The sequence below is a fragment of the Burkholderia sp. AU16482 genome (assembly GCF_002223285.1).
Lineage (GTDB): Bacteria > Pseudomonadota > Gammaproteobacteria > Burkholderiales > Burkholderiaceae > Burkholderia > Burkholderia semiarida.
The window spans coordinates 456,378-917,750 of record NZ_NKEY01000006.1 but is presented as its reverse complement, the minus strand read 5'-3'; the positions used below and the strand labels follow the sequence as shown (position 1 = coordinate 917,750).

Annotated in this window: 404 protein-coding genes, 2 tRNA genes and 11 pseudogenes (2 of these 417 running past the window's edge); 181 read left to right on the top strand and 236 right to left on the bottom strand. The window is 67.9% G+C overall.

All coding sequences use genetic code 11. The annotated features are described in order from the left end of the window. A protein-coding gene (locus CFB35_RS21510) for an IS630 family transposase (protein ID WP_059625722.1) crosses the window boundary here: on the bottom strand, positions 1–1,046 show its 5' portion. It extends 46 nt beyond the left edge of the window; only the first 1,046 of its 1,092 coding nucleotides appear in the window; the start codon lies at positions 1,044–1,046; its stop codon lies off the left edge, out of view. Between the two features lie 577 nt (positions 1,047–1,623). On the opposite strand from CFB35_RS21510, the gene CFB35_RS21505 reads away from it, so the two are divergent. Next, positions 1,624–3,825: a glycoside hydrolase family 3 C-terminal domain-containing protein gene (locus CFB35_RS21505; RefSeq protein WP_059583055.1), complete on the top strand. Its 2,202-nt coding sequence runs from the start codon at positions 1,624–1,626 to the stop codon at positions 3,823–3,825. An 82-nt stretch (positions 3,826–3,907) separates the two neighbouring features. Here CFB35_RS21505 and CFB35_RS35415 read toward each other — a convergent pair whose 3' ends face one another. Together CFB35_RS35415 and CFB35_RS21500 are read right to left on the bottom strand one after the other, a co-directional pair. Next, on the bottom strand, positions 3,908–4,030 hold the full coding sequence (locus tag CFB35_RS35415; protein WP_256940225.1) for a hypothetical protein: 123 nt from the start codon (positions 4,028–4,030) through the stop codon (positions 3,908–3,910). Further along, the gene (locus tag CFB35_RS21500) at positions 4,030–4,608 is read right to left on the bottom strand and encodes a DUF4865 family protein (RefSeq protein ID WP_179231772.1); all 579 of its coding nucleotides are present in this window, start codon (positions 4,606–4,608) and stop codon (positions 4,030–4,032) included. Before CFB35_RS21500 ends, CFB35_RS35415 begins: the two co-directional genes overlap by 1 nt. 130 nt (positions 4,609–4,738) lie before the next feature. On the opposite strand from CFB35_RS21500, the gene CFB35_RS21495 reads away from it, so the two are divergent. The 3 genes from CFB35_RS21495 to CFB35_RS21485 all read left to right on the top strand — a co-directional run bounded on the left by CFB35_RS21495 (position 4,739) and on the right by CFB35_RS21485 (position 6,801). Beyond that, entirely contained in the window at positions 4,739–5,596 is an 858-nt protein-coding gene (locus CFB35_RS21495; protein ID WP_059583057.1) for a LysR family transcriptional regulator, read from the top strand. A 154-nt stretch (positions 5,597–5,750) separates the two neighbouring features. Further along, positions 5,751–6,338 (top strand): YigZ family protein, encoded by a 588-nt coding sequence (locus tag CFB35_RS21490; protein WP_059582223.1) that lies wholly within the window; start codon positions 5,751–5,753, stop codon positions 6,336–6,338. A gap of 175 nt (positions 6,339–6,513) precedes the next feature. Further along, entirely contained in the window at positions 6,514–6,801 is a 288-nt protein-coding gene (locus CFB35_RS21485) for an H-NS family nucleoid-associated regulatory protein (RefSeq protein WP_059582226.1), read from the top strand. 55 nt (positions 6,802–6,856) lie between these two features. Here CFB35_RS21485 and ppk2 read toward each other — a convergent pair whose 3' ends face one another. Next, positions 6,857–7,807, bottom strand: a complete 951-nt coding sequence (gene ppk2, locus CFB35_RS21480; RefSeq protein WP_059582228.1) for a polyphosphate kinase 2 — start codon at positions 7,805–7,807, stop codon at positions 6,857–6,859. 210 nt (positions 7,808–8,017) lie between these two features. Then, a complete protein-coding gene (gene ggt, locus CFB35_RS21475; protein ID WP_059582231.1) occupies positions 8,018–9,739 on the bottom strand; it encodes a gamma-glutamyltransferase in 1,722 nt (573 codons plus the stop codon). 399 nt (positions 9,740–10,138) lie between these two features. Between ggt and CFB35_RS21470 the strand changes: the two genes are divergently transcribed. The 3 genes from CFB35_RS21470 to CFB35_RS21460 all read left to right on the top strand — a co-directional run bounded on the left by CFB35_RS21470 (position 10,139) and on the right by CFB35_RS21460 (position 16,811). After that, positions 10,139–10,663, top strand: coding sequence for a metal-dependent hydrolase (locus CFB35_RS21470; RefSeq protein WP_059582234.1), 525 nt, complete (start codon positions 10,139–10,141; stop codon positions 10,661–10,663). A gap of 268 nt (positions 10,664–10,931) precedes the next feature. Then, positions 10,932–15,395: a DEAD/DEAH box helicase gene (locus CFB35_RS21465; protein ID WP_059582237.1), complete on the top strand. Its 4,464-nt coding sequence runs from the start codon at positions 10,932–10,934 to the stop codon at positions 15,393–15,395. A gap of 141 nt (positions 15,396–15,536) precedes the next feature. Then, entirely contained in the window at positions 15,537–16,811 is a 1,275-nt protein-coding gene (locus tag CFB35_RS21460) for an APC family permease (protein ID WP_059582239.1), read from the top strand. 87 nt (positions 16,812–16,898) lie between these two features. Here CFB35_RS21460 and CFB35_RS21455 read toward each other — a convergent pair whose 3' ends face one another. From CFB35_RS21455 to CFB35_RS21440, 4 genes are all read right to left on the bottom strand, one after another. After that, complete coding sequence (locus tag CFB35_RS21455; protein WP_006479223.1) at positions 16,899–17,195, bottom strand: XRE family transcriptional regulator; 297 nt, start codon at positions 17,193–17,195, stop codon at positions 16,899–16,901. 73 nt (positions 17,196–17,268) lie between these two features. Next, complete coding sequence (locus tag CFB35_RS21450) at positions 17,269–17,628, bottom strand: type II toxin-antitoxin system RelE/ParE family toxin (protein WP_059583059.1); 360 nt, start codon at positions 17,626–17,628, stop codon at positions 17,269–17,271. A 127-nt stretch (positions 17,629–17,755) separates the two neighbouring features. Beyond that, a complete protein-coding gene (gene pcaQ, locus CFB35_RS21445) occupies positions 17,756–18,742 on the bottom strand; it encodes a pca operon transcription factor PcaQ (RefSeq protein WP_059582242.1) in 987 nt (328 codons plus the stop codon). 76 nt (positions 18,743–18,818) lie between these two features. After that, complete coding sequence (locus CFB35_RS21440; RefSeq protein ID WP_059582244.1) at positions 18,819–19,556, bottom strand: helix-turn-helix domain-containing protein; 738 nt, start codon at positions 19,554–19,556, stop codon at positions 18,819–18,821. Between the two features lie 120 nt (positions 19,557–19,676). On the opposite strand from CFB35_RS21440, the gene CFB35_RS21435 reads away from it, so the two are divergent. The 3 genes from CFB35_RS21435 (at position 19,677) to pcaG (ending at position 21,844) form a co-directional block, all read left to right on the top strand. Further along, positions 19,677–20,261, top strand: a complete 585-nt coding sequence (locus CFB35_RS21435; RefSeq protein ID WP_059582246.1) for a YiiX/YebB-like N1pC/P60 family cysteine hydrolase — start codon at positions 19,677–19,679, stop codon at positions 20,259–20,261. 278 nt (positions 20,262–20,539) lie between these two features. Then, positions 20,540–21,247, top strand: a complete 708-nt coding sequence (pcaH, locus tag CFB35_RS21430; protein ID WP_011547893.1) for a protocatechuate 3,4-dioxygenase subunit beta — start codon at positions 20,540–20,542, stop codon at positions 21,245–21,247. A 3-nt stretch (positions 21,248–21,250) separates the two neighbouring features. Further along, a complete protein-coding gene (gene pcaG, locus CFB35_RS21425; protein WP_059582250.1) occupies positions 21,251–21,844 on the top strand; it encodes a protocatechuate 3,4-dioxygenase subunit alpha in 594 nt (197 codons plus the stop codon). 434 nt (positions 21,845–22,278) lie between these two features. Here pcaG and CFB35_RS21420 read toward each other — a convergent pair whose 3' ends face one another. Further along, on the bottom strand, positions 22,279–23,058 hold the full coding sequence (locus tag CFB35_RS21420) for a helix-turn-helix domain-containing protein (protein ID WP_059582253.1): 780 nt from the start codon (positions 23,056–23,058) through the stop codon (positions 22,279–22,281). A 142-nt stretch (positions 23,059–23,200) separates the two neighbouring features. Between CFB35_RS21420 and CFB35_RS21415 the strand changes: the two genes are divergently transcribed. Further along, complete coding sequence (locus tag CFB35_RS21415; protein WP_059582256.1) at positions 23,201–23,980, top strand: alpha/beta fold hydrolase; 780 nt, start codon at positions 23,201–23,203, stop codon at positions 23,978–23,980. A gap of 35 nt (positions 23,981–24,015) precedes the next feature. Here the strand turns inward: CFB35_RS21415 and CFB35_RS21410 are convergent, their stop codons facing one another. The 8 genes from CFB35_RS21410 to CFB35_RS21375 form a co-directional block, all read right to left on the bottom strand. Next, complete coding sequence (locus tag CFB35_RS21410; RefSeq protein ID WP_059582258.1) at positions 24,016–24,843, bottom strand: M55 family metallopeptidase; 828 nt, start codon at positions 24,841–24,843, stop codon at positions 24,016–24,018. Continuing rightward, the gene (locus tag CFB35_RS21405) at positions 24,840–25,922 is read right to left on the bottom strand and encodes a P1 family peptidase (RefSeq protein ID WP_059582261.1); all 1,083 of its coding nucleotides are present in this window, start codon (positions 25,920–25,922) and stop codon (positions 24,840–24,842) included. Before CFB35_RS21405 ends, CFB35_RS21410 begins: the two co-directional genes overlap by 4 nt. Beyond that, positions 25,922–26,815, bottom strand: coding sequence for a glutathione ABC transporter permease GsiD (gene gsiD / locus CFB35_RS21400; RefSeq protein ID WP_059582264.1), 894 nt, complete (start codon positions 26,813–26,815; stop codon positions 25,922–25,924). The genes CFB35_RS21405 and gsiD overlap by 1 nt, the downstream gene beginning before the upstream one ends. 7 nt (positions 26,816–26,822) lie before the next feature. Then, positions 26,823–27,743, bottom strand: a complete 921-nt coding sequence (gsiC, locus tag CFB35_RS21395; protein ID WP_059582267.1) for a glutathione ABC transporter permease GsiC — start codon at positions 27,741–27,743, stop codon at positions 26,823–26,825. Positions 27,744–27,810: 67 nt separating this feature from the next. Then, on the bottom strand, positions 27,811–29,373 hold the full coding sequence (gsiB, locus tag CFB35_RS21390) for a glutathione ABC transporter substrate-binding protein GsiB (RefSeq protein WP_059582269.1): 1,563 nt from the start codon (positions 29,371–29,373) through the stop codon (positions 27,811–27,813). 102 nt (positions 29,374–29,475) lie between these two features. Next, the gene (locus CFB35_RS21385; protein ID WP_089465545.1) at positions 29,476–31,380 is read right to left on the bottom strand and encodes a dipeptide ABC transporter ATP-binding protein; all 1,905 of its coding nucleotides are present in this window, start codon (positions 31,378–31,380) and stop codon (positions 29,476–29,478) included. Positions 31,381–31,406: 26 nt separating this feature from the next. Next, complete coding sequence (locus CFB35_RS21380) at positions 31,407–32,399, bottom strand: isoaspartyl peptidase/L-asparaginase family protein (protein WP_059582275.1); 993 nt, start codon at positions 32,397–32,399, stop codon at positions 31,407–31,409. After that, positions 32,396–33,340, bottom strand: a complete 945-nt coding sequence (locus CFB35_RS21375; protein ID WP_089465544.1) for a MurR/RpiR family transcriptional regulator — start codon at positions 33,338–33,340, stop codon at positions 32,396–32,398. The genes CFB35_RS21380 and CFB35_RS21375 overlap by 4 nt, the downstream gene beginning before the upstream one ends. Before the next feature lie 472 nt (positions 33,341–33,812). On the opposite strand from CFB35_RS21375, the gene CFB35_RS21370 reads away from it, so the two are divergent. The 5 genes and pseudogenes from CFB35_RS21370 (at position 33,813) to CFB35_RS21350 (ending at position 41,470) form a co-directional block, all read left to right on the top strand. Then, positions 33,813–35,084, top strand: a complete 1,272-nt coding sequence (locus CFB35_RS21370) for an MFS transporter (protein WP_059582281.1) — start codon at positions 33,813–33,815, stop codon at positions 35,082–35,084. Positions 35,085–35,110: 26 nt separating this feature from the next. Continuing rightward, entirely contained in the window at positions 35,111–37,531 is a 2,421-nt protein-coding gene (locus CFB35_RS21365; protein WP_059582283.1) for a glycoside hydrolase family 31 protein, read from the top strand. 127 nt (positions 37,532–37,658) lie between these two features. Then, a complete protein-coding gene (locus tag CFB35_RS21360; RefSeq protein WP_059582285.1) occupies positions 37,659–38,846 on the top strand; it encodes a porin in 1,188 nt (395 codons plus the stop codon). Between the two features lie 310 nt (positions 38,847–39,156). Then, a pseudogene (locus CFB35_RS21355) lies at positions 39,157–41,162 on the top strand (BCCT family transporter). Beyond that, entirely contained in the window at positions 41,159–41,470 is a 312-nt protein-coding gene (locus CFB35_RS21350) for a hypothetical protein (RefSeq protein ID WP_059582288.1), read from the top strand. Before CFB35_RS21355 ends, CFB35_RS21350 begins: the two are co-directional and overlap by 4 nt. Positions 41,471–41,578: 108 nt before the next feature. On the opposite strand, the gene CFB35_RS21345 is transcribed toward CFB35_RS21350, so the two are convergent. Next, entirely contained in the window at positions 41,579–42,427 is an 849-nt protein-coding gene (locus CFB35_RS21345) for a class I SAM-dependent methyltransferase (protein ID WP_059898140.1), read from the bottom strand. Between the two features lie 170 nt (positions 42,428–42,597). Here CFB35_RS21345 and CFB35_RS21340 point away from each other — a divergent pair, with 170 nt between their 5' ends. The 3 genes from CFB35_RS21340 (at position 42,598) to CFB35_RS21330 (ending at position 45,809) form a co-directional block, all read left to right on the top strand. Then, complete coding sequence (locus tag CFB35_RS21340) at positions 42,598–44,061, top strand: metallophosphoesterase (protein WP_059582295.1); 1,464 nt, start codon at positions 42,598–42,600, stop codon at positions 44,059–44,061. Between the two features lie 59 nt (positions 44,062–44,120). Then, positions 44,121–45,434, top strand: a complete 1,314-nt coding sequence (locus tag CFB35_RS21335; RefSeq protein WP_373453021.1) for a cytochrome-c peroxidase — start codon at positions 44,121–44,123, stop codon at positions 45,432–45,434. A gap of 96 nt (positions 45,435–45,530) precedes the next feature. Beyond that, entirely contained in the window at positions 45,531–45,809 is a 279-nt protein-coding gene (locus CFB35_RS21330; protein ID WP_006495044.1) for a hypothetical protein, read from the top strand. An 84-nt stretch (positions 45,810–45,893) separates the two neighbouring features. Here the strand turns inward: CFB35_RS21330 and CFB35_RS21325 are convergent. The 8 genes and pseudogenes from CFB35_RS21325 to CFB35_RS21290 all read right to left on the bottom strand — a co-directional run. After that, a pseudogene (locus CFB35_RS21325) lies at positions 45,894–46,178 on the bottom strand (PLP-dependent aminotransferase family protein); the annotation flags it as partial. 19 nt (positions 46,179–46,197) lie between these two features. Then, positions 46,198–46,620 (bottom strand): DUF6691 family protein, encoded by a 423-nt coding sequence (locus CFB35_RS21320; RefSeq protein WP_059582301.1) that lies wholly within the window; start codon positions 46,618–46,620, stop codon positions 46,198–46,200. Position 46,621: 1 nt separating this feature from the next. Next, entirely contained in the window at positions 46,622–47,056 is a 435-nt protein-coding gene (locus CFB35_RS21315; protein WP_060009452.1) for a YeeE/YedE family protein, read from the bottom strand. Further along, a complete protein-coding gene (locus CFB35_RS21310) occupies positions 47,046–47,396 on the bottom strand; it encodes a metalloregulator ArsR/SmtB family transcription factor (RefSeq protein ID WP_059582307.1) in 351 nt (116 codons plus the stop codon). Before CFB35_RS21310 ends, CFB35_RS21315 begins: the two co-directional genes overlap by 11 nt. 393 nt (positions 47,397–47,789) lie before the next feature. Then, positions 47,790–49,058: an FAD/NAD(P)-binding oxidoreductase gene (locus tag CFB35_RS21305; protein ID WP_059582310.1), complete on the bottom strand. Its 1,269-nt coding sequence runs from the start codon at positions 49,056–49,058 to the stop codon at positions 47,790–47,792. Then, positions 49,055–49,288 carry a 2Fe-2S iron-sulfur cluster-binding protein gene (locus tag CFB35_RS21300; protein WP_059582312.1) on the bottom strand — a complete coding sequence of 78 codons (234 nt, stop codon included), beginning with the start codon at positions 49,286–49,288 and terminating at the stop codon, positions 49,055–49,057. Before CFB35_RS21300 ends, CFB35_RS21305 begins: the two co-directional genes overlap by 4 nt. A 127-nt stretch (positions 49,289–49,415) precedes the next feature. After that, the gene (locus tag CFB35_RS21295; protein ID WP_059583062.1) at positions 49,416–50,543 is read right to left on the bottom strand and encodes an FAD-binding oxidoreductase; all 1,128 of its coding nucleotides are present in this window, start codon (positions 50,541–50,543) and stop codon (positions 49,416–49,418) included. Next, complete coding sequence (locus tag CFB35_RS21290) at positions 50,540–51,472, bottom strand: 4-hydroxyproline epimerase (RefSeq protein WP_059582314.1); 933 nt, start codon at positions 51,470–51,472, stop codon at positions 50,540–50,542. The genes CFB35_RS21295 and CFB35_RS21290 overlap by 4 nt, the downstream gene beginning before the upstream one ends. A 251-nt stretch (positions 51,473–51,723) precedes the next feature. On the opposite strand from CFB35_RS21290, the gene CFB35_RS21280 reads away from it, so the two are divergent. The 5 genes from CFB35_RS21280 to ilvD all read left to right on the top strand — a co-directional run bounded on the left by CFB35_RS21280 (position 51,724) and on the right by ilvD (position 59,359). After that, positions 51,724–52,644 carry a dihydrodipicolinate synthase family protein gene (locus CFB35_RS21280; RefSeq protein ID WP_059582316.1) on the top strand — a complete coding sequence of 307 codons (921 nt, stop codon included), beginning with the start codon at positions 51,724–51,726 and terminating at the stop codon, positions 52,642–52,644. Positions 52,645–52,878: 234 nt separating this feature from the next. Further along, the gene (locus tag CFB35_RS21275) at positions 52,879–54,504 is read left to right on the top strand and encodes an APC family permease (protein WP_059582319.1); all 1,626 of its coding nucleotides are present in this window, start codon (positions 52,879–52,881) and stop codon (positions 54,502–54,504) included. A gap of 83 nt (positions 54,505–54,587) precedes the next feature. Continuing rightward, the gene (locus tag CFB35_RS21270; protein WP_059582321.1) at positions 54,588–56,180 is read left to right on the top strand and encodes an aldehyde dehydrogenase (NADP(+)); all 1,593 of its coding nucleotides are present in this window, start codon (positions 54,588–54,590) and stop codon (positions 56,178–56,180) included. After that, entirely contained in the window at positions 56,173–57,195 is a 1,023-nt protein-coding gene (locus CFB35_RS21265) for an Ldh family oxidoreductase (RefSeq protein WP_059582324.1), read from the top strand. Before CFB35_RS21270 ends, CFB35_RS21265 begins: the two co-directional genes overlap by 8 nt. Before the next feature lie 304 nt (positions 57,196–57,499). Continuing rightward, entirely contained in the window at positions 57,500–59,359 is a 1,860-nt protein-coding gene (gene ilvD, locus CFB35_RS21260) for a dihydroxy-acid dehydratase (RefSeq protein ID WP_059582328.1), read from the top strand. A gap of 121 nt (positions 59,360–59,480) precedes the next feature. Here the strand turns inward: ilvD and CFB35_RS21255 are convergent, their stop codons facing one another. Beyond that, on the bottom strand, positions 59,481–60,326 hold the full coding sequence (locus tag CFB35_RS21255; protein WP_059582331.1) for an SH3 domain-containing protein: 846 nt from the start codon (positions 60,324–60,326) through the stop codon (positions 59,481–59,483). A 33-nt stretch (positions 60,327–60,359) separates the two neighbouring features. After that, complete coding sequence (locus tag CFB35_RS21250; protein ID WP_059582334.1) at positions 60,360–60,815, bottom strand: hypothetical protein; 456 nt, start codon at positions 60,813–60,815, stop codon at positions 60,360–60,362. Between the two features lie 298 nt (positions 60,816–61,113). On the opposite strand from CFB35_RS21250, the gene CFB35_RS21245 reads away from it, so the two are divergent. Both CFB35_RS21245 and CFB35_RS21240 read left to right on the top strand, forming a co-directional pair. Continuing rightward, complete coding sequence (locus CFB35_RS21245; RefSeq protein ID WP_059582337.1) at positions 61,114–62,637, top strand: sigma-70 family RNA polymerase sigma factor; 1,524 nt, start codon at positions 61,114–61,116, stop codon at positions 62,635–62,637. A 182-nt stretch (positions 62,638–62,819) separates the two neighbouring features. Further along, a complete protein-coding gene (locus CFB35_RS21240; protein WP_059582339.1) occupies positions 62,820–63,701 on the top strand; it encodes a helix-hairpin-helix domain-containing protein in 882 nt (293 codons plus the stop codon). A gap of 148 nt (positions 63,702–63,849) precedes the next feature. Here CFB35_RS21240 and CFB35_RS21235 read toward each other — a convergent pair whose 3' ends face one another. Both CFB35_RS21235 and CFB35_RS21230 read right to left on the bottom strand, forming a co-directional pair. Continuing rightward, the gene (locus CFB35_RS21235) at positions 63,850–64,275 is read right to left on the bottom strand and encodes a helix-turn-helix domain-containing protein (protein WP_059582342.1); all 426 of its coding nucleotides are present in this window, start codon (positions 64,273–64,275) and stop codon (positions 63,850–63,852) included. Positions 64,276–64,563: 288 nt separating this feature from the next. Beyond that, positions 64,564–66,078 carry an acetyl-CoA hydrolase/transferase family protein gene (locus CFB35_RS21230; protein ID WP_059582345.1) on the bottom strand — a complete coding sequence of 505 codons (1,515 nt, stop codon included), beginning with the start codon at positions 66,076–66,078 and terminating at the stop codon, positions 64,564–64,566. A 654-nt stretch (positions 66,079–66,732) separates the two neighbouring features. On the opposite strand from CFB35_RS21230, the gene CFB35_RS21220 reads away from it, so the two are divergent. From CFB35_RS21220 to CFB35_RS21190, 7 genes are read left to right on the top strand one after another with little or no spacing between them, the layout of a single operon-like run. Next, positions 66,733–67,422, top strand: a complete 690-nt coding sequence (locus CFB35_RS21220) for a CDP-alcohol phosphatidyltransferase family protein (protein ID WP_059582348.1) — start codon at positions 66,733–66,735, stop codon at positions 67,420–67,422. Further along, positions 67,419–68,228, top strand: a complete 810-nt coding sequence (locus CFB35_RS21215) for a 2OG-Fe(II) oxygenase (protein ID WP_059582349.1) — start codon at positions 67,419–67,421, stop codon at positions 68,226–68,228. The genes CFB35_RS21220 and CFB35_RS21215 overlap by 4 nt, the downstream gene beginning before the upstream one ends. Next, on the top strand, positions 68,225–69,226 hold the full coding sequence (locus CFB35_RS21210) for a TIGR00374 family protein (RefSeq protein ID WP_059582352.1): 1,002 nt from the start codon (positions 68,225–68,227) through the stop codon (positions 69,224–69,226). The genes CFB35_RS21215 and CFB35_RS21210 overlap by 4 nt, the downstream gene beginning before the upstream one ends. Before the next feature lie 35 nt (positions 69,227–69,261). Beyond that, a complete protein-coding gene (locus tag CFB35_RS21205) occupies positions 69,262–70,029 on the top strand; it encodes an NTP transferase domain-containing protein (protein ID WP_059582354.1) in 768 nt (255 codons plus the stop codon). Continuing rightward, positions 70,026–71,711, top strand: coding sequence for a phosphoenolpyruvate mutase (aepX, locus tag CFB35_RS21200; protein WP_089465543.1), 1,686 nt, complete (start codon positions 70,026–70,028; stop codon positions 71,709–71,711). The genes CFB35_RS21205 and aepX overlap by 4 nt, the downstream gene beginning before the upstream one ends. Then, positions 71,708–72,889: a phosphonopyruvate decarboxylase gene (aepY, locus tag CFB35_RS21195; RefSeq protein WP_089465542.1), complete on the top strand. Its 1,182-nt coding sequence runs from the start codon at positions 71,708–71,710 to the stop codon at positions 72,887–72,889. Before aepX ends, aepY begins: the two co-directional genes overlap by 4 nt. Beyond that, positions 72,889–73,953 carry a 2-aminoethylphosphonate aminotransferase gene (locus CFB35_RS21190; protein ID WP_059582362.1) on the top strand — a complete coding sequence of 355 codons (1,065 nt, stop codon included), beginning with the start codon at positions 72,889–72,891 and terminating at the stop codon, positions 73,951–73,953. Before aepY ends, CFB35_RS21190 begins: the two co-directional genes overlap by 1 nt. 94 nt (positions 73,954–74,047) lie before the next feature. Here the strand turns inward: CFB35_RS21190 and CFB35_RS21185 are convergent, their stop codons facing one another. Together CFB35_RS21185 and CFB35_RS21180 are read right to left on the bottom strand one after the other, a co-directional pair. Continuing rightward, positions 74,048–74,365, bottom strand: coding sequence for a hypothetical protein (locus CFB35_RS21185; RefSeq protein WP_060311113.1), 318 nt, complete (start codon positions 74,363–74,365; stop codon positions 74,048–74,050). Positions 74,366–74,455: 90 nt separating this feature from the next. Then, complete coding sequence (locus CFB35_RS21180; protein ID WP_059582368.1) at positions 74,456–74,692, bottom strand: hypothetical protein; 237 nt, start codon at positions 74,690–74,692, stop codon at positions 74,456–74,458. Between the two features lie 347 nt (positions 74,693–75,039). On the opposite strand from CFB35_RS21180, the gene CFB35_RS21175 reads away from it, so the two are divergent. After that, on the top strand, positions 75,040–75,327 hold the full coding sequence (locus CFB35_RS21175) for a hypothetical protein (protein ID WP_081066423.1): 288 nt from the start codon (positions 75,040–75,042) through the stop codon (positions 75,325–75,327). Positions 75,328–75,648: 321 nt separating this feature from the next. Next, positions 75,649–76,467: a hypothetical protein gene (locus tag CFB35_RS21170; RefSeq protein ID WP_059582371.1), complete on the top strand. Its 819-nt coding sequence runs from the start codon at positions 75,649–75,651 to the stop codon at positions 76,465–76,467. A gap of 29 nt (positions 76,468–76,496) precedes the next feature. On the opposite strand, the gene CFB35_RS21165 is transcribed toward CFB35_RS21170, so the two are convergent. Further along, positions 76,497–77,648, bottom strand: coding sequence for an acyltransferase (locus CFB35_RS21165; protein ID WP_059583066.1), 1,152 nt, complete (start codon positions 77,646–77,648; stop codon positions 76,497–76,499). Positions 77,649–77,978: 330 nt separating this feature from the next. Between CFB35_RS21165 and pip the strand changes: the two genes are divergently transcribed. Then, positions 77,979–78,911, top strand: coding sequence for a prolyl aminopeptidase (pip, locus tag CFB35_RS21160; RefSeq protein WP_059582373.1), 933 nt, complete (start codon positions 77,979–77,981; stop codon positions 78,909–78,911). 55 nt (positions 78,912–78,966) lie between these two features. Here pip and CFB35_RS21155 read toward each other — a convergent pair whose 3' ends face one another. The 7 genes from CFB35_RS21155 to CFB35_RS21125 form a co-directional block, all read right to left on the bottom strand. Next, the gene (locus CFB35_RS21155) at positions 78,967–79,239 is read right to left on the bottom strand and encodes a hypothetical protein (protein ID WP_059582375.1); all 273 of its coding nucleotides are present in this window, start codon (positions 79,237–79,239) and stop codon (positions 78,967–78,969) included. Between the two features lie 177 nt (positions 79,240–79,416). Continuing rightward, positions 79,417–80,448 (bottom strand): transglutaminase family protein, encoded by a 1,032-nt coding sequence (locus CFB35_RS21150; protein ID WP_059582378.1) that lies wholly within the window; start codon positions 80,446–80,448, stop codon positions 79,417–79,419. Further along, entirely contained in the window at positions 80,442–83,048 is a 2,607-nt protein-coding gene (locus CFB35_RS21145) for a circularly permuted type 2 ATP-grasp protein (RefSeq protein ID WP_059582381.1), read from the bottom strand. Before CFB35_RS21145 ends, CFB35_RS21150 begins: the two co-directional genes overlap by 7 nt. A 214-nt stretch (positions 83,049–83,262) precedes the next feature. After that, positions 83,263–86,676, bottom strand: a complete 3,414-nt coding sequence (locus tag CFB35_RS21140) for a DUF2126 domain-containing protein (RefSeq protein ID WP_059582383.1) — start codon at positions 86,674–86,676, stop codon at positions 83,263–83,265. A gap of 93 nt (positions 86,677–86,769) precedes the next feature. Further along, entirely contained in the window at positions 86,770–87,795 is a 1,026-nt protein-coding gene (locus tag CFB35_RS21135; RefSeq protein WP_089465541.1) for a transglutaminase family protein, read from the bottom strand. Positions 87,796–87,803: 8 nt separating this feature from the next. Next, positions 87,804–88,745, bottom strand: coding sequence for an alpha-E domain-containing protein (locus tag CFB35_RS21130; protein WP_059582387.1), 942 nt, complete (start codon positions 88,743–88,745; stop codon positions 87,804–87,806). Between the two features lie 64 nt (positions 88,746–88,809). Next, the gene (locus CFB35_RS21125) at positions 88,810–90,225 is read right to left on the bottom strand and encodes a circularly permuted type 2 ATP-grasp protein (RefSeq protein ID WP_059582390.1); all 1,416 of its coding nucleotides are present in this window, start codon (positions 90,223–90,225) and stop codon (positions 88,810–88,812) included. A 577-nt stretch (positions 90,226–90,802) separates the two neighbouring features. On the opposite strand from CFB35_RS21125, the gene CFB35_RS21115 reads away from it, so the two are divergent. The 10 genes from CFB35_RS21115 to CFB35_RS21070 all read left to right on the top strand — a co-directional run bounded on the left by CFB35_RS21115 (position 90,803) and on the right by CFB35_RS21070 (position 104,508). After that, the gene (locus tag CFB35_RS21115; protein ID WP_059582392.1) at positions 90,803–91,798 is read left to right on the top strand and encodes a LysR substrate-binding domain-containing protein; all 996 of its coding nucleotides are present in this window, start codon (positions 90,803–90,805) and stop codon (positions 91,796–91,798) included. A 634-nt stretch (positions 91,799–92,432) separates the two neighbouring features. Continuing rightward, a complete protein-coding gene (locus CFB35_RS21110; RefSeq protein ID WP_059583067.1) occupies positions 92,433–92,858 on the top strand; it encodes a hypothetical protein in 426 nt (141 codons plus the stop codon). Between the two features lie 63 nt (positions 92,859–92,921). After that, complete coding sequence (locus tag CFB35_RS21105) at positions 92,922–93,680, top strand: hypothetical protein (RefSeq protein ID WP_059582396.1); 759 nt, start codon at positions 92,922–92,924, stop codon at positions 93,678–93,680. Positions 93,681–93,732: 52 nt separating this feature from the next. Beyond that, complete coding sequence (pgaA, locus tag CFB35_RS21100; protein WP_089465539.1) at positions 93,733–96,345, top strand: poly-beta-1,6 N-acetyl-D-glucosamine export porin PgaA; 2,613 nt, start codon at positions 93,733–93,735, stop codon at positions 96,343–96,345. 13 nt (positions 96,346–96,358) lie between these two features. Beyond that, complete coding sequence (gene pgaB / locus CFB35_RS21095; protein ID WP_059582400.1) at positions 96,359–98,452, top strand: poly-beta-1,6-N-acetyl-D-glucosamine N-deacetylase PgaB; 2,094 nt, start codon at positions 96,359–96,361, stop codon at positions 98,450–98,452. Next, a complete protein-coding gene (pgaC, locus tag CFB35_RS21090) occupies positions 98,449–99,720 on the top strand; it encodes a poly-beta-1,6-N-acetyl-D-glucosamine synthase (protein WP_059582402.1) in 1,272 nt (423 codons plus the stop codon). The genes pgaB and pgaC overlap by 4 nt, the downstream gene beginning before the upstream one ends. Then, a complete protein-coding gene (locus CFB35_RS21085; protein ID WP_059582405.1) occupies positions 99,698–100,186 on the top strand; it encodes a hypothetical protein in 489 nt (162 codons plus the stop codon). Before pgaC ends, CFB35_RS21085 begins: the two co-directional genes overlap by 23 nt. A 119-nt stretch (positions 100,187–100,305) precedes the next feature. After that, positions 100,306–102,129, top strand: a complete 1,824-nt coding sequence (gene glmS / locus CFB35_RS21080) for a glutamine--fructose-6-phosphate transaminase (isomerizing) (RefSeq protein WP_059582407.1) — start codon at positions 100,306–100,308, stop codon at positions 102,127–102,129. Next, a complete protein-coding gene (locus tag CFB35_RS21075) occupies positions 102,126–103,394 on the top strand; it encodes a hypothetical protein (protein WP_059582410.1) in 1,269 nt (422 codons plus the stop codon). Before glmS ends, CFB35_RS21075 begins: the two co-directional genes overlap by 4 nt. A gap of 277 nt (positions 103,395–103,671) precedes the next feature. Further along, the gene (locus CFB35_RS21070) at positions 103,672–104,508 is read left to right on the top strand and encodes a cytochrome c (protein ID WP_059582412.1); all 837 of its coding nucleotides are present in this window, start codon (positions 103,672–103,674) and stop codon (positions 104,506–104,508) included. A gap of 36 nt (positions 104,509–104,544) precedes the next feature. Here the strand turns inward: CFB35_RS21070 and CFB35_RS21065 are convergent, their stop codons facing one another. From CFB35_RS21065 to CFB35_RS21055, 3 genes are read right to left on the bottom strand one after another with little or no spacing between them, the layout of a single operon-like run. Next, complete coding sequence (locus CFB35_RS21065; RefSeq protein ID WP_089465779.1) at positions 104,545–105,795, bottom strand: Zn-dependent hydrolase; 1,251 nt, start codon at positions 105,793–105,795, stop codon at positions 104,545–104,547. Continuing rightward, a complete protein-coding gene (locus CFB35_RS21060; protein ID WP_089465538.1) occupies positions 105,788–106,312 on the bottom strand; it encodes an L-2-amino-thiazoline-4-carboxylic acid hydrolase in 525 nt (174 codons plus the stop codon). Before CFB35_RS21060 ends, CFB35_RS21065 begins: the two co-directional genes overlap by 8 nt. A 25-nt stretch (positions 106,313–106,337) precedes the next feature. Next, positions 106,338–107,504 carry a branched-chain amino acid ABC transporter substrate-binding protein gene (locus tag CFB35_RS21055; RefSeq protein ID WP_089465537.1) on the bottom strand — a complete coding sequence of 389 codons (1,167 nt, stop codon included), beginning with the start codon at positions 107,502–107,504 and terminating at the stop codon, positions 106,338–106,340. A 179-nt stretch (positions 107,505–107,683) separates the two neighbouring features. On the opposite strand from CFB35_RS21055, the gene CFB35_RS21050 reads away from it, so the two are divergent. The 5 genes from CFB35_RS21050 (at position 107,684) to ahpF (ending at position 111,755) form a co-directional block, all read left to right on the top strand. Further along, complete coding sequence (locus CFB35_RS21050; protein ID WP_060311128.1) at positions 107,684–108,580, top strand: LysR substrate-binding domain-containing protein; 897 nt, start codon at positions 107,684–107,686, stop codon at positions 108,578–108,580. An 89-nt stretch (positions 108,581–108,669) separates the two neighbouring features. Next, complete coding sequence (locus tag CFB35_RS21045; RefSeq protein ID WP_089465536.1) at positions 108,670–108,888, top strand: ribbon-helix-helix protein, CopG family; 219 nt, start codon at positions 108,670–108,672, stop codon at positions 108,886–108,888. Further along, a complete protein-coding gene (locus CFB35_RS21040; RefSeq protein ID WP_089465535.1) occupies positions 108,882–109,247 on the top strand; it encodes a type II toxin-antitoxin system VapC family toxin in 366 nt (121 codons plus the stop codon). The genes CFB35_RS21045 and CFB35_RS21040 overlap by 7 nt, the downstream gene beginning before the upstream one ends. A gap of 224 nt (positions 109,248–109,471) precedes the next feature. Continuing rightward, positions 109,472–110,035 (top strand): alkyl hydroperoxide reductase subunit C, encoded by a 564-nt coding sequence (gene ahpC, locus CFB35_RS21035; protein ID WP_011547973.1) that lies wholly within the window; start codon positions 109,472–109,474, stop codon positions 110,033–110,035. 118 nt (positions 110,036–110,153) lie between these two features. Continuing rightward, positions 110,154–111,755, top strand: coding sequence for an alkyl hydroperoxide reductase subunit F (gene ahpF, locus CFB35_RS21030; RefSeq protein WP_060311130.1), 1,602 nt, complete (start codon positions 110,154–110,156; stop codon positions 111,753–111,755). A 95-nt stretch (positions 111,756–111,850) separates the two neighbouring features. Here ahpF and CFB35_RS21025 read toward each other — a convergent pair whose 3' ends face one another. The 6 genes from CFB35_RS21025 to CFB35_RS21000 all read right to left on the bottom strand — a co-directional run bounded on the left by CFB35_RS21025 (position 111,851) and on the right by CFB35_RS21000 (position 119,942). Further along, positions 111,851–112,642: a hypothetical protein gene (locus CFB35_RS21025; protein WP_059582430.1), complete on the bottom strand. Its 792-nt coding sequence runs from the start codon at positions 112,640–112,642 to the stop codon at positions 111,851–111,853. Positions 112,643–112,801: 159 nt separating this feature from the next. After that, positions 112,802–113,701 carry a lipid A hydroxylase LpxO gene (gene lpxO / locus CFB35_RS21020; protein WP_060311132.1) on the bottom strand — a complete coding sequence of 300 codons (900 nt, stop codon included), beginning with the start codon at positions 113,699–113,701 and terminating at the stop codon, positions 112,802–112,804. Positions 113,702–113,908: 207 nt separating this feature from the next. After that, positions 113,909–114,463, bottom strand: coding sequence for a carboxymuconolactone decarboxylase family protein (locus tag CFB35_RS21015; protein WP_089465534.1), 555 nt, complete (start codon positions 114,461–114,463; stop codon positions 113,909–113,911). Between the two features lie 25 nt (positions 114,464–114,488). Continuing rightward, positions 114,489–115,823 (bottom strand): aspartate aminotransferase family protein, encoded by a 1,335-nt coding sequence (locus CFB35_RS21010; RefSeq protein WP_059582437.1) that lies wholly within the window; start codon positions 115,821–115,823, stop codon positions 114,489–114,491. Positions 115,824–115,838: 15 nt separating this feature from the next. Next, complete coding sequence (locus CFB35_RS21005) at positions 115,839–116,216, bottom strand: hypothetical protein (RefSeq protein ID WP_059582440.1); 378 nt, start codon at positions 116,214–116,216, stop codon at positions 115,839–115,841. Positions 116,217–116,402: 186 nt separating this feature from the next. After that, positions 116,403–119,942, bottom strand: coding sequence for an ABC transporter ATP-binding protein (locus tag CFB35_RS21000; RefSeq protein ID WP_059583073.1), 3,540 nt, complete (start codon positions 119,940–119,942; stop codon positions 116,403–116,405). 119 nt (positions 119,943–120,061) lie between these two features. Here CFB35_RS21000 and CFB35_RS20995 point away from each other — a divergent pair, with 119 nt between their 5' ends. Beyond that, positions 120,062–121,009, top strand: coding sequence for a LysR family transcriptional regulator (locus CFB35_RS20995; protein ID WP_059582443.1), 948 nt, complete (start codon positions 120,062–120,064; stop codon positions 121,007–121,009). A 46-nt stretch (positions 121,010–121,055) separates the two neighbouring features. Here the strand turns inward: CFB35_RS20995 and CFB35_RS20990 are convergent, their stop codons facing one another. Beyond that, on the bottom strand, positions 121,056–121,427 hold the full coding sequence (locus CFB35_RS20990; RefSeq protein ID WP_059582445.1) for an MAPEG family protein: 372 nt from the start codon (positions 121,425–121,427) through the stop codon (positions 121,056–121,058). Between the two features lie 301 nt (positions 121,428–121,728). Here CFB35_RS20990 and alr point away from each other — a divergent pair, with 301 nt between their 5' ends. Then, positions 121,729–122,850 carry an alanine racemase gene (alr, locus tag CFB35_RS20985; protein WP_059582448.1) on the top strand — a complete coding sequence of 374 codons (1,122 nt, stop codon included), beginning with the start codon at positions 121,729–121,731 and terminating at the stop codon, positions 122,848–122,850. Positions 122,851–123,046: 196 nt separating this feature from the next. Here the strand turns inward: alr and CFB35_RS20980 are convergent, their stop codons facing one another. Further along, the gene (locus CFB35_RS20980) at positions 123,047–123,841 is read right to left on the bottom strand and encodes an enoyl-CoA hydratase (protein ID WP_059639275.1); all 795 of its coding nucleotides are present in this window, start codon (positions 123,839–123,841) and stop codon (positions 123,047–123,049) included. Positions 123,842–124,046: 205 nt separating this feature from the next. Here CFB35_RS20980 and CFB35_RS35635 point away from each other — a divergent pair. Further along, a pseudogene (locus tag CFB35_RS35635) lies at positions 124,047–124,227 on the top strand (LysR family transcriptional regulator); the annotation flags it as partial. 21 nt (positions 124,228–124,248) lie between these two features. Here CFB35_RS35635 and CFB35_RS20970 read toward each other — a convergent pair. The 9 genes from CFB35_RS20970 to CFB35_RS20930 all read right to left on the bottom strand — a co-directional run bounded on the left by CFB35_RS20970 (position 124,249) and on the right by CFB35_RS20930 (position 131,989). Next, positions 124,249–125,202: a hypothetical protein gene (locus tag CFB35_RS20970; RefSeq protein ID WP_089465533.1), complete on the bottom strand. Its 954-nt coding sequence runs from the start codon at positions 125,200–125,202 to the stop codon at positions 124,249–124,251. 23 nt (positions 125,203–125,225) lie between these two features. Then, positions 125,226–125,696, bottom strand: a complete 471-nt coding sequence (locus CFB35_RS20965) for a DUF3592 domain-containing protein (RefSeq protein ID WP_089465532.1) — start codon at positions 125,694–125,696, stop codon at positions 125,226–125,228. A 146-nt stretch (positions 125,697–125,842) separates the two neighbouring features. Next, on the bottom strand, positions 125,843–126,208 hold the full coding sequence (locus CFB35_RS20960; RefSeq protein WP_059583076.1) for a response regulator: 366 nt from the start codon (positions 126,206–126,208) through the stop codon (positions 125,843–125,845). A gap of 36 nt (positions 126,209–126,244) precedes the next feature. After that, positions 126,245–127,204: a chemotaxis protein CheX gene (locus CFB35_RS20955; protein ID WP_059582458.1), complete on the bottom strand. Its 960-nt coding sequence runs from the start codon at positions 127,202–127,204 to the stop codon at positions 126,245–126,247. Positions 127,205–127,226: 22 nt separating this feature from the next. Continuing rightward, the gene (locus CFB35_RS20950) at positions 127,227–127,808 is read right to left on the bottom strand and encodes a hypothetical protein (RefSeq protein WP_059582463.1); all 582 of its coding nucleotides are present in this window, start codon (positions 127,806–127,808) and stop codon (positions 127,227–127,229) included. Continuing rightward, positions 127,805–128,533 (bottom strand): methyl-accepting chemotaxis protein, encoded by a 729-nt coding sequence (locus CFB35_RS20945; protein ID WP_059583079.1) that lies wholly within the window; start codon positions 128,531–128,533, stop codon positions 127,805–127,807. The genes CFB35_RS20950 and CFB35_RS20945 overlap by 4 nt, the downstream gene beginning before the upstream one ends. A 22-nt stretch (positions 128,534–128,555) precedes the next feature. Continuing rightward, positions 128,556–130,943 carry an MCP four helix bundle domain-containing protein gene (locus CFB35_RS20940; protein WP_089465531.1) on the bottom strand — a complete coding sequence of 796 codons (2,388 nt, stop codon included), beginning with the start codon at positions 130,941–130,943 and terminating at the stop codon, positions 128,556–128,558. 399 nt (positions 130,944–131,342) lie between these two features. After that, on the bottom strand, positions 131,343–131,750 hold the full coding sequence (locus CFB35_RS20935) for a type II toxin-antitoxin system VapC family toxin (RefSeq protein WP_089465530.1): 408 nt from the start codon (positions 131,748–131,750) through the stop codon (positions 131,343–131,345). Beyond that, positions 131,747–131,989, bottom strand: a complete 243-nt coding sequence (locus CFB35_RS20930) for an antitoxin (RefSeq protein ID WP_089465529.1) — start codon at positions 131,987–131,989, stop codon at positions 131,747–131,749. The genes CFB35_RS20935 and CFB35_RS20930 overlap by 4 nt, the downstream gene beginning before the upstream one ends. A 259-nt stretch (positions 131,990–132,248) precedes the next feature. Between CFB35_RS20930 and CFB35_RS20925 the strand changes: the two genes are divergently transcribed. After that, positions 132,249–132,932, top strand: a complete 684-nt coding sequence (locus CFB35_RS20925; protein WP_089465528.1) for an alpha/beta hydrolase — start codon at positions 132,249–132,251, stop codon at positions 132,930–132,932. A gap of 73 nt (positions 132,933–133,005) precedes the next feature. On the opposite strand, the gene CFB35_RS20920 is transcribed toward CFB35_RS20925, so the two are convergent. Both CFB35_RS20920 and CFB35_RS20915 read right to left on the bottom strand, forming a co-directional pair. Beyond that, a complete protein-coding gene (locus CFB35_RS20920) occupies positions 133,006–134,511 on the bottom strand; it encodes an amino acid permease (RefSeq protein ID WP_059582475.1) in 1,506 nt (501 codons plus the stop codon). A 77-nt stretch (positions 134,512–134,588) separates the two neighbouring features. Further along, a complete protein-coding gene (locus tag CFB35_RS20915) occupies positions 134,589–135,995 on the bottom strand; it encodes an aspartate ammonia-lyase (RefSeq protein ID WP_059582478.1) in 1,407 nt (468 codons plus the stop codon). 142 nt (positions 135,996–136,137) lie between these two features. On the opposite strand from CFB35_RS20915, the gene CFB35_RS20910 reads away from it, so the two are divergent. Beyond that, on the top strand, positions 136,138–137,112 hold the full coding sequence (locus CFB35_RS20910) for a LysR family transcriptional regulator (protein WP_059582480.1): 975 nt from the start codon (positions 136,138–136,140) through the stop codon (positions 137,110–137,112). 58 nt (positions 137,113–137,170) lie between these two features. Here the strand turns inward: CFB35_RS20910 and CFB35_RS20905 are convergent, their stop codons facing one another. From CFB35_RS20905 to CFB35_RS20890, 4 genes are all read right to left on the bottom strand, one after another. Continuing rightward, positions 137,171–138,235: an asparaginase gene (locus tag CFB35_RS20905; protein ID WP_089465527.1), complete on the bottom strand. Its 1,065-nt coding sequence runs from the start codon at positions 138,233–138,235 to the stop codon at positions 137,171–137,173. Positions 138,236–138,391: 156 nt separating this feature from the next. Further along, the gene (locus CFB35_RS20900) at positions 138,392–139,414 is read right to left on the bottom strand and encodes a DUF2891 domain-containing protein (RefSeq protein WP_059583082.1); all 1,023 of its coding nucleotides are present in this window, start codon (positions 139,412–139,414) and stop codon (positions 138,392–138,394) included. A gap of 19 nt (positions 139,415–139,433) precedes the next feature. After that, the gene (locus CFB35_RS20895; protein WP_059582486.1) at positions 139,434–140,384 is read right to left on the bottom strand and encodes a DUF979 domain-containing protein; all 951 of its coding nucleotides are present in this window, start codon (positions 140,382–140,384) and stop codon (positions 139,434–139,436) included. Further along, positions 140,381–141,070: a DUF969 domain-containing protein gene (locus CFB35_RS20890; protein ID WP_059582489.1), complete on the bottom strand. Its 690-nt coding sequence runs from the start codon at positions 141,068–141,070 to the stop codon at positions 140,381–140,383. Before CFB35_RS20890 ends, CFB35_RS20895 begins: the two co-directional genes overlap by 4 nt. 271 nt (positions 141,071–141,341) lie before the next feature. On the opposite strand from CFB35_RS20890, the gene CFB35_RS20885 reads away from it, so the two are divergent. After that, positions 141,342–141,566 carry a hypothetical protein gene (locus CFB35_RS20885; RefSeq protein ID WP_050013757.1) on the top strand — a complete coding sequence of 75 codons (225 nt, stop codon included), beginning with the start codon at positions 141,342–141,344 and terminating at the stop codon, positions 141,564–141,566. A gap of 43 nt (positions 141,567–141,609) precedes the next feature. On the opposite strand, the gene CFB35_RS20880 is transcribed toward CFB35_RS20885, so the two are convergent. Continuing rightward, positions 141,610–142,038: a hypothetical protein gene (locus tag CFB35_RS20880; RefSeq protein ID WP_059582492.1), complete on the bottom strand. Its 429-nt coding sequence runs from the start codon at positions 142,036–142,038 to the stop codon at positions 141,610–141,612. A gap of 311 nt (positions 142,039–142,349) precedes the next feature. On the opposite strand from CFB35_RS20880, the gene CFB35_RS20875 reads away from it, so the two are divergent. After that, positions 142,350–143,354 carry a chemotaxis response regulator protein-glutamate methylesterase gene (locus tag CFB35_RS20875; protein WP_059582497.1) on the top strand — a complete coding sequence of 335 codons (1,005 nt, stop codon included), beginning with the start codon at positions 142,350–142,352 and terminating at the stop codon, positions 143,352–143,354. 67 nt (positions 143,355–143,421) lie between these two features. Next, complete coding sequence (locus CFB35_RS20870; protein ID WP_059582500.1) at positions 143,422–144,483, top strand: diguanylate cyclase; 1,062 nt, start codon at positions 143,422–143,424, stop codon at positions 144,481–144,483. Positions 144,484–144,510: 27 nt separating this feature from the next. Here CFB35_RS20870 and CFB35_RS20865 read toward each other — a convergent pair whose 3' ends face one another. Both CFB35_RS20865 and CFB35_RS20860 read right to left on the bottom strand, forming a co-directional pair. Then, positions 144,511–146,760 carry a bifunctional diguanylate cyclase/phosphodiesterase gene (locus CFB35_RS20865; RefSeq protein WP_059582503.1) on the bottom strand — a complete coding sequence of 750 codons (2,250 nt, stop codon included), beginning with the start codon at positions 146,758–146,760 and terminating at the stop codon, positions 144,511–144,513. Between the two features lie 285 nt (positions 146,761–147,045). Beyond that, entirely contained in the window at positions 147,046–148,095 is a 1,050-nt protein-coding gene (locus tag CFB35_RS20860; RefSeq protein WP_089465778.1) for a LysR substrate-binding domain-containing protein, read from the bottom strand. A gap of 135 nt (positions 148,096–148,230) precedes the next feature. Between CFB35_RS20860 and CFB35_RS20855 the strand changes: the two genes are divergently transcribed. Further along, positions 148,231–150,108, top strand: a complete 1,878-nt coding sequence (locus tag CFB35_RS20855; RefSeq protein WP_089465777.1) for a sulfatase-like hydrolase/transferase — start codon at positions 148,231–148,233, stop codon at positions 150,106–150,108. Between the two features lie 241 nt (positions 150,109–150,349). Continuing rightward, positions 150,350–151,072 carry a haloacid dehalogenase type II gene (locus CFB35_RS20850; RefSeq protein WP_089465526.1) on the top strand — a complete coding sequence of 241 codons (723 nt, stop codon included), beginning with the start codon at positions 150,350–150,352 and terminating at the stop codon, positions 151,070–151,072. Positions 151,073–151,129: 57 nt separating this feature from the next. Here CFB35_RS20850 and CFB35_RS20845 read toward each other — a convergent pair whose 3' ends face one another. Beyond that, positions 151,130–151,921, bottom strand: a complete 792-nt coding sequence (locus CFB35_RS20845) for a uracil permease (protein WP_089465525.1) — start codon at positions 151,919–151,921, stop codon at positions 151,130–151,132. Positions 151,922–152,019: 98 nt separating this feature from the next. Next, on the bottom strand, positions 152,020–152,979 hold the full coding sequence (locus tag CFB35_RS20840) for a LysR family transcriptional regulator (protein WP_089465524.1): 960 nt from the start codon (positions 152,977–152,979) through the stop codon (positions 152,020–152,022). Between the two features lie 158 nt (positions 152,980–153,137). Between CFB35_RS20840 and CFB35_RS20835 the strand changes: the two genes are divergently transcribed. The 3 genes from CFB35_RS20835 to mmsB all read left to right on the top strand — a co-directional run bounded on the left by CFB35_RS20835 (position 153,138) and on the right by mmsB (position 157,013). Beyond that, on the top strand, positions 153,138–154,457 hold the full coding sequence (locus CFB35_RS20835) for an MFS transporter (RefSeq protein ID WP_089465523.1): 1,320 nt from the start codon (positions 153,138–153,140) through the stop codon (positions 154,455–154,457). A 121-nt stretch (positions 154,458–154,578) separates the two neighbouring features. Continuing rightward, on the top strand, positions 154,579–156,105 hold the full coding sequence (locus CFB35_RS20830; protein ID WP_059639251.1) for a CoA-acylating methylmalonate-semialdehyde dehydrogenase: 1,527 nt from the start codon (positions 154,579–154,581) through the stop codon (positions 156,103–156,105). A 17-nt stretch (positions 156,106–156,122) separates the two neighbouring features. Then, positions 156,123–157,013, top strand: a complete 891-nt coding sequence (gene mmsB / locus CFB35_RS20825; RefSeq protein WP_089465522.1) for a 3-hydroxyisobutyrate dehydrogenase — start codon at positions 156,123–156,125, stop codon at positions 157,011–157,013. Between the two features lie 116 nt (positions 157,014–157,129). Here the strand turns inward: mmsB and CFB35_RS20820 are convergent, their stop codons facing one another. Then, positions 157,130–157,462 (bottom strand): hypothetical protein, encoded by a 333-nt coding sequence (locus CFB35_RS20820; protein ID WP_060311159.1) that lies wholly within the window; start codon positions 157,460–157,462, stop codon positions 157,130–157,132. Between the two features lie 527 nt (positions 157,463–157,989). Between CFB35_RS20820 and CFB35_RS20810 the strand changes: the two genes are divergently transcribed. After that, complete coding sequence (locus CFB35_RS20810; RefSeq protein ID WP_059582525.1) at positions 157,990–158,751, top strand: DUF4397 domain-containing protein; 762 nt, start codon at positions 157,990–157,992, stop codon at positions 158,749–158,751. Positions 158,752–158,879: 128 nt separating this feature from the next. Here CFB35_RS20810 and CFB35_RS20805 read toward each other — a convergent pair whose 3' ends face one another. Further along, positions 158,880–159,431: a DUF3005 domain-containing protein gene (locus CFB35_RS20805; RefSeq protein ID WP_089465521.1), complete on the bottom strand. Its 552-nt coding sequence runs from the start codon at positions 159,429–159,431 to the stop codon at positions 158,880–158,882. Between the two features lie 87 nt (positions 159,432–159,518). On the opposite strand from CFB35_RS20805, the gene CFB35_RS20800 reads away from it, so the two are divergent. The 5 genes from CFB35_RS20800 (at position 159,519) to CFB35_RS20775 (ending at position 164,332) form a co-directional block, all read left to right on the top strand. Continuing rightward, positions 159,519–159,878: a hypothetical protein gene (locus CFB35_RS20800; protein WP_226094059.1), complete on the top strand. Its 360-nt coding sequence runs from the start codon at positions 159,519–159,521 to the stop codon at positions 159,876–159,878. 253 nt (positions 159,879–160,131) lie between these two features. Beyond that, positions 160,132–161,682, top strand: a complete 1,551-nt coding sequence (locus tag CFB35_RS20790) for an NCS1 family nucleobase:cation symporter-1 (protein ID WP_081066422.1) — start codon at positions 160,132–160,134, stop codon at positions 161,680–161,682. A 23-nt stretch (positions 161,683–161,705) separates the two neighbouring features. Next, positions 161,706–162,434, top strand: coding sequence for an aspartate/glutamate racemase family protein (locus CFB35_RS20785; protein WP_059582532.1), 729 nt, complete (start codon positions 161,706–161,708; stop codon positions 162,432–162,434). A gap of 61 nt (positions 162,435–162,495) precedes the next feature. Beyond that, positions 162,496–163,671, top strand: a complete 1,176-nt coding sequence (locus CFB35_RS20780; RefSeq protein ID WP_089465520.1) for a LysR family transcriptional regulator — start codon at positions 162,496–162,498, stop codon at positions 163,669–163,671. 229 nt (positions 163,672–163,900) lie between these two features. Beyond that, positions 163,901–164,332, top strand: a complete 432-nt coding sequence (locus CFB35_RS20775; protein WP_089465519.1) for a DUF1090 family protein — start codon at positions 163,901–163,903, stop codon at positions 164,330–164,332. A 122-nt stretch (positions 164,333–164,454) separates the two neighbouring features. Here CFB35_RS20775 and CFB35_RS20770 read toward each other — a convergent pair whose 3' ends face one another. Then, positions 164,455–166,026, bottom strand: a complete 1,572-nt coding sequence (locus tag CFB35_RS20770; RefSeq protein ID WP_089465518.1) for an MFS transporter — start codon at positions 166,024–166,026, stop codon at positions 164,455–164,457. 100 nt (positions 166,027–166,126) lie between these two features. Between CFB35_RS20770 and CFB35_RS20765 the strand changes: the two genes are divergently transcribed. Next, the gene (locus CFB35_RS20765) at positions 166,127–167,005 is read left to right on the top strand and encodes a LysR family transcriptional regulator (protein ID WP_089465517.1); all 879 of its coding nucleotides are present in this window, start codon (positions 166,127–166,129) and stop codon (positions 167,003–167,005) included. Positions 167,006–167,172: 167 nt separating this feature from the next. Beyond that, entirely contained in the window at positions 167,173–168,159 is a 987-nt protein-coding gene (locus CFB35_RS20760; protein ID WP_089465776.1) for an ABC transporter substrate-binding protein, read from the top strand. Between the two features lie 28 nt (positions 168,160–168,187). On the opposite strand, the gene CFB35_RS20755 is transcribed toward CFB35_RS20760, so the two are convergent. Beyond that, complete coding sequence (locus CFB35_RS20755; RefSeq protein WP_059639242.1) at positions 168,188–168,562, bottom strand: phage protein NinX family protein; 375 nt, start codon at positions 168,560–168,562, stop codon at positions 168,188–168,190. A 303-nt stretch (positions 168,563–168,865) separates the two neighbouring features. On the opposite strand from CFB35_RS20755, the pseudogene CFB35_RS20750 reads away from it, so the two are divergent. The 8 genes and pseudogenes from CFB35_RS20750 to CFB35_RS20715 form a co-directional block, all read left to right on the top strand. Next, positions 168,866–169,342 (top strand): annotated as a pseudogene (locus CFB35_RS20750) (glycosyltransferase family 2 protein); the annotation flags it as partial. 18 nt (positions 169,343–169,360) lie between these two features. Then, entirely contained in the window at positions 169,361–170,608 is a 1,248-nt protein-coding gene (locus tag CFB35_RS20745; RefSeq protein WP_089465516.1) for a glycosyltransferase family 87 protein, read from the top strand. A gap of 103 nt (positions 170,609–170,711) precedes the next feature. After that, the gene (locus CFB35_RS20740; protein ID WP_059582549.1) at positions 170,712–171,779 is read left to right on the top strand and encodes an ABC transporter substrate-binding protein; all 1,068 of its coding nucleotides are present in this window, start codon (positions 170,712–170,714) and stop codon (positions 171,777–171,779) included. Between the two features lie 14 nt (positions 171,780–171,793). After that, positions 171,794–172,636: an ABC transporter permease gene (locus tag CFB35_RS20735; protein ID WP_060009457.1), complete on the top strand. Its 843-nt coding sequence runs from the start codon at positions 171,794–171,796 to the stop codon at positions 172,634–172,636. A gap of 35 nt (positions 172,637–172,671) precedes the next feature. Further along, positions 172,672–173,514, top strand: a complete 843-nt coding sequence (locus CFB35_RS20730; RefSeq protein WP_089465515.1) for an ABC transporter permease — start codon at positions 172,672–172,674, stop codon at positions 173,512–173,514. Positions 173,515–173,554: 40 nt separating this feature from the next. After that, the gene (locus tag CFB35_RS20725) at positions 173,555–174,400 is read left to right on the top strand and encodes an ABC transporter ATP-binding protein (protein WP_089465514.1); all 846 of its coding nucleotides are present in this window, start codon (positions 173,555–173,557) and stop codon (positions 174,398–174,400) included. 148 nt (positions 174,401–174,548) lie between these two features. After that, positions 174,549–175,502, top strand: coding sequence for a TauD/TfdA family dioxygenase (locus tag CFB35_RS20720; protein ID WP_089465513.1), 954 nt, complete (start codon positions 174,549–174,551; stop codon positions 175,500–175,502). Between the two features lie 171 nt (positions 175,503–175,673). After that, entirely contained in the window at positions 175,674–176,621 is a 948-nt protein-coding gene (locus CFB35_RS20715) for a TauD/TfdA family dioxygenase (RefSeq protein WP_060311168.1), read from the top strand. A 44-nt stretch (positions 176,622–176,665) separates the two neighbouring features. Here CFB35_RS20715 and CFB35_RS20710 read toward each other — a convergent pair whose 3' ends face one another. Next, the gene (locus tag CFB35_RS20710; protein WP_089465512.1) at positions 176,666–178,327 is read right to left on the bottom strand and encodes an ABC transporter substrate-binding protein; all 1,662 of its coding nucleotides are present in this window, start codon (positions 178,325–178,327) and stop codon (positions 176,666–176,668) included. Between the two features lie 347 nt (positions 178,328–178,674). On the opposite strand from CFB35_RS20710, the gene CFB35_RS20705 reads away from it, so the two are divergent. Then, the gene (locus CFB35_RS20705) at positions 178,675–179,082 is read left to right on the top strand and encodes a DUF427 domain-containing protein (RefSeq protein ID WP_060967690.1); all 408 of its coding nucleotides are present in this window, start codon (positions 178,675–178,677) and stop codon (positions 179,080–179,082) included. Between the two features lie 215 nt (positions 179,083–179,297). Next, complete coding sequence (locus CFB35_RS20700) at positions 179,298–180,290, top strand: sulfonate ABC transporter substrate-binding protein (protein ID WP_089465511.1); 993 nt, start codon at positions 179,298–179,300, stop codon at positions 180,288–180,290. A gap of 4 nt (positions 180,291–180,294) precedes the next feature. Here the strand turns inward: CFB35_RS20700 and CFB35_RS20695 are convergent, their stop codons facing one another. Next, positions 180,295–180,879 carry a putative glycolipid-binding domain-containing protein gene (locus CFB35_RS20695; protein WP_089465775.1) on the bottom strand — a complete coding sequence of 195 codons (585 nt, stop codon included), beginning with the start codon at positions 180,877–180,879 and terminating at the stop codon, positions 180,295–180,297. 199 nt (positions 180,880–181,078) lie between these two features. On the opposite strand from CFB35_RS20695, the gene CFB35_RS20690 reads away from it, so the two are divergent. Then, positions 181,079–181,987, top strand: coding sequence for a LysR family transcriptional regulator (locus CFB35_RS20690; RefSeq protein WP_089465510.1), 909 nt, complete (start codon positions 181,079–181,081; stop codon positions 181,985–181,987). Between the two features lie 7 nt (positions 181,988–181,994). Here CFB35_RS20690 and potE read toward each other — a convergent pair whose 3' ends face one another. Together potE and CFB35_RS20680 are read right to left on the bottom strand one after the other, a co-directional pair. Next, entirely contained in the window at positions 181,995–183,380 is a 1,386-nt protein-coding gene (gene potE, locus CFB35_RS20685) for a putrescine-ornithine antiporter (protein ID WP_060311173.1), read from the bottom strand. Positions 183,381–183,438: 58 nt separating this feature from the next. After that, the gene (locus tag CFB35_RS20680) at positions 183,439–185,739 is read right to left on the bottom strand and encodes an Orn/Lys/Arg decarboxylase N-terminal domain-containing protein (RefSeq protein ID WP_089465509.1); all 2,301 of its coding nucleotides are present in this window, start codon (positions 185,737–185,739) and stop codon (positions 183,439–183,441) included. A gap of 506 nt (positions 185,740–186,245) precedes the next feature. Between CFB35_RS20680 and CFB35_RS20675 the strand changes: the two genes are divergently transcribed. Beyond that, on the top strand, positions 186,246–188,426 hold the full coding sequence (locus tag CFB35_RS20675; protein ID WP_179231771.1) for an ornithine decarboxylase: 2,181 nt from the start codon (positions 186,246–186,248) through the stop codon (positions 188,424–188,426). Between the two features lie 130 nt (positions 188,427–188,556). Here the strand turns inward: CFB35_RS20675 and CFB35_RS20670 are convergent, their stop codons facing one another. The 3 genes from CFB35_RS20670 to CFB35_RS20660 form a co-directional block, all read right to left on the bottom strand. After that, positions 188,557–189,714, bottom strand: a complete 1,158-nt coding sequence (locus CFB35_RS20670) for an iron-containing alcohol dehydrogenase (RefSeq protein WP_059639228.1) — start codon at positions 189,712–189,714, stop codon at positions 188,557–188,559. Further along, positions 189,711–190,046, bottom strand: coding sequence for a putative quinol monooxygenase (locus tag CFB35_RS20665; protein ID WP_089465774.1), 336 nt, complete (start codon positions 190,044–190,046; stop codon positions 189,711–189,713). Before CFB35_RS20665 ends, CFB35_RS20670 begins: the two co-directional genes overlap by 4 nt. Before the next feature lie 240 nt (positions 190,047–190,286). Beyond that, positions 190,287–191,006, bottom strand: a complete 720-nt coding sequence (locus CFB35_RS20660) for an SDR family oxidoreductase (protein ID WP_060009465.1) — start codon at positions 191,004–191,006, stop codon at positions 190,287–190,289. 132 nt (positions 191,007–191,138) lie between these two features. Between CFB35_RS20660 and CFB35_RS20655 the strand changes: the two genes are divergently transcribed. The 3 genes from CFB35_RS20655 (at position 191,139) to CFB35_RS20645 (ending at position 194,253) form a co-directional block, all read left to right on the top strand. Continuing rightward, the gene (locus CFB35_RS20655; RefSeq protein WP_060009468.1) at positions 191,139–192,116 is read left to right on the top strand and encodes a LysR family transcriptional regulator; all 978 of its coding nucleotides are present in this window, start codon (positions 191,139–191,141) and stop codon (positions 192,114–192,116) included. 155 nt (positions 192,117–192,271) lie between these two features. Continuing rightward, complete coding sequence (locus tag CFB35_RS20650) at positions 192,272–193,660, top strand: nucleobase:cation symporter-2 family protein (RefSeq protein ID WP_089465507.1); 1,389 nt, start codon at positions 192,272–192,274, stop codon at positions 193,658–193,660. Between the two features lie 167 nt (positions 193,661–193,827). Then, the gene (locus CFB35_RS20645; RefSeq protein WP_059582592.1) at positions 193,828–194,253 is read left to right on the top strand and encodes an NUDIX hydrolase; all 426 of its coding nucleotides are present in this window, start codon (positions 193,828–193,830) and stop codon (positions 194,251–194,253) included. 75 nt (positions 194,254–194,328) lie between these two features. Here the strand turns inward: CFB35_RS20645 and CFB35_RS20640 are convergent, their stop codons facing one another. Together CFB35_RS20640 and CFB35_RS20635 are read right to left on the bottom strand one after the other, a co-directional pair. After that, positions 194,329–194,541, bottom strand: a complete 213-nt coding sequence (locus CFB35_RS20640) for a hypothetical protein (RefSeq protein ID WP_059583102.1) — start codon at positions 194,539–194,541, stop codon at positions 194,329–194,331. 362 nt (positions 194,542–194,903) lie between these two features. After that, positions 194,904–195,845: a LysR substrate-binding domain-containing protein gene (locus tag CFB35_RS20635; RefSeq protein ID WP_060311180.1), complete on the bottom strand. Its 942-nt coding sequence runs from the start codon at positions 195,843–195,845 to the stop codon at positions 194,904–194,906. Between the two features lie 82 nt (positions 195,846–195,927). On the opposite strand from CFB35_RS20635, the gene CFB35_RS20630 reads away from it, so the two are divergent. Further along, on the top strand, positions 195,928–196,326 hold the full coding sequence (locus tag CFB35_RS20630; RefSeq protein WP_059639222.1) for a nuclear transport factor 2 family protein: 399 nt from the start codon (positions 195,928–195,930) through the stop codon (positions 196,324–196,326). Positions 196,327–196,397: 71 nt separating this feature from the next. On the opposite strand, the gene CFB35_RS20625 is transcribed toward CFB35_RS20630, so the two are convergent. Continuing rightward, on the bottom strand, positions 196,398–196,811 hold the full coding sequence (locus CFB35_RS20625) for a helix-turn-helix domain-containing protein (RefSeq protein WP_059583104.1): 414 nt from the start codon (positions 196,809–196,811) through the stop codon (positions 196,398–196,400). Between the two features lie 92 nt (positions 196,812–196,903). On the opposite strand from CFB35_RS20625, the gene CFB35_RS20620 reads away from it, so the two are divergent. Then, positions 196,904–197,863, top strand: a complete 960-nt coding sequence (locus CFB35_RS20620) for an aromatic alcohol reductase (RefSeq protein WP_059582599.1) — start codon at positions 196,904–196,906, stop codon at positions 197,861–197,863. 52 nt (positions 197,864–197,915) lie between these two features. On the opposite strand, the gene CFB35_RS20615 is transcribed toward CFB35_RS20620, so the two are convergent. From CFB35_RS20615 to CFB35_RS20575, 9 genes are all read right to left on the bottom strand, one after another. Continuing rightward, a complete protein-coding gene (locus CFB35_RS20615; RefSeq protein ID WP_059583107.1) occupies positions 197,916–198,305 on the bottom strand; it encodes an HrpB1 family type III secretion system apparatus protein in 390 nt (129 codons plus the stop codon). A 75-nt stretch (positions 198,306–198,380) separates the two neighbouring features. Next, positions 198,381–199,187: a type III secretion system export apparatus subunit SctT gene (gene sctT / locus CFB35_RS20610; RefSeq protein WP_059582601.1), complete on the bottom strand. Its 807-nt coding sequence runs from the start codon at positions 199,185–199,187 to the stop codon at positions 198,381–198,383. A gap of 51 nt (positions 199,188–199,238) precedes the next feature. Further along, positions 199,239–199,724 carry a type III secretion system protein gene (locus tag CFB35_RS20605; protein ID WP_089465506.1) on the bottom strand — a complete coding sequence of 162 codons (486 nt, stop codon included), beginning with the start codon at positions 199,722–199,724 and terminating at the stop codon, positions 199,239–199,241. Between the two features lie 15 nt (positions 199,725–199,739). Next, positions 199,740–201,131, bottom strand: coding sequence for a type III secretion system ATPase SctN (gene sctN / locus CFB35_RS20600; RefSeq protein ID WP_059582606.1), 1,392 nt, complete (start codon positions 201,129–201,131; stop codon positions 199,740–199,742). A gap of 51 nt (positions 201,132–201,182) precedes the next feature. Continuing rightward, positions 201,183–202,163, bottom strand: coding sequence for a type III secretion system stator protein SctL (gene sctL, locus CFB35_RS20595; RefSeq protein WP_089465505.1), 981 nt, complete (start codon positions 202,161–202,163; stop codon positions 201,183–201,185). After that, the gene (locus CFB35_RS20590) at positions 202,157–203,026 is read right to left on the bottom strand and encodes a type III secretion protein HrpB4 (protein WP_226094069.1); all 870 of its coding nucleotides are present in this window, start codon (positions 203,024–203,026) and stop codon (positions 202,157–202,159) included. Before CFB35_RS20590 ends, sctL begins: the two co-directional genes overlap by 7 nt. Then, positions 202,965–203,759: a type III secretion system inner membrane ring lipoprotein SctJ gene (sctJ, locus tag CFB35_RS20585; protein WP_059582615.1), complete on the bottom strand. Its 795-nt coding sequence runs from the start codon at positions 203,757–203,759 to the stop codon at positions 202,965–202,967. The genes CFB35_RS20590 and sctJ overlap by 62 nt, the downstream gene beginning before the upstream one ends. Before the next feature lies 1 nt (position 203,760). Next, positions 203,761–204,159 (bottom strand): serine kinase, encoded by a 399-nt coding sequence (locus CFB35_RS20580; RefSeq protein WP_060311186.1) that lies wholly within the window; start codon positions 204,157–204,159, stop codon positions 203,761–203,763. 28 nt (positions 204,160–204,187) lie between these two features. Next, positions 204,188–204,757, bottom strand: coding sequence for an HrpB1 family type III secretion system apparatus protein (locus CFB35_RS20575; RefSeq protein ID WP_059582619.1), 570 nt, complete (start codon positions 204,755–204,757; stop codon positions 204,188–204,190). A 377-nt stretch (positions 204,758–205,134) separates the two neighbouring features. Between CFB35_RS20575 and sctU the strand changes: the two genes are divergently transcribed. From sctU to sctS, 6 genes are read left to right on the top strand one after another with little or no spacing between them, the layout of a single operon-like run. Further along, positions 205,135–206,193, top strand: a complete 1,059-nt coding sequence (gene sctU, locus CFB35_RS20570) for a type III secretion system export apparatus subunit SctU (protein WP_089465504.1) — start codon at positions 205,135–205,137, stop codon at positions 206,191–206,193. 5 nt (positions 206,194–206,198) lie between these two features. Further along, positions 206,199–208,175 carry an FHIPEP family type III secretion protein gene (locus CFB35_RS20565; protein WP_059583109.1) on the top strand — a complete coding sequence of 659 codons (1,977 nt, stop codon included), beginning with the start codon at positions 206,199–206,201 and terminating at the stop codon, positions 208,173–208,175. Positions 208,176–208,191: 16 nt separating this feature from the next. After that, positions 208,192–209,127 (top strand): type III secretion system protein SctP, encoded by a 936-nt coding sequence (gene sctP, locus CFB35_RS20560; protein WP_089465503.1) that lies wholly within the window; start codon positions 208,192–208,194, stop codon positions 209,125–209,127. A 28-nt stretch (positions 209,128–209,155) separates the two neighbouring features. Next, positions 209,156–210,259 carry a type III secretion system cytoplasmic ring protein SctQ gene (sctQ, locus tag CFB35_RS20555; RefSeq protein ID WP_256940194.1) on the top strand — a complete coding sequence of 368 codons (1,104 nt, stop codon included), beginning with the start codon at positions 209,156–209,158 and terminating at the stop codon, positions 210,257–210,259. After that, on the top strand, positions 210,246–210,902 hold the full coding sequence (gene sctR, locus CFB35_RS20550; protein ID WP_059582633.1) for a type III secretion system export apparatus subunit SctR: 657 nt from the start codon (positions 210,246–210,248) through the stop codon (positions 210,900–210,902). Before sctQ ends, sctR begins: the two co-directional genes overlap by 14 nt. A 10-nt stretch (positions 210,903–210,912) precedes the next feature. Beyond that, positions 210,913–211,176 (top strand): type III secretion system export apparatus subunit SctS, encoded by a 264-nt coding sequence (sctS, locus tag CFB35_RS20545; RefSeq protein ID WP_059582636.1) that lies wholly within the window; start codon positions 210,913–210,915, stop codon positions 211,174–211,176. Here sctS and CFB35_RS35410 read toward each other — a convergent pair. Next, complete coding sequence (locus CFB35_RS35410) at positions 211,146–211,388, bottom strand: hypothetical protein (RefSeq protein ID WP_256940192.1); 243 nt, start codon at positions 211,386–211,388, stop codon at positions 211,146–211,148. The two genes, sctS and CFB35_RS35410, sit on opposite strands and share 31 nt — an antisense overlap. 30 nt (positions 211,389–211,418) lie before the next feature. Here CFB35_RS35410 and CFB35_RS20540 point away from each other — a divergent pair, with 30 nt between their 5' ends. The 5 genes from CFB35_RS20540 to CFB35_RS20520 all read left to right on the top strand — a co-directional run bounded on the left by CFB35_RS20540 (position 211,419) and on the right by CFB35_RS20520 (position 214,788). Beyond that, positions 211,419–212,387, top strand: coding sequence for a helicase (locus tag CFB35_RS20540; protein ID WP_256940190.1), 969 nt, complete (start codon positions 211,419–211,421; stop codon positions 212,385–212,387). A gap of 114 nt (positions 212,388–212,501) precedes the next feature. Further along, positions 212,502–213,542, top strand: coding sequence for an HrpD5 family protein (hrpD5, locus tag CFB35_RS20535; protein ID WP_179231770.1), 1,041 nt, complete (start codon positions 212,502–212,504; stop codon positions 213,540–213,542). A 23-nt stretch (positions 213,543–213,565) separates the two neighbouring features. After that, positions 213,566–213,826: a hypothetical protein gene (locus tag CFB35_RS20530; RefSeq protein WP_011660757.1), complete on the top strand. Its 261-nt coding sequence runs from the start codon at positions 213,566–213,568 to the stop codon at positions 213,824–213,826. A 173-nt stretch (positions 213,827–213,999) separates the two neighbouring features. After that, complete coding sequence (locus CFB35_RS20525) at positions 214,000–214,209, top strand: hypothetical protein (RefSeq protein ID WP_006765597.1); 210 nt, start codon at positions 214,000–214,002, stop codon at positions 214,207–214,209. 123 nt (positions 214,210–214,332) lie between these two features. Next, entirely contained in the window at positions 214,333–214,788 is a 456-nt protein-coding gene (locus CFB35_RS20520; protein ID WP_059582641.1) for a molecular chaperone Tir, read from the top strand. A 140-nt stretch (positions 214,789–214,928) separates the two neighbouring features. Here the strand turns inward: CFB35_RS20520 and CFB35_RS20515 are convergent, their stop codons facing one another. The 4 genes from CFB35_RS20515 to sctC form a co-directional block, all read right to left on the bottom strand. Next, positions 214,929–216,356: a secretin N-terminal domain-containing protein gene (locus CFB35_RS20515; RefSeq protein WP_089465499.1), complete on the bottom strand. Its 1,428-nt coding sequence runs from the start codon at positions 216,354–216,356 to the stop codon at positions 214,929–214,931. Next, complete coding sequence (locus tag CFB35_RS20510; protein WP_060967707.1) at positions 216,353–217,123, bottom strand: response regulator transcription factor; 771 nt, start codon at positions 217,121–217,123, stop codon at positions 216,353–216,355. Before CFB35_RS20510 ends, CFB35_RS20515 begins: the two co-directional genes overlap by 4 nt. A gap of 88 nt (positions 217,124–217,211) precedes the next feature. Next, positions 217,212–218,420, bottom strand: a complete 1,209-nt coding sequence (locus tag CFB35_RS20505; RefSeq protein WP_089465498.1) for a sensor histidine kinase KdpD — start codon at positions 218,418–218,420, stop codon at positions 217,212–217,214. Between the two features lie 40 nt (positions 218,421–218,460). After that, positions 218,461–220,230: a type III secretion system outer membrane ring subunit SctC gene (sctC, locus tag CFB35_RS20500; RefSeq protein ID WP_059583120.1), complete on the bottom strand. Its 1,770-nt coding sequence runs from the start codon at positions 220,228–220,230 to the stop codon at positions 218,461–218,463. 103 nt (positions 220,231–220,333) lie between these two features. Between sctC and CFB35_RS20495 the strand changes: the two genes are divergently transcribed. Next, the gene (locus tag CFB35_RS20495) at positions 220,334–221,440 is read left to right on the top strand and encodes a type IV pilus twitching motility protein PilT (protein WP_373453020.1); all 1,107 of its coding nucleotides are present in this window, start codon (positions 220,334–220,336) and stop codon (positions 221,438–221,440) included. A 97-nt stretch (positions 221,441–221,537) separates the two neighbouring features. On the opposite strand, the gene pilV is transcribed toward CFB35_RS20495, so the two are convergent. The 10 genes and pseudogenes from pilV to CFB35_RS20445 form a co-directional block, all read right to left on the bottom strand. Continuing rightward, complete coding sequence (gene pilV, locus CFB35_RS20490; RefSeq protein WP_089465497.1) at positions 221,538–223,235, bottom strand: shufflon system plasmid conjugative transfer pilus tip adhesin PilV; 1,698 nt, start codon at positions 223,233–223,235, stop codon at positions 221,538–221,540. Beyond that, entirely contained in the window at positions 223,228–223,707 is a 480-nt protein-coding gene (pilM, locus tag CFB35_RS20485; RefSeq protein WP_060967711.1) for a type IV pilus biogenesis protein PilM, read from the bottom strand. The genes pilV and pilM overlap by 8 nt, the downstream gene beginning before the upstream one ends. A 52-nt stretch (positions 223,708–223,759) precedes the next feature. Continuing rightward, positions 223,760–224,314: a type 4 pilus major pilin gene (locus CFB35_RS20480; protein ID WP_089465496.1), complete on the bottom strand. Its 555-nt coding sequence runs from the start codon at positions 224,312–224,314 to the stop codon at positions 223,760–223,762. 103 nt (positions 224,315–224,417) lie between these two features. Further along, complete coding sequence (locus CFB35_RS20475; protein ID WP_089465495.1) at positions 224,418–225,494, bottom strand: type II secretion system F family protein; 1,077 nt, start codon at positions 225,492–225,494, stop codon at positions 224,418–224,420. After that, positions 225,484–227,268, bottom strand: coding sequence for a GspE/PulE family protein (locus tag CFB35_RS20470; RefSeq protein WP_089465494.1), 1,785 nt, complete (start codon positions 227,266–227,268; stop codon positions 225,484–225,486). Before CFB35_RS20470 ends, CFB35_RS20475 begins: the two co-directional genes overlap by 11 nt. A gap of 4 nt (positions 227,269–227,272) precedes the next feature. After that, positions 227,273–227,860, bottom strand: a complete 588-nt coding sequence (gene pilP / locus CFB35_RS20465; RefSeq protein WP_089465493.1) for a type IV pilus biogenesis protein PilP — start codon at positions 227,858–227,860, stop codon at positions 227,273–227,275. Next, the gene (gene pilO2 / locus CFB35_RS20460; RefSeq protein WP_089465492.1) at positions 227,850–229,166 is read right to left on the bottom strand and encodes a type 4b pilus protein PilO2; all 1,317 of its coding nucleotides are present in this window, start codon (positions 229,164–229,166) and stop codon (positions 227,850–227,852) included. Before pilO2 ends, pilP begins: the two co-directional genes overlap by 11 nt. A gap of 25 nt (positions 229,167–229,191) precedes the next feature. Continuing rightward, a complete protein-coding gene (locus CFB35_RS20455; RefSeq protein ID WP_060311202.1) occupies positions 229,192–230,925 on the bottom strand; it encodes a PilN family type IVB pilus formation outer membrane protein in 1,734 nt (577 codons plus the stop codon). Further along, positions 230,925–232,085 carry a toxin co-regulated pilus biosynthesis Q family protein gene (locus tag CFB35_RS20450; protein WP_226094075.1) on the bottom strand — a complete coding sequence of 387 codons (1,161 nt, stop codon included), beginning with the start codon at positions 232,083–232,085 and terminating at the stop codon, positions 230,925–230,927. Before CFB35_RS20450 ends, CFB35_RS20455 begins: the two co-directional genes overlap by 1 nt. A gap of 477 nt (positions 232,086–232,562) precedes the next feature. Continuing rightward, positions 232,563–232,745, bottom strand: a pseudogene (locus tag CFB35_RS20445) (IS256 family transposase); the annotation flags it as partial. A gap of 333 nt (positions 232,746–233,078) precedes the next feature. Here CFB35_RS20445 and CFB35_RS20440 point away from each other — a divergent pair. Together CFB35_RS20440 and CFB35_RS20435 are read left to right on the top strand one after the other, a co-directional pair. Further along, positions 233,079–234,515 carry a helix-turn-helix transcriptional regulator gene (locus CFB35_RS20440; RefSeq protein WP_059582676.1) on the top strand — a complete coding sequence of 479 codons (1,437 nt, stop codon included), beginning with the start codon at positions 233,079–233,081 and terminating at the stop codon, positions 234,513–234,515. A 174-nt stretch (positions 234,516–234,689) separates the two neighbouring features. Continuing rightward, positions 234,690–235,157, top strand: a complete 468-nt coding sequence (locus tag CFB35_RS20435) for a lytic transglycosylase domain-containing protein (RefSeq protein WP_059582679.1) — start codon at positions 234,690–234,692, stop codon at positions 235,155–235,157. A gap of 207 nt (positions 235,158–235,364) precedes the next feature. Here CFB35_RS20435 and CFB35_RS20430 read toward each other — a convergent pair whose 3' ends face one another. Then, a complete protein-coding gene (locus tag CFB35_RS20430; protein ID WP_226094076.1) occupies positions 235,365–235,916 on the bottom strand; it encodes a hypothetical protein in 552 nt (183 codons plus the stop codon). Positions 235,917–236,455: 539 nt separating this feature from the next. On the opposite strand from CFB35_RS20430, the gene CFB35_RS20425 reads away from it, so the two are divergent. From CFB35_RS20425 to CFB35_RS20410, 3 genes and pseudogenes are all read left to right on the top strand, one after another. Then, positions 236,456–238,585 (top strand): hypothetical protein, encoded by a 2,130-nt coding sequence (locus tag CFB35_RS20425; protein ID WP_089465773.1) that lies wholly within the window; start codon positions 236,456–236,458, stop codon positions 238,583–238,585. A gap of 260 nt (positions 238,586–238,845) precedes the next feature. Beyond that, a complete protein-coding gene (locus CFB35_RS35045; protein WP_059582682.1) occupies positions 238,846–239,661 on the top strand; it encodes a phage tail tip lysozyme in 816 nt (271 codons plus the stop codon). 90 nt (positions 239,662–239,751) lie between these two features. Next, positions 239,752–240,127, top strand: a pseudogene (locus CFB35_RS20410) (IS3 family transposase); the annotation flags it as partial. On the opposite strand, the gene CFB35_RS20405 reads toward CFB35_RS20410, so the two are convergent. Both CFB35_RS20405 and CFB35_RS20400 read right to left on the bottom strand, forming a co-directional pair. Then, positions 240,053–240,412, bottom strand: a complete 360-nt coding sequence (locus CFB35_RS20405; RefSeq protein WP_059582684.1) for an HrpB1 family type III secretion system apparatus protein — start codon at positions 240,410–240,412, stop codon at positions 240,053–240,055. The pseudogene CFB35_RS20410 and the gene CFB35_RS20405 overlap by 75 nt on opposite strands. A 19-nt stretch (positions 240,413–240,431) precedes the next feature. Further along, on the bottom strand, positions 240,432–240,737 hold the full coding sequence (locus tag CFB35_RS20400; protein WP_059582687.1) for a hypothetical protein: 306 nt from the start codon (positions 240,735–240,737) through the stop codon (positions 240,432–240,434). A gap of 233 nt (positions 240,738–240,970) precedes the next feature. Here CFB35_RS20400 and CFB35_RS20395 point away from each other — a divergent pair, with 233 nt between their 5' ends. Both CFB35_RS20395 and CFB35_RS20390 read left to right on the top strand, forming a co-directional pair. Further along, the gene (locus CFB35_RS20395) at positions 240,971–242,731 is read left to right on the top strand and encodes a hypothetical protein (RefSeq protein ID WP_059582688.1); all 1,761 of its coding nucleotides are present in this window, start codon (positions 240,971–240,973) and stop codon (positions 242,729–242,731) included. Between the two features lie 204 nt (positions 242,732–242,935). Continuing rightward, positions 242,936–243,790 (top strand): methionyl-tRNA formyltransferase, encoded by an 855-nt coding sequence (locus CFB35_RS20390; RefSeq protein WP_059582691.1) that lies wholly within the window; start codon positions 242,936–242,938, stop codon positions 243,788–243,790. Positions 243,791–243,956: 166 nt separating this feature from the next. Here the strand turns inward: CFB35_RS20390 and CFB35_RS20385 are convergent, their stop codons facing one another. The 9 genes from CFB35_RS20385 to fdnG form a co-directional block, all read right to left on the bottom strand. After that, positions 243,957–245,063: a hypothetical protein gene (locus CFB35_RS20385; RefSeq protein WP_060009478.1), complete on the bottom strand. Its 1,107-nt coding sequence runs from the start codon at positions 245,061–245,063 to the stop codon at positions 243,957–243,959. 153 nt (positions 245,064–245,216) lie between these two features. Beyond that, positions 245,217–245,705, bottom strand: coding sequence for an HrpB1 family type III secretion system apparatus protein (locus tag CFB35_RS20380; protein WP_059582696.1), 489 nt, complete (start codon positions 245,703–245,705; stop codon positions 245,217–245,219). Between the two features lie 599 nt (positions 245,706–246,304). Further along, a tRNA-Sec gene (locus CFB35_RS20375) sits at positions 246,305–246,400 on the bottom strand. Positions 246,401–246,431: 31 nt separating this feature from the next. Next, positions 246,432–248,357, bottom strand: a complete 1,926-nt coding sequence (selB, locus tag CFB35_RS20370; protein WP_059583126.1) for a selenocysteine-specific translation elongation factor — start codon at positions 248,355–248,357, stop codon at positions 246,432–246,434. Further along, on the bottom strand, positions 248,354–249,793 hold the full coding sequence (gene selA, locus CFB35_RS20365) for an L-seryl-tRNA(Sec) selenium transferase (RefSeq protein ID WP_059582698.1): 1,440 nt from the start codon (positions 249,791–249,793) through the stop codon (positions 248,354–248,356). Before selA ends, selB begins: the two co-directional genes overlap by 4 nt. A 74-nt stretch (positions 249,794–249,867) precedes the next feature. Further along, positions 249,868–250,803 carry a formate dehydrogenase accessory protein FdhE gene (fdhE, locus tag CFB35_RS20360; protein WP_179231769.1) on the bottom strand — a complete coding sequence of 312 codons (936 nt, stop codon included), beginning with the start codon at positions 250,801–250,803 and terminating at the stop codon, positions 249,868–249,870. A 107-nt stretch (positions 250,804–250,910) separates the two neighbouring features. Continuing rightward, complete coding sequence (locus CFB35_RS20355; RefSeq protein WP_006488816.1) at positions 250,911–251,537, bottom strand: formate dehydrogenase subunit gamma; 627 nt, start codon at positions 251,535–251,537, stop codon at positions 250,911–250,913. Next, complete coding sequence (gene fdxH, locus CFB35_RS20350; RefSeq protein ID WP_059639188.1) at positions 251,534–252,448, bottom strand: formate dehydrogenase subunit beta; 915 nt, start codon at positions 252,446–252,448, stop codon at positions 251,534–251,536. The genes CFB35_RS20355 and fdxH overlap by 4 nt, the downstream gene beginning before the upstream one ends. Before the next feature lie 10 nt (positions 252,449–252,458). After that, positions 252,459–255,530, bottom strand: coding sequence for a formate dehydrogenase-N subunit alpha (gene fdnG / locus CFB35_RS20345; protein WP_081068207.1), 3,072 nt, complete (start codon positions 255,528–255,530; stop codon positions 252,459–252,461). Positions 255,531–255,673: 143 nt separating this feature from the next. Here fdnG and CFB35_RS20335 point away from each other — a divergent pair, with 143 nt between their 5' ends. The 3 genes from CFB35_RS20335 to CFB35_RS20325 all read left to right on the top strand — a co-directional run bounded on the left by CFB35_RS20335 (position 255,674) and on the right by CFB35_RS20325 (position 259,060). Continuing rightward, positions 255,674–256,618 (top strand): YihY/virulence factor BrkB family protein, encoded by a 945-nt coding sequence (locus CFB35_RS20335; RefSeq protein ID WP_059582710.1) that lies wholly within the window; start codon positions 255,674–255,676, stop codon positions 256,616–256,618. Positions 256,619–257,036: 418 nt separating this feature from the next. Next, a complete protein-coding gene (locus CFB35_RS20330; protein ID WP_059582711.1) occupies positions 257,037–258,194 on the top strand; it encodes a porin in 1,158 nt (385 codons plus the stop codon). 392 nt (positions 258,195–258,586) lie between these two features. Next, positions 258,587–259,060 (top strand): VOC family protein, encoded by a 474-nt coding sequence (locus tag CFB35_RS20325; RefSeq protein ID WP_059582714.1) that lies wholly within the window; start codon positions 258,587–258,589, stop codon positions 259,058–259,060. Between the two features lie 148 nt (positions 259,061–259,208). On the opposite strand, the pseudogene CFB35_RS20320 reads toward CFB35_RS20325, so the two are convergent. Continuing rightward, positions 259,209–259,998, bottom strand: a pseudogene (locus CFB35_RS20320) (AadA family aminoglycoside 3''-O-nucleotidyltransferase). A 295-nt stretch (positions 259,999–260,293) separates the two neighbouring features. Beyond that, entirely contained in the window at positions 260,294–260,743 is a 450-nt protein-coding gene (locus CFB35_RS20315) for an HU family DNA-binding protein (protein ID WP_059582715.1), read from the bottom strand. Positions 260,744–261,009: 266 nt separating this feature from the next. On the opposite strand from CFB35_RS20315, the gene CFB35_RS20305 reads away from it, so the two are divergent. Further along, positions 261,010–262,128 (top strand): acyltransferase, encoded by a 1,119-nt coding sequence (locus tag CFB35_RS20305; RefSeq protein WP_089465490.1) that lies wholly within the window; start codon positions 261,010–261,012, stop codon positions 262,126–262,128. Positions 262,129–262,498: 370 nt separating this feature from the next. Here CFB35_RS20305 and galU read toward each other — a convergent pair whose 3' ends face one another. Together galU and CFB35_RS35040 are read right to left on the bottom strand one after the other, a co-directional pair. Continuing rightward, the gene (galU, locus tag CFB35_RS20300; RefSeq protein ID WP_006482949.1) at positions 262,499–263,386 is read right to left on the bottom strand and encodes a UTP--glucose-1-phosphate uridylyltransferase GalU; all 888 of its coding nucleotides are present in this window, start codon (positions 263,384–263,386) and stop codon (positions 262,499–262,501) included. A 231-nt stretch (positions 263,387–263,617) separates the two neighbouring features. Beyond that, positions 263,618–263,761 (bottom strand): hypothetical protein, encoded by a 144-nt coding sequence (locus CFB35_RS35040; protein ID WP_006479318.1) that lies wholly within the window; start codon positions 263,759–263,761, stop codon positions 263,618–263,620. A 217-nt stretch (positions 263,762–263,978) separates the two neighbouring features. Between CFB35_RS35040 and CFB35_RS20295 the strand changes: the two genes are divergently transcribed. Next, positions 263,979–265,154: an acyltransferase gene (locus tag CFB35_RS20295; RefSeq protein WP_060311219.1), complete on the top strand. Its 1,176-nt coding sequence runs from the start codon at positions 263,979–263,981 to the stop codon at positions 265,152–265,154. Between the two features lie 377 nt (positions 265,155–265,531). On the opposite strand, the gene CFB35_RS20290 is transcribed toward CFB35_RS20295, so the two are convergent. The 3 genes from CFB35_RS20290 to CFB35_RS20280 are packed head-to-tail and all read right to left on the bottom strand — an operon-like array spanning position 265,532 to position 271,720. After that, positions 265,532–268,000, bottom strand: a complete 2,469-nt coding sequence (locus CFB35_RS20290) for a glycosyltransferase family 4 protein (RefSeq protein WP_179231768.1) — start codon at positions 267,998–268,000, stop codon at positions 265,532–265,534. Next, positions 267,997–269,463: a flippase gene (locus CFB35_RS20285; protein ID WP_059582726.1), complete on the bottom strand. Its 1,467-nt coding sequence runs from the start codon at positions 269,461–269,463 to the stop codon at positions 267,997–267,999. Before CFB35_RS20285 ends, CFB35_RS20290 begins: the two co-directional genes overlap by 4 nt. A 40-nt stretch (positions 269,464–269,503) precedes the next feature. Further along, a complete protein-coding gene (locus CFB35_RS20280) occupies positions 269,504–271,720 on the bottom strand; it encodes a hypothetical protein (RefSeq protein WP_089465488.1) in 2,217 nt (738 codons plus the stop codon). 444 nt (positions 271,721–272,164) lie between these two features. Between CFB35_RS20280 and CFB35_RS20270 the strand changes: the two genes are divergently transcribed. The 3 genes from CFB35_RS20270 to CFB35_RS20260 are packed head-to-tail and all read left to right on the top strand — an operon-like array spanning position 272,165 to position 275,263. Continuing rightward, positions 272,165–273,229 carry an acyltransferase gene (locus CFB35_RS20270; RefSeq protein WP_060009485.1) on the top strand — a complete coding sequence of 355 codons (1,065 nt, stop codon included), beginning with the start codon at positions 272,165–272,167 and terminating at the stop codon, positions 273,227–273,229. 35 nt (positions 273,230–273,264) lie between these two features. Then, positions 273,265–274,311 carry a GDP-mannose 4,6-dehydratase gene (gmd, locus tag CFB35_RS20265; RefSeq protein ID WP_059639179.1) on the top strand — a complete coding sequence of 349 codons (1,047 nt, stop codon included), beginning with the start codon at positions 273,265–273,267 and terminating at the stop codon, positions 274,309–274,311. Next, the gene (locus tag CFB35_RS20260) at positions 274,298–275,263 is read left to right on the top strand and encodes an NAD-dependent epimerase/dehydratase family protein (RefSeq protein WP_060009488.1); all 966 of its coding nucleotides are present in this window, start codon (positions 274,298–274,300) and stop codon (positions 275,261–275,263) included. Before gmd ends, CFB35_RS20260 begins: the two co-directional genes overlap by 14 nt. A 103-nt stretch (positions 275,264–275,366) precedes the next feature. Here the strand turns inward: CFB35_RS20260 and CFB35_RS20255 are convergent, their stop codons facing one another. The 13 genes from CFB35_RS20255 to CFB35_RS35035 form a co-directional block, all read right to left on the bottom strand. Continuing rightward, positions 275,367–276,557, bottom strand: a complete 1,191-nt coding sequence (locus CFB35_RS20255; protein ID WP_059583129.1) for an O-succinylhomoserine sulfhydrylase — start codon at positions 276,555–276,557, stop codon at positions 275,367–275,369. A 263-nt stretch (positions 276,558–276,820) separates the two neighbouring features. Next, positions 276,821–278,353: an amidophosphoribosyltransferase gene (purF, locus tag CFB35_RS20250; RefSeq protein ID WP_059582739.1), complete on the bottom strand. Its 1,533-nt coding sequence runs from the start codon at positions 278,351–278,353 to the stop codon at positions 276,821–276,823. 51 nt (positions 278,354–278,404) lie between these two features. Then, complete coding sequence (locus CFB35_RS20245; protein WP_059582742.1) at positions 278,405–278,899, bottom strand: CvpA family protein; 495 nt, start codon at positions 278,897–278,899, stop codon at positions 278,405–278,407. Between the two features lie 6 nt (positions 278,900–278,905). Continuing rightward, complete coding sequence (locus CFB35_RS20240; protein WP_059582744.1) at positions 278,906–279,748, bottom strand: SPOR domain-containing protein; 843 nt, start codon at positions 279,746–279,748, stop codon at positions 278,906–278,908. Between the two features lie 29 nt (positions 279,749–279,777). Further along, positions 279,778–281,088, bottom strand: a complete 1,311-nt coding sequence (gene folC / locus CFB35_RS20235) for a bifunctional tetrahydrofolate synthase/dihydrofolate synthase (RefSeq protein WP_059582747.1) — start codon at positions 281,086–281,088, stop codon at positions 279,778–279,780. Positions 281,089–281,183: 95 nt separating this feature from the next. Continuing rightward, the gene (gene accD / locus CFB35_RS20230; RefSeq protein ID WP_040139428.1) at positions 281,184–282,056 is read right to left on the bottom strand and encodes an acetyl-CoA carboxylase, carboxyltransferase subunit beta; all 873 of its coding nucleotides are present in this window, start codon (positions 282,054–282,056) and stop codon (positions 281,184–281,186) included. A gap of 65 nt (positions 282,057–282,121) precedes the next feature. Beyond that, positions 282,122–282,937, bottom strand: a complete 816-nt coding sequence (gene trpA, locus CFB35_RS20225) for a tryptophan synthase subunit alpha (RefSeq protein ID WP_059582749.1) — start codon at positions 282,935–282,937, stop codon at positions 282,122–282,124. Between the two features lie 36 nt (positions 282,938–282,973). Beyond that, positions 282,974–283,822, bottom strand: coding sequence for a site-specific DNA-methyltransferase (locus CFB35_RS20220; protein ID WP_059582750.1), 849 nt, complete (start codon positions 283,820–283,822; stop codon positions 282,974–282,976). A gap of 9 nt (positions 283,823–283,831) precedes the next feature. Beyond that, a complete protein-coding gene (gene trpB / locus CFB35_RS20215; RefSeq protein ID WP_059582753.1) occupies positions 283,832–285,025 on the bottom strand; it encodes a tryptophan synthase subunit beta in 1,194 nt (397 codons plus the stop codon). Between the two features lie 55 nt (positions 285,026–285,080). Next, entirely contained in the window at positions 285,081–285,785 is a 705-nt protein-coding gene (locus CFB35_RS20210) for a phosphoribosylanthranilate isomerase (protein ID WP_059582757.1), read from the bottom strand. After that, positions 285,782–286,594 (bottom strand): tRNA pseudouridine(38-40) synthase TruA, encoded by an 813-nt coding sequence (truA, locus tag CFB35_RS20205; protein WP_059582759.1) that lies wholly within the window; start codon positions 286,592–286,594, stop codon positions 285,782–285,784. Before truA ends, CFB35_RS20210 begins: the two co-directional genes overlap by 4 nt. Beyond that, positions 286,594–288,738: a FimV/HubP family polar landmark protein gene (locus CFB35_RS20200; RefSeq protein ID WP_059582762.1), complete on the bottom strand. Its 2,145-nt coding sequence runs from the start codon at positions 288,736–288,738 to the stop codon at positions 286,594–286,596. Before CFB35_RS20200 ends, truA begins: the two co-directional genes overlap by 1 nt. A gap of 381 nt (positions 288,739–289,119) precedes the next feature. Further along, positions 289,120–289,272, bottom strand: a complete 153-nt coding sequence (locus CFB35_RS35035) for a hypothetical protein (RefSeq protein ID WP_155634597.1) — start codon at positions 289,270–289,272, stop codon at positions 289,120–289,122. Positions 289,273–289,495: 223 nt separating this feature from the next. Between CFB35_RS35035 and flgE the strand changes: the two genes are divergently transcribed. Further along, the gene (gene flgE / locus CFB35_RS20195; RefSeq protein ID WP_059583132.1) at positions 289,496–290,740 is read left to right on the top strand and encodes a flagellar hook protein FlgE; all 1,245 of its coding nucleotides are present in this window, start codon (positions 289,496–289,498) and stop codon (positions 290,738–290,740) included. 99 nt (positions 290,741–290,839) lie between these two features. On the opposite strand, the gene asd is transcribed toward flgE, so the two are convergent. The 8 genes from asd to CFB35_RS20155 all read right to left on the bottom strand — a co-directional run bounded on the left by asd (position 290,840) and on the right by CFB35_RS20155 (position 297,682). Beyond that, complete coding sequence (gene asd, locus CFB35_RS20190; RefSeq protein WP_059582764.1) at positions 290,840–291,961, bottom strand: aspartate-semialdehyde dehydrogenase; 1,122 nt, start codon at positions 291,959–291,961, stop codon at positions 290,840–290,842. 85 nt (positions 291,962–292,046) lie between these two features. Then, on the bottom strand, positions 292,047–292,166 hold the full coding sequence (locus tag CFB35_RS20185; protein WP_006756675.1) for a hypothetical protein: 120 nt from the start codon (positions 292,164–292,166) through the stop codon (positions 292,047–292,049). Between the two features lie 119 nt (positions 292,167–292,285). Next, positions 292,286–293,353 carry a 3-isopropylmalate dehydrogenase gene (gene leuB / locus CFB35_RS20180; RefSeq protein WP_059582767.1) on the bottom strand — a complete coding sequence of 356 codons (1,068 nt, stop codon included), beginning with the start codon at positions 293,351–293,353 and terminating at the stop codon, positions 292,286–292,288. A gap of 79 nt (positions 293,354–293,432) precedes the next feature. After that, positions 293,433–294,083 (bottom strand): 3-isopropylmalate dehydratase small subunit, encoded by a 651-nt coding sequence (gene leuD / locus CFB35_RS20175; protein ID WP_059582769.1) that lies wholly within the window; start codon positions 294,081–294,083, stop codon positions 293,433–293,435. Between the two features lie 68 nt (positions 294,084–294,151). Beyond that, positions 294,152–294,298, bottom strand: coding sequence for an entericidin A/B family lipoprotein (locus CFB35_RS20170; protein WP_011548098.1), 147 nt, complete (start codon positions 294,296–294,298; stop codon positions 294,152–294,154). A gap of 3 nt (positions 294,299–294,301) precedes the next feature. After that, positions 294,302–295,711: a 3-isopropylmalate dehydratase large subunit gene (gene leuC / locus CFB35_RS20165; RefSeq protein WP_059582772.1), complete on the bottom strand. Its 1,410-nt coding sequence runs from the start codon at positions 295,709–295,711 to the stop codon at positions 294,302–294,304. A gap of 265 nt (positions 295,712–295,976) precedes the next feature. After that, positions 295,977–296,906 (bottom strand): alpha/beta fold hydrolase, encoded by a 930-nt coding sequence (locus tag CFB35_RS20160; RefSeq protein WP_059582776.1) that lies wholly within the window; start codon positions 296,904–296,906, stop codon positions 295,977–295,979. 170 nt (positions 296,907–297,076) lie between these two features. Beyond that, positions 297,077–297,682, bottom strand: coding sequence for a TetR/AcrR family transcriptional regulator (locus CFB35_RS20155; protein WP_081066418.1), 606 nt, complete (start codon positions 297,680–297,682; stop codon positions 297,077–297,079). Between the two features lie 435 nt (positions 297,683–298,117). Here CFB35_RS20155 and CFB35_RS20150 point away from each other — a divergent pair, with 435 nt between their 5' ends. Next, positions 298,118–298,843: a glutathione S-transferase gene (locus CFB35_RS20150; RefSeq protein ID WP_059582781.1), complete on the top strand. Its 726-nt coding sequence runs from the start codon at positions 298,118–298,120 to the stop codon at positions 298,841–298,843. Positions 298,844–298,856: 13 nt separating this feature from the next. On the opposite strand, the pseudogene CFB35_RS35630 reads toward CFB35_RS20150, so the two are convergent. The 5 genes and pseudogenes from CFB35_RS35630 to CFB35_RS20125 all read right to left on the bottom strand — a co-directional run. Beyond that, a pseudogene (locus tag CFB35_RS35630) lies at positions 298,857–299,130 on the bottom strand (hypothetical protein); the annotation flags it as partial. A 202-nt stretch (positions 299,131–299,332) separates the two neighbouring features. Then, positions 299,333–299,797 carry an Lrp/AsnC family transcriptional regulator gene (locus tag CFB35_RS20140; RefSeq protein WP_059582787.1) on the bottom strand — a complete coding sequence of 155 codons (465 nt, stop codon included), beginning with the start codon at positions 299,795–299,797 and terminating at the stop codon, positions 299,333–299,335. Positions 299,798–299,895: 98 nt separating this feature from the next. Beyond that, positions 299,896–300,654 carry a dimethylarginine dimethylaminohydrolase family protein gene (locus CFB35_RS20135; RefSeq protein ID WP_059583135.1) on the bottom strand — a complete coding sequence of 253 codons (759 nt, stop codon included), beginning with the start codon at positions 300,652–300,654 and terminating at the stop codon, positions 299,896–299,898. 175 nt (positions 300,655–300,829) lie between these two features. Beyond that, positions 300,830–302,080 (bottom strand): DUF1479 domain-containing protein, encoded by a 1,251-nt coding sequence (locus CFB35_RS20130; protein ID WP_060009498.1) that lies wholly within the window; start codon positions 302,078–302,080, stop codon positions 300,830–300,832. Between the two features lie 111 nt (positions 302,081–302,191). Continuing rightward, positions 302,192–302,581, bottom strand: coding sequence for a VOC family protein (locus CFB35_RS20125; protein WP_059582792.1), 390 nt, complete (start codon positions 302,579–302,581; stop codon positions 302,192–302,194). Between the two features lie 71 nt (positions 302,582–302,652). Between CFB35_RS20125 and CFB35_RS20120 the strand changes: the two genes are divergently transcribed. After that, positions 302,653–303,630, top strand: coding sequence for an AraC family transcriptional regulator (locus CFB35_RS20120; protein WP_059582794.1), 978 nt, complete (start codon positions 302,653–302,655; stop codon positions 303,628–303,630). A gap of 90 nt (positions 303,631–303,720) precedes the next feature. On the opposite strand, the gene gltA is transcribed toward CFB35_RS20120, so the two are convergent. The 7 genes from gltA to CFB35_RS20085 all read right to left on the bottom strand — a co-directional run bounded on the left by gltA (position 303,721) and on the right by CFB35_RS20085 (position 309,643). Then, positions 303,721–305,022, bottom strand: a complete 1,302-nt coding sequence (gene gltA, locus CFB35_RS20115; RefSeq protein WP_011881720.1) for a citrate synthase — start codon at positions 305,020–305,022, stop codon at positions 303,721–303,723. A 66-nt stretch (positions 305,023–305,088) separates the two neighbouring features. Further along, positions 305,089–305,361: a succinate dehydrogenase assembly factor 2 gene (locus CFB35_RS20110; protein WP_059582797.1), complete on the bottom strand. Its 273-nt coding sequence runs from the start codon at positions 305,359–305,361 to the stop codon at positions 305,089–305,091. Between the two features lie 6 nt (positions 305,362–305,367). Next, positions 305,368–306,069 carry a succinate dehydrogenase iron-sulfur subunit gene (locus tag CFB35_RS20105; protein ID WP_059582800.1) on the bottom strand — a complete coding sequence of 234 codons (702 nt, stop codon included), beginning with the start codon at positions 306,067–306,069 and terminating at the stop codon, positions 305,368–305,370. A 21-nt stretch (positions 306,070–306,090) separates the two neighbouring features. Then, the gene (sdhA, locus tag CFB35_RS20100) at positions 306,091–307,866 is read right to left on the bottom strand and encodes a succinate dehydrogenase flavoprotein subunit (RefSeq protein ID WP_059582803.1); all 1,776 of its coding nucleotides are present in this window, start codon (positions 307,864–307,866) and stop codon (positions 306,091–306,093) included. A gap of 3 nt (positions 307,867–307,869) precedes the next feature. Continuing rightward, positions 307,870–308,238 carry a succinate dehydrogenase, hydrophobic membrane anchor protein gene (gene sdhD, locus CFB35_RS20095; RefSeq protein ID WP_006487767.1) on the bottom strand — a complete coding sequence of 123 codons (369 nt, stop codon included), beginning with the start codon at positions 308,236–308,238 and terminating at the stop codon, positions 307,870–307,872. Between the two features lie 4 nt (positions 308,239–308,242). Beyond that, positions 308,243–308,659, bottom strand: coding sequence for a succinate dehydrogenase, cytochrome b556 subunit (gene sdhC, locus CFB35_RS20090; RefSeq protein WP_059582807.1), 417 nt, complete (start codon positions 308,657–308,659; stop codon positions 308,243–308,245). Between the two features lie 168 nt (positions 308,660–308,827). Continuing rightward, entirely contained in the window at positions 308,828–309,643 is an 816-nt protein-coding gene (locus CFB35_RS20085) for a GntR family transcriptional regulator (RefSeq protein WP_059583137.1), read from the bottom strand. 297 nt (positions 309,644–309,940) lie between these two features. Between CFB35_RS20085 and CFB35_RS20080 the strand changes: the two genes are divergently transcribed. From CFB35_RS20080 to acnA, 5 genes are all read left to right on the top strand, one after another. After that, entirely contained in the window at positions 309,941–310,927 is a 987-nt protein-coding gene (locus tag CFB35_RS20080) for a malate dehydrogenase (protein ID WP_006487742.1), read from the top strand. A gap of 183 nt (positions 310,928–311,110) precedes the next feature. Next, complete coding sequence (locus CFB35_RS20075; RefSeq protein ID WP_089465486.1) at positions 311,111–312,118, top strand: CoA ester lyase; 1,008 nt, start codon at positions 311,111–311,113, stop codon at positions 312,116–312,118. A gap of 229 nt (positions 312,119–312,347) precedes the next feature. After that, positions 312,348–312,863 (top strand): hypothetical protein, encoded by a 516-nt coding sequence (locus CFB35_RS20070; RefSeq protein ID WP_059582813.1) that lies wholly within the window; start codon positions 312,348–312,350, stop codon positions 312,861–312,863. Positions 312,864–312,892: 29 nt separating this feature from the next. Next, positions 312,893–314,344 (top strand): bifunctional 2-methylcitrate dehydratase/aconitate hydratase, encoded by a 1,452-nt coding sequence (locus CFB35_RS20065; protein WP_059582817.1) that lies wholly within the window; start codon positions 312,893–312,895, stop codon positions 314,342–314,344. A gap of 52 nt (positions 314,345–314,396) precedes the next feature. Beyond that, complete coding sequence (gene acnA / locus CFB35_RS20060; protein ID WP_059582818.1) at positions 314,397–317,114, top strand: aconitate hydratase AcnA; 2,718 nt, start codon at positions 314,397–314,399, stop codon at positions 317,112–317,114. A 103-nt stretch (positions 317,115–317,217) separates the two neighbouring features. Here acnA and CFB35_RS20055 read toward each other — a convergent pair whose 3' ends face one another. Genes CFB35_RS20055 through CFB35_RS20045 form a run of 3 tightly spaced genes read right to left on the bottom strand, consistent with a single transcriptional unit; the run spans position 317,218 to position 318,406 of the window. Continuing rightward, positions 317,218–317,655 carry a DUF1801 domain-containing protein gene (locus tag CFB35_RS20055; RefSeq protein ID WP_089465485.1) on the bottom strand — a complete coding sequence of 146 codons (438 nt, stop codon included), beginning with the start codon at positions 317,653–317,655 and terminating at the stop codon, positions 317,218–317,220. Then, positions 317,652–318,083, bottom strand: coding sequence for an SRPBCC domain-containing protein (locus CFB35_RS20050; RefSeq protein ID WP_059582822.1), 432 nt, complete (start codon positions 318,081–318,083; stop codon positions 317,652–317,654). The genes CFB35_RS20055 and CFB35_RS20050 overlap by 4 nt, the downstream gene beginning before the upstream one ends. Next, entirely contained in the window at positions 318,083–318,406 is a 324-nt protein-coding gene (locus CFB35_RS20045; protein ID WP_059582824.1) for a helix-turn-helix transcriptional regulator, read from the bottom strand. Before CFB35_RS20045 ends, CFB35_RS20050 begins: the two co-directional genes overlap by 1 nt. Before the next feature lie 647 nt (positions 318,407–319,053). Here CFB35_RS20045 and CFB35_RS20035 point away from each other — a divergent pair. Next, on the top strand, positions 319,054–320,787 hold the full coding sequence (locus CFB35_RS20035; RefSeq protein WP_089465484.1) for a protease pro-enzyme activation domain-containing protein: 1,734 nt from the start codon (positions 319,054–319,056) through the stop codon (positions 320,785–320,787). 64 nt (positions 320,788–320,851) lie between these two features. On the opposite strand, the gene CFB35_RS20030 is transcribed toward CFB35_RS20035, so the two are convergent. From CFB35_RS20030 to CFB35_RS20010, 5 genes are all read right to left on the bottom strand, one after another. Beyond that, positions 320,852–322,270 (bottom strand): MFS transporter, encoded by a 1,419-nt coding sequence (locus tag CFB35_RS20030; protein ID WP_089465483.1) that lies wholly within the window; start codon positions 322,268–322,270, stop codon positions 320,852–320,854. Between the two features lie 257 nt (positions 322,271–322,527). After that, on the bottom strand, positions 322,528–323,364 hold the full coding sequence (locus CFB35_RS20025) for an ABC transporter permease (RefSeq protein ID WP_089465772.1): 837 nt from the start codon (positions 323,362–323,364) through the stop codon (positions 322,528–322,530). Between the two features lie 37 nt (positions 323,365–323,401). Next, entirely contained in the window at positions 323,402–324,667 is a 1,266-nt protein-coding gene (locus tag CFB35_RS20020; protein ID WP_179231798.1) for an ABC transporter permease, read from the bottom strand. A gap of 111 nt (positions 324,668–324,778) precedes the next feature. Then, positions 324,779–325,825, bottom strand: coding sequence for an ABC transporter substrate-binding protein (locus tag CFB35_RS20015; protein ID WP_059639157.1), 1,047 nt, complete (start codon positions 325,823–325,825; stop codon positions 324,779–324,781). A gap of 76 nt (positions 325,826–325,901) precedes the next feature. Next, the gene (locus CFB35_RS20010) at positions 325,902–327,008 is read right to left on the bottom strand and encodes an ABC transporter ATP-binding protein (RefSeq protein WP_059582835.1); all 1,107 of its coding nucleotides are present in this window, start codon (positions 327,006–327,008) and stop codon (positions 325,902–325,904) included. Positions 327,009–327,115: 107 nt separating this feature from the next. On the opposite strand from CFB35_RS20010, the gene CFB35_RS20005 reads away from it, so the two are divergent. Beyond that, positions 327,116–328,636 carry a PLP-dependent aminotransferase family protein gene (locus CFB35_RS20005; protein ID WP_059639156.1) on the top strand — a complete coding sequence of 507 codons (1,521 nt, stop codon included), beginning with the start codon at positions 327,116–327,118 and terminating at the stop codon, positions 328,634–328,636. A gap of 27 nt (positions 328,637–328,663) precedes the next feature. On the opposite strand, the gene CFB35_RS20000 is transcribed toward CFB35_RS20005, so the two are convergent. The 5 genes from CFB35_RS20000 to CFB35_RS19975 all read right to left on the bottom strand — a co-directional run bounded on the left by CFB35_RS20000 (position 328,664) and on the right by CFB35_RS19975 (position 334,295). After that, a complete protein-coding gene (locus tag CFB35_RS20000; RefSeq protein WP_059582843.1) occupies positions 328,664–329,698 on the bottom strand; it encodes a lipase secretion chaperone in 1,035 nt (344 codons plus the stop codon). A 3-nt stretch (positions 329,699–329,701) separates the two neighbouring features. Further along, positions 329,702–330,796 carry an alpha/beta hydrolase gene (locus CFB35_RS19995; protein WP_059582845.1) on the bottom strand — a complete coding sequence of 365 codons (1,095 nt, stop codon included), beginning with the start codon at positions 330,794–330,796 and terminating at the stop codon, positions 329,702–329,704. 221 nt (positions 330,797–331,017) lie between these two features. Continuing rightward, a complete protein-coding gene (locus tag CFB35_RS19990; protein ID WP_059582850.1) occupies positions 331,018–333,150 on the bottom strand; it encodes a TonB-dependent copper receptor in 2,133 nt (710 codons plus the stop codon). An 83-nt stretch (positions 333,151–333,233) separates the two neighbouring features. Further along, positions 333,234–333,602: a DUF2946 domain-containing protein gene (locus CFB35_RS19980; protein ID WP_059582853.1), complete on the bottom strand. Its 369-nt coding sequence runs from the start codon at positions 333,600–333,602 to the stop codon at positions 333,234–333,236. 156 nt (positions 333,603–333,758) lie between these two features. Then, positions 333,759–334,295: a cytochrome b gene (locus CFB35_RS19975; RefSeq protein WP_059582855.1), complete on the bottom strand. Its 537-nt coding sequence runs from the start codon at positions 334,293–334,295 to the stop codon at positions 333,759–333,761. Positions 334,296–334,519: 224 nt separating this feature from the next. On the opposite strand from CFB35_RS19975, the gene CFB35_RS19970 reads away from it, so the two are divergent. Next, positions 334,520–335,158: a Pr6Pr family membrane protein gene (locus tag CFB35_RS19970; RefSeq protein WP_059583144.1), complete on the top strand. Its 639-nt coding sequence runs from the start codon at positions 334,520–334,522 to the stop codon at positions 335,156–335,158. A 66-nt stretch (positions 335,159–335,224) separates the two neighbouring features. Here the strand turns inward: CFB35_RS19970 and CFB35_RS19965 are convergent, their stop codons facing one another. Beyond that, positions 335,225–335,959, bottom strand: coding sequence for a peptidoglycan DD-metalloendopeptidase family protein (locus CFB35_RS19965; RefSeq protein ID WP_059582858.1), 735 nt, complete (start codon positions 335,957–335,959; stop codon positions 335,225–335,227). Positions 335,960–336,373: 414 nt separating this feature from the next. Between CFB35_RS19965 and CFB35_RS19960 the strand changes: the two genes are divergently transcribed. Then, positions 336,374–336,694: a hypothetical protein gene (locus CFB35_RS19960; RefSeq protein ID WP_011694691.1), complete on the top strand. Its 321-nt coding sequence runs from the start codon at positions 336,374–336,376 to the stop codon at positions 336,692–336,694. A 110-nt stretch (positions 336,695–336,804) separates the two neighbouring features. Here the strand turns inward: CFB35_RS19960 and CFB35_RS19955 are convergent, their stop codons facing one another. The 4 genes from CFB35_RS19955 to CFB35_RS19940 form a co-directional block, all read right to left on the bottom strand. Continuing rightward, a complete protein-coding gene (locus CFB35_RS19955; RefSeq protein WP_059582861.1) occupies positions 336,805–337,149 on the bottom strand; it encodes a DUF4148 domain-containing protein in 345 nt (114 codons plus the stop codon). Positions 337,150–337,346: 197 nt separating this feature from the next. Then, positions 337,347–338,759, bottom strand: coding sequence for an NADP-dependent phosphogluconate dehydrogenase (gene gndA / locus CFB35_RS19950; RefSeq protein WP_059582863.1), 1,413 nt, complete (start codon positions 338,757–338,759; stop codon positions 337,347–337,349). Positions 338,760–338,856: 97 nt separating this feature from the next. After that, positions 338,857–339,498 (bottom strand): DUF938 domain-containing protein, encoded by a 642-nt coding sequence (locus tag CFB35_RS19945; protein ID WP_059582866.1) that lies wholly within the window; start codon positions 339,496–339,498, stop codon positions 338,857–338,859. Next, positions 339,495–340,397 (bottom strand): NAD-dependent protein deacetylase, encoded by a 903-nt coding sequence (locus tag CFB35_RS19940; RefSeq protein WP_059582868.1) that lies wholly within the window; start codon positions 340,395–340,397, stop codon positions 339,495–339,497. Before CFB35_RS19940 ends, CFB35_RS19945 begins: the two co-directional genes overlap by 4 nt. A gap of 1,062 nt (positions 340,398–341,459) precedes the next feature. Between CFB35_RS19940 and CFB35_RS19930 the strand changes: the two genes are divergently transcribed. After that, positions 341,460–342,419, top strand: a complete 960-nt coding sequence (locus CFB35_RS19930; RefSeq protein WP_059582871.1) for an LLM class oxidoreductase — start codon at positions 341,460–341,462, stop codon at positions 342,417–342,419. A 348-nt stretch (positions 342,420–342,767) separates the two neighbouring features. Next, positions 342,768–345,215 carry a mechanosensitive ion channel family protein gene (locus CFB35_RS19925; RefSeq protein ID WP_059582875.1) on the top strand — a complete coding sequence of 816 codons (2,448 nt, stop codon included), beginning with the start codon at positions 342,768–342,770 and terminating at the stop codon, positions 345,213–345,215. Between the two features lie 33 nt (positions 345,216–345,248). On the opposite strand, the gene CFB35_RS19920 is transcribed toward CFB35_RS19925, so the two are convergent. Continuing rightward, the gene (locus tag CFB35_RS19920; RefSeq protein ID WP_059582878.1) at positions 345,249–346,085 is read right to left on the bottom strand and encodes a CerR family C-terminal domain-containing protein; all 837 of its coding nucleotides are present in this window, start codon (positions 346,083–346,085) and stop codon (positions 345,249–345,251) included. A gap of 91 nt (positions 346,086–346,176) precedes the next feature. Here CFB35_RS19920 and CFB35_RS19915 point away from each other — a divergent pair, with 91 nt between their 5' ends. The 13 genes and pseudogenes from CFB35_RS19915 to CFB35_RS35695 all read left to right on the top strand — a co-directional run. Further along, positions 346,177–347,301 (top strand): HlyD family secretion protein, encoded by a 1,125-nt coding sequence (locus tag CFB35_RS19915; RefSeq protein WP_059582880.1) that lies wholly within the window; start codon positions 346,177–346,179, stop codon positions 347,299–347,301. Continuing rightward, a complete protein-coding gene (locus CFB35_RS19910; protein ID WP_059582883.1) occupies positions 347,294–348,880 on the top strand; it encodes an MDR family MFS transporter in 1,587 nt (528 codons plus the stop codon). The genes CFB35_RS19915 and CFB35_RS19910 overlap by 8 nt, the downstream gene beginning before the upstream one ends. A 13-nt stretch (positions 348,881–348,893) precedes the next feature. Then, positions 348,894–350,381 carry an efflux transporter outer membrane subunit gene (locus CFB35_RS19905; RefSeq protein ID WP_059582887.1) on the top strand — a complete coding sequence of 496 codons (1,488 nt, stop codon included), beginning with the start codon at positions 348,894–348,896 and terminating at the stop codon, positions 350,379–350,381. Positions 350,382–350,615: 234 nt separating this feature from the next. Then, positions 350,616–352,151 (top strand): catalase, encoded by a 1,536-nt coding sequence (locus CFB35_RS19900; protein ID WP_059582889.1) that lies wholly within the window; start codon positions 350,616–350,618, stop codon positions 352,149–352,151. Between the two features lie 77 nt (positions 352,152–352,228). Further along, positions 352,229–352,840, top strand: a complete 612-nt coding sequence (locus CFB35_RS19895; protein ID WP_089465481.1) for an ankyrin repeat domain-containing protein — start codon at positions 352,229–352,231, stop codon at positions 352,838–352,840. Positions 352,841–353,240: 400 nt separating this feature from the next. Further along, a complete protein-coding gene (locus CFB35_RS19885) occupies positions 353,241–354,401 on the top strand; it encodes an efflux RND transporter periplasmic adaptor subunit (RefSeq protein ID WP_089465479.1) in 1,161 nt (386 codons plus the stop codon). Positions 354,402–354,421: 20 nt separating this feature from the next. Then, entirely contained in the window at positions 354,422–357,565 is a 3,144-nt protein-coding gene (locus tag CFB35_RS19880; protein WP_089465478.1) for a multidrug efflux RND transporter permease subunit, read from the top strand. A 4-nt stretch (positions 357,566–357,569) separates the two neighbouring features. Next, positions 357,570–359,000, top strand: coding sequence for an efflux transporter outer membrane subunit (locus CFB35_RS19875; RefSeq protein ID WP_089465477.1), 1,431 nt, complete (start codon positions 357,570–357,572; stop codon positions 358,998–359,000). 100 nt (positions 359,001–359,100) lie between these two features. Then, positions 359,101–359,793, top strand: coding sequence for a response regulator (locus CFB35_RS19870; RefSeq protein ID WP_059582901.1), 693 nt, complete (start codon positions 359,101–359,103; stop codon positions 359,791–359,793). After that, entirely contained in the window at positions 359,790–360,413 is a 624-nt protein-coding gene (locus CFB35_RS19865; RefSeq protein WP_089465476.1) for a histidine kinase, read from the top strand. The genes CFB35_RS19870 and CFB35_RS19865 overlap by 4 nt, the downstream gene beginning before the upstream one ends. A 99-nt stretch (positions 360,414–360,512) precedes the next feature. Further along, entirely contained in the window at positions 360,513–360,935 is a 423-nt protein-coding gene (locus CFB35_RS35030) for a hypothetical protein (protein WP_179231767.1), read from the top strand. A gap of 121 nt (positions 360,936–361,056) precedes the next feature. After that, positions 361,057–362,889, top strand: a complete 1,833-nt coding sequence (locus CFB35_RS19855) for a protease pro-enzyme activation domain-containing protein (RefSeq protein ID WP_059582906.1) — start codon at positions 361,057–361,059, stop codon at positions 362,887–362,889. A gap of 122 nt (positions 362,890–363,011) precedes the next feature. Then, positions 363,012–363,196 (top strand): annotated as a pseudogene (locus tag CFB35_RS35695) (PLP-dependent aminotransferase family protein); the annotation flags it as partial. Positions 363,197–363,203: 7 nt separating this feature from the next. Here the strand turns inward: CFB35_RS35695 and CFB35_RS19845 are convergent. The 7 genes from CFB35_RS19845 to CFB35_RS19815 form a co-directional block, all read right to left on the bottom strand. Then, a complete protein-coding gene (locus CFB35_RS19845; RefSeq protein WP_089465475.1) occupies positions 363,204–364,754 on the bottom strand; it encodes a phospholipase D family protein in 1,551 nt (516 codons plus the stop codon). A gap of 246 nt (positions 364,755–365,000) precedes the next feature. Continuing rightward, positions 365,001–365,079 (bottom strand) — tRNA-Ile (locus CFB35_RS19840). 138 nt (positions 365,080–365,217) lie between these two features. Next, positions 365,218–367,635, bottom strand: a complete 2,418-nt coding sequence (gene rpoD / locus CFB35_RS19835; RefSeq protein ID WP_081066417.1) for an RNA polymerase sigma factor RpoD — start codon at positions 367,633–367,635, stop codon at positions 365,218–365,220. An 88-nt stretch (positions 367,636–367,723) separates the two neighbouring features. Then, a complete protein-coding gene (dnaG, locus tag CFB35_RS19830; RefSeq protein WP_089465474.1) occupies positions 367,724–369,601 on the bottom strand; it encodes a DNA primase in 1,878 nt (625 codons plus the stop codon). A 70-nt stretch (positions 369,602–369,671) separates the two neighbouring features. Beyond that, positions 369,672–370,118, bottom strand: coding sequence for a GatB/YqeY domain-containing protein (locus tag CFB35_RS19825; protein ID WP_089465473.1), 447 nt, complete (start codon positions 370,116–370,118; stop codon positions 369,672–369,674). Between the two features lie 194 nt (positions 370,119–370,312). Continuing rightward, positions 370,313–370,525, bottom strand: a complete 213-nt coding sequence (gene rpsU, locus CFB35_RS19820; protein WP_006479415.1) for a 30S ribosomal protein S21 — start codon at positions 370,523–370,525, stop codon at positions 370,313–370,315. A 105-nt stretch (positions 370,526–370,630) separates the two neighbouring features. Continuing rightward, complete coding sequence (locus CFB35_RS19815; RefSeq protein WP_256940233.1) at positions 370,631–371,860, bottom strand: NAD(P)/FAD-dependent oxidoreductase; 1,230 nt, start codon at positions 371,858–371,860, stop codon at positions 370,631–370,633. A 121-nt stretch (positions 371,861–371,981) separates the two neighbouring features. Between CFB35_RS19815 and tsaD the strand changes: the two genes are divergently transcribed. Beyond that, positions 371,982–373,022, top strand: coding sequence for a tRNA (adenosine(37)-N6)-threonylcarbamoyltransferase complex transferase subunit TsaD (gene tsaD, locus CFB35_RS19810; RefSeq protein ID WP_059582919.1), 1,041 nt, complete (start codon positions 371,982–371,984; stop codon positions 373,020–373,022). Between the two features lie 87 nt (positions 373,023–373,109). Here tsaD and folE2 read toward each other — a convergent pair whose 3' ends face one another. From folE2 to CFB35_RS19790, 4 genes are all read right to left on the bottom strand, one after another. Beyond that, entirely contained in the window at positions 373,110–373,919 is an 810-nt protein-coding gene (gene folE2 / locus CFB35_RS19805) for a GTP cyclohydrolase FolE2 (protein WP_059583149.1), read from the bottom strand. A 154-nt stretch (positions 373,920–374,073) separates the two neighbouring features. Next, the gene (gene dxs / locus CFB35_RS19800; RefSeq protein ID WP_059582921.1) at positions 374,074–375,978 is read right to left on the bottom strand and encodes a 1-deoxy-D-xylulose-5-phosphate synthase; all 1,905 of its coding nucleotides are present in this window, start codon (positions 375,976–375,978) and stop codon (positions 374,074–374,076) included. A gap of 81 nt (positions 375,979–376,059) precedes the next feature. After that, positions 376,060–376,944 (bottom strand): polyprenyl synthetase family protein, encoded by an 885-nt coding sequence (locus CFB35_RS19795; protein ID WP_050011336.1) that lies wholly within the window; start codon positions 376,942–376,944, stop codon positions 376,060–376,062. Beyond that, positions 376,941–377,234 (bottom strand): exodeoxyribonuclease VII small subunit, encoded by a 294-nt coding sequence (locus CFB35_RS19790; RefSeq protein WP_006479428.1) that lies wholly within the window; start codon positions 377,232–377,234, stop codon positions 376,941–376,943. Before CFB35_RS19790 ends, CFB35_RS19795 begins: the two co-directional genes overlap by 4 nt. 270 nt (positions 377,235–377,504) lie before the next feature. Here CFB35_RS19790 and CFB35_RS19785 point away from each other — a divergent pair, with 270 nt between their 5' ends. Further along, positions 377,505–378,611, top strand: a complete 1,107-nt coding sequence (locus tag CFB35_RS19785; protein WP_059582927.1) for an aromatic ring-hydroxylating dioxygenase subunit alpha — start codon at positions 377,505–377,507, stop codon at positions 378,609–378,611. Between the two features lie 116 nt (positions 378,612–378,727). Next, positions 378,728–379,597: a sulfurtransferase gene (locus CFB35_RS19780; protein WP_059582932.1), complete on the top strand. Its 870-nt coding sequence runs from the start codon at positions 378,728–378,730 to the stop codon at positions 379,595–379,597. A gap of 84 nt (positions 379,598–379,681) precedes the next feature. On the opposite strand, the gene CFB35_RS19775 is transcribed toward CFB35_RS19780, so the two are convergent. From CFB35_RS19775 to polA, 3 genes are all read right to left on the bottom strand, one after another. Beyond that, on the bottom strand, positions 379,682–380,557 hold the full coding sequence (locus tag CFB35_RS19775) for a dienelactone hydrolase family protein (protein ID WP_089465471.1): 876 nt from the start codon (positions 380,555–380,557) through the stop codon (positions 379,682–379,684). A gap of 360 nt (positions 380,558–380,917) precedes the next feature. Beyond that, positions 380,918–382,252 carry an NAD(P)/FAD-dependent oxidoreductase gene (locus CFB35_RS19765; protein ID WP_059639129.1) on the bottom strand — a complete coding sequence of 445 codons (1,335 nt, stop codon included), beginning with the start codon at positions 382,250–382,252 and terminating at the stop codon, positions 380,918–380,920. A 278-nt stretch (positions 382,253–382,530) separates the two neighbouring features. Next, a complete protein-coding gene (polA, locus tag CFB35_RS19760; protein WP_089465469.1) occupies positions 382,531–385,284 on the bottom strand; it encodes a DNA polymerase I in 2,754 nt (917 codons plus the stop codon). Position 385,285: 1 nt separating this feature from the next. On the opposite strand from polA, the gene CFB35_RS19755 reads away from it, so the two are divergent. The 4 genes from CFB35_RS19755 (at position 385,286) to CFB35_RS19740 (ending at position 388,577) form a co-directional block, all read left to right on the top strand. Beyond that, entirely contained in the window at positions 385,286–386,047 is a 762-nt protein-coding gene (locus tag CFB35_RS19755; RefSeq protein ID WP_059582942.1) for a TIGR00730 family Rossman fold protein, read from the top strand. 379 nt (positions 386,048–386,426) lie between these two features. Further along, the gene (locus CFB35_RS19750) at positions 386,427–386,717 is read left to right on the top strand and encodes a hypothetical protein (protein WP_059582944.1); all 291 of its coding nucleotides are present in this window, start codon (positions 386,427–386,429) and stop codon (positions 386,715–386,717) included. 155 nt (positions 386,718–386,872) lie between these two features. Further along, entirely contained in the window at positions 386,873–387,865 is a 993-nt protein-coding gene (locus tag CFB35_RS19745) for a GlxA family transcriptional regulator (RefSeq protein ID WP_089465468.1), read from the top strand. Positions 387,866–388,013: 148 nt separating this feature from the next. Next, entirely contained in the window at positions 388,014–388,577 is a 564-nt protein-coding gene (locus tag CFB35_RS19740) for a Tautomerase enzyme (protein WP_089465467.1), read from the top strand. Between the two features lie 114 nt (positions 388,578–388,691). Here the strand turns inward: CFB35_RS19740 and CFB35_RS19735 are convergent, their stop codons facing one another. Continuing rightward, the gene (locus tag CFB35_RS19735) at positions 388,692–390,218 is read right to left on the bottom strand and encodes an AMP nucleosidase (RefSeq protein ID WP_011548157.1); all 1,527 of its coding nucleotides are present in this window, start codon (positions 390,216–390,218) and stop codon (positions 388,692–388,694) included. A gap of 129 nt (positions 390,219–390,347) precedes the next feature. On the opposite strand from CFB35_RS19735, the gene CFB35_RS19730 reads away from it, so the two are divergent. The 5 genes from CFB35_RS19730 to CFB35_RS19710 all read left to right on the top strand — a co-directional run bounded on the left by CFB35_RS19730 (position 390,348) and on the right by CFB35_RS19710 (position 393,869). Then, entirely contained in the window at positions 390,348–390,758 is a 411-nt protein-coding gene (locus tag CFB35_RS19730) for a hypothetical protein (RefSeq protein ID WP_059582953.1), read from the top strand. 99 nt (positions 390,759–390,857) lie between these two features. Further along, on the top strand, positions 390,858–391,856 hold the full coding sequence (locus CFB35_RS19725) for a homoserine kinase (protein ID WP_060967771.1): 999 nt from the start codon (positions 390,858–390,860) through the stop codon (positions 391,854–391,856). Next, positions 391,847–392,656 (top strand): BPSS1780 family membrane protein, encoded by an 810-nt coding sequence (locus tag CFB35_RS19720; protein ID WP_089465466.1) that lies wholly within the window; start codon positions 391,847–391,849, stop codon positions 392,654–392,656. Before CFB35_RS19725 ends, CFB35_RS19720 begins: the two co-directional genes overlap by 10 nt. A gap of 186 nt (positions 392,657–392,842) precedes the next feature. Beyond that, positions 392,843–393,295: a MarR family winged helix-turn-helix transcriptional regulator gene (locus tag CFB35_RS19715; protein ID WP_059582960.1), complete on the top strand. Its 453-nt coding sequence runs from the start codon at positions 392,843–392,845 to the stop codon at positions 393,293–393,295. A 154-nt stretch (positions 393,296–393,449) separates the two neighbouring features. Then, entirely contained in the window at positions 393,450–393,869 is a 420-nt protein-coding gene (locus CFB35_RS19710; protein ID WP_059582963.1) for an organic hydroperoxide resistance protein, read from the top strand. A 110-nt stretch (positions 393,870–393,979) separates the two neighbouring features. Here the strand turns inward: CFB35_RS19710 and CFB35_RS19705 are convergent, their stop codons facing one another. Both CFB35_RS19705 and CFB35_RS19700 read right to left on the bottom strand, forming a co-directional pair. Further along, positions 393,980–394,156 carry a DUF3563 family protein gene (locus CFB35_RS19705; RefSeq protein WP_069618521.1) on the bottom strand — a complete coding sequence of 59 codons (177 nt, stop codon included), beginning with the start codon at positions 394,154–394,156 and terminating at the stop codon, positions 393,980–393,982. An 80-nt stretch (positions 394,157–394,236) separates the two neighbouring features. Further along, complete coding sequence (locus CFB35_RS19700; protein ID WP_089465465.1) at positions 394,237–395,343, bottom strand: PHB depolymerase family esterase; 1,107 nt, start codon at positions 395,341–395,343, stop codon at positions 394,237–394,239. A 259-nt stretch (positions 395,344–395,602) separates the two neighbouring features. Here CFB35_RS19700 and CFB35_RS19695 point away from each other — a divergent pair, with 259 nt between their 5' ends. The 4 genes from CFB35_RS19695 (at position 395,603) to CFB35_RS19680 (ending at position 398,678) form a co-directional block, all read left to right on the top strand. Continuing rightward, positions 395,603–396,301: a phosphatase PAP2 family protein gene (locus tag CFB35_RS19695; RefSeq protein WP_089465464.1), complete on the top strand. Its 699-nt coding sequence runs from the start codon at positions 395,603–395,605 to the stop codon at positions 396,299–396,301. 128 nt (positions 396,302–396,429) lie between these two features. Next, positions 396,430–397,224, top strand: coding sequence for a molybdate ABC transporter substrate-binding protein (gene modA / locus CFB35_RS19690; RefSeq protein ID WP_089465463.1), 795 nt, complete (start codon positions 396,430–396,432; stop codon positions 397,222–397,224). A 10-nt stretch (positions 397,225–397,234) separates the two neighbouring features. Beyond that, on the top strand, positions 397,235–397,912 hold the full coding sequence (gene modB / locus CFB35_RS19685) for a molybdate ABC transporter permease subunit (RefSeq protein WP_089465462.1): 678 nt from the start codon (positions 397,235–397,237) through the stop codon (positions 397,910–397,912). 64 nt (positions 397,913–397,976) lie between these two features. Next, positions 397,977–398,678 (top strand): sulfate/molybdate ABC transporter ATP-binding protein, encoded by a 702-nt coding sequence (locus CFB35_RS19680; RefSeq protein WP_089465461.1) that lies wholly within the window; start codon positions 397,977–397,979, stop codon positions 398,676–398,678. Positions 398,679–398,866: 188 nt separating this feature from the next. Here the strand turns inward: CFB35_RS19680 and CFB35_RS19675 are convergent, their stop codons facing one another. The 3 genes from CFB35_RS19675 to CFB35_RS19665 form a co-directional block, all read right to left on the bottom strand. After that, on the bottom strand, positions 398,867–399,703 hold the full coding sequence (locus CFB35_RS19675) for a TOBE domain-containing protein (protein ID WP_089465771.1): 837 nt from the start codon (positions 399,701–399,703) through the stop codon (positions 398,867–398,869). 46 nt (positions 399,704–399,749) lie between these two features. After that, the gene (locus tag CFB35_RS19670; protein ID WP_089465460.1) at positions 399,750–401,342 is read right to left on the bottom strand and encodes a CHAD domain-containing protein; all 1,593 of its coding nucleotides are present in this window, start codon (positions 401,340–401,342) and stop codon (positions 399,750–399,752) included. Positions 401,343–401,481: 139 nt separating this feature from the next. Next, on the bottom strand, positions 401,482–401,865 hold the full coding sequence (locus CFB35_RS19665; protein ID WP_059639120.1) for a tautomerase family protein: 384 nt from the start codon (positions 401,863–401,865) through the stop codon (positions 401,482–401,484). A 113-nt stretch (positions 401,866–401,978) separates the two neighbouring features. Here CFB35_RS19665 and CFB35_RS19660 point away from each other — a divergent pair, with 113 nt between their 5' ends. The 5 genes from CFB35_RS19660 to CFB35_RS19640 all read left to right on the top strand — a co-directional run bounded on the left by CFB35_RS19660 (position 401,979) and on the right by CFB35_RS19640 (position 406,675). Next, positions 401,979–402,836, top strand: coding sequence for a LysR family transcriptional regulator (locus CFB35_RS19660; RefSeq protein WP_089465459.1), 858 nt, complete (start codon positions 401,979–401,981; stop codon positions 402,834–402,836). 40 nt (positions 402,837–402,876) lie between these two features. After that, on the top strand, positions 402,877–403,800 hold the full coding sequence (locus CFB35_RS19655) for a DMT family transporter (protein WP_089465770.1): 924 nt from the start codon (positions 402,877–402,879) through the stop codon (positions 403,798–403,800). A gap of 67 nt (positions 403,801–403,867) precedes the next feature. After that, on the top strand, positions 403,868–404,647 hold the full coding sequence (locus CFB35_RS19650) for a sensor histidine kinase KdpD (RefSeq protein WP_089465458.1): 780 nt from the start codon (positions 403,868–403,870) through the stop codon (positions 404,645–404,647). A 77-nt stretch (positions 404,648–404,724) separates the two neighbouring features. Further along, positions 404,725–406,068, top strand: coding sequence for a hemolysin family protein (locus CFB35_RS19645; protein ID WP_060311320.1), 1,344 nt, complete (start codon positions 404,725–404,727; stop codon positions 406,066–406,068). 22 nt (positions 406,069–406,090) lie between these two features. Next, on the top strand, positions 406,091–406,675 hold the full coding sequence (locus CFB35_RS19640; RefSeq protein ID WP_089465457.1) for a thiamine phosphate synthase: 585 nt from the start codon (positions 406,091–406,093) through the stop codon (positions 406,673–406,675). 69 nt (positions 406,676–406,744) lie between these two features. Here the strand turns inward: CFB35_RS19640 and CFB35_RS19635 are convergent, their stop codons facing one another. Then, positions 406,745–408,397: a DUF3459 domain-containing protein gene (locus tag CFB35_RS19635; protein ID WP_089465769.1), complete on the bottom strand. Its 1,653-nt coding sequence runs from the start codon at positions 408,395–408,397 to the stop codon at positions 406,745–406,747. A gap of 317 nt (positions 408,398–408,714) precedes the next feature. On the opposite strand from CFB35_RS19635, the gene CFB35_RS19630 reads away from it, so the two are divergent. Both CFB35_RS19630 and CFB35_RS19625 read left to right on the top strand, forming a co-directional pair. After that, a complete protein-coding gene (locus CFB35_RS19630) occupies positions 408,715–409,422 on the top strand; it encodes a class I SAM-dependent methyltransferase (protein WP_059582992.1) in 708 nt (235 codons plus the stop codon). Positions 409,423–409,519: 97 nt separating this feature from the next. Further along, a complete protein-coding gene (locus CFB35_RS19625; protein ID WP_059583161.1) occupies positions 409,520–410,188 on the top strand; it encodes a glutathione S-transferase in 669 nt (222 codons plus the stop codon). 6 nt (positions 410,189–410,194) lie between these two features. Here CFB35_RS19625 and CFB35_RS19620 read toward each other — a convergent pair whose 3' ends face one another. After that, positions 410,195–410,848, bottom strand: coding sequence for a DUF1345 domain-containing protein (locus CFB35_RS19620; RefSeq protein ID WP_059582995.1), 654 nt, complete (start codon positions 410,846–410,848; stop codon positions 410,195–410,197). 133 nt (positions 410,849–410,981) lie between these two features. On the opposite strand from CFB35_RS19620, the gene CFB35_RS19615 reads away from it, so the two are divergent. Next, entirely contained in the window at positions 410,982–411,713 is a 732-nt protein-coding gene (locus CFB35_RS19615; protein WP_089465456.1) for a metallophosphoesterase, read from the top strand. 55 nt (positions 411,714–411,768) lie between these two features. On the opposite strand, the gene CFB35_RS19610 is transcribed toward CFB35_RS19615, so the two are convergent. Further along, the gene (locus CFB35_RS19610) at positions 411,769–412,470 is read right to left on the bottom strand and encodes an RES family NAD+ phosphorylase (RefSeq protein ID WP_060311330.1); all 702 of its coding nucleotides are present in this window, start codon (positions 412,468–412,470) and stop codon (positions 411,769–411,771) included. Further along, complete coding sequence (locus CFB35_RS19605) at positions 412,467–412,886, bottom strand: MbcA/ParS/Xre antitoxin family protein (protein ID WP_060967784.1); 420 nt, start codon at positions 412,884–412,886, stop codon at positions 412,467–412,469. Before CFB35_RS19605 ends, CFB35_RS19610 begins: the two co-directional genes overlap by 4 nt. 89 nt (positions 412,887–412,975) lie before the next feature. Between CFB35_RS19605 and CFB35_RS19600 the strand changes: the two are divergent. After that, a pseudogene (locus CFB35_RS19600) lies at positions 412,976–413,548 on the top strand (transporter substrate-binding domain-containing protein); the annotation flags it as partial. Between the two features lie 220 nt (positions 413,549–413,768). Here the strand turns inward: CFB35_RS19600 and CFB35_RS19595 are convergent. Beyond that, on the bottom strand, positions 413,769–414,017 hold the full coding sequence (locus CFB35_RS19595; RefSeq protein ID WP_081059116.1) for a hypothetical protein: 249 nt from the start codon (positions 414,015–414,017) through the stop codon (positions 413,769–413,771). 618 nt (positions 414,018–414,635) lie between these two features. Between CFB35_RS19595 and CFB35_RS19590 the strand changes: the two genes are divergently transcribed. Beyond that, the gene (locus CFB35_RS19590) at positions 414,636–415,022 is read left to right on the top strand and encodes a GtrA family protein (protein WP_089465455.1); all 387 of its coding nucleotides are present in this window, start codon (positions 414,636–414,638) and stop codon (positions 415,020–415,022) included. A 37-nt stretch (positions 415,023–415,059) separates the two neighbouring features. Here CFB35_RS19590 and CFB35_RS19585 read toward each other — a convergent pair whose 3' ends face one another. Both CFB35_RS19585 and CFB35_RS19580 read right to left on the bottom strand, forming a co-directional pair. Then, the gene (locus CFB35_RS19585; protein WP_089465454.1) at positions 415,060–416,541 is read right to left on the bottom strand and encodes a sigma-54 dependent transcriptional regulator; all 1,482 of its coding nucleotides are present in this window, start codon (positions 416,539–416,541) and stop codon (positions 415,060–415,062) included. A 443-nt stretch (positions 416,542–416,984) separates the two neighbouring features. Further along, entirely contained in the window at positions 416,985–417,902 is a 918-nt protein-coding gene (locus CFB35_RS19580; RefSeq protein ID WP_089465768.1) for a metal-dependent hydrolase, read from the bottom strand. 580 nt (positions 417,903–418,482) lie between these two features. Here CFB35_RS19580 and CFB35_RS19575 point away from each other — a divergent pair. Both CFB35_RS19575 and CFB35_RS19570 read left to right on the top strand, forming a co-directional pair. Next, complete coding sequence (locus CFB35_RS19575; RefSeq protein ID WP_006479474.1) at positions 418,483–418,824, top strand: FKBP-type peptidyl-prolyl cis-trans isomerase; 342 nt, start codon at positions 418,483–418,485, stop codon at positions 418,822–418,824. Positions 418,825–418,859: 35 nt separating this feature from the next. Then, on the top strand, positions 418,860–419,633 hold the full coding sequence (locus CFB35_RS19570; RefSeq protein WP_089465453.1) for an AraC family transcriptional regulator: 774 nt from the start codon (positions 418,860–418,862) through the stop codon (positions 419,631–419,633). A 61-nt stretch (positions 419,634–419,694) separates the two neighbouring features. On the opposite strand, the gene CFB35_RS19565 is transcribed toward CFB35_RS19570, so the two are convergent. Both CFB35_RS19565 and CFB35_RS19560 read right to left on the bottom strand, forming a co-directional pair. Continuing rightward, positions 419,695–420,138, bottom strand: coding sequence for a GNAT family N-acetyltransferase (locus CFB35_RS19565; RefSeq protein ID WP_089465452.1), 444 nt, complete (start codon positions 420,136–420,138; stop codon positions 419,695–419,697). Positions 420,139–420,313: 175 nt separating this feature from the next. Next, positions 420,314–420,784: a helix-turn-helix domain-containing protein gene (locus tag CFB35_RS19560; protein WP_179231766.1), complete on the bottom strand. Its 471-nt coding sequence runs from the start codon at positions 420,782–420,784 to the stop codon at positions 420,314–420,316. Between the two features lie 153 nt (positions 420,785–420,937). Between CFB35_RS19560 and CFB35_RS19555 the strand changes: the two genes are divergently transcribed. Continuing rightward, a complete protein-coding gene (locus CFB35_RS19555) occupies positions 420,938–422,173 on the top strand; it encodes an MFS transporter (protein ID WP_089465450.1) in 1,236 nt (411 codons plus the stop codon). 151 nt (positions 422,174–422,324) lie between these two features. Here CFB35_RS19555 and CFB35_RS19550 read toward each other — a convergent pair whose 3' ends face one another. The 10 genes from CFB35_RS19550 to CFB35_RS19505 form a co-directional block, all read right to left on the bottom strand. After that, positions 422,325–423,491 carry a glycosyltransferase family 4 protein gene (locus CFB35_RS19550; protein ID WP_089465449.1) on the bottom strand — a complete coding sequence of 389 codons (1,167 nt, stop codon included), beginning with the start codon at positions 423,489–423,491 and terminating at the stop codon, positions 422,325–422,327. Further along, positions 423,491–424,675 (bottom strand): glycosyltransferase family 4 protein, encoded by a 1,185-nt coding sequence (locus CFB35_RS19545; RefSeq protein WP_089465448.1) that lies wholly within the window; start codon positions 424,673–424,675, stop codon positions 423,491–423,493. The genes CFB35_RS19550 and CFB35_RS19545 overlap by 1 nt, the downstream gene beginning before the upstream one ends. Further along, positions 424,672–426,138, bottom strand: a complete 1,467-nt coding sequence (locus CFB35_RS19540; RefSeq protein WP_059583023.1) for an O-antigen ligase — start codon at positions 426,136–426,138, stop codon at positions 424,672–424,674. Before CFB35_RS19540 ends, CFB35_RS19545 begins: the two co-directional genes overlap by 4 nt. Before the next feature lie 10 nt (positions 426,139–426,148). Next, positions 426,149–427,294: a glycosyltransferase family 4 protein gene (locus CFB35_RS19535; protein WP_059583025.1), complete on the bottom strand. Its 1,146-nt coding sequence runs from the start codon at positions 427,292–427,294 to the stop codon at positions 426,149–426,151. Between the two features lie 43 nt (positions 427,295–427,337). Next, positions 427,338–428,297, bottom strand: a complete 960-nt coding sequence (locus CFB35_RS19530) for a glycosyltransferase family 2 protein (RefSeq protein ID WP_059583028.1) — start codon at positions 428,295–428,297, stop codon at positions 427,338–427,340. Positions 428,298–428,359: 62 nt separating this feature from the next. Further along, entirely contained in the window at positions 428,360–430,585 is a 2,226-nt protein-coding gene (locus CFB35_RS19525; RefSeq protein WP_059583031.1) for a polysaccharide biosynthesis tyrosine autokinase, read from the bottom strand. 51 nt (positions 430,586–430,636) lie between these two features. Further along, the gene (locus CFB35_RS19520) at positions 430,637–431,815 is read right to left on the bottom strand and encodes a polysaccharide biosynthesis/export family protein (RefSeq protein ID WP_059583033.1); all 1,179 of its coding nucleotides are present in this window, start codon (positions 431,813–431,815) and stop codon (positions 430,637–430,639) included. Continuing rightward, complete coding sequence (locus CFB35_RS19515) at positions 431,809–432,252, bottom strand: low molecular weight protein-tyrosine-phosphatase (RefSeq protein WP_059583036.1); 444 nt, start codon at positions 432,250–432,252, stop codon at positions 431,809–431,811. Before CFB35_RS19515 ends, CFB35_RS19520 begins: the two co-directional genes overlap by 7 nt. Before the next feature lie 30 nt (positions 432,253–432,282). Further along, positions 432,283–433,695, bottom strand: a complete 1,413-nt coding sequence (locus CFB35_RS19510) for a UDP-glucose/GDP-mannose dehydrogenase family protein (protein WP_059583039.1) — start codon at positions 433,693–433,695, stop codon at positions 432,283–432,285. A gap of 74 nt (positions 433,696–433,769) precedes the next feature. After that, the gene (locus CFB35_RS19505) at positions 433,770–435,143 is read right to left on the bottom strand and encodes an undecaprenyl-phosphate glucose phosphotransferase (RefSeq protein WP_059583165.1); all 1,374 of its coding nucleotides are present in this window, start codon (positions 435,141–435,143) and stop codon (positions 433,770–433,772) included. 428 nt (positions 435,144–435,571) lie between these two features. Here CFB35_RS19505 and CFB35_RS19500 point away from each other — a divergent pair, with 428 nt between their 5' ends. Next, the gene (locus tag CFB35_RS19500; protein ID WP_059583041.1) at positions 435,572–437,128 is read left to right on the top strand and encodes a mannose-1-phosphate guanylyltransferase/mannose-6-phosphate isomerase; all 1,557 of its coding nucleotides are present in this window, start codon (positions 435,572–435,574) and stop codon (positions 437,126–437,128) included. 123 nt (positions 437,129–437,251) lie between these two features. Here CFB35_RS19500 and CFB35_RS19495 read toward each other — a convergent pair whose 3' ends face one another. The 8 genes from CFB35_RS19495 to CFB35_RS19460 form a co-directional block, all read right to left on the bottom strand. Beyond that, on the bottom strand, positions 437,252–438,196 hold the full coding sequence (locus CFB35_RS19495) for a transposase (RefSeq protein WP_059583044.1): 945 nt from the start codon (positions 438,194–438,196) through the stop codon (positions 437,252–437,254). Between the two features lie 733 nt (positions 438,197–438,929). Continuing rightward, entirely contained in the window at positions 438,930–439,511 is a 582-nt protein-coding gene (locus CFB35_RS19490; protein WP_059583047.1) for a DUF3501 family protein, read from the bottom strand. 26 nt (positions 439,512–439,537) lie between these two features. Further along, positions 439,538–440,875 carry a heterodisulfide reductase-related iron-sulfur binding cluster gene (locus tag CFB35_RS19485; protein WP_059583049.1) on the bottom strand — a complete coding sequence of 446 codons (1,338 nt, stop codon included), beginning with the start codon at positions 440,873–440,875 and terminating at the stop codon, positions 439,538–439,540. Positions 440,876–441,001: 126 nt separating this feature from the next. Continuing rightward, the gene (locus tag CFB35_RS19480) at positions 441,002–441,424 is read right to left on the bottom strand and encodes a rubrerythrin family protein (RefSeq protein WP_059583052.1); all 423 of its coding nucleotides are present in this window, start codon (positions 441,422–441,424) and stop codon (positions 441,002–441,004) included. A gap of 222 nt (positions 441,425–441,646) precedes the next feature. Then, positions 441,647–442,915 (bottom strand): RNA polymerase sigma factor, encoded by a 1,269-nt coding sequence (locus CFB35_RS19475; RefSeq protein WP_059573775.1) that lies wholly within the window; start codon positions 442,913–442,915, stop codon positions 441,647–441,649. Beyond that, positions 442,912–443,328, bottom strand: coding sequence for a VOC family protein (locus CFB35_RS19470; RefSeq protein WP_059573774.1), 417 nt, complete (start codon positions 443,326–443,328; stop codon positions 442,912–442,914). The genes CFB35_RS19475 and CFB35_RS19470 overlap by 4 nt, the downstream gene beginning before the upstream one ends. 26 nt (positions 443,329–443,354) lie before the next feature. Then, positions 443,355–443,774 carry a YciI family protein gene (locus CFB35_RS19465; protein WP_059573773.1) on the bottom strand — a complete coding sequence of 140 codons (420 nt, stop codon included), beginning with the start codon at positions 443,772–443,774 and terminating at the stop codon, positions 443,355–443,357. 125 nt (positions 443,775–443,899) lie between these two features. Then, positions 443,900–444,253, bottom strand: coding sequence for a YciI family protein (locus CFB35_RS19460; protein ID WP_059573772.1), 354 nt, complete (start codon positions 444,251–444,253; stop codon positions 443,900–443,902). Positions 444,254–444,460: 207 nt separating this feature from the next. On the opposite strand from CFB35_RS19460, the gene CFB35_RS19455 reads away from it, so the two are divergent. From CFB35_RS19455 to CFB35_RS19440, 4 genes are all read left to right on the top strand, one after another. Then, positions 444,461–446,332, top strand: coding sequence for an ExeM/NucH family extracellular endonuclease (locus CFB35_RS19455; RefSeq protein ID WP_059573771.1), 1,872 nt, complete (start codon positions 444,461–444,463; stop codon positions 446,330–446,332). A 287-nt stretch (positions 446,333–446,619) separates the two neighbouring features. Beyond that, positions 446,620–447,006 carry a YqjD family protein gene (locus CFB35_RS19450; protein WP_059573770.1) on the top strand — a complete coding sequence of 129 codons (387 nt, stop codon included), beginning with the start codon at positions 446,620–446,622 and terminating at the stop codon, positions 447,004–447,006. 64 nt (positions 447,007–447,070) lie between these two features. Continuing rightward, positions 447,071–447,655: a YSC84-related protein gene (locus CFB35_RS19445; protein WP_089465447.1), complete on the top strand. Its 585-nt coding sequence runs from the start codon at positions 447,071–447,073 to the stop codon at positions 447,653–447,655. A gap of 244 nt (positions 447,656–447,899) precedes the next feature. Continuing rightward, entirely contained in the window at positions 447,900–448,952 is a 1,053-nt protein-coding gene (locus CFB35_RS19440) for an AI-2E family transporter (protein WP_059573768.1), read from the top strand. A 46-nt stretch (positions 448,953–448,998) separates the two neighbouring features. On the opposite strand, the gene CFB35_RS19435 is transcribed toward CFB35_RS19440, so the two are convergent. From CFB35_RS19435 to CFB35_RS19405, 6 genes are all read right to left on the bottom strand, one after another. After that, on the bottom strand, positions 448,999–449,511 hold the full coding sequence (locus tag CFB35_RS19435) for a hypothetical protein (protein WP_059573767.1): 513 nt from the start codon (positions 449,509–449,511) through the stop codon (positions 448,999–449,001). Positions 449,512–449,707: 196 nt separating this feature from the next. After that, the gene (locus CFB35_RS19430) at positions 449,708–450,724 is read right to left on the bottom strand and encodes an NADP-dependent oxidoreductase (protein WP_059573779.1); all 1,017 of its coding nucleotides are present in this window, start codon (positions 450,722–450,724) and stop codon (positions 449,708–449,710) included. 37 nt (positions 450,725–450,761) lie between these two features. Beyond that, the gene (locus CFB35_RS19425) at positions 450,762–451,550 is read right to left on the bottom strand and encodes an SDR family oxidoreductase (RefSeq protein ID WP_059573766.1); all 789 of its coding nucleotides are present in this window, start codon (positions 451,548–451,550) and stop codon (positions 450,762–450,764) included. A 475-nt stretch (positions 451,551–452,025) separates the two neighbouring features. Next, on the bottom strand, positions 452,026–452,616 hold the full coding sequence (locus tag CFB35_RS19415) for a phosphatase PAP2 family protein (protein ID WP_059573765.1): 591 nt from the start codon (positions 452,614–452,616) through the stop codon (positions 452,026–452,028). An 80-nt stretch (positions 452,617–452,696) separates the two neighbouring features. Further along, on the bottom strand, positions 452,697–454,013 hold the full coding sequence (locus CFB35_RS19410; protein WP_059573764.1) for an Nramp family divalent metal transporter: 1,317 nt from the start codon (positions 454,011–454,013) through the stop codon (positions 452,697–452,699). Further along, a complete protein-coding gene (locus CFB35_RS19405) occupies positions 453,962–455,026 on the bottom strand; it encodes a helix-turn-helix domain-containing protein (protein ID WP_059573763.1) in 1,065 nt (354 codons plus the stop codon). The genes CFB35_RS19410 and CFB35_RS19405 overlap by 52 nt, the downstream gene beginning before the upstream one ends. A gap of 471 nt (positions 455,027–455,497) precedes the next feature. Here CFB35_RS19405 and CFB35_RS35690 point away from each other — a divergent pair. Both CFB35_RS35690 and CFB35_RS19395 read left to right on the top strand, forming a co-directional pair. After that, a pseudogene (locus CFB35_RS35690) lies at positions 455,498–455,579 on the top strand (LysR family transcriptional regulator); the annotation flags it as partial. A gap of 207 nt (positions 455,580–455,786) precedes the next feature. Beyond that, positions 455,787–456,188, top strand: a complete 402-nt coding sequence (locus tag CFB35_RS19395; protein WP_089465446.1) for an OsmC family protein — start codon at positions 455,787–455,789, stop codon at positions 456,186–456,188. A gap of 120 nt (positions 456,189–456,308) precedes the next feature. Here CFB35_RS19395 and CFB35_RS19390 read toward each other — a convergent pair whose 3' ends face one another. Then, the gene (locus CFB35_RS19390; protein WP_059573761.1) at positions 456,309–457,190 is read right to left on the bottom strand and encodes a Dyp-type peroxidase; all 882 of its coding nucleotides are present in this window, start codon (positions 457,188–457,190) and stop codon (positions 456,309–456,311) included. Positions 457,191–457,675: 485 nt separating this feature from the next. On the opposite strand from CFB35_RS19390, the gene CFB35_RS19380 reads away from it, so the two are divergent. Then, complete coding sequence (locus CFB35_RS19380) at positions 457,676–459,538, top strand: ABC transporter ATP-binding protein (RefSeq protein ID WP_059573760.1); 1,863 nt, start codon at positions 457,676–457,678, stop codon at positions 459,536–459,538. A gap of 205 nt (positions 459,539–459,743) precedes the next feature. Further along, positions 459,744–460,457 carry a riboflavin synthase gene (locus tag CFB35_RS19375; RefSeq protein ID WP_059573759.1) on the top strand — a complete coding sequence of 238 codons (714 nt, stop codon included), beginning with the start codon at positions 459,744–459,746 and terminating at the stop codon, positions 460,455–460,457. A gap of 96 nt (positions 460,458–460,553) precedes the next feature. Here the strand turns inward: CFB35_RS19375 and CFB35_RS19370 are convergent, their stop codons facing one another. Next, positions 460,554–461,373 carry the 3' portion of a voltage-gated chloride channel family protein gene (locus tag CFB35_RS19370; RefSeq protein WP_059573758.1) on the bottom strand. Its footprint extends 422 nt past the window's final position, so the window shows 820 of its 1,242 coding nt (coding positions 423–1,242); its start codon lies off the right edge, out of view; it ends in the stop codon at positions 460,554–460,556.

Genomic DNA, 461,373 nt, shown 5'->3' with positions numbered 1-461,373 from the left:
TCGAGGATGGAATCGGCTGACGCGGTCCAGACGAACGGTTTGCAGTTTTCGTTGTAGTGGGAAACGAATTGATCGATTCGCTTGACCAGTTGTTTGACCGAGCCGAACGAGCCTCTACGAATCGCCTTGTCGGTGATCAACGCAAAGAAGCGTTCGACCTGGTTGAGCCACGAACTGTAGGTGGGAATGAAATGCATATGCCAGCGGGGGCGTGCCGCCAGCCACGCCTTGACCTTCGGATGCTTGTGACTGCCGTAGTTGTCGACGATGCAGTGCACGTCGAGTTCGGCTGGCACGGCCTTGTCGATTTCGCGCAGAAACGACAGGAATTCCTGATGTCGATGGCGCGGCTTGCAGGTAGCGAGCACGGCGCCATTGAGGACATTCAGGGCGGCAAACAACGTCGTGGTGCCATGACGGACGTAGTCGTGAGTAACGCCTTCGACGTAGCCGAAACCCATCGGCAGCATGGGTTGTGTACGCTCGAGCGCCTGACATTGACTCTTCTCGTCCACGCACAGCACCAGCGCGTTCTCCGGTGGACTCAGATACAAGCCGACCACATCGCGCAGTTTCTCGATGAAGAACGGATCGGTCGAGAGCTTGAAGCTTTCACTTCGGTGCGGCTGCAGGCCCAGCAGTTTGAAGTAACGGTGCACGCTTGTCGGCGAGATGGCGGTTTCGGCGGCAATCGTGCGCACACTCCAATGAGTGGATCCATCTGCCGGCTTCGTGTGCAGGGTCTTGTGAATCAGTTGGGCCAACCGCTCGTCGTCGATGGTACGCGGCTTGCCGGGACGTACTTCATCGTAGAGTCCGTTGATTCGCTGCTCCAGAAACCGCAGACGCCACTTGCCCACCGTGGCACGCGTGAGTTGCAGGCGCTGCGCGATCGCGCTGTTGGGCTCGCCGTCCGCAGCCGCCAACACGATACGCGCCCGCGAGACCAGCGCAGCCGAAATCGAGCGAGAACGCGCGATCGACATCAGTTGCGAACGCTCGTCTTCGCTCAGCACCAGTTCCGCCTTCGGTCGTCCCATCGCCATGCTGACGTCTCCCGTTCCGTTGACGTCAACATGCTACGCGAAGATAGACCAGTTAACAACGGAACAGGACACTAGCACGCCGTCGGTGCTGCCCGGTTCCGCCCCGACGCGGCCGGCATCCGTCAGTGTTCCATTCGATGCTTGCGCAACCAACCGTATCGCGCGGGCACTCGCTTCCCGACCTCCCGCCCGTCGGAACGCTCGCGCGCAGGTACTTCTTACTCCGCCGCGCATGTCCCATCGGGAACGATGACCGCCTTTCCACCCCGCCGCGCGCCCCTACGAAATAAAGATCACACGTATCGGTAGAAACACCGATGCTGTAGTCAAACTACATTCATACCATTAGCCGCAGCAGAGAACCGCTACATCCGATTCGACAGTGCCGGGCGGTCCGCGTCGCCGTCCGTCTGGTTCGATCGGGGCCCAACCGGCCGTAACGATTCCCCGCCCGGCCTGGCATGCCGACGCGCATCCACCCTGCTTCGCCAGCCGAATGCGTCCGGTGCGAATCCACCGGACGTACGCAGCTCCAGACATCATCCGAACAACCGGCAATACGATCATGGAGAACAACATGCGGGACACCCTCTGGCCGGCCGTCGTGCTGGCAGCGACCCTCTGCACCACCGCCTACGCCGGCGACGCCGATTTCAATGCGCAGGGCGACGCGATCGACACGTTCGCATCGGCCGCCGCGCAACGGCGCGCCGACCTGCTCGTGCGCAAGATGACGCTCGACGAGAAACTCCAGTTCATTCATTCGCAATACGAAATGTCCAAGGTGCCGGGCGGCGGCGCCGGCTACATCCAGGGCGTGCCGCGGCTCGGCATTCCCGATCTCAACATGGTCGATTCGGCGACCGGCTCCGGCAGCACGTCGCAGGCCAGCACGACGTTCCCGGCCACGATCGCGGTCGCCGCGAGCTGGGATCGACGGCTGTCGTACGACTACGGCAAGCAGGTCGCGATCCAGTTGCGTGCGCAAGGATTCGGCATGGGCCTCGCCGGCGGCACCAATCTCGCGCGCGAGCCGCGCGGCGGCCGCCTGTTCGAGTATCTCGGCGAGGATCCGCTGCTCGCCGGCGACCTGCTCGCCGAACGCACGCTTGCCACGCAGCGGCAGAAAGTCATCGCCACGATCAAGCACTACGCGGGCAACGAGCAGGAGCACGGCCGGATGGGCGGCAATACGCAGATCGACGAACGCACGCTGCGCGAGCTGTACCTGCTGCCGTTCGAGATCGCCGCGAAGCGCGGCCGGCCCGGCAGCGTGATGTGCAGCTACAACCGCCTGAACGGCACCTATGCGTGCGAGAACCCGCACCTGCTGAACGACGTGCTGAAGAACGAATGGGGCTTCCAGGGCCAGGTGCAGTCCGACTGGGGCGCCACGCACAGCACCGCCGCCGCGATCAATGCCGGGCTGGACGAGGAAGAAGACGTCGGGCCGAGCGTGTACCTGACGCCGGCGGCCGTCAAGCAGGCGATCGCGAACGGCTCGGTGTCGACCGCGCGCCTCGACGACATGGTGCGCCGCAAGCTCGCCGTGATGATCCGCGTCGGCGTGATGGACGATCCGGCCCAGGGCGGCGGCACGATCGATTTCGCGGCCGGGAACCGGTTCGCGCAGGCGGCGGCCGAGCAATCGATCGTTCTGCTGAAGAACGACGGCAACCAGTTGCCGCTCGTCGCGTCGGCGCTGTCGCGTATCGCCGTGATCGGCGGCCATGCGGATGCGGCCGTGCTGTCCGGCGGCGGCTCGGGCAATACGCGCGATCCGGTATCGGGTTCGTTCGCCGGTTGCGGCGGCCTGACGTTCGGGTCGTCGACCGGGTGCAGCTGGTGGCGCAATCCGTGGCTCAAGGTCGACGTGCCGATCGTCGCGGCGATTCGCGCGCTGGCGCCGGCCGCACAGGTCACGTATGCGGGCAACAGCGACCAGCAGTCGCCGTTCCGCGCGTACACGCAGCAGGAAATCGATCAGGCCGCGGCGCTCGCGGGCCGCTCGGATGTCGCGATCGTCGTGGTCGCGCAGCCGGCCGGCGAGGATTTCGGCGAGCTGCAGAGCCTGAGCCTCGCGAACCCGTCGAACCAGGATGCGCTCGTCGAAGCCGTCGCGCGCGCGAATCCGCATACGATCGTCGTCGTCCAGAGCGGCAACCCGGTGCTGATGCCGTGGAAGGACAACGTGTCGGCCATCGTCGAGGCGTGGTATCCGGGCGAGGCCGGCGGCAAGGCGATCGCGAACGTGCTGTTCGGTGCGGTCAATCCGTCCGGCAAGCTGCCCGTGACATTCCCGGCGCGCGATCAGGATTCGCCGACGTGGGGGCAAAACGGCGCGTTCGAGACCGACCCGGTGTACGCGGAAAAGCTGAACATGGGCTACCGCTGGTATGACGCGCGCAACATCAAGCCGATGTTCGAGTTCGGCTACGGCCTGTCGTATACGCACTTCACGTATTCGGGCCTGTCGGTGTCGAAGCAATGGGACGGCTCGCTGAGCGTCGCGTTTACCGTGCGCAACGACGGGCGCGTCGCCGGCGCCGAAATACCGCAGGTCTATCTCGGCGTGCCGTACAAGGACGAGCCGCCGAAGCGGCTGGTCGGCTGGGACAAGATCCGGCTGAATCCGGGCGAGGCCCGGCGCGTGCGCGTGACCGTGTCGCCGCGGATGCAGAGCGTGTGGGATACGTCGCGCAACGGCTGGCGGGTCGTCCCGGGCGGAACCGTGTATGTCGGCGCGTCGTCGCGCGATATCCGCTTGCAGAGCCATTGAACGAGCGACGATGAAGCGACCGGGGGCGCCGTGCATCATGCGTGCGGCGCTCCCGCGCAACCCCTCGGCGCGCTGAAGCGCCTTACCTGACCAGCAGCGCCAGCACCGTCGCAAGCGCCGCAATCGCGGCGATGCCTGCCACCACACCCGCCAGATGCGCGGCAATCACCACGCCGGTCGGCAATCGCGACGCGATGCCGGCCATCACGCGCCGCCCGCTTCCAGCGTGTCGAGCAACGGCGTCGCCAGATGCAGGACCTGGTACACCGTGCCCGCGCCGCCGTCGTCCGGCTCATGTTCCGTCACGAGCGCACGCGTGAGCCGCCAGCACAGCGGATCGAGACTGACGGCCGCCGCGACCACACCCTGCCGAGCCGCCGCTTCGCGATTGCGTGCGATCTCCCGCGCCAATGCCGCATCGAGATCGGCGTCCGCCGGAATCTCGATGGTTTCGAGACGCGCGAAACGTCCCGCCGACGCACTGCCCTTGCGTGCATCGAGCGCAACCCGCGTATCGATCGGCGCGCGGCCGAAGCTGTCCGTCACGACCCGATAGCGGCCGTCCGTCACGAACCGCGCGAACGCCTGTTCGTTGCGCCACAGATAAAACGATGCGTAGCCGTTTTCCGTCGCGCCGTGGCGGCCGGCCTCGCGCAGCAGGAAGCCCTTGAACAGCAGGTCCGGCGTGTCGTCCCACAGCCTGCCGCGCTCGCGCACGCGATGGCGGATGATGTCGAGGTCGTAATCCGCCGGCAGGCGGTGCACGTAGTACGCGGTCAGCATGATCGACTCCTGGCGAAAGAAACGGACGGTATTCCGGACGACATGGAGCCAGCGTAAAAGACCTTGAATCATTTAAAAAGTAGATGGCAGAATATTTCAATGATTCGATTCTGAAATGAAGAAGGGTGCGATGAAAACGCTCGACATCGAAGCCGTGCAGGCATTTGTGCTGACCGCCGACCTCAGGAGCTTCACGCGGGCCGCGCAAGCGCTGGACACGACGCAGTCGGCGGTGAGCCTGAAGATCAAGCGGCTGGAAGACGGGCTGGGCCGCCGCCTGCTGGAACGCACGCCGCGGCAGGTTCGCCTGTCGGCCGACGGCACCGCGTTCCTGGAACCGGCGCGCGAACTGGTGGCCGCTCACCATGGTGCGATCAGCGCGTTCGGCACGAGCCAGCGACGGCTCGTGATCGGCGTCAGCCACCATGTCGTCGGCGCCGATCTCCCGATGCTGCTGCGGCGGATGAGCGAAGCGGAGCCGGCGCTCGTGCTGGAGATTCGCGTCGCCACGTCGCGTGACGTGCTCGATGCGTTCGATCGCGGCCAGCTCGATGCGGCCGTCGCATTGCAGCACGACAGCCGGCGGCTCGACGGCGAAACGATCCTGTCGGAGTCGTTCGGCTGGATGGCGGCGGCCGATTTCGAGTACCATCCGCCGCAACCGCTGCGGCTCGCCACGCAGGCCGAACCGTGCAGCGTGCGCCGCATGGCGGTCGGCGCACTGGACGAAGCCGGCGTCGCGTGGACGGAAGTCTTTGTCGGCGGCGGCGTGGCGACGATCGGCGCGGCGGTGTCCGCGGGCCTGGCCGTCGCGGCGCTCGGGCATCGCGTCGCGCCCGCCGGCACCGTCGACGTGGGGATGCGCTACGGGCTCCCGCCGTTGCCGACGCGCGACGTGGTGCTCTACTCGAGCCTGACCGATGCGCGTGCCCGGCAGGCGCTGCGCACGCTGGCCGCGGCGCTGCGCTCGTCGATCGGCGTACGTTGATGCCGCGCGTCACCGAAATGCTTCGGCGCGCGCCACGGTAAAATTCCGTCTTCGCCCTCCGCTCATGCAGACGATATCCGTCCGCAGGCCAACGCCAAACGCATCGACCAGCCATCATCGCCTTGATTTCCCTACACTTTCCGCGTCGCGACGCATGAGTTACTCGCTCGCCACCTCTTACGTCCGCGAACTCGAAATCCGCAAGAGCCGTTTCATCGCGTACGCGGTTCCCGTCGACGACCGCGATGCCGCGATGCAGGTACTGCAACGCCTGCGCGACGAGCATCCGGCGGCCACCCACGTGTGCTGGGCGCTGCTGGCCGGCGGCCAGTCGGGCATGTCGGACGACGGCGAGCCGTCCGGCACGGCGGGCCGGCCGATCCTCGAAGTGCTGCGCCATCACGATCTCGACGGCGTGCTCGGCGCGGTCGTGCGTTACTACGGCGGCGTGAAACTCGGCGCGGGCGGGCTGGTGCGTGCGTACACCGATGCGATCGCATCGGCGCTGCTCGATGCCGAACGCGTCGAGCGCATTCGCCACACGCGGCTCGCGATCGAGATCGGCTACCCGGAAGAGGCGCGCGTGCGCCGCTGGATCGAACAGGCCGGCTACGATCTGGTGGACAGCGCTTACGGGATGACGGTGAAGCTCGTGATCAAGCTGCCGGAAACGGCCGAGGCGGCAGCAAAATCCGAACTGTTCGACCTGACGCAAGGACGCTCGGGCTTCCCCGCACTGTAAGGCGGACAGATTCCCGTGAAAAATCGGATACGTCCGATAGAAAACCCGCGCGCTGAAACTTAATCTTCCGGTGTTGCCCGCCATGCGTTCTGCCAACGTCTGGTCGGGCGTGCAGACATGCGGCACATCGCACCTCTGCCAATCATCAGAATTCAGCTACGGGGATATCGGACGCATGCAACTGCAAAAACTGCAGGCCCAGCTCGCGGAACTGGATCGGCGCATCCGGGCCGCGCGCCGCCGCGAACGCCAAGCGGCACTGATGCAGGTACGCCAGATCGTGACGGATCATGCGCTGACCGCGCGGGAGGTCTTCGGGCAGGGTTACAGCGGTCGCGCGAAGCTGTTCACCATCGGCGCGAAATATCGCGATCCGGCGACGGGCGCCACCTGGAGCGGACGCGGTCGCACGCCCGCCTGGATCGCCGGCCGCGACCGCGCCGCGTTCCTGATCCGGGAGTAACGCGCGCCGCGCGGCACGGCGCGCCTCCGTGGCCGATCCAGCCGCCCCGAACCGCTCAATAGACGTCCGGCACGATCATGTGGTCCGGCACCGGCCGGCGGATGTAATCCTCGTGATGCTCGCGCTGCGGCAGATCGATCGTCGGGCGCGGCACCTCGTGATACGGCACCTGGCCGAGCAGATGGTGAATGCAATTCAGCCGCGCGCGCTTCTTGTCGACGGCCTGCACGACCCACCACGGCGCCTCCGGAATATGCGTGCGCTGCAGCATCTCTTCCTTCGCGGCCGTATAAGCCTCCCAGCGGCGGCGGCTTTCGAGATCCATCGGGCTCAGCTTCCACTGCTTCAGCGGATCCTCGATCCGGCTCTGGAAGCGCATCTCCTGTTCGCGATCGGTGATCGAGAACCAGTACTTGACGATCTGGATCCCGCTGCGCACGAGCATCTTCTCGAACTCCGGCACCGACCGGAAAAATTCCTCGTACTCGTCGTCGGTGCAGAAATTCATCACGCGCTCGACGCCCGCGCGGTTGTACCAGCTGCGGTCGAACAGCACGATCTCGCCGCCTGCCGGCAGATGCGCAACATAGCGCTGGAAGTACCATTGCGTGCGCTCGCGGTTGTTCGGCGCCGGCAGCGCGGCGACGCGGCACACGCGCGGGTTCAGGCGCTGCGTGATGCGCTTGATCGCACCGCCCTTGCCGGCCGCGTCACGCCCCTCGAAAATCACGACGAGCCGGTGCCCGGTTTCCACGACCCAGTCCTGCAGTTTCACGAGCTCGCCTTGCAAGCGGAACAGCTCGCGGAAATATTCCTTGCGCGCTTCGCGACGCTCGGGCGAGAACAACAGGTCTTCACCGTTGTCGAAGCGGCGATCGTCGAGCTCCATCTCGAGCTCTTCGTCGTACGCGTCGACGAGATCCTCTTCGAAACGGCGCTGGCGCGCTTCCATCGAGTTCGTATCGGCGCGGTTGTCCTCGGTCTCGCGGGTATCCTTGTCGCCCATGGGGCCTCCTTCCATCGTTGACGCAGCCAAACTCGGCCATTATCCCAGCGTCGCGCGTCAAATTCATGAAAATGGGGGCAACCGCGGATCGCGGGCTTCATCCGAACGACCGGCCAAAAAAATCGGCAGCCGGGTCGACACACCGGCTGCCGAACGGCGTACGCGGCCGCTTTCGCCGACGCGCACGCATCGCTTCACGTCAACGTCACCTCAACGAATGATCCGCGTCACGCCCCGCCCGCGCGGATCGGCCATCGCTTCCGGCGTCTTGCCGTCGATCTTGATGACCTGGATGTCGCCGCTGAAATCCTGCCCCTTCAGCGTATAGCCGCGCGCCTCGATCTGCTTCGCGAGTTCGCCTTCGATCGGGTGGTACGGTTCCCAGAAGATCGTGTTCGGCGGCAGCAGTTGGTGATGGAATCGCATCGCGCCGACCGCTTCCTTCAACGGCATCTTGAAGTCGTAGATGTTGTTGATCACCTGGAAGATCGACGTGAAGATGCGCGAGCCGCCCGGCGTGCCGATCACGAGCGACACCTTGCCGTCCTTCGTCATGATCGTCGGCGACATCGACGATAGCGGACGCTTCCTCGGTTCGATCGCGTTCGCGTCGCTGCCGACCACGCCGAACATGTTCGCGACGCCCGGCTTCGCGGAGAAGTCGTCCATCTCGTCGTTCAGCACGATGCCCGTGCCGTCGGCGATCACGCCCGAGCCGAAATAGCCGTTGATCGTGTACGTGTTCGACACCGCGTTGCCCCATTTGTCGACCACCGAGAAGTGCGTCGTTTCGGCCTTCTCCGGCATCGTCGTGCCGAGGCCCGGCTGCACGCTCTTGGTATCCGACGGCTCCTTCGGGTTGACTTCGGCCGCGCGCTTCGCGATGTATGCGTCGTCGGTCAACTGCGCGATCGGCACCTTGTAGAAGTCGGGATCGCCGAGATACTGCGCCCGGTCGGCGAACACGCGCTTCTCGATTTCCGCGACGAGATGGATGTACTGCGGCGAGTTGAGCTTCACGCCCTCGAAGTCCTGCTTGAGATCGGCCTTCATCTTCAGCAACTGCACGAGGCCGATGCCGCCGGAACTCGGGGGCGGCGCGGTGATCACGTCGTAGCCGTTCCACTTCGCCTGCACCGGCTGGCGCCACACCGCGCGGTACTGCGCGAGATCCTCGGTCGTGATCAGCCCGTTGCCGTCGCCGGTCTTCATCGACGCGGCGATCAGCTCGGCCGTCTTGCCCTTGTAGAAACCTTCCGCGCCGCCGTCCGCGATGCGCGTCAGCACGTCGGCGAGATCGGGCTGCTTGAAGTTCGCGCCGGCCTTCAGCCCGGAGAAGTACTTGTCGAAATTGGTCTTGCCGCCGAATTCCTTCGACGCGTCGACGCCGCGCTGCGCGAGCTGCTCATCGACGACGAAGCCGTCGCGCGCATAGTGGATCGCCGGCGCGAGCACCTGCTTCCACTTCAGCTTGCCGAAGCGCTTCTGCGCTTCCCACATGCCCGCCACCGTGCCCGGCACGCCGACCGCGCGCGGGCCGTACAGGCTCATGCCCTTGACGACGTTGCCGTCCTTGTCGAGGTACATGTCCTTCGTCGCGGCGAGCGGCGCGCGCTCGCGGTAATCGATGAAGTACGGCTTGCCGTCCTTGTAGATCGTCATGAAGCCGCCGCCGCCGATGTTGCCGGCTTCCGGGTACGTGACCGCGAGCGTGAACGCAATCGCGACGGCCGCGTCGATCGCATTGCCGCCCTCCTTGAAGATTCGCTCCGCGGCATCCGCGCTGTACTTGTCGGCCACCGCCACCGCGGAGCTCGTCAGGACCGCGGGCTGCGGCCCTTTCGCGTAGGCCGGCGCATTCGGCAGGAAGCCGATGCCGGCCACCGTCGCCAACACGGCGGCGGATGATTTGAAGCGATTCAGCGTAGTCATTGCATGTCCCCCATGTGGATCTCCTTCAGGCAGGAAAAGCACCTGATCCGTGGATGGCCGCTGGCGCGCCGACGGCCATATGCCGGCTTCGTAGTATAGGGGGACAAAAAGGGTCGAACACGTGAGGTGCGACGAAAGCGTCGCCGATTGCGTGCGCGGGGTCACGTTGCGGCGCCGCGACGCGCCCGGGCATCGTCCGAGATCGTCCGCGACGCGCGCCAGCGCGCAACGAACAAAACCGAAAGTTGCGAACCGGGCGACCGGCCCCGCAGCGGGTGCGAAAAAATCTGCGAACCGGCCGCCCGCTGCACAGTTCGATCTGCGAAGATAGCGCCCCGCTTGCGCGCCGCATCATCGTTTCGTGCACGCGCCGCTTCACGTTTCTTCGTCTCGCTCCCTATGGCATCACACAATGCGCATCACGCATCCGGCTTCGCAGCCGGCGTCGCCGCCGCCATCCTCGTCGCGCAAACCGGCGCGACCGGCCCGTGGCACTCGGGCATGCTTGCCGCGTTCGCGGCGGGCGTCGCGGGCGGCACCGCGCCCGACTGGCTCGAAGTCGCCTGGTGGACCCGCAAGCGCCGGCTGTGGATCACGCATCGCACCATCACGCACTGGGGTATCGGGTGGATTGCGCTGCTCGCGCTCGGGTGGCACGGGCTCGTCCATCATCCGCATCCGACGTGGGCCGCGCCGCTGTTCGGCTTCGCCTGCGGTGGCGTGATGCATCTGCTCGCCGACTGGCCCAATCCGCTCGGCGTACCGTGGATCTGGCGGCGCCATTCGCTGAACCTGTGGAACAGCGGACATTGCGACCTGATCGTCGTGGCCGCCGCATGGGGCGGCACGCTGTGGCTCGCGCAGTCGCTGTGGTCGCGTGCGCCGCTGGTCCAACACTGGCTCGGCTGGATGCATCGCGTCTAGGGACGGTTCGCGCTGGTAACGCACGTTCCGTGTTTCGGAAAATTCAGCCGTGGGGCTCGCCCCCAAGTTGCAATTCGACACAATTCAGCGCGCGCTCGGCGTGCCGACGGGCACGCAACTTTCCGTCCATTGAAAGCGCGGTGCAGGCCCCCATCTGCATTGGAATCGTCGGCACGCATGCCCGGCACGCCCGCGCGGCGTCTGGCACACTGACGATTCGATTCGCGTGCGATGTGTCCGCACGCTCGCACCCTATTTCAACGCTCCGATGGACGTCACAGCTCCCCACCCCGCCGCCCGTGCGCTCGACGTGTTCCACCCGGCCGTCGCCGCGTGGTTCACGCGCACGTTCGCCGCGCCGACCGGCGCGCAGGCGCTCGCGTGGCCGCACATCAAGGCCGGCCGCTCGACGCTCGTCGCCGCGCCGACCGGCTCGGGCAAGACGCTCACCGCGTTCCTGTGCGCGCTCGACGAGCTGGTGCGCGATGCGCTCGCGCACGACGGCACGCTGCCCGACGCGACGCTGGTCGTCTACGTATCGCCGCTGAAGGCGCTGTCGAACGACATCCACGTGAACCTTGACGCGCCGCTCGCCGGCATCGCCGAATCGCTCGCGCAGCTCGGCCTGCCGGTGCCGGCGATCCGCACCGCGGTACGCACCGGCGACACGACGCAGGCCGAGCGCGCCGCGCTGCGCAAGCGCGCGCCGCACATCCTCGTCACGACACCCGAATCGCTGTACGTGCTGCTGTCGTCCACGTCGGGGCGGCAGATGCTGTCGAACGTGCGCTCGGTCATCGTCGACGAAATCCATGCGCTTGCGTCGTCCAAGCGCGGCAGCCATCTCGCGCTGTCGCTCGAGCGCCTCGACGCGCTGGTCGGCCGCGCGCTGCCGCGCATCGGGCTGTCGGCCACGCAAAAGCCGATCGACGCGGTCGCGCGCTTTCTCGTCGGCGGGCCGGCCGACGCGCCGCGCGACTGCGCGATCGTCGACACCGGCCACACGCGCGAGCGCGATCTCGCGCTCGAACTGCCGAACGTGCCGCTCGAACCGGTGATGGCGACCGACGTATGGGAACAGGTGTACGACCGCATCGCCGGGCTCGCGGCCGCGCATCGCACGACGCTGGTGTTCGTCAACACGCGCCGCACGGCCGAGCGCATGGCGCGCCATCTCGCCGACCGGCTCGGCAAGGACGCGATCGCCGCGCATCACGGCAGTCTCGCGAAGGAGCACCGCTTCGACGCCGAGCAGCGCCTGAAGCGCGGCGAACTGAAGCTGCTCGTCGCGACCGCGTCGCTCGAACTCGGCATCGACATCGGCGACGTCGATCTCGTCTGCCAGGTCGGCTCGCCGCGCGGCATCGCGCCGTTCCTGCAGCGCGTCGGCCGCTCGGGGCACCATGTCGGCGGCGTGCCGAAGGGGCGGCTCTTTCCGCTGTCGCGCGACGAGCTGGTGGAATGCGCGGCGTTGCTCGACTGCGTGCGACGCGGCGAACTCGATGCGCTGCGGATTCCGGAAGCGCCGCTCGACGTGCTCGCGCAGCAGATCGTCGCCGAAGTCGCGTGCACGGAGTGGCAGGAGGACGCGCTGTATGCGAGCTTCACGCGCGCCGCGCCGTATGCGCGGCTGACGCGCGAACGCTTCGACGAAGTGATGAAGATGCTCGCCGAGGGATTCACGAGCCGTCGCGGCGTGCGCGGCGCGTACCTGCACCGCGACGTGGTCGGCGGCACGGTGCGCGGCCGCCGCAACGCGATGATGACCGCGACCACCTCCGGCGGCACGATCCCCGACATGGCCGACTACGCGGTGCTGCTCGAACCGCAGGGCATCCAGGTCGGCACCGTCAACGAGGATTTCGCGGTCGAGAGCCTGGCCGGCGACGTGTTCCAGCTCGGCAATCAGTCGTACCGGATCATTCGCGTGGAAACGGGCCGCGTGCGCGTGGAGGACGCGCACGGTCAATCGCCGGGCATTCCGTTCTGGCTCGGCGAAGGACTCGGGCGCAGTGACGAGTTGTCGGCGGCGGTCGGCCGGCTGCGCGCGCGGCTCGACGCGCTGTTCGCCGAAGGCGACCGGCAGGCCGGCGCCGCCGGGCGCAAGCGCGCGGGCGGCAACACGGTGAGCAATGCGAAAGCGGAAGCCGACGCACAAGCCTCAACCGCCACCGCGCTCGCCCCCAGCGACAGCCGCCTCGCGCCCGCATTGCGCTGGCTCGTCGACGATCTCCGGCTGTCGCCCGACGCCGCGCGCCAGATCGCCGACTACCTCGCCCGCACCCGCGCCGCGCTCGGCGCATTGCCGACGCAGGACACGCTCGTGATGGAGCGCTTCTTCGACGAATCGGGCGGCACGCAGCTCGTGATCCATTCGCCGTTCGGCAGCCGGATCAACCGTGCCTGGGGGCTCGCGCTGCGCAAGCGCTTCTGCCGCAGCTTCAACTTCGAACTGCAGGCCGCCGCGACCGACGACGCGATCATCCTGTCGCTGTCGCTCGCGCACAGCTTCGCGCTCGACGAAGTGTGGCGCTACCTGCGTTCGGCCAGCGCCGAACACGTGCTGATCCAGGCGCTGCTCGACGCGCCGATGTTCGGCGTGCGCTGGCGCTGGAACGCGACCACCGCGCTCGCGCTGCCGCGCTTCACCGGCGGCCGGCGCACCGCGCCGCAACTGCAGCGGATGAAGAGCGACGACCTGCTCGCGACGGTGTTCCCCGATCAGGTCGCGTGCCTCGAGAACATCGTCGGCGAACGCGAGATTCCGCATCACCCGCTCGTCGACCAGACGCTCGACGATTGCCTGCACGACGCGATGGACACCGACGGCTGGCTCGCGCTGCTGCGCCGGATCGAAAGCGGCGCGATCGAGCTCGTCGCGCGCGACTTGCCCGCGCCGTCGCCGCTCGCGGCCGAGATCCTGAACGCGAAGCCCTACGCGTTCCTCGACGATGCGCCGCTCGAGGAACGCCGCACGCAGGCCGTGCAGTCGCGCCGCTGGAGCGATCCCGAATCGGCCGACGATCTCGGCGCGCTCGACGCCGACGCGATCGACGCGGTGCGCGACGAAGCGTGGCCGCTCGTGCGCGACGCCGACGAAATGCACGATGCACTGCTCACCCTCGCGTGCGTGGCCGACGGCGAGGCGCACGCGCACGCGGGCTGGCCCGAGCGACTCGCGGAACTCGCGGAACGCCGCCGCGCGACGAAACTCGCGACGCCGGGCGGTGCCGCGCTGTGGGTGCCGGTCGAGCGGCTCGTCTGCCTGCGCGCGCTGCATCCCGACGCCCGCGCGACACCCACGCTCAAAGTGCCGGCCGCGTGCGCGCAGCCGTGGGAGGCCGATGCGGCGCTCGTCGACGTGATCCGCGCGCGGCTCACCGGCTTCGGGCCGCTGACGCTCGATGCGATCGCCGCGCCGCTCGGCCTGCCGCCCGCGTCGATCGCGACGGCGCTCGCGGCGCTGGAGCGCGAAGGCTACGTGATGCGCGGCCGCTTCACGCCGGGCGCGACGACCGACGAATGGTGCGAACGCCACCTGCTCGCGCGCATTCATCGCTATACGGTGAAGCGGCTGCGCCGCGAGATCGAGCCGGTCGAACGCGCCGATTTCATGCGCTTCCTGTTCCACTGGCAACATCTGGCACCCGACACGCGCGGCGCCGGCCGCGACGCGCTGGCGGCCGTGGTCGAACAGCTCGAAGGCTACGAGGCGGCGGCGAGCGCGTGGGAAGACGCGCTGCTGCCCGCGCGGCTCACCGACTACACGGCGGGCGGCCTCGACGAGCTGTGCCGCTCGGGCAAGCTGGTGTGGACGCGCATCGGCGCGCCGGCGCGCGCGGCCGGCACGCCCGTGAAGACGACGCCGATCGTGCTGCTGCCGCGCCGCCATCTCTCTGCATGGCAGGCGCTGCGCGATCCCGATGCGCAACCGACGCTGTCCGCACGCGCCACGCAAGTGCGCGATGCGCTCGCCGCGCATGGCGCGATGTTCTTCGACGCGCTGCTCGACGACTTGCACATGCTGCCCGTCGAACTCGAACAGGCGCTCGGCGAACTCGTGTCGGCCGGCCTCGTGAATGCGGACAGCTACGCGGGCCTGCGCGCGCTGCTGAAGCCGGCCGTCAAGCGCAGCGCGACTTATGCGCCGCGCACGCGGCGCGGCGGCGCACTGATCGGCGGGATGGACGACGCGGGCCGCTGGGCGCTCGTGCAGCGTCATCCGCGGCCCGACGGCGACGCGCCCGCGGCGAAACGCGGCCTCGCCACGACCGATCCCGACGCGCTCGAACATATCGTATGGACGCTGCTGCGCCGCTACGGCGTCGTGTTCTGGCGATTGCTCGAACGCGAAGCCGACTGGCTGCCGAGCTGGCGCGAACTCGTGCGCGTGCTGCAGCGCCTCGAAGCACGCGGCGAGATTCGCGGCGGACGCTTCGTCGCCGGGCTCGCGGGCGAGCAATTCGCGCTGCCCGAGGCCATCCCGATTCTGCGCGAACTGCGGCGGCAACCGGGCGACGGACAGTACATCTGCGTGACGGGCGCCGATCCGCTGAATCTCGCCGGCACGTTGTTGCCCGGCGACAAGGTACCGGCGCTGGCCGGCAATCGCGTGCTGTTCCGCGACGGCGTGCCCGTCGCATCGCTGGTATCGGGTACGTTCCACTACGCGCCCGACCTGTCGCCCGCCGCGCGCGAGGAGGCGCGCTTGCGGCTCGCGCGTTCCTGCTGACATCGGCTGACACGCACGCGGCACCCGACTACTGATCGCCGCGCCGCGCGGGCACCCTCGTTCGGGTAGCATCGAACGATCGACCGCGCGAACTTCCGCGCGTCGCCCACACAAAACAAGACCTTCCGGAGACTGCCGCTCATGCGTTCGCATGCCGATTCGCCCGCTGCCCGTCACGCGGGTTCGCTGACCATTTTCCAGGGCGCCGCGCTCTATATCGGCGCGGTGCTCGGCACCGGCGTGATCGCGCTCCCCGCGCTCGCCGCCGACGTGGCGGGGCCGGCCTCGCTGCTCGCGTGGGCCGCGCTCGTCGTGCTGTCCGGGCCGCTCGCGGCCACCTTCGCCGCACTCGGCGCGCGCTATCCCGATGCGGGCGGCGTGTCGACCTACGCGCGGCGCGCATTCGGCCCGAAGGCCGCGGCCGTCGTCGGCTGGTGCTTCTATTTTGCGGTGCCGGCCGGCGCGCCGGCCGCCGCAATGTTCGGCGGTGCCTACGTCGCCGCTGTCACGGGCGGCGGACACACGACGATCATCGTCACGGCGGCCGCGCTGATCGCCGTCGTATCGGCCGCGAACGCATTCGGCGTCACCGTGTCGGGCCGCATGCAACTCGTGTTGTCGGCGCTGCTCGTCGCGCTGCTGCTCGCCGCAGTGCTCGCATCCGCGCCGCATGCGCGCACCGCGAACCTGCATCCGTTCGCCCCGCACGGCTGGCTCGCGGTCGGCCAGGCCGCCGCGCTGCTCGTATGGAGCTTCGCCGGCTGGGAAGCGATCACGCATCTCGCGGCCGAATTCCGCCGGCCCGCGCACGACATGCCGCGTTCGGCCGGCATCGCGGTCGTGGTCGTCGGGTTCCTGTATCTGTCGGTCGCCGCCGCGAGCGTAACGGTGCTCGGGCCTTCCGCGGGCGCATCGGGCGCGCCGCTCGCCGAACTGATCGCGGGCGGCATCGGCGGCCATGCGCAGGTGCTCGCGGCGGCCGCCGCGCTGCTGCTCACACTGGGCACGATGAACGCGTATTTTGCCGGCGCGGCGAAGCTCGGCGCGGCGCTCGGACGCGACGGCGCGCTGCCTGCGTGGCTCGCACAGGGCAGCCAGGTCGGCGGCGTGCCGCGCCGCAGCCTCGGCGTGATTGCCGTGCTCGCGGCCATCGCGCTGGCCGCCACGACGCTGTCGGACGTCGGGCCGAAGCCGCTCGTGCTCGTGACGTCCGGATGTTTCGTGATGGTGTACGGGCTCGGCGCGGCGGCCGCGCTGAAGCTGCTGCCGCGCGGCGGGATCGCGTATCGCTGCGCGTGGATTTCGCTGATTGCGGTGGCCGGGCTGTTCGTGACGACCGGCTGGTATTTCCTGTGCCCGCTGCTGCTCGCGGGCGGCGCGTTGCTGTATCTGCGGATCACCCGAGCGCGTCGATGACCCGGCATGCGCACGCGGGCCGGCGCTCGACAACTCGCCGCGTGAACGATCGCGTCGATCCGGCCGCGCGCCGTTCGTTCGCGCCGCTCAGGCCGGCACGAGCTCGAAGCTGAGCCGTTTGCCGAGCGCGGCGGCCGCGCTCGCGAGCGTCGCCAGCGTGAGGCTCGTGTCGGTTTCGTCAAGCAGGCGATTGAGTGCGGCGCGGCTGGTTTTCATCCGCGCGGCCATCGCCGTTTTCGTGATGTGCTGCGCCTTCATTTCCTGCCCGATCTGCCAAGCGATCACGCGCTTGATCGCGGTGGCGGTGGCCGCTTCGAGGTTGCCGTCCGCTTCGAGGAAGGCGTCGAAATCGCTGCCGATATACGGATTGTTCGTGGTCGTCATGTCGTACTCCAGGTGCATGGCGTTGCCGGCTGCCCGACCGTCGGAGACGGTGCGTCCGGCACAACCGGGGAATTCAGATGGCGCGCGTCAGCGCTTTCAGGCGCGCGACGGTGACGTCGAGATCGTCCGACGGCGTAGCCCGCGACTGCTTGAAGAAGCCGTGCAGCAGCACCATCGTGTCGCCGACGACCGTGAACAGCACGCGTGCGCTTCGCCCCGGCACCGTCACGCGGATCTCCCATAGATCCTTCGCCATCTTCCGGACCAGCGGCATGCCGAGCGGCCAGCCGAGTTGAACGGTCTTGATCTCTTCGCCAATCGCCCTTCGCTCCAGTCGCCCGAGCGCGTTGAGCCATTCGCGCACCGGCTCGTTGCCGCGAGCCGTCCGGAAGAACCGCACGCCGAGCGTGACCTGAATCTGCTGTCTCGCCATCGTCTTGTCGTCCATCGTATCAAAAACGGTACGATATGCCAAGCACCCCGATGACGGCTACTGACCGGATGGCCGATCCCGCGGCAAGAAGGGAGATCGGGTCCGGCGCATCGTCAGGCCCGATGGATCAACGCTTGCCGCGAGCAGGCTTGCGCGCCGCGCGTGGCGCCCGAGGCGCTCGCGCATCGCCGAACCGCGACCGCGCGATGTCGCGCACCGCATCGATCAGCGTCCGCGCGACGGGCGACGGCTGCGCATCGGTGCGCAGGACGAGCCCGACCGGCTCGTCGGTGCCCGCCGACGGCAGCGGCAGGCGCGCCAGCGCGCCGGCCGACAGATCGTATTCCGCCGCATAGAGCGGCACGAACCAGACCGCGTCGTTCTCGAGCGCCAGCGCGCGCGCGACCGATACCGACAGCACCTCGATGAAGGAATCGAGCGGCGGCGCGCCGCATGCGCCGAGCAGTTGCTCGGCGGACTGGCGGATCAACGTGCCGAACGGCGGCAGCACGACCGGATAGCGTGCGAGCTCGGTGGCCGGCGCCGCGCTCGCGAGCAGCGGATGGCCGGCGCGCACGACCGCGGCGAGCGGCTCGTTGTACAACTGCTCGAACGCGAGCCCGATCATCCGTTCGGGCTCCGACAGCCGCCCAATCGCGCATTCGATCGCCCCGGATTTCAGGCGCTCCAGCAAGTCGGCGTTCGCGGCCGTCGCGATCCGCACGACGATGCGCGGCCAGCGTGCGGTCAGCGCCTTCATCAAGGCCGGCGCGAGCGAGGCCGCGACGGTCGGCAGCATGCCGATTTCCAGCGTCGCGGCGGCGGCCCCGCCCTCGCGTGCCAGCAGCCCGACGCCCTGCCGCAGCGCCAGCACGCACGCGTTCGCGTGCGGCATGAACAGTTGCGCCTCGCGGGTCGGCTGCGCGCCGTGCCGGCCGCGCTCGAACAGCTTCACGCCGAGGATCGTCTCCAGTTCGGCGATCGTCTTCGACACGGCCGGTTGCGTGATCGACAGGCTTTCGGCCGCCTTCTGCACGCCGCCCAGTTGCGCGACCGCGAGAAAACACTGCAGGTGACGGAATTTGACGCGGCCGTCGGCGATACGGTTGTTCATAACGGATGGTTATGCGAATGACGATGAATCGCCATTTTGCATAACTTCCCGGAAAGGCCCAAGCTTTCCGGCGACGTCAGGCATGACGCCGCAGCGCGTGGAATCCGGTCGGCTCCCAGATCCGTTTCGCGATCAGCAGCGCCGTGCCGTGCTTTTGCCCGAGCGGCGCGGACGACGACTCCGCGTGCAGCGCCGCCGCCTTGCTGGCGAGCCGCCGCAGTTCCTGTTCGAGCTCCGCGGCGGCAGCATCCGTCAGCATCCCTTGCAGGAACGTCATCGTCTCGCCCGGGCCGTCGAAGCGGCTGCCCAGAAAATCGTCGAGCACGTGCGCATGGAAGTAGCGGCGAATCGGCCCGCCCGGCAGCCAGTCGAAATCGCGCGCGACGCGCACGCGAATCCGGTCGCCGGGCAGCAGCGCGATCACGTTCATCCGGTCGAGCATCAGCAGGTATTTCACGCACTCGGCCTGCGTGAGGCGGTAGGCCGACACGATGTCCTGCACGGTCCAGTAGTTGATCGCGCAAACGGCGACGAGCAGCAGCTTCTCGTCCGACACCAGCAACGCCTCCTGCTGCTCGGTCAGCACGCGCAGGCGCGGCGCGGACGCCGACGCCTCCTGCACGAGCTCGGCGAGCGTATAGCCGAGCAACTGCGCGATCTCCACGACGCGCTCCAGCGTGAAGCGGCCGCTCGCGAACAGCCGCTTCACGCTCGTCTCGGAGACGTCGAGCGCACGCGCGACGTCCCGGTAAGTCATGCCCTGCGCCTTCAACTGGCGCTTCAGCGTTTCGATGAGTTGGGCGGTCTCGGTCATGGCGGTATCGAAAAATGATGCTCGAGGTCGAATATTAGGCCACTCGCACATCCACATCAGCACTTTGGGTTACTTGTCTGCATAATCCGCTCCGTCCTGTCACGCAACGACGGAGCCGAAATGACCACCCGAATCGACACAGCCGCCTGCGAACCGCACCACACCGCACTGCGCGATGCGCGCGGCACCGATCGCGCGATGCCGCTCGCCACCGTGCGCACGCTGGCCGCCGGCGCGCATGTCGGCGATCTGGTGTTCATCCGCGTGCCGGCCGGTGCGCCGGATGCCGCCGCCGGTGCGAACGGCTCGGTCGAAACATCGGGCACTTGGGCCAATCGCTTCGGCATCGTCGTCGATACGTCGGGCGACGAACCGGTGATCGCCGAGCCGGCGGCGTTCGCGTGGACGAAGCTCACGCCGCTGTCGCGCTTCGTCGCCCGTACCGACGGCGGACGCATCGCACTGGCGCGCCGTGTCGCGGCGGCGTCGGCCGACGCGCAGCGTCACGCGCATGCGCTGGCCGAACAGCGGATCGATGCGCTGCTCGGCAGTCGCTTCAAGCCGCGGGCGCGGCGTGGCTTCTGCACGCGGTACGTGACCGAGGTGCTCGGCGCCGGCCACGCGGCGACACCCGCGGCCCTGCTGCGCAGCGGCACGCTGGCGCTCGAATTCGACGGGATCGTGCTCGATCCCGGCCGTCCATGACGACGGGCACGCTCGGGGAGACCGGATAACAACGAGAACGAACGACAAAAAACAGTGACGGGCTGGCTGGAGGGCCGTGCACGGGGTCGTCGCCGACGACGCGAAGCCCGATCGCTTTTTTCCGCCGGACAGGCTTTCTGTCCGGCGGAATTTTCATTGCGGGCAAAAACATAACGAACTGTTATGCGATTCGCGAAAAAAGGTCATTTTGCATAACTTTCCGGATTGGCTAAAGTCGTGCCATCCACTTCGCGAAAAAACCTGACAGGAGACGCCCGATGGATTCCCCCACGATCCTCACGCCGCGCGACTGGCCGTCGCATCCGGCCTATGTTCACCCCGAGTACCGTTCATCCGTGAAGCGCGGCCCGACCCGCCCGCTGATTCCGCTGAAGGAGAAGCTGCGCGACCAGTACGCGCCCGTCTACGGCGCGGAAGATCTCGGCGCGCTCGACCACGACCTGACGAAGAACGCCGTGAAGAACGGCGAGCCGCTCGGCGAGCGGATGGTCGTCACCGGCCGCGTGCTCGACGAAGGCGGCAAGCCCGTGCGCAACACGCTCGTCGAGGTGTGGCAAGCCAACGCGGCCGGTCGCTACGTGCACAAGGTCGACCAGCACGACGCGCCGCTCGATCCGAACTTCCTCGGCGCCGGCCGCTGCCTGACCGACGACGAAGGCCGCTACCGCTTCCTGACGATCAAGCCCGGCGCGTATCCGTGGGGCAACCATCCGAACGCGTGGCGCCCGAATCACATCCACTTCTCGCTGTTCGGCGATTACTTCGGCTCGCGTCTCGTCACGCAGATGTACTTCCCCGGCGATCCGCTGCTCGCGTACGACCCGATCTTCCAGGGCACGCCGGAAGCCGCGCGCGAGCGCCTGATCTCGCGCTTCTCGATGGACATTACCGAAGAAGGCTATGCGCTCGGCTACGAATTCGACATCGTGCTGCGCGGCCGCGACGCCACCCCGATGGAGCGCTGAACCATGACGACGCTGAAGCAAACCCCTTCGCAGACGGTCGGCCCGTACTTCGCGTACGGCCTGTGTCCGCAGCAATACGGCTACGACCTGAAAAGCCTGTTCACGCCGACGATCGCCGCCGCGCACGCCGAAGGCGAGCATGTGCTGCTGGTCGGGCAGGTATTCGACGGCGACGGCAACGTCGTGGGCGACGCGGTGCTCGAATTCACGCAGGTGGACGCCGCGGGCCGCTACCCCGCGTCGCGCGACGACGTCGCGAAATCCGGCTTCACGGGCTTCGCGCGGGTCGGCACGGGCACCGATCCGCAGCAGCGCTTCGTCGTCGAGACGGTGAAGCCGGGCCGCGTCGCCGCGGACGAGGCGCCGCACATCAACGTGACGGTGATGATGCGCGGCATCCTCACGCATGCGTTCACCCGCGTGTACTTCGACGACGAAGCCGCCGCGAACGCGGTCGACCCCGTGCTGAACGCGGTGCCGGCGGAGCGCCGCGCGACGCTCGTCGCGAAACGCGACGCGCAGCCGGGCCGCCCGGTCGTCTACCGCTTCGACATCCACATGCAGGGGCCGGAAGAGACCGTATTCTTCGACGTTTGACGCATGCGGCAGGCTTCGCCTGCCACCGCACCGCCGTGTGGCGCGATACCGACCGGCATCGCGCCACACGGCGTTTTGGGCCGCCTTCGATGATGCGCCGCGTCGTGATGCACGGTGGCTGCGGACGTCTGGCGTCATTGGCTTCCCGTGCCGAGATCGAACGCGCGATCGAAACGCATGCTGCGACAGCACATCAATCATGTGGGCGACACGATATCGTTTGCGCGTTATGCGGCGTATGCTTCGTTATCTGCAACGAGCCGACAGAATTGAATCGTACGAAGAAACAATGACAGGGATGATGCGCGACGCCGTCGGCAGGCGGCCCGCGCATTTTTTCAGACAGAGTGCCTTTGAACGCGTCTGGCCGAAGTTGGCGGACGCGTATTTTTTTGGCGCGGCGGCCCACGCAAGCGCGTGGCCTGTGCCGAATCCTAGCGACGAATCTCCAGATAGCGGCTCGGCGTGTCGCCCAGAATGCGGCGAAACGCCGACGTGAACGCGCTCGCGCTCGCATAGCCGAGATCGAGCGCGACGCGCGTCACCGGCTGCCCGTCGGTCAGGCGGGCAATCGCCGCGAGCATGCACACCTGCTGGCGCCACGCGGCGAAACTCACACCCGTCTGCGCACGGAACTGCCGCGTGAACGTGCGCCGGCTCACGCCCGCGTCGGCCGCGACCCGGTCGAGATCGGCCGCGATCGACGGCGCCGCGAACAGGTGCCGGCACACCTTCGCCAGCCGCGCGTCGGCCGGCAGCGGCGCGTGCAGCGACAGGCGCGGCATCGTCGCGATTTCCGCAACCAGCAGATCCATCAGCTTGCCCGCGCGACCGTCGACGTCGTACATGGCCGGCAAATCGATCGCATCGTCGATCAGTTGCCGCAGCAGCGGCGACACGCCATACACGCCGCACTGGGTGGGCAGCCCGGCCGCCTGCGCGGCGTCGACGGTCACGAATGCGTTGAGCATCGTGACCGGCCCGGTCATCGTCATTTCGTGCCGCACGCCGGCCGGCACCCAGCACGCGCGCTGCGGCGGCACCAGCCATCGGCCGTGCGGCGTCGACACGCTGATCGTGCCGCGCGACGCGAACGCGAATTGTCCGCGCACGTGCGCGTGATCCGGAAACGTCGTGCCCGCCGCAAAGTCGTTGGCGGTCACGACCACGCTCCGGGGAATGTGTTCGTAAGGATCTAGCAGCGTATTTCTCACGGCCCGAATTCCATCATCAATGACCCGATATCGAAGGCGGGTCGCCTTCGAACGATCTACGATCCGCTCCACCGTTGCGCGACCTCTCGGCCGCAACACCCGCCGGCCGGATCGGCCGGAGGGCAACCTCATCGGAGCGGACATGCCGAATACGTTTCATCGCGTGGGGGACGGCCCCCACCCTGTTCTCGTGCTGCACGGCTGGTTCGGCGACGCCCGCGCATTCGAACCTCTCGAAGCGTGGCTGTCGCGCGAGCACTTCAGCTATGTATTCATGGACTACCGAGGCTACGGCCGCATGCGCGACGCCCGCGGCAACTACACGATCGACGAGATCGCCGCCGACACGCTCGCGCTCGCCGACGCGCTCGGCTTCCCGACCTTCAGTCTGGTCGGCCATTCGATGGGCGGCATGGCGATCGAGAAGATCGCCGCCCTCGCGCCCGACCGCGTGCGCGCGCTGGTGCCGATCGCGCCCGTCCCGTGCGGCGGTCTGCCGTTCGACGCCGCGCGACGCGCGCTATTCGAGCGCGCTGCCGACCACCTCGCCGATCGCCGCACCATCATCGACCGCAGCACCGGCAACCGGCTGCCCGCCGCCTGGATCGAGTGGAAAGCCGCGTATTCGGCCGCCTGTTCGTCGGCGCGGGCATTCGGCGCGTACTTCCGCGCGTGGGCCGATACGGATTTCAGCGGAGACATCACGGGCATCCATCCGGTCAAGGTACTGATCGGCGAGCACGATCCGGCGTTCGACGCGGCGCTGATGGCCCGCACCTATCTGCGACGCTATCCGCTCGCCAGCGTCGACGTGCTGTGCAACGCGGGCCACTATCCGATGAACGAAACCCCACTCGCACTGGTCGCGGCGATGGAAGCATTCCTGCTCGCCGCAACGGCCCGCCCCGTCGCGATCGGCTGACCGGCCGCGCGCCGGCGGCATCGTCGCGGCACGCATCAGCGCAGCATGAACGACATCGCCGACAGGCTGTTCAGCGTGCGCACCGCGTGCTCGACCGATGGCCCGTCGAAGCGCAGCGTCACCGCATCGACGCGCTCGAGCGACGGCAGCACGCAGAACAGGTCGGCAAGCGCGGCGGTCTGCACGCGCAACGTGCACGCGGCCGGCGCGGGCCGATGCGCGCCGGCGCGCACGCCGGCCGACAGCGCCCGCGCGACCGTTTCGCGCGCCGCGGCCGCGATGCGCGCGCACGACGCGGACGGCGTGAGCGTCTCGCCGCTCGATGCGCCGCCGGCCGTCTTGACCGTCTCGAAACGCGCGTCCGGAAACAGCGGCTGCGTTTCGTCGGCGAATACGTCGTCGCCGGTCGCGAGCGCGACGTGCGCGCCGTATTCGCGCGCCAGCGCGCCGTACAGCCCGGCTTCGCCGAGCTCGACGCCGTTCAGCCACACCTGCGTGAATGCAAAGCTGTTGATCGTGTGCCCGAGCACGCCGCGCGTCTGCGATTTCGCGTGATAGCCGATCATGAATACGAGATCGGGCTGCTGTTCGAGGCCCGTCATCATGCCGAGCGTACGCGGCTTGCCGAGCACGACACGCGCCCGCGCATCGAGCCCGTCGGGCAGCAGGTTGCGAAAGCCGCCGTGCGAGTCATTGACCCAGACGGCCTGCGCGCCGCCGGCGAACGCGCCTTCGATCGCCGCGTTCGCCTCGGCGGTCATCCAGCGGCGCGCGCGTTCGTATTCCGGATTGCCGGCACGCGTCTGCTCGGCGGCGAATACACCGGCGACACCCTCGATGTCGGTCGAGATCAGGATCTTCATGACTGGGTCGGATGCCCTGCGTTATCTTCGTTGAACAAGCGGTCGAGATCGGGCGCCGCGTCGCGCAGCGATTGCCGCACGTGGCCGTCGCGTCCGGTGACCGTCACCGCCTGCAGCAACGCGTCGGCGATCGCGTGCTCGACGCTTTCGGCCGCGGCCATGAACAGCGGATCGAGCGCCGCATCGGCGACGAGGGCCGGCAGCGCGATCGTCGACGCGTCATGCGCAATCGTGTACGCGGTCGAGAAGGCAAGCCCGATGTCGCCGCTGCCATGCCCGTAGACCGAGCCCGTACGGGCCAGTCCGGCCCCCGCGCGGCGCGCGAGCCGCGACAGTTGCCGCGCGTCGAGCGGCGCATCGGTGGCCAGCAGCAGGATGATCGAGCCCTGCTCGGGCGGCGCAGCGTGCGCGGCTTCGGCCGCGCGCCGTTGCGCGACGATGCGCCCGAGCGGCACACCGCCAAGTGTCAGCATCGACAGCCGGCCGAAATTCGCGAGCACGAGCGCGCCGACCGTATACGGCCGGCCGGCCGCGACGGCCACGCGCGACGCGGAACCGATCCCGCCTTTCAGGTCGAAGCACGACATCCCGCGCCCGGCGCCCACCGCGCCGCGTGCGACGTCCCGCGATGCCGCGCGGCAGGCGTCGTCGTAATGCGCGGCGGTGACCGCGAAGGCCTGGATGTCGTTCAGGTAACCGTCGTTGCACTCGAACACGAGCGGATTGACGGTCGGCCAGTCGCGGCCGATCCGCGGATTCACCGCGATCGCCGCGCGAATCTGCGCATGGGCGACCGCGCCGACGCCGAACGTATTGGTCAGCGCGATCGGCGTATCGAGCGTGCCGAGTTCGTCGACCTGCACGAGCCCGACGCTCTTGCCGAAACCGTTGATCACGGCCGCGCCGGCCGGCACCTTGCCGCGGTACACGTCGCCCGGATGCGGCTTCACGACGGTCACGCCCGTCTGCACGCTGCCGGCATCGAGCGTGCAATGGCCGACGGTCACGCCCGGCACGTCGGCGATCGTGCCGCGCGGCCCGGCCGGCAGCGTCGCAGCCCACATCGATGCAGCCCGCATCAACGGCGCTCCAGCTTCGGGTCGAGCGCGTCGCGCAGCCCGTCGCCGAGCAGGTTGAACGCGAGCACGGTGAGGAAAATCGCGAGGCTCGGGAACACCGCGATGTGCGGCGCCGTCACCATGTCCGCGCGCGCCTCGTTGAGCATCGCGCCCCACTCCGGCGTCGGCGGCTGCGCGCCGAGCCCGAGGAACGACAGGCTCGCGGCCGTGATGATCGACGTGCCGATGCGCATCGTGAAATAGACGACGACCGACGACACGGTGCCCGGCAGGATATGCCGCATGATGATCGTCCAGTCCGACGCGCCGATGCTGCGCGCGGCCTCGACGTAGGTCATGTGCTTGAGCATCAGCGTGTTGCCGCGCACGAGCCGCGCGAACGCCGGAATGCTGAAGATCGCGACCGCGCAGATCACGTTGATCATCCCGTTGCCGAGGATCGCGACCACGCCGATCGCGAGCAGGATGCCCGGGAACGCGAACAGCACGTCGGCCACGCGCATCGTGATGCGGTCCCACCAGCCTTCGTAATAGCCGGCAAGCAGCCCGAAGAACGTGCCGATCACCGCGCCGAGCGCGACCGAGAAGAAGCCGGCGGCCAGCGAAATCCGCGTGCCCGCGACGATCCGGCTGAAGATGTCGCGGCCGAGCGAGTCGACGCCGAACCAGTGCACGGCCGACGGCCCCGCGTTCAGCGCGTCGTAGTCGAAATAGTTTTCCGGATCGAACGGCACGATGTGCGGGCCGACGAACGCGAGCACGACGAGCGCCAGCACGAAGCCGCCCGCGACGAGCGCGATGGTCTGCTTGCGGAACTTGCGCCAGAATTCGCGCCACGGCGTGCGGATCGCGGTCGGTGCGGCCGGCGCCGCGGGCTGGACAGTCGCGTTCATGCGCGCCTCACTTGAACCGGATGGTCGGGTTGATGACCGCGTACAGCACGTCGACGGTCAGGTTGATCAGGATGAATTCCAGCGAGAACAGCAGGACGATCGCCTGGATCACCGGGTAGTCGCGCATCGTCACCGCGTCGACCAGCAGGCGCCCGAGCCCCGGCCAGTTGAACACGGCCTCGACGACGATCGAGCCGCCGAGCAGGAAGCCGAACTGCAGCCCCATCATCGTGACGACCGGGATCATCGCGTTGCGCAGGCAGTGCTTGAGCACGACCATCGGCTCGTGCACGCCCTTCGCGCGTGCGGTGCGCACGAAATCCTCGTTCAGCACCTCGACGAACGACGCGCGCGTGAAGCGCGCCATCACTGCCGCGACCGCGGCGCCGAGCGTCAGCGACGGCAGCACGTAGCTCTTCCACGTGCCGTCCGGCACGACCGGCAGCCAGCCGAGCTTCACCGAGAAGATCTCCATCAGCAGCATGCCGAGCGCGAACGCGGGAAACGAGATGCCCGACACCGCGAGCGTCATCCCGAGTCGGTCGGGCCAGCGATTGCGCCAGACCGCCGACGCAATGCCGATCGCCATGCCGAACAGCGTCGACCACACCATGCTGACGAGCGTGAGCAGCAGCGTCGGCATGAAGCGCTCGCCGATCTCGGTCGACACCGGCCGCTTGCTGCGCGTCGACACACCGAAATCGCCGTGCGCGATCTTCGCGAAGAAGCGCGCGAATTGCGCGGGCAGCGGCCGGTCGAGCCCGAGATCGGCGCGCACGAGCGCGACGGTCGCCTCGTCGGCTTCGGGGCCGGCCGCGAGCCGCGCCGGGTCGCCCGGCAGCAGATGCACGAACAGGAACACCAGCACCGCGACGATCGCGAGCGTGGGCAGCAGGCCGAACAGGCGTTTGACGAGAAAATTCAGCATGGGACACCGATCGAATCAGCGCACCGGCGGCTTACGCCGCCGGCGCTGCGTGGCGGGCAAGCCGCCGTCATTTCACCGAGATCTCGTCGAAGTTGAACGAACCGTCCGGCATCACGTATGCGCCCTGCAGCCGCTTGCTGCGCGCATACACGATCTTCTCCTGCACGAGGAAGATCCACGGCGCATCGGCCCAGATCTGCTTCTGCGCATCGGCGTACAGCTCGGCCTTCTTCGTGCGGTCGACCGTCTCGAGCGCCTTCGTCAGATCGCCGTCGACCGAGTCGTTCTTGTAGTACGCGGTGTTGACGAGCTTCGGCGGCGCCGACGCGCCGGCCAGCAGCGGCGTGATCGCCCAGTTCGCCTCGCCCGTCGACGACGACCAGCCGATGTAGTACATCCGCACCGGCGCCTTCGCCGGATCGGGCGCGCTCTCGACCTTCGCGACGCGTTCGCCGGCTTCCAGCGCCTGCACCTGCACCTTCACGCCGACCTGCGCGAGCTGCTGCTGCACGAACTGGATCGCCTTCTGCGACGTCGAGTTGTTATACGCGGACCACAGCGTCGTCTCGAAGCCGTTCGGATAGCCGGCTTCCTTCAGCAGCGCCCGCGCCTTCGCCGGGTCGTACGGCCAGGGCCCGAGCTTCGTCGCGTAATCGACGCCCTGCGGCACCACGCCGGTCGACGGCGTCGCGAAACCGGAGAACGCTACCTTCGCGAGCGCTTCCTTGTTCACCGCGTAGTTCAGCGCCTGGCGCACCTTCGGGTTGTCGAACGGCTTTTGCAGCATGTTCAGCGACACGTAGCGCTGCACGATCGACGGCCGCTCTACGACGTCGACCTTCGGGTTGCTCTTCAGGTCGGCCGCCTGCTCGAACGGAATGCGGAACGCGAAATCGGCTTCGCCCGTCTTCATCAGCGCCGCGCGCGTGTTGTTGTCGACCACCGGCTTCCAGTCGATCGCGTCGATCTTCGGGTAGCCCTTCTTCCAGTAGCCGGCGAACTTCTTCACCTTCAGGTCGTCGGTCTGCTTCCACTCGACGAACTCGAACGGGCCGGTGCCGACCGGATGCAGCGCGATGTCGCGGCCCCACTTCTTCAGCGCGGCCGGCGAAATCATCACGGCCGACGGGTGCGCGAGCGTGTTGATGAACGCCGAGAACGGCTCGCGCAGCGTGACCTTCACCGTGGTCGGATCGACGGCCTCGGTCTTCTCGATCACGCGGAACATGTTGTAGCGCTTCAGGTGGTTCGCGGGATCGGTCACGCGGTCGAAGTTCGCCTTCACGGCCGCCGCGTTGAAATCGGTGCCGTCGTGGAACTTCACGCCCGAGCGCAGCTTGATCGTGTATGTCTTCGCGTCGGGGCTGGCTTCGTAGCCGGTCGCGAGCACGTTGACGAGCTTCATGTCCTTGTCGAAGCCGAACAGCCCCTGGTAGAACGACTTGACGACGGCCTGCGACACCGTGTCGTTCGCGTCGTACGGGTCCATCGTCGTGAAGGTCGAATCCACCGCCATCACCGCGGTCTGCTGCGCGAACGCGGGCAGCGCGGCCGACAGCGCGAACGCGCCGGCGAGCGCGACGAAGCATGCGCGCGGACGAAACATCGGAAACGGATGCTGCTTGTTCATGTTGCTGGGCTCCTATCGGTGAATCGGTGACGCCTCACGGGCGTTTCGGTTTCGACTGCCTGCCGGTTCGTGCGCCGTCATCGCAACGCACGACTCCACTACTCAATACGCGCCGCCGACGCGATGCGTCGCGACATAATGATCGGGGCCGACCGCGACGAGCGGCGCGACGAGCGGCTCGTCGCCGACCGCGCGGATCGGGCTCGGAATCTCGTCGGCCGCGAGCTGGCGCGGCGCATGCCGGCGCGCGGGGTCGGCGACCGGCACGGCGCTCATCAGCTTCTTCGTGTACGGGTGCTGCGGCGCCTCGAACACCGCGCGGCGCGGGCCGATCTCGACGATCTGGCCGAGATACATCACCGCGACGCGATGGCTGATGCGCTCGACCACCGCCATGTCGTGCGAGATGAACAGGTACGCGACGCCGAGTTCGCGCTGCAGGTCGAGCATCAGGTTGACGATCTGCGCCTGCACCGACACGTCGAGCGCCGACACCGACTCGTCGGCGATCACGACCTTCGGGTTCAGCGCGAGCGCGCGCGCGATCGCGATCCGCTGGCGCTGGCCGCCCGAGAATTCGTGCGGATAGCGGCGCGCGGCTTCCGGCGGCAGGCCGACCTTGTCGAGCAGCCAGTCGACGCGCGCCTGCGCTTCACGGCCGCTCGCGACGCCGTGCACGAGCAGCGGCTCCATGATCGAGAAGCCGACGGTCAGGCGCGGGTTCAGCGACGCGAACGGGTCCTGGAAGATGAACTGGATGTTCCGCCGCAGCGCCTGCAGGTCATGCCCCTTCATTGCGCTGATGTCGCGTCCGTCGAATTCGATCGAGCCGCTCTGCGATTCGACGAGGCGCAACAGCGAGCGGCCGGTGGTCGACTTGCCGCAGCCCGATTCGCCGACGAGCGCGAGCGTCTCGCCCGCGCGCAGCTCGAAGCTCACGCGCTCCACCGCATGCACGTACTGCGACACGCGGCCGAACACGCCGCTCTTCACCGGAAAGCGCGTGACGAGATCGCGCACGCGCAGGATCGGCGGCGCGGCGTGATCGACGAGCGGCTGCGCGTCGTTCGCGGCGGACGCCGCGGTCGGGGCCGCGGCCGTCGCGCTCGTGCCGTCCACCTTCAGCAGCGGGAATTTCTCCGGCGCGTCGGTGCCCTGCATCGAGCCGAGCCGCGGCACGGCCGCGAGCAGCGCCCGCGTGTAGCGATGCGCGGGCGTCGCGAAGATGCGGTCCGACTCGCCCTCCTCGACCTTCTCGCCGCGATACATCACGAGCACGCGGTCGGCCACTTCAGCCACCACGCCCATGTCGTGCGTGATGAAGATCACGCCCATGTTCATTTCGTCCTGCAGCCCACGGATCAGTTGCAGGATCTGCGCCTGGATCGTCACGTCGAGCGCGGTCGTCGGCTCGTCGGCGATCAGCAGCGCGGGCCGGCACGACAGCGCCATCGCGATCATCACGCGCTGCCGCATCCCGCCCGACAGTTGGTGCGGATAGCGCGCGAACACGCGGCGCGCTTCCGGGATGCGCACGAGATCGAGCAGCCGCAGCGCTTCCGCGCGGGCTTCGGCCGCGCTCTTCGACTGGTGCAGCGCGATCGCCTCGCTGATCTGGTCGCCGACCGTAAACACCGGGTTCAGTGACGTCATCGGCTCCTGGAAGATCATCGCGATGTCCGCGCCGCGGATGCCGCGCATCGTCGCGGCGCTCGCCTGCGCGAGATCGACCAGCGCGCCGCCACGGCGCCGGAACGCGATCCGTCCGCTCGTGATCTCGCCGCCGCCGTGCTCGACGAGCCGCATCAGCGCGAGCGACGTGACCGACTTGCCGGAGCCCGATTCGCCGACGATCGCGAGCGTCTCGCCGCGATCGACGTAAAACGACACGTTGCGCACCGCGTCGAACGTCGCGCTTTCGCGGCGGAACGTGACCGACAGGTCATCGACGGCCACCACGCGCTGCTCGGGCAGCGCCAGGGCCGACGGGTTACGGCTCGAAGTCATCGCGTATCTCCTCGTGCGATCCGGTTTCAGGCCGCGTCGTCGCGGTAGATGCCGACGACCGGCGCTTCCCCGACGCGCGCGTAGCCGCGGTACATCCCTTCGGTGTTGAACGGCATCGCGACGTTGCCGTGCGCGTCGACCGCGATGATTCCGCCGCGGCCCGCCAGGCGCGGCAGCTTGTTCATCACGACGTCGTGCGCGGCGTCGGCGAGCGACGCGCCGCGATATGCGATCTGCGCGGCGACGTCGTGGGCCGTCGCGAGCCGGATGAACATCTCGCCGGTGCCCGTCGACGAGACCGCGCAGGTCGCGTCGTCCGCATAGCAGCCGGCGCCGATGATCGGCGAATCGCCGACGCGCCCCGGCTGCTTGTTCGTGATGCCGCCCGTCGACGTCGCCGCCGCGATATGGCCATGCACGTCGCACGCGACCGCGCCGACCGTGCCGTGCTTGCGGTCCGGATCGAGCGGTTCGGCGGGTTGCGGCTGCGACTGGCCGAACACGAACGTCGCCGCATCGTGATCGAGCATCGCGCCGGCCGCCGCGCGCGCCTTGACCCACTGCGCATGCCGCGCTTCGGTATCGAAGTAGTCGGGTTCCACGAGCTCGAGCCCCTGCGCGGCCGCGAATGCGTCGGCGCCCGCGCCGGCGAACAGCACGTGTTCGCTCGCCTCCATCACGCGCCGCGCGGCGAGTACCGGATTGCGCACGCGGGTCGCGCAGCAGATCGCGCCGGCGCCGAGCGTCGCGCCGTCCATGACCGCCGCGTCGAGTTCGTGCTTGCCTTCAGCCGTATACACGGCGCCGCGCCCGGCGTTGAACAGCGGGCAATCCTCGAGCATCCGCACCGCGACGGTGACGGCGTCGAGCGCGCTGCCGCCATCGGCCAGCACCTGTTGCGCGGCCTGCAGGATCGCGGTGAGTTCGGCGCGGTACCGACGTTCGGCGTCGGTATCCATCGCTTCGCGCAGGATCGTGCCTGCGCCGCCGTGAATCGCGACGATCGCGGGTGAAGTCATGATTTTTTCGGACGGGGGGAAGAAGGGTTGGCGGCCGGCAGCGCCGCTTGCGGCTGCACGAGCCACGGCAGCAGGAATTCGGTCATCTCGGCGGCGGATTTCGCGGACCGGTGCGTGCGCAGCGCGACCGCGTCGATCAGCGCCTCGATCATCGTCAGCACCGCGGCCTCCGACGTGGCCGCGAAGCGCCGCTCGGCCTTGACGTACAGGTTCAGCGACGCGATCGGCGCGAGCGGCGATTGCGGGCCGTCGGAGATGCCGAGCACGCGCGCGCCGCGCGCGGCCGCACGACGGGCCAGCTCGATCGTGTCCTTCACGTAGCGCGGAAACGCGAGCGCGATCACGAGATCGCGCGAATCGGCGGTGTACAGACGTCGCGCCGCATGCGATGGCCCGCCGAGCAGCGCGAGCGACTGCACGCTGTCATGGCACACGGACAGTCCGTGCTCCATCAATCCGGTCAGAAACGCGCTCGACCCGGCGCCGAGAATCAGCACGCGCCGCGCGCCGACGATCGCCTCGACCGCCGCCTCGACGTCGGCCGCATCCAGTTGCGCGCGCGTGTTCTCGATGTTGGCGACAGCCTGGTCGAACACCGCATCGATCCAGACCGCGCCGCGTACGCCGGGCTCCTGCTCCTGCGCCGAACGCAGCCGCTCGACCGGCCCGAGCGTGGCCTCGAAGCCGCGCACGAGCGCCGCGCGCATCGCCGGATAGCCGTCGAAACCGAGCGCCTTCGCGAAGCGGTTCGCGGTCGCGATCGACGCATGCACGGCCTGCGCGAGCTCGTCGATCCGCATCGTCGCCGCGCGAAACGGGTTCGCCAGCACGAATTCGCCCATGCGCCGGTGAATCGGCGTCATCAACGGCATCGCCGACGCGATCCGCTCGGCGATCGCAGGTTCGTCGTAACTGACATCGGGCGGAACGAGAGGCGTCATGCGAAGGGTTGTTGCAAGGTTCGATGAAAATGAATTTACACAATCTGATGGCCGGAAAAAAATAAATTTTCATCAGGGTTGTCACCCCCGCGCACCTTCGTCAGACGTCCGCGAAGTCGCCCGCCCGCGCCGCACGGGCCTTCGACGGACGACGCCCTTCCGTCGCGACCCCGGTGTCGGGCGCACCGTCATCGGGAAAACCCCAAGCAAGTTCGTTCGAATGCAGATTCACGTTGACCGGATTCGCATTCGAACATAGGATGTTCGAAAATGATCAGTCGTCAGATAACATTGCAGTGTGATGACGACCAAATGTTCGCTCGAACACCGTGAATTCGATATAAACCGGCACAAACCGGCGCGGAGCAAGATCGGACATCGTACGAACGAAAATGAAACAAGCCATCCCGACGGATGGCCCTCATGGACCGGGCAGGCGCCGCGCGCCCGCCCTGCCTGACAGGAGACAGCAGTGAAGACAGTCAAGGCGTTGCGCTGGTGGATCATCGTGCTCGTGTGTCTCGGCACGATTCTCAACTACCTCGCACGGAATTCCCTCGCGGTGCTCGCGCCCGAGCTCAAGCAGGTGTTCGCGATCTCGACGCAGCAGTACTCGTACATCGTCGGCGCGTTCCAGATCGGCTACACGATCATGCAGCCGGTATGCGGGTTCATCGTCGACCTGATCGGGCTGCGGCTCGGCTTCGCGCTGTTCGCGATGCTGTGGTCGGTGGTCGGCGTCGCGCACGGCTTCGCGTCCGGTTGGCTGTCGCTCGGCATCCTGCGCGGCTTTCTGGGCCTGTTCGAGGCGGCCGCGATTCCGTCGGGGATGAAGGCCGTCGCCGAATGGTTTCCCGACCGCGAGAAATCCGTCGCGGTGGGCTACTTCAACGCGGGCACGTCGCTCGGCGCCGCGATCGCGCCGCCGCTCGTCGTGTTCATCTCGATGCGGTTCGGCTGGCAGGCCGCGTTCATGGTCACCGGCGCGCTCGGCTTCATCTGGGCCGCGCTCTGGTACACGCAGTACCGGTCGCCGGCCGACCATCCGCGCATCACGGCGCGGGAACGCACGCTGATCCGCGACGGCCAGGCCACGATGCCGCCCGTGTCCAGGCGCCGCGTCCGCGACGTCGTCACCGCCCGGCGCTTCTGGGCGATCGCGCTGCCGCGCTTCTTCGCGGAACCCGCATGGCAGACTTTCAGCTTCTGGATTCCGCTGTATCTCGCGACCGAGCGCCACATGCCGCTCACGCAGATCGCGGTGTTCGCGTGGATGCCGTTTCTCGCGGCCGACCTCGGCGGCATCGCCGGCGGCTACCTGTCGCCCTACCTCGCGAACCGCTTCAAGCTGCCGCTCGTGTGGTCGCGCGTCGCCGGCGTCGCGCTCGGCGCGGTGCTGATGCTCGGGCCGGCGATGATTGGGCTCGTGTCGTCGCCGTACACCGCGATTGCGCTGTTCTGCGTCGGCGGCTTCGCGCACCAGATGATCTCCGCGCTCGTCAACACGCTGTCGGCCGACGTGTTCGATTCCGAGGAGGTCGGCACCGCCAGCGGCTTCGCCGGGATGGCCGCGTGGATCGGCGGCCTCGGCTTCTCGCTGCTGGTCGGCGCGCTCGCGGACAAGATCGGCTATGCGCCGCTGTTCGCGTGCCTCGGCCTGTTCGACATCATCGGCGTCACGCTGCTCGCGGTGCTGATCCGCGGCCAGTCGAAGCAGGAACGCCTGCTCGCGCAGCACGCCTGAGCTCCGTTTTCACCAGGAATCGCCTTATGACTTCGCTCCTTCATCCGCCCGTGTTCCGCGTCGCCAGCCACCACGCGAACCGCGTGCTGCTCGCGTCCGATACGGGCGCCACCCTCGAAATCTTCGTGCTCGAGGACGACATCGTGCGCTTGCGCGTGCTGCCCAACGCGACGGCGCGCACCCCGCGCACGTGGACCATCGCGCCCGGCCTCGACGACGTGCCGCTCGACGGGCGCGACCGGCTCGACCTGAGCGGCTTCGCGCTGCCCCACTACGACTTCGCCGAAGACGACGACGGCGTGCGGATCGAAACCGCGCAGATCCGGCTCGCGGTGCGCCGGCAAGGCGGCCAATGCACGTGGTCGATGCGCGGCGCGGACGGCGCATGGCGCATCGTGCTCGCCGACCGCGCGACGCAGGCGTACAACTTCGGCTGGTGGGACGATCGTGCTTATCACTACGTCGCCCGCGAGCGGAGCGACAAGGTATTCGGCCTCGGCGAACGCGCGGGCGAACTCGACCGCACGGGCGCGCGCTTCGAGATGCGCAACATCGACGCGATGGGCTACAGCGCGAAGCACACCGACCCGCTTTACAAGCACATCCCGTTCTACATCACGTGGTCGCCCGATGCGCGCCAGGGGTTCGGGCTGTTCTACGACACGCTGTCGGACTGCACGTTCGACATGGGCCGCGAACTCGACAACTACCACGGGCTCTATCGCTACTTCGTCGCCGAGCACGGCGATCTCGACTACTACTTCATCGCGTCGCCCGATACGCCGCTCGCGGCCGCGCGGCGTTTCACGTGGCTGACCGGGCGTCCGGCGCGCACGCCGAAATGGGGGCTCGGCTATTCGGGCTCGACGATGAGCTACACCGATGCGCCGGACGCGCAGCAGCAGATGAACCAGTTCGTCGAGCAGTGCGACGCGCACGACATCCTGTGCGATTCGTTCCACCTGTCGTCGGGCTATACGTCGATCGGCGCGAAGCGCTACGTGTTCAACTGGAACCGCGACAAGTTTCCCGACGCGAAGGGTTTCGTGCAGCACTATCGCGACCACGGCATCCGCCTGTGCGCGAACATCAAGCCGTGCCTGCTGCGCGACCATCCGGCCTTCGACGACGCCGCGAAGCGCGGCCTGCTGATCCGCTCGGCCTCCGGCGAGCCCGCGTGGGTGCAGTTCTGGGACGAGGTCGGCGCGTACGTCGACTTCACGCAGCCGGACGCCTACCGCTGGTGGCGCGAGCAAGTCACGTCGGCGCTGCTGGAATACGGGATCGAGTCGACCTGGAACGACAACAACGAATACGAGATCTGGTCGCCCGACGCGATCGCGCACGGCTTCGGCCAGCCGTTTCCGGCGCGCGAGGCGAAGGTTCTGCAGACGATGCTGATGATGCGCGCGTCGCGCGACGCGCAGCGCGCGCATGCGCCGGCGCGGCGGCCGTTCCTCGTGTCGCGCTCCGGCGGCGCAGGCATGCAGCGCTACGTGCAGACGTGGTCCGGCGACAACTACACGTCGTGGGAAACGCTGCGCTACAACCTGAAGATGGGCCTCGGGCTCGCGCTGTCGGGCGTATCGAACATCGGCCACGACATCGGCGGCTTCTCCGGCCCCGCGCCGTCGCCGGAGTTGCTGCTGCGCTGGGTGCAGTTCGGCATCTTCATGCCGCGCTTCAGCATTCATTCGTGGAACGACGACGGCACCGTCAACGAACCGTGGATGTACCCGGAGATCACCGCGCAGATCGCGTCGCTGATCAAGCAGCGCTACCGGCTGCTGCCCTACCTCTATCACCTGCTGTGGCTGTCGACGACGCGCTACGAGCCCGTACTGCGGCCGACCTTCGCCGACTTCCCGGGCGACGTGCGCTGCTACGACGCGTGCGACGACATGATGCTCGGCGACGCACTGCTGGTCGCGCCGGTCGTCGATGCCGGCCAGTCCGAGCGCACGGTGTATCTGCCGTCGGGCGCACGCTGGACGTGCTGCGCGAGCGCGCAATCGTTCGACGGCGGCGCGAGCGTGACGCTGCCCGCGCCGCTCGACACGCCGGTGATGCTGCTGCGCGAAGGCCGCGTGCTGCCGCTGAACGTCGCCGAACAGCACTTCGGTGCGCGCGCCGACACGCGCGGCTTCCTCGTCGCGCCACGGATCGAGGACGGCGTCGCGTACGGCGAATGCGTCGAGGACGACGGCGAAACGGAAGCGTGGCGCGACGGCGAATACGGACTGTGGCGCATCGAGACCGGCCGCGAGGCGTCCGGCGCGCTCGGCGTGTCGGTCCGCTGGGACGGCCGCCCGGCGCGCCCGGCCGACCGTGTCGAGATCCTGTTGCCCGCGTCGCTGCAAGGCCCGGTGGCCGTGCGCGGTGCGCGCGTCGAGCAGGATACGCGGGACGGTGCATGGCGCCGCCTCGTCGTCGCGTTCGATCACTGAACCGCTGAATCGCTGAGGCCGAAGCCAACCCGATCAGACGGGCCGTTCGCGCGGCCCGCCGCCTGCCACAGAGGAGGCATTCAACCTCCCGCCCCCTTGAAAAGATGAAGAGACCCGGAGATCGACAATGACAGCACCCGTCAACCGTTATGCAATCCTCATTTTATCGGCCGCGTCGCTCGGCACGACCGCCGCCCATGCGCAGAGCAGCGTGACGCTGTACGGCGTGGTCGACGATTCGATCGCGTACGTGAACAACCAGCAGGGACACTCGAACGTCTATATGCGCGACGGCAACCTGTATGCGTCGAAGTTCGGGCTGCGCGGCGACGAGGATCTCGGCGGCGGCACGCACGCGATCTTCGACCTGCAGGCCGGCTTCAACCTGAATACGGGCGCACAGGCCGCCGCCGGCACGATCTTCAACCGCCAGGCCTTCGTCGGCCTGCGCAACGTTCGCTACGGCACGATCACGGCCGGCCGCCAGTACACGCCGTACTTCCTGTTCGTCGGCCCGTACGCGTCGAGCAGTTGGCTGACCGGCGCCACCGGCGCGCATCCCGGCGACATCGACGGCCTCGACACGACGATCCGCGTGAACAACTCGGTCACCTATACGTCGCCGACCTTCGCCGGACTCACCGCGAGCGCGATGTACGCATTCGGCGGCATCGCCGGCGCGACCGGCAAGGGCAACACGTTCAGCGCCGCGCTGCGCTACGCGAACGGGCCGATCGGGATCGCGGCCGGCTACCTGCGGATCAACAGCTCGGGTTCGTCCGCAGGCTTCCAGAATCCGGCCACCGCGGCGTCGGGCAGCTTCGCGGTATCCGTGCTGAACCAGGGTTATCTGACCGCGAAGGCCGTCGAACAGGTCGCGGCGGCCGGCAACTACACGCTCGGCGACCTGACGATGGGGCTCAACTATTCGAACGTGAAGTACCTGCCCGGCAACGGCTCGGCCTTCACCGACACGGCCGTGTTCAACACCTACGGCGCGCTCGCCGCGTACCGCTTCACGCCGACGTTCTCGGTGGCCGGCGCATTCGCGTACACGCTCGCATCGAAGGCGAACGGCGTCGCGAGCGCGGCCCGCTATCAACAGTACTCGCTGAAGGAGTCGTACAGCCTGTCGAAACGCACGACGCTCTACGCGCTGCAGGCGTACACGCATTCGAGCGGGCAGACGCTCGGCGCACAAGGCGCCGGGCACATCGTCGACGCGGCGCCGATCGTCGGCGATTCGCAGCAGCTCACGCCGTCGACGACGCGCGGCCAGTTCGTCGGCATGGCGGGGATCGCCGTCACGTTCTGAACCCGACGGGCGGCCCCTCGGCACGCTCTCCACGCCCCGGACGATGCGCACCCTGCATGCGCCGTCCGGGCGCCCCATAGACGTTCTCCACGACGTTTCCCCGTCCCGCCACCAGCCCGGCCGGCGCAGCGCGCCGGTTTTCCCGATCGCCCCGATACCTTACAATTCGTCAGGTTCGATTCCCTCTGCATACCCGTTCTTGCAGTCCTGACACCGCGGTACACTCGACGCATGCCGTATCAGGGTCCGACGCGCGACGTGCGCGCCGGGCGGCGTTGCGCGTCGTTGCGCCCACAACTGGATACCCGCCATGCCGGATCTCCGTCCCTCGCCTCGCACGACGTTCAAGCCGCAGGTCGTCCTGCCCGCGCTCGCCGTGATCGGCGCGCTGCTCGTCGTGTGCGCGCTGCACCCGAGCGAAGCCGGCGCGCTGTTCCTCGCCGGCCAGCAATGGGTCATCGCACGTTTCGACTGGTTCTACGTGCTCGCCGTCACCGGCTTCCTCGTGTTTCTCGTGCTGATTGCCGCCAGCGACTTCGGCAAGATCCGGCTCGGCCCCGACGATGCCGAACCCGAATTCAGCTTCGTGTCGTGGACGGCGATGCTGTTCGCGGCCGGCATGGGCATCGGGCTGATGTACTTCGGCGTCGGCGAGCCGATGCAGCATTTCCTGAAGCCGCCGACGGTCGCCCTCGGCACGCCCGACGCCGCGCGCGAGGCGATGCTGATGACCTTCTTCCACTGGGGCTTCCATGCTTGGGCCATCTACGGGCTGATGGGGCTCGTGCTTGCGTACTTCGGCTTCCGCTACAACCTGCCGCTGACGCTGCGCTCGGGGCTGTATCCGGTGCTGCGCGAGCGCATCGACGGCTGGATCGGCCACACGGTCGATGCGTTCGCGCTGGTCGGCACGGTCGCCGGCATCGCGACGACGCTCGGCTACGGCGTGATGCAGCTGAGCGCGGGCCTGCATACGGTCGCCGGCTGGGATACGGGCGGCAATACGTTTCGCCTCGGGCTCGTCGCGCTCGTCGTGATCCTCGCGGGGCTGTCGGCCGCGAGCGGCCTCGACAAGGGCGTGCGCAGGCTGTCCGAGCTGAACCTGCTGCTCGCGTTCCTGCTGCTCGCGTTCGTGGCCATCGCGGGCCCGACGGCGTTCCTGCTGCGCGCGCTCGCCGACAACATCGGTCAGTACCTGTCGAGCCTCGTCGACCTGTCGTTCCGCACCTATGCATACGCGCCGCCGCGCGAGGAAGGCTGGTTCGGCGGCTGGACGATCCTCTACTGGGCGTGGTGGGTGTCGTGGTCGCCGTTCGTCGGCATGTTCATCGCGCGCATCTCGCGCGGCCGCACGATCCGCCAGTTCGTGATCGGCGTGCTGCTCGTGCCGACGGCGTTCAACCTCGTGTGGATGACGGTGTTCGGCAACAGCGCGATCTGGCTCGATACGCACGGCGCGGCCGGCGCGCTCGCACAGACGGCGACCAGCGTCGATGCGCTGCTGTTCCGCTTCTTCGATTTCCTGCCGTTGCCGCAACTGCTGTCGATCGTCGCGATCGTGCTGATCGCGGTGTTCTTCGTCACGTCCGCGGATTCGGGCGCGTTCGTGATCGACCAGATCGCGACGCGCGGCAGCGCGCATTCGCCGGTCTGGCAGCGGCTGTTCTGGGCCGCGCTGCTCGGCGTGACGGCCGCGGTGCTGCTCGTCGCGGGCGGGCGATGACGCTGATCGCCGCGCTGCCGGTTGCCCTCATCATGCTCGCGCTCTGCTACGGGCTGTGGCGCGGGCTCGCGGCCGACCGCGCGCACTATTCGCAGGACGTCGCGCCGGCAACGAGCTTCTGGACCGGCCAGCACTGGCGCCATCGCCTGACGCACATCCTGCGTCAGACGACCGAGGCCGAGGCGCGCCAGTTCGTCGCGGAAACGGTCGAGCCCGCGCTGCGCAAGGTCGCCGACGAGCTGCGCGCGAGCGGCGTCGATGCGCACGTGCAGCGCGACAGCGACGATGCGGTGCGGCTCACCGTGCCGACCGCCGACCATCGCGATTTCGTGTACGGCGTGCGCGTCACCGCGAAATCCGCGGCCGCGTTCCTGGTGCGCGAGGCGGCCGAGCCGGACGCGTCGCGTACGCACGTGTATGGCATCGTCACGTTCTTCGAGGATGGCCGGCTCGGCTATGACGTCGAATACCTGCGCGGCGACGAAGTGATTGCCGACGTGCTGCGCCAATATGAACGATACGTGTCGCTCGCGGCGGACACGCGCACGCATCTGCTGAGCCGCGCGCCAGGGCACGCGACGGAGGCCGAATGAGCGGGCTACTGCACAGCCGCGCGGCCGACGTCATCGCGCTCGGCACGCTCGCCGTGCTGTACCTCGGCGGCGGCGCCATCGCGCTGTGGCGAATCCGCGCGGCGCCGCCGCGCGGCAAGGTCTACTGGATCGTCTGCGCGGCGCTGCTCGCCGGCGGCGCAATCGCGATGGCCGGCAACCTGGCGCCGGTGCCGAACAGCGGCGAAATGCCGCCCGGTTTCGCGCTCGGTGTGGAGGCCGTCCTGCTCGGTCTCGTGCTTGCGGCCGGTGGTTGCGCGTGGTTGATGCTGCGCGCGCGCCAACGCTGACGCACGCACGTCGCGCGGCCCTGCTTCGTCACACGGGTGCGCGTCATCCCGGCGCGGACGGGCGGCCAGGGCTTCCCTGATCCACTTCCGCAGCGTTCACGCTACACGTCAGGCAGACGGCGCGCGCGCCGTCACCAGCCAGCACGCCGCATCGAACCGCACCTCGGCGCCATGCACGTACGGCTCGAACGCCGCGCGCGTCGTGTCGATCACGCGCTGCCGCGTTGCTTCGTCCGTCTTCAGCAATGCGAGGCCGACGGGGCCCAGCCGAGCGATGTAGTCGCCCAGCGCGGACGCCGGCAGCGCACACGCGCGGTCGACCGGCTCGATCGCGACGTCGGCCCAGCCGCTATCCGACAGCACCGACGCGATCCGCTGCCGCTCGCCGAACGCGAACTGCCCCGGCGCACCAGGCTGGCGCGCGGGCAGGTTCGGCAACAGCGGCGCGGCCGCCCGCTCGGCCGTCGTCATGAACGGGTTGTCGGCCGCGCCGCGCCACGCGACGAACCGCATCCGCGCGCCGGGCCGCGCCGCATGCCGCAGGTTCGCGAACGCCCGCACCGGGTCGTCGAAAAACATCACGCCGAGGCGCGACACGAACAGGTCGACGCTGGCGGGCTCGAACGCATGCGTCTGCCCGTCCGCGCACACGAAACGGGCGCGCACGCCGCTGCGTTCGGCACGCGCGCGGGCAGCGTCGATCATCGGCGCCGAAATGTCGATGCCCGTGCACTGCGCGCCCGCGCCGAGCCGCTGCGCGATCGCGAGCGTGACCGCGCCCGTGCCGCAGCCGACATCGAGCACGTGCATTGCGGACGACGCTGCCGCGGCATCCGCCAGCAGCGTTTCGAACGGCTCGAACATCCGGTCCATCAGCGCCTGCGCATCGACCCATGCGCGCCCCGACGGACCGTTCCATAGCGCGGATTGCGCTTCGTTGGGCCGGTTGGCTTCCATCGTCGATTCCCTTCCGATTCGTTGATGACGAACCGGACTGTACTGCTTCAAGCCGGCTTGAAGTCAAGGTCGATTGCCCCGTTCATGCGCGCTGTCGCGCCGCGCTTTTCACATTTCTTACATTCGCGCTGCGTATCGTTGACGGCTTTCCTACGGCGCTTCCCCTTCCCATGCGACGAATCCTCTCGCGCGCGCTGCTCGTGCGCTGCGCCCCGCTTGTTGCCCTCGCCGCGCTGTCCGCGTGCTCGAATCACATCGATACGCCGGACGATCCGGCCAGCGCGTCCGCCAACGTCCAGGCCGCATGGGTCGAGATCGGCGATGCGAACCAGGCGATCGCGCGCGTCATCACAAACTACACGCCCGCGTCGGCCGGCGATCCGATATGCCCGCAACTGACCGTCGACGGCAAGCTGTCGCGCATGGCGCTGCGCGCAGGCGCGGCGACCGTCGCCCAGCGGCCGACCGCCAGCGACCCGGCCGATTCGAAACCGTCGAGCTTCCCGGTGTCCGTCTGCGAGGCCACGCTGCCCGCCGGCGCGCAGGCGGCGAGCGTCGCGGGCCGCACGCTGCCGCTGCCGAAAGCGCAGCCGCGGCGCATCGCGATCATCGCCGACACGGGCTGCCGGATGAAGAAGGCCGACAACGCATGGCAGGCGTGCAACGACGCCGCGGTCTGGCCGCTCGGCACGATCGCGGCCAGCGTCGCGAAGCTGTCGCCCGATCTCGTGCTGCACGTCGGCGATTACCACTACCGCGAGAACGCATGCCCGCCGGACATCGCCGGCTGCAAGGACAGCCCGTGGGGCTACGGCTGGGATACGTGGCAGGCCGACCTGTTCCGCCCGGCCGCGCCGCTGCTCGCGAAGGCGCCGTGGGTGGTCGTGCGCGGCAACCACGAGGAATGCGCGCGGGCGGGCCAGGCCTGGTTCCGCTTCCTCGACCCGCGCCCGTACTCCGCCGCACGCTCGTGCGACGATCCGGCCAACGACAACGACGCGAACTATTCGGAGCCCTATGCGGTTTCACTCGGCGACGGCTCGCAGGTGATCGTGTTCGACACCGCGAAGGTCGGCCGCACGCCGCTCAAGACCACCGACGCGCAGTTCGGCATCTACCAGAAGCAGTTCCAGACGGTCGCATCGCTCGCGTCGAAGCCCGGCATGACGACGACGATCTTCACGAACCATCATCCGATTCTCGCATTCGCGCCGATCGCCGGAAGCACACCCGCGCCGGGCAACCTCGCGCTGCAGTCGGTGATGTCGAGCCTCAACGCGCAGGCGTACTACCCGCCGGGCGTGCACGTCGCGCTGCACGGCCACGTGCACGATTTCCAGGCGATCAACTTCTCGTCGGGGCACCCGGCGACGATCGTGTCCGGCAACGGCGGCGACAACCTCGACGTCGCGCTGCCCGACCCGTTCCCGGCCGGCCTGACACCCGCGCCGGGCGCCGTGATCGAGCGGCTGTCGCACAACAACAGCTTCGGCTTCCTGATCATGGAGCGCAACGCCGCCCCGGCAACGGGCTGGGTGTTCCATGCGTATTCGGCGGCCGGCAAGCTCCTGGCGTCGTGCAATCAGTCGGGCAGGACGCTCGCCTGCGACAAGACGGGGTTCATCGCGCCGTGAGTGACGAAGTTCGACGTGACGGGCCGGGCGTACGTGGTCTGCACACGCTTGCCGCTACCCTGCTCGCCGGCCTGACGCTCGCGACCCACGCCGCGCCGGCCGAAACGGTCCTGCTGCCCGGCGCGCCGCCGTCGCGCGTCGTCGACACGATCGGCAACGGCACGCCGCAGGTGACGGGCAAGATCGATGCGGCCACCGCGCGCTTCGCGCCCGACCCGACGCTCGTCGCGCTCGGCCGCCGGATCTTCTTCGACGCACGGCTGTCCGAGCCGCGCGGCATGTCCTGCGCGGGCTGCCACGATCCGGGCCGCGCGTTCGCGCCGACGCTGTCGGCCGCGTCGCTCGCCGGGCCCGGCGTGCCGGAAGGCAGCCGGCCCGGGCGCTTCAGCCAGCGCAATGCGCCGTCGCTGCTGTACGTGCGCTACGTGCCGCGCCGCCACTTCTATCAGGACGACGATGCGCCCGCGCCGTCGCCGTTCGGCGGCCTGTTCAGCGACGGCCGCGCGGATACGCTCGCCGAACAGATCCGCGGGCCGCTGTTCGATCCGAACGAGATGAACAACCGGTCGCCGGCCGCGCTGCTGCGCAAGGTGAATGCGACCGAACTCGCGACCGATCTCGCCGCGCGCTTCGGCGCGCCGGTGCGGCGCGATCCCGAGCGACTGGTGCGCGCGCTCGGTTCGGCCGTCGAAGCCTATCTGCAGAGCGACGAGATGGCGCCGTTCACGTCGCGCTTCGATGCGTTCCTGCGCACGCGCAAGCCGCTCGCGCCGGCCGAGATGCGCGGGCTCGCGCTGTTCCGGAATCCGGACAAGGGCAATTGCATGACCTGCCATACGCTGTCGGACACGTCGAGCCGCCCGGAGCGCTCGCTGTTCACCGATTTCGGCTACGACGCGATCGCGGTGCCGCGCAACCGTGCGCTGCCGGCGAACCGCGATCCGCGCCACTTCGACAACGGACTGTGCGACACCGCGCGGCGGCTGCGCTGGCCCGAACCGACGCAGTGGTGCGGCTACCTGCGCACGCCGGGGCTGCGCAACGTCGCGGTCAAGCAGACGTTCATGCACAACGGCGTGTTCACGACGCTGCGCGACGCGGTCGCGTTCTACAACACGCGCTCGACCGATCCGGGCTTCTGGTATCACGGCGCCCGAACGTTCGACGACGTGCCGGCCGCCTATCGCGGCAACATCAACGTCAACTCGACGCCGATGAACCGCCGGCCCGGTACGCCGCCCGCGCTGACCGACGCGGAAATCGACGATATCGTCGCGTTTCTCGGCACGCTGACCGATGCGCGGTATACGGGCATCGCCGGACCGGCAGCGGCCGCCGCCCGGCTCACGCGCACCGCCGCGCCGGCGCGCTGACCCTGGCCGAACGGCCAGCCGACGCGCCGCCGCTTGCGGTTCCCGCAAACACTGGTTATATTTACAGTACTGTATTTATGAACAGTGAGGTGCGCGATGGAACATCTGGTCCGTATCGTCAACGACACCGATCGCCAAGTGCTGGCGTGGCTTCGTGCCCAGGTCGGCGATGCCCGCGTCGAACGCGCGGCGCGTCAGCTCGGGCATACGCGCAAGCCCTTTCCGTCGGCCGTGTGCCGGTATCTGGGCATGAGCGCGCCGGCCACGCTGCGGCCGGCCGCCGCCCGGCCGCGCGCGGCACGCGATTTCTCGGTCGGCGATCGTTACCTGTCGCTGATTCGCCAGCACCTCGCCACGCACGCGGTCGGCCGATGAAATGGCGGAGGCTTGCCGCTTCGGTACCGCGCCCGGCCGGCGCACTCGCGTATGCGGAAGTCCGACCGGCCGGCGCCGTCGCGCTTACCCGGCCGCCATGGCTTCCCGTACGAGGCGGCCGAGTGTGTCGAACGCCGCCTCGTGCGCCGCATCGAATACGCGCGCGCAGCCGGGCCGGATATAGCCGTCGAAACGGCCCGCATTCGAGAAGATCGAACCGGGCGCGATCTTGACTCCATGCGCGAGCGCGGCGTCGAACAACACATCGGAGCGCACGCCTTCCGCCAACGCGATCCACAGCATCCCGCGGGGCGGCTGGCTCATCGCGGCGATGGACGAACGCACGACGTGACGGGCGCCCGCTTCCAGCGCAGCCGCCGCACCAGCCTCACGGCCCATTCCGCCGTCGCTCGATCCATTCGAACAACGCCATTCCGGCCAGCATTGCGACGACGAACCCGATTCCCTCGGCCACTCCGAAGCCGATCGACACGATCGCAGGGCCGGGACAAAACCCGGCAATCCCCCAGCCGATGCCGAATACTGCGCTTCCCGCGACGAGGCGCACGGTAATCGCCCGCTGCGCGGGCAACTGCATCGGCAGGCCGAGCCACGACCGTGTGCGGCGCTTCGCCCACGCGAACCCGAACACCGCAACGCCGATCGCGCCCGCCATCACGAGCGCAAGCGACGGATCCCAGCGGCCCGCCAGGTCGAGAAAACCGAGCACCTTCCGGGGATCGGCCATACCCGACACGATGAGGCCGACGCCGAACAGCAGCCCTGCCAGAAACGCGAATCCTGCCTGCATGTCAGCCCCCCGCAACGTGCAGCCGCACGAACACGGTCGCGAAGCCGGCGACCATGAAGGTCGCCGTCGCGACCGCCGAGCGCAGCGCCCCGCGCGAAATTCCGCATACACCATGGCCGCTTGTGCAGCCGCCCGCGTATCGTGTGCCGATCCCGACCAGCAGCCCGGCCGCCATCACGTCAAGCCAACTGGCGTCGACCTGCGGCATCGAGTTGCTCCCGGCGAAACGCATGACGACGGGTGCGACGATCATCCCGGCGACGAACGCCGCGCGCCAGCCGCGCTCTGCACGGCCCGCCGTCAGCAGGCCGCCGACGATCCCGCTGATACCGGCGATCCGGCCGTTGAACGCGACCAGCCACACGGCCGCGCACCCGATCATCACGCCGCCGATGAGCGACAGCCACGGCGTGAAATGAAGCGCATCAATCTGCATCGCGTACCTCCTTCACGGTCGCCCCGCAAAACTGTTCGTACAGCACGCCCATCACCGCAATCGCGGCCGGACTGTCGAGCGAATAGTGAATCGCCTTGCCTTCGCGGCGCGTACGAACCAGCGCGTTGTCCCGCAATACGCCGAGCTGCTGCGACAGCGTCGGTTGATGGATGTCCAGGCGCGCCTCGAGATCGCTCACGCAGCGCTCGCCCTGCGACAGTTCGCACAGCAGCAGCAGACGGTCGGGATTCGACATCACCTTCAGGAGCGCACAGGCCGATCCGGCGGCGGCGCGCATCTGGTCGGGGCCGGGTAGCCCGGCCGGGAAATCGTCGTTCATCGGCGGAGGGATATGATTAAAGAATCAATATTATATTATTTTGTATATTGTTATTTTTCCCGCTGCTTGCCGGATCGGCAATTCGGTTGATCACCCTCAATCAGACCTCCTTGCCTACCGTCACGCGGGCCCCGCCGCGCGGCGCCTCATGCAGTTGAACTGCGATCGCATCCTGCCGATGGAGCTCGACGGCGCGGGCACTGTGTCGATGAACTGGCACCGCGACAGAAGGAGCCGCCACCCGTGCCCATGCCCACGACGCTCGATCGCCTGCGCGCTGGTGGCGAGCCGAGGCCGGCGGCCAGGAAAAGTGAAGGTGAAATAAAGATGGAAGGAGCGGCACGGCCCGGCGCAAACCGGGGCCGCTTCATCACAGTCCGCCAGCGTCACGCATCATGCGCTGTCGCAGGCCCCCGTGCCGTCGAGCATCAACGTGCCGATCCGCGCGGGCACGAGCGGCGTGCGAGGCAGGGGCGGCGTCCAGCCGAACAGCGCCTGCGCGGCCGCGCCGCACACGCGCCCCTGGCACGCGCCCATCCCGCAACGCGACTGCAGCTTGGCGGCCGTCCAGCCCGGTTCCCGCGCGACCGCGTCGAACCGCACGTCTTCGCAACGACACAGCAGCGTGTCGGGCCGCGCGAGCCGGCGGATCGGTTCGCGGATCGCGAAGCGCTCACGCACGGCATCCGCGAAAGCCTGCCAGTGCGCGCGCCGGGCGACGAGAGCGGCCAACAGTGCCGTTTGCCCCGTCGCCGCGTAGCCCGCGATCTCACCTTCGACCATCGCCAGCTCGCTGCCGCCGACGCCCGTGCACTCGCCCGCCGCGAAATACCCGTCGCGGCTCGTGCGCTGGTGCGCGTCGACGGCCACCGCGTCGTTCTCGATCCGGCAGCCGAGATGCCGCGGCAGCACGGTATTGGGCACGAGGCCGAAGCCGCATGCGAGCCGGTCGCAGTCGACGTCGAATTCGCGATCGCCGTGCCGGATCCGCACGCGTTCGAGCCGCTCGTCGCCGAACGCCTCGACGACGTACGCAGCGGGCCGATACGCGGTCGTGACGAGCTTCGCGGCCTGCGCGAGCTTCGACGGCCAGCGCCACAGCCCCGTACCGAAGCCGGCCACGTCGCGCCAAGCGGCCTGTTCGAGCACGTGCGATACGCGCGCGCCGGCCTGCCGGGCCGTCGCCGCGCTCGCCAGCAGCAGCGGCCCGCTGCCTGCGATCACCATGCGCTGCCCGCGCACGTCGAGCCCGTACTTGATCAGTGCCTGCACGCCGCCCGCGCCGGTCACGCCCGGCAGCGTCCAACCCGGAAACGGCAGCAGCAGCTCGCGCGCGCCGCAGCAGAGAATCAGCGTCCGGAAATCGAGCAGCCGCCCGCGTTCGTCGTCTTCGAGCAGCAGCGTGCCCGGCTGCGTTTCGGCGACGATGCGCGTCGCCGCGAGATGCGTGACGTTCGGCTGGCGCAGCACGGCGAGGCGTGCGGCCGCGGCCGGCGTCGGTGCGACTGCTGCCGGCTGCCGCCAGATCTGCCCGCCCGCGCGCGGGTTGTCGTCGACGATCGCAACCGTCGCGCCGCTTCGTGCGGCGGCCCGCGCGGCCGACAGCCCGGCCGGGCCCGCGCCGACGATCGCGACGTCGACGCTCAATCGTTCCTGTTTCATCGCGTGCGCTCCACCTGCATGCCGTCGCGGCACAGCGTCTGGCACGCGAGCCGGCGCCGGCCGTCGATCGTCATCCGGCACTCCTGGCAGATACCCATCCCGCAAAACGGGGCACGCACCGCGCCCGTGCACGACACGCGCGTCGTGTCGTCGCCGCTCGCCGCGACGGCGGCCGCGACGGTCGCGCCATCGGCCACCGTCATCGCGCGGCCGTCCAGATGAATGATCATGTCAGCCTCCGCCGGGCCGCCCCAAGGCGGCTGACCGCCCTCGCGGGGGACGCCTTGCATGGGACCGACGCCAGCGCCGAAGCGCCAACTCCGGTCGACAGCGGACGAAGTGAACGTGGGGGTCGTTTCATGTCAGCGCTCCGGCTACGCGGGACGCGCTCAAGAAGCGTCCCGGCAAATACGGTTCGATATCGATGGGCGGCCGCTCGCCGGCCATCAGCGCGGCGACGATCCGCGCACTGCCCGGCGCGGTCGTCACGCCGAGCCCTTCGTGCCCGACCGCGAGCCACACGCCCGGGCGCGACGGATGCTCGCCGAGCAGCGGCAGGCCGTCAGGGCTCGCGGAGCGGAAGCCGGTCCATGCGCGGATGCCGTTCAGCTCGGCCAGATCCGGCAGGTAGCCGGCCGCGCGGCGCAGCATGCGCGCGAGCACGGGCGGCTCGACCTGCGCATCCTCGGTGTCGAACTGGCGCGACGAGCCGATCAGCAACTGACCGGTCGGCCGCGGCTGCACGTTGAACGCGACCGACGTGCCGTCGCTCGCGTGCGCGCTCGCCGCATAGCCGAGCTCGACGAGCTGGTGCGACACGTGGCCCGGATAGCGGTCGGTGATCAGCAGATGGCCCTTTTTCGGGCGCAGCGGCAGTTCGGGCAGCAGCGCGCGCGCCGCCACGCCGTTCGCGACGACCACACGCTCCGCGCGCAGCACGTCGCCGCTCGCGAGCATCACGCTCGGGCCATCGACCGCGACGGCCCTGTCGCGACGCAACGTGATGCGCGGCGCGCGCTGCAGCAGCCAGTTCGCGGTGACGGGCGCGTAGAGGATCGCGTCGCCGGAAATCTTCAGCGCGCCGCCGAGGCCCGCGCGCAGCATCGGCTCCAGTCGCGCGAGCGCTGCCGCATCGATCAGCTCGCCGGCCACACCGTGCGCGGCGAGCGTCGCCTGTTTCGCGCGCGCCAGATCCATCTCGTGCGCATCGGCCGCGAGCCACAGCGTGCCGCAATTGCGGTATGCGCAGCCGTCGGGCATCTCGCCGCTCAACGCGCGCCAGAGTTCGATCGAGTAATGGCTCAGCGCGAGTTCGGCCGCGTTGTCGTCCATCGCGACGAGGTGCCCCATGCCTGCGCCGGTCGCGCCGCCGCTCGCGTCGTCGACGACGAGCACGCGCAGCCCGCGCCGCGCGAGTTCGTGCGCGCACGCCGCGCCGACGATGCCGGCGCCGATCACGACGACGTCGGTCTTCGTTTCGCTCACGACCCGATGCCCCACCCGAACGGATCGTCTTCCTCGATCAGCAGCGTCGCTTCCGCGCTCAGATGCGCGCTGCCGCGAATCGTCGGCACGATGCCGCCGTCGGCCAGCTCGTAGCTCGCGTGGAACACGCTGCCGATCACGCTCGCCTGCCGCCACACCGCGCCCGGCGCGAGCTTGCCGTCGGCCGCGAGGCACGCGAGTTTCGCGCTGGTGCCGGTGCCGCACGGCGAACGGTCATAAGCGAGCCCCGGGCACAGCACGAAGCTGCGGCTGTCGTGCGCGGGATCGTCGGCGAACAGCTCGATGTGGTCGATCTCGCCGCCGTTGGCGCCGGTGATGCCCGCGCGTTCGAGCCCTGCGCGCACGGCCGACGCATACGCGGTAAGCGCCGCGACGTTGTCGCCGGCGATGTGCTGCCCGTGGTCGCTGACCAGGAAGAACCAGTTGCCGCCCCACGCGACGTCGCCCTTCACGGGGCCGTATCCCGGCACGTCGACTTCGACGGCCTGCGCGTGGCGATACGCGGGCACATTGCGCACGCTGACCGACAGGTCGTCGTGCAGCGTCGCCTCGACGGTGCCGACCGGCGTCTCGATCCGGTGCACGCCCGGCGCGATGCGGCCCATGTGATGCAGCGTGCGCACGACGCCGATCGTGCCGTGCCCGCACATGCCCAGGTAGCCGCTATTGTTGAAGAAGATCACGCCGGCCGCCGCGTCCGGCGAGACGGGCTCGCACAGCAGCGCGCCGACCAGCACGTCGCTGCCGCGCGGCTCCAGGATGCACGCGGTGCGGTAGCGATCGTACTCGCGCGCGAGCACGTCGCGACGCTCGGCCATCGTGCCGTTGCCGAGCGACGGAAAGCCGGACACGACGAGCCGAGTGGGTTCGCCGCCCGTGTGCGAATCGATGATCTGGATGCGCTTCATCATGAGCCGTCCGAAGTGGGGAAAGGAGCATAGCTTCCTCCGTCGCGCGTCCGTCCGCTTGTGGCTTTTCGATGAGGACGACGACGAAATCGGCATAGTGCCACGCGCCCCCGGCGCCCCTGCCGGCCGCTGTGCCGATTTCGTCATTTTGCTCCGCGATACGACTCAAGCGTGATGGGCGTTTGCGCGGCGATACTGGTTGCCACACCGACACCTGTCGGCCGACCGATACGAACACGTAGGAGATTTCAGTGAGCCGAAACGCCATTCAGTGGACCGGGGTTTTCCCGGCCGTCAGCACGCAGTTCAAGCCGGACTTTTCCCTCGACATCGACGCCACGCACCGCGTGGTCAAGAACCTGGTGAACGACGGCGTGTCGGGCCTCGTGGTCTGCGGCACGGTCGGCGAAAACACGTCGCTGTCGACGAGCGAGAAGCTCCAGGTGATCGAAGCCGCACGCGACGCGGCCGGCGGCAAGGTTCCCGTGATCGCCGGCATCGCTGAATTCACGACCGAATTCGCGCGCAACACGGTGCGCGAAGCGCAGCGCGTCGGCGTCGACGGCGTGATGGTGATGCCCGCGCTCGTCTACTCGGCGAAACCGCACGAAACCGCCGCGCACTTTCGCGCGGTCGCGACGAGCACCGACCTGCCGGTGATGGTCTACAACAACCCGCCGATCTACAAGAACGACGTGACGCCCGACGTGCTGATCGCGCTGCAGGATTGCGAGAACATCGTCTGCTTCAAGGATTCGTCGGGCGATACGCGCCGCTTCATCGACCTGCGCAACGCGGTCGGCGATCGCTTCGTGCTGTTCGCGGGCCTCGACGACGTCGTGGTCGAGAGCATCGCGGTCGGCGCCGAAGGCTGGGTGTCGGGCATGTCGAACGCATTTCCGAAGGAAGGCGAAACGCTGTTCCGCCTCGCGAAGCAGAAGCGCTTCGACGAAGCGCTCGCGCTGTATCGCTGGTTCATGCCGCTGCTGCACCTCGACGCACGCCCGGACCTCGTGCAGTGCATCAAGCTGTGCGAAGAGCTGGTCGGCCGCGGCAGCGCGATCACGCGTCCGCCGCGCCTCGCGCTGCAAGGCGACACGCTCGCGGAAGTGAAGGCGATCGTCGCGAAGGCGCTGGAAACGCGCCCGGTGCTGCCCGACGTCGGTCTCTGATCGACGCCCCCGGCGGCGGCGCGCGGGCTTGCCCCGCTACGCGCCGCCGTCTCCGGTCCGGCATGGCCCGCGGGCCGTTCACGCCCACCCCGGCGTCACGCCGCGCGTGAACGGGCCGCGGCCCGCCCCGGTCGTTCGAACCGGGCGACGCCGGCCTGCAGGCGAGCGCCACTGCTCCGTCGGAGCGCGGCGCACATCGAGCCTGTGCCGATATTCCCTCCAGGAGACAAGCCCATGCCAGGCCAAGGCAACGCACACCCGTCCGTCCCGCTTTCCCGTTCCGCGCGCCCCGACGCGGGTCACGGCAAGTTCAAGAAACAGCTGTCGCTGACCGATCTCACGTTCATCGGTCTCGGCGCCATTTTCGGTTCGGGGTGGCTGTTCGCCGCGAGTCACGTATCGACGATCGCGGGCCCGGCCGGCATCTTCTCGTGGCTGCTCGGCGGCTTCGCGGTGCTGCTGCTCGGCATCGTCTACTGCGAACTCGGCGCCGCGCTGCCGCGCGCGGGCGGCGTGGTGCGCTACCCGGTGTTCTCGCACGGCCCGCTGCTCGGCTACCTGATGGGCTTCATCACGCTGATCGCGTTCTCGAGCCTGATCGCGATCGAAGTGGTCGCCGCGCGCCAGTACGCGGCCGCGTGGTTTCCGGGCCTGACGATCGAAGGATCGAGCGACCCGACGACACTCGGCTGGCTCGTGCAGGCGGCGCTGCTCTGCTTCTTCTTTTACCTGAACTATTCGAGCGTGAAGACGTTCGCGAAGGCGAACAACATCATCAGCGTCTTCAAGTTCATCGTGCCGCTCGCGGTGATCGGCGTGCTGTTCACGTTCTTCAAGCCCGCGAACCTGACCGTGCACGGCTTCGCGCCGTTCGGCATGCCGGGCATCGAGATGGCCGTGTCGGCCGGCGGCATCATCTTCGCGTATCTCGGGCTCACGCCGATCGTCTCGGTCGCGAGCGAGGTGCGCAATCCGCAGCGCACGATCCCGATCGCGCTGATCCTGTCGATCCTGCTGTCGACGCTGATCTACGTGCTGCTGCAACTCGCGTTCATCGGCAGCATCCCGACGGCCATGCTCGCCGCCGGCTGGCACGACGTGAGCAAGGCGTTCTCACTGCCGTACCGCGACATCGCCCTTGCACTCGGCGTCGGCTGGCTCGCGGTGATGGTCGTCGCCGACGCGATGATCTCGCCGAGCGGCTGCGGCAACATCTACATGAACGCGACGCCGCGCGTGGTCTACGGCTGGGCGAAAACGGGCACGTTCTTCAAGGTGTTCACACGCGTCGACGAAGCGTCGGGCATCCCGCGCGCGGGCCTGTGGCTCACGTTCGGCCTCGCGATCTTCTGGACGCTGCCGTTTCCGTCGTGGGAAGCGCTGATCAACATCGTGTCGGCCGCGCTGGTATTGAGCTATGCGGTCGCGCCCGTGTCGGTCGCCGCGCTGCGCCGCACCGCGCCCGACCTGCCGCGGCCGTTCCGCGCCAGCGCGTTCGGCGTCACCGGCCCCGCGTCGTTCGTGATCGCCGCGCTGATCGTCTACTGGTCGGGCTGGAGCACCGTGTCCTGGCTGCTCGGGCTGCAGATCGTGATGTTCGTCATCTATCTCGCGTGCCGCCGCTGGGTGCCGACCGCGCAGCTGAGCCTCGCCGAGCAGGTGCGTTCGTCCGCGTGGCTGATCGCGTTCTATGCAGCGATGATCGTGCTGTCGTATCTCGGCGGCTTCGGCGGCACGGGCCGGCTCGCGCATCCGTACGACACGGTCGTCGTCGCGGCCGTCGCGCTCGTCATCTACTACTGGGGCGCAAACACCGGCGTGCGCGCCGACAAGCTGCAACTCGACGACGACGAGGACTGACGCGCCCGCGCCCTTTTTCAGCCCTTTTCCCCTTCCAACGGCCGGGCGCAGTACGCCCGGCCCTGCCTTTTCCGAGGAAAACCATGCAACTCACAGGTCAGCTCCTGATCGGCCCGTCGGCCGTCACCGGGCAGAACGGCACCCTCCACGCGCTCGCCGCCGCCACCGGCGAACCGCTCGAACCGGCGTTCGGCGGCGCGAGCCTGCACGACCTCGAAACGGCGTGCGCGCTCGCCGACGACGCGTTCGACACCTATCGCGAAACGTCGCCCGACGCGCGCGCCGCGTTCCTCGACGCGATCGGCCGCCACATCATGGCGCTCGGCGACGACCTGATCGAGCGCTGCGTCGTCGAAACCGGGCTGCCGCGCGCACGCATCGAAGGCGAACGCGGCCGCACGGTCGGGCAGCTCGCGCTGTTCGCGTCGCTCGTCCGGGACGGCGGCTTTCTCGACGCGCGGATCGATCCGGCGCGTCCCGAGCGCAAGCCGCTGCCGCGCGTCGACCTGCGCCTGCGCAACGTCGCGCTCGGGCCCGTCGCCGTGTTCGGTGCGTCGAACTTCCCGCTCGCGTTCTCGGTGGCCGGCGGCGACACGGCGTCGGCGCTCGCGGCCGGCTGCCCGGTGATCGTCAAGGCGCATTCCGCGCATCCGGGCACGTCGGAACTCGTCGGCCGCGCGATCCAGCAGGCCGTGCGCGAATGCGGGATGCCGACCGGCGTGTTCTCGCTGCTGTTCGACGCATCGCGCGAGATCGGTCAGGCGCTCGTCGCCGATCCGCGCATCAAGGCGGTCGGCTTCACCGGCTCGCGCCGCGGCGGCGTCGCGCTGATGCATATCGCGGCCGCGCGAGCCGAGCCGATTCCCGTCTATGCGGAAATGAGCTCGATCAATCCCGTGCTGCTGTGTCCCGCCGCGCTCGACGCCCGTCACGACACCATCGCAGCGCAGTTCGTCGCGTCGCTCACGCTCGGCGCCGGCCAGTTCTGCACGAATCCAGGCCTCGTGCTCGCGGTGGACGGCCCCGCGCTGCGCGCATTCGAAGCCGCGGCGGCCGATGCCGTGCGTGCCGTCGCCGCGCAGACGATGCTGACACCGGCTATCCACGCGAGCTACGCGCAAGGCGTCGCGGCGCTGCGCGATCACGATGCGGTCGAGCTGCTGGCCGAAGGCGCGGAAGGCGGCCGTCACCAGGCCCGCGCGGCGCTGTTCGCGACGTCCGCCGATGCGTTCATCGCCCACCCCGAGTTGCGCGACGAAGTATTCGGCCCCGCGTCGCTGATCGTCCGCTGCGCGGACGCCGACACGCTGCATCGCGTGCTGAAGTCGCTCGAAGGTCAGTTGACGATCGCCGCGCATCTCGCCGACGGCGACGCGGCACTGTTCGCCGCGCTGCGCCCGACGCTCGAACGCAAGGCCGGCCGCATTCTCGTCAACGGTTTCGGCACGGGCGTCGAGGTCGGCCACGCGATGGTGCACGGCGGCCCGTTCCCGGCGACGTCCGACACGCGCACGACGTCCGTCGGCGCACGCGCGATCGAGCGCTTCCTGCGCCCCGTGTCGTACCAGGACGTGCCGGACGCGTTGCTGCCGGACGCGATTCGCAGCGGCAATCCGCTGCACGTGCCGCAACGCATCGACGGCGTGCCCGCCCCGCGCGAGGTGAACCATGGCTGAGCGCGCAACCGAAGTCGTCCTGTCGCTCGATGAAGTGCGCGCACTCGCGCTGCGCGTGCTGACGCACAACGGGATGTCCGACGCGCATGCGCACGCCATCGCCAACGTGATCACGCAGGGCCAGCGCGACGAGTGCCATTCGCACGGCGTGTACCGGCTGCTCGTCTGCGTGCGCTCGCTGAAAAAAGGCAAGGTCGATCCGCAAGCCGTGCCGACGCTGCGCCGGCTGTCGTCATCGATCGTCGCGGTCGACGCGCATCGCGGCTTCTCGCTGCTGAGCTTCGAGACCGGGCTGCCCGTGCTGGTCGAGATGGCGAAGCAGCACGGCATCGCCGCGATGGCGATCAACCATTGCTACCACTTCTCCGCGCTGTGGCCCGAGGTCGAGGCGATCGCCGCCGAAGGGCTGGTCGGCATCGCGATGAACCCCAGCCATAGCTGGGTCGCGCCGGAAGGCGGCCGCGAACCGGTGTTCGGCACCAACCCGATCGCGTTCGCATGGCCGCGCCCGGGCGGCGAGCCGTTCGTGTTCGATTTCGCGACGAGCGCGATCGCGCGCGGCGACATCGAGCTGCACGCGAAACAGGGCAAGACGATTCCGCCGCACTGGGCGATCGACGCCGACGGCCAGCCGACCACCGACCCGAAAGCCGCGCTGCAGGGCGCGATGCGCACGTTCGGCGGGCACAAGGGCTCGGCGCTCGCGGCGATGGTCGAGCTGCTCGGCGGCGCGCTGATCGGCGACATGACGAGCCGGGAATCGATGGATTTCGACGAAGGCGTCGGCGCGACGCCTTGCCACGGCGAGCTCGTGATCGCGTTCGACCCGAAGGTGTTTCTCGGCGACGATCTCGACGCGGGGCTCGCGCGCGGCGAACGGATGTTCGAATCGATCGTCGCGCAAGGCGCGCGACTGCCGTCGCAACGGCGCTTCGACGCCCGCGCGCGCAGCATCGCAAACGGCGTGCGGATTCCGAAGGCGCTGTACGACGAGATCCTGACGCTGCTCGATTGACGCGCGATCGAGCCGCACGGCGCGGCTTCACCATCGGCAGAACGGGCGGTGAAGCCGCGCGCCCGTTGCGCCGGCAATGACCTGCGTCGGGCTGCGTGCCGGCGAGCCCGGGCGCGCCGGGCGAGCATGGCCCCTGGCCGGCGCGCCGCTCGCCCGCTCCCGCCGGCGCCACGGGCCCGGCGGCTGTGGGATAATCGCGAAGTTTGCCCAGGGCGCAGCTCAAGAGGTTGTTCGCACGGGCGCGAGAGAGGCCTTTATTCCCGAGCCTCCACCCTTTTCCCGCGATATTTCTTCAGCTTTCACCATGCCCACTTACCGTTCCAAAACCTCCACCGCCGGCCGCAACATGGCAGGTGCGCGCTCGCTGTGGCGTGCCACCGGCATGAAAGACGACGATTTCTCGAAACCGATCATCGCGGTCGTCAACTCGTTCACCCAGTTCGTGCCCGGGCACGTGCACCTGAAGGATCTCGGCCAGCTCGTCGCGCGCGAGATCGAAGCCGCGGGCGGCGTCGCGAAGGAATTCAACACGATCGCGGTCGACGACGGCATCGCGATGGGCCACGACGGCATGCTGTACTCGCTGCCGAGCCGCGACATCATCGCCGACTCGGTCGAATACATGGTGAACGCGCACTGCGCGGACGCGATGGTATGCATCTCGAACTGCGACAAGATCACGCCGGGGATGCTGATGGCCGCGATGCGCCTGAACATTCCGGTGATCTTCGTGTCGGGCGGCCCGATGGAAGCCGGCAAGACGCGCCTCGCGAACCCGGTCACCAAAGCCATCGAACTGAAGAAGCTCGACCTCGTCGACGCGATGGTGATCGCGGCCGACCAGTCGTATTCGGATGCCGACGTCGCCGAAGTCGAACGCTCGGCGTGCCCGACCTGCGGCTCGTGCTCGGGCATGTTCACCGCGAACTCGATGAACTGCCTGACCGAAGCGCTCGGCCTGTCGCTGCCCGGCAACGGCACGGTCGTCGCCACGCACGCCGATCGCGAACAGCTGTTCAAGCGCGCCGGCCGCCGCATCGTCGAACTGACGCGCCAGCACTACGAGCAGGACGACGAACGCGTGCTGCCCCGCTCGGTCGGCTTCAAGGCGTTCGAGAACGCGATGACGCTCGACATCGCGATGGGCGGCTCGACCAACACGATCCTGCACCTGCTCGCGATCGCGCAGGAAGCCGGCATCGACTTCACGATGAAGGACATCGACCGCCTGTCGCGCACCGTGCCGCAGCTGTGCAAGGTCGCGCCGAACACGAACAAGTACCACATCGAGGACGTGCACCGCGCAGGCGGCATCATGGCGATCCTCGGCGAGCTCGAGCGCGCCGGCAAGCTGCACACCGACGTGCCGACCGTCCACGCGCCGACGTTGAAGGACGCGCTCGACCAGTGGGACATCGTCCGCACGCAGGACGAAGCGGTCCGCACGTTCTACCTGGCCGGCCCGGCCGGCATTCCGACGCAGGTCGCGTTCAGCCAAAACACGCGCTGGCCGAGCCTCGACCTCGACCGCGCCGAAGGCTGCATCCGCTCGTACGAGCATGCGTTCTCGAAGGAAGGCGGCCTCGCCGTGCTGACCGGCAACATCGCGCTCGACGGCTGCGTGGTGAAGACGGCCGGCGTCGACGAGAGCATCCTCGTGTTCGAAGGCTCGGCTCACGTGACCGAATCGCAGGACGAAGCGGTCGAGAACATTCTGAACGACAAGGTCAAGGCCGGCGACGTCGTGATCGTGCGCTACGAAGGCCCGAAGGGCGGCCCGGGCATGCAGGAAATGCTCTACCCGACCAGCTACATCAAGTCGAAGGGCCTCGGCAAGGCATGCGCGCTGCTGACGGACGGCCGTTTCTCGGGCGGTACGTCGGGCCTGTCGATCGGCCACTGCTCGCCGGAAGCGGCAGCGGGCGGCGCGATCGGCCTCGTGCGCGACGGCGACCGCATCCGCATCGACATCCCGAACCGCACGATCGACGTGCTGGTGTCGGACGAGGAACTGGCGCGCCGCCGCGAGGAGCAGAACGCGAAGGGCTGGAAGCCCGCCCAGCCGCGTCCGCGCAAGGTGTCCGCGGCGCTGAAGGCATACGCGAAGCTGGTGATGTCGGCCGACAAGGGTGCGGTACGCGACCTGTCCCTGCTCGACGACTGATGCGACGCGCTACAGGCGGCGGGTAGCGGCTTGCCCGCTTCCCGTTCGCCCGATCCGAAAGCCGCTCTTCGGAGCGGCTTTTTTTCGTCCGTTGCCCGGAGAAGCCGCGGCACCGGCGCCCTCAGTGACGGAGTTCGTCGGGGCCACCGCCTGCGCCGCGATTACCGCCGCCATTTCCGCCGCCTTGCGGCCGCGCATAACCGCCGCCCCCCTGCCGCACCGGCGGCGGCATCATGTGGCCCTCGCCGCCCGGCATGGGCGATGACGGGCGCGGCACGGCCGGCGGCGGGCTGGCCGGACGTGCATTACCCACCCCACCCGGCATCGGGGTCGGCGCTGGCGGGCTGGCCGGGCGCGCATTACCCACTCCACCCGGCATCGGTGTCGGTGCAGGAGCAGCCGGTGGCGGCACGCGATTCGCGCCGTTCCAGCCGCCGCGCGTGGCCGATGGCCGCGTGTCATGCACGGGCGGCGGGCCGGCCGGCGCGACCTGCATCGGTGCGCCCGGCCGCGGCCGCCCTTGCCCCGGCGGCATGCCGCCGGGACCGAGCCGCGGCTCCGCACGGCGCGCCCAGCGATCGCGGTCGGGATACCACGGGCGGTGCCGGTAATAGCGGTCCCAGTACGCGCCGATCGCGAATCCGGTCACCGGCACACCGATGATCGCGCCGTACTCGAGCAGCGGCACATAGTTGCCCTGGTACGGATAGTCGAGCAACTGCGCATCGATCCAGCCGCGCACGCCCGGCAGCGCGACGTCGCACCACGTGTAGTCGCTCAGGCAGCCGAATACGTCCAGCGCGGTGCCGGGCGGAATCTGCGCGACCACCGGATAATCGGGCGCCGGCCCCGCAAACAGCTCGGCCGGCGAATTCGTGTAAGCGCTGCTCTGCGCATCGGCGACGCCCGGCACGGCCGCGAGGCCGGCCAGGACGACGCACAGACTTCGGACAATCGTGTTCAACATGATGCTCTCCCGCGCCGCGCCGCCGCGCGCCCGTCAGTGCCGATGGCCGCCGCCCCAGTGGCCGCCACCCCAGTGGCCCCCGCCCCCATGGCCGCCACCCCAATGCCCGCCACCCCACGGACGATGCCAGTACCCGCCGCGCCCGCCCCAGTATCCGCCGCCGCCCCAGCGGCCCCAGAAGCCGATCGTCACGGGCGGCCCGTACCAGCCTGAGTAGTACGCCGGGTAGTAATACGGATACGGCGCCGGCACGTAGGCCGGGGCGACATACACGGGCACCGCCGTGCCGGCGTCGACCTGCGCTTGCGGCACGGTCGACTGGGCCGGGCCAGGCGTGGCCGGTGCAGCCGGAATCTCGCGCTGCGTCACCGTGGCGGGCACGGGTGCGTAATAAGGTGCATAGCCGTACGGGCTCGTGTAGTAGCAGCCGCCAAGCATCAGTGCGGCCAGCGCGACGACGGCCGGCCTCGCGGCGGGAATCGGGTTCATCTCGTACTCCGGCGGAATCCGTGCGCCACCGCCAGGCGGCGCGCGTGACTCTAGCTTACGTCCCCTGCGGATTTCCGCGCGTATGATCGGTTACTTTTTGTTTCCTGCTCCGGCGCGCCGCGCGGGCACGCCGCGTGCTGGCCCGTCCGCGGCGCCGGCGTTGAAGTTAGCGCAAATGCCCTCAACTTGAACGATGTCGGGCTGACCGGCGCGGACGGGCGTCCGCGATCCACCGGCAACCGCAAACCGGCGAGCTTCGGCCCGCCCAGACAGGAACGCGGCTCGCGCCGCCATCGACATGACTACGCCACGCCCCACTCTCCGGGCGGACACACCGCTCGATCCGATCATCCAGTTGCTGGCGCTCGCCGGCGAGCAGGGTTATCTGACGCACGCCGACCTCGTCGACGCGCTGCCGCCCGAAAGCGACAGCCCCGATGCGCTCGACGTCGTACGCGCCGCGCTCGCCGACATCGGCATCGCGGTACTCGACGAGCCGGCCGCGCCCGCACCGTTCGCCGGCGCGGCGCCGGTCGAGGTCGATCGCGACGCGCTCGACGAAGGCAGGGCCATGCTCGGCGACCTCGCACGCGGCACGAGCGCGTCGACCGATCCGCTCGCGCTCTACATGCGGCGCATGCAAGCGGTGCCGCTGCTCACGCGCGAAGGCGAAATCGCGCTCGCCCGCGAAATCGAGACGGGCCGTCATCAGGTATTGCATGCGATCGCCGGCTATCCGCCCGCGGTCGACGTGCTGCTCGAGCGTCATCGCACGACAGGCGCGACCGGGTCGGCCGACGGCGACGACGATACGCCGGCGCCCGCCCGCTACGATGCGCTGCACGCGGCGGTCTCGGCGCTGCGCGGCGCGCTGCATGCGCATGGCAGCCGTTCGGACGAATATCGCGACGCGCGCAACCACGTGGCCGCCCTGCTCGGCTCGCTCGCTTGGGTCGCGCCGGCCGTCGACGACGCAAGCCGTACCGTGCGCGCACTCGCGAGCGCACCGCACGATCCGTCGGCGGTCGATGCAGCGCACTTCGATGCGGTCGCACGGCGCGCGCTCGCGGCGGCGCTGAGCGACGGCCAGCAAAAGGTGCGCGATGCAACGCGCGCGATGCTCGAGGCGAACCTGCGGCTCGTGCTGTCGATCGCGCGCAAGTACCTGAACCGCGGCGTCGACCTGTCCGACCTCGTGCAGGACGGTTGCCTCGGCCTGATGCGCGCGATCGAGAAATTCGAATACCGGCGCGGGTTCAAGTTCTCGACCTATGCGACGTGGTGGATCCGCCAGGCGATCGCACGGGCGGTCGCGGATCGCTCCCGCACGATCCGCGTGCCGGTGCACGTCGGCGACCAGTATCAGCGCGTGCAGCGGCATGTGCTGCGCTTTCGCCAGCGGACGGGCCGTCGGGCCACGCCGGCCGAACTCGCGGCCGAAACCGGCCTCGACGAAGACAAGCTGCGCGCGGTGCTCGCGCTGCCGGCCGAGCCGGTTTCGCTCGACACGCCGCTGCCCGATGCGGATACCGGCCTCGTGGAATTGATCGAGGATCGGGCATCGGCCAGCCCGTTCGAGCAACTGGCCGACACGCGCATGCGCGAATGCGTGCTGTCGCTGCTGCGGTCGGTCACGCCGACCGAGGCCGACGTGCTGCGCCGGCGGTTCGGCCTGGGTGGCGCCGAGCCCGACACCTACGACGCGATCGCGCAGGATGCGGGAATGTCGCGCGAGCGCGTGCGGCAAATCGAGAAACGGGCGCTCGCCGCGCTGCGCACGGCCGCCGAGGCCGAGAACGCGCAGTCGTTTCTCGACGCGTAACCGCATCGCGCGCCGCGCACGGTCGTGCCGAAATGCTGCATGACCGTGCACGGCGCGCCTGTGCTACGTTTGCCATTGACGCACATCAAGTTTTCTTCATCGCGCGTCACGACAATGGTTGAAAGCCGACCGGCGCATCGCTCGCCGCAGCCATTCCGTTTGTGCTTTTCGGGTCCCTCGCCATGCAGTCGACCGTCAGCCAGACGTACGAGGAAAACCAGCCTATCGCGGCCTGCCTGCGCGAGGCCGCGCAACGGCTCGTCGACCAGGGCGCGAATCCGTACCGGGTCGCCGCGTACCGCGCGGCGGCCGACACGGTCGATGCGCTCGACCGCGACGTCCGCACCGTGTTCGAAACCGGCGGCGTCGAGGCGCTCGGCGCGCTGCCCGACGTCGGCGCGGGCGTCGCGCAGGCGATCGCCGAGCTGCTGGTGACCGGCCGCTGGCGCCAGCTCGACCGCCTGCGCGGCGACGCGGAACGCGCGTCCGCATTCGAAGCCGTGCCGGGCATCGGTCACGCGCTCGCGCTGCGCATTCATGACGCGCTGCACATCGATACGCTGGAGGAACTCGAACGCGCGGCCCGCAACGGCCAGCTCGAAACGATCGCGGGCGTCGGCCCGCGGCGCGCGGTCGGCATCCGCGCCGCGCTCGACGACGTGCTGAGCCGCCGCCGACGCTGGCAAGGTCACATGCGAAACGCCGGCCCCGGCACGGAGCCGCCGGTCGAACTGCTGCTTTACATCGATCGCCAGTACCGCAACAAGGCGGCCGCCGGCGTGCTGCCGACGCTCACGCACCGGCGCCCGAACGCGGACGGTTACGTGCCGCCGCCCGTGATGCACATGACCAAGGGCGGCTGGCATTTCACGGCGCTGAGCCAGCAGGCCGCCATGCGCACGCCGGAAGCCGGGCGCCCGACCGACTGGGTGTCGCTCTACTTCTACGACGCCGCGCAGTGCGAGCACCAGCGCACCGTGTTCACCGAAACGTACGGCGCACTCGTCGGCAAGCGAATCGTGCGCGGGCGCGAAATGGAATGCCGCGTGTATTACGCGGGATGAGCAGGCGCGGCTGTTTCGCGGACGCCGAAGCCGGCACGGACGATGTCGCCTCGTCGCATTCGGCACGTCGAACCCGTGACGTCGCCACGTAGCCGTCCTTCCGTCGAACGGCTATCGCGGCGCATCCTGCCTCGCGCGGGCTCGCTGCCTACGCACCTTCCGGCTTCGCGCGGCGCGCCGGATGACGATGCGCGGCAATGCGCAGCAGCTTCTGGAACGACGGGCATTCGAGATGGTTCGCCGCCGGGCATACGGCCGCATGCCGCAGCGCATCGCGCACCGCGCCGAGACGGCGAATCGTGCGGTCGAGCTCGTCGGCCTTGTCATCGAGTTTCGCGCGGTCGATCGCGGGCCGGCCCTCGGTGCCGACCATCGCGAGGATGTCGTCGAGCGAGAAACCGGCCTCGCGGCCGAGCGCGATCAACGCCAGACGCTCCAGCACCGACTCGTCGTATTGCCGCCGCAGCCCATGCCGGCCGATCGGGACGATCAGTCCCTTTTCCTCGTAATAACGCAGCGTCGATGCAGGCAGTCCCGTGCGCCGCGCTACCTCCGCAATGTCCAGTCGGCTCATGCTTGACCTCAAGTTCGCTTGAGGTTGCAAGATAGTCGCTCGACTCCATCAAGACAAGTCCGGCCCCCCCATGAAACCGTTGGCCCCGCGTCGTACTCCGCCGCGCCGCCGCACCATCGCCGTCCGCGGCCGACGTGCGCGACGAGCACGCCCGGCGGCCCGTTCGAACTGCTGTGATCGACGCGGGCGCCACGCTCGCGATGGAGCTGTCGACGCTGTTCCTGCGGCGGGTGCCCGGCATTCCGTCGCTCGACTGCGACGGGCGCGCGTCCGCCGCGGGCCCGCTCGTCAGGCCTTCATCGTCCCGGTGCGCACGTAGCGCTCGTGCCACGACAGCGCTTCGGCCAGCAGATGCGGCGTGTGCTTGCCGAAGCTTTCGCGCGACGCGCGCTCGAAGTAATCCTCGAGCATCGGGCGGTAGTCCGGGTGCGCGCAGGTCGCGATGATCTTGCGCGCGCGCTGCTTCGGCGACAGGCCGCGCAGGTCGGCCAGCCCCTGCTCGGTGACGACCACCGCGACGTCGTGCTCGGTATGGTCGACGTGGCTCGCCATCGGCACGATCCGCGAGATCGCCCCGCCCTTCGCGGTGCTCGCGGACATGAAGCACGACAGATAGCCGTTGCGCGCGAAGTCGCCCGAGCCGCCGATGCCGTTCTGGATCTTCGTGCCCATCACGTGCGTCGAATTCACGTTGCCGTAGATGTCGGCCTCGATCATCCCGTTCATCGCGATGCAACCGAGGCGGCGCACGAGTTCCGGATGGTTGCTGATCTCCTGCGGGCGCAGCACGATCTTCTCGCGGAACGTCGCGATGTCGTCGGCGAAACGCTGCACCGCGGCCGGGCTCAGCGACAGCGCGGTAGCCGACGCGAAGCTCAGCGTGCCGTCGTCGAGCAGGTCGAGCATGCCGTCCTGGATCACCTCGGTGTAGGCCGTCAGGTTCGAGAAGCCGGCCGAACTCAGTTCCGCGAGCACCGCGTTCGTGATGTTGCCGACGCCCGACTGCAGCGGCAGCAGGTTTTCCGGCAGGCGGCCGCGCTTCACTTCGTGGCGCAGGAAGTCGATCAGGTGCAGCGCGATCTGCCTGGAGGTCGCGTCAGGCGCGGTGAACGCATTGCTGCGGTCCGGCGCGTCGGTTTCGACGATCGCGACGATCTTGTCGGCCGGGCAGCGCAGGTACGGCTCGCCGATCCGGTCGTCGCTCTTCGTCAGTGGAATCGGCTTGCGGTGCGGCGGCAGCGCGGTGCCGTAGTAGATGTCGTGCATCCCGTCGAGGCCGAGCGGCTGGCGCGCATTCACTTCGAGGATCACGTGCTTCGCGCGCTCGAGCCAGGTCTTGTTGTTGCCGATCGACGCGGACGGAATCAGCAGCCCGTCCTCGCGGATGCCCGCGACTTCGACGATCGCGACGTCGAGATCGCCGTACAGCCCGAACCATGCGTATTGCGCGACGTGGCTCAGGTGGACGTCCTGGTAATCGACTTCGCCGCCGTTGATCTTGTCGCGCAACGTCGGGTCGGACTGGTACGGCAGCCGCATCGAGATGCCGTCGGTGCGGGCGAGCGCGCCGTCGAGTTCCGGTGCGGTCGACGCGCCCGTCAGCACGTTGATCCGGAAGTCCTCGCCGCGCGCGTGCGCCGCGTCGATATGGGCGGCCAGCGCGGCCGGCACGGCCTTCGGATAGCCCGACCCGGTGAAGCCGCTCATGGCGACGGTCATGCCGGGGCGGATCAGCGCGGCGGCTTCGTCGGCGGTGCGGACGAGCGAACGCAGGGCGGGAGCGAGGATGCGTGATGAAGACATGGCTGGTTATCTGACGCTTTGGTCTGTCGTTGACGTCGCGGGGGGTGTCTCCTGAGCGACGCGAAGCCCTTGGGGCCGCGAGGGGCGGCCCGGCACCACGGGCACGGTCGGAGTATCGCAGAGGCGATCGCCGCGAAATGTCCGCTGGATGCAAAAGATCCTTGCCGGATTTGTCGGGTATCGAACGGTCGTTCCGTGACAGGCGATCGGCCCGCGCGATGCGCGCGAAAGGTACGTGAAAGCACCGGGGCGGAATCGCCGGTTCGCGATCGCCGGCCGTCGCGCATCAATCGACGGATGTCCCTCGACATTGACGGCCTTTGGTTCGGCAACGGACGACACCCGTCCGGCGTGGCCGATTGTCGCCCGCTGCGCTCTTTCCCGGCCTGACGGAGGTCAAGCTCCGGTCCATCGCGCGCCGCCGGCCGGCCGGCGCGAGAAGCGCCGCCGCGCCGGCCCGCGAAGCCCCTGCGGCCTTGACAGCCGCGCGATGCGGACCACACTGGAAAGTGGGTCCGGCCGCCCGGTCGGCGGCCTCGTTCGCCGGCGCGTTTTCGAACCGCCCGATGCCTGCAAGACGCGGTAACACTCCCGCATGTCAGGACATTGATCGAATAAAAAGCAACAAATTACAATTCCGTATATATTTCGCCGATGGACCAAAGAAAAACCGCCACACACCCCGAACCGCCCCTGCCACGCACGTGGGATGCGCGGCTCGCGCGCTCGCTTGTCCGACCGCTCGTCGATACGCCGGTCACCCCGAATCACCTCACCACCCTTCGTCTGCTGATCGGCCTCGCCGGCGCCTGGTGCCTCGCGCACGGCGGCTTCGGCTGGAGCAATGCGGGTGCGTTCCTGATCGTGCTGTCGAACTTCGTCGACCATACCGACGGCGAGCTCGCGCGCATCAGCGGCAAGTCCAGCAAGATCGGTCATTTTTACGACCTCGCGGCCGATGCGCTCGTCACGGTCGCGCTGTTCGTCAGCATGGGCGTCGGCATCGTCGCCCAGGGCGGCCAGATGGCCGCGTCGCCGGTGCTGCTCGGCGCCGTGGCCGGCGCGGCCGTCGCGCTGATCTTCTTCCTGCGCATGCGGATCGAATCGATCGCCGGCAAGGCCGGCACCAAGCAGGCGTTCGCCGGCGGCTTCGAAACCGAGGACGTGCTGTACCTGCTGCCGATCGTGACGCTCGTCGACGGCGTGCAGCCGTTCCTGCTCGCGGCGTCGATCGGCGCCCCGCTGTTCGCCGCCTGGGTCGTGATCGACTGGTGGCGCGTCGTGCGGCGCGGCAACCGCGGCGACCTTTCGCAGAATTCAACCGAAATCCAGGCTTCCAAATGACTCCTAGCACGCGCGACGATTCCGTGCTGAGCCCGGCACGCCCCGCGCCCGTGCGCGCGAAGGCGGCCGATCCCGATCGCACCGTGGCCGACTGCGTCGGCCGGCTCGACCTCGAGCGCCTGCGCGGCGACTACACGCGCCAGGGCTCGTTCCTCTATCTCGACGCATTCCTGCCGGCCGACGCGCACGCGAAGCTGGCGGATGCCGCGCGCGCGATGCAGGCCGGCCTGAACCGCAATTACCTGCCCGGCCACAAGCAGGGCGGCAGCGTGAGCCGCCATACGATCGACGAGCAGGCGCCGTACATCGCCGAGCTGTATCGCTCGAAGGCGCTGATCGGCTTCCTCGAGAAAATCACCGGCGACAAGCTGATGCTGTCGCCGGACGACGATCCGCACGCGTACGCGCTCTACTACTACACGAAACCCGGCGACCACATCGGCTGGCACTACGATACGTCGTACTACGACGGCCGCCGCTACACGCTGCTGATCGGCGTTATCGACGAATCGTCGTGCCGACTCGACTACGAGCTGCATACGCGCAACCCGGACGTGCCCGACGAACCGGGCTCCGTGCAGATCGCCGACGGCGGCATCGTGCTGTTCGACGGCGACAAGCTGCGCCACCGCATCACGCCGCTCGGCCAGAACGAGATGCGCGTGTCGCTCACGTTCGAATACGTGACGAACCCCGGCATGCGGCCGTGGAAGCGCTTCATCTCGAACATGAAGGACGCGATCGCGTATTTCGGTTTCCGCCAGGTCTTCAAGCAGTTGGCGACGCGACGCACGAGCGGGTCATGACACGCGCGGGCCTCATCCTGCTGTCCCTCGGGACCGCACTCTTCATCGCCCTGCTGGCCTGGCAAGGCGTCGGCGCGGTGGCGTCCACGTTCCTCGCGGCCGGCTGGGGCCTCGCGCTCGTCGCGGCGTTCCACGTCGTGCCGCTCGTGATCGACGCAGTAGCCATTACGGTCATGTTCCGCCGCGGGCAGCCGGGCGCCGAACTCGGCAATGCGCTGCGCGCGCGCTGGGTCGGCGAATCGGTGAACAGCCTGCTGCCCGCCGGGCAGATCGGCGGCCCCGTACTGATGGTGCGCCACCTCGCGCAGCGCGGCACGCGGATGGCCGACGCGGCCGCCGCCGTGACCGTCGGCACGACGATGCAGGCGCTCTCGCAGATGGCCTTCGCGCTGATCGGCATCGCCGCGTTCAGCCTGTATGCGACGCACGAGTCGGTCGCGCACCTGCGCACGCCCGCGCTGATCGCCACCGGCGTGCTCGGCGCGCTCGCGGTGATGTTCTATCTGGCGCAGCGGCGCGGCCTGTTCGGCCGCGGCCTGCGCCTCGCGTCGAAGCTGCTCGGCCCGCGCGACTGGTCGTCGCTCGCCACGCGCGCCGACGCGATCGACGGCGCCGTCGGCGCGCTGTACCGCGATCGCGCGAAAGTCGCGAAGACCTTCGCGTTGAGCCTCGTCGGCTGGATCGTCGGCACCGCGGAAGTGTGGCTCGCGCTGCACTTCCTCGGGCATCCGGTGAGCTGGCTCGACGCGCTGCTGCTCGAAAGCGTCGGCCAGGCGATTCGCGGCGCGGCCTTCGCGATCCCGGGCTCGCTCGGCGCGCAGGAAGGCGGCTACCTGCTGCTCGCGCCGCTGGTCGGCTTGCCGCCCGACGCGGCGCTCGCGCTGTCGCTCGCGAAGCGGGCGCGCGAACTCGCGCTCGGCCTGCCCGGCCTGCTCTATCTGCATTTCAGTGAAAGAAACTGGCAGCGGCGCCGTGCGCCGCAGCCGCTCGCCGACTGATCGTTCAGATCGCCGGCTTTTTGGTTGGAGAACCCATGCGAGCCATCATTCTTGCGGCAGGCCTCGGCTTGCGCCTGCAACAACCGCCCGAAGCGCAGTTTCCGAAGTGCCTGCTGCGCTTCGACGACGTGTCGCTGCTCGAGCGCCATCTGCGCGTGCTCGACGCCGCGGGCGTCGACGAGATCGTGCTCGGGCTCGGCTTTCAGCACGAGAAGGTCGAGCAGGAACTGAAGCGCCTCGGCCGCACCGCCGAGATCGTGATCAACGACCGCTACGACCTCGGCAGCGTGCTGACCGTGCATACCGTCGCCGAGGCGATGACGCGCGGCGGCGACGTGCTGCTGATGGACGCGGACGTGCTGTACGACGAGAACATCCTGCACGCGCTGGTGGCCGATTCCGATCGCGCGGTCGACCGCCTGCTGATCGACCGCGACTTCGAGGCCGGCGACGAACCCGTCAAGCTGTGCCTGAAGAACGGCGTGCCGGTCGAGCTGCGCAAGCAGCTCGCGGTCGACCTCGACTACGACACGATCGGCGAATCGGTCGGCTTCTTCCGCTTCACCGAAGGCACCGCGCGCCGCCTCGCGACGATCGTCGCGGGCTACGTCGACAGCGGCCGCGCGAACATGCCGCACGAGGAAGCCGTGCGCGACCTGCTGCTCGAAGGCGGCCATTCGTTCGACGTCGCCGACGTCACCGGCTCGCCGTGGATCGAGATCGATTTCCCGAACGACGTCGCACGCGCGACGCAAGACATTCTTCCCCTGATTCAACGCACTACCGCCGGAGCCGCACGATGAACGCACGCGAACCCAACTTCACCGAATCGCGCAGCGCGCGCCTGCGCCGCATGCTCGTCAGCAGCGATCTCGAATTCCTGATGGAAGCGCACAACGGCCTGTCCGCGCGGATCGTCCGCGAGGCCGGCTTCAAGGGCATCTGGGCCTCGGGCCTCGCGATCTCCGCGCAGTTCGGCGTGCGCGACAACAACGAAGCGAGCTGGACGCAGGTCGTCGACGTGCTCGAATTCATGGCCGACGCGAGCGACCTGCCGATCCTGCTCGACGGCGACACCGGCTACGGCAACTTCAACAACGTGCGCCGCCTCGTGAAGAAGCTCGAGCAGCGCGGCATCGCCGGCGTGTGCATCGAGGACAAGCAGTTTCCGAAGACCAACAGCTTCATCGGCGGCGAACGCCAGCCGCTCGCCGAGATCGACGAATTCTGCGGCAAGATCAAGGCCGGCAAGGATTCGCAGACCGACCCCGACTTCTCGATCGTCGCGCGCGTCGAAGCGCTGATCGCGGGCTGGGGGATGGACGAGGCGCTGCGCCGCGCGAACGCGTACGCGGAAGCCGGCGCCGACGCGATCCTGATCCACAGCAAGCTGTCGCGTCCCGACGAGATCCTGCAGTTCGCACGCGAATGGAGCGGCAAGGCGCCGCTCGTGATCGTGCCGACCAAGTACTACAGCACGCCGACCGACGTGTTCCGCCAGGCCGGCATCAGCACCGTGATCTGGGCGAACCACCTGATCCGCGCGTCGGCATCCGCGATGCAGGCGACCGCGCGCGAGATCTACGAGAGCCAAACGCTGATCAACGTCGAGGACCGCGTCGCATCGGTCAACGAGATCTTCCGCCTGCAGGACGCCGACGAGTACTCGGCTGCCGAGCGTATCTACCTGTCTTCGTCGTCGCGCGCGTCGAATGCGGCGATCGTGCTCGCCGCGAGCCGCGGCAAGGGCCTCGAAGCCGTCACCGAAGATAAACCCAAGGTCATGCTGCCGGTCGCCGGCAAGCCGCTGCTGCGCTGGCTCGTCGACGGCTTCAAGACGCACGGCGTAAACGACATCACCGTGGTCGGCGGCTATCGCGCCGATGCGATCGACACGTCGGGCATCAAGCTCGTCGTCAACGAGCGCCATGCGCAGACGGGCGAACTCGCATCGCTCGCCTGCGCGGCCGACCGCCTGACCGGCGACACCGTGATCTCGTACGGCGACCTGCTGTTCCGCAGCTACATCGTGCGCGACCTCGCGGAGAGCGAGGCCGAGTTCAGCGTGGTGGTCGATTCGTCGCTCACCGAGACCAACCAGAGCGTGCGCGACTTCGCCCTCTGCTCGGCGGCCGACGATCGCGGCCTGTTCGGCCAGAAGACCTACCTGCAGCGCGTGTCGAGCGACGTCGCCGCGGGCACCCCGCACGGCCGCTGGATCGGCCTGCTGAACGTGCGCGGCGCCGGCGTCGACCGCCTGAAGGCGATGCTCGCGACGCTGCAGGCGCGTCCTGATTTCGACACGCTCGACATCCCGTCGCTGCTGAACGAACTGATTGCCGCCGGCGAGAAGATCGAAGTGCAGTACGTGCACGGCCACTGGCGCGGCGTCAACGACCTCGAAGACTTCCGCCGCGCGGGCGATTTCGCACACGGCCAGACGCCGCTGTCCGAGCCGGGCACCGCCAACGGGGGCGCGCAATGATCGAAGCGGCCCAGTTCGTCGAGGCCGCGCGCGAACGCGGCTTCGACTGGTACGCGGGCGTGCCCTGCTCGTACCTGACGCCGTTCATCAATTACGTGTTGCAGGACCCGACGCTGCATTACGTGTCGGCCGCGAACGAAGGCGACGCGGTCGCACTGATCGCCGGCGCGACGCTCGGCGGCAAGCGCGGAATCGCGATGATGCAGAACTCGGGGCTCGGCAACGCGGTGAGCCCGCTCACGTCGCTCACCTGGACGTTCCGCCTGCCGCAGTTGCTGATCGTCACGTGGCGCGGCCAGCCGGGCGTGGCCGACGAGCCGCAGCACGCGCTGATGGGCCCGATCACGCCCGCGATGCTCGACACGATGGAGATCCCGTGGGAGACGTTCCCGACCGACCCGGAACAGGTCGGCCCGGCACTCGACCGCGCGATCGCGCACATGGACGCGACGGGCCGCCCGTACGCGCTCGTGATGCAGAAAGGCAGCGTCGCGCCGTATGAACTGAAGGCGAACCCGGCCGCGAAGCCGCGCGCGCACGTCGTCGCGCAATCGTCGGCGCGCGCCGCGTCGGCCGATGCATGGCCGACCCGTCACGACGCGCTGCAACGCGTGATCGCGCATACGCCGGTCGATTCGACCGTCGTGCTCGCGTCGACCGGTTTCTGCGGCCGCGAACTCTACGCGCTCGACGATCGCCCGAACCAGCTTTACATGGTCGGCTCGATGGGCTGCGTGACGCCGCTCGCGCTCGGCCTCGCGCTCGCGCGCCCCGACCTGCGCGTGGTGGCCGTCGACGGCGACGGCGCCGCGCTGATGCGCATGGGCGTGTTCGCGACGCTCGGTACCTACGGTCCGGCCAACCTCACGCACGTGCTGCTCGACAATGGCGCGCACGAATCGACGGGCGGCCGGGCGACGGTGTCGCAGCATGTGTCGTTCGCGGGTGTCGCCGCTTCGTGCGGTTATGCGTCGGCGGTCGAAGGCGATACGCTCGACGTGCTCGATGCGACGCTGGCTGCCAAGGGCGACGGTGCACAGTTCGTGCGCATTGCAATCCGCACCGGCGTGCCCGATGGCCTGCCGCGCCCGACCGTCACGCCGGTCGAGGTCAAGACCCGTCTGATGCGGCACATCGGCGCCGCGCAGACCGAAGCCCACGTCGAAGGAGCCCATTGATGCTGCTGCTGAACCCCGGCCCGGTCACGCTCTCCGAACGCGTGCGCCGCAGCCTGCTGCAACCCGACCTGTGCCATCGCGAAGGCGAATTCTTCGACTTGCAGGATGAAGCGCGTGCGCGGCTCGTTGCCGCGTATGAACTCGACCCGGCCGAATGGGCCGCCGTGCTGATGACCGGTTCGGGCACCGCCGCCGTCGAAAGCATGATCGCCGCGCTCGTGCCGCAGGACGGCAAGCTGCTCGTGATCGAGAACGGCGTGTACGGCGAGCGGATCACGCAGATCGCCACGCAGTACGGCATCGCGCACGATGTGCTGAAGCACGAGTGGATGCAGGCGCCGGATGTCGCGCAGATTGGCGCTCGCCTCGACGCGGGCCGCTACTCGCATGTCGCGGTGATCCATCATGAAACGACGACCGGCCGGCTGAACGACCTCGGCGCCATCGCCGAGGTGTGCCGTGCGCGCGGCGTGAAGATGCTCGTGGACGGCGTCAGCAGCTTCGGCGCGGAAGCGATCGATTTTGCAGGTGGCGACATCGATGCGGTTGCCGCGACCGCGAACAAGTGCCTGCATGGTGTGCCGGGTGCCGCGTTCGTGATCGTGCGCCGTAGTGCGCTCGCGAAGGCCGCGAGCCGCACGTACTACCTCGATCTCGGGCGGCTTGCGAAGCTGCAGGATCAGCGGAATACGCCGTTTACGCCGTCCGTGCATGCGTATTACGCGCTGGTCGAGGCGCTGCGCGAGTTCGATGAGGCCGGCGGCTGGCGTGCTCGGCATGCGCATTACAAGGCGCTTGCCGATCAGGCGCAGGCGGGGCTTGTTGCGCGCGGGATGCCGCTGGTGCTGCCGGAAGGCGAGTCGTCGGTGGTTTTGCGTGCGTACAGGCTGCCGCAGGGTGTGACGTACGAAACCCTGCACGACGGGCTGAAGGCGCGCGGCTTCGTGATCTACGCCGGGCAAGGCGGGCTGTCGAAGGAACTGTTCCGGATCTCGACGATGGGCGCGATTCAGGCGGCCGATGTCGAGCGGTTGCTGGATGGTTTTACCCAGTTGACGCGGTAAGCGCTGCCCTCACCTTCGTCCACGAAAGGCCCGCAAGGGCCTTTTTTCTTGTCCTTCACAATCGTGGACGTGACACATGGGTGTCGGCAATGCCCTATCCCCTGGGGTGTTTCATTTCCTCGGCCTCCACCGCGGCGAGCCGTTCTTCGCTGGCGGAAACAGATCCCATGGCTTCGTCGATCGATGCCAATGCAAACTCGCATGCCAGTCTCGTTTCTTCAACGGTGGGCTCCGGCTTCTCATCGTCGTTCGGCGGAGGCGCAAGCATGTCGCCGAGCATCATTGCCAGTTCCTGGGTATCCCATTGCTCGCCCCTTTGCTCCTTCCTCTTGATGTAATGCCGGATTTCCGCGTCTTGCTCCGGCGAGAGCGGGAGATGTCGAAACGTGTTGCTTGGGCTGGCGTCAATCATGATGTTGCTCCTGAATTTGAAATCGGCTTGCTCGAGCTGCCCCCGGTTACGCGTGCAGCCGCGGAATAACAAGGGCGACCGAACAGAGGCCTATTTGCCGCAGCGCGGAACTTGAATTCCGTCGATGCGCCCTAAAAGCTCGTCCACCTGGAGCTCGAGGATCCTGTTTCGATTGGATTGCTTGCGGAGTTTGTTGAGCCTGATCCGCCAATACGAAGGATCACTTACGGACGATTTGTTGACGAAGGCGTGTTGGGCTTGTTCAAGCAGCCCGATCGATCGCCTGATATGTACCAATTCGCGCTCCACATCGCAGTACCAGCTCATGTTCGCCGCCTTTGATTAATATTTGCATCTTGAATCGATGCCCAGCGAGAACACCAGGGTTCGCTCGAACGGCGGCACGGGAGCCGGTTCCGACGGATGCATGCCGCACGGCACCGCGGGTCGAAGAGACGGAAATACCGTGCGCAAGCCAGGGGTGCGGCCCAGGCTGGAAGGGGGAGCCATCGATACGCATGCGGCTCGGATGAAACCATCATACGCGTATCGCCGGACAGGCAACCACTTTATTTCGGCTGGCCGCGACGAGTGCGGATGCGCGCCTCGTCATCCGCGTCACCCCGCCCCAACCGTTCCGTGTATAGTGGGCTTCCCCTTATGGAGCAACCAACATGCCAACCTATCCGTTTCTTCTCTATAAGGGGTACGAACTTCATCCCCTTGTCTTCTCCTGCACGTTCCATCGCTTTGACAGGCATTCCCGTTACGCCGAAGGGTATGACATCGCCGTGCGCATATGTCGCCCGGCCTCGATGGCAAGCGCGCCTTCAAGCCGTGTTTTCCGACTGAACCAGCCCCACACATTCTCCGACTTTGGAGTGGCGAGGCGGGCGGCCCGGCAGCAAGGCAAGGACATCGTCGACGGGAAGGTGAACGGCGCGTCAGTTGTCGATCTATGAAAGCGCCGTCCGTCGGTATCGGCCGTGCACATCGACCGGGACGGAATGCCTCATTACCATGTGCTGCGTGCGTGCCGCGAGCCGACGAGTGTGCCGAATGCCGAGCGTCGTGTTCGCGCCGCGAAGCAAGCCGTCTCGTGCACCTGTCGACGGTAACAACCTCCGTGCACCCGCTTCGATCGCGAACGACGCATGCCCGCCATCCTGAACGACCGATGGTCCGTCAATGCCGAACGTCAATCCCGTTGGAATCGGCCGACGGAAGTGGGTCGGGAGGCAACGCCCACGAATACCGATGAAGACACATTTCCGATCGCGACAATGAGAATCTTGCGCTTCGCCCCAATGCTGACGCTCGTCGCCTCCCCCGTCGTTCACGCTGCCGACAGCCAGTCTTGCAGCGACGCAGTCGTCGCAGCCGTCGCCCGCTGGGCCGGTGTCGCGAGCGCGCGCATCGCCACGCGCGACGCGGACCGGCTCGTCGTCGCATCGTCATGCAAGGCGACGCCGAACGCGCCGGAAACGACGATCGCCGCCGTCGCGTTCGATTCGCTGCCGAAGAGCAAGAATCCGAACGAAAGCCAAAAACTGCAGGTGGTCGCGCTCGTCGAAGGCGGCAAGGTCGTGGCGGCCGATCGATCGGTGGTCGAAGAGGATGCGGCAACGGAAATCGGCGAGAACAGCTACCGCATCGACACGGCGCCCTACCGGCTCTCGCCCGACGTACGGGCGTTCGGCGTCGTGTTTACCAGCAGCGCACGCGGGCCAAGTTGCCCCGACGCGAATGCGAGCGAAGAGCTGACGCTGTGGATTCGTGAAGGCAACCGAATCCGCCCGGTGTTCGGCACCAACCTCTACGGATGGATCAGCGTCGAAGGCGATGCCTGCGGCCCTGGCGTCGGCGATGCGCGCAGTGAAGAGGCCCGTATGACGATCGCCGTCGAGAAAACATCTAGCCACGGCTTTGCCGACCTGTCGATCACGGCGCACATCACGACGACGCAGCGCAAGAACGGTGATTACTCGGATACGGGCAAGCGCACGGTGCGCACGGTCGTCCACTACGACGGCAAGTCCTATGGAATCGACATGTTCCGGAACTTCTGGTATTCGCCCGCCGCAATGAAGCGCTTCCAGTAAGACCGCAGTGAATCGCGGCGCTACCCCACCTACTCCACCACCTTCGCCCCGATCGCGTCGGTCGGCGCCGGCATCCGCAACGCGTCATCCCGCACACGCCGCGCCTCGCGCGCCGTATAGCGATCCTTCAGCCGCAGGAACGGTTTTTCGACGAGGAAGTAGCTGGCGGTCGCGGCAATCAGTGCCCACACGATACCAAGCGGAAACCCATGCGGCACGGGCAGATGCGGGTTCGCGAACGGCTGCTGCCACAGATAAAGACTGAACGAGATCGTACCCACGAACACGACCGGCCGCGTACGCAACCACCGCGCACACCAGAACTCGCCGCGAAAATTCAGCACGACGATCACGATCGCGATCAGCGCGGCTTCGAGCGTCACGCCGTACGTCGCATTCCAGAAGCCGCCGAGCCGGTGCTCGGCGAGCGGCATGCCGATCAGCACGACGAAGACGAGCGCCGTCACGATGTGCGCCTCGCCGCGCCACGAGCCGATCCACGCTTCGAGCCGTTCGCGGTTGAGCGACGCATAGCAGCCGATCAGGATCGGATCGACACCCGTGTGCAGCATCATCCCGAGCTGCCCGCGCAGCGCCGGCGCAACGAAATACGTGATGGTGCGCACCAGCGGCACGACCAGGATCAGCGCGGCCAGCCAGCGCGTGCCGGCGCGGCGGATGCCGAGCACGAACAGCAACGGCCAGAACCAGTAGAACTGCTCCTCGAGCGCGAGCGACCAGAAATGGCCGAGATACCACGCGCCGTCGGGGTGCAGCGCGTTGTCGCCGGTCAGCCCGAACCACGCCGAGTAATTCCACAGGTGCAGCGCCGCATAGAGCCACTGCCGACGATCGACGTCGACCCCGCCGGCGAACGCGACGATCGCAACGACTGCGAGATACACGTAGCAGGCCGGCCAGATCCGCAGCGCCCGGCGCACGTAGAACGACGTCAGCGCGATCCCGCCCGTGCGCGCGAACTCGGCGCGCAGCACGTTGGTGATCAGGAAACCGCTCAGCACGAAGAAGATCAGCACGCCGAGCCGGCCGTCGGCGATCAGCCGCAACGGCGCGTACCAGCCCGTATAGCCGCCGGGCAGCACATGCTCGGCGTGACCGACGACGACCATCGCGACCGCGACGGCGCGCAACCCGGTCAACTGCGTGACGCGATGGTTCATCGGCTGGTTTCCGTTGGCACGGTAAAGGAACAGGAATCGGCCGGCGCCCGACCGGCCCGCCGACATGTCGCCGGGATTTTGTATGAAAAATATCGGAATGAAATTGCTTCAAAAATCCGCGTGGCACATGCCGCCGACGAGGCGACGCCGCGCCACGGCGCGCCCACGCCCTGCGCGACGAATGGGCATAATGACAAGCCTTGTCCGGCGGCGGCCGGTCCGATGCCTACGCAACGAATTTTGCGGCGCAGCAACATCCGCTCGACCGTACCCGTCCGCACATCGGCCCGCGCCTCGTCCGCCTCCTGTCGACCTCACCGGAGCCTGTCTGTGTACCCACCGATCGAACCCTACGCCCACGGCCATCTCGACACCGGCGACGGCCACCGCATCTACTGGGAACGCTGCGGCAACCCGGCCGGCAAGCCCGCCGTGTTCCTGCACGGCGGCCCCGGCGCCGGCTGCGGCCCGGACCACCGCCGCCTGTTCGATCCCGAGCGCTACGACATCCTGCTGTTCGACCAGCGCGGCTGCGGGCGCTCGACGCCGCATGCGAGCCTCGAGAACAACACGACGTGGGATCTGGTCGCCGATATCGAACGCCTGCGCGAAATGGTCGGCGCCGAACAATGGCTGGTGTTCGGCGGCTCGTGGGGCAGCGCGCTGGCGATCGCGTACGCGGAGACCCACCCCGAACGCGTGAGCGCGCTGATCGTGCGCGGCATCTTCACGATGCGTCGTGCGGAACTGCTGTGGTACTACCAGGAAGGCGCGTCGTGGCTGTTTCCCGATCACTGGGAAGACTTCCTCGCACCGATTCCGGAAGCCGAGCGCGGCGATCTGATGGCCGCCTACCATCGCCGGCTGACCGGCGACGACGAAGCCGCGAAACTCGAAGCCGCGCGCGCGTGGAGCATCTGGGAAGGCCGGACGATCACGCTGCTGCCCGATCCCGCGCTCGCCGCGCATTTCGGGGACGGCCACTATGCGCTCGCGTTCGCGCGGATCGAAAACCACTACTTCGTGAACAAGGGTTTCGTCGAGGAAGGCCAGTTGCTGCGCGACGCGCATCGGCTCGCCGGCATTCCGGGCGTGATCGTGCAGGGCCGCTATGACATCGCGACCCCGGCCCGCACCGCGTGGGAGTTGTCGAAGGCGTGGCCGGATGCGACGTTCGAGATCGTGCCCGGCGCGGGGCATGCGTACAACGAGCCGGGGATTCTGGAGGCGCTCGTCGCGGCGACGGACCGGTTCGCTGCGTGATCGACGGAATGCGGCGCGTGTCTCCGTGCCTACGGGCACGCTTACGCGCCGCCGGTCACAACGCGGCTTCGACGATCGTCCGGCCGCTGATCGCCCGTTCGACGAGTTGTTCGTCGCCGACCTTGCGGATCGCATCGTCGAGCAGCCCTTCCGGTTCCTCGGTCGCCACCTTCAGCAAGCCCGATAGCCCGCGCGCATCGAGCACCACCAACGTTTCCATCGAATCCGCGCGGCTCACGAGCACGCGCCGAAACGCCGGGCCCGCGCCGAAGCTCGCACAAAGCTCGATCGTCTCGTTGCCGAGCGTGTAGTCGAAGTGCTTGATCATGTCCGCCGCCGTTGCATGGAAATGGCGACGCGCGACGGCGCGGCGCCGTGATGTCGACGCACCCGCGCGTGCCGCCGGCGCGCCGGACCTGAGTTCGGACCGTTCGCCAGCATCACCATGCTAGGCGTGCAGTATTAAAGAAGACTTAAAGGGTGCGAGCCCCGCCCGGCAGTACCGTCAAGCCGCATCGAGCGGCTCGACCGTCACGCCGACCTTCAGCTCCTGATCCGCGCCGCCGCCGCGGATCACGCCGCGCAGCGGCGTCACGTCGGCATAATCGCGGCCGACCGACAGCATCACGTAGTCGTCGCCGGGCGCACGATCGTTGGTCGGATCGAGTTGCAGCCAGCCACCATCCTCGGGCCACGCCGGATCGTACACGTCGACCCACGCATGCGACGCGTCGGCGCCGATCAGCCGCGGCTGCCCGGGCGGCGGCTGCGTGAGCAGGTAACCGCTGACGTAACGCGCGGCCAGCCCGAGCGAGCGCAGCGCGCCGATCATCACGTGCGCGAAATCCTGGCACACGCCCTTGCGCAACCGCAGCGCGTCGAGTGCCGACGTCGTGATGTCGGTGCTGTTCGGCGTGTACGCGAAATCGGCATGCACACGCCGCATCAGATCCCACGCCGCCTGCACGAGCGGCCGTTGCGGCGTGAAGCTCGCGGCCGCGTATGCGGCGAGTTCGGGGTCGCACGCCACGTGCGGCGACGCGAACACGAACTCGCTCGCCGGGTCGTAAGGCTGCCCCGCGCGGAACCGCAAGCGGTCGCGCACGGCCTCCCATGCGGTGGCGTGCGCGGCGTCCGGATTCGCGATCGACGGCGGCGGCTCGCCGCGGGCGCCAAGCGACCACATCGGCGGCGTCACGCGCACCGTGCTGCGGCTGCGCACGAGCAGCGCGTCGTGCGGCTGGTTCAGTGCGAACGACGCACGCGCGTTGCCGAACGCGTCGATCTCGGTGCAGACCGATTCCGGCGCGGGCTCGATGTCGAGCGAGAACGACAGCATCTGCTGGCGCGGCGTCGCGAGCGGTTGCAGGCGAGCCTGGTGCTGCGCGGATTCGACACGCGCCGCGTAGCGGTATTCGGTGTCGTGCGTGACGCGCAGCAACCGGCCCGGCGCGACGGCGGCCGGAGCCTCGGCCGCTGCCTGCCGTGCATGGCCGGCACCGGATGGCGTTTTCGGTGCGCCTTTCATCATCACCATAGCGTCCTGCCCGCCTCGCGCACGTGGCTGAAATAGCGCTCGCCGATCCGGTTCGACAGTTCCCACACCGCCTTCACCGTCGTGTCGAGCGCGGCGAGCAGCTTGTCGTGCCGGCCGCCTTCGGCGGTCTCGCACAGCTCGTGGAGCGACCACGCGGGTATGTCCGGAACCGTCTCGGCCAGCTCGGACAGCGCGTAGCCTTCGCTGCGCTCGACCTTCGTCAGCCGGCCGCGCAGCGCCTGCACGACCCAGCCGAGCGAGCGCGGATTGTCGGTATCGAGCACGACGAGCGACAGCAGCGGCGCGACGTCGAAGCCGCGCTGGAACCGCGAACGGAACGTGATCGTGCTGTCGAACAGTTCCAGCACGAGTTCGAAGCCGTCCTGCCGATGCACGGCCCCTTCGTCGAACGCGAACTTCAGCACGCTGCACAGGAAGTCGAGCCGGTCGATCTGCCGGCCGATCGACAGCAATCGCCAGCCGTCGTCGCGCGTCATGTTGTCGGTCTGCGCGCCGGTGATCGCGCCGAGCAGCAGCCCGAGGCGCTCCAGCAACTGCAGCGCGTCGTTGCCGATCTGCTCCTCGGCTTCCGGCTGCCCTGCGCTGTCCGCGAACAGTTGGGTCGCGTCGTCGATCAGCCGCCACTGATCGCTCGACAGCCGTTCGCGGATCGCGGCCGCCGCGCCGCGCATGCCAAACAGGCACGACGCGATGCCCGACGTGCGATCGGCGCCGCGCGTGAGCGACGTCGCCAGCGCGTACTGAAATGCCTGCGGCGCATCGACCGCGTGCGGCGCGTCGGCCGCGACCAGCCCGGTGTCGCGGCACAGCGTGTCGATCAGTTCCAGATGCGCGGGGCTGTCGACGTCGTCTTCGCCGCGCAGCCGTTCGAGCGCGGCGCGCGCGAGGCGCATCAGGTTGGTCGCGCGCTCGGTGTAGCGGCCGAGCCAGAACAGGTTCTCGGCCGCGCGGCTCGCGATCGCGCGCGGCCGCTCGACGAGATCGTCGGGGCCGAGGTGCGTCTGCAGCAGCGTCGTCGAATCGACGATGCCTTCGGTCATCACCCACGTATCGACAGTGCTGCCGCCGCGCGGCATCGGCGCGTTGAACAGTGCGTCGCGCGTGCCGACCCGCGACAGCCCGCCCGGCAGGAGCCGCCAGCGCCGCGCGCCGTCCGCAAGCGCGAACACGCGCAGCAGCAGCGGCTTCGGCACGATCCGTGCACTGCCGTTGCCGTCGGGCGCGTCGGGCCGCGGCCAGGTCGGCGCCTGCGACAGCGGCAGGTCGGCCTGCACCGTATAGTGTTCGGGCCGCGCGAGAATCCGCGCGCGCCATTCCGCCAGTTGCGCCTGCGTGAGCCGCGCGCCGATCACCGGTTCGAACGCCCCGCCTTCCTGCACGTCGGGCGGATAGGATGCCTTGACGATGCTGCGCGCGAGCTGCGGCAGCGCGTCGTCGCACGCGGCCGCCTCGCCGCACCACCACGAATGCACGGCCGGCAGCGTCAGCGTTTCGCCGAGCAGCGCTTCCGCGAGACGCGGCATGAAGCCGAGCATCGCCGGCGATTCGAGGAAACCCGAGCCCGGCGCGTTCGCGAGCAGCACGTTGCCCGCGCGCACGGCCTGCAACAGCCCCGGCACGCCGAGCATCGAATCGGGCCGCAGTTCGAGCGGATCGAGCCACGCATCGTCGACGCGCCGCAGGATGCCATGCACCGGCTCGAGCCCGCTGAGCGTCTTCAGGAATACGCGATTGTCGCGTGCGGTCAGGTCGCCGCCTTCCACGAGCGTGAGGCCGAGATAGCGCGCGAGATACGCATGCTCGAAATAGGTCGCGCTGTGCGGCCCCGGCGTCAGCAGCACGATCCGCGAATTCTTCGCGGCGGGGCTGAGCGACTGCATGCTTTGCAGCAGCGCGCGATACGCGGATGCGAGGCGCTGCACGCGCAGCCCACGAAACCCGCGCGGAAAGAGCCGCGACACGATCAGCCGGTTTTCGAGCAGGTAGCCGAGCCCGGCCGCGCCCTGCGTGTGCTGCGCGACGATCCGCCATTGGCCGTCGGGGCCGCGCGCGAGATCGAACGCGACGACGTGCAGCCACGTATCGCCCGGCACGCGTGCGCCGCGCATCGCGCGCAGATAGCCCGGATGGCCGGTGACGAGCGCGGGCGGCAGCAGCCCGCGTTGCAGGATCGTCTGCGGCCCGTACAGGTCGGCCAGCGTCGCGTTGAGCAGCCGCACGCGCTGCAGCACGCCGCGCTCGATCCCGACCCAATCCTCCGGTGTGACGATCAGTGGCAGCAGGTCGAGCGACCACGGGCCGACCGCGCCGTCGCCGGCGCGCTGCTCGTGCAACTGGTAGAACAGGCCGTTCTCGCGCATGCGCCGGTGCAGTGCATCGGCGCGGCGGTCGAGGTCGGCCACGCCGTCGCTGCCGATCGACGTGAAGAAACTGCGCCATGCGGGCGCAAGCGCGGGCGCGTGCAGGCCGGCCGCGCTGCCGCGCAGTTCGTCGTAACGGCCGGCGGCGGCCGGCGCCGCGAGCGCGGCGGCCAGTTCGGCGGCGTCCGGCTGGGCGCCGGTATCGAAAAGCGTGGGCATCGCGTCGAGGGCGGCGAGATGATCGAGGTCAATGGGCGGCACGATGTCGTTCCGTCGTCAGGGTGCGGCCGCGCACGCGCGCCGCCAGTCGGGCGGCAAGCCGCAGCGCGGAACCGCAATCTGCCCGCATCCTAGCACTCCGGGGGCGTCGCGACCGACCGGCGGGCCCGGAGGTCGCGATCCGCGCATCGTCGTCCTCCCTGTCATCGATCGATCACGGCCGCCGCAAGTCGAGCGTGAACGGAAATTCGCGGCTCGGCGCGGCAGCCGCGACCTCCATCCGCCCCGGCGTGTGGCCGATCTCGACGAAGCGCGCGAGCCGGCGGCTCTCGGCTTCGTATGCATTGATCGGGAACGTCGCGTAGTTGCGCCCGCCCGGATGCGCGACGTGATACCGGCAGCCGCCGAGCGAGCGCTGCAGCCACGTATCGACGATGTCGAACGTGAGCGGCGCGTGCACGCCGATGGTCGGATGCAGCGCCGACGGCGGCGCCCATGCCTTGTAGCGCACGCCCGCCACGTATTCGCCGACGGTGCCGGTCGGCTGCAGCGGCAGCGCGCGGCCGTTGACGGTCACGACGTGCCGGTTGTCGTTCAGCCCCGTCACGCGCACTTCGAGCCGTTCGACCGACGAATCGACGTAGCGCACCGTGCCGCCGGGCGCGCCCTCCTCGCCCATCACGTGCCACGGTTCCAGCGCGCCGCGCAGCGACAGCTGCATCCCGTTCACCGCGATCTGCCCGAACAGCGGAAAACGGAATTCGAAGTGCGGCGCGAACCACGCCGGATCGAACGCGAAGCCGGCGTCGCGCAGCTCGGCCAGCACGTCGTCGAAATCCATCCGAAGAAATTCCGGCAACATGAAGCGGTCGTGCAGCGCGGTACCCCAGCGCGTGAGCGGCGTCGTATACGGCGCGGCCCAGAAGCGCGCGACCAGCGCGCGCAGCAGCAGTTGCTGCACGATGCTCATCCGCGCATGCGGCGGCATCTCGAACGCACGCAGTTCGAGCAGGCCGAGCCGGCCGGTGGACGAATCGGGCGAATACAGCTTGTCGATGCAGAACTCGCTGCGGTGCGTGTTGCCCGTCACGTCGATCAGCAGGTTGCGCAGCACGCGATCGACGAGCCACGGCGGCATGTCCTGCCCGAACAGCAGCTTGTTGCGCTGGATTTCCGCGAACGCGATGTCGAGCTCGTAGAGCTGGTCGTTGCGCGCCTCGTCGACGCGCGGCGCCTGGCTCGTCGGCCCGATGAAGAGCCCCGAGAACAGGTACGACAGCGACGGATGGTTGTGCCAGTACGCGATCAGGCTCGCGAGCAGGTCCGGGCGGCGCAGGAACGGGCTGTCGGCCGGCGTCGCGCCGCCGAGCACGAAGTGGTTGCCGCCGCCCGTGCCGACGTGCCGCCCGTCGACCATGAACTTCTCGCTGCACAGCCGCGACTGCCACGCGGCGTCGTACAGGAATTCGGTGTGGTCGACGAGTTCGTCGAAGCTCGCGGCCGGATGGATGTTCACCTCGATCACGCCCGGATCGGGTGTCACCTGCAGCAGCTTCAGCCGTGCGTCGCGCGGCGGCGGATAGCCTTCGAGCACGAGTTTCACGCCGAGCGTGTGCGCGGTCAGCTCGATCGCGCCGAGCAGGTCGAGATAATCCTCGAGCGCGGCGAGCGGCGGCATGAACAGATACAGAATGCCGTTGCGCACTTCGACGCACAGCGCGGTGCGCGTGATCCACGCGGCCGATTCGAAACGCTCGGGCCGGCGATGCGGGTCCACGGCGCCCGCACGCACACTCGCGGCCGCGCCGTCGTCGCGCCACTGCATCACGGTCGGCGCGGACGCTTCGCGATGCACGCCGGCCAGATAGCGCGGCGCGTCGGCCGGGCCCGCATAGCGGGCGCGCATGGCGGCAGCGGCCGGCAGCGCGTCGCGCGGCGCGAACGGATCGCGCTCGACGAGGTACGGATAGTCGGCGCGGGCCGTCCACGGCAGCGAGTCGAGCGGCAGTCGATAGCCCATCGGCGAATCGCCCGGCACGAGGTACATCCGCTCGTCGCGGAAGAACCACGGCCCCGTCTGCCAGCGCGGCCCGTCGAGGCCCGGCGTGTCATCCACCCGCTTCACCGGCAGCACGTAGCCGACCACGCTGTCGAGCTGCTGCTCGAACACCTTGCGCAGCCGCGCGCGCTCGAGTTCGTCGTCGAGGCGCGCGTCGAACGGATCGACGTTGACGGGCAGCCGGCGCTCGCGCCACAGGTAGTACCAGACGTCCTCGTAGCCGGGCCGGATGAATTCGCCGCTCAGGTTCAGCCGCGCGGCGAGCGCATCGATGAAGCGCTTCGCGTCGTCGGTGGTATACGCGGACGGCTCGCGCTCGTCGGCGAACAGCGACGGATCGTGCCACACGGGCTGACCGTCCGCGCGCCAGAAGATCGACAGCGCCCAGCGCGGTAGTTGCTCGCCCGGGTACCACTTGCCCTGCCCGAAATGCAGGAAGCCGCCGTCGCCGTATTCGGCGCGCAGCCGCTGCACGAGTTCGGTCGCGTAGCCGCGCTTGGTCGGGCCGAGCGCATCGGTGTTCCACTCGGCGCCGTCGCGATCGTCGATCGACACGAAGGTCGGCTCGCCGCCCTGCGTGAGCCGCACGTCGCCGGCGGCCAGCGCGCCGTCGACCTGCGTGCCGAGCGCCAGCACGGCATCCCACTGCGATTCCGTATACGGCTTGGTCACGCGCGGCGATTCGTACACGCGCGTCACGCTCATCTCGTGCTCGAACGACACCTCGCATTCGTCGATCAGCCCTTCGACCGGCGCCGCGCTCGTCGGCTGCGGCGTACACGCGAGCGGAATATGCCCTTCCCCGGCGAGCAGGCCCGACGTCGGATCGAAGCCGATCCAGCCGGCGCCCGGCAGATAGACCTCGCACCACGCGTGCAAATCGGTGAAATCGACCGACGTGCCGCTCGGGCCGTCGAGCGATTTGACGTCCGGCGTGAGCTGGATCAGGTAGCCCGACACGAAGCGCGCGGCGATGCCGAGATGGCGGCACAGCTGCACGAGCAACCACGCGCTGTCGCGGCACGAACCGGACGCGAGCTCGAGCGTCTGCGCGGGCGTCTGCACGCCGGGCTCCATCCGCACGAGATAGCCGATGTCGCGCTGAAGCTGCTGGTTCAGCGCGACGAGGAAGTTCACGGTGCCGGCCGGCGTGCGGTCCACACCGTCGAGATACGCGCGAAACAGCGGCGCGGCGCTCGTCTGCGGATCGCACGCGAGATACGGCGCGAGCTCGGTCTTCAGCGCGTCGTCATAGCTGAACGGATATTGCTCCGCGCTCGCTTCGAGGAAAAAGTCGAACGGGTTGTACACCGACATCTCGGCGACGAGATCGATGGTGATCTCGAAGTGCTCAGTGCGCTCCGGAAACACGAGGCGCGCCAGATAGTTCGAGAACGGGTCCTGCTGCCAGTTGATGAAGTGCTGCGCGGGCTCGACCGTCATCGAATACGCGAGGATCGGTGTCCGGCAATGCGGCGCGGGCCGCAGCCGCACGACCTGCGGGCCGAGGTTGACGAGCCGGTCGTAGCGATAGCGGGTGGTGTGATGCAGCGCGACGTGGATGGACATGGGAGCTCGGGTCGGGTTGGGCCGGCCGCGCACGCCGCGTCGCTGTCGACGCGGCGGCCCGGCATGGCGGATTCGGCGAAAGCGCGCCGCCGGTCAGACGAGTTCCGGCGACTGCACGACGCTGATCTCGACGGCGACGGCCGTCGCACCGAGCCCCGTCACCGGCTGCGCGTCGCGATGGTCGAGGCCGACCGCGATGCGCACGTAGCGTTCGTCCGGGCAACGGTTCATGAACGGGTCGAAGCCGACCCAGCCGAGCCCTTCGACATAGGCCTCGGCCCATGCATGGCCGGCCGGTTGCTGCGTCAGCGACGCGGCTTGCGGCTGCGCGCCGAGCGCCGCCTGCGGCTGCCCCTGGGATTGCGACTGCGACTGCGACTGCGACTGCGATTGCCCTTGCGATTGCGATTGCGCGGCATGCGACGCGCCGAGCGCCTGCTGCATGCCGTCGCCGCTCTGCAGCGCGAGCGCCGCCTCTTCCTCGACGTCGCCCGCATGCTGCTTCGAATCGGCGATGCGCTGCATCGCGCTGTCGGCCAACACGTAGCCCGAGATGTAGCGCGCGGGGATCTTCAGCACGCGTGCGGCCGCGATGAACGCGTGCGCATGGTCGCGGCTCGTGCCCTCGCCGCTTTGCAGCGCGGTTTCCGCATCGACGGGCGCATCGGCCGCCAGGTTCGGCGCGTATGCGATGCGGCCGTGCACTTCCGTCATCAGCCAGTGCAGTGCGTCGAGACCGTGCGGCTCGATCGGCAGCGCGTCCGTGAGCGCGCGCACGGTGTCGCCCGCCTTCGTGAGCGCGGTCTCGCGCTCGAAGATCCACGGCGGCGCATAGCCTTCGGAATTGCCGAGAATGCCCGCGCGGTCCTGCGTCTCGACGACGCCGGCCGCCACGACCACGATCTCGTCCTTCGCGCCGCGATCGTGGCGCACGAGGTCGATCCGGTTGCCGAGCCCGTCGGCATACGACAGCGTCGGCTCGACGCCGTCGATCGTGACCTGCCACGCGCGCACCGTCTGCCCGGGGCCGGATTGCGGGCGCAGCCGCAGCCGTTGCAGCGCATGGCTGGCTTGATCGTCGAACCGATAACGCGAAATGTGTCGAATGGCGAGTCGCATGGCAAGCCTCAGTCGAAGTTGTAAGCCTGGGCGATTTCGAGCCCGAGGCTGTTGTTGCGGCCGATGAAGTCGGTCAGGAATTCGTGCAGGCCGCTCTTGAAGATCCGCTCGACCGAGGTATCGGACAGCAGTTGGAGGATCTTCGTGGCCGTGTCGTGACACGGGTGTGTCACGCCGTAATCCTTCGCGAGCAGGTTCAGGCTCGACACGACGCGCCCGTAGCAATAGCGCAGCGAACGCGGCATGCGGCCGTTCAGGATCAGGTAGTCCGCGATGTTGAGCGGCTTGTACTGCACGTCGTACACCCAGCGGTACGAACGATGCGCGGCCACGCAGCGCAGGATCGTCTCCCACTGGTAGTTGTCGAGGATCGTGCCGACGTGCGACACCGACGGCAGCAGCAGGTGGTACTTCACGTCGATGATCCGCGCGGTGTTGTCGGCGCGCTCGATGAATGCGCCGATCTGCGCGAAATCGAAGATCTCGTTGCGCAGCATCGTGCTGTAGAAGCTGCCGAGGATCAGCGCGGTTTCGCGCTTCACTTCGTCGAGCACGGCCGGCAGCTCGCTTTCAGGCACCGGCTGCGCGAGCGCGCGGCGCAGGGCGAGCCACGCGCCGTTCACGCTTTCCCACGCCTCGCGCGTGAGCGCCGTGCGCACCATCCGCGCGTTCGAGCGCGCGGCTTCGATGCACGACAGCACGCTCGACGGGTTGTCGCGGTCGCGCAGCAGGTAGTCGGTCACGGTATCGGCCGCGTACGCGTCGTATTTCTGCCGATAGCCGTCGTCGGCGCCCGAGCTGACGAGCACCGACGACCATTCGGCCGGCGCGTCGGCCGTGCGCGTGAGCGCCATCCGCAGCCCGGCATCGACGATGCGCGCGATGTTCTCCGCGCGTTCGATATAGCGGTACATCCAGTAGAGCCCGCTTGCAGTACGTCCCAGAAGCATCTCGTGTCCACTCCGTCTTCGTTCGGTTCGCGCGCCGGCTCCGGCGCGCGCGGTCGCGTCCGGCTCAGTCGGCCAGCACCCAGGTGTCCTTGGTGCCGCCGCCCTGGCTCGAGTTGACGACGAGCGATCCCTCCTTCAGCGCGACGCGCGTGAGCCCGCCCGGCGTGATGCGGATCCGGTCCGACACCAGCACGAACGGCCGCAGGTCGACGTGGCGCGGCGCGAGGCCGGCGTCGGTCAGGATCGGCGTCGTGGACAACGCGAGCGTCGGTTGCGCGATGTAGTTCGCGGGACGGGCGCGCAGCTTCGCGGAAAACGCGTCGAGTTCGGCCTTCGACGCGCACGGCCCGACCAGCATCCCGTAGCCGCCCGAGCCGTGCACTTCCTTCACGACCAGTTCGTCCAGATGCTCGAGCACGTATTTCAGGCTGTCGGCCTCGCCGCAGCGCCAGGTCGGCACGTTCTCCAGCAGCGCCTTGCGGCCCGTGTAGAACTCGACGATCTCCGGCATGTACGAGTAGATCGCCTTGTCGTCGGCGATGCCGGTGCCGGGCGCGTTCGCGATCGTGATGTTGCCCGCGCGGTACACGTCCATGATGCCGGCCACGCCGAGCACCGAATCGGGGCGGAACGTGAGCGGATCGAGGAACGCGTCGTCGACGCGGCGATACAGTACGTCGATCGGCTGGAAGCCTTCGGTCGTGCGCATCGCGACGCGGCCGTCGATCACCTGCAGGTCGCTGCCCTCGACGAGGTGCACGCCCATCTGGTCGGCGAGGAACGAATGTTCGTAGTACGCGGAATTGTGGATGCCGGGCGTGAGCACCGCGACGGTCGGGTTGTCGGTGTTGCCGCCCGGCGGGCACACGGCCGCGAGCGACTGGCGCAGCATCTGCGGATAAGTTTCGACCGGGCGCACCTTCACCTGCTGGAACAGCTCCGGAAAGAGCTGCATCATCGTTTCGCGGTTTTCCAGCATGTACGACACGCCGGACGGCGTGCGCGCGTTGTCCTCCAGCACGTAAAACTCGTTCTCGCCGGTGCGCACGATGTCGACGCCGATGATGTGCGTGTAAACGTTTCCGGGCGGCCGGAAGTCGATCATCTCCGGGATGAACGCGTCGTTGTGCGCGATCAGGTGCTTCGGCACGATGCCCGCGCGCACGATTTCCTGGCGGTGGTAGATGTCGTCGAGGAACGCGTTGAGCGCCATCACGCGCTGCTCGATGCCGAGCGACAGCCGGCTCCACTCCGCCCCCGAGATGATGCGCGGGACGATGTCGAACGGAATCAGCCGCTCGGCGGCCTCCGCGTCGCCGTAGACGGCGAACGTGATGCCCGTCTTGCGGAACACGCCTTCCGCATCGTGGGCCTTCTGGGCGAGGCTCGCGGGATTCTGCGTGTCGAGCCATTGCTTCAGGCGCGCGTAAGGCGCCCTTACCATGTCGCCGGATTGCAGCATTTCATCGAATGGCTTCATCGATTTTTTCTCCATCGATCGTTTTCCCCGGCATTGCGCATGCCGGACCGGCGTAACCAATGCTTTGCAAGGAACGTGCCGTGTTCGCTCCCGTCGATATCCCCCTGTTTTTGCGCCGCGCCGGGCACGCCCGCGCCACGTTTCGCACCACAACGGTGCATCGCCGACGCGGCGCGCACTCGCGGTGCGCCGCCGACGCGCATGGCCGATGCTGCGCCGCATCCGACGAACATAGTTCTCCCGCGTGTCACGGATGTGCAATCTGCACTGCACCAAAAGCGACGAGGCGGGCACCGGCCCGAGCGGGCGGGCCGGCACGCACACGGCGAAGCCGGCCCGGGGGAAGCGCCGTCCGGGCGGGCCGGACAGTCCGACGCGATGAACTGTCCGGTTAACTCGGTCCGGCCCCTCAACGCTATGTAGCCGTAATCCCGCCGACAACGCCCATGCATATTTCGACTGACACCGATCGAAAAAAAACATCGGCCCGACCGACGCGATGCGCGGTACGCTAGAACGTTTGCGCAGCAGACGGCGCCCCCTTTCAGGCGCCCGACTATAAAAAGCGAAGATCGAAATGGAAGCAAAGTGGCTGGAAGATTTCCTGAGCCTGGCGGATACCAAGAGCTTTTCCCGGGCCGCGCGTCATCGGCACCTGACGCAATCGGCGTTCAGTAGACGAATCGCCGCCCTCGAAACCTGGATGGACGCGAAGCTGGTGGACCGGAGCATCAATCCGATCGCACTGACGCCGGCCGGCCAGATGTTCCGCGGGCTCGCCGCGGACATCCTGCGCAGCATGTATGCGGCGCGCAATCTCGTGAACGGCTACGACCAGTTCGCGGCCAGCGACCAGGTCGTGCGCTTCGCCGTCGCGCATACGCTCGTGTTCACGCTGTTTCCGGAATGGCTCAAGCAACTCAACAGCGAGGTCGGCCACGTGACCGCGCGCGTCAATGCGGTGAACGTGCCGGAAGGCGTGCAGCAGCTCGTCGAAGGCGAATGCGACCTGTTGCTCGGCTATCACCATCCGCAGTTGCCGATCGTGCTCGATCCGAACCACTTTCCGTTCGTCAGCCTCGGCGTCGAACGAATCCTGCCCGTGTCGTCGCCCGATGCACGCGGCAAGCCGGTGTTCCAGCTGCCCGGCACGCCCGATGCGCCGCTGCCGCTGCTCGCGTATTCGTCGGGCGCCTTTCTCGGCAACATCGTCGAGATGCTGCTGCTGAACGCGACCGAGCCGTATGTGCTGCACCGGTGTTTCGAGACGCATATGTCCGAGGCGCTGAAAGGCATGGTCGTGGCCGGGCACGGCATCGGCTGGCTGCCGGAAAGCTGCGTCGCGAAAGAGCTCGCGGACGGCACGCTCGTCTGCGCCGGCACCGGCGACTGGATCACCGAACTCGAAATCCGCCTGTATCGATCGGCGCGCAAGCGCGGGCTCGCGGCCGAGCAGCTGTGGGCCTACATCATGAACCGGCCGCGCACGGCCCTCGACGCGGCGATCGGCACCGAAGAGGCGGCCGCGCCGGCAATGCGCGGCGCGCGACGAAGCGCGGGCGGCAGTCGCTGAACGCCGTGTCCGCGCCGTGGATATCCATGGCGCGCATGCGTATTCTTTCGACGGCAATCGATAATCCGCCGGATTCCATAAAATCCCTCACCTGCCCCAATCCGCCGCCATTAAAACGCAAACGTTTGCGAATCCGTGTCGTACTTTTTACTGCTTCCCGTATTAAGTAAGAATATTCGGACTGATTTTCCAGACAGAAATACCTTGTTACACAAGTTTCTATTTACCTGTAACAGCCGGAATGATCAAAAACGTCGCACCCTCATTTCTCGACATGCGGTCTGTATCCGAACATTCATCGATTCTTCTCGAATACAGGCGCAACAGTTTCTTTCATCAGTCGTTATTTTTCGGCACGAACGTCGATACCTCCGACGTGATTCAAAGCGTGCTCGATCATCGCTACCGGTGAGCAATTTTCATGTCCGGGAATATCGACTTTATTCAGAATTAAGACATCCTTACCAATCCATTCTTATCCTATTTAGATAGGATCTTTCGCTCCCGTCCCATTCGGGTCACACGCGGTTGTTGGTTCAAAAGCCATCGTGTATCAATAGCGTGTCGCAAAAAGAACGTTGGCAAATTCGACTCCGAGTCGATGCGCGTCATCGATTCCGGACGGGAGATTGCAATGTCACCTTCGCTTCGACAGCAGGCTCGCCCTTTCCTGAGCGTCGTGCTCTCCACGCTCTGCATGAACGCCCTGGCCCAGACATCAGCGGCCCCGCCGCCGGCGTCCGGTCCGGGGGCAAACCGGTACGTGATTTCGTATATCTGCGGCGACGCGCGGATCGACGGCACCGCGCCGCTTCCCCCTGACGGGCGCCCGTACAACCTGGGCGTGTCGTTCGTGTCGGGGAGCACCGGCCAGCCCCTCTCCAACGTGCAGGTGCGCCTGCGCCGGCATGGGCGCGTGCTCGTCGAATTCAATGCATCGGGATCGCGCTGCCTGTTCAGCGTGCCGGACGCGAGCTACCGGGTCGAAGGGACCTATCAGGGAGCAACCCAGTTCGCGATCGTCGAGACGGGTGCGCTCACGACGCAGTTGCGATGGTGAAACGTCGCACCGCCCCGCTCCGATCGCGTCATTCATGGAGCGCATCGAATCCAGGAGACTTGAATGCCCCGTCCAGAACGACCGGACGACTCGCCCGACCGTCAGCCGAAACCCTCGTGGGGTCCGGGAAGGAATGCGGCGCTCAGCGTCGCTGCATTTGCCGCGATCTTCGGCGCGTTCGCGTACGTCGAGCGGGACGCGAGGATCGGCCACGCAAGCGTGACGCACGATATCGCCGGCGTGATCGGCAACGTCGTGGGCAAGTACCGCCAGCTCATCGTCGCGGCGACGGGTGGCTCGTCCCGCACAGCGGCGCCCGCCGGCTCGACGTCGACGATCGTACAGGCCGGGCCGGTTCCGCCGTCCGCCTCGACGGCGCCCGCCGTGTCGGCTCCGGCCGAACCGGCCGTGCCGCCGCAAGCGACGGCCCGCTCCGACACGAGCCCACCGCGCGCCGCGCACGTGCCGCCGACGAAGCTCGCGGCGAGCCCGCACGCGGCGTCGACCGGCAGTCGCACGGCGCGCCCCGGCGATGCGCACCGGACGTCACGCTCGCAGGCGCTGGCACGCACGAGAAAACACCCCGACCCCGCGACGAAACGGCAGCCGCAGTCGAGCCTCGCCGGCACGCCGTACATGGAGACCGCCCGCGTCACGCACGATGAGCTGGAAGGCGCCCGCGCTCTGGCCAAGGCGCGCCGGTGCGCAGAGATCGACGAATGGAGCTGCGTGGAGCAGAACGCGAGCCGAGCACTCGCCATCGACCCGACGAACAGCGAATCGCGCGCACTGCTGGGACAGGCGATCCGCAACCGCCTGTGAACCGGCCCTCGGGCGTGCAATCGACGTGATCGTTTCAAAGTGAGGAGACACCGTGGCCAACAATCGTCACCAACAATGCACCACCGTCGCTCCGCCGACCCGGCGGATCCTCCTGCACGCGCCGCTGCTGTGCCTGCTCGTCGCGTCCGGCCCGTGTCTTTCCGCCGAAGGCGACGCGGAACCGCGCGGCACGAGCGAAATCGCCGGATCCCGCGGCGCGCCGGATGCGCTGCCACTCGACCTGCGGCCAACGGGCGCGTCGACGCAAGCCGCGCAGGATTCGGGCACGCAGCCCCCGCTTGCGCCCACGCCGATCGCGCGGGCCTCGGATGCGTCGCTGCAGATCGCGCAGGCGCCGAACCCGGCGATGCCGACCACGGTCGTGGTGGACCCCGATGCTGCGCAGCCGAGCGCACCGGCGCCGGTCGCAGCATCGCCGAACGCATCGATGCTGCTTGCGCAGGCATTCGACACCCCGCCGCCGGATACGTCGGCGCCGCGCGCGCGAACGTCGGATGCACCGCCGCAGCCCGCCCCCTCCCTGACCACCGCACCGCCGGTTGCGCCGACCATGCCGACGCTCACGGCGCAGGCATCCGGCACACCGATGCCGAACTCGCCCACGCCTGCGACCGAGACGCCCGGCGCGCAACTGCCGTCGTCCCAGCCGCCGAATTCACAGACGCCCGGCGCCCAGCTCCCCGGCGAGCCGACCCAGCGATCGCAGGGGCCCGACGTCGAAGCGCCGAATGCGCGGGCGCCGAATCTCCGCACCGCCGACGTCGAGACGGTACGCAACGACGTGTTCGGCCTCGCGGCGAGCGGCGGCGCGGTCAAGGCGCTCGACGAAGCGAAGGCCCGGCCCGATGCGTTCTCCGCCGTCGACATCGCGCAACTGGAAGAGCTGTCGATTCGCCAGCAGGTGCGCGGCGGACGCGACAAGTCGCGCTCGATGACGAGTTCGGACCGCTTCGATGGAATCGACGACGCGCTGCGCGCGGCGGACGACCTCGACAAGCGGATACTCGCGACACCCGAGTACACCCCGGTCCGCACCGCCCTCGCGGGCGACCGGGTCGTCGCCCTTGCCGCACGCGGCGAGATGAAAACGGCCGTCGCGACGTTCGAGACGATTCCGTCCAGCGCGGAAATCTCGATCGACGCGTTGGCGGCCGTCGGCGATGCATACCTGTACCTGAGCGAGCCGGCCAAGGCGAACGCCGTGTACGCGCGCGCGCTGAAACAGGCCACCGCCTCGCCGACCGATCGCGCGACCCGCGGCTTCCAGTACGGCTCGCGCACGCGCCCGATCGAGCTGCAGGAAGGGCTGTTCTGGTCGTACGTCGACCAGGCACGCGCGCCGGAAGCGAAGCAGGTGCTCGACGACATGGAGAAGTCGCTGCCGCCGGCCAGGCAGGTGACCAACGTCGGCCCGGGAGAAAGCGACTATCTGCGCTACTACCGGCTGCGCGCGCAATATCTGATCTTCACGGGTCACGTGAACGAAGGGATCGCCGCGCTCGAACAGCTCGAGAAAGAGGTGCCGTTCAACGCTGAGGTGCGCGCCGCGCATGCCGACGCCGTGTCGGGCCAATCGCATCCGCGCCAGGCGATCTCGATGTATCGCGCGTCGCTGACCGATCACCCGGACAGCGTCGAGATGCTCGCGGGCCTCGGCCGCGCATCGCTCACGGCGGACGATTACGCGACCGCGAAAACCGTCGACCAGACCCTCGGCAACACGTTCCCGGACAGCGGTGCGGTGCGCAGCTTCAAGCGCGACTACAACGCATACCGCAGCCCGGTGTTCACGACCGACCTGAGCTTCGAGCACGGCAACAGCGCGCTGGCCAACAACAGCTTCACGTCGGACAGCTATGTGTATTCGCAACCGTTCGGCGACAACTGGCGCGTGTTTTCGCACACGTTCTATGGTTTCGCGCAGACCGACGACGGCAACCTCAGCCGCACGCGCACCGGCATCGGCGGCGACTACCGGCACGGGCCGCTCACCGTGCTCGGCGAAGTCACGCGCTCGATGGGCGGGGACGGCCGAACCGGCGGCCGCGGGACGATCGCGTACGCGTTGAACGACTACTGGACGGTCAGCGCCGGGCTCGACACCAACGACAACTCGCTGCCGTGGAAAGCGTATGCCGCGCACATCTGGGGCCGCTCCGCGAACGTCGAGGTCGTGTATCGCCAGAACGACCGGCGCGAAGTCAAGCTCAGCTACGGCGTGAGCCGCTACAGCGATTCGAACCTGCACCAGGAGATCGCGGCGACCGCCACGCAGCGCGTGTATACGTCCGCGAACCAGCTCGTCAACGTCTCGCTGAACCTGGGCACGGACAGCAACACGCGGCGGGACGCGCCCTACTTCAGCCCCGGTCGCGACTACGCGGCCGCGGCGACCGTCATGCATCAACTGACGCTGTGGAAGAAGGGCGACCTCGGGCTGCGACAGCGCGTGTCGGTGTCGGGCGGCGCGTACAACGAGCGCGGCTTCGGCACCAGCCCGTTGTGGAGTGCGCGCATCGAGCACGCGTGGACGTTCAAGCGCGACATCACGCTGAGCTACGGCGTCGAGGTCAGCAGCCACGCGTACGACGGCCAGCGCGAGCGCTCCGAAACCGGCTTCCTGTCGCTCAACCTGCCGTTTTAGAAAGGAGCGCTGAATGCAATCCAGACGGACCTTCATGTGCGGATGCCTCGGCACGTTTGCCGCCTGTTCGCTGTTCCCGGGCGTGAGCGGCGCCAAGATGATCGACCTGCTGCCGCCGTCCGACCCGGCCGACGGCAAGACGTTTCGCGTGATCTGCCTGCACGACGTGCGCGACAACCTGATGGCGTCGTTTTCGTCGCCGACCGCGATCATCGATCCGTTCGCGGTCGATACCGGTACGCTGACCGCGATCTTCTCGTGGCTGCAGACCAACAACTACCACACCATCACGGTCAAGCAGATCGAGGCGTCGCGGCGCGGCGGCAAGCCGCTGCCGCCGCGCTCGGTGCTGCTCACGTTCGACGATGGCTTTCGCAGCCACTACACGAAGGTGCTGCCGCTGCTGGAGCGCTTCAAGTATCCGGCCGTGATGGGCCTCGTCACCGCGTGGATCGACACGCCGCCGGATACGCCGATCCGCATCAGCGACAAGGTTCAGGTGCCGCGCGACTACTTCCTGTCGTGGGACGAGGTGAAGAAGCTCGGGCAGTCGGAATTCGTCGAGCTCGGCTGCCACACCCACAATCTGCATCATGGCGCGATCGCGAATCCGCAAGGCAACGAATTGCCGGCGACCACGTCGCACCTGTACCTGCAAGACCAGAAGCGCTATGAAACCGACGCCGAATTCCACGCCCGCGTGCACGACGACCTGCAGACTTGCGTGCGGCAGATCCGCCAACGCACCGGCATCGTCGCGCGCTCGATGGTGTGGCCGTACGGCGCGGAAAACCAGCCCGTGCGCCAGATCTCGACATCGCTCGGCATGGACATCCAGTTCAGCCTCGATGCCGGCCCGAATACGCCGGACGTGCCGCTCGACCGGCTCAGACGAATCCTGATGATGTACGACGTCGATATCGGCGGGTTCGAGCGCTCGATGCGCGAGCCGGCGTCGAACCGCGGCGACGTCGACATGCCCGAGCGTACCGTGCAGGTCGATCTCGACCAGGTCTACGACCCCGATCCCGCGCGGCAGGAAGCGAATCTCGGCAAGCTGATCGAGCGCATCTACCGGATGCAGCCGAAATCGGTGTACCTGCAGGCGTATGCGGATCCGAAGGGGACGGGCGTGGCCGAAGCGGTGTATTTCCCGAACCGGCATCTGCCGATGCGTTCCGACCTGTTCTCGCGTGCCGCGTGGCAGCTCAACACGCGGTCCAACGTGCAGGTATACGCGTGGATGCCGGTGCTCGCGTTCCGGCCGCCGGCCGACAAGCTGCGCGCGCTCGAAGCCGTCAGCGCCTACGGCGGCGCGCCGGCCCGCGAGAACGGCGCGCGCGTGTTCCGGCTGAGCCCGTTCGATCCCGATTCGCGGCTGATGATCCAGCAGGTCTACGAGGATCTCAGCAAGCACGCGTCGTTCAGCGGCATCCTGTTCGGCGACGACGCCGTGCTCGACGACTACGAGGATGCGGGCCGGCATGCGCTGCGCACCTATTCGCAATGGGGGCTGCCGGCCGACGTCGGCAAGATCCGCGAGAACCCCGACCTGATGAAGCGCTGGACGCGCCAGAAGACGCGCTACCTGATCGACATGACCCGGCAGCTCGAACAGATCGTGCTGGCCCACCAGAACGCCGGCGACGTGCTGACCGCGCGCAACATCTTCGCGATGCCGGTGCTCAAGCCCGAATCGGAAGCGTGGTATGCGCAGAACTACGACGATTTCATCGCCGCCTACGACTACGTCGCGCTGATGGCGATGCCGTACATGGAACAGGCGAAGGACCCGGAAGGCTGGCTCGACCAGCTCGTGAAGGCGGTGCGCGCGAAGCAGCGCGGGCTGCAGCGCACCGTGTTCGAACTGCAGTCGTACGACTGGCACGGGCAGAAGGCGGTGCCGGCCAGCACGCTGCTCGCGCAGATGCGGCGGCTGCGCAGCAAGGGCGCCGTGAATTTCGGCTACTACCCCGACAACTTCCTGACCGGCCAGCCGGAGCTCGACGCGATGCGCGACGTGATGTCGCTGAAGTCGCGCCTCGACCCAACCTCCATCAACGCGCTGATGCAGATGCAGCAATCGCGGGGAACCAAGACGCCATGACCTCCCATAGCCTGATCCAGCGCCTGCAGGATTTCGTCTTCTACTATCCGTTCTTCATGTCGTATCTGTGGATGATCGGCGGCGTCGTGCACTACTTCCTGCTCGAGGAAGGCCGCGAGCTGTCGACACGCACGATCGCGTCGAGCGGCATCCCGAAGGTGTCGATCGTCGTGCCCTGCTTCAACGAAGCCGCGAACGCGCGCAGCGTGATCGCCCATCTGAACGGGATGCTGTATCCGAACTACGACATCATCGCGGTCAACGACGGCAGCAAGGATCGCACCGGCGAGATCCTCAACGAGCTGGCCGTCGAGATCCCGCGGCTGCTCGTGATCCATCACGCGCGCAACGAAGGCAAGGCGGTCGGGCTCACGACCGCGGCCGCGGTATCCAACGCGGAATACCTGCTCTGTATCGACGGCGACGCGCTGCTCGCGCACGACGCGATCGGCTGGATGCTCGAACATTTCCTGACCGACCCGGGCGTGGGCGCGGTGACCGGCAACCCGCGCATCCGCACGCGCACGTCGCTGCTCGGCCGCATGCAGGTCGGCGAATTCTCGTCGATCGTCGGGCTGATCAAGCGCACGCAGCAGGTGTACGGCCGCATCTTCACGGTATCGGGCGTGATCACGATGTTCCGCAAGACCGCGCTCGCCGACGTCGGCTACTGGAGCTCGGACATGCTCACCGAGGACATCGACATCAGCTGGAAGCTGCAGTGCCGCGACTGGCGCGTCGTGTACGAGCCGCACGCGCTCAGCTGGATCCTGATGCCCGAGACGCTCAAGGGGCTCTACCGGCAGCGGCTGCGCTGGTCCAAGGGCGGCATCCAGGTGCTGCTCAAGTACGCGGGCACGCTGATGCGGCCCACGCAGATGATGATGTGGCCGCTGTTCGTCGAGTACCTGATCGGCATCGCGTGGGCGTACTCGATGTCGTTCATCCTGCTGCTCGCGCTGATCGACGTCGTCTACCCGCTTCCGCCGAACTGGCATGTGTCCGTGGTGCCGCACTGGCACGGGATGCTGCTGGTCGCGACCTGCATCCTGCAGCTGATCATCGGCAGCATGATCGATCGTCGTTACGACGAAAAACTCCTGATGTACTTCCTTGACACCATCTGGTACCCCGTCGCGTTCTGGCTGATCAGCATGATCACCACCGTCGTCGCCCTGCCCGCCGTCGTACTGCGGGGCCGCGGCAAGCGCGCCGTCTGGGTCAGTCCCGACCGAGGCATTCAACATGAAGAACGCGCCGATTATTGACCTTTCCCTGCGCGCCCCGCGCGACATGATCGCCGAACGCGGCGGCATCGTCGGGCCCGTGCTCGTCGCATGGTTCCGCCTCGTGCGGCCCGCGCTGGTCGGCGGTGTATGGGCATCGATCTGCATCTATACGTACCGCTACCTGCTGCCGTTCAACGAGGCCGAGATGCCGATCGAGCAGATCGTGTTCTACGTGACGAGCATCGCGCTGATCGCCGGCACGATCGTCATGTGGCTGATCGCGGGACGCGTCGTGCATCCATTCGCCTATCGCCTGCGCGTGTCGAAGATGGTGCGACGCTCGGCCAGCGTGAAGGTGCGCTCCGTGCCGCCGACCGCGTTCGCGAGCGAGCGCCGGCGCGGCGCGCGCCGCACGACGCGCATTCTCGTCGCGTCGCACGATGCGAACGGGTCGATTTCGGGCATCGAATGGGTTGCCCATGCCGGGCCGCAGCCCCGCGAATAGATCGCCGGAGACGTGCCGCGCCGCGCGCGACGCCTGCCGTGCGACGCGGCACCGCTCCTGACATCGTGCTGCCGCGCATCGCGCGCCAGCCAGAAAACTTCCTGGAGACGAGGTGAATCATGTGCGGAATCGTCGGAGCAAGCGGCCTGAACAATCAGGTGCCGCAACTGGTCAATGCACTGAGCCGGCTCGAATATCGCGGCTACGATTCGTGCGGCATCGCCGTTCAGGGCGACGGCCGCCTGCGCAGCGAACGCACGCTGCGACGCGTGACGGACCTGCAGGACCGTGTGCTGACGCTCGGCCTCGAAGCGCAGACCTGCATCGCGCATACGCGCTGGGCGACACATGGCGCGCCGTCTGAAATGAACGCGCATCCGATCATGTCGGGCGACACGATCGCCGTCGTGCACAACGGGATCATCGAGAACCACGACACGCTGCGCGCCGAACTGAAGCAACTCGGCTATACGTTTCGCGGGCAGACCGACACCGAGGTCATCGCGCACCTGATCCACAGCCTCTATCGCGACGACCTGTTCGACGCGGTGGTGCGCGCGGTCAAACGGCTGCACGGCGCGTACGCGATCGCGGTGCTCGGCGCGCGCGAGCCGCAGCGCCTCGTCGCCGCGCGCGCCGGCTCGCCGCTCGTGATCGGCATCGGCGCCGAGCAGAACTACCTCGCGTCCGACTGCGCGGCGCTCGGCGACCTGACCGACCGCTTCGTGTACCTGGAGGACGGCGACGTCGCGCTGATCACGCCGGATCGCATCGCCGTGGTCGATGCGGGCGGGCAGGAAGCACGGCGCCCGTTGTGCGAAGTGAAGGCGCGCGCGGACGATGCCGCGCTCGGCCCGTACCAGCACTTCATGCAGAAGGAAATCTTCGAGCAACCGAAGGCGATCGACAGCACGCTCGACGGCATCGACACGATCTCGCCGGCGCTGTTCGACGCGACGGAAGGCACGCGCGGGCTGCTGTCGCGAGTCAGAAGCGTGCTGCTGCTCGGCTGCGGCACCAGCTACTACGCGGGCCTCACGGCGAAGTACTGGCTCGAAAGCATCGCGGGCGTGCCGGCCCAGGTCGAGATCGCCAGCGAATACCGCTACCGCGACACGGTGGCCGATCCGCGCACGCTTGTCGTCGGCATCTCGCAGTCGGGCGAAACGGCCGACACCATCGGCGCGATCGAGCAGGCGCGCACGATGGGCCAGGATTTGTCGATGGCGATCTGCAACGTCGCGACCAGCACGATCGCGCGCAACGCGCCACTGCGGTTCCTGACGCGGGCCGGCGCCGAACTCGGCGTCGCGTCGACCAAGGCGTTCACCACGCAGCTCGTCGCGCTGTTCTTGCTGACGCTGACGCTCGCGCAACTACGCGGCCGGCTCGATGCCGCGCAAGTCGCGACGCACCTGAAGCAGTTGCGCGCGCTGCCCGGGCGCATCGGCCACGCGCTCGCGCTGGAAACGCAGATCATGGGCTGGGCCACGAAGTTCGCGCGCACCGAGAACGCGCTGTTCCTCGGCCGCGGCATCCATTTCCCGATCGCACTGGAAGGCGCCCTGAAGCTGAAGGAAGTGTCGTACATCCACGCGGAAGGCTATGCGGCCGGCGAGCTGAAGCACGGGCCGCTCGCGCTCGTCACGAGCGCGATGCCGGTCGTCACGATCGCGCCGGACGACCGCCTGTTCCAGAAGCTGAAGTCCAACATGGCCGAGGTGCGTGCACGCGGCGGCCGGCTTTACGTGCTGGCCGGCAGTCAGCTCGAGATCGACGCCGACCGCGACACGCACCTGATCCGCGTGCGCGAATCGGGCGACCTGCTGTCGCCGATCGTCAACGTGATTCCGTTGCAACTGCTCGCGTATCACGTCGGCTGCGCGCGCGGCGCCGACGTCGACAAGCCGCGCAACCTCGCGAAATCGGTAACCGTCGAATGATGCGGCGAACGCGCCCGGTACAGGCCGTCGTGCGGCTGGCCGCAATTGCCCTTTGCGGCGCGGGCGGCATCGGCACGGCGTCGCCGCCGGCCTTCGCCGGCGCGCCGGTCGTGCATACGGTCACGGTGTCGACCGCCCCGTCGCCGCAGGACAGCGGCGACCCGCGGCGCTTCATGCACGGAATCGGCGTGGCCGACGCCGGCGACGGCAAACGCTGGGTGTTCTTCAGCAGCTCGGGCATCGTGCCGCGCGGCGCGCGGCGCGGCGGCAACTGGCCGCATGACGTGTACGTCGGCGAATGGCTGCCCGGCGGGACGCGCGTGCTGCACGTGCGCACGTTCATCAGCCGCCCCGAGGCGCAGGAACCCGTGTCGATCGCGCAGAACGCGCGCGGCGACATCTTCGTCACGTTCGAGGACGGCTGGAACGCGCCGCAGGAAGTCAGCCAGCGCTACGGCGTCTACCGCCGCGACCTGAAACCGGTCAAGCCCTACCCGAACGACGTCGAATCGGGCGGCCATTCGGGGCATGTCGCGACGGCCGGCGACCGCTTCGTCGTGTTCTATTCGGCCGACTGGGTCAACGGCGGCGGGGTCGACAACCTCGGCAGCGGCAACGGTGTCTACCTGAAAACCTACGATGCGGCGGGGCGCGTACTGAACCATGTCGCGGTCGCGCCGCGCCGCCGCGAGTGGTGGCCCGTGATCGCGGGCTCGCCGCGCAACGCGCTGCTCGTGTGGCAGAAGTTCATCGAAGGCAGCACGGACGCGACGCTCGAATACGCGATGTTCGACCCCGTCACCGCGAAGCTGGAAAAACTCGGATCGCTGAACGACGCGATCCAGTACTACGTGTATTCGGCCGCCTATGTGCCGGAGATCGACCGTTTCATCGTCGTCACGACGACGGCGGACGATCGCGGCGTCGCGATGCTGATCGCGCCGGACGGCCGCCGCACGGCGACGCTCGATTGCCTGCCGGCGTCGGTGCGCGAATCAGACCTCGGTGTCGCCGGCACGCACGCGTATGTGCCGACCCGCGACGGGCGGCTGCTGACGCTCGCGCTTGCGCCGGCGGATATCGCGGTGAGCGGCGTGCAGCGTTCGCCGATTCCGTGGGGCTCGACCGGCATCGCCGGTTTCCCGGCGCGCGGCACGGCGATGCATTTCGTGTCGCTGACGCCGTCGGGACTGCGTGAAGCCGATTTCGAACCGGCGCAACGCACACCCATGCCGAAGAGCGAAGCGGCTTGTTCGAGTCATTGACGACGATGGCCGGTCACGCAATGTCGTGAACGCGGGTAGACCGCATATCGCCACCGTGAGCGTTTGTCCTCCGCGGTCCGAACCGCTATGACGACACCTCGCCCACTCGGCGCCCCGTTGGTCGAGCCCTGCCGCGGGCCGGTCCGGTCATGACGGCCATGCCCTTGCGCGCCGAATTCGCCAGCGCCGCCCGTACCGGATAGACTGTCGCCCGATTCCTTCCATCGACCGCGGCGGCCCGCCTGCCGCCGCCGGAACGCCCCTTCCCGGAGAACGAATGCTGAAGCGCCAGTGGTTTTCGCTCGTGCTGCTGACCGTCTGCCTGCTCGGGCAACGCGCGTCGGCTCAGTCCACGCTCGAACTCGACACCGACGGCACGGCCCGCGCCCTCACCCGCCAGGCGCTGCTCGCGCGTCCGGACGCGACCGACATCCACGTGCCGCGCGACATCGCATACGGCCGGCCGATGACGTTCCGCGCGGTGCCGTTCGCCGCGCTGCTCGGCGACACGCCGCTGCCGGCCGACGGCGTGCTCGAAACGCGCGCGGCCGACGGTTTCGCCGCGCAATTGCCGCTCGATCTCGTGCGCCGCCGCGCGCCGGCCGGCGCGGTCCCGTGGCTCGCGATCGAGGATCCGGCCCATCCGTGGCCGAAGCTGCCCGGCAAGCAGGTCGGCGCGGGGCCGTTCTATCTCGTCTGGCTCGGGCCGGACGCGCCGTCGGTGCGCGGCGAGCAGTGGCCGTACCAGATCGTGCGCATCACGATCGAATCGTCGCCGCTCGCGCGCTGGCCGTCGCTCGCGGTCGATGCCGCGTTGCCCGCGAACGATCCGGCCCGCGCGGGCCAGCGGCTGTTCGTCACGCAATGTCTCGCGTGTCATCGCATCGACGGCGCGGGCAGCAGCCGCGCCGGCCCCGACCTGAACACGCCGATGAATCCGGTCGACTATTTCCAGCCCGCCGCGCTGCGCCGCTACATCCGCAACCCGGCGTCGGTACGCGACTGGCCGGGCCGCAGCATGCCGGCGTTTCCGCCCGAACAGTTGAGCGACCGCGAACTCGACCAGATCGTCGCGTATCTCGCGTATATGGCGCGGCGCAAGGCGGGGAAGTAACGCGAGCGCTCCGCAGCCCGGCCGCACGCGTCGCGCTTACGCTTCCTGCGCACTCTGCAACACCGCGCGCAACAGCACGTCGGCGCCCGCCGTCGCCCATTCCGGCGTAATCGCTTCCGCCTCGTTGTGGCTCAGCCCGTCCACACACGGCACGAAGATCATCCCGGTCGGCGCGACACGCGCGACATAGCACGCGTCGTGTCCCGCACCGGACACGATGTCCATGTGCGACAACCCGAGCGCGCGGGCCGCGTCGCGCACCGTGTCGATACAGCGTGGCGCGAACGGCACCGGCGCATACGTGAAAATCTGCTCGATCCGCGCGCCGAGGCCGGTTTCGTCGGCCACGCGCGCGAGCTCCGCGCGCAGCGCCGCGTCCAGTTCGTCGAGGACCGCATCGTCGGGATGCCGGAATTCCACCGTGAAAAAACAGCCGCCCGGCACCGTATTGCGCGAATTCGGCCGCGCCTCGATCATCCCGACCGTTGCGCGCGCATCCGGTGCGTAACGGCGGCCGAGCTCGTCGACGAACGAGATCATCCGCGCGGCGCCCACCAGCGCGTCGCGACGAAACTCCATTGGCGTCGTACCGGCGTGCGCATCGACCCCGGTCAGCGTCACCTCGTACCAGCGCTGCCCCTGCCCGGCCGTCACGACGCCGATCGTCTTGCCGGCCCGTTCGAGAATCGCGCCCTGCTCGATATGCAGTTCGTACGCGGCGTGCACCGGATAGCCGCCGACCGGCTCCGCACCCGCGTAGCCGATCCGTTCGAGCTCCTCGCCGATCGTCCGGCCCGCGCCGTCGGTGCGCGACAGCCCGTATTCGAGCGTGTAGACGCCCGAGAACACGCCGGCCGATACCATCGCCGGCGCGAAGCGCGAGCCTTCCTCGTTGGTCCAGATCACGACGTCGATCGGGCGTTCGGTCTCGATGCCCGCATCGTTCAGCGCGCGCACGACTTCGAGCCCGCCGAGCACGCCGTAGATGCCGTCGTAGCGGCCGCCGGTCGGCTGCGAATCGGCGTGCGAGCCCGTCATCACGGGCGCGGCGCCCGGATTGCGGCCCGCGCGGCGCGCGAACACGTTGCCCATCCGATCGACGCGCACCGTGCAGCCGGCGTCGCGCGCCCACTGCACGAACAGGTCGCGCGACTCGCGGTCGAGATCGGTCAGCGCGAGACGGCAGACGCCGCCCTTCGGCGTCGCGCCGATCTGCGCCATCCGTTCGAGCGACGCCCACAGACGGTCGCCGTCGACGCGCGGCATGGTCACGATAGCGTCATGCATCGCCGTGCTCCGGCGCGCGTTGCAGCGCATAGCGGAAATCGCAGCGCTTGCCGCCCTGCATGATCGTGCTCGTGCGCGTGAGCGCGATGCCCGGCGCGTAACCCTGGATGAAATAGCTGTCGCGCGCGCAGCTCAGCAGGTGCCCGATCTCGCCAAGCCCCATCGCGTGATACATCTCGGCGTAGCTGCAGCGATGCACGTCGTAGTCGTAGTGCGCGTCGTCCGCGCGCCGCACCTCGACGTCGAGCGCATCGTCCTTCTCCCACAGCACCTGCAGCGCGATGAACGACTTCACGCTCGGGCCGTCCGGCTCCTGCGCGGCGAACGTACGGCCCGCATCGACGGCCGCGCCGCGCACGGCTTCGGCGATCACGGCCTGCGCGCGCTCGGCGCCGAACTCGCGCTTCATGATCTCGTAGATCGGCTTGATGATTTCCGCTTCGATGCGGCGCCGCGCGAGAATCCCGAGGCGTGTGTCCTCGGGTGCGGCGGCGGATGTCGGGTTCGCTTCGGTCATGGGGATCGTCCTGGTCGTTTTATCGTTACTTGACGGCGGTACGCGAGCCGCCGAGCACGTCGACGACGGCCCACTTGCCGCCGCGCACCTGGTAGATCGTGAAGGCCGGGTCCTTCAGGTTGCCTTCGGCGTCGAATGCGATGCGCCCCGTCACGCCGGGCCGGTCGATCGCGCGAACGGCTGCGACGAGCTTCGCCGGCTGGGTCGTGCCGGCCTTCTGCGCGGCCGCGATCAGCGTGGCGGCCGCGTCGTACGCGAACGGCGCATGCAGTTCGATCGGCGCGTGATAGCGCGCCTGGTATTGCGCATCGAACGTCTTGCCGCCCGGCATCCGGTCGAGCGGCAGGCCCGGCTCGAGCGCCGTCACGCCGTCGCCGTCCTTGCCGGCGAGCGACAGGAAGGTCTGGCTCACGAAGCCGCCCGCGCCGAGCAGCGGCGCGTTCACGCCGAGCTGGCGCATCCGGCGCGCGATCGGCGCGGCCTGCGCGTCGAGGCCGCCGAAGAACACGAGATCCGCGCGCTTGCCCTTGATCGCGGTCAGCACGCCGCTGAAATCGGTGGTCTTGTCGTTCACGTACTGGCGATCGACGATCGTGCCGCCGTTCGCCTGCACGCCCTGGATGAACTGGTCGGCCAGCCCCGCGCCGAATGACGTGCGATCGTCGATCACCGCGATGCGCTTCGCCTTCAGCGTCTTCACCGCGTATGCACCGGTGAAGTGGCCACCCGCATCGTCGTGACCCATGATGCGCAACGCCGTCGCGTAGCCCTGCTGCGTGTATTGATGGCCGGTGGACGCCGGGGCGATCTGCGGGATGCCCGCATCGCGGTACACGCGCGACGCCGGCACGCTGCAGCCCGTGTTCCAGTGACCGACGACGCCGATCACGTGCTGGTCGACGAGTTGCTGCGCGACCGCGACGGCCGTGCGCGGATCGGACTGGTCGTCGGCCGCGACGAGCTTGTAGACGACCGGCCTGCCGCCGATGGTTGGATGCTTGGCGTTCGCGTCGTCGATCGCGAGTTGCGCGCCGTTCTGCAGATCCTTGCCGATTCGCGCGGACGGGCCGGTGAGCGGCGCGGCGAGGCCGATCAGGACCGTCTGCGGAGCGGACTGCGCGAACGCGGGAACGGCGGCGACGAGGGCGGCCGCGGAGAAGGCGAGACTGGCGGAGAGGAAAGCGATTTTCATGTGCGAGGGATCGGTGAATCGAATCATAAACATGAAAAATATTAAATATTCAACCACCAAACCCCAAATACCCAATTGTTGGATGCTTATACCGTTCTCGACAAATTACCGTATGTCTCTGTAAATACACGATATTTTTGTGTTGTCGCTTACCCTGATTTTTCGATAAAATTCGATACATGAAAAATATCGAACAATTGCCGCACGATCCGCCGCTGCGCGCGGTGCGTGCGTTCGAAGCGTTCGCGCGTCTGGGCTCCGTCACCGCGGCGGCGGGCGAACTCGACATCACGCCGTCGGCGGTCAGCCATCAGCTGCAACTGCTCGAAGCGTTCATCCAGACGCCGCTGACGGTGCGCGAAGGCCGGCTGCTCGCGCTCACCGACGAGGGGCGCGACTACTACCGGTCGATCAGCGCGGCGTTCTCGGTGCTGCGCAGCGCGACGCGCTTCGTGCGCGACCGTTCGTCGCTGCGCCAGATCACCGTCAGCCTGATTCCGCTGCTCGGCATCGGCTGGTTCATTCCCCGGCTGCATGCGTTCTTGGCCGACAACACCGATGTCGACGTCACGGTGCTGTACGCGCATCACCGCAACTACCGAAGCGATGCATCGGACCTGTCGATCCGCTTCGGCACCGGCGACTGGCCCGGCTACCGCTGCGAGCGGCTGCTGCCGGGCGCGATGGTGCCGATGTGCAGCCCGTCGTTCCTGAAGCGTCACGGGCCGTTCCGCACGCCGGCCGATCTCGCGCGTGCGCCGCTCGTGCACGACGAGGATCGCAGCACGTGGGTCAACTGGCTGCAGGGCGCCGGCGTGCGGCACATGTCGCACGCGGTGGGGCCGATGTTCGAGGACGGCCAGCTCACGCTGAGCGCGGCCCGCGCGGACCTCGGCGCCGCGCTGCTGCGCGCGCCGCTGGTCCAGCGCGAACTGGCGAACGGCGAACTCGTGCAACTGTTCGACCATGCGCTCGACGACGGGCGCGACTACTACCTGTGCACGCGCGAGGACGCGGACATGCCGGACGGGGCGCGGCGGCTGGCGGAATGGTTGAGGAAGATGGCGGGGATTTGAGCGGGGCTCCTTGCAGCGTCGTCCTGCCGGGGCCTTGCATACTTTTAAGCCCGCATATATGATATGCATATCATATATCGGAGGTTATCATGGGTCGGATTCTGGTCGATCTGTCGGATGGCCAACTAGACGCATTGGCCGTCATCGTCGAGACTCAACACCGTCCCCGCGCCGCCATCATTCGTGACGCGATCGACGCCTACATTGCCCTGAACAAGCCCCGGCTTGCCGACGACGTCTTCGGTCTCTGGAAAGATCGCACGATCGATGGGCTCGCCTATCAAGAGGAATTGCGCTCGGAATGGTAAAAGCCCTTTTCGACACCAACATCCTGATCGATTATCTGGGCGGCGTGGAATCCGCCCGTGCGGAGTTAGGCCGCTACGACTATCGCGCAATCAGCATGATCACGTGGATGGAAGTCCTCGCCGGGGCGTCCGCAAGGGACGAGGCACCCATCCGTGCATGGCTCTCGTCGTTCGACGTCATCGCACTCGACAGCACGGTTGCAAATCGCGCGGTGACGATTCGCAAGGACCGCCGGATACGCCTGCCCGACGCGATCGTGTGGGCATCGGCGCAAGTGAACGGTCTGCTGCTCGTATCGCGCAACACGAAGGACTTTCCCGCCTCCGAACCCGGCGTTCGCGTGCCGTATCAGATCTAAGCCGGCGTACGCCCAGCGCATACGCCTTCCCAGCACGTCCCCCGACCCGCCTCATGCCGAGCGGGCGCCCGCATCAACGCCCTCCGCTCCCCCCACCCAATCAAGGGCCGGAAGCAGATAGAAAATCCCGATGCCCCGGATTGAAACAAGCAATTTCACAAACACAGGGTGAACCCGGATACTGGCAACACTCCACTCACCACTAACGAAAAGGAATTACCCAGATGCCGATCATCAACACCCAAATCAAGCCGTTCAAGGCAACCGCTTACCACAACGGCGAATTCGTGCCCGTCTCGGAAGAGAACTTCAAGGGCAAGTGGTCCGTCGTCGTGTTCTACCCGGCCGACTTCACGTTCGTCTGCCCGACCGAGCTGGGCGACCTCGCCGACCGTTACGCGGAATTCCAGAAGCTGGGTGTCGAAATCTACGGCGTGTCGACCGACACGCACTTCACGCACAAGGCATGGCACGACACGTCGGACACGATCGCCAAGATCAAGTACCCGCTGGTCGGCGACCCGACGCTCACGCTGTCGCGCAACTTCGACGTGCTGATCGAGGAAGAAGGGATGGCGCTGCGCGGCACGTTCGTGATCAACCCGGAAGGCGAGATCAAGCTGTGCGAAATCCACGACAACGGCATCGGCCGCGACGCTGGCGAACTGCTGCGCAAGGTGCAAGCCGCGCAATACATCGCGGCGCACCCGGGTGAAGTGTGCCCGGCCAAGTGGACGCCGGGTGCGGAAACGCTGACCCCGTCGCTCGACCTGATCGGCAAGATCTGACGATCGCTCCGCGCGCCTCGCCCGAGGCGCGCGACGGCGGGCATTGCATCGCGCGGCCCGCCCTCTCCTCTGGCACGACGTGCCCGACCAGCATAATCAATACGGAATCCGAAACGCCATGCTCGACGCCAATCTCAAGAATCAACTGAAAGCGTACCTCGAAAAGATCACGCGCCCGATCGAACTCGTCGCCTCGCTCGACGACAGCGCGAAATCGCAGGAACTGCTGGCGCTGCTGAACGAGATTGCGTCGCTGACGGATCGCGTGACCGTGACCGAACGCCGCGACGACGCCGAGCGCAAGCCGTCGTTCTCGATCGGCGAACCCGGCAAGCCGGCCGGCATCCGCTTCGCCGGCATCCCGATGGGCCATGAATTCACGTCGCTCGTGCTCGCCTTGCTGCAAACGGGCGGCCATCCGATCAAGCTCGACGACGACGTGATCGAACAGATTCGCGCGCTCGACGGCGACTACGCATTCGAAACGTATTTCTCGCTGTCGTGCCAGAACTGCCCGGAAGTCGTGCAGGCGCTGAACGTGATGTCGCTGATCAACCCGCGCATCCGCCACGTCGCGATCGACGGCGCGCTGTTCCAGGATGAAGTCGAGTCGCGCCAGATCATGGCCGTGCCGACGATGTTCCTGAACGGCGCCTCGTTCGGCCAGGGCCGCAGCAGCGTGAAGGAAATCCTCGCGAAGCTCGATACGGGCGCCGGCGAACGCGCGGCGAAGTCGCTCGAGAACAAGCCGGTGTTCGACACGCTGATCGTCGGCGGCGGCCCCGCGGGCGCCGCCGCGGCGATCTACTCGGCACGCAAGGGCATCGCGACGGGTGTGGTCGCCGAGCGTTTCGGCGGCCAGGTGCTGGACACGATGGCGATCGAGAACTTCGTGTCGGTGCAGGAAACCGAAGGGCCGAAGTTTGCGACCGCGCTCGAACAGCACGTGAAGCAGTACGACGTCGACATCATGGACGTGCAGCGCGCCGACGCGCTGATTCCGGGCGACGTGCATCAGATCCGTCTCGCGAACGGCGCGGTGCTGAAGGCGAAGACGATCATCCTCGCGACCGGCGCACGCTGGCGCGAAATCAACGTGCCGGGCGAGCGCGAATACCGCAACCGCGGGGTCGCGTACTGCCCGCACTGCGACGGCCCGCTGTTCAAGGGCAAGCGTGTCGCGGTGGTTGGCGGCGGCAACTCGGGCGTCGAGGCGGCGATCGACCTCGCCGGCATCGTGAAGGAAGTCACGCTGATCGAATTCGGCGCGCAGCTGCGCGCGGACGAAGTGCTGCAGCGCAAGCTGCGCAGCCTGCCGAACGTGACGATCGTCACGCAGGCGCAGACGACCGAGCTGACCGGCGACGGCAGCAAGCTGAACGGCCTCGTCTACAAGGATCTGCGCTCGGGCGACACGCAGCGCATCGATCTCGAAGGCGTGTTCGTGCAGATCGGCCTCGTGCCGAACACCGAATGGCTGAAAGGCACCGTCGAGCTGTCGAAGCACGGCGAGATCGTCGTCGATGCGCGCGGCGCGACGTCGGTGCCGGGCGTGTTCGCGGCCGGCGACGTGACGACGGTGCCGTTCAAGCAGATCGTGATCGCGGTCGGCGAAGGCGCGAAGGCGTCGCTCGGCGCGTTCGACCACCTGATCCGGCAGGATGTGGCGGCGCCCGTCGCAACCGCGCAGCCGAAGGCCGAAGAAGCGGTCGCCGCCTGACGCACGTCGGCCCGACGACATCAAGGTTTGTCTCTCTTGGCCCCGCATGCCTTGGTCGGCGTGCGGGGCCCTTTTTATGCCGAAAACGCGCGCGGTTACTTGGTTGCGGCCGAGCCGCCGTCCGCCGGCGCAGGCGCCGTCGCCTTGAAACTGCTCGACTGCCTGACCAGTTGCTCGGTCATCGCGGCGGCCACCGGATTCGCGCCGGAGGACGAACCGCCCTGCCGGTACGAACCGGTGCTCGCCGACATCGACTGCATCGATGACGTCGACGGCGGCGGCAGCGACGGATCGAGCTTCGCCGATTCCCTGACGAGCGCGGCCGTCTCCGGCGTTTCGGATTTCGTCGCGGCCGGCCGCGCGGCGGCCGCATGGCGTTCGAGGCCGTCGCGCTTGCGCGGCGCGCGCTGCGTGACCTGCGCGGGTGCGGCCGACTGCGCCGACTGAGCGGGCTTGGCGGCCGGTGCGGGAGCCGGCGTGGGGGTCGAATCCTGCGCATCGACCGTCACGACGTTGACTTTCGGCGGCGGTGCGGCCGGCTTCGTCACCGGTTGCGGCCTGTCGCTGACGACCGGAATCGCCGGAACCGGCGCGGGCGCGGCGCCGACGCGCGCGGTTGCAGCCGGCGCGGGTGTGGGTTCGGGAGGCGACGGGGCAGCAGCCGCCTGCTTCGGCGCCGTCGCGGCAGCCGGTGCGGGCGGCGCGATCGCGCCCTGCGCCGCGTGATCGTTGCCCGCGGGCGCCGACGCAACGGGTGCGGCTGCGTCGCCGATGCCGGCGTCTTCGATCGCACGGTGGTCCGCGCGCAGCAGCATCACGTACGCGGTGCCGGCCGCGGCGACCAGGAGCCCGCCGGCGATCATCATGGTCTTACGGGTACTCGTCATGCTTGCTCACCGATCATATCCACGTGAACAAGCCATCATACGCGGCCAGCGTCCGTTGATCCCGGACGAATACATTTGGTTGCATTGATCGCGGCCGAGGCCGTCGGCGCCCTGCCGTACGCCCTATCGTCAGACGGAAGAAACGCCCGCCGTCGCCCGTCAGATGCAGAAAATCGCGACCGCGATCCCGCCGAACAGCAGCCACTTGACGATGTAGTACACGGTGCGATTCCACGCCTTCAAGCGCTTGCCGGCACGGCGAATCGCATACAGGTACCTGAACGCGCGATTGAGCCCGCCCGTGCGATCGCCGGTTTCGTTCGGCGATGCGGCCGCGCGCATCAGCAGTTGCCCGAACGCATCGTTGATGCGCTGCGCCCAACGGTATTTCATCGGGCGATCGATGTCGCAGAACAGGATCACGCGATCGTGCGCGGTGCGGTTTTCGGCCCAGTGCAGGTACGTCTCGTCGAACATCACGGCCTCGCCGTCGCGCCATGCGTACGATTCGCCGTCGACGACGATCCGGCACGCGTCGTCGTTCGGCGTAGCGAGCCCGAGGTGGTAGCGCAGCGAGCCCGCATACGGATCGCGATGCAGCCCGAGCTTCCCGCCCGGCGGCAACTGCGCGAACATCGCCGCCTTGATCGACGGAATCCGCGACAGGATTTCGACCGAACGCGGACACAATGCCTGCGCGGACGGATGCGGCGCGTCATACCACTTCAGGTAGAAACGCTTCCAGCCGTGGCGAAAGAACGAATTGAAACCGATGTCGTTGTACTCGCCCGACGCCTTGATCCGGCTCGCGTCGCGCAACGCGAGCGCTTCGCTGCGAAACGTGCGCCATTCGCGCTGCAGCACCGCGAGCTCCGGAAAGTGCCGCGTATCGAGAAACGGCGTGGTCGGCACCGACGAGAACGCGTACGAAAAGCAGTTCAGCGGTGCGGTAAAGGTCGAGTGGTCGGATAGTTGCCTGAACAACCGGTGCCGAACCTTGCCGCGCCGATGCGTGTACACGACACACGCAATGAACACGATCAACAGGACCCAGCGCATCGATATTTCCCCCGTAAGCTATTTGCCGAAATTCTAGGGAGGGGAAAAATTTCCTGCTCTGACGGGTAGGTCGTGCTGTGTACGCCTTACAACACGCCGAAGTCGCGAAACGATTCGTGCCGAAACGCCGAAAAGCCCGCGCGTACGTGCTTTTCGGGCCATCCGGACGCGCGTGCGGCATGCTGCTGCCGCACGCGCCGGCAGCGATTATTCCGGAAACGGCAAATCAGTTTGTCCGTCCGCGCGCATATCGAACGTGTTGAGCGTCATCGCGACGAGCGCGTAATAGCCGAGCAGCGCGACGAGGTTCACCACGGTCTCGTGGCCGAAGCGGGCCCGCGCACGCGCGAACGTCGCATCGCTCACACGGCGCGTGTCGTACAGCTCGGTGGCGAATGCGTGGATCAGCGCGTCGTCGTCCGATTCGAATGCGGGCGCGACGCCGAGCCGGATCGCGTCGGCCGTCGCGGCCGGCACGCCGGCCTCGAGCGCGATCGGATGATGGATGTGCCACTCGGCCTGCGAGCGCCAGCGCGCGGCCGTCACGAGAATCGCGAGCTCGGACAGGCGCAGCGGCAACCCCGTGCGGTAACGGCAGAACGCGCCGAGCTTCTGCGCGTGCTCGGCCAGCTCGGGGCTCGCGATCCAGCCGAGGAACGGCCCGTTCAGGTTGCCGCGCGGGCCGCTGAGGATATCGGCGAGCACGGCCTTCTGTTCGTCGGTGGCCGACGCGGGATCGAAAGGAGGCAGTCTGTCTGTCATGATGAGAATGCAGTGGGGTCGGGGTTCACGCGGCGGCCGATGCGAGCGCCGCGCCGATCGCGCCGGACAGCCGCTCGACGATCGTATCGATCTGCTGCGCGGTGCAGACGAACGGCGGCGCGATGAGGATGTGATCGCCATGCACGCCGTCGATCGTGCCGCCCATCGGATACACCATCAAGCCGCGCTGCATCGCCTCGCGCTTGACTGCCGCGTGCAGCTTCAACGCAGGATCGAACGCCGCCTTGGTGTCGCGATCGCGCACGAGCTCGACGCCGACGAACAGCCCGCGGCCACGCACGTCGCCGACATGCGGATGCGCACCGTAATGCGCGCGCAACGACGCACGCAACTGCTCGCCGCGCGCCTTCACGTTGTCGAGCAGTTTCTCCTCGGCGATCACGCGTTGCACTTCGAGCGCGGCCGCGCAGGCGGTCGCATGGCCGATGTACGTGTGCCCGTGCTGGAAGAAGCCCGAGCCGTCGACGATCGTCCGGTAAATACGATCGCTCACCAGCGTCGCCCCGATCGGCTGGTAGCCCGCACCGAGCCCTTTCGCGATCGTCAGCAGATCGGGCGCGACGCCGTCCTCGTCGCACGCATACAGGTAACCCGTGCGCCCCATCCCCGACATGATCTCGTCGAGGATCAGCAGCACGCCGTACTTGTCGCACACCGCGCGAATCTTTTTCAGGTAGGTTCGCACCGGCGGCACCGCGCCGGCCGTCGCGCCGACCACCGTTTCCGCGACGAACGCCGCGACGTTTTCCGCGCCGAGCTCGACGATCTTCCGTTCGAGCTCGTCCGCGAGGCGCTGCGCGTACGCTTCCTCCGTTTCACCGGCCTGCTGATCGCGGTACGCATAGCACGGGCTCACGTGGTGCGCGTCGATCAGCAGCGGCAGGAACGGCTCGCGCCGCCATGCATTGCCGCCGATCGCGAGTGCGCCGAGCGTGTTGCCGTGATAGCTCTGGCGCCGGGCGATGAAATGACGGCGCCGCGGCTCGCCCTTCTCGACGAAGTACTGGCGCGCGAGCTTCAGCGCGGCCTCGATCGCCTCGGAGCCGCCCGACACGAAATACACGTGGTCGAGCCCGGCCGGCGCGCCGTCGACGAGCCGGTCGGCCAGTTCCTCGGCCACGTCGGTCGTGAAGAACGACGTATGCGCGTAAGGCAATTGCTGCGCCTGCCGCTTGATCGCGTCGATCACGCGCGGGTTGCTGTGGCCGAGACACGAGACGGCCGCGCCGCCGCACGCATCGATATAGCGTTTGCCGGTCGAATCGACGATCTCGATGCCGTCCCCGGCGACGGCGACGGGCAAGGTGGCGCGCGGGGCGCGATGGAAAACGGTCGTCATGCGTGGCCTCATGGATCAGGATGCGCTGGGCGCGTGCGCGGACGGCACGATGCGCGTCGCGAAGCGCTGCGTGCCGTGTTGATGGACGGTGAAATCGATCGCGGTGTCGTCAATCTCGAACACCGCGGTCGCGAGCGTGTTCTCGTCGTCGCGATCGGTCGGACCGTCGCGGTAGATCGGCAGCCCTTCCGGTGCACGATCGCCGAGCACGCGCAGCAGCGCGGCTTCGTCGATCGCGTCGGCGACGAACGGATGGCCGCGCCAGCCGCGCACGGCCTGCCATGCACGGCTCTGCCGCATGTACGCGTCGAATACCGGCCGGGCAAGCTCGCCGAGGCGCACGCCGATGTCGAACGGCGTGCCGGCGATGACGGGCGAAAGGGAAAGCGGCATGTCGTGCAAAAGAGTCCACTCCGGTGACAGGTAGCGTGCGCCGGGTTGGCGCGCCCCGTCAAACGATGCCGGGACGCACGTCGTCACGATCGCGCAACACGCGATGACGAATTAGACAATCACACAACATATGTTGTCAATACCTGGGTACGGACAACACCGGATGCAGCCGCGCTCGCTGCCCCGTCACGCCGCGACCCCGCTCGCCTGATGCGACACGAGCCGCGCATACGCGCCCTGCCGCGCCATCAGCTCCGCATGGCGGCCAGCCTCGATCACGGCGCCCTGCTCCATCACGAGGATCAGGTCGGCATGACGCACGGTCGACAGCCGGTGCGCGATGATGATCGACGTGCGCTGCGTCATCAGGTCCTCCAGCGCCGCGCGGATCTGCTGCTCGCTGATCGTGTCCAGGTGCGACGTCGCCTCGTCGAGGATCAGCACCGGCGCATCCTTCAGGAACGCGCGCGCGATCGCCACACGCTGGCGCTGGCCGCCCGACAACTGCACGCCGCGCTCGCCGACGCGCGTCGCGAGCCCGTCCGGCAACCGCGCGACGAAATCGCCGAGCGCCGCGTGGTCGATCGCGCGCCGCACGTCCGCGTCGGACGCATCGTTCGCGGCGAGCCGGATGTTCGCGTCCAGCGTGTCGTTGAACAGATAGGTATCCTGCGCGACGAGCGCGATGTGCTGCCGCAGATCGTCGAGCCGCAGGTCGCGCAGGTCGACGCCGCCGAGCGTGACGCGGCCCTGCTGCGGATCCCAGAAGCGCAGCAGCAGGCTCGCGACGGTCGACTTGCCCGCACCCGATGCACCGACCAGCGCGACCGTGCTGCCGGGCGGCACCTCGAAGCTCACGCGGTCGATCGCGGGCACGCCGCGGCCCGGATACGTGAACGACACCGCGTCGAACCGTACCGCCGGATTCCCGGGCATCGCATGCGCGCCGTCCGTCACCGTCACGGGCTCCTTCTCCAGCGCGCGCAAGCGGCGCGTCGACGCGATCGTGTCGGCAAGCTGGCGCGCGACCTGACCGATTTCGGCCACCGGCATGAACGCGGCCACCGCGACGAGCACCAGCAGCGGCAACGACTCGTGCGGGAACCAGCCGCGTGCGCACAACCACGCGCCGAGCGCGGCGACCGCCAGCCCGCCGAGCCCGCTCGCGACTTCGAGCGCGGCGCTTTGCGTCGACAGATCGTCGAGCAGCTTCGCGCGCTGCCGACGATACGCATCGGCCTCGGCCACGAATGCGGCGCGCCGGCGTGCGATCGCCTGGAACGCGGTCAGTTCCGCGAGCCCCTGGATCGTTTCGGTCAGGTGCGCGCCGAGCCGGCCGAGCGCTTCGCGCGCGCCGGTGCCGAGCCGGTCGACGTCGCGGCGGGCGAGCACGGGCGCGAGCCCGGCCCACAGCAGGAACGGCAGCAGCACGAGCGCGAGCGGCCATGCGACCGACGCGAGCAGCACCAGCACGCCGGCCGGCACGAGCACCGCGACGAACGCGGGCGCGAGCGTATGCGCGTAGAAATATTCGACAGTCTCGACGTCCTGCGTCGCCAGCGACACGAGATCGCCGGAACGGCGACGCAGCAGCCCGGCCGGCGCGAGCCGCTCGAGCGTCGCGAACAATGCGATGCGCATTTCCGCGAGCAGCCGGTACGCCATGTCGTGCGCGAGCCACGATTCGAGCCAGTGCAGCACGGCCGCGACCGGCGCGATCACGAGCAGCGCGGCAACCAGCCCGGTGCCGACATGACCGGTCGGCACCGCGCCGACCACCCGCGCGCCGAGCACGCCGACGCCGATGAAGGCGAGCACGCGGCCGATCCCGAACAGCACGGTGAGCACCACCTTGCCCTTCCATGGACGCACGAAGCGCAGCAGCGTCCGCAACGTTTCCGGCCAGCCGATCGTCGCCGCGTCGTCGTTCAGCGGCCGCACCTGCGGGCCCGACGACCCGCGCGCGGTCGCGCCGGCCGGGGTCGCCGCGCCGACGGATTCGGCGACCGCTTCCAGTTGCGGCCCCATCAGGCGGCGATACGGGCCGTCGCGTGCGATCAGCGCCGCGTGCGTGCCTTCGTCGACGACCTGCCCCTGGTCGAGCACCAGGATGCGATCGGCGCCGATCACGCTGGACAGCCGGTGCGCGAGCACCAGCGTCGTGCGCCCGCGCGTGAGCCGGTCCAGCGCCTGCTGGATCAGCGCCTCGTTTTCCGCATCGACGGACGACAGCGCCTCATCGAGCAACAGGATCGGCGCATCGCGCAGCAGCGCGCGGGCAATCGCGATGCGCTGGCGCTGACCGCCCGACAACATGAGCCCGCGCTCGCCGATGCGCGTCGCGTAGCCATCGGGCAGCGCCGAGATGAAATCGTGCGCGTTGGCGGCGCGCGCGGCGGCGATCATCTCCGCGTCGCTCGCGTCGGGGCGGCCGAGCCGCAGGTTGTCGGCGACGCTGCCATCGAACAGCGTCGCATCCTGCGCGACGACCGCGATCATCTCGCGCACCTGATCGGCATCGAGCGTGCGCACGTCGTGGCCGCCGATCCGGACCGCGCCGCCCTGCGCATCGTGCTGGCGCAGCAGCAGGCGCACGATGGTCGACTTGCCGGCTCCGCTCGGCCCGACGATCGCGACCGTCTCGCCCGCGCGTACCGAGAAGCTCAGCGCCGCATGGGCCTCCGCGCGGCGCCCCGGATACGCGAAACTGACGTCGTCGAACGCGATCTCCGGCCGCAGGCCCGCTACGCGCGGCGCATCGACGCGAGGCGCGGCGCCGCCCGCGTCGAGCAGCGCGTGGATCGCATTCGCCGCCGACTGACCGATCATCCCCTGATGCAGCACCGCGCGCAGGTCGCGCAACGGGCGGAAGATCTCGCTGCCGGCCATCAGCACGATCAGCAGCGCTTCGAGGCTCATGTCGCCGTGCCGCACGCGCCATGCGCCCACCGCGATCGCCGCGGCCGCGCCGAGGCCGGTGCCGAGATCCGTGAAGAACCGTGTCAGCAGGCCGAGCGCGAGCACCCAGAACGTGCTGTCCGACAACGCGCGCGCCTTCGCGGCCAGCTTCGCGCCGAACGCGGTGCTCTGCCCGAACGCCTTCAGCGTCGGCAGGCCCTGCACCGCGTCGAGAAATTCCTCGCCGAACGCCTTGAACGCGGCCGAACGGGCGAGCGCCGCGCGTTTGTCGGCGCGATGCACGAGCTGCGGCAACGCGAGCGTGACGAGCGCCGCGAAGAGCAGGATCGCGGCCGTCGGCACGTCCCACCATGCGAGCACCGCGAAGATCATGAGCGGCGCGCACGCGGCGATCACGAGCTGCGGCAGGTAGACGCCGAAGAAGGTCTGCAACTGCTCGACGCCGTCGACGACGGCGAGCATCACGCCGCCCGTGCGTTCGCCGCTGAACCAGGCGGGGCCGAGCGCGGCGATCCGGTCGAACAGCCGCGCGCGCAGCGTCGCCTGCACGCGGCCCGCCGTATGCTGCGCGAGCACCGTGCGGCGATGATCGAGCCATGCGCGCAGCAGCACGCAGGCCGCCGTTGCAACGACGGCTTCGCCGATGCCGCGCGCCGGCGCGCCGGAAAACACCAGCGCCAGCACGCGGCCGAGAAACACGAAGCGGAGGATGCCGACACCCATCGCGAGCAGCCCGAGCGCGACGGCCGCCGCCACCCGCCAGCGCAGTCCCGCCATCATCGCCCATAGTCGTCGGTCGAAATACATGAAGCCCTCCGGTCGGTGTTTGGTTGCGTTCTGGTTGACCGGATCGAGGCTACCCGCGCCGCCCGCGCGCGGCAAAAGATGATTTTTCAACGGGTGTTGAGTCAACTACAATACCCCGCATGTCGCACCTTCCTCCCCTCAGCGCACTGCGTGCTTTCGAGGCGGCCGTCCGCCTCGGCGGGTTCGCGCGCGCGGCGGTCGAGCTGAACGTGTCGACCAGCGCGGTCAGCCACCAGATCCGTTCGCTCGAGGAATCGCTCGGCGCGCGGCTGCTCGAACGCAGCACGGGGCTCGGCGGCATCGGTCTCACGCCGGCCGGTGCACGCCTGCTGCCGGCCGTCAGCGATGCGCTGTCGCGTCTCACCGACGCGTGCAGCGAGATTCGCGGTGCCGCGCAACGGCTCACCGTGTCCGCCAACGCACCGTTTTCGTCGATGTGGCTCGCGCGCCGGCTGGCGGAATTCTCGTCGCTTCATCCCGACACCCCGCTGCACGCGGTCGTGCTCGACGACGAGCCGGATTTCGCGCGCAGCAGCGTCGATCTGGCGATCGTGCACGTACCGGCGCACCGGCTGCGGGCCGACGACGACGTGCTAATGCGGGAAACCGTGTTTCCGGTCTGCAGCCCCGAGCTGTTTCCGTACGCGTCGGGGCACGTATGCCGCTCGCGGCTGCTGCAGGAAATGCACGAGGACAGCCCCGAGATCGACTGGCGCAACTGGGCCGTGCAGTTCGGCTTGCCGGACGACTTCGAGACGAAGATCGTCCGTTACAGCAGTTTCAGCCAGGTGATCGGCGCGGCCGTCGGCGGCGCGGGCATCGCGCTCGGCCGCGTGCCGCTGATCGAGCCCGAGCTGCGCAGCGGGCGTCTGGTGCCGCTGGTGCCGGGCCTCGCGCGCGACGCGTCGTGGCGCTTCGTGCTGCGCCGCCACCCGGCGACGCGGCACCGGCTGCTCGATCCGTTGATCGCATTCCTGCGCAGCGAAGCGGACGCGCCGCCGTTCGTCTCGAAGATCGTTGCGCCCGCATCCAACGACAGTCACGCACGGGGCGCGGGCGGGGCCTGACGGGCCGCATGCAACGCCGGCAGCGCGTTTGCGTATGACCGGCCGCTTACGGCGTCGCGAAGAACAGCGCGACGACGCACGCCATCCCGCCGAACCACACGAGCGAACGCAGCGACGCCCAGTTCAACAGGTACATCAGCGCATACACGATGCGGATCGCGACGAACGCGATCGCGAGCTGGTCGACGCGATGGACGTTCGCGCCGTTGTGCCACGCCACGACCAGCGCGACCGCGAACAGCGCGAGCGCTTCCCATGAATTCTGATGCGCGGCCTGCGCGCGGGCGCGCCAGCCTTCGAGCTTCGCGAGGTAATCGCGCGGCGTACGGTTGTCGTAACCCTTGCGGGCCTTGGCGAGAAACGTCATCGGGAACGGCAACAGCGCCACGATGAACAGGCACAGCTGGGACGTCGTCATCCAAGTCTCCTCCGTTATGATTACATTGGTCAATGACAAGATCGCCGAGAGCTTAGCATTGCACCGTGCCGTTCGCGCACCGGTTTTCTAGACGGGAGACTCGGCCGCCCAGGCCGAAGTGGGCAGTGCGCGGCGAGCCCCAGCACCCGAATTTCCACCAAATCATCGACAAATACGTTAATTAAAACTGGTCTAACACCAATAAGATAGCGCTCAACACTGGCTGGGCGCGCGATCGCGCCGGCCTGCCGTTTCACTCCGCGCCCCGTGCGCCGAACGACATCCGACCCGAGCCCTTGCCATGCCCCGTCCCATCGTCGCCCATATCCGCCCCGACGCCGTCCGCCACAACCTCGACTTCATCCGCCGCACCGCCGCGCAATCGCGCGTGTGGGCCGTGATCAAGGCCAACGCGTATGGCCACGGCATCGAGCGGATCTACCCGGGCCTCGCGGCCGCCGACGGCATCGCGCTGCTCGATCTGGACGAAGCCGTGCGCGTGCGCGAGCTCGGCTGGGACAAGCCCGTGCTGCTGCTCGAAGGGATCTTCGAGCCCGCCGACGTCGAGCTGGCCGATCACCATCGGCTGACGGTCGCCGTGCACTGCGACGAACAGCTCGACCTGCTGATCGCCGCGAAGCCGCGGCAGCCGATCGACATCCAGCTCAAGATGAATTCCGGCATGAACCGGCTCGGCTATCGGCCGGCCGCGTTCCGCGCCGCGTGGGAACGCGCGGCGAGCGCGCCGTCGATCGGCAAGATCACGCTGATGATGCATTTCGCGAACGCCGACGAAGGCGAAGTCGACTGGCAGCTCGACCAGTTCGACGCGACCACGGCCGGGATTCCGGGCGAGCGCTCGGTGTCGAATTCGGCGGCCGTGCTGTGGCACCCGCGCGCGCACCGCGACTGGGTGCGCCCCGGCACGATTCTGTACGGCGCTTCGCCGACGGGCGCCTCGCGGCATATCGCCGACACGCCGCTGACGGCCGCGATGACGCTGACGAGCCGGATCATCGGCGTGCAGACGCTGGCGCCGGAGGAAACCGTCGGCTACGGCCGCCGCTTCACGGCCGATCGGGCGATGCGGATCGGCGTCGTCGCGTGCGGCTACGCGGACGGCTATCCGCGCCATGCCCCGACCGGCACGCCGATCGCGGTGGACGGCGTGATGACGCGCGTCGTCGGCCGCGCATCGATGGACATGCTGACCGTCGACCTGACGCCGTGCCCGAACGCGGGCATCGGCTCGAGCGTCGAGCTGTGGGGCGACCAGGTGAAGGTGGATGACGTCGCGCAAGCCAGCGGCACGATCGGCTACGAGCTGATGTGCGCGCTCGCGCGCCGCGTGCCGGTCGTGATCGTGCCGCCCGGGGCGACGAGCGTGCAGCCGGCGCTACGGACCGGCAGCTACGGACGCTGACGGGCCGGCGGTGCTGCGGTGCTGCGATGCGTGACAGCGTCGCCGCACGTGCCGTGCCGCGTGCCGGCCGGCCGCCTCACGCGGCCCGTCAGCTCTGCGGCGAACCGCCCACGCGCACCGGCGACGACACGGTACGTCGTTGCGCGTTGCACAACGCCGGGCGCCGACGCGCGCTCTGTCCGCTTCCGTCAACGCATCACGAACGCCACGTCGGCTTGCGCTTCTCGAGAAACGCGTCGATGCCCTCGCCCGCATCCTCTTCCATCATGTTGCGCGCCATCACGTCGCCCGCGTACGCATACGCTTCGTCGAGCGGCAGCTCGCGCTGACGATAGAACATCTGCTTGCCATATCGCACCGCGGCCGGGCTCTTCGCGACGATCTCCGCGACCTTGCGCGCGACGGCCGCATCGAGCGCGTCCTCGGGCACGGCTTCGTTGACGAGCCCCCACGCGGCGGCCGTCGCCGCATCGACGAAGCGGCCGGTCACCAGCATGTCGAACGCGCGCTTGGCCGCGACGTTGCGGCTCAACGCGACGGCCGGCGTCGAGCAGAACAGCCCGACGTTGATGCCCGACACCGCGAAGCGCGCGGTATCGGCCGCGATCGCGAGATCGCACGCGGCGACGAGCTGGCAGCCGGCCGCCGTCGCGATGCCGTGCACGCGCGCGATCACCGGCACCGGCAATGCGCGCATCGCGAGCATCACGCGGCTGCACTGCGCGAACAGCGTGCGGTAGTAGTCGAGTTCGGGCTTGCCGCGCATCTGCCGCAAGTCGTGGCCGGCGCAGAACGCCTTGCCTTCGGCGGCCAGCACGACGCAGCGCACGTGCGGATCGGCGGCAAGCGTATCGAACGCATCGTGCAGGGCCGAAAGCATCGCTTCGGACAACGCGTTAAACTGCTGCGGGCGATTCAGGCGCAGCGTGACGACGCCGTCGCGCGCGTCGCGCAGCAGGACCGGCCCGGCTGTCTCGTGAATGGGTTCCATGGTGTTCGGCTCGACGGGGTTCGGCAGGGTTGCGGGGCGATGCGAACGAGCGGCCATCGCGCCCGCCCGCTCGCGGCATGTCGGGGAAATGGTCCTCCACATTCGGCACGACGTCCAGCCGCGCCGCCGCATGCGCATGCGCGCGGGCCCGCCGGCCACCGCGCGACGCGCGATGCCGCTCGCCCGTCAACGGCGCCGTTACGCGCCGTGCTTCCGCGCCGACGCCGAGCCTGAACTGGTGCGCCTGATGGGACGGCGATGCAATCATTTCACCGCGTGGCTCGTCGCCCGTGCCGATCTCTACAAGACCGCATGTACGGGCGGTGATCGAAGCCGTCGTCGACGAATTCGCGACGGCGGCGGCGGGCCCGGTCGTGGGCCGATAGCGGACCGCCAGGGCCGGTGCGTCAGCGCGGCTGATACGCGCCGTCCGCCGCGGACCAGCGAAACGTCCGGCGCCATTTGCCGCCGCGCTCGCGCAACTGCAGGTCGCGGAAGCCGTCCGTCGAAGTCGACAGCACGCTCAGCGTATTGCTGCCTTCGGTGATGTCGTGATCGCGCGTACCGTTGCGATGCCAATCGCCTGCGATATCCCGGTAGAACATCATCGGCTGCGCGAACACGACGCGCAGCGTCTTGCCGTCGATCCGGAACAGGTACAACGCCTCGAACGACGCACCGCCGCCGGAATAACCGATCGACCAGCCCGCCCGCACCCCGAACGCGGCATCGCCCGCCCGCAGCGCATACGGCGCGAGATCGAACCGCGACCACCGCTCGGGACGTAGCACGCGATCACCCGGCGGCTTCGCCTCCTCGAGGTAGTCGGGACTGTCGAGATTCGTGTTGCTCCAGTCGGTCGCCTGGTCGAGCGGCTGTTCGGTTCGCGCGACGAGGCGCGGCACGCCGTCCGGGCCGCGCTCGAACACGCCCAGCCAGACCAGTTCCTTCTGATCATCGGCCTCGGCGTGGCGGTCGAAGCCCTCGCAATCGGTGGGTGCACGGAATCGCAGCGCCTCGCGCGCCGACTCGTCGGTCGGCGCCACGCAAACGATCGCGACGAACGCGCCGGGACGCTGCGGCCACGGTTTCGCGCCGGCCAGCACGACACGCGCAAGCGGCTGGCCGGGCGCAAGCTGCGCCACCAGCCCCTCCTTCGTGAAGCCGGGCGGCAAGTGCACGCCGAAACCGTCCGCTTCCGGCGCGCCGCTCATGTCGCGCGCATACGCGGCGCGGGCGTCGGGCGAATCGAATTTCCCGGGCACCTGATCGAGCGAATGCGCGGTGCCCGCCGCGTGCGCGGCGCAGCCCGCGAACGCGGCGCCGATCGCGACGAGCCACGGCATCAAGCGAATTGTCATGCCGGAATGTCCAGTGAAGTGTTTCAGTGCGCGGCGGGCGGGCGCACCCGGTTGCGCCCGCTGCGCCACGCGCGCACGCCCGACCACAACTGACCGACGCCGACGGCGAAAAAGACCGCGCCCATCGCGCCGATGGTCAGCACGCCGCCCCAGATCGCGCCGAACGTATTGAGCCGCGCCGTCATCCTCGGCGCGTCCGGCGCATAGCGCACCTCGACCGTCGCGCCGTCCTGCACGCTGACCTCGCCGCCCTGCGCATATTCGACCTGCTCGCCCGCGAGCGTCGTGAACGCGATCTCCGGATGATGCTGGCCTGCGTTCAGCTTGACGACGCGCCCGGGTACGGCGACCGACGCGCGCAGAAATTCGCGCGTCGACTGCGCATGCAACGTGACGCCGATAAGCACGCACGTGCCCACGACGGTAAAAACGACGCCCTTCGCGATCAGCGTCTCCGTGTGCCGCACAGCGGGTCGCCCGTATTCGGATGCCATCGGTTTCGTTCCGTTCCTGATGTTCGTCAATGCCGGGCGTGGCGGCGCATGATGCGCCGCCACGCCGCCCTCGGCATCCGGCAGGATACGGACATCGCGGCGCGCTGTAAATTGCGCGCGCAACCGTTCGACGGCCCGCTGGCGCGTCAGCCCGCGAGCTTCTTCAGCGCGTCGAGCACCGCATCGCCCTTGAACGGCTTCACGATCCAGCCCTTCACGCCGGCGGCCTTGCCGCGCGCCTTCATCGCCGGGCTGCTTTCGGTCGTCAGCATCACGACGTTGACCGCCGTGTTCGCCAGTTCGCCGCGAATCTTCTCGACCATCGTCAGGCCGTCCATGTTCGGCATGTTCACGTCGCTGATCACGAGGCGCACGCCGGGCGTCGCCTTGAGCTTCGCGAGCCCGTCCTTGCCATCGACGGCCGTCGCGACGTCGAGCCCGTGATCGCGCAGGAAGCCGGCCACTTCGTCGCGCACCGTGCCCGAATCGTCCACCACCAGAATCTTTGCCATGTCGTATTCCCCTTTCGTCGTTGCCGACTTCAACATTCAAAACAGTTCGAGTTCGCCCGCTTCGACCATCGGCCCGACGTCCTGCACCGATTCGCGGAAATCCTCCGGCGACCAGCTCAGGCTGAACACGAAGCGCTGGTCGAGACGGACCGAGCGCCCCGAAGCCGGATCGGTCATCCGGTACTTGAAACAGAGCTGCGGACAGTCGCCGCCGAACGAGATGAACTTCTGCTTGTGATTGACGACGAGCGGCACCTGCACCGGATGGCGCGCCAGCGCCTCGGCGTTGCCGAGATAGCGGTTCTTGAACGCGCCCCACACGAGGTTGGTCAGTTCGCCGAGCACGCTGTTCACGTCGCGGAAATCCGGCGCGCGGCCGCTGTCGCGCGTGCCGCCGAGCATGTCGAGCAGCGGCTGCTCGCTCGTCTGCAGCAGCATGTAGCCGCGGCACCACGCGCTTTCGAGCGCGATCAGGCTGAACACTTCGCCGAAGATGATCTGGTCGCGCACGATGCACGGCGTGTCGTGCTCGATCGTCATGCCCGGGAACAGGCCGTCGATGCGCGCCTCGGTGATCTCCGAGATGCCGCGCACCAGCGCGTTCGGGTAGTCGCGGCCGAACAGGTATTCGTCGATCGCGCGCGCGAGCGGCGTCATGTCGTCGGCGACGTAGGCCGCGCACGCCACACGCGCGAGCGCATCGGGCAGTCCGTCGCGCGACGCGAGCGATTCGCGGCGCAGGATGATCGGCAACTCGGGCCGCAGCGCGTCGATCTGCGTCGCGATGATCGCACTCTCGGCCGGCGAGCCGCCGTAATCCTCGGCCAGCAGGATCGCGCCGAGATCGATGTTCGAGCGCAGCACCTTCAAGAGCCGGCTGCGCCGCACGGTCAGGCCGACCAGATTGTGCTCGTCGCAGAAACGCTTGATCGCGTCGGCATGCACGCGGCTGTCGTCGAGCACGAGTACCTTGCTGACGGGTTGGTCTTCGGTCATCGGATGGATTCCTGATGGTCGGTCAGAACAGTTCGAGCTCGCCGCCGCTCTCCGCTGTGGCGGTTTCCGGCACATGGAAATCGACCGGCGCGTTCGCGCACACGCACAGCGTCGCGCCGACCCGCACGTCGCCGTCGAGCGTCAGGTCGTACGCGGCCACGTAATCGGGCGAGAGCGCGTGCATGGCGTCGATGCTCACGCCGCTCAGCAGGCAAGGCGTCGACATCCCGAGATCGGGGAACGGTGCGGTCAGCGCCTGGTTGATCGCGCCGCAACACAGGTTCGCGACTTCCATGAACGCGTCGGTCAGCGGCCGCTGGCTGCTCGCGCCCGCCGTCGCGCCGGCGAAATGGCGGCGCGTCGCGTCGTCGTCGCTGAAGCGCAGCGCAAGCAGCAGGCGGAAATGCAGCGCCGAGATCGTCAGCACGACCACATGTTCGGCTACCGTCGGCTTCGAGCGCGGCTTCGCGTGCATGCGATCGGGCGCGTCGTGTGCGTGCCCGGCGGCCGGCCGGATGTCGCACGCGCCGCCGGCCGCGAGCCGCGTGCGCGCGGCATCGAAAAAGATCCGCTCGAAACCGGCCCTCGCCTGCGCGCTGATCACGGGGCCGCTCCTTCGATCCGCGCGTGCAGTTGCCCGGCCAGCGTCTCGACCGTCGCGAGCGCGGCCGTGATCATCTTGCCGCCGGCCTGAATGTCCTGGAACGTCGCGGCCGTCACGAGATCGTTGCGGTTCAGGCTGTCGCGATAGCTGTTCGACAGTTCCTGCGAACGCGCGGCCAGCCCGCGCACCTCGCTCGCGACGATCGAGAAGCCGCGCCCGGCCGTGCCGGCACGCGCCGCCTCGATCGACGCGTTCAGCGACACGATCGACACGTGCGCGACGATCGCCGACAGCTCCAGGTTCTTCGCGCGCATGTCCTGGTTCTGCGTGGTCAGCGAGATCATCTGCTCGTGCCAGCGCTCGAACGTCCCGGCGAGCCCGCGCAGGCGCGCGGCTTCGTCGGCGATCTTCATCGCATGCTGCGCGAGCGCCGCGCGGTCGGCCGACAGCGCCTGCAACGCGTCGCGCTGCGCGGCGCTCTCGGACACCTCGCGCGCCAGCGCCTCTTCCAGTTGCGCCTCGCGTTGCGCCCATGCGTCGGCCGCTTGCGCATGCGCCGACGCCGTCTCTTCCGCCCGGGCCTCGGCCGCGTGGAGCGCACCGCGCAACGCATGCGCGTCGCGCTCCATCGACGCGACGAGCCGTTGGCGCATCACACGACACACGATCGCCGCCGCCACCGCGACGACCACGCCGCCCGCGAGCGCGGCGGCCATCTGAATCATCCACGCCTGCACGATCACGCCGTCACTCCGCCGCGCCGATATCCGCGAGGCGCGCCGGCTGCGCGTGCCCCGCGCCATGCGCGGCGCCGTCGGCCGCGAAGCGCGCCGGCAGCGACACGATCGTCTCGAACGCGCGATACGGCGCTCCGACGCGATCGTCGGTGAAGCGCAGCGCGATATCGCCGCCGTCGCGCTTCAGGAAATTGCGCACCGCGTCCATGCCGACGCCGCGCCCCGATACTTCGGTCACCGCTTGCGCGGTCGAGAAGCCCGGCCGGAAGATCAGCTCGGCGACGTCCTCGTCGGACATCGCCGCTTCGCTCGCGGCATCGATCCAGCCACGCTCGCGCGCGATGCCGCGAATCCGGTCGAGCGCGAGGCCGCGGCCGTCGTCGCCGAGCACGAACCACAGTTCGCCGCCGCCCACGCCGACCGCGATGTCGATCGTGCCGGACGCCGCCTTGCCGGCCGCGCGCCGCTCGTCGGACGATTCGATCCCGTGGTCGATCGCATTGCGCAGCAGGTGCATGAAGACGTTCTTCAGCGTCGCGACGATCTCGCTGCGCACGCGCTGGCCGTGGCTGTCGATATGCACGACGGGCGCCGGTTTGCCGAGCTCGGCCGCGAGCGACGGCAGCGACTCGATCACGCCGCCGAGCGCCTCGCCGATCCCTTGCGTGCCGAGCTGGCTCAGCATGCGGCGCACCGCATCGCGCGCCGCATGCCAGTCGGACGCGTTCGCCGGATCGGCGCCGTCGAGCACGCGCAGGCTCTCGCTGATGCGCGCGCGCTCGACCATCAGGAAATCGGCGCCATTCGGTGCCGGCTCACCGCCGCGGCCGAGCGTGACCGCGTTGATCGTCGCGTAGTGGTCGACGGCTTCGCGTACGCGCGCCAGATCCTCCATCAGCGCGTCGCGATTCCACTCGGGGCCGCTGTCCGCGCGGCGCAGCGATTCGTACGCCTGCTCCGCTTCGTGGACGATGTTCGTCAGGTGCTGAAGGCTGTACGTGCGCGCATTGCCCTTGATCGTGTGCATGTTGCGGAACAGCGCCGCGACGATCGAGTGATCGGCGCGCTCGTGCTGGCGGATCATCCGTTCGTTCTCGCTGAGGAAGCCCTTCGCGCTGTGCACGAAGTCGTGGAACTTGTCCTGGCTGATCGACAGAATCTCGCCGATCATCTCGAGGCGGCGCTGCTGCTCGCCGGTCTGCGCGGTCAGCGCGCGTATCTCGGTCACGTCGCGCACGCACAGCATCAGGCGCACCACCGTGTCGGTTTCGTCGGTGATCGCCGACCAGCTCAGGTCGAGCCACTTCTCGCGGCCGTCCGGCATTCGCTTCGCGACTTCGTTGACGAGCAGGTGCTCGTTGAACTCGAAGTTCATGCTGTCCTCGCCGAGGCACGCGTGCACGGCCGCGTCGACCTGCGAACGCGCGTCGGCGCCGATCGCCGAATCGTCGAACACGAGCGCCATCAGGTCGCGGCCGGCGATGTCGTTCGTCTCGAAGATGGTTTCGAGGTATGCCGAATATTCCGCGTGCACGACGCCGCCTTCGACGACGGTCAGGATGCCCTGCTGCATGTTCTGCAGCATCGCCTGGATATCGGCCGTCTTCTGCTTCAGTTGCGCGGCGTTCTCCTGGATCTTCTCGATCATCCCGTTGAACGCGACAATCGAATGGCCGATTTCGTCCATCCGGCCCACCGGCACGCGGCGTGTGAAATCCTGGCTCGTCGCGATCTCGCTCATCGCCGTCTGCATCCCGATCAGCGGGCGCGTGATCTGGCGATACAGCACGAAGCCGAGCGCGGTCAGCAGCACGATCACCGTGCCGGCGACGCCCGCGATCGCGGTGGCCGTGGTCGCGAGCATCCCGTTCAGCGCGCCGATCGCGTCGTCCTTCTGGCGGTTCTTCTCGACGCGCAGCGTGTCGACGATGCTTTCGAGTTCGTCGCGATACTGCGCGACGTTCGCGAACAGGTAGGCCTGCGCCATCTCGGCCTTGCCGTCCGTCTTCATCTTCACGGTGTCTTCGATCGCCGCGAAATAGTTGGCGGCGCTGTCCTTCGCCTGCGTGACGAGCCCTTCCTGCGCGCGGCCGACCGCCGATTTCGCCTGCGCGTCGAGCGCGGCGCGCAGCGCGGCCTGCTTCGCCTTCAGCTCGTCGCGCGCCTGGGCGGCGGTGTTCGCGTCGGGCGCGTAGACGAGCGTCATCGCCGCGATCTGGATATTCTTCACCTCGGCGACGAGATCGGCCGACGCGAGCGCGCTCGGCACGATGCCCTGGGTGACCTGACGCACCTCGGACGCGCTCTTGCGCGTCTGGTACACGGCATAGACGCCGATCGCGGACAGCGCGAAGAACGTCAGGACGACTAGCAGCGTAATGCGATGACGGATGGTCATGAGTACAGCTCCCCGCGGCGATCCGGGTGCGATCGCCCTTTTGTCTATTGAAAGAGTGTGAGCGCCGAATTATCGGGGATGGCGTATGACGGTCCGATGACCGAAAATCAATCGGTCATTGAGGAAAATGGAATGAATAATTGTGCGGGGAAAAGCCTAAAGTCTTTTGCGGATTTGCCGTTAACTTCGCGCCGCCTTACCGGCGTGGAAGCTGCGCCTGAGCAATCGTCGAAATAGCGGATATTTATTGTTTTATGCCGGCTCCGCAAAATCCGTTTTATTGAATGCCGGCAAAACGTTTGCCCATTATCGACGAGCCGGTTTGTTTTGGTATTTTTTATAATCGTTGCAGCGTTCGCCCGGCTGGTTCGTCAGTGTGTCCACCGCATGATCGACTGTTCAGCCTTCGTTCGGCTCGGCGAGCCAGTCTTCGAATTGCAGCCGCGGAACGCGCTCGAATTCGCGGACGTTGTGCGTGACGAGCACCAGGTGCCGCGCACGCGCCTGCCCTGCGATCAATGCATCGTAAGGGCCGATCGGCGTGCCGGCCGCGATCAGATGCGCACGAATTTCGCCCGCATGCTGCGCATCCTCGGTGTCGAACGGCACGACCTCGAACTGCAGCGCGTCGACACGCGCGGCGTTCGCCGCCGCGCGCTGGCTCTTGTACGCGCCGTAGTAAAGCTCGTGCGCGACGATCGCCGGGATGCCGAAATCGGCCGGCTGCCACGCATGCAGACGGGCCAGCATCGCCGGCTCGCCCTTGAGAATGGCGATCACCGCGTTGGTATCGAGCAGGAACTTCATTCGAACACATCCAGGCCCGCTCGCTCCTGAGCGGACGGCTGCGTAGTCGCGGCAGCCTCGAAATCGGCGTCGACCGGGCCGATCAGCGGTGTCAGCCAGGCCCAGTCCTGCGGCATCGGCTCGAGAACGACGGACGCCCCGTGGCGGCGGATGCGGACCTCGGCCGTATCGAAGCGAAATTCCTTCGGCAGCCGGACGGCCTGCGAACCGCCATGCTTGAAGAGCTTTGCAGTATCCATGTTCCCGCCCTCACGTATCTACAGAATGTATCTATTTTATCAATTGAACGTGAGAATGACGAGTCGTCCGATCGGCCTGGCGTGAACGGATTGCCGGGGCCGCCGGCCCATGCCCGATCGCGTGACGTCGCGATCCGTTCCTGCAACGTACCGGGCCCCGATTCGTTCCGGTCACGAAACAATCAATCCCGCCCCGGCGATTCCCCTCCCGATCCGCCCGCTCTAGACTGTTGCATCGCTCCCCTTTCGGACCCACGCAATGACCGACGTCCTGCCGCTGACCACCGAGCCCGAATCCGGCCTTCAATACCGGCTGCGTCCGGCCACTGGCGGCCCGGCCGCCCGCCTGTTGCTGCTGCACGGCGTCGGCGGAAACGAGACCAACCTGTTGAACGTGGCCGACACGATCGATCCGCGCATCGAAATCGCGTTCCTGCGCGGCCCGCTCACGTTCGGGCCCAATCAGCATGCATGGTTTCCGGTGCGTTTCGGCCCGAACGGCCCTGAAATCGATCCGGCGCGTGCGGACGAGAGCCGCGTGCAACTGATCACGCTGCTGCATGCGCTCCGCGCGCGGGATGGCGCTGCCCCCGCGTTGCCGACCGTGATCGCCGGCTTCAGCCAGGGCGGCATCATGAGCGCGAGCGTCGGCCTCACGTCGCCGGGCGACGTGAGCGCGTTCGCCGTGCTGTGCGGGCGCATCCTGCCGGAAATCGATCCGTTGATCGCGCCGCGCGATGCATTGAGCACGCTGCACGCGCTGGTGATGCACGGCCGCTTCGACGACAAGTTGCCCGTCGCATGGGCCGACACGGCCGACGCGAAGCTGACGGCGCTCGGCGTCGCGCACGACACGCGGCTGTATGCGGCCGGCCACGAGCTGACCGCGGAGATGGCCGGCGATTTCAGCCGATGGGTCGGTGAGCGCGCCGGGTTGAACTGACTCGAACCAAACGGACCGGGGGCGCCAGCCCGCGAACGGACCGGCACCCCCGGCGCATGACGTCACGCGTTCGTCACGCGTTCCGCGCGGGATCCGCCACGCCACGCACGGATGCGGGCACCGCCGCCGCCCGCTCGCGCTCGGCGCCACGTTTCGCCAGCTTCCAGCCGATCACCAACGCGAGCACGACGACGGGAATCGTCGCGATGGTCCACGTGCCGCCCGGATAGTCGAACGCCATCAACACCAGCACGCCGACGAGAAACGCGAGCGTGAGCCACGACGTGAACGGCGCGCCGGGCATCCGGAACGACACGGCCTTCATCTCGCCGCGATCGACCGCGCGGCGGAACAGGATCTGGCACATCACGATGAAGCCCCACGTCGTGATGATCCCGAGCGACGCCATGTTCAGCACGATCTCGAACGCCTGGGCCGGCACGATGTAGTTCAGCGGCACGCCGATCGCATTGATCGCGACCGTGATCAGGATGCCGCCGTACGGCACGCCGCGGGCGTTCATCCGCGACACGAAGCGCGGCGCCGAGCCGCCCATCGCGAGCGAGCGCAGCACGCGGCCCGTCGAATAAAGGCCGGAATTCAGGCTCGACAGCGCGGCCGTCAGCACCACGACGTTCATCACGGTGCCGACGTAAGGCACGCCCAGCTTGCTGAAGAACGTGACGAACGGGCTTTCGTGCGCGCTGTACGCCGTCCACGGCAGCAGCAGCGTCAACAGCACGACCGAGCCGACATAGAACAGCGCGATGCGCCACATCACGCTGTTGATCGCCTTCGGCAGCACCTTGCGCGCGTCGGCGGTCTCGCCCGCCGCGACACCGACGAGCTCGATGCTCGCGTACGCGAACACGACGCCCTGCACGATCAGCACCGCCGGCAGGATCCCGTGCGGGAAGATCCCGCCGTGATCCGCGACGAGATGCAGCCCCGTCATCTGTCCCGCCACCGGATGGCCGCTCGCGAGAAACACGGCGCCGACCGCGAGAAACACCGCGAGCGTGCCCACCTTCACGAGCGAGAACCAGAACTCCATCTCACCGAACACCTTCACGCCGATCATGTTCATCACCGACACGATCCCGAGCGCGCCGAGCGCGAACACCCATTGCGGCACGTCGGTGAACACGGCCCAGTACTTCATGTAGATCGCGACCGCGGTGATGTCGACGATGCCGGTCGTCGCCCAGTTCAGGTAGTACATCCAGCCCGCGACGAACGATGCGCGCTCGCCCATGAACTCCCGTGCGTACGACACGAAGCTGCCGCTGGTCGGCCGGTGCATCACGAGCTCGCCGAGCGCGCGCATGATCAGGAACGCGAACACGCCGCACACGAGATACACGAGCGCGAGCGCCGGCCCCGCGCTTTGCAGGCGCCCGCCCGCGCCGAGAAAGAGGCCGGTGCCGATCGCACCGCCCATCGCGATCATCTGCACGTGCCGCGGCTTCAACTGCTTCGCATAGCCGGCTTCGTGCGACGCGAACATCGCATCGGGATCGGCATGCGCGGCATCCGCGCCGCCGGCCGGACCGGCCGGGCGCTCGGTGGGGTGTTTCATCGTGAGTCTCCGTTGTTTGTCGATGTGTTTCGCCCCGCTGCGGGAGCGCTTTCGGTTGGGCCGCGACCCGGCCGGCGTCAGAACACGCGCGGCCGGATCAGCGCTTCGGGCTGCAGTGCTTCGTCGAGTTGCGCCTCGGTCATCAGTTCGCGCGCCAGCACGACCTCGCGGATCGACTTGCCGGTCGCGTGCGCTTCGGCGGCCACGGCGGTCGCGCGCTTGTAGCCGATGTACGGATTCAGCGCGGTGGCGAGCGCGACCGAGCGCTCCATCGTTTCGCGCAGCCGCTCGGGGTTCGCGGTGATGCCGCTCACGCATCGCTGCGCGAGCGTCGTGCAGGCGGCCGTCAGATGGCTGAAGCTGCGGAACAGCGCGCTCGCGATCACCGGTTCGAACGCGTTGAGCTGAAGCTGGCCGGCCTCGGCCGCGAACGTGATGGTCACGTCGTTGCCGAACACCTCGAACGCGACCTGGTTGACGACCTCCGGGATCACCGGATTCACCTTGCCGGGCATGATCGACGAGCCGGCCTGCACGGGCGGCAGGTTGATCTCGCCGAAGCCCGCGCGCGGGCCGCTCGACAGCAGCCGCAGGTCGTTGCAGATCTTCGACAGCTTGACGGCGATCCGCTTGAGCACGCCCGACACCTGGACGAACGCGCCGCAATCCTGCGTCGCCTCGATCAGGTTCGGCGCGGTGCTCAGGTCGAGCCCGGTGATGCGGCGCAGCGCGGCCAGCGCCTTCTCCGCGTACTCCGGATGCGCGGTGATGCCCGTGCCGATCGCGGTCGCGCCGAGGTTGATCTCGCGAATCAGCCAGCCGGCCTCCTGCAGCCGCGCGATGTCTTCCGTCAGCATCACCGCGTAGGTCGAGAATTCCTGGCCGAGCGTCATCGGCACCGCGTCCTGCAACTGCGTACGGCCGAGCTTCAGCAAGCCGGCGAACGCGTCGGCGCGCTCCGCGAAGGCATCGCGCAGCCGCGCCATCGCCTCGAGCAGGTGCTCGACCGCGAAGCACGTCGCGATCCGGATCGCGGTCGGATAGACGTCGTTGGTGCTCTGCGCGAGATTGACGTGCTCGTTCGGATGCAGATATTCGTACTGCCCGCGTGCGTACCCCATGATTTCGAGCGCGCGGTTGCAGATCACCTCGTTCGCGTTCATGTTGGTCGACGTGCCGGCGCCGCCCTGGATGATGTCGACGACGAACTGGTCGTGCAGCCGCCCTTCGCGGATCTCGACGCACGCCGCGGCGATCGCGTCGCGGTACGGCCGCGGCAGCAGACCGAGTTCGCAATTGGCGTCGGCCGCCGCTTCCTTCACGGCCGCGAGCGCCATCACGAGGTACGGCAGCGACGCGATGGTGCGGCCCGAAATGTCGAAATTCTCTTTCGCGCGCAGCGTATGGACGCCGTAATACGCGGTAGCCGGAATGCTTCGTTTCCCTAAAAGATCCGCTTCGACGCGGAAGCCGCTTTCTGCCATCGTGCCCTCCTGAAATGTCTCGTGCCGCTCGCCGGCAGCCGCTTCCCGACGCGACGGGTTCGCATTCTATGCCTTTGCAAAAACAAGCTCGCTTCTGTATTATCGAAAGCGGTTTTGCGTGGGACGCAACAGCGAGAATCGAATGAAAAAAGGTGCGAGAGAAACCGGCATCGATCACCTCGGCGCGATGCGCGCGTTCGTGCGCGTGGTCGAAACGGGGAGTTTTTCGGCGGTGGCGAAGGAGATGCACGTGTCGACGTCCACCGTCGCGCGCAAGGTCACGGCGATCGAGGAGGCACTCGGCGTCGCGCTGCTGCACCGCTCGACGCACAGCGTGACGCTCACCGAAGCCGGCCATATCTACCTGGAACGTGCGGTCACGCTGATCGCCGATCTCGACGACACGCTGCGCGTCGTCGCCGAGCTGAATGCGCAGCCGAGCGGCCCGCTGAAGCTCACCGCGCCCGTCGCGTTCGGCCGCCGTCATCTCGCGCCGCTGATCGCGCCGTTTCTGGCGCGCTATCCGACGATCCAGCTCGACGTGCGGCTGACCGACAACCACAACGACCTCGTGGCCGGCGGCTTCGATCTCGACATCCACGAAGGCGAGAACTACCTGGACAACCTGGTCGTCCACCGGCTGTCGCGCAACGACAGCATCCTGTGCGCGACGCCCGGCTACCTCGACCGCTGCGGGCGCCCGGCGACGCCGGACGACCTGAAGCACCACAACTGCCTGCGCTACGTGCACCCCGAAGGCGATCCGCGCTGGGAGCTCGTGAGCGGCGATGCGCGGCACAGCGTGCTGCCGGCCGGCAATCTCGTCACCGACCATTCGGAGCTGCTGCTGGAAGCGACCTGCGCGGGGCTTGGCATCGCGGAATTCGAAATCTGGCTCGTGCGCGACCTGCTCGCGAGCGGCGAGCTCGAACCCGTGCTGCCGCGGCACCGGCTGCAGAACCGGCTGACCGGCGAATACATCTACATCGCGTATCTGGCGAACCGGCGCAGCTCGGCGAAGCTGCGCGTGCTGAAGGACTTTCTGGTGGAACACCTCGCGCAGATCGGCGAGCTGTCGGCGCGCGAACTCGCGAGGATTCGCGGCGCACGCGCGTAGCGCGCGCCGATGCGCATGCCCGAGTCACGGGCCGGCGGCATCGGCGCGGTAACCGCGCTCAGGCCGCCTGCAATTCGAACGGGAACGTCGCGTGCCCGAACTCGACGCCCTGCGTGTTGAGCATCGGCGGGCGGTGGAAGCCGGCCAGTTGCGCACGCTGCTCGGCCGTGCCGATCTGCAGCCGCTCGAGGATTTCGCTGACGACCATGTACAGCACGTCGAGATTGCCGTCCTCGATCTTCACCGAGATGCCGAGCGCGCCATCCGCGCCGAGTTGCCGCGTGCGTTCCGACGCGCGCACGCCGATCCCGTAGCACGCATCCGCGCCGAGCTTGCCGACCACCTGCCCGCCGAACGCGTTCATCAGTACCGTGCAATAGCGCCCTTCACCCGCCACCAGTTCCGGATGGGCGGTCATCGCGCGATGAATGCGCGCCAGTGCGCGGATCCGGTCCGTCACCTGGGCACCGCCCGCTTCCACCGCGTCCGCGCCGTCGGCCAGCGACGCGTACAGGCGCGCCAGCCGATCCAGCGGGAACGCCGGCGTCGGCAGGTTGCAGCCGTCGATGCCCCAGACGACTTCATCGTCGCGCAGGCCGCACGCATCGGCCACCACCTGCTTCACGCGCACCTGCATCGGATGGTCGGGCAGATGGTAATCGGCGATCGCCGCGCCGATCGCCTGCGCGCCGGCCAGCATCCCGACATGCTTGCCCGAACAGTTGCTGCATACGCCGGTCGGCGTGTAGTCGCGCTTGATCCATGAACGGTACACCGCGTCGGACAACGGCGGATGGCCGCCGCAGCGCAGATCCGCTTCGTGCGCGGCGACCTTCGCGAGCATCGCGCGCGTGCGTTCGATGTGACGGTCCTCGCTGCTGTGCGATGCACACATCAGCGCGATGTCCGCGTCGTCGAAGCCGACGCGCTCCGGCGCGCCCGTCTCGATCACCGACAGCGCCTGGGCCGGCTTGGCCGCCGACCGCGCGAGCGTCATCCGGAACGGATCGCCGAACCGGGCCAGCAGCCGGCCGCGTGCATCGACGACCGCCACATGGGCGACGTGCGTGTTCTCGATCGCATTGCCGCGGTACGTGACGACCGCTGCGCGTGGGGTGTCCATCCTCTTTTGTCTCCTTGCTCGGGGGCCTGACGCCGGGGCCCGTCCAACCGGTACGGCAGTGTAGCGAGTCGTCGCCGCCGCGCGTCGGCCCTGACATGGAAAGCGGTGTTGCATGCGACGCAAAGGCAAGCGCGCCCCACGAACGCCCGTGGCGCGCTACGCGTCCAGCGCGAGCAACGCGAACGTGGCGAGCCAGTGCTCGCCCATGTAGTCGCCGGCCACGTGCGCGAGCGCGCTCGCGAGATGCCGTTCGGCCGCGTCGAGCAGCTTCGCGCGCCGCGCATCGCCTTGCGGCAGCGCGCCGGCCAGCGACCGCTGGCACCACGCACGGCTCAGGTTCAGCCCGTCGAGGTGCGCGATCTTGCCGTCGCTGCGGTCGCTGACGGTCGCCGGCTCGAACAGCGTCGCCGGCTCGCCGCGCGCGAGATCGGGCAGGAAGCGCGCGAACCAGCCGTCGAATTCGGCGGCCGGCAGCACGCGTCGCATCAGTTCGGCTTCCATCAGCGCGGGCGACAGGAATTCATCGCCCGACGGCTCCCACGCCTGGCACGCGACGTCGTTCAGGTGCCAGCGCTTCGCGGTATCGACGATCAGCGCGGCGAGCCCGTCGCGCTGCGTGTCACGGGCGAAATCGAGCGCAAGCGCCAGCGCGAACGCGGTGTTGAAATGCGTGCCGACGCGCAGCGGATAGGTGGCCTTCGGCAGGAAAGTCTCGAAGCGCGACACGAACAGGTCGGCCAGCGGCGCCATCGTCTTCGCCCAGCGCGCGGCCTGCGGCAGCGCGCCCTTCAGCGCAAGCCGCTCGAGTTGCGCGGCGAGCGCGAGCAGCCATGCCCAGCCGTACGGCCGCTCGAAGCCCGCGTTGTGCGGCAGCGCGAGATACGCGCGCTCGCCGGCGACGTTCGCGTCGGTAAAGTGCGCGTCGACGATCGCGACGATGCGCTCGGCCTCCGGCAATGCCGGGTAACGTTCGAGCACGCGCAGCACGAGCCAGTAGCCGTGCACGCACGAGTGCCAGTCGTAGCTGCCGTAGAAGATCGGGTGCAGCGCGCGCGGGCCCTGCACGTCGTGCGGCCCCTCGAGCGCGTGCGTGAGCTTGTTCGGATATTCGCGAGTCAGGTGCGCGAGCGCGAGCGACGCGAATTTCGACGCGAGTTCGGGGGTGAGTCGGTCGGTCATGAGGATCTCTTCCATCGAATCAGAAGCGGAATACGAACGCGTACATCAGCAGCGTGTTCACGGCCAGCAGCAGCACGGCCGTCGGCCACTGCGTCTTGATCACGCCGTTCTTGTCCTTCAGTTCGAGCAGCGCCGCGGGCACGATGTTGAAGTTCGCGGCCATCGGCGTCATCAGCGTACCGCAGAAGCCGCTCAGCATCCCGATCGCGCCCATGATCGCCGGATTGCCGTGGAATTGATGGACGATCAACGGCAGGCCGATGCCCGCCGTCATCACCGGAAACGCGGCGAAGCCGTTGCCCATGATCATCGTGAACAGCGCCATGCCGACCGTGTAGGCCGCGACCACCGCGAACGGCGAATCGATCGGCACCCACTCCTTCACGAGCCCCGACACCACGCCGCCGACGCCCGCGACCGCGAACAGCGCGCCGAGCGCCGCGAGCATCTGCGGCAGGATCGCGGCCCAGCCGACCGCATCCATCGTGTGACGCGCTTCCTTCAGCGCATGTACGGGAGAATCGCGCAGCATCGCGAGCGCGACGACGAACGCGACGATCGTGCCGAGCACGAGCGAGATCAGCGTCACGCTCTTCGGCTCGACGAACGGCAGGAGTTTCAGCGCGAACGTGCCGATCAGCGTGACGACCGGAATCAGCAGCGCGGGCAGGAACAGCCGGTTGCCGAACCGCTGCGCGAGCGTCTCGCGCCGCACCGCCGCCGCACCGCCCGCCTCGTCGGACTGGCCGCGGCCAAGCTTGCCCGAACCGGCGATCACCGCGAGCGCGATCGCGAGGCAGCCCGTCACGAAATGCGGCAGCAGCGCACCGAACAGGAACGTGACCGCGTAAATGGCCCAGAACGCGAAATTGAAGACGCGACGCGGGTTCGTGCGGTCCGTCAGGTTGAAGTACGCGAACGCGGCGAACATCAGCCCCGCGAGCGTGTACAGCGATTCGAGGCCGATCATCGCGCGCCCTCCTGCTTCACCAGGCCGAAGCCGCGCGCAAGCCGGCGGTCGAGCAGCGCGAGGCGCGTGCAGTGAATCAGCAGCGCGGCGACGGCGGTCGGGATCGCCCACACCGACAGGTGCAGCGGCTCGATGGAGATGCCGTTCTGTTCGAGAAAGCCCTTGATCAGCAGGATCGACTGGATCGCGATGAAAATGTCCTCGCCGAAGAACACGGCGACGTTGTCGGCGCCCGACGCATGCGCGCGGATCTGCTGGCGCACCGACTCGGGCAACTCGCCGTGCCGGCCGACCGCGGCAGCCTCGGCCATCGGCGCGATCAGCGGCCGCACCATCTGTGCGTGACCGCCGAGCGACGTGAGGCCGAGCGCGGCCGTCCCCTGGCGCAGCACGAAGTACAGCATCAGCACGCGGCCCGTGGTGGCCGCCTGCACCCGCGAGATCATCCGCTTCGCCTGCTCCTTGAGCCCGTTGCGCTCGAGCAGCGCGATCACCGGCAGCGTGAGCCAGATCAGCCCCATGTAGCGGTTCTCGGTGAACGCCTTGCCGAACGCGCTGACGATGTCGACGAGATTCAGCCCGCCCGCCAGCCCCGTCGCGAGCCCCGCGATCGTGACCACCAGCAGCGCATTGAAGCGCAGCGCGAAGCCGATCACGACGATCGGCACCCCAATCAGCACCAGCATTTCTCCTCCTCGTGTCTGGGGACGCGCGGCACGTCGGCCGCGCGCGGCCGGCCCGGTTTGCATCGGGCTCGGACGGCGAAATCTAACACGAGACTTTATCGATAAAAAGTCGACAATTTGCAGGTTCGGGTAAACGTTGAAGCGGCACACCGTGCGCGCACCGTGTGTCGGCCGCCTTTCATCCGATGAATCGGGCGTGCCGCGCCCGCGTGGCGCGGCCGCGGCACGCCGACTACACTGGAAAGCATCGGCAACGTACGGGAGAGCCGCCATGATTGACGTATTCCAGACCATCGGCAGCCGCGCGTTCTCCGCCCATCTGGCGAAGGACGGGATGGTGACGCTGATGGAGCAACGCCATGAAGTCGACCGCGTGACGCTCGCGACCGCCTATGCCGCGCTCGTCGAGGAAGCCGAGCAGGAAGACGACCTGCGCGATGCGACGGTCGAGGGAATGATGCGCGCGCTGATCCAGGGCTACGCGCGCAGCCATTGACGGCGCGGCGGCGCGGCCGCTACCCGATGCACGGTACGACCCGCTATGCGGCCGGCGTGCCCGCGCCCACGCCGAACCACCGGCCCTCGCGCATTTGCCGGTAATCGGCCTGCGTGAAGATCCTCAGCAGGTTCGCCACCGCGCCGTTGCTCGCGCGATCGCGTTCCGTCATGAAGGCTTCGACCTCGTCGCGGCCGGCAAACAGGATCGTGCCGAAATGGCGCTCGCGCTCCGCGTCGGAGAGGTTCGTCGCGCGCAGCTGATACGGATGGTGAAGCGCGGCGAACAGGAAGTAGTAGCGCTCGGCATCGTCGCGCAGCACGCGCACCGCGTCGGGTTCGACCGGGAAATCGCGGTGGAACGACGCGTGCCCGCTCTCGATGTGGATTCGGTACAGCAAACGGCCGTCCTGCTCGATCACGATCGGCGCGTATGGAGCGCGGCTGACGAGTACGGTTTCGGGCGCGGTCATCCGGTTCCCTCCTTTCTTTTTGTCGATGCCGGCACGGTAACATGCGGACTTTCGCGGCCTGCCGGGACAGGATCGACTGGCCCGCTGGCACGCAATGCGGCATCGCCATAGAGGAAACGTACTGAAACGGCGCAATGCGCAAATTTTTCGATTGCCGCCGCCCGCGCCGCATGACAGCATTCGGGCGTCGCCAACCGAAAAGAATGCCGCGCCGTCCGGCCGCCGATGCCGTTCGGCCGCGCCGAACAGGCTGCACCCTCCATGAACCCGGCCCAGCTCCAACACCACGAACCGACCGGAGAATTCCGCTTGTGAACATCGGCATCGTCAACGACCTCCCGCTAGCCGTCGAGGCGATGCGCCGCGCGATCGCGCGACGGCCCGAGCACCGCGTGCTGTGGGTCGCGACCGACGGCGCGCAAGCCGTCGAACTGTGCGCCACGCAGCCGCCCGACATCGTCCTGATGGACCTGATCATGCCGAAATGCGACGGGATCGAGGCGACCCGCCGGATCATGCGTTCCGAACGGCCATGCGCGATCCTGATCGTGACGAGCTGCATCGGCGCGAACGCGTGGCGCGTGTTCGAGGCGATGGGCGCCGGTGCGCTCGACGCGGTCGACACGCCGCGGCTCGGCGACGGCGCGGCCGGCGACACGACGAAACTGCTGCTCGCGAAGATCGATCAGATCGGCCACCTGCTCGACGCGCCGGGCGGCACGCGCGTCGCCGGCGCGGCCGCACGCATCGGCGGCGGCCCGCTGGTCGCGATCGGCGCATCGGCCGGCGGCCCCGGCGCGCTCGCGTCGATCCTCGGCAGCCTGCCGGCCGATTTCAATGCGCCGATCGTGATCGTGCAGCACGTCGATCGCGCGTTCGCCGAAGGCATGGCGCAATGGCTCGACGGCCAGACCCGGCTCACCGTGCGCGTCGCCCGCGCGGGCGACCGCCCGCAGCCGGGCGTCGCGCTGCTCGCCGCGACCGACGATCACCTGCGCGTCACGCGCGCCGGCACGCTCGAATACACGCGTGAACCGGCCGCCACGCCGTATCGCCCGTCGGTCGACGTGTTCTTCAACAGCCTGACCGAGCACTGGCCGGGCCGCGTGATCGGCGTGCTGCTGACGGGGATGGGCCGCGATGGCGCGATCGGCCTGAAGGCGCTGCGGATGAAGGGCTACCATACGATCGCGCAGGACGAAGCGACGAGCGCCGTGTACGGGATGCCCAAGGCGGCCGCGACGCTCGGCGCGGCGCGCGCGATCCTGCCGCTCGGGCGCATCGCGGGCGAACTGGCCGCGCTCGCGCGCATCTGAGCCCGACGATGACCGCGCGCAACACGCATGCCTGCTCCTGCAACAACCGCAACAACCCGCATCGACCATGACGATTGACCTGACTCGCCCGCCCGGCGGCCCGAGCGCGTCGCCCGCCGACGCGCCGGCGATGGTGCTGCTGGTCGACGACCAGACGATCGTCGCGGAAGCCGTGCGGCGCGCGCTCGTCGACGAGGAAGGCATCGACTTCCACTACTGCCCGCGCTCGGACGACGCGATGGCCGCCGCGATCGAGACGCGCCCGACCGTGATCCTGCAGGACCTCGTGATGCCGGGCACCGACGGGCTGAGCCTCGTGCGGGCGTACCGCGCGAACCCGGCCACGCGCGACGTGCCGATCATCGTGCTGTCGACGCAGGAAGAACCGGTGATCAAGAGTGCCGCGTTCGCGTCCGGCGCGAACGACTATCTGGTCAAGCTGCCCGATCGCATCGAGCTCGTCGCGCGCATCCGCTACCACTCGCGCTCGTACCTGAACCTGCTGCAGCGCGACGAGGCCTATCGCGCGTTGCGGCAGTCGCAGCAGCAACTGCTCGAGGCCAATCTCGAACTGCGGCGCCTCACGCACTCCGACGGCCTGACCGGGCTGTCGAACCGCCGCTATCTCGACGAATATCTGGCCGCCGAGTGGCGGCGCGGCGCGCGCGAGCGCAGCGAGCTGTCGCTGCTGATGATCGACGTCGACAACTTCAAGCTGTACAACGACACGTACGGGCACGTGTCGGGCGACAGCGTGCTCAAGCAGATCGCGTCGACGATCGAGCGCTGCCTCGGGCAATCGGGCGATCTCGCCGCGCGCTTCGGCGGCGAGGAATTCGCGGTCGTGATGCCCGGCACGTCGCCCGGCGCCGCGCGGCTGCTCGGCGAGAAGATCCGGCTCGCGGTCGAGGCGCTGCGACTGCGGCACGCGCATTCGTCGACGGGCAACCAGACCGTGACGATCAGCATCGGCGGCGCGAGCATCGTGCCCGCGCCCGGCCTGCCGACGACCGTCCTGATCGAGGCGGCCGACCGCGCGCTCTATCGCGCGAAGCACGCGGGCAAGAACCGGGTCGAGATCGATCCGTCGTCGACGCCGCCGGGCGCCGGCGGGTTCGACGCTCGGTAGCGGCTGCAACCGGCGAACGCGCCGCGCTCAGGCCGCGCCGAGCCGGCGCGCGTAGTCGCCCGCGTCCAGCGGGCGGCTGAACAGGTAGCCCTGCTGCATGTCGCAGCCGATCTGCTGCAGGAACCACGACTGCGCCTGCGTCTCGACGCCCTCGGCCGTGACCTTCATCCCGAGCGAATGCGCCATCGCGACGACCGCCTGTGTGATCGCGACCGAGTCGTGATGATCGGGCACGCCCGACACGAACGAGCGGTCGACCTTCAGGTTGTGCAGCGGAAAGCGCTTCAGGTACGCGAGCGACGAATAGCCGGTGCCGAAATCGTCGACCGAAATCCGCACGTTCATGTCGGTGAGCGCTTCGAGCATCGGCAGCACGGTGTCCGTGTCGTTCATCAGCACGCCTTCGGTGATCTCCAGTTCCAGCGCGGACGGGTCGAGCCGCGTTTGCGCGAGACAGCGGCCGACCGATTCGACGAGCCCCTCGTGGAACTGCCGCGGCGACAGGTTGACGGCCAGCATCAGGTCCGGCGCGATCGTGCGGCGCCACTCGGCGGCCTGCCGGCACGCGGTTTCGAGCACCCACTGGCCGATCGCGACGATCAGCCCCGTATCTTCCGCGACCGGAATGAATTCCGCCGGCGACATCGGCCCGAGCTCGGGGCTCGTCCAGCGCAGCAGCGCCTCGGCGCCGACCGTGCGGCCGCTGCGCGCATCGATGACGGGCTGATACGCGAGCCGCAGCGTGTCCGACGCCAGCGCGCGCCGCAGCGACTGCTCGATCGCGAAGCGGCGCTGCAGCCGCAGGTTGAGCTGCGCGGTGAAGAACGTGAAGTGGTTGCGGCCGCGCTGCTTCGCGTCGTACATCGCCGAATCGGCGTTGCGCATCAGCGTCACCGCATCGTCGCCGTCGCGCGGCGCGACGCTGATGCCGATCGATACGCCGAGCCAGTATTCGTTGTTCGCGATCGCGAACGGCTTCGCGATCGCGTCGATCACCTCGCGCGCGAGCACCGCGAGACGGTCGGGATCGTCGCAGTCGTCGACGAGGATCACGAACTCGTCGCCGCCGACGCGCGTGAGCGCGTAGCGGCCGTCCGCGCAGGCCGCGAGCCGCGACGCGACGCTGCGCAGCAGCGCGTCGCCCGCGTCGTGGCCGGCCGTGTCGTTGACCTTCTTGAAGCCGACCAGATCGATGAACAGGATCGCGACGCGCGCGGGCCCGCCCGCCGCGTCGGGCGCGCCGAACAGCTCGCGCATGCGGTCGCCGAGCCAGCGGCGGTTGTAGAGGCCCGTCAGCGCGTCGCGGGTCGCCATGTAGCGCAACTGCTGCTGCGCTTCGCGCACGGGGCCGATGTCGTTGAACGACACGAGCACCGAATCGGCCTGCGTGTCGCCCGGCCTCACGATCGGCACCGCGTTGCCGCGCACCCAGATGATGTCGCCGTCCGCGAGACCGAAGCCGACCGTATAGTCGAGCATCGGCGTGGCCGTCTCGAGCGCGCGCCGGCTCGGCCAGTCGTGCGGCTCGATCGGCGTGCCGTCCTCGCGCAGCTTGCGCAGGATCACCGTCGACAGCCGGCGGCCGACGAGCTCGCCCTTCACGCGCATCATCCGGTTCGCGCTCGGATTGCTCGCGATCACGACGCCGTCGCGCGAGACGACGAGGATGCCCTCGCTCAGGCTGTTGACGACGAGCCGGTGATGTTCCTCGCTGCGCGCGAGCTGGCGCGCGATCCGGTCCTGATGCACCGCGAGGCCGACGCTGTTGCCGATATCGCGCAACAGCGCGGTTTCCTCGTCGCTGGGCCGGCACGGCCGCGGGTGATAGACGGCGAACGCGCCGAGCACGGCGCCCGCATCGTCGAGAAACGGCACCGACCAGCACGCGCGCAAGCCCAGCGGCAACGCGATCGCGCGGTAGTCGGCCCATAGCGGATCGGTTTCGATGTCCTCGACGGTGACCATCCGGCGCTCGTACATCGCGGTGCCGCACGAGCCGGCCGCGGGCCCGATCGTCGCGCCGTCGATCGCCGCGCTGTACTGCGCGGGCAACGACGGCGCCGCGCCCACGCGCACGTGCATGCCGTCCGTATCGAGCAGCAGGATCGTGCACGACGCGCCGTCGCCGAGCAAAGCCTCGGCACGCCGGCAAACCTCGATCAACAGTTCCGGCAGCGGCGTGTTGCGTGTGATCAGCCTCAGCACGCTCTGCTCGGATGCGAGCACTTCCGCGGCGAGCCCGAGGCTGTAGCGAGAACTTTGCGGTTCGGTATTCAAAGTGAATCCTGCCGTCTGTCCGACCGGGTCTGATGCGCCCGATTCGTTTTCGATATTTCGTGCCCTGTTCCGCCTCGGGTTTACGCCGATGCCCGGTGCGCCCCGTTTGCGCGCCGAGCGAGGGCGCGCCGAAATCTATTTAACACCAATCCGTGACGATCGGCATACCTGCTTCCATCAGGGGATACGCTCGGTTGCCGCGCTGCCCCCGCCAGCGGCGAACGGTTCGCCGCCAGGTTGCTGCACCGCACGAAGGCCGCGCGCGCGTTCTCCGAAAGCGATCCGTCAGAATGTGTCCGTGCCCCGCTCCGTCGCCGGTCGGTCGTCCGCGCCAGGATGCGTGCGCGTCACCGCGCTCAGCGCGTCGATCGCCGCGGCGACCGACACGCTCGCCGGCGCCGCATACAACGCACCGACCGTCTCCGGCATCGTCGACAACTTCAGCGGCAGCCGGCCGACGCGCTCGCCAGCCCGCGCGGCGAGGTCGAACGCGCGGGCCGACTGCACGAACAGGCACGGCGACTGGTCGGCGACCGCGCGGTTGGTCTGCCACGACACCGACTCCATCAGCACGGCCGGCGGCGCCAGGCCGGCCTTCGCGAACTCGGCATCGAGCGCCGTGCGCGCGGGAGAACCGAACGGCGGCGCGATCCACGGAAACGCGGCGGCGTCGCGCCAGCCGATCCGCGCACGCCCGAGCAACGGATGGCGCGGCCCGCATACGACGATCATGTCGTCGCGGTACAACGGCGCGACGGCGAGTCCCGCGCTCAACGCCGACGCGTCGAGCCGGCACACGAGCAGGTCGAGCTCGTGGCGCCGCGCCTGCACGAGCATCCGGTCGAGCGTGTCTTCCCGCACATTGAGCTGTACGGGGCGGCCGGCTTCCCGCAGCCACGCGAGCGCGCCCGGAATCAGTTGCGGTGCCATGTTCGGCAGCAGGCCGATCGACACCGGTCGGCCGGCGCCGGTCCGCAATGCGTCGAACGCGGGTGCGACGCCGCGCATGTCGGTCAGCACGCGGCCGATGCATTCGAGCAGCGCATCGCCGTATGCCGTCGGCGCGACCCGCCGCGACGTGCGCTCGAACAGCGGCAGGCCGAGCGAGTCCTCGAGCTCGCGCAGCCATTTCGACAACGCCGGCTGCGTGATCGACGCGGCCTCGGACGTGCGCGCGAAGCTGCGTGTGCGGCCGAGCGTATCGAGCGTTTCCATGTCGCGCACACGCAGCCGCCGCAGCGCCTGCGCGATGCGCTGCTCGTGGGCCGGCGCGCCGGGCGGCGCGAGCGGGCCCGGTCGCGTGCGGCCGGCCGGGCCGCGGGGGTCGAGGGTCACGGGCGCCTCCGTCATTCATGTTCGTCAGGTTATCGATCGACCCTGATCTTTCATCGATCGATACGCGATCCTGCCGCATAGTCGTCGGCATGAAAACCCCCGGCACGAGCCGTGCATGACCAGGAGACAGCCGACGTGAAAGACGATCAGGACGCCCCCGCCACCGAGCCCACCGCGCGGCGTCGGTTCCTCAAGCTGGCCGGTGCGGCCGTCGCGTCGGCCGGCATCGGCGCCGATGCGCTGGCCGCGAACCCGCCGCCGCCGGCCCCGGCCGCCGGTACCGCGACCGCCGCGACCGCCTCAGCCGTCGATCCCGGCTTGCGCGGCGCCGCAACGGCGCCCGCCACCCCGCCCGCCGGCTACAACATCCTGTTCATCCTGACCGACCAGGAACGCCACTTCGACCGCTGGCCGTTCCCGGTGCCCGGCCGCGAAGCGCTGCGCCGCGACGGCATCACGTTCATGCATCACCAGATCGCCGCATGCGTGTGCTCGCCGTCGCGCTCGACGGTCTATACGGGGCAGCACATCCAGCACACCGGCGTGCTCGACAACGCGGGCCTGCCCTGGCAACAGGACATGTCGCCGGACATACGCACCGTCGGCCACATGCTGCGCGATGCCGGCTACTACGCCGCGTATCTCGGCAAGTGGCACTTGAGCGCGTCGATGCACGAAACCGCGAGCCCGTACACGGCGCCCGTGGCCGACTACAACCGCACGATCCGCGCGTACGGCTTCGACGACTACTTCGGCGTGGGCGACCTGATCGGCATGGTGCGCGGCGGCTACGAGTACGACGGGCTCACGGCCGAGGCCGCGGTGAGCTGGATGCGCAACCATGCGCCGCGCCTCGCGAAGGAAGGCAGGCCGTGGTTCCTCGCGGTGAATCTCGTGAACCCGCACGACGCGATGTTCGTGAACACCGACACGAACGGCTCGACGGTGCAGGATGCGAACCATCCGATGCTCGGCAACGCGCCGCCGCCGAACGACGCGCTGTACCGCACGTCATGGCGCGACGTGCCGCTCGCGGCGTCGCGGCGGCAGCCGTACGACGAGCCGGGGCGGCCGCCCGCGCACGGCATGTTCAACGCCGCGCATGCGAACCTCGTCGGGCGCTACCCGTTCACCGACGAACGCGTGCGCCTCTATCAGGACAACTACTTCAACTGCATCCGCGATTGCGACACGCACGTCGTGCGCCTGCTGCAGACGCTGCGGTCGCTCCAGCTCGACGAACGCACGATCGTCGTGATGACGGCCGACCACGGCGACCACGTCGGCGCGCACCAGCTCGTCGGCAAGGGCGCGGCCGCGTACCAGCCGCAGAATCACGTGCCGCTCGTGATCCGGCATCCCGCGTATCCGGGCGGCATGCAGTGCGATGCGCTGACGTCGCACATCGACATCGCGCCGACCTTGCTCGGACTCACCGGCCTCGACGCCGCGCGGCTCGCGACGATCCGCGGCAGCGCGTTGAAGGGGCACGACCTCACGCGCTGGCTCGCGAAACCGGCGGACGCGAAACGGCGCGGCGCGCGATGCGACGCTGCGCGCGATGCGACGCTGTTCAACTACGCGATGCTGCTGTACTACGACAGCGAATGGATGCTGAAGGAACTCGGCACGCTGCGGCAGAAAGGCGTGCCGGAGGATGAACGGCTGCGCCGCGCGCTCGCGCAGCAGCCGGATTTCCGGTTGCGCGGCACGATCCGCAGCGTGTTCGACGGCCGCTACCGCTTCACGCGCTATTTCTCGCCGCTCGAATTCAACCGGCCGACGACGATGGAGGATCTGTTCGCGCGCAACGACGTCGAGTTGTTCGACATCGCGAGCGACCCGGGCGAGATGCGCAATCTCGCGATGGACAGGAAGCAGCACGGCGAATTGCTGCTCGCGATGAACGGCCGCCTGAACGACCTGATCGCCAGCGAAGTCGGCGACGACAGCCCGGACGTGATGCCGATTCGCCACGGGAAGGTGCAGGTGCAGGTCCGCAAGCGGCACTGACCGCCTGAACGCACCGGGCCCCAGTCGAGGTTCGGCGCGCGCGTCAGCCGGTACCGTCCGGCCGGCCGCCGCGCGCCGTCGCCGCGCGCGCCGGCTCTGGCGCGACCGGCGCGCGAGCCACGCACCGCGCCCTCCCGGGCCGGGTTTTCGTATCCGTGATTCAATGTCGATCGAACCGGCGCCATGCCATCCGGCGGCACGGCGATGTGACCCCTCATCGAACGACCTTCACTCGATCACCATGACGAACCCTGCCGAAATCAAGGCGCTCGTTTTCGATGTCTTCGGAACGATCGTCGACTGGAGAAGCGGCGTCGCGCGCGGCGCCGCCGCATTCCTTGAGCGTCACGCGCCGACGCTCGACCCGTTCGCGTTCGCCGACGCGTGGCGCGCCGAATATTCGCCGTCGATGGAAGAAATCCGCAGCGGACGCCGCCGCTACGTGCGGCTCGACGTGCTGCATCGCGAGAACCTCGTGCGCACGCTCGACCGTTTCGGGATCGTCGACGCGCCCGATGCCGACATCGACGCGCTCAATCTCGCATGGCACCGGCTCGATCCGTGGCCCGACTCCGTCGCCGGGCTGCACCGGCTGAAGCAGCGCTACATCATCGCGCCGCTGTCGAACGGCAACATCCGGCTGATGGTCGACGTCGCGAAACACGGCGGGCTGCCGTGGGACGCGATTCTCGGCGCCGAGGTCGCCCGCGCGTACAAGCCGTCGCCGGCCGTCTATACCGAAGCGGTCGAGATTCTCGGCCTCGCGCCGGCCGAGCTGTGCCTCGTGGCCGCGCACAACGGCGATCTGGCCGCCGCGCGCCGGCTCGGGCTGTCGACCGCGTTCGTGCTGCGGCCGACCGAGCACGGGCCCGGCCAGACGACCGACCTGCAGGCCGACGACGCGTGGGATTTCGACGTCAGGGATCTGAACGAACTCGCCGATCGGCTGGGCTGCCCCGGTTGACTACCGGCGGCGCGGCCGCCCCCCCCCGCGCCGCGACCGCGAGGCGACGGGGCGCCGTTACTTCACGACCGCCCGCCATGCGGCCCGCGCATAGAGCAGCAGCAACGGCAGCAGCGCCAGCGCGAACAGCATGCCCAGCGCGAGCACCCACACCGGCCATTGCTGCGGATTCCCGTGCACCCAGTAACGGTACGGCACGCTCAGGAATGCGATTTCCATCAGCAGCGCGCCGAGCGGCACGAGCCCGTTCACCACCGCCGCCATGCCGAAGCGGGCCGCGCTGTCGATTTTCTTCCCGGCCCCGTACGCCGCGATCAGATAGACGAAATACCCGATGATCGCGACCATCACCGCGCCGCCGGCCAGCAGGCCGATACTGCGCACGCTGCGCTCGTGCAGTTGACGCGCCCCTTGCGGCAACACGACATCGACCTTCTCGCCGATTTCGGGCACGGCGCCCGAGCGGATGTTGCCGGGCAGCACGATGCGCTCGCCATTCGGCATCACGGCTTCCAGGATCGACGTGTACTTGATGCACCGGTACGAAGAGGTTCGCCCCGAGCTTTCGCGGCGCTCGCAGGTGTCCCACTCCGACTGGTAGGACACGACGGTCGCTTCGTACGTCGGCGACACCGCAAGCGCGTAAATCTCGTCGCCGATCCAGTACGCGAACGGGAACAACAGCGACACCAGGCAAAAACACACGAGCCACCAGAACGCGACCGCGCCGCCGGAGCCGCGCTTGCCGCCCGTCTGGCGGCGCACCATGCGCGACGCGAGCCAGTAAGCGGCCACGCCGAATACGACCACGCACACCACGAAAACCTTGCCCGCATGCGTCAAAGCCATCTGCCTCCCCCCGATAGCCGGTCGAATCGCCGCCGGCTGTTTCGTCATCCACGTCGGTCATGTCGATCGCGCCGCCGTCGCGACGCGCGTGCAACCCGCTATGCCGGCTCGCCAACGAACCTCAGCGCCCCCGACTCCCCCGCCAGCAACGCACGGTTTGCATCCGCCGCCGCGCGCAGGTAATCCCACAGCGCGGTCACGCGCCGCAGCTTGCGCAGATCCTCGCGGCACGTCAGCCAGAAACATCGCGTGACGACCACGTCGTTCGGCAGCACGGGCACCAGCGCCGGCTGCGTGGCCGCGATGAAGCACGGCAGGATCGCGAGGCCGCCGCCCTGCAGCGCCGCGAAAACCTGCGCGATCACGCTCGTCGTGCGCAACCCGGCCGTCGCGCCGGGGACCGCGCGATCGAGGTACAGCAGCTCGTTGCTGAACGCGAGATCGTCGACGTAGCTGATGAACGCGTGCCGCGCGAGATCGTCCGTGCAGGTAATCGGCGCGTGGTTCGCCAGATAGTCGCGCGTCGCATAGAGCCGCAACTGGTAGTCGCACAGCTTCGTGACCACATAAGGCCCGCGCTCGGGCCGCTCGAGCGTGATCGCGAGATCGGCCTCGCGCTTGGGCAGGTTGACGAAATGCGGCACCGGCAGCAGATCGACCGTCACGTGCGGATGCGCGGCGCGGAACCGCGCGAGCTGCGGCGCGAGGAAAAAGCAGCCGAACCCTTCGGTCGACCCGATCCGCACGTGGCCCGACAGCGCCTCGCCGGTGTTCGCGACCTGATCGCACGCGGATTGCACGGTCGTCTCCATCGCGTCCGCATACGCGACGAGCCGCTGTCCTTCGGCCGTCAGCGTGAAGCCGCCGGAGCGCGACTTGTCGAACAGCAGCGTGCCCATCGCGGCCTCGAGCGCGCGAATGCGCCGCGCGACGGTCGTGTAGTCGACGCCGAGACGCTTCGCCGCGCCGCTCGCGCGCTGCGTGCGCGCGACTTCGAGGAAAAAGCGCAGGTCGTCCCAGTTCAGGTTGCCGGAAACCGGCTCGGTGGCATGTCGCATCGGCGAGGGGAAAAAGGCGGGCGTCTCCGGGCCGGCCGTCGATATGCATAAATGCACATCCAACCGGTTTCTTTGTCGGTACATCATGAATCCGCGCATAACTATACTCGACCGTGACCTGCGGACCATGAGCCGCGGGCAATAAAACCGGAGACACCATGCAGACCCGATCCACCCTCGATGAGCATGCGACCATCGCGACGCCGGCGCTCGAGCGCACCGCGAAGCACCACCTGCTGGCCGGCTGGGCCAGCATGGCCGGCACCACGATCGAGTGGTACGACTTCTTCCTGTACGGCACGGCCGCCGCGCTCGTGTTCAACCGCATCTTCTTCCCGTCGCTGGACCCGGTCGTCGGCACGCTCGCCGCGTTCGGCACGTTCGCGGTCGGCTTCATCGGGCGGCCGATGGGCGGCATCGTGTTCGGCCACTTCGGCGACCGTATCGGCCGCAAGTCGATGCTGATGATCACGCTGCTGCTGATGGGCGTGCCGAGCATGATCATCGGGCTGATCCCGTCGTACGACAGCATCGGCTACTGGGCCGCCGCGCTGCTGATCGCGATGCGCTTCCTGCAGGGGATGGCCGTGGGCGGCGAATGGGGCGGCGCGGTGCTGATGGCCGTCGAGCACGCGCCCAAAGGCCGCAAGGGGCTGTTCGGCAGCCTGCCGCAGACGGGCGTCGGGCTCGGCCTGATCCTGTCGTCGGTGGCGATGGCCGCGGTGGCCGCGTTGCCGGAAGCCGACATGCTGTCGTGGGGCTGGCGCGTGCCGTTCCTCGCGAGCATCGCGCTCGTCGGCCTCGGCTGGTTCATCCGCGCGAAGGTGCCCGAATCGCCCGACTTCGAGAAGATGCAGCGCCAGGGCAAGGCCGAGAAATCGCCGGTGACGGCCGCGCTGCGCCGCCATCCGCGCGAAGTGCTGACGATCGTCGGCGCGCGCGCCGCCGAGAACACGTGGTTCTACATGGTCGTCACGTTCGCGCTCGCTTACGCGACGCAGCAGCTGCATCTGCCGAAGGCCGAGATGCTGCACGCGATCACGGCAGGCGCCGCGCTGTCGCTCGTGACGATGCCGCTGTGCGGGCATCTGAGCGACCGCATCGGCCAGCGCCGGATGTTCGCGATCGGCCTCGTGCTGATGTGCGCGTTCGCCGCGCCGTTCTTCATGATGCTCGGCACGCAGCAGACGTCGACCGCGTGGTGGGCGATCGTGCTCGGCCTCGGCGTCGTGTTCCCGATTCTCTATGCGCCGGAATCGCTGCTGTTCGCGCAGCAGTTTCCCGCGGAAATCCGCTACAGCGGCATCTCGCTGTCGGTGCAGCTCGCCGGCGTGATCGGCGGCGGCTTCGCGCCGATGATCGCGACGTCGCTGCTCAAGGCCGGCGGCGGCCAGCCGCACTACGTGATCGCGTATCTCGTCGGCTTCGGCGTGTTCGCGCTTGCTTGTACCGCGCTGATGCGTCCGGCGCGGACGTAAGCCGACCGGCTCGCAGCGCCCGCATTCATTCGATTTCAGTTCGACCTGCCGCCCGCCATGCCTGCGCGCGCGGCGGACGCAGCCCCTTTTTCATCGTCACACCGTTTCCCCGGAGCATGCCATGAACGCCGCAGTCCCCCAGACCACCCTCGCCCTGCCCACCGCCAAGCTGCTGATCGACGGCGCGTTCGTCGATTCGCAAAGCGCCGAATGGGGCGACATCGTCAACCCCGCGACGCAGGAAGTGATCGGCCGCGTGCCGTACGCGACGCTCGACGAGGTCGATGCCGCGATCGCGTCCGCGCAGCGCGCGTTCCAGACCTGGAAGACGACGCCGATCGGCGCGCGGCTGCGCATCATGCTGAAGTTCCAGGATCTCGTGCGCCGCAATCTCGAACGGATCGCGCACACGCTGACGGCCGAACAAGGCAAGACGCTGCCCGACGCGCAGGGCGACATCTTCCGCGGCCTCGAAGTGGTCGAGCACGCGTGCTCGATCGGCACGCTGCAGCAGGGCGAATTCGCGGAGAACGTCGCGGGCGGCGTCGATACCTACACGCTGCGCCAGCCGATCGGCGTGTGCGCGGGCATCACGCCGTTCAACTTCCCCGGCATGATCCCGCTGTGGATGTTCCCGATGGCGATCGTGTGCGGCAACACGTTCGTGCTGAAGCCGTCCGAGCAGGACCCGCTGTCGACGATGCAGCTCGTCGAGCTCGCGATCGAGGCCGGCGTGCCGCAAGGCGTGCTGAACGTCGTGCACGGCGGCAAGACGGTGGTCGACCGCCTGTGCACGCACCCGGACATCAAGGCGATCTCGTTCGTCGGCTCGACGCGCGTCGGCACGCACGTGTACAACCTCGGCAGCCAGCACGGCAAGCGCGTGCAGTCGATGATGGGCGCGAAGAATCACGCGGTCGTGCTGCCCGACGCGCATCGCGAGCAGTCGATCAACGCGCTCGTCGGCGCGGGCTTCGGCGCGGCCGGCCAGCGCTGCATGGCGACGTCGGTCGTCGTGCTCGTCGGCCAGGCGCGCGACTGGCTGCCCGATCTCGTCGAAAAGGCGAAGGCGTTGAAGGTCAACGCGGGCGCCGAAGCCGGCACCGACGTCGGCCCGGTCGTGTCGAAGGCGGCGAAGGCACGCATCCTGTCGCTGATCGACGCCGGCGTGAACGAAGGCGCGACGCTGCTGCTGGACGGCCGCGACGTGAAGGTGCCCGGCTACGAGCACGGCAATTTCGTCGGCCCGACGATCTTCTCGGGCGTGACGACCGACATGTCGATCTACAAGGAGGAAATCTTCGGGCCGGTGGTGGTCGTGATGGAAGCAGACACGCTCGACGAAGCGATCGCGCTCGTCAACCGCAACCCGATGGGCAACGGCGTGGGCCTGTTCACGCAGAGCGGCGCGGCCGCGCGCAAGTTCCAGAGCGAGATCGACGTCGGCCAGGTCGGCATCAACATCCCGATTCCGGTGCCGGTGCCCTACTTCAGCTTCACCGGCTCGCGCGGCTCGAAGCTCGGCGATCTCGGCCCGTACGGCAAGCAGGTCGTGCAGTTCTACACGCAGACGAAGACGGTCACGGCGCGCTGGTTCGACGACGACGCGACGGCCGGCGGCGTGAACACGACGATCGCGCTGCGCTGACCCGACGGAGCCCGGACATGGAAATCGCCTTCATCGGACTCGGCAACATGGGCGGCCCGATGGCCGCCAACCTGCTCAAGGCCGGCCACGCGCTGACGGTGTTCGACCTCGACGCGAACGCGGTCGGCGCCGCGGTGCGCGCGGGCGCGACGGCGGCGGCGTCGCCGCGTGACGCCGCCGCGCGCGGCGCGTTGATCATCACGATGCTGCCGGCCGCGCAGCACGTGCGCGCCGTCTACCTCGGCGACGACGGCGTACTGGCCGGCGCGCGCGCCGGCGCGACGCTGGTCGACTGCAGCACGATCGACCCCGGCACCGTGCGCGCGGTGGCCGACGCCGCCGCGCGGCGCGACCTCCCGCTCGCCGACGCGCCCGTGTCGGGCGGCACCGGCGGCGCGCAGGCCGGCACGCTGACCTTCATGGTCGGCGCGGACGGCCCGCTGTTCGAGCGCATCCGCCCGGTGCTGCTCGACATGGGCAGGAACGTCGTGCACTGCGGCGGCACCGGCACCGGACAGATCGCGAAGATCTGCAACAACCTGCTGCTCGGCATCTCGATGATGGGCGTGGCGGAAGCGATGGCGCTCGGCGCCGCGCTCGGCATCGATCCGGCCGTGCTGGCCGGCATCATCAACACGTCGACCGGCCGCTGCTGGAGTTCGGACACGTACAACCCGTACCCCGGCGTGAGCGACGCGGCGCCGGCCGCGCGCGGCTATGCGGGCGGCTTCGCGGCGAACCTGATGCTGAAGGATCTCGGGCTCGCGACGGAAGCCGCACGCGGCGCGCATCAGCCGGTGTGGATGGGCGCGCTCGCGCAGCAGCTCTATCAGTCGATGAGCCAGCAGGGGCTCGGCACGCTCGACTTCTCCGCGTGCGTGAAGCTGTACGAGGCGCAGCCGGCCTGACCCGCCCGGCCGACGCCGGACGTGCGCCGGCCCGCGATGTGCCGATACGGCATCGCGGGTCGGTTTGCCATGCGGGGGAAGGAAAACGCGGGCGGCGCAGTCATGCCGCCGGCCGGTCAACCGCGCGGGTTAGACGCCGTCTCGAAGGTCGGATGGCACTCGAACGCGAGTTCGGAGCGCGCGTCGACGCGGCGGCCGCCGGTCAGCGATTCCTGCTTCACGCTTGCGCGCATCCCGCGCTGCGAGCAGTAGTTGGTGGCTTCGCTGACGGCCTTCGCGTGGGCGTCGGCCCATGTCGTCGACACGCCGAGCGTGCGCGTCGTCACGGTGAATACGTTCGGGTTCGACGTCGTGGTGACGTCGGAAGCGGTCGAACACGCGGCGAGCAAGCACGCAGTAGCCGCAATGGTCAACCATCGCACGGTTCGAAAAGAGACTGGAATGGACATGGAGGGCAAGCGCACGCCGTTCGGCGCGCATTGAGCAACATAGGCGACAGTATGCCTGCTCGATCGCCGGAGATCATGCCCCTTTCGGTGAACACATTGTTTCGAATGGTTAAACGATGGTCGAACCCGGCAAGAATTACAGCCGTCGCCGGCCATCGTTTTCGTGCGGCAGGTCATTTCGCCCGGCGCGCTGGCCACGTGGGATGAGTCAGCCCCCGGCGGGCATGGGGATCGGCTGCGCACTGGCGCTTGCCTATGCCGCCCGGTTAGCGACCGCACGCGCCACGCCCTTTTTACAACCGCGCCACTCACGCGGTTCGCGCCCGCGCCTCGCGCCGCCATCCCGGCCAGTGCGCGCCCGCCTGCGTCCGTCGCGCCTGGTCTTCCCGCAGGCACGTCGATTGCGTCACCCTCGCGCCCGCCCTCCGGCGGACAGCCAACTTCCTTCCAACCGGCGCTGCGCCCCGCGCGATCCTTCACGCGGCGGTCCCGCATCGCAATACAGGTTTCCTGAACGAGAGGACGACATGAAATCAATACGAACGATAGTGGCCCTGTGCTCGGTCATTTCCATGCTCACGGCATGCGGCGGCGGCGACGACGCCGGGACCGTACTCGGCATCTCGAAGCCGCAGGCGCGCTTCATCAACGCGGTGCCGGCCGGCCCGAACCTCGACTACTACCTGAATGCGAAGGTCGACCAGGCGGGCGTCGCCTACAAGGGCGTGACGCGCTATCACGACATCGATTCGGGTAATCAGACCGCGAGCTATGACGTATCGGGCACGACGACGACCATCGCGTCCCAGTCGTTCAGCGCGGCGAACGGTCACCATTACACGACGATCGCGCTGCCGAGCACGACGTCGCTGATCTCCGTCATCGACGATCCGTACGACAAGGGGCTGCTGTCCGACAAGGCGCGCGTGCGCAGCTTCAACGCGTCGCCGAATGCGCAGAACGTCGACGTGTACGTCGTGGCGCCGGGCACCGACATCACGACGGTCAGTCCGACGATGGCGGGCGCCGCCTACCAGAATGCCGTGCCGGCAACGACGCAGGATTCGGTCTACCTGAACGGCGGCACCTACCAGGTGGTCGTGACGACGGCCGGCAGCAAGTCGCCGATCCTCAAGACCGCACCGGTCAACATAGGCAACAACGCCGACTGGCTGCTTCTGACGATTCCGTCCGGCGGCATCGGCGACGTGACGCCGAACGACATCCACGTGCTGGTCGCGCAGGGCAACGACGCCGATACGTCCGCGCAGGAGCTGGGGCCGCAGTAACGCGGCAAGGGTCCGAAAACGGTCGCGGCGGCCGGTGCGATTGCATCGGCCGCCGCGTGTCGTATACCGGGATCCAACGTCGCGGGATCAAACGTCGCGGGATCAAACGCCGGCATCAATGCCGGCTATCAGTCGTCCACCCGCTCCAGGCAGATCACGTGCTCGGCACGCGTGCCGTCGCCGTGCGCGATATCCACGTCGCCGACATGGCGCACGCGCCAGCCCGGCCGCGTCGCGATCTGCGGCAGGTTGCCGGACGGCCGGCTCTCGATCCCGCCCAGCCCTTCGTCGGGCGTAGCGACCGCTTCGTCGAGCGACGCGTTCGAATAGATCACGTTGTCCTGCAGTTCGGACGCGCCGGTGCGCGCCTCCATGCCCTTGCCGTCGACGTCGACCGTGTTGTCGGTCATCGCCATGTTCGCGTTGTCGAGCGTGACGATCCGGCCGGCGGCCCGACGCACCGGATCGCCGCTGTCGACCGCATGCGCGTCGACGTCGATCTTCGGCAGGCCGGTCGGCATCTTGCCGGCGACTGCCTCCGGCGTCAGCGGACGCCGCGCGACCTGCTCGGCCTGGGTCGCCGCGTCGGGCATGTCGCCGGCGGCCGGCGTCTTCACCGGGCTCTTCTCGATCTGTTCCCGCTGCTTTTCGGGGGTAGGGTTCGATTCCGCGTTCTGCATCGCACCTCCTTGGCCGGCCGACGCACGCCGGCGTCACGCCGTCGCCGCCAGGCCGGAAATCGCTACAACGATCCTTGCAAATCTTTCATGCGCACCACTGCGCGCGCGTCGTCCGTCTGGCGCACCTGCCGCCGGGCACTGCAGCGGCCGGGAAGTGGGCGACACGCTCGCGCGCCGCCCGCCTGCCGCCTGAACGCGGGTCAACCGCCGCCGCTCGCGCCGGCCGGCGCCGAAGCCGCGCCCGGCAGGCTCGCGCCGGTATCGCCGCTGCTGCCGGCCGCCCCGCTGCTGGGCATGCCCGACGGTGCGGTGGAAGGCGCGGTGGAAGGCGCGGCCGACATGCCGCTCGATGCGCCCGAGTCGGCGTTGTCGCTCTTCTTCTGGCAGCCGGCGCCTGCCGCGAGGCCCGCGATCAGGATGCCGGCGAAGACGGCTCGCGATACGTGACGAAATGAATATCGCTGCATGACACCTCCGCTGATGTCGATGTGAATGGAACCCGTTGACCCGCAATTTGCGTGCCGCGCGCCGGGCGGCGCGGCCGGGCGCGTTCCATTTGTTTTTTGAATGCCCCCCAGCCGAATATTTAATTTCCCATCGCCGTACCTGCCGCCCATACTCGCGAACAAATCCGACACATAACGTCCACGGCGGCCGGGCCCGCGGCGCGTGCATACGCGGCCGGTTTCGCGCCCCGCACATGGAAGGAGACAACGGCGTGCAACTGGAAGCCATCCACCGCGCGAGCATCGGGCTCGGCGCGGACGACGCATCGCATCGACACGATACGGCCGCGCGCGAGCCCGCGCCGAGCCCGCGGCTGCACAACCCCGATCTCGCGCCGACCCGGGCCGAAGGCCGGACGTGGGGCCGCTACAGCATCTTCGCGCTCTGGACCAACGACGTGCACAACATCGCGAACTACTCGTTCGCGATCGGGCTGTTCGCGCTCGGCCTGTCGGGCTGGCAGATGCTCGCGTCGCTCGCGATCGGCGCGGTGCTCGTGTACTGCTTCATGAATCTCACCGGCTACATGGGCCAGAAAACCGGCGTGCCGTTCCCGGTGATCAGCCGGATGAGCTTCGGCATCTACGGGGCGATGCTGCCCGCGATGATTCGCGCGGTGATCGCGATCGCATGGTTCGGCATCCAGACCTATCTCGCGTCGGTCGTGCTGCGCGTGCTGCTTACCGCGATCTGGCCGGGCCTCGCCGCGTTCGACCGGAATGCGATCTTCGGGCTGTCGACGCTCGGCTGGATCACGTTCGTCGCGATCTGGCTCGTGCAGATCGGCATCCTCACGTACGGGATGGAGATGGTCCGCAAGTACGAGGGGCTCGCCGGCCCGGTGATCCTCGTCACGACGCTGTCGCTCGCCGCGTGGATGTTCAGCCGCACCGGCGGCCACCTCGCGATGTCGATCGGCAAGCCGATGACCGGCCTGAAGATGTGGACGGAAATCTTCGCGGGCGGCGCGCTGTGGCTCGCGATCTACGGCACGCTGGTGCTCAATTTCTGCGATTTCACCCGTTCGTCGCCGAGCGCGAAGACGGTGCGCGTCGGCAACTTCTGGGGCCTGCCGGTCAACATCCTCGTGTTCGCGACGATCAGCTTCGTGCTTGCCGGCGCACAGTTCAAGCTGAACGGCCACGTCATCCACAGCCCGACGGAAATCATCGCGACGGTGCCGAACAAGCTGTTCCTCGTGCTCGGCTGCCTCGCGTTCCTGATCGTGACGGTGGCCGTGAACATCATGGCGAACTTCGTCGCACCGGCCTTCGTGCTGACGAGCCTCGCGCCGCACCGCCTGTCGTTTCGCCGCGCGGGCCTCATCAGCGCGACGATCGCCGTGCTGATCCTGCCATGGAACCTGTACAACAGCCCGATCGTGATCGTCTATTTCCTGTCCGGCCTCGGTGCGCTGCTCGGCCCGCTGTACGGGATCATCACGGTCGACTACTGGCTCGTGCGCAAGCAGCGCGTGAACGTGCCCGATCTCTATTCCGAAGCGCCGACCGGCGCCTACTTCTACACGCGCGGCGTGAACCGCAACGCGCTCGCGGCGCTCGTGCCGTCCGCGCTGATTTCGATCACGCTCGCCGTCGTACCGGCCTTCAGCGCGATGACGCCGTTCTCGTGGCTGCTCGGCGCGGCGATCGCGGGCGGCGTGTACTGGCTGCTGGCCGATCGCAAGCGGCAATACGAAGCGCGCTCGGGCGAACACATCGCGGTTGCCTGCGCGCGACACTGATACACACGCATACGGAGTCACGGATGAGGATCCTGGTAGTCAACGTCAACACGACCGAGTCGATCACCGACGCGATCGCCGCGCAGGCGCAGGCCGCCGCGTCGCCCGGCACGGAGATCGTCGGGCTCACGCCGCGCTTCGGCGCGGAGTCGGTCGAAGGCAACTTCGAGAGCTACCTCGCGGCGATCGCCGTGATGGATCGCGTGATGAGCTACGACGAACCGTACGATGCGGTGATCCAGGCCGGCTACGGCGAACACGGCCGCGAAGGGCTGCAGGAATTGCTGACGGCGCCCGTCGTCGACATCACCGAAGCGGCCGCGAGCGTCGCGATGCTGCTCGGCCATCGCTACTCGGTCGTCACGACACTCGACCGCACGGTGCCGCTGATCGAGGATCGCCTGAAGCTCGCCGGGCTCGATGCGCGTTGCGCGTCGGTGCGTGCGAGCGGTCTCGCGGTGCTGGAACTCGAGGAGAACCCGGCGCGCGCGATCGAGTCGATCGTCGACGAGGCGCAGCGCGCGGTGCGGGACGATCATGCGGAAGTGATCTGCCTCGGCTGCGGCGGGATGGCCGGCCTCGACCGGCAGATCGAGGAATGCACGGGCGTGCCGGTCGTCGACGGCGTATCGGCCGCGGTCGCGCTCGCCGAGTCGCTGGTGCGCCTGAAGCTGAAGACGTCGAAGGTCCGCACCTACGCGCCGCCGCGCCCGAAGCGGATCGTCGGCTGGCCGGGCACCTTCGCGAAATGACGGGCCGCCGGCCGGCCGCCGCGTCGCGCGGCCACCTCGCCTCGCCGGGACGCGTATCGACATGCGCGATCCGCTAGACCCGGCCGCGCCGCCCCGCGACGCGTCCGACGACTCGGGCGCGCTCGACGTGCTCGATGCGCGGCTGATGCGCATCCTGCTCGTGCTGCTGACCGAGCGTACCGTGTCGCGTGCGGCCGTGCGCCTGAACATGTCGCAGCCGGCGACGAGCGCCGCGCTCAAGCGCCTGCGCACGCTGCTCGGCGATCCGCTGCTGGTGCGCAGCCGCTACGGGATGGTGCCGACCGAGTTCGGTGCGCGACTGATCGAGCCGCTGCGCAACGCGCTGCGCGTGATCGATTTCATCCGCATCCAGCAGCCGACGTTCGACGCGCGCACGTCGGTGCGTACCTACCGGATCGGCTGCCCCGACTACCTGAACGTGCTGTTCGTGCCGAAACTCGTTGCGCTGTTTCGCGAGCGTGCGCCGAACGCGCAACTGGTGTTTCATCCGCTCGGCGACGGGTTCGACGACGAGCGCGCGCTGGCCGACGGCGAGCTCGACGTCGTGATCGACAACCGGCCCGCGCGCCGGTCGCGCTTCCGTCAGGACGACCTGTTCGACGACCGCGTCGTGTGCCTGATGCGCGCGGCGCATCCGCTAGCGCGGCGCGGCGCGATGACGGCCGCCGCGTTCGCGGCGGCGCCGCAGCTGTGCCCGACGCCGTCGTGGCTCGAAGCGTCCGGCGCGATCGACCGGCAGCTCGAACGCGTGGGCCTGCAGCGGCGCATCGCCGTCACGCTGCCGCATTTCGAGCTCGCCGCGCATGCGCTCGTGCGCGCCGACCTGATCCTCACCACCACTTACCGGCTCGCGCGGCACTACGCGAAGCTGCTGCCGCTCGCCGCGGTCGCGCTGCCGGCGGAACCGCCGGACATCGTGTACCGGATGACGTGGAACGAATCGGGATCGTGTGTGGAAGGTGTGCGGTGGCTGCGCGGGCTGATCGCGGAAGCGACGCGCGCATGGCTCGACGCCGACGCGACGCTGCCGGCCGTCGCCGCGATCGCCGCTTCGGGGATCGATGCGGATACCGCGAAAACCGCACCGAACGTCGCCGACTCCTCGGAGCCGACCCGTCGCCCGCGCCGCACACCGGCCGCGCATGGTCACGCGTCCCACCCGGCGCGCGTCGCGCAAGCGGCACGCATCCATCGCCTCGCGACGAAACCGCACTGACCGGCGCAGGCGTCACGCGGCGTTCCCCTTCCGCCGCCCGCGGCTGCAACGATTCGCTGCTCAACCCGTGCACGCGCGGATGGTCCGTGCGATTCCCTATTCGGACTCAAGTCAGACTAATCCTATTTACGCGCCCGGTACCGAATCGTCAGAATGCGTTCTCGAAACATCGCCGCGACCGTATCGCATCGCTGATTCACCCGGCCGCTATCCTGTCGAGAACCCCACCATGAAGAAAACGCTCGTTATCCTGGCCATTCCCGCCGCACTGCTCGCGAGCACCGGCGCCTTCGCCGATACGCAAGATTGCGCGACACGCATTCGTGCATTGCAGACGCAGATCGACAACGCGAAGCGATTCGGCAACACGCATCAGGCGATGCGCCAGCAGGCCGCGCTCGAACAGATCAAGGCCAATTGCACGGACGCCGGCCAGCTCGCGCGCGCCGAGCGCAAGGTCGCCGACAAGCAGCGCGATCTGCAGCACGCGCAGGACGAGGTGCGCGACGCACAGGCACGAGCCCATGCAGCCGAAGCGCTCGGCGATGCAAAGAAGTCGAACAACGCGCAACGCAAGCTCGCCGACAAGCAGGCCAGGCTGCGCGACGCCATGCGCAAGCTGCACGACGCGCAAGTCGATCGCGACGCACTGAAAGGCTGACGGGATGCGTCAAACGACGCACCGGCTCACAGGCGCCGCGTGAGTGCGAGCCGCACCGGCAGGGAGACGATCGAACCGAGCGTCGACAGCAGAACGATGCGCTGCGCATGCAAGCGTCTGCGTCACGCGGGTTCGCGCATCGGCTGCGTAAGCAACTTGTACGCAACGACGGCCGCAACCAGCGCCAGTACGCCGCTTACCTTCAGCGCATCGGCGAATCCGCTCGCGAACGCGGCCGGCGCCGCCTGTGCGAGCGCACCGGCAGCCGACGGCGGCACGCGGCCGAGCGCCTGCGCGAGGTCGCCGGCCAGCAGGCTCGACATGAACGGCGCGTCGACGAATGCGCGCAGGCCGGGCGTCGCGGACAGCAGCCCGTCGAGCCGCGCATGCGTACTCGCCGCCAGCACCGCGCCGAGCACGCCCACGGCCGTGACGATCGCCGAGAAGCGCGTCGTCGTGCTGATGCCCGACGCCATGCCCGTGCGATTCGGCGGCACGCACGCCATGATCGCTTTCTGCGTGTCGCCGTTCATGATGCCGGCGCCGCACCCCGTCACGAACATGCCGAGCGCGACGAGCCGGTAGTCGCCGCCGGTCGTCAGCGCCGCGGTCGCGAGGTTGCCCGCGCCGATCAGCGCGAGCCCGCCGGCGAGCACGCCGCCGGACGACACGCGCGCGGCGAGCGCCGCGCCGAGCGACGGGCCGGCGATCATCGCGAACGCGAACGGCAGCATCCCGAGCCCCGCATCGATCGCCGACATCCCGAACGCGTTTTGCAGGTACAGCGGCAGGAACGTCATCATCACCTGCGCGCATGCCGCGTAACCGAACATCGCGAGCACGGCGCCGACGAAGCGCGGCTGGCGAAACAGCGCGAGATCGATCATCGGCCGCGCCTGCCAGCGCTCCGCGCCGACGAACGCCGCCAGCAGCGCCGCCGCGAGCGCGAGCCGGCCCAGCGTCGCGATGGACAGCCAGCCGTGCGACGGCGCGCCGATCAGCGCGGCGATCGCACAGGCGAGCGCCGCGCCGAACAGCAGGCTGCCGGCCACGTCGACGCGCTTCGCATGGGGATCGTTCGATTCGTCGATCGCGACGCGCGCGCCGGCCGCCAGCAGCAGGCAGACGGGCAGGTTCAGCAGGAACACCCAGCGCCATCCGATCCATTGCGTGATCGCGCCGCCGACGAGCGGCGCGATGGCCGTCGCGATCCCCATGCACATGCCCCAGATCGCCCACGCGCGTGCCCGCTCGCGCCCGTCCGGGAAACGGTTCGCGATCACCGCGAGCGCCGCGGTCAGCAGCAGCGCGGCGCCGCCGCCCTTCACCGCACGCGCGGCGATCAGCCAGCCCGCCGACGGCGCGATGCCGCAACCGAGCGACGCGATGAAGAAGAGCGCGAGGCCCGCGAAGAGCATCCGCTTGCGCCCGAAGCGGTCGGCGAGCCCGCCGGCCGGCAGCAGGCACGCGGCGAACGCGGTCATGTACGCGCTCACGACCCACTCGATATCGGCGAAGCTCGCGTGAAAGCCGCGCGCGATGCTCGGCAGCGAGACGGCCACCACGTTCGTGTCGAGCACGATCAGCGAACAGGTCGCGGACGCGACGGCGAGCGTCGCGGCGGCAGGCAGACGGGTGCCGGCGCGCGGGGCGGCGGCCGCGCTTGCGCGCGACGCCGGTGAAGACGGGGACATCGGCCACTCCGGAACAGGATGAACGAGCCGTATGCTAGGCTCGCCCGGTATTGCCTGTCATTGATACTTCCACGCTATTTCATTGACGAAAACTGCAACCATGGGCCAGCTCGAATTCCGTCATCTGCGCGCGTTCCTGAGCGTCGCGCAAAACCTGCATTTCGCACGCGCGGCCGAGGCGCTCGACATGGCGCCGCCCGCGCTCACGCGGCAGATCCAGGAAGCCGAGCGCGTGCTCGGCGTGCGGCTCTTTCACCGGTCGCGCCGCGCCGTCACGCTGAGCGCGGCCGGCGAGGCCTATCTCGCGGAAGCGAGAGCCGCGGTCGAGCACCTGCAGCGAGGCCGCGAACTCGCCGCGCTGGCCGAACGCGGCGAACTCGGCCGGATCGAGATCGGCTACGTGTCGTCGGCCGTCTATTCGGGCACGCTGCAGCGCACCGTCGGCGCGTTCCGCGCCGCGCACCCGCGCATCGAGCTGAACCTGCGCGAGGTGCCGATGGACGACGTCGCGAACCAGCTCGACACGGGCCGGCTCGACCTCGCGTACGTGCGCCCGCCGCTGGCGCTGCCCGGCGGCCTGCGGATCGTCACGCTGCAGCGCGACGTGTTCGTCGCGGCCGTGCCGGCCGATTCGCGTTATGCGGCGATGGCGACCGTGCGCGCGGCGGACCTCGCCGACGCGCGCTTCGCTGTGCCCGAACAGGCGCTCGGCACGCTCGAAGTCGCGCGCCGCGGCCGCTTCGAGCCGGTCGTCGCCGCGCGGCCGGGTGGCCTGCTCGCGGTACTCGCGTGCGTGTCGGTGAACGGCTGGGTCGCGGTGATTCCCGATGCACTTGCCGGTTGCGTGTCGCTGCCGGGCGTCGTGTACCGGCCGATCGCCGGCAAGCCGATCATGTCGGCGCTCGCGCTCGCGCACCGGCGGTTCGAAAAGGCGCCGGCCGTGCGGGCATTCCTGCGGACGATTCGGCCGGCCGCGTAAGACGTGCGGGCTCGGGCGCCGGGTCGAGCGCCGCCGCACCGGCCAAACCGGCCGCCCTCCGCACGAATATGCATTTCACGATTCGATGTTTGTCGGCCGGAAACCGATTCCGTAACCTGCCCGGCAGCCGCGCCGTCCGCGCGCGGATCACCGAGGACACGCCGCCGATGACCCACTCTTTCGCCACAGCGCGCCGCCGCGCGCTGCAGCGCCTTGCCGCCCTCGCCGCCGCGCCGCTCGCGGGCGGCCTCGCACTGCCGGCCCGCGCGGCCGGCGCCGACCTGTCGGGCGTCACGCTCGTCCTCGGCGACCAGGCCGGCGGCCTGCGCGCGCTGGCCGAAGCGGCGCGCGTGCTCGACGGCACGCCGTACCGGTTCCGCTGGGCCAACTTCCAGGGCGCCGCGCCGCTGTTCGAAGCGCAGCGCGCGGGCGCGATCGATCTCGCGCCGGCCGGCGACCTGCCCGTCCTGACGGCCGCGCTCGGCGATCCGTCGCTGCGGATCGTCGCGACGCGCGTCGGCTCGCCGACGTCGCTCGGCATCGTCGTGCAGCCGGACTCGCCGGTTCGCACCGTGGCCGACCTGAAAGGGCAAACCGTCGTCGTATCGTCGGCACGCGGCAGCATCTCGCAATACCAGTTGTACGGCGCGCTGCGCGAACATGGGCTCGCGCCGCGCGACGTCGAGGTGCGTTTCGTCCTGCCGGTCGACGCGTTCGCCGCGTTCGAGGCGAAGCGGATCGGCATCTGGGCCACGTTCGATCCGTACTACGGGCATGCGGTGCGACGCGGCGCGCGCATCGTCCGCGACGGCAGCGGCATCAACTCGGGGCTCGCGTTCCTCACGTCGCCAGTCGAAACGCTCGACGATCGCGGCAAGCGCGCGGCGCTCGCGGACGTGCTCGCGCGCCTCGCCCGAGCGGGGCAATGGGCGCTCGCGCACCCGGCCGACTATGCGAGCGTCTATGCGTCGCTCACGCGCCTGCCGCCCGACGCCGCCACCGATATCGCGCGCCGGGCCGCGCTCGCGCAGCGCAGCCTCAGCGGCGCCGACATCGACGTGCTGCAGCGCGTCGCCGATCGCGCGGCGGCGGACGCGATCCTGCCGCGCCGCGTCGACGTCGCGTCGATCGCCATCCGGAACGTGTCGGCCTGAGTGGCGCCGCGCGGGGCGCGACGCGCAGTCAGCGCGGGCGCGCCATATCGAGGTCGGGCACGTCGTCGCCGAACGTCGACGCGACGATCGTGCGCATCGCGGCGATCAGCAACGTCGGCCCCGATTGGTTGAACGTGCAGCGCTCGCCCGCGGCCGGCACGGCCCGATGCAACACGGCGCGCCACGCGCCCCGCCCGCCATCGCGCTCGAACGCGGCGAACGGCCGCCGCTCGACGATCGGGCCGCCGTCCGCCCAGGACGACGACGGCGCGAACGGCGCCGGCACGCCGCCCGCCGTGCGAACAGACGTGCATCCGTACGCGTCGGCACGTGGCGCATCATGGCCTTCCGCGATCGCGACCCAGTAATCCAGCGCCGCGCCTGTCAGATCCTGAACTTGCATGCCCCTCTCCGTTACCGTCGTGACAGCAACATGCTAACGGTTGCGCGCGTATGCAGACCGGTCCGAACGCCAACGCCCCTCGGCACGGGCGGCATCGCGGAAAATCCCCCCGAGCAAACCCGCGCATGCTGTCACTCGCGTGCCGTTCGTGCGTAGAATGATCCGACGGTTCGCCGCCCCGGCCGGCGGCAGCCAGCGAGGCCGTCATAACCGCGACATGCGCACCGGTCCGGGCCCGTTTCCGCACGTTCGCCGGCAACAGAACCAGACAACGCGCCGCAGACCGGATCTCACGGGGGACGTATGTCCAGGCACACCCTGAAGCCGTTGGTATCGCTCGTCGCGCCGTTTCACGACGAAGCGGAAGCGATCGATGCGTTCTTCGCGACCACCGTTCCGATACCGGAAGCGATCGGCACCGCGCGCTTCGAAATCGTTTGCGTAAACGACGGCAGCCGCGACGGCGCGCTGGACAAGCTGATCGACATCGCGGTCGCCGATCCGCGCGTACGCATCGTCGATCTCACGCGGCGCTTCGGCAAGGAGGCCGCGCTCACCGCGGGCCTCGACGAGGCGGCCGGCGCGGCCGTGATCCTGACCGACGCCGACCTGCAGGGCCCACCGTCCCTGATTCCCGCGATGCTCGAACGCTGGCACGCGGGCGCCGAGGTCGTCGCCACGAAGCGCACCGACCGGATGTGCGATCCGCTGATGCAACGCATGGCGGCCGCCCTCTGCTACCGCGTGCACAACCGGCTTTCCGAAGTGCCGCGCAATCTGTCGGCCAAGTAGCGCCGCATGGATATTTCCGGCTCGCCGATACGGCGCGGCGGACGCCCTGTCCGCGCCTGGCTCACCCCCGCACGCATCGCGCTTTACAGTGCGGTCATGCTGGCGATCGGCGTACTGCTGGGGGCGATCCTGCTCTGGATCGGCCTTCGCTCGACCGAACCGGGCACGTTCCGCCCCGGTTCGGGGTACATGGTGTTCTGGTCCGCGTCCCATCTGATGCTCCACGGCTCGCCGTGGCAGGCCTACGACATCCCCGCGTTCTCGCGCGCGCTCGCCGGACTGTTCCCGTTGGCCGGCCGCCATGCATTCCTGCCGTGGCTGTACCCGCCGTCGTATCTGCTCGCGGTGACACCGCTCGCGCTGCTGCCCTATGCGATCAGCTATCCGCTGTTCGTCGTGCTCGGCGTCGTGCTGCTCGGCCTCGCGGTGTGGCGCGTATCGGGGCTCGGCGCCGTGCCCGACGCGACACGCATCGGCTGGCTCGCGCTGCTCGCGTGCCCCGGGGTGCTCGTCACCGCGATATACGGACAGAACGCGATGCTGACCGCCGCGTGTGCGGCGCTCGCCGTGTATTTCGTCGACCGGCGGCCGATGCTGGCCGGCCTGTGTATCGGACTCCTGTCGGTCAAGCCCCAACTGGCGGTGCTGTTCCCGTTCGTGCTGATCGCCGCGCGCGCGTGGCGCGCGTTCGCATGGGCCGCGGCATGGGCGATCGCGATCACCGCACTGGGCATCGCGGCGGGCGGCATGGAACCGCTTCGCTTGTTTCTGCGGAATGCCGGCGCGCTGCGCTCGCTGACCATCGAGCATGGCGTGCCGTTCTGGTTCGCGTCGCCGACACCATTCGCGGCGTTTCGGCTTGCCGGCCTGTCGCCCGCCGCCGCGTTCGCCGGCCAGGCCGCCGTCGCGGCGATCGCGCTCGCGGCGGCGTGCCAGGTCTGGCGCCGCAGCCGCGACGTGCGGTTGCGCGGCGCGGCACTGGTCGTCGCGACGCTCGTCGCCAATCCGTATGTCTGGCACTACGAACTGTCGTGGCTGTGCATTCCGATCGCCTGCATGATCGCCATCGGCTCGCAGCATGGCTGGCGGCGCGGCGAGCAATGCGCCGTCGCCGCGATGTGGGCGCTGCCGCTGTACGAGTTTCTGAATCCGTGGATGACGCTGCCGCAGATCGGGCCCGCCATCACGTCGATCGCGCTGCTCGTGCTGCTGCAGCGCGCTCGGTCCCTCCCGCGATCCCCCGCGCGGCGATAAGCATAGTTCAAATCGTTGCTTGTCCGGCCTCCGGGCGTCATCGAGAATGACCCGACGGGCTGCGGCCCGGCCTCGTTCCCCAACGTTCCGGATCCATCGATTCATGCTTCCACTGCGCCTGCTGCGATCACTGCTGATCGCGTCCCTCGTTGCGTTGCCGGCCGCCGCCGCGCACGCGGACAAGCCCGCCATTCTCCGCATCGGCGTCGCCCAGCAGGGCGCCGGCGACCCACCGACGTTCGGCGGATCGAGCGCCGCGACGGTGCAGTTGCAGCAGCTCGTCGAAAAGGAATTCGCCGCCGACGGCATCAAGGTCGAATGGCTGTTCTTCAAGGGCGCGGGGCCGGCCGTCAACGAGGCGATCGCCAACAAGGCGCTCGACTTCGCATACCAGGGCGACCTGCCCGCCGTGCTCGCGCGCTCGAACGGGATCAAGACGCGCCTGCTGCTCGCCGCGAGCGTGCGATCGGGCATCAAGATCGCGGTGCCGCCCGACTCCACGATCCGCTCGATCAAGGACCTGAAGGACCGCCGCGTGTCGATCTTCCGCGGCACCAACCTGCAGCTCGTCGCCGACAACGCGCTCGCGAAGAACGGCCTCGGCGAACGCGACCTGCGCGTGATCAATCTCGACGCCGCCAGTTCGCTCGCCGCGCTCGCGTCGAAGGGCATCGACGCGTCGGTCGGCGATTACGGGCTCTACAAGCTGCGCGACGCGGGCCTCGCGAAAATCATCTACGAATCGCAGAACGACGGCCCGCAGTTGACGCGCCAGACCCACCTGCTCGTACTCGACGATTTCGAACGCGCGCACCCGGACATCGTGCAGCGCGTCGTCACCGCGTTCGTGAAGGGCGCGCAATGGTCGTCCGACGAGGCGAACCGCGATGCGCTGTTCAAGCTGTGGGCGAAGAGCGGCGTGCCGTACACGTCGTGGCAGGCCGACTATGCGAACCAGCGCCTGAAGGACCGCCTGTCCCCGCTGATCGACCCGTTCGTCGTCGCGCGCTACAAGGCCGTCGCGCAGGATGCGCTGAACCTGAAGCTGATCCGCCAGCCGGTCGACGTCGACGGCTGGTTCGAGCCGAAGTATCTCGACCATGCCTTGCGCACGCTGAAGCTCGAAAACTACTGGCCGCGCTATGACGCGGCCGGCAAGCCTCTCTCCTGACCGGATCGACCCCGATGAGCGACACCGCGTTTCCCGTCCCGTCGTCCGAGTCGCGCACGCTCGCCGTGCCGCCGCGCCGCGCGGCCGCGCTGGAACGGCTCGCGTGGCGGCTCGCGCCGTGGGTGCTGCCCGCGCTGCTGTTCGCACTGTGGAGCGTGGGCAGCGCGCGCGGCTGGATCGCGCCGCAAATCCTGCCGCCGCCCGAACGCGTGGTCGACACGCTGGCCGAGCTCGCGTCGAACGGCGATCTCGTGCGCCACACGCTGATCAGCCTGCAACGCGTGCTCGTCGGCTTCGCGGCCGGCACGCTGCTCGGCGTGTCGATCGGCGTCGCGCTCGGGCTGTCGCGCACGCTGGAAGCCTACGTGCTGCCAAGCTTCAACGCGCTCGTGCAGATCCCGGTGCTCGGCTGGCTGCCGTTCCTGCTGCTGCTCGTCGGCGTCGGCGAGCCGCTGAAGTACCTGCTGATCGCGCATGCGGCGCTCGTCCCCGTCACGCTAAGCACGCTGCAAGGGTTTCGCCAGACGCCGCCCGCCCTCGACGAAGTCGCGCGCGGGTTCGGCTACACGCGCCGGCAACGCATCGTCCACGTCGTGCTGCCGGCCGCGATCCCGACGCTCGCGACCGGCGTGCGGCTCGCGTTCACGAAGTCGTGGCTCGCGCTCGTCGTGGTCGAACTCGTCGCGTCGTCCGAAGGGCTCGGCTACCTGATCGTGTACGGGCGGCAACTGTTCCAGCTCGATCTCGTGATGGCAGCCGTGGTCGTGGTCGGCGCGGTCGGCCTGCTGATCAACCGGGCGCTCGACGCACTCGAAGCGCGCCTGCGCCGCGGCGTGCCGTCCGCGTTTCGCGGCTGAACGGGCCCGCCCGCCCAACCGAAGGAGAATCGCCCGTGCCGCATGCCGCCGCGCCGTCAGCCACACCGCCCGCTACCACCGCTACCACCGCTACATCCGCCGCGGCCGCCCGCCGTCCGCATGTGCCCGACTGGCGCGGCTTCGTGCTGCCGCTCGCGGCGTTCGCGCTCTGGTGGGCGATCGCTTCCGCGCATCTCGTGACAAGCGGGCTGCTCGTCGGCCCGGCCGACGTGCTGCACACCGCGTGGGCGCAGGCGGCAAGCGGCGCGCTCGGCCGTGCGCTGTCGGCGTCGCTCGCGCGCGAAGCGTGCGGGTTCGCGATCGGCGCGACGGGCGGCCTCCTGCTCGGCGCGGTGCTCGGGCTGTCGCGCATCGCCGCGCGGATGGTCGGCCCGAGCTTCGACACGTTCAAGCAGATCTCGCTGTTCGCGTGGATTCCGCTGATTTCCGTGTGGTTCGGCCTCGGCGACGTCGCGAAGGTCGTGTTCCTGTCGCTCGCCGCGCTACTGCCGGTCGCCGCCCATACCTGCGACGGCATTCACGCGGTGCCGCGCGCGTATGTCGACGTCGCCCGCGCGCTGCGTTACTCGCGGCTCCAGCTGATCCGCCACGTGATCCTGCCGGCCGCGCTGCCGTCGATCTTCACCGGCCTGTATCTCGGCCTGATCTATTCGTGGCTCGCGACGCTCGGCGCCGAATACCTGCTCGTCGCCGGCAGCGGGATCGGCAACACGCTGATCGACGGCAGCGAGCAGTTCCGGATGGATCTCGTGCTGTTCGGGATCATCGTCGTCGGCGTAACCGGCTGGGCGCTGAACGCGACCGCGCGAGCGATCGAGCGCAAGGTGCTGGCCCGGCGCGGCGACCTCACGCGCTGAGCGCCCCTTGCCTCCTTTCCGCCCCCTTCTTCGTACCGCCATGACGACCCTCGCCTCCGATTCGCTCGACATCCTCCATGTAAGCAAGCACTACGCGCGACGCGACGCGGCGCTCGCCGTGCTCGACGACGTATCGCTGCACGTGCGTGCCGGCGAATTCGTCACGATCGTCGGCGCCAGCGGCTGCGGCAAGTCCACGCTTCTGCGGCTCGTCGCCGGGCTCGACACCGACTACACGGGCGAAATCCGCGCGGGCGGTGAACGCGTGCGCGACACGTCGCTACAGCGCGGCATCGTGTTCCAGGATCACCGGTTGTTTCCGTGGCTGACCGTCGAACAGAACATCGGCGCCGCGCTGCGCAATGCGCCGCTGGACGCCGCCGCGAAACGGCGTGCGGTCGCCGAACACATCGCCCTCGTCGGGCTGAACGGCTTCGAGCACGCGTTTCCGAACCAGTTGTCGGGCGGGATGGCGCAGCGCGTCGCGATCGCGCGCGGTCTCGTGAACCGGCCGCGCGTGCTGCTGCTCGACGAGCCGTTCGGCGCGCTCGACGCGCAGACGCGCGCGAAGATGCAGAACGAACTGCTGCGCATCTGGGAACAGGAACGCATCACGATGCTGCTGGTCACGCATGACGTCGACGAAGCCGTCTATCTCGGCGACCGTGTCGTCACGATGGCGCCGCGTCCGGGCCGCATCGCGCGCATCGTCGACGTCGCGCTGCCGCGCCCGCGCCGGCGCGATTCGCCGGCATTCGCGCGCTTGCGCGCCACGGTGCTCGCCGATTTCGACGACAGCGACCCGTCGGGCGACGACGCGTCGGGCGGCAGGCGCATCGACGCGGCGCGAGCGCACCCGATCGGCGAATGGCGGCTCGCGTGGTAGCGATGCAACGCGTTTGCATTGCTCAGCAGGACGACACATATCGTTCAGCGCAGCCCGCACGCTAAGGTTGTGACGATTCATCGGTTCCGAATCCGCGCGGCGCCTGCTTGAATGGAGGCTCGACCGACCCGACTCCAGGAGACTCACGATGTCCGATGTCCAGCACGCCACTCACTCGCCTTCGCCTGCTTCGCACGCCGCGCCGCGCACGGCCGCCGTCCCGCTTCAGCTTCGCCAGGTCGCCGGCCGGATCGGCGCCGAAATTTCCGGCGTGCGGCTGTCGGCCACGCTCGACGACGCGACGTTCGACGCGATCCACGCCGCGCTGCTGCGCCACAAGGTGCTGTTCTTCCGCGGCCAGCACCATCTCGACGACACCGCGCAGGAAGCGTTCGCCCGCCGCTTCGGCGACACGGTCGCGCACCCGACCGTGCCGTCCGTCGACGGCAGCGCGGCGCTGCTCGAACTCGATTCCGCGCACGGCGCACGCGCGAATTCGTGGCATACCGACGTGACCTTCGTCGATGCGTATCCGAAGGTCTCGATCCTGCGCGCGGTCGTGATCCCGCCGTTCGGCGGCGACACCGTATGGGCCAACACGGCCGCCGCGTACGCGCATCTGCCCGATTCGCTGCGCGCGCTCGCGGACACGCTGTGGGCGCTGCACACGAACGCCTACGACTATGCGTCGACGCACGTGCACGCCGACGATGCACAACTGAAGCGCTACCGCGAAGTGTTCACGTCGACCGTCTACGAAACCGAGCACCCGGTCGTGCGCGTGCATCCGGAAACCGGCGAGCGTACGCTCGTGCTCGGACACTTCGTGCAGCGGCTCAAGGGGCTGTCGGCGCAGGATTCCGCGCACCTGCTGCAGGTGTTCCACGAGCACGTGACGCGTCTCGAGAACACCGTGCGCTGGAACTGGCAGGAGGGCGACGTCGCGATCTGGGACAACCGCGCGACGCAGCACTATGCGATCAACGACTACGGCGATGCGCGCCGGGTCGTGCGCCGCGCGACCGTTCACGGCGACGTGCCGGTCGGCATCGACGGCCGCCGGAGCGTCCTGCTGAAGGGGCCGGGCGCCACGCTGCAATAACGTCCATGTCCCGCGGCGGCGCCCTTTCGCCTGTTTCCTTTCCCTTTTTTCCGCGCGCCGCCGCGCCACTCCCTGCCGGACACCCGCCATGAACCTCGCGCCACCGGACCGACGCTTGCACGCGCAACGATGTCGTCCGTCTTCCCCGTTCACTTCCGCCAGGAGCGTCGCATGAGCGCCCTACTCGAACCCGCCGCGCAGCCGGTCGACGTGATCCCGCTGTCCGCCCACATCGGTGCGGAAATCCGCGGCGTCGACCTCACGCAACCGTTGACCACGCCGCAGATCGCGGCGATCCGCGCCGCGCTGCTGAAATGGCGCGTCGTCTTCTTCCGCGAACAATTTCTCACGCACGAGCAGCATGTCGCGTTCTCCGCGCAGTTCGGCGAGCCGACGGTCGGGCACCCGGTGTTCGGGCATGTCGACGGCCATCCGGCCGTCTATTCGATCGCGAAGCACCGCAAGGCGACGCGCTTCGAAGGCGAACCGGTGCGCCGGCCCTGGACCGGCTGGCACACCGACGTGACGGCCGCCGTGAATCCGCCGTGGGCATCGATCCTGCGCGGCGTGACGATCCCGCCGTACGGCGGCGACACGCACTGGACCAACCTCGTGCGCGCCTACGAAACGCTGTCCGCGCCGCTGCGCGGCTTCGTCGACACGCTGCGCGGCATCCATCGCTTCACGCCGCCGCCAGGCGCGCGCGCGACCGGCGCATTCGACGATGCGGTCGAGCGCCGCCCGCTCGTGACCGAGCATCCGCTCGTGCGCGTGCATCCGGAAACCGGCGAACGCGCGCTGTACGTGAGCCCGAGCTTCCTGAAATCGATCGTCGGGCTGACGCCGCGCGAGAGCCAGGCGCTGCTCGAACTGCTGTGGGAGCACGTGACGCGGCCGGAATTCACGATCCGCTTCAAGTGGGAACCGCGCAGCATCGCGTTCTGGGACAACCGCGCGACCGCGCATCTCGCGCCCGTCGACATCTTCGATCTCGACTTCGACCGCCAGCTATATCGCACGACGCTCGTCGGCGACGTGCCGGTCGGCCCCGACGGCCGGCCGTCGGTCGCGCTCGAAGGCACGCCGGTCGAAACGGCCGCGGCCGTCGCGCTCGACTGACGCGGCGAACGCCGGTGCGCACGGGCGCGTCGGCCCCCCTTCCGTCAATCGAGCCACACGCCGTCGAACCGGTGCCCGCCGAGCGGCGAGAACGTCAACCCGTGGACTCGCCTGGAGATCGGCAGCGACACGATCGACGTCGCGATCGGCGTGAACGGCACCTGGTCCTTGAACACCACCTGCGCCTGCTCGTACAGCGCCGTGCGCTTCGCGACATCGGCATTCGAGCGCGCCGCCGTCACGAGTTGCTCGAAGTCCTTGTTGCACCACTTCGCGAGATTGCTGCCGTGCACGGCGTCGCAGCCGAGGAGCGTGCCGAGCCAGTTGTCGGGGTCGCCGTTGTCGCCCGACCAGCCGTACAGGATCGCGTCGTGCTGGCCGTCGTGCTTCGCGCGGCGGTTGTATTCGCCCCATTCGTAGCTGACGATCCTCGCGCGCACGCCGATCCTCGCCCAATCCTGCTGGATCAGTTGCGCCATCAACTGCGCGTTCGGGTTGTACGGGCGCTGCACGGGCATCGCCCACAGCGTCAGGTCGAAGCCGTTGGGAAAGCCGGCCTGCGCGAGCAGCGCCTTCGCGGCGGCCGGATCGCGCGGCGCGTCCTTCAGGCGCGGGTTGTACGACCATTGCGCGGGCGGCATCGGGTTCGTCGCGATCGTCGCGTCGCCGTTGAACACGGTCTTGATGATCGCCGCCTTGTCGATCGCGATGTCGAGCGCGCGCCGCACGTCGACGCGATCGAGCGGCGGATGCTGCGTGTTGTACGCAACGAAGCCGACGTTGAAGCCCGTCCCCGAAAACAGCGTCAGCTTCGGGTCGCGCCGCACCGTCTCGAGATCGGCCGGCCGCGGAAACGCCGACACCTGGCACTCGCCGGCCACGAGCTTCTGCAAGCGCGCGGCCGGGTCGGGCGTGATCGCGAACACGAGGCGCGCGAGCTTCACGTCGTCCGGGTTCCAGTAGTCGGGATTCGCGTCGTAGCGGATCAGCGCGTCCTTCTGGTACGTACGCAGCACGAACGGCCCCGTGCCGACCGGGAACTGGTTGATGTCCGACTCCCGATGGCGCGCGGCGAGCTGCCCCGCATATTCGGCCGACAGCACCGACGCGAACGCCATCGCGAGATTGCGCACGAACACGACGTCGGGCGACTTCAGCACGAAGCGCACCGTGTAGTCGTCGACTTTCTCGATGCGCTCGATGTTGCGGTCGAAGCCGAGATCGCTGAAATACGGGAAGCTGACCGGATACGCCTTGCGGAACGGATCGTCCGGGTCGAGCATCCGGCGGAACGTGAACACGACGTCGTCGGCCTGAAACGGACGCGTCGGCTTGAACCATGCGGTGGTCTGAAATTTCACGCCGCGCCGCAGGTGGAACGTGATCGTGCGCTGGTCGGGCGACACGTCCCAGCTCGTCGCGAGCGCGGGTACGAGATCGAGCGTGCCGCGCTTGAACTGCACGAGCCCGTTGTAGACCGGGTACGTGCTCGCATCGAAATCGGTGCTCGTCGTGTGCTGGCCGGGATCGAAGCCGGCCGGGCTGCCTTCGGTGCAGTACACGAGCGTCTTGCCCGCGGGCGCCGCGAGCGTGTGCGTCGCGGCGCCGGCCAGCAGCAACGACGCGGCGATGCAGCGGAGCGCGGCGCCGGCATGCGATACGCCGCGCGTGCTGCGCGCGGCTGACGAAACGAAAGGATTCTTCATGGTGGCGGATAAAAAAGGCTGTCATGCGAATGACGACCGCCGATCTTCGCGCGCCTCCCGCCGATCGCTTACCAATTAATTCCGCGTTGCTTATCGTCGTGGATGCATCCCGCTGCCGCGGCATCGAAAAGTCCATGCGAGCGCCGCATGCATGCGAAGCCCCGCCGCGGCGGGCCGCCCGAAAACCCGTCGAAAACCGCCGCACGGCCTTCCGGCCCCCTGCAAGTTCTCCGGAATGGGTGCATCGTATCGATTGGCCGACGCCGGCGCCGGCGCGCGGGAATCCGCCTGACGTGCACATGCCGGCACGGCGCGTCCGTGCGCGCCGCCCTTTCCGGAGGAACCCGATGCCGATCAACCCCGATACGCCCTCTCGTCCGGTGAAGTCGCCGGGCCCCGATCACCCGATCCTGATCGAACCGCATTCGTCCCGCGTGATCGTGAAGGTGGCCGACAAGGTCGTCGCCGATACGCGCCATGCGCTGGTGCTGCGCGAGGCCAGCTATCCGGCGGTGCTGTACATTCCGCGCGAGGATGCCGACATGTCGCTGCTCGAACGCACCGACCACGCGACCTACTGCCCGTACAAGGGCGATTGCGCGTACTACTCGATTCCGGCCGGCGGCGAACGCTCGATCAACGCCGTGTGGACGTACGAGCATCCGAATCCGGCCGTCGAATCGATTCGCGGGCACCTCGCGTTCTATCCGGATCGCGTCGACTCGATCGAGGAACGCCTGCTCGTCACCGACTGAGCGCGGCGGCGTGCTGCCGCGTCACCGGTTACGTATCGTCCGGCCGCTGATTTGCATATTCGGATTCGTTGGTTGGCCGCCGGCCCGCCGCGCCGTATCGTCCTGACTCCGGCGCGGGCCGGCCCGTTGCGTGCGTCGCCCGCATCCGGCCCCGGTCCTGCGCCGGCCGCGCGGCCTTCGCGCGCGGCCCGTGAACCCGCCAGCAGGACGCCTCGATGAACGACACACCGCACGCAGACCTTGAAACGACTCCGGCAAACCCGCGCCGCCGCCAGTGGCTGCACGGCGCGGCCGCCGGGCTGGCCGGGCTCGCGCTCGGGCCGCTCGCGGCCGCGCCCGCACGCGCCGACGCCGGCGGCACGCGGCTGCGCATCGGCTTCCAGAAATACGGCAACTTCGTCGTCCTCAAGGCGCGCGGTACGCTCGAGAAGCGTCTCGCGAACCAGGGCGTCGCCGTGCAATGGCTCGAATTCCCGGCCGGCCCGCAACTGCTCGAGGGGCTGAACGCCGGCGCGATCGACGTCGGCACGGTCGGCGAAACCCCGCCGATCTTCGCGCAGGCGGCCAGCGTCGATTTCGTCTACATCGGCAACGAGCCGCCCGCGCCGCAGGGCGAGGCGATCGTCGTGCTGCCCGACTCGCCGATTCGAACCGTCGCGCAACTGCGCGGCAAGAAGGTCGCGTTCAACAAGGGTTCGAACGTCCACTACCTGCTGGTGAAGGCGCTCGAGCGCGCGGGCCTGACCTATGCCGACATCCAGCCGATCTACCTGACGCCGGCCGACGCGCGCGCGGCGTTCGTGCAGCGCAGCGTCGATGCGTGGGTGATCTGGGATCCGTATCTGGCCGCCGCCGAACGGCAGCTCGGCGCGCGCGTGGTCGCGAACGGCGACGCGCTCGTGCGCAACACGCAGTACTACCTCGCCGCGCGCAAGTACGCGGCCGCGCACCCGCAGGTGCTGCGCGCGCTGCTCGACGAAGTCGATGCGGTCGACCGCTGGGCGCGCGATCACGTGCCCGAGGTGGCCGCGCAACTGTCCCCGCTCGTCGGCCTCGACGCGCCGACGCTCGAAGTCGCGCTCAAGCGCGCCGGCTACGGCGTGCAGCCGATCACCGACGCGACTCTCGCGTACCAGCAGAGCATCGCCGACGCGTTCAGCACGCTGAAGCTGATTCCGGCCAAGCTGTCGGTCGCCAGCGCGCGCTGATGCGTCACGACGCGGGCGCCGCGCCGATGCGCCGCCATTCGTCGTAGTCGATGACGAGGCCCGCGCCGTCGATCGCGATATCGGCCGCATACGTGCCGCTCTCGTAGCGATACACGTTCGGCGCCGTGCGCGTATAGCGCTGCTCGCCGCGCACGATGTCGACATCCGGAAAACGCAGCCACGCGGTGCGAATCTCCGCCGACTCGCCGACGGCGAGCGCCAGCCGCCGGATCGGCAGCGTATTGGTCGACGGACTGAAGCCGAGATCGATGTCGGTCGCGCCCGCGAGCGCCGGCGCATCGACGCCGTCGATCGTCCACCGCCCCGCATCGCACGCGATGTCCCATTGCCGTGGCGGCGCCGTGCCGGTCCACCGCGTCACGCGCGCCGAACGCGTGAGCCAGTCGGTCCCGCATGCGATCGCGTAATCGATGCGAAACGGCGTGCCGCCGATCGCGCCCGCCACCGTCCCCGCCAGCGCGATGCCCGTTTGGGACTCGTCGAGCCGGCACCATTCGGCCGCCTGCCACGTCTGCACGATCTGCCATGCGACGCAATGCGTCCGTGGGGCTTCGTTGCGTTGCGTCATGCCGGGTCTCCTGTCGGTCGCGCGGGAACGAAGCCGATTTTCGCTCACGGCGCGGACGAACGCACGCGGCTTCGTCGGCACCATGAGCGCCCCGGCCGATAATGAGTATCGGCCCGACGCACACCGTCGGCCCTCCGCCGCTTTGATACCATCCGTCGATCGGCACAAAATCGAACCGGAAGACAAAAGGCGCGACTTCATGGATTTGTTGGCGACGATGCGCATCTACGTCAGGGTCGTGGAGCGCGGCACGATGTCCGGCGCGGCACGGGATCTCGACATGGGTCAACCGGCCGTCAGCGAGCGCATCGAGAAACTCGAGAAACATCTCGGCACGCGGCTCCTGATGCGCAGTGCGCGTACGCTCGCGTGCACGGAGGAAGGCCGCCTTTTCTACGAACGCAGCAAGGCGCTGCTCGAGGCGGCCGAGTTGGCCGTTGCATCGGTGTCGAAGACGGAAAACGCGCTCGACGGCACGATCCGGCTCGCGGCGCCGCAATGCTTCGGCGAGGTCGTACTGCCGGGCGTGCTGATGCAGATCCGCACCGCGTATCCGAAGCTGCACATCGACCTCGTGCTGAACGACGACATCGTCGATCCGGTCACCGAGGGCGTCGACATTTCGATCCGGGTCGGCCAGCTCGGCGACGGCGGCTTCGTCGCCTACGCGCTCGGCGCGGTCGGCCGCGTGCTCGTCGCCGCACCGTCGTATCTCGACCGGCACGGCCCGATCGACACGAAGGCCGATCTCGCGAACCATCCGTTCATCCGCGTGAAAGGCGTGTTCGCGAACGAACAGGTGCCGCTGCAGCGCGACGGCGGCGCAGTCGAATACGCGCGTATCCGCACGGTCATGACCGCGAGCCACTGGCGCCCGATGTTCGACACGATCGCGGCGGGCGGCGGCATCGGCGCGGTCCAGCACCCGGCTTGCGCCGATGCGCTCGCGCACGGCCGGCTCGTCCGCCTGCTGCCGCACTACGACGTTCCCGACTTCGCGCTCAACGTGCTGGTGCACGCGCAGCGGCCGCTGCCGCCGCGCGTGCGCGCCGTCGTCGATCTGTTGAAACGAGCACTCCCGCCGCTGCTGACGCAGCGGCAGCGTTAGGGCCTGTTCACGCCTGCAGCGACTTCCCCGGTTCCTTCACGTGCGCATCGACTTCCATCTGGTAGAAGCGCGCGCTGACGAAGCCGAACAGCGTCCAGCCGAGGAACACGCACAGGCCGCCCAGCATCAGCGCCTGCTCGCCCGAGCTGTAGAGCGCGTAGAAGCTGTACGCGGTCGCGACCATCGCGACCACGTTCGTCACCAGCGCCTTGCCCGGCGGCACCTTCGCGACCTTCTGGATCGTGATCAGCGCGGCCATCGACATCACGTAGGGCACGAGGTTCGTGACGACCGCGAGATCGACGATCTTCTGGAACTGGCTGCTCAGCTCCGGGCTGATCGTCATCAGCGCCAGCGCGACCTGCGCGACCAGCAGGATCACCATGCCGACGATCGGCGTGCCCGTGCGCGTGGCGCGCGCGAACACCGGCAGGAAGTAGCCGACGTCGGCCGAGCTCTTGAACACCTGCGCCACCGTGAACTGCCAGCCGAGCAGCGAGCCGATGCATGCGATCACCATCAGCGCGGTGACGATCGTGCCGACGGCCGGCGTGAACATCGTCGCGAACGCGATGCCGAACGGCGCATTCGACTTCGCGAGGATCGCGTTGGGCACGATCCCGGCGATCACGTTGGTCGACACGATGTAGAAGATCGCCGACGCGATCGTGCCGCCGAGCACGGCGATCGGCACGTTGCGCTCCGGATTCTCCACCGCGTCGGAGTTCGCGCACGCCGATTCGAGCCCGAGGAACGCCCACAGCGTCACCGCGATCGAGCCGCCCACGGCCGGCCCGAACGGCAGGTCGTGCGGATTCCACGCCGCGCCCCAGGTCGCGCCGCTGAACCAGAACCAGCCGATCAGCGACACGACGACGACCGGAATGATCACGCCCCACACCGTCACCGCGCCGATCCGGCCGGTGATGCGCGAGCCGCCGAAGTTCGCGACCGTCGTCAGCACGAGCAGGAAGATCGTCCAGAGGCCCGTTTGCAGCGGCGACAGCGTCGCGTCGAACAGCACGGTGCCGTAGCCGACCGCCGTGACGCCGATCGCGACGTTGGCGATCACGAGCGACAGCCCGTACGTGTAGTTCGCCATGTAGTTGCCGGCCTTGCCGAACGCGTACTCCGCGTAGCCGCCCATCCCGCCCGGCTTGCGGCTCAGCATCCCGCAGCGCGCGAACGCATAGGCGAGCGCGAGCGAACCGCCGGCCGTGACGATCCACGACAGCAGCGAGATCGTGCCGACCTGCGCGAGCTTTGCCGGCAGCAGGATGATGCCGGAGCCCATCATGTTGACCGCCGTGAGGACGGTGAGCTGCCAGACGTTCATCCGGTTCTTCGGCGCGGCCGTCGTGGCCGCGCCGGACAGGTGCGCTGCGTTGTCCATGGTGTTCGATCCTTCGATGTGAGGCCGCCGGGCGGCCGGTCGCTCGTTCGTTCGCTCGTCAGGCCGTCAGGCAGTACACGCGGTACGTGCCGTCCTCGACTTCCACGCCGTGCGTGTCGTGCGCGAAGCCCGGGAAACGCCGGTCGTACGCTTCGAGCGCCTTCAGGTAGCCGAGCACCGGGCCGCCGGCCGGCCCCGCGTTCTCGCCCGGCATCAGGAGCGGAATGCCCGGCGGATACGGCACGACGCCGGTGGCCACCGTGCGCCCGGCCAGCTCGTCGAGCGTGACCTGTTCGACGCGGCCCTGCACGAGATGCTCGTATGCGCGCACCGGGCTCATCTCCGGCGTCGGCAAGATCGAGAACGCCTCCGACATCAGCCGCGTCGTGCCGAGCTGCTCCATCGCCGCGAACATCGTGTCGGCCAGATCCTTGAGCCCCATGCCCGCATAACGCGAACCATGCTCGTTCGCGAGCGACGGAATCGCCATGTCGAGCGGCAGGTTCGCGTCGTAGTCGCGCTTGAAATCGCACAGCGCGCTGACGAGCGAGCCCCACTTGCCCTTCGTGATGCCGATCGAGAACAGGAACAGGATCGTGAAATCGGTGGTCTTCTCGACGACGATCCCGCGCGCATCGAGATACGCGGTGACGACGCTCGCCGGGATGCCGACCGGCATCAGGCCGCCGGCCGGCGCGACGCCCGGCGTGACGATCGACACCTTGATCGGGTCGAGCATGCAGTAGCCGTCCTCGATATTGCCGAAGCCGTGCCATTGCGCGCCGGGGCGCAGCACCCAGCACGCCGGGTCGCTCGCGAGCAGCTCGGGCGGCGCTTCGTGGAACGGCAGCGTGCGGCCCGTGCGCGCCTCGAGCACGGTATCGGGCTGCCAGCATTCGAAGAACCAGTCGCCCTTCGCGCCGAATTCATTGTTCATTCGCGCGATCATCTGCCGGAACGCGACGGCCTCCTCGATCGATTCGCGCGTCAGCGCGGCGCCGCCGGGGCCGTCCATCATCGCGGCCGCGACGTCGTTCGACGCGATGATCGCGTAGTTCGGCGACGTCGACGCGTGCATCATGAACGTTTCGTTGAACTGGCCATGCGGAATCGGGCTGCGGCCGTCGCGCACGTGGATGTACGACGCCTGCGACAGCGCGGTCAGCAGCTTGTGCGTCGACTGCGTCGCGAATACCGTGGGCCGGTCCTTGTGGTGGTCGCGCGGGTCGCCGTGCATCGCATGGCGGTCGCGGTAGATCGGATTGAAGCGCGCGTAGCCGTACCACGCTTCGTCGAAGTGCAGCCGGTCGACGCTCGCGCCGAGCAATTCCTCGACGCGCGTGACGTTGTAGCAGAGGCCGTCGTACGTGGAATTCGTGACGATCGCGTGCTTCGGCTGGCGATCGGCCAGCCCGGCCGCGAGCGGGTTCGATGCGATCGCTTCGCGGATCGCCGCCTGCGTGAGGCGCTCCGATGCGATCGGCCCGATGATCCCGTAGCGGTTGCGCGTCGGCACGAGGTAGGTCGGAATCGCGCCCGACATCGTCATCGCATGTTCGGCCGACTTGTGGCAGTTGCGGTCGCACAGCGCGATCTGGTCGCGGCTCACGCTCGCCATCAGGATGATGCGGTTCGACGTCGACGAGCCGTTCGTCACGTGATACGTGCGATGCGCGCCGAACACGCGCGCCGCATAGCGCTCGCTTTCGCCGATCGGGCCCGAATGATCGAGCAGCGAGCCGAGTTCGCCCACCGAGATCGACAGGTCCGAGCGGAACAGCGATTCGCCGAAGTACTCGAAGAACGCGCGGCCGACCGGCGATTTCAGGAAGCCGGTGCCGCCCGTGTGGCCCGGCGTATGCCACGAGTATTCGTAGACGCGCGAGAACTTCGCGAGCGCGCCGAACATCGGCGGCAGGACGGTCGAGCGATAGCGTTCGATCGCCGCGTGGATGCGCCCACCGATGAAGTCGGCCGTATCCTCGAGCAGCCACACGAAATCGTCGACCTTGCCCATCACCGCGGCCGGCACCGTCGACGCGACGCTGCGGTCGGCCAGCAGGAAGATCGGCACGCTGCCGTTGCGATGCCGGATCGCGTCGACCACCACCTCGGACGGCCCGTGACCGTCCACGCCGAGATCCCAGTCGAGCAGCACGCACTGGATCGACGGATCGGAGCGGATCAGCACGACCGCATCGTCGGCGGACGTGGCCGTCAACACGTCGATGCCGCGTTGCGCGAGTTCCGCGCTCAGCGTGCGGACCGCGCGGCCGGTCGCGGTTTCCTGCGCGATTTCGTCGTCGACCAGTAGCGCACGCATGCCGAGACGGCGAATGCCGCCGACGGAAGTGTTCATGTTGTTGCCCTCGCGGTTGGGTTGCTTCGATTGGTATCGCTCGTCTCGCGCGCACGCGGACGGCAGGTCACGGGCAGTGGCACGAGACGCTCGCCATTCCGGCTTGATTCGCCACCCAGTTCGGAGCCGACTATGCCATGAACGCCATTCGATGAAAAGCCGACGATTCGGTGAAACCATCGGCGCCTTTCCAATAGGATTTCATCATTGGATCATTTTTATATGCGCTGCAGCACGTCAATTGCCGATCAATTGATTAGGCTCATCCGTCAATGACATTGACGATTCTGGTCGATTGAATTCGCGTGCCTTTATTGCTACGATCGGCGGCGCCGAGCACCGTCCGATCACGGCTGTGCCGCGCTGCTCGACGCTTCCCGGCGCGGTGCGCATTCGGCATTCCGCATTCGCGGGAGCATTTCAATCGGCTGCGGCGCGCGTCGTATCGACATGACCCATCGGCGTGAATGCGGCTCCCGTTTCAGGTCATTTACCGGAGAGTTCGCGTGAGTCTGTTGAAAATCGCAGTCGAGCCGGCGCTGATCGGCGCCTTCCTCACCACGCACGAACAGGTCGACGTATTTCAGACCGATTTCACGAATATCGCGGCCATCGTCGTCGGTATCGACGCCGCGGAAAAGGTGCTGAAAACCGTCGAAAGAACCGGCTTCGCGATTCCGTTCTTCGTCGCGGTCGAGCCCGACCAGGAAGTGCCGCCGTCGGTCCTGCCGAGCGCGAGCGGCGTGATCCAGCTCCGCCACGGCGGCCGCCATTACTACGGCCGGCAGATTTCCGCCGCCGCCGACATCTACAGCGAGAGTCTGCTGCCGCCGTTCTTCAAGGTGATGCGCGACTACGTGCAGCGCGGCTACGTCGAGTTCGACTGCCCCGGCCATCAGGGCGGCCAGTTCTTCTCCAATCACCCGCTCGGCCGGATGTTCTTCGATTTCTTCGGCGAGACGCTGTTTCGCGCGGATCTCTGCAACGCGGACGTGCGGCTCGGCGACCTGCTGATCCACGAAGGGCCGGCGCTGGAAGCACAGCGCAACGCCGCAAGGATCTATAACGCCGACAAGACGTATTTCGTGCTGAACGGCACGTCGACGTCGAACAAGGTCGTCACGAGCGCGCTGCTCGCGCCCGGCGATCTCGTGCTGTTCGACCGCAACAACCACAAGTCGGTGCACCTCGGCGCGCTCGTGCTGTCCGGCGCGCGGCCGGTCTACCTCGAGACCGCGCGCAACGCGTGGGGCCTCATCGGCGGCGTCGACAGCGCGGCGCTCGGCGAAGCGCGCATTCGCGACGCGATCCGCGACGTCGCGCCCGAGCGCGCCGATCTGCCGCGCCCGTTCCGGCTCGCGGTGATCCAGCTCGGCACCTACGACGGCACGATCTACAACGCGCGCGAAATCGTCGACCGGATCGGGCATCTGTGCGACTACATCCTGTTCGATTCGGCGTGGGTCGGCTACGAGCAGTTCATCCCGATGATGCAGGACTGCTCGCCGCTGATGCTGACGCTCGGGCCCGACGATCCCGGCATCTTCGTCACGCAGTCGGTGCACAAGCAGCAGGCCGGCTTCTCGCAGACGTCGCAGATCCACAAGAAGGACAGCCACATCGAAGGCCAGAAGCGCTTCTGCGATCACCGGCGCTTCAACAACGCGTACATGATCCACGCGTCGACGAGTCCGTTCTATCCGATGTTCGCGGCGCTCGACGTCAACGCGCAGATGCATGCGGGCCCGGCCGGCAAGCGCCTGTGGCGCGACTGCGTCGCACACGGCGTCGATGCGCGCAAGCTGCTGCTGAAAACGTGCCGCCAGATCCGCCCGTTCGTTCCGCAGCAGATCGACGGCCGCCCGTGGGCCGACTACCCGACCGAGCAGATCGTCGACGACCTGCGTTTCTTCCGCTTCCATCCGGCCGACACGTGGCACGGCTTCGAAGGCTATGCGGACGACCAGTATTTCGTCGATCCGTGCAAGCTGCTGCTGACCACGCCCGGTATCGATCGCGACACGCACGAATACGCGCCGTTCGGCGCGCCGGCGCCGATCCTCGCGCGCTACCTGCGCGAGCACGGCGTCGTGCCGGAGAAGGCCGACCTGTACACGATCCTGTTCCTGCTCACGCCGTCGGAGAGCTTCGGCAAGCTGCAGCATCTGGTCGCTCACCTCGCGCAATTCGAACGCCATCTCGATCAGGACACGCCGCTGCGCGAAGCGATTCCGTCGCTGTGCGAAGCCTATCCCGAGCTGTACGGCACGATGCGCCTGCGGCAGCTGTGCCAGCGCATGCATGATTTCTATCGCAGCCACGACATGAAGCATCTGCAGAAACAGATGTTCCGGCGTGCGCAGTTCCCGAAGCAGGCGATGCTGCCGCAGGCCGCGAATGCCGAGCTGATCCGCAACGACGTCGAACTCGTCACGCTCGATCGCATCGAAGGCCGGATCGCGACCGAAGGCGCGCTGCCCTATCCGCCCGGCATCTTCTGCGTGGTGCCCGGCGAAGTATGGGGCGGCCCGGCGCTCGACTACTTCCGCGCGCTGGAGGCCGGGATCAACGCGCTGCCCGGCTTCGAACCGGAAATCCAGGGTGTGTACCTGCAGACGAAGCCGGACGGCACGAAGCAGGCGTCGGCGTACGTGGTGGCAGCCGGCGCCGACGCGTCGCGCATGTAGGCACGGCGGGCGGCTCGGCACGCTCGTGGCCGTCGCGCCGGCATGCACGTGGGTTGCGGCACGGCCCGCGCGGCCGGTCGTGCGCGCGTCGTGAATCGTGCCGGGCGATGCGCCACGCGCGCCCGCCGCGTCACCACGCCTGCCGATAGATCTCCAGCGCGTCGGCCTCGGTCACCTCGCGCGGATTGTTCACGAGCAGGCGCGTCTGCAGCATCGCGTCCGACGCCATCCTCGGCAGGTCGGCCTCGCCGATGCCGACCTCGCGCAACGTGCGCGGAATGCCCGTCGCGACGATCAGCCGGTCGATCTCGGCGATCAGCGCGTGCGTTTTCGCTTCGTCGCTGCCCGTGGCCGACGGCGCGACGATCGCCGCCAGTTCCGCATACAGCGGCGCGGCGGCCGGCGCGTTGAAGCGCAGCACGTGCGGCAGCACGAGCGCGTTCGACAAACCGTGCGGCACGTGGAAGATCCCGCCGACCGGATAGGCCAGCGCGTGCACGGCCGCGACCGGCGCATTCGCGAACGCCTGCCCCGCGAACATCGCGCCGACCAGCATCGCTTCGCGCGCGTGCCGGTTCTGCCCGTCGTCGCATGCGGCCAGCAGGTTGCGCGACAGCAGCGTCAGCGCGTGCGTCGCCAGCATGTCGGACACCGGATTCTTCAGCCGCGCGGACGTGTACGCCTCGATCGCATGCACCATCGCGTCGATGCCGGTAGCGGCCGTCGCCGCGCGCGGCAGGCCGAGCGTGAGCTCCGCGTCGAGAATCGCGACGTCCGCGAACAGGTGCGGCGACACGACGCCCATCTTGCGCGCCTCGCCGACCGTGACGATCGACACGGCCGTGACCTCGGAGCCCGTGCCGGCCGTGGTCGGCATCTGCACGAGCGGCAGCCGCGCGCTCGCGACCTTGTCGACGCCGTACATGTCGGCCAGCGCCTGCTGCCCCGGCACGAGCACCGCGATCAGCTTCGCGACGTCCATCGACGAGCCGCCGCCGAGGCCGAGCACGATCTCGGCGTCGGCCGCGACGGCCCGCGCGGTCGCGTCGAGCACCACGTGCTCGGGCGGATCGGCGATCACGTCGTCGATCACGGTGACCTGCCAGCCGTGCGCGGCGAGGCTCGCCAGCGCGGGCGCGAGCACGCCGCTGCGATGCAGGAACGCATCGGTGACGACGCACAGCCGCGCGAGCGCCGGAAAGCGTTCGCGCAACAGCGCGCCGAGCCGGCGCGCGGCGCCGAATTCGACGATCTGCGTCGGAACGGTACGGAATTGAAACGGGTTCATCGAGCGCCTCCCGGGGCCGTCGCCGTGCCGGTGTCCGGCTGCACCATGTAGCGGATCACCTCGCGACGATCGAGCAACGGCATGATCGCGCCGACACCGATCCGCTGGAAATGCGGCGTTTCCCGATGCACGTCGAGGCCGTCGGCCTCGCTGTAACGCTCGAGGATCACGATGTGGTCGGGGTTCTCCGGCGACCGGAAGTACGCGTAGTCGAGGTTCTTCGGCTCGGTGCGCGTGGCCGGCGCGAGTTCGGCCAGCAATTCGACCACGCGGTCGCCGTTGCCGGGTTTCGCGAAGAAATGCGCGATGACCTGCAGATAGGGTTTGTTCATGCTGCGCTCCATGTTCGACACAAGCCCGTCGCGACGGGAGCGCCCCCCATCCGCCATGAGCCGGATGGATTCAAACGCGATGAGGCGGCACCGTATCACTGACGCGTCGTCGCATTGTATTGAATCGGCACGGCCTTCGCAGAGCCGCGACAGGCCGCGAACCACAGGCCGAATCCCGCGGCACGCTCACGACGAGCCGGAACCTGGCCGGCCGCCGCGCGCTTGCGCCGCCTCCGTCGTTCACCACGGCACCGTCCGCCCCAGATAGTCGAGATATTCGAGCCCGGGCCGCGCCCGCTTCGCCAGCAGCACGTCGACGAGGCTCGGCACGCTCTCGTCGATGGTCAGGCGCGCATCGGGCCCGCCGAGTTCGGTACGGACCCAGCCGGGCGCCATCAGCGCCAGCGCGCGGCGCGTATCGGCCTGACGCGCCGCGAAGCTGCGCATGAACTGGTTCAGCGCGGCCTTGCTGCCGCGATACACCTCGCGCATCCCGCTGACGTTGTTCGCGACGCTGCCCTGCCCCGACGACATCGCGCCGATCAGGCCGTCGTCGGTCACGAGATCCTGCAGCGTCTCGATCGCACGCATCGGCGCCAGCGCATTCGTGATCATCACGCGCACGAATTCGTCGGTCGTCACTTCGCCGATCGTTTCGTTCGGATCGTTGGTCGTGCCCGCGTTCACGAACAGCATGTCGAAGCGCCGGCCCGACAGGCGCTCGCGCAGCGCGGCCAGTTGCGCGGGCTCGCAGATGTCGAGCGTGCCGATCTCGAGCCGGCCGTCGAACCGGTCGGCCAGGTCGTGCAGCTTGGTGCGCCCCGATCCTGCGCGCACGGTGCCCGTCACGTTCCAGCCCTTCTTCAGGAATGCCTCCGCCATCGCCAGCCCGAGGCCGCGCGACGCCGCGACGAGAAGGATCGCGGGCGCGTTTCGTCGATTCGATTCAGTCGATTGCATGGTTTTCGCCTTTGCCGTGTTTCGTCATGCGCCCACTATAGGCGCGCGCCACGACAGGCGCCAGACGCACCCAACGCAATCGATAGTTGCATTTAACGCCATGTTATCGGCACAAAGGCGTATCCTGTCTGCATGGACGACATCGACCTGAACCTCGTTACCGCGCTCGACGTGCTGCTGTCGGAAGTCAGCGTGACCGGCGCCGCGCGCCGGCTGGGCCTGAGCACGTCCGCGATGAGCCGCACGCTCACACGGCTGCGTATCGCCACCGGCGATCCACTGCTCGTGCGCGCCGGGCGCAGGCTCGTGCCGACGCCGCACGCAGCCGCGCTGCGCGACCGCGTGCATGCGGTCGCGAGCGACGCGCGCGCCGTGCTCCGGCCGGCGACGGCCGACGTCGATCTCGCGACCCTCACGGCCACGTTCACGATCCGGGCCGCCGCGTCGTTCATGGAAATGCTGTCCGGCCCGGTCGTCGCCGCGCTGGCCGACGTCGCGCCGCACGTGCGTATCCGCTTCGTCCCGAAGCTCGACCGCGATCCGCAAGCGCTGCGCGACGGCACGGTCGACCTGGAAATCGGCAAGCGCGGCGACGACGCGCCCGAGCTGCACACGCGCATGCTCTTTCACGACTGGCACGTCGCGGTGGCGCGCGCCGGGCATCCGGTGTTCGCGTCGGCCCGGATCACGCCCGCGCGCTATGCCGCGTGCCGCCACGTCATGGCGGCCCAGCTCGGCGATTTCGCCGGGCCGGCCGACGACACGACCGGCAACGCCGGCCCCGGCCCCGCCGTGCACGTCGTCGTGCCGGGCTACCCCGACGCGATGCGTGTCGCCGCCAGCACCGACCTGATCGCGCTGGTGCCGCGTTCGAGCCTCGGCAATGCGTGCTCGCCGGGGCTCACCGAAGTCCTCGGGCTGCGCAGTTTCGAGATTCCGGTCCGTCTGCCGGCGATCCTCGTGTCCGCGCTGTGGCATCCGCGCATGCACGGCGACCCCGTGCACCGCCGCTTGCGCGATACGGTCATCGCCGTCTGCCAGCGCGCGTATCCGGATTCCCGTCCGCCGCGCACCACGGCACGCGGCAACGGAGCACGCGTCGCGGGCTGACCGTTGGCCACATCCCGCAGTTCGAACCAGCCGGCCGCCGATCGGGCGCCTTTTGCGCGATCCACCGGCTCGTCACCATTGCGGCCCGGCCCGGCGGCGCCGGCAGGCCCTTCGGCTAAAATGCCGCACTTTCCACCTCGTCCGGCCCGCTCGCCATGCAACCCGCCTCCTCCGCCCAATCCGCCTCCCGCGGCGCCGACGCCGCAGAATCGGCCCGCGACCTCGTCTACGGCCCGAACGACCGGCCGGCGCCGATGGTCGCCTTCGTCGCCGCGCTCCAGCACCTGCTGGCGATCATCGTGCCGATCGTCACGCCCGGCCTGCTGATCTGTCAGGCGCTCGGCGTGTCCAGCCGCGATACGACCCTGATCGTGTCGATGTCGCTGGTGATTTCCGGCATCGCCACCTTCGTCCAGTGCAAGCGCTTCGGCCCGCTGGGCGCCGGCCTGCTGATCGTCCAGGGCACCAGCTTCAACTTCGTCGGCCCGCTGATCGCCGGCGGCAGCCTGATGGTCAAGCAGGGCACGCCGGTCGAGACCGTGATGGCCGCGATCTTCGGCGTCGTGATCGCCGGGTCGTTCGTCGAGATGGGCGTGTCGCGCATCCTGCCGTTCGTGAAGCGCCTGATCACGCCGCTCGTCACCGGCATCGTCGTGCTGCTGATCGGCCTCACGCTGATCAAGGTCGGCCTGATCAGCATGGGCGGCGGCTACGGCGCGATGGCCAAGGGCACGTTCGCGAGCGCCGAGAACCTGACGCTGTCGGGCCTCGTGCTCGGCACGATCATCCTGCTGAACCGCGTGCCGGTCGTGTGGGTGCGCAGCACCGCGCTCGTCATCGCGCTCGCGATCGGCTATCTCGCCGCCGCGTTCCTCGGCCGCCTCGACTTCACCGGCATGCATCAGGCCGCGCTGTTCCAGGTGCCGACGCCGCTGCACTTCGGCATCGGCTTCTCGTGGGCGCTGTTCGTGCCGATGCTGATCATCTACCTCGTGACGTCGCTCGAGGCGATCGGCGACGTGACGGCCACCAGCAAGATCTCGAACGAGCCGGTCGAAGGGCCGGTGTGGATGCAGCGGATCAAGGGCGGCGTGCTCGTGAACGGCGCGAACTCGCTGCTGGCCGGCGTGTTCAACACGTTCCCGAGCTCGGTATTCGCGCAGAACAACGGCGTGATCCAGATCACCGGCGTCGCGAGCCGTCACGTCGGCATCTGGATCGCCGGGATGCTGGTGGTGCTCGGCCTGTTCCCGGTCGTCGCCGGCGTGCTGCAGGCCGTGCCCGAGCCCGTGCTCGGCGGTGCGGCGATGGTGATGTTCGGCGCCGTGGCCGCATCGGGCATCAACATCCTCGCGGGCATCCACCTCGACCGTCGCGCGCTGCTGATCATCGCGGTGTCGCTGGCGCTCGGCCTCGGCGTATCGCAGGTGCCGGACATCCTGAACAGCGTGCCGCATGCGCTGAAGAACGTGCTGGAATCGGGCGTGGCGACGGGCGGTATCTGCGCGCTCGTGATGAACTGGTTCCTGCCGGAAAAGAAGTAACCGGACGAATCGTGCGGCGGCGCGGTGCGCGTGGCGGGCCGCCCCGTGCGAACGGCGTCCCGCGCGCCCCGCCCCGTCGCGCAGCCGTCGGCCACGCGACGACGACCGGTCGTCCAGCCCGATCGGCGCCGCTTGGCCGAACGATCGACGCTGGTTAGAATGGCGCCATGCCCCGAACGCCAGCGCCCAACACTGCCGCCGAAGCGAGCGCCGTCCCGATCAAGGAGCGCGCGACGGTCGTCTGCTACCGCGGCGAGCACGTCTTGCTCGTCGCGCGTGCGTCGTCGCGCTGGGCGCTACCCGGCGGCACGATCAAGCGCGGGGAGACGCCGCTCGACGCCGCGCATCGCGAGTTGCGCGAAGAAACCGGCATGACGGGCCACGATCTCGTGTACGCGATGCAGTTCACCGGGCTCGCGAAAATCCATCACGTGTTCTTCGCGGAAGTCGGCCCGGACCATACGCCGCAAGCGAACAACGAGATCGAGAAATGCAGGTGGTTTCCGATCAAAGGCGTCGAGGCACTGCGCGCGAGCATCCCGACGAAACGCATCGTCGAACTCGTCTACAAGCACGAAATCCGCAACGCATAGCACGTCGAAGGCGCGGGCACGCGCGAGCCGCCGGCCCGCCGGAATCGATTTTTTCGCGGATCGACGCGCGAACGCTCAGTGCAAGCGCTTTCTGCGCAGTTCGTGCGTGGAATAGACGACGAGGAAGATGCCCAGCATCGCGACGCCGAACGCCATGAAGTCGTTTGCGCTTCCCGAGCCATGCAAGGACTTCGGGAGGATGCCGAGACTCAACCCCGCCACCGCGAGAAGCAATCCTGCCGCCATACCCCACATCGGTCCGGCGGTCTTTTCGATTTTATTTTTCATACAGCACCCGTCTACGGTCAAGACCTGGTCGGTATCGGCAAAAAGCGCCGCATCTACCTTCAGTCATTCCACTATAGCCGGGAAATAATTCCCGTACGTCTAGTGCTTTTCCCGATCAAGTTTGCATGGACGCGGCCGTTGTACGGCGTCGGTGCGCGACGCGGGCGCGGCATGATCCTGCCCGGGAGCGTGAGTATCGATGGACCGCATCGGATTCGGCGCGGCATCCGCGGAATCGAAGCGTCGCCGCGGTGGCAAGCGCGGCATTTTCGACGGACGCAGACCCGCCGGCGGCGTTCCGTATCGAGCGTCGGTGGGCAGGAAGATCGGGAGGAATGCCGAATCGGTCGCTCACCTGTCGATCAGTCTTCTCGCGCAAGTCGCAGCAACACGTCGGCGAGCGCCCGAATTTTCGGTTGTTCCGCACGTTGCGGCGGATAGACGAGGAAGTACGACAGGCCGTCTTCAACCACCTCCTCGAACGGTGTCACCAGCGATCCGGCACGGAGCCGGTCTCTCGCCATTCGCGGGTCGCCGATTGCAATGCCGTGCCCTTCCGTCGATGCCGCGAGCGTCAATTCGAGGGTATCGAATACCAGCCCGCGTCCCGCATCGATCTGGCGCGCGCCAACGTGATCGAGCCAGCATCGCCACTCCGCATGGCTGGGCCCCGGATGGAGCAAATCGACCTGCGCAAGATCGGCAACGGATCGCAGCGATGTTGCCAAGGCGGGCGCGCACATCGGCGTGAGCCTCTCGGGAAATAGCGCTACCGCCTCCATGCCGGTCCATTGCCCCGTGCCGCGCACGATGACGGCGTCGACGTCGGACGTCGTGAAATCCGGCGTATCGTCCGCGGATGTCGAAATACGCAGCTCCGTCCCGCTCATCGCACGATGAATGTCCGGCAGCCGCGGGAGCAACCAGCGAACGGCGAACGTGGACGGCAACTTCAACGTGAGCACCGCGGTCGCCCGTGCTCGCGAATCCGCGTGCTGGACCAATTGCGTGAGCACGTCGACCGCGACCGTCAGCAGTGCATTTCCTTCCGCGGTCAACGTCAGCCCCGATACATGGCGCACGAACAGTGCGCATCGATAATGCGTTTCCAACTGCTGTATCTGGCGGCTCACCGCGCCTTGCGTACGGCACAGATGATCCGCCGCCTTGCTGACGCTGCCGAGCTGCGCCGCGGCGACGAACGACTGAATCGCCGCCAACGGCGGGAGCGGCCGCGTCAGGTCAGCCAGCGGATATGCATGCGCCGCATACCCGGGTTGCAAATTTTTCGATTGTTCGGTCATCGGTGCGTCGTTATCGTGCGTCTACCGGATACCCCGCTCCTACGCATGAACGGGGGCGTCAACGAATGATCGGAGGATAATTTTGGGCTCAACGTCGGCATCACTCTATACGGAACAGGTTCGCACTTACCTTCGGGAGCTGGAGCGAGGCGATGTGGGCGCCATCTGCGCGCTATTCACGCCGGACGCGCGGATTTTCTCGCCGTTTCTCGGCTGGATGCATGCCGAACCCTTCTTTTCGAAGGTCGCTGCCGCATCGGGAGAAAGCAAGATTACACCGATCGATATCTGCGTCAGCACGACAGGCGCTCGACGTGCGACCGGTTACTTCATCTACGACTGGGCCCTGAAAGACGGTTCGGTGGCGCGCTTCGAGTGCGTCGACGTGTTCGAGTTCGACATCGCGGGGCTGATCGAACGGATGATCATCGTCTACGACACCCATCCGATTCGCAGTACGGTCGGCGACAAGTACGCGTGACCGAATCGATGTCGCGCGATACCGAGCGCCGGCATTTGTGCAGCGCCGCTCCACCGCCGCGGCGGCGTCGACTACGCGTTTGCGTCGCGGTGCTGCCTGTCGAAATTCCGCCTCGCTTCACGGAAGCGGTCCGCATTCTCGACGATCCAGGTCCACAGCGGGACCATGCGAACGAGCAGGTCCATGCCCGTGTCGGACAACTCGTATTCGACTCTGGGGGGGACTTCTTCGAAATCGTGACGGCGCACGAGGCCGTCACGCTCGAGCTGCCGTAACGTGCGCGTCAACATGCGCTGAGTCACCCCGTGCATGCGCCTGCCGATTTCCGCATGGCGCAGCCTGCCGTACACGCCGAGCGTGTGCACGACACCGAGCGACCAACGGCTTCCGGCATGGGCAAGCACCTCCCGCCGCAACCCGTCATCATCGTCCCGCAGGCCGTCACACACGGTCTGCGAATATTGAAGAAGTTCATCTCGATCCAACTCTCTGGCTCCCAGTATCACGCGTGTGCCTTCTTTCATCCACGCCCACGCATTGCTAGACTGCCGCCACGCATTCCTTGATGGGCTAAACGATGAACCGAACAGATCCTGACGCTACGTCTCGAAACATTCTCGTGCTCGGTGCCGGCGAACTCGGCCTCCCGGTGCTACGCAGTCTTGCACGCCGGGCGAAGGACGTGACTGGCGCAAAGATCAGCGTGCTGCTGCGCGCCAGTGCCGTCGAATCCAGCGCACCCGCCAAGCGGCATGATATCGCGGAGATTCGGGATCTTGGGATCGAGATCGTCATAGGCGATTTCGTGAAGCGTTCCATCGATGAACTCGCTGTCTTGTTCGCGCGATATGACACGGTAATCGGTTGCGCGGGCATTACGGCCGGAATCGACACGCCGATGAAATTGGCACGCGCTGCATTGCAGGCGCGAATCCCGAGGTACTTCCCGTGGCAGTTCGGGGTCGATTTCGACGTGATCGGTCGCGGCAGTCCGCAGGACATCTTCGACGCACAGCTGGACGTGCGCGAATTGCTGCGCAGTCAGCACGACACCGAGTGGGTCATCATCTCGACCGGCATGTTCATGAGCTATCTGTTCGAGCCGGACTTCGGTGTCGTTGACCTGAAAAACGACACGGTCCACGCGTTGGGCAGCCTCGACACCGCCGTGACGCTGACGACGCCCGACGATATCGGCGCACTGACTGCCGAGATCGTGTTCGCCCAACCTCGTATCCGGAACGAGATCGTGTATCTGGCCGGCGACACCGTGACTTACGGTGAGGTCGCCGACAAGCTGCAAGCGGGCCTCGGCCGCCCTTTCAGCCGTGCGGTGTGGAGTGAGGCGTACTTGCTGGATGAACTGGCGCGGGACCCGCACAACATGATGCGGAAGTATCGTGCCGCTTTCGCTCAAGGGCGGGGTGTCGCGTGGGACAAGCGCGGGACGTTCAATCAACGCCACGCCATTCCGGTCACCGACGTGGCATCGTGGATCGAGGCAAACCTTGCTTCGGGCCGCGGCGAGTCATCGTGAAACCGGCCGGCCGGGCAGACGGCCGGTCCCCGCTTGACGCAGCCGCGGGCGGCTATCCACGCCCGATCGCGGGCGCTGCGAGCAGCGCCTGGGCGGTGCGCGTCGCCATCGGGTCATCGGATTTGTACGCCGCCGCGTACGCATAGGTACGCCACGATGCATCGCCAAGTGCGTAAAGACATACCGCCGCGAGCGCCATGCCGCGCGACGACAGCGTACCGTCGCGCTCCACCCGGCGCAATTCGGTCAGCGCCTCGCCCCAGGCGCGTGCACGCACATGCCACCAGGCCAGCACCTCGCGCATTTCGCCGCTCCCGGGACGCAGCACCGCCATCGCATCGAGTAGGTCCTGAACGTCCGAAAACGTATCGAGCACCGCACCGGCCCACAGCACGTGCATCATCCCCGTGACGATCGCGTTGTCGCTCAACGCCTCGATCATGTTTTTCTCCAAGCTTTTTCGGCCAATCGCCATCGGCGAACGCATACTTGCGCGCGCTCGCGCATTCACCGCGTTTCACTTGCCGCCCGCGAGCGCCCTCGCCTCGGCCGCGATGCCCACGAGCGACAGTTGATCGCGTACCTGATCGATGAAGATCGCCGCCATCAGGGCGAGCATCAGAATCGTGAGCGCGCCTTTCACGGGCTGCGCCAGCGACGGCAGATCGAGCTTTTGCGACACCTTCCCGGTAAAGCCGAAGCCGATGTCGATCAGCAGCAGCATCAGCATCATCGGCGTGGCCAGCTTCGCCACCGTTTCCATCAGCGAGTCGGTCTTCCCCAGCACGAACGATTCGAGTACCGCCCCCCCGGCCGGCGTGAGGTTCGCAAGCGGCCACCAGGTATACGATTCGTAGATCGCGCCGAGCAGAAACGTCATGCCGCCCAGACACCAGAACGCCGCGATCGCGAACTGGCTCAGGAGCGTGGAAGTCAGCGACGTCTGCTGCCCCTGGCTCGGGTTCTGCATCTGCAGTTGATTGAAACCGGTCAGATCGTCGACGTACGTGCCGACGCTTTCGGCGGCCCAGAACACCGTCGACGCCGCGAAGCCGAGGCCGACGCCGATCAGCGCCTCCTTCAACCCGATGCCCACGAGCATCGTCGCATCGCCCTGCTCGAGCAGGCCGCGTTGCCCGTACGCGATGAAGCTGCCCCACAGCAGCGCCAGCGCGGTGCGCACGCGGCCTTGCACGACGTTGTCGGACGTCGGCGGAAAAATCATCATCAGGACCATCAATCGTTCACTGCAAAGGCCGAGCACGATCAAAAACCTGACCAGCTGATGGCTCGATTCGATCGATGCGAATGTAATCTCGCTCATTTCAGTCACCTGTCGCTCAATGGATGCCGGCTGGCGAGCGCGCTCGCCGCTTCAAAACGCCGGGCCGGGCCGGCGACTCTCCGATGTTTCCTCGTCCTGCGCGTCCTCGATCGCGAGCTCGATACTCTTGACGAGCGTGTCGCGCCGCTTGCCGTAGATGTCGATGCGGGCACGGTTGCGCAGGATCTCCGTGCGCAGCGCACCGATCTGCGCCTCCTTCGCCGCCAGCGCCTGTGCGGCCTGCGCCGCCCGGGCCTCGAGCATCGCGTGCTGCTCGGCCGCGTGCGAGCGGAATTCGCGCAGCTTCAGATACTCATCCGCCCGGAAGGAAACGCCGCCCAGCATCGCGTCGATCTTGCCGTCGTGCGCGGCGAGCTCGGCCGCATGCGCGCGCACCGCCGTGCGGCTTTCGTCCAAGGCGTCCATGAGCGCCTGCAGCTCGCCGCGCAAACCGCCGAGCGCCGCATTGAGCTTGCGATCGAGCTGGCGGCGGCGCGAGAGCACGCGCTCGAACGCGGCAACGCGGCGGTCCTTCATCGCTCGCCTCCGGCATCAGGACTGCACGATCTCGCCGAGGGCCGCGAGCGTGTCGCTCGGGTCGACGAGCAGATCGGTCGGTTGGCCGAGGAAAGCCCGAATCGCGTCGATCTTCGCAATGGCTTCGTCGGCAAGCGCATCGGTGCCGCTCTGATACTCGCCCACCTGCAGCAGCAGTTCGACCTCCTTGTGCTTGGCCATCAGCCGCCGCACGTGTCCCGCCGCCGCCACGTGCTCGCGCGGCACCACCTGCGTCATCACGCGCGAAAGACTGCCGAGCACGTCGATCGCCGGATAGCGGTTCTGTGCCGCAATCTCGCGCGAAAGAATCATGTGGCCGTCGAGAATGCCCCGTACTTCCTCGGCAATCGGGTCGCCGCCCGATTCGTCCTCGGCCAGCACGGTGTAAAGGGCGGTGATCGAGCCGAGCTCCGAACGGCCCGCGCGCTCCAGCAGCCGCGGCAGCTCGGCGAAGATCGACGGCGGAAAGCCGCGCCGCGTCGGCGGCTCGCCCATCGCCAGGCCGATTTCGCGCTGCGCGCGCGCGAAGCGCGTCAGCGAATCCATCATCAGCAGCACCCGCATGCCGCGGTCGCGGAAGTATTCGGCCACCGCCGTTGCCGCATAAGCGGCCTTCGCGCGCTCGATCGACGAGCGGTCCGATGTCGCGCAGACGACGACCGAGCGCGCCATTCCCTCCGGCCCGAGAATGTGCTCGCAGAATTCGCGCACTTCGCGGCCGCGCTCCCCGATCAACGCGATGACGTTGACGTCGCAGCGCGCCCCGCGCGCGAACATGCCCATCAACGTGCTCTTGCCGACGCCGGCCGGCGCGAAGATGCCCATGCGCTGGCCCTCGGCCAGCGTCATCATGCCGTCGACGACGCGCACGCCCGTCGGCATCGGGGTATCGACGACGGGCCGCGACATCGGATCGGGCGGATCGGCGATGACGGGCTGCCACTCGTCGCATTCGAGCGGCCCCTTGCCGTCGATCGGCTCGCCCAGGCTGTCGATCACGCGGCCGAGCAGGCGGGGGCCGATGCGCAGCGAAAGCGGACGCCGGAGTCCCACCACGCGTGTCGCCCGGGACACGCTGCCGAGCCGGCCGAACGGCGAGAGCAGCGCGACGTCGCGCGAGAAGCCGACCACCTCGGCACGCTGCAGCAACGCGCCTTCGGGCGAACGCAGCTCGCATAGCTCGCCGAGCGTCGCGTCGAGCCCCGATACGCGTACGAGCGTGCCGATCACTTCCTGCACCTTGCCGCACGCCGCGGGTTGCGCGCGGGCACGCAGTTCGCGCTCCATCGCCTCCATCAGCGCCGAGAAGCCGCGTATGGCCCGCGGCTGCGCGATGTGCGCCCCGCTCGCTTCATCGGTTCCGAAACTGTCCGCGCTGTCGATCATGGCGCTCCCTTCCTTGTCATGTGTTCTTCCACGTGCCGCGCGAAGGCCGGTTCAGACGGACATCGCGTCGGCGTCGGCATGCGCGGCATCGGTCCAACCCTCGTCGTGCAGGTCGCCCGCCGTTTGCAGGGCCGCGGCATCGTCCTGCCAACCTTCTTCGTCGCCGAGGTTGCCGTCGCCGCCCTCGCCGCCCTCGCCGCCATCGCCGCCGTCGTCCGCGCGCGCATCCGGGTCCGCCAGATCCTCGCCGGCGAAACCGGCCTGCGCGTCGACCGCTTGTGCGTCATCCCCGGGCCGCGCACTCGGCGCCTCCCGCGAGGGCTCCTCCGCCACGCTTCGCACGGCGCGCGCCAGGGCGTCGCGCATCGCCGCCAAGTGCAACGACAAGCTCGCGTCGATCGCGCCCAGGTCGGTTTCGGCGACGCATGCGCCGGGCGCAAGCGTCGCGTCGGCCGCCACGCGCAACCGCACGGCGCGCCCGGCCTCGCGCCACGCCGCGGCCGCTTCGTCGAAGGCCGCGCTCGCCGCGGCCAGATCCGACGGATGAACACGCAGATGAACGGGGCTGCCGTCGGCGACGATCCGCTCCACCGTCGCGGCCGCGCGCGCGAAAAGCGCCTTGGGATCGGCCGACGCAACGATCTGCTCGACCGCCAGCGCGACCAGTTCGGCCAGCCGGTCCTGCTGCCCGGGCGCGAGCCGGCAGGCTTCGGCGTGCGCGGCCGCCGCGCGTTCGTGCCAATCGGTCAGCCCCCGCCGCAAACCATCGTCGTAGCCCCGCTCGGCCGCTTGCGCGAACTCACGCACCGCACGCTCGGCGAGCTCTTCCGCGCGGGCGCGGGCTTCGTCGAGCAGCACGCGGGCCTGGGCGCGCGCCGCGTCCAGCGCCTCGTCGCATTGCCGGCGCATCTCGGCGTACGCCGCATCGATCTCGACGATCGCCGCGAGGCGTTCATGACGCAGGACGTCCCCTTCGACTCCCACGCCGAGGTCCGTGCCTTCGGCCTGCGGATTGCGTAACCAGATCACCATGACCACTCCGGAAACAAGTCGGGCAGTTGCGAGACGATCGAAAGGCTCGGGCTCGAGCCTTCCGAAGACGGGAGTGACGGCGGCAACGAAAGGGACGGCAACGCCCCTTCATCGTCGCGCGCCGGCATGGCCCACCGCATGATCGCGAGCGGGCCGCCCGGCGCCCATCGGCAGTCGCGCTCGAAAAGCCGAAAGCCGAGCCACGCGAGGACGTCGCCATCGGCCGCGTCGAGCGGCACTTGCATGACCGATGCCGCGGTGTGCGCGCGCGCGGCCAGCGAGCGCGCCTCGCCCGCAAGCTCTCGCCCGCGCGCGAAGAGCAGATTGACGCCGCGCGCCCCGATCCAGGCCGTCAACTTCTCGCGACGCGGCCGGTCGATCCAGGTGCGCAATGGCTCCACCTGCTCCACGAGCGCGCGCAGGCGGAACACGGTCAGACAATCGTGCGCCGGCAGCAAGGCAAGCGCCGCTTCCGGCGCGTTGAACGCGGCAAGCGGCGGCACGGGCATGCCCCATTCGTCGAGCAGCGCATCGGCAAGCGCCTCCGCCTGCGCGGGGCCGCATGCGCCGAGCCGGTCTGCACAGGGCACGCGTGCAAGGCGCGCCGGATGCATCCAGTCGAACAGCGTACGCCGGCGCTGATGGTAGGCGGCCAGCCTCGCCGCGACGGTCGCCGGCGTCTCGCCGTTCGGGGCGGCAACGCTGTCGGCGGTTGCGTCGTCTGCATCGGCTGCGTCGTATGCGCTCATCGTGTGCTCCCCCTGCTCGCCCTGCCGGCCATGCGATCGTTCGGATCGAAGCTCATGCCGGCGCTTTCGCCGCGCGCCCCGCCCGGCGCGCGAGCAGGCCCGCCAGTCCGCCACCGCCCTTGAGCAGGTTGCCGCGCAAGAGCGCGAAGCCGCCGGCGATCATCAACAGCAGCACGCCGAGTGCGCCGCCCGCATAGACGATCCAGCCGTCCTGGCGATGCGGGTGGGCAGGTGGATCGAGCGCATCGGCCGGCACGCTCGTCACGCTGACCTGATCGTAGGTCAGCCCCTCTATGCTGTGCACGACCAGGTTCTTGATCGCCGGCGTCATCCGCTCGAGATTCGCGTCGGGCCGGTACTTGATGAAGACCGATGCGGACGACGGCTTGACCGACTGCGCGAGCGGATCGTTGTTCGGCAGCACGATCTGCACGCGCGCCACGACCACGCCGTCGATCTTCGACAACGTGTCGTCGAGCTCCTGCGACAAACCGTAAATGAAGCGCACGCGCTCCTCGGTCGGCGTGGAAACGAGCCCGTCCTTCTTGAACAGCGAGCCGAGGTCGTCGAATTTCTTGCGCGGCAGGCCGCGTGCGCGCAGCACTTCCACGGCATGCACGATCTGCTTTTCATCGACGCCGACCGACCAGGTCTTGCCGCCATCGGGCGTGCTCTTTTGCGCGTCGACGCCGGACATCAGCAGCGCCGCCACCATTTCGTTGCAGTCGCTTTCGGTCAATTGCCCGTAGAGCTCCTGCTTGCATGCCGCAAGCGACAGCACGAGCGCCGCCACCGCGACGAGCCGCCATGCGGAGGGCGGCCTCGAAGGCACGAGGTTCGGTTTCATTTCACTGGTTCTTCATGAGCGTCTGCACGGCGTCCTTCGACGACTGCACGGTTGCCATCTTCACCTGCAGATCGGCGTTCAGGCTGGCGATCTCGAGCTGGATGGTCATGTCGGCGGCGGCAAGGCGCTCCATCGACAGCGCGCTCATGTGCTGAGTCATGTAGAGCACGTCGTTCGGCACTTGCCGGTAATAGTCCGCCTGCTCCTCGACCGCTTTCGTCACGAGGTCCGCGCGCTCGGTCGGGTGCAAGGCCGCCGCATGCTGGCGCCCCGAAGCCATCATCGCCTGGAATTTGTCGACGAGCGGCTGCGATACCGCGTCCGCGGTCGGCGCCGCGGGCGTCGTGCCGGTGACGCGGGCCAGTTCGTACTGGAGTTGCGATGCAGTCGTGATGCTCATTTCGTTTCTCCTGGTAGGGGCAACAGGCTCAGACACGCATGTACTGCATCGTCAGCAGCATGTCGCTGGATGAGGACGACGGCGTCGCGACCGCTTCGCCGTCTTCGGCATGCGCTCCGTTCTCGAACGCGAGCGCGGAATCCGGCGCAACGAAGCGGCCCGTGCGCTTCGCGGTCGCGACCGCCTGCTTCAGCTCCTCGCTCGCAAGCAGAACCTTCGCGAGCCGTTCAACCTCTTCGTTGCCGCCTTCCTCCAGGAGGCGCCGGGCCTCCTCCTGCCAACCGAATTCCTGACGGGCCTTCAGGCACTGCAGCAACATTCCCTTGCTGGCCGGCACGCAGACCGAGCGCTCGACCAGATTGCGAAAGAGCCGTTCGGCCTCGCTCCATTCCTCGCGCACCATATGCAGCCAGCCGTCGAAAAACGCGAATTCGGCGGAATCCGGGCGCAGCAGATGCAGCACTTCGACGAGGTGCTCGAGATCGTCGATATCGACTTGCTCCGGCGTGCCTGCGCGGGCCAATGCCACCCTGACCAGGTCGACGACCGCGCCGACGACTCCCGATGGGCACTGCGGCCGATCCTTCAGAACGTCCATCCTTTCCCCCAAGGAAATCAGATTCGATCCGATGGGCCGCACCCGATGAGGCGTGGCCTTCCGTTGACGCTAAGTTACGCAACACGATGGGTGCGCCACGTGCCGCGCACGAAGTCGCACAACGAATTGCGAAGCGCCGCGTGCGATGGGCGGCGGCGCGTGCCGCTTTCGCGGGACGTCTTCGCGCGTGCCCGCCGCCGCGCGGGTCGCCTGGCTCACGTGGCCCGCGCCCGAGCGACGCGCCGCCGCGCCGCCTTGCTTCGCAGCCCTCGTCCTTGCTTCGCATCGCCATCGCGCCGGATACAGCGGCGCCGCTAACGTTGCATCGGGGCGCCCCATCCCGGGTGCGTGCCAGCGACAAGCGAAGGACGGCGGTCATGAGCGACGAGAAAACCGAAGAGCCCACAGACAAGAAGCTGGACAAAGTCCGCGAGGAAGGCCAGGTCGCGAAGAGTTCCGACCTCGTCGAAGTCGCGTCGCTCGGCTCGATCGTGCTCGTGCTGACGGCGGGCCAGCACTATCTGGCCGATACGCTGCGCGCGATCGTCAAGGAGGCGATCGATTTCACTCACGGCGAGCGCGAGTTGCAGGACCTCTGGACCGTCCTCGTTCATGTCGGCCTGCAGGCGCTTGGCCTGCTGTGCGGGATCGCGGCCGTCGCGCTCGTCGCCGCCATCATCGCGCTCGCCCCGCAGACGGGGCTCAAGTTTTCGCTGAAAGCCGTCATGCCGAAGCTTGCGTCGGTCAGCCCCGGGTCCGGCTTTCAGCGCATCTTCTCGATGAACTCGGCCATCGACCTCGCGAAGATGGTCGGCAAGGCCGCGATTCTCGTCGCCGTCATGTGGCAGACGATCAAAAGCGCGATGCCCGTGGTGGCAAGCGCGCTCGATCACTCGGTACCGCAGTTGATCGGCGTGCTGTGGTCCGTGCTCATGCACGTGGTCGTGGTCGCGCTCGGCGTGTTCGTCGTCATCGGCGCGTTCGACTACAAGCTGCAGAAGTGGCTCTTCATCCGCAAGAACCGGATGTCGAAGGACGAGGTGAAGCGCGAACACAAGGAGAGCGAAGGCAACCCCGAACTCAAGGGCGAGCGCAAGCGCATGGCCAGGGAGATGTCGCAGGAAGGCCCGAAAGGCGGCGTCGCGCGCGCGAACGTCGTCGTGGTCAACCCGGTTCACTACGCGGTCGCGCTGCGCTACGACCCGGCGGAGTTTCCGCTGCCCGTCGTCCTCGCCAAGGGCGTCGACGAGCAGGCGCTGCGGCTGCGCCAGCAGGCGATGCACGCGCGCGTGCCCATCGTCGCGAACCCGCCCGTCGCGCGCATGCTGCACAAGGTGCCGCTCAATCAGCCGATTCCCGAAGAACTGTTCGAAGTCGTCGCCGCGATTCTTCGCTGGGTGGACGGCCTCGCGCCTCAAACCGCCACCACGGAGTAGTGGACATGTTCAAGACCATGAAACTGCCCGGCATCGGCGAGGCCGGCATCGCCGTCCTGCTGATCGCGATCGTCTCGCTGATGATCCTGCCGCTGCCTCCCGCGATCATCGACGGGCTGCTCGCGATCAACATCACGATCAGCATCACGCTGCTCATGGTGACGATGTATGTGGGCCATATCGCCACGCTCTCGGCGTTCCCGTCCGTGCTGCTCTTCACGACGCTTTTCCGGCTCTCGCTGAACATCGCGTCGACGAAGTCGATCCTGCTGCATGCCGATGCCGGCGAAATCATCGAAAGCTTCGGCCAGCTCGTCGTGGGCGGCAATCTCGTCGTCGGCCTCGTCGTGTTCGTCATCATCTCCGTCGTGCAGTTCATCGTGATCGCCAAGGGCTCGGAGCGCGTCGCCGAAGTGGGGGCCCGCTTCACGCTCGACGCGCTGCCCGGCAAACAGATGAGCATCGACGCCGACCTGCGCGCGAACATCCTCACGCCGGACGAGGCGCGCAGGAAACGCGCAAGGCTCGCCATCGAAAGTCAATTGCATGGCGGCATGGACGGCGCGATGAAGTTCGTGAAAGGCGATGCGATCGCCGGCCTCATGATCACGATGATCAACATCGTCGCGGGCATCGCCGTGGGCGTCGCCTATCACGGCATGTCGGCCGGCGAGGCGGCCAACCGCTTCTCGGTCCTGTCGATCGGCGATGCCATGGTCTCGCAGATTCCCTCGCTGCTGATCTCGGTGGCCGCGGGCGTCATGATCACGCGCGTGGACGAAGGCGGCGACCATGGAAATTCCTCCCTCGGCGAAGACATCAGGCGCCAGTTCACGAGCAGCGCGCGCGCGCTGTTCTTCGCCGCGCTGTTGCTGCTCGGCTTCGCCGCCGTGCCCGGTTTTCCGGCGGCGCTCTTCGCGCTGCTCGCCGGGCTGCTCGGCTTCGTCGGCTACCGTCTGCAGAAAAAGCAGGATGGTCCGGCCAAAGGCGCCGGCAAGCCCGTCGGGGCACTGCAGCGCGCCGGCGCCAAGGGCGACGCGCCCTCGATCCTGCCACGCCCGCCGCAGTTCACCTGCCCGCTCGGCGTGCGCCTCGCAGCCGATGTCAGCGCGCGTCTCGCGGCCGATGCCCTCGACCGCGCGTTCGACGCCCAGCGCCATGCGCTGCAATCGGCAGTCGGCCTGCCGTTCCCCGGCATCATGATGTGGACCGACGGCACGCTGCCCGAAGACAGTTACGAGGTACTCCTCTTCGACGTGCCGCAAGGGCGCACGACGCTCGCCGAAACGCGCGCGGTACACGCGGCGGCCGACGGCGGCGCCGCGGACGCGCCTGCCGCCGCGGCGACACCGGAAGCATTGATTGCGCGCCACACGATCGACCTGCTGCGGCGCAACGCCCATCTCTTTCTCGGCATTCAGGAAGCACAGTGGATGCTCGACCAGCTCAACGAGGACTACCCGGGCCTCGTCGCGGAGGTACAAAAGGCACTGCCGCTGCAGAAGATGGCGGACGTGCTGCGCCGGCTGCTGGAGGAAGAGGTGCCGGTGCGCAATATCCGCAGCATTACCGAAAGCCTGATCGTCTGGGGACCGAAGGAGAAGGACATGCTGATGTTGACCGAATACATCCGCATGGAGCTCGGCCGGCTCATCGCCTATCGCGCGACGGGTGGCGTGCGGGATCTGCCCGTCGTACTCGTCGACGTTCAGGTCGAGCAGCACATCCGGCAGTCGATCAAACAGACCCCCACGGGCAACTTCCTCGCGCTGCCGCCCGACGAAATCGCCCAGCTCGTCGGCAAGATCGCCGACATCGTCGGCGATACGCCGCGGCAGCCGCTGGCGCTCGTCGCGTCGATGGATATCCGGCGCTACATCAAGCGCATGATCGAGGCGCGGCTGCCCTGGCTGCCCGTGTATTCGTACCAGGAGCTCGGCTCGCACGTCGATCTCCAGCCCGTCGGCCGCCTGGCGATGTGATCGAGCGAGCCGCGCCATGCATTCCTCCGCCCCTCATCGCGCCCGCGTCATCGCAGCGCCGGCCACGCACACCGACCCCGCACCCGAGATGCCGGCCGCGCAGTTGAGCCGCCAGGCCGCCCTTTTTCAGCGCCTGCGCGAAGGCGTGCGCGCCGGCGCGTCGGAAACGCCCGGCGGCGAGCAGCCATGCGCCGCGCCGGCCGAGCCTCCATTCGGCGAGCAAGCCGATCCGCGCTATCCGGTCGCCGGGTTCGCCGCGGACGAACATCGCGACGATGCCGGCAGCGGCGAGCGCGACGACGACGCGCCGGCCGGCTCCGGCGACGAACGCGACGACGCTGCCGCGCATGCTCGATCGGCAGCGCCGATTCATCCGCCCATGCATTCGACGATGCGCCTGCCGGGGCATTCGGCCATGCATGGGTTCATGCACGTGCCGGCATATTCGACGATGCCCGCACCGATGCCGATGCCGATGCCGGCGCGCCGCGCGGCGCCGCTTTCACCGCAGCGGCCGCCCAACGCACCGCCCCCGACGGCCGCGCCGGACATGCCGCACATGCCGCGCGTACACGCCGCGCGCGAGCCGCAGCGCCCCACAGCGGGCGGCCCGCACGTCGTGGCCGCCGTGCGGGCACCGGCGCGCACGGGCCAGGACATGAACCGGTTCGTCGATTCGATCGTCGCCGAGGTGTCGGACTTCTGCGCGAATCCGATCGTATTCGAAAGCGGCGACTGGCAGATCACGATTCCCATCGATCCGGCGCTGCTGCCTGGCTGCACGTTGAGCCTCGCGCTTTCGCATTTCCAATTGACGCTTCGCTTCGACACCACGGACGCACGCTCGCGCGAACTAATCTCACAGCATGCGGCGACGTTGCGCACGAGCCTCGAGGAAGTGATGCAAAACCGCTTCGACGGCGCGCGCAGCGTCGAGATCATCGTCACGTAAAACCAATATGGACACCACACGAACGCTATTGACAGACCACGCCGAGGCAGGCGCCCAAGCGCCGGCGGCGGCCGTCTTGCTCGATCCCGCGCGGCTGCCCGCGCTTGCGGCCGCCACCGCGCGCCTGCATCGGCTCGCCGTCGACGAGCGCCTGAGCGCACTGCTCGCTCACACGCTCGGCGTCTCGGCCTTCGGCGTCGGCACGCACGATTTCGTGGAGCCGGAGCGCGCCGCCGTCGTGCGCGTGCGCTGGGGCATGGAGACGGCCGCGGTGCGCATCGACGTCGGACAGCACGCGGGGCTCGCGAGCGTCGTCGCGTCGGACGAGCCCGTGAACGAGCGCTTGCGCCATGCCGTGTGCGCCATCCTGCTCGATCCGCTGCGGTGTGCGCTGCAAGCGCTCGGCTTCGACGGCGTGGAAATCGTCTCGCTCGAGCGGGCCGCGCGTGCGCCGTTGAACGCGCCCTGCTGCGCGCTCTCGCTGCGCGTGGGCGATACCCGCTTCGATGCGGTGATCGAACACATCGACGGCGGCTGGCTCGACGCGCTCGAAACGCTCGTGGCCCGGCAATGCACGCCGTTCGCCACGCACGTAAGCGAGATCGCCGTACCGGGCCGGCTGCGGATCGGCGAGAAAACGATGAGCGTGACGACGCTCGATTCGCTGCGCGCGGGGGACGTCATCTTGCGCGCCGTACCCGAAGCCACCCGCGCGCTCTTCGCGAGCGAGCGTTCATCCGCCCCGATGCAAGTCGTCTGGGGCCGCTACGGGACGCGGCAACTGCGCGCCGTGGCAGACGTCACCCACCATCTGATGACCTTGAGCGAGGACCCCACCATGAGCCATGAGACGCAGTTCAACGCGCCGCTTACCGATTCGATCGACACGCCCGTCGACATCAGCCAGCTGGACCTGCCGCTGAAGCTCGAGATCGACACGGTGTCGATGCCGGTCGCGCAGCTCTCGGCGCTGCGCGCGGGCTACGTGCTCGAGCTTCCCACCGCGCTGCCCGATGCGCGCGTGCGGCTCGTCACCTACGGGCAGACGATCGGCTTCGGCGAACTCGTGAGCGTCGGCGATCATCTCGGCGTGCGTCTCGTTCAGCTGTCGCGCGGCCATGGTTCAGTTTAGCGATCTCACCGGGCTGCTGATCACCGTCGTCGCGATCAGCCTGATCCCGTTCGTCGCCATGGTCGCGACCTCGTACGCGAAGATCGTGGTCGTGCTCGGGCTGTTGCGCAACGCGCTCGGCGTGCAGCAGGTGCCGCCGAACATGGTGCTCAACGGCATCGCGGTCCTCGTGTCCGCCTACGTAATGGCGCCGATCGGCATGCAGGCCATGCAAACCATGCAGACGATGCACCGTACCCCCGGCAGCGACACGTCGCTCGTCGTGCTCGATGCGTTCGATGCGGCAAAGGAGCCGTTTCGCGCCTTTCTGAAGAAGCACGCGCACGAGCGCGAAAAGCGGTTCTTCGTGCGCTCGGCAGCCGTGGTCTGGCCGAAGGACATGGCGGCGAAGATCCGCGAGGACGACCTCATCGTCCTCGCCCCGGCCTTCACGCTGACCGAGATGGCCGACGCCTTCAAGATCGGCTTCCTGCTGTACATCGCATTCATCGTCGTCGATCTCGTCATCGCCAACGTACTGATGGCGATGGGCCTGAATCAGGTCCAGCCGACGAACGTCGCGATTCCGTTCAAGCTGCTCCTGTTCGTCGTCATGAGCGGCTGGTCCACATTGATTCACGGTCTCGTCATGACCTATCGCTGAGGCACTCGCCATGGAAACCGATACGCTCGTTCGCATCACCTCGCAGGGCCTGCTGCTCTGCCTGTCCGTCTCGATGCCGGTGGTGGCCGTCGCCGCCCTCTCCGGCCTCGCGATTTCGTTCGTGCAGGCCATCACGTCGATGCAGGATCAAAGCATCTCGTACGCGGTGAAGCTCGTGGCCGTCGTGGCAACCGTGCTCATGTTCGGCGCCTGGGGCGCCGCCGCGATCCTGCGCTTCGCCAATCAGATCATCACGCTCGCGGTGCCGTCGTGAATTCGCCGATCCGCAACAACCACGGCCACCACGCCGCCGATCTCGCGCAGCAGGCGCAGGCCGGCGCCGAGCACATGGGGCAGATGACCCAGGCGCGCGGCTTCACGGGCGTGAAGGTGCAGCACACGAAGATGCAGCGCGCGCGCATGCAGCACAACAAGATGCTCGCCGCCGCTTTCTACCGCGGCAAGCGTTTTGCCGAAGGCTTGCACAAGCCGCCGCCCCCTTCCGCGCAAAAGCTGATGCGCCAGCTCGGCCAACGGCCGCGGCCGGCGGGCTCGGCGAAGGCGCAGGGCAAAGAGGCATCGGCTCACGAACGGCCGGACGATCAGCACGCGCTCGAGCCCCGGCACGAGCACGAACACCCGCACGAGCGCGAACGCAAGCACGAGCAGGGGCAGCAGCAAAAGCACGGACAGCAGCAAAAACGCGAGCGCGATCAGCAACACGGCGACGGGCAGCAACAGCATCGCAACGGCCATGGGCACGATCGCGGCTCGAATCCGCAAGGCGAGGAGCATGGGCAGCCGCAGCAGAGTGGGCCGCGCGACGGGCAGCCTCGGCGCGACGGCCGTCAGTCCGGCGAAGGCCGCGACAAACCGCGCAAGTTCGCGATCGGCAAGGCGGGCCGGGCCAAGGCCGCCGCGCGCAGCCAGCCGCTCGCGGCCACGATGCAACTGCTCGCGACGCAAAAGCTCGGTGCGCCGGACTTGCCGGCCGAACTCGCGGCGGCGTGCGCGAAGGAGGTGCTGCGGCTTGCCGCGCAGATCGAGCTGGGCCCCTTGCTGGCCGTGCCGATGCTGCTCGCGATGCGCTCGCCGATGGCGCTCCGGCGCAATGCCGCCCGGCTTCACGCGCACCGCGACGCTGCACTGATGCAAGGCGCGGCGGCCCCGGGCAAGGCCGCCGCGGTGGCGGGGCTTCTCGGCGTCTCGCTCGACAACACGCTCGCGCGCCAGCGCGCGGGCATCGAATACACGTACGACGATCAATCGATCGCGGCAGTGAAGCAACGCATTCTCGACACGCAAGCCGCGCTGCCGGCCCGCGGGGCGCCCGCCGGTGCCGCCGTCACGGGCGGCGCGACGGGCGGCGCGATCGGCGGTCAAACCGGCGCCGCGCGGCAAGGAGCGGCCAAGGCCGCGGCCGGCGCTTCGGATAAGACGTTCGAAGTTCGCATGGCGCCGGCTGCGACAGCGGCAAAACCCTAAACTGATTCTGACGGTCGAGGCCCGGCAGCCCGATGCGCGAAGCAGCGCAACGCCGGAGCGGCGACCCGCAACAGCAACCGCATGACCCACGTCGGATACACGGATACCACGATCATGAAAGCGCTTCGAGTACTGACCGGCACCCACGCCGGAGCCCAGGTCCGGCTCACGAGCGGCGCCTACCGGATCGGCGCCACCGAGCACGCCGATGTCTGCATCAGCGACTGGACGGTCGAGGACATCGAGCTTTGCGTGGGCGAGGACGGTGTGGCGCGGATCCGCTCGGCGAACGGCGATGAGGTGCTCGTGGCGGACTTCGTGGCCGTGCCGTTCGGCGACGTCGTGCTTTGCGTGGGCCCCGATGGCGAAGCCTGGCCGCGCGATCTCGATTTGCTGGCGGGCCTCTGGAAGACGGCCGAGCCGCCTGCCGCCGACACCGCGGCGCAGGCCGACGCGGATAGCGGCGCGCCGGATCGGGACCCGGCCCATGCGGACGAACCCGGCGCCGGCCATGCGCCGGCCGCTTCGCCGAAGGTGCCCTGGCGCACGGCGGTGCTGGCGCTCGCCTGCACCGCCGCGATCGGCGGCATCGCCGTGGCCGGTGTGATGTTCGCGGGCACGCAGTCGAGCGAGGCGGCGAGCGTGAGGTTCGACGCCGACGCGCTCGCACGGCAGTTGCAGGAGGCCCTGCACCGCGAAGGCCTCGGCGATCTGCAGGCCATGGCACGCAAGGACAGTGTGGCGGTGCGCGGCATCGTGACGAGCAGCGACGAAAGCGCGAAGGCGCAGCGGATCATGGACAGCCTCGCGCGCGGCAAGGTGCGGCGCGAATACGACGTCGCGCAGCAGGATGTGGACAACATCCAGCAGTCGCTCGCCGGCACGGGCGCGGCAGTGAATTACCAGGGCCACGGCATCTTCCGCGTGAGCGGCAGCGTGCAGTCGATGACGACCTTCCGCACGCTGATCGCAGGTATCAGGGCCGACCTCGGCGACAACGTCAAGCGCGTCGACGTGGATGTCAAGGAAGCGCAGGCGCTCGCGCCCGATGTCGAGTACACGGCCGTGATCGCCACGGGCGGGCTGCGTTACATCGAGACGCCCGACGGCACGAAGCATCTGTTCGCGAGCAGCAAGGACGAAGCAAACAATTGACCTCGACCACCAAAGGAACCGACATGTACGACGCATTGCTTCCCATCGCGCAGGATCTGAACGCGCTGGACGCCACGCTCTCGGCGCCCGACGGCGCGCAACGGGTCGCGCGCATCGCGGCGGCCTTCGACGAAACCGCGCGCCGGATCAGTACGGCCACGCAGTCCGCGGCCGACGAGCGCGAGCGGCTCGATCTGCAAAAGCTTTATCGCGGGATGATCGCGGCGCGCCGCATCGTGCTCACGCTGCAGGAGCGCCACAGCGCCCGCGGCGCGGCGCTTTGACCGCATCCGCGGCGATACGCAAGACGGTTGAACAGTTTGCAGTTGCAGCATCCGGCTGCGCGTCAGCCGGCCCGGACCGGCGGCCATCACGGCCAAGGGTCTTTTACCGAAGCATCACGCGTCAACCCACAGCAGTGCTTTTTCCATCACTTTCTTGATAAGGGGAATACATCATGTCTTCATCGATCGGAAGCTCGGGCGTCTCGCAAGCCGGTTCGCAAAACGCCGACATGGTCGGCCAGATGCAGGCCATGGCCAACCAGAACAACGCGATGACGATGGCCGCGATGCAGATCAACATGCAGCAGCAGGAAACGTCGGCGCTCGCCTCCGTGGGCAACAACGGCGCGAAGAACATCGCCGACGCCGCGAAGGGCCAGTAAGCCACTCGCCTTGCCGCAGTCCGTTCGCGCGAGGGGCACGAAAGCGGAAAGCCCTGCTTTCCGGCTACGTGCCCCCGCGTTTTTGCAGCCGGGCCGCCCTATTTTCGCCGGAGATTGCCGCCCATGAGCAGGGAACGTTTCGTCGAGTTGATTCACGAGGTTTGCGCGGTGGTCGGACTGCCCGACGCCGAGTATGTCGTCGAGACGCAAACGCTCGAGATCGAAGGGTTCGACGTCCATCTCAATCACCACGAGACCGACCCGGATTCGGTCTATGTCAGCTTTCATTACGGCGCCGTCACGCCCGGCCGGTCGCTCGTCGTTTTCCGGCTGATGCTCGAGGCCAACCTGCTCATCTACGCGCAGGACCAGGCGCAACTGTGCCTCGAATCCGATACGGGCAACGTCGTGCTGCTCGTCCATCTGCCGATGGGCCCGACGATCACCGGCGATTATCTCGCCGATCTCTTCTCGCACTACGCCGAACACGGCCGCTACTGGCAAAACAACATCCTCGAATCGCCCGACGAAATGTTCGAGGGCATCGCGTCGGGCAATTTCATGTGGCTGCGGGCGTAACCCCGGCGAGCGCCAGCGCGCCTCGGGCAACGGGCGCATCCGCGCGCGCATCGATGCCTGACTGACCAGCCGTCGCATCCGTTCGGACACGGCACGTGGCCTCACCCTCCCGCCATCGCCGGCGCTCATCCGAGCGGCGGCTATGCTGCCACGCGCGGTATCAGCAAGACGAGGCGGCGGCGCACACCACCCTCTCCCGCACTGCCCGAATCGGTATCGTCCGCGCGACGCGCGACGTCGCCCGTGTACGGCGCCGGTCCCTCGATGACGAGGCACTCGCCCGGCGCCACGCTTTCGTCGACGGCCCGATAGCGGCGTGCATCGCCGCGGCGCCCCAGTTCCACGCGCAAGCCGATACGCGGCATCGACGCGGCGCCTTCGACCGTCGGTGCAATCGAGAGCCAGAGATCGCGGGCGCCGTCATCGGGCAGGTCATCCTCATCGCGGCGCGCGAGACGTGCCTCGTGGCGATCGATGACGGCCGGCGAGCGGTCGTGCGTGAGCGCCGTTTGCGACACCTCGATTTCGGCGCGGCCGCTCCCGGCCAATGCCTTGAGCTGCGCGAGCAGCGCGCGGCCGCCGTCGGGCGCGATACCGGCATCGCAGTGCTCGCGCGCGGCCGCCGTCGCCTCCTGCGCACCTGCCCCGCCGGCCATGGCCGGCGGCAGCGCGGGCCGCAACGCGTCGAGCGCGTCGCCATCGACGTCCACCACCCACGTCTGGACCGATACGAGCTGCGCACGCACGTCCAGGCTCGCGACGAGCGCGCCGTCGGCGTCGATGCGCTCGGCCCGATCGCGTATCAGGATCGAATTCGTGGTCGCATCCGCTTCGATCGCCGGCAGCGCCGCATCGAACTCGACGATCCGCGGTGCATCGGAAACGGCGGGCCCGCTCGCGACGGCCGGGCGCTCGAAACGGCGCCGCAAGAGCGTGGCCACACCGGGCACGACGAGCGTGCGGCCATCGACCACGCGCGTTTCGTCGGCGGCATTCGCGGCACTCAGGCGAAACACCCGCACCGATAAACGCACGCGCTTTCGCGCGTCGCGCTCGAAGCGCTCGGCTGCGGCACGAATACGCTCCACGTAGGTCGCCGGCCCGCGCACGTTCACGGTTTGCGCGCCGGCATCCACCGCCAACGGGAAGTGCGTATCGGCAAGACCCGCCTGCTCGAGCGACGCACGCAGCGCATTCGCGGAAAGGAAGTGAGGCCGGATGGCGACATGCGCCTGCTCGTTCGCGGGCGACACGTGCAGGACCGCGCCGTCGTAGTACCAGACGAATCCGTACGAACGGCTCATGACGTCGAGAAAACGCTGCGGCGGCATCGCGAAACGGCCGCTCACGACGCCGTCCACTTGACCGTCGATGCGCAGGGCAACGTGCTGCCCCGCCGCGAACGCATTCAGGACCTCCGCGAGGCCCGCGCCGTTCGTCACGTAGACGAAGCGTGCGCCGGGGCCGCCGGCCCACGCCATGCTCGCCGCCTGCGCGTGCACGGCGGCCGCGCAGACGAAGGCCGCGACGGCGCCGCGTGCGAGCGCCCGCATGCGGGCCGCGCTCATGCGGCGCCTTCCGGGGACGCACCGGCGCCCGACGCACCGGCGCCCGACTGATCCACATCCGGCTTGAGGGTCAGGCGGTAACCCGTCGCATAGACCGATTGCACGGTCCAGCCGACGCCGGCCGCCTTCAGGCTCGCACGCAGGCGGCTCACGTACATGTCGACGGAGCGGCTTTGCACGGCCGCATCCCAGCCCCAGACCACGCTCATCAGATCCTGCCTCAGCACGACGGCGCCCGTGTGCCGGGCGAGATGCCAGAGAATGTCGAACTCCTTGGTGCCGAGCTTGTGCGCCACGCCCGCCACCACGAGCGAGCGCGCCTGCTGATCGAGCGCGCATTCGCCGTCGACGAACATCTTGCGGCCCTGCACGTTCATCGGCGCGAAGCGCCGCAGCAGCGCGCGCATGCGCGCAAGCAGCACCTGCCTGTCGTAGGGTTTCACGAGATAGTCGTCGGCACCTGCATCCAGTATGCGCACGATGTCGGACTCCGCCGAGTGCACGGTCTGAAAAATCACGGGCATGATCGATTGCGAACGGCTGCGGATCTTTTGCAGCAGCTTGTCGCCGGAAACACCCGGCAGGTCCCAGTCGAGAATCGCGAGATCGGCCCACTGCTCCGACAGAAACTGCTGCGCGTCGAGCCCGCTGTGAAAAGCGTCGATGTGGTAGCCCTCGCTCTTGAGCCAGGAATGGACGAGCGCGTGATGCGCGACGTCGTCCTCGACGAACAGAATGCGTACGGGTTTGCCTGCAAGCGATTTCATATCGACCTTTGGTTCCGACGGCCGCGCGGGAGCCGGCGCCCGGTCCGCGCGACGCGTGCCAAACGAATACGGGCCGCGCTCCGGCGCCTCACTCGCCGCGCGCCGCGCGCAACGCGCGGTCGGCATCGACGAGCGATGTCGCGTGCGGCTTCGCGGCGACAGGATTCAGGCACGGCAGACGCAGCACGAACATGGTACCGCCTTGCCCGTTGAGCTCCGCGTAAAGTGCGCCGCCGTGCATGCCGACGATCTGCACGGCGAGCTTGAGCCCGAGGCCGAAGCCCGTTGCCGTCCGCTTGCCGAGCTTCTCGAAGTCGGCCAGCCGATCGCCCTCGACGAGACCCGGCAGCCCGCCCGCGCGATCGTCGACGACCACCTCGGCGAAACCGTCGGCCTGCCGGATCGACACGGTCACCGCCTCGCCGCGCGGCGACGCGCGAACGGCATTGTCGATGACGTTCTGGACGGCGCGGGCCACGAAGTTGCGCATGCCGCTCACCCAGAGCGGTGCGCTGTCGGGCAGCCACAAGTGTAGCGCGACGCCGCAATAGACGGCGGTGACCTCCAGCTGCGAGATGATCTGGCGCAGCGTCGCGCGCAGATCGAACCGTTTGAAGTCGCGCGCCTGCAAATGCTCGGTCACCGACGAGAAGATGAACTGCTCGCCGAGCGAGAGCACGTACTGCGCGAGCGAGGTGATCTGCTGCATGCCGCCGCAGCGCTCGAACGCCTCGGGGTCGCTCGCGTCGAGCTGCGTGAGCGCGCTGATCGAATTGAGCGGCGAGCGCAGATCGTGCAGCAAGAAGCGCAGCGACATGGCCCGCTCGTCGAGCGAGCGCGCGAACGGCGTCACGTCGGTCACGGCGATGACGGATTCGCCCGCCCCCGCACCGCCGCACGCACCAGCGGGGCCCGCCTGAATCCAGAAGGTCGAATCGTCCACGCGCACCTCGCGGCCCGCTTCGAGATCGCGCAGCCGCGGCACGTCCGTCATCTCGAAGCGCTCGCTCAGCGCCACGCTGAAATCGACGCCCGCGGGCAACGCCATCGCCAGCATCTCGAGCGCGCGTGCGTTCGCGTGAACGACCGCGCCCGCCCGATCGAGCACGATCACCCCGCACGGCAGCCCGCGCAGCGTGCCGCGCACGCGGCGCGCCTCGTCGTCGGACAGGCGGCGATCGGCGGCGCCGTCGGCGCATCCCTCGGCGGGCAAGCCCGAGGGGGCGGGCCGCGGCTCGGACGGCTTGCGGGGCTGCCCGCCGGGCAGCGAATGCGGCTGAGTATCGGATTCGTTCACATGGCCTCCTGCATTCCCCGGTGCGGGCGGTTGCGGTGAATCACGGCGAGATGACGCGCGGCGACAGCAGGAAGAGCCGCTCCATGTGGCTCTTCTGGCGGCTGTCGGTTCGGAAGAGCGCGCCGATCAACGGAATCTTCGAGAGTCCGGGCACCCCGGTCACGCCCATCGTCGCGCTGTCCGCGCGATAGCCGGCGATGAGCAGCGCCTGCCCCTCCTCGATGAACGCCTGCGTGTTGATCGTGCTGTTCTGGATCACCGGCAGGTTGCTGACCGTCCGGTCGGTGAGCTGGCCGTCCTGAATCGCCACGTCGAGCTTGATGCGCGTGCGCCCGTCCTCCTCCACGACCATCGGCAGCACGCGCAGCGAGATGCCCGTCGACACGCTGTAGAGGTCGCCCGACGTGTATCCCGACACCGGCACGAAAAACTGCGTCTGGTTGTCCATCACGGCCTCGATGTTGTTGAGCGTGACGACCTTCGGGCTCGCGTCGATCTTGGCGGCGTTCGTCTGCTGCAGCGCCGAGATGCGCGCCATCAGATAGCGGCCGGCGTCGCCGAGCACGGCGGCCACCGATGCGCCCACGGGCGTCGCCGCCGCGAGCAAGTTGCCCGGCAGCGCCGTCTGGCCGAAGTTCTGCGAGAGCGTGCCGTTGTAGGTGCTCTGTGCGAGCGTGCCGGTGCCGGTCTGCACGTCGACGTGGCTGTTGTGCGCGGTCCAGTCGACGCCGAGCTGATGCAGCGCGTCGTCGTCGATCTCGATGATGTGCGCCTCGATCTCGATCAGTTGCGGTTTGACGTCGAGGCGATCGATCAGCTTGCCGTACTGATCCATCCGGTCGGCCGTATCGCGAATCACGACGGAGTTCGTGCGCTGGTCCGCGACGATGACGGGCAGTTGATCGTCGCTCGCCGGCGCCGTGCTCGTGTTCTGCGGCGGCGGCGGCTCGCCCACCGCCGCGGCCACGGCTGGCGAAGGCTGCCCGGTGAGCCCGGCGAACATGCCCTTGCCGGCCGCGCCCGACGGCACCGGCGGCGGAATGTACGGGCCGTTGTAGGCATTGCCGTTCACGTCGTTGATCGGCGTGGTGCGCTTCACGCCGCTCGCCGGGCGGCCGCCCTCGCCGTCGCCGCGCTTGTCGGCGGCCTTGGCCGTGCGCGGGTGGTAGATGCCGTTGAGCACGGCCACCACGCCCTGCAGCGTGACCTGCTGGCCATCGATGGGCACCGTGCGGTCGTGCGCCCATGCGTGATAGAGCGGAAAGACGCGTACCTGCGTGCCGCTTCGATGCGCGGCGTTGTTGTCGAGCCGCGACGCCACGTTCGTCACCATCTGCACGTAGCGAGGCGGCCCGCTCACGAGCGCCGTGCCCTGCGCGCTGTCGTAGACGATCGGAAAGCGCTCGTCGGAGATGCGCAGCCGGTCGAGCGCCTCGCGCAGCGCGCCCGTATCGGCCGAATCGAGCTTCACGAGCGTGCTCTGCAGTTCGGCGGCCGTCGTGATGTCGAGCACTTCGCCGTCGTAGTACCACACGAAGCCGAACGACGCCGCGAGCGTATCGAGAAAGCGCCGCGGCGGCAGATGGAACTTGCCGCTCACGGTGCCGCCCACATCGGCGGCGATGCGCGTGGGGACGCCCTGGCTCGCGCCGAAGTCGCGCAGCACATCCTTGATGTCCTTGCCCTGCGCTTCGTAATCGACGATCGACGACTTCCAGCGCACGGCCGCCGCCTCGGCAACGGGGGCCGTCGCCCCGAATGCGAGCGCGGCGGCGAGGGCCACGGTGCCCAGTCGGCAAGCCCAGTTCATGACGCGCCGCCCGCGATGAAACGTACGCGGCGCCGCCCGATGCTTCGCCGACACATAGACAAAGTTTTCATGTAAGTTCCGACTATCTTTCATAGGAAGGGCACTGACGATGAACGCTCCGAGTCACGAACGTCGCGACCTGACGCGCGAGATTCTCGAATTGATCGACCTGCGGCAGACTTTCACCGATATTCACATCGAGCAGGACCGGCCGATCATGATCAAGGCGCCGCGCGGCTGGCTCGCCGTCGGCGAGGAGCCCGTGCTCCACGACGAAATGCTGCCCACGCTGGCCGCGATCGAACCGGACTGGGAGGCGCAGCTTCAGCACGGCGCGATCGATCGCCCGTTCGTGCTCACGCGCTGCCGCCTTCGCTGCAACATCTACCGCACCAATGGCGGCCGCAAGCTCGTCATCTCGATCCGGCGCCTGCCGCTGCAGCCGCTCGCGCTCGACAAGCTCGGCCTGCCCGCCTACGTGCGCTCGATGATCGACAGCGCCAAGGGGCTGATCCTCGTGACGGGCCCGACCGGCTCGGGAAAGACGACGACGATCGCGTCGCTGCTCGAGCACATCAACCGCACGCGCAACAGCCACATCGTCACGATCGAAGAGCCGATCGAATACGAACTCGAGGGCCGCACGTCGATCGTGTCGCAGCGGCAAGTGCCCACCGACACGCCGAGCTTCTCGGCCGGCCTGCGCGAGGCGCTGCGGCAAAAGCCCGACGTCATCATGGTGGGCGAGGTGCGCGACCCCGAGACGGCGGAGACGGCGCTGCAGGCCGGCGAGTCGGGCCACCTCGTGCTCGCGACGATGCACACGGGCAGCGCGATCGGCACGCTCACGCGGCTGCTGTCGTTCTTTCCGGCCGAGCAGCGCGAGCGCTATGCGGCCGCGCTCGCGAACTGCCTGATCGGCGTGATCTGCCAGTGCCTCGTGCCGACGGAGGATGGCGAGAACCTCGTGCTCGCGAGCGAACTGCTCTTCAACAACAATCAGCAGATCAGCGGCCTGCTGACCGATCCGGGCAAGCTGCCCTACCTTGCCGAATTCATGAAGCGCAAGGAAGACAACATGTCGCGCATGCTCAACGATCACCTCTTCAGCCTCGTATCGAAGCGGCAATGCCTGCCGCGCGACGTGCTGCGCGCGACCTACAACCGGCTCGAGCTGCACGAAATGCTGCAGACGCTCGCGCCGCACTGAGCCCGCGCGAAGGCCGCGCCGGCGCGATGGCGCCGGTCGCGCCGTGCGTGGCGGTGCTGCGAAGGTGTGCGGTGTCGACGGGCTCACGGTTGGGCGCTCAGTAGTAGGAGTTGATCGTCCAGCCCGCCGCGACGGGCGTGTTCCAGACCGTCTGGCCAGACTCCCCGCAAAAGCTGCTGACCCACGGCGTCGTGATGCCGGCGTACGTCGCCCAGTTCGTCGTCACGATGATCGTGTAGGTGCCAGGCGTGCCCGCCTGGGACAGCGCGTTGTTGATCCCGCCCGAATCGTCCTGAAGCGTCGGCGTCTGGCTCTCCGTATGCCCGAGGTTGTGGTTGCCGCCGTCGGTGATGTCGATGCTCTGCGAGAGCTGCCCGCGGTTGCCGGAGGGCCCGTTGCACATGCCGTCGTTCAGGTGCGCCCACGTGGACGCGACGATGATCCCCGGCTTGGTGAGGTTGACGGTCGTCCTGAACGTATACGAGTACGTGCCATTGCTGCCGTTGTACGAATAGGCACCCGACTGGAAGTTCGTCGCCGGCTGGCTCGTGCAGGCCGAGTAATCGCCCGCGCCGTTCGGGTTGGCCATCACGAGCTGACAGCCCGTGAGCGATGACGCCGGCTCGATTTCGCTTTGCGTTTGCCACCTGCCGCCGCGGCACGACAGCACGCGCCCGTTCGCATCGGTGGAGACGAGCGTCGTGCTCGCCGACGCGGGGGCGATGGCCGCATTCTGCGGCGCGGGCGGGCATGGGTCGCCGACGTTGTTCGCGTTGCCGAGCGCGAGATTGCCCGCTTCGTCCACCGCCAGCGCCTGCCATGCGGCGCCGTCGTACGCATAGGCCCGATTCGTCGCGGCGGTGAGCCGCACGTCGCCCTGATGTGCGCCAACGCCCGCGAGCGCCGCTTCGTCGGCCACCGGTTCGCGCCAGTGATAGGCCGCCTGCGGCACCCACATGTGCTGCGTTCCATCGCAATTCAGGACGTTGCCCGAAGAGTCGGCCGCGATGGCGCCGGGCTGCGTGCAGGCGGCGTAGTCGATCTGCTGCGCGAGCACGATCGGCACTTGCATCGTGTTCGCCTGCGGGTTGCCCGGCACGGCCACGCGGTACAGATAGTCGACGTTCTGCGCCTGCGTGCCGTCGTAGAAGATGAGGCTCGCCAGATGTCCCGTGCCCGTTTTCGTGTTGGTGCAGGACGTATTCGCCGGGTTGGGCGTATCGACCTTCCAGGTGCCGAAGGCGCCGATGGCCGCGCCGCTCGCATTGTTCGTCGCCTGGATCGAGCCACCGCCCGGGCCGGCGTTCGCCGCGATGTAGCCGAGTTCGGGATCGGGAATGGTCCGGCCGCCCTCCGTGACGAGCAGCGCCTGCAACGCCACCGGGCTGGCGCCGCCCGGGGCCGCGTAGACGAGCAGGCACGGCGTCTGACCATACGGGTTCGTGCCGCTCAACGCATTCGACAGGTAGGTCGACAGCTGATACGGCGAGCCGGTCATTTTCACGATCACCGGCGAGGTGGTCGTGGCCTGGGCCGCGAGCGCCGTGTAGTTCTGCCGAATGAGCCGCGTGGCGGCCGCCGTCAGCTGCGACTGATAAAGCGCGGCCTGCTGCGCGCGCGTATCGTCGAGCGACGAGTTCGTGAGCGTGACGAGGCCCGCCATCATCAATGCCGCGAGCGCAAGTACCGCCAGCATCTCCACCATCGTGAAGCCGGACATGCGGCGCGCTGGCCGCGCACGGGGGCCGGCGCGCCGCATGCCGATGCGAGCGAGGGTACGGGTGCGCTCAGTCATACGCTTGCGCCATCCATACCGGCATGCCGTTCGGGATCGCGTTCGCCAGTGCGGCCGGCAGCGGCACGGCCGGGTTGCCGGGGGACACGAGGTTGGCGCCGAGCGCCACGCCGGCCAGCGCCGAGCCCTGCGCAATCTGCTCGATGCCGTCGACCGCGGCCGCGGCGGCCGCCGACGCCGCATAGACCACGACCAGGCTGCCCGCGTAGCCGGTATTGGGCTGGACGTAGTTCCGCCACATCGGATCGGGTACGGTCGCCCCGAGGTAAGGCGCGACGCTCGCCGCCGGCACGCTGCCGGCGAACGACGGGTTGGCGCGCGCGAAGGCCACCACGGCCTGCCGGTAGGCGCTCATGTTCGCCGCGAGCGCCATCGCCGACGGCGCGAGCGGTGCCGGCGCCGCCTCGGCGCCGAGCAGCGCGTAGGCACCGGTCAGCATCGCGAAGGCGGCGACGATCCAGATCAGGAACATGGCAGGCGGCTCGTGGCGTCAATCGGAGTGAAGGCCGATACTCTGGCCTCGATCAGGCGGAGGTCCAGACGATTTTCTTCGCACCACCGGCACAAGCGGCCTGAGCGGCGGCTGGCGTGACCGGCACGGCTTGCGGCGTATCGCCGATAGAGACGGCCGTCCAGGTTCCGCCGGCGGATGCCGCGTTGATGCACACGTCCGTCGGCACGGCATCGAATGTGATCGTGAATGTACCGGTGCCGGTGCCCGCAACGGTGACTGCGCCACCCCAGGCATCGGTGACGGTATTTGCCGCGGTGTCGATGACGAGCGTCGTCGGGATGATGCCGGCGGCAATGGCGACGGTCGTCGTCAGCCCGTTGTAGCCGTTGGTCTGCCCCATATACAGCTTCTTGACGCCGGTCTGGATGGCCGTCACCTGCTCGGCCGTCTGATTCGACGAAGCACTGCCGAATGCGCCGCGCAGCAGCGCAATCGCGCCGATGACGACGATTGCGGCGATCCCGAGATAGGCGATCGCTTCGAGCAGGGTGGCGCCACGCTGCATGTGCCGCGCCCCACGGCTGCCCACCCGGGCGCGAATCGATGCGACGGTCTTGACATTCATGTTGCTCTCCTTGGTTTCCTCAATCGGCACGCGAGAAAGACGTGCCCCCTACCTTCAACACCCGTTCGTTTGCACTGCGCTTGCACGTCATTACACGGCAGGCTCAATGCACACTCCGGGCCAAAGCCGCAATTTCCTGCTGAATTCCGAAGAAGCCGCTGATGAGCCACGACAGCACGAGCGCGAGCACCACGATCGCCGCGCCGTTGACCACGCGCATCTGCGCCTCGATCGTCTCCACGCCGTCGGTCATCCATTCGTTGGCGATCGCGTGCAGCGCCTCGGCGAAGCCCTTGTATTCGGCATACACACACAGATCGTCGACGATCTCTTCCGAAGGAAACCGGTAGCCGGCGTTCTTCATCGCCTCGCCGACGTTGAGCCCCGACTTCACGCCGAACAGCATGTCGTCGATTCGCTGCCTGAGCCACGGCGTCGCATCGGCGGCCAGCCGCGCGAGCGAGCGTTCGACCGTGAAGCCCGCAGCCTGCAGCGACGAAAGCGCGACGAGAAAACCGCAGCCCGTAATGAGCCGATAGATCGAGTAAGGCGGGTAGCGGTCGAGCCAGGCCCGCACGTTGCCGGACCAGCGCGGCATCGAGTACAAGAGCGCCGCGACGAGGATCACGAGCACCACGAGGCAGTAGATCATGCCGCCCTGCACGAACCGGGACAGCTCGTAGAGCGACTTCGCGACGCCGTGCCAGCGCTCAGGGCTCACGATCGACGCGAAGCGCGGAATCACGAGCTTGCCGAAGAGGTACACGTACCCGATCGTCATCGCCACGATCACGCACGGGTAGGTCAACCCGCCGACGATGGCCGTCCGGATCCGGCGGCCGTACTGCACGACGTTGCACACGTTCAGCAGCGCGGCCTCGAGGCGCCCGGACTGCTCGCCCGCCATGACGATCATCTGCTCGGTATGCGGCACCCACCACGCCATTGCCTCGGCCAGCATGCCGCCGTTTTGCACGACGCCGCGCCAGTCCGCGAGCGTCAATGCCAGCGGCTCGTTCGGCTTGCGGCCCTCGTGCGACGCACGCAACTCGAGCTCCTCGAGAATCTTGAGCAACGGCAAACCGTTCGCGAGCATTTTCGCGATCTTGCGATAGAGCCGCAGGCGCGCCTGCGTCGTGAGTTGCAGGCGCGCCCAGCGCCGGTTGAGCTCAAGTGCCATAGCCGCTTCCGAGCGGCTGCGGCCGCCCCCCGCTGCCCTGCATGAACGGCCCGACCACGCGCTCCGCCATGCGCGGATCGACGAGGCCTGCCGCCACTTTTTCGAGCGCGTGCTGCGCGACCGTCTGCCCCGCGAGCTCGCCGAGCCAGTACGCGTGCGCATCGGGCTTGCGCCCGGCGCGCAGCAATTCGCAAAACGTCGCGTCGGTGCGCACGACCTCGGCCACCACGGTCCGGCCGACCGTGCCGTTCTTGCAATGCGGGCAGCCCGGCCCGGCCACGCGCACCGCGTCGAACCGCGCGCCGACGGCGCGCTTCAAGCGCGCGACGAGCCCCATGTCGAGCTGCGCCATCGACTCGGCCAGCGGGCGCGAGCAGTGCGGACACAGCAGCTTGACGAGCCGCTGGCTGATGAGCCCCGTGACGAGCGATTCGTCCGTCACCATCGCGATCGGCAAGCCGAGATCGACGAGACGGTCCACGATCGCGAGCGCGCCGTTCGCGTGCACCGTCGTCCAGACCTGATGGCCCGTCATCGCGGCGCGCAACGCGCTTTGCGCCGATGCACGGTCGCGCACTTCGCCGATCATGATCGTATCGGGATCGAGCCGCATCGCGTTCGCGATCGCGGCGGCGAACGCGAGCGAGCGCGCCTCTTCCGTCGGCGCGTTGACGACGGGCGTCTGCACGGCGCCCTCGATCGGGTACTCCACCGGGTCTTCCACGGTGATGACGTGGATCGAGCCGGCCATCTCGCGCAGTTGCCTCGTCAGCACGCGCTGCAACGTCGTGGATTTGCCCGAGCCGGTCGGGCCGCTGATGATGTTCATGCCGTGCGGCTGCTGCGCGAGCAGCTCGAACGCGCTCGCCTGCGCCACCGTGAAGCCGAGCTCGGTCAGGGCCGTCGCCTCGCCCGCATCGTTGTAGAGCAGCCGCAGCACCATGACGCTGCCGACGCTCGTGGGCGCCGTCGCGATCCGCACGCCGAAAAGCCGGTCCGGCAGCTTGTCGCGATCGCCGATGGCCGCGTCCTGGCGTTCGTTCGGCTTGTAGGTGTTGTCCGATACGCTCGACATCGCCGCGTAAAGCGTGGCGAGCAGCCGCTCGCCGTACTCGCGCGTCTGCTCCGACATGCGCACGAGTTCGTTGTGGATACGAAAAAGAATCTCCGTGCTGAAGCGGTTCACACGGATATGGATATCCGACGCACGCTCGTCGCACGCCCGCGCGATCAGGTTCTTCGCGACGGCCTGCATCTGCGTGTGATCGATGCGCTCGGCACTGCCGTCGCGGCGCGGGCCCTGATAGCTGCGCCTGATCGCATCGAGCGTCACGAGCCGCGTCGTATAGCGGCAATTGAGCCGTTCGAGCCTCGCGCAGTACGACAGCACGAACGGATTCATTTCGTGCCCTTCGGCAACGAGCAGCGTACCGTCGTCGAGCAGACAGAGAAACTTGCGCTCCTCGTCGCTCGCGGCGAACTCGCCGCTGTCCGAAAGCGGGCGCGCCACCGCGGCGAGCGGCAGCGCCTGCCCCGGCGGCTGGCTTTGCGACGCCGTTTGCGCGGGCCGCACCGAAGCGGCGGCGGCCGCGGCCACGGCGCTCAGCACCGGCTCGCGTGGCCGCGCAACCGGCGCGAGAGCCGGCGCGGCGGGGGCCGCGGGCTGAACCTGCGCAACAGGCGGATCGGTTTCGATCGGCTTCACGGCGCGCGAGAGAATCAGCGGCGTCACGCTCGTGGGCGTCTTGCCCGGCGGTGTGGGAGACGAACTCATCGCGTCACCTCGCAGGCATCGGCAACGCAGGCAGCGTCGGTATCGGCGGCACGCCGGGCGAGCCTGTCGACGCGACGTTGCGCGCGGGCTGCTGCCGCGCGCTCGCGGAGACGGTCAGCGTCGTGCGCCGTCCGTCCTGCGATGCGAGCACGATCGCACCCGGGCGAATGGCCGCCACCCGCATGCCGTTGGGCAGCGTATCGCCGGGCCCGACGTCGAACTCCGCGCCGTCGCTCGTCGCCACGGTTGCGCCGAGCTGCTTGCCGAGCCCTTGTGTCGCCACGAGCGACACGTCCGAATACGACGAGACGGTACTGCCCATCCGGTGCAGCGCTTCTTGCCGCTCCGCCACCTGCGCCTGCGCATCGAGCTTTTTCAGCTGCGCCTTGAGGATCATCGTTTCCTCCTGTAGCCGCATCAGTTCGTTGGCTGCCTGCACGGCGGCCGGTGTCGGAACGACGTTCATGCGCGGCGCCGCTTCAGCGGGCGCGGCGGCCGTGGCGGCTGCGGCGCTGGCCTCGCCGAACGCGACCAACGGCCACGCCCAGCAGCAGGCGAGCACCAGCACAGTCAATGCATCGTCATTTCTCATAGAGCACTCCGTCGAGCGTCCACTGCCCGGATTTGTATGAAAGCGTCTCGACGCGCACGCCCGGCTCGTCGAGGTACGTGATGAGGCTGTCGGGCCGCACGTCGCCCAGTTGCGCCGACATGCGCCAGGTCTGCCAGCTCGGCGCCGGGGGCGGGCCGCCGCCCGGATGCAGCCGGTCCAGCGTTTGCGAAGCGAGGCCGCGCTGCGGCGCGCTTGCCGGTTGCAGCGTGAACGTCAGGCCGATGCCCAGCAACTGGAAGGCGGAAAGCATGCGCAAGCGCACGCCGTGCACGCCATCGAGTACTTCGTCTCCCCCTGCGGGCAAGGCCAGCGGCTCCACGTAGCTCGCATGCTCGCCGTTGCCGTCGATCGTCGCGCGCGGCTCCGCCGCCATCAGCATCGCCACGTTCGATCCGCCCCGCGACCAGCTGTAGCTGACGTTCGACGCGCGGCAAACGTAGTCGTCGAGTTCCCAGCCGCCCGGCGCGATATGCGTGAAGTGATCGAGGCACGCGCGAACGAACGCATCGGGCCGCGGCGCGCCGGCCCACGGGTGCGCGGCTTCGGGGGGCGCCGCGGGCTTGGGCGGATGCAGCGCGAGTTCCGCGCGCATCCGCTCGAACGCCTGCTGCCGCTCGAGTTCCATCCGGTGGCGCCGATACGCGACGATGCCAGCCGCCACTGCGGCCGCCACCATGATCGCGGCGGCGACCAGCAGCACCTCGCGCCGCGGTGCGCGCCGCGAGACCCGCGACAGATTGAGCCAGCGCGGCAAATGCGGCTTGCCGCCCCGGCGCGGGATCATGTCCTCGATGCGTCGCGCGTAGAAGTTGTGGAACCCCTGCACTTCCAGCTGCGGATCGCCGATGACGACGTTCCAGCCGCCGAGGCTGTAATCGCCGTGCAGTCGCTCGAACACGTCTTCGCTCGAACCGATCCAGTCGCCGTTCGGCAGGAACGCGCCGTCGCGCACGGCGAAGTAGGCCCAGCGCCCGTCGGGCAGATGAAACGCACCGAGCCAGTTGGGCGCCGGCTGCTGGCGTCCGTCGTAGAACGCGCCTTCGGCCGCGATCGTCTTCGACACGAGCGCGCCGAGCGACGGCAAGCCCAGTTGCGCGCCCTCGCGCGTGCTCGCGAAACCCACGCCCGCGAAGGTGCGGTCGATACGCAGCACCATCGCATCGAAATTCAGGCGCGCGGCGAGTTCCACGGCCTCCGCGCGCAGCGCGTGCCGGCGCGAGAGCGATTGCCAGAAAAGGCCGCATATGAAACGCTGGCGGCCGATCTGGATGACTTGCGTCGCCATGACGGATCCTGTGCCCGAGCGCGCGTCAAGCGCCGTTGATCGCGATCGGCGACAGCAGGATGACGATCACCTCGCGCGTGCCCGACGCGTTGAATCCGCCCATCGCGTAGTTCGACGGATGGCCGACGCCTTGCCGGTTATCCTGATCGGTGATGCCCTCGTAGCCGCTGATGACGAGCGTTTGCCCCGACTTCACGGCGATGCGCTGCAGGAAGTTGCGCGTGTCGACGGTCGGCAGCTGGATCTGCTGGTTCGCCGGGCCGAACGGCGCAAGGTTCACGAGCGACGAAATGTTGCTGTAGAACTGCATCATGATCGTGCCGTCGTCGAGGATGTGCGGCAGCACCGTGAGGTTGAAACCGGTCGTGATCGTGCCCGGCGTGAGCGACGTCTGGCTGCCGATGTTGACGGTGTTGGTCGTCGAGATCTGCGCGAGATAGCCTTGCTGCTCGGCCACCTGCACGGGAACGGGCTGATCGTTGAGCGTCGTGATCGAGGCCGAGGTCTTGCGGTGCACCGTGCCCTGCGTCGAAAGCGCATCGATGATGGCCGTCGTGCTCGAGGCGCGGCTCGACGGTGTGATCACCGTGGCCGAGAGCTCGCTCGGGTTCTGGATCATGCTCGTGAACGCGGTGGTGATGCCGAACTGCGTGCCGAGCGCCTGATAGACCGCGTGCCAGTTGATGCCGTAGCTGTCCTGCGCGGAAAGCGTGACCGACAGCACCGTCACGTTGACGAGCACCTGCCGCGCGAGCACGCGGTTCTGCTGCTCCATGAACTCGCCCACGCGTTCGAGCACGTCGGGCGTATCGGTGACCGAGATCGAGCCCGTGGCGGGCGAGGTGATGACCGAGCCTGCCGGAGAGAGCATCGCCTTGATCGCCGTCTGCAAGCCGTTGTACACCGAGAGCTGCGCGTTCATCGTGATGTTCGCGGTGTTGTCCGACGACACCGACGGCGAACCGGACGTCCCGCCGCCTCCGCCGCCGATGCCCGCGCCACCGGCGCCCGATCCGCCCGCGGCCCCCGCGCCGTTGCCCGACGCGCCGCCGCTGTTGCTCGCACCGCTCACGACGTTCGTATCCAGCCTCGAGTCGCCCGGAATGGCGACCACCTGGTAGACGCGCGTGGCCGTGTAGAAGAAGACGATCGCGCCGTCCTCGTACTTCCAGTAGACGCCGAAGCGGGCCGACGCCGTGTCGAGCAGCCCGCGCAGCGTGCCGCGCGAATACGCGATGCGCACGGGCGACGATACGTTCGGCACGCGCGCGGCCACCGTCGCGGCGCTCGTGCTCGGCGCGGGCCCCTGCAGCAGGCCCGGTGGCAGCGGCGGCACGCCCGGATAGGCTCCGGCGCCGCCCGTATCGACCGCGGTCTGCGTCGCGCGCGCGGCCGCTTCGCTCGTGCCCGGCGCAACCTTGGCCGGCAGGTGCGCGAGGCGCGAAATGCGATCGGCGAACATGCGCAGCGAATCGACCGTGCCGTCGAAGCTCGCCGGCTCGTCGAAGAGCTTCGGCAGCGTCGATTTCGCGGCGATCTTGATCGTCTTGCCCGACAGCCAGAGTTCGTCCTTGACGATGACGTCGTCACTGCCCGGCACCGCGCGGTTGTCGCCGTTCGACAGCTTGCCGAGCAATTGCCCCGCACGCGCGGTATCGGCCTGCGAGCTGCGCTCGATCTTGTCCAGGAGGCCGGTGCACCCCGCGAGCAGCGAGAGGCAGGCGGCAAGGATGACGAAAGGACGACGGAGGACGCTCATCAACTTGCTCCTTTGGGAACGACGCGCATGACGCGGTTGCGCTGGTACAAGACCACCTGAATCGGCACCTGCGCGCCGGCGAGCGCATTGGTCACCTGACGCAGCGCTTCGGTAAGCGTGCCGTGTATCGTGGCCGTCGCGTCGACCTGAAAATCGGTCGGCACGTCCCAAATGAATTGCCAGCCGGCTTCGCTCGCCCAGCGCGCGAGCGCATTGCGCACGGAGCCGTCCGACAGGCGCATCTGCCACTCCGTGCGCTCGGGCGCCGCCGCGGGCGCGAACGCCGGCGTCGCGGCGGGCGCCCACGATGGGGCCGGCGACTCCGGGCCGGACGCCGGCTGCATGGCGGCGAGCAGCGGGGGCTCGATGGCGTCACGCTTTGCCGGCGCCGGTACCTGCGCTCGCGGCGGTGCTGAAACAAGTGCCGGTACCGATGCCGGCATCGCCGGCCCGGCTGCCGGTGCGGGCGACGTCACCGGAGCGGGTGCCGGTGCCGGTGCCGGTGCCGGTGCCGGTGCCGGTGCCGCCACGGGCAGGACCGCCGGTGCTGCCGCCGGTATGCGAGCCGATGCCGGTGCTGCGGGCGTCGACGTCGAAACGCGCGCCTGCGCCACGGCCTGCGCCTGTGCAATGGCAGGCCCCGCCGCGGACGCCATCGCCGTCGCGCCCGTGGGCAACGTGGAAGACGCATTCGTGGCGGCACCGTTCATCCGTGACGCCGCGCCGGCCGCCTGCGAGGCAGGCCGCGGCGCGTCAACGTTTGCGCGCCGTGCATGCGCAGTCACCGTGAGCAAGCGCATATCCGTATCGATGCGCGCCTGCAGCGCGGGATCGACCGACAGCACCTCGCCGAGCGCGTGCGCGACCGACGAGCCGGCGCGCCAGCTCACGGGCGCGTCGGCCCAAGCGCCCGCGTTCGGCACATTGATGCTGTAACTCGTCGGCATGATCTGCTCGAGCGCGCGCAGCAACGGCACGTCGTGGCCGCCCGTGCGCACGACGCCGCCCAGGCGCTGCCCGCCGTCGACGATCACTTGCTGATCGGAAGCGTGCGCGACCGTGCAGGCGAACCAGACGCCGCACATCAGCGCCCGAATTGCCGGCGGCATCGCCGCTATCCAGACATTCGCCCTCGCCCGGTTCCGCCTCTTGTCGCTCATGCACCTCGGATGCACCGGAAGCTCTATTTTTCTTGTTGCCACGTTCTTTTCAATCTACTTGAACCATGCCAATAGCCGCCCTAAAAGCAGTACAGAAAGGCGTCAGGAATTCGAAAGAAATTATGTAAGAAAACAGTAACGCCGCGTAAGGATAGCACTACAGCTCAATGGGTGTTTACGGCAACGTACAACGCACCTTTAAGTAAAAAAATAATCCTGGAAAATCATCCTGTCTCGGCCGGCATGGATGATACAGGCACTGGCGCAAGAACGTCGCCTTCGCGACGCAAGCCCCGCCCAGCATGGCTCTGTGGCAGCCGCCATGTTTTTTTTGGACGTTTCTGCGCGAATCGCGGAATGGCCACCCTGGAAATATGGCAGATACAAACGTGTGCTATGGCGCCGTTCGCGGGCAAGCCGCCAATTGGGTGCCGTACAGGTGGTATCCGGAAATCCGTGGGTCAGGCGGATTGATATTCAGATTCCATTGTTTAATCTTTCTGAATAAACAAGCGCGAACTGATTCACGGCGCGCTCCAATCGTGCCGGGAACCGGTCCACTTGACCAAGACGCTGCGCAGCGCCAGCCGGATCAGCTTGAGCGCCGCCTCATCCGACTGGAAGTGGCCGCGCCGTGATCATCTTCCGAAGCTGCATGTGCTCGACTCGAGTTTGCGTGGCATGAAGCGGCCCCCTGGCCGTCGGTTCATGCGTCACACACGAAGATCCGGACAGGCTCGCCGTGCACCGCGCCAAACGGCGCACGGCGGCGGCAAACGTAACAAATCATCAAAAAGCCGCGACGCAGGCCTCCCGCTCGTGCGTGAAAGTCCACCGCGGCACCGCCCTATCCGGCACATGCCGATCCCAACCGAAGGTAACAAACCATCACAAACACGCGCCTGAATCGGCCCGCGATGAAAACATGCGCTCACGGCTTCACGAATCGTTTCACGCCGCTTAACGCATCGCTCATTGAGTCAGGAGCACGACATGTTCTCAACGATCTACTTCGCCGCCGCCTCGGCCCTCGCTTTCGACGACACCCCCGCGGACGTCGCCTCGAAAATGCTCCACGGCCAGTTTCTCGACGCTGTCCGCCACGCCGCACGCCATGCCGATACCGACACGGCGCAAGCTCAGCCCGGCTACGCACAGCTGCAAGTCTGCGCCGACCTCGAGCTGATGCTCGGCCGCCATGAAGAAGCGGAGGAAACGTATCGCCGCGCGCAAAAAGCCATTCGCGCCCATCGCGACGGTCTGCGTATCGCGTCGTGCCGCAATACCGGCTGGCAAGCCTTGTTCCGCAACCAGTTCAACGTCGCGCTCAGTTGCTTCAAGCGCGTCGGCGAGGAAAAGGCGGCCACGCCGCGCCAACGTCTCGACAGCCTCCTCGGTGCGACGCTCGTTTCGTTTCATCTGGGCTTGATCCAGGCAGCGTGCCATCGCCTCGGCGAGCTGGCCGCTCTGGCGGCAACGCATGGCGATCGCCGTTGGAGCTACCTCGTGGACGCGCTGCGGCGGGACCTCTTCGCGCAGCACGAACTGCACGGTGCGGAGCGGCTCGCCGACCACATCTACTGGCGCTCGGCCATCGCGGAGTTCGAGCCGAGCGAGGCACCGGTACCCGGCTCGCAGCCCGCCGGGACCGTGCTGCCGCTGCTGGCCGAGCGACTCTCGCACCTGAGCCGGCTCGTTTCGCTGGCCGACGGCCGGACGAGCGCGGGCGAAACGCTCAAGCAATACGTGAGCTGGAGCCGCCAGGCCGGCCTCAACGATTACCACCGCAGCCTGTGTCTGGAAATCACGCTGGCCGCGATCGCCGGCCACGCGACGCCGTTGGCCGAAGCGATGCTCGATGCGTCCGGCGCGGCGAATTCGCAAGGCAGCCAGCATGCGCGCTGGTACCTCGACTACCTCTACTGCCGCGCGAAGATCATGCAGCAGCAGATGCGCACGCAGGAATTCGCGCAGTTCTACGGCCGCTACGCGCTCGCGTCGATTCAGCACGTGCGCGCGGACAGCATGTCGATGCCCGCCGCCGCGGCCGATCACATGCAGGCGTCGCGCACGGCGCAGCGCTCCGACGACGTGAGCGCGCGCCTGCCGGCGAAATACCGCCGCGCCTATCGTTACCTGATGGACAACCTCGACCAAAAGGACCTTTCGGTGCGCGAAGTGGCATCGCATGTGGGCGTGACCGAGCGCGCGATGCAGGCAGCGTTCAAGAACCACCTCGGGCTGTCGCCGAGCGAGCTGATCCGGCGCCAGCGGATGGAGCGCATTCGCGGCGATCTGCTCGACGACGGCGCACCGGCCACGCGCGTGCTCGACGTCGCGAACAAGTGGGGCGTGCGCCATCGTTCGACGCTGGTCAACGGCTACCGGCGCGTGTTCCAGGAAGCGCCGTCGGAGACGATGGGCCGCTGAGGGCAGCGGTGTGCGGCGCCCAAGCGCCTGCACCGCCGATCGCCAACACGGCCGGCCCACGGCTTTTTTCGCCAACGCCGTCCGACGAAACGCAAACGCGTGGGTCGGACGGCGTTTTCATTCGCACGTCGGTGCGAAGCGATTCCCCGCACCGCTTCTCTTACCGGATGATCCATGATGCGACCATTCACCCCCAAGCCGGCGCTCGTGCTGGCGCTTGCCATTCTGTCCGCGCGGCCCGCCGAAGTGCGCGCGCAGACTCCCGACTGCTTTGCAGCGGCTGCAGCCTATCAGCAGGTGAGCCCCGTCGTGCTGCGCGCGATCGCGTGGCAAGAATCGCATGGCAATGCGAACGCGCTCCATCGCAACCGGAACGGTTCGACCGATTACGGCATGATGCAGATCAACTCGATTCACCTTCCGCTGCTGTCGCGCTACGGCGTCTCGGCGGACGACCTCATGAACCCATGCCTGAGCGTCTACGTGGCTGCGTGGCACCTGCACAAGATGATGGTCAAGTACGGGAATACCTGGGCGGCGATCGGTGCCTACCATTCGGAGACACCTGCCGAGCGCGACCGCTACGCGCGTTCCGTGGAACACATCGTCGAGCGCATGAAGCTGACGGATGACGGGCAGTAAGACGAGGGGGTAGCCGGGGAGACCCGGCTGCCGGCGAACGTCGTCAAGCGAGAATGCGACGTTGCATGAAGAAATCGTCCCGCATGGCGAGCGCCAGGGCAAGCACGAAGCGCAGACGAAGCAGGAACAAGGCAGGCAGGACGTGTGGACGATCAGACCGGGGCGTTCGCGAGCCGCGCGCGAAAACGCCGCGGCCCGCCGCAGCCGTTACTGCCCCTTGGCGGCGTTCGAAATGTTGCTGGCGCCCTTGTTACCCACCGACGCCAGCGCCGATGTGAGCTCCTGCGACTGCTGGTTGACGGCGGCCGCCAACGTGTTCGCGTTGTTGAGCCGCGTCATCTCGCTTTGCTGCCTCATGAAGTCGTTTTGCATCGCGGCCATTTGCGTCACGGGGTCCCCTGCGCCGAGGGCCGATGGACGCACGATGTCACCCGCCGCATGCATCGCGGTGGACGCGATACCAGGCGGCAGAAAGTGGCTTCCGGCATGCAGCGCCGAACTCAGCACCTGTGCACCGACGTTCCCCGCGCGCCCCGGCAGGCTCGCGAAGTTGCGCGGCGGCGGAGGAGGCGGCGGCGCGCCGTCGGCCCCCTTGAAGCTGGACAGCCCGTCCAGTTGGCCTTTGCTGCGCGCGGGCGCTTGCTTTTGCGCGCCGTCGGTCGCACCGTTCTTCGTCCCTTTCTCGAATTTCGCGATAGTGGACTGGACGAGCCCCGGTTGAATTCCTAACTTGCTCATGGAGAACTCCTTGAGTGACATGACGATTTCCGTCGCCGGCAACATCGCTCGATGTCGGTGCGGTACGGTCCCCGCATCCCACTCACGCGGAGCGATATCGAGGAATGCAAGCCCAAGCTTATGCTCCACGGCATTGCGCCACGCAAGCGACGCGACGCGGCGAGCGAAATTGCGAAGCGCGCATGCGGCAAATGCGATGAAGTGCGCAGATGGGTCCGCACTCGCAGCACCGCGCCGGCATCGACGTGCGCTTTTTTGCACGCCACTTCGGAATCGGCAGGCTGCCACCGTTATGTCGTTTTACCTTTCCAACACGAGAACCCACGTTCGCAAAGCGCGAAGACGGAATCGACGGGCGAGACACGTCGACCACCTGGACGCGATGAGGCAGCGCGAAAGTCCATCAGGGCCTTTGTCGCGAGGCGACGTCGAACGATCGAAATCAACCGAAAGGAAACGTCATGACGATCAGAAACAGCACGCAAGTACGGTCATCATCGCTCGACCTCCCGCGCGACAACGCGCAGCCCGCGCCGGCCCCGCGCCAACGAAGCGCATCGATGACCGGCCCGCGCCCCTCCGGCGGCGCATTGCTCGGCGCTCTGGGCAATGCGCCCGCCCTTCCGGCGCACACCGGCAACCATGCACCGGCGCAGCCGGGCCCGCTTTCGACGACATCGCAACCGGCCGGGACGGTACAGCAGCTCCCATCGCCGCCGCTGCCGGCGCCGATGCCGGTCAGGCGCAGCTCGCTGCCTACGCGCGCATCGTCGTCAGGCTCCGCGATCGGCCGCCAAGGCGGCTCACGGTCGCTGCCCGGTTCGGGCAAGCTGGGCGCTCAACGTGCAGCCCTGGCGGACGAGGCGATACCGGTGCTCAACTTGTCGGGCGGCGGGGAGTCGAGCGAAGAAGTGCCCGTACACGAGGAGCCGCGGCCACGCACGCCTGCATCGCAGCACGACAGTGCGGCGCCCGTTCGACATCAGGAGACCGTGGAAACGAAAACTCCCGACAAGCAACCGGCCACGTCGCGTTCGGGCAGCCCGTTGCCGCACGAGAACGCGGCCACGGGGCTGACAGCCGCGACGACGAGCGAGGCGGAATCGACTCCCGACACGTCGCGCGCGGCCAGCCCGGTGCCGCTCCCGAAAGAGGCGCCCGCGCTCGAAGAAAAGGCAACGACGAGCGCCGCGCCACCGCAAGACGAACCGGTGCCGACAAAAAACACTTTCACGACGCTTTCCCAAGCGGAAGCCTCATCGTCGCGCCTGCCCGACACACCTTCGTTGCCCAAGGGGCACGACACGGCGTCCCGGAGCGCCCTCTCCCCGAAGCCGGCCAGCTTCTCGGCGCCTCACGTCGTCGCGCACGACATCGACAGTCAGGATTCCGAAAGCCCGACCGAGGCAACCGTTCCGAGCGCGTCGTCCCGGGTAGCGCCGGAAACCCGCACGCTGGCCGCCGCCGCGACATCGGTGCCCGCGGAGATCTCGGTCGCGCAGACCGAGGGCACACGTCCGGCATCGGCCGCCTCGATCACCAACAACCTGTCGGCCGCGCTGTCCCGGCCGGGGCAGATCCAGTCGTTCATCTCGAACGTCGGCGACATGCTGACCCGGAATCCCTACGGCGCCGCGCAACCGCTCAAAGGGTGGACGGCCAACCTCGTCAACGCGTTCAGTCATGAATTCGTCGCAACCGGCGGCGCCACGCTCTTCCGGGAGTTGTGCTCGATGGCTGCCGAAGCAGTCCTCGACAAGACGGGTGCCGGGCCCGAAACACGCGGCGCAATTACGGCCACGCTGTTCACGGCGGCCGCGATGGGCAACCTGGCCGCGATGTTGCACAAGTATCACACCGGCGCCGCGGACAACAAGACCTACGCGGGCCACGGTGCGCAGATCTTCGCGCTGATAGCAACAGTGGCCACCGCAGCCTATACCGGCAAGAACGACGAGGGCAACGGGCACCTTGGGCAGCTCTCCAGCATACTGCCTAGCGCGATCAAATCGTACGCATACCTGGCGCGCGACGTGATCAACGTGTTCCGCCCGCTCGAAGGCAATCACGACGCAGGCTACGAGCACCCCGTCAGAGGTCAGCTGCTCAACGACGCTCCGTATTTCGGAAACCAGCTCGCCGTGAACACCGCGCAGGGCAGCTCGCAATGGTCGGCCCCGTCCTACGTCGACAGCCTCATTCACCACACGAAGAGCAACGCAGCGATCAAAGGCCTGTTCGGCTATTCGGCGGCGAATGCCGCCGGCGAGGGGCTGGATGCGATCGGGGGACGCGTGGCCTCGGAAATCGCGACGCACGGCTTCACGGGCAAGGCGCTCGATGAACTGAAGACGCTGCGCCTGAGCTGGGGCAAGATCGACACCTCCGCAACCAGCACGGCCAGGCAGCTCGGGGACAAGGCGGCCGGCGCGGGAATCGCGCGTCTCAGCCTGTTCCTCTCCCTTTATGCCGCCACCGCCGTGGTCAATCACGCCGTGGAGGGTAAAGGCGATTGGTCCGCCGGCGGCAAGAGCTTCGCGGAGAACGCGTTGGGCGCACTGCTCATCATCGCGGGATGCCTGCCGTTTGCCGCGAGCACGTCGGGACCGTCGAACCGGTCGAACGAGGGGCGAACGATCGGCGCCGACAACGCGGTGGAACTGGGCGTGATGCATCGCACGACCGCCTGAGCAACCGCGGTGCGCCGAGCAAGCGAAACGACGCGGGTTCGCGCAGGTGGCCGCATCGGTGGCGCGGCGGCTCGCCTGCCGCAAGCCGCTTGCATCGGCATCGCGGTCGCCACCCGGTTCGGCGGTTCGGCTATCCGACGGCGACTTCGCATCCGTCAACGCACTGTAAGCGCCGGGCAATAAATTAGGTTTCGCGGGCGGCCGCTATCGGCCCTCCATCAGCAGCTGATGAATACCGTCATTCTCACGCGGAGAAAATCATGTCCACTACAGCAGTACAAGGCTATAACGCCGGCTATCTGAACGGCATCGATGATGTCGGCGGCATCGGCGGCACGAACGAATCGCAGCTCGCACAACTGCTCGAGTTGCTCATCGAAGAAATCAAGCAGATTCTCGATCCCTCCAGCCAGAATTCAGGCGATGCGGGTGGCGTGGGCGGCATCGGCGGCGGTACGCCTTCGTACTCCGCGCCGCCCGCCTATGCCGGCGGCGGCGGCACCGCACCCGCTGGCGTGAGTGGCGGCGGTGGCGGCCAGGGCGGTGGGGGCGCGGCGCCGGGCATAGGCGGCGGTGGAAGCGGTGGCGGCGGCAGCCACGGCAACACGCTGCCCACTGTATCGGGCGGCGACGCCGCGCACGCCATCGCACAGGATCTCAAATCGCGCTACGGCCTGACCGACGCGCAGGTAGCCGGCGTGCTCGGCAACCTGCAGCAGGAAAGCGGGCTGCAAGGCAACGTCAATCAAGGCGGCGCGAAGGGCGCGCCCTCCGGCAACTTCGCGGACGACAACGCCAACGGCTGGGGTCTTGCGCAATGGGGCGGCACACGCAAACAAGGCGAAATCAACTATGCGAAGGAGCACGGGCTCGACCCGGGCAGCCTCGAAGCCAACATCGGCTTCATGAATCAGGAACTCGACACGACGTACAGCAAGACGATCACGGACATCAAGCAGACGACGACGGCGGAACAAGCGGCCCTGGTCTGGGACAAGGACTACGAACAGGCCACCGATCCGCAAATGGAAAACCGCAACAAGTACGCCGAGCAATTCCTCGCGCAAGGTTTCTGAACGCGAACGCGTCCGCCCCCCGGGGCGTTTGAAGCTCGCACGATCCCGCCCGATGTCCGGGCGGGATTTTTTTGCCGCGCGAGAACACCGCTCGCCGGCAATTTACGAACTACCCGGTCGCGCCCACGCAGATCAAATCTGCGACGCGATGGCGCCGGCGGCGGTGCGCCGTATTCATGAGGAGGCTCGTCGAAGCGACGGCAGCGGGAGGATGTCGCAAGCGTTGCGCTTGCTCGGACACGACGTCGGCCTTGTCGAGCTCGATCGTTGATGCGTCAGGCGCGGCTGGTGCGGTCCAGGCGCGTACACCGTTATCGGGTGGCAGGTCGAGAGCCCGATTGCGCCGAATCGGCTTGCACGACGATTCGATCCGGCGCGGTGCAATCGGGCATCAGTCTCGTTCGAGCAGGCGTCGCATGGCAAGGCGCACGTAGGGATCGGCACTGTCCTCGTGTGCCGTCGCATAGCCATGCCACGACGGATCGTCGAGGACTTTCAGGCAGATTGCCTTCAGTTCGGGCGCGCGATCGTCGGGCAATCCGTTCACGATCTGCCACGCATCGTGCGGACGCCCGCGCACCAACGCGATCGTCACGGCAAACACGTGCACCTCGCGCGTTTCGGGGTAGACATCGTGCATGCGCGCCAGCAGCGCCTCGGCCTCGTCCAGCTCGTTGGCCTCGATATGCTCGATGATCGCCTGCGCCATGGCCGGCGCATCGGCCGGCAGTTCGGTAAGAAGCTCCATCATGCTCGTCACCGTCCGTGCATCAGGCTGCGCCCGTGCCCGAGGTCAGCGTTCGCACCGCCTCCTTGCCGCCCGCCAATGCGAGTGCGGTAGCGGCGCCCTCCGGCGTCAGGTTTTCCGCGAGCGCCGTGCCGCCCTCGAGCGCCTCGAGCCCACCCGTCGCAATGGCCCCCGCCCCCGCAAGGGCTTCCTTCGGGTTGCCGCTCAGCAGCCCCTTGCCGAACGTCGCCGCGCCGTGCAGCGCGTTGCCGACACCATGAAGGACATCCCCGGCAGCCTTGGTGACATCCCCGACCACGCTTTTCACAATATTGCCGATGAAGCTCATTCGTTTTCTCCTTGATCGTGAAAGAAACGCGCGTTCGATGAAACGCGCGGAACCGAACCGCGCGAAGCCGGCCCTCGTTCCAATCTAATGAATGCGGATGCGAACGCGTTCGCGCGCGCGAAGCCGCACCGCGAAAACCGAATGAGCGACACCCGCGAGACGGCTCGGCGGCAGGCCGCCGCGAACCTGCTTCGTCAATCCGGACGACGCTTCGCGCGGTTCACGGGAGTGTCATGACCGGCCTGCACAGTCCAGTCCATCCTGTCTCCTGGTCCGAGAACATCATGGCTGCTCCACCGAAGATCGAGTTCCGGTCGCGTGCGATCGAATCCGCCGCCCTCACCCGCACGCCGAGCGACCCCGGCCCGTCCACGGGAGCGAAGCCCGCGCCGGTGCCAACCCGGCGCGCGAGTGCCGGCGCGCTCATCGACGAGCTCGGCGGCCTCGGCAAGCGCCCGCGCGCGGAAGGTCCGCCCACCGCGCCCGCTGCGCCCAAGCCCGCCGCGGCTATCGCACCGCAGAAGCCCGGTGTGGACGACATCGGCGCATTCGTGCCGGGTGCCGGCGGCAAAGGCCGGCGCTTCGCCGATTTCGCGCACGCGATGGGCGTCAACCGCAAAGGCATGACGTTGACGGCCTTCGCCGCCAAGCGGCCCGCGAAAGACGGCCTGAACGGCGTATCGACGGCGGCGCACGGGCAGTTCGGCTACGACGCGGCGCCCGCCACCGACCTCGTGAACGCGCTGGCCTCGGGCTCGGCCGCCGCCGCCGCGCATTCGATCCATCGCCGTTACGAAAACAAGGTCAAGGCGATGCTCGCCGCCGACGTCGAACGCTTCGAGCACCCCGAAAAACGCCCGCCGGGCGCGCCGATGCCCAACCAGGTCGACAACCTGCTGCTGACGAAAAACGGCAACGGACAATGGCAATACGACACCGGCAAGCTCTCGCGCATTGCGCGAGACGACGCGCATCCGCTCACGCAGCATGCCCGCGACGTATTGACCGCCATGAGCATCGCCGAGAACAAGGGCAAGCAACGTAACGGCGCGCTCTACCAGTCGGTCACGTCCGCCATCGGCCTGACGGCAAGCGGGCTGCTCGTGGGCGGCTCGCACGGCGCGCTGGCGCCGCTCGCGGCATCCGGGCACCTGACCAACGCGGTCAAGGAAGCGCTCGATTTGAAGAAGCCGTTTGTCGAAGGACGGCAAAACCTGCGCAATGCGAAGGCCGCCACGATTCAACGCTACGTCGACACGGTATTGGCCCCGCACGACTACACGGGCCAGACGCAGGACGAGCGCCTGCGCGCGGCGCTGCAAACGAGCCGCGCGAAGATCGACGATCTGCGCGCCATGGAGGCGCGGCCGGCGGACGAAGGCCTGCCCGCGGACTTGCGCAGCCCGCAGGCGCAGGCGGGTATCTATGCGTCGCTCTATGACGATGCACGCCGCTACGCCAACAGCACGACGTCGTTCGGCAAGCGCTTGATCTCGGGCATGCACGCCGAAGACAAGGCGAAGGTACACAAGGATGCCGAGCGCGACATCGTGGTCAAGCACATTCTGTCGATGGTCGCCAGGAGCATCGGGCGCCTCGATCCGGCCACGCTCGCGGCGCTCGCGGGTGCCGACATGGCAGTCGATGCATCAGCCTCGCAGCGCGCCAGGCAGGCGCTCGCGATCGTGGGCAACCATCCGCGCGCGAGCCGCAACCAGGATCTGATCGCCGCGCACACGCTGCTGACGGACAGCGGCATTCCGAAGGGCGAAGCGGCACTGCTGCTTTCGCAGCTTGCACGCGCGCGGCGCGAAAAACCGCAAGAGGCGCCGGCGCCGCGCGATACATCGGCTTCCGGCCTGAGTGCCGTACCGCTGACCGACAGCGAGCGGCTCAAACAGATCGCCAACATCATCGGGCAGCCCGGCCTCACGGCAACCGCCGCGAAGACGGCGGAGGACCTCATCAAGAAAAACCTCGGGCTGAGGTCTTGACGCGCGGCGCGGCGGCGCGCGCAATCGCGACGCCCTCGCCGCGGCGCGCAGCCGGCGATGATTCGCCGGTTCGCGGCACTCGACGAAACTTCGGGATACGCGGGCTATCCGCCACCGTGCGCGCTTACCGTGAAGCGGGGTGGCCGTCGGCCGTCATCGCCGTCCATGCCGCCCTGACCTTCAATGCGAAAGGGAGAACCGATCATGCGATTCGCGTTCGCCGGCTTCGATCGCTGGCGTGTCGTCTTCGACGCGTTCGTCGCCGCCGGCTGGGAGCCTGTGGCGCTCTACTCGATTCCGGTCGACAACCGGCTCGACTTCAATAGCGAACTCGTCGAGCGCGCGGACAAGCTGCGTATTCCGGTGCAGCTGTCACGCATGAACGAAGACGATCTGCGCCGGCTCGCCGAACGGCAATGCGACGCACTGATCGTGGCCGGCTACAACTGGAAGATTCCGGCGTGGCAGCCCTATCTGCGCCATGCGGCCAACTTCCATCCGTCACCGCTGCCCGACGGGCGCGGCCCGTACCCGGCCATGCGCGCGATCCTCGAGGGGCGGCGCGAGTGGGGCGTCAGTTGCCATCGAATCGATGCCGATTTCGATACCGGGGAGATCGTCGATGCCGAATGCTTTCCGCTCGATGCCGACGAATGGCACGAGACGCTGCAACTGAAGCTGCAGATGGCCGCCCATCGGCTGGCCACGCGCGTGGCCCGTGACTTCGATCGGCTTTGGAACGAACGGCGTCCGCAAGGTGCGGGCAGCTACTGGCCGCGCGTTGCCGATGCCGAGCGCACGATCGATTTCGCGCGGCCCGTGGCCGAGGTGATGCGCGTCGTGCGGGCCTGCGGGAACGTCGAATCGATCGCGCCGCTCTTCGGCACGACCGTCCACGTAAGGCGCGCCACCGCGTGGCAGGAAGCACACACGTACGAGCCCGGGCAGATCGTGCATCAGTACCGGCGCTGGGTCGTGGTCGCCGCGCAGGACGGCTTCGTCGCCTTGCTCGAATGGAGCCCGCTGAACGCGTCCCTTCGTCGGCAGATGGAGGGCTGAATCGGGACATCGGTTGCGCGGGTAAACGACGAAGCGGCCGCGCTGCGGTGTATCGCAGCGCGGCCGCCGATTGTGGCCGCTTGTCACCGATCGTTGCTTCCTGCACCTCCCGATCGGCGGCCGCTCGGGTCGCCGATCGGGATGATCGCCTGAACGGCCGGCGACGTTACTTCGTGCTGACGCCGGCGATCGTACCCGTGTGAATGCCGGTGATGTTCTCGAAGGCAATCGCGGCGCGCGTCTTGCCCGGCGTCAGCACGTTCGCGCCGCCCAGCGCATCCGAAAGCGCCTTGCTCGCGTCGTGGCTGATCTTGCCGCCGCCATGCGCGTTCGCCGTCTGCTGCAGCTGTGCACCGATCGCCGCCGCATCCGACTGGCTCAGCTTGCCCGACTTCACCGCGTTGGCGAGCGTCTTCGCCGCGGCATTGCCGTCGCCGTGCGACAACGCGCTTTCCATGGCCTGGAAGTCGGCGCCGTCCTGCGCGTTGAAATTGGCCAGCGCCTTGCCCTCGTCGGCCATCTGCAGCGGCTTGCCGTCCTTCAAGAGGTCGCCCGTACCGGGTGTGAAGCCTGCCGTCGCGCCCGTCGTCGGCAAGCCACCCGTCGTCGGCAGCGTACCGGTGTTCGTCGGGAAACCGCCCGTGCCAGGCAAGCCGCCCGTCGCCCCCGACTGCCCCGCCGCGCCGCCCGCGCCACCCGTTGCGTTGCCCGCCGCGCCGAGACCGCCTTGAGCCGCCCATTGGAAATTGCCGACCGCGGACTTGCCGTCGGTGCCCGCCACGTCGTGCGTGTCGATCTGCTGGTAGGCAGCCGGGTTCGCGAGCATGGTCTGCGCCGCTTGCTGCACCGTGGGTGGCGTGCCGCCGTCGGCGTTCGTCGCGAGTTTGTACATCGTGTTCGGGTCCGACGCGTTGATGCCATGCTGCCCCATGTACGAGGCCAGCACGCCCGCCGCGTTTTGCACCGTCATCCCGCCGGTGCCGCCCGGCATGGCGCCCGCGCCCCCCATGCCGCCGGGCGTGGCGCCCACACCGCCGGGCATCGCGCCCGCGCCGCCACCGGGCATGCCGCCAGCACCGCCGGCGCCGCCCGGCATGCCGCCGGGCTGCCCGTTCTGCCCCGTCTGCATCTGCTTGAGCAACTGGCTGATGAGGCCGATGAGATCCTTGAGCACGTCCTGCGTCGAGCTCGCCGAGGCACCGTTGGTCAGCCGTTGCAGGTAGCTCGCCGGATCGGTGGGGTAAGTGGTCATACTCGGAACGTTCAGATTCATGATGTTTCCTTCCTGTCGGGTAAGTGTTGCGTGACCGTGGGTACTACGAAGCAAAGTCAGTCTAGGTTGCTGTCGCTGCTACAAGCGCACCGATGCGAAGGCTGCGATTGAAATGCGAATCGCCCGGCGCGCGGAAAACATGAAAACGGATACTCATGCGCGGACCCACGTCATCGACGCGGAGAATCCGCCGTTGTCGGCCGGCCCGCCGTGCGTGCTCGCCGGCGCGTCGGTGGACGCAGGCGCTTGAACGCTGGCGTCGAGCTTGGCGGCACGCTCGAGCAGACGCGCGCCGATCTTCGCGCCCTCGATGCTTTCGCGCTGCTCGGCCGCGCTGAGTGCATAGCTGTGCCACAGCGGGTCTTCGAGGCCGAACAGACACACCGCCATCAGCGCGGTATGAAGCCCCGAGCGCTTCGCTTCGGTGTCGTCGTCTTCGAGCACGCGGCGCGCGTCGCCCCATGCCTGGCGCCGGACGTAGCGCCACGCGGCGACCGTCCCCGTCCCGGGCCACTTGGGCCGAAGCACGCGGATCGCCTCGAGGAGATCCTCGAAGTCGGCTTCGTCGTCGAGCTGCGAAGCCGTCCACAGCACCTTGGTTAGGCCGCCGGCAATCTCGTCCCTGCATCCTGTGTAAGTCACGATGTCCTCGTCTGCTGGAGTGCTGCAATCAAAAAGCGCACGGCGGCGCCGCGCCCAGCCGTGCCGCGCTAGCTGCCGGCTCGTGCGGTGGACGTCCCCTGGCGGTTAGTCTCTTGCATCGGGTCGGCTTTTGCCGACGCGATGCGAACGGAACGATCGGGATGCGAAGAGAGAACGGAGAAGAATACCGACCGCGGCGATGGAAGCGATCGGTGCGACAGGCCGGCGGGCTCGCCGTGTATCGGAAGGGGATTTGCTTTATGCCCGGCGTAGAAGAAGGCCCGCCATCGGTTGATGCGCCCCGGCCATCGGCCAGGATGCGTCCATCGAATCACGCCCGGCGACCGATGCCGCGTCCGCAGGCGTCGGCTCATGAAATGGAGCGATCACCACGGGCAGGAGGCGCTGTCCATCACGCATCGATCGACGAATCGAAACGCTGGATTGCGCGGGCCGTGCGCTGCGTGGGCGTCCTGATGATCGTGCTCGACACCACGATTGTGAACATCGCCCCGCCCTCCTTCGCGCGGACCGCTACTTCACGGGTGGGATCTACAGGGCGTTTACGGAAGGCGCCGGAATGCGCAAGAAGCCATGACTGGCGGAAGGCAGCAGGAGTCGAACCTACCCGGGAGTGTCTGACACCCCCAACTGGATTTGAAGTCCAGCCGTACCACCGGATACGAATGCCTTCCGCGGGAAAAGAAACCGAAGAACAACGAGCGCCTACGCCTGAATACCCACCCAACCGCTGTCAGGCCGCAGGTAGTGAAGATCGCGGTGGAAGCGAGTATACCCAACCCGGTCGAAGAACTCGAGAATCTGGATCGCGCGCTTGCGACCGAGCCCCGTCGCGTCGCGAAACGTCGCGGCATCGAGCCCGCCGCCGCGCGACGGTGCGAGATGCGCGACCAGCGCCGCCAGTTCGCGCGCGACGTCCGCATGATAGAACAGGTCGCGCACGACCTGGTGCACGTCGCCGCGCCGCGCGAGCTTGCGCAGCAGCGTGCGCACCGCGTCCTCGGCCGCGCCAGTATCGCGGGCCAGGTCGCGCACCCACGGCGGATCGAAGCGCCCCGCGTGAATCAACGGCAGCAGTTGCCGCGCGAGCGCTTCCTCGCGCGGCTCGAGGCTTACCGAATGCGACGGCAGATGCAGCCACGGCCCGCTGCGCGCGACTTCGCCGCCCGCCACCAGCGCATCGACGAGCGCGCGCCACAGCAAATCGCCAACGAGCGGCGCAGCCATCCGCCGCAGGCGTGCGGCGTCGAGCCCCTGTTCGTCGGGCATGCGTTCGTGATACACGCGCAGCGTATCGACCGCCCGCGTCTGCAACGCACGCCAGTGCGCATGGGAAATCACCGCGCCTTCGTTCGACGCGGCATCGCGTTGCCCGATCGCCAGCGCATCGCCAGGCAACGCCAGCACATTCGGCGCAAACCCCGTCAGATGCGTGAGCGTCGCACGCGCGATGCCGAGCGGCGCCTGCGCGAGCAGCGCATCGAGGCGCCCTTCGTCGAGCCACGCCGCGAGTGCATCGAGCCACGCGCGGCGCGCGGGCGTGCGGCGCTTGCGTGCCGGCCCGAACGGATCGAGCACCCGGCCGCCGCCGACGGTGCGCGTCGCCTGCGGATTGCGAACGATGAAGCGGTCGCCCGGCAGCGCGAACACCGGCTCGTCGAATACCAGTTGCACGCGCATCCGCTGGCCGGCCGCGAGCGTGTCGCCGTCGAGCAGCGCGACATGGGCCACGCGATGCAGCGTACCGAGATGCACGTGCAGCGGCGCCCAGTGGGTCAGCGTCAGCCCGGCGTCCGCAAGCAACGTCAGCTCGACGTCCAGGCGCGGCGACGTCGCGACGAGCCGCGCGTCGGCGACGGTGTCGCCTCGCTCGACGTCGGCCTTGTCGACGCCGGCCAGATTCAGCGCACAACGCTCACCCGCGCGGCCGGCCTCGACCGGCCGGTTCTGCGCATGAATGCTGCGCACGCGGGCCGCGCCGCCCGTGCGCAAGATCGCGAGCGTGTCGCCCGTCGCGACGCGGCCCGCGAATGCGGTACCCGTCACGACGGTACCCTGCCCGGCGAGCGTAAATACGCGATCGACCGCGAGCCGGAACAGCCCGTCGTCGCGACGCGCGCGCCACGCAATCGCCGCGTCGGCCAGGTGCTGCTTCAACGCGGCGACGCCCGGATCGTCGGCAACGGTCGCACGCGTTTCGAAAATCGGCACGCCGGCCAATGTCGAATCGTGCAGCCACGCGGCGATCTCGTCGCGCACCTCGACGACGCGCGCGGCATCGACGCGATCGCATTTCGTCAGCGCGACGGCGCCATGCGTGACGCCGAGCAGTTGCAGGATCGCGAGATGCTCGCGCGTCTGCGGCATCACACCGTCGTCGGCGGCAATCACGATGAGCGCGAAGTCGATCCCGCACGCGCCCGCCGCCATCGTATGAATCAGCTTCTCGTGGCCCGGCACGTCGATCAGCCCGAGCACGTCGCCGTTGTCGAGCGGCGTATACGCGTAACCGAGTTCGATCGAGATGCCGCGCGCCTTCTCTTCCTTCAGGCGATCGGTGTCGACGCCCGTCAGCGCACGCACGAGCGTGGTCTTGCCGTGGTCGATGTGTCCCGCGGTCCCGACGATCATGCGGCGGGCCCCGCGAGCGGCGCGCATTGCGCGACGAACGCCGCTTCGTCGGCCGCTTCGAGGCAGCGCAGGTCGAGCCGCAGCGCGTTGTCGGCGATGCGGCCGATCACGGGGCGCGGCCATTCGCGCAGCCGTTTCTCGAGCTGCGCGAGCGCGCGGCCGCTGCGCTTGCCGTCCGACGAGCGCACCACGAGCCCGGCGCTCGGCAACTGGTCGACCGGCAGCGCGCCGCTGCCGATCTGGCTGAACATCGGTTCGACCGTCACGTCGAAACCGCCGCCGAGTGCGGCCTGCAGCACCGGGCGCACGCGTTCGGCGGCTTCGGCGATGTCGCGCTGCGGGCGCGTCAGCAGGCGCAGCGTCGTGAGCCGGTCACGCAGGAATTCGGGTGACTGATACAGGCGCAGCACCGGTTCGAGCGCCGCGAGCGTCAGCTTGCCGACGCGCAACGCGCGCTTGAGCGGATGCTTCTTGATCTTCGCGATGAGCGCACGATCGCCGACGATCAGGCCGGCCTGCGGCCCGCCGAGCAGCTTGTCGCCGCTGAACGTGACAACGTTTGCACCGGCGGCGACGGTTTCCTGCACGGTCGTCTCGTGCGGCAGCCCCCATTGCGTCAGATCGGCCAGCGTGCCGCTGCCGAGATCGACGGCGACCGGCACGCCGCGCTCGCGCGCGAGCGGTGCGAGTTCGGCGAGCGTCGCCTCCTTCGTGAAGCCGCTGATCGCGTAGTTGCTGCAGTGCACCTTCATCAGCAGCGCGGTGCGCGGGCCGATCGCGTCCGCGTAGTCGCGCAAATGCGTGCGGTTGGTCGTGCCGACCTCGCGCAGCTTCGCGCCGGCACGGCTCATGATGTCGGGAATGCGAAATGCCCCGCCGATCTCGACCAGTTCGCCGCGCGACACGACCACTTCCCGCTTCGTCGCGAGCGCCGACAGCGTCAGCAGCACGGCCGCCGCATTGTTGTTGACGACGGTCGCGGCTTCCGCGCCCGTCAGTTCGCACAGCAAAGTGTCGATCAGGTCGTCGCGATCGCCGCGGCGGCCGGTGGCGAGATCGAATTCGAGGTTGACGGGCCGCGTGAGCGCGTCGACCACCGCACGCACCGCGTCATCGGGCAGCAGCGCGCGCCCGAGGTTCGTGTGCAGCACGGTGCCGGTCAGGTTGAACACGGTGCGCACGGCGCCTGCGTTCTGCGCGGCCAACGTGCGCGAGACGGCAGCGGCGATGCGTAGCTCGTCGAGCGGCTCGGCCGCCGCGGGATCGTGCTGGGCGGCCGTGCGCCAGCGTTCCAGTTCGGCGCGCACGGCGTTCAGCACGCGCGTGCGTCCATGGTCGGCGACGAGCGGTTGCAGCGGCGCCGACGACAGCACGCGCTCGACCGACGGCACACGCGCCAGCACGGCATTCAATTCATTCACACCCGGTTCGGTCACGTCGTTGTCGCTCCAGTCTCATGCTTCGCAGTCGGCCGGGGCCGACGCTCGCGCACCGCCCCGGCCCCGTGCCGTCAATCCGCTTCCCGCGACACGTCGGGCCACAGCAGCGGGTTCGGCGAACTGCGCTGGTAGCCGGCTTCGTTCATCAGCAGGTCGAGCGTGAGACTCGCGAGATCGTCCGCCAGCGGCTCGAACTCGTAGTCCTTCTCCTGATAGCCGATCTTGCGATAGGTCTTGCATTCGTCGCACGATTCGGCCTTGATGGCTTCGCTGCCGCCTTCGATCCCGTGATACGCGATGCCCTTCGTCGAATCGCAGTGCGAGCATTTGGTGCGCACCATGTGCCACTCGGTCGTGCACAGCCCGCACTGCAGGAAACGGTAGCCCTGATACTGGCCGCCCACCCGCACGACGCTCGCGACCGGATGGGTGCCGCACACCGGGCACAGCCCCGGCTGGTCGAGATACGGCACGTCGGCCGGCGTCACGCGGCTCGCGAGGTCCGTCCACGCGACCTGCAGCGCGGCCATCAGGAACGGCGCGGTGGCCGGGTCGACCTCGGCGAAGCGCAGCGCGAGGATCGCATCGGCCTGCGCGTCGAGCTCGGCAGGCGCCATCAGGCGCAGCCGGTCGAGCAGCTTCGCGAGCGGCGGATTGACAAGCCCGGCGCCTTCGACGCGATCGAGCAGTTCATACAGCACGGCGCGCCAGCGCGCATCGCGCTCGCCGTCGAGCGCCGGCACGAGCGGCATCGAATGTTCCTGCGCGCGCGCGATCGCTTCCTTCGACGGCAGCGGCAGCGCCAGCGTCTGCAGCGTCGCGTGCTGCGCGTCGGCGACGGTGGCCATCAGCCGCAGGTAGCCGCTGATCGGGTTCAGGTCGGCAAGCTTGCGCAGCCGCGCGGCGCGCGCCGCGAATGCGGTCGCGCGCTCCGGCAGGCGAAAGCGCGGAATGGCCGAATGATCGAGCGCCGAGATCTCGGTCGGTTCGAGAATGCGTTGTGTCACGACAATATCTTCCAAAAAAACAAGCGCCGACAGGTCGGCGCTTCGGGCGGTTCCGACGGCTGACGGGGCGGCCCGCCGCAATCGGCGTGCCGCCCCGCTCCGCTGCGCTACTTCACGCTTTCACGGAACCACTTCGGGTGATGCTTGCGGGCCCAGCCCAGCGTGACGGTGCCGCGCACCATCGCGCCGATCGAACCCTTCACCCACAACGCCGCGTAAATGTGCACGATGATGCTCGCGATCAGCACGAAGGCCGCCACGGCATGCACGACAGCGGCCGCGCGGATCACCCCGATCGGGAAGTAGAACGAGAAATAGCGCCGCCAGATCACGATTCCCGACAGCAGGAGCAGCAGCAGGCACGCCACCAGCGTGAAGAATAGCAGCTTCTGCCCGGCGTTATAGCGCCCGACCGGCGGCAGCTTGTCTTCCTGGTTGGTCAGCACGTCGCCGATCTGCTTCAGCCACTGCCGGTCGTCCGCGTCGAGCGCATTGTGGTGCCAGAAGCGCACCACGAGAATCGCGAACGACACGAACATCACGAGGCCGACGAACGGATGCAGGATCCGCGTCCACTGGCCGCCGCCGAACAGCGCGGTCAGCCAGAACATCGACGGATGGAACAGCGCGAGCCCGGACAGCGCGAGCAGCACGAACGTGATCGCGGTGATCCAGTGGTTCGTGCGCTCGTTCGGCGTGTAGCGGACGATCAGGTTGGGGTCGTCGTGGCTCATTTCGCGTCCTCCTTGATGCGTCGCGCCTCGTCCCGGGCGGCGGCTTCTTCGTCGTCTGTGACCTCGTTCGGACCGACCCGCGTGTAGTGGAAGAACCCGGCCAGCGCGGTCAGCGCGAGGCCCGCGACCGCGAGCGGTTTCGCGATGCCCTTCCACAGCTTCACCATCGGGCTGATCGACGGATTGTCGGGCAGCCCGTGGTACAGCGACGGTTTATCGGCGTGATGCAGCACGTACATCACGTGCGTGCCGCCGACGCCCTGCGGGTCGTACAGCCCCGCATGCTCGAAGCCGCGCTCCTTCAGGTCCTCGATCCGCTCGGCCGCGTGCTGCTTCATGTCCTCCTTGGTGCCGAACACGATCGCGCCCGTCGGGCAAGTCTTCACGCAAGCCGGTTCCTGGCCGACCGCGACGCGGTCGGAACAGAGCGTGCACTTGTATGCGCGATGATCCTTCTTCGAGATCCGCGGCACGTTGAACGGGCAGCCGGTCACGCAGTAGCCGCAACCGATGCAGTTCTCCTCGTGGAAATCGACGATCCCGTTGTTGTACTGCACGATCGCACCCGGCGACGGACACGCCTTCAGGCAGCCCGGATCCTCGCAGTGCATGCAGCCGTCCTTGCGGATCAGCCACTCGAGGTCGCCCGCCGGGTTCTCGTATTCGGAGAACCGCATGACCGTCCACGAATGCTCGCTCAGGTCGGCCGGGTTGTCGTACACGCCGACGTTGGTGCCGACTTCGTCGCGCAGGTCGTTCCACTCCATGCATGCCGTCTGACATGCCTTGCAGCCGATGCACTTCGATACGTCGATCAGCTTCGCGACGCTGCCGGTCACCGGTTCGCGCACCGTGGGCGGCGGCGTCGTGGTGGCCGAGACGCGCTTGATATCCAGCGATTGCAATGCCATCTCTTTCCCCTTACGCCTTTTCGACCTTCACCAGGAACGACTTGAATTCCGGTGTATAGGAGTTGCCGTCGCCCACGGACGGAGTCAGGGTATTGGCGAGATAGCCGGGCTTCGTCAGACCCTTGAAGCCCCAGTGCAACGGGACGCCGACCGTCTGGACCTTCTTGCCGTCGACCGTCAGCGGCTTGATCCGCTTCGTGACGAGGGCGACCGCGACGATGTAGCCGCGCTTGGACGACACCTTCACGCGCTCGCCATGCGCGACGCCGACCTCCTTCGCGAGGTCTTCGCCGATCTCGACGAATTGCTCGGGCTGGATGATCGAATTCAGCCGCGCATGCTTGGTCCAGTAGTGGAAATGCTCGGTCAGCCGGTAGGTCGTCGCCACGTGCGGGAAGTCCGCCACCTTGCCGAACGACGCACGGTCGTCCGGGAACACGCGGGCGGCCGGGTTGTTCAGCGCCAGCGGGTTGTTCGGGTGCAGCGGGTTCGCGCCGAGCGGCGTCTCGAACGGCTCGTAGTGCTCGGGGAACGGACCTTCGTTCATCCCCGCGCGGGCGAAGAAGCGCGCGACGCCTTCCGGGTTCATGATGAACGGCCCCATCCCGTTCTCGGGCGGTTCGTCCGCCTTGAAGTCCGGAACGTCGGCGCCCTTCCACGCGCTGCCGTTCCAGCCGATCAGCTTGCGGGTCGGGTCGAACGGCTTGCCGGCGACGTCGCACGATGCGCGGTTGTACAGGATCCGCCGGTTCGCCGGCCACGCCCACGCCCAGTTCAGCGTCTGGCCGATGCCGGTCGGGTCGGCGTTGTCGCGCCGCGCCATCTGGTTGCCGGCCTGCGTCCACGCACCGCAGAAGATCCAGCAGCCGCTCGCGGTCGTGCCGTCGTCCTTCAGTTGCGCGAACGCGGCGAGCTGCTCGCCCTTCTTCACGAGCGTCTTCGCCGGATCCTTCGGATCGGGCAGATCGGCGAGCGCTTTCCCGTTGAACTCCATCGCCAGCTCTTCGGGCGTCGGGCTTTCCGGGTTCGCGTACGGCCAGGTCAGGTTCACGATCGGGTCCGGGTACTTGCCGCCGTCCTTCTGGTACATCTTGCGCATGCGCAGGAACAGCCCCGACATGATCTCGAGGTCGCTCCTCGCCTCGCCGGGCGGCTCCGCGCCCTTCCAGTGCCACTGCAGCACGCGGCTCGAACTGACGAGCGAGCCGTTTTCCTCCGCGAAGCAGGTGGTCGGCAGGCGGAACACCTCGGTCTGGATCTTCGACGCATCGACGTCGTTGTAGTCGCCGTGATGCTTCCAGAACTCGGACGTCTCGGTCGCGAGCGGATCCATGATCACGAGCCACTTCAGCTTCGCGAGACCGGCCGCCGTCTTCACCTTCGACGGCGCCGCCGCGAGCGGGTTGAAGCCCTGGCAGATGTAGCCGTTCATCTTGCCGGCATTCATCAGCTCGATCGCCTGCAGCAGGTCGTACTGCTTGTCCAGCTTCGGCAGGTAGTCGTACGCCCAGTTGTTTTCGGCGGTGGCCGCGTCGCCCCACCACGACTTCATGAAGCTGACGTGGAACGCCTTGTAGTTCTTCCAGTAGCTCAACTGGTTGGGCCGCAGCGGCTGCTGCACGCGCTTCTTGATGTACGCGTCGAAATCCTGCTCGGCCTGCATCGGCAGCGTCATGTAGCCGGGCAGCAGGTTCGACATCAGCCCGAGGTCGGTCAGCCCCTGGATGTTCGAGTGGCCGCGCAGCGCGTTCATCCCGCCGCCGGCGATGCCGATGTTGCCGAGCAGCAGCTGCACCATCGCGCCGGTGCGGATGATCTGCGCGCCGATCGAGTGGTGGGTCCAGCCGAGCGCGTACAGCACCGTGCCGGCGCGGCCGGGCACGGCCGTGGTCGCGAGCATCTCGCACACCTTCAGGAACTTGTCCTTGGGCGTGCCGCAGACCTGCTGGACCATGTCCGCCGTATAGCGCGCGTAGTGCTGCTTCAGCAAGTTGTATACACAGCGCGGATGCTGCAGCGTCGGATCGACCTTCGCGAAGCCGTCGTCGCCGCGCTCGTAGTCCCAGCTCGATTTGTCCGGGTACGCGTGTTTCTCCGCGTCGTAGCCGGAATAGATGCCGTCGTTGAACGCGAAATCCTCGCGCACGATGAACGAGAAGTCCGTGTAGTTCTTCACGTACTCATGCTGGATCTTGTCGTTCGTCAGCAGATAGTTGATGACGCCGCCCAGGAAGACGATGTCGGTGCCGGTGCGGATCGGCGCGTAGTAATCGGCCACCGAGGCCGTACGCGTGAAGCGCGGGTCGACGACGATCAGCCGCGCCTTGCGGTGCGCCTTCGCCTCCGTTACCCACTTGAAACCGCACGGATGGGCCTCGGCTGCATTGCCGCCCATCACGAGAATCACGTCCGCGTTCTTGATGTCGACCCAATGGTTCGTCATCGCTCCACGGCCAAACGTCGGGGCAAGACCTGCCACCGTCGGGCCATGTCAGACACGCGCCTGATTGTCGAATGCGAGCATCCCGAGACTGCGGATGGTCTTGTGCGTCAGGTAGCCGACCTCGTTGCTGCCCGCCGACGCGGCCAGCATGCCGGTCGTGAGCCAGCGGTTGACCTTCGCGCCGTCTTCGGCCGTCTCGACGAAGTTCGCGTCGCGGTCGGCCTTCATCAGCTTCGCGATGCGGTCGAGCGCGTCGTTCCACGAGATGGGTTCCCACTTGTCCGAGCCGGGCGCGCGATACTCGGGGTGCGTCAGGCGGTTCGGGCTGTGGATGAAGTCGATCAGGCTCGCGCCCTTCGGGCACAGCGTGCCGCGATTGACGGGGTGGTCGGGATCGCCTTCGATATGGATGATGCTCGGCTGCGCGTTCTTCGCGCCGTCGCCGAGGCCGTACATCAGGATGCCGCAACCTACTGAACAGTAAGGGCAGGTGTTGCGCGTTTCGACGGTGCGCGCCAGTTTGTACTGCCGGACTTCGGCCAGCGCTTCGGACGGAGAAAAGCCCATCAGGGCAAGACTCGATCCGGCAAGCGACGTGGCCGTCACCTTCAGGAACTGGCGCCGGGACATTTGTAGCATGATGGTCTCGGCGTTATTGTGGGGTGGGGTGCAACTGAAAGGAATTATAGACAGTTCAGGCAACTATGATCGAATCCTCGGATCAATACCGATTGGTCCGATTAATCCGAGATGATCCGCGTTCCGCGCGCAACCCGACCGTCATGAAACGACAGATCACTTCCGAAGCCACTCGTCTCGCCCAGCAGCAGGCCAACTGGGCCCTCACCGCGTTCAAGCGCTTCTCGTCCGACCGCTGCTCCGCGATGGCCGCGGGCATCGCGTTTTTCTCCGCGTTCTCGCTCGCGCCGACCCTCGTGATGGTGATCGCGGTGGCCGGCTGGTTCTACGGTGACGACGCCGCGCGCGGCCAGGTGTTCGAACAGGCGCACCAGTTGATCGGCGACGACGCGGCGGCCTCCATCCAGACGATCGTGCAGAACGCGCACCGCGCGGGCGAGCGCGGCGGCCTCGCCACGCTGATCTCGTTCGCCGCGCTCGCGATCGGCGCGTCGGCCACGTTCGCGTCGCTCAGCGCGGCGCTCAGCGTGATCTGGCCGGCCACCGAAAGCCGCTGGTCGAGCATGCTCGGCCTCGTGCGCGTGCGGCTGATCTCGTTCGGGCTGGTGCTCGGCGTCGCGTTCCTGCTGATCGTGTCGCTCGTGCTCGACACGGCGATCACCTTCATCGGCACCTGGCTGCTCGGCAATTCGCCGTACGTGGTCGTCACCAACTTCATCCAGTTCTTCGTCGGCATCGCGGTGCTCGCGGCCGCGTTCGCGTCGCTGATGAAGTTCCTGCCCGACGCGCGCGTCGCGTGGCGCGACGCCGCGATCGGCGGCATCGTGTCCGCGATCCTGTTCTCCGGCGGCAGGAAGCTGTTCGCGCTGTATCTCGCGCATGCGGGCACCGCCAGTGCGTTCGGCGCGGCCGGATCGTTCGCGGTCCTGCTGATGTGGCTGTACTTCTCCGCGATCGTGCTGCTGCTCGGCGCGGAATTCGCGGCGGCGCGCGGCGATGCGCATCGGCCGGCCGAGGATTCGGCGCCGGCCGGGTCGGCTCAAGTTGCTCAACCTGGCCACGCCGATCATCGCCCGCGCGACGACTGATTCACCCGCCCTTGCAAGCGGCCGCGCTTCGATCGCGCGCGCGCCCGGCACACGCGCCGCCCCTTTGCAACCCCGTCGCCCCGCAGCGCATTCGCGCGGCGTCGGCGCATGCGTTGCTCGCCGACATGCAGACACCTGCAATGGCAAACGTTTGCATGCCCTCGTTTTGTTGCTGCAACGGGCCGAAACAGGCGGTTCACCGGCATGCGCGCCACCGATTGAAACAATCGCGGCGCAGCAATTGTCAACTGTTTCATAAACAGGAACAGTTGCTGATGTGCTTGATATATATGGACTTTTCCGCGCTGTTACCTTTTCGAGACACTTTATTTTTTGAGCTTTCTTGCGTGTATGGCACTGAGCTATTCTCCAATCCGCAACAAATAACGATGAATCACTTGCGTGGAGAAACTCAACGATGAAGAAACTTGCTCTCTCGACCCTCTCGCTCGCGCTGCTGGGCGCTGCTGGTGCTGCTCAGGCGCAATCGAGCGTGACGCTGTATGGCGTGATCGACACGTCGATCACCTATGTTCACGGTAACGATGGTCAAGGTAACAATTCGTGGTCGATGGGTAGCGGCAACCTGCAAGGCGCCCGCTTCGGCCTGAAGGGTTCGGAAGACCTCGGTGGCGGCCTGAAGGCGATCTTCCAGTTGGAAAACGGCTTCAACTCGGCAACGGGTGCATTGGGCCAAGGCCAGCGCATGTTCGGCCGCCAGGCTTTCGTCGGCCTGCAAAGCGACCAGTACGGTACGCTGACGCTGGGTCGCCAGTACGACCCGCTCGTCGACCTGGTCCAGGCGGTCACGGCTGACAACTACTTCGGCAGCGTGTTCGCCACGCCGGGCGACGTCGACAACAACGACAACAGCCTGCGCGTCAGCAACGCGATCAAGTACACGTCGCCGGTCTGGGCAGGCCTCCAGGTCGAGGCGATGTACGCACTCGGCGGTGTCGCCGGCGCAACCGGCAAGGGTCAGACGTGGGCGGCGGCTGCAGCCTACAACAACGGCCCGCTCGGCCTGGCTGCAGGTTACTTCCACGCGAACAACTCGGCTCCGCTGAGCCCCGCTGGCGTGCGCACCGGCTGGGCCGGCACGTCGGACGCGATCTTCGACGGTTCGGGCAGCTTCATCAACAACGCATACACGTCGGCATCGTCGATCGGCATCGCGCAAGCCGCCGGCCAGTATGCATTCGGCCCGGTGACGTTCGGCCTCGGCTACAGCAACGCACAGTACAAGGCTGACGCGAACTCCGGCTTCGGCACGAACCAGAAGTACAACACGGGTCGCGCATTCGTCACGTACCAGGCATCGGCACCGCTGCTGCTCGGCCTCGGCTACATCTACACGAAGGGTAGCGGCCAGACCGACGCCAAGTATCATCAGGTTTCGCTCGGCGCGGACTACTCGCTGTCGAAGCGTACGGACATCTACCTGGTTGGCGCATATCAGCACGCAAGCGGCCACAACGCCGACGGCAGCGAAGCGCAAGCGTCGATCGGCTCGTACGGCATCGCCGGCAAGAGCTCGCAGGAAATCGTCGCACTCGGCCTGCGTCACAAGTTCTAAAAACGAAGTATCCGGTGTGCACGGCGTCTCCGACGCCCTGTCGCCGACCTGGAAAGCCAGCCCCGGTTTCGGCCGCGGCTGGCTTTTTTTCGTCCGCCTCCGGCGAGCGAGCCGGCATTCGCTGCACGGGCTGCCGGGCAAACCGCGCCCCGATGCATGCTTGCTTGCCGGCAACGGCACCTTGCGGCTGTCAGCGGCCCGGAACACCGTTTCCGAATGGTCGGGCAGGTCGCCATTTCTCCGTACGACGGCTACCATCCGCACAGCCGGCACCGCCCGCTTCATCCGATGCGCGACTTGTTGGCCGCACGTGTCGATTTCGGCAGGCGTCGTCCGTCGTATCGATGGCGGCATCCGGTTTGCCGCGGCCCCATACAGACAGGAGACTCGTCATGACGATTCAGAAGATCACGCCATTCCTCTGGTATTCGACGCAAGCCGAAGAAGCAGCGGCCTTCTATGCCGGCATCTTTCCGGATTCGCGCGTCGTGCGCGTCACGGCGGTGCCCGGCACCGACGGCACGCGGATGGTCGAATTCGAGCTGTTCGGACAACCGTTCTTCGCGATGAGCCACCCGCGCACGGAGACGTTCAACCACGCGATCTCGCTGCTCGTCAGTTGCGCGGACCAGGCGGAACTCGACCGCTACTGGAGCGCCCTGCTCGACAACGGCGGCACGGCCGACGGCTGCGGCTGGCTGAGGGATCGTTATGGGGTGTCGTGGCAGATCGTTCCGGAGGCGCTCATCCCGATGATGGCCGACCGCGACGCGGTCAAGGCGGGACGCGTGGCCGCCGCGATGATGCAGATGACCAAGTTCGACGACGCCGCGCTGAAGGCCGCCTTTGCGGGCACCGCGGGCTGACGAAACGCGTCGGGCCGCGCTGGCGTGACGCCGCACCGGCTCGCCTGCACGCACCCGGCTCGACCGTTTGCGCATGCAGCCGGCTCGCACGCGTTCGCTATCCGTCGCTGGCCGGCCAGCCGGTAGCGTGCATCGTTGGCGCCGACTGCTACGCCGACAGCATCGACTCGACCGTCCGCCGCGCGAAGCCGATGAATTCGGCTAGCGGTTCGCCCGACAGGATCGCCGCGCCCGCTTCGCCATCGAGATAGGCGGCACGCGCGGCCGCCACGACCGGCCGGTGCGCGTCCGGCAAGCGCGCCAGCACCCACGCCGCGGCGACGTCCTTCGGCGCGATCCTGCCGGTCGCGGCGCTGTACCAGATGCGCGCGAGCGCGAGCACCACGTTGCATTCGTCGCCGCGCCAGTCCGGCTCGGCATTCCACTGCGCAACGGTGGCGAGCAGCGCGGCGCCGAAATCGCGCGGGCACCGGCTCGAACAGCACGGCCGCGGGCGGCCCGACCAGCGCGACACCGTGCTGCCGCACCTTCGTCAGCAGGATCGCCAGATCGTGATCGACGAGCGGCGCTTCGACGATGCTGGCTTCCAGGTCGCGACGCAGCCATTCGCCGAATTGCAGTTCGCGGCGCGCCGGATGACGCCACGGCACCACGTCGCCGTGCGCGACGACGGTGACCTCCAGCGCGCGCATGCCGCCTGCGTGGCCGGGAGGCGCCGACGCAGCGAGCAGGTCGTACATCAGCGCACGCCTCGCCGTTTCGTCGGGCCGCACGGCCACCGTCACCAGCAGATCGATGTCACTGCGCGGTTTCAAGCCGCCGTCGAGCGCCGAGCCGAACAGGTGGATTGCTTCCATCGTCGCACCGAGATGCCGCTCGATCGCGGCGCGCGCGGCAGCGACCTGCCCGGCGATTTCAGACGGAACGAATTCAGTCACGATGCGCGGGCCTCGCGATGCGCACGCAACAGGCGCGGCGGGAGCGACGAGGTAACGAGAGCGACGGGCTGCGGCGGTACGACGGCACGCGGATGACGATGGCCGTCCGGCGTTGCGCACGCGCGGCGCGGCACGCCATTGGCCACATGGCTCGAATCGCACATCGCCGGCGCTGCGCGTTTTCGCTGCCGCGCGGCTTGCGCGGCGCAATAAAAATCCCCGCACGCTTTCGCGTACGGGGACCGCGGGACATCGCAACGGCTGCCGACATGCGTTCGGCAGCGTTGCTGCGGCATTACGCTGCCGCGTCCTTCAGCTTCTTCAGCGCACGTGCCTTCACGCGCACGCTGGCCGGCTTCGCCGGGAACCAGCGCTCTTGACCCGTGAACGGATCCTTGCCGAAGCGCTTCTTCTTCGCCGGCACGACTTGCGCCGTGATCTTCAGCAGACCCGGCAGCGTGAACTCGCCTGCGCCCTTCTTGTGAACCGAGCCCAGCACGACGTTCTCGAGTGCGGCGAGCACTGCCTTGACCGCCTTCACTTCGACAGCTGCGCGCTCAGCGATGTGCGTTGCGAGCGATGCCTTCGTGAACTTGTCCTTCAGCGGCGTCGGAGCAGCCGGTGCTGCCTTTGCGACAGCCTTCTTGGCCACTACTTTCTTCGCGGGCGCAGCCTTTTTGGCAGCCACTTTCTTGGTCGCCGGTGCGGCAGCCTTCTTGGCCACCTTTTTTGCGGAAGTCGCCATGTTTCTCCTACCAGGTGTGGTCGTTGGATACACGAAGCGTGCAACGCGCGCGCTTCAACGCCGGATTCTACAAGCGCCTTGTCGCTTCGTGCAGTACTTTTATGCGTTTTCGCGGGGTTTCCCGCAGGTTTTGTTGCGCGCGACCGACTTCATCGACGCTCGAGCGTGAAAAAACGCCTTCACGTAGGCGCTCAAACGGGGCGAATGCGAATTACGTTCGATATTTGCGCACCTATACTGGGCCCGCTCAATGCCCGGATGCCTCCATGCGCGAAGTCAGATACGTCAAAGGACTCGACGGCCTGCGAGCCCTCGCCGTCATCCTCGTTTTCCTGTCCCACAAGGGCCACGTCCTTGCCATCGACGTCGGCAAGCTTGGCGTGTGGACGTTTTTCCTCATCAGCGGATTCCTGATCGTCGGCGAACTGCATCGCAACCGCCAGGCGGTCGAGCGCGGCGCCATGACGCGCCGCCACGCGCTCGCGCTGTTCCTCGCGAAACGCGCGCTGCGGATCTTTCCCGTGTACTACCTGCTGCTCGCGGCGCTCGCGATCGCGCACGCGCTGTTCTACCAGCGCGGCGTCAATCTCGGGCTCGCATGGCATGCGGCGTTCCTGTCGAATTACTGGATCGGCGTCGTCAAGGATGGCTGGCCGGGCTCCACGTCGCACTTCTGGAGCCTCGCCGTTGAACAGCAGTTCTATCTGATCGCGCCGCTCGCGCTGCTCGCGGTGCCCGCCGCGCGCCACGTCGCGCTCAGTGTGGCGGCCGTCGCGCTGTGCGCGGTCGCGCATCTCGCGCTCTACCTGGCGGACGCATCGCCGGTGCTGATCTATGCGTTTTCCCCGTGGAATTTCGCGTTGATCGCGCTCGGCGGCGTCGGCGCGATGGCGCTCGCCGATCGCGGCGCGGCCGCCGCGCGCCGCGTACCGCCGGGCTGGCTCGGCGCGGCAGGCGTCGCCTTCTTCCTCGCGCTGCCCGCCTGCACGGCGTTGCCCGATGCGGCTGCAGGGCTCGCCGATCTCGGCCTGTCCGCGTCGCTCGGCGCGCTGATGCTGTGGATCGTCAGCGAGCCCGAGCATCCCGTCGTCGCGCTGCTCGACTGCGCGCCGCTCGCCTATCTCGGCACGATCAGCTACGGCTTCTACCTGTTCCACAACCTGATCCCGGCGCGTTTCGGCGCGCTGCCCGCGTCCTTCGCGCACGTGCCGATGCCGGACCTCGTCCGCGACGCGCTGCCGGAAATGCTGCAATTCGCGCTCGCCGTACTGCTCGCGCACCTGTCGTGGCGCTATCTCGAAAAGCGGCTGCTCGACTTCAAAAAGCCGATCGCCGCGATGCTGGCCCGGCACTTCGCCGCGCAGCCGAGCGCGTCGCCGCGCTGAGCGGCGCGCCGACGCGGTGCGCGGCCGGAACCGGATCGGAACGCGTCGATACCGGTGACGACGTCCGGCGGGATGGCAGCCGATGCGTCATCGCGCGACATCCGCGCGACGCGCGAGCGTCGCGCATACCGCGCAATCCATCCACCGATCCGGTCACGCGGCGAATGCCGCGGCACCGGTTTCACGCACGACGTCCTGCCGCGTCGACAGACGTCGCGCGTCGCGCGCCACCACCCCGCACCCATTCCCGGCGCCGCACGCAAACGTCGCGCACCATGCTCGTGCGCCGCAAATACAAAAAAGCCCCGGCGCGCGAGCGGCCGGGGCCAACGGAACAACCACCACCTGAAACGACGGAGCGCGCGGCCGCTTAAGCGACGGCAGCCAGCGCGGGGAGGCAGGTACGCAGGTACGCCTCGAATTCGCGGCTCACTTCCGGATGCTGGAGCGCGAGCTCGACGGTTGCCTTCAGATACCCGAGCTTGCTGCCGCAGTCGAAACGCGTACCGTAGTAGCGATACGCGAGCACCTGTTCGTTCGCGAGCAGCGACTGGACGGCGTCGGTGAGCTGCAGTTCGCCGCCCGCGCCGGGCTTGAGCTTGCGCAGATGATCGAAGATCGTCGGCATGAACACGTAGCGGCCGACCACGCCGAGGTTCGACGGCGCATCCTCCGGCGCCGGCTTCTCGATGATGCCCGACAGCTTGATGATGTCCTCTTCCCATTCCCGGCCTTCGACGACGCCGTACGAGCGGCTGTCCTCGCGCGGGATCGTCTCGACCCCGATCACCGAGCTGTGATAGTGGTCGAACACGTCGACGAGCTGCTTGAGCACCGGCTGTTCGCCGTGCAGCAGGTCGTCGGCGAGGATCACCGCGAACGGCTCGCCGTGCACGAGCTTCTCCGCGCACAGCACCGCATGGCCGAGGCCGAGCGCTTCCGGCTGCCGCACGTAGAAGCAGTTGACGTGGCTCGGCTTGATGCCGCGCACGAGCTCGAGCAGCTTTTCCTTGCCGCGTGCCTCGAGTTCGGCCTCGATCTCGTACGACTTGTCGAAATGATCCTCGATCGCGCGCTTGCTGCGCCCGGTGACGAAGATCATCTCGGTGATACCGGCGTTGATCGCTTCCTCGACCGCGTACTGGATCAGCGGCTTGTCGACGACGGGCAACATTTCCTTCGGGCTCGCCTTCGTTGCCGGGAGGAACCGCGTGCCGAGACCGGCAACGGGGAACACGGCCTTGGTGACTTTCAACATGTTCGCATCCTGATAGCGTTGTCTGCGCCGCGTCGACCCGCGACCCGGCGCGATTGTGTTCCGAACGGCATATCGAGAATCGACGGCACTGCCAATTCCGCTCCGCTCATTTTCGATATGAACTGATTGCCCAATTATTCCGGAAAAAAATATAATCGTTTCAGGCCGGTCGATATTGCCGAACCGATTGCCGGAGCAGAAACAAATTACCGATTTTCCGGATACAAATTCTTACGATTCGAATTCCTCGATATAGGGCACGCCGCCCCGTTCGAGGCCTGGGCGGATCGGTTCGTTCTTCAGCGCCTCGCGGTACGCCGACAGCACGGCCATGACCAGTAGTACTGCAGCGCTCGCGATCCAATGCATGTCCATCTTGCCGCTCCTTGCATCAATCAACTGGAGCTTCAAACTATCAGAAAAAAATCGGCAAATAATTCAGGCGGCTCTCGGAACCGCTTTCAGTTCTCGATAAACCCATGATGCGGAATACCGATATTTCCGGACGAGATTTTTTTATTCATTGACGGAATTCTTGCGCATTACGATTGGATGAAACTTCCCGTCCATCCGTCGCAAGGAATCGAATCGCATGCAAGCTTTCAGCGGATCGTCTCTGGCCGCGCCGCCCGTCGCCGACCACAAGGAACACGTGATCGACGCGATGCGCGGCTTCGCGGCGCTGCTCGTCGCCTATTTCCACTGCCGCCAGGTCGTCTGGGTCGGCATGCAAAGCTTCCATCATGCTTACGGCCACGCGCTGAGCCCCGGCGCGATCGCCGGCTACCTGACCTTTCCGTTCGCGTGGGGCTCTGCCGGCGTACCGATCTTCTTCGTGATCAGCGGCTACTGCATCCACCGCAACGCGGCGCTCAAGCTAGCGGCGAACCCCGCGTACCGGCTCGACGCGCCGAACTTCTGGGTGCGCCGCTTCGCGCGCATCTACCCGGTGCTGCTCGCCGCGCTGCTGTTCACGCTCGCGCTCGACGCGGTCAGCCTGCAGATCGAGCCGGTCAGCCACAAGATCCGCGACGTCGGCGTCGTCGCGTTCCTCGTGAACCTGTTCTCGCTGCAGGGCGTCGCCGGCTATACGTACGGGTCGAACGGCGCGCTGTGGACGCTGTCGCTCGAAGTGCAGTTCTACGCGATCTACCCGCTGCTGTTCGCGCTGCGCCGGCGCATCGGCATGCCGGCTGTCGTGGCCGCGGTCGCGCTCGTCAACGTCGCGTCGGCGTGGCTGCTCGAACGGCACGACCTGCAGTTCTTCACGTCCTACTGGCTGTCCTGGACGATCGGCGCGTGGATCGCCGACGTGCGCGCGCAGCAGTCGCGCGGCACGGCCGTCGTGCCGTCGCGCGCATGGTACGTCGCGGCCGCGGTGCTGCTCGCCGCCGGCTGCGGCGCGTTCCATTTCGGCCAGTACGGCGCGTTCCAGCTGTGGTCGGCCGGCTTCGCGTGCTTCCTGTACCGCGCCCTCGCCCGCCCGCCGCGCGCCACGCCGCCGCTGCGCGTGCTGAGCTGGTTCGGCGACTTCAGCTACTCGCTGTATCTCGTCCACCTGCCGCTGTTCGTCTGCCTCGGCTCGGTGCTGTTCCACTCCGAGCTGCAACTGTCGATCTGGCCGTCGTTCGCGTTCATGGCCGTCGCGATTCCGGTGGCGTACCTGTTCTACCGGATGTTCGAACGGCCGGCGATGATGTGGTCGGCCAGCTTCAAGCCGACCCGCACCGCCCGCGTCGTCGCGTCGACGCCCGAACAGGCGGCCTGACGCCGGGCGGCCGGCCCGTCCGGCTCCGGAGCCCTCGCGCGGCGTCCCGCCGCTCGGGGGCTTTTTCACGGCTGGCACGCGGTTGCAGGCCGGCTCGACAAGGGACCGGCAGCCTGCCGCGCGCCGACCGCGCCACGGCCCGCGCAAGCCGCCGGTGCGCGGTTTCCTCGGTACGACTGCGACGGTGTCCTGCTCGCGTCACGTTGCCGACGGCCCGCTCCCGTTCCGGATGACGATCGGCCGCGATCACGCCGACTCGGACTCGGGCTCGAGCCCGCCAGCCCGCCCCAACCACGCGCCTCGCCCGCCGAAAGACGAAGCCCCCGCACGGCACGACGCCGCACGGAGGCTCGTTTCCCGCCGGCGCGCGCCGGCTGCTATTTCTTCGCTTTCGCGGCCCGGGCGGCCTTCGCCGTATCGGAGAGAATCTTCTCGACCCGCTCCACGTAGGTTTCGGTCCCGAACCGCCGCACCGCGGTCGCGCGCCCGCTCGCGACGAGCCGCTCGCGCAGTGCGCCGTCGCGCTTGAGCGCCGCCAGCGCATCGGCCAGCGCGGCCGCGTTGCCCGGCTCGCAGAGCAGCCCGTTGTCGCCGTCCTCGATGATCTCGACGACGCCGCCCGCACGCGCCGCGACGACGGGTCGGCGCGCGAGCATCCCCTCGACGATCACCCGCCCGAACGGTTCGGGCGTGATCGACGTATGCGCGACGACGTCGACGGCCGTCATGCACGCGGCCACGTCGCGCTGGAATCCGAGGAAATGCACGCGCTCGTCCATCCCGTGCTGCGCGACGTATTCGTGCAGTTGCGCCGCATAGTCGTCCTCGCCGAACAGCGGCGCGCCGACCAGCACCACGTGCATGTCCGGATGCCGCGCGGCGGCCTCCAGCAGCACGTGCTGCCCCTTCCAGCGCGCGAGCCGGCTGAACGAACCGACCAGCCATGCGTCCGTCGGCAACCCGAGGCGCGCGCGCAGCGCCGCCTGGCTCACGCCTTCCAGCGCATCGAACGGTTCGGCCGAGATGCCGTTGAACACGACGTCGACGTGCTGCGGCGTGAAGCCCGTCAGCGCGCGGAACGCCTGCGCGGATGCATCGGAGTTCGCGATCACGCGCGTGACGCCGAGCCGCGCGCAGTACTTGATCGCCTGCAACTGCTTGCCGCCGAAATGGTCGGCGCTGACGATGTCGCGCAAATGCCAGACCACCGGCTTGCGCGCGAGCCGCCCGGCAAGCGCGGCGACCACCATCGCGCGTTGCGTGTTCGCGTAGATCACCTCCGCGCGGCGCGCGCGCCGGGCCACGTCGCGCACGAGCCGCACGAGCTGCTTCACCGCGCCGAACGACACGCCGCCCTGCTTGCGCACGCCCGCGAGCGCGCCTTGGTCGACCACGTCGACGCGTGCGCCGATCTCGTCGAGCGCCGCGCGGAACGGGCCGTCGTCGAACAGCAGCACGTCGGCGTTCGCGCGCATGTGCTTCATGATCTCGAGCAGCGACAGCTCGGCGCCGCCGAGCACGCCGCTCTGATCGAGCACGAGCGTCGCCGGGCCGCGCGCGGCCGGCATCGGCGCGGCCGTGCCGCGCCGCGCGGTCGAGCCGGGCAGCGCTTGCTCCACGTAGTCGAGGAAGCGCTGCCGGAACGTGTCGGCGGAAAACCGCTCCGCGTTCGCGCGGCACGCGTTGGGCGTGAAGCGCTGCGGCGCGCGCTCGAAATCGTCGACGGCCGCGACGATCGCGTGCGGCGTCTGTTCGTCGAAGAACAGGCCGGTCGGGTTCAGGTTCGACTGCGGGTCGAGCACGGTTTCGAGCGCACCGCCCTTGCCGTACGCGATGACCGGCGTGCCGCACGCCTGCGCCTCGACGACCGAGATCCCGAAATCCTCCTCGGCCGCGAACACGAACGCCTTCGCGCGCCGCATCCGGTCGTGCAGCACCGCGAACGGCTGATAGCCCATGATCTCGACGTTCGGGCCGGCCTTCGCGCGGATTTTCTGCATCTCGGGGCCGTCGCCGATCACGACGAGCTTGCGCTCGGGCGTGCGCGAAAACGCTTCGACGATCAGGTCGATCTTCTTGTACGGCACCATCCGCGACGCGGTGAGGTAGAAGTCCTCCTTCGCCGCGTTCAGCGAGAACGCGTCGACGTCGACCGGCGGGAAGATCACCGCGGCGTCGCGGTGGTAGACCTTCTTGATGCGCCGCGCGATGAACGCGGAATTCGCGACGAAGCCGTCCACCGCGTTCGCGGTGCGCGTATCCCAGTTGCGGATGTAATGGAGAATCATCCGCGCGAGCAGCGATTTCGGCCCGTGCGTGAGATTCGACTGTTCCAGATACTGGTGCTGCAGGTCCCACGCATAGCGGATCGGCGAATGCACGTAGCTGATGTGCACCTGGTCCGGCCCGGTCAGCACGCCCTTCGCGACCGCGTGGCTGCTCGAGATCACGAGGTCGTACTCGGACACGTCGAGCTGCTCGATCGCGAGCGGCATCAGCGGCAGGTAGCTGCGGTACTTGGTGCGCGCGAACGGCAGCTTCTGGATGAACGACGTCGTCACCGGCTTGCCGCGCACGAACGCGCGGTCGTCGAGGAAATCGACGAGGCTGAACAGGTCCGCGTCGGGAAAGCACGCGACGATCTGTTCGAGCACGCGCTCGGCGCCCGCGTAGGTGACGAGCCAGTCGTGGACGATCGCCACGCGCAGCGCACGCGCCGGCTGCCGCGCGCCGGCCCGTTCGGCCGGCACCGCGCGGTGCAGCGCGGCGGCGTCGCCCGCGTGGGCCACGGCGGCGTCGGCCGTGGCGAGATTCAGGACGGCGTGTTCCGCCAGATCGCGATTCATGCAGTTCTCCTCGCATTGAGACGGACGAACAGGTCGCGCACGAGTGCACGCAATCCCGGCGTCATCGTGAGCGACCACGCAACGTTCAGCACCAGCACGATCGCGCACAGGCCGATCGACTGGACCAGCCCCGGCCACGCTTGCGCCAGAAACAGGCTAGCGAGCAGGAAGGCGAGATGGGCGAGCATGTCGAGCACGATCGCGCGCATCCGGATCGCCGACAGATACAGCAGCACGCCGTAGTCGACGAGCGCGCGCGCCGCGACGACCACCGCCGCGCCGATCAGCCCGAAGTGATGAATGCCGAGCCACAGGCCGCCGACGAAGAACGGCATCTCGACGAGCCCGGCGAATGCCGCGCGGGCCGGGTTGACCTGCGATTGGATCAGGATGCGTGTGACGCTCGCCTGCCCGACGAGCCATACGCTGATCACGAGCACGCGGCCGACCGGCGCCGAATGCGCGGCGAGATCGGCGCCGACCCACAGCGTGAGGAACGGCGCGAGCGCGAAGATCGCGACGATGCCGACCGGCGTGAACACGCCGTTCAGGAATTCGAGCGACTGGCGCGCGAGGGTATCCGCGTGATCGCGGCCGACCGCCGACAGGCGCGGAAACAGCGTGCGCACCAGTGCGTTCGGCAGCATGTTCAGGCGCGTGACGAGGTTCTGCGGCACCGTGTAGTAGGTGACGAACTTCGCGCCCATGCCGGCGCCGAGCATCACGCGGTCGAGCGTGTCGGCGATCATGCTGGTCGTGCTCGCGATCAGCATCCAGCCGCCGAAGTTGAACAGCCCCTTCGCGGTACCCCACTGCGGCGGATCGATGCGGCGGATGCCGAGCACCTTGATGCTGGCCTGGCCGAGCATCACCGCCGCGATCAGCCGCGCGACGACGGCCGCGGCGAGCACCGTCTGCAGGTTCGGCGCGATCCACCACGCGGCGGCGAGCGGCAGCAGCTGGAACAGGAACGTGCCGATCGTCTGGTTCGTGTTGAACACGCCGAACCGTTCGGCGCCGTTGATTGCGCCGGCGAACACCCACGACACGTTTGCGAGCGGAATCGCGAGCGCGAGCCACGGCAGCGCGAGATACACCTCGTGCTGCATCGCGGCCGACACCTTCGTGAAATACGCGGTGTAGACGAACGCACCGAAATAGATCAGCAACCCGCCCGCGATGCCGGTGCCGAGATTCAGCCAGAACGCGCTCCAGAACACGCGCGCGCTTTCGTCGGCGTCGCCGCTCGCGAGCGCCTTCGAGATGTGGTTCTGCGCGGCCATGCTCATCCCGAGATCGAGGATCCCGAAATAGCCGATCAGCGTCCACACGAGGCTGACGACGCCGTAGCGTTCGACGCCGAGCGCGTGGATGTACGCGGGCACGGTCACCAGCGACACGAAGGTCGGCAGGATCAGCCCGATGAAGTTGATCGAAACGTTCTTGAGTATGCCTTTGTCCATGCTTAAGCCTTGAGTGACGTCGACGACGGCGCGCCGCCCGTCACGGTTTCCAGCGATACATCAGCACCTTGCCGCGCGCGTCTTCCTCGACGAACACGAGGTATTCGCCGTTCTCGCGCCGGAACGCGCTGATGCCGAACGGCACGTCGACCCAGCCGGAGGCCTTGCCGACCTCGGCGCCCGGGCTCATCACGCCCACTTCCTTGCCGGTTTCCTTGTCGTACACGTGGATCTTGCCGACCGGCTCCACCGTGAAGATGTAGCGGCCTTCGACCGTGATCCCGATCAGGTCGAGGATCGGCTTCGCATCGAGCTGCCATGGCAGCGCGACCTGGTAGCGCACCACCGGCGAGCCGCTCGACCACTTGTCGAAGCGCACCAGCACGCGGCCGACTTCCTTGTTGATGCCCGGCTGCGGCGGCGCGTCGGCCGTGTAGCCGGTCACGTACAGCGTGTCCGTCTGCGCGTCGTAGATCGACCGGCGCAGTTGCGTGAACGGCTGCGGCATCGGGTAGGTCGTGACCTTGTCGTACGAATAGATCGGGTTGCCGGCCTTGTCGACGCCGCCGTACTGGAAGCGGTGGATGCCGCGCACGTCGCTCGTGCGCCAGATGTCGCCCTTCGTGTCGACCCACCAGCCCCAGCCGCCCGCCTTCGCCTTGCCCGTCGTGTTGAGCTCGGACTCGTCGGCATCGATCCGGCCGTTGCCGTTCGCGTCGCGCCACAGCCAGTCGCCGCCCGGCGGCTTGTTCGGCACCTTGTCGACCGGCCGCGCGCGGCCCGCGATCAGGCCGGACGGAATCGCGACCTCGCCGTCGCGCTTCGCGTCGAAGCGGTAGATCTTCAGATGATCGGCGTACATGTCGGTCAGGTACAGGAACGTGCGGCCGTCGACGCGCCGCGCGATCGGCATGCCCGGATACTGGTCGGTGTGGAACACGGGGTCGTCCGGATACTTGAAGCGGTTCGACAGGAACCCGACGTATTTCCAGTCCTGGCCGGGCGGCTTCGACAGGTCGAGCTCGAAGCGCTTGTTGCCCGTGTACACGCTGTTCGGCCGCGCGGGGTCGAGCCACGCGCCGTCGACGAACAGCAGCCCCTGCACCTGCCAGCGCAGCTTGCCGTCCGGCGTGTAGCTTTCCAGCACCGCGCCGAGCCCCGCGCCGATCGTGTCGTGGCGCGGCCCGATCCCGTTCATCGATACGTAGACGTTGCCCGCGCGGTCGACGCCGACGCCGGTCAGCCCGTTGAAGCGCTGCGGCCCCGGGCGCCCCGGCACCGGCCCCGCGAAGATGCCGCCGCGCTCGCCGAGCGAGCCCGACTGCGCATAGCCGTTCGCGCCTTTCGAGAAGATCAGGATCTGCTGGCGCGGCCCGTTGTCCGCGACCAGCACGCGCCCTTTCGCATCGACCGCCACGTCCACCGCGTCGGTGCCTGCCGGCAGCGCCGGCGCGTCGTCGAGCTTGCGGCCGTCGGCCCGCACGTGCACGAGATGCGCGGGCCCGCCGAGCGTATCGGTCAGCAGCCACAGCGTGCCGTCGCCCGCGAGCGCGATGCGGCCCGGCTCGTGCGCGCTCCACGTGCCCTTCCGCTGCATCGTCTCCGCGTCGTACACGTCCACCGCGTCGCGCGACGGATTGGTCGCGAACAGCGTCTTGTCGTCGGCCGCGAGGCCGCCCACTTCCGCCTTCGCGTCGCCCACTTCCGAGCGCGCGGGCGCCGGCACCTCGTTCATCATCATGAAGCTGGCGGCCATTCGCGCGCGGCCGGCATCGGCGCGGCCGCCCGGCGCGACGGGCGGCGCCGCGCGAAACGGCGCGGGCTGCTTCATGTCGCCGATCGTGCGCCGCGAGATGCCGAACCATTGCTTGCCCTTGTCCGGCCAGATGCCGGGCGACTGCAGGTGGCCGCGCTCGTTGCCGACGCCGATCGCGACATACGCATACTTGCCGTTCACCGCGATCGCGTTGCCGCCGAGATTGCCCCAGCCGTGCGTGCCGCCGGCGAAGCCGAGCATCTTCCCGTCCTGGTAGACGCTCGCCTCGGCGCCGCTCTCGTCCCAAGGCGCATTCGTATACACCTTGCCGTCGGGCGTCACCGCGATCGCGCGGATGTCGATCTGCGTCCAGCTGCCGTCGCCATAGCCGAACGTGTTGCCGATCCACGAGGTCGTCGCGGGCAACACCGTTTCGGCCGGCACGGCGCTCGTCAGCAGCGCCGCGCATACCGTCACGCCAACCAGAATCAGACGTCGCAATGCGCTTCTCCAGACTCGATGCAACAACGACCGGCGCAGCCTCGGATGGCCGGCGGCTGCGCCCTGTCGCTAAATGGGTTTCAAACGTCGCGATGCAGGTTACAAGCAAAAATAATCACAAGAAATTTGGAAATATTTGGGGATGTTTCCGCCAGAAATATCGAACCGGAACAGGCAGTCAATCCGGCCCGGAAACGGCAATAACGACCGCCTTTCCCGCGCCGCCACGTAGAAAGTTCCGCCCCGCGCCGCGTCTGGCGGCCGCCCGGTGCAAATCTTTCGTCTCGCGACCGTAATAATCGGCATTCGGGTATTTGCCGTCAGATAAATGACGCGCGTTTTTTTACCGATTTCTTTTCCCTAGAATCGTTTTCGATTCCCTATTTCATTTAAAGGCATGCAATACGTACACGCATCGGATGCGGGTCGTGAAGGAGCCGCGCGATGACGGCCCTGTCGCGCCCCGCCGACCTCGCCCCGCCGCAACACGGCCGCATCGTGCAGCTCGACGGACTGCGCGCGATCGCCGTGGGCGCCGTGTTCCTGCAGCACGCGCTGAAGGCGCCGCTGTGGATGGGCGTCGATCTGTTCTTCGTGCTGAGCGGGTTGCTGATCACCGGCATCCTGCTCGATCGCAAGGCGCGCGGGCAGTCGTACTTCAGCCACTTCTACGCACGCCGCATGCGCCGGATCCTGCCGCCGTACGTGCTGCTGCTGGCGGTGTCGACGCTGCTGTTCGGCGCGAGCTGGCTGCCGCACTGGCCGTGGTTCGCGTTCTTCTCGACCAATATCGGGCTGTCGCTCGGCAGCATCGGCCATGACAGCCTGAACGTGCTGTGGTCGCTCGCGGTCGAGGAGCAGTTCTACATCTTCTGGCCGTTCGTCGTGCTGTGGTGCTCGGAGCGCGCGCTGCTGTGGGTCGCCGCCGCGCTGATCGTCGCGGCGCCGGTGCTGCGCGCGATCGCGACGCCGTGGTTCGATTCGTTCTGGCCGATCTACTACCTGACGCCGTTCCGGATGGACCTGCTCGCGGCCGGCGCGTTGCTCGCGATCGTGCTGCGCCGCGACCGGCGCGCGCTGGAGCCGTTCTATCCGCTCGCGATCGTCGGCGCGCTCGTGTCGCTCGCGATCCTCGGCTGGCTGCACCTGTCGTTCCCGCGCTTTCGCGCCGCGAACACGCCGCTGTCGAACGCGGCGCTCTACAGCATCTCGCTGCTGCTGTGCACGTCGATCGTCGTGATCGCGCTGCGCGGGCGCGGCCTCGTGCAACGCGTGCTGACGAACCCGATGCTCGTCTACGTCGGCACCGTCAGCTACACCGTCTACCTGATCCACCTGAGCGTGCTGTACGCGCTGTGGCCGCTGCACCTGAACCGTTTCGTCACGGCCGCGCTGGCGCTTGCGATCACGCTCGCGTACGCGACCCTGAGCTGGTACGGCTTCGAACGGCGCCTGACGCGCGGGCCCGCGCGCCGCGCGCTGCCGGCCGCCGCCGGCACGACCGCCTGAATCTCATCATCCATCGCTTCTACCAGGACAACGCCATGAGCCAAACGCGTAAAAAGGCCATCATCACCGGAATTTCGGGGCAAGACGGTGCGTACCTGACCAAACTGCTGCTCGACAAGGGCTACGAAGTCACCGGCACCTATCGCCGCACCAGCTCGGTGAATTTCTGGCGCATCGCCGAGCTCGGCGTCGACACGCACCCGAACCTGACGCTCGTCGAACACGACCTGACCGACGCGGGCTCGAGCCTGCGCCTGCTCGAACGCACGCAGCCGGACGAGCTCTACAACCTGGCCGCGCAAAGCTTCGTCGGCGTGTCGTTCGACCAGCCGGCGACCACCGCCGAAGTGACCGGCATCGGCCCGCTGAACCTGCTCGAGGCGATTCGGGTCGTGAGCCCGAAGACCCGCTATTACCAGGCGTCGACGTCCGAGATGTTCGGCAAGGTGCAGGCGATCCCGCAAACGGAAACCACCGCGTTCTACCCGCGCAGCCCCTACGGCGTCGCGAAGCTGTACGCGCACTGGATGACCGTGAACTACCGCGAGTCGTACGGCCTGTTCGGCAGCAGCGGGATCCTGTTCAACCACGAATCGCCGCTGCGCGGCCGCGAATTCGTCACGCGCAAGATCACCGACACGGTCGCGAAGATCCGGCTCGGCAAGGCGACCCGGCTCGAGCTCGGCAATCTCGACGCGAAACGCGACTGGGGCTTCGCGCTCGAATACGTCGAAGGCATGTGGCGCATGCTGCAGGCCGACGAGCCCGACACCTACGTGCTGGCGACCAACCGCACCGAAACCGTGCGCGACTTCGTGCGGATGGCGTTCGCGGCGGCCGGCTACCAGCTCGAATGGACCGGCAAGGGCGAGCAGGAGCGCGGCCTCGACGCATCGACCGGCAACGTGCTCGTCGAAGTGAACCCGAAGTTCTACCGCCCCGCGGAAGTCGACTTGCTGATCGGCTGCGCGGACAAGGCGAAAAGCAAACTCGGCTGGGAACCGAAGACGACGCTCGAACAACTTTGCCAGATGATGGTCGAAGCGGATTTGACGCGGAATCAACACCATGACACGTTCTGAGGCCGGGCGTCCGTCGCGCCGTGCATTCGTCACGGGCCTGACGGGCTTCACCGGCCGCTACATGGTCGAACGCCTGCAGGCTGCCGGCTACGACGTCTGGGGCACGGTCGCGCCCGGCACGCCCGGCCCCGCCGATCCGGCGTTCGCGCACTGCACGCTGCTGCCCGTCGACCTGCTCGACGCGCAGGCCATGCGCGCGGCCGCGGCCGACGCGCGGCCCGACGCGGTCGTGCATCTGGCCGCGCGCGCGCATGTCGCGCAGGACGAGCCGTCGCAGACCTACGCGGTCAACATCGTCGGCACGCGCAACCTGCTGGCCGCGCTCGACGGCCTCGACCGCCGCCCGTCGGCGGTGCTGCTCGCAAGCAGCGCGAACGTCTACGGCAACTCGACGGCCGGCGTGCTCGACGAAACCGTCGCGCCGGCCCCGGCGAACGACTACGCGGTCAGCAAGCTCGCAATGGAATATGCGGCGAAGCTGTGGGCCGACCGGCTGCCGATCGTGATCGCGCGGCCGTTCAACTACACGGGTGTCGGCCAGAGCGATGCGTATCTGCTGCCGAAGCTCGTCGCGCACTTTGCGGGCAACGCGCCGCGGATCTCGCTCGGCAATCTCAACGTGAGCCGCGATTTCTCCGACGTGCGCGACGTGACGGCCGCCTATCTGAAGCTGATCGAAGCCGCGCCGGCCGGCGAGACGTTCAACGTCTGTTCGGAGCGCGCGTATTCGCTGAAGGAAGTGCTGGCGATGCTGTCGCGCATCGCCGGCTACGTGATCGACGTGACGATCGATCCGCGCTTCGTGCGGCACAACGAAGTGAAGCGCCTGAGCGGGTCGCGCGACAAGCTGCGGCGCGCGGTGGGCGAACTGCCGATCACGCCGCTCGACGAAACGCTGCGCTGGATGGTGGACGCGATGCGTGCCGCGCCGCCCGCGCACGCCGCGGGCTGAACGTCGGCAAAACACGCGCGCAACGGCATGCGCCGAAACGACAACGGGCCGCTCTCTCGAGCGGCCCGTTTCATCGATGCCGGGCAAAAACCGGCCGTATCGCTCAGCTGTCCAGGCCGCGCGCGAGATCGTCGCGAATGTCGCCCGCGTGCTCGAGCCCGACCGCGAGGCGAATCAGCCCTTCGGTGATCCCCGCCGCCGCACGCGCTTCCGGCGTGATGCGGCCGTGCGTCGTGGTGGCCGGATGCGTGATCGTCGTGCGCGTGTCGCCGAGGTTGCCGGTAATCGACACCAGCTTCGTGTTGTCGATCACACGCCACGCGTTCGCGCGCTGCTGCTCCGGCGTGTCGCCCTTCAGCTCGAACGACACGATTGCACCGCCCGCCTTCTGCTGGCGCTTCGCGAGTTCATGCTGCGGATGCGATTCGAGGCCCGGGTAGAACACGCGCGCGACTGCCGGATGCGCGTCGAGCCAGCGCGCGATCTCCAGCGCGTTCGCCGATTGCTTCTCGACGCGCAGCGACAGCGTCTCCATCCCCTTCAGCAGCACCCACGCGTTGAACGCCGACAGCGTCGGGCCCGCGCTGCGCACGAACGGGAACACCTTGCCCATGATGAATTCCTTCGAGCCGACCAGCGCGCCGCCGAGCACGCGGCCCTGCCCGTCGAGGAATTTCGTCGCCGAGTGCATCACGACGTCCGCGCCCAGCTTCAGCGGCTGCTGCAGCACCGGGCTGCAGAAACAGTTGTCGACGACGAACAGCGCGTTCGCGGCCTTCGCGATCTTGCCGATCGCCTCGATGTCGGCGAGTTCGGTCAGCGGGTTCGACGGCGTCTCGAGGAAGAACATCTTCGTTTCCGGCCGCACGGCTTCCTGCCATGCGTTCAGGTCGGTCGGGTCGACGAAGGTCGTCGTGATCCCGAACTTGCTGAAGATCTGCGAGAACATCCCGAGCGTCGAGCCGAACAGGCTGCGCGAGCTGACGAGGTGGTCGCCCGCCTGCAGCGCGGACATCACGACCGACATGATCGCGGCCATGCCCGACGCCGTCGCGATGCACGCCTCGCCGCCCTCGAGCGCCGCGAGACGCTCCTGGAACATGGTGACGGTCGGGTTCGTGAAGCGCGAATAGGTGAAATAGTCTTCCGAATTCGCGAAGCGCTCGGCCGCGTCGGCCGCGCTCGAGAAGCAGAAGCTCGACGTGAGGAACAGCGCTTCCGAATGCTCGTTGAAGTCGCTGCGCAGCGTGCCCGCGCGCACGGCAAGCGTGTCGAAGTTGAGGGAGTCGTCCATGTTCCGTTTTCCGTATTCGATGGCCGCGCCGATGGTCATGCACGAGGCGCGGACCCGGTCAAAACCGAGGCCAAAAACAAAAAGCCCGCTATGCGTCGGCATCAGCGGGCTTCGGTGCGGTACGACAGCGATCGACTCGGGCCGGCTGCCGCCGGCCTTCGCTTTAGCTGTTTTGGGAAGTTGCCCCGCGTCCGCAAGCTGATATCAAATCGACGCAAGGCCACATCCTATCACGCCTCGATCCAAGCGCGCGCCGGCGTGAGTTACTCGACCGACAGTTGCAGGTTCATCTGCGAGCGCTCGGTATCGCTGGCCGTATCGCGATCGGCCTGCGACGCCGGCGTGAGACGCGCGCGCTCGATCGCATCGAGGTACTCGGGCGTCACGGCGCCGGTGATGTAGTTGCCGTCGAAGCACGACGCCTCGAAGCGCTCGAGCTTCGGGTTGATGTCGCGCACCGCGCGGCGCAGATCGTCGACGTCCTGATAGATCAGGTGATCGGCGCCGATGATCTTCGCGACTTCTTCGTCGGTGCGGCCGTGCGCGACGAGCTCGCCACGCGTCGGCATGTCGATGCCGTACACGTTCGGGAATTTCACGGGCGGCGCCGCCGACGCGAAGATCACCGACTTCGCACCCGCATCGCGCGCCATCTGCACGATTTCGTGCGAGGTCGTGCCGCGCACGATCGAATCGTCGACGATCAGCACGTGCTTGTCCTTGAACTCGATGCTCATCGCGTTGAGCTTCTGGCGCACCGACTTCTTGCGCACGGCCTGCCCCGGCATGATGAAGGTGCGGCCGACGTAGCGGTTCTTGAAGAAGCCTTCGCGGTACTCGACGCCGAGCTTCGCGGCGACCTGCATCGCGGCCGGGCGCGACGAATCGGGAATCGGCATCACGACGTCGATCGGCACGTTCGGCAGTTCGCGTTTGATCTTCTCGGCGAGATAGTCGCCCATGCGCAGGCGCACGTTGTACACCGGCACGCCGTCGAGGCACGAATCCGGACGGGCCAGATACACGTATTCGAACATGCACGGATTCAGCGTCGGGTTCTCCGCGCACTGCTGGCTGTGGAAGTTGCCGGCCTTGTCGATGAAGACCGCTTCGCCCGGCTCCAGGTCGCGCACGAATTCGAAACCGATGCCTTCGACCGCCACCGACTCCGACGCGACCATCCATTCGGTGCCGTGCTCGGTTTCGAGCTTGCCGATGCACAGCGGGCGGATGCCGAACGGGTCGCGGAACGCGAGCAGGCCGTAGCCGGCGATCAGCGACACGATCGCGTACGAACCCTGCAGGCGGCGATGCACGCCCGAGACCGCCTTGAACACCGACGCCGGGTCGAGCTCGAGGCCCGTGGTCGACAGTTGCAGCTCGTGCGCGAACACGTTGAGCAGCACTTCGCTGTCGGAGTTGGTGTTGATGTGCCGGCGGTCGATCCGGAACATCTCGTCCTTCAGCTGCATCCAGTTCGTCAGGTTGCCGTTGTGCGCGAGGATGATCCCGAACGGCGCGTTCACGTAGAACGGCTGCGCCTCGGCCTCGCTCGACGCCGAGCCGGCCGTCGGGTAGCGTACCTGGCCGATGCCGTAGGTGCCGGGCAGGCTGCGCATGTTGCGCGTGCGGAACACGTCGCGCACCATGCCGTTCGCCTTGTACATGTGGAAATTGCTGCCGTCCGCCGTCGCGATGCCCGCCGCGTCCTGACCGCGATGCTGCAGCAGCAGCAGGCTGTCATAGATCAGCTGATTGACAGGGGATTGGGAGATAACGCCTACGATGCCGCACATGGCATGTCCTTCAAGATGACAAAATCGGTTCCGTCCTGCCCGGCCGCGCCGTCACACGCGTACGTACTGGGCCATGCCGTCGGGCAGGAGCTGCTTCAGCTCGTGCACGCCCTGTTCGGCAAAAGGACGCAATAGCGCATTGCGCCAGAAATCCTGTTTGGGCAGTTCGGTCAGCCCGGCCGCCGCGACCAGCAGCACCACCAGCACACAGCCGCGGACGAGCCCGAACATCATGCCCAGCGAGCGGTCGACGCCGCCCAGGCCGCTCGCCTGCGCGATCCGCGACAGCAGCGCGTTCGCCACGCCGGCGACCAGCACGACGCCGATCACGAGCAACGCGAAGGCGATCACCCACTGCGTCAGCGCGCCGCCCGGCCAGTTCGCCGGAATGTACGGCACGACCAGCCCGACGTAGCGGCCCGCGATCACGACCGCCGCGATCCAGCCGATCAGCCCGAAAATCTCGGACACGAAGCCGCGCCACGCGCCGCGCAACGCCGACAACGCGATCACCGCCAATACAGCGTAGTCGAAAGCCGTCAGCATCGCACGTTACTGCGTCAGTCCGGCTTCGCGCACCTTCGCGATCGCGGCGGATGCCGCCGCACGATCCGCGAACGGGCCGGCACGCAGCAGTGTAGCCGTGCTGCCGTCGGCCTGCTTGCTGTGCTCGACATATGCGGGCACGCCCGCCGATTTCAACTTGGTGGCCCACGAACGGGCGGTCGCGGCGTCCTTGAACGAACCGAGCTGCACCGCGAAGCGCGCACCGGCCGGCGACGCCGGCGACGATGCGTCGCCGCCGTCCGGGCTCGCGGCGCCGGCATTCGCGACGGTTGCGGGCGCAGGCTTCGGCGCGGCCGGTTTCGCCGCCGGAGCGGCCGGCTTCGGCGCGGGCTTCGGCGGCGTCACGCTCGCGGTGGTGGTCGTATCGGGTTTCGCGGCCGGCTTGGCGACATCCTTCGGCGCGGGGGCGGGTGCCGGTGCGGCCGCCATGGCCGTGTCGGAGGCCGGCGGTTCGTCGTGCGCGACGCCCGCCTGCACGTCGGACACGTCGTCGTCGCGCGGCGCGACCGCCTGGTGCGCGGGCCGGTTCGGGATGTCGATCGCGATGTCGTCGGTGACCGGCTTCGGGTGCGAGTCGAGCACCATCGGCAGCACGATCACGGCGGCCACGACGAGCGCGATCGCGCCGACGAGGCGACGGCGCGCGCGTTGCTTTTCAGGAAGGGTCGGATCGAGGAGCAGTGCGTCCGATTCCGGACGCTCGGTGCGGCGCGTGCGGCGCTCGACGCGTTCAGTGCGCTCCGTGCGCACGTTCCGGGAGGCCCCGGTGCGACCGCCGCGCCGCGGGGGCGCGTCGTCGTCTTTCTTGCCGAACGAGAAAATTCCCATGAATGGCTGAGTCCGAAACTGCCCGTCAGTCAGTGTTGCTGCGATTTACGGTAGGCCAGCACGCCGGCAACCGTATGGAAACTGCCGAAAACCACGATTCTATCATTCTCGGATGCTCTTTTTAGTGCACCGCGAAACGCTTCCGCGGGCGACGCGTAACGCGTCACGCTCGAATCGGGCCCCTCCTCCACGCCGGCCTTGCGCAGCGCGGCTTCGAGCTGCTCCGCGGAGGCCGCGCGCGGCAGGGGCAGGTCGGTCACGCACCAGTGGTCGATCTCTCCCTTCAGGTGCTGCAGCACGCCGTCGATGTCCTTGTCGTGCATCGCGCCGAACACCGCGTACGTGTACGGGAAGAAGCCCATGTTGCCGAGGTTCTGCTCGAGCACGGCCGACGCATGCGGGTTGTGCGCGACGTCGAGCACGATCGCCGGCTTGCCGGGCAGCACCTGGAAGCGCCCCGGCAGCTCGACGTTCGCGAGCCCGAGCCGGATGTCCTGCGCGGACACCGGCAGCACCGGGCGCAGCGCCTCGAGCGCGGCGAGCGCGGCCGACGCGTTGATCAGCTGGTTCGCGCCGCGCAGCGCCGGATACGCGAGCGCCGGATAGCGCTTGTCGCGGCCGAGGTAGCTCCATTGCTGGCGCTCGGCCCCTGCCTGCGCCTCGTAGCGGAAATCGCGGCCGACGAGCCACAGATCGGCGCCGATCGCTTCGGCGTGGTCGACGAGCGTCTGCGGCGCGGCCGGATCGCCGCAGATCGCCGGCTTGCCCGCGCGGAAGATCCCGGCCTTCTCGAACGCAATCTTCTCGCGCGTGTCGCCGAGGTATTCGGTGTGGTCGATGTCGATGCTCGTGACGATCGCGCAATCGGTGTCGATGATGTTCACCGCATCGAGCCGGCCGCCGAGGCCGACTTCGAGGATCACCGCGTCGAGCCCGCGCGAGGCGAACAGATGCAGGATCGCGAGCGTCGTGAATTCGAAATACGTGAGCGACACGGGCTCGGCCAGCGACGTGCGCGCGGCTTCGACGGCCTCGAAGTGCGGCAGCAGTTCGTCGTCGGTCACGTTCTGCCCGTTCACGCGCGCGCGCTCGTTGAATGCGAGCAGGTGCGGCGACGTGTGGCAGCCGACCTTGTAACCCGCGCGCACGAGAATCGTCTCGAGGAACGCGCAGGTCGAGCCCTTGCCGTTCGTGCCGCCGACGGTGATCACCGGGCACGCGAATTCGAGCTGCAGCGCCGCCTTGACCTGCCCGATGCGGGTCAGGCCCATGTCGATGCCGACCGGGTGCGCGCGTTCGAGATGCGAAAGCCACGCGTCGAGAGTGGGAAATGTGCTCATCGGATCAAATCTGGATCGGTACCGCCACTACGCCAAAAAGCAAAGCGCGCCGCCTGAGAAGCCAGGCGACGCGCGGAGTCACGACGTTGCGCCGGTCAGGCCAGCGCGTCGGCCGGCTGTCGCTGCAGCAGCGCGAGCAACTGCGCGATCTCGTCGCGCATCTTGCGACGGTCGACGATCATGTCGATCGCGCCCGTCTTCAGCAGGAATTCGGCGCGCTGGAAGCCTTCCGGCAGCTTCTCGCGGACCGTCTGCTCGATCACGCGCGGGCCGGCGAAGCCGATCAGCGCCTTCGGCTCCGCGATCACGACGTCGCCGAGGAACGCGAAGCTCGCCGACACGCCGCCCATCGTCGGGTCGGTCAGCACCGAGATGAACGGCAGCTTCGCTTCGGCCAGCTTGGTCAGCATCGCGGTGGTCTTGGCCATCTGCATCAGCGACAGCAGGCTTTCCTGCATCCGTGCGCCGCCCGATGCCGTGAAGCAGATGAACGGCACGTGCTGCTCCAGCGCGTTCTGCGCACCGCGCGCGAAGCGCTCGCCGACGACCGAACCCATCGAGCCGCCCATGAACGAGAACTCGAAGCACGCTGCCACGACCGGCAGCGTGTGGATCGCGCCGCCCATCACGACCATCGCGTCGGTCTCGCCGGTTTCGTCCATCGCTTCCTTCAGACGATCGGGGTACTTGCGGCTGTCCTTGAACTTCAGCGAGTCGACCGGCACGACCTCCTGGCCGATCTCGTAGCGGCCTTCCGGATCGAGCAGCCCGTCGAGGCGCTCGCGCGCGCCGATGCGCATGTGGTGATCGCACTTCGGGCACACGTGCAGGTTCGCGTCCACGTCGTTGCGATAGAGAACGGCCTCGCAGGACGGGCACTTGACCCACAGGCCTTCCGGAATGCCCTTGCGGCTTTTCGGGTCGGTCTGCTTGATCTTCGGCGGCAACAGTTTGTCGAGCCAGCTCATCGTATGGTTTCCTGTTCCGTGGCGGGGCGGGCCGACGCGGCCCGTTCCCGCTTCCTGTGTTGTGTTTATCGCGCCGTGTTGCCGGCACCGTCCAGGGCGGCGCGCAGCTCGGCGATGAACGTCTTCAGCGCGGCGGCGGCACCTTCCGGCGCGGCGCTCTCGAGCAGTTGCACGAGGCGGCTGCCGATCACGACGGCGTCCGACACTTCGGCCACCGCACGCGCCGTTTCGGCGTCGCGGATACCGAAGCCGACGCCCACCGGAACCGGCACGCGCGACTTGATGGCCGGGATTTTACCTGCAATGCTCGAAACATCCAGATTTCCCGCGCCGGTCACGCCCTTGAGCGACACGTAATACACGTAGCCGCTCGCGATCTTGCCGACGTCGGCGATGCGTTCGTCGGTCGACGTGGGCGCGAGCAGGAAGATCGGATCGATCTGCGCGGCCCGCATCTTTTCGGCGAACACGCCCGCCTCTTCCGGCGGATAGTCGACCACCAGCACGCCGTCGACGCCGGCCGCGTGCGCTTCGGCCGCGAACGCGTCGACACCCATCCGTTCGATCGGGTTCGCATAGCCCATCAGCACGACGGGGGTTTTGGGGTCGGTTTCGCGAAAACGCTTCACGTCGGCGAGCACGCTCTTCAACGTGACGCCGCGCGCGAGCGCGCGCTCCGACGAGCGCTGGATCACCGGGCCGTCGGCCATCGGGTCCGAGAACGGCACGCCGAGCTCGATCACGTCCGCGCCGCCGGCGGCGAGCGCGTGCATGAATTCGACGGTTTTCGCGGGGTCCGGGTCGCCGGCCGTGATGAACGGGATCAGGCCCTTACGGCCTTGTTCGGCGAGCGCGGCGAAGGTCTGCTGAATACGGGACATGGCAATTTTCCTCAGTGCATTCGGCGGCGGCGCGATTCACGCGCACGCCGGCGCGGCGAGCGCGCTCACGCGCTCGTGCGCGATCGCACAATAGCTTTCGTTGATCTCGTAGCCGACGAAGTCGCGCCCCTGCCGTGCGCAGGCCACCGCGGTCGTGCCGCTGCCCATGAACGGATCGAGCACGCGGCCGCCCGGCGGGCAGCTTGCGAGCACCATCCGCTCGATGATTTCCAGCGGCTTCTGGGTCGGATGATCGACGCGCTCCGCGTGCTGCCGGTGCAGGCGCGAGACCGACCAGACGTCCTTCGGGTTGTAGCCCATCTCCAGCCACTTGCTGCCTTCGAACAGCTTGCGCGAGCGGGCCTTCTTCGTGTCGGCGTCGTACGGGATGCGGACCGGATCGAGATCGAAGTAATACGCTTTGGAAACCGCGAAAAAGCCGATGTTGTCGTGCACCGACGTGAAACGGCGCGTCGTGCCGCCCATGCTCGGCACGCGCCGGTCCCAGATGATCTCGTTGACCATCGTGAGTTGCGTCTTCAGGAAACTGAAGATTTCCGGCGCGTACTGCCACGTGCAGAAGATGTACATCGACCCGCTCGGCTTCAGCTTCGGAATCGCGAGTTCGAGCCACTCGCGCGTCCACGCGAGGAAATCGTCGCCCGAACGCTTGTCCGAATCGTTGCCGTAGTCCTTGCCGAGCCCGTACGGCGGATCGGCGACGATCAGGTCGATCGACGCATCCGGCAAGTGCGCGGCATCGGTCAGGAAATCGCGGTTGTGCAGTTCGATACCGGGCGGCAGCGCGCGCGGCACGGCGGCCGGCTGAACCGCCTCCGCCTCGCTCGCGGCGCCGCCGCCCGGTTCTTCGATCAGGTCACGCATCGTTCGGGGTCAGAGCGCGATGCCCGATCGCTCGGCGACCGTGTGCATGTCCTTGTCGCCGCGGCCCGACAGGTTGACGAGCAGGATCTTGTCCTTCGGCAACGTCGGCGCGAGCTTCACGCCATACGCGATCGCGTGGCTCGACTCGAGCGCGGGAATGATCCCCTCGATCCGGCAGCAGTCGTGGAACGCCTTCAACGCTTCCGCGTCGGTGATCGGCACGTACTGCGCGCGGCCGCTGTCCTTCAGCCATGCGTGCTCGGGGCCGACGCCCGGATAGTCGAGGCCCGCCGACACCGAATGCGTCTCGATGATCTGGCCGTTGTCGTCCTGCAGCAGGTACGTGCGATTGCCGTGCAGCACGCCCGGGCTGCCGGCGATCAGCGACGCCGCGTGATGGCCCGTGTCGAGGCCGTCGCCGGCCGCTTCGACGCCGATCAGCTGCACCGACGTATCGTCGATGTACGGATAGAAAATGCCCATCGCGTTCGACCCGCCGCCGACGCAGGCGATCACCGCGTCGGGCTGCCGGCCCGCGAGCTCGGGCATCTGCACCTTGCACTCGTCGCCGATCACGCGCTGGAAGTCGCGCACCATCATCGGGTACGGGTGCGGGCCCGCGACCGTGCCGATGATGTAGAACGTGCTTTCGATGTTCGTGACCCAGTCGCGCATCGCTTCGTTCAGCGCGTCCTTCAGCGTGCGCGAACCCGATTCGACCGGCACGACCGTCGCGCCCAGCAGCTTCATCCGGTACACGTTCGCGGCCTGTCGGCGCACGTCCTCGGCGCCCATGTAGACGACGCACTCCATCCCGAAGCGCGCGCAGATGGTCGCGGTCGCGACGCCGTGCTGGCCGGCGCCCGTTTCCGCGATCACGCGCTTCTTGCCCATGCGCTTCGCGAGCAGCGCCTGGCCGATCACGTTGTTGATCTTGTGCGCGCCCGTGTGGTTCAGGTCTTCACGCTTCAGGTAGATCTGCGCGCCGCCGAGCGTCTCGCTCCAGCGCTGCGCGTGGTAGATCGGCGACGGACGGCCGACGAAATGCTTCAGCTCGCGCTCGAATTCGGCGACGAAATCGGGATCGTTCTGGAACTTTTCATACGCCGCGCGCAATTCGTCCAGCGCGTGAATCAGCGTCTCGGCGACGAACACGCCGCCATACGGGCCGAAATGGCCACGATCATCAGGAAGGTTGTACATGGTGTCTCTCTCGATCGGTCGGTGCGCCCCGCCCGCGGGGCCGCACCGGCTTGCATCACCCGGCGTCCGCTTCGCGCACCGCGCGTACGAACGCCGCCATCCGGGCGTGATCCTTCACGCCCTTCGCGCCCTCCACCTCGATGCCACTGGAGACATCGACAGCAAACGGACGCAGCTGGCGGATCGCATCACCGACGTTTTGCGCGTTCAAGCCACCACTCAAAACGGCCCGACGCGCGAGCTCTGCGGGAATAAGAGACCAATCGAAGACCTTGCCGCTACCGCCGTAATCCGGCACCAGGGTGTCGAACAGGAGGCCGCGCGCTTTCGAATAATGAAGAGCCGATTCTACCAAATCGGCACGCTGCGTCGAGGGGCCGACGCGCACCGCGCGCAACCACGGCAGGCGCGCCGCGCGGCCGAGCGCGTCGCACTGCTCGGGCGTCTCGTCGCCATGGAACTGCAGCACCGTGAGCGGCACGTCGCGCACGACGGCTTCGATCTCGGCCTCGGTCGCATTCACGAACAGTCCGACCACCGAGACGAACGGCGGCGCCAGGCTCGCCAGCTCGGCCGCCTGCGCGATCGTCACCGCGCGCGGGCTCTTCGGGTAGAACACGAGGCCGATCGCATCGGCGCCGAGGGCTGCCGCGTGCAGCACGTCCTCGGGCCGAGACAGCCCGCACAGCTTGATGCGCGTGCGCGGCGGCACGCCCGCCGCCGCGGCGGAACTCGAAGGGGACACGGCGTGATCCGTCATGATTGTGGGTCCAGATCGGCCCAGACGCTGCTCCACGGCACGCTGCCGAGCTGCGCGGGCGGGACGGCGAATTCCGCCGGGTAGCCGACGTGGGCGAGGTACAGCCCGTCGGCCATGAACGTGGGTGCGGCGAGGTTGCGGTCGCGCCCGGCCAGCACGTCGGCGAGCCAGTCGGCCGGATATCGGCCGCGCCCGACCGCGACGAGGCAGCCCATCAGGTTGCGCACCATGTGATGCAGGAACGCGTTCGCGCGAAAGCGGAAATGGATGAAATGCCCGGCGCGCCGCACGTCGATCTGATACAGGTGTTTGACCGGCGTCTTCGATTGGCATTCCGACGACCGGAACGACGAAAAATCATGCTCGCCGATCAGGTGCGCGGCGGCGGCGCGCATCGCGTCGTCGTCGAGCGGCGTGTGGATCCAGCCCGCGCGCCCGGCCAGCATCGGCGAACGCACGGGATGCACGTACAGCGCGTAGTAATAGGTGCGCTCGAACGCCGAGAAGCGCGCATGGAACGTGTCCGGCATCGGCTTCGCCCATTGCACCGACACGGTCGGCGGCAGGAACGCGTTGGTGCCGCGCACCCACGAGAACACCTCGCGCTCGAGATCCGTGTCGAAATGCACGACCTGCCCGAGCCCGTGCACGCCGGTATCGGTGCGCCCGGCCACCGTCGTGTGCAGCGGCACCCGCGCGAACTCGGCCAGCGCATGCTCGAGCCGGTCCTGCACGGTCTTGCCGTGCGGCTGCGCCTGCCAGCCGCAGAACGCCGCGCCGTCGTACTGGATGCCCAGCGCGATCCGCATCACGCCTCGTCCGCCAGTTTCGCGAGCAGCGCGCGTGCATCGTCGCGCGTCGCGGCGTCGTTCGCGTCGACCACTTCCTGCAGCAGCGTCCGCGCGCCGGCCAGATCGCCCAGCTCGACGTATTCGGCCGCGAGGTCGAGCTTGTTGCGCGCGATGCGCGCGAGCTCGTCCGCGGTGAGCGCGGGCAGTGCGGCGCCCGGGGTGGACGGCAGGTCGAGATCGAAATCGAGCTTCAGCGCGCCGAACTGCGCGCCGCCGAGCGGCGGCAGCGATGTCGCCGCAGGCGGGCCGCCCGCTTGGCCGGCGGGCGTCGCCGCGTCCGGATCCCAGTCGAACTCGTCGTCGTGGTCGACCGGATGTTCCGGTGTCGTTTCACCCGAACCCATTGGCGGGTGCTGGGCGGATTGACCGTTAGTTGCGATTTTGCCGGTGTCGGACTGCGTTGCCCGCGTGGCAAGGGCCTCCGGCGTCAACGACGGCTCGTCCGCCGCCCGCGGCGGCAACGGCATGTCGAGACTGTTGAGCGCGCTGATCGCGTTCTGCATCAGCGTCGCGTGCTGTGCTTCGGTCGTCGAAGGGGCGACGGATGCGGCGGTCGGCTCGGTCGGCTCGGCCTGCTTGTCGGCGCCAGTGGTTTTTTCCGCCGGTTCTGCGTCGGGCGGAGCCTCAGCCGGAACCGGAATCGCGTCGTTCGCGGGCGACACGGCAGCGACGGCAGCCGGCAATTCGGGCGACTCGTCGCGCGGTGCCGCCACTTCAGGCGCAGTCGATGTGTCCGCTGCGGGCGGCTCGACCGCCTCCGCCGCCGCAGCAGTGGCCGCGGCGAGATTCATGTCGGACGCCGCATCGCGTGCGACCGGCATTTCGGGCGTGATCGGCAGTTCACGTTCGACGGTCGGCGCGGCTCCCGCAGCCGCGGCGCCGCCTGCTGCGGCTGCGGTCGTATCGGCACCCGCGTCGTCCGCGCGGCGACCCTTCCGGCGCTTGCGCCATACGAAGCCGGCCGCGAGCACGATCACGGCTGCACCGGCCGCGGCGGCCGGGCGCCAGTCCATCTGTTCGGTACGACGTGCCGGTGTGGCGACGGGCGCGATCGGTTGCACGGAAGCCGATGCCGGTTGCGGTGCGCTGGCTGCCACACCCGACGCGGCTTCGTCCACCGTCGATGCGGCGGCCGACGCACTCGCGTCATTCGCGGCCAGACGCGGCGCGGCGGGCGCCGGAGCCGGCGCAGGCGCGACGCCGGTCGTCGTCGCCGGTTTGCCGATGCCGTGCTTCTGCAACTCCATCAGCACGCGATTCTTCAACGCCAGCAATTGCTGCAAGCTCGACGGCCGGGGCTGCGACGCTCCCACGGCGGGCGCCGCGCCGCCCGGTTCGCGCACGCCGGAAACCGGACTGCCCGGCACCGCCTGCCCCGCCGCCTCGCTCGCGGACGACGGCGCCGACTGGATCGCCCCGCTCCACACATGCGGGCCGCTGGCACCGCCCGTGGGCGCCGCCGGCTGCGTGCTGTCGACACCCGACGCGCCCTGTGCGGCCGCCGCCCCGGTCGAAGCCGAAGCACCGGTCGAAGCCGAAGCACCGATCGAAACCGCCACCCCCGCCGCCGGCGCACTCGCACCGCTCACCGGAGCCGCATGCACGGCCGACGCCACCGGCGCGGATTGCACCGCCGAGCCAGGATGCGGCGCGGATGCGCCGTGCTGCGCGATCGCCGCCCCACCCGATGCGGCGGCGGGCGCGGAAGCGGCCGTCGCACCGGAGGCAGCGGACGCGCCGGCCGGCACGAGCGCCGCGCCGGTGGCGTCGAGCGCGGGCACGGTCAGCGTCGCGCCGACTTTCAGCCGGCTCGCGTCGCGCTTCATGAACGCCTGCGGATTGGCGTCGAACAGCGCACGGGCGGCGCGCGCGAGCACGGCCGGGTCGTGCGATTGCGTGGCCGCTTTCGCGATGTCGTTCAGCGACTGGCCCGGCTGGACCGTCACGGTAAGCGGTGCGGCGGCGCCGGCGGCGGACGCCGGCAGTTCGCCGGTGCCGACTGCCCACGCCGATGCGGCTGCGCCAAGCGCCAGGATCGTCAGCGCCCCACGCACGGCGCGCGACAGACGGGACTGACGCGGAAACAAGGAAATTCGGGACATCGTTGGCTCTATCGCCGCGCGCGGGCGCGGCTCGGATTCGCGGTTGGAAGCGTCAATAAAGTTGCTGCAGAAATGCAAAAGCGTCGCGCGAAACGCGACGCTTTCGGCGGGTCTGTGCGTCGTAACCGCGTAGTTTACTTCACGCGCTCGAGTTCCGGCCGAATTCGTCGCCAGCCGGCGCGCGCGTCGGGCGGGTCCGCCTGCCGCAGCCCATGCATTCGATCGACCAGAACGCCCCCCACGCGCGCTGTCGAAAACCGTCTCGCAACAGCACCGCCCCCTGCTCGAATGACGCGGCCTTTCGGTGCTCACTGCGCGTCCACCGCAGGATCACGGCGACAGCATCGCAAACGCTCCCTCAATGACCCGCCCCGCCAGCCGTTAAAGAATTAGCCGCAGGAAATCCAAATAATCCCAGCCGGCAATCAATCCCGAACCAACAAATTTCAATTCGTCGATAAGAAGGCAGTTCATCCCGCTTATCGGCGAAATGAAAATCCACATCACCAAAGCCCCGCCCCATAAGGCTTTCATCGCCTTCCGCCCACCTGTCTCTCATACAAAGGCGATCTTTTCCGCATCAATTCAATTTCATTACACAAAATTACACAGACCCAACCGTTGCCGTCGATACGATCGCCTTCAAACGGGAATCGGCATATTTCGACTTCGCGGTCGGACCGATGCCGTGAAGGACCAGAGGGCCATCGCGCAGTCGCACGACTGCATTCACTACCAGCTCGTTACGGGGACGAACATGGGCTATCAGCAGGGTTTGAGCGGGTTGGCCGGCGCGTCGAGCAACCTCGACGTGATCGGCAACAACATCGCGAACGCAAACACGGTCGGCTTCAAGCAGGGGCGCGCGAACTTCGCGGACATGTACGCGAATTCGGTCGCGACGTCGGTCAACACGCAGATCGGCATCGGTACGCGGCTCGCGTCGGTGCAACAGAATTTCGGCCAGGGCACCATCAATTCGACGAAGTCGTCGCTCGACGTCGCGATCAACGGCAACGGCTTCTTCCAGATGTCGAGCAACGGCGTGACCACGTACTCGCGCGACGGCACGTTCCACCGCGACAAGAACGGCGCGATCGTCGACGCGCAAGGCCGCAACCTGATGGGCTATGCGGCAGGCGCCGGCGGCGCGATCAACACCGCGCAGACCGTGCCGCTGCAGGCGCCGACCAGCAACATCGCGCCGCGCGCGACGAACAAGATCACCGGCCAGTTCAACCTGAACGCCCAGGACAAGGTGCCGGCCAAGACGCCGTTCAACGCGACCGACAACACGACGTTCAACTACAACTCGTCGATCCAGGTCTACGACACGCTCGGCGGCTCGCAGCAGGTCACGATGTACTTCGCAAAGAGCGCGGCCGGCACGTGGCAGGCCTACGCGGGCGTGCAGGGCCAGACGCCGACGCATCTCGGCACCGTCACGTTCGACGCATCGGGCCGGATCAGCTCGACGACGTCGGCCGCGACCGGGCAGCCGACGCCGAGCCTCGGCCAGTTCGCGTTCTCGATCCCGAACACGACGGGCGGCGCCAATCCGCAGAACCTGACGCTCGACCTGGGCGGCACGACGCAATACGGCGGCAAGGACGGCGTGAACAATCTCGCGCAGGACGGCTTCGCGAGCGGCACGCTGACGACGTTCTCGATCGGCAGCGACGGCAAGCTGACCGGCAACTATTCGAACGGACAGAGCACGGTGCTCGGCCTGATCGCGCTCGCGAACTTCAACAACCCGAACGGGCTCGTGAACATCGGCGGCAACCAGTATGCGGAAACGGCCGCGTCGGGCGTGCCGCAGATCTCCGCGCCGGGCAGCACGAACCACGGCACGCTGCAGGGCAGCGCGCTCGAAAACGCGAACGTCAACCTGACCACCGAGCTCGTGAACCTGATCACTGCGCAGCGCAATTACCAGGCGAATGCGCAGACGATCAAGACCCAGCAGGCCGTCGACCAGACGTTGCTGAACCTGCGCTGAACCGCGCATGAAAAACGCGCCGCGCCGGCCCCGAATCTCGAGGCCGACGCGGCGCGTCGTATCGTGCAGCCCGGCCCGCGAGCCGGACAGCGAGCGTGCTTACTTGTCGAGCAGGATGCGCAGCATGCGGCGCAGCGGCTCGGCCGCGCCCCACAGCAACTGATCGCCGACCGTGAACGCCGACAGGTATTCGCCGCCCATCGCGAGCTTGCGCAGGCGGCCGACCGGCACCGACAGCGTGCCGGTGATCTTCGCCGGCGACAGGTCGCGCATCGACGCTTCGCGCTCGTTCGGCACGACCTTCACCCAGTCGTTCGCCGATGCGAGGATGCCGTTGATTTCGTCGAGCGGCACGTCCTTCTTCAGCTTGATCGTCAGCGCCTGCGAGTGGCAGCGCATCGCGCCGATCCGCACGCACAGCCCGTCGACCGGGATCGAACCCGGTTCGCCCATCGCCGGCTTGCCGAGGATCTTGTTGGTTTCCGCGCCGCCCTTCCACTCTTCCTTCGACATCCCGTTGCCGAGATCCTTGTCGATCCACGGGATCAGCGAACCGGCGAGCGGCACGCCGAACTGGCTCGTCGGCATCGCGTCGCTGTTCATCGCGGCCAGCACGCGGCGGTCGATGTCGAGGATCGCGGAGGCCGGATCGGCGAGCTGTTCCTGTACCGCGCCGTTCAGCGTGCCCATCTGCGACAGCAGCTCACGCATGTTCTGCGCGCCCGCGCCCGATGCGGCCTGGTAGGTCATCGCCGTCATCCAGTCGACGAGATTCTCGCGGAACAGGCCGCCGAGCGCCATCAGCATCAGGCTGACCGTGCAGTTGCCGCCGATGAAGTTCTTCGTGCCCTTGACGAGCGCGTCCTTGATCACGTCGAGGTTGACCGGATCGAGGATGATGACCGCGTCGTCCTGCATCCGCAGCGATGATGCCGCATCGATCCAGTAGCCGTTCCAGCCGGCCGCGCGCAGCTTCGGGAACACGTCGTTCGTGTAGTCGCCGCCCTGGCACGTGATGATCACGTCGCACTTCTTCAGCTCGTCGACGCTGGTCGCGTCCTTGAGCGTGGTCTCGTTTTTCGCGAACGACGGCGCCTTGCCGCCCGTGTTGCTGGTGCTGAAAAACACCGGTTCGATCAGGTCGAAATCGCCCTCTTCCTGCATGCGCTGCATCAGGACGCTGCCGACCATGCCGCGCCAACCTACGAGACCTACGTTCATGACTAACCCTTTGCTTTGAATGGAGCTTCCCCGCCATTTCCGTCCCCGCGTGACCGCGCGGGGAAACAGGCGGGCACGACGGCGATCAGCGTTTAATGATCGTTTTCGTGGTAATGGTTTTCGTGATGACGATGGCGCGCGCACCCGCACGGGCAGTGTTGCCGTGGAGTTTCAGGACCGGGGAGATCAGGGAAATCAGCGCCATCGTTCGAGTCTACACAAAGCCGGTGGCCCGCACAACGGCCAACCGCGCGCGAACCGGCCGATTTTCACGGCCCGTTCGCGCCCTTTTCCACATTAGTTACCGCACTTCATTTCCCACGCTTACAGCGCGGCGACCACCGCATCGCCCATCGCCGCCGTGCCGACCTGCTTGCAGCCCGGCGTCGCGATGTCGCCCGTGCGGTAGCCTTGTTCGAGCACCGTTTTCACCGCGCGCTCGATACGATCGGCCTGCTCCGCGCGATTCAGCGAATAGCGCAGCAGCATCGCGGCCGACAGGATCGTCGCGAGCGGGTTCGCGATGCCCTTGCCCGCGATGTCCGGCGCCGAACCGTGCGACGGCTCGTACAGCCCCTTGTTGTGCTTGTCGAGCGACGCGGACGGCAGCATGCCGATCGAGCCCGTCAGCATCGACGCCTCATCCGACAGGATGTCGCCGAACATGTTGCCGGTGACGATCACGTCGAACTGCTTCGGCGCCTTCGCGAGCTGCATCGCCGCGTTGTCGACGTACATGTGCGACAGCTCGACGTCCGCGTACTCCTTCGACACGTCGATCATGATGTCGCGCCAGAACTGCGACGTCTCCAGCACGTTCGACTTGTCGACCGACAGCAGCTTCTTCGCGCGCTTTTGCGCGGCCTGGAACGCGACGTGCGCGATGCGGCGCACCTCCGGCTCCGAATAGCGCATCGTGTCGAAGCCTTCGCGCTCGCCGGCGAACGGGCCGTCCGGCGCCGAGCGCACGCCGCGCGGCTGGCCGAAGTAGATGTCGCCGTTCAGTTCGCGCACGATCAGGATGTCGAGGCCCGCGACGAGCTCCGGCTTCAGCGGCGACGCATCGACGAGCTGCGGATAGCAGATCGCCGGGCGGAAATTCGCGAACAGCTCGAGGTGCTTGCGCAGCCCGAGGATCGCCTGCTCGGGGCGCAGCGCGCGCTCGAGCGAGTCGTACTTCCAGTCGCCGACCGCGCCGAACAGGATCGCGTCGGCCTGCTTCGCGAGCGCCAGCGTCGCGTCGGGCAGCGGATGGCCGCTCGCCTCGTAGCCCGCGCCGCCGACCGGCGCCTGTTCGAGTTCGAACTTCTCGTCGAGTGCGTTCAGCACCTTCACCGCTTCATTGACGATTTCCGGACCGATGCCGTCGCCGGGCAGCACTGCAATCTTCATGCGAAATTCCTGACTGGGTAGGGTGTTATGGAGGCAGGCCGGCGAGCGCACGCACGGCGCGCCCGCCTGCAACGCGCGCTCAGCCGACCAGCTTGGTGCTGAGCCACGGCTGCTTCACGAGCCGCTCCGCTTCGAACTGGCGGATCTTGTCCGCGTGGCGCAGCGTGAGGCCGATGTCGTCGAAGCCGTTCAGCAGGCAGTACTTGCGGAACGCGGCGATCTCGAACGGATACTCGCGGCCGTCGCCCGCGCGCACGACCTGCGCGTCGAGGTCGATCGTCAGCTGGTAGCCGTTGAACGCGTACGTGTCGCTGAACAGGTGATCGACCTGCTGCTCGGTCAGCACGATCGGCAGCAGGCCGTTCTTGTAGCAGTTGTTGAAGAAGATGTCCGCGAAGCTCGGCGCGATGATCGCGCGGAAGCCGTACTGCTGCAGCGCCCACGGCGCGTGCTCGCGCGAGCTCCCGCAACCGAAGTTCTTGCGGGCGAGCAGCACCGATGCCCCCTGGTAGCGCGGCTGGTTCAGCACGAAGTCCGGGTTCAGCGGACGCTTCGAGTTGTCCTGGCCCGGCTCGCCGTGATCGAGGTAACGCCATTCGTCGAACGCGTTCGGACCGAAGCCCGTGCGCTTGATCGACTTCAGGAACTGCTTCGGGATGATCGCGTCGGTGTCGACGTTCTCGCGATCGAGCGGCGCCACGACGCCGGTATGTACAGTGAATTTTTCCATGATCCGTCTATCCGGTTGAAGGGCCGGCAGTCAGCCGGCGCACATCGACAAATTCTCGGCGGGAACCGTCACTCCGCGGCGCGCTTCAGCGCGCTGCCGGCGGCGTTGACGTCTTCACCGAAGCCGCGGACGGTATTGCAGCCGGCCAGGCCGAAACCCAGCCCCGCCAGCGCCAGCGCGGCAACCAGCCGCGCGATGACTTTCGATGCCGTCACGCGTCACCCCAGCTGGCGAATGTCGACGAAGTGGCCTTCGATCGCCGCGGCCGCCGCCATCGCGGGGCTCACGAGGTGCGTGCGACCGCCCGCGCCCTGCCGGCCTTCGAAGTTGCGGTTCGACGTCGACGCGCAGCGCTCGCCCGGCTCGAGCCGGTCGGCGTTCATCGCGAGGCACATCGAGCAGCCCGGCTCGCGCCATTCGAAGCCCGCATCGGTGAACACCTTGTCGAGCCCTTCGCGCTCGGCCTGCGCCTTCACGAGGCCCGAGCCCGGCACGACCATCGCGAGCCGCACGTTCGACGCGATGCGGCGGTTCAGCTTCTTCACGACGTACGCGGCCGCGCGGATGTCCTCGATCCGGGCGTTCGTGCACGAGCCGATGAAGATCTTGTCGACCTTGATCGATTCGATCGGCGTGTTCGGCTCGAGTGCCATGTAGGCCAGCGCGCGCTCCATCGCGTCGCGCTTGACCGGATCCTTCTCGCGCTCGGGATCGGGCACGCGACCGTCGATCGACGTGACCATTTCCGGCGACGTGCCCCACGTGACCTGCGGGACGATCTCGGCCGCGTTCAGCTCGACCACGCGGTCGAACTGCGCGCCGTCGTCCGACTTGAACTGGCGCCAGTACTCGACGGCCTGATCCCATTCCGCGCCGGTCGGCACGAACGGACGGCCCTTCAGGTAGTCGATCGTCGTGTCGTCCACCGCGACCATGCCCGCGCGCGCGCCGGCCTCGATCGCCATGTTGCAGACGGTCATGCGGCCTTCCATCGTCAGCGCGCGAATGGTCGAGCCGCCGAATTCGATCGCGTAGCCCGTGCCGCCTGCCGTGCCGATCTTGCCGATGATCGCGAGCACGATGTCCTTCGCGGTACAGCCGCGCGGCAGCGCGCCCTCGACCTTCACGAGCATGTTCTTGCTCTTCTTCTGCAGCAGGGTCTGCGTCGCGAGCACGTGCTCGACTTCGGACGTGCCGATGCCGTGGGCGAGCGCGCCGAACGCGCCGTGCGTCGACGTATGCGAATCGCCGCACACGATCGTCATGCCCGGCAGCGTCGCGCCCTGTTCCGGCCCGATGATGTGGACGATGCCCTGGCGCACGTCGTTCATCTTGAACTGCGTGATGCCGAATGCATCGCAGTTCGCGTCGAGCGTGTCGACCTGCAGCTTCGAGACGGGATCGGCGATGCCGTGGCTGCGGTCCGTCGTCGGCACGTTGTGGTCCGACACGGCCAGGTTCGCGCTGATGCGCCACACCGGGCGCTGCGCGATCTTCAGCCCTTCGAATGCCTGCGGGCTCGTGACTTCATGCAGCAGTTGACGGTCGATGTAGAGCAGGGTCGTGCCGTCTTCCTCGGTGTGGACCACGTGGGTGTTCCACAGTTTGTCGTAGAGAGTCTGTGCCATGGGTATGCGGGGTCGTTGTGACTACAAGCCTTGCGGATGCGATCGATTATGCCACGCAAAATCGGCCCATGGAGTACCACGATAACGAAAAAAGTGAATAAAAACAGTGAGTTGGGTGGTACACGCGATACCCGGATAAGTATTACCCGGCAAGCGCGGCAGCGCGTGCGGCACAGGCGCGTGCCGCACCGACGGGGCTTGCTCCGCGCACCATGTCGGCCGTCGTGGGCCGCTCCAGCCCTTGCAATCGACTCGCGGCGACGTGCTACCGGAAGAAATTGCGCAACGCGCGCGCCAGCGCCTGCGGTTGTTCCTCAGGGATGAAATGCCCGCTATATGCGATCGTCGCAGCCGTCACGTCTTCCGCGACATGTTCGAGCGGCCCTGCCATGTCGGGTATGGATCCCTGGTCGGCACTGACAGCGAGCACGGGCATCTTCAGCTTTCCTCGCGCCTGCAGCTTGCGGTTCTGGGCCGACGATTCCGACACGGCCCGATAAAATGCCAGGCCCGCTCGCAACCCGCCGTCCCTGGTGAACACCCGGACGTACTCGTCGATATCCGCGTCGGAGAACGATTCGGGATTTGCCGCCTTGCGACGCAAGAACCAATCGAGATACGCGCGCTCCCTGCCGGCGATCAACGTCTCCGGCAGGTCGGCTACCGCATGGAATGCAAAGTGCCACGTGCGCCATGCGCTGCGAGGCTCGATCGGCAGTGCGTCGGGCAGCGTGATGCCGGGTATCCCGGCGTCGAGCAACGCCATGCGCTTCACTGAATCGGGATACATCGCCGCAAACGGATAGGCGACCCATGCGCCGACGTCGTGAGCGGCCAGGTAAAAGCGCGAGATATTTTGCCGCTCCAGCAGGCGCGCAAGCGTTGTCGCGACGGTCTGCGTGTCATACCCGGTGAGCGGCCGGTCCGAGTCGCCTTGCCCGGGAAGATCCGGCGCCACGATCCTGAATTCGTCCGCGAGCAGGGACATGATTCTGCGCCACGCGTACCAGCTTTCCGGAAACCCCGCGAGCAACACAATGGTCTCGCCGTCGGTGCGGCCGCCTTCGACATAATGAAGGCGCACCCCGTCCACCGTATCGAACCGATGACGAAAGCCGCTGAGCCGCGGGTCTTCGCGAAAATAGGGTGTGGTCGCAAGCGGCAAAGAATCCGCGGTCGATTGATGCTGGTGCATAAGTTCGTCCTCTCTATGGAATCGACTTTCCTGGATGATGGTTCACCACGCGCAGCGCGAGCAATGGCATTGGGAAATAGTCGTTTCCTAATTCGACAGAACCAGATCGCGCGCACGCGTGGTTTCGCGTGTTACTTCACATCGAGTTACCCAAGGGATGACGCTCTACCCTAGTTGAGCAGCCGCATGGCCTCGTCGACCAGCATCGACATATCGCTGCGGCGTTGGCCGAGCTTACCCACCACTCGAAGCCCCTGCACCATGGTGAACAGACAGCTCGACGTGGCTTGTGCGTTCAGCGTGGCATCGACGGACCCATCGGCCTGCCCCTGCCTGATCAAATCGCGAAGGAGACGCTCGACCCGCTGCATCGATTTGTGAACGATGTCGGCGATCTCGCTATCCAACGTACCGAGAACAATAGCGCCGCCCACGACCAGACAGCCCTTTCGGCCCTCGTCTCCATGCGAGACGTCCGCATAAAAGCGCAGCAGCGCGCGCACCTTGTCCCGTCCGTTCCTTTCATCGGCAAGGATCGTGTTGAGTTCGCTCGCGCGCCGATCGACGTACCGGTTCAACGCGGCAACGAATATGGCGTTCTTGTCCGCAAAAGCCTTGTAAAGACTGCCGGTGGTGAGCCCTGTCTCCCGGGACAGATCGCCGATGGAAGTCGCATGATAGCCACGCTCGCGAAAGACGCGGATGAAGCCGTCCAGCGCTTGCTCCATGTCGAATTCTCGCGGCCTGCCAACGTTCGGTGCAATTTTCGTCGCCATGCGGCATTATAGGAAATGATCATTTCCAAATCAAGCGATCCGGAACCGCGCAACGAGGCATACGATTAAACGACCGGCCGAAAACGCGCCTTTCCTTCCGTTTCTTGCAGGGTTCGTCCTCGCGGGTTCCGCATCGGGGCGGCTTCCGACCGACGGGGAAGGTCAAGGCCTGTTCGCGCCCATAGGTGACGGGCTTGCGCTGGCGCTGACCCGCTTCGCCAGCGGCGACACGCACCCTGGCATGATCGGCGGTGAACTGGTCGAACGCAGCCACGAAGGCGTGTGGGCGCGACGAACGCCGCGCATGAAACGCGGCGCCGCTGGCATTTCGCACTCGATCTCGTAGACTGTCTATTCGCAACGGGCGGCACGCGGCCGCCCTCCCGCCATCACGATGCGAGCATCACCCGAAGCATCGAAGGACAGGAGCACTGCATGCGATATGAACTCTATTACTGGCCTGAAATCCAGGGCCGCGGCGAGTACGTGCGCCTCGCGCTGGAAGCAGCCGAGGCCGACTACGTCGACGTCGCGCGCGAATCGGGACGCGGGATGGGCGTGGCGGCGATGATGCGCATGATGGACGACACGAAAGCGGAATGCGTGCCGTTCGCACCGCCGTTCCTGAAGGCGGGCGACGTGGTCGTCGGACAGACCGCGAACATCCTGCTGTTTCTCGGCGCGCGGCTCGGACTCGCGCCCGACGACGAAGCCGGCCGGCTGTGGGTGCACCAGCTCCAGTTGACCGCCGCCGATTTCATCACCGAGATCCACGACACGCACCATCCGATCGGCAGCGGCCTGTACTACGAGGACCAGAAGGCGGAAGCGGCCGAGCGCGCGGCCGATTTCCTCGAGAACCGGCTGCCGAAATTCCTCGGCTACTTCGATCGCGTGCTCGAACAGAATCCGCACAAGAGCGGTTATATCGCGGGCAACACGCTCACCTACGCGGACCTGTCGATGTTCCAGTTGATCGAGGGCCTGCGCTATGCGTTTCCGAAAGCGATGAAGCGCGCGGAACGCAAGATCGCCGGGCTCGTCGCGCTGCACGATCGCGTCGCACGGCATCCGCCCGTCGCGCACTACCTCGAGTCGGAACGCCGCATCCCGTTCAACGACATGGGGATCTTCCGGCACTATCCGGAGCTGGACAAGTAACGGCCGGCTGCCGTTACCCCATCGCGGCAGCGGCCGACCGGCGCGGTGGCCCGTGCCGCGCGGCGGCCGCGTCGACGGCCTCGACCGAGCGCGTGAGCCACGGCCCGATGTCCATTTCCTCGTAGCGCACGAGCCGGCTTTTGCGCGCGCGGCGACAGCGTCGCGAACATCGGCGCGTGCCCTTCCGATGCGAGGTTGTACAGCGTCCGTGCCGCCGCGTAGGCACCCGAATTGCCGGCCGACAGCACGGCCGTCAGGATCAACGGATTCATCGCGCCGGCGGCGAGCTGGATCGCGATCATCGCGATGCGACGGCCCTGCAGACGGCGTTTCAGCGTCGCTCCGGACGGCGCGGCCGTCTGCGCTGCCGCTTGCGCGGCATCCATAATGTTCACCCCGATCGTGATCCGGGACAGTCGATTCGATTCGGGATGCAAATCGATCGCGCCGGTCATTCGCATCGAAACCGGCCCTGGCTGGCCGGTCGCCTCACACGACGCTGCGCTTGATCGTCTGCAGTTCGGCCGTCGTCACGATCTTCTCGATCCGGAATCGCGGGCTTTCCAGCCACACGTTCGCGATCCGCCGGTACTCGTCGAGATCCTCGCACGCGAGCCGCACGAGAAAATCGAACGTGCCGCTCACCAGCCAGCAATCGAGCACGGCCGGATTCGCGCGCATTTCCTCCTCGAACGGCGCCTGCGAACGCCCGTGGTCGGCCAGCACGATCTGCGCGATCACGACGATCGGCTTGGTCGCGCGCGGCGCGTTGATCACCGCGCGGTACCCTTCGATCACGCCGAGCGCCTCGAGCCGCTCCACGCGCGCCTGGCACGGCCGCGGCGTGAGATTCACGCGTTCCGACAGCTTCCGGTAGGAAATCCGTCCGTCGGTGCGCAGGATGTCGAGAATCCGGAGATCGATCTTGTCCAACTGCATCTTCTTGTCGGTCATCCGCGTTCGCTCCGGTCGGGTCGTGGCTCATGGGAGGAACGTCTGCCGTTCCACACGCGGGCCATATTATCCGGCCGCCGCCGCCGCGCGCCAATCGACTAGAACCGCAGCGACAGGCACGTCAGGCCGCCGTCCATCTTGCGGAACTCGCTCGTGTCGATCACGTGCAGCGGCATGCCGAGCGACGCGATCGCGTCATGCACGCGCGGATAGCCGGCCGGCGTGATCAGCGTGCCGTTCACGCGCAGCGTGTTGGCCGCATATTCGTCGGCGGCGGAAATCGCGATCCTTCGATAGTCGGCGAACGCCGGATGCGCGGCCAGCGCGTCGGTCACGAGCAGCGTGTCGTCGCCAAGCGCATTGACGACCGATTTCAGGTGCAGGCCGGCGCCAACCGGCACCGCGACGACCGAATATCCATGGCGCGACACCAGCGACTCGAACGCGGCGATGCCTTGCGCGTCGGTGCGGCTCGTCAGCCCGATGAAGAAGCGCTTGCCGACCAGCATCACGTCGCCGCCGTCGAGGCGGCCCTGTTGCATCGGCAGCAGCTCGCGATGCACGCGCAGCGACGCTTCGATGTGCGCGGTCTCGCCGCGCCGGGCGGGCGCGCCGGGGCGCGTGATCACCGCGAACTCCGGCGTGACGACGGCGACGTCCTCGACGAAGTGCGAATCGGGAAACGCATCGAGCGGCGGCAGTTCGGTCAGCTCGACCGCGAGCATGCGCAGCGCGTCGCAGTATGCGTGGAACTGCGCGAGCGTCTTGTCGTAGTCGGGTGCGCCGAGTTCGGCGGTGGTCAGGCCCGCGCCGCAGGACGGCGCGGGACGGCGAACGATCGCTTGCGTGAATTGCATCGACTCCTCCATGATCTGCGCCGCACCCGTGCCGTGCACGGGCCGGCGGCGTCGTGACCGGACCATTATCGGAAGCCAAATTGCGCAATTCGCGTCGAATTCGGCGGCGCCGACAGCCGATTGCGTCGAATTGCGCGCACCACGCAGCCGATTCGGCGAACGGGCCGCCCGCGCGTCATGCGCCGGGCTCGAATCCCATCTGCGCGCGGCCGAGCGCCGTGAGTTCGGCCTCCCCCGCGCGCCCGTCGAAATCGACTTCGAAATGGTCGGCCGGGAAATCGGGCGGGCTGTCGCCGCGCAGGAACGCGCAACGCTGGCGTTGCAAGTATGCGTCGTTCTTCGCGCAGCCCGGCGCGGCCGCGATGTACATCACGTTGCTGTCGCCGCTGCCGCGATGCGCATCCTCGACCGCATGCACGACGTCACCGTGCCAGAACACCGCGTCGCCCGGTTCCATATGCGGGATCGGCACCAGCGCATCGAGCAGCAGCGTGTGCCATTCCGGGCGAATCGACAGCGCGCGGCCGGGACGCGCGCCGCACAGGTCGTCGTCGGCGACGTCGTCCTGCAGCGCGCGCAGCACGACATAGGCCATCGCGTTCGCAACCGGGATCAGCTGCAGCGTGCCGTCGCCGGGCCCCTGCGGTGTCAGCGCGGTCCAGCCCTGGAACGTGCGGAACATCGAACACACGGCCGGCGACGGAATCTCTTCGACGTCGGGCCGGAACGCCGCATCGAAGGGATCGTACTCGCGCCAGCGGCCGGCCAGCACATGGCGATAGACCTGCCGAAAATTCGCGCCGAGCCAGCGCTCGACCGAGCCGCCGTCGACATGCGGCGACAGCCCGAGCGACGTCGAACCGGGCGGCCGGCGGCGGATCCGGTCCGCATACGCGGGCACCCGGTCGGGATCGAAATGCGCACGTGCGCCGTCCGCATGCCGCCACAGGCGGTTCAGGAACACCCGCGCCTGCGTGAGCGCCGGCGACTGGCGCGCGGCCACCTGCGGCTTCGACCAGTAGACGCCGTAGATCTGCGGCTTGCCCGACGCCAGATTGCCGAAATAGCGGTCTTCCGCGCGCGCGTGCAGCCGGTCGGCGAAACGGTTCGCATCCAGATACGCGCCGATCTCGTCGTTCCAGTCGCGTGCCTGCCTCGCATCGAACACGCCGCGGATCACGACCGCGCCATGCGTGCGGATCGCCGCAACCGCATGCGGATCGACCCGGCCGCCCGCGATATCCGCGAACGGCACGACCGGAATCACGTCGTGGCCGTGCGCGTGCGCGCGGCGGATCGCATCGACCTGCCGGGCGATGTCGCCCTCCACTTCGCGGAACGTGGCCGCATAACCGGGCAAATCGGCGCGCAGCGCCCGTTTCGCCGCGCGGATCGCGGCAGGCATGTCGTCAATCGTCAGTTGCATCGTCGTCTCCTCGCTGAAAGCGTGTCGTGATGTGCTGTCAGCGTACGGCCGGCACACGGCCGTCATCACCACTATCCGGCCAACGATCGATACAATCCTGACAATCGTGCGTCATTCGGGACGATGGCAGACCACGCAGAGCTTGTTGCCGTCCGGGTCGCGGAAATACGCGCCGTAATAGTCGCGGTGATAGTGCGGCCGCAGGCCCGGCGGCCCTTCGCAGGTGCCGCCATGCCGCAGCGCGAGCGCGTGACAGCGATCGACGTGCGCGCGGGTCGGCGCATCGAACGCGATCGTGTGGCCGTTGCCCGGCTCCGGTGGGCGGCCGTCGAGCGGCTTGCCGAAGAAGAACAGCGGCCGCTCGGCGTCGGCCGGCATCCAGCCCGACCAGCCGTCCGGCTCGCGGAATTTCAGGCGCAGCCCGAGTGCCGCGAACAGCGGCGCATAGAAATCGTAGGCGCGCGCCGTATCACCGACGCCCACGCACACATGTGAAAACATGGCATCGCTCCTTGGTGAGAATCGCCCACGATCATGCCACGGCGCACTGCCCGCCCCTACCGGAGGCCGCGATGAAACCGCAATACGAGCACGTGACGTTCGCGTCCGGCTGTTCGATCCGCGTCTATCACCGCCAGCTCGCGCGCATTCCGTTCGAATGGCATCGCCATCCCGAGTACGAACTGACGCTGACGCTCAACAGCCGCGGCCAGCGCTTCATCGGCGATCACGTCGCGCGCTACGCGGACGACGATCTCGTGCTCGTGCCGCCGAACCTGCCGCATACGTGGTCGTCGAACGCGCGCATCGATCGCGACGCGCCCGAAGTCGCGCTCGTCGTCTGGTTCGACGGAGACTGGGCGCGGCGGCTGGCCGACTGCTGCCCCGAATACGCGCCGCTGCGCTCGCTGCTGCGGCGCGCGGCGCCGGGGCTGCACTTCGACGTGGAGACGGCCCGCGCGATGCGCGCGCGGCTGCCGCGGTTGCTCGATCCGTCGCCGCGCGTACGGCTTGCAGCCACGCTCGACACGCTTGCCGATCTCGCGGAGGCCGGCGGCGAACCGCTCGCCACCGCGCATGCGTACGACCGGCCCGACGGCGCGCCGTCGCCCGGCGGGCCGGGCGCGCCCGAAGCCGAACGTCTAGACCGCGTGCTCGACGCGATCGACCGGCATTTCCACGAACCGCTGCGCATCGACGCACTCGCCGCTGCCGCGCACCTGTCCGAACGCACGCTGCAACGGTTGTTCGTCCGGCATCTCGGCGAAAGCGTCGGCCGTTACGTGCAGCGGCTGCGCCTCGCGCATGCATGCCGCCATCTCGTCGGCACCGACTGGCCGATCGCGACGGTCGCCGCGCGCTGCGGCATTCCGAATGCCGCGAACTTCAATCGCCAGTTCCTCGCCGCGCGCGGCACGACGCCCGGCGCGTACCGGCAGTTCTTCAAGCAGCACGGCCATGCACCGGACGACGACGCGCCCGCGCTCGACACGCGGCCGCCGTCGCTGGAGCGCCGCGCCGGCTCGGGCCAACGTCGGCCGCGCAAATGAAAACACCCCGACGGGCTGACCCGTCGGGGTGTCGTGGCGTTGCGGTTGCCCGACGCGAGCGGCCTGCCGGCCGTTCGCGCCGCACACGGTTTAACGTGCGTTGAGCGGCTTCGCTTCGCGCGGCGTATCGCCGATGAACAGCTGGCGCGGACGGCCGATCTTCTGTTCCGGATCGGCGATCATTTCGTTCCACTGTGCGATCCAGCCGACCGTACGTGCCATCGCGAAGATACACGTGAACATCGACGTCGGGATGCCCAGCGCGCGCTGGACGATACCCGAGTAGAAGTCGACGTTCGGGTACAGCTTGCGCGACACGAAGTATTCGTCTTCCAGCGCGATCTTCTCGAGCTGCATCGCGAGCTTGAACAGCGGGTCGTCGTGCAGGCCCAGTTCGTTCAGCACTTCGTAGCACGTCTCGCGCATCAGCTTCGCACGCGGGTCGTAGTTCTTGTACACGCGGTGGCCGAAGCCCATCAGCTTCACGCCCGAGTTCTTGTCCTTCACCTGCTTGATGAATTCGGGGATGTTGTCCGGCGAACCGATCTGCTCGAGCATGTTCAGCGCGGCTTCGTTCGCACCGCCGTGCGCCGGGCCCCACAGACACGCGATACCGGCCGCGATACACGCGAACGGGTTCGCGCCCGACGAGCCGGCCAGACGGACCGTCGACGTCGATGCGTTCTGCTCGTGATCGGCGTGCAGGATCAGGATGCGGTCGAGCGCGCGGACAAGCACGTCGTTGACCTTGTACTCTTCGCACGGATTCGAGAACATCATGTGCATGAAGTTCGCGCTGTACGACAGCGAGTTCTTCGGATACACGAACGGCTGGCCGATGCTGTACTTGTACGCCATCGCGACGAGCGTCGGCAGCTTCGCGATCATGCGGATCGCCGACACTTCGCGGTGACGCGGGTCGTTGATGTCGAGCGAGTCGTGGTAGAACGCCGACAGCGCGCCGACCGCGGCGACCAGGATCGCCATCGGGTGCGCGTCGCGACGGAAGCCACGGAAGAAGAAGTGCATCTGCTCGTGCACCATCGTGTGCTTCGTGACGGTGTCGACGAATTCCTTCTTCTGCGCGGCGTTCGGCAGTTCGCCCTTCAGCAGCAGGTAGCAGCTTTCGAGGAAGTCCGCGTTTTGTGCGAGGTTGTCGATCGGGTAGCCGCGGTACAGCAGCTCGCCCTTGTCGCCGTCGATGTACGTGATCGCCGAATTACACGAAGCCGTCGACATGAAGCCCGGGTCGTAAGTGAACTTGCCGGTCTGGCCGTACAGCTTGCGGATGTCGATCACGTCCGGGCCCATCGTGCCCTTGTAGATCGGCATTTCGACGCTCGGCGAGTTGTCGCTGAACGATAGCGTGGCTTTAACATCAGACGGAGTCATGGCACATCCTCAATCGAAATAAAGAAACGGGATTCGATAACGGGCGCAGCGCGTTACACCTTGGCGTCACACGTTGCGCAGCATCTCCAACAGCCGGTGAATGTCCGGGCTGTCTAGGTCGCCTTCTGGTTCCTTGCGCGCGAGGAGCAAGTCCATCAGGTCGTTGTCGCTCAGATCGAGCAGGCGCGACAACGCGCCTACGTCTGCATCGGTGAGGTCATGCTCGTATCGGCTGAAGAAACGCTCGAATACGATGTCGTTTTCCAGCAGACCCCGCCGCGCGCGCCAGCGCAGGCGCGCGCGGCGGTGCGGGTCGGATTGATGCGATTCGTCGCTCATCAAACTTTATACCGCGCGCCGAACCATCAGTTCCTTGATCTTGCCGATCGCCTTCGTCGGGTTCAAGCCCTTCGGGCAAACGTCGACGCAGTTCATGATCGTATGGCAACGGAACAGACGGTACGGGTCTTCCAGGTTGTCGAGACGCTCGCCGGTGGCGGTGTCGCGGCTGTCCGCGATGAAGCGGTAAGCCTGCAGCAGGCCGGCCGGGCCGACGAACTTGTCCGGGTTCCACCAGAAGCTCGGGCACGACGTCGAGCAGCTCGCGCACAGAATGCACTCGTACACGCCGTCGAGCTCGTCGCGCTCTTCCGGCGACTGGAGGCGTTCCTTCTCCGGCGGCGGCGCGTCGTTGATCAGGTACGGCTTGATCGAGTGGTACTGGTTGAAGAAGTGCGTCATGTCGACGATCAGGTCGCGCACGACGGGCAGGCCCGGCAGCGGGCGCAGCACGATCTTGTGCGGCAGGTCGTTCAGGTTCGTCAGGCACGCGAGACCGTTCTTGCCGTTGATGTTCATCGCGTCCGAACCGCACACGCCTTCGCGGCACGAACGGCGGAACGACAGCGTCTCGTCCAGTGCCTTCAGCTTGACCAGTGCGTCGAGCAGCATGCGCTCATGCTGGATCTCGAGCTCGTACGTCTGCATGCGCGGCGCTGCGTCCTTGTCCGGATCGTAGCGGTAGACTTCAAAAATGCGTTTTGCCATTTCGGATTCCTTTGACTCGGCTTAGAACGTGCGCGGCTTCGGCGGCACGGAATCGACCGTCAGCGGCTTCATTTGAACCGGCTTGTAGTCGAGGCGGTCGCCTTCGCTGTACCACAGCGTGTGGCGCAGCCAGTTCTCGTCGTCGCGGTGTTCGTAGTCGCTGTGCGCGTGCGCGCCGCGGCTTTCCTTGCGCGCCTCCGCCGACACCATCGTTGCGCGGGCCACTTCGATCAGGTTCTCCAGCTCGAGCGCTTCGACGCGCGCGGTGTTGAACACCTTCGACTTGTCCTTCAGGTGGATGTTTTCCACGCGCGCCTTCAGGCCGGCCATCTGGTCGACGCCTTCCTTCAGCAGCGCCGACGTGCGGAACACGCCTGCGTGCTTCTGCATCGTCGCGCGGATGTCGTTCGCGACGTCCTGCGTGTACTCGCCCGAGCTCGACTTGTCGAGCTTGTTCAGGCGCGCGAGCGAGAACTCGCCCGCATCCGCCGGCAGCGGCTTGTGTTCCTTCTGGTTCTTCACGTGCTGGACGATGTGGTTGCCGGCCGCGCGGCCGAACACCACGAGGTCCAGCAGCGAGTTCGTGCCGAGACGGTTCGCGCCGTGCACCGACACGCACGAGCATTCGCCCACTGCGTAGAAGCCGTTGACCGGTTCCTTGTGATCGCGCGACGTGCCGACGACCTGACCGTGGATGTTGGTCGGGATGCCGCCCATCTGGTAGTGGATCGTCGGGACGACCGGGATCGGCTCCTTGATCGCGTCGACGTTCGCGAACTTCAGCGCGATTTCGCGGATCGACGGCAGACGCTTCATGATCGTCTCGGCGCCGATGTGCGACAGGTCGAGCAGCACGTGATCCTTGTTCGGACCGACGCCGCGGCCTTCCTTGATTTCCTGGTCCATCGAACGCGACACGAAGTCACGCGGCGCCAGATCCTTCAGCGTCGGTGCGTAGCGTTCCATGAAGCGCTCGCCGTTCGCGTTGCGCAGGATGCCGCCTTCGCCGCGCACGCCTTCGGTGATCAGCACGCCCGCGCCGGCCACGCCGGTCGGGTGGAACTGCCAGAACTCCATGTCCTGCAGCGCGATGCCCGAGCGGGCCGCCATGCCGAGGCCGTCGCCGGTGTTGATGAACGCGTTCGTCGATGCCGCGAAGATCCGGCCTGCGCCGCCCGTCGCGAACAGCGTCGTCTTGCCTTCCATGATGTAGACGTCGCCCGTCTCCATCTCGAGGGCCGTCACGCCGAGTACGTCGCCGTCCGCGTCGCGGATCAGGTCGAGCGCCATCCATTCGACGAAGAACTGCGTCTTCGCCTCGACGTTCTGCTGGTACAGCGTGTGCAGCAGCGCGTGACCGGTACGGTCGGCGGCCGCGCAAGCGCGCTGGACCGGCTTCTCGCCGTAGTTCGCGGTATGGCCGCCGAACGGACGCTGGTAGATCGTGCCGTCCGCGTTACGGTCGAACGGCATGCCGAAGTGCTCGAGTTCGTACACGACGTTCGGCGCTTCGCGGCACATGAACTCGATCGCGTCCTGGTCGCCGAGCCAGTCGGAACCCTTGATCGTGTCGTAAAAGTGGTAGTGCCAGTTGTCTTCGCTCATGTTGCCGAGCGACGCGCCGATCCCGCCTTGCGCGGCCACCGTGTGCGAACGGGTCGGGAACACCTTCGACAGCACGCCGACCGACAGGCCCGCGCGCGACAGTTGCAGCGCCGCGCGCAAGCCGGAGCCGCCCGCGCCGACGATCACGACGTCAAACTTGCGGCGCGGGAGGGAAGTTTTGATTGCAGCCATTCTTTACACTCTCCAGAGAATCTGCGCGGCGTAGCCCGCACATGCGAGCAGCCAGACGATGGTCAGCGATTGCAGCAGCAGGCGCACACCGACGGGCTTCACGTAGTCCATCCAGATGTCGCGCACGCCGACCCATGCGTGGTAGAAGAGGGAAAGCAGCATCACGAAGGTCGCGAGCTTCATCCATTGCGCGGCGAAGATCGATGCCCAGCCTTCGTACGAAAAATCGTGCGCGCCGAAGAACAGGACGAGCAGAATGACCGTGTAGACCGCCATGATCGTGGCGGTGACGCGCTGCGCGAGCCAGTCGCGCAGGCCGTAGTGTGCGCCGACGACGAGGCGCTTCGAGCCGATTCGGTTGTTGGCTGCCATTTTCTTAGAATGCTCCGAACAGTTTGAGTGCCATGGCGATCGTCAGCGCGATCGAGACGACAAAGACGACGACGGCCGTCCGCTTGCCGCCTTCCTTCGAGACGGCGTCATGGTTGACGTCCATCAGCAGGTGGCGAATGCCGGCGCAGAAATGGTGGAAGAAGGCCCACGACAACGCGAGGACGATCAGCTTGACGACGATGTTGGAGAGGAAAGCCTTGAAGACTTCGAAGCTGAGCTCGGAGGTGAGGCTCTGGTCGAAGAGGAACAGCAGGAACGGCAGGAACAGGAACAGCAGCGCGCCGCTGACTCGGTGGAGAATCGACAGTATCGCCGCCAGCGGCATGCGATACTTCAACGTGATGTCGCCGATTCCGATGTTCCGGTATTCCGGCCTCGGCTTTCTTACTGCGTCAGTCATGCTAGACCCCTACTATGTTGTCACACTAATCCGCGATTTTAGCGCCTTTTTATATCGCGCTGCAGCGAAAGTCTGCTCTGGATAATTGCGCGAACACGAACAAAGGCGGCCCGAAACGTGCTTCGCGAGCGTGGGAAACGCGAATGCACGCGGCTGAACCGAACGTCGTCAGCTCAAGTCATTCTGATAGTAGTACCCGGTTGTGACATACCAGCCGCGGCGCACTTCCACCGGCCGATCCCCGTACGTATAGGACACGCGCTCGACCGACAGCAGCGGGAAACCGGCCGGCACGTGCAGCAGGTCGGCCACCGCCGGATCCGCCGCGACCGCGCGGATCTTCTCCGTCGCGCGGATCATCCGCGTACCGAACTCCGTCTCGAACATCGCGTAGAGCGGCCCCTTGTATTCGCTCAACCGCTCGAACGTCAGCCCGCGGAACATCGCGCCCGGCAGCCAGATCTCGTCGAGCACCGTCACTTCGCCGTCGAATTCCAGCAGGCGGCGCACCTGCACGACGGGGTCGGCGGGCTTCAGGTCCAGCTGCCGTGCGATCTCGGCCGGCGCGCGCAGGCGCCGGCATTCGAGCAGACGGCTCACGTGCGGGTGCTCGGCGCCGTCGTCGGCCAGCAGACGCAGAAAGCGGAATTGCGCGCGATCCTCGTTGTGCGTTGCAACAAAAGTACCCTTGCCCTGCCGCCTGACCACCAGGTTTTCGGCGGCCAGCTCGTCGATCGCCTTGCGAACGGTGCCCTGGCTGACCTTGTAACGGGCCGCGAGCTCCACTTCGCTCGGGATGATCTCGCCCGGCTTCCATTCGCCGGATTCGAGACTCTGCGTGATCAACGACTTGATCTGCTGGTATAACGGGCTGAACGTCGGCGACGCGGCCGCCGCGGGCGAAGCCGCGGGATCGCCCGCGCCCGGCTGCCCTGGGCCGCCTGCGCCGGTCTGATTCGCGGTGTTCGCCTGGTTCGATGTCATGGCGCGCATTTCATCACAAACCGCACTTTTTCGTCCACTCAATTTCCGCAAAACATCTGTCTTATATAAGACATATGATACCGTTTGACTTTGCGCGTGACGGCTCCTACACTCCCGGTCGAGCAAGGGTTCGCGGGTGCAACAGCGCGTCCCCGGCTACGTGCCACGGCCGTCTCCAGGTTCACCGCGTCCGCCATCGCGAGTCCTCCGCCCTGCTTCAATGCAACGCTACGCACAACGCGCATAGAATGGCGTTTTCGCTCGCGTCCAACGCTTCACCCGTCCTGGAGATTTTCAATGGCTAAGCCCGCAAAGCGCGTTGCCGTCACCGGCGCCGCAGGTCAAATCGCTTACTCCCTGCTGTTCCGCATCGCGAACGGCGACCTGCTCGGCAAGGACCAGCCGGTCATCCTGCAACTGCTCGACCTCCCGCAAGCCCAAGCCGCCGTCAAAGGCGTCGTGATGGAACTCGACGATTGCGCGTTCCCGCTGCTCGCGGGCGTCGTGATCACCGACGATCCGAAGGTCGCGTTCAAGGATGCCGACGTCGCGCTGCTGGTCGGCGCACGTCCGCGCTCGAAGGGCATGGAGCGCAAGGACCTGCTGTCGGCGAACGCCGAAATCTTCACGGTCCAGGGCGCCGCGCTGAACGAAGTCGCGAGCCGCGACGTGAAGGTGCTGGTCGTCGGCAACCCGGCGAACACGAACGCGTACATCGCGATGAAGTCGGCGCCGGATCTGCCGAAGAAGAACTTCACGGCCATGCTGCGCCTCGACCACAACCGCGCGCTGTCGCAGCTCGCCGCCAAGTCGGGCAAGCCGGTCGCGTCGATCGAGAAGCTCGCCGTGTGGGGCAACCACTCGCCGACGATGTACCCGGACTTCCGCTTCGCGACCGCCGAAGGCGAATCGCTGCTGAAGCTGATCAACGACGACGTGTGGAACCGCGACACGTTCATCCCGACCGTCGGCAAGCGCGGCGCGGCGATCATCGAAGCGCGCGGCCTGTCGTCGGCAGCGTCGGCGGCGAACGCGGCGATCGACCACGTGCGTGACTGGGTGCTCGGCACGAACGGCAAGTGGGTCACGATGGGCATCCCGTCGGACGGCTCGTACGGCATCCCCGAAGACATCATCTACGGCGTGCCGGTCACCTGCGAAAACGGCGAATACAAGCGCGTCGAGGGCCTGGAAATCGACGCGTTCTCGCGCGAGAAGATGGACGGCACGCTGGCCGAGCTGCTCGAAGAGCGCGACGGCGTCGCCCACCTGCTGAAGAACTAAGCATCACGCATCGGGCCGGGCGGCCTTCGGGCGCCCGGCTTCGGCGCGGGCCGGCATGCCGCCGGCCCGCGCCGAGCGATCCGATTCGCGCACGTTTTGCCGCCTCGCGCCACCTCTCGCCGGCCCAGAACCTGCCCGAATCCGATTTTCTCCACGTTGACCCGCTTCCCTGACGTAGAAGAGATGGCCGCGCTCACTCCTGCACAAGTGCTCTACGACGGGGCGTCCCCGCCCGCGATCCTGCCCTGCTGCGATCACTACGCGGGCAGCGAGAAGCTGATGCGCAAGTCGCTCGCACTGCAGGCCGAGCTGGGTCCCGTGTTCGACCTCACGCTCGACTGCGAGGACGGCGCGGCCGTCGGCCAGGAAGCCGCGCACGCGGCGCTCGTGGCCGACCTGCTCGGCAGCGCCGAGAACCGCTTCGGCCGCGTCGGCGTGCGCATCCACGACTTTTCCCACCCGCACTGGCGCGACGACGTGCGCATCGTGCTGCGCGCGGCGCGCGTACCGGCCTACATCACGCTGCCGAAGATCGCGAACGCCGCCGACGCGGCCGAAATGACCGCGTTCATCGAAGGCACGCGCCGCGAGCTCGGCATCGCGCAACCGATCCCTGTCGACGTGCTGGTCGAAACGCACGGCGCGCTCGCGCAGGCGGCCGCCCTCGCCGCGCTGCCGACGGTCGGCACGCTGAGCTTCGGGCTGATGGATTTCGTCTCCGCGCACCACGGCGCGATCCCCGACTCCGCGATGCGCTCGCCCGGCCAGTTCGATCACCCGCTCGTGCGCCGCGCGAAGCTGGAAATCGCCGCGGCCTGTCACGCACACGGCAAAACATCGTCACACAATGTGACGACCGAGGTGCGCGACATGGCTGTCGTCGCCGGCGATGCGCGCCGCGCGCGCGACGAATTCGCCTTCACGCGGATGTGGAGCATTCACCCCGCGCAGATCCGCCCGATCGTCGACGCGTTCGCCCCGCGCACCGACGAAGTCACGCTGGCCGCCGAGATCCTGCTGGCCGCGCAGGCCGCCGACTGGGGCCCGACGCGCCACGGCGATACGCTGCACGATCGCGCGAGTTATCGTTATTACTGGTCGGTGCTGCGCCGTGCGCGGGCCACCGGCCAGCCCGTACCGTCCGAGGCCGCGCCGCTGTTCGGCCCGGCCGCCGCGGGCGTCGCGCATTGAGTGCGCGCCGCCGGCCGAGTCACGCGTTGCATGCATCCGCCGGCACGCGAGCCGGCAGACGTTTGCGAAACGACAAAAAACGTAACGGAGCCCGAAAACCTGATATATGCGCGGCCAAATAGGTGAAAATAGCGGCCGCTGCGCGCTTTCGGGGCGCGTGCAGTTTCAAACCGGCCGGCAGTGTCGATTGCCGGCCCTTGTCAACTGATTATCGAAAGGTTCTGACTCCATGAAGAAACTCCTGATCGCTACCGCCATCGGCGCCTTGTCCGCCACGATGCTGGTGTCGGCTCCGAGCGCGTTTGCCCAGGGTACGGCCACCACGACCGCCAAGAAGGCAGCGGCCAAGCGCCCGGCGCCGGCCAAGCGCATCATCCCGCGCAGCAAGAAGGCGCAGGCGCGCGCGGCCGCCAAGGTCGATCCGGTGCCGGAAGGCGCGGTCAAGTGGTCCTGCAAGGAAGGTCTGTCGTTCGATCTCGCCGGCGACATGAAGCGCGACCAGGTCGTCACGGTTCACTGGGCGAAGAAGAACTACAAGCTGCCGCGCCAGACCACGACGACGGGCGCCGACACGTTCTACGATCCGGCAGCAGGCTTCAAGCTGGTCGTGATCCCGACCAAGGCGATGCTGTTCTCCGACGCGAACGGCGGCGAGCGCCTCGCGGACGAGTGCGTGACGCCGGAAATGGCGCAAGGCGGCGCAGCGCCGACGCAGGCGAACGAACTGAAGCCGGCAACGAACTAAGCGCGCGTTTTTCCGCTCTCGGCCCCTCGATGTCCGCCCCGGTCTCCAACGTCCGCCCTGCTCCGGATACGGTACTCGTCGACATCGTCGACTACGTGCTGAACACCGGCATCGACAGCGCGCTCGCGCTGGAGACGGCGCGTCATTGCCTGATCGACACGCTCGGATGCGGACTCGAGGCGCTGTCCTACCCTGCCTGCACCAAGCTGCTCGGCCCCGTCGTGCCCGGCACGATCGTGCCGAACGGCGCGAAGGTGCCCGGCACGTCCTTCCAGCTCGATCCCGTCCAGGCTGCGTTCGGCATCGGCGCGATGATCCGCTGGCTGGACTTCAACGACACCTGGCTCGCCGCCGAATGGGGTCATCCGTCCGACAACCTCGGCGGGATCCTGGCGACGGCCGACTGGCTCTCCCGCACGGCCCGCGCGGCCGGCCGCAAGCCGCTCGCGATGCGCGACGTGCTGGTCGCGATGATCCAGGCCCACGAGATCCAGGGCTGCCTTGCCCTCGAGAATTCGTTCAACGCGGTCGGGCTCGACCACGTGCTGCTCGTGAAGGTCGCGTCGACGGCCGTCGTCGGGCGCCTGCTCGGGCTTACGCGCGACGAGCTGATCAACGCGGTCTCCAACGCGTTCGTCGACGGCCACGCGCTGCGTACCTACCGCCATGCGCCGAACACCGGTTCGCGCAAATCCTGGGCGGCCGGCGACGCCACGTCCCGCGCGGTGCGCCTCGCGCTGATCGCGAAAACGGGTGAAATGGGCTATCCGTCGGCGCTCACCGCGAAGACCTGGGGCTTCTACGACGTGCTGTTCGACGGCAAGCCGTTCCGCTTCCAGCGCCCGTACGGCACGTACGTGATGGAAAACGTGCTGTTCAAGATCGCGTTCCCCGCCGAATTCCATGCGCAGACGGCCGCCGAGGCCGCGCTGCTGCTGCACGCGCGGCTCGCCGCGGCGGGCCGCACGACCGACGACATCGGCCGGATCACGATCCGCACACACGCGGCCGCGATCCGCATCATCGACAAGCAGGGCCCGCTCGCCAATCCGGCCGATCGCGACCACTGCATCCAGTACATGGTCGCCGTGCCGCTGCTGTTCGGCCGGCTGACCGCGGCCGACTACGAAGACTCGGCCGCGGCGGACCCGCGCATCGACGCGCTGCGCGCGAAGACCGTGTGCGTCGAGGATCCGCAATTCACGAAGGATTATCACGATCCGGACAAGCGATCGATCGCGAATGCGCTGACGATCGAGTTCACGGACGGATCGAAGCTTGCCGAAGTGGCGGTCGAGTACCCGCTCGGCCATCGGCGGCGCCGTGCGGACGGCATCCCGCTGCTGGTCGAGAAGTTCAGGACCAACCTCGCCCGCCGCTTTCCGGCCAAGCAGCAACAAGCGATTCTCGACGTGTCGCTGGACCAGGCAAAGCTCGAAGCGATGCCGGTCGATGAGTACGTCGATCTGTATATGATCTAGCCGTCAGATACAGGACTCTTTGTTTCCTAGCCTCAAACCCAGGAAAATCACCATGGCCCACAATCTCCACAAGACCCTCAAGGAATTCGACAGCGGTTCCGGCAAAGGCAAGTTCTACTCGCTGCCGCAGCTCGGCAAGGAACTGAAGACGAAGATCGAACGCCTGCCGGTGTCGATCCGCATCGTGCTCGAGTCCGTGCTGCGCAACTACGACGGCAAGAAAATCACCGAAGAGCACATCGAGCAGCTCGCGAACTGGAAGCCGACCGCGAAGCGCGTCGACGAGATTCCGTTCGTCGTGTCGCGCGTCGTGCTGCAGGATTTCACGGGCGTGCCGCTGCTCGCCGACATCGCGGCCATGCGCGGCGTCGCCGAGCGCACGGGCAAGAATCCGAAGAAGATCGAGCCGCTGGTCCCGGTCGATCTCGTCGTCGACCACTCGGTCCAGATCGACTACTTCCGCCAGAAGGACGCGCTCGACCTGAACATGAAGCTGGAATTCCAGCGCAACAACGAGCGCTACCAGTTCATGAAGTGGGGCATGCAGGCGTTCGACACGTTCAAGGTCGTGCCGCCGGGCGTGGGCATCGTCCACCAGGTGAACCTCGAATACCTCGCGCGCGGCGTCCACAAGAAGACGGACGGCGCCGACACCGTGTACTACCCGGACACCCTCGTCGGCACGGACAGCCACACGACGATGATCAACGGCATCGGCGTGGTCGGCTGGGGCGTGGGCGGCATCGAGGCGGAAGCCGGCATGCTCGGCCAGCCGGTGTACTTCCTGACGCCGGACGTCGTCGGCGTCGAGCTGAAGGGCAAGCTGCGCGAAGGCGTGACGGCCACCGACCTCGTGCTGACGATCACGGAAATGCTGCGCAAGGAGAAGGTCGTCGGCAAGTTCGTCGAATTCTTCGGCGAAGGCACGCGCTCGCTGTCGCTGCCGGACCGCGCGACGATCGGCAACATGGCGCCGGAATACGGCGCGACGATGGGCTTCTTCCCGGTCGACGAAAAGACGATCGAGTACTTCGAAGGCACGGGCCGCACGAAGGCCGAAATCGCCGCGTTCGAAAACTACTTCAAGGCGCAGAATCTGTTCGGCATTCCGAAGGCCGGCGACATCGACTACACGAAGACGGTGACGCTCGACCTCGCGACGGTCGCGCCGTCGCTGGCGGGCCCGAAGCGCCCGCAGGACCGCATCGAGATCGGCCACGTGAAGTCGACGTTCACCGACCTGTTCTCGAAGCCGGTCGCGGAAAACGGCTTCGCGAAGAAGGCGGAAGACCTGAACACGCAGTACACGACGAGCAACGGCGTCGACGTGAAGAACGGCGACGTGCTGATCGCCGCGATCACGTCGTGCACGAACACGTCGAACCCGAGCGTGCTGCTGGCGGCGGGCCTGCTCGCGAAGAAGGCGGTCGAGGCCGGCCTCACGGTCGATCCGAAGATCAAGACCTCGCTCGCGCCGGGATCGCGCATCGTCACCGAATACCTGACGAAGACGGGCCTGCTGCCCTACCTGTCGAAGCTCGGCTTCGAAGTCGCGGCGTACGGCTGCACGACCTGTATCGGCAACGCGGGCGACCTGACGCCGGAGCTGAACGAAGCGATCACGAAGAACGACATCGTCGCGGCGGCCGTGCTGTCGGGCAACCGTAACTTCGAAGCGCGCATCCACCCGAACATCCGCGCGAACTTCCTCGCGTCGCCGCCGCTTGTCGTCGCGTACGCGATCGCCGGCAACATCACGCGCGACCTGATGACCGAGCCGGTCGGCAAGGGCAAGGGCGGCCGCGACATCTACCTCGGCGACATCTGGCCGACGAGCGACGAGATCCACGCGCTGCTCAAGTTCGCGCTCGATCCGAAGAAGTTCGAGGACAACTACTCGAAGCTGACCAAGAAGGGCGACCTCTGGAGCAAGATCGAGGGCGAAACGGGCGAGGTCTACGACTGGCCGAAATCGACGTACATCGCCGAGCCGCCGTTCTTCGGCAACGACTTCTCGATGGAACCGGCCGCGTCGATCCCGACCGTCAAGGGCGCGCGCGCGCTGGGCATCTTCGGCGATTCGGTCACGACCGACCACATCAGCCCGGCAGGCTCGATCAAGGAAGATTCGCCGGCCGGCAAGTGGCTGAAGGAAAACGGCGTGCAGAAGGCCGACTTCAACAGCTACGGCTCGCGCCGCGGCAACCACGACGTGATGATGCGCGGCACGTTCGCGAACGTCCGGATCAAGAACCTGATGATCCCGGCGAAGCCGGACGGCACGCGCGTCGAAGGCGGCCTGACGATCCACCAGCCGAGCGGCGAACAGCAGTCGATCTACGACGCGGCGATGCGGTACGTCGCCGCCGGCACGCCCACCGTCGTGTTCGCGGGCGAGGAGTACGGCACGGGCTCGTCGCGCGACTGGGCCGCGAAGGGCACGCAGTTGCTCGGCGTGAAGGCCGTGATCGCACGCAGCTTCGAGCGCATCCACCGCTCGAACCTGGTCGGCATGGGCGTGCTGCCGCTGCAGTTCAAGGGCGCGGACAGCGTCCAGTCGCTCGGCATCACCGGCGAAGAGACGTACGACATCGAAGGCCTCGGCGACGACTTCAAGCCGCAGCAGGACGTCACGCTCGTGATCCATCGCAAGAACGGCGAAACGCAGCGCGTGCCGGTGCTGCTGCGCATCGATACGCCGATCGAAGTCGACTACTACAAGCACGGCGGGATCCTGCCGTTCGTGCTGCGCTCGCTGCTCGCAGCGTAAGCGCTGCCTGTTGCAGGTGCCGCAGCCGCCTCGCGGGCGGTTGCGGCCGATTTGGATGCCCGACCTCGTGTCGGGCTTTTTTTCGCCGGTGCTCGATGTGGCCTTACGCCGCCTTGTCGCCGCGCGCCTTCGCGGCCGCCCCTCGCGCGTTCTTCTTCAAATGCATGCGGTTGTATTCGATTGCCGCACGCACGAGGTGCTTCAAGGCCCGCTTGTCGATCTCGTCGCCTTCGACAAAATCGATCGCGCGACGCGCGTTCCCTTCGAGGCCCGCATTGAATAGCCCGTCGGGATCGGGCAGGTGCGCGCCGTGCATGAACGTCAGCTTCACCTTGCCCTTGTGCGCGTTCGCGACCGCGATCATCCCGTCGCACGACCACACGGGGCTGCCCATCCACTTCCATTCCTCGACGATGCCCGCTTGCGCATCGAGGATCGCCTGGCGCAGGTCGGCGAGCGTCTCGCTGCGCCAGTCGGCGATGCCGGCGATCAGCGCGTCGATGCGCTCGGACGGTTGCAGCTCGTTGGCACGCGTACTCATGCGCGGGCCTCCGTTTGCGCGTCGGGGCGCGCCAGCACCTGTTCGAGCGCGTCGAGGAACCGTACCCAGCCGTACTGCGCGCCGCGATACGCCTGCTCCTGATCGGGCCGGAAGCCGACCTGCTCCATGCGCAGGCGCGTGCCGGCCGGCGTCGGCGTGAGTGTCCACGTCACGACGCTTTCGAGGCCGTGGGCCGCCCACGTATAGGACAGCGCGCGGTGCGGCTCGATCGTGAGGACCGTGCAGTCGACCGAGCCCCAGTCCGCCCGGAAGCTGAACGCCCGGCCCGCGACGGGCTCGAAGTCGCTCTTCATCAGCCACGCCTCGATCAGGTGCGGTTGGGTGAGCGCGCGCCAGATCTTCTCCGGCGGATGGGGCAGCTCCCGGTCGACGACGACGGAGCGTGTTTCGGTAGTGGCTTGGTTCATTACTGATCCATCCTTTTGAGCAGATCTTCAAGGGCATCGAACCGGCTCCGCCAGAAGCCCGCCATCTGGCTCGTCCAGTCGATCAACGGGGCCAGCGCCTGCGGCTGCGCGCTGTAGTGCGTCTGCCGGCCTTCGTGACGGTCGTTCACGAGCCCGGCCTGCTTCAGTACGCCAAGGTGCTTCGACACGGCCGGCTGCGACACGCCCGCATCGGCCGTGAGCGCGGCAACCGTCAGCTCGCCCTCCGCGCACAGCCGCTCGAAAAGCGCGCGGCGCGTCGGATCGGCGAGTGTCCGGAAAAGCGTGTCGTGTGCATTCTGCATATCGGTCACAATTCATAACTCTGTGGTTATGAATTCAAGAATATCCGCTGATCGGCTCGAGTCAAGGCGAGATTTCGCGAACGGCGCCGTTCGATTCGGCGCACGCATCGCTCGGTCGCGCCGGCACGCGGCCTTCGTCGAATTCGAGACTCTCCTCTAATCCGCAGTCGCGCCACGCGATCCGAAAGCCGCCTGCAAGACTGCCCGGCGCGCTGTTCCACAGTTCGGGAAACATCCGGGCTCCACCGGCCCCGTCGTTGTGCATGCGCGCGTCCGTTCCTGACGAGTCGCTTCCAATGACCACATAGTGCGATACGGCGCGCAGCCATTGACACGCACACGCCATGCATCCATGCGGCACGCCCTTCCGAGACCGCGCACATTCCGATGCTGCAACGAACGGCTCGTGTGTGCGAGCGACGCGCGTTGCTGCGCCGTCGTACCGCAAACCGGTTCGCTCACCGGGCCCACCATCGCCGTCGCGTACGACGCCGCGCGTGCCCGCCATGCGTCCGGTTGTCAGAACTGACAGCTATGGAAACTGGCAGCTACCCGAACGGCATCGACGCCCTACGCTCGTCACCGCTCGCGGCCCCACAAGGGCCGGGGGTTCCAGTAACGTCGCCTCTCCTAAAAAAGGACTCCCGATGAAAAGGAACGCCTGGTTTGCCCTTCCCCTTCCGTCGCCCCGCCGCCTGGCGTGCGTGGCTCCGCTCGTGTTCGCCGCCGCTGCGGCGCATGCGGCGACGGATTGGGTCGATACCCATACGAAAGCCTTTCTGACCGGCCCGCAGTTGATGGCGCGCAGTGCGGCGCCGTCGCTCGAACTCGCGGCCGGCGAGACGACCAACGTCGTCGTCAGCCTGAAGCTGCGCAACGCCGCGCAGCTCAAGCAGCTGGCGCGCGACGTGAACCGGCCCGGCAGCGCGCATTACCGCCAGTACCTGACGCACGAGCAGTTCCTCGCGGACTACGCGCCGACCGATGCGCAGGTGAAGTCGGTCGTCGACTATCTGCACAAGAGCGGCTTCACGAATGTCGAGGTCGCGCCGAACCGCCTGCTGGTCTCCGCCAGCGGCACGGCCGGCACGGTGAAGACGGCCTTCAACACGTCGCTCGTGCACTTCCAGTACGCGGGCCGCTCGGGTTTCGCGAACACGTCGACCGCGCAGGTGCCGCGCGCACTCGGCGACGTCGTCGGCTCGGTGCTCGGGCTGCAAAGCGTCGCGCGGGCGCGGCCGATGCTGCGCATCGGCAACGTCGCGAAGCCGCAGGCGCTCGCGACCGGCACGGCGACGGGCCACTATCCGAAGGAATTCCCGGGCCTCTACAACGCGACCGGCGTGCCGACCGCCGCCGGCGTGACCGTCGGCATCATCACGATCGGCGGCGTGTCGCAGACGCTGCAGGACCTGAAGCAGTTCACGTCGAGCAACGGCTACGGCACGGTCTCCACGCAGACCGTCAAGACCAACGGCACGGGCGGCAGCTACGCCGACGACCAGGACGGCCAGGGCGAATGGGATCTCGACAGCCAGTCGATCGTCGGCTCGGCCGGCGGCCAGGTCGGCAAGCTGGTGTTCTACATGGCCGATCTGAACGCCGCCGGCAACACCGGCCTCACGCAGGCGTTCAACCGCGCGGTGTCGGACAACACCGCGAAGGTGATCAACGTCTCGCTCGGCTGGTGCGAAACCGATGCGGACGCGGACGGCACGCTCGACGCCGAGGAACAGATCTTCACGACGGCAGCCGCGCAAGGCCAGACGTTCTCGGTATCGTCGGGCGACGAAGGCGTGTACGAGTGCAACAACCGCGGCTATCCGGACGGCTCGAACTACACGGTGTCGTGGCCGGCTTCGTCGCCGCACGTGCTCGCGATCGGCGGCACGACGCTGTACACGACGTCGGCCGGTGCGTTCTCGAACGAGACCGTGTGGAACGAAGGGCTCGATTCGAACGGCAAGCTGTGGGCAACGGGCGGCGGCGTCAGCTCGATCCTGCCCGCGCCGTCGTGGCAATCGGGCAGCAATCGCCGGTTGCCGGACGTCGCGTTCGATGCCGCGCAAAGCACGGGCGCGTACATCTACAACTACGGCCAGTTGCAGCAGATCGGCGGCACGAGTCTCGCCGCACCGATCTTCACGGGCTTCTGGGCGCGGCTGCTCGCGGCGAACGGCACGGGCCTCGGCTTCCCGGCCGGCAACTTCTATGCGGACATTCCGTCGCATCCGTCGCTCGTGCGCTATGACGTCGTGTCGGGCAACAACGGCTATCAGGGGTATGGCTACAAGGCCGGCACCGGTTGGGATCTGACGACCGGGTTCGGCAGCCTGAACATCGCGAACCTCAACCAGCTGATCAAGTCGGGCGGCTTCTGAGCGATGCATGAAAGCCGGCGCGCGGCGATGGCTTGCCGCGCGCCGGCGGTGACCGTGCCGCGCGCTACTCCGCCGCCGGCTCCTTCACACGCTCCGACACGACCGGCGCGCCGGTCCGATGCGACGGCGCGAACAGCCGCAGCCCGCTCGCGACGCTCGCCGCGCCCGCGAACCCCGCACCGAGCATCAACGCAAGCGTCGGCCCGTGGCGGCCCGCGATCCCGAACGACAATGCAACCAGCGCCGCGCCCGTCGCCTGCCCGATCAGCCGCGCGGTCGCGATGATCCCGCTCGCACCGCCGCTGCGTTCGGGCGGCGCACTCGACATCAGCGCCTTCAGGTTCGGCGACTGGAAGAAGCCGAAGCCCGCGCCGCACAGCATCATCCGCCAGCCGATGTCGACGACGCCCGGCGACGCCGGCAGCGCGGCGAGCGACACCATCCCCGCACTCAGCAACGCGAGGCCGATCGCGCCGAGCAGCCCGGGCGGATAACGATCCGACAGCCGCCCCGCGATCGGCGCGGCGAGCGCGACGACCGCCGACCACGGCGTCATCAGGAAGCCCGTTTCGACCGCGCTGCGATGCAGGACGGTTTCGAAATAGAACGGCAGCGACACGAACGCAAGCCCCTGCGCGGCGAACGCGCACACGGCGGTCAGCGCGGACAGCGTGAACACGGGCCGGCGGAACAGGTCGACCGGCAGCATCGGCGCCGGGTGCCCGGCCTGGCGGCGGATCAGCAGCCAGCCGAACGCGAACGCCACCGCGGCCGCCGCGCACACGACGGAGCGCGGCCCGCGCTGCGCGAATTCGCCGAGCGCGAAGATCAGCGATGCGAACGTGATCACGTTGAACAGCGCGGCGACCGGATCGAATACATGCTTGCCGCGCGCCGTCCGCGGCAGCGACGGAATCGCCACGGCGAGCGCGAACACGCCGAGCGGCACGTTCACCGCGAACAGCCACGGCCATGCGGCCACCGAGAGAATCAGCGACGCGATCGTCGGCCCCACCGCGAACGACACGCCGACGACGAGCGCGTTGAAGCCGACGCCGCGCCCGAGCCGGTGCGCGGGAAACAGGCCGCGGATCAGCGCGACGTTCACGCTCATGATCGCGCTCGCGCCGAAGCCCTGCACGATGCGCGCGGCGGTCAGCATCGGCAGCGTCGCCGCGAGCGAACAACCGAGCGACGCCAGCGTGAACACCGCCAGCCCCGCGACATACACGCGCTTGTGGCCGACGATGTCGCCGAGCGACGCGAACGGCAGCAGCGTCGCGACCATCGCGAGCTGGTACGCGTTGATGATCCACACGGACGCGGCCGGCGACGCGTGCAGGTCGGCGGCGATCGCGGGCAGCGCGGTGTTCGCGATCGCGGTGTCGAGCGTCGCGAGCGCGACGGCCAGCAGCACGGCGGACATCGCGCGCCAGTTGACGGCCGGCTCGTGCACGCCGGCGGGGGAAGCGAATTCGGACAAGATGGGCTCGGCTGACGAGCGACGCGCGGCGTCGCGGATTGAGCGGCGCGGCGCCGGACGCTCCGTGCAGCAGCACGGGAACGCGCGGCACCCCGAGCCGTATTGTTGCAGAGCCGCATCGAACGTGCAGGCGGCCGCCTCGTCAGTCAGCGAAACGAAAGATTCGGCGCGCCGCGGCGGGCGCGCGGCATCGATGCAGACGCAACGACCCGCGCACTCGCGGCCCCGCCGGACGGCACGCGGCCGGCCGCCGCCATTTACGACACCGCACGCCGCGCATTGCGGCCGCGCAGCCATTCGAGCGCGAGCAGCAAACTCGTCGAGAAAACGATCAGGATCGTCGCGAGCGCGGCGATCGTCGGGCTGATGTTCTCGCGAATGCCCGTGAACATCTGGCGCGGCAGCGTCGTCTGGTCCGCGCCCGCGAGAAACAGCGTGACGACCACTTCGTCGAACGACGTCGCGAACGCGAACAGCGCGCCCGACATCACGCCCGGCGCGATCACCGGCAGCGTCACGCGGAAGAAGGTCGACACCGGGTTCGCGCCGAGCGACAGGCTCGCGCGCACGAGATTCTGGTTGAAGCCCTGCAGCGTCGCGGCCACCGTCGTCACGACGAACGGCACACCGAGCGCCGCGTGCGCGGCGATCAGCCCCGTGTAGGTATTCGCGAGCCCGAGCGGCGCGAAGAACAGGTACATGCCGACGCCGACCACGACGACGGGCACGATCATCGGCGACAGCAGCACGGCCATCAGCAGCGCCTTGCCGCGGAAGTCGGCCTTCGTCAGGCCGATGGCCGCGAGCGTGCCGAGCACGGTCGCGACGACGGTCGCCGACGGCGCGACGATGAAACTGTTCTTCGCGGCCATCCGCCACTCGTCCGACGCGATCAGGTTCTCGTACCAGCGCGTGGAAAAGCCTGGAATCGGATACACGAGAAACGTGCTCGACGAGAACGACAGCGGCACGATCGCGAGCACCGGCAGGATCAGGTACAGCAGCGTCAGCACGACGAGCACGCGCAACGCGACGTACCACGCGCGCTCAACGAACGACATGTGCGGCGCGAACAGCGGCCTGGCGAGTTTCATGGTCGGCATCCCCTTCCCGTTTTCCTGTGCCCGGCGCTCAGCCGAGGCTCACGTTCGAGCGCGTGAAGCGCCCGTACACCGCATACAGCACGAGCGTCGCCGCGAGCAGCAGCCCGCCGAGCGCACACGCCATGCCCCAGTTGATCGTCACGTTCGTGAAGTACGCGACGTAGTAGCTGACCATCTGGTCGTTCGGCCCGCCGAGCAGCGCGGGCGTGATGTAGTAGCCGATCGCGAGGATGAACACGAGCAGCGCGCCCGCGCCGACGCCCGGATACGTCTGCGGCACGTACACGCGCCAGAACGCGGCGAACGGATGGCTGCCGAGCGACACGGCCGCACGCTGGTAGGTCGGCGGAATCGACTTCATCACGCTGTAAAGCGGCAGGATCATGAACGGCAGCAGGATGTGCGTCATCGAGATGTACACGCCGACGCGGTTGAACAGCAGCGTGAGCGGATGCGAGATCAGCCCGCTGCCGATCAGCGCCGTGTTGATGAGCCCTTCGCTCTGCAGCAGCACGATCCATGCGGCGACGCGCACCAGCACGGACGTCCAGAACGGAATCAGCACGAGGATCATCACGAGGTTCGCGCGCCGTTCCGACAGCGTCGAGATCCAGTACGCGAGCGGATAGCCGAGCAGCAGCGCGAACAGCGTGACGGCGATGCCGATCACGAACGTGCGCCCGAAGATCGCGAGGTAGATCGACTGGTCGGGATCGGCCTGCACGATATGGCCGAAGCCGTCCTGCTTGTGGTCGAGCGCGGCGAGCAGATAGAACGGCGACACCTGGCTGCCGTTCTTCGCGATCGCCTGCCAGTACGCGAGCTCGCCCCAGCGCGCATCGAGATCGATGAATTTCGCGCGCGTCTGCGCGGGCGTCAGCGCCGCGTCGCCCGCGTTACCGTCGCCCTTGAACGGCATCGCGCGCGCCGTCTTCGCGACGAGCGAGCGATAACCGGGGATCTCGGTGTTCAGGCGCCGTGCGAGCGCGCCCATCGCCTCGCTGTCGGCCACCTTCGTCATGTCGGCCGCGAGCGCGACGTACGCGGCGTCCGCCGGCGGCGTCTTGCGGTCCCAGCCCGACAACGCGGCGACCGTGTTCGGCAACGCGGTCGCGATTTCCGGGTTCTGCACCGCGCGCGTGAGCAGCGTGCCGATCGGCACGACGAAGATCAGCAGCAGGAAAATCGCGAGCGGCGCGACCAGCAGCAGCGCCATCGTGCGCTTGCGCGCCTCGGCGGCCTTCAGCTCGCGCTTGAGCGCGGCGGTCGACGGCGAGGAAGGCGCGATCGTGATCGTATTCAACGGTTCTCTCCGGCCGGGCACGTTCCGGCGGAAGGCCGCGCGACGGGTTCGACGCGTCGCGCGGCCGGTTGCATCACGGCATCCTTCAGGATGCCCGACCGGTTACTTCGTTGCCCACGCGGCGAAGCGCTGTTCGAGCTCGTCGCTGTGGTCGGTCCAGAAGCCGATGTCCTCCAGTACCGCGTTCTTGCCGTTGGCCGGCGAGTTCGGCAGGTTCGCGAGCGTCTTCGCGTCGAGCGACTTGATCGCGGCGACGTTCGCCGGACCGTACGCGATGTGCTGTGCATACGCCTGCTGCGGCTTCGGCGTCAGCGTGTACGCGATGTACTGCTCGGCGAGCGCCTTGTTCGGCGAACCCTTCGGAATCGCCCAGTAGTCGAGGTCGTAGATGCTGCCGTTCCACACGACCTTCAGGTTCTTGCCTTCCTTCTGCGCGGCGTCGATGCGGCCGTTGTACGCGGTCGACATCACGACGTCGCCGGCCACCAGGAACTGCGGCGGCTGCGCGCCCGCTTCCCACCACTGGATGTACGGCTTCAGCTCGTCGAGCTTCTTGAACGCGCGATCCTGGCCGGCCTTCGTGCCGAGCACCTTGTAGACGTCCTTCGTCGCGACGCCGTCGGCCATCAGCGCGAATTCGAGGTTGTAGCGCGCGCCCTTGCGCATCCCGCGCTTGCCGGGGAATTTCTTCACGTTCCAGAAATCGGCCCAGCCGGTCGGCGCGGTCTTCAGCTTGTCCGCGTTGTACGACAGCGCGGTCGACCATACGAAGAAGCCGACGCCGCACACCTGCGGCGCTTCCGGAATCAGGTCGGATTTCTTCGCGATCTTCGACCAGTCGAGCTTCTCGTACAACCCTTCGTCGCAGCCGCGGTTCAGGTCGCCCGATTCGACTTCGACCACGTCCCAGTTGACGTGCTTGGCCTCGACCATCGCCTTCACCTTCGCCTGCTCGCCGTTGTATTCGACGGCCGTGACCTTGTTGCCGGTCGCCTTCTCGAACGGCTGGTTGAACGCGACCTTCTGCGCGTCGCCGTTCGCGCCTCCGAAGTTGACGACCGTGAGTTCGGCAGCGGCGGCCGATGCGCCGAACGCGACCAGCGCCAGCGCGAGCGCCGTGCGGCGCGCGGTAAAGCTTGCTCGTTTCATGATGGTTCCTCTCCTCTCGTGGTGGAAGTGGGCTTTGTTGTTGACGACGTGCTACGGGAAACCGGGTGAGCCATGCTCACGCGAACACGCGCAGGTGTTCGGGCGAGAACGCAAGCGACACGGGTGCGCCGGGCGAGAACGCGTCGAGCGCGCCGGTGCCGAGCGGCACCTTCACGAAGCATTCGTCCTGGCCCGGCAGCGCGCAGCGCATGCGCACGTGATCGCCGAAATAGATGAGGCTGCGCGCCTCGCCGGTCACGCGGTTGGCGGCGGCGCCGTTCTGGTGACCGTTCGCGAGGCCGTTGGCGAGGCTCATGCGTTCGGGGCGGATGCACGCGACGGCCGCCGCGCCCTCGGCGGCTTCGCCGATATGGCGGCCGACGAGCTTCGTGCCGTCGTCGAGCCGGAACTCGCAGAATTCGCCGTCGACGCGCGCGATGGTGCCGCGCAGCCGGTTGCTGTCGCCGATGAAGTTCGCGACGAATTCGTTGCACGGCGATTCGTACAGGCGGTCGACGGTGTCGAGCTGCTGCACGATGCCCTTGTCGAACACGGCGACGCGATCGGACATCGTCAGCGCCTCGCCCTGGTCGTGCGTCACGTACACGAAGGTCACGCCGAGCTTTTCGTGCAGCGCCTTCAGTTCGTACTGCATGTGTTCGCGCAACTGCTTGTCGAGCGCGCCGAGCGGCTCGTCCATCAGCACCAGCTTCGGCTCGAACACGAGCGCGCGCGCCAGCGCGATGCGCTGCTGCTGGCCGCCCGACAGTTGCGCCGGGTAGCGTTTCGCGAAGCGCTCCATCTGCACCATCTTCAGCGCATGCGCGACGCGCTCCGCACGCTCGCCGGCCGGCAGCTTGCGCACCGTCAGCGGATACGCGACGTTCTGCTCGACCGTCAGGTGCGGAAACAGCGCGTAGTTCTGGAACACCATGCCGATGTTGCGCTTGTGCGGCGGCACGTTGTTCAGCAGCTCGCCGTCGAGGCGGATCTCACCGCCCGTCGGGAACTCGAAGCCCGCCAGCATCATCAGGCAGGTGGTCTTGCCCGAGCCGGACGGCCCGAGCAGCGTCAGGAATTCCCCTCGGTGGATGTCGAGGTCGAGCGATTTGACGACCAGCGTCTCGCCGTCGTAGGTCTTCCGCACGCCGCGAAAGCTGACGATTACATCATCGGACTTCATCGTGCTGTCCCCTGGTTCCGCGCCAATTGATTTTGAGATGCGAGCCACTATACGGCCCGCACGGTTCTATACTAGGGAACCATTTCAATATTCCTAGTAGGACCACTTTGGATACCGTGATCCTCGCCGACTGGCTGTCCGCCCGTCTGGACCGCAGCTCGTCCGAGCCGATGTACCGGCAACTGCTGCAACTGATGCAGCAGGCCATCCTGACCGGGGAATTGGGGCCAGGGACGAAGCTCCCGAGTTCGCGCACGCTCGCGGGCGACCTGTCGATCGCGCGCAATACCGTGCTGCACGTGTACGACCAGCTGACCGCCGAAGGCTACGTGCTGACGACCACCGGCAGCGGCACCTACGTGGCCGACACGCGGCCGGACGCCGCCGCGATCCGCGTACCGGGCGCCGCGCCGCCGTCAACGGCCGGCGAACTCCCGCCGCCCGACGCGCAGGGCAGCCTGTCGATGCGCGGGCGGCAACTGGTCGAGCATGCGGGCGTCTCGCGGCGCCAGTGGGGCGCCTTCATGCCGGGCGTGCCGGACGTGTCGGAATTCCCGAGCCGCACGTGGAGCCGCCTGCAGGCACGGCTGTGGAAGGAGGCCAATCCGGAGCTGCTGACCTATGCGCCGGGCGGCGGCTACCGCCCGCTGCGGCGCGCGCTCGCCGATTACCTGCGCGTCGCGCGCTCGGTCAAATGCTCGCCGGACCAGGTGATCATCACGACCGGCATCCATCAGTCGATCGATCTCGCGGTGCGGCTGCTGTCCGACATCGGCGATCGCGCGTGGGTCGAGGAGCCGTGCTACTGGGGCGTGCGCAGCGTGCTGCAGGCGGCCGGCCTCACGCTCGCGCCGGTGCCGGTCGACCAGGAAGGGCTCGACCCGCGCGCGAGCGACATGCAGCATCCGCCGCGGCTCGTGCTCGTCACGCCGTCGCACCAGTACCCGCTCGGGATGGTGATGAGCCTCGCGCGGCGCCGCATGCTGCTCGAATATGCGCGCCAGCACCGCTGCTGGATCATCGAGGACGACTACGACAGCGAATTCCGCTACGGCAGCCGCCCGCTCGCGTCGCTGCAGGGGCTCGACGACGGCGGCCGCGTGATCTACGTCGGCAGTCTCGGCAAGATGCTGTTCCCGGGGCTGCGGATGGGCTACATGGTCGTGCCCGAGCATCTGGTCGACACCTTCCGCACGGGGCTGTCGGAGTTGTACCGCGAAGGCCAGCTGATGCAGCAGGCCGTGCTGGCCGAATTCATCATGGACGGCCACCTCACGTCGCACGTCAGACGCATGCGCACGCTGTACGGCGAGCGCCGGCAACTGATGATCGACGCGATCCGCGCGCGCTTCGGCGACGCGCTGCCCGTGATGGGCGACGAGGCCGGCCTGCACCTGGTGCTCGGCCTGCCCGATGCGTGCGACGATCGCACGGTCACGCAGAGTGCATTCGACGCCGGCGTGATCGTGCGCCCGCTCACCAGCTACTACAGCAATGCCGACACCGCGCGGCAGGGTTTGCTGCTCGGCTATGCATGCGTCCCGCACGAAGGCATCCGGCCCGCGTTCGACACGCTCGCCCGTGCCATCGAGCAACATCTGCCACGCAACATCTCGCGCGCGGCATGACGCCCGCCGCGCGCGGCGGCGCGCGGATCAATGCGCGCTTCCCGCTCCACGATCGAGCGATGCCGCGCGCACGGCCTCGCCGGGCTTCGTAAACACGCGCTGCCGCAGCGCGGCGATCTGCGCGTCGCGATCCTGCGGCGACAGGCCGGCCGACTCGATCTGCGCACGCTGCGCCGCGTAGTCCGCGTAACGGCTCTGCCACGACGCGTCGTCCTGCTGCATCTGCGCGACGCGTGCGGCCGCCTCGGGGCCGAGGGTCTGCGTCAGTTGCGCGCGCATCGCGTCGGGCGTCGCGCCGCTCTTCTGCAATTGCGCGATCTGGTCGATCGCGGCGCGCTGCCGCTCCACCCGCTGCCGCGCCGCGCGTTCGTCGGCCGGCATCTGCTGTTCGAGCGCCGCGAGCCGCTCGGCCTTCTGCGCGTCCGTGAGTGAGCGATCCTGAACGATCTTCAATCGTGCGAGGTCGTAGCGCTGCCGCCACTGCTCCGCGCCGAAAAACGGCTGGCTCCAGTCGCCGAGCGTGCGGTACGCAAGCGACGCGCGCTGGTCGAGCGCGAGCTGCAACGCACCCGGGTCGGACTTGTCGACCGCGCCGGCATCGGGCAATTTGGCGAGCGCGTCGAGATACGCGCGATACCGGTGCCACACGTCGAGCGCCTCGGCCTGCGCGACCGTGCCGTCGAGCTGCGCGGCGATTTCGCGGACGACGAACGCGTCGAGCGCGGCCGCGCTCAGGTCGCTCCGCGCGGTCAGGCAATAGTCGAAGAAATCGCGCACCGCGCGCGATTTCGCGAGATGGCCGCCTGCATCGAGCGGCAACCGCGGCGCGCTGGAGCCGGCGAGCGACGGCGGCAGGCCCGCCCTCGCCGGCGCGGCGGCCTGCGGTGCGGCGGTGGGCACGCCCCCGACCGCGGCCGCATCCTGCGCATCACTCGTCGCGCCCGTGCCTCGATGCGATCCCGCACCGCTCCACATCGCGACGCCGGCAATCGCCGCCAGCCCCACGACACCATAGATTGCAGCGCGCCGCGCGAGCGGCGCGCGCCCTTCACGTGCCGCCATCGATCACACGCCCGCGAGCTTCAATCGGTTCGCATGCGTGCGGATCACCGCGACCGGATCTTCCGCATACGCGCCGCGCACGCCGAGCAGCTGGTTGATCTCGTCGACATGGTTCCACTTGTAGCTCGTGCTCAGCACCTGGCCATACAGCGCGCTGCACTTCGACACGAGCCCGTCGTTCGGGCCCGAGCCGCGGTTGATCATCACCGTGCCCGTGCCGTACAGCGCGGGCGTCGACACGTCGAGCGCGTTCGCCGGATCGACGACCGGAATGGTGCTCGTGTCCGTCGCCCCCGTCACGCCGAGCACGGAAAGCGTCGGCTGGATCGCCGTGCCGGCCCACGAATACAGCAGATGCGTGTTGCCGCCGACGGTTTCCGTCGGCGCGCCGGTCTGGCAACTGCCGGGCGCGCCGAGGCCCGCGCTCGGATAGTTCTGGTTGTAGGTGGCCGCCTGCGCGGTCGTCAGCGTCTTCAGTGCGGCGAGGGCGTCCTGGTTCGTGTTGTGGCTGCTGCTCGTCAGGATCCCGAACACATTGACGAACGCGGCGATCACCGTCGACGACAATCCGGTCGGATCGTACGCGAGCACGCCCTGCACGAAGTCGGCGAACTCGGAGCCGCGATGCGGCGTGCCGATCGTCGTCACCGACGCGACGAGATCGGGCGCGACGGCCGCGACATAGCGCGACGTCAGCCCGCCCTGGCTGTGACCGACGAGATTGACCTTGGTCGCGCCAGTCGCGGCGAGCACCGTCTTCACGTAGGCCAGCAACTGCTCGCCGCGCCCGTTCGGGCCGTCGTCGCTCTGGAAGCCCGACACGTTCGCGACGTAGACGGTCGCGCCATGCTTCTGCAGATCCTCCTGGATACCGTACCAGTAGTCGAGTACGCCTGCATACTTGTCGGTGCCGGTCAGCCCGTGCACGAGAATGATCGGATAGCGCGTCGTCGCATAGTCGTCGGCGGGCGCGGTTGCCGCCATCGCCGTATGCGTCGTCGCGAGCGTCGTCAATGCGGTCGTCCCCGCGAACGGCGCGACGCTCATCGCGCATGCCACTGCCCCTGCCATTACCCTGGAACGCATCGATTTGGCCATGCATGTTCTCCTGGTTATTGTGCTGCCGGTGCGAATGACACCGGATCGACACGCACGCCGCATCGCGCGCGCCGCGTGTGTCGAATGCGGGAGTGAAGCACGACTCGCGAACGTTTGCGCCCCGACTAGATACGGTTCTCTAATCGGTTGACGCGCGCCGCCCGTTCGGGCGGTGCGGCGCCCAGGCACGCGCATGCTGCGACGCACACACGCGTGGCTCGCTACAGCTTCGCGCTCACGCGCACCCACGCGGTACGCCCCGGCTCCATCACCGGCGCGTTCGCCGGATAGCCGAAGCCGGCGTTGCCGGCGAGGTTCAAATGCTCGGTGTAGGCCTTGTTCAGCACGTTGTCGACGCCGACCGAGATCTGCACGGTCTTGCTGACGTTGTACTGCGTATGCAGCGACAGCACGCCGAATCCGGCGCTCGGGCCGAAATCCTTGCCGACCACGTTGCCCGCGTTGAGTGCATAGCGATGCTGCGGCGCAACGATGCGCCACAGGCCGCCCGCCGACCATGCACCGCGCGTGTATTCGAGCCCGATGCGCGCCTCGAGCGGCGGCATTTGCGGCAGCGGATCGCCGCTCGCCACGTTGCGCCCCCACGCATACGCGAGCGACGTCTCGACGCGCAGCGGCGCGACCGGCCGCCACGACAAGCCGGCTTCGCCGCCCATGATCTGCGCGTTGACGTTCGTGGCCTGCGTGGTCGCGCCCATCATGCCGGCTGCATAGTTGAACAGGATGAAGTCCTGTACGTAACCCGCATACGCGGACACCCACGCATCGAACCGGTCGCTCTTGTATTGCGCGCCGATATCGAGCTGCGTGGTCTTCTCCGGCTGCACCGCCGAGAATGCGTTGACCGAGCCGGCCGGCCCGCGCGTCGCGGAAAACAGTTCCCAGTAGTCCGGATAACGCTCCGCATGGCCGATCCCGGCGTACCACGTGACGGGCAGCGACGCGAGATCGCGCTCGTAGCGCACGAAGCCGCTCGGCAGCACCCTCGACCGGTCGTCGTCGAAAGTCGGGTTCGGCTTGCTCTTCATCATGCCGCTCGTCGTCGCGCGCTTGTCGCGTGCGCTCGCATAGTCGGCGCGCGCGCCGCCGATCACGCGCGACACGTCGCTCGCATACCACGTCAGCTCGCCGAACACGCCCGCGTTCCACATCGTCGCCTGCGCATTCCACGGCTGGTCGCGGTAGTTCTGCCGCCCCATCGACGAACGCGAATCGAGCCGGTTCGATTGCGCATCGACGCCCGTGACGAGCTTGACGTCGTCGCCGAAGCGGAACGTCGCGGCCGCACGCGCGCCGACCGTGCGGCGCCGCACGTCCGCGGCCATCCGCATCGGCATGCTGCTCGTCGGGTCAGGCTGCCGCAACGTGTAGTTGTCCATCACGTGATCGGCTTCGTTGTAGTACACGCGCGCCTCGATCCGGTCGAGCACGTCGCCAAGATGCCGCTTGTCGAACGACAGGCCGAACGTCTCGCGGCGAAAATGCGCACCGTCCATCCCGCGGCCGGCGTAGCGCGCATAGCCGTCGCCGGTGCCGGCGGTCAGCTCGACGCGCGTATGGTCGTCGGGCGTCCAGCCGAGCGCCGCATCGGCGTTCCACTTGTCCCACTGCGACGGCACGGTGTTGCCGTTGCCGTCGTGGTAGTCCTGCGAATGCGCGTGGTTCGCGGTCACGCGGCCATAGACGTCCGGCGTGCCGGCGCTCAGGTCGACGTTCTGGTCGTTGCGGCCGAACGACCCGCCGACGAGGCTGCCGTCGAAGCGCATGCCGGGGCGCTCGAAACGCGGTGTCACACGTTCGAACAGCACGGTGCCGGCCGACGCGCCCGGACCGTACAGCACGGTCTGCGGCCCCTTCACGACGGTGACCTTGTCATAGCTTTCCGGTGCGATGTACGACGTCGGCGCATCCATCCGGTTCGGGCACGCGCCGAGCGTCGGTATCCCGTTCGCCAGGATGTTCAACCGCGACCCGAACATCCCGCGCAGCACGGGGTCGCCGTTCGTGCCGCCGCTGCGGATCGACGTGAAGCCGGGGATCGTCTTCAGGTAATCGGCGCCGTCGCTGGCGGGCAGCGGCTGGCGCGGCGCCTTCGGATCCGTGACGACGACGAGCGGCGTCGACAGCGGCGACGCGACGACTTCGACGGGCGGCAACAGCGCGGCCGCGTCGGCCGTCGCCGCGCCGGCAGCAGGCACGGTTTCGGCCGCGGCGGTGCTCGCGGCGAGCGCGCCGACGGCCAGCGCGGGAACGGTAAGTTTCAGCATGCGCGGCAGAGGCCGCGCACGGGCATTGCGGGGCGCCCGCGGCGCACGCAACTGGGAATGGGTCATGATCGAAAGCCCGAGTGACGCCCTCCACGCGGCCTTGGCGGGCCGCACGGATATCGGCGGTGATAGGAACGGAAAGAAACGCGTCAGGCGCGCTCGGGCGGTGCGCGCGGATAGGCGCGCGGATAGCGGTCGCTGTGCGCCGCGACGGCAGACGACGCGGCGGCGGCAACGGAAACGACGGGAATGGATTCGACCGACGCGGCGGCAGGCGCGCCGATCGCCGGGCTATGCGCCAAGAAAGCGCAGTAGCCGCACGCGTCGAGATGCAGCGCATGATCGTGCACGCCGCCCGCATCGGATGAACGATGCGCACCATGCTCGGTACTGCAGACGATCGCCTCGGGCGTGGCCGCCTGCGCGATACGCCACTGCGACACCAGCGGCGCCGCGATCGCGATCCAGATCGCGAGCAGGCCAAGCCAGGCAGTCAGGTGACGATGTCGGTACAGCATGGACGGCGACGCGTAAGCGGAACGTAAAAACAGCCGAGATGTTACAGAATGTTCAACGCGATGACCAGTGCGGACGACGGTAAACGAACCGGGGGCGCATGGTTGTCAACACAACCATGCGCCCCCCCCCATGCGATGCGGGCCGGCGGCGGATGATCAGGGCGCCATGCGCCGCAACACGTCGTCGCGCCGGATGAAGTGATGATAGAGCGCGGCCAGCGCATGCAGGCCGATCACGAAGTAGAACGCGTTGCCGATCAGCTCGTGCGCTTCCTTGATCGTCGGCCGCAGTGCCTTGTCGGGGCCGAACAGCGTAAACGACACGCCGAGCCAGTCGAGCGACACCGGCTTGCCGCCCATGTTGATCGTCATGATGCCGAGCAGCGGCTGCGCGATGATGAACGCATAAAGCGCGAAATGCGCGAGCTTCGACAGCCAGCGCAGCAGCGCCGCCTGCGCAACCGGTTCCGGCACGCGGCTGACGACGCGCCACAGCACGCGCAGCACCGACAGCACGAGGACGCACGTACCGGCCGTCACATGCACGTTCATCCAGAACGCGCGGCTGTCGCTGCCCTTCGGTCCGCGGATCTCGATGGCCAGATAGGCGAGCGCGACCAGCAGGAAGACGGCCCAGTGGAAGAAGATCGCGGGCGAGCTGTAGCGCGTCTGTTTCGCGAGGATGTTTTTCATGCTTCGTCTCGTGTCGTATTCGGGGAGAGGTGCGGGCCACCGGCCTGCGCCCGGCAAAGCTGTGACGATTGTAGCCGCACGGGCGTCCGGCTTTGCACGACGCGGTCAAATATCCGATCCATCGTCGACGCGCGCCGCACAATGGCCGCCCTATGGAAAATCCGCATCGCGCGCCCGGGCGGCTGTGGCACGATGAAGCTTTGGTGCGACGGCGCGCGGGCATCATGAGCAAGGCGTTCTTCGTTGCGGCCTACCGGCTGATCGCCGCGTTGCTCGCGGTGTCCACCACGCTGCACAGCGTCGCCGACTACTGGCGCCTGCCGGATTTTCATCTCGGCAACTACCTCAGCTACTTCACGCAACTGAGCAGCCTCTACGCGGCCGCGATGCTGGCCGCGGGGCTGTCGCGCATCGCGCGCCCCGGCTCCGCCCGCTACGAATCGATGCGCGGCGCGGCGGTGCTGTACGTGCTGATCACCGCGATCGTCTACGAGTTGCTGCTCGCGCGGCTCGATGCGCTGCGCCACGTCACGCCGCCGTTCAACAACTGGGTGCTGCACCGGATCGTGCCGCTCGTGGTGCTGTGCGACTGGCTGTATGTCGAACCGCGCTCGCCGATTCCGCGCCGCAGCGCGTTCGCGTGGCTCGGCTTTCCGGTCGTCTATCTCGGCTATACGCTCGTGCGCGGCGCGGTGGAGAACTGGTATCCGTATCCGTTCGTCGATCCGCGGCCGCACGGGTACCTGCCGGTCGCGATCCAGTGTTCGATGATCGCGCTCGGCGCGGCGGCGCTCGCGCTGGGCATTTGCTGGCTCGGGAATCATGCGAGACAGTCTGGCAGCGCGACGCTTAAGGAAGGATGAAGGCGGAAAAGAGGAAAGAAGCAGGAACGTGTGCGCCGCCCGGCGCACACGTGGCGATGCCGGCGATCAGCGGCCGTTGCGCGGCAGGAAGTTCATCGGATCGACGACCTTGCCGTTCTGGCGGACTTCGAACTCGAACGTCGAACGACCGCTCGCGTCGGTGCCCATTTCGGCGACCGGCTGACCCTGGCGCACCGCGTCGCCTTCGTTGACGAGCAGCTTGCCGTTGTGTCCGTAGGCCGTGATGAGCCCGTTGTCGTGCTTCAGGATCACGAGCGGACCGTACGCCTGGACGCCGGAGCCGGCATATACCACGCGCCCGTTCGCCGCGGCCCGCACCGAACGGTCGGGCCCGGATGCGGCGATCACGACGCCGCGCGTCTTGCCGGCCGAGAACGGCGTCGCGACGACACCCGTGGCCGGCCATGCGAGCGAGCCTGGCTGGGCGGCCGACGCGGGCGGCTGCCCGTACGAGGTCGCAGCCGGCGGCGGCGCGACCCGCAGCACCTGGCCGGGCGACACGGCATCGGTGGGCGCCATGTGGTTCCAGCTGGCGACGTCCTGCACGCGCTGCCCGTAGGCGCTCGCGATGCCCGCCAGCGTATCGCCCGGGTTCACGCGGTAATAGCCGGCGATCACGCCCGGCGTCGCCGCCGACGTGGACGCCGGCTGGCGGGCGGGCTGCCAGTTGTCGGTCCACGGCGTCATCGTGCAACCCGTCAGCGCGATGGCCGCGGCAACGAGCGCCGCCTGCGGCAGCCAGCGCGTGAGCGTGTCGTGGATGGGAATAGTTTCTCTCAAGGGTCCTCCCGGATTTGCGTCGTTGCGCCGCCCGCCGCCCTCCGGCGCGCGACGCACGATGTCCGGCCGAACGGCCGGATCAATCAGTATCCGACCGCTTGCGCGGCCGTCAGTTTCCACAGCGGAACGTCGACGCGAATGAGCTCACCGGCCCCTTTTTCGCGTCGTCCCGATCGGCAAAGATACCATTTGTCGCGGTCAAGGCCCCGACAGTTGCCCGACCCGGAAACAATCTTGCGGCGTCGCACGGGGGGCGCCGGTCGCCTGCGGGCCGTGCCGGCGGGCGCTTTGGGGGTTTTTCGCTGGCGCGGCCGCCCTTGCCCGCGGTCTCGGCGCCGTCATATTGTCCGCTTCGATCCCCGCCTATACTCGGTGATGCGCAGCGCGAATCCAACGACAACGACGAGGATGACAATGAACAACGCGACGTTTCTCTCCGTGCAGCTCGACGCCGACGATTTCGCCGGTTCCAGCGGTCTGGTCGAATTGCTCAACCGGCACCTGTTGTTCGCGACCGACGTCGCCGAAGCGGCCGATGCGCTCGTCCAGTTGGCGAGCGTCACGCATTTGACCGGCGCCACGCGCCACAGCGTCGAGCTACCGGTCCTCGCGATCGAGCGGCTGCGCGACGCGCTCGATACGCTGAGCGGTTACGACGAAACGTGGCTGCAGGTACTGGAACCGGCCGAAGCGCTGTTCCGCGATATCGGGCGCGGCAGGCGCCCGCTGCACTGAACGGCCGCGCATCGCGCGCCGCCAATGAAAAAACCCGCCGTACCGCATAGCGGCACGACGGGCTTTTGTACGACAGAGGGTCGGATGCGGTCGCCAGCGCGGCCGTACCATTAACGACCCTTGTAGACCGGTGCGCCGTCCGAGACGCGCTTGACTTGCCAGCCGGTCTTGGCCGGAGCCGGCGCGCCCGATTCCTGGCCGGCGGCCGGTTGCGCACCGTAGCCGGTCGTGTCGGCCGCGGCGACGTTCTGTTGCGGGTTCACGCGGGCTTCAGCAGCCTGGATGCCTTCCGGGTAGTTCGTCCGGTCGCTGCCCAGCTTGTAGCCGGCCTGTTGCAGCTGGACCAGCTCGGCCTTCACCTGGGCACGGGTGACGGGCGCGTTTTGTTGGGCGAACGAGACGGCGGGAACGGCGAGGACAGCAGCAGCAGCGAACGTTGCGATCAGCGATTTCATGATTACCTCCGGGATTTTTTTGCTCCGCCGCACACACCATGTCTGCAGCGATGGAACAGAGTTTAGTCCCGACAGCACCTAGGGAAAACCATGAAAGAGCGAAAACACTGTTTCCCCGGAGCCAACAATGTCAGCATCCGGGATAGAAAAACCCTATTCAAAGAATAGATTTTCGCAACAATGCCGCCGCAAACCGGTTACGACCAGTTCGCGTGGAAGCTGCCCGGCTTGTCGGTGCGCTCGAACGTGTGCGCGCCGAAGAAGTCGCGCTGCGCCTGCACGAGGTTCGCCGGCAGCCGCTCGGAACGATAGCTGTCGAAATACGCGACCGCCGATGCGAAGGCGGGAACCGGCACGCCGGCCTTCACCGCGGCCACCACGACGTCGCGCAGCGCCGTCTGGTAGTTCGCGGCGATGTCCTTGAAATACGGATCGAGCAGCAGGTTCGCGAGCGCCGGATCCTTCGCATAGGCGTCGGTGATCTTCTGCAGGAAGCGCGCGCGGATGATGCAGCCCGCGCGGAAGATCTTCGCGATCGTCCCGAGATCGAGGTTCCAGCCGTATTCTTCCGACGCCGTGCGCAACTGCGCGAAGCCCTGCGCGTACGAGATCACCTTGCTCAGATACAGCGCGCGGCGCACCGCTTCGACGAACGCGGCACGATCGCCGTCGAACGGCGCGGCGGCCGGGCCCGACAGGATCTTGCTGGCCGCGACGCGCTCGGTCTTCAGCGACGACAGCACGCGCGCGAACACCGACTCGGTGATGAGCGGCAGCGGCACGCCGAGATCCAGCGCGTTCTGGCTCGTCCACTTGCCCGTGCCCTTCTGCGCGGCGCGATCGAGGATCACGTCGACGAGGTGCTTGCCGGTCTCTTCGTCCTTCTTCCCGAAGATCTTCGACGTGATCTCGATCAGGTAGCTGTCGAGCTCGCCCTGGTTCCATTCGGTGTACACGGCGCCGAGTTCGTCGTTGGTCAGGCCCGCGACGTCCTTCAGCACCGAGTAGCTCTCGGCGATCAGCTGCATGTCGCCGTATTCGATGCCGTTGTGCACCATCTTCACGTAGTGGCCCGCGCCGTCCGGGCCCATGTACGCGACGCACGGCTCGCCGTCCGACGGCGCCTTCGCGGCGATCTGCTTGAGGATCGGCTCGACGAGGTCGTACGCGTCGCGCTGGCCGCCGGGCATGATCGACGGGCCGCGCAGCGCGCCCTCTTCGCCGCCCGACACGCCGGTGCCGATGAAATGCAGGCCCGACTGCGCGAGCTCCTGGTTGCGGCGGATGGTGTCGGTGAAGTGCGTGTTGCCGCCGTCGATCAGCACGTCGCCCTTCTCGAGCAGCGGTTTGAGCGATGCGATCGTCGCATCGGTCGCTTCCCCGGCCTTCACCATCATCAGGATCCGGCGCGGCGTTTCGAGCGACGCGACGAATTCCTCGAGCGTATGGGTCGGCACCAGATTGCGGCCGGGGAATTCGGCGATCAGTTCGTCGGTTTTCTCGCGACTGCGGTTGTACACCGACACCGCGTAACCGCGGCTCTCGATATTGAGTGCGAGATTGCGGCCCATCACCGCGAGCCCGATCACACCGATTGCTTGTTTGCCCATTAGTCAATTCTCCGGAAAAAACGGGGCACGACCCGAGCCGGGCCGCGCGCACAGGCGAAAGGATAGAGGAAACCCGGCGGCGCTGCGCGCTTGCGTGTCATTGCTCCGCGTGCGGCAGGCGCCGGAACACGACGCTCAGGTTGTTCGCCGGCATCTCGACGACCTCGCGGCAGTCGAGCCCGCGATCGAGCCCGAGCGCGACCACCGTCTCGAGATCGCGCACGCCCCACGACGGGTCGCGGTCGCGCAACTGCTGGTCGAAGGCCGCGTTCGACGGCGCGGTATGGCCGCCTTCGCGACGGTACGGGCCGTACAGGAACAGCACGCCGTCCGGCCTCAGCACGCGCGACGCGCCCGCGAACAGCGCTTCCGTACAGGCCCACGGCGAGATGTGGATCATGTTGATGCAGACGATCGCGTCGAGCGTCGCGACCGGCCACGGCGTGTCGCGCACGTCGAACGCCAGCGGCCCGGCGACGTTCGCGAGGCCCATGTGCGCGATCCACGCCGCGATCGAGCGCCGCGCCTGCGCGTCGGGATCGCTCGGCTGCCAGTGCAGGCCCGGCAACGCCTGCGCGAAGTGAACGACGTGCTGCCCGGTGCCGCTCGCGATTTCGAGCACGCTGCCGCTCGCCGGCAGCACGCGGCGCAGCACGTCGAGGATCGGCCCGCGATTGCGTTCGGCCGCCGGCGCCGACAGCCGCGCGGACGGATCGGGCGAGGAAGCGGCGCCGGTCACGATGCATGCTCCGTCGTGTGGCTGTTGCTTCCGAGCCCCAGCCGCGCCACGAGCGCGTCGAGCGCGGGGGCGCAGTGCGCCTCGACCTTCAGCGTCAGCATCGGGTCGGCGCGCGTATGGCCGAGATTGAGGGCGGCAACCGGCTTGCGCTGCGCCTGCGCCCACACGCAGAAGCGGTAGCCGGAATACACCATCAGCGACGAGCCGACGACGAGGAGCGCGTCGGCCGCGTCGAGCGCCTGCGACGCCAGCGCCACGCGCTCGCGCGGCACGTTCTCGCCGAAGAACACCACCGCCGGCTTCAGCAGCCCGCCGCACGCGGGGCACGCCGGGATGTGGAACGTATCGAGCGCGGCCCATTCGAGATGCGCGTCGCCGTCCGCGGCCGGCTCGGCCTGCGCGCCCAGCAGATCCGGATTGTCGACTTCGAGCACGGCCTGGATTGTCGCGCGCGCGTGATGCGCGCCGCAGTCGAGGCAGGTCACGCCGTTGATGCCGCCGTGCAGCTCGATCACGTCGTCGCTGCCCGCGCGCTGATGCAAGCCGTCGACGTTCTGCGTGACGAGGCGCTCGATCCGGCCCGCGCCGCCGAGCCGCGCCAGCGCGACATGCGACCCGTTCGGCCGCGCGCGCCCGACGACCGGCCAGCCGATCATGCTGCGGGCCCAGTAGCGGCGCCGCGCGGCATCGGAGCTGAGGAATTCCTGGAGCTGGATCGGCGGCGAGCGCATCCATTGGCCGTTGCGGTCGCGGTAGCCGGGAATGCCGGAATCGGTGCTGATGCCCGCGCCGGTCAGCACGAGCAGGCGCGGATGACGCTCGACGAACGTGTGCAGCGCATCGAGCGCGGCCGGATCGACGTCGGCGAGGGAGGAATCGGGCAAGGCTTTATCGTTCATGTTGGCAACGTGATCGGTCGTGCCGGCAGGCCGTGCGCCCGCACGGGCTGGCCACGCATGCCAGCACATGATACAGAACGCCGCGCGATCGGGTGGGCGGCCGCCGCGGCAAGCCGGCGGCACGAAAAACCCGCAAAAAGACGCCCATCGCCGCTCGGCGACGGGCGCTTCAACAATTGATCCATCGGGGTAGTGGATCAACTGACAGCACAATGTTGCGACGCCCGTCGTACCGCGATCGACGGACGTTCCCCGGACTTCGTGTTCCGCGCTGCCGCGCACATCGGCGCGTCACCGGCTTTCCCGATTCGATCCTGTTCGGCTGGCTCGTCACGCCGACACGATGCACGGCGTGCAAATGGATTCGCCGCGCGACGACGTGCGTGGCGCCATGGCATGACGATTCCGGGATCCAGGCCGCGGCCATCCGCCTGCGTTCGCGGTTCATCGTCGACGGCCGATCGGCACTGGTCGGCCTCGTGCGTCACGCATACACGCCGTCGTTCAGAACGAACCCGATTGCCCGGATGGAACGGAAAGCCGCTTGTTCACGTCGCCGTCATCAACGGCGAAGCGACTACCCTGGCAGGTCGGCGATTCATGTTTGCAACACGATTCGTTGCGTTTCGGTCTTTTTTCATTCTCTTGTCCCCGTCTCCGATACATCCGACCCACTGAAGCGATTGCCGGGATCGACTTCGCCCGCGATCGCGCTCACGGCACATACAACCATGCAAGGAGCGCACCATGCTTCATGCCGCAAGGCCTCGCGGGCACCTGCAAGACCGCGAACAAGCATCGCACCCCGCCAGAAAGCGCGAACGTTTCGAAACTGAAACGTATCGCCGGGCCCGCCGGGCGTCGTCGTGCGGCCCCCGAGCCGGGCGGTCGATCACCTTACGATCGCCTTGAGATCGCCCTACGTTTGGCGCCGCGCGGCACGCCCCCGCGGGCCGGATAGCGCGAGCTGGCCGTCCCGCTCGTCCGTCGCGCAAACACGCTAGAGTCTCTTTACATAGGGAACGCCGCGCGTTCCCGCCGCCTCGCCTCCAAGGAACCGCCATGACCTCAGTCGCTGCCGCCCACCCCGACATCGCGCATCCCGTGTTTTCGGCCGGGCGGCTGTCGATCGGCCTCACGCTTCCGCTCCTGCGCAGCGGCCACGTCGTCGCGGACTTCAACGAACAGCTCGAACTCGCGGCGCGGGCCGATTCGCTCGGCTTTCGCGCGCTGTGGATTCGCGACGTGCCGCTGAACAGCGCGGATTATCCCGACCCGGTCGGCCACCTCGACCCGTGGGTGCTGCTCGGCGCGCTCGCGGCGCGCACCCGCCGGATCGCACTCGCCAGCGGCGCGATCGTGCTGCCGCTGCGTCATCCGCTGCATATCGCCAAAGGCGCGCTGTCGGTCGCCACGCTGTCGGGCGGGCGCTTCATCCTCGGGCTCGGCTCCGGCGACCGGCCGCCCGAATATGCGGCGTTCGGCGTGGACGCGGAAACGCGGCGCGACCGCTATCGCGCGCACTGGGACGTCGTCGCGGCCGCACTCGGCGTGCCGTCGCGCGTGCGGCCGGACGAAACGCCGCCCGATGCGCCCGAATTCACGCTGCTGCCGCGCGGCGGCGACGCGGTGCCGATGCTTGCGGTCGGCTCGGGCGGACAGAGCGTGGACTGGATCGCACGGCATTCGATCGGCTGGATGACGTATCACCGCGATCCGGATACGCAGCGCGCCCGCTATTCGATGTGGCGCGCGGCGGTCGACCGGCTCGCCTCGCCGGCATTTCGCGCGTTCGGCGTCGCGATGCGGCTCGACCTCGCCGCCCGTCCCGACACGCCCGCCACCGCGCTGCCGCTCGGTTATGCAACCGGGCGCCGCGCATTGGTCGATATCCTGCGGGACATGCGTGCGGAAGGTACGCACCATGTCACGCTGAACCTAGGATCGGACCGGCCCGTGCGCGATGTCATCGAAGAAATCGCCGAACATGTCCTGCCGGTATTTCACGACGAGCGAGCGTGATTCATCAGGAATCCAAATTCAGATGACGTGATGCGAGCGTGGGTCGAGGCCGCACGAACGCTCGCCGGGCAACGCATCGCGAGTCGGCATCGAAAGACACGCGTTACAGGCGGCTCCCCTGCGATCGGGAAAGCGGGACGTTCCCGCCGATGCCGGACGGCGACAGCCTGCATCAGGTATCAGGTACATGGCTTGCGGACATGCACCGCCAGCGCCCGCACAGCCCCGTTCATACCCGATCCGAATAGTCGGCGACGGAACTATTCGCTCCCGGTCGCAATCATGTTAACTTCCGTCCATCGTTCAGCCCGGCGGGCCGCGTGACGATACGCACCGCCTTCCCACTCCATGCGACATTTCCTCCTCGGCTGGCTGCTCGCCGCCGTCGTCTCGGCCGCCCACGCGGCCGCGCCCGCTCCGGCCGCCGCGTCGGCCGCCTCCGGCGCCGCGCCCGCACTGACGCCGCAGCAGGCGCGGCAGGCATTGAATGTGCTCGAGAACCCGCGCGAGCGCGCACAGGTCGAAACGACGCTGCGGGCCATCGCGGCCGTCGGCGCGTTGAGCACGCCCGCCGTGCCGGCAAGCGCCGCGCCTGCCAGCGGCGCATCGGCTGCCGCGGCGCCGGCGGCGCTCACGTCGAACGGGCTCGCATCGATGCTCGTTCGCCAGGGATCGCGCTGGGCCGTCCAGATCGGCAATGCACTGCAGGAATCGCTGCGCTCGCTGCTCGATATCGGGTCGGTGGGAAGCTGGTGGCACGACAGGCTCGTGCGCGCCGACCAGCGTGCGGACCTCACTCACACGCTCGTGATCCTCCTCGCGGTGCTCGTGCCCGCGCTCTTCGTCGAATGGCTCGCGAAGCGGCTGCTGCGACGCGCGCTGGCTGCAGTGGCCGCGCGCCGCGCGGCGTCCGATTCCGCCGCGTCGGACGAGGGCAACACGCCGCCGCCCGATACGTCCACCGCGCCCGACACCGCAACCGCAGGCACGGCAGACACCGCCCCTCCATCCTCGCAAAGCCGAGGCCACGCACGCCGACACACCACGCTGCTGCACCGGATGCCGCGCGCGCTCGTGAGTCTCGCGCTGCGCGCGGTGCCGCTGCTCGTGTTCGTCGGCGTCGCAAGCCTGACGATGTCGTTGCTCGATGAAGCGGACACGCCGATCGAATCCGCGCTCGAAGCATTGATCGACATCTACGTGATCTGCCGGCTCGTCACCATCGTCAGCCGACTGTTCTTCCAGCCCGATGCGCGGCAGTTGCGGCTGCTGCATATCAGCGACGCATGGGCCGATTTCGCGCAACGCTCGATCGCGCGGATCGTGATCGTGGTCGGCGCGTGCACGGCGGCCGTCGAGATCGCCGCCAACTTCGGCCTGACCGAAGCCGGCCATGTCGCGCTGCTGAAGGCCGTCGCGCTCGTCGGGCACGTGATGATCTCGGTACTGATCCTGCAGTGCCGCCGGCCGGTGGCGGCACGCATCCGCGCCGCCGGCGCGGATCGGCCGACCTTCACCGTCGTCGGCAACGCGCTCGCGGACGCGTGGGCGCCCGTCTCGGTCTTCATCGTGATGGCGCTGTGGTTCGTGTGGGCGCTCGACGTCCACAACGGCTACCGCGTGCTGATCGCGCTCGGGGGCCGCTCGATCGCCGTGATGATCGCGATGCGAATGGTGTCGATCGTCGTGTTCGGCGCGCTCGCGCGCCTGTTCCAGCGCCGCGAGGACGACCGCACGCTCGTTCATCTGCACGCGTACCGCTACTACCCGCTGCTGCGCCAGATCGTGTCGGGCGCGATCGGCATCGTGACCGTCGTACTGCTGCTGCAGATCTGGGGCGTGCCGATCTTCCGCGCGTTCGAGACGGGCACGATCGGACACCGCCTCGCGTCCGCGCTGGTGACGATCGCGATCGCGGCAATCGTCGCGCTCGTCGTGTGGGAAGCGGCCAACATCGCGATCGAGCGCCGCCTGCAACGCTGGACGCGCGAAGGCAACCTCGTGCGCGCGGCGCGGCTGCGCACGCTGCTGCCGATGCTGCGCTCGCTGCTGTTCGTGATGATCGCGCTCGTCGTCGTGCTGACGGGCCTCAGTGAACTCGGCGTAAACGTCGGCCCGCTGCTGGCCGGCGCCAGCATCTTCGGCGTCGCGCTCGGGTTCGGCTCGCAGAAGCTCGTGCAGGATTTCATCACCGGGATCTTCCTGCTGATGGAAAACGCGATGCAGGTCGGCGACTGGGTCACGCTCGCCGGCGTATCGGGCACGGTCGAATACCTGTCGATCCGCACCGTGCGGCTGCGCGCCGGCGACGGGTCGCTGTACACGATCCCGTTCAGCTCGGTGACGACCGTCAACAACACGAATCGCGGGCTCGGCAACGCGGCCGTCAAGGTCAGCATCGCGTACGGCGAGGACATCGACCGCGCGATCGCGACGCTGAAGGAAATCGGCGCCGCGTTGCGCGACGATCCGAAATACCACGACGGCATCCTGTCGGATTTCAGCTACTGGGGTATCGATCAGGTCGATGGCGCGGCGCTCGCGCTGGCCGGGCAGATCCAGTGCACGGACTCGGCGCGCTGGAGCGTGCAGCGCGAATTCAACCGGCGGATCGCGGAAACGTTCCGCGAACGCGGGATCCGGATCGCCAATCCGCAGCGCAGCGTCGTAGCCTATGCGGATGGATCGCGGCCTGGCGGCAACGATGAGAACGACGCGCGCCCCGACACGCGAAATGCCGCCGAAGCGGCAGCCCGGCCACCGTCGCCCGACGGAGCGGAGCGCAAGCCGGGCTGATCGCGCTCGCCCGGGGCCGGCGACCGGCCGCGCTCAACGCGCGGCAGGCTTCTTCACGCGCGCCGTGCTTTTCGCGGCGGGGGGTACCGCCCCCGGCTTCGCGGCACGTGGTTTCGCCGCGGCACGCTGCCCGCGCTTCGCAGCGGTTGCCGGGGCAGCGGCACCCGCATCGCGCTGCGCATGCCATTGCTCGAGCAGCACGCGCGTCTGCTCGGCAATCGTGTCGGTTACCAGCGCCGCACGCTCGCCCTCGAATGCGTCCCATTCGAGCAACTGCAGCGCCGAACGCTGCGCGATGTGAAACACCGTGATCTGCCCGAACAGGCTGAGCGCGCGCAATCGCGTGACGGGATCGTCGACAGGCCGGCCGGAGATGCGGCCGATCAGCTCGGCGCTCACGTCGTTGAGCGGCTTGCGCATGCGCGTCATCAGGATTTCGCTCGCGCTCGCCGGTTCCTGGCCGCCCTGCTCGCGCGCGAAGAACATCCGCTGGTTCATCGTCTTCGGTGCGGTGAACATCCGGTCCGACAGCGCGCGCAGCAGCCCGACGAACGCATCGATCAGCTCGTCGACGCTCGCGTCCGTGTCGAGCATCGCCCGCGCATGGCCGACCGCCGGCGCGAACACCGCCCAGCCGTGCTCGGCGATCGTCTCGACGCACGCGCGGTACACGCCTTCCTTGTTCTCGAAGTAGTACTGGAGCGCCGGCGCGTTCACGCCCGCCCTCGCGGCGATCTCGCGCGTCGACGCGCCCGCGAACCCGCGTTCGCCGAACAGTTCGAGCGCCGCCTCGATGATCCGCTGGCGCGTTTCGTCGCCGCGCGCGTAGCCGCCCGCCGACGTGCGGCGCAGCTTCTTCGCTTCGTTCATGCCTTCCTCGTCATTCGATCGATCGACATTCTACTTGACACAATTTTATCAACTGGAATAATTCTTCCACTTGGAATAAATTGGACTCAGCATGTCGACGCCACAAGACCCGCCACAGAAAGCAGATCGTCAGGAAAACGGAACAACGCCCCGCAACGGAAACGGCGGGAGAAGGCGGCGCATCCTGCTCGCGGTCGCCGTGCTCGCGGCCGTCGGTGGCGCGGTCTGGCTCGGCCGCTGGTGGACGGTCGGCCGCTTCATCGAGAGCACCAACGACGCGTATCTGCAAGCGGACAGCATGACCGCCGCGCCGAAGGTCGCCGGCTACGTGACCGACGTCTATGTACGCGACAACCAGCCCGTGAAGGCCGGCGATCCGCTCGTGCGGCTCGACGTGCGCCAGTATCAGGTCGCGCTCGCGCAGGCGCTCGCTACCGTCGACGCCCGCCGCGCCGATATCGCGCGCGCCGAAGCCGACATCAGCCAGCAGCGCGCGAATCTCGAGCAGGCCGAAGCGCAGGCGAAGGTATCGCGCATCAACGCGCAGCACGCAAGCGACGAGTACACGCGCTACGCGCCGCTCGCGGCGACGGGCGCCGAGACGCACGAACGCGTGGCCGACCTGAAAAGCACGCGCGACCAGGCGGCGGCGACGCTCGCCGCGAACAACGCGTCGATCGCCGCCGCCCGCACGCAGATCGCGTCGTTCACCGCACAGCTCCAGCAGGCGCGCGCGCAGCTCGAGGCCGCGCAGGCCAGCGCCGCACAGGCGCAACTCGACCTCGACAACACGATCGTGCGCAGCACGCTCGCAGGCCGTGTCGGCGATCGCACGGTGCGCGTCGGTCAATACGTGCAGCCCGGCACGCGTCTGCTGACCGTCGTGCCGGTCGACTCGATCTATCTCGTCGCGAACTTCAAGGAAACGCAGATCGGCAACATGCGCATCGGCCAGCCCGTCGAGCTGCATGTCGACGCGCTGCCGGACGGCCCGCTGTCCGGCGTCGTCGACAGCTTCGCGCCCGGCACCGGCGCGCAGTTCGCGCTGCTGCCGCCCGAGAACGCGACCGGCAACTTCACGAAGATCGTCCAGCGCGTGCCGGTGCGCATCCGTCTCGCCGCGGATGCCCGCGCGCAGCGCATGCTGTTGCCCGGGCTGTCGGTGACGGTCGACGTCGATACGCGCTCGGCCCGCGACGAGACGCATCATGGCTGATACGTCCGCCACGATACCCATGCCGCCGCACGAGGGCCGCGCGAGCGTGACCGACTGGATCGCGGTTGCGGCCGGCGCGCTCGGCGCGCTGATGGCGACGCTCGACATCTCGATCACGAACTCCGCGCTGCCGCAGATCCAGGGCGAAATCGGCGCGACCGGCACCGAAGGCACGTGGATCTCGACCGGCTACCTGATGTCGGAAATCGTAATGATCCCGCTCGCCGCGTGGCTCACGCGCGTGTTCGGGCTGCGCAATTTCCTGCTGACGAACTCCGCGCTGTTCATCGCGTTCTCGATGATGTGCGGCTGGTCGCATTCGCTGCCGATGATGATCGCCGGCCGGATCGGCCAGGGCTTCACCGGCGGCGCGCTGATCCCGACCGCGCAGACCATCATCCGCACGCGATTGCCGCTGTCGCAGTTGCCTGTCGGGATGACGCTGTTCGGCCTGATCGTGCTGCTCGGGCCGCTGTTCGGCCCGGTGCTCGGCGGCTGGCTCGCGGAAAACGTGAACTGGAGCTGGTGTTTCTTCCTGAACCTGCCCGTATGCCTGCTGCTGATGGCGCTGCTGGTGTTCGGGCTGCCGTCGGACCGCCCGCAATGGAGCGCATTCTTCAACGCGGACTGGCTGGGCATCTTCGGCCTCGCGATCGGCCTGAGCTCGCTGACCGTCGTGCTCGAGGAAGGCCAGCGCGAGCGCTGGTTCGAATCGCAGATGATCGTCACGCTGAGCGTCGTGTCGTTCGTCGGGATGATCCTGATCGCGCTGTCGCAACGCTTCGCGAAGCGGCCGATCATGCGGCTGTCGCTGATGCGCAACCCGCGCTACGCGAGCGTGATCGTGATCGTGTCCGCGGTCGGCGCCGGGCTGTACGGCGTGTCCTACCTGCTGCCGCAGTTCCTCGCGATCGTCGCCGGCTACAACGCGGAACAGGCCGGCGCGATCATGCTGCTGTCGGGGCTGCCGGCCTTTCTCGTGATGCCGATCCTGCCGCGCCTGCTCGGCAAGGTCGATTTCCGCATCCTCGTGATCGCGGGGCTGCTGCTGTTCTGCCTGAGCTGCATGCTCGACATCAGCCTGACCGCGCAGAGCGTCGGCCACGATTTCGTGTGGTCGCAACTGATCCGCGGCCTCGCGCAGATGCTCGCGATGATGCCGCTCAACCAGGCGTCGATGGCGGCCGTCGCGCGCGAGGATTCAGGCGATGCGGCCGGGCTCTACAACATGGCGCGCAACCTCGGCGGCTCGATCGGGCTCGCGATCATCGGCACCGTGATCGACCGGCGCACGACCTTCCATACGGCCGCGCTGCGCGAATCGGTGAGCGCGAACTCGCTGATCGGGCAGGATCGCCTGTCGGCCTATGCGGCCAACTGGTTCGCGCACACCGGCGATCTCGCGTATTCGAACATGCGCGCGCTCGGCCAACTGGCGCAGCAGATCCAGATCCAGGCCGTCGTGATGACCTATTCCGAAACCTTCTATCTGCTCGGCCTCGCGCTGCTCGCCTGCGTGCCGCTCGCGCTGCTGCTGCGCACGCCGCGCGGCCCGCAACCGATGTCGTCCGGCCATTGACCCGTCTTACGCGATGAAACCCTTCTCCCTGCCCCGCCGCCCCGCGCTCACCCTGTGCGCGGCCGCGTGCCTGCTCGCCGGCTGCACGGTCGGCCCCGACTACCGCGGCGCGCCCGCCGCACCGGATGCGCCGACCTTCGTGCGCGCACCGGCCACCGGCGTCGACACCGCCGCGCCCGCGCCGAGCGCGTGGTGGCACGCGCTGAACGACCGCCAGCTCGACGAGCTGATCGTCGCCGCGCTCGTCTACAACCCCGATCTGCACGCGGCGCAGGCGCGCTTGCGCGCGGCACGCGCGCAGCTCTCGCAACAGCGCGCCGCGCGAATGCCGAAATCGTCGGCCACCGTCGCGGCCGTCCGCATGCGCGAACCGGACGTCGGCGCGCTCGGCGCGCTGCTGCCGTCGAACGACTCGGGCCAGTCGGGCGGCACGTCGCCGTCGCTCGGCGGCTCGGGGCCGCTGCAACTCTATTCGGCGGGCTTCGACGCGACCTGGGAAATCGATCTGTTCGGCGGCACGCGCCGCGCGATCGAAGCCGCATCCGCACAGGCCGAAGCGGTCGATGCCGATCTTGCCGACACGCAGGTGTCGATCGCGGCGGAAGTCGCGAATGCGTACGTCGACCTGCGCGACCAGCAGCAACGGCTTGCGTTGTCGCGGCGCACCGCGCAATTGCAGCAGCAGATGCTCGAACTCACGCAGCAGCGCCGCGCGCGCGGCGTCGCGGCCGATGCGGACATCGAGCGCCTGACGACGCAGGTCGAGAACACGCGCGCCTCGCTGATCCCGCTCGATGCCCAGGTGACCGAATCGCTCGACCGGCTCGCGATCCTGACGGGCCGCGCGCCGGGCGCGCTCGACGCCGCGCTGTCGACGCCGGACGCGGCATTGCCGACGCTGCCGGGCAGCGTCGCGATCGGCGATCCGGCCACGCTGCTGAAACAGCGCCCCGACATTCGCGCGGCCGAACGCCGGCTCGCGTCGAGCAATGCGCAGATCGGCGAGCATGTGGCCGACTATTTCCCGAAGGTGACGCTGCTCGGCGATCTCGGCTTCAGCGCGACCGACCCCGGCCACCTGTTGCGCAAGCAGAATTTCACGTGGGTCGGCGCGCCGTACCTGCAATGGAACATTCTCGACTTCGGACGCACGCGCGGTGCGGTACGCGCGGCCGAAGCATCGCGCGACGAAGCGGAAGCGAATTATCAGAAAGCCGTGCTCGATGCATTACAGGATGCCAACACCGCGTTGCAGCGTTACGGGCATCAGCGCGAACATGTGGTCGCGTTGACGAAGGTGCAGACGTCGGCCGTGCATTCGCGCGCGCTGATGGACCAGCGCTATCGCGCGGGCGTCGCGTCGATGATCGACCTGCTCGATACGCAACGCGAAGCGCTAGCCGCGCAGCAGAACGTGATCGCCGGGCAAGCCGAACTGATCAAGGACTACGTGTCGGTGCAGAAGAGCCTCGGGCTCGGGTGGCAAACAGGCGCCGGTTGACGGCGTCGCCGCAAATCATGTACGACCGATGCATCGTGCTCGTCGAAACAATTCGGCAACAACTCATTGCGCGCGCAACAATACTGCTTCGTTTCGTGCGCAACGAACGGTTCGCGCCGCATCGTGCCCACGGCTATCGATGACATATCGAATATCAATTAGCCAATCGTCTGACGATCTCTTCTAATTCAGTCGGCTTCCCCACCACCGATCGGATCAAGGAGTTCCATCGTCATGTCCTCGTCTTCCCATCGCGTGCTGCGGCACGCAGTCGCCGCAATCTGCGTGGCACTCTCCGCTTCCCCGTACGCCGCCGAACTCACGCGCGACACCGGCGCACCCGTCGGCGACAACCAGAATTCGCAGACGGCCGGCCCCGCCGGCCCGGTGCTGCTGCAGGACTCCGCGCTCATCGAGAAACTGCAGCGCTTCGATCGCGAACGCATTCCGGAACGCGTCGTGCATGCACGCGGCACGGGCGCATTCGGCGAGTTCGTGCCGAGCGCCGACATCTCCGACCTGACGAAAGCGAAAGTCTTCACGCCGGGCACCCGCACGCCGGTGTTCGTGCGCTTCTCCACCGTGATGGGCTATCGCGGCTCGCCCGAGCAGGCGCGCGACCCGCGCGGCTTCGCGGTGAAGTTCTATACGCAGCAGGGCAACTGGGACATGGTCGGCATCAACTGGCCGGTGTTCTTCATTCGCGACGGCATCAAGTTCCCGGACTTCGTGCACGCGAACAAGCCGAGCGCCGTGACCGGCGTGCAGGATCCGAACCTCGCGTTCGACTTCTTCGCGCACACGCCCGAAGCGACCCACATGCTGACGCGGCTGTACACGGACGAGGGCATGCCCGATTCGTATCGCCGCATGGACGGCTTCGCGGTGCATGCGTTCAAGTTCGTCAATGCGCAAGGCGACGTGCACTACGTGAAGTTCCACTGGAAGAGCCAGCAAGGCGTGCACGGCCTGCGCCCGCAAGAAATCGCCGCGTCGATCGGCCGCGACTGGAACATGATGACGAACGATCTGTACGGCGCGCTGAAACAGGGTGATTTCCCGAAGTGGGACCTGTACGTCCAGGTGCTCACGCCGAAGGACCTGAACCGCTTCGATTTCGACGCGCTCGACGACACGAAGGTGTGGACCGGCGTGCCTGAACGCAAGATCGGCACGATGACGCTCAACCGCGTGCCCGACAACTACTTCCAATCGACCGAGGAATCCGCGTTCGCGCCGTCGCGGCTCGTGCCGGGCATCGAGCCGTCCGAGGACCGGATGCTGCAGGATCGCCTGTTCGCGTACGCCGACACGCAGATGTACCGGCTCGGCGCGAACTACATGGATCTGCCGATCAACCGCCCCGTCGTGCCGGTGGTCAACAACAACCAGGACGGCACGATGAATGCCGGCGACCGCAAGGGCGAGGTGAACTACGAACCGTCGACGCTGAACGAGCTCGCGCAGGATCCGCAGTACAAGTCGGTCCGCATGGCGCTCAGCGGCACGACGCAGCAGGAAGCGATCCGCAAGAAGCTGCCGTTCCGTCAGGCCGGCGAGTACTACCGCAGCCTGTCGCAGCAGGACAAGGACGACCTCGTCACCGCGCTGTCCGGCGACCTCGGCCAGGTGAAGAACGCGCAGAACCAGTACGCGATGCTCTCGTACTTCTACAAGGCCGACGCCGACTACGGTACGCGCCTCGCCCAGGCCGTTCACGCGAACGTCCAGCAGGTGCAGTCACTCGCGGCGAAGCTGAGCGACAACTGATCCCGCGACGCCGGTCGCTGCCGACGTGCGCGATTGCGCCGCGCACGTCGGCCCGGCCACCTCATCAGGACTTCCCCATGCGATCCGAACGCTTCCCCCATGCGATCCGCGCGGCCGCGGCGGCGCTCGCGCTCGCCGCACTCGCCGGCTGCACGCACCTGCCCGACCAGCCGGCGTACGGCAAGGCCGATCCCGCCGCGCTGCGTCGCTATGACGACGACTGGTTCGACGCCGCGCGCGTCGGCCGCGTCGATATCCTGCGCGCGTTGCACGACGCCGGCTATCCGGTCGACGCGACCGACAGCCACGGCTATACGGCCGTGATCCTCGCGTCGTACGACGGCCAGCCCGCGGCGCTCGACTACCTGTTGTCGGCCGGCGCCGACGCGTGCGTCGGCGATCGTCACGGCAACACCGCACTGATGGGCGCGCTCTTCAGGAACGAGCGCGACATCGCGCGGCGCCTGATCGACACGCGCTGCCCGATCGACCAGACCAACGGCGCCGGCGAAACCGCGCTGGGGTTCGCGACGCTGTTCAACCGCTTCGAGCTGATTCCGCTGCTCGTCGCGCGTGGCGCAAATCCGAACCATGTCGACCGGCGCGGCCAGTCGCTGCTTCAGCTCGCGCTGACGCACGACAACACGTACGCCGCGGACGCGCTGCGGGAAGCCGGCGCCAGACCGTAGCGCGACGGCGCGTCAAATGGCGCGCCCCATTCTCTGCCCCCGCCCGCTTCGCCATCGCGCGACGCCGGCGCCGCGTCGCGCACGTGCGCGCCCAGCGGCCGCGTCATCGCCCGCCAGCGCGCACGCGCCGCGTCGTCGGGCGGTTCGCCCGGCGGCCCTGCCGGCTCGATCTTTAGATACCGGCTCGAGCCGACGCCCGCATCGAGCCGAAACATCGCGCGCATGACACCGCGCGGCATCCCGTTCGTCCGAGCATTCCGCTTCGGCTCCCCCTGCTTTTCGGCGTCTTTCGCCGCCTCCATCGAATCTCCATCTTTCCGCATAAAAGCCGCCAACTACTCCAAGCACACTCCGCCCCGTCAAAGCAGGCAGTGGGCTGCCTGCGCTTCCTGGAGTCGTTATGAACAATCAGAACCGATGCTGCCACGGCGCCGTATGTGTGCTGGTGGCGGCGATGCTGGCCGGCTGCGGGCCGTCCGAACAGCAGGCCGCCGCGCCGGCCACCCCGGTGGCGGCCATGACCGTGGCCGCCACGCGCGTCGACGTGACCGAAGATCTGCCCGGCCGCGTCGCGGCCGTGCGGGTGGCCGAGATCCGGCCGCAGGTGAGCGGCATCGTGCAACGCCGGCTATTCGAGCAGGGCACCGAAGTACGCCAGGGCCAGCCGCTGTTCCAGATCAATCCGGCGCCGTTCAAGGCCGAGATGGATACGGCCGCCGCCTCGCTGCTGCGGGCGCAGGCCGCGCTCGAACGCGCGAAGGTCCAGACCGCGCGCTTCAAGCCGCTCGTCGAAGCCGATGCGATCAGCCGCCAGGTGTACGACGACGCCGTATCGCAACGCGACCAGGCCGCGGCCGACGTCGCGCAGGCCCGCGCGACGCTGGCGCGCCGCCAGCTCGATCTGAAATTCGCGACCGTGGAAGCGCCGATCGCCGGCCGCATCGACCAGGCCCTCGTGACGGAAGGCGCGCTGGTGTCGAGCGGCGACAGCCAGCCGATGGCGCGCATCCAGCAAATCGACCAGGTCTATGTGGACGTGCGCCAGCCGGCCGCGTCGCTCGAAGCGCTGCGCGGCGCGCTCGCGTCGCAGCCGCAAGCGTCGGACGGCAACGGCCTGCCGGTCGACGTACTGCGCGACGACGACACGCGTTACGACGTAAAGGGCCGCATGCTGTTCTCGGGCGTCAACGTCGATCCGGGCACCGGCGACGTGCTGCTGCGCGTGCTGGTCGACAACCCGAAACGCCAACTGCTGCCGGGCATGTACGTGCGTGCCCGCATCCCGCGCGCGCACTACGCCAACGCGGTGATGGTGCCGCAACAGGCCGTCGTGCGCGCCGGCGGCAAGCCGCAGGTGTGGGTGCTCGACGCGAAAGGGCACGCGCATCTGAAGGCCGTCGAAGTCGGCGAGCTCACGAACCGCCACTACCGCATCAAGTCGGGCCTGCAGGCCGGCCAGAAGATCGTCGTCGAGGGCATGGAACGCCTGACCGATGGCGCGCCGGCCGCCGCGACCGACTGGAAGTCGCCTGACGCGGCCGCCGCCGCGTCCGCGCACTGAGTCACGAGGAGCCTCCAGCCATGGCTGAATTCTTCATCCGCCGCCCGGTGTTTGCGTGGGTGATCGCCCTCTTCATCATCCTGATGGGGGTGATCGCGATCCCGCAACTGCCGGTCGCGCGCTACCCGTCGGTCGCGCCGCCGTCCGTCACGATCACCGCGAACTACCCGGGCGCCACGCCGCAGACGATGAACGACGGCGTACTGAGCCTCATCGAGCGCGAACTGTCCGGCGTCAAGAACCTGCTGTATTTCGAATCGTCGGCCGATACGTCCGGCTCGGCGCAGATCACCGTGACGTTCAAGCCCGGCACCGATCCGGCGCTGGCGCAGGTCGACGTGCAGAACAAGATCAAGTCGATCGAGCCGCGCCTGCCTGCCGCCGTGCGCCAGAACGGGCTGATCGTCGAATCCGCGTCGTCCGGCTTCCTGATGCTGATCGGCCTGCGCTCCGACAACGGCCGCTTCGACGAAGGCGCGCTCGCCGACTACATGGCGCGCAGCGTGTCCGAGGAGCTGCGGCGCATCGACGGCGTCGGGCGCGTGCTGCAGTTCGGCTCCGAGCGTGCGATGCGCATCTGGGTCGATCCGCAGAAGCTGATCAATTTCGGCCTGTCGATGAACGACCTGACGACCGCGATCGGCCAGCAGAACGTGCAGATCGCGCCGGGCAGCCTCGGTGCGCTGCCCGCGCTGCCGGGCCAGCGCGTGACCGTGCCGCTCACCGCGCAGGGTCAGCTCACGACGCCGGAAGAATTCGCGAAGGTCGTGCTGCGCGCGAACGCGGACGGCTCGAAGGTCGTGCTCGGCGACGTCGCGCGCGTCGAACTCGGCTCGCAGAATTACATGTTCGTGAGCCGCGAGAACAACAAGCCGGCCACCCTCGCCGGCGTGCAGCTCGCACCGGGCGCCAATGCCGTGAAGACGGCTGACGCGATCCGCACGCGCATGGCCGAACTGAGCAAGTCGATGCCGTCGGGCATGCGCTACTCGATCCCGCTCGACACGTCGCCGTTCGTGAAGATCTCGATCGAGAAAGTGCTGGCCACGCTGTTCGAGGCGATGGTGCTCGTGTTCCTCGTGATGTACCTGTTCCTGCAGAACGTGCGCTATACGCTGATCCCGGCCATCGTCGCGCCCGTCGCGATGCTCGGCACCTTTGCGGTGATGCTGCTGACCGGCTTCTCGATCAACGTGCTGACGATGTTCGGCATGGTGCTCGCGATCGGCATCATCGTCGACGATGCGATCGTCGTCGTCGAGAACGTCGAGCGCCTGATGGCCGAGGAAGGGCTGTCGCCGAAGGACGCGACGTCGAAGGCGATGAAGGAAATCACCGGCGCGATCGTCGGCATCACGCTGGTGCTGACCGCGGTGTTCCTGCCGATGGCGATGGCGAGCGGCTCGGTCGGCGTGATCTACAAGCAGTTCACGCTGTCGATGGCCGTATCGATCCTGTTCTCCGCGCTGCTCGCGCTGACGCTCACGCCGGCCCTGTGCGCGACGATGCTCAAGCCGCTCGCACCGGGCCATCACGAGAAGCGCGGCTTTTTCGGCTGGTTCAACCGTCGCTTCGATCGCCTGACGAAATGGTACGAGACGCGCGTCGGCCGCCTGGTCGGCCGCACCGGCCGCGTGATGCTGGTGTTCGTCGCGATCGCGGGTGCGCTGGTGTTCGGCTTTCGCAGCCTGCCGTCGTCGTTCCTGCCGGACGAGGATCAGGGCTACTTCATCACCAGCTTCCTGCTGCCCGCGGACGCTACCGCCGAGCGCACGCATGACGTGGTCAACACGCTCGAAAAACATCTTGCCTCGCGTCCGGCAATCCAGTCGAGCATTTCCGTGATCGGCTACGGTTTCTCGGGACAAGGGCCGAACGCGGCGATCAACTGGTCCGTGATGAAGGACTGGAAAAACCGCGGCGGCGCATCGACCCTCGAGGAAGGCATGCTCGCGCAACAGGCGATGGCCGGCGTGACCGAAGGCACGGTGATGAGCCTGCTGCCGCCCGCGATCGACGAACTCGGCAACAGCTCGGGCTTCTCGATGCGCCTGGAAGACCGCGCCAACCAGGGCACGGCGGCGCTCAAGGCGGCCGAAGCGAAGCTGCTCGAACTCGCCGCGCAAAGCAAGGTCGTGACCGGCGTGTACCCGGACAGCCTGCCGGCCGGCACGAGCATCCGCCTCGAGATCGACCGCGCGAAGGCGCAGGCGCTCGGCGTGTCGTTCACGACGCTCAGCGACACGCTGTCGACCGCGATGGGTTCGACCTACGTGAACGATTTCCCGAACGCGGGCCGCATGCAGCAGGTGATCATCCAGGCCGACGCGCCGGCGCGCATGCAGATCGACAACGTGATGAAGCTGTACGTGCGTAACGCGGCCGGCGGCATGGTGCCGCTGTCGGAAGTGGTGCGCCCGGTGTGGACCGACACGCCGCTGCAGATGGTGCGCTTCAAGGGCTACCCGTCCGCGCGGATTTCGGGCAACGCCGCCCCGGGCCAATCGAGCGGCGCGGCGATGGCCGAGATGGAGCGGCTTGCCGCGCAACTGCCGCCGGGCTTCGCGGTCGAGTGGACCGGCCAGTCGCTGCAGGAACGCCAGTCGGCGTCGCAGGCGCCGATGCTGATGGTGCTGTCGATGATCGTCGTGTTCCTGGTGCTCGCCGCGCTGTACGAAAGCTGGTCGATTCCGCTGTCGGTGATGCTCGTGGTGCCGCTCGGCCTGATCGGCGCGATCGGCGCGGTGCTGCTGCGCGGCTTGCCGAACGACGTGTTCTTCAAGGTGGGGATGATCACCGTGATCGGCCTGTCCGCGAAGAACGCGATCCTGATCGTCGAGTTCGCGAAGCAGTTGCGCGAGGAAGGCAAGGGCTTGATCGAGGCGGCCGTGCAGGCGTCGAAGCTGCGCCTGCGCCCGATCCTGATGACCTCGCTCGCGTTCGGCCTCGGCGTCGTGCCGCTGATGATCGCGACCGGCGCCAGCGCCGAAACGCAGCACGCGATCGGCACCGGCGTGTTCGGCGGCATGGTGACCGCCACGGTGCTGGCCATTTTCTTCGTCCCTGTTTTCTTTGTGTTCGTGATGAGCATCCAGGAGCGCATCGGCGCATGGCGGGCGTCCCGCAAGCAGCCGGCTACCCCGACTCGCGAACAGGAAGGTTGATGCCATGCGATTGCTTGTTCTTCCCCTCATCCTCGCGCTGTCGGCCTGCTCGCTCGCGCCGACGCTGGTCAAACCCGCGATGCCGGTGCCGACGGCCTACACCGCCGCCGCCGCCGCCGATCTCGACGCGAACGCCGCCGATCTGGGCTGGCGCACGATGTTCGGCGATCGCCGCCTGCAGCGCCTGATCGAGCTCGCGCTCGACAACAACCGCGACCTGCGCGTGGCCGCGCTGAACGTCGAGGCCGCGGAAGCGCAGTACGGCATCCAGCGCGCCGCGCGCCTGCCGTCGATCGGCGCGGGCGCGAACTTCACGCGTCAGCGTACGTCGGACGACACGCAGTCGAATCCGCCGCTGTTCGGCACGACGCAGAACCAGTACGGCGTGAACGTCGGCATCAGCGCGTTCGAGATCGACCTGTTCGGCCGCGTGAAGTCGCAGTCGGATGCCGCGTTTGCGCGCTACGTCGCGACCGATCACGGCCGCCGTGCGGTGCAGATCTCGCTCGTCGGCGGCGTGGCCGACGCGTACTTCGCGGAACGCCTCGCGCACGAGCAACGCCAGTTGTCCGAGCGCACGCTCGCCGACTGGCGGCAGTCGCTCGATCTCGCGCGCCGCCTGAAGGACGCGCATCAGGCGAGCGGCGTCGACATCGCGCAGGCCGAAGGCCAGGTCGCGAGCGCGACGGCCGATCTCGAGGCGCGCACGCGCGCCGTCGAGCAGGCGCGCAATGCGCTGCGCCTGCTGGTCGGCGCCGAGCTGCCGAAGGATCTGCCCGAGCCGCTGCCGCTTCAGCAGCAACCGGTGATGACGCAACTGCCGGCCGGCCTGCCGTCGGAGCTGCTGTTTCGTCGCCCGGATATCCAGCAGGCCGAACAAAACCTCGTCGCCGCGAATGCGGACATCGGCGCCGCGCGCGCCGCGTTTTTCCCGCGCCTATCGCTGACGTCGTCGATCGGCTTCCTCAGCCCCGCGATGGGCAGCCTGTTCGACGGCGGCCAGCGCGTGTGGAGCTTCGCGCCGCAGGTCACGGTGCCGATCTTCCAGGGTGGCCGGCTGCGTGCCGAGCTGCGTCTTGCCGAAGTGCGCAAGTCCGGTGCGGTCGCCGAGTACGAACGCGCGATTCAGGCCGCGTTCCGCGAAGTGGCCGACGGCATCGCCGGACGCGAAACCTTCGGCCGCCAGATCGAAGCGCAGACCCGCGTGGTCGGTTCGGCCGAACGCCGCACCGACCTGTCGACCCTGCGCTATCGCGCGGGCGTCGAGGGACGGCTGGAGTTGCTCGATTCGCAGCGGCAACTCTATGCGGCACGGCAAGCGCTGCTCGACCTGCGCCGCAGCGAACTGAGCAATGCCGTTGCGCTGTACAAGGCGCTCGGCGGCGGCCTGACGGACCAGGACGTCGCACCGTGGAAGCGCGTGGTGCAGAACTGAACGAACGGCGCCGTTCCGCCCGCGCGGCAGCGTGGCGGAACGGCGCGCCCCGGCCCGGCGACGGGCCGCCCCGACTGTTCGCCATCGCACGGCACACTCCATGACGAATTCCCTGATACTCATTGCAGAAGACGAGCCCGACATCTCGGACATCCTCGATGCGTACCTGAAGCACGACGGCTTTCGCACCTACCGCGTCGCCGACGGGCAAGCGGCGCTCGACATGCAACCGCGCCTGAAGCCCGACCTGATCCTGCTCGACGTGAAGATGCCGCGGAAAAACGGCTGGGACGTGCTCGCCGAGCTGCGACGGCGCGACAATACGCCCGTCGTCGTCGTCACCGCATTCGATCGCGACCTCGACCGGCTGCAGGCGCTGCACGCCGGCGCCGACGACTACATCGTCAAGCCGTTCAACCCGGCCGAGGTCGTCGCGCGATTGCGCGCGATCCTGCGCCGGTCGGCCGCGCCGCCCACCACGCGCATGCTGCGCGTCGGCGACCTGGAGATCGATACCGACAGCTATCTGGCCCGCGTGCGCACGGCGGGCGCCGAGGTGCCGATCCCACTGACGCTGACGGAGTTCCGGTTGCTCGCGCACATGGCGAGATCGCCGAGCCGCGTGTTCACGCGCGGCGAGCTGCTCGATGCGTGCATGGCCGACGTGAGCGCGCTGGAGCGCACGGTCGACAGCCACATCTGCCGGCTGCGCAAGAAACTCGAACGGGCCGGCGCGCCAGGCATGCCCGAAGTGATGCGCGGCGTCGGCTACCGGCTGCGGGGCGTGCAGTGACGCTCCCGGCACGGCCCGGCCGGCAAATCGGGCGGGCGATTGGCCTCGCCGCGATCGTCGTCGTGCTGCTCGCCTGCACCGTCGCGTTCTTCGTCCATGCATTGCACGCGCCGGCCGCGTTGCCGCACGACGCGACGGCCGACGCGATGCTCCGCAATGCGTTTACTTACGTGGTGCTGGCGGCGGCGCTGTCCGTCTGCCTGCTGGCCGCCGCGTTCGACCTGATCAGGCTGATCCGCCGCATGCTCGCGACGCTCGACGCGATGGCAGACACCGTTGGCCGGATCGTGGCCGGCGATCCGTCGGCGCGCGCGGTTTCCGTCGACGGCTGCCCGGCCGGCCTGTCCCGCTTCATCGAGCACTTCAACGCGATCACCCATTCAATGAAACCGGCAAATCCATCCGATGCGACGGCCACCGTCGCCACCAGCAGTCACGTCACGCGCACCCAGCTCGCCGAACTCGCAACCCGGCTCGACACGATCAAGGCGCTTGCCGCCGATACGAATGCGCCCTCGCGCGACGCGCTGCTTCAGCATGTCGACGCGCTGTTCCGGTTCGTCGACGATCTTCAGGCGGCCGAACGACAGGCCGCGACGATTCGAGCAGTTCCTCGATGACGATTGGCCGTCTAACCCCGGGCCGTTTCAACACGCATCGGAAATGATCGGCGAATCGCATTCGGCATTACCTGCGTTGCGGGTTTCGAACATTACAAAATGCCGCCGATCTTTTCAAAACCATTGCGGTTAATTCAGTTTAATTTTATTTCATATAATCAAAAAAAGTTTGACACCTCGCTTTCGTTCTTGATACCGTCCGATGCAAGCAATCCGACGGTTTGCCCGCCACGCAATCGATTCCGCTCCACTTTTTTCTGCTTCCGCTGCACCGAAGTACGCGCCGCCGAACGATTCGTTCGCACGCCGGCGCGCGCGGCATCCCGATGTATTTCACTGGACGGCTGCCATTCGGCAGCGGGCCGAAGGACCGAATCAAATGAGCAGGACAACGAAGCTGTTGCTCTAGCAATCCGCCCGCGCCGAATCCGGCGCGACTGCTCCGCCCCGCGGCGCAGCCTTCCCGTCATCGCGTTTTCCGTATTTCGCCCCCGGAGAAAAACCGCTTTCCGGATCGGGTGAAAGGCCCTGTCGCGTCCGTGCCATCCGCCCGCATGCGACAGAAAGCGGCGGTGCATGACCCGCACCGCTGTCGACCGTCGTTGTTCGTGCCGTTCGATGTTCAACCGGAGGGGTAATTCAAATGAATCAGGTTGCAAACAAGAAACACAAGCACATTCGCATCGTCAAACTCGCGTTCGCCGCCGCAGCAGCCGCTTCGTTCGGCATGGCGACCGCCCATGCCGCGCCCGCGGCCGGCTGGACGGAAACACGCACCAAGGGATTCCTGCCGCTCGTGCAGCAGAACGAAGCCGGTACGGCCGGCGCGCCCGCCGCGAGCACGGCGGCCGCTGCCGCCTCTGCCATCGACATGGCGCCCGGCGAATCGGTGGACATCGTGCTCGGGCTGAACCTGCGCAACGAAGCTCAACTCGACCAGTACCTGCGGGACCTGCATACGCCCGGCTCGCCGCACTACCGGCAGTTCCTCACGCCTGCGCAATTCGCCGCGCAATATGCGCCGACCGATCAGCAGGTCGCCTCCGTCGTCGCCCACCTGCGCAAGGCAGGCTTCGTGAACATCGTGGTCGCACCCAACCGGCTGCTCGTCTCCGCATCCGGCACCGCGGGAACCGTCCAGTCCGCGTTCCGCACGACGCTCAAGCGCTTCACCCGCAACGGCCGCAGCGTCTATGCGAACACCGACGCCGCGCAAGTGCCGAACGCGATCGGCAACATCGTCGGCGCGGTACTCGGCCTGCAGAACGTCGAGCTGATGCATACGGGTGCGGGCGGCAAGCCGCAAGGCAACACCAGCAACCTGACGATCCCGGCCGGCGCGTCGGCGGTCCCGCACAACCCGACCGAATTCTCGTCGATCTACGGCGGCGACGGCACGCCGACGGCCTCGCAGACCACCGTCGGCATCATCTCCGAAGGCGACCTGTCGCAGACGGTGAGCGACCTCAATACGTTCGCCGCGAACAACGGCCTCGGCACGATCAGCAGCAGCATCGTGAAGACGGGCCCGGCCGGCAGTTCGTACACCGACACCGACGGCACCGTCGAGTGGAACCTCGACAGCCAGTCGATCGTCGGCACGGCCGGCGGCAGCGTGAAGCAGGTCGTGTTCTACACCGCGCCGTCGATGACGCTCACCGCGATCACGGCCGCGTACAACAAGGCCGTGACCGACAACGTCGCGAAGGTGATCAACGTGTCGCTCGGCGTGTGCGAATCGTCCGCGTACAGCACGGGCTCGCAGGCGACCGACGACACCATCTTCAAGCAGGCGGTCGCGCAAGGGCAAACCTTCTCGGTTTCCGCCGGCGACCACGGCGCGTACGAATGCGCGAGCGGCAAGCCGTCGCGCTCGACCTACACGGTGAGCGAGCCGGCCACGTCGCCGTACGTGATCGCGGTCGGCGGCACGACGCTGTTCACGAATACGTCGACCAATGCGTACAACAGCGAAATCGTCTGGAACGATCCGAGCTGGCAGTCGGGCACCGTGTGGTCGACCGGCGGCGGGTACAGCAAGTACGAGGCCGCGCCGGCGTGGCAGTCGTCGACGCTCACCGGCTCGACCAAGCGTGCGCTGCCCGACGTCGGCTTCGACGCCGACCTGCGCACGGGTGCGATTCTCGTCGTGAACGGGCAGACGTCCGACACGCTGTGGGGTTCGGGCTACCTGAACAACGAAGGCGGCACGAGCCTCGCCGCGCCGATCTTCACGGGCATCTGGGCACGGCTGCAATCGGCCAACAACAATGCGCTCGGGTTCCCCGCGTCGAGCATCTACAAGTACTTCCCGACCAACGCCGCGCTGTTGCACGACGTCACGTCCGGGAACAACGGCAGCGGCACTTACGGCTACAAGGCGAAGGCCGGCTGGGATGCGACGACGGGCTTCGGCAGCGTGAACATCTCGAAGCTGAACGCGTTCATCCAGAGCACGTCGGATTTCGCGCGTTGACGCGCTGCTGACCGTTGCGGTTGCGCAAGCGCGACGTATCGTACGCAACCGCGTCTGACGACCCGCGAAGGCTGCGCAGCCTTCGCGGGTCGTCTGCATGCCGCGTCATCTCGCCTCTGCCGATCGGTACGTCGCTGAGCGTGCGGGAGAGCCCGGGCGGCATGCATGTCTGTGCGGATCTCGCGGCGACGGCCGCCGCTATAACGGCTTCGTGCTCGGCTATTCGGGGCTGAACGACGCGACGATCGAGACAGCGGCAACACAGTTCGCGAACGTCATCGAGCCGCACCGCCGCGCGCGACGCTGAGCGTCGCTCACAGTTGCGATTCGATCGGAAACAGCCCGAGGAACCAGACTTCCATCCGCCGCCCGGCAGATACCTCCGGCTCGTGATCGATCTCGGTGACCTTCCCGTCCGCATCGGTCTGAATCCACTTGAGCCGCCCGTTGCCGGCCGCGTCGGTGCTCGCCTCGACACGCCACGCGATCTGGTCGAGCCGCGCTTCCAGATCGTTGGCCACCTGCGACGCAATCGCGGGGCTCTCGCAGTAAACGCCGATCTCCGTATTGAGGTTCAGCGAACGCGGATCGAGATTCATCGACCCGATGAAGATGCTCGTGTGATCGAACACGTAGGTCTTCGCATGCAGCGACGCGCGCGACGAGCCGATGATGACCTGCTTCGAAATGCTCTTGTCGCCCGATGGCCGGCGCTCGTAGAGCCGCACGCCGGCGTTCACCAGATCGCTTCGATAGCGCCGGTAGCCGGCATGCACGGCCGCCACGTCGGTCGACGCGAGCGAATTGGTCAGCACCGTCACGCGTACGCCGCGCGCCGTGAGCGCGCGCAGCCGCTCGACCCCCTCCTTGCCCGGCACGAAATACGGCGACACGATCAGCAGGTCGTGCCTGGGCTGCAACGCGAGCGCACGCAGTTGCGGCATCAGGTGCCCGTCGCTGTCCTTCGGCGGGTGCGCGATCTTCGACGGATCGTCGTACAGCACCGTCGCATGCCCCCACGACAGCGCCGTGCCCTCTCCGTGAACGATCCGGTCGAGCCGCTGCCGTGCCTCGAGCACGTACGGATTGTCCTCCATGGCCCGCAGGTAGTCGCGCAACCGTTCGCGCTCGCGGTCGAGGCCGCCCGGCGCCGCATCGTGTCCGACGAGCGTATCGATCGGATACGCATACGGCGAATTCCAGAACGTATCGAATTCGGTCGAGATGTCTTTCACGACCGGGCCATGAACGACGACGTCGAGATCGCCGAACTCCAGCATCGACGATGCGCCGAAGTATTCATCGCCGATATTGCGGCCGCCTACGATCGCCGCCTGGTTGTCCGCGATCATCGCCTTGTTGTGCATGCGCCGGTTGACGCGCGAGAACTCGAACACGGTGCCGATCTTCTTGAACCGGCGCGTAGCCACCGGATTGAACAGCCGGATCTCGATGTTCGGATGCGCGCTGATCTCGAGCAGCTTGCGGTCGTCCGCGTTGGTGCCGAGATCGTCGAGCAGCGCGCGCACGCGCACGCCGCGGTCCGCCGCACGAATGACCGCGTCGGCCAGTTCGTGGCCGGTCAGGTCGTCGTGCCAGATGTAGTATTGAAGGTCCAGCGAGCGGTCGGCGCGGTCGGCAAGCAGCACGCGTGCGTCCAGCGCATCGACCGGATCGGTCAGCAAATGAAACGCGTCCTGCCCAGGGTGCGTGCGGGCCTGCTGCTGAAACGCGGCGCCCAGCCGCGTATCGTCGGTATCGGTGTACGCATGCGTCGGCGCGCGATCGGCCTGCGGCGGCAGGCTTGCGCACGCGGCAAGCATCAGCAACGACAGAATCGCACCCCACCAACGCAGCCTGATCATGATCGCCGTCCCCGCTCCCGGGTGAAATCCGTTTGTTCTGGCCGCCGGATGGAGGCGGCATCGATCGGCGGTCCCGACGTGCGCGAGTATCGCGCCGAGGCCGGCCGCGCCACAGCATACTTCGATTGCCATCGGCGCGGCAGGGCTTCGTTGTTGCCGCGCGTGCGCCCAAAGAAAAACCCGCGGCGCATGACGCGATCGCGGGTTTTCGGCACACCGCGACACAGCGCGGCGCGGCATGAAATCTGGTGGGCCCCCCGGGAGTCGAACCCGGCACCAACGAATTATGAGTTCGCTGCTCTAACCAAGCATGAGCTAGGGGCCCAGACGAGAAGCACGGCGTGCTACACGCCACCCCGGCAACGAAGCCGGGCCGGCATTGTAACAACAAAGACGACAAAGGGAACGAACGCCACCGGCATCATGCGGATACCGGCGGCGTTCGTAAGAGAAACGCCGGAAATCAGTTCCCTTCGAGGAACGACTTCAGCTTGTCGGAACGGCTCGGGTGACGCAGCTTGCGCAGCGCCTTGGCCTCGATCTGACGGATCCGCTCGCGCGTGACGTCGAACTGCTTGCCGACTTCCTCGAGCGTGTGATCGGTGCTCATCTCGATACCGAAACGCATCCGCAGCACCTTCGCCTCGCGCGGCGTCAGCGAATCGAGCACGTCCTTCACGACGTCGCGCATGCTGGCATGCAGCGCGGCATCCGCCGGCGCGACCGTGTTGGTGTCCTCGATGAAGTCGCCGAGATGGGAATCGTCGTCGTCACCGATCGGCGTTTCCATCGAGATCGGCTCCTTCGCGATCTTCATGATCTTGCGGATCTTGTCTTCCGGCATCTCCATCTTCTCGGCGAGCGTGGCCGGATCCGGCTCGAGACCGGTTTCCTGCAGGATCTGCCGCGAGATGCGGTTCATCTTGTTGATCGTTTCGATCATGTGAACCGGAATCCGGATCGTGCGCGCCTGGTCCGCGATCGAGCGCGTGATGGCCTGACGGATCCACCACGTCGCATAGGTCGAGAACTTGTAGCCGCGACGGTATTCGAACTTGTCCACCGCCTTCATCAGGCCGATGTTGCCTTCCTGGATCAGGTCGAGGAACTGCAGGCCGCGGTTCGTGTACTTCTTCGCGATCGAGATCACGAGACGCAGGTTGGCCTCGGTCATTTCGCGCTTCGCCTGGCGCGCCTTCAGTTCGCCGGCCGCCATCTGACGGTTGGTTTCCTTCAGGTCCTTCAGCGGCAGCACGACGCGCGCCTGCAGGTCGAGCAGACGCTGCTGCTGTTCGCGGATCGCCGGGACGTTACGCGACAGCACCGCGCTGTACGGATGGCCTTCCGCGGTGATCTTCTCGGCCCAGTCGAGATCCGTCTCGTTGCCCGGGAAGCGTGCGATGAATTCCGAGCGCGGCATGCCGCACTTGTCGACGACGATGTGCAGGATCTGGCGCTCGACCTGACGCACTTCGTCCACCTGCGCACGCAGCGTGTCGCACAGGCGTTCGACGGTACGCGCGGTGAAGCGGATCGTCATCAGCTCGCTCTGGATCGTTTCCTGCGCCTTCAGGTAGGCCTTCGACTTGTAGCCTTCCTTTTCGAACGCGCGGCGCATCTTGTCGAACCACTCGCTGATCTGCGAGAACTTCTCGAGCGACGCACGCTTGAGGGCTTCGAGTTGGGCGGCGTTCGCCGATGCCTGCGCGGCGCCGTCGTCTTCCTCCTCTTCCTCTTCTTCCTCTTCCTCTTCGGCTTCCTCGTCCTCGTTCTCGATGGCTTCCGCTTCCTTCGCGGAGAAGCCGTCCGTATCGGCGGCATCCGCGGCGTTCGGATCGAGCAGGCCGTCGACGAGCTCGTCGACGCGGATCTCTTCGTTCGCGACGCGTTCGGCCATCGCGAGGATGTCGGCGATCGTCGTCGGGCATGCGGAGATCGCCATCACCATGTGGCGCAGGCCGTCCTCGATCCGCTTCGCGATCTCGATTTCGCCTTCGCGCGTGAGCAGCTCGACCGTGCCCATCTCGCGCATGTACATCCGGACCGGATCGGTCGTGCGGCCGAATTCCGAATCGACGGTGGACAGCGCGACTTCCGCTTCCTCCTCGACTTCATCGTCCGACGACGCGGCCGGCGCGTTGTCGTTCAGGAGCAGCGTTTCCGCGTCCGGCGCCTGCTCGTAAACCGCCACGCCCATGTCGTTGAACGTGCCGATGATGCCCTCGAGGGCTTCGGTCTCGGTGAAGTTGTCGGGCAGGTGGTCGTTGATTTCGGCGTACGTGAGGAAGCCGCGCTCCTTGCCGAGCTTGATCAGCGCGCGCAGTTTCACGCGGCGCTCTTCGAGCTCCTCGGCCGTGCCCGGCGTGCTCGTCGCGAACGCTTCCTTCAGCAGCGCCTTTTCCTTGGCGCGACGATCACGCACCTTGGACTTGCCCGGTGCAGCCGCGGCTGCGGGCTGCTCGTCGCTCTGATTTGCGTCGTCTTCGACGGATACTTCGTTCAGCTTTTTGGTCATGGAGTTCGCCGTACCGGCTATATCGACTCGCGGCTGCTGGACGACAGCCGGTTGAACCGTGGGTGCATGAGTAGTACGTACTGCCGTTTCGTCCGCGGCGGCAGTCGTGTCCCTTGCGCTTTTCGCACTTGCCCGCTTCGCCGCCGGCTTGGCCGGCCCGGAGTCGGGTCTGGCGGCAGCCCGTGTTCTGGCTGCCGGTGCCGGCGCAGCCTGAGCGGTGCCGGCCGCGGTTTTCTTTCCTGCAGGGGCTGACGTGGCTGAAGACGTTGTCCTGGTGGAAGAAGCAGACTTGGCCGCTGTGACCTTCTTGGTCGGCTCCGTCGAGCCCTTGCCTGTTGCTTTCTTTCCGCCTGTCGTCTTTGCCATCGCGATTCTCGCCTCTGCTTGGAAAACAAACCGCTGGAAACCTTATATTATAGCACGCTGGGGAGCCCTCTCTAAGCGCCCCGGCCGCCTACAGCCCGAGCCGACGCTTCATGTCGGTTCGCTGCTGGTTCAATTCCGTCAATTCAGCCAACTCCTCGGGGGTGAAGGTGGATTGCCGCGCCAGCCTGTCCAGCCGGTCGCAGCAGGCGTCATAACGCATCTTGAGCACCGCTGCCTGCAGTTCCTCCCCCGCGATCCGCTCCTGCTCGCGTTGCCGCTCGAGCACCGTCTCGTCTTCCGGATTCTGTAACAGCAGATCGCGGACGTTTTCATCATAGTCCAGAATTTCGCGGAAGATTTCCTCGTAAGTCGCCCCGTTCGAGGACGCCCTCAGGACATCCGACAGCAGCCGGAACTCCGCGCCGTCGCCCAGCGCACGCGCATGATCGACGACTTCCGCGAACAATTCGCCGATGCGCGGCAGCGCGCGCAGGGTCGCGATCTGTTCGTCGTCGAGCTGTGATGCGATGCGCGGATGCATCACCAGCGTGCGCAACGCGCGCTTTTCGCTGTCCGTCACGCGTCGCCGCTCGCTGCGCGCGGGCGCCTGGCGCGGCGCCGCCGCGATGCGCGTATCGACTTCCGACAGCCCCGCGACTTCCTCGAACGGGATATCGAGGCGGTCGGCGAACATGTGCATGATCTGCGCGCGCAATGCATTCGCGGGCAGCGCCTGCAACAGCGGCTTCGCATCGAACAGCGCCTTCGCGCGGCCTTCCGGCTGATCGAGCGCCTTGCCGGCAATTGCTTCGTTCAACAGAAATTGCGACAGCGGCATCGCGCGTTCGACCTGGTCGGAGAACGCATCCGCGCCGAACTCGCGCACATAGCTGTCCGGATCGTGCTCGGGCGGGAGAAAAAGGAACCGGATCGTCCGGTTGTCGCCAGCATGCGGCAGGCAGGCCTCGAGCGCGCGCCGGGCCGCGCGCCGCCCGGCCGAATCGCCGTCGAAACTGAAAATGACCGTGTCGGTCTGGCGCAGCAGCTTCTGCACGTGAATCGGCGTGCACGCGGTGCCGAGCGTCGCGACCGCGTTCGGAAAGCCGAGCTGCGCGAGCGCGACGACGTCCATGTAGCCCTCGACGACCAGCACGTACTTGCGCTCGCGAATCGCGAGCCGCGCCTCGAACAGCCCGTACAGCTCGCTGCCCTTGTTGAACAGCGGCGTTTCCGGCGAGTTCAGGTACTTCGGTTCGCCGCTGCCGAGCACGCGGCCGCCGAAACCGATCACCTGCCCCTTCACGTTGCGGATCGGGAACATGATCCGCTCGCGGAACCGGTCGTAGCGGCGCGCGACGCCCTGCGCGTCGGTTTTCTCGCTGACGATCACGAGCCCCGCTTCGACCAGCGACTCGTCGCGATAATCCGGGAACGCCGCCTCGAGGTTCTGCCAGCCGTCCGGCGCATAGCCGAGACCGAAGCGCGCGGCGATCTCGCCGGTCAGGCCCCGGTTCTTCAGATACTGGATCGCGACCGTCGCGCCGCGCAACTGCTTGCGGTAGTAGTCGCACGCCGCCGTCATCGCGTCGGACAGCGCGGTCGCCACCGATTTCGACACGGGCGCCGGATAGTCGCCGCCACCGCCTCCGCCCCCACCGCCGCCGCGCATCGACGGCTCGTGCGGCACGGTCAGCCCGACGGATTGCGCGAGTTCCTGCACGGCTTCCGGGAACGTGAGCCCCGCGTGCTCCATCAGGAAGCCGATCGCCGTGCCGTGCGCGCCGCAACCGAAGCAGTGATAGAACTGCTTGGTCGGGCTGACGGTAAACGACGGGCTCTTCTCGTTATGGAACGGGCACAGCCCCATGAAGTTGGCGCCGCCCTTCTTGAGCTGCACGTACCGGCCCACCACGTCGACGATATCGACGCGGTTCAGCAAATCCTGCAGGAACGAATGCGGAATCACCGTGGGATCGAGCGAAAAAGGACGATACGACGCCCGGCGCACGCATCGCTGGGCGCGCCGGGAACGGGTTTTACTTCGTGAGCGCGGCCTTGACCTGCGCGGAAACGGCCGTCATGTCGGCACGGCCGGCGAGCTTGCCCTTCAGCACGCCCATTACCTTGCCCATGTCCTGCGGGCCCGCCGCGCCCGTTTGCGCGACCGCCGCCTGGACTTCGGCCGCCACTTCGGCGTCCGACAGTTGCGCGGGCATGTAGCCGCCCAGCACGGTCAGCTCGGCCTGCTCCTTCGCGACGAGATCGTCGCGGCCGGCCGCCTGGAACTGGCTGATCGAATCCTTGCGCTGCTTGATCATCTTGTCGATCACGGCCGTGATGCCGGCGTCGTCGAGCGTGAGCCGATCATCGACCTCGCGCTGCTTGATCGCGGCCATCAGCAGGCGAATCGTTGCCAGGCGCTCGCTTTCCTTCGCGCGCATCGCGGCCTTCATGTCTTCGCTGATCTGCTCTTTCAAACTCATCTTTCACCCGGGATGGAAATGTGAATCCGACGCCCGCAAACGGGCGTCAACACAAAAACCCGCTTGGGACAGTGTCTCAAGCGGGTTGCTCGAATCCGGCATCGGCGACTCGCCGCCTGATCGGCTGCACGATCGCACCCGATCGCACGGAATCGCCGGTGCGCCGCTCAGTGAACCGCGCGGCGCCCAATCGTTCAGTACAGCTTCTTCGGCAACGTCTGGCTGCGGATACGCTTGTAATGACGCTTCACCGCAGCAGCCTTCTTGCGTTTGCGTTCTGCGGTCGGCTTCTCGTAAAACTCGCGCGCACGAAGCTCGGTCAGCAGACCGTTCTTTTCGATCGTGCGCTTGAAGCGACGCATTGCAACTTCGAACGGCTCGTTCTCTTTAACGCGAATGATCGTCATGATCCGACACGAATAAAGGTTTGCAGGGAAAGACTACCGAGTATAGCAGAGCGATTGCTCAAAGGCACGGGGCCCGGCCCCGCCGGAACGGCGCCGGCCGGCGCGTCAGGCGCCGCGCGCATACTCGGCCGCGGCCTGCCCGGCCGCCGTGCCGGACGCCCACGCCCACTGGAAGTTGTACCCGCCGAGCCAGCCCGTCACGTCCACCGCCTCGCCGACGAAGAACAGCCCCGGCACGCGCGCGCTCATCATCGTCGCCGACGACAGCTCCCGCGTGTCGACCCCGCCCTTCGTCACTTCGGCCTTCCTGTAGCCTTCGGTACCGTTCGGCGTCAGCGTCCAGTCCGACAGCGCGTCGCCGATCTGGCGCAGCGTCTTGTCGGGCAGATCGGCGAGCCGCGCGTCGGCCGCGACGCGATGCGTGTCGAGCCACGCATGCGCGAGGCGCGCCGGCACCCAGTCGGCGAGCAGCGAACCGATCTGGCGCTTCGACGTGCGTTTCGCCTCGAGCAGGTCGGCCACCGTGTCGCGCTGCGGCAGCAGGTCGATGCGAATCGGGTCGCCGGGCTGCCAGTAGCTCGAGATCTGCAGGATGCCGGGGCCGGACAGGCCGCGATGGGTCAGCAGCAGGTCCTCGACGAATTCGCCGCCGCGCTTCCTGTCGCCGGTCGATACGCGCACTTCGAGCGACACGCCAGACAGCGGCGCGAACGGCGCCCAGTCCTGCGGCGCGAACGTCAGCGGCACGAGCGCGGGCCGCGTATCGACGAGCTTGTGACCGAACTGCTTCGCGAGCCGGTAGCCGAAGTCGGTCGCGCCGATCTTCGGGATCGACAGGCCGCCGGTCGCAATGATCAGCGCGCGCGCGCCGATCGGCCCGGCCTGCTGCGTATCGAGCACGAAGCCGTCGGACGGCGCATGGCGCACCGCGTCGACGACGACGGGCCGGCGCCATGCGATGCCGCCCGCGTCGCACTCGTGTTTCAGCACGTCGATGATCGCGTCGCTGCCGTGGTCGCAAAAGAGCTGGCCCTTGTGTTTTTCGTGCCAGGTCACGCGATGGCGCTTGAGCAGCCCGAGGAAGTCGCGCGGCGTATAGCGCGCCAGCGCCGAGCGCGCGAAATGCGGATTCGACGACAGGTAGTTGTCGGGCCCGGCATACAGGTTCGTGAAGTTGCAGCGGCCGCCGCCCGAGATGCGGATTTTCTCGGCGAGCCGCGGCGCGTGATCGATCAGCACGACGCGACGGCCGAGCTGCCCGGCGACCGCGGCGCTCATCATGCCGGCGGCGCCCGCGCCGATCACGGCGATGTCATAAGTTTCCATGGCGCGGATTGTACCTGCCCGGCATCGGGCCCGGGCCGCCGCCAGCGGCGGTCCGCCCTCGCCTGCTATACTTTCCGGTTACGTTGACCTACCCGAGGCGCGTCCGAAACGGCGCGTCCTGCCCTCACCCATGCTCGTTCTCGGCATCGAAAGCTCCTGCGACGAAACCGGCCTCGCGCTCTACGACACGCAGCGCGGCCTGCTCGCGCACGCGCTCCATTCGCAGATCGCGATGCACCGCGACTACGGCGGCGTCGTGCCGGAGCTCGCGTCGCGCGACCACATCCGCCGTGCGCTGCCGCTGCTCGAGGAAGTGATGGCGCAAAGCGGCACGCGCCGCGACGACATCGACGCGATCGCATTCACGCAAGGCCCCGGCCTCGCCGGCGCGCTGCTCGTCGGCGCGAGCATCGCGAATGCGCTCGCGCTCGCATGGAACAAGCCGACCGTCGGCATCCATCACCTCGAAGGCCATCTGCTGTCGCCGTTGCTGGTCGACGAGCCGCCGCCGTTCCCGTTCGTCGCGCTGCTGGTGTCCGGCGGCCACACGCAACTCATGCGCGTGACCGACGTCGGCGTGTACGAGACGCTCGGCGAAACGCTCGACGACGCGGCCGGCGAGGCGTTCGACAAGACGGCGAAACTGATCGGCCTCGGCTACCCGGGCGGCCCTGAAGTATCGAAGCTGGCCGAAACGGGCACGCCGGGCGCGGTCGTGCTGCCGCGCCCGATGCTGCACTCGGGCGATCTCGACTTCAGCTTCAGCGGCCTGAAAACCGCCGTGCTCACGCAGATGAAGAAATTCGAAGCGGCGAAGCTGGAGGGCGAAGCGCTCGAACGCGCGAAGGCCGACCTCGCGCGCGGCTTCGTCGATGCGGCCGTCGACGTGCTCGTCGCGAAGTCGCTCGCCGCGCTGAAGAAGACGAAGCTCAAGCGCCTCGTGGTCGCGGGCGGCGTCGGCGCGAACCGCCAGTTGCGCGCGGCACTGTCGGCGGCCGCGGCCAAGCGCGGCTTCGACGTGCACTACCCCGATCTCGCGCTCTGCACCGACAACGGCGCGATGATCGCGCTCGCGGGTGCGTTGCGGCTCGGCCGCTGGCCCGAACAGGCGAATGCCGACTACGCGTTCACGGTGAAGCCGCGCTGGGATCTCGCGTCGCTCGCACGCTGAATCGCGCAACGCGACACCGTCAGCCGGAAAACAGAAGGCCGCTCGAACGAGCGGCCTTTCTCATGGGCGCGACAAGACGCCGCGGCGTTATGCAGCCAGCCGCTTGTCGCGCTCGATCAACGCATACGCGCTATGATTGTGGATCGACTCGAAGTTCTCGGCTTCGAGCACGTAAGCGGCCACGCGCTCGTCCGCATCGAGGCGCTGCGCGATATCGCGCACGAGATCCTCGACGAACTTCGGATTCTCGTATGCACGCTCGGTGACGAACTTCTCGTCCGGACGCTTCAGCAGCCCCCACAGCTCGCACGACGCTTCTTCTTCCGCGATGCGGATCAGCGCCTCGACCGGCAGATCGGCAGCCAGCTCCGCATCGATCGTCACGTGCGAGCGCTGGTTGTGCGCACCGTATTGCGAGATCTTCTTCGAGCACGGGCACAGGCTCGTTACCGGCACGAGCACCTTCAGGAACAGGCGCGTATCGCCGTTGCGGCTTTCGCCCGCGAGCGTCACTTCATAGTCGAGCAGGCTTTGCACGCCGGACACCGGCGCCGTCTTGTTGACGAAATACGGGAACGTGACTTCGATGCGGCCGGCTTCGGCTTCGAGCTTTTCGAGCATCGATGCGAGCATCGCGCGAAAACGCTCGACCGTCAGCGGCGCACGATTCTCTTCGAGCAGCGCGACGAAGCGCGACATGTGCGTGCCCTTCTGATCGGCCGGCAAACGGACATCGAGGTTCCAGACGCCGACCGTCGGTTGCACGTCGCCGCTTTCGGTACACACCGTCAACGGATGCCGGACCGCCTTCACGCCCACGCGCTGAATCGGAATCTGACGGGTATCCACCGTGCTCTGCACGTCGGGCATCACGAAGGCGGGATTCATCTGGTTCATCTTGTTCAATCCTTGTAAGCCGCGCGTTCGACGACGCGCACGCCGCGTCATGCGGCAGCCGGAAAAGCAACATGGGCCCGCAGGCCCATGTTTTCCGCATCAATGTAGACCGGTTGCGCCAGTCGCACCGACGCCGCCCGAGGGCGGCGTCAGCTTATGCGACGCGCTTCGCCTGGCCGGCGACGTCGGCCGCCGGGTTCAGGAAGCGTTCGCGAATCGATTTCGCGATGCCCGCGCCGTCGAGGCCGCATTGCGACAGCAGCTTCGCGGGGTCGCCGTGATCGATGAACTGGTCAGGGAGGCCCAATTGTAGTACGGGTCGGATAACCCCACTCTCCATCAGGGCTTCCACGCAGGCCGAGCCCGCGCCGCCCATCACGCAGCCTTCCTCGACCGTGACGACGTAGTCGTGCGTTTCGGCGAGCTCGCGCACGAGCGCCGCATCGATCGGCTTCACGAAGCGCATGTTCGCGACCGTTGCGTCGAGTTCGTCGGCCGCCGCGAGCGACGGCGCGACCATCGTGCCGAACGCGAGGATCGCGACGCGCTTGCCTTCCGGCTGCGACGTGCGGCGACGCACTTCGCCCTTGCCGAGCGGGATCTCGGTGAATTCCTTCACCGTCGCCACGCCCGTGCCCGCGCCGCGCGGATAGCGCACCGCGGTCGGGTTCGGCTGCTGGAGCGCCGTGTGCAGCATCTGGCGGCATTCGTTCTCGTCGGATGCGGCCATGATCGTCATGTTCGGGATGCAGCGCATGAACGCGAGATCGTACGCGCCCGCATGCGTCGCGCCGTCCGCGCCGACGAGGCCCGCGCGATCGATCGCGAACACGACCGGCAGGTTCTGCAGCGCGACGTCGTGGATCAGCTGGTCGTACGCACGCTGCAGGAACGTCGAGTAGATCGCGACGACGGGCTTCAGCCCTTCGGTCGCGAGACCGCCCGCGAACGTCACCGCGTGCTGCTCGGCGATGCCGACGTCGTAGTAGCGATCCTTGAAGCGCTTCTCGAATTCGACCATGCCCGAGCCTTCGCGCATCGCGGGCGTGATGCCGACCACGCGCGTATCGCGCTCGGCTTCGTCGCACAGCCACTCGCCGAACACCTGCGTGTACGTCTTCTTCGCAGGCGTGGTCGACGGCTTGATGCCTTCGGCCGGATTGAACTTGCCGGGGCCGTGATAGAGCACGGGATCGGCTTCGGCGAGCTTGTAGCCCTGGCCTTTCTTCGTCACCACATGCAGGAACTGCGGGCCGCGCAGTTCGCGGATGTTCTGCAGCGTCGGGATCAGCGAATCGAGATCGTGACCGTCGATCGGGCCGATGTAGTTGAAGCCGAACTCCTCGAACAGCGTGGCCGGCACGACCATGCCCTTCGCGTGCTCCTCGAGCTTGCGCGCGAGTTCGAGCACCGGCGGCGCGACGCTCAGCACACGCTCGACGCCCGCGCGTGCGGCCGCGTAGAAGCGGCCCGACATCAGGCGGGCGAGATGGCGATTCAGCGCGCCGACCGGCGGCGAGATCGACATGTCGTTGTCGTTCAGGATCACGAGCAGCTTCGCATCCTCCGACACGCCCGCGTTGTTCATCGCCTCGAACGCCATGCCGGCCGTCATCGCGCCGTCGCCGATCACGGCGATGGAGAAGCGGTCGTCGCCGTTCAGCTGGCTGCCGATCGCCATGCCGAGCGCGGCGGAAATCGACGTGCTCGAGTGCGCGGTGCCGAACGTGTCGTATTGGGATTCGCTGCGGCGCGGGAAGCCCGAGATGCCGTCGTACTGACGCAGCGAATGCATCTGGTCGCGGCGGCCCGTCAGGATCTTGTGCGGGTAGGTCTGGTGACCCACGTCCCAGACGATGCGATCGTTCGGCGTGTTGAACACGTAGTGCAACGCGATCGTCAGCTCGACCGTCCCGAGGTTGGACGACAAATGGCCGCCCGTCTTCGACACGCTGTCGAGCACGAACGCGCGCAGTTCATCCGCGAGCGGTTGCAGTTGGCGACGATCGAGGCGGCGCAAATCCGCCGGGTCGTCGATGGTTTTCAGCAAGTCGTACATCGTCGTTCCATTGTAGGAAATCAAACGCGCCCGCATTCTTTTGCACGCACCGTAGCGTGTGCGCGGCGGCGGGCTTTCGCGTCAGCTGACCCGGTTCACCACCAGGTCGGCAAGTTCGGCGAGACGCTGTGCGCGTGCGCCGAACGGTTTCAGCGCGTCGTGCGCTTCGGCGCGCAGCTGCGCTGCCAGCTCGCGCGACGCCTCGAGACCGAGGATCGATACATAGGTCGGCTTGTCGTTCGCCGCGTCCTTGCCGGCCGTCTTGCCGAGTGTCGCCGAATCGGTCGTGACGTCGAGAATGTCGTCGACGACCTGGAAGGCCAGACCCACGGCCCCCGCGTACACGTCCAGCGCAGCCATCGTTTCCGCCGAAGGCGTCTCGCCCGCCAGCGCGCCCATTCGCACGGCCGCGCGCAGCAATGCGCCCGTCTTCATCCGGTGCATCGTTTCGAGCTGCTCGCGCGTCAGCTTCAGGCCGACGCTCGCCAGGTCGATCGCCTGCCCGCCGGCCATGCCGATCGAGCCGCTCGCGAGCGCCAGCTCGCGCACGAGCGCCGCCTGCTGCACCGGCGACAGCGCATCGGCGTCGGTCAGCGCCACGAACGCCTGCGACTGCAGCGCGTCGCCGACCAGCAGGGCCGTCGGCTCGTCGTACTGCACGTGCACGGTCGGCTTGCCGCGACGCAGCGCATCGTCGTCCATGCACGGCATGTCGTCATGCACGAGCGAGTAGACGTGGATCATCTCCAGCGCCGCCGCCGCGGCGTTGCGGGCCGCCTCCGTCGCACCGGTCAGCTCGCCTGCCGCATGGCACAGCAGCGGGCGAACGCGTTTGCCGCCACCGAGGACCGCGTAGCGCATCGCCTCGTGAAGTTTCGCGGGCGTCGCGGTTTCGGCCGGCAGATAGTGGCCGAGTGCGTCCTCGACACGGTCAAGCACGGACCGCATCCATTGTTCGAATGTCATAGATCGTCGTCTTCGCCGTCCGTGGCGGCCGTTCCGGACGAAAGCGGCTTCAGCGTCGCGCCGTCGAGCACGCGGACCTGCTGCTCCACTTTCTCGAGCTGCTGTTGGCAAAACGCAACGAGGGTCGCACCGCGACGATACGCCGCCAGTGAATCCTCGAGGCTCAACGCGCCGCCTTCCATCCGGGCAACCAGCGTCTCGAGTTCCGCGAGCGCCATCTCGTAATTGTCCGGCAACGGTTCGGTGCCATTGCCGGGCGGCGTGGCGCCTGGGGATGCGGTTTTCGCCATGGACGAGGGTGTCAAATTTCAAAACAAGTCGGACATTCTACGGCAAAAGAGAATTTTCCGACCTGCCGTCTTGGGCGCCCGCGCACAATTCCGGCCCCATCTTCGACGCACAGTGTGCGCCTTTCGAGGGTAGCCCGACAAAAAATTGACACAAATCAGGCACTTAATCCTAGCCTTGCGAGGCGAACCGGGTATAATTCTCCGTTTCCCTAAATCGATTTTTCGATGGTTGGGTTGTTCACTGCTTTCACGCTAACACCGGGAGTGGGAATGTCCAATCTGAGCGATGCGCTTCAGTTGAAGTCGGCCCACAGCCAGCTTCCAGTCACTGCATATTTCGATGAGGCGCTACTCGAGCGCGAGATCGAAACCCTCTTCAAGAAAGGACCTCGTTACGTCGGGCACGAGCTGATGGTGCCCGAGGCGGGGGATTATTTTGCGCTGCCGTCCGAGAAGGAAGGCCGCGTGCTGGTCCGTAACCAGACGAACCGGATCGAACTGCTGTCGAACGTGTGCCGCCACCGGCAGGCGATCATGCTCAACGGGCGCGGCCACACGCAGAACATCGTGTGCCCGCTGCACCGCTGGACGTACGACCTCGAAGGCGAGCTGCTTGGCGCGCCGCACTTCCCCGACAAGCCGTGCCTGAACCTCGGCAAGAGCCCGCTGCAGAACTGGCAGGGGCTGCTGTTCGAGGCCGAGGGCCGCAACGTCGCGCGCGACCTCGCCAACCTCGGCACCAAGCATCACTTCGACTTCTCCGAGTACCTGTTCGATCACGTCGAAGTGCACGAGTGCGATTACAACTGGAAGACGTTCATCGAGGTCTACCTCGAGGATTATCACGTCGTCCCGTTCCACCCGGGCCTCGGCAGCTTCGTGTCGTGCGACGATCTCAAATGGGAGTTCGGCGACTGGTACAGCGTGCAGACGGTCGGCGTGCACAACGCCCTCGCGAAACCGGGCAGCGCGACTTACCAGAAATGGCACGAGCAGGTGCTGAAGTTCCGCAACGGCGTGCCGCCGGAGTTCGGCGCGATCTGGATGGTCTACTACCCGGGCCTGATGATCGAGTGGTATCCGCACGTGCTGGTCGTGTCGTGGCTGATCCCGCGCGGGCCGCAGAAAACCACCAACATCGTCGAGTTCTATTACCCCGAGGAAATCGCGCTGTTCGAACGCGAATTCGTCGAGGCCGAGCGCGCCGCCTATATGGAAACGGCCGTCGAGGACGACGAGATCGCGATGCGGATGGACGCAGGCCGCCGAGCGCTGATGGCCCGCGGCGAGTCACAGGTCGGCCCGTACCAGAGCCCGATGGAAGACGGGATGCAGCACTTCCACGAGTTCCTGCGCCGCCACCTCGGCGACCTCTGACAGCGGCCGCGGCGCCTCGACGCCGCCCGGCCGCCGGCAAGCGAAAAGACGGGCTTCGGCCCGTCTTTTTTGTTTAGACTTGGAGTGTCAGGCCATTCGCACTCCAGGGAGCCGTCATGCCACACACTCATTACACCACGCTCATCTCCGCCGCCAATCTCGCCGAGCGCCTGGCCGCGGCGCCCGGCAGCGTCGCGCTGTTCGACTGCCGCTTCGATCTCGCCGATCCCGGCGCCGGCGAGGCCGCCTACGCGGCCGGCCACCTCCCCGGCGCGCAATATCTTCATCTCGATCGCGACCTGTCCGGCCGCAAGACGGGCACCAACGGCCGCCATCCGCTGCCGACCCGCGACGCGCTCGCCACGCTGCTCGCGAGCCGCGGCCTCAAGCAGGGTCAGCAGGTCGTCGCGTACGACGCGCAAGGCGGCGCCTATGCAGCGCGCCTGTGGTGGCTGCTGCGCTGGCTCGGCCACGATTCGGTTGCCGTGCTCGACGGCGGGCTGCAGGCGTGGGAAGCGGCCGGCCAGCCGCTGACGACCGACGTGCCGCAACCGGCCGCCGGCGATTTCCGCACGGCAACGCCACTCGAATCGACGGTCGATGCAGCTGCCGTGCTCGCGAACGTGTCGTCGCCCGCGCGCGTCGTGATCGATGCACGCGCACCGGACCGCTATCGCGGCGAAAATGAAACGATCGATCGGGTAGGCGGCCACATTCCCGGTGCGCGCAACCGCTTCTTCAAGGACAACCTGACTGCCGACGGCCGCTTCAAGACCGGTCATGAATTGCGCGAGGCATTCACCGCCGTGCTGGCCGGCACCGAGCCGAACCGCGTGATCCTGCAATGCGGCTCCGGCGTCACCGCATGCCACAACGCGCTGGCGCTGGAAGTGGCGGGCCTGCACGGCGCGTCGCTGTACCCGGGCTCGTGGAGCGAATGGAGCGCCGATCCGTCGCGGCCGATCGCGACCGGCCCGAACCCTTGAGCACCCACGCGACGCGATGAGGATGATGCGGCGGCCGATGCCGCGGCGGCCGATGCCGCGGCGGCCGATGCCGCCGCTCGTCGTTCACATCACGCCGTACTTGTGGAACCACTCGATGGCGCGCTTCCAGCCATCCTCGGCATCGGCCTTCACATAGCTCGGCCGGTAATCGGCGAAGAACGCGTGGCCGGCATCCGGATACACGACGATCTCCGATTCGCGCGCGAGCTTCGAATCGCTCGCCTGGATCGCCTTGCGCATGTCCGCGAGCGACGCCTGCGTGATGTTCTGATCCTTCTCGCCGTACAGGCCGAGTACCGGCACCTTCAACAACGATGCGTGATCGACCGGGTTGAACGGCGTCATCTCGTCGGTCTTGCCCTCGACGAACCCGTACCACGCCACCGCGGCCCGCACGTGCGGATTGTGTTCCGCATACAGCCACGCCTGGCGGCCGCCCCAGCAGAACCCGGTCACACCGAGGCGCGTCAGGTCGCCGCCGTTCTTGCCGGCCCACGCGACCGTCGCGTCGAGATCCTCCGTCACCTGCCGGTCCGGCACCTTGCTGACGATGTTGTCGACCAGCGCCTGGATCGTCGGATACTTCGCCGCGTTGCCCTGCCGGGCGAACAGGTCGGGCGCGATCGCGAGATAGCCGAGCTTCGCGAAGCGCCGGCACACATCGGCGATATGCGCGTGCACGCCGAAGATCTCGTGAATCACGATGACGACCGGCAGGTTCGTCTTGTCGACCGGCTGCGCGCGATATGCCGGCACGCTCGCATCGCCCGAGCGGATCTCGATGGTGTCGACGTCCAGCCCGGCGCTGTCGGTCGTGACCGTCTGCGCCGACACGGGCAGCACGGCCGCCGCGAAGGTGCCGCCCAGCGCAACCTGCATGAACTTGCGGCGCGAGAACGGGACATGGGGGACCAGGCTGTCGACTTCGGGTTTCAACATGAATGCACTCCTCGATTGGGCGCCGCCGTCACGATCGCGGATACGGCATGACGGGGCATCGCACCGGCGCACGGCGCGGATGTCGCGGCGGTTGGCACCCCGCCGCAAACGAAAACCCGGACAAGATGCCCAATAATCCGTTGTCGCGTCAACTGTCGGATGTGTAAGACTCGATTACCACGCGCCGCGGCGATCGAATCGATCATCGCACGGCGGCCTGCCGACGGGCCGCCGAGCCACCGTGCGGCGGCGCGCATCGTGGTTCGTCGCGCGGCCGAATCGTTGCGAATCGAAACGAAAAACGGGCGGCGAACACGCTCGACAGGCGCATCCCCGCTCGCTCCGCGCGCAAGCGCGCGATCAGTGCAGCTTGACGCGCGGCAGCGTCGTGCGCCGCAACCAGTGCGCGACCGTGTCGAGCATCATCCGCGGATAACCGTGCAGCGCCGCGATGTGCAGCCGATACAGCGACATGTACATGAAGCGCGCGAACAGCCCTTCGATCAGCATGTTGCCGCCGATCAGCCCGCCCATCAGGTTGCCGACCGCACTGAAGTGGCCGAGCGACACGAGCGAACCGAAATCGCGATACGTGAACTCGGGCAGCGGGCGCCCCTCGAGCCGGCAGCCGATCGCCTTGAGCAGGAAACTCGCCTGCTGGTGCGCCGCTTGCGCGCGCGGCGGGACGTTGCGTTCGTTGCCGGGCCATGCGCAGGCCGCGCAATCGCCGAGCGCGAACACGTTGTCGTCCGTGAAGGTCTGCAGCGTGCGGCGCACGTCGAGCTGCCCGAGCTTGTTGACCTGGAGGCCGTCGAGGTGCGAAAGCACGGACGGCGCCTTGATGCCCGCCGCCCAGACCGTCAGATCCGCGCGCACCGCCTTGCCGCTCGCGGTATGCACGAACCCGGGCGCCACCTCGGTCACGCGCTCGGCGAGCATCAGCCGCACGCCGAGCTTCTCGAGCAGTTCGGCCGTCGCTGCCGACACGCGCTCCTGCAGTGCCGGCAGGATCCGCGGCCCCGATTCGATCAGCACGATGCCGACGTCATGGCGCGGATCGAGCTTGTGCAGCCCGTACGCGGACAGCACCTGCGCGGTATTGCGCAGTTCCGCGGACAACTCGACGCCCGTCGCGCCGCCGCCGACGATCACGACCTGGATGCGCGGTTCGGCCGACTCGCCCGGCGCGCTCGGCGCCGGCGCCTGGTGCTCGGCGCGCATGCACGCCGCGATCAGCCGCTTGCGGAAGCGTTCGGCCTCCCCGACCGTGTCGAGCGCGATCGCGTTTTCCGGGGCGCCCTGCACGCCGAAGAAGTGGGTCGTGCTGCCGATCGCGATCACGAGCGTGTCGTATTCCAGCTCGCGCGCCGGCAACAGCTCCGCGCCGTCGCTGTCGTTGAGGGGCGACAGCGTGACGCGCTTCGCCGCGCGATCGAGCCCGGTCAGCTCGCCCTGCTGGAACTCGAAGCCGTGCCAGCGCGCCTGCGCCGCATATTCGAGCTCCTGCGTGAACGGGTCCATGCTGCCGGCCGCGACCTCGTGCAGCAACGGTTTCCAGATGTGCGTCGGATTGCGGTCGACGAGCGTGACAAGCGCACGCGCGGGACGATTGCCGCGCGCGCCGTAACGGTCGCCGAGCCGCGTCGCCAGTTCCAGGCCGCCGGCGCCTCCGCCTACGATGATGATCCGATGCATCTGATTCCCCCTTTGCGATTCGAAACTGCTGCCGCCGGATGAAGCAAACGCCCTATACGCGCGCCGCCCGGTGGATTAACCGGTTCGGACATCGTCGATGTGCAGTTCGAAGCACTTCGATGCGTCCGATCCGGAACGCAGGGCGCGCCGCCCCGCGTCAATGACATGACTCACATGCATTGTCCGGGAGCTTGCGCGTTGACCACAAGCAAACCATCTCGATATTTGGCATCCCTGCAACAATATGCCGCGGGAAACGGGAACCGCGCGGGGGTGCGTCAGTGTGCCTCTTCCCAGTTCGCGCCGGCGCCCACCTCGGCGACCAGCGGCACCTTCAGCTTCGCGACGCCGCACATCATTTCCGGGAGTTTCTCGCGCACGAGCGGCAGCTCGCGTTCCGGCACCTCGAGCACCAGTTCATCGTGCACCTGCATGATCATCCGCGACGCGAGCTTGTCGCGCGTCAGCCAGTCGTCCACCGCGATCATCGACAGCTTGATCAGGTCGGCCGCCGTGCCCTGCATCGGTGCATTGATCGCCGCGCGCTCGGCCGCCTGGCGGCGCGGGCCGTTGCCGCCGTTGATCTCGGGCAGCCACAGGCGGCGACCGAAAACGGTTTCGACGTAGCCCTTCTCCTTCGCGGTCGCGCGCGTGTCTTCCATGTACTGCGCGACACCCGGATAGCGGGTGAAATAGCGGTCGATATAGAGCTTCGCCGCGTCGCGCGTGATGCCGAGGTTCGATGCAAGCCCGAACGCGCTCATCCCGTAGATGAGCCCGAAGTTGATCACCTTCGCGATCCGGCGCTGGTCGGAATTGACCTCCAGCGGCGTCACGCCGAACACTTCGGCGGCCGTCGCGCGATGGATGTCCTCGCCCTGCGAGAACGCGCGCAGCAGCGACGCGTCGCCGGAAATGTGCGCCATGATCCGCAGCTCGATCTGCGAGTAGTCGGCCGACACGATCCGGTGGCCCGGCGATGCGATGAACGCCTCGCGGATGCGCCGACCTTCGGCCGTGCGCACCGGAATGTTCTGAAGATTGGGGTCGTTCGACGCAAGCCGGCCCGTGACCGCGACCGCTTGCGCATAGTTCGTGTGCACGCGGCCGGTGACGGGATTCACCATGCGCGGCAGCTTGTCGGTATAGGTCGACTTCAGCTTCGACAGCCCGCGATGCTCGAGCAGCACCTTCGGCAGCGGGTAGTCCTCGGCCAGCTTCTGCAGCACTTCCTCGTCGGTCGACGGCGCGCCGCTCGGCGTTTTCTTCACGACCGGCAACTGCAGCTTCTCGAAGAAGATCTGCCCGATCTGCTTTGGCGACCCGAGATTGAATTCGCCGCCGGCCAGCTCGTACGCCTGCCCCTCGAGCTCGATGAGGCGCGTCGCGATCTCGCTGCCTTGCGCCTGCAACAGCGCATCGTCGATCAGCACGCCGGTGCGCTCCATCTTGCGCAGCACGAGCGACACCGGCATCTCGATGTCGCGGTACACGCGCTCGAGGCCCGGTTCGCGCGCGACCTGCGGATACATCGCGTGATGGAGCTGCAGCGTGATGTCCGCATCCTCGGCCGCGTACGCAGCGGCCTGGTCGAGCGCCACTTCGTCGAAACCGATCTGCTTCGCGCCCTTGCCCGCCACGTCCTCGTACTTGATCGTCTTGACGCCCAGATGACGCAGCGCGAGGCTGTCCATGTCGTGCGTGCGGTGCGATTCGAGCACGTACGATTCGAGCAGCGTGTCGTGCTCGATGCCGTTCAGCGCGATGTCGTAGTTCGCGAGCACCTGCGCGTCGTACTTCAGGTGCTGGCCGACCTTCTTGCGATCGGCCGATTCGAGCCACGGCTTCAGGCGCGCGAGCACTTCGTCGAGCGGAAGCTGCTCGGGCATGTCGGGGCCGCGGTGCGCGACGGGCAGATAGGCCGCCTTGCCCGGCTCGACCGAGAACGACAGCCCGACGAGCCGCGCGAGCATCGGATCGAGCGCGGTCGTCTCGGTGTCGAACGCGGTCAGCGCGGCCGCGTCGATCTTCGCGAACCACGCGTCGAATTGCGCCCAGGTCTGGATCGTGTCGTATTCGCGCGCGATGTCCGCTGCGACGACCGGTGCGGGATCGCCTTCCGGCGCATCGGCGCCGCCGCCTTCCGCGGGTGCGCTGTCGACTTCGCGCAGCCAGGTCTTGAAGCCGTAGCGCGCGAAGATGTCGCGCAGCAGCTCGCGTGCTTCGCCGTCCGTTTTCAGCGACGCCTCGATCGACTCGAGATGCGGCGCGAGATCGCACGACGTGTCGACGGTCACGAGCTTGCGGCCGAGCGGCAGGAAATCGAGCGCGCGGCGCAGGTTGTCGCCGACCACGCCCTTGATCTCGCCCGCATGTTCGATCACGCCGTCGAGGTTGCCGTATTGCGACAGCCACTTCACGGCCGTCTTCGGCCCGCACTTCTCGACGCCCGGCACGTTGTCGACGGTGTCGCCGATCAGCGCGAGGTAGTCGATGATCCGCTCGGGCGGCACGCCGAACTTCGCGATCACGCCGTCGCGATCGAGCGTTTCGTTGGTCATCGTGTTGACGAGCGTGACGCGATCGGTGACGAGCTGCGCGAGATCCTTGTCGCCGGTCGATACGATCACGTTCATCCCGTGCCGTTCGGCCTCGCGCGCGAGCGTGCCGATCACGTCGTCGGCCTCGACGCCTTCGACCATCAGCAGCGGCCAGCCGAGCGCGCGCACCGCGCCGTGGATCGGCTCGACCTGCAACGCGAGATCGGGCGGCATCGACGGGCGGTTTGCCTTATAGTCGGCATAAAGGTCGTCGCGGAACGTCTTGCCCTTTGCATCGAACACGCAAGCGCTATACTCTGCACTGACTTCCTTGCGCATACGGCGCAGCATGTTGATGATTCCGTAGAGCGCTCCGGTCGGCTCCCCGCCAGGGCCACGCAAATCAGGCATCGCATGGTAAGCCCGATACAGATAGCTCGAACCGTCAACCAATAGCAGGGTCTTACCTTCCAGATTTCGTTCTTCAGGCATTATGAACAAGAGAAAAGTGATTCCGAGTCTGCGTTCGCTCGCAGATCAAGAACGCGCGACGGCCAAGAAGGCGCGCGCATCGTGGCAGATGTTCACGATTATGGCAGAGTTTATCGAGGCGACCGAGTACCTGTCGGAGATCCGCCCGGCTGTCAGCATCTACGGTTCTGCCCGCCTCAAACCCGACAACCCGCACTACAAGCTTGCCGCGCAGATCGCGCGCAAGCTGTCGGACGCCGGCTTCGCGGTGATCTCCGGCGGCGGCCCCGGCATCATGGAAGCCGCGAACAAGGGTGCGCACGCCGGCAAGGCGCCGTCGGTCGGCCTGAACATCGAGCTGCCGCACGAGCAGGCCGGCAACCACTATCAGGACATCTCGCTGCGCTTCCGCCATTTCTTCACGCGCAAGGTCACGTTCGTGAAGAACTCGGATGCCGTGATCGTGATGCCGGGCGGCTTCGGCACGCTCGACGAACTGTCCGAAGTGCTCACGCTGATCCAGACGAAGAAGTCGCGCCTCGTGCCGATCATCCTCGTCGGCAGCGAATTCTGGCAGGGGCTGCTGCAATGGTTCCGCGATCAACTGATTCCGATGGGCCTGATCAATCCGGAAGACATGAACCTGATGCAGGTGATCGACGATCCCGACCAGGTGCTCGACGCGGTGCTCGCGTTCTACGAGGACAGCGGCGAGGAAGAAGAAGGTTCGGACGGCGACGATCAACCGCCGCGGCCTGAAGAAGACCGGATGTTCTATCTGTAACGGTCAGTGACGACAGCCGGCCCGACGGCCGGCTGTCGTGCTTTTCACGCAAAGGGCAGCGCGATCCGGTGGCCCGCCGGGCGTGACTTTGTAACGCGCTGTTAATGCCCGTTCGCCGCCGCGCGCGGTCGAATGTCAAATCCCGCAGTCGGCGCTGCGTCATGCGGCGGGATCAGCCGCACCGGCGGCCCGCCAATGTCAAATGGATGGCCCTTCGCGCGCCTGTGCACCGCCAATCCTCCGTAATAATCACGACTCGCCTTTTCCGTCGCGCGGCAGCACACTGCATTCTGTCGGCGCGGCGTTCCCCCGGTGGAGCGGCCCCCTCGCTTCCATCGCGTCGCGTCGGCCTATTCATCACGACACCACGGAAAAGAACATGCAACGCTCGCTGATCGCCCTCGCTTTCGCCGGCCTCGGCCTTTCGCTGTCCGGCCTCGCTCACGCCGTCAACGTCGACGTCAACATCGGCACGCCCGCGCCGGTCGTCGTCGCGCCCGCCCCCGTCGTGGTCGCCCCCGCACCGGCGGTCATCGTCGGCTGGCACGGCGACCGCTACTGGGACGGCCGCCGCTACTGGGAACGCCGCGAATGGGAAGAGCACCAGCACTATCGCGGGCGTGGCGGCTATCACTGCCCGCCGGGACACGCGAAAAAGGGCGAGTGCTGAGCGCCCGGGCGCGTTCACCCGCGACGCAAGGCCGCCCGCGCGATTCGGCGCAGGGCGGCCTTTGATTTTGGGTGGCGGGCCGCGAACGAAAGGCGGCGGAGCCGCTCGATTCCGGGTGGTAGGATTGCCCTCGTCCAAGGCCTGTCCCGCCACTCATGCCGCTCATCCGAATCTGGGCCGTCGACCGCGCCCTTGCGTCCGGTATCGCCGCGCCGACCGACATCCTCACGGCAGCCAACCATATCGCATCGACGATGCCACCGCATCGCACGGCTACACCGTTCCGCTGGCGCGTCGAATCGATCGACGGGCGGCCCGTGCGCACGGCGTCCGGGCAGGTCGTTCCGGTCGACGGCGCGATCGACGGCGGCAGTGCCGCCGACGCGATCTGGCTGACCGGTCCGTTCGTCGCGGATATCGACCGGCTGCTCGACAAGCCCGCCTCGCTCGCGCCACTGTTCGACGCACTGCGCCGGCAACACGCGCGCGGCACGCTGATCGCGACTTACTGCACCGGCGCGTTCCTGCTCGCGGAGGCCGGATTGCTCGACGGCCGCGTCGCCACGACGCACTGGTCGAAGGCGTCGAGCTTCCGCGCACGCTATCCGGACGTCGCGCTGCGCGCGTCCGACGTACTGACCGAACAGGACGGCATCCTGTGCGGCGGCGCGGTCACGTCGTACCAGAATCTCGCATTGCGGGTCGTCGACAAACTGGCGAGCGCGCGCGTCGCCGCGTCCGTCGCCAGGCTCATGTTGATCGACATGAATCGCGACTCGCAGGATTCGTTCATCGACCTCGACCGGATGGGCCACCACGGTCACGACGATCCGGCCATCGCGCGCGCGCAACGCTGGATGGAAAAACACTTGCGCGAACCCTTCAGCCTCGCACGGCTGAGCGACCACGTCGCGATGAGCGAACGCACGCTCCATCGCCGCTTCCGGGACGCGGTGGGCGCCCCGCCGCTCAGGTATCTCCAGACGCTCAGGATCGAAGTCGCCAAACGGCTGCTCGCGGAAACGAAGCTCGCGATCGACACGGTGTGCGAACGCGTCGGCTATGCGGACATCAGCGGCTTCCGGCAACTGTTCAAGCGCGAGACCGGCATCTCCCCAGGAGAATATCGCCGCCGCTTCGCGCGTTAGGGCCTGAAACGGCCGGGAAGCGCGATGTCGGGAATGGCATCGTCGAATGGCAGTTTCGCCACTTCGCGCGTGGCGACGCGGTTCATACACTGGGTTCACGTCTCCTTGACCGGAGCGACGCGATCTCCACCGAACCCAGGACACCATCATGCCGATGATCGATGTGACCATCCCCGAAGGCGCGCTCGCGCCGCAAGCCGAAGCACAGTTGATGAACGAACTGACCACCACGCTGATCCGCCACGAGGGGCTCGATCCCGACGATCCGCGCGTACGCGACGTGACCTGGATCTTCGTCCATCGGCCGGCGGCCGTGTATCGCGCGGGCGTCGTCGCACCTGCGCCGATCTACCGGGTCGTGCCGACGGTCCCGGAAGGGCAGTACACGGACGCCGCGCGCGCCGCGCTGATCGCCGACGTGACCGCCGCCGTCGCACGTGCGGAAGGCGTGCCGATCGACGCCGTCGCGACGCGCGTGTGGGTCTTTCCGACGGAAATCGACGACGGCTGCTGGGGAAGCCGCGGCACGGTGCGCCGGCTGCCGGACATCATGGAATATTTCGGCGGCACGACGCTGCGCGCGCTCGGCGAACAGCGCCTGGCGATCAAGCGGCGCTCGGATGCGGGCCGGCTCGTCGATGCGGTGCGCGACTCGATGCTGGAGACGGCCCGGCGTGGATCGCACGAGCCGAGCGCCGAAGCCGCGCGCTGACGCCGGGTCGCAACGGAATCGCAACCGGCCCCGCGTCACGGAAGAAAGGCATGCCCGGGTTCGCGATTGCGCGAACGTCGCGGCGCGCACCGCAACCCGGGGCCGCTGTTCACGTCACTGGAACGCCACTTCCGCAAAGCTCCGCAGCTTCCGACTATGCAGCTTGTCGAGCCCGTTCGTGCGCAGGATCTCCATCGCCTTCACGCCGATCTGCAGATGCTGGTCGACCTGCCCGCGATAGAACGTGTCGGCCATGCCCGGCAACTTCAGCTCGCCGTGCAGCGGCTTGTCCGACACGCACAGCAACGTGCCGTACGGCACCCGGAAGCGGAAGCCGTTCGCGGCGATCGTCGCGCTTTCCATGTCGAGCGCGATCGCGCGGCTCTGCGACAGCCGCTGCACGGGCTCGCGATGGTCGCGCAGCTCCCAGTTGCGGTTGTCGACGCTCGCGACCGTGCCCGTGCGCATCACGCGCTTCAGTTCCACGCCCTCCAGCCGCGTGACCTCGGCCACGCCGCGCTCGAGCGCGAGCTGCACTTCGGCCAGCGCCGGGATCGGCACCCACAGCGGCAGGTCGGCGTCGAGCACGTGATCTTCCCGCACGTAACCGTGCGCGAGCACGTAGTCGCCGAGACGCTGCGTGTTGCGCAGCCCCGCGCAGTGGCCGAGCATCACCCACGCGTGCGGACGCAGCACCGCGATGTGGTCGGTGATCGTCTTCGCGTTCGACGGGCCGACGCCGATGTTGACCATCGTGATCCCGCTGCCGTCCGCGCGCTTCAGGTGATACGCGGGCATCTGCGGCAGGCGCGGTGGCGCGGTGCCCTCGGCCGGCTCGCCGCCGAGGTTCGCGTTGTACGTGACGACGTCGCCCGGCTCGACGAACGCGCTGTACTCGCTGCGGTACGCGCGCACCTCGGGATCGTCGCTTTCCGTCATCATCGTGCGGCCGAGCTTCACGAACTCGTCGATGTAGAACTGGTAGTTCGTGTAGAGCACGTAATTCTGGAAGTGCGTGGGCGACGTCGCCGTGTAGTGGCGCAGCCGGTGCAGCGAGAAGTCGACGCGCGCGGCCGTGAACAGCGCGAGCGGATGCGGCTCGCCGGGCGCCGGCTCGAACGTGCCGTTGACGATGCGGTCGTCGAGATACGACAGGTCGGGCGTGTCGAAGATGTCGCGCATCGCGAGCAGCCGGTCGCGATCGAGTTCGCCCTCGAGATGAATGCCTTCCGGAAAGGCGAAATGGATCGGAATCGGCTGCGACGACACGCCGATCTCGATCTTGACATGGTGGTTCTTCGCCAGCAGGCGCAGTTGCTCGCGGTAGTAGTTCGCGAAGAGATCGGGGCGCGTGACCGTCGTCTCGAATACGCCGGGGCCCGCGACGAAGCCGTACGAGCGGCGCGAATCGACGTGCGTGTTGACGTCGGTGCGGATCCGCACGAACGGATAGCATGCGCGCACGTGCTCGGTAATCGCTTCGTGGCGGCGATAGCGCGCGAACGCATCGCGCAGGAAGCCCGTGTTCGTGTCGTAGATGGCGGACAGCCGCGCGACCGCGGCGATCGGATCGTCGAAAGCCTCGACCGACGGGCTTTCGGGCGACAGCACACGGTGCCGGCGGCTCAAATCGTTCTTCATTTTCATCACCTCGTCTGATCCGACGACATTACCACGGAACCCGGGCGCCTTTATGGCCGCCCCCGCGCACGCAGGGGCCGGATGGCGCGCAGTATTTGCTAAAATCGGTGGGTTCACTGGAGACTCATCATGAAGCCGCTCATTTTCGTCGCCGCTGCCGTCGCGTTTGCCGCCGCCAGCGTCGCTCACGCCGCCGGCGGCACGCCTGAGGCCGACGCGCCGGGCGCCGACGCGCAGGCCCGGGCCGAGGCCAACGAAGCCGCCGGCCTGCCCGATCTCCGCAAGATCAACCGGCCCGGCGCCGAAGTCACGTCGAAAGTCGACTTCGCGGACATCCGCCGCACGCCGAGCTTCCACGAAAAGAGCAAGAACGGCACCGAAGTCACCGAGTACCGCGACCGCGGCAAGCCGGTCGAGATCGACGTGAAGTCGAACTTCGGCACGCGCTACCAGATGAGCTCGACGCCCGACACGTCGCCGAAGCCGCACGACGCCGGCATCCCGATCACGCGCCTGCCGTCGCTGAACCTGCGCTACTGATTCCGTGGCGCGGCGCGTCGATCGCGCCGCGCCGCCCCTTCACCTGCTGTCGCGCTGCACGCCGCCCGCGTGCCGACACCCTGACCTGACGCATCCCGCATGGCCGTTTTCACCGCTGTTTCCGACTCCGATCTCGCGCAATGGATGCGCCACTACGAACTGGGCGACGTGCTGGCGTTCCGCGGCATTCCGTCCGGTATCGAAAACAGCAATTTCTTCCTGACGACGACGCGCGGCGAATACGTCCTCACGATCTTCGAAAAGCTCACGGCGCAGCAGTTGCCGTTCTACCTCGACCTGATGCGCCATCTGGCCGCCCACGGCGTGCCGGTGCCGGACCCGGTCCCGCGTGACGACGGCGCGCTGTTCGGCGAGCTGCACGGCAAGCCGGCCACGATCGTCACGAAGCTCGACGGCGCGGCCGAACTCGCGCCCGGGGTCGAACACTGCATCGAGGTCGGGCAGATGCTCGCGCGCCTGCATCTCGCGGGGCGCGACTATCCGCGCAGCCAGCCGAACCTGCGCAGCCTGCCGTGGTGGCAGGAGAACGTGCCGGCCATCGTGCCGTTCATCACGGACGCGCAACGCACGCTGCTCGAAGGCGAGCTCGCGCACCAGGCCGGCTTCTTCGCGTCGGACGACTATGCGGCGCTGCCGGCCGGCCCATGCCATTGCGACCTGTTCCGCGACAACGTGCTGTTCGCGCACGCGGCGCCCGGCACCGGCCACGACGTCCGGCTCGGCGGTTTCTTCGACTTCTATTTCGCGGGCTGCGACAAGTGGCTGTTCGACGTCGCGGTCACCGTCAACGACTGGTGCGTCGACCTCGCGACCGGCGCGCTCGACGCCGCACGCGCCGATGCGCTGCTGCGCGCGTACCAGACGGTTCGGCCGTTCACGGCCGAGGAGCGCCGCCACTGGAGCGACATGCTGCGCGCCGGCGCGTACCGCTTCTGGGTGTCGCGCCTGTACGACTTCTACCTGCCGCGCGCGGCCGAGATGCTCAAGCCGCACGACCCCGGCCATTTCGAACGCATTCTGCGTGAGCGTATCGCGCATACGCCCGCGCTTCCCGAGATCCAAACCGCATGCAACTGATCGAAGTGCCCGCCAAAACGGGCTATGTCTGGTTCCGTCAAGGCATCTGGCTGTTCCGCCGGAATCCGCTCGCGTTCATCACGCTGTTCTTCACGTACCTGCTCGCGATCACGCTGGTGTCGATGGTGCCCGTGATCGGCTCGGCGCTGCCGCTGGTGTTCATTCCCGGCATCGCGGTCGGCTTCATGGCCGCATGCCGCGACACGGTGGCCGGCAAGACCGTGATGCCGACGATCCTCGTGGACGGCTTTCGCTCGTACGGCACCATCGCGACCCAGCGGCTGCTCGCGCTCGGCGTGATCTACGTCGCGTCGATGGTGCTGGTGTTCGCCGCTTCGTCGTTCGTGGACGGTGGCGCGCTGTTCCACATGATGATGGGCGCGGCCGGCGAAGCGAACACGACGCCCGAGACGCTCGCCGCGCAAGGTGCGCTCGGCGCGCTGTTCTTCGCGACGCTGCTCTATCTGCCGGTCGCGATGCTGTTCTGGTTCGCGCCGGTGCTGGTCGCATGGCATGACGTCCCGCCCGCGAAGGCGCTGTTCTTCAGCGTCGTCAGCTGCTGGCGCAATCGCGGCGCGTTCGTCGTGTACGGCGTGCTGTGGTTCGCCGTCGCGCTCGGCACGTCGCTCGCGCTGTCGCTGCTACTGCAAGCGCTGGGCGCGGGGGCGTATGCGCTGACGATCATGATGCCGGTGACGATCATCATCGTCACGATGCTGTACTGCTCGTTCTACGCGACCTATCGCGGCTGCTTCGGCGTGCAGGAACCGGGTGCGACGACGACGATGCCGGGCCGCTGATCCTGCTTCCGGCCGGCGCATGTCGCCGGCCGCTCCGCTGTTCGGCCCCGGGTCGTCGCCGGCGCGCTTCTGATCTCCCCCCTTTTTCCATATCGACTGCCCGCCGGCCCCCTGTTCAGCCAAACCTTTTGCGCGCAAAATAATTCGTGTGCAAATCGTTCGCGCATCCGATGCGCTTCCCGAACCATGGATCGCCTGCCCGCGCTGCCCCAGACACTCGACGAGCAACTCTGCTTCGCGCTTTATTCGACTTCGCACGCGATGACGAAGGCGTACAAGCCGCTGCTCGACAAGCTGTCGCTGACCTATCCGCAATATCTCGCGATGCTCGTGCTGTGGGAGCGCGACGACATGGCCGTGAAGGACATCGCCGCGCGGCTCGACCTCGATCCGGCCACGGTCACGCCGCTGCTCAAGCGACTGGAGGCGCTCGGCTACGTCGAGCGCGCGCGAAGCGCGACCGACGAACGCGTCGTCAACGTGCGCGTGACGCCGGAAGGCCGTGCGCTAAAGGAGCGCGCGCGCTCGGTGCCCGCCGACCTCTTTTGCGCGATGCAACAGACACCCGAATTCCTGATCAGGCTGCGCGCCGATCTCCAGCAGTTGCGCGACGCTTTGTCGGCGGCCAACGAACGCTGACGCTCGAGCTCGGATCGACCGCCCGGCGTGCCGGGCTTTTTCTTCGAAATTTAATTTGCACACTAATGATTTGTGCTCTATATTTGCTTCGTGGCCGGCGACACCCCGTTGGACCGGACCGCTTTCTCCCTCTCTTCCCGACAGGAGCAGCACGATGAACATTCTGTACAAGACCAGCGCCACGAGCACGGGCGGCCGCGACGGCCGCGCGGTATCCGCCGACCACAAGCTGGAAGTAAAGCTGGCCGCGCCGCGCGAACTCGGCGGCACGGGTGCGGAAGGCACGAATCCGGAGCAGCTGTTTGCCGCAGGTTACTCGGCCTGTTTCCTGAGCGCGATGAAATTCGTCGCGGGCCAGAACAAGCAGACGCTGCCGGCCGATACGCAAGTCACGGCGGAGGTGGGCATCGGCCCGAACGACGCAGGCGGCTTCGGGCTCGACATCGAGCTGCGCGTGTCGCTGCCGGGGCTCGACAAGGCCGACGCGCAGGCGCTGGTCGACAAGGCGCACCACGTGTGCCCGTATTCGAACGCCACGCGCAACAACGTGCCGGTGCGGCTGACGCTCGTCTGACGGCCGCAGGTTCCGGCAGGACGCAAAAAGGGCGCGTGCGGCATCGTGCCGCACGCGCCCTTTTGCGCGATTCGCCGAACTGGCGGGCCGGCAAGGCCCGCGCGCGCTGCTTAGCGCGCGCCGATCGAATACGGGCGGTTCATTGCCGCGTCGCGATCGATCTTGCGCATGCGGAATTCGAGATCGTAGATGTCGGTGGCTTCGGCCAGGTACGCGTCGGCGCGCTCTTTCGCGGCCTTTTCGGCGTTCTTGGTCAGCATCAGGAAGAGGTGGCTCAGCAGGTACATGGTCGATCTCGCTGTTCAAAGGTTCTGGACTAGGGTTTTCCCGAATTATAGGGAAAACCCTAGGCTTTGACCAGCATCGATCAGACGGTGCGTCGTTCCGTCGCCACAGTGCGGCGATAGGTTTCGAAAAAGGACCAGATCATCGCGCTTGCGTCGGGGCCGACCGCCGCGTGAAACGGCACGGCTTCGTCACCGCCGGCCCACGCGTGAGCGAGCCCTTTCACGTGACACAGCCGCACGACCGGCTCGCCGTCGCGACACACATCGGTGATCTGCGCGCCCGTTTCGCGCGTCTCGACGCGCTCGCCGCCGCGCAGCGCACCGCGGCTGTCGGCAAGCCCGTTCAGGCGCATGAACTGCACGGTCAGTTGATCGGCATTCTTCGGCGCGACGACATGATCGCCATCGCCCTGGACGATCAGCACGGGCATGCCCGGATACGCACCGGTATCGACCAGCGCATCGACCGCCGCGGCCGGGTTCTGGCGCAGGCCGCGCCGCATCACGTCCATCGCGGTAATGCCGGAGTTCGCCTCGCCGAGCGCGGGGCCCGAGTGCAACGCGATCGCCGCGAAGCGCTCCGGATGGTGCAGTGCAAGAAGCGACGCGAGCCCCGCGCCGGCCGACAGCCCGGCGACGTAGACGCGCGACGCGTCGAAACCGTGCTCGTCGACCAGCGCGTCGACCAGCGACGCCACCGTGTCCGCCTCGCCGCGCCCCGCGCGGTCGGTGTCTTCATACCAGTGCCAGCAGCCGTGCGCGTGCGCGCGCAGCGACTGTTCCGGATACAGCACCGCGAAGCCGTGCTTGTCGGCCAGCAGGTTCATCCGCGTGCCCTGCGCGAATTCGTCCGCCGACTGCTGACATCCGTGCAGCATCACGACGAGCGGCATCGCGCCGCGCCGCCGGCCGGGCGGTACGTAGAGCCCGTACGCGAGGTTCTGGACCAGCCGCCCGAGCGCGGGCGTCATCGGATGTTCGCCGCGTGTCCACTCGCCCGCCGCCCATGCGGCCGCGCGCGGCCGTACGCGCGATTCGCGTGGCGGGGACAGATCGGACACGGCGGGAGAGGCGGCCTCGAGTGCGTCGCGTGCGATGCGTTGCGCATCGCGCGCGCCGCGCTTGGCGGCCGGAGACAGCATGCGTTTCATGCCGCCCAGCCACACCTTGGTCAGACTTTTGGTCATCGATCGGGCTCGCAGTCAGGAAAAATAGGGGCGCCATGAAAGCGCCGCAATGGGTGCATCGTTCAGCTTTGTGCAATGCACCATAACATTGTTTCTGGGATTTTTCCTGCGCGCCGATAGTTCCCGGCGGCGCAAAAAACGGGCCTCATGCGGACGCGGCGCTATACTGGGGTTTCGCCGCTTGTATCCGTTGTAGTCGTTCTGCCCGGCTCGCGCGTTGATTTAAGCATTCTCCCCGCCCTCGTTCGTCCCCTTCCCGATGTTCGACCTGCCCTCTCATCTGTGGATCATGATCACCGCGTTCGGCGGCGCCGGCCTGACCTTGCCGCTCGCGATCACGATTGCCGTGTGGCTCGCGCTCGGCTATTCGTGGCAACGCGCGGCCGCATGGCTCGGCGTGCTCGCGGCCGCGATCGGCGTGGTGGCGCTCACGAAGATCGCGTTCCTCGGCTGGGGCATCGGCATCCGCGCGTGGGATTTCACCGGGTTCAGCGGCCATGCGATGCTGTCGACGTCGGTGTATCCGGTCGCGATTTTCCTCGCGCTGATCCGCGCGCGCACGCCGCTGCGGATCGCCGGCATCGCGCTCGGGCTGGCGGCCGGCATCGCGGTCGGCGTGTCGCGCGTCGCGCTCGACGCGCATTCGCCGTCCGAATCGATCACCGGCTGCATCGTCGGCGCGCTCGCCGCGCTCACGTTCATCGCCGGCTCGTGGCGCGCGGTGCCGCACCGCTGGTCGGTGCCCGCGGTCGTCGCGAGCCTCGCGCTCGTCACCGTGGCGCTGCACGGCATCGCGGTGCCGTCACACCGCTGGGTCACCAAGGTCGCGCTGGAACTGTCGGGGCACGAGCGCCCGTTCGTCCGCGCGCGCTGGAAGGCCAACCCGAACTACCATCCCGCGTCGCAGCCGTCGTCGCTGCAGCGCACCGAATCGGCGCCGCATACGCTTCACGCGTGACCGGCTGCCGGGCCGCTCCTTTTCACGTCCGACCATTTCATGCACACCGCCGCATGAGCAGTATGCCGAGCGTTATAACCCGCCCTATATTACGATTACGGTTTCCTCCCGTTCAAAACGAATCCGCCATGCGCTCAACCGTCCGCCCGCTTCGCCGCACCCTGCTTCGCCTGCTGCCGCTCGCCGCGCTTGCCGCCGGGTTCGCGTTCAGCGCGCCCGCTTCGGCCGCCGACGAACTGGTCGTGTCGGCCGCCGCCAGCCTGACGAACGCGTTCAAGGCCGTCGGCGACGCGTACGAGAAGCAGCATCCGGGCACCAGGGTGCTGCTCAACTTCGGCGCATCGGACGTGCTGATGCAGCAGATCGCCAAGGGGGCGCCGGCCGACGTGTTCGCATCGGCCGACCAGAAGGCGATGGATCGCGCGGTGAACGAAAAGGTGATCGCGCCCGGCACACGCCGCGATTTCGCCGCGAACTCGCTGGTGCTGATCGTGCCGGCCGACAGCCGCGCGGCCGCGCCGACGTCGCTGAACGACCTGACCGCGCCCGGCGTGAAGCGCATCGCGTACGGCGACCCGGCATCGGTGCCGGTCGGCCGCTACACCGAGGGCGCGCTGCGCGCGGCCGGCGTGTGGGAGGCGGTCAGCGCGAAAGGCGTGCTGGCCGCCAACGTGCGCCAGAGCCTCGACTACGTCGCGCGCGGCGAGGTCGACGCGGGCTTCGTGTTCGGTACCGACGCCGCGATCATGCCGGGCCGCGTGAAAGTCGCGCTGACGGTGCCGACCCGGACGGCCATCACCTACCCGATCGCGGTGGTCAAGGACAGCCGCCACGCCGCGCAGGCGCAGTCGTTCATCGATTTCGTCGTGTCGCCGCAGGGCCAGGCCGTGCTGTCGACGTTCGGCTTCAAGCCCGCCCGGTGAGCGACTCGCGATGCAAGACGCCTGGGTCCCGCTGCTGCTGTCGCTGAAGGTTGCCGGCTGGGCGACCGCGCTCGACGTCGTGCTCGGCGTCGCGGCCGCGTTCGTGCTCGCGCGCTGGCGCTCGCCGCTGCGCGACGTCGTCGATGCCGTGCTGACGCTGCCGCTCGTGCTGCCGCCGACGGTGCTCGGCTATTACCTGCTCGTGCTGCTCGGCCGGCGCGGCGTGTTCGGCGCGTGGCTCGACACGCTCGGCATCGAGCTGGTGTTTACGTGGCAAGGCGCGGTGATCGCGTCGATGGTCGTCGCGTTTCCGCTGATTCTGAAATCGGCGCGCGCGGCGTTCGAAGGCGTCGATCCGCATCTCGAGCGCGCCGCGCGCACGCTCGGGCTCGGCGAAGTGGCGGTGTTCTTCCGCGTGACGCTGCCGCTCGCCACGCGCGGGATTCTCGCGGGGGCGCTGCTCGCATTCGCGCGCGCGCTCGGCGAATTCGGCGCGACGCTGATGATCGCCGGCAACCTGCCCGGCCGCACGCAGACGCTGTCGGTCGCGATCTACGCGGCCGTGCAGGCCGGCGACGACAACACGGCCAATTTCCTCGTGCTGGTGACGTCGATCACCTGCGTGCTGGTGCTGCTCGCGACCGGCTGGCTCGTACCGTCGCGCGCACGGCGGAGCCAACCGACATGAAGCGCGTGTGCTGTCCGCATCGCCGGTGCCGCCCAGCAGCCGGCCCGCTTCGGCGGAGGCCCGCATGAGCCTCGTCGTCGACATCCGCAAGACCTACGCGAACGCCGAGCGCCGCTTCACGCTCGATGTGTCGTTCACGGCGGCGATGCAGCGCGTCGTGCTGTTCGGGCCGTCCGGCGCGGGCAAGAGCATGACGCTGCAGGCGATCGCCGGGCTGCTGACGCCCGACGCAGGCACGATCACGCTGAACGGCGAGCCGCTGTTCGACGCCGCGCGCCGCATCGACGTGCCGACCCGCGAACGCCGTGTCGCGTACCTGTTCCAGGACTACGCGCTGTTTCCGCATCTGAACGTGCGGCAGAACATCGCGTTCGGGCTCACGTCCGGGCTGCGCAACCCGCGCGCGAGGACGGTGCCGCCGGAAGTCGCGTACTGGCTGCGCGCGTTCGACCTCGAATCGCTCGCGGGGCAATATCCGTCGCAGCTATCGGGCGGGCAGAAGCAGCGCGTCGCGCTCGCGCGCGCGCTGGTCGCGCAGCCGCGCATCCTGCTGCTCGACGAACCGTTCGCGGCGCTCGACGGCGCGATGCGCCAGCGCATGCGTCACGAGCTCGCCGAACTGCAGGCGCGGCTCGACATCCCGATGGTGCTGATCTCGCACGACCCCGACGACGTCGCCGCGTTCGGCGACCAGGTCGTGCAGTTGAGCGAAGGACGCGTGCAGGCGAACTCGCCGCACGCGGAGTGGCAGACGCGCGTCTCGTGAGCACGCGGCCGTGGCCGTGATCGTGGCGTTTGCCGCCACGTTGGAACCCGGGAGAAGCCGCGTCGCGACACATGCCGATAGCGGAAAACGAAGCCGGTGCGATGCGCACGCGGGCGGTAGCGGCTTCGCCCCGTTCCTCGCACGACGGGCGCCGGCAAGCGAGTGCCGCGCTCGCGCTGCCCGCCGGGTCAGCCCGTCACCGCCAGAATCACGCTCGACGCCTTGAACAGCGCGATGGCCCGCCGGCCCGCGTCGAGCTGCAACGCATCGACGCTGTCGTTGGTCACGACGGCCGTCAGCGTTCCGCCGCCGTCGAGCGCCAGCGTCACCTCGCTGTTCACCGCACCCGCCGCGACGGCTTCCACGCTGCCGTGCAGCCGGTTGCGCGCGGAAACTTTCAGGTCGGGCCCGCCATCGTCGACCGCGAGCACGACCCACGACGCCTTCACCAACGCGCACGCGTGCTCGCCTTCCCGCAGCCCGAGCGCGTCGGCGCTTTCGTGCGTCAGCACGGCGACGACGGCCTGCCCGCCAGGCAGCACAAGCGTCACCTCGTCGTTGACGGTGCCGCGCACGATCGACGCGACCTTGCCGAACCACTGGTTGCGCGCGCTCGTCTTCATCCCGATCCGGCCGATCAGCGCCCAGTCGACGTCGAAGCCGGCAACGGCCGCGCTCGCGGCCTCGATGAAGCGGCGATGCTCGCGCTCGATCGCGCGGAACGCGGCGATCAGCGACGTCGCGCGCGGCGTCAGCGTCGTGCCGCCGCCGCCCTTGCCGCCCGTCGAGCGCGCGACGAGCGGCTCGCCGGCGAGATTGTTCATCGTGTCGACCGCGTCCCACGCGGCCTTGTAGCTGAGGCCGACGGCCTTGGCCGCGCGCGTGATCGAACCGGTGTCGCCGATCGCCGCGAGCAGCGCGATGCGCGTCGCGCCGCCGAGCGTCTGTTCGCCGGCGCGCAACCACAGCTCGCCGCTCAGTTCGAGCGGTCCGGCGGACGAGGAAGAAGGCGGGGCGTCGGTCATCATCGGCATGCGTATGGAAAACGGGCGGCCATTATAGAGGCGGCGCTCAGCCCGGCTTGCCGTCGAGCTTCGGCGGCCGCAGGCTGGCCAGCAGCGCTTCGGCGTCGCGCGCCGCGCGCTGTTCGAGCGCGGCGCCGTAGCCGCGCACGAAGCCGAGCTGATACGGCGGCGCCCCCAGTTGCTCGAGATGGTGAAGCGCGACCATCGCATCGTTCGCCTCGCCGAGCACGCCCTGCACGCGCGCCAGCGTCTTGACCGTCTCGTTGCGCGTGCGGCGCGACGCCAGCGACGTGAAGAATTCGAGCGCGTAACGCAGCCGCTTCGCATCGATCCGCACCTGATGGCGTGCCGCCGTGTCGAGCGACGTGAGCGACGGCGAGCCGTAGAGATGACCGAACAGCCGCCGCACGCGCTTGGTCGCGTGACGCCGCAGCGACGGCGCGTCGTCGCCGTCGGCCGCCGGCAGCGCGAGCGCGCTCAGCCATTCGAGCCAGCCGAGCGTCAGCCGCGCATAGCGAGCCGAATGCAGCGCCTGCCGCAGCTCGACGCGCGCGGCCATCGACTGCGCGCGGGCGGCATCGAGCGTGCCGTCCCAGTCGCCGCCGCCGCCGTCGGCCGCGATCAGCGCAGGCAGGCTCTCGGTCGCGAACACGTCCCAGTCGCGCACCGTGCCGAGCAGCGCGGCGAGCCAGCGCAGGTCGACGCCGAGCGTGTCCTTCCATCGACGATCGGTGAAGCGCGGGAAGAAGCGCATCAGCGTGCGCAAGCGGCGCAGCGCGACGCGCATCTGGTGGACGAATTCGGGATCGTCGCGATCGAGCACGCCACGCTCGTTGCCGAGCCACTGCGCGGTGATGTCGCCGGACAGCGCGAACAGCGCGGCGCGCTGCGTGCGGATGCCGGTCAGGTCGACGGGCCGCGCCTTGACCAGCATGGCGGCCACCGGGCCGCCCGCACAGGCGCGGTCGATCACGCTCGTCAGTTGCACGAACGCGGGCCACGCGCCGCTCAGTTCGCGCGCCGCGGCGAACAGCGCGTGCAGCGCGGCCGTGCGCGCGGCCACGGTGTCCCAGTCGGGCGCGGCCAGGCGCAGCTCGACGTAGCGGCGCGGCGGCTCGCCGCCGCCGTGCAGCGTGATGTCGTCGAGCGTCATTTCGACCACGACGCCGCTGTCGTCGGCCCAGCGCCCGCGCCGCCGTTCGCTGACGATGCGCGGCGCCGATGCCTGGGATCGCGCTTCGTCGGTGTCCGGTGCAACGCCGTCGATTTCGGCGGCCGACGCCGGTATCGGCAGCGGCGTCGCGACGACGATGCCCGCGTGCTCCGCGTCGAACAGCTCGCGCTGCGTGACGCCGGGGGCGAACGTTTCGGTGCGCGACGCGACGACCCGCGTGCCATGCGCGTTCGATTCGACCCAGGTCCACCAGCTCGCGCCGGGGCTGCGCTCGGCCTCGTCGATCTGGCACGGCTCGATCGTCACGCGCTCGTGGCCGCGCCGCATCCGGACCTGCGGGCAGATCCGCCACGCACGCACGAGCTCGGCGCCGAAGTCGCGCTGCGCACCGCGAGTGCGGCCCGCGCCCTTTCCCGGCCATCCTTCCAGCGACAACGACAACACGATTTCCAGCGCACGCGACATGGAGGCTCCCGCACATCAAGGATCGCCGGCGCATCGACCGCGCCGGCGTCGCTCGTGAAGCAGCTTCCATAGTACACGCCGCCCAAACGCGCAGGCGCCGATCCGGCCCCGTCGCGCCGTGGCGGATCAAGCCGGCGCGTCAGACCGCGTATTGCGCGATGCCGTTGCCGAACGACCAGTTCTCCTTCAGCACCTCGACAAGACTGATGAAGACGTCTTCCTGCCGCACGCCCGGCTGTTGCGCGAGGTTCTCGGCGATCGTCCGGTACAGCGCCCGCTTCTGCTCGAGCGTGCGCGTGTTGTTCGCGGTGATCTGGATCATCACGAGATCGTCGCTGCGTTCGATATCGTAGTAGTGGCGGCCGAACACGAAGTTCTCGGCCGCATGCTCGGTCACGACCATGAAGATGTCGTCCTCGGGCACGTTGAACGTCTGCATCAGCGCGCGATGCACGCCGTCGACGAGTGCCGCGCGGTAGGCGGCCGGTTTGCCTTCGCGTACGGCGATACGGGTGAATGGCATGGTCCTGCTCCTGTCGGTGAATGACGTTGAAGAACGAAAACACGGCGTCAGGTTAGGCCCGCCGATCTATAATGAACAGTCATTGATCAATATTTCATCCATTTTCATTGGAAATGAAAGTACTCGATCTCGATGCCGTCCGCGCGTTCGTGCTGGTCGCCGATCTCGCGAGCTTCACGCGCGCCGCCGATGCGCTCGGCACCACGCAATCGGCCGTCAGCCTGAAGCTGAAACGATTGGAAGCCCACCTCGGCAAGCCGCTGCTCGCGCGCACGCCGCGCATCGTCAAACTGACCGCCGACGGCGAGCATTTCCTGCCGGCCGCCCGTGCGCTGCTCGACGCGCACGAGCATGCGCTCGGCGCGATCTCGACCGGCACGGTGCGCCTGTCGCTCGGCGTCAGCGAGCACGTCGCGGTGCCCGACCTGCCGGCCGTGCTCACGAGCCTGCACCGGCAGGATCCGGGGCTGTCGCTGGAAATGCATCTCGGGGCGTCGACGAGCCTGCTCCCGCAATACGACGAACGGCGGTTCGACGCGGTGATCGCCCGGCACGAGCCCGGCGAGGATCCGCCGCGCGACGACGGCACGCCGCTGTTCACCGAGCCGCTGGCCTGGCTCGCCGCGCCCGACTGGGCCCCGCGCGCGGGCGAGCCGCTGCCGCTCGCGGTGCTGGCCGGCCCCTGCGGCGTGCGGGCGGCCGCGCTGCGCGCGCTCGACCGCGCGGGGCTGCCGTGGCGCGAGCGCTTCACGGGCGGCGGAGTCGCGGCGGTCTCGGCCGCCGCCGCGGCGGGGCTGGCCGTCTGCCCGCTCGCGCGGCGCGTCGCCCCGCGCACGCTGGTCGACGTCGGCGCGAAATTCGGGCTGCCGGTGCTGCCGCAGTCGCAGGTCGTGCTGTATTCACGGGTACGCGACGCCCGCGCCGCCGCCGCGCTGCGCAGGTTTGCCGACAGCCTGGCAATCTCGGCGTAAACTAGCGGCCCCGCCGCCCGTAATCTCCAGACGAATGCCGATGAAGCCCGACGCCCGCAAGCACCTCCGCGCCAACCTGCTGATGCTCGGCGCCGCCGCGATCTGGGGCTCCGCGTTCGTCGCGCAACGCCTGAGCCTCGACGTGATCGGGCCGTTCCTGTTCACCGGGCTGCGCTTCCTGCTCGGCGCGCTCGTGCTGGCGCCGCTGCTGATGCTGAATCCGGCGTCGCGCGCGCAGTTCGCGGCGATCCGCCGCGGCCCGGCGCGGCTGCTGCCGGGCCTCGCGCTCGGCGGGCTGCTCGCCGTGTCGATCTCGCTGCAGCAGGTCGGCCTGCAATACACGCGGATCGCCAACGCCGGCTTCATCAGCTCGCTGTACGTCGTGATCGTGCCGCTGATGGGCGTGTTCGCGCGGCACCGGATCGGCGCGGGCACGTGGTTCGGCGCGTTGCTGGCCGCGATCGGCCTGTATTTCCTGAGCATCGACGAGCACTTCTCGGTGCTCTACGGCGACTGGTTCCAGCTCGCGGGCGCCGTCATCATCGCCGCGCACGTGATGGCGGTCGGCCATCTCGCGAAACGCCACGATCCGCTCGTGCTCGCGTTCCTGCAGTTCGCCGTGTGCGGCGTGGCGTGCCTCGCCGTCGGCCTGGCGGTCGAGCCGGTCAGCGTCGCGATGCTGCGCGGCGCGCTGCCCACGCTGCTGTACGGCGGGCTGCTGTCGGTCGGCGTCGGCTATACGCTGCAGGTCGTCGCGCAACGCGACGCGGCGCCCGCGCACGCGGCCGTGATCTTCAGCATGGAAGGCGTGTTCGCGGCGATCGCCGGGTGGGCCGCGCTCGGCGAAACGCTGACGCTGCGCGCGCTCGTCGGCTGCGCGCTGATGCTGGCCGGCCTGCTCGCGTGCCAGTTGCTGCCGAACGGCGCCGCGCGGAAAAAGGACGAGGACGCGCTGCCGGCGTGATCGCCACCGTCCCTATAATGACGATTCGCGTGACCCTTACGCCAACCGTTTCCGACAGGCCAGCTCCGTGACGCCCCATTCCGTCGATCCCGCCGCCGACCTGCTGCGCGAACGCGCAGCGCACTACGCCGCCCAGGCGGCGCTGTTCCTGCGCGACCAGGCGCTCTCCACCGCGTCGCACGACCTGCGCAGCCCGCTGAATGCGATGCACAGCTGGGCCTACGTGCTCGAACGCCAGCTCGCCAATGCCGATCCGAACCTGCAGCGCGCGCTCGCGGGCATCCGCACCGGCATCGACCAGCAGGTCGCGCTGATCGACGACGTGCTCGACGCGCCGCGCGCGCAAACGCGCACACTCGCGCTCGCGCCGCAGCGGTTCGCGCTGCGCGCGCTGCTCGACGACACGCTGGCGCTCGTGCGCTTCGCGCTCGCCGACGCACGCGAGGTCGCGCTCGACGCGACGCTGCCGGACGGCGAGCCGTCGCTCGCCGTCGATCGCGAACGCGTCGCGCAGGCGCTCTGGACCCTGCTGACGACAGCCGTCGAGGCCAGCGCCGCGGGCAGCCGCGTCGCGTTCGCATGCACGCGCGACGGCGCGCAGTTCACCGCGCGCGCCACGTGCACCGTGAACGCCGACGTGCTCGTCGATCCCGCGCGGCCGCACGCATTCGAATCGTTCGCGCGGCGCGAAATGCTGCGCGAGCGCGACGCGAAACGCAGCGCGTGGACGCTGGCGCTGTGCCAGCGCGTCGCACTCGCGCACGGCGGCACGTTCGCGCATGACGCGTTCGCCGACGGCGCGCCCGCCACCATCACGTTCTCGATTCCGTGCGAGGCGCCGGTGTAAGCGGTCGGCCGCCCGAAACATTACAACTTCCTTTCCGGGCCCTATACTGACGGGCCTGTCATAACCGGAGCGATTCTTTGTTACAGATCTTCGCGCTCATCGGCGCGTTGTTCCTGGTGGCCCTGAACGGGTTCTTCGTTGCGGCCGAATTCGGCCTCGTCAAACTCCGCGCAACGCGCGTCAAGACCCTCGCCCGCAAGCACGGCCTGCGCGGGCGCATCCTCGGCCTCGTGCACGGCCGGCTCGACGCATATCTTTCCGCGTGCCAGCTCGGCATCACGCTCGCGTCGCTCGGCCTCGGCTGGGTCGGCGAACCTGCGTTCGCGCAACTGATCGGCCCGCTGCTCGACCTGATCGGCGTCGAGTCCGAACGCGTCGTGCACCTGATCTCGCTCGTGTTCGCGTTCTCGCTGATCTCGTTTTTGCACATCGTCGTCGGCGAACTGGCGCCGAAATCGATGGCGATCCGCCAGTCGGAGAAGGTCGGCCTGTGGGTCGCGCTGCCGCTCTACGCGTTCTACTGGGCGATGTATCCGGCGATCTGGGTGCTCAACACCAGCGCCAACGCGGTGCTGCGGCTCGCGGGGCTGTCGGCCGACCACGGCGGCGACGCGCACTATTCGACCGACGAGCTGAAGCTGATCCTGCGCAGCCGCCGCAGCGCGGCCGGCAATGCGGCGCAGCCGGCGCGCGGCACGTACAGCAACGACGAGTGGAACACGCTCGCGCATTCGCTCGATTTTTCGTCGATGACCGTGTCGGACCTGATGCGGCCGGCCCATGAAATGATCGGCCTGCGGCGCGACCTGCCGCTGCCCGACAACATGGAGATCGTCGCGCGGCACCGCTTCAGCCGCTATCCGCTGTTCGAGGATGCGTCGCGCGAACAGGTGAGCGGGCTGATCCATCTGAAGGACCTGCTGCTCGCGCGTCACGCGGGCGCCGCGCTCGAGGATCTCTCCGACTACGTGCGCCCGGTCCAGTACGTGAAGCCCGATACGCCAGCGCTGGAGCTGTTCCGCCGCTTCCGCAAGGGCGCTCCGCACTTCGCGCTGGTCGGCAACAAGGGCGAGAAGCCGATCGGCTTCCTGACGCTCGACAACCTGCTCGGCGCGCTGGTCGGCCAGATCCACGACGAATTCCGCCAGGGCGACGCCGACTGGAGCCGCCTCGACGACGGCACGCTGATGGGCAAGGGCAGCCTGCCCGTCGTGTCGCTCGAGCAGGCGCTCGGCATCGACATCGACGAAGGCCGCGCGGAGTCGGTCGGCGGCCTCGTGATCCAGGCACTCAGCGACCTGCCGACCGAAGGGCAGCGCGTGTCGTTCGACCGCTTCGACATCGTCGTGAAGAAGATGAACGGGCCGCGCATCGTGCTCGTGCGCGTCTATCCGAAAATCGCGAAGGAGGCCGACGAATGACGGCCGCGCGTCGCATCGCGCGATGAACGCGCCGCTGCCGCGCTGCTGCGTGATCACGCCGGAACCGGCGTCCGCGTCGGCGGCCGATCGGGCCGCGTTCCTCGACCGGCTGTCGGCCGTGCTCGCGCGCGGAGAAACGCTCGTGCAACTGCGCGTGAAATCGCTCGACGCGGCCGCGTTCGCGTCGCTGGCCGCCGCGGCGCTCGCGCGCTGCGACGCGGCCGGCGCGCACCTGATGCTGAACGGCCCGATCGAGGCAGCCGGCGTGATGCGGCTCGACGGCGCCGGCTGGCATCTCGACGGCGCCGCGTTGCGCGCTGTCGCGCAACGGCCGCTGCCGGCCGGACGATGGGTGTCCGCCGCGTGCCACTCACCGGAAGATCTGCTGCTGGCCGCGCGCGCCGGCGCGGATTTCGTCACGCTGTCGCCGGTGCTGCCCACGTTGAGTCATCCCGGCGCGCCGACGCTCGGCTGGGCGCGATTCGGCATGCTGGCCGCACAGGCCGCGATGCCCGTGTTCGCGCTCGGCGGCCTGACGCACGCACACCTCGACGACGCGCGCCGTCACGGCGCGTACGGGATCGCGGGCATTCGCGGGTTCTGGTAATTCGGCCCCCTCCGGCAGCGCGGCCGGCCCCGCCGCTTCACACGTTCATCGACTCAGGCGTTCATGCGCTCATGCGTTCAGGTGCGGACGCATCGCGCGCCATGAACCGTCGTCGATGCGACGCACGTCGTGCGTCAGCGCATAGCGATTGACGTCGCCGGTCAGCCACGCGACCAGCGAATACGGCGGCAACTCCCCTTCATCGACCCGGTCGCGCGCGCGCGCCGGCGTCTCGAACACCACCCGCCCGCCGGGCGCGTCGAACGGCACCGCATCGGGCGACAGGTTCAACGCGATCGTCAACGTCTCGTCGTCGGCAAGCCGCCACGATGCGCACAGCGCGTCGGCATCGCCGTCGCCGTTCGCCTTCAGCGCATGGGCTTCCTGCGGCCGGCAATCGGACAGCCTGGGCGCGATCAGCTTCGCGCGCACCGCGAGCGCCGACTGCACGAAATGCGCACGATCGATGTCGCGCGCGGTTTCGTCGAAGATCAGCGGGATCTGCGGCGTGAGGAGCGACAGCGCGAGCGCGGCCAGGCCGGCCGCCTGCCCGCTGTCGCCCGGGCCGGTGTCGCGCCAGGCGCCATCGGACAGCACGAGCGACGTCAGCGACAGGCCGCCGTCGGCGGCCATCCCGTCCGCCGATGCGGCCGGCTGGTACGCCGCGCCGGCCGCGGTCAGCGCGCGGGCGAGCGTATGAATCGACTGATGCGTGGAAATGCCTTCATGCGCCGACGTGTCGCGCCCCGTGAGCCGGTGCAGCGCACGCTCGCCGCACCCGTTCCACTGCGCATCGAAATGGGTATCGGCGAGATGCGCCGGATGCCGCTCGCTGCCGAGCACGAGGTGGATCAGCCGGTCGGCCGGCACGGCGGCGCGCACGCGATCCGCGATCTCGCGCAGCCACGACACGCCGATCCGGTCGGCTTCGCGCAGGCGCAGCCCGTCGCAGCGGTATTCGTCGATCCAGTACAGCGCGTTGTCGCAGAAGAAATCGCACACTTCCGGATGATCGAGCGCGAGCGGCGCGGCCTGCAACGGATCGTCGCGCGTATGGAAGAACGGCCCCGCGTAGTGGCGAAGCGCATCGGTGCCGCTGCCGAAGCGCGCATAGTCGAGCTCGAGCAGCACCGCGAGACCGTAGCCATGCGCATCGTCGATCAGCGCCTTCAACGCGGCCGGGCCGCCTTCGGCCGCGAGCGGCGCGAACGGCAGGCTGTCGTGCGGCGACGCGAGCAGCTCCAGCGCGGTCACGCCGAGGCGCGCGAGCCGCGGCAGGCGGCGGCGCACGCCGTCGAAGCCGCCCACCGCGTGCGGGCGGATCGCATAGAGCGCGATGTCCTCCCACGCGCGCCCGTGCCAGAACGTATTGCGCCACGTGAACGCGCGCGGATCGACGACCTCGCTCGGGCCGTTGAGCCCTTCGGGTTGCGAGCGCGACGCGGGATCGGGAATCGACACGGTATCGTCGAGACGATAGCGGTATCGCGCGCCCGCGCCGCAATCGACGAAGACTTCGAACCAGTTCGGGCCGGCACTCGTCATCGGGATGAGCGTCGGGCCGTAGCCGGTATCGAGTTCGAGCTCGACGTGCGTGCTGCCGGGCGCCCACACGCGGAAATGCGTGCGCGGCGTCGTGCAGAGCGCGCCGCAGGGCTGCGCGCCAAACGGCAAGCAGTGGATGTAGTGCTGCGCGTACGGATCGTGCGGACAATCGGACATCATGCGCTCCTCGTGCGTACCGAGCGGCATGGCCGCGCCAATGGCGCAGCGCATCGGGGCCCGGCATGCGAAGGCCAGGCGGGGGGAGAAACGAGTATGCGCCGGATTTGCCGCCGCGATGCGGCGTGGTCAGACATTTTTAAATGCGAATCGACCCCGGCAAATCAGCCATAGTAACCGCCGGCCGGCACGCGCCGGCGAGTCGGGTAGTCGGCATACCGGAATGACCGCTCGCCTTGTTGCGCCGGCCTCGCGCACCTACGCTGTGCGTCACGTTCGCGGACACGTCGTCCGCCCCCTGACTCGAGGACTCCGCCATGTCGCTTCCCGCCAGCGCCGCGAAATTCGATCCGTCACGCGCACACGAATATGCCGAGCAATCGCGCATCGCGCTCGCCGGCTACGATGCCTGCCACGAACTCGCCGCCTGCATGCTCGCGTCGGCGATCGGTGCGGCCGATGCACGGATGCTCGTCGCGGGCGCGGGCGGCACGGGCCAGGAAATCTGCGTCGCGGCCGCGCTGGAACCGGGCTGGCAATTCACGGCCGTCGACCCGTCCGCGCCGATGCTCGCGCTCGCGCGCTCGAACGTCGAAGCCGCGGGTTTCGGCGCGCGGACGACGTTCGTCGAGGATGCCGTCGACGCGTTGCCCGACGCACCCGCGTTCGACGGCGCGACGCTGATCGGCGTGCTGCATCACGTACCGGGCGACGACGCGAAAGCCGCGCTGCTGCGCGCGATCGCGCGACGCCTGAAGCCCGGCGCGCCGCTCGTGCTCGCCGGCAACCATCGCCGCTACGCGGATCACCCGCGCCTGCTCGATGCGTGGCAGCAACGCTGGCGCATGAAGGGCGCCACGCCCGACGCCGTGCGCGCGCAACTCGCGAAGATCCTGCAGGGCGCCGATCCGCCCGCGTCCGAGGAAGCCGTGTTCGCGCTGCTGCGCGACGCGGGCTTCGATGCGCCGCTGCGTTTTTTCGCGAGCCTGTTCTGGGGCGCGTGGATCGCGGTGCGGCGCACGTGACGGTTCGACGCGACGTGCGACCGCACGCATCACGCCTTTCGCGAACGCGCCGCCCGCGCTCGGTATGATGTCGTTCCCGCCCCCTTCCGGCCTCGACATGCTTACCGTCCATCACCTGAACAACTCGCGTTCGCAGCGCGTGCTCTGGCTGCTCGAAGAACTGGATGTGCCGTACGAGATCGTGCGCTACGAACGCGATCCGAAGACGATGCTCGCGCCGGCCGAATTGCGCGCGATCCATCCGCTCGGCAAGTCGCCCGTCGTGACCGACGACGGTCGCACCTTCGCCGAATCGGGCGCGATCATCGAATACCTGGTCGCACGCTACGGCGACGGGCGGCTCGCGCCGCCGCCCGGCTCGCCGGAGCGGCACGACTACACATACTGGCTGCACTACGCGGAAGGGTCGGCGATGCCGCCGCTGCTGCTCAAGCTCGTCGCGCTGCGGATCGCGCATGCGCCGATGCCGTTCTTCGCGCGGCCGATCGCACGCAAGATCGCCGCGACGCTGCAGTCGGGTTTCGTCGATCCGCAGATCGACCTGCATCTCGGCCACGTCGACAGCGCGCTGGCGCGCACCGGCTGGTTCGTCGGCAACCGCTTCAGCGCGGCCGACATCCAGATGAGCTTTCCGCTCGAGGCCGCGACCGCACGCGGCGGCGGCAGCCGGTATCCCGCGATCGCGCGCTTTCTCGACGCGATCCATGCACGGCCCGCGTACCGGCGTGCGCTGGAACGCGGCGGCCGGTACGACCTGCTCAAGTAACCGGCGTCAGCTCAGCAGCCCCGCCGCGACATTGATCGACAAGCCGAGCACGGCCATGTTGAAGTAGAACGACAGGATCGACTGCGCGAGCACCGAACGGCGCGCGGAACGGTTCGCGAGGGACACGTCGGCCGTCTGCGACGCGACCGCGAGCGTAAACGCGAAATACAGGAAATCCCAATAATCGGGCTCGGGGTGCTGGTCCGGGAAACGGAGCGCACGATCGCCGCTCGGCGAGCCGTAATAGAGGCGCGCGTAGTGCAGCGTGAAAATCGTCGGGATCAGGAACCAGGCGCCGAACAGCGTCGCGCCCGTGATCGCGTAGTGGCTGAGCCCCGCGCTGAAGCCGACGCTCTTGGCGGTCGCGAGTTCGATCGCGATCGCCGCCACGCTTGCGACGGTGGCGAGGCACACGACGGTCAGCACGGTCGTCGCGTTTTCGTCCTCGCGGATCGCGACTTCGCGCACCTTGTGATGATGCGCGGTGACCATGCGCACCCACATCAGCACCAGATACAGCCAGACCGCGCAATCCCAGCCGATCAGCGCGCGCGCGGTCGGACGCAGCGGAAACGGCAGCACCACCGCGCACAGCACGCCGGCGACGAATGCCGCGACCATGCGCGGCCGGTTGCGTAATACCTGCGGATAAAACGTCATCGTGTGATTCCGAAAGCGGATGGAAAGGATTCGGCCGGTGCGCGGGAGAGCCCCGGCGCCGACACGTAACGCGCCCCGATTATCCTCATTCCATCGTGGCGTGGCGATGGGCGCGAGCGCCTAAGATAAGGGGATGACCGCCACCGCCCTGCTCTGCCGCCATCCCGCGAACACGGCCGGCCGCGACTTCGTCGTCGGCGACCTGCACGGCTGCGTCGACGTGCTGCGCGCGCTGCTGCACGACGTCCGCTTCGATCCGGCCCGCGACCGGCTGTTCTCGGTCGGCGATCTCGTCGACCGCGGCCCGGCCTCCGAAACCGCGCTCGACCTGCTCGACCGGCCGTGGTGCCACGTCGTGCGCGGCAATCACGAGGCAGTGCTGAGCCTCGTCGCGCACGGCAAGCTGCCACTCGACGCGTGGCGCGGCATCGGCGGCGACTGGGGGGCCGAGCTGCCGCCGGAGCGGCTGCGCGCGCATGCGGCGCGCGTCGACGCGCTGCCGCTCGTGCGCGTGATCGGCGACGGCCCGGCGCGCTTCAACGTGCTGCATGCCGAATTCTTCGGCTCGGATGCGGATCTCGATACGGGCAGTTATGCGCACGACGTGCGCGAGCGGCTGATCTGGGGGCGCGATCTCGTGCAGGGGCTCGCGGATCCCGGGTGGCAGGCCGGACTGTCGCTGACGTGCACCGGGCACACGCCCGTGCGTGCGCCGCAGCGGATCGGCGCGCAATGGTTCATCGACACGGGTGCGTTCGCGCCGGCCGGGCGGCTGACGCTCGCCGAGCCGCGCACCGGCCGCACGTGGTCGATGACGCAGGCCGAAGCGCGCGAACGCCGCGCAGGCGACTGGCCGCTGCCCTGACGCGCCGGGCCGCGCAACGGCACACCGCGCCAAGCTCGGCCAAGCCGGGCGAACGCTAGCCGACCTGATTCAGTTCGAACACCGCATCGATGGCCGAGCCGTTCCAGTTGTATTCGAGATAGGCCGCATGCTGGCAGTCGCGCAGCAGCGTCGTGCGGAACGCGGCGAGACACTCGCCGCGCGGGTCGCGCACCGACGGATAGAGGATCCCCGCGCCGCCTGCATTGCGCACCGCGCGGCCGAATGCCTGCCCGACGCTGTAGTCGGCCGGATCCAGCAGCGCGGGATCGCGCTGCGGCCACGTGCGCACGTCGGCGACGTCGCCGTGCGCGAACACGGTATAGAGCCGCATCTGCTGGCGCATCGGCGGCTCCTTCGTCGCGGCGAGGAACAGCCCGCTGTGATAGCGCGTTTCGGCGATCGCCGTGTCGCGCGAGCGGGTGCAGTAGAACACGCCGTAGCTGCCGTCGGAAAAGCGGCTGCCCAGCGGATTCAGGTGCGTGAATGCGGCCATGATCGGCCCCCAGCCTTGCCCGTAGCGACGCTCGGCGGGCGGCACGAGGTCGAGCGTGCCGACTTCGTTGCGGATGCGGTCGTTGGTCAGCGATTCGAGCGCGTAGAGCGCGTCGAAATCGTCCGCCGACGCGACGCGATCGAACAGGTTGATGGCGGGAAAACGGGTGGGAATCACACGATAGGCGGGCGCCCAGTCGACGGTGGTCGTGGGCCACCGGGTCACTTCGGTCGGTATCGTCACGCCCAGCCGCCCCGCATCGCGTCGAGATATTGCCGGACGGCCACCAGATCGCCGACGTTGCCGGCCAGCATCCGGTCGAGCGCGCGCTTGCCGCCGAACGGCGCCGCATCGTTGGGCCGCTTGATCCATGCATCGGCCGCGGCGGGTTGCGGCAGCAGGATCTGCAACCCCTTGTAGATGCCGAGCAGGAGCGATAGCCGCTCGAGCGTATCGCGCGGCAGGCGCGCCGATTCCGGCGCGGCCTTCCACTTGAAGAACGTCGAGCGGCCGGGCGAGCCGAGCAGCACGATCTGCTCGTCGATCGTCAGTTCCCAGTCGCGCGCGATGTTGAAAAACGCACGCAGGCCGGCCGCCGACATCTGCGCGACCGAAGCGCGCGGCACGGCGGAATGCGATTCATAGGCAGGCTGTGACATGATCGTTAGTCTCGAAACGAATTTACTAACAAGATTAGTCCATTCCTGTATTTTTGCAAGGGTCGCACCCATCGATCGTGCTCGTGCCCGAGAACGATTTCGACGGAATGATTCCGGCGCTGAAGGCGAAGAAGTTCGACGCGGTGCTGTCGTCGATGTCGATCACGCCGCAGCGCGCGCAGCAGATCGGCTTCACGACGAAGATCTACAACCAGCCGACGCGGCTCGTCGTGAAGAAAGGCTCGTCGCTGCTGCCGACCGCCGAATCGCTGAAGGGCAAGTCGATCGGCGTCGAGCAGGGCACGACGCAGGAGACGTACGCGAAGGCGTACTGGGGCAAGCACGGAGCGAACGTCGTGTCGTACCAGAACCAGGACGGCGTATATGCCGACCTGATCGCCGGCCGCCTCGACGCGGCGCTCCAGGATGAAGTGCAGGCCGCGATCGGGTTCCTGAAGTCGCCGCGCGGCGCGAACTACACGTTCGTCGGGCCCGAGCTCGTCGACGAAAAGGTGCTCGGTATCGGCGCCGGCATCGGCCTGCGCCAGGAGGACACCGACCTGAAGGCGAAAATCGATCGCGCGATCGCCGACATGGTGAAGGACGGCGCCTACAAGCGGCTCGCCGCGAAGTACATCGACTTCGACATCTACGGCGGTTGAAAAAACGGCGTCGCGCGCGTACGGATACCGCTTTTCCGTCGCGCGCGTCCGACCGCCCCTCCCCTTCAACCGGATGGCAACGGCGGCGCGTGGTTCGCCGTTGCATCGAATGCCTGTCGTCTTGCATCGCGCGCAGCACGATGCGTCGGCCATCGTTCGGATGACAGATCAATCGTTCGCGGAAAAGATGGCCATGCGAACGGACCTCGTGCCGCTCGGGTCAATAGGCGAAGACCGGGCGTCGCGGCATCGGCGCCCGTGCGCACATGCCCATGCGGATCGGGTTCGCGTGCAGGAAAGTGCCGACCCGGCGCGGATGACCGGCAACCAGCCGGATCCGCCTCGCACCGGGCGCGGAGAGATGGCCTGTCGAGGCATGCCGGTCGGCCGCAAGCGCGACGTTCGAGCGGCGATGTCCCGAATCACTGCGATCGCGGCCTGCGGACCGCGGCGTGTGATGATCGATCATTTTTCTACCCCGTTTGCTGTCTGATGTGTGTTCCGGCAACCGGACGATGCCGATGCCCCGGCGATCGGGCGACGACGTTCCGTGCTCGCCGCGGCGCGGCTGCTGCGCTGCACCGCGCTCGGCCGCCGCATCCCCGCGGACTGCGTCCTGACCGGTACGGGAGGCTTTCGCTGCCTGACCGGACGGACCTCGCGTCGTCGACTCTCGCACGCCTCTTTTCGCAAGGACCGGGCCAGCCCTGCGCAAGCCCGGCCGGACAAGGCGATGATCGGGCCGGCCGCCCGCCGCAACGGGCGTGGCCTGCCGGAAGTTACGAAACTGAAACGTCGGGGCGTGGGCATGCGCCGGCCCGGCAACGGCGGGGCCTTGCGGAATAAGGCTGAACAATGAGACGCGGAATTTTTACCGGCGGCAGGCTGGCCGATCGGCCCGGTTCGACGCGGAAATTCGCCGGGCGGCCGACGCGAAATGTTTCATGCGCTTTACATGCCCACGCCGGCAATTAGACGCACCGGACGTCGCCACTGGACGCAGCGGCCGATCGCATAGCTATACTGCGACACCGCTTCACGCGAGTTCACGCGACCTCAAGCGACTTCACGCAAACGAGCGCCCACGATGATCCGAACCTTTCACGCTGCCGAGCGCACGAGACTGATCCGCTTTGGCGTGTCGGGCCTGGGTTCGACCGCGCTGCATGCGCTGATCGCGGCCGCGATGTTCGCGCTGTTCGACGCGACGCCCGTCATCGCGAACGCGACCGCGTTCGTCTGCTCGACCGCGTTCTCATATCTCGCCAACACGCTGTGGAGTTTTGCGTCGCCGGTGACGTGGGGCAACTTCGCGCGCTTTCTCGTGGTCGCGACGGCCGGCCTCGCCGTGACGATGCTGCTGGCGCACGGCACCGGCGCGCTCGGCCTCGCCCGCGCATGGAGCATCGTCACGGTCGTGCTGTGCGTGCCGCCCGTCACGTTCGCGCTGCACCGGCTGTGGACCTATCGTTGAGCCGGTCCGCACGCATCGCAGGCATCGGGCCTGCCGCTCAGCCGACCCGCTGATGCCCCGCGTCGCCCGATGGCGCGCCGTCGTGCCCGCCGCTGTCGCCATTGCCGCCGTTGCTGTCGTGATCGTTCAACCCGTGTTCGATCATCATCCGGTAGAGCGTCACGCGTGAAATGCCGAGCTCGGCGGCGGCCTTGTTGATCCGGTGGTCGTTGCGCAGCAGCGCGTTCTCGATCGCGGTGCGCTCGGCCAGCGCCCGCGCCTGTTCGAGCGTCACCGGCTCGGTTTCGCCGGGCGTGTCGAGTCCGAGATCGTGCGGCGTCAGCAGCCGGCTCTCGGCCATCACGATCGCGCGCCGCACGCGATTGATCAGCTCGCGCACGTTGCCGGGCCACTCGTAGCGCCGCATCGCGTCGAGCGCGGCCGACGTGAAACCGCTGATCTTGCGGCCGCTGTCGGCCTTGAATTTCTGCAGCACGTAGTGCGCGAGGATGTCGATGTCCTTGCCGCGGGCGCGCAGCGGCGGCTCGTGGATGCGCAGCACGCACAGCCGGTGATAGAGATCCGCGCGGAAGCGCCCGGCCTCGACCGCGCCGTCGAGATCGACGTGCGTGGCCGAGATGATCCGCACGTCGACAGGGATCGATTCCTGTCCGCCGAGCCGCTCGATCTTGCCCTCCTGCAGGAAGCGCAGCAGGCTCGCCTGGCTTTCGACCGGCATGTCGCCGATTTCGTCGAGAAACAGCGTACCGCCGTTCGCCGATTCGATCCGGCCCGCGCGCCGCTGGTTCGCGCCGGTGAACGCGCCGCGCTCGTAGCCGAACAGCTCCGACTGCAGCAGGTGATGCGGAATCGCGCCGCAATTGATCGCGACGAACGGCCCCTTGCCGCGGCTGGAGCGCTCGTGAATCGCGAGCGCCGTCAATTCCTTGCCGGTGCCCGACTCGCCCGAGATGAATACGCTCGCGTCCGTCTTCGCGACCTTGCGGATCGTGCTGAACAACTGCTGCATCGCCTCGCAGTTGCCGATCATCCCGTGTTCGCCGATCGACGCCGCATAGGCCGCGCCGTCGACACGATCGAGCGCGGCCATCCCGCGTGCATGGCCGAGCACGTGCGAAATCCATTCGTACGGCAGCGGTAGCGTCACGTAGTCGAAACAATAGCTGCGGATCAGCTCGCGCACGGCGGGGCCGATCGTGATGCCGGCCTGCGCGATGGAAATCCAGCCGATCGCCGGCTGGCTCAGGCACATCTTCAGCGCGGGATAGTCGCGCGACGTGAACCCGGTGAAATCGACCAGCCCGGCGGCCACGCTCACGCCGGAGGTCATGTTCTGCGCGGCGCCGGCCGTCTTAGCGACCGCGATCTCCCAGCCGAGCCCGCGCAGTTGCGCGAGCAACGGCTCGTCGGGCGTGCGCATGATCACGAAAAGCTTGCGTCCGGCCTCGGGAGCGGTGACGGACACGTCCGTCATCTCGGGCGCCGCCTGCCCGTTTGCGTCGGGTGACCTTGCAACCATCGTTATTCCCCGCTTGGCGTTGGTATCGCGCGCCGGCTCGCCGCCGCATCCGACGGACACGATCGAACCGACATATTGGCCGTATTTCCGTCCGAATAAAATCCCCCTGCGCATGAATCGCGCGTGAGGTGGACGTTGTCATGAACGGTATATCGATGCGGCCGGCCTGCGGCTAAATGGGTGTTATCCCTGTGGCATGCACCGCGCGCGACCGGAAAGGGCCGGCGCCGCGCGCGCAAAGCCGCGCCGGTGCTGGCGCGCGGCGATTCCGCGCGACGCGGCGCACGCAGTGTCGGCGCGCCGGCGCCGGTGCGCGCAACCGGTCGGCCGGGCATGCGGGCGCCCGGGAGATCGATTCCGGTTGATTTTCGTCAATCGCCGAAAGAAGCCGGTTGATGCACGAACGCAACATGCGCGGCGCCCCGCCGCGCGGCGGGGCCGGGTCAGCGGCCCGATGCGAGCGGCGCCGGCGCGTTCGCGCGGCCGCGGCCGGCCGGCGTGCCGCCGTGTTGGCCGTAGCGGGCGGCCAGTACGTCGACTCGCTCGAGATGGTGACGATTGTCGTGATCCCACGGGTGGAAGCCCGGCCGGAAAAAGCTCAGCCATTCGCCGGCGATGCGCGGGAACAGCCCGCGGCGCGGCCCGTACAGGAACGCGATCGTGCGCAGCATGCCGCGCACGTGATGCCCGGCGCCGCGATCGCGCCACAACAGCGTCACATGGATCAGAAACACGGTCGGCCAGAACGTCAGCGTCGTCAGCAGATACACGCCGATGCGGATTAGGTAGCGGCGCAGCCCCGGCTCCGTCACGGCATTCCACACGTCGAACGACACGGCCTTGTGCTCGGTTTCCTCCAGCGCATGCCAGATCCATATCTGCCGGTAGCCTTCGACCGAACCGTCGAGGCGTGTCGGGTCGCGCAGCAGCCAGTCGGCCAGCATCGCCGTGTAGTGCTCGGCCGCGACCGTGTGCGCGAGCTGCACCGAATGCGGCAGCTTGCGCTTCATGTAGCCAAGCACCTTCCACACGCGCTGGTCGAGCTTGCGCGCGGGCAGCCGGTTCGCCTGCATCAGCTCGTTGTATTCGACGTGCTCGCGCGTATGCATCGCCTCCTGGCCGATGAAGCCGAGCACCTGCTGCTTCAGCACGGGATCGTCGATCCGGTCGCTATAGTTGCGCACCGCATCCATGAAGAAGCGCTCGCCGGCCGGAAACAGCAGCGACAGCGCGTTGAAGAAATGGGTCACGTGCGATCCGAGGCCATGCCAGTCCTTCGCGCGCTTGACCGGCAGGTCGAAGCGCAGGTCGCGGCGCACCGGCATGATCTCGGCTGCGGTGGCGCAAGCGGCTGACTTCATGTTCATCGTTCTCCTGTTGCGGAGCGGCCGGCGCATCGTACGACGCGGCCGGCGCAAGCCCGGGCGGCGCATCGCGCACCGCCAAAATCATGACATCGACAGATGTAAAGATAGGCCGCGCGCGCCGGCACACGCAAGCTGCACGGTAGATGCGCGCTTCCAAACAGCGCGCGGTCCGCAAGGCGGAAAAAATGGCGCTCGGACGACGCCCGGACGGGTTGCGATTCGAACGCTGAGGTGCACTGACGAACGCGGTCCCGGGCGCGGCGCCGCGCCCCCACGTCGGCCCGCGAGCCCCGTGCGGCGGGCCTTGCACCGCATCGGGCACCCGTCGCGCAGCGGGCGGCGACGCGTGCCGGTCACATCGATTCATACGCGCCGCGCACCGTCATGGTGCAACCTTGGCCCAGCGGCTCGCGAAAAATTCAAACGCGCGTTCCAATTGCGTTTCGGGCGGTCGTGCGCTCGGCGCCCCGCCACGCTTGCCGGCACGCGTGCGGCGGCGCGAAATCCGTGCGCGCCGGCCCGCTGCCCGCTCGCCTACAATAGCGGTTTCACGCAACCTCTTTCAGGAGAAATCATGTCCGTCATCACGACCGAATCGGGCCTCAAGTACGAGGATCTGACCGAAGGCACCGGCGCGGAGGCGCAAGCCGGCAAGACGGTGAGCGTCCACTACACGGGCTGGCTGACCGACGGTCAGAAATTCGATTCGAGCAAGGATCGCAACGACCCGTTCGCGTTCGTGCTCGGCGGCGGCATGGTCATCAAGGGCTGGGACGAAGGCGTGCAGGGCATGAAGGTCGGCGGCGTGCGTCGCCTGACGATCCCGCCGCAACTCGGCTACGGCCCGCGCGGCGCGGGCGGCGTGATTCCGCCGAACGCGACGCTCGTGTTCGAAGTCGAACTGCTCGACGTCTGACGCGGCACGCGAGCCGCCGGCTGACGCGCTGCCCCATGGCGCACCTTCCGTCCCCCACCGTCGCACTGCAACGCTACGACACGCTCGAAGCGTCGGATGTGCACGACTTTCACCAGATCGTACTCGGCATCGACGGTGCGATGGTGATGGCGGTGGACGGCGTCAGCCAGCGTCTCGACCGGCACGGCGCGTGGCTGGTTCCGGCCGGTGCGCGCCACGATTACGCGGGCCTGGGCGAGAATCGCCAGCTCGTGCTCAATCTTCCCCTCGCGTCGCTCGCGGTGCCGCAGCGGTTGTTCGACCATGCACGTGCCGTGTCGATCGACCCGGCGCTCACGTCGCTCGTCGCGCAGGTCGCGGCGGCCGCCGCGCAGTACGATGCGCCGGACGGCGACGCACGGCAGGCGGCCGCGCACCGTTTCCAGTGGCAGGCCGCCGCGCGCCTGTGCGACGCGCTGCTCGACGATGCCGGCATCGCCGCGCCTGCGTCGGGCCTCGATTTCGCGCGCATCGACCGCTGGCTGCGCGCCCACCTCGCCGAACCGCTGCGCATCGCCGATCTCGCCGCGCACTGCAGCTACGGGATGCGCCGGTTTCATCAACTGTTCGTCGACGCATTCGGCGAAACGCCGCATCGCTATCTGCAGCGGCTGCGGCTCGACGCAGCGGTCGTGCTGCTCGCCGACGGCCGGCATTCGCTCGTCGACATCGCGGGCAGCGTCGGCTTCGCGGATCAAAGCACGTTCACGCATGCGTTCACGAAGCGCTTCGGCATCGCGCCGGGACGCTGGCGCGGTGAACGGCATTGAACGGCAAAGCGGCGCCGGTTTTCCACCGAAAGCGGATGCGGCGGACGCTCGCGCCGTGGCATCACGGCCGGACGAGCTTCGACAGCCTCTGTCCGTCGCGCGTGAAGCCGTACCGCGCGTAAAAGCGGTGCGCCTCGAGCCGATGGTCGCCGCTCGTCACCTCCAGTTTCACGCACCCCGTCGACTCGAACCAGATGTGCGCCGCAGCGATCAGCGCGCCGCCGACACCCTGCCCGCGACAGCCTTCGTCAACGACCAGACTGGTGATGCGTCCGAGATTGCCGTGCGCGTGAAATAGCGCAAGCGCATGCAGGCTGATGCAGCCGACCACCTTATGCGCAACCGTCGCGACCAGGATGCGGTCGACCGCGCTCGGCAGCAGCGTTGCCAGCTTGTCGCGGATCATCGCGGGGGGCGCCTCGTAGCCGAGCTGGTGCATCAGCCTCGCGATGTCGGCGTGATCGGCGATCTGCGCGTCGCGCGTCGTCAGGTTCGAAGGAGTCATCCGGATGGGCCTATCGAAGGTCGATGTGTGCGGCGCATGCATGATCAGCCGTATTGCCATGTTAATCGCCACGTACCGGCCGCGTACCGACGCTTCACGTCCCGCCGAAACATCGCATGTCCGTCGCTGCCTACGATCGACGACCATCCGGCGGCGCAACCATCGCCCATGACGCTTACCGCCGTGCCGCGCCGGCTTCGTCGCCGATCTTCCTGACGGCCGTATCGGCCGCCTTCAAAGGCCGGCCGTCGTCGTGCCGAAGCGCGAGCTTGCGGATCGCGCGCCCGGTACTGCGATCGACCAGCACCGAATGCGGCTCGCCGCGCGCGAACAGGTTCGCCTCGCCCCACTGCCGCAGCATCACGATGACCGGAAACAGCCCCTCGCCCGTTTTGGTCAGCACGTACTCCTGATACGCGGTGCCGTCGGACGCCGGCACGACGTCGAACACACCGGCGTCCACCAGCATCTTCAGCCGGTCGGACAGAATGTTGCTCGCGACGCCGAGGCTCGCGCGGAAATCGCCGAAACGGCGCACGCCGTCGAACGCATCGCGCACGATCAGCAACGCCCAGCGATCGCCGACGATATCGGTCGCGCGCGCCACCGGGCACGGCGAATCCGCAAGACTTTTCTGTCTGGCCATGTTCCTCTCCGCAAGCATGCCGGCCGCCTTCGCGGGCATGCCGGCCATCCGTGCACGGGCCTTTGGCCCGCCGCTCAACAGGTTGCATTTTAAAACTCGTTTCCCTACACTTCAAACCAGTTTCAAATTGCAACTACATTGCACGAGGGAACCATGGGATCGTCCTGTCATTCCGGCACCGTTGCCGCTCGCACGCCCATCGATGCGATCCATTCTGCCGAGGGTGGCCGCCTGTCGCCGGCGCGCGTCGCGCTGCTGGCCGCGTGCTGCGCGGCGAGCGTCGCGAACGTCTACTACGCGCAGCCGCTGCTCGACTCGATCGCGCGGGACTTCGGTGTATCGCAGGCCGCCGTCGGCGGCGTCATCACCGCGACGCAGCTCGGCTGCGCGCTCGCCCTGCTGTTCGTCGTGCCGCTCGGCGACCTGGTGAACCGCAAGCGCCTGATCGCCGTGCAGCTTCTGCTGCTGACCGCGGCCTGCGTCGGCGTGGCCGCCGCGTCGACGCGCGTCGCGTTGCTGGCCGGGATGGTCGCGGTCGGGCTGCTCGGCACCGCGATGACGCAAGGGCTGATCGCGTGCTCGGCCGCGCTCGCCGGCGCAGGCGAACGCGGGCGCGTCGTGGGCGCCGCGCAAGGCGGCGTCGTGGTCGGGCTGCTGGCCGCGCGCTCGCTGGCGGGCGTCGTCACCGACGTCGCGGGATGGCGGGCCGTCTATCTCGTGTCGGGCGCGCTCGCGATCGCGATGCTCGTCGTGCTGTCGCGGCTGCTGCCCGACATGCACGCGCCGCGCGAACGCATCGGTTACGCGGCGCTGCTGCGCTCGATGGGGTCGCTGCTGCGCGACGAACGCGTGCTGCGCGTGCGCGGCGCGATCGCGCTGCTGATGTTCGCGGCGTTCAGCATCTTCTGGAGCGCGATCGTGCTGCCGCTGAGCGCGCCGCCGCACGCGATGTCGCACACGCAGATCGGCGCGTTCGGCCTCGTCGGCGCACTCGGCGCGGCGGCCGCCGCCCGCGCGGGCCGGCTCGCGGATCGCGGGCGCGGCGAAGCGACGACAGGCGCCGCACTCGTGCTGCTCGCGTGCGCGTGGCTGCCGCTCGCGTTCGGCAATACGTCGATTGCGCTGCTGGTCGTCGGCATCGTGCTGCTCGACGTCGGCGGGCAAGCCGTGCACGTCGTCAACCAGAGCATGATTCTCGGTGCGCGACCCGACGCGCATGCGCGTCTCGTCGGCTGCTACATGCTGTTCTATTCGGCCGGCAGCGGGCTCGGCGCGATCGCGGCGACGATGATGTATGCGCGCGCCGGATGGACAGGCGTGTGCGTGCTCGGGGCGGGGGTGAGCGTGGCCGCGCTCGGCGTATGGGCCGCGACGCTCCGGCGCGCGTGATGCGCGCCGGCCATGCGGATCGGACGGGAAAAGCCGGCCCGCCTTTGCCGGACGGCCGGCACGCGAACCGGCCACGCACGCGCGCCGGTGGGGTTTTCGGACCGCTTCGGTCCCGCTTCGGTGCGGCGCCCGCGGCGCGCGCCGCGGGCGTTCAGCCTGCCGCCTGGATCGCCTCTTCGTACACGCCGGCGACGCGCCGCGCGATCACCGCGTTGTCGAAATGCTCGCGCGCGTAGCGCTTGCATGCGGCCTCGTCGGGTAGCGCGATCGCGCCCGACAGCGCGCCGCCGAGCCCTTCCGCGATCGCGTCCGCGCCCGTCGACGGCAGCACGAGATCGTTCGACAACCCGGCGACCGCCTCCGGCAGCCCGCCGACCGGCGTGACCAGCACCGGCGTGCCGGACGCGAGCGATTCGACGGTGATCAGCCCGAAGCCTTCCAGCGCGACCGTCGGCACGACGCTGACCGTCGCCGCGCGGTACAGCGCCGCGAGATGGTGGTCGGGCACGAAGCCGAGCAGCTTCACGTTGTCCTGCAGCCCGGCTTCGTCGATACGCTGCTGCAGTTCCTCGCCGATCTTGCCCTTGCCGGCGATCAGCAGCAGCACATCCGGATGACGGCGCTTGACGAGGCCGATCGCGTCGATCAGGTCCTCCAGCCCCATGCGCCGCACGAGCCGGCGCACGGCCAGCACGATCGGCCGGTCCTGCGGCAATTGCAGCTTGTGCCGCGCCTCGGCGGGCGTGAGCGGCGTGTCGAACTGCGCGGTATCGACGCAGCCGGGAATCACGCGCACGCGCGACGGATCGATTCCGTAGCGGTTCGTCAGGATCTGGCCGAACGCCTGCGACAGCACGATCAGCCGCGACGAGCGCGTATAGACGGCCTGTTCGAGATAGCGCTTCGCGCGCTGCCCGAGCGACGCGGCGCCCTCGACCTGGCTTTCGTCGGCCCACGGCCCCTGGAAGTGCGACACCTGCGGAATCCCGCGCGTCACGTCGAGCCCAGGGAACGTGTACAGCGCGAAGTGCGACGAAATCACGTCGGGCCGCTCGGTGCGGATCTCGTCGCGCAGCGCGCGCCGCGCGGCGAGCATCCGGCGCGCGAGCGGCTGCGACGCGGGCCCGAAGCCCTGGATCGCCCCGCCGGTGTCGTCGGCGACCTTCGGCGAGCCGGCGACGATCCCGCGCACCTCGACGCCCGCGCCGGGCAGCGCGCCGACGAGCGAGTAGTACATCCGGTCGAGGCCGCCCGCGCGTTCGGGGAACCAGTGCATGCCGATCTGCAACGATTTGATCGGCCGGGAGGATTGGGACATCACGGTTGCTCCTGCGTGATTGCATGCTCGACCCGCTCGAACGCGGACGGCTGCGTGGGTTGGCCGATGCGCCGGTAAAGCGCGACGTACTGGGCGCCCATGTGCGCCCAGCCGAAACGGGTCATCAGTTCGCGGGCCGCGTCGCCCATCGCGCGACAGGTGTCGCGCGACGCCGCGAGCGAGCCGATCGCCTGCGCGAGCGCGGCAGGATCGTCCGGGTCCTCCAGCACGATCCCGCACTCGCGCGTGATGATTTCCGCGCCGCCCGCCGTGCGCGCGGTGACGACCGGCAGCCCGGCCGCCATCGCCTCCAGCAGCGACAGGCTCATCGCTTCGTAGCGCGACGGAAAGACATACGCGTCGACCGAGCGCATCAGCGTCGGCATGTTCTTCACGAGCCCGAGGAAATGCACGCGCGAATCGAGGCCGAGCGCGCGCGCTTCTTCCGGATACGGGCTGCCGGGCAGGTAGCCGGCCACCGCCAGATGCACGTTCGCGGGCAGCTTCGTCAGCGCTTTCAGCACGGTGCCGAGGTTCTTGCGCGGCGTGCGCAGATCGCCGACGAACAGCAGCAGGAACGCGTCGTCCGGCAGCTTGAACGCCGCACGGTCGGCCTGCGCGCCCGCGAACGCGCTGCCGTCGACGCCGTTGTAGATCACGCTGATCTTGCGACTGTCGATGCCGAGCCCGGCGATCTCGTCGGCCACCTTCTGCGATACCGCGGTGATCGCGCGCGAGCGCTTGTACGCCCAGCGCTCGAGCACGGTGTTCACGCGCGTGTACACGTACTGGTAAGCCGACCACAGCCCCTTGGTGGGCCCGAACGGATAGTACGGACTCTTGAACCAGCCGCCGTGCACGAAGTGCGCGGTATTCACGTCGGCCCTGATCCACGAGATGAAGCCGTTCACGTGCAGCACGTCGTATTCGCCGCGGTGCGCGCGCAGCCAGGCCGCGCTTTTCAGCGCGAACACCTGCTGCTTGACGAGATTCGACGGCCAGAAGCCGCCGACCTTCACCGGCACCCAGCGCACGCGCGGATCGGCCAGCAGCTCGGGCGCGACATGCGACGCGACCAGCGTGACCTCGTAGTTTTCGGCCAGCGCCGCGCGCGCGATTTCGTAATTGACGCGGCCCTGCCCGTCGTTATGTCGCACGACGTGCGTGACGATCGCGATTCTCAATGGTCGCCTCCCCGTGAACGCGCGGCGGCCAGCAGACGTTGCGCCTTCTGCCAGTGCGCCGCGGCAAGTATCGAAAAAATGGCTGTGAACATCAGCAGGCCGCCGGTGCCGATCAGCGAGTTCGTGAACACGAGCATCGCGAAGGTCGACAGGCACAGGCTCAGGCACGCGCCGACGAACTTGTCCTTGCGCAGCTTGAACGCCGCGCGCAGCGTGCGGCCGAACAGCATCACGACGCCGGCGAGATACAGCAGCGTGCCGGGCCAGCCGAGCACGAACGGCACGTTCATCACGCCGCTGTCGAAGCTGCCGTACTTGCCGAGCTCGCCGCTGTCGCTCGACAGCTTCGTCGACGCGCCGGTCGCGCCCATCCCCTCGCCGGCGACGTCGGTGAACGCGGTCTGCGCGAAGGTCGCGTAGAACTTGTTGCGGTCGTCGTAGCTGCGGTCGTCCTTCAGGTTCGTGATCGACTGCAGGCGCTGGCCGAGCCGGTCGGCCACCGGCCCGACGGTCAGCAGCGGCACGCACAGCCCGACCAGCACGACGCCGCTGATCAGGATCCGCATCCGCACGCGGTTGCTCGATTGCACGAGCTGGATCGCGAGCGCGATCACCCAGCCGCCCCAGGTCGAACGCACGAGACACAGCGCGAACGACACGAAGCCGGCCGCGCCCGCGAACCAGCGGATCTTCTGCGGCGCGACCAGCACGAACACGAGCGCGCCCATCATCGCGAACGCGAACGGGCCCGACGAATTCATCGTGCTGAACACGCGCACGCCGTACGGCACCGGCTCGCCCTGCGAGCCCATCTGCGAGCCGACCATCCACAGCACGTCCCACTGCGGCATCACGAAGTACTGCACGACGCCGTACACGCCCATCACGAGCATGCCCCACATGAAAGTGGACAGCAGCACGTCGCGATACTCCGGATAGTTGCGCGCGTTCACCATGATGTGAAAGCCGATCAGGATCGGGTACAGCCAGTTCGCGAGGTCGTAGGTCGCGGCCATCACGCCGCTCGACACGATCCCGACCAGGTACGCGTACACGAGCCCGAACAGCATCAGCAGCACGGGAATCCCGCGCCGCTGCGCGAGCACGCGGTAATGCCTGACGAGCCCCAGGCCGGCGATCATCGTCACCGCGAGCGGCGCGACCTGGATCAGGCTCGTCGGCGTGAACGCGCCCTTCGACCAGTCGGCCAGGCGCCGCACTTCCGGGCTCAGGAACCACACCCACCACATGAAGCCGACATAGCGCGCCGGGCTCTTGAAATACAGCCAGATGCCGACCGCGATGGCCAGCACCGGGAACGCGAGCGTCAGCACCTTGCCCTGGTGGACGGCGATCAGCGCGGCGGTGAACGCCCACAGTCCGGCCTGCCCGGCCCAGTGCTTCGGCTCGGCGAACCAGCTGCGGGCGCGCGACGGCGCGCGTTCGGCGGCAATCGTACTCATCGATCCGCGCTCACCGCGACGACGCGCTCGAATCCGCGAGCGGCATCGCGACGTCCGCCGCCGCGGGCGTGCGGCGCCGGCGCAGCATGTCGCGCGTGATCCGCACGTGCTGCTCGGCGAACGCCTGCGTGGTCAGGTTGCGTTCGCGCAGGCACGCGGCGGCCGCCCGTGCGCAGTCGAGCGCCGCCGCCGGATCGGCGACGAAGCGGTCGGCGGCCTGGCGCATCGCCTGCGCGTCGAACGCCGGCACGTAGGCGGCAGTATCGTGCGGGAAGTAGTCGCTCAGGCCGCCCACGTCGGACACGATCATCGGCTTGCCGACGGCCGCCGCCTCGAGCATCACGGTGATACCCGACGCGTGGAAATTCGGCCGCAGCGGCACGACGATCACGTCGGCCCACGCGTACAGCTCGTGCTGCTTCGCGAGCCCCGATGCCGAGCCGATCTTCACGTTCGGCGCATGCCACTCGCGCGGCACGCGGCGGCGCGTCGCGAGCCGCACGTCGTAGCGTTCGTCGCCGCCGAACGCGGCGAGAAACGTGCGCCAGTCGCGGTCGCGGTCGTTGCCGATCGCGGCGATCCGCAGCGGCCGGTTCGGCTGCCATTGCCGCGGCTCGACCGGCGGGAAATCCTGCGTGTTCAGCCCGTAATAGACGAACTCGGCTTCGCGCCCGAGGGTGCGGCGGCACAGCTCGGCGTTGTCGCGGGCGAGCGTGGTCAGCACATCGGCGCGCGCGAGCAGCTTGCGGTACAGCCAGCGGCGCGGGCCGCCGAAGCCGTCCCACTTGTCGAACAGCCACACGCTCTGCGCGAGCAGCAGCGGGCGCTTGCCCTGCGCGCCGGCGAGCTTCAGGATCAGCGCGGCGGCCAGATGCTCCTGCTCGGTGTGCGTCCAGATCACGTCGGCGGTGCGCAGCGCCGCGCGGTTGCGCCACGCATGCACGACGTCGAAGCCGAGCGCCGCCTTCAGCGCGCGGCGCGCGAGGCTCACGACGCGGTTCTCGCGCACGTCCTGCGAATAGGTCAGCCGGAATTCGTCGGATTCGGCGTGGTGATAGCCGTACAGGCAGCCGATGCCGTCGCCTTTCCGGTAGGTACGCGGATCGGCGCCGTAGAACAAATGGACGTGAACGTTCGTTGCAGCCTTGGTGGTCATGCGAGCCCTCCGGGCATGGCCGCGCGCGAGGCGCGCAGGCCGTTCAAGACGTCACCGGCGGCATCGCCGCACGGTGGGGGGCGAGGTTCGTGCGGCGTGCATCGCGCGCGCCGCGGCGCACCGCGCGCCAGTGCGCGAGCACGCGGGCGCGCCGCGGGCTCGGCAGCGACAGCAGCACGTGCGCGAAGCCGGGATAGACGCGCGTGCCGACCAGCGTCCACCACCACCACGCGATCTCGCGCCGCAGCGGGGGCAGATGCTCGCGCAGCGTCAGCTGCAGGTTGTACGCGCCGTTGCCGATCGCGTTCAGCGACGCCGCATCGCGCCGGTCGTCGTCGAAGCGCTCGGCCGGGAAATGATCGACGGCGATCGCCGGGTCGTACAGCAGCGTCCAGCCCGCGCGCTGCACGGCCATGCTGAACGCCATGTCGTTGTGCACCTGCGCGCCGGCGCCGCGCAGCCGCGTATCGAAGCGCAGCCGTTCGATCGCCGCGCGGCGGTAGCTCATGTTCGCGCCTTTCAGCATGTCGACTTCACGCGCGCCGCCGACGCCGAGGTGATGATTGCCGACGATCTTGCCCGACAGCGTGAGCTGGCCGACCCGCTCGCGCGATTCGTCGAGCACGCGGCCCTTCTCGTGCACCCAGTCGCGCCCGCCGACCGCGCCCACGCGCGGGTTGGACAGGAACGCGGCTTCGATGCGCGCGAGCCAGTCGGGGTGCGGCGCCGCATCGTCGTCGGTGATCGCGACGATGTCGCCGCCCGCCGAGTCGAGCCCCTTGTTCAGCGCGGCGACCTGCCCGGCCACGTCGACCGGCACGATGCGCAGCGGCAGCGCGCCGCCGACCGCCGGGTCGGCGAGCCGTTCGTGCGTGGCGTCGTCCTCCGGGCGCGCGACGACGATCACCTCGTCGGGCAGCCGCTGCTGCCGCTGCAGCGCCAGCAGGCAGCGCGCGAGGTCGGCGGGACGCCGGTAGGTCGGAACGAGCACGGAAATTTTCATCGAGGGTTCTCCATTCGGCCGGGCCGATGCGGCGCGCGCCGGCCCGGTGTCGTGCAATGCGGTCAAGCGCTCAGGTATTCGTGCACGGCCGCATAGCCGCGGCCGTAGCCGCGCGCCTTCGGCGGCACGCCATTGAAGATCCCGCCTTCCAGATCGACGCCCGCGGTGCGCAGGCGCTTGATCGCATCGGCGATCTCGCCTTCGGTATGCATGCCCGAGCGCAGCACGAGGAACGTCGAGCCGGCCATGCGGCCGATGATGGTCGCGTCGGTCACCGCCAGCACCGGCGGCGAATCGATCAGCACGACGTCGTAGCGCTTGCCGAGCCCTTCGAGGTATTGCGGCAGGCGTGTCGACATCAGCAGCTCCGACGGGTTCGGCGGGCGCGTGCCAGCCGCGATGAACGACAGGCCCTGCACCGGCGTCTCGCGGACCGCTTCCTCGAGCGGCGACTGATCGCTCAGCAGCTCGGACAGGCCCGGCTGCACGGTGAGGCCGAAGTAGCGGTCGAGCATCCCGCGGCGCATGTCGGCGTCGATCAGCAGCACGCGCTTGCCCGAATGCGCGAGCAGCACCGCGAGGTTGACCGTCAGGAAGCTCTTGCCGATGCCCGGCGTCGGGCCGGTCAGCACGATCACGCGATTCTTCGCGTCCATCATCGCGAACTGCATCGCGGTGCGCAGGCTGCGCATGCTTTCGACGCTCAGGTCCTTCGGACGCAGGCTCGCGAGGATCGGCCGCGCGCGGCTGCCGCCCTTCTCCGCCGCCGCGTCGAGCTTCACCTGCTCGGCGCTTTGCGGCACCAGCCCGTACAGCGGCAGGTTGAAGGTGCGCTCGATGCGGTCCGGATCCTCGATGCCCTGGAACAGGTTGCGGCGCAGGAACACGACGCCCGTGCCGAGGATCAGCCCGAGGAACACGGCGGCCGACAGGATCAGCACCTTCTTCGGCTTGACCGGCGCGCCCGGACGCAGCGCCGAATCGATGAGGTGGATGTTGCCGCCCGTGCCGGCCTTCTGCACCGACAGCTCCTGCACGCGGTTCAGCAGCAGCACGTAGATGTCCTCGGCGACCTTCGCGTCGCGCTGGAGCTGGACGGCCTTCACTTCGGTCGCCGGCAGGCTGCGGAAGCGGTTGCTGAACTTGTCCTTCTCACCCTGCAGCTCCGCGAGCTGCTGCTTCGCGGCGATCACCATCGGATGCGAATCGGTGAAGCGCTGCGCGAGCGACGCGAGCTGCAGGCGCTGCGCGGCGATCTGCTGTTCGTACTGCACGCTGCCCTGGAGGTAGACCTTCGCCTCGTCGCTCGCGTTGATCGAGCCCGACGTGCGCTGGTATTGCGTGAGCGCGGCTTCGGCGCGTTCGAGGTCGGCCTTCAGGCGCGGCTCCTCGCCCTTCAGGAAGTCGAGCATCTTGGTCGCTTCCGCCTGCTTCGCGATCACGTGCTGGTTCAGGTACGACTGCGCGAGCGCGTTCGCGATCGCGGCGGTCTGGTCCGGGTCCTTGCCTTCGAGCGAGATCTGCACGACGCCCGTCTGCTTGCCCTGCTCGCTTACCTGGATGCCGGCCTGGAACCCGCTGATCGCGTCGAGATCGTTGTAGCGCACCACCGTGAACTGCGTGCCGGGGCGCGCGACGAGCTTGCTCACGAGCAGCGTCACGCCGCCGCCCTGCGCCGATTCGCCGACGCGGCCGGCCAGCAGCCGCGTGCCGTTCTCGTCGACGAGCGAATAGGTGCCGTTCGGGCCGGCCGTCAGCGTGAGCTTCTTGCCTTCGAGCGCCGGCACGACGCTGATCGAATCGACGTCGGCGACTTCGCCGCCCCACGCGTACGATTTCAGGCCGAGCCACGGCCGCGACGGCTCGCCGGGCGTCGCGACGCGCGCGGCGAGGCTGCCGATCACCGGCAGCGTCTTCGGCGCGATCGAGAAGTTCAGCTTGAACTGCTCGACCACCGGCGCGACGACGCCGCGGCTCTTGATGATCTCGATTTCCGCATCGGTCGGCGCCTGCTGCGGCCCGCTGTTGATCGACGCGCCCGTCTGCGTCTGCGTGAGCGCCTGCGACGTGTTGTCGTTGCCCTCGACCCGCACGTGCACGTCCGCCTGGTAGACCGGCTTCGCGACGAAGCAGTAGAGGCCGGCGAGCGCGACGACCATCACGGCGATGCCGAGCAGCAGCCAGATGTCGTCCAGGATGACCTGGAGCAACTGGCCGAGGACGACGTCCTCTTCCTCGGTCTTCGCGGTCAGGTCCGCGTAGGAGTGTTTCGCTTGCGTGTTCACCATTCGTTCCCGCTTGAGTGGTGCCGGGGGGGCGGACGCCGCCCCGGCGGGCTATCAGCGCGTGATTTGCCGCATGTAGAAGATCGTCTGGATCGTCGGCAGCACCTGCTGCAGCACGCGGTTGAACTGCACCGAACCGGCCGTGCTGACGTAGACGACGTCGAGCGGCTGAAGCGGGAAGCGGCTCGACAGCATCAGCGCATCGGGCTGCGTCATGTCGAGGCGGTACACTTCGGGCTTCGTCGGGTTGTCGCGCATCCCGCGCATCACGTAGATCTTGCGCGGGTTCGCGTCGGTGTCGAGAATCCCGCCGCCCGCGGTCAGCGCATCGGCGATCGTCAGCTTGCCCTTGAGCATCGGCACCGTGACCGGCGTCTTGACCTCGCCCATGATGAACACGCGGCTGTCGCTGCGGTCCGGCACGTTGACGATGTCGCCCGGCTGCAGCATCACGTTCTGCTTCACCTCGCCGCGATCGAGCACGCCGTTCGCGTCGAGCGTGTACAGCTTGCCGTCGCGCGTCAGGCGCACGCGCTGCAGGTCGGCCTCGGCGGTCGAGCCGCCCGAGCGCGAGATCGCGTCGACGAGCGTGAGCGGCACGTCGCTCACCGCGAGCGGGCCCGGCTGCTTCACCTCGCCCGTCACCTGCACCTTCTGGCTGCGGAACGACAGCACGCGCACGTCGAGCTGCGGATTCTTCACGTAGCGCGCGAGGCTCGACGCCATCTCGTCGCGGATCTGCGCGACCGTCTTGCCGGCCACGCGAATCCGGCCGACGAACGGGAAGAAGATCGTGCCGTCGGCGGCCACCGTCTGGCCGTACGGATCGGCCTGACCCGGCAGCGCGGTCGTATACGGCTGCTGCAGCGCGCCCGCGACCGATTGCGTCGTGTTGCCGCCGCTCGAGAACGACTGGCCCTGCGGCGTCGTCAGCTCCGGGTGGTCCCACACGGTGACGCCGAGGATGTCCTGCGGGCCGACACGATACGTGTACTGCGACGGATCGGTATAGCGCCCGGGCGGCAGCGGATGATCGACCTGCGCTTTCTGCAGCTGGTCCATCACCACCTTGGCGTCGATGTAATGAACCGGATAGGTTTCGGCCGCTTCCTGCCGGCCGTCGTCCTTCAGGTTCGACGAGTCGAGGTAGTTGCCGGGCGCGGTTGCACAGGCTGACAGGAAAGTCGTCAGCGCGACGGCAAGCGCCACCGGGCGCATCGGGCGTTTCAGCATAGTTTCTGTAGCCATCCTTGAACCAGACGTTCGATCAGTGAGTAGCTCTCGCGGTAGTCGGCCTCGGGGCCGCCGTGCGGGTCCGCGATCTCGGCCCCTTCCCACTTGCCGAGCAGGTGAACCTTGCCGCGTGCGAACGGATCGACCGATTCGACGGCCGCGATCTGTCCGCGCTCGCTGACGAGAATCAGGTCGGCGTCGCGCACGATCCGGCGCGACAGCCGCCGCGAGCGGTGGGTCGTCGCATCGACGCCCCGCTCGGCGAGCAGTTGCCGCATCACCGGATCGATGCCGTCGCCGTCGTTCGCGTGCACGCCGGCCGAATGGAACGTCGGACGCGGGCCGCCGCGCGACGCGGCGTGCGACTTGAACAGCATTTCCGCCGCCGGGCTGCGGCAGACGTTGGCGTGGCAGACGATCAGGATGTTCCGGAACATGGCGTCTCGTAACGAGTGACGGAAAACGGGTTACGCGCTGGCGCGCGCGGCGCCCGGCACGCGCGCGGCGACTGCCTGGCGCGAGCCCGGCCGGCCGATCGGGTGGTACTCGATACCCTGCTCGCTCATCGTCTCCGGCTCGTACAGGTTGCGGCCGTCGAAAATCACGGGCGCCTTCCACAGGCGGCCGAGCGCGACGAAGTCGGGGCTCTTGAACGCCTTCCATTCGGTGACGATCACGAGCGCGTCGGCGTCGCGCGCGGCCTGCGCCTCGTCGTCGACGAAGGACAGGCGCTCGAGCCAGCTCGGGTGATCGGCGAGATCGAGCGCGAGCACGCGGCGCGCTTCCTGCTGCGCGACCGGGTCGTACGCGGCGACGCGCGCGCCGCGCGACAGCAGCTCGGCGATCAGCTCGCGGCTCGGTGCCTCGCGCATGTCGTCGGTGTTCGGTTTGAACGCGAGGCCCCACAGCGCGAACGCGCGGCCGCTCAGGTCCTCGCCGAAGCGCGCGACGATCTTGTCGGCCAGCACGCGCTTTTGCGTCGCGTTGACCGACGACACGGCCTTCAGGATCTGCAGCGACTGGCCGTGCTCGTCGGCCGTGCGGATCAGCGCCTCGACGTCCTTCGGGAAGCACGAGCCGCCGTAGCCGCAGCCGGCGTACAGGAAGTGGTAGCCGATGCGCGGGTCGGAGCCGATCCCGCGGCGCACGGCCTCGATGTCGGCGCCGAAGCGGTCGGCGAGATTCGCGAGCTCGTTCATGAACGAGATACGCGTCGCGAGCATCGCGTTCGCCGCGTATTTCGTGAACTCGGCCGAGCGCACGTCCATGTACAGCGTGCGCTCGTGATTGCGGTTGAACGGCGCGTAGAGCTTCTTCATCAGCTCGCGGGCGCGCTCGCCCGGCACGTCGTCGTCGCAGCCGATCACGATGCGGTCCGGCCGCGTGAAATCGTCGACGGCCGCGCCTTCCTTCAGGAATTCCGGATTCGACACGACCGAGAACATCTGGTCGCCGCCGCGCTTCGCGAGCTCCTCGGCGACCGCCGCGCGCACGCGCTCGGCCGTGCCGACCGGCACCGTCGACTTGTCGACGATCACCTTGAAGCCGGTCATGTAGCGGCCGATGTTGCGCGCCGCCGCAAGCACGTACTGCAGGTCGGCCGAGCCGTCCTCGTCCGGCGGCGTGCCGACCGCGATGAACTGCACGTCGCCGTGCGCGACCGCGGCCTCGACGTCGGTCGAGAAGCGCAGGCGGCCGGCCGAGCGGTTGCGCGCGATGACTTCCTTCAGGCCCGGCTCGTGAATCGGCACGCCGCCGTCGTTCAGGATGTCGATCTTTGCCTGGTCGACGTCGAGACAGAACACGTCGTGCCCGATGTCGGCGAGACAGGCGCCGGTGACAAGCCCTACGTAACCGCTGCCGATGATAGTCAGATTCATGATGTGTCGGACCCCTTGACCAATGATTCGAAATTCGGAAAACCGGAATGCCTGCGTGACGCGGCGCGTCGGCGTCAGTACGCGTTGCTGTCGGTGAAGCCTTTCCACAGCGTCAGCACGACGATCTTGATGTCGAGCCAGAACGACCAGTTCTGCATGTAGTACAGGTCGAGCTTCACGCGCCCCATCATCTTCTCGATCTGGTCGGTCTCGCCGCGATAGCCGTTGATCTGCGCCCATCCGGTGATGCCGGGCTTGATCCGGTAGCGGAACATGTAGCCCTTGACCAGATCCTTGTAGATGTCGTCGTGCGCGAGCGCATGCGGGCGCGGCCCCACCACCGACATCTCGCCCTTCAGCACGTTGATGAACTGCGGCAGCTCGTCGAGGCTCGTGCGCCGCAGGAACCGGCCGACCGGCGTCACGCGCGCGTCGTTCTTGGTCGCCTGCGTGACCTGCCCGGCCACTTCCTGGTGCACCTTCATCGAGCGAAACTTGTAGATCTCGAACTCGTGCCCGTCGATGCCCTTGCGCTTCTGCCGAAAGAACACCGGCCCGCGCGAGGTCAGCTTGATCAGCGCCGCGATCAGCACCATCACCGGCGCGAGCGCCGTGAGCGCCGCCAGCGCGAACAGCCGGTCGAACACGAACTTCGGCAGGATCCGCACGTCGGTGATCGGCGACGCCGCGAGGTTGATCGCCGGCACGCCGAGCACCTCGACCACTTCCTGGTTGAAGAACGACAGCGTGCGCACGTCCGGAATGAAGCGGATGTTCACGAAGTCGTGGCGGAACACCGTCACGATATGGTGAATCCGGCGCTCCTCCGTGATCGGCAGCGTGAGCCACAGCTCGCTGATCGCGCGGCTGCGCACGAGCCACACCAGCGAGTCGAACTGCCGCTCGATGCGCACGTCGTCGAGCGCGACTTCGCCCGGCGCCTCGCTTTCGTCGTACACGCACACCGGGTTGAAGCCGGCTTCCGGTCGCGCCCGCATCTGCGCGATCAGCCGTCGCGCCGCGGGCGTGCCGCCGACGATCGCGACCGCCTTCAGGTTGTAGCCGCCGCGGCGCAACTGCCGCAGCACGACGTGCACGCAGGCTTTCGAGCCGGCGAGCAGCGCCATCGTCACGAGCGCCCAGTAACCGAGCCACAGCCGCGACAGGTCGCCCGACTGGTGAAAGCTGAAACTCAACAGGATGCCCGCGAGCTCGACCGCGAGCCACGCGAACGCCACGCGGACCACCAGCCCGACGAGACGCTTGCCGCGCCACGACTGGTAGATGCCGACGGCCGGAAAGAACACGACGACGAGCAGGCAATCGAACAGCACCGTCGTACGTTGCAGGTCGCTGAGCCCGATGCTGCCGTCGTGCAGCGCCGCCGCGATCAGCGCCCCCGTCACGACCATCGCGATATCGATGACTCTCGCCAGCACGCTCAACATGTCCGCTTCCTCTTTGAACAGGCGTTTGCCGAACTGCTCCTCGTGCGACCCGTGCCGCACCTTCGATTCAAACGTTGCATGACGCTATTGAAGCGACAAGAAAATTCCGCCTCAAGCGCACAAGTATTTCGAAAAATAATCGGAAATTCTTGCCGCGATCTTTTTTAATTAAATCGGCAGGTTTTCCCGAATCGGTGTGAAACGGGGATTTTTTCAGATGCATTGCGCTTCCCGCTCGCCCTTTGCAGACGGGCATGCCGGGCCGGCACCCGGAATTATTTTTTATTTTTTTATTTCCTGCCGGTGCTACCGCGGAAAATTCTCCCGACCGCATGCGCGGCGGATATCCGGCATTGGGTCCGGTTTTATTGTCGATTTACTTCATGCTACAACGACAGGCACCGACTTCAACCATGGAGAGTGTCATCATGAATGCTCCGGCAGTGGCCGCCGAAACGCGCCATTCTTCTTCCGCCGCACCCGCCGTCGGCACGCCCGCAGCCGGTACGCCCGCCGTCGGCACGCGCCTCGCCGTGCAGCCCGTGATTCTCGCCGGCGGCTCCGGCACGCGCCTGTGGCCGATGTCGCGGGAGCGCTTTCCGAAACAGCTGATCGGCCTGCTCGGCGATCATTCGCTGCTGCAGTCCACCGCACTGCGCCTCGACGGCCTGAGCGCCGATCACCCGCTGAACGACGACGTGCTGATCGTGTGCGGCGAGGATCACCGCTTCACGACCGCCGAACAGCTGCGCCTCACGGCCAAGCGCGCGACGATCATGCTCGAGCCGCTCGGCCGCGACACCGCGCCCGCGCTGACGCTCGCCGCGCTGCGGCTCGTCGCGAACGGCAACGACGCGGTGATGACCGTGATGCCGGCCGACCATGCGGTCGCGGACGTGCCGCGCTTTCACGCGGCCGTCGCGGCCGGCGTGCACTGCGCGGCGCAAGGCAAGATCGCGACGATGGGCATCGTGCCCAAGCACGCGGAAACCGGCTACGGCTACATCCGCGTCGGCGCGCCGCTCGGCGACGCCGGCACGGGCGCCCTCGACGTGCGCCGCCTCGACCGCTTCGTTGAGAAGCCGCACCTCGAACTCGCGCAGCAGTACGTCGCGTCCGGCGAATACTGGTGGAACAGCGGGATCTTCATCGTGCGCGCGTCGGTCTGGCTGAAGGCGATCCGGCAGCTCGAGCCCGCGATCTACGCGGCCTGCGAACAGGCCGTCGCCCAGGGCAAGGAAGACGGCGATTTCTTCCGCGTCGATCGCGACGCATTCGCCGCGTCGCCGTCGAACTCGATCGACTACGCGGTGATGGAGCCGCTCGCGAGCCTGCCGCAACTGTGCGAAAGCGTCGTCGTGCCGCTCGACGCGGGCTGGTCGGACGTCGGCTCGTGGGACGCGATCTGGCAGATCTCGCCGAAGGACGACACCGGCAACGTCGGCCGCGGCCACGTGCTGTTCGAAGGCGCCGAATCGACGTTCGCGCATTCGGAAAGCCGGCTCGTCGCCTGCGTCGGCACGCAGAACCTGGTCGTCGTCGAAACGCCCGACGCCGTGCTCGTCGCGGACAAGTCGCGCGTGCAGGACGTGAAGAAGATCGTCGGGCACATCAAGGCGCGACAGGGCTCCGAAGCGACCGATCACCGCAAGGTGCATCGTCCGTGGGGCCACTACGACTCGGTCGACACCGGCGAGCGCTTCCAGGTGAAACGCATCGTCGTGAAGCCGGGCGCGCAACTGTCGCTGCAGATGCACCACCACCGCGCCGAACACTGGATCGTCGTGCGCGGCACCGCGCGCATCACGCGCGGCGAAGAAACGTTCCTGCTGTCCGAGAACGAATCGACGTACATTCCGCTCGGCGTATCGCATCGCCTGGAGAACCCGGGCAAGATGCCGCTCGAACTGATCGAAGTGCAGTCGGGTGCGTATCTCGGCGAGGACGACATCGTCCGCTTCGACGATACCTACGGCAGACGGTAACGCGTCATGCACCACAGGGCGCCGCTGTAACAGCGGCGCCCGGGCAAGGCACACATGGAGACACCGGACTTCCGCGCGGGCGTCGTGGCACACGACGGCCCGCGCGCCGCACGGCAGCGGCGATCAGCCCACGCGGTACGCGTATTCGTGACGCTCCGACTGCACGGGATCGTTGCGGCTTTCCGACAACGCACCCGCGCGACGCTCGGCGATGAAGCGCTTGATGTCCGATTCCGCGCGCGCCAGCGCCGACAAACCGGCCAGCACTTCGCCTTGCGGCTCGCGCGCCGGTGCGTCGCTCGCGCCGTGTCGATCGATCCACTGGCGCGCCCAGTCGAGCGCGTACTGCTCGGCCGCCTCGGCATCGGTGAAGCGCGGGCCGATCAGGCCCGAGCGCTCGACGCGCCGGTCGTCCTGCGAGATCTCGGCCCACGCGCGATACATCAGGTTCTGCACGGGCTGCGCGATGCCGCTGATCGTATAGCCGCGATATTCATCGACCTGCGGCTCGGCCGCGGCGAAACTCGCCGACGACGCCCGCGCATGGCGCAACTCCGCGGCCGGCGCACCGGGCACCGTGAACGACACGCGAGCGCGGCCGTCCACCTGGTCGTCGCGCATCGTGCTCAACGACGACGCCCCTTCGCCCTGCCAAACGTTTGCCTGCGCAACCGGCAATTGCCACGACTCGGGGTTCTGCCAGAACACGCCGCGCAGACGGTCGTTATCGGGCACGGGCTCCGCGCGGCGAGCCGGCACGACTGCCTCCGGCGGCGGCGGAATATACGCGAACGTGCGCCCGCTGAACTGCGTCAGCACGTCGATCATCTTCAGCAGCGTGCCGTTCGCCAGCCACTCCTCGTAACGGCGGCGGCACGTCGGCCCGGACGGATAGCGGCCCGGCAGCTTTGACCAGGCTTCCCCGGTCGTCAGGATCCAGAGCACCGCGTTGGCGACGACGCGCGGTTCGGCGCGCGGACGCCCACGACGATTCAGCCGGATGGGTTCATCGGCGATCAGCGCTGAAAGGCGAAACCACTCTTCATCGTTAAGCTCATCGAAGAACATAGTCGATCTCTCCACGCAGCCAGGCCGGGGCTGCGATTGGCGGCGCCGTCGCGACACATCGCGTCGCGGGGCGGCCAGGTTGCACATTATGGTTATCCGGCGTTGTGCATACCGGGCGACACCGCACTTTCACGGTGCCGCGATTCCCGGCAATGGCGCACAAATCGCGGTCTCACTCCAATGTGGGAATTTTTGTGCACGAAGCATACCATCCCTAGGGTTTATCTCAATATGACAATGACTTAATGTTACGCACTGAAACAACCTGCCATGGGCGAGCAATCCATTTACGCTTGAATTTTTTTGCGGGATCTTTATGCCGATCGCTGCAAAGGCCCGTCTGGCGGGGCGCCTCAGCGTCTGAAGAATGCCGTCGAACCGGCTGTTACCGTCTGATCCGACCCCGATCGGCAACAATCTCCGGGATTACTTCGGGAAATCGGTAAATCAGGGGAAAATTCGTAACAAGATATTCACGGATCGGTAAATCATTCAATTTGCGTTGAATCAAATTATCTCTCCGCACAATCTCTTTATTGTTTCTCTGCGGGTAATGAAAATACGCTGACGTAGCGCGACCAATGTGTCCCCGCATGCAAATCCGTCACGCTTGTTACATCTTCGCGGGGACCGGCAAGCGGCCGCGCCGCGCGGCATGTGGCGCGGCCGTTGCAGGCCGGAACGGAAAGGAGGAAGCCGGCGTGGTGAACAGCGCGCGACAGTGGCGGTGGCGCTAGCGCAGATCGCCGGCCAGCGACGCGGCCACGTCCGCGTCGACACGCTGCGCCGGCATCGTATAGGCCGGGTGATCGCATCCGATCGACAGCGCCGCCCCGCCCTTGAGCGCCGCGCGCATCGGCACATCGAACTCGAAGCGGACGAAGTGCACGGCCGACGTCTTCTCGGCGTTGTCGCGCTCGAGATCCTCGTCGGCGATCGCGTAGACGCTCCCGTGCCCGTCGACCCGCAGGTAGACGCGATCCTCGACTCCGATCAGCCGCGCGAGCGCCGCGCGCCGTTCGATCTCGTGCTCGTACTCGATCTGCATCGTCGCCTTCAGGTTGGTGCCGTCGGGCACCAGCGGCAGATACGCGTCGAGCTCGGCTTCGATGCCGGCCTCGTCGAAGATCTTCTCGATGTGCAGCATCTCCTGGATCTGGTAGCGGATCGTCGTCTCGTCCTCGAACAGGAAACGCAGGTGGTTGCCGAGCGCCACCGCGCGGCGGCGCTTGTACGCGACGAGCCGCGCGTGTTCGGCCTTGCGGATCTTCGCGTACGCTTCGAGCGTCAGCAGGGAGTCGCGGGTCAGCGTCATGGGTGTCCTCGTGGATGGCCGGCGGCTCAGACGCCGTACGCGCGGCGCAGCAGCGTCAGCGGATGCGCGAGCGGCGCCGGCGGCACCCCGCTCTCGTCGATGCCCTGCACGATGTGATGGCCGGCGAGCGCGCAGTCGGACGACACGACATCCGGCCGAGGCTCGGCCATCGCCTTGAACACGGGCGCACCGATCCGCATCGCGTCCGCATGGAATGCCTTCTTCACGCCGAACGTGCCCGCGTGGCCCGAGCAGCGCTCGACGACGTTCACGCGCGTGTCGGGCACGAGCGACAGTGCATCGGCCGTCTTGCGGCCGATGTTCTGCACGCGCGCATGGCACGGCACGTGATACGACACAGTGCCGAGGCCCGTCTTGAAATCGGTCTTCAGCAGCCCGTCGCGATGCCGCGCGATCACGTATTCGAACGGATCCCAGAACGCGTCGGCCACCGCGCGCACGGCTGCGTCGCCGGGGAACATCAGCGGCAGCTCGCTCTTGTACATCAGCACGCAGCTCGGGATCGCGCCGATCAGCGCATAGCCTTCGCGCGCATAGCGCTCGAGCACCGGAATGTTCACCGCCTTCTTCGCGGCGACGCCGTCGAGATTGCCCTGCTCGAGCAACGGCATCCCGCAGCAGGCTTCGCGCGTGACAAGCTCGTACGGGATCTCGTTGTGCGCGAGGATCGCGAGCAGGTCGTGGCCGATCCCCGGCTCGTTGAAATTCACGTAGCACGTCGCGTAGATCGCGACCTTGCCGGGCGTACGCTCGCCGTCGCGCACCGGCGGGCCGTCCGAGCGCCGAGCGGCGCGCCGGAACTTGCGCGGTGCGAATTCCGGCAGCCACGCGTCGCGATCGACGCCGAGCGCCGCTTCGAGCGCATGGCGCGCGGGCGGCGTGCGGTTCACCGCGTTGACCGCCTGCGTGACGACCGGAATGCCCGCGAAATGGCCGAGCGCATCGGTATTCGACAGCACCTTGTCGCGCAGCGTCGCTTCGCCGCGCTTGTAACGCGCCGCCTTGCCGCGCAGCATCAGGTGCGGGAAATCGACGTTCCATGCATGCGGCGGCACGTACGGGCATTTCGTCATGTAGCAGAGGTCGCACAGGTAGCACTGGTCGACGACCTTGCCGAACGCGGCCTTCGGCACTTCCTCGACGTCACCCGTCGGCGTGTCGTCGACCAGATCGAACAGCGCCGGAAACGCGCCGCACAGCGACACGCAGCGCCGGCAGCCGGCGCAGATGTCGAATACGCGCGTCATTTCGGCGTCGATCGCGGCCTGGTCGTAGAATGCTTCGGACTGCCAGTCGAGTGGATGCCGGGTCGGCGCTTCGAGACTGCCTTCCTTGTGGGGCATGGGGCCCTCCAGCGTGGCGCGCATGCGCGCGGACGCGCCGCCCGTGTAGTGCGGGCAGCGAGCGGCGCACGGCCGCCGGCCAGCGAAATTTTCCGACCGGGCCGTGCGGCCTTGCAGGGGGCCGCGTCAGTCGACGAGTGCGTCCAGCGCCTTCGTATAGCGGTTCGCGTGACTGCGTTCGGCCTTCGCGAGCGTCTCGAACCAGTTCGCGATTTCGTCGAAGCCTTCTTCGCGCGCCGCCTTCGCCATGCCCGGATACATGTCGGTGTATTCGTGCGTTTCGCCGGCGATCGCCGATTCGAGGTTCAGCCGCGACGAACCGAACGGCAAGCCCGTCGCCGGATCGCCGACTGCTTCGAGATATTCGAGGTGGCCGTGCGCATGGCCGGTTTCGCCTTCGGCGGTCGAGCGGAACAGCGCGGCGACGTCGTTCTGCCCCTCGACGTCGGCCTTCGAAGCGAAATACAGATAGCGCCGGTTCGCCTGCGATTCGCCCGCGAATGCGGCCTTCAGGTTGGCTTCGGTTTTGCTGCCCTTGAGTTGAGCCATTTGCGCCTCCGTTCGAGTCGGCGCGGCCGCGTGCGACGCCGGGCCGATCAGATATGTGGGGAACGATGCCGCGCCGGGCGCGCATCGTGCTCTTCAATCTAGGCGCTCGCGTTCGCATCACCCAATAGGCTTTTTCAATGCAGGCGATAGCATGGCGGCAGAGCGCGCGTACCAGGAAAACGGCGTTGCGCGGCGCGTGGCACCGCGCCCGCTCGTCAGGCGTCACGCATCCATCGCGCGCTTGAGCAGCAATTCTCGCTCGCGCTCGTTGCGCGTGAGTTCCGCCGCGCGGCGGAATTCCCGCTTGGCCTCGTCGGTGCGACCGAGCTTCGCGAGCAGATCGCCGCGCACGCTCGGCAGCCAGTGATAGCGCGCGAGCGCCGGATCGTCGCGCAGCACGTCGACGAGTTCGAGCGCCGCGGCCGGCCCGAATGCCATCCCCACCGCCACCGCGCGGTTGAGCTCGACGACCGGCGACGGCGCGACTTCGGCAAGCGCGTCGTACAGCGCGACGATCTGCACCCAGTCCGTGTCCGCCGCCTGCCGCGCACGCGCGTGACACGCGGCGAGCGCGGCCTGCAGCGCATACGGCCCGCGCACGCCGCCGAGCTTCGTCGCCCGCTCCAGCGCCGCGAGGCCGCGCCGGATCAGCAACGGATCCCAGCGGCTGCGGTCCTGGTCGAGCAGCAGCACGGGCCGGCCCTGCGCATCGATGCGTGCGTGCATGCGCGACGCCTGCAGTTCCATCAGCGCGACGAGCCCGAGCACTTCGCTTTCGTCCGGCGCGAGCCCGGCCAGCACGCGGCCGAGCCGCAACGCCTCGTCGCATAGCGCCGGACGCATCCAGTCGTCGCCCGCCGTCGCCGCATGGCCTTCGTTGAACACGAGGTAGATCACTTCGAGCACCGACGCGAGCCGCGCGGGCCGCGCATCGGCGGCCGGCACCTCGAACGGCACGTGCGCCGCCGCGAGCGTGCGCTTCGCGCGCACGATCCGCTGCGCGATCGTCGGCTCGGGCGTCAGGAACGCACGCGCGATCTCGCCCGTCGTCAGCCCGCCGAGCAGCCGCAGCGTCAGCGCGACGCGCGCGTCGGTCGACAGCACCGGGTGGCACGACGTGAAGATCAGCCGCAGCAGATCGTCGCCGATGTCGTCGTCGCGCGCGTCGGCGAGCGCGTCCGCGATGTCGGGGACGACATGCGCGTCGAGCGCGTCCATCTCGTGACCGAGCTGATCGCGCTTCGCCGCATGAAGCGACTCCTGCCGGACCCGGTCGAGCGCGCGACGCTTCACGGCCGTCATCAGCCACGCGGCCGGGTTGTCGGGCACGCCGTCGACGGGCCAGTGCTCGAGCGCGGCGACGAGCGTGTCCTGCGCCAGTTCCTCGGCCACGCCGACGTCGCGCACCACGCGCGCGGCGCGCGCGATGATCTTCGGCGCCTCGATTCGCCAGACCGCCTCGATCGCACGATGCGTCGCCTCATGCGTCACGACGCCTGCCCCTGGGCGGACGCCTCCAGCGGCATGGCCATCAGCTCCCACGTGTGGCCGTCGGGATCGGTGAACCCGTGGCCGTACATGTTCGGGTACTCGCGCGGCGCCTGCGGCGCGGCCCCGCCGGCCGCCAGCGCCTTCGCGACGAGCCCGTCGACTTCGGCACGGCTGTCGCACGACAGGCACGACAACACCTGGATGTGCGTGGCCGGATCGATGATGGTCTTGTCGGTGAAGGTCTGGAAAAACGGCCGCACGAGCAGCATCGCGAAGATCGCGTCGCTGATCTTGATGCAGGCGGCCTGATCGTTGGTATAGGCCGGCACGACTTCGAAGCCGAGCGCCTGGTAGAACGTCTTCGCGCGCGGCAGGTCGGCTACCGGCAGGTTGATGAAAACCATCTTGTGCATGACGGGTGCTCCCGGTGAGGTTGGATTCAGGCGTGGCTGCGGCCGACGTGGAGATCGCGGAACCGCTCGACCGCGTCGCTCGGCGTGAGGTCGTCGAGCTCGAACAGCGGCCGCACCTCGATCTCGCAATCGAGCTCGGCGCCGAACGGCGCGGGAAACCGGCGCGTCCATTCGAGCGCCTCGTCGCGCGAGCGCACCTGGATCAGCGTATAGCCGGCGATCAGCTCCTTCGTCTCGGCGAACGGGCCGTCGATCACCGTGCCCTTGCCGCCCGCGTAGCGCACGCGCCAGCCATGGGCGCTCGGCCTCAGGCCGTTGGCGTCGAGCAGCACGCCGGCTTTCGCGAGTTCCTCGTGATAGACCGTCATGGCCTCGACCAGCCGGTTGTCCGGCAACGCGTCGGATTCGCTGACGGCGTTCGCCCGGATCATGATCATGAATCGCATCGTTGACTCCTTGTCGTCGGTGGAAGGCGACGCCCGTTCCGCGGCGCCTTACCCGGACGACGGCCGAACGACGGCCGGATCGACACGCGCCACGACAAATCAGGGTAAATACCGAGTCGCGACGCTTACAGGAAGCACGGGCCGACCGCGCGCACCTCGACCGTGCACCATTGCGCGGCCGGGCACTGGCGTGCGATCTCGATCGCTTCCTCTCGCGTGTCGACGTCGACGAGGAAGAAGCCGCCGACCATCTCCTTCGCCTCGGCGAACGGGCCGTCGAGCAGGCGCGTCTCGCCGTCGCGCACCTGCACGCGCGTGCCGCGCTCGGAGCGCTCGAGCGACTCGACGCCGCGCAGCACGCCGCGCGCCTTCAGCGACTCGGCGAACTCGACCATCCGCGCATAGAGCGCCTGACCTTCGTCGAGCGTGCGCTCGGCGCGCTGTTCGGTCGGTTCGACAATCAACAGCATGTAAGACATGGATTTCTCCTGTGGGGGACGGGGCGCGGCGGCCTGCGCCGGGCGAGCGGCACACGACGCGCGGTGCGAAAGCGTAACAGCCGCGAAGCGGCTTGCCGCATCGTTGGCCAACCGGCACTGGCCGGACGGCCATTTCGGCCGCGGTCCGACATTTTGCCTTCAAGATGCGGTCCCGAACTGTCGGATTTTCATCCTGTGGACCGTCTCATGTCACGCCCGCTTCCCCTGTTTGCCGTCGCGCTGTTCGTGGTGTTGTCCGTCATGCCGCCCAAGGCGCTCTTCGCCCGGCCGGCCGCCGCCGCGCTGCCCGTCAGCAGCGGCTGCGGCGGCGCCGCCACGGCGATTGCCGAAATCCGGCGCGCGGGCGGCCCGTCGCCGCTCGCCGGGCAAACGGCGTCGATCGAAGCGGTCGTCACCGCGGCGTTCGGCGGCGCCGACGGCCTGGGCGGCTTCTTCGTCCAGCAGGCCGACGCACAACGCCAACACCGGCCGGGCGTCCCGGAAGGCCTGTTCGTCTACGCACCGAACGCGCGCGTGGCGCCCGGCGATCTCGTGCATATCACCGGCAAGATCGACAAGAAATACGGCCGGACGCAACTCACGCTGTCGGGCGACGTGGCCGTCTGCGCGCGCGGGCAGACGGTCACCCCGGCAGTGCTCACGCTGCCGGTCGCGTCGCCCGCCGTCCTCGCCGCGCACGAAGCCATGCGCGTACGCCTGCCGCAAACGCTGACGGTCAGCGATACCTACGAACTCGGCCGCTACGGCAGCATCGTGCTGAGCAACGGCCGGCTGCGCGCGCCGACCCAGGTCGCGCCGCCGGCCGACGCCGCCGCGCACGCCGCGGCCAACGCGCTGAACCGCATCGTGCTCGACGACGGTTCGAACCGCCGCGACCCGGCGGTCGTCCGCTATCCGCCGCCCGCACTGAGCGCCGCCAACACGCTGCGCGCGGGCTACACGGTACGCGGTGTCGAAGGCGTGCTCGAGCTGCGCTACGGCACATGGCGGCTGCAACCGGTGGCCGGCGCGGCGCCCGTATTCGAGGCCGCCGCGAACCCGCGTACCGCGGCACCGGCCCGGCATCCCGGTGCCGACGTGCGCATCGTGTCGTTCAACGTCTTCAACTATTTCAACGGCGACGGCCACGGCGGCGGATTCGACGCGCCGGCCAACCGCGGCGCGAAAACGCCCGCCGCGTTCGCGCGGCAGGAAGCGAAAATCGTCGCGGCGTTGCGCGCGCTGCGCGCCGACGTGATCGGGCTGATGGAGATCGCGAACAACGGCGACGGCGACGCGAGCGCCATCCGTCGGCTCGCCGCGCAGCTCGGCGACGGCTGGCGCGCGGTCGCCCCCGGCACCGCGCGGCTGGGCCGCGATGCAATCGCCGTCGCGCTGCTGTACGACAGCCGCGCGGTCGAGCCGATCGGGCGCGCCGCCACCGTCTCGCTCGGCCGCCGCCACCGCCCACCGCTCGCGCAGACGTTCCGGCGCATCAACGGCACACGCACGTTCACGGTCGCGGTCAATCACCTGAAGTCGAAGAACTGCCCGCATGCGAGCGGCGTCGATCTCGACCAGTCCGACGGGCAGGGTTGCTGGAATGCGGCGCGCACGCAGGCGGCCGCGCGTCTCGCCGACTGGCTCGCCACCTCGCCGACGGGCAATGCGGCCGGCGGCGTGCTGCTGATCGGCGATCTGAACAGTTATGCGAAGGAAGACCCGATTCGCACGCTCGAAGCGCGCGGCTACACGAACCTCGTCGCCCGCTTCGTCGGCGATGCTGCGTACAGCTACGTATTTCGCGGCGAGGCCGGCAATATCGACCATGCGCTTGCCACGCCGCCCCTCGACGCGCGCGTGAAGGCCGTACGGTTCTGGCACATCAACGCGGACGAACCGGTTGCGCTGCAACCCGTGCCCGATTACAAAACCGCCGCACGGCGGTCGGCTTATTACGCACCCGATGCATACCGCTCGTCAGATCACGATCCCCTCGTCATCGACATCGCGCTGGACCGGGGCGCCGCGCCACCGCCAGCAGGCACGAATCGTGCGCACCGCTCGGGCGTCGAGTAGTGCATTTGCATCAGCATCCAGCCTGCAATGGCACTATTTACCTGAGGCCCGTGGCGACGCCATATTTACCGGACCTTCACTGCGACCTGCTGCTCGACACGCTGCTTCATCCCGAGACGCGAAATTTTTTCAACCGCTGCGCGGCCCCGCGCGGCGGGCTTTCCCGGCGATCCTGCCGACGAATTGAAAATTTGTCTCGAAACTCAATGGGAGGAAGTGAATCACATGGGTTGCTGGGATTCGTCTTATCTTCAAAATGGGCCTGGAATCAAAGGAGGATAAACACCATGGCGCTTACCGACTCGATCGAACACAAGCTGGACCGCGGCCTGTCCGATATCCGCCGCACCGGCCGGCGCGTGGGCCGCACGACGCGCGCGGCTGCCCGCGATCTGCATGCCGACGTGACCGACGATCTGCGCGGGCTGGTCGATGAACTGGAAGATCTGCTGAAAAACGATGGCGATGGCGATATCGCCGCGCTGCGCAAGCGCGTGCAAGCCCGGCTCGATGAAGCGCGCGGCGCGCTCGACTACGCGTCGGGCAGCGCGGCCGCCCGGCTGCGCGATTCGGCCGAGCGCGTGTCGCAGGTCGTGCACGAGAACCCGTGGCAAACCGCCGGCGTCGTCGCGGGCCTCGCCTTCGTCGCGGGCCTGCTCCTTTCCCGCCGTTGAACGGGGCCGCGTGCACCGCCGCCCGCCCCGCCCGTCATCCATCAGACAACGAAGGAGAATCGCCATGCAGAAGTCCCTCGCCATGAAAGCCGCTGCCGCCGTGATGCTCGGCAGCCTCGCCCTCGCCGGCTGCACGACCACGTCCGACAAGCCCGATACCGCCGCGGCCAGCGCGTCCAAGCGTCAATCGATCGACGCCAGCGTGAACGCGACGCTGTCGCGTCTGTATTCGACGGTGCCGGGTTCGCGCGACCTCGTCTCGAAGGCGCGCGGCGTCCTCGTGTTCCCGAACGTGCTGCAAGCCGGCTTCATCGTCGGCGCCCAGTCCGGCAACGGCGCGCTGCGCGTCGGCGGCAGCACCGTCGGCTACTACAACACGTCGTCGCTGTCGGTCGGCCTGCAGGCCGGCGCGCAGTCGAAGGCGCTCGTGTTCCTCTTCATGACGCAGGATGCGCTCGACTCGTTCCGCAAGTCCGACGGCTGGTCGGCCGGCGCCGACGCGTCGGTCGCGGTCGTGAAGGTCGGCGCAAACGGTGCGGTCGACTCCAACACGGCCACCGCCCCGGTGGAAGTGCTGATTCTGACCAATGCAGGCCTGATGGGCGACCTGTCGGTGAACGGCACGAAGGTCACCAAGCTCAACATCTGACGACGCGGCACGCGGCCTCGCGCCGCGTTCGCTTCCCGGCAGCGCCGCGGCCCCGGCCGCGGCGTTTTCGCATGTGCGTCACGCAGCGGCTATGATGGCGGCACCTTTGCGGGCATACTCCGCATGGGCCGCCCCGCGGATGGCCGCGGCGCGTTGCTCCGCGAACCCGTGACGTTCGCGAACCGATCGCGCGCGGGGCAACGAGATTCAATCAAACCACGCATCAATCTGCGCGAATGCACCCATGGATAGCGGACACGATCACCAAAAATTCTTCTATTTCCTGCTGTTCGCGGTTACCGTCGGACTCTGCTGGATCCTCGCGCCGTTCTCCGGCGCCGTCTTCTGGGGCACCATTCTCGCGATCCTGTTCCAGCCCGTGCAGCGCTGGCTGGCCGCGCGCTTCGGCAAGCGCCGCAATCTGGCCGCGCTCGTCACGATGTCGCTGATCATCCTGATCGTGATCCTGCCGCTCGTGTTCGTCACGGCCACGCTCGTGCAGGAAATCGCGTACGTGTACCAGGAGCTCAAGGACGCCCAGCCGAACTATTCGCAGTACTTCCACGACATCATTCACGCACTGCCGACGTCGATCCAGAACCTGCTGCAGAAATACGGGCTGACCAACATCCCGGGCATCCAGAAGAAGCTGACCGACGGCGCCGCGCAGATCAGCCAGTTCGCGGCCACCCAGGCGCTCAGCATCGGTCAGAACACGTTCCAGTTCGTCGTGAGCTTCGGCGTGATGCTGTACATGGTGTTCTTCCTGCTACGCGACGGCGGCGAGATCGGCCGCCGCGTGCGGCGCGCGCTGCCGCTCGACGAAGAGCACAAGAACCTGCTGCTCGCGAAATTCACGACCGTCGTGCGCGCGACCGTGAAGGGCAACATCGCGGTCGCGCTCGTGCAGGGCGCGCTCGGCGGCCTGATCTTCTGGATCCTCGGGATCGAGGGCGTCGTGCTGTGGGGCGCGCTGATGGCATTCCTGTCGCTGTTGCCCGCGATCGGCGCGAGCCTCGTGTGGGTGCCGGCCGCGCTCTACTTCCTGATGATCGGCGCGGTCTGGAAGTGCGTGATCCTCGTCGCGTTCTGCGTCGGCGTGATCGGCCTCGTCGACAACCTGCTGCGCCCGATCCTCGTCGGCAAGGACACGAAGATGCCCGACTGGGTCGTGCTGATCTCGACGCTCGGCGGAATGGCGCTGTTCGGCATCAACGGCTTCGTGATCGGGCCGCTCGTCGCCGCGCTGTTCATGGCGAGCTGGGACATCTACGCACGCGCCGAACACGGCGAATGACCCGCGTCCGTCCGCCGGTGCTCCGCATGCGGGCGGAGATCGCCGCTCAGGGATGACCGATATGGATCACGACGGGCGCCACGGCGCCCGTTGCTTCATCCGCCGCAATCGTCATCACGCCGCCATACGGGCCGACGCGCTGAATCTGGCCCGGCGCCAGCCGCACGCTTCGCCCGGTGTGCGCATCGCGCCACGTTGCGCGCACCGCCGCGCCGCCGTCCGGCGCGAACGGCGCGCCGTCGGGCCCGACCAGCGCCACCTGCGCACCGGCCAGGCGCCGGCCGTGCGTATCGAACCGGAGCGTGGCCGTTGCCTCGCCGTTGGCCGTCTCCCGTGCGTCGACGAGCACGCCCGCCGGGGCATCGAGCGTCACGTCGTAGAGATCGACGAGCGAGCCGGTGAATCGCACGACGCCATCCGGCGCGGGCTGCCCGGCTGCCATCGCGTTCGACATGGCAGTCGACATCGCGAGTACGACACCGAGCCCGACCACCGTCCTCCGTACGCCCCCGGCGCGCGATGCCGCTGCCGATCCCGACCGCTTCGCGTTGTTCCGCATGTTTCCTCTCCTCTGCCGCGTCACCAGAAAAACAGGCGGCGTGACGCGTCGGTCACGCCGCCTGTCTGCTGGCAATCACTTTAGGGAGAGCGGCCGGGACAATATATGGGACAAGTCCTAAACTGCAGCCGGGTTGATCGAACTCAGTGCAATCGACATCGCCCCGCGGCCCGATGCGAGCGGCGTTGCACGCCCGTCACGCGTCCGGGTCGACCCGCAGCACGAGCTTGCCGCGATGGTCGCCGTCGAACAGCCGGTTCAGCACGTCGGGCGCGTTTTCGAGCCCATCGGCCACGGTTTCCTCGGCCTTGAGCCGGCCGTCGCGCAGCCAGCCCGCGAGCGTCTGCACGGCTTCGCGGCTCTTGCGGTAGTCGAGGATCAGGAAGCCGCGCATCGTCAGCCGCTTCGAGATCAGCACGCCGACGTCGTCGGCCGCGCGGCCGCTGTTGTAGTTCGAGATCACGCCGCACAGCGCGACGCGCCCGCCGATCACCATCCGCGACAGCACCGCGCGCATCACCTCGCCGCCGACGTTCTCGAAGTTCACGTGCACGCCGTCCGGCGTCGCCGCCTTCAGTTGCTGGCGGAAATCGTCGGCCTTGTAGTCGACGGCCGCGTCGAAGCCGAGCGTCTCGGTCAGGTAGCGGCACTTGTCCGCGCCGCCCGCGATGCCGACCACCCGCGCGCCGTGAATCTTGCCGATCTGCCCCGCGATCGAGCCGACCGAGCCGGCCGCCGCCGACACGACGAGCGTTTCGCCCGGCTGCACCGGCGCGATGTCGGTCAGCCCGTAGTACGCGGTCAGCCCGCTCATCCCGCACGCGCCGAGCAGCGTCGGCAGCGGCAGGCCCGACTGCGCGGGCAGCTTCACGAGCTGCGCGGCCTGCCCGGCCGGCACGACCGCGTAGTCCTGCCATCCGACGAGCCCCTGCACGAGATCGCCTTCGGCGAAACCCGCGTTGCGCGACGCGACCACGCGGCCGATACCGAGCGCACGCATCACCTCGCCGATCGCGACGGGCGGCAGGTACTGCGGCACGTCGCTCATCCACACGCGGTTGGTCGGGTCCATCGACAGATACAGCACGCGCACGAGCACCTCGCCGTCGGCAAGCGCCGGCACCGGCGTCTCGACGAGCGAAAAATGTTCGCGGCCGACCCGCCCTTCCGGGCGCGTCTTCAGCAGCAGCTGGCGGTTCACGGGTGTCGTCATGCTGTTCTCCTCCAATCGTTGTGGTTCGGGATGCGCGTCAGACCGCGCACATGCCGCCGTCGATCACGAGTTCGGCGGCCGTCACGAAGCGGCTCTCGTCGGACGCGAGATAGACGGCCGCATGCGCGACGTCGTCCGGCTCGCCGAGCCGGCGCAGCGGAATGCCGCGCGCGAGCTTGCGCGTCGCGTCGCGTTCGCCGAGCGACTGGAACAGCGGCTCGACGATTCCCGTGCGGATGAACGCCGGGTGAATCGAATTGCAGCGCACGTCGATCTCGCGGCGCGCGCAGTCGATCGCGACCGATTTCGTCAGCGACGCGACCGCCGCCTTCGACGCGTTGTACGCGGTGAAATCCGGTTCGACCTTGAACGCGGCGACCGACGAGATGTTGATGATCGACGCCGGGTGGCTCTCGGCCAGATACGACAGCGCATGCTTGCAGCCGAGCACGATGCTCTCGACGTTGATCGCCATCACGCGCCGCCATTCGTCCAGCTCGATTTGCGCGGGCGAGCCGATCGAGCCGACGCCCGCGTTGTTGACCAGCACCGACAGCCCGCCCATCGCATCGACCGCCTGCGTGAGCAGCGCCTGCCAGCGCGCTTCGTCGCGCACGTCCTGGGTCGCGGCGAACGCGACCGGCGTCTCATGGCCCGCGTTGAGTTCCTGCGCGAACGCATCGAGCACCACCGCTTCCGCGATGTCGGTGACGAACACGCGCGCGCCGTGCTCGACCATCCGGCGCGCGATCGCGCGGCCGAGGCCGCCCGCAGCGCCCGTGATGTATGCGCACTTGCCGGCGAGGCGCGGGGAAACGATTGTCATGGGCCTGCTCCTGTCGTGAATCGTCGTCGCGGAACGCTGCCGCGACGGGGTTTTCGTGCCTGCCGGGCCGCCGCCGGCCGACGTGCGTCGGTTACCGGTACGCCGGCATGACGGCGCACCGCACGTTTGCGCGAGTATATCGAGATAAGCGCGACGCACGCCGGACCGGCCCGGTACGACAGCCAGCGTACGCGAACGCGGCCGATCGATGAAATGAATATTCGTGATGCCCGGTCATAAGCGCCGTGCATGGCTGGCGCGTCGCCGCGCCGATGCGCGAAGCGGCGGGCGCGGCCGGACGCGCGCACGAGCCGTGCCAGTCGATTATCGGCATGACGGGCGTTGGGTTGCGCATCAAGGAGAACGCAATCGGGAAGATGAACCGGCGGCGAGGCATCGTGCCCTCCGCCGGAAAGCGCCGGACGAACGCCGGCGGCAAGAAAGCGGCGCCGAAGCGCCCGCCGTGGCCCGAAAGTCAGAAGCCGTCGCCCGACGGCGCGCGCACGAACGCGCAGAGCTGCGGCGAATGCGTGTCGATCATCTGCTGGAACGGCGCACGGTGCCCGTACGCGATACCCGACACGAGCAACAGGCAGACCGCCGCGACGCGCGGCGAGAACGTGCGCTGCCGCGCGCCGTCGTAGCCGCGCAGGAACACCAGCGCGACCAGCGCGCCGAGCATCCAGCCGACGGCGACTTCCGGCACGGTATGCGAGTGATCGAACACGCGCGCGACGGCCGTGAGCACGCCGACGGCCAGCCCGGCCGCGATGCCCGGCGCCTTGCCCGGCCGGAACGCTTGCCACAGCATCGACAGCGCCACCGTCCAGACGGACGTCGACAGCATCGTGTGGCCGCTGATCACGCGGAAATCGAACTGCGCGAGCTCGATGCCGCATCCGGCGTACAGGATCTTCGTGGCACCGACGAGCCCCATGCCGGCGGCCAGCAGCAGGCCCCAGCGGGCGGCGAGTCGCCAGTCGGTCAGCGCGAGCCACGCCGCGCAGGTCAATGCGATCGGCAAGGTCAGCGCGGCATCGCCGATGTTGCTGATTTCACTCCACATGACGGACTTCGGAGACGATCGAAAGGCCGCAGTTTACCGCATGCGCGCAGCGCACCTGTGTCAGCCTGTGACAGGCTGTATCAGCCCGCGACACCGGTAATCAACAGCAGGTTCGTGCCGGTGATCACGCCGAACAGCGCCCACGCGAGCACCTGCATCCCGCGGCCGATCGCGTGTTCGCCCATCGTGCGGCGATCGCTGACCGAGCGGATCAGCGGCCACATCGCGAACGGCAACTGCAGGCTCAGCAGCACCTGGCTCCATACGAGCAGTTGCCCGACCGAGCCGTCGCCGAGCCACAGCACGCCGATCAGCGCCGGCACGAGCGCGAGCCCGCGCGTGATCAGCCGGCGCTGGTAGCACGGGATCTTCGTATGCAGGAAACCGTCCATGATCACCTGGCCGGCGATCGTGCCGGTCAGCGTCGAGCTCTGCCCCGACGCGAGCAGCGCGATGCCGAACAGCAGCGCGGCCGCGCCGCCCGCGATCGGCGTGATCAGCCGGTATGCCTGTTCGATGTCGGTCACGTTGTGCTGGCCCGTCGCATGGAATGCCGCGCCCGCGACGACGAGGATCGCCGCGTTGACGAGCATCGCGACGAACAGCGACACGCAGGTATCGATGCGCACGAGCGCGAGCGTGTCGCGGATCACGCCGCGCGTGCCGCCGACGACGTGCCGCGTCTGCACGACCGACGAATGCAGGTACAGGTTGTGCGGCATGATCGTCGCGCCGACGATGCCGAGCGCGAGCACGATCGCATCCTTGCGGTCGTGGCCGGGATCGCCCGGCACGAGCCCGCCGACCACCGCATGCCAGTCGGGCGGCGTGATCGCCACCTGCGCGACGAAGCAGAACGCCATCGTCGCGATCAGCCCGAGCACGATCGCCTCGATCTGCCGGAACCCCTTGCCCTGCAGGCCGAGCACGATCACGGTGTCGAGCGCGGTCAGCACGACGCCCCACGCGAGCGGCACGCCGAGCAGCAGCTTGAACGCGAGCGCGCAGCCGAGCACTTCCGCGATGTCGCACGCGATGATCGACACTTCGGCGGTCATCCACTGCACGACGCGGCCGAACCGGCCGTAGCGGTCGTAGCTCGCCTGCGCGAGATCCTTGCCCGCGACGAGGCCGAGCCGCGCCGCGAGCATCTGCAGGAAGATCGCCGCGATGCTCGAGAACGCGACGACCCACAGCAGCGAATAGCCGAACTGCGAGCCGGCCTGGATATCGGTCGCCCAGTTGCCGGGGTCCATGTAGCCGATCGCGACCAGCAAGCCGGGGCCGAAGAAACGCCTGAGCTTCTGCCAGCGCGGCGCGGCGGCGTCGATCGTGATGCTGCCCTTTACTTCCGACGGGCAGAAAGGGGCGGTGGCGGTAGAGGGGAGGAAGGGCATGGAAACCGGGAATCGAGGTCGCGACACGACGATTCTACGGGTATCCGTCCCGTTTTCCCGCGCGCGGTCGCGCACGCGTCGCAATTCGCCCCGTCGCCGTCGCAACACGCGGCGGCGTGCCCGTCATACGAAACGGGCGACGCCGCGCGGTGCGCGAGGATTTTTTCCCGCTCGGCGACGCGATATTCGGTCGGCGACATCAGCAGGCGCTGGCGAAACAGCTTCGCGAGCCGCTCGCCGCTGCCGAACCCGGTGCGCCGCGCGACCTTGTCGGCCGGCAGCGTCGTATGGATCAGCATGTGGCACGCCCGTTCGAGCCGCACGTGCTGGACGAACTCGGTCGGCGTCACGCCGATTTCCTTCTTGAAGCGCCGCAGGAAATTGCGCTCGCTCATCGCGGCCGCCTGCGCGGCGTCCGCGACCGAGATGCGGTTCACGCTCTGCGCGCGCAACCGCTGCGCGGACATCCGGATCGACGGGCTCGCGCTCAGTTCGCGGAACGCCCACATCGACTGCACGTAGCGCTGCTCGACCGGCCGCGCCATGTTGCTGGCGATTTCCTGCGCGGCGCCGTCGCCGAGGTCGGCGCGGAACATGTCGAGCGCGGCGGCGAACACGTCGGTCTCGCCGGCCGGCGATTCGATCGTCGTGGTAACGCGGTGCCCGGCCCTGCCCGGCCGCCCGTCGACCGACGCCGGCGGCCGCCGCGTGGCGGCGAGCGCGGGCAGATCCATCGCGTCGACGATCCAGCGCGCCTGCTGGCGAATGTCGGCCAGGCGCCGCTGCAATGCGTCGTCCCAGTTGACGGCCGCGCGCTCGCCATGAAGATGAAAGAACGCGAGCGCACGGCGGCTGTGTTCGTCGCCGAGCGGATCGGCCGCGATTCTCACGCCGGACGACGACTGCAACAGTCCCCCGCTTTCGGATACGTACTTGAGCTGGTAATCCACGCCGTACCCATGCAGGCGATTCGCCAGGTTGAAGGCCTCGCCAAGACGCGCGGCCTGGGCCAACGAAAACCCCGTGCTCAAATAGATGATGACCCACCGCTGATCTGCTGCATTCACTGGCCAAGCCCCCGACTTGTTCGACTTCTTCTAATACCGTCGAACTGTCAGGCTTATATTTGGTTTGAATGCGTGCGACAGGACGGCTATCCCGAAATATGAAGCGACGGCATCTTAGCCGAACGGGTAGCGCCTTTGGCGCGAAATGGCCGACGGGGACAGCATGATGGCGGATTACTACAGGCTGCCGCGCGCCGCTGGTATGCCGACACTGAAACGCGTATGCGATGCGGCCGATTATTGCAGCCGCCATGTTCAATGACGAGTGTGTCCGATGGCGTCGTGCATCGGCAAAGCGAACGCTCGCGTATCGGCGCGAACGGCATCGACGTGCATCGAACGCGTGCGATCGCGTCGCACGCCGACGGGCGCATCCGTTGCCCGCGCATCCGTTGGAATCGATCGGTCCTTCACCACGCCGCCCGCGCGCCGCACGTCACGCAACCGGCCGTCACGCATGCGCTCAACCCGCTGCGCGCGCATTTCGACGATCCATTCCCGCTGCTCGCGTACTGGCACGAGTCACGCGACACCGACCGAGCGCATCAGCGGGTGCGCGAACGCATCGTCGCGTGCGTGGGCGGCAGCGCCGGCATCGCCGACGCATCGCGCGCTGCGCACGCGTGCTCGACCGGGAAGGTATGCTGGCGGCTGCACGCCGCCACACGGCGCCTTCTTTCCTCGATCCGCTTACCGGAGACTTGCCATGTCGCTCATCCACGCCGCCGCCGTCCCCGATGCCGACGCACCCGACTACGTCGTCCAGTTGCAGGCCGGCACGCATGCGCTGACCGGCGACGAGGCACCGCGCGAAGGCGGCCAGGATCGCGGGCCGGCGCCGTACGAGTTCGTCCTGGCCGGGCTCGCGCAATGCACGGCCGCGACGCTGCGCATGTACATGCAGCGCAAGACGTGGCCGGCCGCGCGCATCGCGGTGCGCACCGAGCTGCATGCCGATCGCGAAGGCGTGCAGTACGTGCGCCGCGTCGTGACGCTCGACGGCCCGCTCGACGACGCGCAACGCCAGCGTCTCGCGGAGATCTGCGAGAAAACCCCCGTGACGCAGTTCATCAAGCGCGGCACGCGGATCGAGACGACGTTGAACTGACGCACTGACGCACCGACGCACGCCGCAGGCACTCACGCACGGCGCTCGAACGCTTGAAAAACGGAACGGGCGGGCCGCGCATCCAGCGCGACCCGCCCGTTCGTCGATCCCGCCCGACGCTTACAGTCCGAGCGCGGACAGATCCAGCTTGCCGTCCTTCATCGGCGGGCACCAGAAATACGCGCCCGTCAGCGGCCGCGTGAAGCGGAACAGGCCATCGACGATCCCGTCTTCCGCGCCGCTCATCCGGCGCATCTGCACGTCGAATGCGCGGAACGAGCAGCCGAACGCGACGAAGTAGAGGCCCGCCCGGCGCGTGTCCGACCACGGCGACGAACGGCGCAGCATGAACGCCTCGGGCGCGAAGCTTTCCTGCGCGGTGCGCTTCACGTGCGCGAATTCGGGCGCGTCGTCGAGTTCCTCGTTGTCCGAACGGCGGCGCCCGATGATGTCGTCCATCTCGCCCGACGGGATGCGCTCCATCTGGTCGAAGTCGTGCACCCACTGCTGCACCGCGACGAAGCTCGAGCCGTCGAGCCCCGCGCCCTGCCCCGTCACGATCGCCGCGGCCACCGCGTCATCGCCTTCCGGATTCTCGGTGCCGTCCTCGTAGCCGGACAGGTCGCGATCGTTCGAATAGCGGAAGCCGTCGACGGCGTCCTGCAGCACGAACGCCGGCGCCAGCGCGCGTTCGATCGCCCGCGCGCGCAGCACGATCTCGCCGCGGTCGTCCGAGCGCAGCCACACCCACACGTCGGCCGGCGTGATCGGCAGCGTGCGGTCGTTCACGGAGAACGCGGGGTACTCGGTGAGTCCCGGCACCGGGTGCCCGAGATAGGCAGCCAGCGCGTGCCCGAAGCCGACGACCGTGTCGCGTCCGTCGGCGATCTCGCGCAGCGCGGCCAGCGCCGCCGCGATATTGCCGTCATTCGACATCGTGAAAGTGAGGTATCGGGCTGCCGTATCGATCGGAGCCAGGATGCCTTGCTGAACGTCGCTCATCGTTTCCTCGGGAATGGTTCGGAGTGAATCTGTGCGGGCCGCATCGTCGCGCGCCGCGGACGCGCAAGTGTAATCGATGCGCCTGCCGGCCCCGTGCCCGCCATCGCGCAACGTACGCGAAAAGGGGCCAAAACCCCGAATACTAACCGTATCGACGCCGCAACGCCGCATTCGTCAGACGTTGCGGCGCGCGCGACACTCCTGATAAAATCGCGACACGTCTTTTTTCGGCGTCCTTTCAACCGTTCACTTCAGGGAGGTGCAGATGTTCCGAATGCCAGCAACCTTCCCGAACGTGGTCCCACGGCGCAGCTGATCCAGCCCGCCGTCCGCGCCGGCTCCCGAGTTTTCCGCTAACCCGTCAGCCGCGCTTTTCCCGACAGCCCGTTTCGTTCCGCCCGCGTGTTTCGCGCGGCCCGGCTGTTGCGTTTTCGACGTTCTCCGAACCGGAAAGTCCCGTCGCGCGATGCGCCGGGCAACGATACATGACCAGAAAAACCTCCCATCTGGGCGGCCACGCATTCCAGGCCGTCTTCGGCTTCACCGTCCGTTACTGGCGCAAGCAGCCGGCGCGCATCGCCGCGGTCGCGAGCCTCGCGCTGCTCGCCGCGCTCGCCGACGTCCTCACGCCGCTGTTCGCCGGCCGCCTCGTCGACGCGCTGTCGGCCGGCCTGACCGACCGCGCCGCCGCGTGGCATTCGGCCCTCGCCGCGTTCGGCACGCTGGCCGCGCTCGGCATCGGCGCGACCGTGCTGCGCCAGGGCGTCTACCTGAACATCATCACGCTCACGCTGAAGATGATGAGCGAGATCGCCGCCGCGTCGTTCCACCGCGTGCAGCGCTTCTCCACCGACTGGCACGCGAACAGCTTCGCGGGCTCGACCGTACGCAAGATCACGCGCGGGATCTGGGCGCTCGACCTGCTCAACGACACCGTGCTGATCGCGCTGCTGCCGTCGGTCACGATGCTGGTCGGCGCGACCGTGCTGCTCGGCACGCACTGGCCCGTGATGGGGCTCGTCGTCGGCGCGGGGTCGCTGCTGTACATCGCGGTGACGGTCGCGGTGTCGCTCGGCATCGTCGCGCCGGCCGCCCGGCTCGGCAATCTGTGGGATACGCGCATGGGCGGCGCGCTCGCCGACGCCGTGAGCTGCAACGCGGTCGTCAAGGCGTTCGGCGCGGAAACGCGCGAGGAAGCGCGGCTCGCGCGCGTGATCGGCAAATGGCGGCAGCGCACGCGCCGCACGTGGGTGCGCGGCACGTTCAACGGCGGGCTGCAGGGTGCGATGCTCGTCGCGATGCAGGCCGCGATGATCGGCGTCGCGCTGCGTCTGTGGATGAACGACGAGGCGAGCGTCGGCGACATCGCGTTCGCGCTGACGATGTTCTTCATGCTGCAGGGCTATCTGCGCGACGTCGGCATGCACATCCGCAACCTGCAGCGCTCGGTGAACGACATGGAAGAACTCGTCGCGCTCGAACGGCAGCCGCTCGGCATCGACGATCGCCCCGGCGCGCCGGCCATCCGCATCGATCGGGGCGAGATCCGCTTCGAGCACGTGACGTTCCGCTACGGCAACCACCCGGTGCCGCTGTACGACGATTTCTCGATGCGGATCGCACCCGGCGAACGCGTGGGCCTCGTCGGCCATTCGGGGTCGGGCAAGACGACGTTCATCAAGCTGATCCAGCGCCTGTACGACGTGTCGGGCGGCCGCATCACGATCGACGGGCAGGACATCGCGCAGGTGCGGCAGGATTCGCTGCGCAGCCAGATCGCGATCGTCCAGCAGGAGCCCGTGCTGTTCCACCGCACGCTCGCGGAGAACATCGCGTATGCGCGCCCCGGCGCGAGCCGCGCCGACATCGAGCGCGCCGCGCGGCTGGCCAGCGCGCACGACTTCATCGCCGCGCTGCCGGACGGCTACGACACGCTCGTCGGCGAACGCGGGATCAAGCTGTCGGGCGGCGAGCGCCAGCGCGTCGCGATCGCGCGCGCGTTCCTCGCCGATGCGCCGATCCTGATCCTCGACGAAGCGACGTCGAGCCTCGACAGCGAAAGCGAGCTGCTGATCCAGCAGGCGATGGAGCGGCTGATGGTCGGCCGCACGACGCTCGTCGTCGCGCACCGGCTGTCGACCGTGCGCGCGCTCGACCGGCTGCTGGTGCTCGATCGCGGCAAGGTGATCGAGGAAGGCAATCACGATGCGCTGATCCGCATCGACGGCGGCATCTATCGCCGGCTGTTCGAGCGGCAGGCGCTGGAGCTGGCGAAGGGGCTCGCCGATTCGCCGCGCCGCATGGTAGATCGCGACGCCGGGCCGCTGGGCGAACCGGTGGAGGCTTGACGCCAGCGCGTCGCGATGCGGCCCGGCAGCGCGGTCATCGCCGCCGGGCCGTGTCGTCGGCAATCGGTTCCGGATCGAGGCCGTGCCAAGCGCACGGCCTTTTTCGTGCTCGCGGATCTTGCGCGGCGGCACCGGGCCGCGCGCCGCGTCCGCCGCCAGGATCACTTATCATGTCGGCCAGGCAATTCGCGACGAAAGGCAGACCATGTTTACAGGCATTGTTCAGGGTGTTGGCACCATCAACGCCATCAAGGATCACGGCGAGCTGAGGACGTTCAGCATCGAATTCCCCGAGCGCTTCACCGACGACATCGAGATCGGCGCGAGCGTGTCGGTCGATGGCGTGTGCCTGACGGTGACGACCATCCATTCGCCGGCGCTGATCGACTTCGACGTGATGCTGCCGAGCCTGCGGATCACGACGCTCGCCGACCTTACGACCGGCGCGCGCGTCAACGTCGAGCGGGCCGCGAAGGACGGCGCGGAGATCGGCGGGCATCCGCTGTCCGGTCATGTCGATTTCACGGGGACCATCGCGCACATCGCGTCGTCCGAGCACAACCGGATGATCCGCATCGGCGTGCCGGCCGAATTCAAGCGCTACGTGTTCGCGAAGGGCTATATCGCGATCAACGGCTGCAGCCTGACCGTGTCGGACGTCAATCGCGACGAAGGGTGGTTCGACGTCTGGCTGATTCCGGAAACGCGCCGCGCGACCACGTTCGATGCGAAGGGCGTGGGCGACAAGGTCAACATCGAGATCGAGCGCAGCACGCAGGTCGTCGTGGATACGATTCGCGAGTCGGTCAAGGAAACGCTCGGCGAATTGAATGGCGTCGTCACCGCGCTGCTCGCGGAAAAAGGCATCGATATCGAGGAACTGCTGGCGCGTAACGTCGCGCGGCTGCCGAAGCAGTAAGCGCGATGCCCGCGTGCCAGGTGATCCGCCGGATCACCGGGTACGGGATATCGCATCGCGCCGCGGCGATCGAACGACATCGGCCGCGGCCACCCGTCACTCCCCCTCCACCCGCGCCCCCTTCCCCACCGCCACGCGCTGCGCGCGATAAATCCCCGCGTGCCCGGAAAACAGATACGCGACGACACAGGCGACGATCGCATACACGCCGATATCCGCGCCGAACAGTTCGATCGCCATGATCGTCGACGCGATCGGTGTGTTCGCGGCGCCCGCGAACACCGCGACGAAGCCGAGCCCCGCGAGCACGGGTACCGGCAGCGCCAGCACCTGGCCGAGCGCATTGCCGAGCGTCGCGCCGATGTAGAACAGCGGCGTCACCTCGCCGCCCTTGAACCCGGACGCAAGCGTGACGACGGTGAACGCGAACTTGCCCGCGAAATCGTAAAGCGGCAGCGGGCCGTGAAACGCGGCCTCGATCGTCGGGATGCCGAGGCCGAGATACTGCGGCACGTTCAGCACGGTCGCGGCCACCGCGACCAGCAGGCCGCCGATCACCGGCTGCAGCGGCGCATGGCGGATCACGCGGCGAAACCACGCGGTCAGCGCATGCGTCGCAAACGCGAACAGCCGCCCGACCACGCCGAACGCGATGCCCGCGACGACCGTCACGGCGAGCCCGGTCACGGTGACGGCCGGCACGGATGGAATCGCATAGGCCGTGTGATGGACGCCCCACGCGCGGCACACGACGTCCGCGACGATCGCCGACGCGACGCAGGTCAGCAACGCGTCGTAGCGCAGGCGCCCGATCGCGAGCACCTCGAGCCCGAACACGGCGCCCGCGAGCGGCGTGCCGAACACCGACGCGAAGCCGGCCGCGATGCCGCCCATCAGCAGCACGCGGCGATGCTCG

Coding starts and splice junctions, on each gene's coding strand:
- CFB35_RS21505 (WP_059583055.1), top strand. CDS start 1,624: ATGCGGGACACCCTCTGGCCGGCCGTCGTGCTGGCAGCGACCCTCTGC.
- CFB35_RS35415 (WP_256940225.1), bottom strand. CDS start 4,030: ATGGCCGGCATCGCGTCGCGATTGCCGACCGGCGTGGTGATTGCCGCG.
- CFB35_RS21500 (WP_179231772.1), bottom strand. CDS start 4,608: ATGCTGACCGCGTACTACGTGCACCGCCTGCCGGCGGATTACGACCTC.
- CFB35_RS21495 (WP_059583057.1), top strand. CDS start 4,739: ATGAAAACGCTCGACATCGAAGCCGTGCAGGCATTTGTGCTGACCGCC.
- CFB35_RS21490 (WP_059582223.1), top strand. CDS start 5,751: ATGAGTTACTCGCTCGCCACCTCTTACGTCCGCGAACTCGAAATCCGC.
- CFB35_RS21485 (WP_059582226.1), top strand. CDS start 6,514: ATGCAACTGCAAAAACTGCAGGCCCAGCTCGCGGAACTGGATCGGCGC.
- ppk2 (WP_059582228.1), bottom strand. CDS start 7,807: ATGGGCGACAAGGATACCCGCGAGACCGAGGACAACCGCGCCGATACG.
- ggt (WP_059582231.1), bottom strand. CDS start 9,739: ATGACTACGCTGAATCGCTTCAAATCATCCGCCGCCGTGTTGGCGACG.
- CFB35_RS21470 (WP_059582234.1), top strand. CDS start 10,139: ATGGCATCACACAATGCGCATCACGCATCCGGCTTCGCAGCCGGCGTC.
- CFB35_RS21465 (WP_059582237.1), top strand. CDS start 10,932: ATGGACGTCACAGCTCCCCACCCCGCCGCCCGTGCGCTCGACGTGTTC.
- CFB35_RS21460 (WP_059582239.1), top strand. CDS start 15,537: ATGCGTTCGCATGCCGATTCGCCCGCTGCCCGTCACGCGGGTTCGCTG.
- CFB35_RS21455 (WP_006479223.1), bottom strand. CDS start 17,195: ATGACGACCACGAACAATCCGTATATCGGCAGCGATTTCGACGCCTTC.
- CFB35_RS21450 (WP_059583059.1), bottom strand. CDS start 17,628: ATGGCGAGACAGCAGATTCAGGTCACGCTCGGCGTGCGGTTCTTCCGG.
- pcaQ (WP_059582242.1), bottom strand. CDS start 18,742: ATGAACAACCGTATCGCCGACGGCCGCGTCAAATTCCGTCACCTGCAG.
- CFB35_RS21440 (WP_059582244.1), bottom strand. CDS start 19,556: ATGACCGAGACCGCCCAACTCATCGAAACGCTGAAGCGCCAGTTGAAG.
- CFB35_RS21435 (WP_059582246.1), top strand. CDS start 19,677: ATGACCACCCGAATCGACACAGCCGCCTGCGAACCGCACCACACCGCA.
- pcaH (WP_011547893.1), top strand. CDS start 20,540: ATGGATTCCCCCACGATCCTCACGCCGCGCGACTGGCCGTCGCATCCG.
- pcaG (WP_059582250.1), top strand. CDS start 21,251: ATGACGACGCTGAAGCAAACCCCTTCGCAGACGGTCGGCCCGTACTTC.
- CFB35_RS21415 (WP_059582256.1), top strand. CDS start 23,201: ATGCCGAATACGTTTCATCGCGTGGGGGACGGCCCCCACCCTGTTCTC.
- CFB35_RS21410 (WP_059582258.1), bottom strand. CDS start 24,843: ATGAAGATCCTGATCTCGACCGACATCGAGGGTGTCGCCGGTGTATTC.
- CFB35_RS21405 (WP_059582261.1), bottom strand. CDS start 25,922: ATGCGGGCTGCATCGATGTGGGCTGCGACGCTGCCGGCCGGGCCGCGC.
- gsiD (WP_059582264.1), bottom strand. CDS start 26,815: ATGAACGCGACTGTCCAGCCCGCGGCGCCGGCCGCACCGACCGCGATC.
- gsiC (WP_059582267.1), bottom strand. CDS start 27,743: ATGCTGAATTTTCTCGTCAAACGCCTGTTCGGCCTGCTGCCCACGCTC.
- gsiB (WP_059582269.1), bottom strand. CDS start 29,373: ATGAACAAGCAGCATCCGTTTCCGATGTTTCGTCCGCGCGCATGCTTC.
- CFB35_RS21385 (WP_089465545.1), bottom strand. CDS start 31,380: ATGACTTCGAGCCGTAACCCGTCGGCCCTGGCGCTGCCCGAGCAGCGC.
- CFB35_RS21380 (WP_059582275.1), bottom strand. CDS start 32,399: ATGACTTCACCCGCGATCGTCGCGATTCACGGCGGCGCAGGCACGATC.
- CFB35_RS21375 (WP_089465544.1), bottom strand. CDS start 33,340: ATGACGCCTCTCGTTCCGCCCGATGTCAGTTACGACGAACCTGCGATC.
- CFB35_RS21365 (WP_059582283.1), top strand. CDS start 35,111: ATGACTTCGCTCCTTCATCCGCCCGTGTTCCGCGTCGCCAGCCACCAC.
- CFB35_RS21360 (WP_059582285.1), top strand. CDS start 37,659: ATGACAGCACCCGTCAACCGTTATGCAATCCTCATTTTATCGGCCGCG.
- CFB35_RS21350 (WP_059582288.1), top strand. CDS start 41,159: ATGAGCGGGCTACTGCACAGCCGCGCGGCCGACGTCATCGCGCTCGGC.
- CFB35_RS21345 (WP_059898140.1), bottom strand. CDS start 42,427: ATGGAAGCCAACCGGCCCAACGAAGCGCAATCCGCGCTATGGAACGGT.
- CFB35_RS21340 (WP_059582295.1), top strand. CDS start 42,598: ATGCGACGAATCCTCTCGCGCGCGCTGCTCGTGCGCTGCGCCCCGCTT.
- CFB35_RS21330 (WP_006495044.1), top strand. CDS start 45,531: ATGGAACATCTGGTCCGTATCGTCAACGACACCGATCGCCAAGTGCTG.
- CFB35_RS21320 (WP_059582301.1), bottom strand. CDS start 46,620: ATGCAGGCAGGATTCGCGTTTCTGGCAGGGCTGCTGTTCGGCGTCGGC.
- CFB35_RS21315 (WP_060009452.1), bottom strand. CDS start 47,056: ATGCAGATTGATGCGCTTCATTTCACGCCGTGGCTGTCGCTCATCGGC.
- CFB35_RS21310 (WP_059582307.1), bottom strand. CDS start 47,396: ATGAACGACGATTTCCCGGCCGGGCTACCCGGCCCCGACCAGATGCGC.
- CFB35_RS21305 (WP_059582310.1), bottom strand. CDS start 49,058: ATGAAACAGGAACGATTGAGCGTCGACGTCGCGATCGTCGGCGCGGGC.
- CFB35_RS21300 (WP_059582312.1), bottom strand. CDS start 49,288: ATGATCATTCATCTGGACGGCCGCGCGATGACGGTGGCCGATGGCGCG.
- CFB35_RS21290 (WP_059582314.1), bottom strand. CDS start 51,472: ATGAAGCGCATCCAGATCATCGATTCGCACACGGGCGGCGAACCCACT.
- CFB35_RS21275 (WP_059582319.1), top strand. CDS start 52,879: ATGCCAGGCCAAGGCAACGCACACCCGTCCGTCCCGCTTTCCCGTTCC.
- CFB35_RS21270 (WP_059582321.1), top strand. CDS start 54,588: ATGCAACTCACAGGTCAGCTCCTGATCGGCCCGTCGGCCGTCACCGGG.
- CFB35_RS21265 (WP_059582324.1), top strand. CDS start 56,173: ATGGCTGAGCGCGCAACCGAAGTCGTCCTGTCGCTCGATGAAGTGCGC.
- ilvD (WP_059582328.1), top strand. CDS start 57,500: ATGCCCACTTACCGTTCCAAAACCTCCACCGCCGGCCGCAACATGGCA.
- CFB35_RS21255 (WP_059582331.1), bottom strand. CDS start 60,326: ATGTTGAACACGATTGTCCGAAGTCTGTGCGTCGTCCTGGCCGGCCTC.
- CFB35_RS21250 (WP_059582334.1), bottom strand. CDS start 60,815: ATGAACCCGATTCCCGCCGCGAGGCCGGCCGTCGTCGCGCTGGCCGCA.
- CFB35_RS21245 (WP_059582337.1), top strand. CDS start 61,114: ATGACTACGCCACGCCCCACTCTCCGGGCGGACACACCGCTCGATCCG.
- CFB35_RS21240 (WP_059582339.1), top strand. CDS start 62,820: ATGCAGTCGACCGTCAGCCAGACGTACGAGGAAAACCAGCCTATCGCG.
- CFB35_RS21235 (WP_059582342.1), bottom strand. CDS start 64,275: ATGAGCCGACTGGACATTGCGGAGGTAGCGCGGCGCACGGGACTGCCT.
- CFB35_RS21230 (WP_059582345.1), bottom strand. CDS start 66,078: ATGTCTTCATCACGCATCCTCGCTCCCGCCCTGCGTTCGCTCGTCCGC.
- CFB35_RS21220 (WP_059582348.1), top strand. CDS start 66,733: ATGGACCAAAGAAAAACCGCCACACACCCCGAACCGCCCCTGCCACGC.
- CFB35_RS21215 (WP_059582349.1), top strand. CDS start 67,419: ATGACTCCTAGCACGCGCGACGATTCCGTGCTGAGCCCGGCACGCCCC.
- CFB35_RS21210 (WP_059582352.1), top strand. CDS start 68,225: ATGACACGCGCGGGCCTCATCCTGCTGTCCCTCGGGACCGCACTCTTC.
- CFB35_RS21205 (WP_059582354.1), top strand. CDS start 69,262: ATGCGAGCCATCATTCTTGCGGCAGGCCTCGGCTTGCGCCTGCAACAA.
- aepX (WP_089465543.1), top strand. CDS start 70,026: ATGAACGCACGCGAACCCAACTTCACCGAATCGCGCAGCGCGCGCCTG.
- aepY (WP_089465542.1), top strand. CDS start 71,708: ATGATCGAAGCGGCCCAGTTCGTCGAGGCCGCGCGCGAACGCGGCTTC.
- CFB35_RS21190 (WP_059582362.1), top strand. CDS start 72,889: ATGCTGCTGCTGAACCCCGGCCCGGTCACGCTCTCCGAACGCGTGCGC.
- CFB35_RS21185 (WP_060311113.1), bottom strand. CDS start 74,365: ATGATTGACGCCAGCCCAAGCAACACGTTTCGACATCTCCCGCTCTCG.
- CFB35_RS21180 (WP_059582368.1), bottom strand. CDS start 74,692: ATGAGCTGGTACTGCGATGTGGAGCGCGAATTGGTACATATCAGGCGA.
- CFB35_RS21175 (WP_081066423.1), top strand. CDS start 75,040: ATGCCAACCTATCCGTTTCTTCTCTATAAGGGGTACGAACTTCATCCC.
- CFB35_RS21170 (WP_059582371.1), top strand. CDS start 75,649: ATGAGAATCTTGCGCTTCGCCCCAATGCTGACGCTCGTCGCCTCCCCC.
- CFB35_RS21165 (WP_059583066.1), bottom strand. CDS start 77,648: ATGAACCATCGCGTCACGCAGTTGACCGGGTTGCGCGCCGTCGCGGTC.
- CFB35_RS21155 (WP_059582375.1), bottom strand. CDS start 79,239: ATGATCAAGCACTTCGACTACACGCTCGGCAACGAGACGATCGAGCTT.
- CFB35_RS21150 (WP_059582378.1), bottom strand. CDS start 80,448: ATGGTGATGATGAAAGGCGCACCGAAAACGCCATCCGGTGCCGGCCAT.
- CFB35_RS21145 (WP_059582381.1), bottom strand. CDS start 83,048: ATGCCCACGCTTTTCGATACCGGCGCCCAGCCGGACGCCGCCGAACTG.
- CFB35_RS21140 (WP_059582383.1), bottom strand. CDS start 86,676: ATGTCCATCCACGTCGCGCTGCATCACACCACCCGCTATCGCTACGAC.
- CFB35_RS21135 (WP_089465541.1), bottom strand. CDS start 87,795: ATGCGACTCGCCATTCGACACATTTCGCGTTATCGGTTCGACGATCAA.
- CFB35_RS21130 (WP_059582387.1), bottom strand. CDS start 88,745: ATGCTTCTGGGACGTACTGCAAGCGGGCTCTACTGGATGTACCGCTAT.
- CFB35_RS21125 (WP_059582390.1), bottom strand. CDS start 90,225: ATGAAGCCATTCGATGAAATGCTGCAATCCGGCGACATGGTAAGGGCG.
- CFB35_RS21115 (WP_059582392.1), top strand. CDS start 90,803: ATGGAAGCAAAGTGGCTGGAAGATTTCCTGAGCCTGGCGGATACCAAG.
- CFB35_RS21110 (WP_059583067.1), top strand. CDS start 92,433: ATGTCACCTTCGCTTCGACAGCAGGCTCGCCCTTTCCTGAGCGTCGTG.
- CFB35_RS21105 (WP_059582396.1), top strand. CDS start 92,922: ATGCCCCGTCCAGAACGACCGGACGACTCGCCCGACCGTCAGCCGAAA.
- pgaB (WP_059582400.1), top strand. CDS start 96,359: ATGCAATCCAGACGGACCTTCATGTGCGGATGCCTCGGCACGTTTGCC.
- pgaC (WP_059582402.1), top strand. CDS start 98,449: ATGACCTCCCATAGCCTGATCCAGCGCCTGCAGGATTTCGTCTTCTAC.
- CFB35_RS21085 (WP_059582405.1), top strand. CDS start 99,698: ATGAAGAACGCGCCGATTATTGACCTTTCCCTGCGCGCCCCGCGCGAC.
- glmS (WP_059582407.1), top strand. CDS start 100,306: ATGTGCGGAATCGTCGGAGCAAGCGGCCTGAACAATCAGGTGCCGCAA.
- CFB35_RS21075 (WP_059582410.1), top strand. CDS start 102,126: ATGATGCGGCGAACGCGCCCGGTACAGGCCGTCGTGCGGCTGGCCGCA.
- CFB35_RS21070 (WP_059582412.1), top strand. CDS start 103,672: ATGCTGAAGCGCCAGTGGTTTTCGCTCGTGCTGCTGACCGTCTGCCTG.
- CFB35_RS21065 (WP_089465779.1), bottom strand. CDS start 105,795: ATGCATGACGCTATCGTGACCATGCCGCGCGTCGACGGCGACCGTCTG.
- CFB35_RS21060 (WP_089465538.1), bottom strand. CDS start 106,312: ATGACCGAAGCGAACCCGACATCCGCCGCCGCACCCGAGGACACACGC.
- CFB35_RS21055 (WP_089465537.1), bottom strand. CDS start 107,504: ATGAAAATCGCTTTCCTCTCCGCCAGTCTCGCCTTCTCCGCGGCCGCC.
- CFB35_RS21050 (WP_060311128.1), top strand. CDS start 107,684: ATGAAAAATATCGAACAATTGCCGCACGATCCGCCGCTGCGCGCGGTG.
- CFB35_RS21045 (WP_089465536.1), top strand. CDS start 108,670: ATGGGTCGGATTCTGGTCGATCTGTCGGATGGCCAACTAGACGCATTG.
- CFB35_RS21040 (WP_089465535.1), top strand. CDS start 108,882: ATGGTAAAAGCCCTTTTCGACACCAACATCCTGATCGATTATCTGGGC.
- ahpC (WP_011547973.1), top strand. CDS start 109,472: ATGCCGATCATCAACACCCAAATCAAGCCGTTCAAGGCAACCGCTTAC.
- ahpF (WP_060311130.1), top strand. CDS start 110,154: ATGCTCGACGCCAATCTCAAGAATCAACTGAAAGCGTACCTCGAAAAG.
- CFB35_RS21025 (WP_059582430.1), bottom strand. CDS start 112,642: ATGACGAGTACCCGTAAGACCATGATGATCGCCGGCGGGCTCCTGGTC.
- lpxO (WP_060311132.1), bottom strand. CDS start 113,701: ATGCGCTGGGTCCTGTTGATCGTGTTCATTGCGTGTGTCGTGTACACG.
- CFB35_RS21015 (WP_089465534.1), bottom strand. CDS start 114,463: ATGACAGACAGACTGCCTCCTTTCGATCCCGCGTCGGCCACCGACGAA.
- CFB35_RS21010 (WP_059582437.1), bottom strand. CDS start 115,823: ATGACGACCGTTTTCCATCGCGCCCCGCGCGCCACCTTGCCCGTCGCC.
- CFB35_RS21005 (WP_059582440.1), bottom strand. CDS start 116,216: ATGCCGCTTTCCCTTTCGCCCGTCATCGCCGGCACGCCGTTCGACATC.
- CFB35_RS21000 (WP_059583073.1), bottom strand. CDS start 119,942: ATGTATTTCGACCGACGACTATGGGCGATGATGGCGGGACTGCGCTGG.
- CFB35_RS20995 (WP_059582443.1), top strand. CDS start 120,062: ATGTCGCACCTTCCTCCCCTCAGCGCACTGCGTGCTTTCGAGGCGGCC.
- CFB35_RS20990 (WP_059582445.1), bottom strand. CDS start 121,427: ATGACGACGTCCCAGCTGTGCCTGTTCATCGTGGCGCTGTTGCCGTTC.
- alr (WP_059582448.1), top strand. CDS start 121,729: ATGCCCCGTCCCATCGTCGCCCATATCCGCCCCGACGCCGTCCGCCAC.
- CFB35_RS20980 (WP_059639275.1), bottom strand. CDS start 123,841: ATGGAACCCATTCACGAGACAGCCGGGCCGGTCCTGCTGCGCGACGCG.
- CFB35_RS20970 (WP_089465533.1), bottom strand. CDS start 125,202: ATGACAATTCGCTTGATGCCGTGGCTCGTCGCGATCGGCGCCGCGTTC.
- CFB35_RS20965 (WP_089465532.1), bottom strand. CDS start 125,696: ATGGCATCCGAATACGGGCGACCCGCTGTGCGGCACACGGAGACGCTG.
- CFB35_RS20960 (WP_059583076.1), bottom strand. CDS start 126,208: ATGGCAAAGATTCTGGTGGTGGACGATTCGGGCACGGTGCGCGACGAA.
- CFB35_RS20955 (WP_059582458.1), bottom strand. CDS start 127,204: ATGACCGAAGACCAACCCGTCAGCAAGGTACTCGTGCTCGACGACAGC.
- CFB35_RS20945 (WP_059583079.1), bottom strand. CDS start 128,533: ATGATTCAGATGGCCGCCGCGCTCGCGGGCGGCGTGGTCGTCGCGGTG.
- CFB35_RS20940 (WP_089465531.1), bottom strand. CDS start 130,943: ATGACCATCCGTCATCGCATTACGCTGCTAGTCGTCCTGACGTTCTTC.
- CFB35_RS20935 (WP_089465530.1), bottom strand. CDS start 131,750: ATGAAGTTCCTGCTCGATACCAACGCGGTGATCGCCATTCTCAAGGGC.
- CFB35_RS20930 (WP_089465529.1), bottom strand. CDS start 131,989: ATGGATACTGCAAAGCTCTTCAAGCATGGCGGTTCGCAGGCCGTCCGG.
- CFB35_RS20925 (WP_089465528.1), top strand. CDS start 132,249: ATGACCGACGTCCTGCCGCTGACCACCGAGCCCGAATCCGGCCTTCAA.
- CFB35_RS20920 (WP_059582475.1), bottom strand. CDS start 134,511: ATGAAACACCCCACCGAGCGCCCGGCCGGTCCGGCCGGCGGCGCGGAT.
- CFB35_RS20915 (WP_059582478.1), bottom strand. CDS start 135,995: ATGGCAGAAAGCGGCTTCCGCGTCGAAGCGGATCTTTTAGGGAAACGA.
- CFB35_RS20910 (WP_059582480.1), top strand. CDS start 136,138: ATGAAAAAAGGTGCGAGAGAAACCGGCATCGATCACCTCGGCGCGATG.
- CFB35_RS20905 (WP_089465527.1), bottom strand. CDS start 138,235: ATGGACACCCCACGCGCAGCGGTCGTCACGTACCGCGGCAATGCGATC.
- CFB35_RS20900 (WP_059583082.1), bottom strand. CDS start 139,414: ATGACCGACCGACTCACCCCCGAACTCGCGTCGAAATTCGCGTCGCTC.
- CFB35_RS20895 (WP_059582486.1), bottom strand. CDS start 140,384: ATGATCGGCCTCGAATCGCTGTACACGCTCGCGGGGCTGATGTTCGCC.
- CFB35_RS20890 (WP_059582489.1), bottom strand. CDS start 141,070: ATGCTGGTGCTGATTGGGGTGCCGATCGTCGTGATCGGCTTCGCGCTG.
- CFB35_RS20885 (WP_050013757.1), top strand. CDS start 141,342: ATGATTGACGTATTCCAGACCATCGGCAGCCGCGCGTTCTCCGCCCAT.
- CFB35_RS20880 (WP_059582492.1), bottom strand. CDS start 142,038: ATGACCGCGCCCGAAACCGTACTCGTCAGCCGCGCTCCATACGCGCCG.
- CFB35_RS20870 (WP_059582500.1), top strand. CDS start 143,422: ATGACGATTGACCTGACTCGCCCGCCCGGCGGCCCGAGCGCGTCGCCC.
- CFB35_RS20850 (WP_089465526.1), top strand. CDS start 150,350: ATGACGAACCCTGCCGAAATCAAGGCGCTCGTTTTCGATGTCTTCGGA.
- CFB35_RS20845 (WP_089465525.1), bottom strand. CDS start 151,921: ATGGCTTTGACGCATGCGGGCAAGGTTTTCGTGGTGTGCGTGGTCGTA.
- CFB35_RS20840 (WP_089465524.1), bottom strand. CDS start 152,979: ATGCGACATGCCACCGAGCCGGTTTCCGGCAACCTGAACTGGGACGAC.
- CFB35_RS20835 (WP_089465523.1), top strand. CDS start 153,138: ATGCAGACCCGATCCACCCTCGATGAGCATGCGACCATCGCGACGCCG.
- CFB35_RS20830 (WP_059639251.1), top strand. CDS start 154,579: ATGAACGCCGCAGTCCCCCAGACCACCCTCGCCCTGCCCACCGCCAAG.
- mmsB (WP_089465522.1), top strand. CDS start 156,123: ATGGAAATCGCCTTCATCGGACTCGGCAACATGGGCGGCCCGATGGCC.
- CFB35_RS20820 (WP_060311159.1), bottom strand. CDS start 157,462: ATGTCCATTCCAGTCTCTTTTCGAACCGTGCGATGGTTGACCATTGCG.
- CFB35_RS20810 (WP_059582525.1), top strand. CDS start 157,990: ATGAAATCAATACGAACGATAGTGGCCCTGTGCTCGGTCATTTCCATG.
- CFB35_RS20805 (WP_089465521.1), bottom strand. CDS start 159,431: ATGCAGAACGCGGAATCGAACCCTACCCCCGAAAAGCAGCGGGAACAG.
- CFB35_RS20800 (WP_226094059.1), top strand. CDS start 159,519: ATGCGCACCACTGCGCGCGCGTCGTCCGTCTGGCGCACCTGCCGCCGG.
- CFB35_RS20790 (WP_081066422.1), top strand. CDS start 160,132: ATGGAAGGAGACAACGGCGTGCAACTGGAAGCCATCCACCGCGCGAGC.
- CFB35_RS20785 (WP_059582532.1), top strand. CDS start 161,706: ATGAGGATCCTGGTAGTCAACGTCAACACGACCGAGTCGATCACCGAC.
- CFB35_RS20780 (WP_089465520.1), top strand. CDS start 162,496: ATGCGCGATCCGCTAGACCCGGCCGCGCCGCCCCGCGACGCGTCCGAC.
- CFB35_RS20775 (WP_089465519.1), top strand. CDS start 163,901: ATGAAGAAAACGCTCGTTATCCTGGCCATTCCCGCCGCACTGCTCGCG.
- CFB35_RS20770 (WP_089465518.1), bottom strand. CDS start 166,026: ATGTCCCCGTCTTCACCGGCGTCGCGCGCAAGCGCGGCCGCCGCCCCG.
- CFB35_RS20765 (WP_089465517.1), top strand. CDS start 166,127: ATGGGCCAGCTCGAATTCCGTCATCTGCGCGCGTTCCTGAGCGTCGCG.
- CFB35_RS20760 (WP_089465776.1), top strand. CDS start 167,173: ATGACCCACTCTTTCGCCACAGCGCGCCGCCGCGCGCTGCAGCGCCTT.
- CFB35_RS20755 (WP_059639242.1), bottom strand. CDS start 168,562: ATGCAAGTTCAGGATCTGACAGGCGCGGCGCTGGATTACTGGGTCGCG.
- CFB35_RS20745 (WP_089465516.1), top strand. CDS start 169,361: ATGGATATTTCCGGCTCGCCGATACGGCGCGGCGGACGCCCTGTCCGC.
- CFB35_RS20740 (WP_059582549.1), top strand. CDS start 170,712: ATGCTTCCACTGCGCCTGCTGCGATCACTGCTGATCGCGTCCCTCGTT.
- CFB35_RS20735 (WP_060009457.1), top strand. CDS start 171,794: ATGAGCGACACCGCGTTTCCCGTCCCGTCGTCCGAGTCGCGCACGCTC.
- CFB35_RS20725 (WP_089465514.1), top strand. CDS start 173,555: ATGACGACCCTCGCCTCCGATTCGCTCGACATCCTCCATGTAAGCAAG.
- CFB35_RS20720 (WP_089465513.1), top strand. CDS start 174,549: ATGTCCGATGTCCAGCACGCCACTCACTCGCCTTCGCCTGCTTCGCAC.
- CFB35_RS20715 (WP_060311168.1), top strand. CDS start 175,674: ATGAGCGCCCTACTCGAACCCGCCGCGCAGCCGGTCGACGTGATCCCG.
- CFB35_RS20710 (WP_089465512.1), bottom strand. CDS start 178,327: ATGAAGAATCCTTTCGTTTCGTCAGCCGCGCGCAGCACGCGCGGCGTA.
- CFB35_RS20705 (WP_060967690.1), top strand. CDS start 178,675: ATGCCGATCAACCCCGATACGCCCTCTCGTCCGGTGAAGTCGCCGGGC.
- CFB35_RS20700 (WP_089465511.1), top strand. CDS start 179,298: ATGAACGACACACCGCACGCAGACCTTGAAACGACTCCGGCAAACCCG.
- CFB35_RS20695 (WP_089465775.1), bottom strand. CDS start 180,879: ATGACGCAACGCAACGAAGCCCCACGGACGCATTGCGTCGCATGGCAG.
- CFB35_RS20690 (WP_089465510.1), top strand. CDS start 181,079: ATGGATTTGTTGGCGACGATGCGCATCTACGTCAGGGTCGTGGAGCGC.
- potE (WP_060311173.1), bottom strand. CDS start 183,380: ATGGACAACGCAGCGCACCTGTCCGGCGCGGCCACGACGGCCGCGCCG.
- CFB35_RS20680 (WP_089465509.1), bottom strand. CDS start 185,739: ATGAACACTTCCGTCGGCGGCATTCGCCGTCTCGGCATGCGTGCGCTA.
- CFB35_RS20670 (WP_059639228.1), bottom strand. CDS start 189,714: ATGAACCCGTTTCAATTCCGTACCGTTCCGACGCAGATCGTCGAATTC.
- CFB35_RS20665 (WP_089465774.1), bottom strand. CDS start 190,046: ATGAACAAACCCTATCTGCAGGTCATCGCGCATTTCTTCGCGAAACCC.
- CFB35_RS20660 (WP_060009465.1), bottom strand. CDS start 191,006: ATGCAATCGACTGAATCGAATCGACGAAACGCGCCCGCGATCCTTCTC.
- CFB35_RS20655 (WP_060009468.1), top strand. CDS start 191,139: ATGGACGACATCGACCTGAACCTCGTTACCGCGCTCGACGTGCTGCTG.
- CFB35_RS20650 (WP_089465507.1), top strand. CDS start 192,272: ATGCAACCCGCCTCCTCCGCCCAATCCGCCTCCCGCGGCGCCGACGCC.
- CFB35_RS20645 (WP_059582592.1), top strand. CDS start 193,828: ATGCCCCGAACGCCAGCGCCCAACACTGCCGCCGAAGCGAGCGCCGTC.
- CFB35_RS20640 (WP_059583102.1), bottom strand. CDS start 194,541: ATGAAAAATAAAATCGAAAAGACCGCCGGACCGATGTGGGGTATGGCG.
- CFB35_RS20635 (WP_060311180.1), bottom strand. CDS start 195,845: ATGACCGAACAATCGAAAAATTTGCAACCCGGGTATGCGGCGCATGCA.
- CFB35_RS20620 (WP_059582599.1), top strand. CDS start 196,904: ATGAACCGAACAGATCCTGACGCTACGTCTCGAAACATTCTCGTGCTC.
- CFB35_RS20615 (WP_059583107.1), bottom strand. CDS start 198,305: ATGATCGAGGCGTTGAGCGACAACGCGATCGTCACGGGGATGATGCAC.
- sctT (WP_059582601.1), bottom strand. CDS start 199,187: ATGAGCGAGATTACATTCGCATCGATCGAATCGAGCCATCAGCTGGTC.
- CFB35_RS20605 (WP_089465506.1), bottom strand. CDS start 199,724: ATGAAGGACCGCCGCGTTGCCGCGTTCGAGCGCGTGCTCTCGCGCCGC.
- sctN (WP_059582606.1), bottom strand. CDS start 201,131: ATGATCGACAGCGCGGACAGTTTCGGAACCGATGAAGCGAGCGGGGCG.
- sctL (WP_089465505.1), bottom strand. CDS start 202,163: ATGGTGATCTGGTTACGCAATCCGCAGGCCGAAGGCACGGACCTCGGC.
- sctJ (WP_059582615.1), bottom strand. CDS start 203,759: ATGAAACCGAACCTCGTGCCTTCGAGGCCGCCCTCCGCATGGCGGCTC.
- CFB35_RS20580 (WP_060311186.1), bottom strand. CDS start 204,159: ATGAGCATCACGACTGCATCGCAACTCCAGTACGAACTGGCCCGCGTC.
- CFB35_RS20575 (WP_059582619.1), bottom strand. CDS start 204,757: ATGGACGTTCTGAAGGATCGGCCGCAGTGCCCATCGGGAGTCGTCGGC.
- sctU (WP_089465504.1), top strand. CDS start 205,135: ATGAGCGACGAGAAAACCGAAGAGCCCACAGACAAGAAGCTGGACAAA.
- CFB35_RS20565 (WP_059583109.1), top strand. CDS start 206,199: ATGTTCAAGACCATGAAACTGCCCGGCATCGGCGAGGCCGGCATCGCC.
- sctP (WP_089465503.1), top strand. CDS start 208,192: ATGCATTCCTCCGCCCCTCATCGCGCCCGCGTCATCGCAGCGCCGGCC.
- sctR (WP_059582633.1), top strand. CDS start 210,246: ATGGTTCAGTTTAGCGATCTCACCGGGCTGCTGATCACCGTCGTCGCG.
- sctS (WP_059582636.1), top strand. CDS start 210,913: ATGGAAACCGATACGCTCGTTCGCATCACCTCGCAGGGCCTGCTGCTC.
- CFB35_RS20540 (WP_256940190.1), top strand. CDS start 211,419: ATGCGCCAGCTCGGCCAACGGCCGCGGCCGGCGGGCTCGGCGAAGGCG.
- hrpD5 (WP_179231770.1), top strand. CDS start 212,502: ATGAAAGCGCTTCGAGTACTGACCGGCACCCACGCCGGAGCCCAGGTC.
- CFB35_RS20530 (WP_011660757.1), top strand. CDS start 213,566: ATGTACGACGCATTGCTTCCCATCGCGCAGGATCTGAACGCGCTGGAC.
- CFB35_RS20525 (WP_006765597.1), top strand. CDS start 214,000: ATGTCTTCATCGATCGGAAGCTCGGGCGTCTCGCAAGCCGGTTCGCAA.
- CFB35_RS20520 (WP_059582641.1), top strand. CDS start 214,333: ATGAGCAGGGAACGTTTCGTCGAGTTGATTCACGAGGTTTGCGCGGTG.
- CFB35_RS20515 (WP_089465499.1), bottom strand. CDS start 216,356: ATGAGCGCGGCCCGCATGCGGGCGCTCGCACGCGGCGCCGTCGCGGCC.
- CFB35_RS20510 (WP_060967707.1), bottom strand. CDS start 217,123: ATGAAATCGCTTGCAGGCAAACCCGTACGCATTCTGTTCGTCGAGGAC.
- sctC (WP_059583120.1), bottom strand. CDS start 220,230: ATGAACTGGGCTTGCCGACTGGGCACCGTGGCCCTCGCCGCCGCGCTC.
- pilV (WP_089465497.1), bottom strand. CDS start 223,235: ATGACTGAGCGCACCCGTACCCTCGCTCGCATCGGCATGCGGCGCGCC.
- pilM (WP_060967711.1), bottom strand. CDS start 223,707: ATGTTCCTGATCTGGATCGTCGCCGCCTTCGCGATGCTGACCGGTGCC.
- CFB35_RS20480 (WP_089465496.1), bottom strand. CDS start 224,314: ATGAATGTCAAGACCGTCGCATCGATTCGCGCCCGGGTGGGCAGCCGT.
- CFB35_RS20475 (WP_089465495.1), bottom strand. CDS start 225,494: ATGGCACTTGAGCTCAACCGGCGCTGGGCGCGCCTGCAACTCACGACG.
- CFB35_RS20470 (WP_089465494.1), bottom strand. CDS start 227,268: ATGAGTTCGTCTCCCACACCGCCGGGCAAGACGCCCACGAGCGTGACG.
- pilP (WP_089465493.1), bottom strand. CDS start 227,860: ATGAGAAATGACGATGCATTGACTGTGCTGGTGCTCGCCTGCTGCTGG.
- pilO2 (WP_089465492.1), bottom strand. CDS start 229,166: ATGGCGACGCAAGTCATCCAGATCGGCCGCCAGCGTTTCATATGCGGC.
- CFB35_RS20455 (WP_060311202.1), bottom strand. CDS start 230,925: ATGAGCGTCCTCCGTCGTCCTTTCGTCATCCTTGCCGCCTGCCTCTCG.
- CFB35_RS20450 (WP_226094075.1), bottom strand. CDS start 232,085: ATGAGCGACAAGAGGCGGAACCGGGCGAGGGCGAATGTCTGGATAGCG.
- CFB35_RS20440 (WP_059582676.1), top strand. CDS start 233,079: ATGTTCTCAACGATCTACTTCGCCGCCGCCTCGGCCCTCGCTTTCGAC.
- CFB35_RS20435 (WP_059582679.1), top strand. CDS start 234,690: ATGATGCGACCATTCACCCCCAAGCCGGCGCTCGTGCTGGCGCTTGCC.
- CFB35_RS20430 (WP_226094076.1), bottom strand. CDS start 235,916: ATGTCACTCAAGGAGTTCTCCATGAGCAAGTTAGGAATTCAACCGGGG.
- CFB35_RS20425 (WP_089465773.1), top strand. CDS start 236,456: ATGACCGGCCCGCGCCCCTCCGGCGGCGCATTGCTCGGCGCTCTGGGC.
- CFB35_RS35045 (WP_059582682.1), top strand. CDS start 238,846: ATGTCCACTACAGCAGTACAAGGCTATAACGCCGGCTATCTGAACGGC.
- CFB35_RS20405 (WP_059582684.1), bottom strand. CDS start 240,412: ATGATGGAGCTTCTTACCGAACTGCCGGCCGATGCGCCGGCCATGGCG.
- CFB35_RS20400 (WP_059582687.1), bottom strand. CDS start 240,737: ATGAGCTTCATCGGCAATATTGTGAAAAGCGTGGTCGGGGATGTCACC.
- CFB35_RS20395 (WP_059582688.1), top strand. CDS start 240,971: ATGACCGGCCTGCACAGTCCAGTCCATCCTGTCTCCTGGTCCGAGAAC.
- CFB35_RS20390 (WP_059582691.1), top strand. CDS start 242,936: ATGCGATTCGCGTTCGCCGGCTTCGATCGCTGGCGTGTCGTCTTCGAC.
- CFB35_RS20385 (WP_060009478.1), bottom strand. CDS start 245,063: ATGAATCTGAACGTTCCGAGTATGACCACTTACCCCACCGATCCGGCG.
- selB (WP_059583126.1), bottom strand. CDS start 248,357: ATGATCGTCGGGACCGCGGGACACATCGACCACGGCAAGACCACGCTC.
- CFB35_RS20355 (WP_006488816.1), bottom strand. CDS start 251,537: ATGAGCCACGACGACCCCAACCTGATCGTCCGCTACACGCCGAACGAG.
- fdxH (WP_059639188.1), bottom strand. CDS start 252,448: ATGGCATTGCAATCGCTGGATATCAAGCGCGTCTCGGCCACCACGACG.
- CFB35_RS20335 (WP_059582710.1), top strand. CDS start 255,674: ATGAAACGACAGATCACTTCCGAAGCCACTCGTCTCGCCCAGCAGCAG.
- CFB35_RS20330 (WP_059582711.1), top strand. CDS start 257,037: ATGAAGAAACTTGCTCTCTCGACCCTCTCGCTCGCGCTGCTGGGCGCT.
- CFB35_RS20325 (WP_059582714.1), top strand. CDS start 258,587: ATGACGATTCAGAAGATCACGCCATTCCTCTGGTATTCGACGCAAGCC.
- CFB35_RS20315 (WP_059582715.1), bottom strand. CDS start 260,743: ATGGCGACTTCCGCAAAAAAGGTGGCCAAGAAGGCTGCCGCACCGGCG.
- CFB35_RS20305 (WP_089465490.1), top strand. CDS start 261,010: ATGCGCGAAGTCAGATACGTCAAAGGACTCGACGGCCTGCGAGCCCTC.
- galU (WP_006482949.1), bottom strand. CDS start 263,386: ATGTTGAAAGTCACCAAGGCCGTGTTCCCCGTTGCCGGTCTCGGCACG.
- CFB35_RS35040 (WP_006479318.1), bottom strand. CDS start 263,761: ATGGACATGCATTGGATCGCGAGCGCTGCAGTACTACTGGTCATGGCC.
- CFB35_RS20295 (WP_060311219.1), top strand. CDS start 263,979: ATGCAAGCTTTCAGCGGATCGTCTCTGGCCGCGCCGCCCGTCGCCGAC.
- CFB35_RS20290 (WP_179231768.1), bottom strand. CDS start 268,000: ATGAATCGCGATCTGGCGGAACACGCCGTCCTGAATCTCGCCACGGCC.
- CFB35_RS20285 (WP_059582726.1), bottom strand. CDS start 269,463: ATGGACAAAGGCATACTCAAGAACGTTTCGATCAACTTCATCGGGCTG.
- CFB35_RS20270 (WP_060009485.1), top strand. CDS start 272,165: ATGACGGCCCTGTCGCGCCCCGCCGACCTCGCCCCGCCGCAACACGGC.
- gmd (WP_059639179.1), top strand. CDS start 273,265: ATGAGCCAAACGCGTAAAAAGGCCATCATCACCGGAATTTCGGGGCAA.
- CFB35_RS20260 (WP_060009488.1), top strand. CDS start 274,298: ATGACACGTTCTGAGGCCGGGCGTCCGTCGCGCCGTGCATTCGTCACG.
- CFB35_RS20255 (WP_059583129.1), bottom strand. CDS start 276,557: ATGGACGACTCCCTCAACTTCGACACGCTTGCCGTGCGCGCGGGCACG.
- purF (WP_059582739.1), bottom strand. CDS start 278,353: ATGTGCGGCATCGTAGGCGTTATCTCCCAATCCCCTGTCAATCAGCTG.
- CFB35_RS20245 (WP_059582742.1), bottom strand. CDS start 278,899: ATGCTGACGGCTTTCGACTACGCTGTATTGGCGGTGATCGCGTTGTCG.
- CFB35_RS20240 (WP_059582744.1), bottom strand. CDS start 279,748: ATGGGAATTTTCTCGTTCGGCAAGAAAGACGACGACGCGCCCCCGCGG.
- folC (WP_059582747.1), bottom strand. CDS start 281,088: ATGAGCACATTTCCCACTCTCGACGCGTGGCTTTCGCATCTCGAACGC.
- accD (WP_040139428.1), bottom strand. CDS start 282,056: ATGAGCTGGCTCGACAAACTGTTGCCGCCGAAGATCAAGCAGACCGAC.
- trpA (WP_059582749.1), bottom strand. CDS start 282,937: ATGTCCCGTATTCAGCAGACCTTCGCCGCGCTCGCCGAACAAGGCCGT.
- CFB35_RS20220 (WP_059582750.1), bottom strand. CDS start 283,822: ATGCGTGACCTGATCGAAGAACCGGGCGGCGGCGCCGCGAGCGAGGCG.
- trpB (WP_059582753.1), bottom strand. CDS start 285,025: ATGTACAACCTTCCTGATGATCGTGGCCATTTCGGCCCGTATGGCGGC.
- CFB35_RS20210 (WP_059582757.1), bottom strand. CDS start 285,785: ATGACGGATCACGCCGTGTCCCCTTCGAGTTCCGCCGCGGCGGCGGGC.
- truA (WP_059582759.1), bottom strand. CDS start 286,594: ATGCGGATCGCGCTGGGCATCCAGTACGACGGCGCGGCGTTCTGCGGC.
- CFB35_RS20200 (WP_059582762.1), bottom strand. CDS start 288,738: ATGTCCCGAATTTCCTTGTTTCCGCGTCAGTCCCGTCTGTCGCGCGCC.
- CFB35_RS35035 (WP_155634597.1), bottom strand. CDS start 289,272: ATGAAAGCCTTATGGGGCGGGGCTTTGGTGATGTGGATTTTCATTTCG.
- flgE (WP_059583132.1), top strand. CDS start 289,496: ATGGGCTATCAGCAGGGTTTGAGCGGGTTGGCCGGCGCGTCGAGCAAC.
- asd (WP_059582764.1), bottom strand. CDS start 291,961: ATGAACGTAGGTCTCGTAGGTTGGCGCGGCATGGTCGGCAGCGTCCTG.
- CFB35_RS20185 (WP_006756675.1), bottom strand. CDS start 292,166: ATGGCGCTGATTTCCCTGATCTCCCCGGTCCTGAAACTCCACGGCAAC.
- leuB (WP_059582767.1), bottom strand. CDS start 293,353: ATGAAGATTGCAGTGCTGCCCGGCGACGGCATCGGTCCGGAAATCGTC.
- leuD (WP_059582769.1), bottom strand. CDS start 294,083: ATGGAAAAATTCACTGTACATACCGGCGTCGTGGCGCCGCTCGATCGC.
- leuC (WP_059582772.1), bottom strand. CDS start 295,711: ATGGCACAGACTCTCTACGACAAACTGTGGAACACCCACGTGGTCCAC.
- CFB35_RS20160 (WP_059582776.1), bottom strand. CDS start 296,906: ATGCACCAGCATCAATCGACCGCGGATTCTTTGCCGCTTGCGACCACA.
- CFB35_RS20155 (WP_081066418.1), bottom strand. CDS start 297,682: ATGGCGACGAAAATTGCACCGAACGTTGGCAGGCCGCGAGAATTCGAC.
- CFB35_RS20150 (WP_059582781.1), top strand. CDS start 298,118: ATGCGATATGAACTCTATTACTGGCCTGAAATCCAGGGCCGCGGCGAG.
- CFB35_RS20140 (WP_059582787.1), bottom strand. CDS start 299,797: ATGACCGACAAGAAGATGCAGTTGGACAAGATCGATCTCCGGATTCTC.
- CFB35_RS20135 (WP_059583135.1), bottom strand. CDS start 300,654: ATGCAATTCACGCAAGCGATCGTTCGCCGTCCCGCGCCGTCCTGCGGC.
- CFB35_RS20130 (WP_060009498.1), bottom strand. CDS start 302,080: ATGCAACTGACGATTGACGACATGCCTGCCGCGATCCGCGCGGCGAAA.
- CFB35_RS20125 (WP_059582792.1), bottom strand. CDS start 302,581: ATGTTTTCACATGTGTGCGTGGGCGTCGGTGATACGGCGCGCGCCTAC.
- CFB35_RS20120 (WP_059582794.1), top strand. CDS start 302,653: ATGAAACCGCAATACGAGCACGTGACGTTCGCGTCCGGCTGTTCGATC.
- gltA (WP_011881720.1), bottom strand. CDS start 305,022: ATGACTCCGTCTGATGTTAAAGCCACGCTATCGTTCAGCGACAACTCG.
- CFB35_RS20110 (WP_059582797.1), bottom strand. CDS start 305,361: ATGAGCGACGAATCGCATCAATCCGACCCGCACCGCCGCGCGCGCCTG.
- CFB35_RS20105 (WP_059582800.1), bottom strand. CDS start 306,069: ATGGCAAAACGCATTTTTGAAGTCTACCGCTACGATCCGGACAAGGAC.
- sdhA (WP_059582803.1), bottom strand. CDS start 307,866: ATGGCTGCAATCAAAACTTCCCTCCCGCGCCGCAAGTTTGACGTCGTG.
- sdhD (WP_006487767.1), bottom strand. CDS start 308,238: ATGGCAGCCAACAACCGAATCGGCTCGAAGCGCCTCGTCGTCGGCGCA.
- sdhC (WP_059582807.1), bottom strand. CDS start 308,659: ATGACTGACGCAGTAAGAAAGCCGAGGCCGGAATACCGGAACATCGGA.
- CFB35_RS20085 (WP_059583137.1), bottom strand. CDS start 309,643: ATGACATCGAACCAGGCGAACACCGCGAATCAGACCGGCGCAGGCGGC.
- CFB35_RS20080 (WP_006487742.1), top strand. CDS start 309,941: ATGGCTAAGCCCGCAAAGCGCGTTGCCGTCACCGGCGCCGCAGGTCAA.
- CFB35_RS20075 (WP_089465486.1), top strand. CDS start 311,111: ATGGCCGCGCTCACTCCTGCACAAGTGCTCTACGACGGGGCGTCCCCG.
- CFB35_RS20070 (WP_059582813.1), top strand. CDS start 312,348: ATGAAGAAACTCCTGATCGCTACCGCCATCGGCGCCTTGTCCGCCACG.
- CFB35_RS20065 (WP_059582817.1), top strand. CDS start 312,893: ATGTCCGCCCCGGTCTCCAACGTCCGCCCTGCTCCGGATACGGTACTC.
- acnA (WP_059582818.1), top strand. CDS start 314,397: ATGGCCCACAATCTCCACAAGACCCTCAAGGAATTCGACAGCGGTTCC.
- CFB35_RS20055 (WP_089465485.1), bottom strand. CDS start 317,655: ATGAGTACGCGTGCCAACGAGCTGCAACCGTCCGAGCGCATCGACGCG.
- CFB35_RS20050 (WP_059582822.1), bottom strand. CDS start 318,083: ATGAACCAAGCCACTACCGAAACACGCTCCGTCGTCGTCGACCGGGAG.
- CFB35_RS20045 (WP_059582824.1), bottom strand. CDS start 318,406: ATGCAGAATGCACACGACACGCTTTTCCGGACACTCGCCGATCCGACG.
- CFB35_RS20035 (WP_089465484.1), top strand. CDS start 319,054: ATGAAAAGGAACGCCTGGTTTGCCCTTCCCCTTCCGTCGCCCCGCCGC.
- CFB35_RS20025 (WP_089465772.1), bottom strand. CDS start 323,364: ATGAAACTCGCCAGGCCGCTGTTCGCGCCGCACATGTCGTTCGTTGAG.
- CFB35_RS20015 (WP_059639157.1), bottom strand. CDS start 325,825: ATGAAACGAGCAAGCTTTACCGCGCGCCGCACGGCGCTCGCGCTGGCG.
- CFB35_RS20010 (WP_059582835.1), bottom strand. CDS start 327,008: ATGAAGTCCGATGATGTAATCGTCAGCTTTCGCGGCGTGCGGAAGACC.
- CFB35_RS20000 (WP_059582843.1), bottom strand. CDS start 329,698: ATGGCGGCACGTGAAGGGCGCGCGCCGCTCGCGCGGCGCGCTGCAATC.
- CFB35_RS19995 (WP_059582845.1), bottom strand. CDS start 330,796: ATGGCCAAATCGATGCGTTCCAGGGTAATGGCAGGGGCAGTGGCATGC.
- CFB35_RS19990 (WP_059582850.1), bottom strand. CDS start 333,150: ATGACCCATTCCCAGTTGCGTGCGCCGCGGGCGCCCCGCAATGCCCGT.
- CFB35_RS19980 (WP_059582853.1), bottom strand. CDS start 333,602: ATGCTGTACCGACATCGTCACCTGACTGCCTGGCTTGGCCTGCTCGCG.
- CFB35_RS19975 (WP_059582855.1), bottom strand. CDS start 334,295: ATGAAAAACATCCTCGCGAAACAGACGCGCTACAGCTCGCCCGCGATC.
- CFB35_RS19970 (WP_059583144.1), top strand. CDS start 334,520: ATGAGCAAGGCGTTCTTCGTTGCGGCCTACCGGCTGATCGCCGCGTTG.
- CFB35_RS19960 (WP_011694691.1), top strand. CDS start 336,374: ATGAACAACGCGACGTTTCTCTCCGTGCAGCTCGACGCCGACGATTTC.
- CFB35_RS19955 (WP_059582861.1), bottom strand. CDS start 337,149: ATGAAATCGCTGATCGCAACGTTCGCTGCTGCTGCTGTCCTCGCCGTT.
- gndA (WP_059582863.1), bottom strand. CDS start 338,759: ATGGGCAAACAAGCAATCGGTGTGATCGGGCTCGCGGTGATGGGCCGC.
- CFB35_RS19940 (WP_059582868.1), bottom strand. CDS start 340,397: ATGAACGATAAAGCCTTGCCCGATTCCTCCCTCGCCGACGTCGATCCG.
- CFB35_RS19930 (WP_059582871.1), top strand. CDS start 341,460: ATGACCTCAGTCGCTGCCGCCCACCCCGACATCGCGCATCCCGTGTTT.
- CFB35_RS19925 (WP_059582875.1), top strand. CDS start 342,768: ATGCGACATTTCCTCCTCGGCTGGCTGCTCGCCGCCGTCGTCTCGGCC.
- CFB35_RS19920 (WP_059582878.1), bottom strand. CDS start 346,085: ATGAACGAAGCGAAGAAGCTGCGCCGCACGTCGGCGGGCGGCTACGCG.
- CFB35_RS19915 (WP_059582880.1), top strand. CDS start 346,177: ATGTCGACGCCACAAGACCCGCCACAGAAAGCAGATCGTCAGGAAAAC.
- CFB35_RS19910 (WP_059582883.1), top strand. CDS start 347,294: ATGGCTGATACGTCCGCCACGATACCCATGCCGCCGCACGAGGGCCGC.
- CFB35_RS19905 (WP_059582887.1), top strand. CDS start 348,894: ATGAAACCCTTCTCCCTGCCCCGCCGCCCCGCGCTCACCCTGTGCGCG.
- CFB35_RS19900 (WP_059582889.1), top strand. CDS start 350,616: ATGTCCTCGTCTTCCCATCGCGTGCTGCGGCACGCAGTCGCCGCAATC.
- CFB35_RS19895 (WP_089465481.1), top strand. CDS start 352,229: ATGCGATCCGAACGCTTCCCCCATGCGATCCGCGCGGCCGCGGCGGCG.
- CFB35_RS19885 (WP_089465479.1), top strand. CDS start 353,241: ATGAACAATCAGAACCGATGCTGCCACGGCGCCGTATGTGTGCTGGTG.
- CFB35_RS19880 (WP_089465478.1), top strand. CDS start 354,422: ATGGCTGAATTCTTCATCCGCCGCCCGGTGTTTGCGTGGGTGATCGCC.
- CFB35_RS19875 (WP_089465477.1), top strand. CDS start 357,570: ATGCGATTGCTTGTTCTTCCCCTCATCCTCGCGCTGTCGGCCTGCTCG.
- CFB35_RS19870 (WP_059582901.1), top strand. CDS start 359,101: ATGACGAATTCCCTGATACTCATTGCAGAAGACGAGCCCGACATCTCG.
- CFB35_RS35030 (WP_179231767.1), top strand. CDS start 360,513: ATGCCGCCGATCTTTTCAAAACCATTGCGGTTAATTCAGTTTAATTTT.
- CFB35_RS19855 (WP_059582906.1), top strand. CDS start 361,057: ATGAATCAGGTTGCAAACAAGAAACACAAGCACATTCGCATCGTCAAA.
- CFB35_RS19845 (WP_089465475.1), bottom strand. CDS start 364,754: ATGATCAGGCTGCGTTGGTGGGGTGCGATTCTGTCGTTGCTGATGCTT.
- rpoD (WP_081066417.1), bottom strand. CDS start 367,635: ATGGCAAAGACGACAGGCGGAAAGAAAGCAACAGGCAAGGGCTCGACG.
- CFB35_RS19825 (WP_089465473.1), bottom strand. CDS start 370,118: ATGAGTTTGAAAGAGCAGATCAGCGAAGACATGAAGGCCGCGATGCGC.
- rpsU (WP_006479415.1), bottom strand. CDS start 370,525: ATGACGATCATTCGCGTTAAAGAGAACGAGCCGTTCGAAGTTGCAATG.
- tsaD (WP_059582919.1), top strand. CDS start 371,982: ATGCTCGTTCTCGGCATCGAAAGCTCCTGCGACGAAACCGGCCTCGCG.
- folE2 (WP_059583149.1), bottom strand. CDS start 373,919: ATGAACCAGATGAATCCCGCCTTCGTGATGCCCGACGTGCAGAGCACG.
- dxs (WP_059582921.1), bottom strand. CDS start 375,978: ATGTACGACTTGCTGAAAACCATCGACGACCCGGCGGATTTGCGCCGC.
- CFB35_RS19795 (WP_050011336.1), bottom strand. CDS start 376,944: ATGACATTCGAACAATGGATGCGGTCCGTGCTTGACCGTGTCGAGGAC.
- CFB35_RS19790 (WP_006479428.1), bottom strand. CDS start 377,234: ATGGCGAAAACCGCATCCCCAGGCGCCACGCCGCCCGGCAATGGCACC.
- CFB35_RS19785 (WP_059582927.1), top strand. CDS start 377,505: ATGTCCAATCTGAGCGATGCGCTTCAGTTGAAGTCGGCCCACAGCCAG.
- CFB35_RS19780 (WP_059582932.1), top strand. CDS start 378,728: ATGCCACACACTCATTACACCACGCTCATCTCCGCCGCCAATCTCGCC.
- CFB35_RS19775 (WP_089465471.1), bottom strand. CDS start 380,557: ATGTTGAAACCCGAAGTCGACAGCCTGGTCCCCCATGTCCCGTTCTCG.
- CFB35_RS19765 (WP_059639129.1), bottom strand. CDS start 382,252: ATGCATCGGATCATCATCGTAGGCGGAGGCGCCGGCGGCCTGGAACTG.
- polA (WP_089465469.1), bottom strand. CDS start 385,284: ATGCCTGAAGAACGAAATCTGGAAGGTAAGACCCTGCTATTGGTTGAC.
- CFB35_RS19755 (WP_059582942.1), top strand. CDS start 385,286: ATGAACAAGAGAAAAGTGATTCCGAGTCTGCGTTCGCTCGCAGATCAA.
- CFB35_RS19750 (WP_059582944.1), top strand. CDS start 386,427: ATGCAACGCTCGCTGATCGCCCTCGCTTTCGCCGGCCTCGGCCTTTCG.
- CFB35_RS19745 (WP_089465468.1), top strand. CDS start 386,873: ATGCCGCTCATCCGAATCTGGGCCGTCGACCGCGCCCTTGCGTCCGGT.
- CFB35_RS19740 (WP_089465467.1), top strand. CDS start 388,014: ATGCCGATGATCGATGTGACCATCCCCGAAGGCGCGCTCGCGCCGCAA.
- CFB35_RS19735 (WP_011548157.1), bottom strand. CDS start 390,218: ATGAAGAACGATTTGAGCCGCCGGCACCGTGTGCTGTCGCCCGAAAGC.
- CFB35_RS19730 (WP_059582953.1), top strand. CDS start 390,348: ATGAAGCCGCTCATTTTCGTCGCCGCTGCCGTCGCGTTTGCCGCCGCC.
- CFB35_RS19725 (WP_060967771.1), top strand. CDS start 390,858: ATGGCCGTTTTCACCGCTGTTTCCGACTCCGATCTCGCGCAATGGATG.
- CFB35_RS19720 (WP_089465466.1), top strand. CDS start 391,847: ATGCAACTGATCGAAGTGCCCGCCAAAACGGGCTATGTCTGGTTCCGT.
- CFB35_RS19715 (WP_059582960.1), top strand. CDS start 392,843: ATGGATCGCCTGCCCGCGCTGCCCCAGACACTCGACGAGCAACTCTGC.
- CFB35_RS19710 (WP_059582963.1), top strand. CDS start 393,450: ATGAACATTCTGTACAAGACCAGCGCCACGAGCACGGGCGGCCGCGAC.
- CFB35_RS19705 (WP_069618521.1), bottom strand. CDS start 394,156: ATGTACCTGCTGAGCCACCTCTTCCTGATGCTGACCAAGAACGCCGAA.
- CFB35_RS19700 (WP_089465465.1), bottom strand. CDS start 395,343: ATGACCAAAAGTCTGACCAAGGTGTGGCTGGGCGGCATGAAACGCATG.
- CFB35_RS19695 (WP_089465464.1), top strand. CDS start 395,603: ATGTTCGACCTGCCCTCTCATCTGTGGATCATGATCACCGCGTTCGGC.
- modA (WP_089465463.1), top strand. CDS start 396,430: ATGCGCTCAACCGTCCGCCCGCTTCGCCGCACCCTGCTTCGCCTGCTG.
- modB (WP_089465462.1), top strand. CDS start 397,235: ATGCAAGACGCCTGGGTCCCGCTGCTGCTGTCGCTGAAGGTTGCCGGC.
- CFB35_RS19680 (WP_089465461.1), top strand. CDS start 397,977: ATGAGCCTCGTCGTCGACATCCGCAAGACCTACGCGAACGCCGAGCGC.
- CFB35_RS19675 (WP_089465771.1), bottom strand. CDS start 399,703: ATGACCGACGCCCCGCCTTCTTCCTCGTCCGCCGGACCGCTCGAACTG.
- CFB35_RS19670 (WP_089465460.1), bottom strand. CDS start 401,342: ATGTCGCGTGCGCTGGAAATCGTGTTGTCGTTGTCGCTGGAAGGATGG.
- CFB35_RS19665 (WP_059639120.1), bottom strand. CDS start 401,865: ATGCCATTCACCCGTATCGCCGTACGCGAAGGCAAACCGGCCGCCTAC.
- CFB35_RS19660 (WP_089465459.1), top strand. CDS start 401,979: ATGAAAGTACTCGATCTCGATGCCGTCCGCGCGTTCGTGCTGGTCGCC.
- CFB35_RS19655 (WP_089465770.1), top strand. CDS start 402,877: ATGAAGCCCGACGCCCGCAAGCACCTCCGCGCCAACCTGCTGATGCTC.
- CFB35_RS19640 (WP_089465457.1), top strand. CDS start 406,091: ATGAACGCGCCGCTGCCGCGCTGCTGCGTGATCACGCCGGAACCGGCG.
- CFB35_RS19635 (WP_089465769.1), bottom strand. CDS start 408,397: ATGTCCGATTGTCCGCACGATCCGTACGCGCAGCACTACATCCACTGC.
- CFB35_RS19630 (WP_059582992.1), top strand. CDS start 408,715: ATGTCGCTTCCCGCCAGCGCCGCGAAATTCGATCCGTCACGCGCACAC.
- CFB35_RS19625 (WP_059583161.1), top strand. CDS start 409,520: ATGCTTACCGTCCATCACCTGAACAACTCGCGTTCGCAGCGCGTGCTC.
- CFB35_RS19620 (WP_059582995.1), bottom strand. CDS start 410,848: ATGACGTTTTATCCGCAGGTATTACGCAACCGGCCGCGCATGGTCGCG.
- CFB35_RS19615 (WP_089465456.1), top strand. CDS start 410,982: ATGACCGCCACCGCCCTGCTCTGCCGCCATCCCGCGAACACGGCCGGC.
- CFB35_RS19605 (WP_060967784.1), bottom strand. CDS start 412,886: ATGTCACAGCCTGCCTATGAATCGCATTCCGCCGTGCCGCGCGCTTCG.
- CFB35_RS19595 (WP_081059116.1), bottom strand. CDS start 414,017: ATGATCGATCATCACACGCCGCGGTCCGCAGGCCGCGATCGCAGTGAT.
- CFB35_RS19590 (WP_089465455.1), top strand. CDS start 414,636: ATGATCCGAACCTTTCACGCTGCCGAGCGCACGAGACTGATCCGCTTT.
- CFB35_RS19585 (WP_089465454.1), bottom strand. CDS start 416,541: ATGGTTGCAAGGTCACCCGACGCAAACGGGCAGGCGGCGCCCGAGATG.
- CFB35_RS19580 (WP_089465768.1), bottom strand. CDS start 417,902: ATGAAGTCAGCCGCTTGCGCCACCGCAGCCGAGATCATGCCGGTGCGC.
- CFB35_RS19575 (WP_006479474.1), top strand. CDS start 418,483: ATGTCCGTCATCACGACCGAATCGGGCCTCAAGTACGAGGATCTGACC.
- CFB35_RS19570 (WP_089465453.1), top strand. CDS start 418,860: ATGGCGCACCTTCCGTCCCCCACCGTCGCACTGCAACGCTACGACACG.
- CFB35_RS19565 (WP_089465452.1), bottom strand. CDS start 420,138: ATGACTCCTTCGAACCTGACGACGCGCGACGCGCAGATCGCCGATCAC.
- CFB35_RS19560 (WP_179231766.1), bottom strand. CDS start 420,784: ATGGCCAGACAGAAAAGTCTTGCGGATTCGCCGTGCCCGGTGGCGCGC.
- CFB35_RS19555 (WP_089465450.1), top strand. CDS start 420,938: ATGGGATCGTCCTGTCATTCCGGCACCGTTGCCGCTCGCACGCCCATC.
- CFB35_RS19550 (WP_089465449.1), bottom strand. CDS start 423,491: ATGTCCCAATCCTCCCGGCCGATCAAATCGTTGCAGATCGGCATGCAC.
- CFB35_RS19540 (WP_059583023.1), bottom strand. CDS start 426,138: ATGAGTACGATTGCCGCCGAACGCGCGCCGTCGCGCGCCCGCAGCTGG.
- CFB35_RS19535 (WP_059583025.1), bottom strand. CDS start 427,294: ATGACCACCAAGGCTGCAACGAACGTTCACGTCCATTTGTTCTACGGC.
- CFB35_RS19530 (WP_059583028.1), bottom strand. CDS start 428,297: ATGAAAATTTCCGTGCTCGTTCCGACCTACCGGCGTCCCGCCGACCTC.
- CFB35_RS19525 (WP_059583031.1), bottom strand. CDS start 430,585: ATGGTGAACACGCAAGCGAAACACTCCTACGCGGACCTGACCGCGAAG.
- CFB35_RS19520 (WP_059583033.1), bottom strand. CDS start 431,815: ATGCTGAAACGCCCGATGCGCCCGGTGGCGCTTGCCGTCGCGCTGACG.
- CFB35_RS19515 (WP_059583036.1), bottom strand. CDS start 432,252: ATGTTCCGGAACATCCTGATCGTCTGCCACGCCAACGTCTGCCGCAGC.
- CFB35_RS19510 (WP_059583039.1), bottom strand. CDS start 433,695: ATGAATCTGACTATCATCGGCAGCGGTTACGTAGGGCTTGTCACCGGC.
- CFB35_RS19505 (WP_059583165.1), bottom strand. CDS start 435,143: ATGTTGAGCGTGCTGGCGAGAGTCATCGATATCGCGATGGTCGTGACG.
- CFB35_RS19500 (WP_059583041.1), top strand. CDS start 435,572: ATGAATGCTCCGGCAGTGGCCGCCGAAACGCGCCATTCTTCTTCCGCC.
- CFB35_RS19495 (WP_059583044.1), bottom strand. CDS start 438,196: ATGTTCTTCGATGAGCTTAACGATGAAGAGTGGTTTCGCCTTTCAGCG.
- CFB35_RS19490 (WP_059583047.1), bottom strand. CDS start 439,511: ATGACGCTGACCCGCGACTCCCTGCTGACGCTCGAAGCGTACGCGAAG.
- CFB35_RS19485 (WP_059583049.1), bottom strand. CDS start 440,875: ATGCCCCACAAGGAAGGCAGTCTCGAAGCGCCGACCCGGCATCCACTC.
- CFB35_RS19480 (WP_059583052.1), bottom strand. CDS start 441,424: ATGGCTCAACTCAAGGGCAGCAAAACCGAAGCCAACCTGAAGGCCGCA.
- CFB35_RS19470 (WP_059573774.1), bottom strand. CDS start 443,328: ATGCACAAGATGGTTTTCATCAACCTGCCGGTAGCCGACCTGCCGCGC.
- CFB35_RS19465 (WP_059573773.1), bottom strand. CDS start 443,774: ATGCGATTCATGATCATGATCCGGGCGAACGCCGTCAGCGAATCCGAC.
- CFB35_RS19460 (WP_059573772.1), bottom strand. CDS start 444,253: ATGTCTTACATGCTGTTGATTGTCGAACCGACCGAACAGCGCGCCGAG.
- CFB35_RS19455 (WP_059573771.1), top strand. CDS start 444,461: ATGTCACGCCCGCTTCCCCTGTTTGCCGTCGCGCTGTTCGTGGTGTTG.
- CFB35_RS19450 (WP_059573770.1), top strand. CDS start 446,620: ATGGCGCTTACCGACTCGATCGAACACAAGCTGGACCGCGGCCTGTCC.
- CFB35_RS19445 (WP_089465447.1), top strand. CDS start 447,071: ATGCAGAAGTCCCTCGCCATGAAAGCCGCTGCCGCCGTGATGCTCGGC.
- CFB35_RS19440 (WP_059573768.1), top strand. CDS start 447,900: ATGGATAGCGGACACGATCACCAAAAATTCTTCTATTTCCTGCTGTTC.
- CFB35_RS19435 (WP_059573767.1), bottom strand. CDS start 449,511: ATGCGGAACAACGCGAAGCGGTCGGGATCGGCAGCGGCATCGCGCGCC.
- CFB35_RS19430 (WP_059573779.1), bottom strand. CDS start 450,724: ATGACGACACCCGTGAACCGCCAGCTGCTGCTGAAGACGCGCCCGGAA.
- CFB35_RS19425 (WP_059573766.1), bottom strand. CDS start 451,550: ATGACAATCGTTTCCCCGCGCCTCGCCGGCAAGTGCGCATACATCACG.
- CFB35_RS19415 (WP_059573765.1), bottom strand. CDS start 452,616: ATGTGGAGTGAAATCAGCAACATCGGCGATGCCGCGCTGACCTTGCCG.
- CFB35_RS19410 (WP_059573764.1), bottom strand. CDS start 454,013: ATGCCCTTCCTCCCCTCTACCGCCACCGCCCCTTTCTGCCCGTCGGAA.
- CFB35_RS19395 (WP_089465446.1), top strand. CDS start 455,787: ATGTCGCTCATCCACGCCGCCGCCGTCCCCGATGCCGACGCACCCGAC.
- CFB35_RS19390 (WP_059573761.1), bottom strand. CDS start 457,190: ATGAGCGACGTTCAGCAAGGCATCCTGGCTCCGATCGATACGGCAGCC.
- CFB35_RS19380 (WP_059573760.1), top strand. CDS start 457,676: ATGACCAGAAAAACCTCCCATCTGGGCGGCCACGCATTCCAGGCCGTC.
- CFB35_RS19375 (WP_059573759.1), top strand. CDS start 459,744: ATGTTTACAGGCATTGTTCAGGGTGTTGGCACCATCAACGCCATCAAG.